Source organism: Siminovitchia sp. FSL H7-0308 (assembly GCF_037980985.1).
In the GTDB taxonomy this organism is placed as follows: Bacteria; Bacillota; Bacilli; order Bacillales; family Bacillaceae_C; genus Siminovitchia; species Siminovitchia thermophila.
Window position 1 is genome coordinate 403,701 of sequence record NZ_CP150282.1, and the last position, 461,373, is coordinate 865,073.

Sequence of the window (461,373 nt, forward strand, 5' to 3'; positions counted from 1 at the left end):
GAGAAATGAAGGGACATTTGTGGATGACGGATTGGACATCCAACAAACCAGTGGAGAAGTCAAAAAATTCAGCTATATCCCTACTCCTGACCGTAAATACATATTGCAACTCGGTGTTTCTCTGGAAAACGGCGAGATTTTTAAGCAATTCAATTATTTTGATGCAGAAGTAGAGATTGAGAATAAGTTCTCCATTATTGACTCGATTCGAATTTTTAATAATGACGGATATGTGATCGGAAGAAATGATCAGACAAAAGAAGATATCACATTTTCATCCGACAATTGGGAAGCATTTAAATCGGCGACCAAAACGCGAAAGTCGCAAGAGGTAAAAGGCCGGTATAACGGAAGAGACGTCACGTACCGTTATGTTCCTTATGCGGCTGAATCAGCACGAGGGTATTCCACCAGCAGAGTTGTAGAAATCATTTATAACGAAGATGATTTGCATGAAGCGTTGAGTAAGAGCCGGAACAAGTTTTTTTCTCAGATGCTTATTATTTTTACCGGGGCCATCATCATCTCCATGATTATCGCGCGCTGGATGGCGCGGCCGATGTATTTGGCATTTCATGACAGTTTAACCGGACTGAAAAATCGGGCGGCCTTTGAGGAAATTGTAAAACAAAAATTAAGCAGCAAGAAACAAAATTTGGCTTTAATGATGATTGATCTTGATAACTTTAAGCTAGTCAATGACCGCTTAGGTCATTTGGAGGGGGACCAAATCTTAAAAATGGCTGCTTATCGCATTCAAAGATGTGTAGGAAAAAGCCATGAGTCCACAAGGCTTGGCGGCGATGAGTTTGCCGTTATCATTTCCGGCTTGGACGAAAACGAGATCATATTCGTTGCTTCCTCTCTTATTAAAGATATTGATGAGCAATTTGGTGAAATACGCTTCAGGAATCAAATCGATATTTCCGTCAGTATCGGCATTGCTTTTGCCGATTTGAAAGATGATTTGGCGAGCTTATATGAAAAAGCCGACCGTGCTTTATATGAATCAAAGGAAAACGGAAAAAATCAATTTCAAATTTTCCAAAAAACGAACGAAGCAGGATTTTAAGTTGATGTTTCGGAATTTAGGCATGCGGGTTCCTTTTTTTGGAAAATGGCTGCTTGCTGGAATGACGGAACGAACAACCAGAGTCCAGTAACGCAAAAGTGAATTGTCGACAAGAAAAGCTGGGGTGGATGATTTTTCCGATGTCACCTTTTGAATTCTTTTCAACCAAAATTGAAAGCTTGCTAACTTTTTTTTCCAGCTTGTAAAATGAAGATGAATAAGTAGAATGTTAGTATGCTTTTCATGAGGAGGAAAGAGGATGTGGAAAGAGTTCAAGAAGTTTGCCATTCAAGGAAATGTTCTTGATTTGGCTGTGGCGGTCGTGATCGGGGCAGCTTTCGGAAAAATCGTTTCATCGCTAGTGGAGCATATTATTATGCCTCTTGCCGGCATTTTGTTGGGGGGCTACAGTTTTGAAAAGCTGGAACTCCAAATGGGCGATGCTGTGATTAAATATGGCATATTTATCCAAAGCATTGTGGATTTCTTTATTATATCGGCAGCAATATTTGTCTTTATAAAGTTAATTAATAAGGTGAAATTTGAAAAGAAAGAAGATGAGGCCGATGCTCCTAAAAAGCCGTCAGAAGTGGAATTGCTGTCAGAAATTCGCGATTTGTTAAAAGCGGAAAAAAGGAATGTGCAAGAATGAGTGGTAAAGCAGTCAGGACTGTTCGAAGAGGAAGTAGCTTGTAAAGAATGTAGCAGAAGGATGAGACATCCAAATGACGAAAAAATTGCTTTATTAATACGATGGATTTTTTTATGTAATAAGGAATTTTGGCGTCCCGTTCATCCTATCCTCCGCAATCCCATTAAAAAATAAGCCGAAGCAGCCGTCCGTCTGCTTTAGGTTGAAGAGAAAGCGGATCGTAAATCCTAAAAGTTGCGAGTAAGTCGAAAAAGTGGATCGTAAATCCCAAAGTTGCGAGTAAGTCGAAAAAGTGGATCGTAAATCCCAAAGGTTGCGAGTAAATCGAAAAAGTGGATCGTAAATCCCCAAAGCCGTGAGTAAGTCGAAAAAGCGGATCGTAAATCTCAAAAGTTGCGAGTAAGAGAAAAAGTCGATCGTCATTTCCAAAAGTCGTTAGCAAACCTCAAAAAAGACGAGTAAATCCCAAAGGTTATATGGATTTGTCATGATTAAGGGCTATCTAAAATGTCCAATTTAGAGTAAATGCACTAAATGTAAAACCCCAGAATGTCGATATTTACGGCATTCTGGGGTTTGTTTTTTATTTTCAAGCTGAAATATTACTTTTCGGACAGCCTCCTAAGCAGTCGTCCGGCTGCTTTTTTGAATATGACCAACACACATGATTATTCATTTTTACTTGCTTGGATTTCCAAGGCAATTTTTACTTCATCACTGACTACGACACCACCCGTTTCAAGTGGGGCGTTCCAAGTCAAACCATAATCGCTCCGATTGATCTTACCTTCGACGCTGAAGCCAGCTTTTTCGGCTCCACTCATTGGGTCTTTCACCACACCACCTGGTATAACAGTAAATGTTTCCGTTTTGGTCACGTCATGCAAGGTGACTTCACCCGTCACGGCATATTGTTTTCCTTGTTTTTCGAAATTTGTTGATTTGAATGTCAAAGTCGGGTATTTTTCAACATCAAAAAAGTCGGCAGACCGAAGATGGTTATCGCGGTCTTCGTTGCCAGTGTCAATACTTGCCACGTCGATTGAAAAAGAAACCTCGGCAGTTGTCAAATCTTCAGGGTCCGCTTTTATATCAGCAGAAAATTCATTGAAAGTTCCTTTTACTCTTGAAATCATCATATGCCGAATAGAAAATTCAACCGTGCTATGCGCTTTATCAAGTGTCCATTTAGAAATCGCCACTATAATTCCTCCTCATTAGTTACAAAAAGTAAGTTTGTATTTTAATTATAGTTAATAGTTATTTATTTGTAAAGGGAATATGTTTGCTTTTTTTTGACAAGCGTGATGGAACGATGAATAATCAAATTAGAGAAATAGACAGGGAAAGGAATGGTTGGTCGTGCGTATGGTTGATATGATTGCCAAAAAGCGTGATGGGAAAGAATTGACGCCCGAAGAAATTCAATTCGTCGTAAATGGCTATGTTAGTAACGAAATTCCCGATTATCAAATGTCCGCATTCCTCATGGCCGTTTATTTTCAAGGGATGTCCCATGCGGAAACGGCGCAACTTACACTGGCAATGGCTTCGTCAGGGGACAGGATTGATTTATCAACCATTGATGGAATCAAAGTTGACAAACATTCTACGGGTGGAGTTGGAGATACGACTAGTATCATTTTGGCGCCTCTTGTCGCAGCACTCGGCATTCCGGTGGCCAAAATGTCTGGCAGAGGGCTGGGACATACGGGAGGAACGATCGATAAGTTGGAAGCTATTCCGGGATATCGGGCAGAGGTATCGGAAGAAGAATTTATTCGGCTTGTCAATCAAAACAAACTCGCGATCGTCGGGCAATCGGGGAATCTCGCACCGGCCGACAAGAAGATATATGGTCTTAGGGATGTAACTGCAACTGTAAATTCAATTCCACTTATTGCAAGCTCCATCATGAGCAAAAAGATCGCTGCAGGCGCCGATGCGATTGTGTTGGATGTTAAGACTGGTTCCGGCGCTTTTATGAAAAAGTTTGAAGACGCCAGGTTGCTTGCGAATACGATGGTTGAAATTGGCAACCAGGTGGGCAGAAAAACGATGGCAGTCATCTCAGATATGAGCCAGCCGCTTGGCAATGCGATTGGCAATGCATTGGAAGTAAAGGAAGGCATTGAAACGCTACAAGGAAGAGGTCCCGCTGATTTAACCGAATTATGTCTCGTTTTAGGCAGTAAAATGATCGTGCTTGCAGAAAAAGCGGAATCTGAAAAAGAAGCACGCGAATTACTGGAGAAAGTCATGAAAAGCGGTGAAGCACTTCAAGTGTTCAAACAATTTTTAGCCGCACAGGGAGGAGATGTTTCTGTCGTTGATAATCCGGAAAAGCTTCCGAAGGCTGTTTATCAAATTCCGGTGGCATCCCCTGAAAATGGATATGTTTCGGCAATCAAAGCCGACGAAATTGGAACAGCTGCCATGCTGCTTGGAGCGGGCCGCGTAACAAAGGAATCCGATATTGACTTAAGTGTTGGAGTCATGTTGCATAAAAAAATTGGAGACAGGGTACATTCAGGAGAGTCGATCGCGACAATTCACAGCAATGTCCAAAATGTTTCGACTGTAATGGAAAAAATCGTAAAAGCGTACCGTTTTTCCAAAGAAAAGATTGACCAAATACCATTAATCAGAGGATGACTTTCAACATTTGCCGCTTCGTGATATGATCAATGAAAGTGATTCTCATTTATAAAATGATGGGGGTAAAGATATGTTGGCTGTTAACTCAATTGCGGAAGTCATCCGTGAAAGAACATCTATTAAAAAAGGTTTTATTGATAAAGAAATTAGCCGCGAACAAATTCTATCATTGTTGGAGGATGCTGTTTGGGCTCCAACACATGGCGTGCGTGAACCGTGGCGTTTTATCTTTATATCGGGAGAACGGAGAGAAGCGTTTATCGAAAAAGTGCTTACATGTGTTGAACCTGCAAAGCATGAAAGCACCCGCGCCAAGTTTGGGGAAGTGCCGGTTTTTTTGATTGCAGTGGTGGACGACGATCCGCGGCAAAAAATACGGGAGGAAGATTTTGCGGCAATAAGCTGCCTCTTGCAAAACTTCCAGCTTCTTGCCTGGGAACAGGAAATCGGCGTATGTTGGAAAACACCAGCTTATATACATGACCCGCGCTTCCGCTCGGCGCTCGGTGTCGAGCCTGGAGAAAAAATCGCCGGAATCATGCAAGTGGGATATTTTGATAAAGAAATAGTGGCAAAAAGAAGCCGGAATCGGACGAATCCTGCTGAAAAGTTAACAGATTTTTAAAGCGGACCCGTTTGGGTCCCCAGCTTGTAGAGAAAGTGGATGGTAAGTCCCAAAAGCCGCCAGTAAATCTAAAGAATGGCAAGTAATTACCTGGAATCGGCTAGTAAACCAAAACAGTGGATAGTAATCTCGAAGAGTCGCGAGTAAATCAAAAAGTGGATAGTAATCTCGAAGAGTCGCGAGTAAATCAAAAAAGTGGATAGTAATCTCGAAGAGTCGCGAGTAAATCAAAAAAGTGGATAGTAATCTCGAAGAGTCGCGAGTAAATCAAAAAAGTGGATAGAGTAATCTCGAAGAGTCGCGAGTAAACCAAAACAGTGGATAGTAATCCCTAAAAGTCGCGAGTAAACCCCAAAAAAGACGAGCAAATCCAAAAGTATGAATGGATTTGCCGTGTTTAATTTTCGGGGGGTTTGTCGACAGTCTGAGGACCCGTTTGGGTCCTTTTTTCATTTAAATGGTCGGCTTAAATCGGATGGGATTACGAAAAAGCTTTACCTTAGTGAAGAGTTGCTGATTGAGTCCATCGTCGTCCAGGGAATTCCGGTGCCAGCGGCCAGATCACAAAAGGGAAGCGAAAGCTTTTTCCGAGGATATGGAATCGAAGACGGCCATGGAAGGCTGACTTTTATGCTGGAGGTGATTTTTATTTCTTCGGCGCTCTTTGAAAAAATGTCGTACGATTCATCAACTTCAGTAGTTTTCCCCATCTGGCCAGCCTTCCCGCTCTTTATTTTTATCACGACACCCCCCGTAGTGATTTTGGAGCATTGACGCACATATTGTTTTTTATTATAGTTTATGGGGTCAACTATTTAGGGGGGATGTCCTAACCATGGAAATCAATCAACGAATTTTTGAGCGATTTATGAATATTATGCTTTCTGGAAGAAAAGGGATGTCTACGCTTGTTTCAGAACAGCTTTTAAAAGACTATTCTATTGAACAATTTACACTTATCCAACAGGTTTACAAGCTTGGCACCATTCGGGTTTCAGAACTTGCCGAGTTGCTGTACGTACATAAAAGTGCCGTGACGGTTCGTGCGGATAAACTTGTAAAAAAAGGATTGCTTATCCGGGAACGGGACATCGAAGACCGTAGAAGTGTCTATTTGCGACTTTCTGAGGCGGGCGTTGAATACTACGAAACGATGGAAAATAAAATCAACGAGTTTGTTGAAACGATTGTAAAAGATATTCCAAAAGATGAAATGGAGCGTTTTCTGCAAGTTTTTGAAAAAATTGCCTATCACATCGAGAATTACAGGGGGGAAAAAACATGAGAACGGTCTTGCGTCTGAGATGGCTCGTCTTGGCTGCTTGGATAGTTTGCGCGATAGCATTAGTCGTATTTGCGCCGAATATGAATCAACTTGTCCGGGAAAAAGGCCAGTTGACAATTGCGGACGGATATCCGTCAACGGTGGCGGCAGATATATTGGCCAAACACTCACCTAAAGAAAAAGGGGGCGAGTCATTTATCGCCGTTTTTCATAGCAATGACACATTTTCCGAGGGGCAGCTTTCAAATATTGCGTCCACTATCGATTCACTCGACCAGAAAAAAAGTGAATTAGGGATCAGTGAAATCACGACCCACTTTCAAGACAAGGACTTATCGGACCAGCTTGTCTCCAAAGAAAAGAATACAGTCATTGCATTGCTCGATGTGAAGATTGGGGACGAGGAAATAAAGGATGTGCGCAAGCGTCTTGATCAGGAGATCAGTACAGCCGATGTGGAAACGTACATGACTGGAAATGCGCTCATCAACGAAGATGTCATTATCAGTTCAGAAAAAGGGCTGAAAAAAACAGAAATCATTACCGTTATTTTCATTATGGCCGTTCTTCTGTTAGTATTTCGCTCCGCTGTGGCTCCGTTTATTCCGCTTTTAACAGTTGGGATGACGTATTTGGCTAGTTCGTCGATCGTTGCCTTTTTAGTAGATCGGCTCGACTTTCCGGTTTCCAATTTTACACAGACATTCATGGTGGCGGTGCTTTTCGGAATTGGAACTGATTATTGTATTTTGTTGCTAAGCCGTTATAAGGAGGAGCTTTCGAACGGGCAGGATATTTATTCCGCCATTGTCGCAACTTACAAAACGGCTGGAAAAACGGTTGTATACAGCGCCATTGCCGTCATGATCGGTTTTGCGTCAATCGGGTTTGCTTCATTTAAACTTTATCAATCGGCAGCAGGGGTAGCGGTCGGCGTTTTTGTGCTTTTGATTGCCCTATTTACGATCGTTCCTTTTTTCATGGCGACCTTGAAAAAAGCTCTTTTCTGGCCGGTGAAAAAAAATATTTCTCATAAAGAAAGTAGATTATGGGGCTGGATGGGAAACCTCGCGATTACAAGACCGCTTGTTGCCCTTGGTATCGTTGCCTTTTTCACCGTTCCGCTTCTTGTAAGCTATGACGGCGAACTTTCATTTAATTCATTGGATGAAATCGGCGATGAGTATGACTCCGTCAAAGGATTCAACATTGTTGAGGATAATTTTGGTCCTGGCGAAATGATGCCGGTTCAACTCGTCATTGAAAATGACGATCCGATGAAACCAAAAGAGTATTTAACCTTGATTGAGTCGCTCGGAAATGATTTGGAAAAGCTTGAACACGTGGAAAAAGTCCGCAGTGTCACAAGGCCGACAGGTGATAAACTGGAAGAGTTGTATGTGAAAAAGCAAGCCGATCAACTCGGCGAAGGGATCGGTGAAGGAACAGAAGGCATCTCGAAAATCAAAGATGGCTTAAATGAGGCCGCTACTTCGATTAAGGATTCCAAACCAGAGTTGGATAAGGCAACCGGCGGGATTGGCGAGTTGCAAGAAGGCACGAAAGAATTGCAGTCCGGTGTCGGTCAACTGCAAACGGCGCTGGGTGCCATCGAAAATGGAATTCGCCAGGGAACAGATGGCGCTGGTGAGTTGAAAAAAGGGGCGGCTGAAGCAAGTCAAAAGGCCGCGGAACTTCAGGCGGGAACGAAAGAACTGCTGGGGGGATATGAGCAGGCTCAAACGGGTTTGGCGCAATTAAGCTCTGAATATGGGAAAATACCGTCGACTTTGGAAGGGGCACAAAATCAGCTCATGTCGTTGGAAGAGCCGCTCGGAAAACTAGCGCAAAATCACCCGGAAATCATTAACGATCCAAATTTCGCCGAGATTCAGTCCATTGTGGAGAATGCGACAAAGCAGGTTGCGATTGCCGGAGGAACGGTTTCTGCTCTCAATGGCGAGTTGGAAAAAGTGAGAACGGGTCTTGCAACGGCAAACAGCCAACTAACAAGGATAGTAGAAGGCTTGGGCCAATTTTCTTCGGGTTTAAAAGAAATAGAGAACGGTTTGAAGGAACTGGAGTCAGGTTTGGGAGCCGCTGCTTCTGGCCAAAAGCAAGTTGTCGATGAAATCCCGGCCATTGCATCGGGAATGGGGGAAATTGCTAGTGGTCAGGAACAACTTCGTTCTGGCTTTGGTCAAATGGGAAACCAATTGGATGAATTAAGCGACGGGTTATCCGCCAGCAGTGAAGGTCTTGAAGAAATAGAAGGTGGATTAGGCGAAGCGAAACAGCACTTGTCCAATTTGGCAAAAGACACCGACATACAGCAGTCGGGAATTTATATTCCGGACCAATTGTTGACAGACAAGGAATTCCAGCGCGTGTTTGATATATACATGTCCGGGGATGGTAAAATGACAACAATTGACGTGGTCCTTGATTCCAACCCATATGCGAAGCAATCGATGACGATGCTTTCTGATATTGAAGATACGATTCAAAATGCCGTTAAAGACACGAAACTGGAACAGGCCAACATCGGTATCGGCGGCGTAACGAGCATGAACAGGGATCTCGAGTCCATGTCTGATGCGGACTATTCAAAAACCGTCATGTTTATGATGGCCGGAATCGTCGTCATTTTAATCATTTTACTGCGGTCGCTCGTTATGCCGATTTATATCATTGCTTCGCTGCTATTAACCTATTATTCATCAATCGCGATGACGGAAGTGATTTTTGTCAACATTCTTGGATATCCGGGAATCAACTGGGTTACACCATTTTTCGGGTTCGTCATTTTGATTGCCCTTGGCGTAGACTATTCTATCTTTTTGATGGACCGCTTTTCCGAATACAAAGAGCTGGACGTGAAAACAGGCATTATGCTCGCTATGAAAAATATGGGTACGGTCATCATCAGTGCTGCCATTATTTTAGCGGGCACCTTTGCGGCAATGCTGCCATCAGGCGTCTTGTCCATGCTGCAAATAGCCACATTAGTACTGACAGGACTACTGTTTTACGCTTTAATCGTCCTGCCGCTATTTGTACCAGTACTCATCAACCTGTTGGGAAAAGCAAACTGGTGGCCTTTTATACCGCGTAAAAGCGATCAGTAACATACTGAACCGGGAGGCAGTGGCCTCCCGGTTTTTTTTGAGGGCGTTTAACCCGCTTGCGAAAAACTAACGGCAAACGGAACCCTCGCGCAAGGGAGGGGGAGCTACCCGTTGATTCGTGAAGGGAGGAAGCTACCCGCGTATAGGGGAATTTACCCGCGTATAGAAGGAGCTTACCCGCGCATAGGCGGAATTTACCCGCGTATAGAAGGAAATACCCGCGTATAGGAGAAACTTACCCGCGTATAGGAGGAACTTACCCGCGTATAGGGGAGCTTACCCGCGTATAGGGGAATTTACCCGCGTATAGGGGAGCTTACCCGCGTATAGAAGGAAATACCCGCGTATAGGAGAAACTTACCCGCATATAGAAGGAAATACCCGCATATAGGCGGAACTTACCCGCGTATAGGAGTAAAATTCCCCGTGGATTAACAGAAATCCTCGCATTTGATCGATGGGACACGCTCAGAGTGTCATCCGGTCTTTTGTTCTTACAGGCTCTCTATAAAGCTTAAAATTTTTTGGTGAAAGTATTGGTGTCCTTTGCTGTTAGGGTGCAGTCCGTCTGGCATAAAATTTGAAAGAAAGTCGGGGTTTTTTACATAGATTCCGCCTTCCCGGTACATATCTTTGACGGGGATGCCGCAGAGTGCGGCGGTTTCCTTGATCGCTTCGACATATTGGTCCAGCGTTTCGCCACGGCTGTTAAACTCCCCTTCGTTTTCCCGCCAGCGCGGCAACGGGGTGATCACGCTTAATTGTTTGGTCGGGTATTTCTGGATCAGTGCTTGCAAGAATATGTCCAAGGCGCCGTAAAAAGTATCATTCGTGGCATCCCCAAATTCTCCAAGCGGCTTCTTTCCCAGTCTGAAGTCATTTGTTCCGCCAAAAACTGTCACATAGTCGACATCCAAAGGAGTTCGCATAAGCCGTTCTAAAAATGTTTCTTCCGTTGTGTAGCCCGTTCCTGATAGGCCGTAGTTGATGACCGTACAGCCTGTCCGTTCCTTGATGTAATCATGGTATTTCTTTGTCTGTGGTGAATGCTTTTGATCCGTTATACTGTCGCCAATTATGAGCCATTTCTTTCCGGTCAGGTTGTATCTATGCTTTCTAAACAAGATATAATGCTCCTCCAGTTTCTTGTATTTATTGAGAAAAAATCAGCCCAGAATGTTTTCGTCTTTCTGAATAGGGCTGGGACATAGGTTGAAAGCTGATTGATATTCGTAAAAACCGTGAGAATAAAACCGTTGTGACAAACTTGATTCCATGCGGTTTATTCATTTTTACAGGGTATGTCCCGGCCCATTCTTTTATACTTTTCCTGCCCCTTTGCCATTGCTTTTTTATATTTTCATTGTATTTTGGTAAAAAATCAATTAATGAGCTCTGTGTGTATATCAATTTCAAAGCTGACACTCTTTATGACTGACGTTCTAAGTTTTCCGCGCTGATAAAACGAAAGCTTTTCAAATAATATCCGCCAGGAAGACATTGACTAGGATCTTGCGATATTGCGGGCAAATTCTAGATGCAGTGGGCGTATGCACCATTACATGGAGTGGCGGATGATTGGCTCTTGCAATGCCCTGCGGCGAAGAAAATGATGGGGCTGGGACATAAGTTGAAAGCTAATTGATATTCGTAAAAACCGTGAGAATAAAACCGTTGTGAAATCAAGGTTTTTCAAACGGTGGTTACCCCTAAAAGTTATATTTTCTACTCTAACTTTCGGGGGTAAGTACCAACTTGATTCCATGCGGTTTATTCATTTTTACGGGGTTTCTGTCCCCGCTCTTATAGAATAGAATAAACTCTTTCTAATAGTCTGTTCCATCACAAAAGCAGAACTGCTTTGAGAGGCTGTAGACTATAGAGTTTGGAGGCATGGTCGTTCTTTTCGCATTTTCTCAGTTGGAAGCTTAACCTCCGAAAGAATGAGGTGATTCAAAATGGGAGAGTTGAAAAAGAGCAGTTGCCTTAATGGCTTCTGCTCCTTGATTTGGCTTTCTTTTGAAACGGTGCCCACCAATTCAGGTCTCCAAGCAATTTCATCAGAGAGGGCACTAAGACCATCCGGACGATGGTTGCATCAATAAATATCGCGATGGCAACCGTCACTCCCATCTGTTGGACGGGTACGACTCCGGTAAAAGCGAAGGCCCCAGTAATGACAATCATAATGGCTGCCGCGGATGTGATGATTTTACTCGTCGATATCAGGCCTTCAAGCGTAGCCCGATCGTTGTCGTGTGTCTTCATATATATTTCGTGAATCCGTGAAATGAGAAAGACTTCATAGTCCATGCTTAGTCCGAATACGATGCTGAAGGCGAATACTGGAATCATGAGCGCGATGTCTACCGGATGAAAGCCCAAGTGCCCGCCCTGGAATAACCAAACGACGAGGCCGAATGTACAGCTCAGACTGATGATATTCATGATGATCGCCTTTAATGGAATAAGGACGGACCTGAAGGCGATAAATAAAATCACATAAGTTGAAATTAAGATAAAAGCAAGGCTGTAAAAAATTTTATCGTAAATTTCATCAAAAATTTCCTGCTGGAATTTCGGATGTCCTCCGACAAGAAGCGGGATTTCACCTTGGTCATCACTCCAAGACCTTACCCAGTCTTTTGCTTCTTTGGATGACGTGTCGGTATCCAGTGTCACTTGAAACAAAGCATCCCCGTCATTTGTTAATTGATCGATGGCAGGGTTTACTTGTTGAGCCATTTCAGGAACGGCGAGTGCGTTGATGATTTCATCTGCGCTTAAGTCGGTCGCGGAAAAAAACGAGTCTACTTTATTTACGAGCGGATCTTCTTTTAGCTGGTCAACCACTTTTTCCAAGTCTTCCAGCGTTTTCCTGTCAGTGATTTTTCCCTCAGTTTCTGCTATGACGGGAACCGTCACCTCGTTTTTCGTTTTGAAATGATCCTCAAATGTTTCAAATGCTGTTCTTGCTTCAAAAGTCTTCGGCAAGGCATCCGCTTCGGGAATGACCAAATTCATTTTTCCAACGGGAAGGGCCCCGGTAATGAGCAGAAGCGAAGCCAGCACAGCCATGATGACAGGCCGTTTCATAACAAATGTTGCAAAAGCATGCCAAGCGCTCGATTCCTTTTTCTTTTCCCGAAAAATCATCAGTTTATTGATGCGCGGCCCAAGAATGGAAAGCAAAGCAGGCAAAAAGGTATTCGCGGCCAATACGGATGTGAAGACAACCGCCACTCCTGCCAATGCAACAGCCTGAAAAACACCTACTTCGATGAATAACATGCCGATCATGCCCAGAAGCACGCACAGGCCGGAGAAGATAATCGTTCTTCCGGAAGTCGCCACTGTTTTGATAATGGCTTCTTCAACAGGCTGTGTCGTCAGTTCCTCCCTAAAACGGTTTACAAACAATAGGGCGAAGTCGATTCCAAGGGCAAGCCCGATCATCGGAGCGACGTTTAGCACAAAAATCGATAAATCCATTGTGTTCCCGGTAAAATAAAGCAATCCCATAGAGAAAATGACGCTTACAAATCCGGTCAGAAGCGGGATGATAGCTGCGACGAGCCCTCTAAAAGCCAAAAGCAACACAATCAGGGCAATTGGAATGCCAATTAATTCAGCCCGGACGAGGTCGTCCTGCGCGGCTTTGCTCATGTCTTCCTCAATGACATGCCCGCCTGTCAAGCTGGCCTTAAACTGTTTATCGTCTTTTAGTTTATCGCGAACATCCGATATTTGTCCGCTCATTTCATTTTTTTCTTCATCCAGGGAAAGAAGCGCGTATGCCACATTGTCTTTCATCATTTCCGGATGTTCCAGCGGCGAGCGGTTTAAGTCAACATCTTCTACTTTTTTGACTTCTTTTAGTGTATTTTCAATATAGGCGGCGAAATTTTCGGATTTCCCTGTATCTTTTTTTTCAAATAATAAGATAGTGGATGATTGGGGAATGTCAAATTCTTTTTCAAGCTTATTTTCTACTTCATTATACATGCCGTTATATTCAAATCCGCTTCCCTCCAAAACAGATGGGAGCTTTAATGCAAAAAATCCGAAAACAGCTGTGATAACGATCCAAGCAAACAATACTAGTTTTCTTTGTTTATAAATAAAGGAACCGAATTTTTCCATCAATGATCCTCGCTCTTCTCTTTTTTACTCATTTGGAAGAATGAATCCGTCCATCGGATGCTCTATGTATAGAATACCATTACTTACATCTTTCCTGTTTCGGTTTTCATAAAACTTCTATGTCAAATGTTTGATAAAAAGCTTCCTTTGCCGCAAACCGGATGAAGAAAAGAAGACAGCAAATAAAAAAAGAATCAGTCTGCCGTTTCTTGACGGCGAAAGGCTGATTCTCTTGCGCTGGATTCATCCGGGAAAAAGCATGAGGCGCCAATTTTTTCATACAATCCGCTCTTTTTAAACAGTTCAATACCCCAATCAGGCAGCCCGGAAACTAGAACCGTGCTTCCCGCTTTTTTTATATTTTCGATAATGGAAGCGAGTTTATCCTCTCCGGTCGCATCTATCATGGTTACATGCTGCATATCGAGCAAAATGACCGAAGGCATTCTTCCAATTGAGGCCATTAAGGAATGTTCAAAGCTTTGGGCGGTACCGAAAAATAATGGACCTTTTATCGTAAAAGTTTTTATTTGGAAGTGAGCAGTCAAATCAAGTGTTTCCTGTTTCCGCTTTTGCGGATCAGGCGGATTGTCGATTTGCAGTTGTTCGCTTTTCTTTTTGACGAAAGAAAGAACAGCGAGCAGCAAGCCCACTTGGACGGCGACGGTCAAATTGACAAATACCGTTAAAAGAAATGTAACGACGAGAACGAGCGAGTCGCTTGTCTTTAACTGTAGAATATGTTGAAAAGCTTTGTATCCGCTCATATTCCAAGCCACTAGCATCAGAATCGGAGCCATTGCGGCAAGCGGAATATACGAAGCATACGGCGCAAAAAGAAGCAACGTCAGCAAGACGAAAACACTGTGAATGACTCCGGACAATGGGCTGACAGCGCCTGATTTAATATTTGTTGCTGTTCGCGCGATCGCACCTGTCGCCGGAATTCCGCCAAACAAAGGAGAAACGATATTGGCAATGCCCTGTCCAAACAACTCACGGTTTGATTTATGTCTGTCTCCCGTCATACTGTCGGCAACTACTGCTGACAGCAAGGATTCTATTGCTCCAAGAGCGGCTATCACAAGAGCGGGTGTTATGAGCATCGTTATTTTTTCCAATGTTATCTCCGGAAACTGAAACTTTGGCAGTGACTGCGGTATTCCGCCAAAGGCCGTGCCAATTGTCTCAACTTGTCCAGGGTAAAAGATGACGGCACATAAAGTCGGAATCAACAATCCGACCAATAAAACCGGAATCCGCGGGAAAAGCCTTGGGATAATCATAATGACGAGAAGGCCAATGAAAGCTGTTAATATACTGTACCCGTTTATTTGGTCTAGATGACGAAAAAGTTCCGCCATATTTTGATGGAAGTATTCCTTTTTTTCCAGATGATCCAAGCCCAAAAAATTTCCAAGCTGTCCGGTGAAAATAATGACAGCAATCCCCGTGGTAAATCCGATTGTGACGGACCTTGGTATAAAGTGGACTAGGTTCCCCAGTTTTAAAAAGCTCATGATGACCAAAAGAATTCCCGACATGAGACCGGCTATTAATAAATTTTCATAACCATATTGAAGTACGACGGCGAGCAAAATCGGAATAAATGCTCCTGTAGGACCCGCAATTTGAAAGCGGGAGCCTCCCAACAAAGATACAATCAATCCGGCAATGATCGTCGTATAAATGCCATATTCGGGTTTTACACCTGAAGCCATGGCAAAAGCCATTCCAAGTGGAATGGCTACGATACCGACAGTGATCCCAGAAACGAAATCTTTGCGGAGGCTTGCGGGTTGGTAATCGCGAAATCGATCATCACCAAACAATCAGCAACACCTCTAAATATATGTTCATACGAAAATGAATGGAATTTGTATATCTATCTTTATTATAGACGATAAACACGGGAAAAGCAAAAAAAGTTTTTTATAAACATGCAAAAATGTGAATAAATCCTTTGAGAATTGTATGAAAAAAAGCATCTCATTCGTGACATATAAATAAAAAACAAGATCAACTTCATCATTTTTGTACATGTTGACCATAGAGTTATAAGTAGGATAAAGTTACAGTATATGTACGAAAGCGTTTCAATTATTTTTGCTGGTCACGGTGGGGAATTACATAATATAGAAAGCGAGGAGGAATATGGGATGAAACGTTATGTCAACTACATTAATGGGGAATGGGTTGCTTCAGAATCTGGTGAATGGGTTCAAAATACGAATCCGGCAAACGGCGAAGTACTTGGAGAAGTAACGTCATCGACCGAAAAAGATGTGGACCGTGCGGTGCAGGCTGCTAAAATGGCGCAGAAAAAATGGGCATTAGTTCCCGCTCCGGAACGGGCAGATATTTTATATACAGTCGCTAACCTGTTAAAGGAAAGAAAAGAAGAATTAGCCCAAGTGTTGACGACGGAAATGGGGAAAGTGATTGCCGAAGCCCGTGGAGAAGTGCAGGAAGCAATTGATATGGCATTTTATATGGCAGGAGAAGGGCGCCGGTTGTTTGGTGAGACTGTTCCATCCGAATTAAGAGACAAATTTGCGATGAGCGTACGGGTACCGGTTGGTGTTGCGGGATTGATTACACCTTGGAATTTCCCCATTGCCATTGCCTCTTGGAAATCGCTTCCGGCCCTTGTTGCCGGGAATGCCGTTGTTTGGAAACCGGCGACAGAAACCCCGTTCTTGGCAGCCGAATTTGTAAAAATATATGAAGAAGCCGGCCTTCCAAAAGGATTGCTGAACCTTGTATATGGCTCGGGAAGCGTTGTGGGCAACGCGATCGTTGAACATCCAGGGATTGATCTCGTTTCATTTACAGGCTCCAATGAAGTTGGCGCTAAAATCAATGGCCGTGCAGGTGAACTATTGAAACGTACGTCACTGGAGATGGGCGGAAAAAATGCCGTAACGGTATTGGAAGATGCTGATCTGGATTTGGCCGCGGACGGCATTGTTTGGAGTGCGTTTGGTACAACAGGCCAAAGGTGTACCGCTTGCAGCCGTGTGATTGTGCAAGAGACGGTCAAGGAAGCCCTTGAGCAAAAAGTATTAGAGAAAATGAACAATTTGAAGCTTGGAGATGGGCTCGATGAATCCGTTGATGTCGGACCTGTCATTAACCGCTCTGCTTTGGAAAAAATTCATGAGTACGTGAAGATCGGGCAAGAAGAAGGAGCCAAAATGTTGGCCGGCGGTGAGATTGCAACCGGTAACGGTCTCGATAAAGGGAACTATTATCAACCGACGCTCTTTACAGACGTCAGAGCCGACATGAGAATCGCCCAGGAAGAAATTTTTGGGCCTGTCGTTTCTTTTATACCGGTAAAAGACTTAGATGAAGCCATTGAAGTGAACAATAGTGTGAAATTCGGATTATCCAGCTCGATTTTTACAGCCGATGTCAACAAAGTATTCCGCGCCATGCGCGATTTCGATACGGGTATCGTGTACGTCAATGCGGGTACGACGGGAGCGGAAATCCACTTGCCGTTTGGGGGAACAAAAGGAACAGGAAATGGCCACAGGGATTCCGGAGTCGCTTCCCTTGATGTCTTTACGGAGTGGAGATCGCTATACGTAGACTACAGCGGAAAAATTCAGCGGGCGCAAATTGATAATTACTAATCTATTATCTATATAATAGGGAAACAGGGCTGTCTAAAAAGTTCAATTTAGAGGAAATACACTAAAATGTAAAACCCAAGAATGTTGATTTTACGGCATTCTTGGGTTTGCTTTTTTAAATTTTCGAGCTGAAATATTACTTTTCGGACAGTCACCTCAGCTTGTAGAGAAAGCAGGTGTTTTTTCTCTATAAGCTTTTTTATTGATATGTTCATCTGATTTTACCCTTTTCTCAAAGAAAAAAAGCCTCCCTTACACCTAGCCCTGTCTGTCCAGGTGTAAGGCAATCTTCTTCATGTTCTGACAGGCTCCAGTGAGAAGCACCTGCTCGGATGCCTTTTGTAACCCCCTCAACCGACAATAACGAAGCCCATGCGTTCTTTTGAATCTGCGAAGCTTCGTTTGAATTTCCCTTTCCAGTTGGCGCTCCGTTCTTTTTGAATACTCCATCTTGTATGAAGCAATTTTATCACCGTTGCGTGTTACTAGGTGCTTTTGTTGCAAGAAATGCTTAAACTCTTTGGCTTCTTTTGTTCCCACTTCTTGTGGTGGAACATCAGTTACTACCGTTACATCGTTTCATTCATGATCTTCATAGTCACTTGCTAGTTCGGCAAGAATAAAAACAAAAAGTGCTAAGTTATACTACAGTATGACTTAATTACTTACTCAAATTCTATTTCGTCCATCCAACTTTCTCCACCTTCATTCCAAATTCTTTTTATCCGTTCAAACTACTTCGAACGTTCGATAAGCTATTTAGCATAATTGCTTTACATTACCTTTTTGACATTCGTCCATCTTTCTTAAATACTTTTGATAAATTACATATATAAAAATGATCATACATGTTTTGGTATCGATGGATTAGATGAATACAAACCGTCCTGTTGAGTTCGAGGTATCACTGAAAGTGTGAGTGATTAAATTCACTTGGCATATGAACATATTATGGGATTTCATAATTCTATAGATATAATGATAATATTTTAAATATTAATATTTTACAAAAATATCACTTTATGATATTGTCTTGTTAATCAACTCACCAATCATCTAAGGAACGAAGTTCTTTGGAAGTTGAAATTAATAAAAGGGGTGTTGTTTATGAGAAAACAATTAGGTGTTATTTTACTAGTTACTTTATTTTTGTTGTCTGTTCCTACGTTTGTAAGTGCAAGTCCATTAACCATACATGAAGAACCTATTTATTCACAATCGGTTAAAGAAGGCGATGAATCATTAAGTCGAATCATAAAAGGGAAAGATATTGATTTGTCCTTTTTAGCTGAAAATAACACGGTATTAAATGAGGTGCAATATCTAGAAAAATGGAATAAACATAATCCGGATTATGAAGTTTCAAACGTAAAAATAGTAGGAGATAATGAAGGAAGTGAATCCAATAGCGTTTCGCCTTCGGTCGTTATCGGTCCTGATGGACGAACCAAAGTTTCTAATATTAATGTTACCCCGTATAAACAAACGGTCTACTTGGAATCTATATATTTAAATACTTTTAATGAATTAGTGATTTATAGATGTTCAGGATCGTTTTTTAAAGATAATTTGGCTCAAGGAAAAGTGCTAACTTCTGCTCATTGTATTTATACACGTGAAATGGACGAGAACTTTGTTCAAGGTTATGTATTAGGAATGGCTATATATAGAGGAATGAAAGATGGAGTGTATGATGATGTTTCTTACGCAAGTTCTGTTAAAATTCCATCTGAATATATTAATACTGGGCAAATAGCTACTGACATTGGCGCTGTTACAATGCAGGATGATTTGTCTATTGGGTTAGGAACTTTAGATTTAGAAAATGCTTCCTCAAGAACTGTAAAAATTGGAGGTTATCCTGCTGATAAACCAAATTATAATCAGTATATAATGAGTGGGAGTGCTAACTTGAGCAATGGAGTTTTAAGCTATACAATTGACACTTATGGTGGACAAAGTGGTGCTCCTGTGTTGGATAATAATACAAACAAGGTTATCGGAGTCCATTCTGCAGGTAGCACAATTAATCAAAAAAATTATGGAACTGCTTTAGACCCACTTAAAATTCTTTTTTTAAAACAATAAAACAGGTGTTTCACTGAAATGAAGAGGATCATTTTCTTTTTGTTATTAGGTATAATAATAGCCATGATATTTTTTTTCTATAAACAAATAGTTTTTGAGAATAAGGAAGTAAAAAATGAAGTAGTGAAAGAAGAAGAGATTGAGTTTAAAATGTCTGGCTATTATTACTTCGGCTATCTTGATCAAAGAGAAAAACAAGATAGTGAGTTTGAAAAAGATTATTTTCATAATATGGATAACCACTTTCAAGATTATTATCATAACATGTTCATAATGTCTAAAAATGATAAAAAATTAGAAGAAGAATATATGAAATATTTTGAATCGATAGGCGGGTTGAGACTTTATTCAATACCGAGTACAGGTTTAAATTTAAAAAATGGTGACTATATAACTTTTATTGTGAAATCTCCTATTAAAGAATCATATCCTGCGATGATTGGGAAAATCGAAAGTGTTGAAGTGTTACATCCTAGAGTTGGTCATTAATCATTAAAGTTAAATTCATTTTAATGATACGAGGTAGATAAACGAATGATGTTTCTTCCAAAACCTTATAAAAAAAGAGTGGGATTTACCACTCTCAGCTTGTAGAGAAAGCAGGTATTTTTTCTCTATAAGCTTTTTTTATTATTTTTATCATATGTTCATCTGATTTTACCCTTTTTTTGCCTGTCGTCTCTGTGGAAAGAACGTGAATGCAGGCGCTGTTTTCCATAAAAACCGGGTAGGTTTTTATCTATATGTACGGCTTAATGTATAATAGAGAAAAACATGATTGAAACGGTTATCCGTTATGGAAGTGGATCAGGATGATAAAACTCTAAGGTGAAGGAGAGTCTTTCCTTGATTAAAATGAAACTCGTCGTTCCCCAAAAAAATTACATAACAAATGCGCTGGACAGGTTTCATGAGTTTCTTTTGACCGAAGAGAGTGAAGATCGTGAGGGGCCTGATTTCATATTGGAAGAAGTGGTTGTTCCTACGGATCAAGTAAGGGGAAAAACGTTTGATGCCGATGTGATCATTTCAAGGGGGCTCGTGTCAAAACTATTAAAAGAAAGTCACGATTCCACTCCAATCGTTGATATTCCTGTTCAAGGAATTGATTTGATCCGCAGCCTGGATGAATGCAGGAAACGTTTCGGACAAAAAAAGGTTGCGGTGATTGGTGCGGCGAACATGATTTTTGGTGTGGAGAATTTGGAGGATATTATTGAATTGCCGATTCACAAATATATTCTGGATGATATTCGTTCATCGGATCATCTCGTAGACTTGGCGGCAAGTGAAGGTTGCGAAGTTATCTTATCAGGTTATAATACGTGCAAATATGCCGACCAAATCGGGTTGAGAACGATGTTGATTGAAACTGGAAAAGAGTCGTTTCGGCAAGCCTTGACTGAAGCAAAGCGCCTCGCCATCGTAAGCAGGAAAGAGCAGGAGAAGGCCCAGCAATACAAAACCATTTTGGACAATGCCTATGAGGGGGTTATAGCTGTTGACCTAAATAGAAAAGTGTCCATTTTTAATATATCCGCTCAAAAAATATTGGGTATTTCCGGTTCTCATTTGCTTGGAGCTCCGATTACAGATGTTTTGTCTAAGGGTGAACTTCTTGACCGCCTGCTTGATGAAAAAGATTTTCACGAAGATATCATTTCCTATGAATCGATTCAGTTATCCGTGAAAAAAGCCGGGATCTTTCTCAAGGGCAAGCGTGTGGGAGATATGGTCGCTTTCCAGGATGTGACCGGAATTCAAGAAATGGAAGGAAAGATCCGTAAAAAAATGCATATGAGGGGCCATGTCGCGAAATATTCGTTTGGAGACATTTTTCACAAAAGTAAGGCCATCCAAGAAGTCATTGATACGGCAAAATCCTACAGCGAGGCGGATTCAAATATATTAATTATTGGGGAAACAGGAACGGGGAAGGAAATGTTTGCCCAAAGCGTTCATAACCATAGCCAGCGAAGCAATAATCCGTTTGTGGCGATTAATTGTGCCGCGCTTCCGGAGAGCTTGCTCGAAAGTGAACTTTTCGGTTATGTGGAAGGGGCCTTTACCGGAGCGATGAAAGGCGGCAAACAGGGTTTTTTCGAACTTGCGCATCGAGGGACGCTGTTTCTCGATGAAATTGGAGAAATCTCTCCCAAGTTGCAAAGCCGCTTGCTTCGCGTTCTCCAGGAAAGGGAAATTATGAGGGTCGGAGACGATAAAGTTATTCCGGTTGATGTAAGAATTATTGCGGCAACGAATCAAGACTTACTGAAAATGGTGCAAAATAACGAATTCCGGGCGGACTTATTTTATAGATTGAGTGTGCTGGATCTCAAACTGCCGCCATTGAGGGAGCGGCCCGAGGACATCGCGGTTTTGGCGGAGGCCTTTTTACAAAAAGTGACATTCACCAAATCGGCACTGCAATTGCTTTCAGAGCAAAGATGGGAAGGCAATATTCGTCAGCTGCAAAACTTTTGTGAAAGGTTGACAGTACTTTGCAAGGGACAAGTCATTGATGAACTGGAGCTGGCCAAGCATTTGCCGGAGCAAGGGGAGCGAGAGTCCACTGAAAGCAACCCATCCTTTTTATCCGAAAAAGAAAGAATCATCCGTGCTCTTGAAAAGCATCATTTTCATAAAGGGAAAGCGGCGGCTGAATTGGGAATGAGCCGGACAACGTTTTGGAGAAAACTGAAAACCTGGAGAATTGAAACGAAATGAAACAAAATGAGAAAAAATGTTTCGTTTTGTTTCATTTTTATTTCACGCAGTTGTGATTCCATTGAGATGATGGATGGCATCATATTTGCATAATATTATCTTAGAACGATGTATGAAGTAGGAGTGAACCACAATGAAGACGGAAGAAATATGCGAACTTGTCCGCCCGCTCATCCCTGAAGGCCGAATTTTAACCCAAATAGCAGACAGATATTCATATAGTTTTGATGCTTCTTTCGGGGAATATTTGCCCGATCTCGTTATCCAACCGGAAAATAAAGAGCAGATTGCGGCTATTATGAAGCTTGCCAATGAACATATGATCCCTATATATCCAAGAGGGGCGGCCACATCGTTAAGCGGCGGCTCGCTGCCTGTAAAAGGCGGTATTGTCCTTGACATGTCCCAGTTTCATAAGAAGCTGGTTATTGACAGGGAAAATTTACTGGCCATCGTTTCTCCCAGCGTCATTACCGGAGACATTCATCAACAGGCAGAAGAAGCAGGATTGTTTTATCCGCCCGATCCAAGCAGTTCCCACGTTTCTACAATAGGCGGAAATTTGCTTGAAAATTCGAGCGGGCCAAAAGGATTAAAATATGGAACGACGAAGGAATATGCCATAGGTCTCGAAGTCGTTACACCAACAGGGGAGATCATCCGTACCGGCGGGAAGACAGTGAAAAATGTAACCGGGTATGATTTAACGCGACTGATTGTCGGTTCGGAAGGAACGCTTGGAATTGTGACTGAGGCGATAGTAAGGTTGATACCGAAACCGCAGGCTCGGAAAACATTGCTTGCATCGTTTGAAAGATTAATAGATTCGGGTCATGCCATAACGAATATTTTATCTGCCGGAATTTTGCCAAGCGCAATGGAATTAATGGATAACGCTTGCATCCGTGCGGTAGAAAGCTACACGCCAAGCGGGCTGCCGGTCGAAGCGGAAGCGATCATTATTGTTGAAATTGATGGGCATGAGGCAGCCATCGCCGAGGAAATCCAACGATGTGAAGCGATTTGTTTTGCACAAAAAGCAACAGAAGTGAGGGTGGCCCAAACCGAGGAAGAACGGGCTAACATTTGGAGGGCGAGAAAGATGGTTTCGCCTGCGATCACAAAAATGGGCCCAACGAAAATTTCTGAAGATGCAACGGTCCCCCGGAGCGAAATTCCGAAAATGATGGAGCGGCTACATGCCATACGTGACAAATATCAACTAAACCTCGTGGTGTTTGGCCATGCCGGAGACGGAAACCTTCATCCAAATATTATTACGGATAAGCGGAATGTGGAAGAAATGAAGCGGGTGGAGTCCGCGGTGAGTGAGATTTTTGAAGCAGCGGTTGAATTGGGCGGCACACTGTCGGGAGAGCACGGCATTGGTACGTTGAAGTCGCCGTATATGGAAATGGAACTCGGAAAAGAAGGCGTTCAGATGATGAAAAAAATTAAAGATGCCTGGGACCCGAACGGAATTTTGAATCCCGGCAAAATTTTTCCGCAGCCCGGTCAAACAAAGGTGGTTTTAACGTGAAAAACAATGCTGTCTGTCATCCAGAACATCAATACGTTTCTCTGCTCCATGAACTGACTTATGAGGCGGCTAATATGTGTGTTCAGTGTGGTTATTGCCTTCCAGCCTGCCCTACGTATGAATCGATGGGGAAGGAATCCCAATCGCCGAGAGGGAGAATCAATCTAGTGAAAATGGCGGCAGAAGGCAAAATTGATTTGCAAAAAGACCTTGCCGAACCGATTGATCTTTGTCTTGGCTGTCGCGCCTGTGAAGTTGCCTGCCCGGTAAGCGTCCCTTACGGTGAAATCTATGAAGCGGCCAGGAGCGTCATTGCCCAGCAGCAAAAAGAGGAGGAGAACAAGTCTTCTGTTGGCGTAAAGATTCGCGACAAAGTGCTGAACAATGTTTTTCCTCACCGCAAACGGCTTCGTCTGATCGGAAACGCCACATGGCTTTATCAAAAAACAGGCGCCAACAAGTTGGCCCGTAAGCTGAAGCTCGTGCATAAAGTATCCGAGTCGATGGGGCAGTTTGAAAAAATCCTGCCGAATGTGGAATCTCCATTGAAGCGGTATAAATATGGTGAAATCTATCCGGCCGACGGCGAGAAAAAAGCGACTGTCGCTTTTTTTACAGGATGTGTCATGGATGCCATGATGTCAAACATAAACCGGATGACCATTGAATTGCTCCAGAAAGTGGGGTGTAAGGTGTTTATCCCCAAAGCACAAAGCTGTTGCGGTGCATTGCATGCCCACCAGGGAATGATACAGGAAGCAAAAGAATTGGCAAAAGCCAATATCGAGGCTTTCGAATCGTCCGGAGCGGCCTATTTTATCAACAATGCCGGTGGTTGCGGCGCGATGCTTTGTGAATATGATAAGCATTTAAAAGGAGAGCCAGAATGGGAAGAGCGTGCCCGGCGGTTTACTGAAAAGTCCCGCGATATAACAGAAATGCTCGTGGAGTATGGCCCGCTTCCTTATAAAAAAGAGGAATGGGACGGGATCATTACGTATCAGGATTCCTGTCATTTGCGAAACGTCCAGGGTGTATCCATCCAACCGAGGGAGCTGTTACGCTCGGTTCCGGGGGCCGAGTTTGTGGAAATGAAAGGGAGCGACCGTTGCTGTGCTTCCGGCGGAATCTATAATTTGATCCACTTTGATGAATCGATGAAAATCCTTGATGATAAAATGGAAAACGTTAAAGCAACCAAAGCCAAAACGATCGTGACGACCAACCCGGGCTGCCTGTTGCAAATGAAGCTGGGGGTGGAAAGAAGCGGACTTGAGAATGCCCGGGCTTTGCATATTGTGGAGGTGCTCGCGGAAGCTTGCGGGATTGAATCATAAAAGAGCGCATGGCGGCTCAGGCGCTCTTTTATCCGGCATGTAAGGTGCCGCGTAAGCCTCCCACATCGAAATCTTGAGTGAATATAAAAGGTCTAAGTGTGAGAAACGGCACCTAAATGCCCTATTAGTTCAACTAACATTCAGCAGGAGATGGAAAGAAAACGCCTACTGAATGAAGTTTCACTTTATGCCGTAAATATACTTCAATAGTCATCTTGCCGTCTTCCTGCTATCCATTCAGTGCGCTGCCAACAGCAATTTCGTCTTTCGCTTGTTTATCCGCTTGTTGTTTTTCAGGGAAGAGAAGGCTGAAAATGACACCGAAGGCCAAAGCGATAAAAAATGTGGTAAAGCGGGAAGAGATGATTTCCTCAAGAGGCGTGGAGATCCAGACGACCGTTCCCACAAATCCGGAAATAATCGTGGCGATCACGCCGGTTCCAGAGTATTTTCTCCAAAAGAAGGTGAGAATGATGGCCGGTGAGAGTGTGCAACCGACTCCTGCCCATGCCCAACTGACAATCAAATAAACGAGCGATTTGGAAAAAAGGGCGATCATGAGTCCAAGGAAGCCGGCTCCAAGGATCGTTAGCCTGGATACCAAAACGAGCTTTTTTTCTGACAAGTTGATACCAAGCGCATTTCGGACAATATCTTCGCTGACGGAACTCGTTACCACAAGTAATTGCGAATCTGCTGTCGAAATGATCGCTGCCAAAATACCGGCAAGAAGGATGCCCGCAATCCACTCAGGGAACAAATCAAGAACCATTAAGGGCAAGATCGTTTCCACATCCGCAAAAGCTTGGCCTCTATATAATGTCAAAGCGGTAATCCCGATCAAGAAAGCCCCGGTATAGGCAAACACGGTCCATAAAATCGCCACTGCTGTTCCCGTGTTGGCTTCTGATCTGTTTTTTAATGCCATAAAACGCGCGCTTAATTGTGGTTGGCCTCCAAGAAATCCGAAGAACCAGGCAAAATTGTTAAATAGTAAAAGACCCAGTGCGAATCCTGTTAATCCGCCCGTCCACGAATCCATCGTCGGACCCGCACTTACTAAGGCATCAAGGATGGACAGATTCTCCGCTTTGATTTTAAATAATGCGATAATGGGCAGGCCGACAAGGGTAAGCAGCATCATCAAGCTTTGAATCATATCGGTCCAGACGACGGCGATGAATCCGCCGAGATAAGAGAGCAGAATGACAATGCTGATACTGATCAAAACGCCTGTCACCGGCTTGATGCCAAAGACGGTAAACAATGTTTTCCCCGCGCCGGCGATTTGGGCGCCAAAATAAAACATCATAAAGCTGATAATCAGTATGGTACATATCCACAGAATGATTTTGGCTTTCGATTCAAACCTTTTGGCCAAGTATCCGGGGAGTGTCATAACTTGATATTTTTCGGCTTCTCCCATAAACTTTTTCGCCAAAAACAACCAAGAAAAGATGATGCCCGATGCAATGCCTACAGCTACCCAAATGGCAGAAAAACCGGTCATAAACACAAAACCCGTATAGCCAAGCAGAAGCCAGGCGGATTCGCCTGTCGCCCTTTCTGAAAAGGCAAGCGTCCAGCCGGGCAGCTTTTTACCGCCAAGAAGAAACTCCGAATGTCCCATGTCTTTCCTGCTGAAATAGTATCCCACCGCGACCAATATCAGACAATACAAGGCGAATTCAACAAGTATGACAGTATGCATTGTCATCTACTCCTTATTTTTAGTCGATCACAAATATACTTTCTGGCCGATGTTTCGTTGTACCGCGCTTTCGTATATTTTCAGTGCTGCGACAAGATCAAAAAGAGCCATGCCAGTCGACTTAAATAAAACGGGCCTTTCATCAGTTCTGTTTATGGCACCCACCTTGTTGACAATAACATTTGAAAAAGGGATGATTTGCCGGGGAGCCATCCAAGCGTTTTTAAGAGGATCGATCACGTCTCCTGTTTCGTTTTTTGCATCAAGCGTGTCAATATACATACGGGAAGCGCCCTTGAATAGAGCTTCGGGAAATTCCCTCATGTCCACCCGAAAGGAGCCGATTCCAATGATGAGCTTTCCCGAATATATGTGCTGGTTATTTGGTAAAACCGGCTGTTTTGAAGTTGTTGCGGTAATCACGATGTCGGATTGTTTCACGAGTTTTTCTAGAGAGTCTTCCGCTGTGATGTCGATATCGGGAGCGATTTTCAGTTTCAGCTTTTCAATAAAAGCTTCTGTTTTTGGGCGTGAACGGTTCCATAAAACGATCTTATTAAAATCCCGTTCTTTACATGCCGCAGTTAACTGATGTAACCCTTGAGCGCCTAATCCAACGAGACCGATGATTTTCGCATCCCGTTTGGCCAAGTGTCTTACAGCCAAGCCGCCGAGTGACCCGGTTCGCATATTTGTCAACGTTGTGCCATTTAAAATAGCTTTCACTTGACCACTCTTGCCACAAAGCAGGATCATCAGTCCCTGAGTGACAGGAGTTTCTATATTATCAGGGAAAACGCTTACAATTTTGGTGCCGATTGACTCAGCCGCTATACACGGCATGAGCAGAAAGGTATTTTCTCCTGTCGATAATTGCATTCTTTGTCCCATGACGAATTGTTTTTGATGGTAAAGTTTGTAGGCATGTTCCAAAGAATCCGTTATTTGAGTGATATGAATCGCCTTTTGGATGTCTTTTTCACCCAATAACAACAAGGTTTGTCGCCTCCTTTTATATCGCGTTATACAATGGCATGTTCCAGCACTAGATCATTTTCTGCAAACCGTTCAAATCGTAAAGGCGTCAAGTCAATCGTTTCATATGCTCCTTTGCATATGAGTTCTGCCAAGCCTAGTCCAACCCCCGGAGCCTGCTGCATCCCGTGTCCGCTAAAGCCGAGTGCCATGTAATAGCCGCGCATTTCCGGATGGGAGCCGATAATGGCATTTTGGTCTTTCAGATTATAATCGTACAGTCCCGCCCAGCCTGATTCGAGTTTCAGGCTTTCAAAGTTGGTGATTCGGTGGGCAAGAATTGGCCATAGCTCCTCGAAATGGGAGCGCTTCCAATCGAAATCATATCCAGGCTTTACATGATCGGAAAATCCGGTAATGATCCGGTCGCCTTCGTGGCGAAAATATACTCCCGTTGGATCGACTGTAAGTGGAAGCGGGTTTTTCAACGGTACGGCAGGATCGAACAAAAAGATCTGTCTCTTTAAAGCTACTATTGGGAGAGGAAGACCCATTTTTTCACTAAGCTCGGCACCCCAGGCACCCGCACAGTTCATCACGACTTTCGCTTCCTCTACCCTGCCGCTTTTTGTTTTGACCCCTGTCACCTGGCCGCGGTCATGGAGGATCATGTCGACTTCTTCGGAAACATATTCAACATCCTTTTTCCGGGCCTCATATTTATATGCTTGCATCACGGAATAGGGATCCAGATACCCGTCCTCCGGACAAAACAATCCGCCGGCCAAATCAGTTGGATTCAACTCCGGAATAATAGCGAGCAGCTCTGCCGGCTCTAAAAATCTGGATGGCACGCCGAGCTCGTTTTGCAGCTTTTGTTGTTTCTCCATCGCCGACAGCATATCATCTGTGGCGAGGAATAAATATCCACGCTGTTTGAAATCGATCTCTGCGGGATCGCCGTTTATTTTCATTGTTTGAGAGAACTGTTTATACTGCTGAAGGCTGTAGCGGCTGAGCGTTATGTTGATGGCTGTTGTGAAAAGCTGCCTGATGCCTCCGGCACTTCGGGGAGTCGAAGCGTATTCATAGGCGGGATCTTTTTCAAAAACGATTATTTGTCCTTCATAGCCGCATTTCCGCAAATGGTATGCGGTACTCGATCCCATAACTCCTCCTCCGACAATAATGATGCGATGTTTCAATGACTTGCCTCCTCTCTGCTGATTACATGTCATTATAAAGTAGATACTCATTCAATCAATATAAAATATGCACAACATTTAGAATATAAAAATAGTGGAATTTTGCTATAATTTTTGTACATGGAGAGAAACTTTATCTCGTTCGGGGGTTGGAACATGAAAATTCTTGAGCAAATTGCACAATCAATCGTGGAACAAACTTCCTCTTTATTAGGGGTATCCATGAGCATTACAGATGCAGAAGGGGTGATTGTCGCCTGTGATCGGAAAGAGAGAATTGGGTCGTTGCACCGTGCATCCGCCCAGGTAATCAGAGAAGGGAGAGAAGTTGTTTTTACAAAAAACAAAGCCAAGATTCTTGAAAATGTACTGCCCGGTATTGCTACGCCTATCCGTTTGCACAATCAAATCATTGGCGTACTCGGAATTATCGGAGAACCATCAGAAGTGGAAAAGTTTGTCAACATCGTTCGCAACCATGTAGAAATGATACTTCATGAGAACTTTCGAACCGAGTCACTGCTCCTTCAAATGAAAACAACTGAACTGTTCGTACAGCACTTGATTCATTTTAATGAATGGGAGAATAATGGCGAGCTGGAAAACTATTGCGAAATGCTCGGTTATCGGTTTCATCTACCCAGAGTTTGTCTGATCCTCCACCTGCCTTCGCTGGCACAAATAAAGGCAGAAGCAAAACCTGTTGCTTTTTCCCAAATAGAACTTAAAAACGTTATTTGTCATCTATTCCAAGCCACCATGAGTGATATTGTGTGTCCGATTGGCCAAGACAAGTGGATTGTTCTCAAACAAATCGAAGAGCAAAAAATGGGAACGTTAGCGGAGTTATGCGAACGTTCTGCTAGAAAGTTGACTTTGTTTCTGGAGCGGCATCATCTTCATTGCAAGGTTTCCATTTCATACGGCAAATGCTACAAGGGGCTTGAAGGAGCCTCCAAATCGTATCGACAGGCTCACAAAGCGCTCATCATTGGTTTGGAGAAAAACAAGAACAATGCAGTCTATTCGTTTGACAGTTGGGCAATTCTTCCCGACATCTTCTTGGAGGAAATGGACTTTTCCTTTTTAGACCTTTTCGCTGATGACATACAAAAAATATGGGCGCATCCCGAAGCGGAAATGCTGGTCAAGACGTTTCTTTCTTACTGTGAAAATAATATGAATGTTAGCCGGACTGCGAGGTTTCTATATGTGCACCGCAATACGCTCATTTATAGACTGAATAAAATCAACCAATTATTCAAAATTGACGTCCAGTCCTTTGAACAATGCCAAGTCTTGTACATCGTATTAAAAAAAAGTATAGAAAACAGAGCTTTGCAAAGGAAGGGGTGAAATTTTTACGAAAACAATATACCCAATGGCAATAAAGATACCATTCCCGCGCTCGGCGAGAATGACAGTGAAAGATGGATAATTGAGCAAAACAGCGATGATCATTCTTTCGTTCCCAAACCGCTACAGGGAGATGACTGGATTTACAAGAACGCTTTAACGAGTGGGCATACGCCAACGGATGAAGTGAAAATTCCCGTCATGTTTGTTTTTTCTAAAAAAGGGTATTGGTTAAACATTACACTGGAGAAAAAGATGAACAGGGGGAGTAAGAAACGTGAGTATGACATCTTCCATACCCGATAATACACCTGATTTGAAGGCTGGTTCAAACTTACAAATAAAGTCTTTTGTGAAAGGAGACCCGTCACCATTTCATAACATCGATTATAATAAGACAGGTGTTTACGAATTGACTGATTACACTTTTAGAACACCTTTGGAAAAAATGGATGTTTTCAATGAACTGCTTACGATTCCGTATCCGTGTGAGATCTGGATATTGCCTGTTACAGAGCCAACTACCGCTTTGTTAAAAGAATTACCCAAAAACAAAACCTACGAAAAAACTGCTTCGTTATTCACACTGTTATTGTCCGTTAAACAAACGATGGAAAGGGACCGGACCTTTTTGGTGGCACAACATCAGACAGCTGGCGAAATCATAAAAATTCTTGAAAAGCTGGGCTTTACCGTTACAGAAAAAAGCCCTGAACAATTAACATCCATACAGTTGGCATAAAAGGCAGGGCCACAAGTGGAAAGCGGATGGATATTCGCGCAAATCGTGACAATAAAATCGCGTGAAATCAAGGTTTGTACATTTGATTTCAGGCGGTTTGTTTTTTGTTATAAAAGACGGACAGTGATCAGTGGATGGCGTTTCTGCTTGCAATTATTCATTTTTAAGAATAATCTGATACAAAAGACAAACTGGAAAATGATCTAGTTTTTTGAATACATACATGATCTTCGGCAATTTATAAAAACGAAAATGTAAAATAGGGAAATAGTACGATAGGTATTGTTGGGAGACCTTTTTTGGAGGGGAATGGGATAGATGCGGTGCGGCCCCAATTTGTTTGTATCATATTTAAATATACATTGAATTTGAGCGGGGGGAATGGATATGCATGTTGCGATTGCGGGCGGAAGTGGTTTTCTTGGTAAAGTGTTGCAAAAGCAGCTTTTGAACAATGGCTTTCGCGTGACTATTTTATCAAGAGATCCTGACAAGGTCGAAAAATCAGAAGGTCTTGCGGCTGTCAAATGGCTAGTTGATGGAGCACGGCCTGAAGAAGAACTGATAAATGTGGATGCTTTCGTCAATCTGGCAGGAGAAACGATTAATGGAATCAGATGGACAAGCAAAAAGAAGGATAGAATTGTAAGAAGCAGGCGGGCTGCAACGAAAGAACTGATACGCTTGGCGGAAAAAATGGCCCACAAACCGAAAGTGTTGGTCAATGCTTCGGCTATTGGGTATTATGGCATGTCTGCCACGGAAACATTTACAGAAGCTTCAAGGAGCGAGGCGACCGACTTTTTGGCAACTGTCGTAAAAGATTGGGAAGAACAAGCCTTGGCGGCGGAAGGACTTGGAATTCGAACCGTGCTTGTCAGATTGGGCCTGATTCTTGGAAAAGAAGGCGCGCTCCCTTTGATGGCACTTCCTTATAAGTTGGGGGTGGGAGGGACGGTCGGCTCCGGTGAACAATGGGTTTCCTGGATTCATGTGGAGGATGCGGCCCGTTTAATAGCTTTTGTAATCGAGCATCCTGCTATTTCTGGACCGATAAACGCCACAGCACCCAAGCCGGTTCAAATGAAAGAGTTTGGAAAAACGCTCGGCGCTGTTTTGGGGCGGCCGGATTGGCTTCCGGTTCCTGAATGGTTCATTCGCGTGTTACTGGGAGAAATGAGCAATATGCTCGTTCGGGGGCAGCGGGTGACTCCCGAAATGGCGATCAAACATCAATTTGATTTTTTGTATCCGAATATAGAGATTGCATTAAAAGAAATATTAGATAATAATAGATGACAAGTTTATCAAAAAATAGATTTTTTATCCAATTTATGCTACCATTTATCTATACAGTAGCATGACTAGAGGATGAAGATATGAGCCTAGAAAAGATGAATATAGGTGCGATGATTAAATATCATCGCCAATTAAGGAATATGACCCAGTCCGAATTATGCAAGGGAATTTGTTCTGTCACACATTTAAGCAAGTTTGAGAACTATAACAAAGAAGCAAATTGGGAAACGATCATGCTGCTGCTCGATCGGTTGGGCATTTCACTGGATTCCATTCAGCAGACATCAGAAAAGATTTCTACAGAACTTTCCGATTTACTCGATGCGGTGCTTTCGTATGATAAGGAACGGGCAACGGAGTGCTACAATCGTGTGAAGGAATTACAAGAGTGTATTACGTTTTCCAACTATATATCACTCTATCATTTATATGTATATCGCTATCACTTGCTGATGAATCATTTGGAGGAAGCTGAAAAGGAACAAGAAATTATCAGACAAATAGTCAATTCAATGCCAGAACAGGAAAAAGAGCTTTATGAATTTATTAATGGCGCTTACTATATTATAAAAGGTGATTATAAATTATCTTTGGATACTCTGCTAAAAGTAGAAGCGAATGATCTATTGCCGTCTTCGTGGCAAGCGGAACTCTATTATTTCATTGCCTTCAATTATGCTAATCTAAAAGATAGCAGCAGCAGTGTTGCATACGGCCATAAAGCGTTGGAGGCGTTTTCCAGATCGTTTAATTATTTGCGAATATTGCATACCCAGTTTCTATTAGGCATTGCGTATACAGATTTGGGCATTTACGAGAATGCCACTGAACAATATAACTATATATTTAAAAATATGAACTTGATTAATGCGGATGAATTAAAGTCGGCCATGTATAACAATTATGCCTTGCTCTTAGAGAAAATGGGCGAAATGGATCAGGCTGCCCGCTATTATCTCCTTTCAATGGAACATGCGCAGACGGAAACGGAGTATTTAACGAGCTTGTGCAGTTACACCGAGCTTCTCATTTCCCTGGGCCGGAAAGAACAAGCACTCGAAAATATTTCAAAAATACTGCAGGAAACAAAAGCAAGCTCCATGAGGAAGCAGCAGCTCATTTTCAAATATTATCAATACTTATTGAAAAACAGAAAAGATAGAGCGATGGACTTTCTGGAAAATGACTTGCTTCCATATTTGGAAAAGACCTATTTTATAGAAGATTATAATAAATTCGCTTTATCCTTGGCCCGATATTATTCAGACTCTAACTTGGATAAAGCTCTTTATTATTATAAAAAAGTCGCGGAAAGGGGGGAATGAAAATGAAAAAGCTATATTTAACAGCAGGAGTGGCATTTGCGCTGTACGTCGCTCCAATTATTGGAGGAGTCGTCCCTCAAGCACCACCAATCTTTCCTCCGGTATAAAAATGAACTGCTCCGCCTTGGAGCAGTTTTTTACTTCTGATATAATAAAATAAACTTCATCGCATTTGAGTAGGGGAACCGGTGTCGCCGGTTGAGAAAGCATTGGTGAAATGCTGACCCTTTGAACCTGATCTGGTTCATACCAGCGAAGGGAACGTCAATGAATACAAATATATACTTTTGGCGCCTTTTGGGTTCTTTTTTCCCGGGCGCTTTTTATCATTCAAGGAGGAACATCCAATGAATAAATGGTGGGCAGGTTGCATCACATTGCTTTTATTCCTGGCAGGCTGCGGGAACAATGCGGCCGATAAAAATGAAAATGAAAAAAAAGAAGAAAAAGGACATCAAAAGGTGTCGGTCGTACTCGATTGGTCGCCCAATACAAATCATACGGGGCTTTATGTGGCGAAGGAAAAAGGCTTTTTTGAAGAAGAAGGCCTGGATGTTGACATCATCATGCCGGGGGAAGCTGGCTCTGATCAGCTTGTTGCTTCTGGAAAGTCCGAATTTGGAGTGAGTTACCAAGAAAGCGTGACAGAGGCGCGTGTTCAAGACGTGCCGATTGTGTCTCTTGCAGCCGTGATACAGCACAATACATCCGGTTTTGCCTCCCTTAAGGAAAAGAACATTACATCTCCGAAAGACTTTGAAGGAAAAACGTATGGCGGCTGGGGAGCCCCGCTTGAGGAAGCGGTCCTGGCGTCACTGATGGAGGTGTCTGGCGCCGATATAGAGAAAGTGGATATTGTCAACATGGGAGAAGCGGACTTTTTTACCGCTGTGCAAAGAGATGTTGATTTCGCTTGGATTTATTATGCATGGACGGGAGTGGAAGCGGAGCTTCGCGGGGAAAAATTGAATATGATTTACTTGACCGATTACTCTGATCAGCTTGATTATTATACGCCAGTCATTACGACGAATGAGGAAATGATCAAATCGGATCCGGATACGGTTAAAGCATTTATGGCAGCCGTCTCCAAAGGGTACGAGTTTGCTATCAGCCAACCCGAAAAAGCTGCGGAGATATTGATCAAAGCGGTACCGGATCTTGATCCGGAGCTTGTGAAAAAAAGTCAGGAATGGCTTTCTCCCCGCTATCAAGATGATGCGGCCCGCTGGGGAGAACAAAAGGCCGAAGTATGGAAAAACTACATGGACTGGATGCTTGAAAAAGATTTGCTCGAAAAGGAAATGGATGTAGAAAAAGCCTTCACGAATGAATTTTTACCCAAATAGGAGGAGTAAACGATGACAAACTCACTGATCAGCATACAGATCATCCCGAAAACAAAAAGTGGCGAAGACGTTATTCCATATGTCGATGAAGCGATTAGAGTCATTGAGGAATCCGGAGTCCGTTATGAAGTACATCCTTTGGAAACGACGATGGAAGGGGACTTTACCAAATTGATGGATGTTGTGAAAAAAATGAATGACCGGATGATTGAAATGGGCAGTAAAAATGTGATCTCCCAAGTGAAAATATTGTATCAGCCGGACGGAATTTCCATGGGCCAATTGACGGAGAAATACCGGTAATGAAAGTGCTGGTCAAAAAAGGATGGAGGCCACTGGGGGTCCTCCTCCTTTTATTATGTATATGGGAAGTATACGTAAAACTTGCCAACATTCAGGGCTGGCTGCTTCCTGCCCCCAGCTCCATTGCAAAAGAAGGGGTTTCCGGATATGCGGAACTCGCGCCGCATATCCAGTCTACAGTTGGACTGGCCATTGGAGGATTTTTGATCGGATGTGCAGTTGGTATTCTTGTCGCCATCTTGCTTCATTTAGTGCCGGGATTTCACGAATCCGTTTATCCGCTCCTCATTTTATCGCAGAATGTGCCGATTATTGTATTGGCGCCGCTTCTGGTGATTTGGTTGGGGTTTGGGCTTTTACCCAAAGTCATTGTCATTACCCTTGTCTGTTTTTTCCCTGTCGCGGTAGCGGCGATGGACGGGTTTAGGAGTGCCCCGGCCGAGATGAAGCGATATATGTTAATGGTCGGTGCTTCAAAAATGCAAATATTTACAAAGCTGGAATGGCCATACGCTTTATCATCTGTCTTTTCCGGACTCAAAATTTCCGCCACATACAGCATCATGGGGGCGGTGATCTCGGAGTGGCTCGGAGCGAAAAAGGGGCTTGGTGTTTATATGACGCTCGCTTCCTCCTCATTTCGCACGGATCGCGTTTTTGTCGCGATTTTCATTATTATGTTCTTGAGTTTGCTGTTTTTTGGGGTGATTACCTTGATGGAAAACAGGCTGATCAAGTGGAGAAAAAGGAAGGTACTGTGAATGGGCCATTTAACAATACAAGGTGTAAGTAAAAGTTTCGGACAAAAAGAAGTGTTGCGAGATATTCAACTGAACATTGCAGAGGGCGAATTTATCTCGATTCTCGGACCTTCCGGAAGTGGAAAAAGCACTTTGTTTCATGTGATTGGCGGTTTGCTAAAGCCTGATCAAGGTTCCATCTTTTTACATGACCAGGAGATTACCGGAAAGCGGGGTTTTATTAGTTATATGCCGCAGCATCACGCGCTTTTTCCATGGCGCACTGTCCTTCAAAATGTCCTGCTGGGCCAGGAGTTGCAGGGAGGAAAACAGGATCAACAAAAAGCGTTCGATATGATCCACAAAGCTGGTTTGGCCGGGTACGAACATTCGCTGCCCGATGCTTTGTCTGGCGGAATGAAACAAAGGGCTTCTTTTATTCGGGCGTTATTAAACCCGCAGCCGCTTATACTTTTGGATGAGCCATTTTCGGCATTGGACGATTTTACCCGGCAAGATATGCAAAAGTGGCTTCAGTCAGTTTGGATGGAATATCGCCGGACGATTCTTTTCATCACTCATAATATAGAAGAAGCATTGTTCCTCTCGGACCGAATTGCCATTTTGTCGACGAATCCAGCAACGGTCGTCAAACAGTTCGAGGTTCCATTTGAGAGACCGCGAACAGGAAATCTCGTTTTATCAAATGAATTTTTAGAGTGGAAGCGCCTTGTTGCAAATCATATCGCCAAACAGGATGATGAAAATGCGTAAGATGATTGATTCACATATTCACCTTGATTTTTATAAAGATGAAGAGATAACGGACATATTGGGAGAGATGGAGCAGATGAATTGTGCGGGACTCATTTCCGTTTCCTTCCATTTGGAATCGTCCAAGCGAAATATGGCGCTAAGCAAAAAATATTCCCATGTTTACCCTGCTTTCGGATTCCATCCAGAACAGCCGCTTCCTAGTGATCGGGAATTGGCTGATTTCATTTCCTGGATGGAGGCCCGGGTAGATTTGCTGACGGCTGTAGGCGAGGTGGGCCTGCCGTATTATTTGCGGAACGAGCATGGTCCAGGCTTCCAACTGGAAGGCTATATCGAATTGCTCGAAGAGTTTATCAAATTGGCAAAAAGATGGGACAAGCCCATTGTTCTTCATGCCGTTTACGATGATGCTCCCCTAGCGTGCGACCTGCTCGAAAAACACGAGGTGACAAATGCCCATTTTCACTGGTTTAAAGGAGACAAGAAGACAATCCAAAGAATGGCGGCCAATGGTTTTTATATTTCAATTACACCCGATATCTTGTACGAAGAAGAAATTCAAGAGGTTGCCAAGCAATATCCACTCCGCCAAATGATGGTGGAAACGGATGGACCGTGGCGTTTTGAAGGACCTTTTTCCGGAAAAATGACCCATCCGGCCATGATTCATGACGCGATCCCGGCAATTGCCCGGCTTAAAAAAACGCCCCTCCCGATTGTATATGATCTGTTATACCAAAACACAATCAAATTTTACCGCCTATGAAGCCGAATACGTTTTAATGGACCCCAAAACGGAAAAAGAAAAAGAAACGAAGTGGAGGGATTCAAATGACATCAGAACCTGGACAAAATAAAATAGATCGGGCAAAAGCTTTGGCGAACCGCAATAAAAAAGATAAGGCCTTTTACAAAGATAAAGCGAAGCAAGCCCAACGCGACCAACTCGTTATGCCAGTTGATGACCTTTCCGATGACTTGATTGAAAAGCGCGAAGAAAACGAAGACGATAAAAGGGGAACCTATGGGCCGAAGGATTTATAGATAGACAAAAAGCAGTAATCGAGAAAATACCGGGATTACTGCTTTTTCGTTTCAGATAAAAATTGACGGTTTTTTTTGCAATTTTATATATGTAAATAAGAGCTTTTTATTATTACCGCCAAGGCCGAAGCATTAAAAGTTTAACAAGTGAATAACAAGTAAGCATTAGACGCTTAACGTTGTGTAACAACGGGAGGGGGCTGTTTTTTATAAAAAAAACCGAACGGCGCTAATTCTTTTTACTGTACTAGCTTTTCTCTGTTTCGAAAGACAAACCGGATAAATTTTTTTAAAAAAGAAGGAAAACATATACGAGATCTAAAATACATATCTATAATAAACAATTTAAGGGGAGGGAACCGCTGTTTGTCTTCATACGATAAGCTGTCAGATCAGAAATTAGCAAGTTTTTTTGTGGAAATTAACAAGAATATCAAAAAAGGAAAGCTTTCTAAGGCAATGAATTATGAAATAGCCTTGATCCAAGCTGTTGCTGATAAACGTGGACTTTCAAAATTAGACTTGCAAAAGCTTTACTTGAAAAGTGCTCGATATCTATGATGATGCCCGAGCGGTGAAGGTGAAAAGGAAAGCTGACATGAAATTAATCTTGACATCGTCTTCAAGCACCTTTAATATATAAAATAATATGATTTGTTTGATATGTGATGGCTATGACGAAGAGAAGTAGCTGTATCTTGGCACTAAAGAGAGCCGGTGGTTGGTGAAAACCGGTGTGCGGGAACAGTGAATGGGCTTCCGAGCTTCCAAACCGAACCTTGCTGAGGGCAGGCAGTAGGCTTTGGCGTATTCTCGGCGTTATAACGAGACGGGCATTAAGCATTGGCGCTTGTTGCCGGCAAAGTGGGCTGTGCAAACAGCTAATAAAGGTGGTACCACGGGTTTCCTCGTCCTTTGGATGAGGAGCCCTTTTTGTTTTTCATAAAGAAAATCGATGAATAAGAAGAGTACGCTTGGCGCATTCGAATCAGAGAGCTGGTGATGGTGGGAAACCGGCACGAATCGCCTTGTGGAATGGCCTTATGAGAGGCTTTCTGAAGTCAGAGTAGGAAAGCACGGTTTCCTCCGTTAACGGGATAGGGTATCGAATGGTTGAAGACGATTCTGTACCCGAAAGAGAAGGAAATTTTTTATTTCCAAAATGAGGTGGCACCGCGATACATTCGCCCTCTATAAATGCACTTTTGTGTATTTATGGAGGGCTTTTTTTTATGAAAAATGAGATGGGAGGAATGATGATGCAAACTTATTTGCAAAAGCTGATGGCGGGAAATCATTTAAGCGTGGATGAAATGACGGCCGCGGCAAGAATATTATGTTCTGGAGAGGCGACGGACAGCCAAGCGGGCGCGTTATTGGGACTGCTTGCTTTAAAAGGTGAAACGGCTGATGAAATCGCGGGGCTTGTTCAGGCGATTCGGGAAAGGTCCCTTCCCATCAAAAAGACGAGAGGAAGTGTGATGGATAATTGCGGAACAGGCGGGGATGGGTCCAAAAGCTTTAATATTAGCACTGCGTCTGCATTCGTGATAGCCGGTGCCGGGATTAAAGTGGCAAAGCATGGAAATCGCAATATCTCTAGCCAAACCGGAAGCGCAGATGTACTAGAGTATCTCGGTGTTTACTTGGAAAATACTCCAGAAGAAACGCAAGAGCTGCTAGAGGAAAACGGAATTGCCTTCTTGTTCGCTCCTTATGTTCATCCAGCCATGAAAAGAGTAATGAAAGTAAGAAAAGATTTACGCGTGCCAACTATTTTCAATTTAATTGGACCGCTGACCAATCCGATTGAGCTTGATACCCAGCTTGTCGGCATTTACCGCCGCGATAAGTTACAGATTATGGGTGAAGTGTTAAAACGCCTTGGAAGGAAAAGAGCTGTCATTGTAAACGGTGCCGGTCATATGGACGAATTGTCGCTTGCTGGAGAAAATCATCTCGTCATTTTGGATGAAGGCGAGCTGAACTCCATTAAGCTCCACCCGGATGAAGTGGATTTGCCGACATATTCCATTGAAGAGATCACAGGCGGGGACGCGGAACGAAATGCCAGGATTATGATGAGCATTTTAAGAGGGGATCAAGGTCCGTTCCGCGACACAGTGCTGTTAAATGCCGGTGTCGGCATATTTGCGAACGGCAAAGTTGACACCATTCAGGCGGGAATTCAATGTGCGAAAGAAAGTATTGATTCAGGCGCAGCATTGTCCAAACTGGAATTTTTAATAAGAAAGAATGAACGAATGAAACGGGGAGTGGTATGAATGACGATTCTTGACCGGATTATAGCCCAAAAAGACATTGAGGTGCGTGAGTTAAAAACGATTTATACTTCCTGCCAAGTAAAGCCCCAAAGAAGAAAATCGCTGTTTAACAGCATTCGTGATGCAGACACGATGAGTGTCATTGCCGAGGTGAAAAGGGCGTCGCCTTCTAAAGGAGATATTAAGCAAGATGTCGATCCAATCAGGCAGGCCCAAAAATACGAAGAGGCAGGAGCAAGTGCGATTTCTGTTCTAACCGACCGCCAATTTTTTAAAGGGTCGATGGCTGATTTGGCTGCTGTCTCCGCTGCTTTGCCTGAACTGCCTTTATTGTGCAAAGATTTTATCATCGACCGAGTGCAGATTGATGCCGCGGTTGACCACGGAGCAAGCGTTATTTTGCTTATCGCCGCAGCTTTAAGGGAAAAACAGCTTAAAGACCTTTATGATTATGCGCAATCAATGCAGTTAGATGTATTGTTTGAAGTCCACAACGAGCGGGAAGCTGAAACGGCTTTAAGAATCGGAGCCAATATCGTTGGCATCAATAATCGGGATTTGAAAACTTTTCATGTCGATTTGGCGGTGACGGAGCGAGTGGCCGCCCTCGTTAAAAACGAAAATGTTGTCATTGTCAGTGAAAGTGGGTTACGAACGAAAGAAGATGCTACTTTTGTAAAAGAAGCTGGTGCAAGTGCTGTTCTAGTCGGTGAAACATTGATGAAAGCAGAAGATATTGCGGGTACAATGTCTGATTTGAAAATTCCCCTGTTGAGGGCGGTGCGCTGATTGCGAGTCAAAATTTGCGGAATTACAACAGAAGACGCTGCTATAGCGGCTTCCCGTTCTGGTGCTGATATGATCGGTTTCGTATTTGCGGAAAGTTCGCGAAGAATCAGTCCGGAAAAGGCAAAAGAAATTGTTCAATTGCTCTCGGACAATGTAAAGATAACAGGCGTTTTTGTAAATGAAAAGGCCGAGGTCATACGCGATATCAAAGAAATGGTGAGCTTAGATTACGTGCAACTGCACGGTGACGAATCACCGGAGTTTTGTAAAAGTCTTGGAGTTCCGGTCATTAAAGCCTTGGCCATCCGGGAAAAAAGCGTTATCGAAAAAATGTCCCAATATAACTGCGACTATTTTTTACTTGACAGCCCCGGAGTACAGTATCGCGGGGGGAGCGGTAAAACCTTTGATTGGCATCTCCTTCAAGACAGGGATATTCCAAACGAAAAAATCATCCTTGCCGGGGGACTGAATGAGATAAATGTCCATGATGCCATTCGAACCGTTCGTCCCGCAATGGTCGACGTATCAAGCGGTGTAGAAACGAACGGAAAAAAAGATGTAAAAAAGATTGCTGCGTTTATTAAAGCGGTAAAAGGGAGAGAGAAGGATGTCCGTGTACACATTACCTGATCATAGAGGAAAATACGGCGAGTTTGGCGGTCGGTTTGTGCCAGAAACGTTGATGACGGCCGTGCTTGAACTGGAAGAAGAATACGCTAAAGCAATTGAAGACCCCGAATTTGAAAGGCAAATGGCCTATTATCTAAAACAATACATCGGGAGGGAAACCCCGCTTTATTATGCGGAGAGCCTATCAAAACAGCTTGGCGGAGCCAAAATTTATTTGAAACGGGAAGATCTAAATCATACTGGAGCCCATAAAATTAATAACACAATCGGCCAGGCCCTTCTTACACTCAGAATGGGAAAGAAAAAGGTTGTAGCTGAAACGGGAGCGGGACAACACGGTGTCGCAACAGCAACGGTATGTGCCCTTCTCGGATTGGAATGTATCGTTTTTATGGGGGAAGAAGATATTCGGCGGCAACAGTTGAACGTATTCCGAATGGAGCTGCTCGGAGCGGAAGTCAGAAGCGTATCGCAAGGAAACGGCACATTGAAGGATGCGGTTAACGAAGCGCTTCGCTACTGGGTTGCGCATGTAGAAGATACTCATTATATTTTAGGTTCGGTTGTCGGTCCTCATCCGTTTCCACAAATTGTCCGTGATTTTCAAAGTGTGATTGGAAGAGAGACGAAGCAGCAATTGCTTGGGCAAGAAGGTAGGCTGCCGGAGGCAATTGTGGCTTGTGTTGGCGGGGGAAGCAACGCAATGGGAATGTTTTATCCGTTCATCAATGATAAGCATGTGAAAATGTACGGTGTCGAAGCCGCTGGTCCGGGGATCGAAACAGGCAAGCACTCAGCTACCCTTACTAGCGGAAAAGCGGGGGTATTGCACGGGACATTGACATATCTCCTTCAGGATGATGCGGGACAAATCCTGCCGGCTCATTCTATCTCGGCGGGTTTGGATTATCCTGGGGTTGGTCCGGAACATTCCCATTTAAACGAATCAGGGCGCGTGACATACACTTCCGCAACGGATGAAGAAGCGCTTGAATCGTTTCAGTTGTTGGCAAAAACAGAGGGAATTATTCCTGCGCTCGAAAGTTCCCATGCCGTTGCATTTGGAGCCAAATTGGCCAAAAGAATGGCTCCCAATGAAATCATTGTTATCTGCTTATCAGGCAGGGGCGACAAAGATGTAGATACAGTCAGAACAGCGTTGGGAGGAAAAGAGAATGGGTAAAAAACGGATTGATGAAGCATTAGCCCGTGTATTGGAACGGGGAGACAAAGCGTTTGTCCCTTATATAATGGCAGGGGACGGAGGGTTGGACAATTTGCATGGACAAATTACTTTTTTAGAAAAATGCGGGGCTACAATTGTGGAACTAGGCATTCCTTTTTCCGACCCTGTCGCGGACGGACCGACTATTCAAGAGGCTGGAATCCGGGCTTTGGCAAGCGGAACGACGATGCAGGCGGTACTTGACGTTTTAAAGGAAGGAAAAGCGGATCGCCATGTTCCGATCGTGATCATGACTTATTTCAATCTTATTTATTCCTATGGAATAGAAAAGTTTGCCCAAATGTGTGTGGAAGCGGGAGTTGACGGGCTCATTATTCCAGATGTGCCGCTTGAGGAAGAAGAACTCGTGACCCCCGCACTTTCCGAACATGATATAGCCTTGATTCGTCTCGCTTCTCCAACAAGTCCTCGCGGCAGGATGGCCGAAATCGCCAGCAGAACAGAAGGATTTCTTTACGCCGTGACCGTCAAAGGAACAACTGGCGCGAGAACGGATTATGAAGCTGGGATAGCCGACTATTTGAAAACATTAAAGTCTTTTTCTGCCACTCCAGTCCTTGCTGGTTTTGGCGTCTCCAATCCGGAGCATGTAAAAGAGCTGGGAGAACATTGTGACGGAGTGATCGTCGGAAGTAAAATTGTTCAACTGCTGGCGGATGGGAAACATGAGGAAATCAAGACACTTGTGCAATCCTCGAGATTTTCAGAGGAAAAAACTTTAAGCGATTTATAATATTTTGGCTTGATTGATAAGGAAATGGGGTAAAGACAAGACAAATGCGAAAAGGAGGAAGTTCCTTATGGGACAAACGAAAAAAATAAATTCCTTAGTATTGCTAGGTCTTGGTCTAAGTCTTGCTGGCGCCTATCTGTCTTCCAGGGAAAATCGTGAAAAAGCGATGCTGAAGGTCAGGCAGATAAAACATAAAGTGATCAGACTACGGGGAGCCCAAGAAGAGGATGTCAACTTGGTGGAAAAGGCGGGTCATCCGGATAAATATTCTTTGGAAGACGCCAAAATGGTATCGGAAGGATCTCAATACGGTGTTCACTTTTATAACGAAGAACAACAGCAACCATAAATGTACAACACAGCCCTGGCCGGGGCTGTTTTTTATTGTGGCGTCAGGGGCGTGTTGTGAACCAGATAATGAGGGATATAACCAATATGTGTGTGAGTAGTGATGGCCTAACAAGAAGAATGCCATAAAAATGTCAACATTTTAAGACCGAAAACCAAGATCTCCGGGTTGCGAGGCAAGCCATCGTAAACACCGTCATCATGTCCTTGTCATAGTCCGGATAATGAAAAAACTGTAAAATCACTTATTATAAGCAGTTCATCACCTTTACTCTGTTCATGGGGATTCAAAACACTTGAATTTTTTTGGTATTGTCCATTTTTACCGCATACACTAAAATAGACATATTGCAGTCTTTTGAACGTTAGAGGTGACAGTATGATTTTGCAAAAATATGACGGTATGTCGAATGATGAGTAAAAAGCGCAAATTGATTCGTATCATTTTGTTGTTTTGTTTTATATCGCTCTTTTTATATTTTAACAATCATTGGCTGCAAACATCTTCATATGAAATATATTCAGAGCGGGTTCCAAAACCTTTTGACGGGTTGACGATTGTCCAGTTATCGGACTTGCATGATGCCACTTTTGGTGACAAACAAAATAGATTGGTAGAAAAAGTGAAGAATCTCCACCCAGATGTAATTTTTATAACAGGAGACATCGTTGACAGCAATCGCTATGATTTAGAAAATAGCTTGGACCTTGTCCGGCAGCTAGTAACACTTTCTGATGTGTATTATGTAACGGGAAACCATGAAGTGGCAGTAAATCAGGTGGAGGAAATCAATGCGTCCCTGAAAAAACTTGGTGTCCATGTTCTGACAAATGACGCCAAAACATTTACGATTGATGGGGAGCAGCTCGTCATTGCTGGCATTGAAGATCCTTTGATGAAAGGCTTGGATTATCCCGACAAAGCGGTGACAGACTCATTGGAGGAAGCTTTTACCGGAATAAGGGGACAGCCATATAGCATTTTACTCTCTCATCGCCCCGAAGTATTTGATGTTTATGTAAAAAAAGAAATTGATCTCGCTTTTACAGGACATGCACATGGCGGACAAATTCGCCTTCCGTTTATTGGTGGCTTGATTGCGCCGGGGCAAGGCTGGTTTCCAAAATATACGGCCGGCAAGTATGAACGCGGGATGACCACAATGGTTGTTAACAGGGGACTGGGGAACAGCATCATTCCGTTCAGAATCTTTAACCGCCCAGAACTTGTCGTTGTAAAGCTGAAAAGCAGGTAATGAAACGATGCCAAGATAATCTCCGTTTACCGACGCATTGAGAGTTTTTAATTCTCATCGTTTTAACATTTGTGAAGAAATTCTGATCATGACAAACTGACTGAATAAAAATCCGTTAATATGGCATCCTTTTACAGTAAAGGAGGCCTTTGTCATGTTAAATTTAATTATCAAAATGATCATCACTCCGATCGTGCTTTCCATAGCAGCCGCCATGTTGACGAATGTCAATTATTTCTATGCGTATCAGCCAGTGGTTATAGGGGTAACGCTTGCTGTTGCCGGCCATTTGCTGGAATGGGCGCTTCTGTCGCGCAGTACCTTTTGGTTAAGTACCATAGGCGACTTTGTTTTATCTACTCTTACTATTTACATTCTTAGTTATTTTTTTGCTGGGGCCGAAGTGACTTTTTTTGGTTCAATGGTAGTAGCCCTTTTCTTGACGGCGATTGAATTTTTCGTTCATATGTGGCTCATTCGTTCGGGAAGGGCCACGAAAGAGGAGAAATTGGGAAGATGAGAAAAAGATATGATCCCCCGTTAAAAGGAGGCTCATATCTTTTTTGTTTACATCAAGACTTCATCAGGTTGCTTCCAATAAGCTTCGTTTCCGGGCAGATCGTCAAACCATGCAGCATCATCCGGACAGTCAAGGACCATGAATTTACCGTAATCACCGTCGCGTGACTGATGAAATTTCAAGTAGGCTTTTCCATCTTGGATCGCCAATATTTCCACTTTTCCTGCTGTGTGACTCATGGAAAGGCGAACCCTTTTTCCGAGTCCGGAAGTTTTTGCCTTGGCTTTCTCAACGATATCGTATACTTCCTTCAGGGAAAGTACAAAATCATTGTTGCCGGCTACAGGGCGGTTTACAAAAAAGTAATAAGGTGTTACTCCCGCCCAAGAAAGTTTATCTAAGAGTTCTGCCAATACGTCAGGGTCATCGTTGATCCCCCGCAGTACAGGGGTTTGATTGACGACGATCGCACCGGCTTCGTGAAGTGCCTGGAAGGCCCGGCGGGCTTCTGCAGTGATTTCTCTGGGGTGGTTAATGTGGGCCATAACGTAAATACGGTTTTCTGTTGTGGAATTTTCTTTGATCACCTTTAATAGCTCTTCATCTTCATAAATCCGCATCGGATTAAAGACAGGGAGTTTTGAGCCAAGCCTGATGATTTTTACATGCTCGATTTCTCTGAGACTTTCGATGATCGATTTTAATCTTCTCGTACCGAGCATCAGCGGGTCTCCCCCGGTTAAAAGCACGTTGTTAATTTCCGGATGCTGGCGGATATACTCAAGTCCCGGACTAACATCGAGCAATGCCTCTTTTACGTCATTTCTAAATAGACGTTTTCTAAAGCAGTAACGACAATAAGCACCGCATACTTCGGAAACGATCAAAAGAGCGGTTGTCGTATACTTGTGCTGGCATCCCGGTACGACATAGTTTGTATTTTCGTCCGAAGCATCCCAGCGCCCGTACTCTTTTAATTCTCCTTCACTAGGGATGACCAATCTTCGAATCGGATCATTTGGATCATCCCAGTCTATTAAACCTAAATAGTACTCATTCACGCGAAATACAAATTTCTCTGTAATTGCTTTCAATTTTTCGCGCTGTTCTTCCGGAATCTGCTTGATTTGGTCAATTTTCGTAATGTACTTTGGCAAAGCCAATATTCATCACCCCATTTTTATATAGTATTACTACTATAACATAAACTTTTTTATAGATTTCGAAAAAAGTAATTATCTGACGAATTGTCAAAAATTTGTTATGAAATTGACCAAGGAAAAAGGAGGCCTTCCTATATGCCATGTATGGCTTTTTTTATGCTGTTTTCACCGGAAGTGATCTCTACAATCTTATTGATTAACTTTCCGGAATCAAGGATAGATTTCAGCACCAGTGCGATATCTCCGCAGGAAATGTCCACGTTGACGATCCATTGCATATTTTCTTGCATGTTGATTTTTCCGGACGGGCCTCCGTGGATCAAATGACCGGGACGTATGATAGTATAGGAAAGTCCGCTGTTTTTTAAGTAATCTTCCGCTTCTCGTTTATGATACAAATAATCCTCAGCGGGTCCTTGGGGGTCGTCAGCTCCCAGGGCGCTCAATAAAATGAAGCGGGGAACTTTGATGCGGCTTGCCATTTTAATAAGCGTTTTTATATGTTTTAAGACGGATGAATGGGGGGCTTGCTCATATGCTTGTTCGTCACAACCACTAGAAAAGATAACCACATCTGTCCCTTTCATCACGTTGGACAAGTGCTCCTCATCCTGGTTCTCCGTTATCATGGGGCCTGTTTTCCACGTTTCCATTTTGACATCATGGTCGGTATGTTTGGATAAAAATTCAAACAGGCAGCGTCCCGGATGCCGACAATCGCTAACAAGCAAAATGTTCATCGACTTTCGCTCCTTTCCCAATTCTTCTTTTATGTATGTATTTCCTTAATGAAAGTTTTATAAACCGATCGTGTTTCATGAAAGCGGCTTCTTGTTATAATGGATGAAAAAGGAGAGAATGCGGCATGTGTGGACGATACAGTTTGTTTTCCAAACAGGATGTAGTGACGGAGCGCTTCCAACTGGCGAATTCCGAGCAACTTGAATGGGTTGAACGCTACAATATCGCGCCGAGCCAACAAGTTTTGGCCATCATCCGGGACGAGAAGGGCAACCGGGCAGGATTTCTAAAATGGGGACTGGTGCCTACGTGGGCAACAGACCCGAAAATCGGCAATAAAATGATCAATGCCCGCATGGAAACCGTCGACCACAAGCCAAGCTTTAAGCGATTATTAACGAGAAGGCGCTGCCTGATACCAGCAGATGGGTTTTATGAATGGAAAAGAGACGGGGACAAGAAGCAGCCTTACCGGTTTCACTTAAAAACAAAACTGCCTTTTGCCTTTGCGGGACTTTGGGATCGCTGGGAAGAGGGAGACAAAGTCATTCATTCGTGTACGATCATTACCACGGAAGCGAATACACTTGTACGAGAAGTTCATAACCGGATGCCAGTCATTTTGACGAAAAAAGCAGAGCAAATATGGTTGGATCGCACAATTGAAGATTCGGCAAAACTTAAACAGTTGCTTCTACCATACAGCGCAGAAGATATGGAATCGTATCCGGTTTCTACTTTAGTGAACAGCCCGAAAAATGATCAAAAGGAAATCATTCAATCATTATAGGAAGCCTGGCCGTGAGCCGGGTTTTTTCATGAAAATGAAGCTCGTATCGAATAAGCGCATTCTTATCCGCATTTTGAACAGCAGCGGGTTTGTAGAAAATGGACACAAATAGCGGTCTCTTTTTCCAATCTTTATATGTCTTTGGCGTTTTTTGTTGACAGCGAGTGATCGGCAGGTTATATTATAACCGCTGGTTAGTAACCATTGGTTATCAAGGTGGAAGGATGCTGATTCATTCATGTTCAAAAAACACGATCTTCGTGCAGAAGAAACAAAAAAAGCGATTTTGGAGGCAGCTGGCAAATTGTTTGCCGCCCACGGATTTGAGTCGGTGACCATCCGTGAGATTGCCAAGGAAGCCGGCTGCTCGCATACGACCATTTATCTTTATTTTAAGGATAAGGAAGGACTCCTCCACGATCTCTCGATGCCGGCCCTCAATCAACTGGAGCGGCAGTTTGAAACAATTTTATCTGAGGAAAAATTATCTCTCGAAGAAAAGCTGCGCGGCTTAAGCCGTGAGTTCATTCGCTTTTGCCTCTTAAAGCGAAATATGTTCACCATTCTTTTTACGGAAAGAGCGGGTAGAGTCGATGAAGCTGAACCGGAGTTGGACATAAACCGGACGCGTAACAAGCTTTTTGCGAGTATGATGGCTGCGTTGCAGGGCTGTCTTGAGCTTCAGCAACATGACAACAGGCTCTTGACTTTTAGTCGGATTTACTATTTTGCCCTTTATGGAATCGTTGGAACCTATGCGCATTCCGAAGAGTCGTACGAACAGCTGCGGGAGCGGCTCGGCTCCACTTTTGACGATATGGTTGATGTGCTTTTGGCTGGCTTTAAGAAAAAGTTGAATAGAGAAGAGGGAACAATATGAAAATGAGCCGGATTTCCGAGCATATTTGGAGCCTCAAATCGTGGGTATTCATTCCCATCCATGTCTGGCTCGTTGTGGAGGAAGATGGAGTTACACTCGTTGATGCGGGAATTCCGCAAATGGCAAAAGGTATTTTGAAGGCAGTAGATCAAATTGGAGCGGGGCCGCTTAAAAGAATTGTCCTCACACACGGGCATTCTGACCATGTCGGAGCAGTCAAACGAATCCTGGCATCCACTCCGGTCCCCGTATACGTACATACGATTGAAATTCCTTTCATGGAAGGTGATCTCGCATACCCGCGTAGGAAAAAAGCCGCGGTCTCCCTAGAAAAAGAAATTGTCGAGCCTCTCCCTGCAGATGAAACCGGGCAACTGCTTCCGATTGGAGGACTCCAGCCTTATTTTACCCCAGGGCATTCCCCGGGACATGTTATCTATTGGCATGAAAGAGACCGTGTCGTTTTGGGGGGAGATTTATTCACCTCCAAAAAAGGGAAGCTTCGCAGGCCGATGCCGATGTTTACGGCCGACATGGCTGAAGCGGTCGAGAGCAGTAAAGTTCTTTTCCGCCTAAAGCCCGTCCATCTCGAAATATGTCATGGAAATCCTGTCCACAACCCGGCAGATCAACTGGAAGAGTATTTGCGCCAAACCCTTTAAGGTTTTACTTAAGAGTGAAGAATAAGGGCAGGAATTTTTAGCGCGATTGCTATAAGGAGCCGAGCCCTGATATATGAATACTATGTACCGCCAGCTTACCAGCTGCTCTTAAAGCTTTATTGGATCAAAGAGTAATTCGGAAAGCTGGCTCCTTAAACATTTAGAAGCCGCCGTACTCAACATGTTTGCTCCCTTATAATCAGCTATCTTACGTTGTAAAAGGTTATTATTCAAAAGAATATGGTATAATCAATGGAATGAAAGGAGGGGTGAGACATTGGAAGAAAGCCTGCAATTAATATTATCAAAATTGGAAAATGTTGAGGGAGAAATTCAAGGGGTAAAATCTGAGCTTCAGCTCATCAAAGCCGATCAAAAAGAAATGTATGCAGAACTTCAGGAAGTAAAAACCGATCAAAAAGAAATGCGTGCAGAACTTCAGGAAGTAAAAGCCGATCAAAAAGAAATGTATGCAGAGCTTCAGGAAGTAAAAGCCGATCAAAAAGAAATGCGTGCAGAGCTTCAGGAAGTAAAAGCCGATCAAAAAGAAATGCGTGCAGAGCTTCAGGAAGTAAAAGCCGATCAAAAAGAAATGTATGCAGAACTTCAGGAAGTAAAAACCGAAGTGAGAATAATTGATAAAAAAGTGGACAATCTCACGAGTGAAATGCGCAGCCATTTTAAGAGGGTCGATGCAAAGCTGGACGAGCATCAATCGGTCTTTAAAGTAGTCAATAAAGAGCTACAAACTGTGAAATATGATATTGACTATTTAAACATAAAAGTTGCCAGCCATGATATGAAGTTGCATAACATCATCAGGAGTATGCAATCATAATCATCTATTCCGAAAACTACAAGCATGCCCACAACCATATATATCCTCAACAGTTATTTCCACATTTCAGATCCCGGAGGTCCGGGATCTTTTCCTTGTTTAAAATACTTTCCTCCACTCATGGATGTGCCAATGAAGGGCGTCACTAACAAAATAATCCAAAGGTGAAAATGCTATTGGTAAAAAATGTCACAAAAAATTGGTCGAACAGCAAAGGAAACCATAAGGACATTTATCAATCTGCATGGGCCGCCACTTTTATACAGCCCAATTCCCATGTTTTTACAAAAAATAGTCGGGTAAATATGTAGTGACCCCACATGAGTTAAAGGAGGCGTTCACTAAAATGGACAAAAAAGCCATCGGTGTATTTCAATCTGAACATGATGCCATTCGGAAAATAGAAGATCTGGAAGCACAAGGTTATGATCCCAGTGATATATACGCAGTAGCTCGGGAAGAGCATGATATTTCCATGCTTCGCGGACAGACAAACGTAGATGTCCGGTCAGGCGGAGGGGATTGGTTTGACCGCTTCGTTCGTTTTATGACTGGTGAAGAGCCGGTAAAAGAGGCGATGCAGAACATGGAGCTATCGGGCCCTGACTGGAGCGATATTATCAGGAAATTGATGACGGAGGAATTTTTTTGTATGTCGATAAGGAATACGGTGAAAGGTACAGCACCAGTGTCCATTCGGGATATATAAATCCTTACGATGTGCCAAACGTTGATGCTGAGTTGCGCACAGAAGCCGATGCAGTTCCACATGCGGAGCATAATATCGTTCAAAAAGGTGCTAGGGGAGATAAAAAGCGCTTTACGTAAAATAATCGTAGACAGACAACGAACAATCCAGCCGATTTTTAAAAAAGCGGGGGCCAATAAGGTCAAAAAATCGCCCTATTGGCCCCATATGCCATGTTTCAACATGTTGGCGATTCAGCTTTTAAAACAACAGCGCCTAAAGTTGTTGTTTGATTTTTGCCAACAACACACGGCAGCCTTCACTCACCAAGTCGTAAGTTTCTTGAAAATTACCAGTGTAGTACGGATCAGGCACATCTTTTTTTAAATGGGTTAAATCGAGCAGCCGCATAACTTTTGGGTGTTCCGGCTCTCCCGTTATTTGATAAATGTTTTGAATATTGGATCGATCCATTCCGATAATATAGTCAAATGTCTCGAGGTCTTCCTTTGAAAATTGTCTGGCGACAAGCCCTTCTGTTTTAATCCCATATTCCTCCAGTTTTCTTTTCGTTCCTTGATGAGGCGGCTCTCCGATGTGCCATGAGCCGGTTCCGGCTGAATCTACCGATATTTGATCCTTCAGTCCTTCTTTTTCCACCAAGTCTTTCATAATCGCTTCCGCCATTGGGGAGCGGCAAATGTTTCCCAAACAAACAAATAACACCTTTACCATGATCAGTCTCCCATTATTTCTTTCGATTTATATGTTATGGTATCATAAATAAAGAAAATTGAAAAACGTTGGAACCGTCGAATTTTGTATTGATTTGTTTTATAAGTTCTTTATAATAAGATTGGTAGATTGTTTTTCAAAAAGGAATGAACATATCCAAGAGGAGAAAGTATTCAATGTCGAGATATAAACCAAAAAAGAAACGAAAAGCGCTAAAAATCGTTTTGATCGTGCTGCTGGTCCTAGTTGTGGGTCTTGTCGGCTACGGTTATTCCATTTATCATAATTTGAACAAAACAGCCAATTCTATACATAAACCTGTTGAGCGAAATCCGGAAGTGCCGCGTTCCTCCGACTTGGAGCTAGGCAAAAAAGAACCCTTTTCAGTGTTGATGCTTGGAGTTGATGAGCGGGCAGGGGATCGCGGCCGGTCGGACACGATTATCGTCATGGCGGTAAATCCGGAAAAAAAGTCGATCGAAATGCTTAGTATACCCCGCGATACACGTGTAGAAATCGTCGGTAAAGGGATTAATGATAAAATTAACCACGCCTATGCTTTTGGCGGGATCGAAATGTCCATGAATACGGTGGAAAAATTCCTTGATATTCCGATTGATTATTATATCAAAATGAACATGGATGGATTCAAAGAAATTGTGGATTCGGTAGGCGGAATCAATGTAAACAATGATCTTGAATTCTCCTATGAAAAGAAACATTTTCCCAAAGGGGAAATCTCCCTAAATGGAGCGGATGCTCTTGCCTATTCCAGAATGCGTAAAAATGACCCGAGGGGAGATTTTGGGAGACAAATGCGCCAGCGCCAGGTTATTCAGGGAGTCATCAATAAGGGGGCGAACATTTCCGCATTATGGAAATATGATGATGTTCTGAAAGCCCTCGGAAAAAATGTCGAAACAAACATGTCTTTCAATGAAATGGTCGAAATACAAAAAAATTATAAGAGCGCCCGCCACAACATCGAACAATACCAGATCGATGGACAAGGACAAAGGATAGACAACATCTATTATTATATTGTCCCCCAAGATGAGAGGGAGAGAATTCAAAGCATTCTAAAGGAACAATTGAATATATAGCTTGAAAGAGGCCGGGACAAAAACCTATAAAAATGAATAAGCCGCATGAAATCAAATGTAAACCTTTGATTTCACGCGGTTTTATTTTCACGATTTGGACGAATATCCATTCGTTTTCAACTTATGTCCCAGCTTTTTTTCATGTTTAAAAAAGGAGTCTAATAATGGAGAAAAGGCACTTATGGCTATTGGCGGCAATCGGATGGTGTGTTGCCATTTTTACCGCAACCGGATCACCTTCTTCGACCGGTGGGAACACGCTCATATTTTTTGAACGATTTTTGCACCTCACGCCTGAACAAGCATCAGTACTGAATCTTTTATTTCGGAAATTTGTTCACCTAACCGCATTTGGATTACTGGCCATCCTTTTTTATCACGGGCTGCGCAAAAAAAGGTTTTTGCTGGCTTGGTTATTCACCACCATATATGCGGCAAGTGATGAACTGCATCAACTATATGTGCCTGATCGGACTGCCTCCATTTTGGATGTCGGGATTGATTCCCTGGGGGCTCTTCTTGCTTTGGGGTTGGTTTCCGCTTTAAGAAAGCGCTCGGACAAAAATGCCTAACATATCATCGTATATTTCATCAAATTGTTCGATGGGAAGCGGGTTGTGACCCAAACCAAGCTCAATCGTAAAACCTGGTTTCCGAAACTCCTGTATAAACCAATCTTTGTAACCAGTATAGTTGTCAATGTAGCGCACAGACTTATAACCGCTTATCCGGGCAAAATCCCGAGCAAGGACTTCAGATTCAGGCGGTTCAAGTCCGTCATATCCCCAATAGATTTCTTTGCCTTGTGTATGAAGGGCAAGCAGAATATCATAGTTTTCCTTGCGGGCGAGCGCCGCCATCGCTTTTGATTCCGGTTCTGAAATGGGGAAAAAACCAGGAAAATCACGCGGTCCCGGCTTTTGGGGCTTGCGTTTTTTCTCCAACTCCCACTTTGCCGGAAATTGTTTGTTTAAATCAACTCCTCGTATGTTCGCTTTCCAGCCGGAGAAGTCGGCGCTTCCCCGGTTTAACGAAACAACCTCCGACGCCCAATCACCCGGAGGACCATTTAAAACCGTATTCACTCCATCGGGATTCACCATAGGAACAGCATGTAATTCGGTATGTGTGTACATGTCAAGCGCTGGAATTCCCCTGATTGTTTCATTGTTTATCAAAGCAATCATATACTCGTGTAAAAATTTCATCAATACCGCGCTTGTAATCCACTCATTGGCGTGAAACGCTGCATTGATTTGCACCTTTTTCCCTTTTCCAACTTTCAAAATATGCAATGGATGACCAAGAAGGCTTTTTCCAACAGTAATGTTGTTCATGAATGGAAAAATCTTAGTGAGTTGATCGACATGACGGTCCAGCTTTTTGAAATTATAACCTTCCGGACTGATCTCCACCGCCGCCGTTTTTTTGGGAACTACTATTTTTTGCCCGGCTTGCAACTGATCCGAATCAACATCTTGATTTAATCGTTTCAGGGCTTTGACGTGTAATCGTTGGGCGTGGGCAATTTTCCCAAACGTATCCCCGCTTTGAGTCGTATAACTCTCTGTCGTAAATCCGGGGATTGTAACCCTCTGTCCTGTTTGAAGAATATTCGACTTTGCTATTTCGGGATTGGAATCAATGATTAACATAAGCGGGATCGAAAACAATTGGCTGTAATTCATAAGTGTATCGCCTGGTCGGACCCGGATTTCCACGGCTGTCCCTCCCCGTTTGAAAAACGTTTTATCATATATAGGTGTATGTGTAAAACACAGATACATGCTGATTTCAAACGGAAAACAATGTATGATTGGAAAAAGAACAGTAGATTGCAAGAAAGGTGAAAAGAGATGCTTGGAGCCATTGAGGCAGGAGGGACCAAATTTGTTTGTGCTGTTGGGCAAAAGGACGGACGATTGGTTGAGCGGATTCAAATTAATACAGACATCCCCGAGCGGACAATCCCTGAGGTGATTGCGTTTTTTCGAGAATTTCCCATACAAGCGATTGGAATAGCCTCATTCGGGCCGATTGATATCAATAAGGAAAGTCCGACCTATGGATACATAAAATCGACACCCAAACCCGGATGGATCAACTTCCCGTTTGTCCAGACGATGGAAAATGCCTTTCATGTGCCAATTCATTTTATCACCGACGTGGACGGTGCCGCTTTGGGAGAGTGGGCTTATGGTGCTGCCAAGGGACACAATAGCTGTTTATACATCACCGTAGGGACAGGAATCGGCGCCGGGGCGGTTGTTGATGGAAAGCTGTTGCGGGGGTTATCACATCCGGAAATGGGGCATATTTCCGTTCGCCGTCATCCGGAAGATTCTTATGAAGGCTTTTGCCCGTATCACCGGGACTGCATCGAGGGGCTTGCTGCCGGGCCTGCTATTGAAGGGCGTTGGGGAGTAAAAGCGGACATGCTTCATCATGAGAAAGCATGGGAAATGGAAGCTTATTACCTCGCCGAAGCGCTCGTCCAGTATATCCTTATTCTATCCCCGGAAAAAATTATTATGGGGGGAGGCGTGATGAAACAAAAGCATTTATTTCCTCGAATTCATTCCCTTGTCAAAGAGAAACTTGAAGGCTTTGTTCCTCTTCCTGACAAGTTGGTGCATTATATTGTGCCGCCGCAGCTCGGAGATGATGCAGGGGTTACGGGAGCTCTCCTCATGGCAAAACAAATCTTAGAGAAAAAGAAAGCCTATGAAAAACAAAAATAAATTTTTAGAAAACGAAAAAATGAGGAGAATTTTCCCTAATAAAAAAGTAAGATGTCTTTCATCCTAAAGTCTTATAAATTAATTCACATCGACTTCCAAATATTCTTGGGGTCCGTCAGAGACATCAGCCTGGCCGTTTGTAAGTTCAGTAATCAGGTCGGAAAATTGACCGGTTCCTTCACTTTCCACATACACATCGATCTCTACCTGGTCTGAATAATGAATGTTTTTCACCAGAAATTTTTGGTTTCTGAGCTCGTTTTCCAGTTTGCCGAGCCATGTATAATCAATACCGATTTTCATTACATTCATTAATCTTCGCTCGACGATCCCAACGGCGTCGATCCCTTCCGAAGCCGCGCGGCCATAGGCCCGGATGAGTCCACCCGCCCCCAGTTTAATACCGCCGAAATACCTTGTTACGACAACGACAGTATCCTTTAACCCGCGCTTTTTTAAAACTTCCAGCATCGGTATTCCGGCTGTGCCGCTCGGTTCCCCATCATCATTTGCCTTTTGGATCAGGTCATTTTCACCGATCAAATAGGCAGAACAATTATGGGTGGCATTCCAATGTTCTTTTTTGATGGACTGTATAAAAGCCTGTGCATCCTCCTCTGTTTCCGCTCGATTTACATGGGCAATAAATCTGGATTTTTGTATGATGATTTCGTGTGATCCTGCTGTTTTGACTGTTAAATAACGTGGAAGCATCGGTACGTTCCTCCTAAAAACTCTTTTTTTCCCAAATGACATGTCGTGTTCTAAAGAAATTATACATGATATAATGACTATGTAGAATGGGAGACGTATAACCAAATCCTAATTTTACCAGTAATTCATTTCGAAAGGGGGAGCCTTCAAGGAGTATTATGGCACTGAAAAAGGTAAACCCGAAAGCGCTGGACAAAATCGTAGAACAGATGATTGAGACGGTCGACAGGAGTAAAGATGAAATTTTTCAAATCGGGGAGCAATGCCGCCGTGATCACGATCACATCATAAAAGAGCTCCAGGAAATAAAGGACGAAGTTAAAGAAGTTATCCAAACCGGAGATTCATTGGAGGTTAAGGCCAAACTGGCAAGGAGGCGCCTATCCGATGTAAGCAAGAACTTCAAGGAATTTTCCGAGGAACAGATTCGCGAGGCTTATGAGTATGCCCATGAATTGCAGACAAAATTAACAATCAACCGCCAACTTGAAAAGCAGCTCAGAATGCGAAGAGATGACTTGGAGAGAAGGCTCATTACTTTGCAGGAAACAATTCATCGCGCGGAAACACTCGTTTCCCAGATTACGATCGTATCGAACTACCTTGTAAGTGATATAAAGGAAATGGGAGAAGCGTTGGAGGATGCCAAGTTAAAGCAGGAATTTGGACTTAGGATCATCGAAGCCCAAGAGGAGGAACGGAAACGCTTGTCCCGGGAAATGCATGACGGTCCCGCGCAGCTGCTGGCAAATGTTCTCATCCGTTCGGATTTGGCGGAAAAAATGCATAAACAACAGGGTCCGGAACAGTCACTCCAAGAAATTCGCAGTTTAAAAGAAATGATCCGGACAGCGCTTTATGAGGTGCGCCGCATCATTTACGATTTAAGGCCGATGGCGCTTGATGATCTTGGGTTGATTCCGACTCTGAACAAATATTTAACGACAGTCGAAGATTATCATAAAGGAACATATATTGAATTTGTCTATTTGGGAAAAGATATTCGACTTCCACCGAAATATGAGGTTGCCCTGTTTCGGCTCATCCAAGAATCGGTACATAACGCGCTTAAACATGCCAAAGCAGAAACAATCCAAGTAAAGGTGGAAATCCAAAGCAGCAAAGTGTATGTCACAATAAAAGACGATGGAATCGGCTTTGACATAAGTGAGACAAAAAGCGGAAGGTTTGGCATGATCGGGATGAGAGAACGGGTGGACATTTTAGATGGAAACCTTTCGGTTCACTCTAAGCCGGGGGCCGGAACCATTATTACGATTAAAATACCATTGCCCTTATAAAAATGATTATGAATAAAGGAGGAAGGACGATGCAAACAAGAATTGCCATTATTGATGACCATGAATTATTTCGTGAAGGCGTTAAAAGAATTTTAGAATTCGAAAAAACTTTTTCAGTTGTGGCTGAAGGGGAAGATGGCTGTGAAGCTGTGGAAATTGTTGAGGAATATTCACCTGATGTCGTTTTATTGGATATCAATATGAAAAACACAAATGGCATTGAAGCGACAAAACAATTAATGGAAGCATATCCCGAAGCCAAGGCGATCATCCTTTCCATTCACGATGAAGAGGCGTATGTAACACACGCATTGAAAACCGGAGCTGCCGGCTATATGTTGAAAGAAATGGATTCAGATGAACTCATTGAAGCAATTAAGGTCGTAGCAGGCGGGGGATGTTACATCCACCCGAAAGTAACCCATAAACTAATTAGGGAATATAGACGTTTAGCAAACGAACAAAATAAAGGAACAGGCTACCAGCAGCCTGAAGTCAGAGTTCCGCTTCACCTGTTAACGAGCCGCGAATGTGAAGTATTGCAGCTTCTCGCCGACGGTAAAAGCAACCGCAGCATTGGTGAAACGCTGTTTATCAGTGAAAAAACGGTTAAAAACCATGTCAGCAATATTTTGCAAAAAATGAATGTGAATGACCGTACCCAAGCAGTTATTACCGCTATTAAAAATGGCTGGGTTGAAGTAAGATAAAGAGCTTTATTGGCAACACAAATTGCTGAAAGCGTCGGGACGCGGAAGCGTACCCCCACAATAAAGTCGGGGCAAAGCGCTAACTGCGTTTTGCTCCTGATTCCTGTTGGAGAAGAACAACCATATATGATCAATCCTCTCCCGAGATTTTGCATCCACTTTACAATACTCCTTATCCGGACGTTCTCTCCTTAGATTCGAAACTTCTTTTTTCCAGTAAAAAGTGAGTATCGTACTTTGATAGAGGGCTTTAAGCGTCGATTTCTGGACTGGTTTACACCAAAACGGTTCTGGTGTTGACGTACAACATTGCCAGCTTGTATATGGACACATGCGTTATTGTCGCAAGTAAGTCCTGATGGAGAGGGAGCATCGTGTACAACTCTGTAGCGCGGTTTCGGGCCGGAACCCGAATGGCTGCTTGCGGTTGTCCTTGGGAATTACGGCTATCGTCGAATTGATATGGAATGACGCAAGAGAGGCGATTGCGTAAATCACAAAAAACCCTGCGGATTACCAGTAAAGAGCGGGATGGGCAGTTATCTGCATGGTAGACAAAACTGCTTTGCAAAAGAGTTTTCTTAGAGAGAAACAGATGTCATTTCCTAGGTAATAGAAAAGTTGCTCCATCAGACATGATGGGAGCAACTTTGAAATCTTAATGGACCGATTCACTTATTTCCTCGTTGTTAAAGTCAGCCCGTTCTGGCAATGAGCGATACTTGAACTTAAAGACAACAAATGACAATATGGCAAATACAGCAAAATAAACGAATAATACGCTTATATTTCCCCACATCTCGGACGTGCTTCCTAATGTAATAATATTCCGATAACTATTAATGGAATACGTAAATGGTAAAAAGACACTTAGATTACGTAATCCTTCTGGAAGCATATCAACCGGTAATGCTGAACCAGTCGTAGATAATTGTAGAACAACAAATGCCAAAGCAAGAAATCTGCCAATGTTCCCCGCTAAACCTACTAGGAATAATACAATCATTAAGAAAGTCAGGCTTGCCATAATCGAGAATAAAACGAAGGAAATACCGCTTTGTACATCTAGTTTTAATATGAATAGCGTGTACAAAGAGATGATTAATGCTTGGGCGGTAGCAAGCATAGATAATTTTGCTATTTTCCCGGTAAACCATGATGTGGCTGATGGAGGCATTGTAACTGGTTTTCGATACTGAACAGCAAACGACATCACTAAAACTCCAACGTACAGTGCCAATGTTAAAATATACGGTGCGTTGGCATCACGATAAAATGGAAAACTATTAATGACTTCACCGTCTAACACAACAGGCTCAGCAAACATCGCAATATTCTCTTCTTCTGGATTGATACTGCTCGTTCGCTCAGCGCCTCCTTCTAGACCTGCCTGCAATTCTTCACTTCCATCAGATAGTTGTTCCAGACCTCCGTCTACTTGTGAGACACCATCTGTTAATGTTGCCCAGCCTGCCTTCACTGTTTGATTTCCTTCACTCACTTGACTAGAACCATCATGTAGTCTTGTAGCACCAGAGGATAGTTCTTGCCATCCACTTTCGACCGCATTGTTGCCGTCACGAATTTGTGAAGAACCATCATGCAGTTGCGCCGCTCCATTTGTAAGGTCATTCCAACCACTTTTTACAGTGGCATTACCGTCACTCACTTGTTTTGTTCCGTCATGTAATTTAGCAACGTTTGTTTGTAATTCTTTCCACCCGGCTGCTACCGATTGATTGCCGGCAGCCACTTCTTTTGAGCCTTGAGCTAACTGGCTTGCCCCATTCTGTAATTGTTGTTGTCCCTCTACAAGCCGGGAAAGGCCATTGTCTAAAGCGGTTACCCCAGGATTTAGCTCATTTTTAAGCCCATCTCGTAATTCATTAGCTCCATCTACCAGTCTTTGAAAATCTTTTTGTTTTTGAGGAACTGTTTTTAAACCTTCGTTTAATTGTCCCATGATGAGTTTATATAGAACATTTTCTTCCAGTCCATCCACACTGTTAGGCAGTTGTTCAAGAGCTGCCCGTAAATTTTGCATTGATTCAATTGTTTCATTAACACCCGCTTGCGCCTGTTGAACTCCTGCAGCTAACTGTTCACTTCCGGGAAGAACTTTTTCGCTCAGCCCGCTTTTAAGCTGTGCAGTCCCGTCTTTTGCTTGTTGGGCGCCTTTTAGTAATTGAGTTGAACCGGAATGAAGTTCACCTGCGCCCTCCGCTAGTTGAGAAGATCCAGTTGAAAGGCGGTTAATGTCAGATGACTTTTCATTTAAGGCACTTAATAATTGTCCAGTCCCATCATTTACTTGTCTGGCGCCATCTGCTAATCTGGCAATATCATTTACTTTATTTTGTAAATTATATAACAAGGTGCCGGTTCCAATGTTTAATTCTTGTGAACCGTTAGCAAGTCTTGTTATGTCCCCTTGCTTGGATATTAAAGATTCTCGCATCGTCCGTGTCCCGTCTGCCAACTGTTTAGCGCCATCTGCTAAACGTCCTATATCGGACGACTTTTCATTCAAGGAATCAAGGATTTGTTCAGATCCATCTTTTAATTGTCCAGTCCCATCATTGATTTGTTTGGCGCCATCTGCAGCTTCAGTAAATCCGCTTGCCACTTCTTTCAGTTGTGATACGACATTTTCTACATATGTCGCGGTAATTTGTGTAGACAACTGTGTTTTTAATGTTTCAGCAGCTTTATTCGTCACCTGGGCGGCCATGAAGTGCAGCCCTTCGTTTTGTGTATATTTTAATTCTGGCTTTATCGGTTCGTCATCAAGGACAGTCAATGTCTTTTTTGAAAAATCTTCAGGTACTTCAATCGTCATATAATATTCCAGCTTTTCCATACCGCTCTTAGCCTCTTCAGGTGAGACAAAATCCCAACCCAATGACTCATTTTCTTCTAAGCTGGCAATTAAGCTTTCACCGATGTTAATTCTTTGGCCATCTGAAATAGCGCCTTGATCATTATTAACAACAGCTACTGGCAAATTATCCGTGTTATCGTATGGCCCCCATTTTGGAGATAACATGATCATCGCATATACAAGTGGAACGAGGAGCGCCAAGCAGACAGATAGAAGTACATATTTATTTTTAAAAATACGTCTCATCTCTGCGGAAATATAACCCGCTTTTTCCATGAAATATCCTCCTTTAAGTTGTCTTGCTGTCTTTTCCTATTAAGAGGTAATAACATTCAAGTGCTGAAGTTCAAACGACACGAGTGGAAAAAATGGAAAGTTCAATAAGGTAAGAATGATGATCTGTTGGAAAAAACAGTTTTCCATTTGCTTTGTTAAAAAAGGCAATGAAAATCATGAGATTTTCACTGCCTATCCTCAATCATTTAATTGAAGATATACTTTCTTAAAAAATGGAAAGAGCCACCTAATGCAATAAGGATCGCGCCCGTTAATAAGGAGAGTGGAATATTCGTTGCTGTATTCGGGAGAACTCCGCCTTTACTAGTACCTCCTAGCTTTGGAGGATCATTGTTGTTATTCCCTGTTCCTACATTTGTACCATTTTGCTCACCCGGCTTGTTATCATTGCCAGGCTTTTGCCCGTCTCCTGGTTTTTCACCATCACCCGGCTTTTGCCCGTCTCCCGGTTTTTCACCGTCACCCGGCTTTTCACCACCTCCGGGCTTATCACCGTCACCCGGCTTTTCACCACCTCCTGGTTTATCGCCATCCCCAGGTTTTTCACCACCTCCTGGATCTGCGGCTTCTTCAACATAAACAGTCCGAGTAGCTGTCCCTTTATTTCCAGCTTTATCTGTCACTGAATATGTAATGTTATATTTACCGGCTTTTTGAGTATTTACTTCTCCCGAAATCTGAATTTGTTCGGTGAGATCTCCATCAACATTATCTTTCGCAGTTGCCCCTGGCTCGTTGTACGTTTCACCAACTTTTAAAGTCATTGGGTTGTCGCCGTTTAACGTAATAACCGGTGCTTCATGATCCACTTCTGCCTCTGTTTCTTCTACTTTCACGGTCGTAAGCAGCGTATCTTCAGGCGGCGTACAAGTAACAGGCAAATTAACTGGTGTTGTCCCTAACTTGGCATGAATTTCTGCTTTTATTTCACCTACATGGATATCTATATCCTCATTGCCCGCAGTATAACTTGCATCATTGGCACTTATCCGGAACGGAATAAAAGGCGCGTCGTTGTCAAACGGAGTTTCCGGGATGGCAACTCCTTCTGCTCCGACTACATTCACTGTCTCATTTGCTGCTTGCAAATGAAATTGCTGTACATGACCATTAAAAGGATTAATTAACCCCTTTAAAGGTGCTAAGCTCCCAGTCACATCCACTTCAATAGCTGTTTCAATATCAGAAACAGAAAACTGCTGATTTGGATTCACCGTATCCGGGACAGTTACAGTAGGGGTAACCTTCATATCAATAAGAATGTCTCCGGCAATGGACGTTTTTGCGACACATACGTAATTGAACGATTTTGTTGCTTGTTGTGCATGTGCGGCGATCATTCCACCGCTATAGAAAAATACGCAAATCATACTTAAGATCATAATAGTGAGCTTTTTTGCGATTTTGCTCATGATTATCTCCTCCTTCTTCTTCGTTTAGTTCTTCTTTATCCCGCATGTAAGGTGCCGTAAGCCTCCCACTTCAAAATCTCGAGGGAATTCAAAAGGTCCAAGTGTGAGATAACGGCACCTAAATGCCCGATTGGTTCAACTAACATTCAATAGGAGAAAAGCATTCCTTGAATGAAGTTTCACTTTATCCCGCATGTAAGGTGCCGTAAGACTCCCACTTCAAAATCTTGAGTGAATACAAAAGGTCCAAGTGTGAGAAAACGGCACCTAAATGCCCGATTCGTTCAACGAACATTTAGTAGGAGCCCTACTGAATGAAGTTTCACTTTATTAATAAGTCACGTATCACACTCCCCCGACTTCATAAAACAGCGTTGTAAACCTTTTCATTTTCTGTTAGTATGAAAGCAGTTATAGTACAGAGATGTATTAAGTAATCTGTTGTACGAAAGCTGTACTATTACTTTAAGATTTTTACACTTTTTCACCAATTCCTAAAAATATCGTATTTTCATCAAATTGATTCGGTTATACCCTATTTTTATACGGTCAATAACGACCTTGCGATAAATACAAGCCTTCATTCATCCCGCATGTAAGGTGCCATATACACCACATCAAGACCTGAGTAGATACAAAAGGTCTAAGTGTGAGAAAACGGCACCAAAATGCCCGATTCGTTCAACGAACATTCGTATGATATGGAAGAAAACGCCTATTCACTTTATAAGGGATATATCTGTTTTTAAATAGCTGATCGCAGTTCAAGGAAAAAGCAAAATGAAGTTCATTCTATCAAGGGAGGGGGGATGAAGATCCCAAGTTGGAAGTTTCATTCAGCTTTTCTTGTAATTTTTTGTTACCTTATAGCTATAAAGGGGAGTACGGACGGCTAAAAGCTTCATGAATCTTGGGATAAATTGATGAAAAGGAAGGGGAGCATGTTTCATGACATTGACTTTGGACCATTATCTAGACTCCTTATTTCATCATGGATTAGACATCATTCGCAACAACGAAAAAGCGATACAACATCATTGGGAGCAAATCCAACACTATTTTCAACATACTGGTAAAAAAGTGGCCAGCACTACAGCAATATCCGTTAAAATTTTCTCGGACATCCTTTTTAATCATCAATACAACAAAGAGACAATCATGAATCAATTGAGGGCTGAATGGAACAAAGAAATAGGCAATAATCCATTGAACAAATTCATGATATCGTTATTAGAAAATTCAGTTCATCAAGCCGCTAAAGTAAACAAGGATAATCACTATAATGATCATCAAGCAATCCAATATGTATTTACGAAGATCAGCGAACATATTTTGACAGAAAAACTTGAGCACTTATTTACACTTGATACTTTTTTAGAACATCTTGTTGCTTCTGAGCAGCTGCCAATTGAATGGATTGCTGTTGTCGGAAGAAGAGACAATGTGTTTTACGTGGAAAAATGGTTCAATCAATACCAATGTTTACTGCATGCGCATGTTCATATCGCAGCAGAAAATATATTTGATGTAACGGAACAGCTGTTGAGATATATCACTCATTCTAATGATAAAAATGTGATGACGATTCCTTTTGAAAATGTCACTTTATTATTGTGTACGGAAAAAAACAGCACGGGGCATATTGCTCCTTTTATTCACCATGCCTTGCACCTTTTTCAAAGCAGTAAAACAATTTTAAACATAGCCCGGCAAGAACAGCGTTGGAAGGATTCTGTTATGATGTTTTATGAGTCCATTATGCAGGCAAAATCGTTTAAAGAGGCATTGGAATTGGTCACAAAAGGATTTACCGATTATTTACCGTTTGAGCGTTGCGGCATTTTTTCCTATTCCCCAAATGATGAAATTGGGATCGGGTTATCCGGTCATCGCTTCGATATAAAAGCAATTCAAAAGATTACGGAAGATGTACGTAATTTTCCACTCATTCATAATGGTTTAGAGCTATTACGGTTGCTTGGAAATGGAATAAAGTTTTTACAACCGCTTTATATTCCCGAGGCCAAAGCTAGTTTTCCCATTAGGTATATTCATCAATTCCAATTAAAGACGGTAGTGGTGGCACCCATTTTTAAAGCTTCTAATCAGGAATTAATCGGGGCGGCTATTTTGGATCAAGGTGCCAATAAACATTTCACTATGTCACAAGATACGTATACGGCATTGATCAAGTTCGGACAAAGCGCGGGGGAAATTATCGGAAAATTTAAAAATAACATTAATTATTTAAATCAATCCCTTCATCTATCATTGAGAGAAATTGAAGTGTTGACATTAATGGCGGAAGGGGAATCGACAAGCAGTGCTGCCGACAGGCTACACTTAAGTGAATATACGGTGAGGGATTATATTACGAAAATTATGCAAAAAATGAAAGCAAAAAATCGAACTGAAGCGGTGGCTTATGCTATCAGACATGGAATTATTTAAAAAGTCTTTGGAAAAATTAAACAGGTAAAAAGGAGCGTCACGAGATTTTTTCCTTTTTACCCCGACTGTAAGTAGGGTTGTAGATGATACGACGAAGTATGAGGGGGAGATAACAGAACCTGATTTCCCTTTTCGTTCAGGGAGGCAGAACGCAATAGTAGCCTTAAAGCACTCTTAAGTCAAACGATGCTACTACAGTGGCTAACTTTGCTAGTCGTTAGCCAAGCTTTCTGTATATGATGGCTTAGACATGAAAGAGAAAACCGAAGGGCAGCCGCCAGCCAGTTTTTGATCCCGCATGTAAGGTGCCGTAAGCCTCCCACTTCAAAATCTTGAGTGAATACCAAAGGTCCAAGTGTGAGAAAATGGCACCTACATGCCCGGTTCGTTCAACTAACATTCAGTAGGAGATGGAAGAAAACGCCTACTGAATGAAGTTTCACTTTATCCCGCATGTAAGGTGCCGTAAGACTTCCACATCAAAATCTTGAGTGAATACAAAAGGTCCAAGTGTGAGAAAATGGCACCTACATGCCCGATTGGTTCAACTAACATTCAGTAGGAGATGTAAGAAAACGCCTACTGAATGAAGTTTCACTTTATCCCGCATGTAAGGTGCCGTAAGACTTCCACATCAAAATCTTGAGTGAATGGAAAAGGTCTAAGTGTGAGAAAACGGCACCTAAATGCCCGATTGGTTCAACTAACATTCAGTAGGAGATAGAAGAAAACGCAAGTTTCACTTTATACAGTGACGGCGACTTGATGATCCACGCTCTCTTCTTTATATACAGAGTCAATGAGATCCTGATATCTATTTTTAATTATATCCGCTTTAAGGGATAGCTTTGGCGTTAATTCTCCCCCGTCAATCGTCCATTCCTCGCTAATAATGATTACTTTTTTAGGTTGTGCATAATTCGTAAACTTTTTAGTGAGTGTAGCTACTTCTTTATTTAAAAGTTGTTGTACTTTTTTATCCTTACATAGTGCTTCTTTGGAATCTGTACGAATTCCTTGCGCTTTCGCCCAAGGAATGACGTTTTCGTAATCTGGATTGACCAATGCAATAATGTATTTCCTGTTGTCGCCAACAACAAGCGATTGACTAATGTATGCGCTTTCGTTAATAGCCGTTTCAACTGGAGCCGGTGCTACATTCATCCCGGTTGATAATACAAGAATCCGCTTTTTACGGTCGATGACTTTTAAATACCCATCTTCATCTAATTTTCCAATGTCACCCGTTTTAAACCAGCCATCTTCAAACGCTTTTTCTGTTTCTTGGGGATTGTTGTAATACCCTTGTGTAATGTTGGGACCTTTTACTAAAATCTCTCCGTCTGGGGCCATTTTTAATTCGACATTAGGTAAAATTTTCCCAACGGTTCCTACTTTGGCCCGGATGAATGGGTTTGTAGAAATAATGGGTGATGTTTCCGTTAACCCGTAGCCCTCCAGTAATGGTATATCTAAAGCCCAGAAAAATCTTGCTATGTCTGCATTGAGCGTTCCTCCACCGGATACGAGTCCACGCAATCTTCCACCTAACTGATTCTTCACCTTTTGATAAACAAGTTTATTGGCGATCTTCCATTTACGAGCGAGTTTTTTTGGTAAATAATCTTGTGAAATATATTGATTAATAGTCGCATTCAGATAGTATTTGTACTTTTCTTCGCCGACTGATAGCGCCCAATTAAAAATTTTTCGTTTCATGGCTGAGCCATTTTCCATTTCACTCTGTATTTTTGTATACACTTTTTCAAACAATCTTGGAACGCTCGTCATGACAGTAGGCTTGAATTCCTGTAAATTTTCAGGGATGGTTGTGATATTTTCTGCATAACTAATCGTTGTGCCAATCGATAATGGCAAATAATGTCCGGCGAGCCTTTCAAAAATATGGGAAAGCGGCAAATAAGAAAGCGAAACATCTTCAGGCAACAGTTCAACCACCCAAAATTGTACGCCTTCTATATTGGCCAAAATATTACCATGTGTTAACATGACACCTTTTGGTTTTCCTGTTGTTCCGGAAGTGTTCATAATAGTAAGCAACTGATCTCGAGGAATATGTTGCCAAGATTGTTCCCAATTTGGTTTAGCTTGGTTGTCTCCAATATTTTCCACTTCTTTAAATGTCATAAAATAATCATCTTCCATTTGTTGGGGAAACATCATAATCATATGATCCAGCTGTACGCCTGTTGAGATTAACTTATCATACTGTTCCTTGTTTTCAACAATTGCTGCTGTGATATCGCAGTTCTTTAAAATATAGGCAACTTGTTCGGCGGGGATGGTAGGGTAAATGGGTACGCTAACAGCCGAAATGCTAGCTAATGCAAAGTCGGAAATGGCCCACATAGGATTGCTGTTTGAAATAATAGCCACTTTTGCTTCTGGTTTTATACCAATATAGGTTAAACCATTCGCAAAGCCTTTAATCCTATTCCATAAATTCTGATAGGTTAATTTTTGAATCGATCCGTCTTCTTTCCATTGATAAGCTATATGATTAGGATATTGTTCAACCGTTCGATTTAGCATTTGCAACACATTAGCTACTTTCATCTCCCATCACCTCTTTGCAATGATTAAACAAACCTCTCATCAAATCACTTGAAATTAGAATGATAATAAGATATATTGATTGATAATCGGGATAAAAATTTAAAATAATCAAATAAATAAATCCGTTACTAGCGCCCAAAATAGCGCTAGCGCATACTCATTGCTCCTTACAAAAGCAAAGCTGTACAATCATTTGTAACCCAATTTTTTCTCCCCTAAAAGCAATTATGTTTGAAGTTTATGGTTAATACGTGATAAAATGCTCTCCAATTTTATCGCCATCCCTATTTCTCCTTCGATCTTCAACTTACCGCTTAAAAAAGCGGTGGTTCCCTTTAGAGTTCCTTTCGCCAACTTGATAAAATGATCCGCTTTTATATGAAGGATACAATCTGCTTTCTCCTTTGCACCTTCAGCTATGTAGCTATCCTCGCCTCGCAATACGAATTGAAAAGTATCCGGATGATCATCTTTTACATGAAATTGATATACCGCTTCGATTCCCTTTACAAGCGCCGGATTCTCTTTGATCGTTGCATTCATTGTGTCTATCGTATGTTTCACTTCTGACATAGGCCTTTCCTCCTTATTTTGGTGACATATACTTTATCGTATAAGAAGTTGATTTTGCTTACTACCCCGTTAATTGTCGGATAAATGGCCATACTTGTTTTTAACCCCTAAAATGATAGGTTATTTATCATTTTCAATGTATTGTTTCATCGTGTTTGCCTAAAATGCAGTATTGAAATAGATTCAATGATAAAAAAGGTTCCAATTCTAAGCTATGTTATTTTCAATAAACAATGTTCCAAAACTGAAGATTCTTTCTCCAATCTTTCCTCCAGTGTTTTCGCCATGGCGTGGAGTGACAATCGTCCAAATTACTAATGAAAGCGCGGGTACGCGGAAGCGCAGCCCAACCCAACATTAAGTTGGGGCAAAGCGCTGTCTTGCATTATGTCCTTATTCGTGATGGAGGTGAAAAGCGATCTGTCCCCCCATTTTTTCATTCGATTTACAACACTTCTTGTCCGGAAGGTCTCTTCTTAGATCCGAAATTCCTTTTTCCAATCCAATGATAAAAACGCATTTGGCAAGAGGGTTTATTAAGCGCTGTCCCGGAGTCGTCCTTCACAAAAAACGATTTTCGTGCAGACGCTGCAACAATGACACGCAGCGCTTGTTTGCCAGCTTCCCGTGCGCAACATGTAAGAAAACATGTGTATATTGCCGGAAATGCGTCATGATGGGCAGGGTGGCTTCGTGCACAACCCTGTACCGCTGGTCCGGCCCGGAGCCCGAATGGACGGATGCGGTGGCTCTTGAGTGGGACGGACAATTATCCAAGGCGCAAAACGCCGCGGCGGCCGCGGTTTTAAGTGCTGTCAAGAAAGAGGAAGAACTGCTGGTATGGGCGGTATGCGGGGCGGGAAAAACAGAGGTCCTTTTTTCAGGGATTGAAGCAGCGCTCCAACTTGGCAAGAGAACTTGCATTGCCACTCCGCGTACAGACGTCGCCTTGGAGCTTGCTCCACGATTGCAAAAAGTGTTTCCTTCGATAGCTGTGGCTGTTTTGTACGGTGGGAGTGAAGACCGGCATGTATTTTCTCCTCTGAGTATATCTACTACCCACCAGCTCATGCGTTTTGAACGCGCTTTTGATGTCATGATCGTCGATGAAGTGGATGCTTTCCCCTATTCTTTTGATCAAAGCTTGCAATGGGCAGTTGAAAAAGCGGCGAAGAAAAATGCCGCTCGCATTTATTTAACGGCAACGCCAAGCAAGCGCTGGCAGGAAGAATGCCGTTATGGAAAAAGAAACTTTATCAAGATTCCTGCCCGCTATCACCGCAAGCCACTCCCGGCTCCCGTATTTGTTTGGTGTGGCAATTGGCGCAAATCTTTTGAAAAAAGCAAACTCCCCCGTGTTGTACTAAAGTGGGTCCGTGAACGGCTCCAAGCAGGAAAACAGGCTCTCATTTTTCTCCCTCATATTCAACTCATGGAAAACTCCCTTCCATTATTTAAACAGCTTCATTCGTCTATTCAGGCCGTACATGCAGAGGACCCATTAAGAGAAGAAAAAGTGAATGCGATGAGGAGAGAGAAAATCCCGATTCTTTTAACGACAACGATTTTGGAAAGAGGAGTCACCTTTTCAAATTTGGATGTAGCGGTGATCGGTGCAGAAGATCCTATTTTCACTGAGGCGGCTCTCGTCCAAATTGCCGGACGTGTTGGCAGAAGCGCCGATTTTCCTGGCGGGAATGTCACTTTTTTTCATCATGGCAAGACGAAAGCGATGATCCAAGCCCTCGTTCATATTAATCATATGAATAAAGCAGCCCGAAAAGCGGGATTGATTGATGAATAGCCATTGTCTTTATTGTGATGATCGTATTCGGGGAGAATGGTCGTGGACGAAACTGATTTCGGGGTCACGGGAGCAAATGTTGTGCGGGAGTTGTTGCGGAAAGCTGGAGAAAATTACCGGAAGTGTTTGTATAGTTTGTTCTCGTTCACTTCCATTGTTAGACACAAAGTATATTCACGGAACCATTTGTCATGATTGTGTCAGGTGGGAACAAGATCCCGAGTGGCGCGGTTTATTGGCAAACAATGTTTCTATTTATCAATATAATGATTTTTTTAAGGAGCTTCTGGCCCGCTTCAAATATCGTGGAGACTATGCATTGGCCAAGGCTTTTGGAGCAAGCGTGCGAAAATTTTTATCAAAGAAAACGTTTGATTTGCTTATCCCGATCCCATTGAGTCCAGACCGGCTTCTAGAACGGGGGTTTAATCAATCAAAAGCGCTTGCGGAAGAAGCCGGATTTCAGGTAAATGAGGTGTTGGAGCGCGTCCATGGAGAAAAGCAGTCGAAAAAATCACGGAATGAAAGAATACATTTGCAGCAAGTGTTTACTGTTCCGGAGCGAGCGGATGTTTCCGGAAAAGAAATTTTATTGATTGATGATATATATACAACCGGATCTACCATTCGGCATGCCGCGCTTGTATTAAAAAAAGCCGGTGCAAAAAATGTGAGCGCTTTTACCCTGGCAAGAGGATAATTTTTATAGTGGACTAAACAAACAAAGCTTGCATCCGATATAATAGTTACGATGCTGAAAAGGAGGAAGGCTTTTATGAAAATAACCCCTTACAACCGTCCTGATTTGAATCCGTATAAGCATCAACCGCAACAAGCGGGGCAGGAACTGCGGAAAAGTGCAGCGGATCAAGTAGAAATTTCAGAGGCGGCAAAAGAGCTCCAGCAATCGTCCAAATGGGAAGCTGAACGTAAAGCCCGCGTTGAACAATTAAAACTGCATATCCAATCAGGTGAATATAAAGTACATCCGAAGGCTGTTGCCGAAGGCATCGCCAAGTATTTTACGGAGAAATAACCGGAGGCCGTGGAAGCCATGAAAGCTTTAATAAATATATTGGAAAAGCTCCATACGTTGCATGAACACTTGTTTGATTTAGCCAAAAAGAAAACGGAAGTGTTGAAAAGCGGCGATGTTGATAGCTTGCAACTTATTTTGCGGGAGGAACAGAAATGCACTTCCGCAATTACAGTGGCAGAAAATGAACGAGAAAAGGCGGCGCGTATCTTTTTACAAGAAGACACCGATGCTGATGTGACACTCTCTGCCTGTATTCAGGCGGCAGGTAATGATGAGAGGGCGTCGTTGCAGGCTCTTCAGGAAAACATGTCACAAGTCATTGGGGAACTTCATGCGCAAAATGAACTGAATAAACAGTTGATTCAACAGACGCTACAGTATGTACATCTAACTTTAGATTTATTGCAGCCTCAGCCTGAGTCGGCGATATATGAAAGGCCGGCTGGAAAAAAACAGTCAAAGATGGCTCAATCCTTCTTTGACTCAAAAGCTTGATATCGGAGGAACTGAATATGAGATCTACTTTTCATGGGTTAGAAACGGCAAGAAGAGCTCTTTTGACGCAGCAGAGCGGGTTGTATACAACCGGAAATAATATAGCCAATGCCAATACGTTGGGATATACACGCCAAAGGGTAAATTTTCAAGCGACGGAAGGCTGGCCGCCCCCTTCGGTAAACCGCTCCCAATTTGCCGGACAATTAGGATCAGGTGTTTCAGCTGAGTCAATACAGCGGATACGAGATTTTTATTTAGATGTCCAATTTCGCGCAGAAAATTCAAAGCTTGGTTATCATGGATCGAATGCAAGCGCCATGGCCAAACTGGAAGATATCTTAAATGAAACCGGAAAAGATCCGGTCGGGCTTTCTAAGACGCTGAGCGATTATTGGCAAGTGTGGCAAGAATTGAGCACGAATCCGGAAAACGACGGTGTGAGGGAAGTTGTCATCGAAAAGGGGAATGCGGTTGCCGAAACGTTTCAACACCTTCATAACTCAATTGAGTTTTATCGACAGGACTTGGGTAAGCAAGTTGACGGAGGCGTGGACAAAATTAATTCTCTGTTGAGAGAGATCGATGATTTGAATCGCCAAATCGCTCAAATGGAGCCGCACGGCTATTTGCCGAATAATTTATATGATGAGCGTGACCGCTTGGTAGATGAGCTATCTGGTTACATGGAAATTGAAGTGGAAAAAGTTCCGAATGAGGGGAATGTAAAAGCGCTTGCGGAAGGTACCTATGTGATTCGGGCGAATGGAATTGAAATTCTCAATGACGATCGTTATTTAGAACTTGAGGTTGATAAGCCCGATGGGTATGTTACGAATATCTCGTTTGGCGGTATACCGGTTGATATTGTAAATATGCCGCAGGGATCAATGAAAAGTTTGATCGAAAATTACGGATATGGCAGTGCGGATAATGGAACGTATTCGGAACTTTTGGCCGATTTGGACAAACTGGCCAATGATTTTGCGGCAAGTGTAAATGCTGCCCATATGGAAGGAGTCACAAAGGACGGATCACCAGCCGGTGCGCTTTTTACAGAAGGCGCGGGAGCGGCAGGAATTCGCATGCTTGACATAACTCTTGATCAATTGGCTCCATCGGTGACTGCAACCGGGGACGGAAAGAATGCAAGAAATGTAGCCGACTCCTTTAAGGGAGTTATGAACGAATACGAAACAGTCATTGGAAGAATTGGTGTCCAGGCACAGTTTGCCAACCAACAGACGAAAAGTGCAGGTAACTTAAAGGTAGCTGTTGAGGAAAAACGCTTATCGGTAAGCACTGTACACCTTGATGAAGAAATGATGAATATGATCAAATTTCAACATGCATATAATGCCGCTGCCAGGACGATTACAGTCATCGATGAAATGCTTGATAAGATTGTGAACGGAATGGGTGTTGGCGGAAGATAGGAGGCAGGAGACCATGCGCGTTACTCAATCAATGCTGGGCCACAATTCGCTTAGGCACTTAAGCAATTCTTATGGCCGGCTCAACAAGATTTATGACCAAATAAATACCGGAAAGAAAATTACTCGACCTTCCGATGATCCGGTTGTCGCGATGCGGGGAATCACTTTAAGGGCACATCGAAATGAGATACAACAATTCAAAAGAAATTTTGCAGAAGCACATAATTGGATTGACAATACAGATGCCGCCCTCAATCAAGCGGGAGAAGCCATGCACAGGATTAACGTGCTTGTGAACCGGGCAGCGAATGAAACAATGGAGGAAGACGGAAAGCAAGCGATTGCCGACGAAATTAAACAAATTAAAGAGCAGCTGATCAACATCGCCAATACGAAGGTGGGAGATAGATATATCTTTAGCGGCACGGCGACGAATGAGCCGACAGTAGGCGGAAATATCAATACAGAAGCAGTGGAAATTGAACTGGGAAAAGGCATTAAAATCCCTGTCAATGTCACCACTGAAAAAGTGTTCTCCAATGATTTTTTCGCGAAAATTGATCAAGTGGTAGAAGATATTGAAAACGGTGGCGACGTACAGCAGCATATCGGCCCGATGGAAAGATTGATGAACGACTTGGTGACAGAAAGAACATCCCTTGGTGCAAGAGCCAACCGGGTAGATTTAATGGAAGAGCGGGTCGGGATGCAAGAGATTATGGCCAGACAGCTCCAGTCTGATAATGAAGATGCGGAATATGAACAATTGATCACAGAAATGGTGAAGGAGGAGAGCCTCTTGCGCGCCTCGCTCGGTGTCAGCGCACGGGTGATCCAACCGACATTAATTGATTTTCTCAGGTAAGGCGAAACTTCCATCAGCGGCATTGCTGATTGTTAGTTAAGCCAATCGGGCTTATACTGGCAGTTGATCTGTCCTGGCCGTTGTTGTTGATCCCGTTACATAAAGTGGGATCTTACTGCCAGTTAAAGGGATTAAAAGGATAAAAAAGCTATCTGAAAAGGATAGCTTTTTTGCACGTCAGAAACGGATCACGTTTACCGCAGTGAAAATATTCATGTCCAAAGTAAAAGGGAGACTAGATAAATCGCCAGTACTTTGCGCTCTTATTGAGGAGGTATGAAAGTGAAGTTGCCGCAAATTCGTTTGGAATCGGAAATGGGGAAAATCGCTGTCTACTTGACACAAGGGAAGCATTCTATGCATCACGTTCAGCCGTTATTGGAAATCGAACAGCCGCCGGCTGAACTCGAAATCGAACGAACGCCGGCCAAATTGACGATTGACCAGACGAAAGCTTGGGAAGACATGAATTTAAAGCATGTTTTTCGCTCAATTGAAGAAAATACCGACCATTCCCAGCAGGAGTATCGAAAAGGTGTTGCAAGACGTGTGGATGAGGGAGATGAAATGATGAAGATTGAGGATAAAAACTCAAACCCCATCGCTGAAATCGCGAAACGAAATATAGCAAGACCTCTCCGCACCCCGAATATTACGTTTATCCCTTCCTTTTTTAGCGTAAAGATGAGCTACGAAAAAGCGAAGCTTGATTATAATTGGAAAGTGCATCAACCGCGATTTGAAGCAAGGTTCGAAAGCCCGGTGATTGAGTATGAGCCTGGGGAAGTAATTGTGGAAATGGTTAGAAGACCGTCACTAAAAATCGATGTGGTGAATTTGCCGAAAAGGCGTTTAGGAGAGTGAACGATGAATATTACAACGAAATATCATGGTGCCGTGAAAGTGAATGAGGGAGAAATTCTCCATTTTATATCAGGGATTCCCGGATTCCCGGATGAAAAACAGTTTATTGTATTACCGTTAGAGGACACCGGTTTCGCCGTAATGCAGTCGGTAGCGACTTCGGACACGGCTTTCATTGTCACGGAACCGTTTCTATTTTTCCCTGAATATGATTTTAAATTAGAAGAGCAGGTCATTGATCAACTCGAATTGAGGGCTGCTGAGGATGTTCGTGTCTATATCATCTTGACGGTCCATGACCCATTTGAGAAAACCACCGGCAACTTGCAAGCACCGGTTATCATCAACACGAAAAATCGCCAAGCGAAGCAAGTTGTATTAAACGATGGTGTATATAAAACGAGACACCCGCTTTTCGGGCAAAAAGTGGAGGGGTGACGGCATGCTGATATTGACGAGGAAAAAAGGAGAAACGATCCAAATTGGTCCCGATATCGAAATCACCGTCACTGCTATCCAGGGAGAACAAGTGAAGCTCGGGATCACCGCGCCCAAACATGTTGAAATTCATCGCAAAGAAGTCTGGCTCGACATCCAAGCCGAAAATACGAATGCATCTGCAGGGGTCAAAAACCTCTTCGGACTCATTGAAAACATGAAAAAACAATAATTATAGAAAAAGCTATTAAACTATCCTGCCCTTTGCCGATATAAAATGTGAAAGCGAAAAAAACGGGCGGCCGACCGAACTCTTTCGCTGAAAAATTACACCACCGTTCACACGGACGTGAGCGGCAACATTCAAGGAGGAAAATGCAAAATGAGAATCAACCACAACATTATGGCGCTCAACACGCACCGTCAATTAACACAAGGTACAAGCCTTGCATCAAAAAACATGGAAAAATTATCATCTGGCCTGCGTATTAACCGTGCAGGTGACGATGCTGCCGGCTTAGCCATTTCCGAAAAAATGCGTAACCAAGTTCGCGGAATGGAAGCTGCTCAACGTAATGCCCAAGACGGTATTTCTTTAATCCAAACTGCTGAAGGCGCGTTAAATGAGACGCATGCTATGCTACAGCGTATGGCTGAACTATATACTCAAGGTGCAAATGAAACGTTGGAGCCGGAAGATGCTGAAAAGATCCAAGCTGAAATTACACAATTAACAGCACAAATAGATGATATTGCCAACCAAACAAAATTCAACACAAAAAATATCCTTAACACTAGCGGCTCAATCAAGTTGCAAGTAGGTGCAAATTCTGGTGAAACGATTACGTTGACATTAACGAACAACACAGCATCAGGATTGGGTCTCGGCGGGTTAACATCTATCAGTGGCCTTACTACTGCTTCAGGCTTGAATGCAACATCAAGTGCCAACTTAACGATTGTACAAAATGCCATTAACGCTGTTTCTCAAAACCGCGCAAACCTTGGTGCAGTACAAAACCGTTTAGAGCATACCATTAATAACCTTGGTACATCTGCTGAGAACTTGACAGCAGCTGAATCTCGCATCAGAGATGTCGATATGGCGAAAGAAATGATGGAGTTCACAAAGAACAACATCTTGACTCAAGCATCACAAGCAATGTTGGCTCAAGCCAACCAATATCCGCAAGGAGTTCTTCAACTTCTTCGTTAATTTTACAAAAAGGTGGTCTTCTATTACAGAAGGCCGCTTTTTTTATTCCGTTTTTGATAAACGGGAACAGCTCAATCTATTTTCCTTTCCGCCTTATTGACAGCTTTTTATCACTGATTTCCATAGCAGTCAATTTGATCATGAGGTTCCTCCCGGATATATTGGGCATTTCCTTTTTTCGACCTATAAAAAGAGCAAATGTGTCCTCTTTAACTTACTTGCCCATAAACCTAACCACATTTTTCCATGTTGAAGATCCGTTCCAAATACCCACTTTAATAAATGGCGAACATTGTCGATATAAGTAGTGAGAAAGCAGTAAACCAAATGATGGAGGCAAGTTACTCTATGAAGTTATTGTTTAAAGGTGAGACCATTCAATTAAATAATGAATTATCCTTGGAGTTTGTTAAAGAAAAAATTAATAGTCTTTTGGCTGATCAATACTTTTTTAGCCATCTCGTAGTTGATGGAGTAGAGATTTATGAAGAACCAGAGCAATTTCTGGAACAACATTTAAATGACATTAACGAGCTTGAAATCATTGCAAGGACCGTACAAGAGTTTGTGAACGATCTTTTATTGACCGCGGAGGATTATACGAAAAGAGCCATTCCAGAAATTGAAGCACTCGCGGATCATTTTTACAACCATCCTAATCATGAAGGCTGGAATAAATTTGGCCAGCTTCTGGAAGGGGTGCAGTGGTTAACCCATATGATTCAAACGATTGACTCCTTCTCCCAAAAGCCTGAAAACTGGATGAATTATTTAAAGGCGAGTATTGCGGTAGAAGAGGAATTGAAAAATCTGAAAGAAGCTTTGGAAAATAAAGATCACGTTTTAATAGCTGATATTATCAACTATGAGATCCTGCCATACTTTACAACGCTTGGCGCAGAGATTCAACATACAATTGATACAGAGGGCTATCGTCATGATCTTAATTAATAATCGCAATTATTTAAGATTGAGAAACCGCCATTTATTACAGCAGCTAAATGAAATGGAAAGCCGCTTAGATGAAAAACGGGTTGTTATCGAGCCGTCAAAAAAAGAAAATCCTACACTCAAAATAAATAAAGGTGGAAAGTTCCAATACATTCATAGCAAATATGATCCTGTCAACGAGTCAAAGCGAATTATGCAACAACAGAAGAATATGGAGGCATATGATCATGTCTTTTTTGTGGGAACCGGGCTTGGTTACCATATTGAACAATTTGCGAAAGTTTATCCGGATAAAAAAATAACGATTTTTGAACCTGATTTGGAAGTCTTGTATCATTTTTTAACGGTCCAAGATATTACGAAGTTCTCAAGTCAAATCCAAGCGATCTTTTTTGCTTCTGAAGAAAGTGAAATGAAACAAGAAGTCCAGAAATTTATTAACATTCACGGGAAGCGCATCTTTTTTTTCACGTTACCCGTCTATCTCACTCTATACCCACAAGAAACGAAACTATTATTTGAGACGTTCAAAGAAGGCTTAAAAGATCAAAAAAATATCCTGGCTACGGCTGCAGCCTTCCAAAAACGTTGGACGATCAACGCAATTAAAAATTTCCCATATGTCTTAAAAACACCTAATATATTGCATGACATTGATCAAAAGGCTTTTGAGGGGAAACCGGCCATCATTGTGGCTGCAGGACCTTCACTCTCTGAAGAGTTTGAGCATCTGAAATTCATTAAGGAAAACGGATTGGCTTATATATTTTCGGTGGGATCAGCGATCAATGCGTTAATTGAACACGGAATTTATCCCGATGCCGCCTGTACGTATGATCCTAAAGAAAGAAATCAAAATGTCATACGCATTATTAAAGATAGGGGAATAGAGGAAATCCCCCTAATTTATGGGAGCTCTGTTGGGTTTGAGACATTGGAAAACTATCCGGGCCCCATGCTTCATATGATTACAAGCCAGGACCCGGTTTCGCCATTTTTACTGGGATCCTATAAAAAAATCTCTATTGTTCAAGACGCACCTTCCATTGCCGTGGTGACGTTTCAATTACTTGCTCTTCTTGGCTTTAAGCAGATCATACTTGTTGGACAAAATCTGGCTTTTCATAATAGATTGCGGTTTGCAAAGGGTATACATTATAACCATATTCCGAAAGAAATCTCTCCGGAAGAGGAACAACATTTAATAACAGTGAAAGATGTTTATGGAAATGATATTTATACGGACAGTAGTTTCAATCAAATGCGTCAGCAGCTTGAGCTATATATCAGCATGAGTCCCAACGTAGAAGTGTTGAATACAACAAAGGGTGGAGCCGTTATAGAAGGAACAACTTTTTTGCCTCTTACTGAGGTGATAGAGCATCATCTGCGGAAGAAAAAAAGTGTGTCGCCGCAATGGTATAAAGCGAATAATCATTACAATCAAATGTATGCTTATAAGCAATTGGTTAAACTGGAAATAGCGCTTGGCAAGATGGAACCCATTATGGAAAGGGCTTTAACAGTTGTAAAAAATATCGCTGATTCTGTAGAGAAGCTTCATGTAGCCAATATGGAAACCAATTTTATAAAACTTGACAAAGAAATAAAAAAACTAAAAGAAAATCCTTTTTACAAATATTTCATTGAGCCGATGGTAAGAGTACAGCACAAGCTTTTAGAGGAATCAAATAAAGAAATTCGCTTTGAAAAAAACCTATACAAAAAAGGGAATCAAGTTGTGGAATCGTATCGGGCGTTTTTGGAAGAATGTGTGGCGCACGTACAATATGTAAAGCCGTACTTCTATGAGTTAAAAAATAATACAATTTTTGAGAGTGAACAAAATGACTATTAACATCATTCATGTAGCGAGTTTTTCGGGGAACATTGGAGATGTAGCAAACCATGAAGGGTTTTACCATCAATTTAAGCAATTATTCTCAGAAGAGATCACCGTAAAAAAGCTTGAAATCAGGAAGTTTTATAAAAGATGGAATGAACAAAAGTTCGACATGGAATTTGCCAATTACGTAAATCAATTTGATTTATTTATCATTGGTGGAGGTAATTTTTTTGAGCTTTGTTGGGATTATTCCGCTACGGGCACGACAATCGATATTAGCCCTGAAGTGTTGCAATCAATCCAAATACCGATTTTGATTAATGGCATAGGCGTCGATGATAATAAAGGGATCACTCCATCCAACATACTGAAGTTTAAGACGTTCTTGAACGGCTTGTTTGAAAAAGACAATGTATTTTTCACTGTCAGGAATGACGGATCTTTGAAAGTTATTCAGAAATACTTCAAGGAATTTGCTGATTTGATTCATAAAGTTCCCGATCATGGCTTTTTTCTTCATGAAACAGATTATATGAATGCCTTTCAACCGCTTAATCGTCATAACATAGGATTTAATATAGCTTTAGACATGTCTGACATCAGATATCAACATATCGGCTATGAACGCTTTCTTGAAATAATGAGTAGACAGATAAATAGATTATTATTGGAAACAGATAACAATATATACTTATTTCCACATATTCAAAGTGACTATAACGCCATATTAGACTTACTGAAGTTACTGAAAAATGAATATGTCCGAACGAGGGTTTCCATTACGCCCATTATCCAGGGAAGAGAGTTAAACACCTTCAAATACTATCAAGATTGTAAGTTTATTTTCGGTATGCGTTTCCATGCAAATGTGTGTGCGATCTCATTAGGGATTCCGACATTGGGATTGATCAGTTATCCAAAACAAGGATATCTGTATGATGAGATTGGGATGCCAGATAGAAAAACAGATATAAATCATGGGAACTTTACGGCCACTTTGGAGAATAATGTGGATCGTCTTATACACGATGATGATTTTACAGTTATGTTAAAGAAAAATTATTTACAAAAAATGCAAGAAATAAAAGAGGAAAAAGAGAACATATACAGACATCTAAAGACTTGGATCAAAAAACATTTGTAAATGTTGGGGGTTAAAATGTATTGCTTCAAGAAAAGTTGGACCAGAATTTCCACCTCTTGTAATACCTGAAATTGGTATTAATCATGAAGGTGATCTAAATAAAGCTATCATATCCGTTTTTCATGGATAAAAAATATGATCTGGATATTGATGATATGGATGATATAAAGACGTTATTAACATTGGTTTAGATATAACTCTGACTCTCCATATGATTGGGTTGATCAAAAAACACCCATTTGCACAAAGAAAAGTGGTCACTCGGCAAGATGTACAGATGGGTTGGAACTGGATTATGATGAAGAATTGCAGGGGAAAAGTAAAAACAGGCGGGGAAGCCATCCACGCCTGTTTATCCTGTTATCGTTTTGATTTTTTCATGCCCAGATTTTTGAGCTGGGCCATTATTTTATTTCGTGACTTTTCATTTTTCAAGAGATATGCAGCTCCAAGAGCTAAAGTGGTGAGCATGGTTTTACCTTTTTTCATTGATTTTCACTCTCCTGACAAGGGATTGGTTTCTTTTACTTTTCCCATTTGCCGGAAAGTCAAACAAAAAAATTTTGCGGGCTTTTTCATAGTGGAATTTATTGCGAGACACGGCCCGTAACTACTTATTATTTGTTTCCTGAAGTCGTTATCAATCTCATCCATCTTCTTTCCATTTTCGTAAATGCTTTCGGTTTGGGCACTCGATGTTCTCAATCATAAACATTTATTGTTCGAACTTCCCATCCGGATTAGCCATTTTCTTCCTGTTGACTCATTCTTACATTGGTCCGATCCACTTATGTAAGTTGACTTCTCGCTAAGAATCTTTGATAGTCTTTTGAACTTGATCAACCTTTTTTAAAGCGAATCTTTTTTCAATATGGTACTCCTAAAGGCCTTTGGTATTTACTCTTTCCTTGAACAACGGCCCATCAAAAACAAAAGTATGATACTCGCCGGACTCCCCCATCGGGCAAATATCCGCTTTTTTGCTAATTTCTTCAATAAATCGTTTGTCCAGTATGCGGCCGACCCAATCCTGTGGTAACATATCGCCTCTCACTTTAATCACTTCGGCCTTATAACCAAGCTTGATAAATTGATTTAGCGCATCCAGCATCATGGATTCTTCCATCCACAATGGATATAGGGCTTGAATGCCGGCAGCTGTGGCTAATTTTTCTCCCCATTCTCGATGGCCTTCCAAATAAATGTCGCCAAAGGCAATGGCATTTAATTCATATTTTGTTTTAAGATCAAGCAAATGTTTTAAAAAATCCTCATTATATGTATCGTATGAGCAATGGATGAATTCAATGGGAATGTCGAGTGCTTCCGCTTGAGCTTTCATTTTGCCGATTTCTTCATCGTGGGCAAATGTCCTTCCTGTTTCTTGAGGTACTGTCGTGACAAGGCATGCAACTTTTTTGTCTCCTTCCACAAGCTTGTGTAGTGCCATGCAACTATCTTTTCCCCCACTCCATGATAGAGCAACTCTCTGGCTCATAAGTCATCCCTCCTTCCCTTCATTATACTAAACAATGTGAATTTCCTGGGAAATAAGTGGATAAATTGTCGAAGGGGCCGCCTAAAATGCATTTTTTTTAATAAATAATCAGAGAGGGAAGCCAAAAGTCGAAAAAACGACTTTTTGGACAACCCTTCCTTTGATATTACTTCTACCACCAAAATGGAAAGAACGGATAGCCAAAGCCAAAGCCAAACGGGCCAAAAAATGGTCCAAAGCCAAACGGCCTGAAGAAAGGCCTTCCGAACCAAAGTCTTTCGTCTTGCTGCGGATACGCTCCATAATGGCTATAGTGGCCATACCCTTCTGGATGATAATAGTGATTCACTTGGGATCCTCCTCTTTCATGTAATTTGTAATGTTCACCCCATCATATGCATTCAGCACATGAAAAGGCATCTATAAACAGGGCAGGAAACCAAAATAGGCATTTCTCACGAACCATGTTTGGATTAGTAATAAAGCATTATTAAATATTTGAATTTGTTGCCGATATTGTTTATAAGGATGATATTTTTTGCCGAAGGAGAGAGGACGATGGTTGGATCGGTTGGAGGACGGCTTGCAGCGGACGAAATGATTGTTGCCTTTTCCCGGCAAAAGATTGTTACGGAGTCCATGCAAAGGGGAGAACAATCTTCTAAAACTTCTAAGATCGAGTCAAAAGCCCGTCTGGAAAAAGCGATGTCTTACGCGAATGATCTGTTAGAGCAGTCAACGCAAACATATTTGAAATATGAGCTTCATGAGCAACTCAATCAGTTTTATATGAAAATTGTCAATCAGGAAACAGATGAAGTGATAAGAGAAATCCCCCCAAAAAAGCTGCTGGACATGTTTGCGTCCATAGCAAGCTCTTTGGGGCTTATTGTAGACACGAAACTTTAAAGGGAAAAGGAAGTGGTTTCAAATGAGAGTCAGCGGTTTGGTAAGTGGTATGGACATCGATAAGATGGTAAATGACTTGATGAAGGTCAACCGGATGCCACTAGATAAGTTAAAACAGAAAAAGCAAATTTTAGAATGGCAGCGTGATGATTTTCGTTCGATCAATACGTTAATGCTTGGATTTCGTAAACGTTTAACAGACCTTCAATTTTCAAGCAATTACCAGGCAAGAACGATATCGACATCAGATGAAGCAAAAGTGACGGCAACTGTAGCGAGTGGAGCGGCAAAGACTTCCTATTCAATTGAGAGCGTCAGTCAATTGGCAAAAGCGGCCTATAGAATCGGAAACAAAATAACATCTGATGGAGAAAAAATAGATCTAACCCAAAATTTATGGAGCCAGTCTCAAACTGTTCTTCCGGACTTGACATGGAACCAGGGTGTTGTAGAAACGAAGTACTTAAAGACACCAGATGGAAATACACCGATTGACTTGGAATTAAATGGCGCTTCGATTAGCAATAATGAGCTAAACGTGAAAGTGAACGGAAAAGTTTATGAAGTAGTGACATCTGGAGTTCCCGAAAAAGGACAGGTTTTATATGATGTCGGTGCAGGAACGCTTTCATTTGGAGAAAGCTTGCCAAAAGGCAGTAGTGTAAGAGTTGACTATGCCATTGCCGAAAAAACGATCTCCCATACGGCGAGTGCCGAACAATCCAATTGGAGATTGGGAAAAGGAGCGATTTCGGAGCTTACGGTCACGATAGATGGCACGGCTTATACAATGGATCCGGCTTCCGTCGATGATGCGGGGTTTGCCGACCTTGGAGGCATTGGCAAAGTTCATGTGCTGTCGGGCGAAATCCAGTTTAACGATCCGCTTGCTGAAGGATCAGAGCTAACAGCCACATTCAAACAAAATTATTCAAGTTTTACTATTGGGTCCCATCAAGCAACAGGGAAAGTGGAAGAACGGATATTTTTTGCTGGAAATGAATCAATGAATGGCGTCATAAAAAAGGTAAATGAGTCTTCAGCAGGGGTTACGATGTTCTATGATTCATTTAAAGATCAAATGACATTAACGAGAAAAGAAACCGGAGATTTTAACAATGGCGGAGATGGAATCATCTTGTCCGGCCAATTTCTCACGGATGTTTTGAAATTTTCAGGAACGACGGAATCACGCGGACAAAATGCAGTATTTACCGTCAACGGCTTAACAACAGAACGCCAATCCAACACTTTTTCGATGAACGGAGTCACGTTTACTTTAAAGCAGACATTTACAGACCCCGTTTCTGTTGCGGTTTCAAATGATACGAATACAGTAGTTGAAACAATCAAAAGCTTTGTCAATGAATATAATGAATTAATTGGCAAGATAAACGATAAATTAACCGAAGAGCGTTATCGAAAATATACGCCGCTAACCGACGATGAAGAGCGAGATAAGCTCACGGAAAAGCAACAGGAAAAGTGGGAGGAAATGGCAAGAAGCGGTCTCTTGAAGAGCGACCCAACCTTAACCGCTGCTCTTTCCCAAATGCGCCTCGATATGTATAGTTCAGTAGAAACGAATGGGACTTTCAAACAATTGACGGCGATTGGCATTACAACAACATTCAATTATCGCGATGGCGGAAAGCTTGAAATTAACGAAGCGAAATTAAAGGAAGCGGTGGAGAAGGATCCGGAAGCTGTAGAAAACTTGTTCCGCGGTCCGGGAACATCGGATTCCGACAAGGGAATCGTCAACAAGTTATATGATACCGTCGATCAAACAATCAAAAGAATCCAGACGAAAGCCGGCAGGGCGACTTCAATGAATAAGCAATTTGCAATCGGCAAGGAGCTGATTGAAGTTGATAAAAACATCGACAGGTTTGAAAAGCGACTTAAGATGGTAGAAGACAGGTTGTGGCGACAATTTTCGGCAATGGAAAGATCAATTCTGCAGTCGAACAATCAGGCGATGTACTTAATGCAGCAATTTGGAATGTGATGAATGATGAGGAATGGAGGGAGAAAAAATGGCGAGCAGGAATCCGTATGAGACGTATCAGACGAATTCTGTCACGACGGCACCTCCCGGAGAGTTGACGCTAATGTTGTATAACGGCTGCTTGAAATTTATCGGCCTTGCGAAAATTGCAATTACAGAAAATCAGATTGAGGACCGCAACAGAAATATTCAAAAAGCGCAAAACATTATAGCTGAACTGATGGCTACGTTAAATATGGAAATCGGCCTGGCAAAAGAGATGATGCCATTGTATGAATATGTGAACAGGCGTTTGCTTGAAGCAAATATTCATCAAGATTTGGAATTATTAAAAGAAGCAGAAGATATCATAACGGAATTTCGCGATGTCTGGAAAGAAGCCCTTCAAATTAACAGAAAGCAACAGCACTCTCCATCAAAAAGGACCATGCCATGAGTGCTGTCCAGGAATGCCTTCGTCTTACTGAGGAATTGTTGGTGATTCTCCGTCATCCCAATTCCACAGAGCGTGATCGCTTGATACATAAAATTGAAGAGACGCTTACCAGGCGTGAGAATCTGCTGCCGCAAATAAAACCTCCTTTTTCCGAAGAAGACATAATAGCCGGGAAGAAGCTGGTCGATCTTAACAACGAGTTGTCATTTTTATTGGAGAGTGTCAATAGTCATATTCTACGGGAATTAAATGAGCTAGAATTGAAAAAAACTTCTGCATCGCGATATGCCAATCCTTACGGGTCCGCGAGCCAGCTTGACGGGGCTTTTTATGATAAACGTCTATAATCGTTACCTTATTACTCATAAATTCGACAAAATTTTTGGCGGTGTAAGGCAGGAATAAGGGATATGATATAGAAGTATATACATATAGCCTTTAAAGGAGGAGTTTTTATGCTTAAGTACCAGATTCGTGGAGAAAACATCCAGGTTACTGAGGCGATTCGAGACCACGTAGAAAAGAAGGTAGGCAAACTAGAGAGATATTTTATTGAAACTCCTGAAGCGAATGTACATGTTAATTTAAAAGTAAACGCTGATAAAAAATCAAAAGTTGAAATAACGATTCCCCTTCCACAATTGGTGTTGAGGGCAGAAGAAGTAAATGATGACATGTATGCCGCCATCGACTTAATTGTCGATAAGCTCGAACGCCAAATTCGGAAACATAAAACAAAAGTAAATCGCAAGTTCCGTGAAAAGGGCAATATTGAGCAATTGTTCGCAACAGGTATTAATGGTGCTTCTTCAGAGGAAGAAGATGAGTTACAAATTGTTCGTACAAAACGTTTTGATTTAAAACCGATGGACAGCGAAGAAGCGGTTCTTCAAATGAACATGCTTGGGCACAACTTTTTCATCTATACGGATGCGGAAACAAACGGAACGAATATTGTTTATCGACGGAAAGACGGAAAATATGGTTTAATCGAAACAAACTGATGTAGATAAAGAGAGCACGCGCCTTTTTGGTTGCGTGCTCTTTTGGTTCGCCCACCATGGGCGCAGTTTATAGGGTGCAAGTCCCTGGCCGTGAAGGGCAGAAGTAGTGGTTAGTCTAACGCAAGGATGTCCATGGCGACGCGGAATCTGAAGGAAGCTCGAGGCAAACCTTTATTTAGTCTGAGCAATACGAACCTCATCAGGCAAACCTTTATTTAGTCTGAGCAATACGAACCTCATCAGGCAAACCTTTATTTAGTCTGAGCAATACAAATCTCATCAGGCAAAACGAATGAGCCAGCGGTCTTGCTAAACAAATTAGGATGGCAATACAGAAGTTGTGTATGATACTAAGAGTCAACGGTTTCGCATGTGAAGCGGTTAAACGCTGCTGGAATATGGTCTTTATAAATTAGCTCTAAAATAAGTATTATTGAGACAAGAAAAGTTCCATTCACTTCACGTGACGAAGAAAATAGGTTTTACTATAAAGAAAAAATGATTTGTTATTTACAGTTAATGAAGGTTCACACACGGCCTTATTGTCAGCAAATGGTCGTTAATGGTATGATAAATGAATGAAGTGAGTATATAATTCATTTTAGTGTATATAGATTTTTCGCCCGTATTTTTAAACAAGGGAGAGTTATGTATGGCAGCTTTTTTAGCAAAACTGTTTGATTCAAATACGCGTGAATTACGGCGGCTTGATAAAATAGCAACTGAAATTAAAAGGCTCGGTTCCGAGATGGAGAAAAAATCTGACGATGAGCTCCGGGCAAAAACAGAGGAATTTAAATCACGCTATTTAAGCCGTGAATCACTCGATTCCTTGCTCGTGGAAGCATTCGCGGTGGTTCGCGAAGGTGCCCGCCGTGTCCTTGGACTGTATCCTTATCCCGTTCAATTGATGGGTGGTGTCACCCTTCATGAAGGCAATATTGCCGAGATGAAGACGGGGGAAGGTAAAACACTGACTGCAACGATGCCCGTTTATTTAAATGCCTTGACTGGTAAAGGCGTTCATGTCGTGACGGTGAATGAATATTTGGCCAGCAGGGACGCTGAGGAAATGGGGCAGTTGTATGAGTTTCTCGGTTTGACGGTCGGACTCAACCTGAACAGCATGTCGAAGGCCGAGAAAAAAGAAGCGTATGCGGCGGATATTACGTACGGTACAAACAACGAATTTGGCTTCGATTATTTGCGCGACAATATGGTGTTGTACCCGGAAGACCGCGTGCAGAGATCTCTTCATTTTGCCGTCATTGACGAGGTCGACTCTATTTTGATTGATGAAGCGAGAACACCTCTCATTATTTCAGGGCAAGCCAAGAAATCAACGCAATTATATTTACAGGCAAATGCCTTTGTCAATACGCTTAAAAAAGACATTGATTATACGTATGATGAGAAGACAAAAGGCGTCCAGTTGACGGAAGAAGGTATTAATAAAGCGGAACGCGCTTTTCATATCGACAATTTGTTCGATATATCCCATGTTACGTTAAACCACCATATTAACCAGGCGTTAAAAGCACATGTAAGCATGCATAGGGATATTGATTACGTCGTGCAGGACGGAGAAATTGTCATCGTTGACCAATTTACGGGGCGACTCATGAAAGGGCGCCGCTTCAGTGATGGGTTGCATCAAGCAATTGAAGCAAAAGAAGGCGTCGATATTCAAAATGAATCGATGACAATGGCCACGATCACATTCCAGAACTATTTTAGAATGTATGACAAGCTTGCAGGTATGACTGGTACGGCCAAAACGGAAGAAGAAGAATTCCGCAATATTTACAATATGCGTGTTGTGGCCATTCCCACGAATAAACCCATCATTCGGGACGATCGGCCCGACCTGATTTATGCATCGATGCAAGGCAAATTCCGCGCGGTTGTAGAAGATATAGCGGAACGTCATCAGAAGGGGCAGCCTGTCCTGGTTGGTACAGTTGCAATTGAAACATCCGAACTGATTAGTTCGCTATTAAAGAAAAAAGGAATCCCCCATAATGTCTTGAATGCGAAAAATCATGAACGCGAAGCCGAAATTATTACCCAGGCCGGCCAAAAAGGAGCCGTTACGATTGCGACCAACATGGCTGGACGGGGTACCGATATTAAGCTGGGCGAGGGCGTGCTTGAAGTAGGCGGCCTTGCTGTTATCGGTACTGAACGCCACGAATCACGTCGGATTGACAACCAGCTCCGCGGGCGTTCGGGACGTCAGGGAGATCCTGGTGTTACACAGTTTTATCTTTCCATGGAAGATGAATTGATGCGCCGCTTCGGATCCGATAATTTGAAAAATATGATGGAAAGGCTTGGCATGGACGATTCCGAACCGATCCAGAGCAAAATGGTGACAAGGGCGGTAGAATCGGCACAAAAACGGGTAGAAGGGAATAACTTTGATGCCCGTAAACAACTACTGCAATACGATGATGTCCTTCGCCAGCAGCGGGAAATCATTTATAAACAGCGGAATGAAGTAATGGAAGCAGAGGATCTTCGTGAAATTGTGGAAAATATGATTCAATCGGTCGTAAAGCGTGCCGTTGAAGCTAATACGCCGCAACACGAAGAAGAAGAACAATGGAACTTGGAAGGTATTGTCGACTATGTTTCCGCCAACCTTTTACCAGAAGGTGACATAACCGCTACTGACTTAAGGGGCAAGGAACCTGAGGAAATGGTGGACTTGATTATTGAAAAAGTCAAGGCGCGTTATGATGAAAAAGAAGAGACACTTACGCCCGAACAGATGCGGGAGTTTGAAAAGGTCATTCTTCTCCGTTCAGTTGACACGAAATGGATCGACCATATCGACGCGATGGATCAACTGCGCCAAGGAATCCATTTGCGGGCATATGGACAAATTGATCCGCTTCGCGAATATCAAAACGAAGGCTTCCAAATGTTTGAAAACATGATCGTATCAATCGAGGAAGATGTTGCAAAATATATAATGAAAGCTGAAATCCGCAGCAATTTACAGCGTGAAGAAGTGGCAAAAGGCCAGGCGGTCAACCCGAAGGAAGACGGTGGAAAAGCGAAAAGAAAGCCGGTCCGCCGGAAAGAAAGTGTTGGGCGTAACGCCCCTTGTCCATGCGGATCAGGCAAAAAATACAAACATTGTCACGGCAGACTGGCATAACAAACAATCCAAGATATAGCAGAGGTGTAAAAGATGGAGCTATTTGAAGTTCGATCCGAGTTGGAAAATACAGCGAAGAGACTCGCTGATTTTAGGGGGTCTCTTTGACTTAGAGGCAAAAGAAGCAAGAATTGCCGAGTTGGAAGAGAAGATGGCTGCTCCGGATTTTTGGGACGACCAATCGGCAGCGCAAGCTGTTATTAATGAAATGAATGCTTTAAAGGATCTCGTCGGGGAATTTAAAGAGCTGCAGGAAAGCCAAGAGGATTTGGAAATTACTTATGAGCTTGTTAAAGAGGAAGGAGACGCCGAGCTTGAAACGGAACTTGAGAACGATGTGAAAGGGTTGATTTCCAAGCTCGACAACTATGAATTGCAACTCCTTTTAAGCGAACCGTATGATAAAAATAACGCAATACTGGAACTGCATCCAGGTGCGGGAGGAACAGAGTCCCAGGACTGGGGCTCAATCCTGCTTCGCATGTATACCCGTTGGGCGGAAAAGCACGGGTTCAAGGTGGAAACACTTGATTACTTGCCTGGGGATGAGGCTGGCATTAAAAGTGTTACACTTTTAATAAAAGGCCATAATGCTTACGGCTATTTAAAGGCGGAAAAAGGAGTCCATCGGCTTGTCCGCATTTCACCTTTCGATTCTTCCGGAAGAAGGCACACTTCGTTCGTATCATGTGAAGTGATGCCCGAATTTACCGATGATATTGAAATTGAAATCAAATCCGAGGATCTTAAAATCGATACGTACCGGTCAAGTGGAGCCGGCGGCCAACATGTCAACACAACAGATTCCGCCGTCCGGATTACTCACCTGCCAACGGGAACTGTAGTCACATGCCAAAATGAGCGTTCACAAATCAAAAACCGCGAAAAAGCCATGAAAATGTTAAAAGCAAAGTTATACCAGCGAGAAATTGAGCAAAAGGAAAAAGAAATGGCTGACATTCGCGGGGAACAAAAAGAAATTGGCTGGGGAAGTCAAATCCGTTCATATGTGTTCCATCCCTATTCCATGGTAAAAGACCATCGCACTAATATTGAAGTGGGAAACGTGCAGGCGGTGACAGATGGAGATATTGACATTTTTATTAACGGATATTTAAGATCCCGCCTGTAAACATTAATTATGAGGGCTTTTAAGTTTAAAAAAAATCATTTATTGGTATACTAAAGGAGCACCATTTTGATAAAGGAGATGTGTGATCTTGAAGAGGAAAATGATGGCTTTCATCGCGGGAGCCGGCCTTGTAATAGGTCTGGCCGCATGTGGCGGAGGCGGAGACAACGACAAAAAAGACGGCGGTGAAACAACATCCGCGGGTGCAGAAAAAATCTATGCGCAAAATTGTGCCAGCTGTCATGGAGAAAATTTGGAGGGAGTTAGCGGCCCTAAATTAGCTGATGTTGGATCACGGTTAAGTAAAGATGATATCCTTAAAACAATTAAAAATGGGGCGGCAGGCATGCCGGAAAACATTATTTCCGGTGATGATGCTGACAAAGTAGCTACTTGGTTAGCAGAGAAAAAATAACAAAAATAAACGAAATGACAAGCTGCACTATTTGGCAGCTTGTTCTTTTTTGGGATGGGCTGAAAGTCCCGAGAAAATCTTCTTGATTTTTAATGAAATTATGGAAGAAATAGGTATTTCAGATTATGTCTCGTGTTACAGAATATGACAATTTGAAACATAAATGTAATATAAATATATCTTAACTTATAATTTACGGATGTTATAATGGGTTTGGGATTAAATTTCGATATTATTTGACGTGTTTTTTAAACCCGCTTGTCGTACATAAATTGCAGAAATTGAAAGGGGCAAACCCTTAATCTGTTGCTTAGTGCGCAGTACACCATTGATGCAGAATGGGGAGCAAGGTGATTAGTATGATAGAAATGCAAGATGTGACAAAGAAATATCCCAACGGAATTATGGCAGCCAATGGCTTGAACATTCTGATCAATCAAGGCGAATTTGTATTTGTGGTTGGTCCGAGCGGAGCAGGCAAAACAACCTTTATCAAAATGATTTACCGTGAGGAAAAACCGACTACTGGTAAAATAATAGTAAACGGATTTAACTTATCGAGCTTAAAAAATAGAGAAATTCCGCATTTGCGGCGGAATGTTGGGGTCGTTTTCCAAGACTTTAAACTTCTGCCTACATTGACAGTATTTGAGAATGTTGCTTTTGCCCTGGAAGTGATCGAACACCATCCGAAAGCCATAAAAGCGAGAGTCATGGAAGTGTTGGCGCTTGTAGGGTTGAAACATAAAGTACGCATGCTCCCATCCGAGCTTTCCGGTGGGGAACAGCAGCGTGTATCTATTGCAAGATCGATTGTGAATAAGCCTAAAGTTGTGATTGCCGATGAACCAACAGGAAACTTGGATCCAGAAACATCTTGGGAAATTATGAGTTTGTTAGATGAAATTAATACTCAAGGAACAACGGTCATAATGGCGACTCATAACCGTGAAATCGTCAATACAATGAAACATCGCGTGATTGCCATTGAAAATGGAAGAGTTGTTCGTGATGAACAGCAGGGGGAATATGGGTATGAAAGCTAGAACATTCCGGCGCCATCTTGGTGAAAGCTTCAAAAGTCTGCGCCGTAATGGCTGGATGACCTTTGCTTCCGCTAGTGCCGTAACTGTTACATTGCTCTTGGTCGGTGTTTTTTTTGTGATCATGATGAACATGAACAAATTTGCGACTGACATTGAGAACGATGTTGAAATCAGGACGCATATCGAATTAACAGCGAAAAAAGAAGATCAAGAAAAGTTGAAGCAAAAGATAGAGAGCCTGGATAAGGTAGAGTCTGTCACCTTTTCTTCAAAAGAAGATGAATTGACCCACTTGATCAAGACAATGGGAAAAGACTGGGAATTATACGAACAGGAAAACCCGTTGCATGACGTGTTTATCGTCAAAACGAAAAAACCGACAGACACTCCGGCAGTCGCCAAAGAAATCGGCACGTTTGAATTCGTCAATTCAGCTGTTTATGGTGAAAAGAAAGTTGAAAAGCTGTTCAACACGTTGAAGACAAGCAGAAATGTCGGGCTTGTTTTAATTATTGGCTTGTTGTTTACGGCTATGTTCTTAATTTCCAACACGATCAAAATTACCATTTTTGCAAGACGCCGGGAAATTGAGATTATGAAACTCGTCGGCGCTACAAACTGGTTTATCAGATGGCCATTTTTGCTGGAAGGGATGTGGCTTGGTTTTATCGGAGCAATTATCCCAATTATTGCTGTTACATCGGGATATTATTACGCATACGATTTTCTTGCGGCACGCATTCCGAGTTCAGTGATCAAGCCGCTTGACTATAGCCCGTTCGTATTTCAAGTAAGCGCGATTATTCTATTAATAGGAGTCATTATTGGGGGTTGGGGCAGTTTCATATCAGTCAGACGCTTTTTGAAAGTATAAAGTATCCATAGATACGATACCCTCGTGAACAAGATTAAAACCACTTCATCAATAGAGAAACAGTGCTTGGGAGAAAGGGGAACTTTTTGTTGAAACAGCGTTCAATTGTAACTTATACATTGGCAGGAATAATCGGGTTTGGGAGTTCATTTGCTTACATAGGGGATGCTTCAGCTTCAAAACTATCAGATTTGCAAAATGAACAAAATGAAATTGTCAACAAGCGGTCCAATGTTAATGAATCCATAGAAAAAAAGAACAACCAAATAAACAAGCTTGAAAGCGAAAAAAGCGGGCTTGAGTTGCAGGTGGAAAAGCTCGAGCGGGATATCACCGCCACGAGCGATAAAATTGGACAAAAAGAAAAGCAAATTGCTGACACGAAAGCAGAAATTGAAAAGCTCAAAGCAGAAATTGAAGAATTAAAATTAAAAATTGAAAAACGGGACGAGCTTTTAAAAGAAAGAGCCCGGAACATTCAACAAAATGGCGGCTCAGTCAATTATATTGACGTGTTTTTAGGATCTGAAAGCTTCGGAGACTTTATTGACCGCTTCTCGGCGGTATCCACTATCGTAAGTGCCGATAGGGAAATCATGGAGGAGCAGCAACGCGATAAAGATAAGCTCGAAGAAAATAAAATAAAAGTGGAACAGAAGCTTGCCGATCTTAACAACATGCTAAAGGAACTCGAAGAGTTAAAAGCGGGCTTGGATTCACAAAAAGCCCAGAAGGCTGAAGCGGTAAAACAGCTCGAAGCCGAGAAACAACATGCCGAGACTGAAAAACTCTCTTTGGAAGAAGAAGAGAGAATCCTAAGCGCGCAAAATGCCGCGATTCAAGAAGCGATCAAGGCGGAAAATGCGAGAATAGAACAAGAAAGAAAAGAGCGTGAGGCAGCAGAGGCGGCTGCGGCAGCTGCTGCGGCTAAACAAGCGGAACAAGCCCAACAATCCAAACAATCTCAACAATCCAAGCAGGCTCCGCAAAGCCGTCCTTCCGCTGGAGGAAGCAAGGGTGCACCGGCTGCTCCCAAAAAGCAGTATTCACCTCCAAGCAACTCTGGTCCCAGCGTAGGAGCACCGCCTGTATCTTCAGGAATGTTCACAAGACCTGCCGCAGGCAGATTTTCATCCGGATACGGGCCACGCAGTGGCGGATTCCATTACGGGCTTGACATCGCAGCGGGTGGAACAGTGCCAATTGTGGCGGCAGCTGATGGAGTCGTCTTTCGATCCGAATTCTCCAGCAGTTACGGCGAAGTTATTTATATCACACACCGAATGAATGGCCAAACTTATACAACCGTATATGCCCATATGAGAGAGGACAGCCGTAAAGTAGGCAGTGGCCAATCGGTCAAAAAAGGCCAAGTCATTGGATATATGGGCAATACTGGAGATTCAAACGGGCAACATTTGCATTTTGAAATCCATGTAGGCAGCTGGAACGTGGCAAAATCAAATGCAGTAAACCCAAGACAATATATTAACTAATAAGGGAAAAGCGCCGCATCCGCCGGGATGCGGCGCTTTCTGGTTTAGGCGATGCTCCCGCACGCATTTTGCGTGCGTGGAGCATCGCCTACCCGCGTATAAAGCAAAATACCCGCGTATAAAGCAAAATACCCGCGTATAAAGCAAAATACCCGCGTATAAAGCAAAATACCCGCGTATAAAGCAAAATACCCGCGTATAAAGCAAAATACCCGCGTATAAAGCAAAATACCCGCGTATAAAGCAAAATACCCGCGTATAAAGCAAAATACCCGCGTATAAAGCAAAATACCCGCGTATAAAGCAAAATACCCGCGTATAAAGCAAAATACCCGCGTATAAAGCAAAATTCTCCATTTGAAAGTGGTTCTCGACCAATGTGAAACGCATCGAGGCCGTCAATTATATGTGGAGAAGGAAATAATGTGGTAAAATAAATTCAGTTTGTTCGATGTATCTAAATGAAAGATGCGAGGGGCGAAACTATGACGTGGGCAATGGTTACTACAGGCATCATTAGTATTTTTCTTATCTTAAATATTGTGCTCGCAGGCTTTGTTGTTTTTCTCGAAAGAAGGGATGCGGGGGCAACGTGGGCATGGCTTTTGGTATTGTTTTTTATACCGGTTGTCGGCTTTGTCCTGTATTTGATTTTTGGGCAAAATTTAAGCCGAAAAAAAATATTTGATTGGAAAGATCAGAATAAAATCGGGATTATGGAAATAACGGAGAATCAAATTCAGTTGCTTCGTTCAGGGAATTTTCCATTTCATGGCAATAAAGCGGCTCAGTATAAAGACTTGATCTATATGCTGCTCGTCAACGACAGTGCAGTGCTGACACAAGATAATCATGTCGATATTTTTACGGATGGCAATGAAAAGTTTGAGGCGTTAATGGATGATATAAGATCTGCCAAGGACCATGTTCATCTCGTATACTATATTATGCGCAGCGATGATCTGGGGAATAAGCTTTTATCCTTGTTGGTGTCGAAAGCAAAAGAAGGTGTGGAGGTACGTGTTCTTTATGACGCCATGGGTTCAAGGCGACTACCGAGGAAGTTTTTTCGTCCGCTGATTGAAGCCGGCGGAAAAGTGAGTGCTTTTTTCCCTGCGATTATCCCTCATCTTAACTTGCAGGTGAATTATCGTAATCATAGGAAGTTGGCAATCATTGATGGAAAGGTTGGCTATATAGGCGGCTTTAACATCGGAGATGAATATTTGGGGTTAAATCAAAAGTTTGGCTACTGGCGGGACACTCATTTGCGGATTTTTGGGAAGGCTGTGTTTGCCATGCAAACACGTTTTATTCTGGATTGGAACCAAGCGTCTTCCAGTAAAATCAGTTATGAAGACAGACTGTTCCCCGAGATAAATTCTATTGGGGATACGGATGTCCAAATTGTTTCAAGCGGTCCGGATTCCGAATGGGAGCAGATTAAGTATGGATATATCAAAATGATCAACTCTGCCAAAGATTATATTTATATACAAACTCCCTATTTTATCCCGGATGCGAGTGTATTGGACGCATTAAAAATTGCTGTATTGTCTGGTGTAGATGTAAGATTGATGATTCCGAATAAGCCTGACCATCCATTTGTGTACTGGGCGACGTATTCCAATGTTGGAGAAATGTTAAAAACGGGCGCAAAAGTATATATTTATGAAAATGGCTTTATTCATGCAAAAACATTAATCGCGGATGGTAAAATTGCCACAGTGGGAACGGCCAATATCGATGTACGCAGTTTTCGTCTCAATTTTGAAGTGAACGCTTTTTTATATGATGACGCAGTTGTTGAAAAACTCGTTGATATTTTTAAAAAGGATGTCGAACTGTCACGGGAGCTCACCTACAAAGAATATTTAGAAAGGCCGCTTTTTATACGATTCAAAGAGTCGATTTCCCGTTTATTGTCACCAGTTCTTTAATATTTCTGAAAGAAAAATGGGGTAATTGTTTTGAAGTGGTATACGATCGGCCCTCTCTCTTTTCCTGCATCTTGGGCAGCCATTGGCGCAGCGTTTTTGCTTACATCTCTTTACTTTGTCATTCAAAGAAAAAAAGTAGTGGCAGATGATATGGGCAATGCATTTTTTATATTTTTTCTTATATGGAAGCTAAGCGTCATCCTTTTTCAATTTTCAACTGTGATCAAGAATCCGCTGATGATCCTATATTTTAATGGTGGCTGGAAAGGCTATGCATTAGGCATGGCCGGGGCATTTATTTATCTGTGTGTAAAAGTGCTGCGAAACAGGCTAAACAGTAGCCTGCTCGTGGAGGCATGGTTGTTTTCGGCCCTTGTGTATGAACTTGCGTTCTATCTGTTGAATGCGCGGCATATACTAATGGGGTCTATCCATATATTGGGAGCGATCCTGTTTTTCTTATGGACAAGGAAAAAAGCGGGACAAACCATTTGGCAGTTGCAACTCCTCATCTTATTTACATGTTTCCAAGCCTTCATCTATTCTTTTAAGGGAGACATGCTATCTGCTCCGATGGCAACGTACGTGGCGGTTTGTGGCGCTTTAGCCGCAACCATACTTACAGAAAGGAAGAGAGCCGATGAGTAAGAGAATATTTGGACTGGCACTGATTGGCTTATTGCTGGGGATTGTGGTTGTGAATATCATCAAGGATATACGTGAGAACAACGAAATCAAGTCGGCTCAAGAGCAATTCAACTCTCAAGCAGCAGAAAAGACTTTTGCGAAAGAAGGTTTAAAAGAAGGGGAAGTACCTCCAAATTTTGAGCTGTCGTCATTGAATGGGGAAAAAAAGAGACTTTCAGATTACAAGGGAAAGAAAGTCATTTTAAATTTTTGGGCTACTTGGTGTCCCCCTTGCAAAGCTGAAATGCCTCACATGCAACAATATTATGAAACGAAGGCGAACAGCCAAAACGTGGAAATTATCGCGGTCAACTTGACATATGCTGAGCGAGTATCCAATAAACGTTCAAAAGTGGAAGAATTCAAAAGCGAATACAAACTAACATTTCCGATCCTTTTGGATGAAGAGGGAGATGTCGGGAACACATATCAGACGATCACCATTCCAACGACCTATATGATTGATACAAATGGGATTATCCGCAAAAAAATCATTGGCCCAATGGATCAAGAAATGATGGAACGACTTGTTTCAGAAATGAATTAATGTTTTATTTTTGAAAAATGTTTGACAGGCGATAGAGCGGTAGTATATACTTACATGCAAGAGTTAAAACAACCACATAAAAACTAAATGATATCAGCATTACTCTTATCAAGAGCGGCGGAGGGAATAGGCCCTGCGATGCCCGGCAACCTTCAGTTTTTTCTGAAAAGGTGCTAATTCCTACAGGTCATGACTATGGCTTGGAAGATAAGGGGAGGAAAAGATAAATCAGCCCTCTTCTTATTCGGAAGGGGGCTTTTTGATTTACGAAATCTCCCCCTTTTCTCAAGATTGAGACGTTTAATCGCCATAAATCTTATTATTCCGATGGCTTTAAAATCATTTTAAGGAGGGTGTCAAAAAATGACACAAGGAAAAAATTATCAGCCGGAAACAGTATTGCTTCATGGGGGACAGGAGCCAGATGAAACAGGATCTCGTGCAGTTCCCGTGTACAGAACAACTGCTTATGTTTTTAAAAACACGGAACATGCCCAAAAATTGTTTGCTTTGGAAGAGCCGGGCAACATTTATACAAGAATCATGAACCCGACCGTGGATGTATTTGAAAAAAGAGTAGCGGAATTAGAGGGAGGCACAGCTGCTGTTGCTCTTTCTTCTGGAGCGGCGGCTATCGCGTTTTCCATCTTGAATATTGCCGGAGCCGGAGATGAAATAGTAGCGGCGACCGATCTATATGGCGGAACATATAACCTGTTTTCAACCACTCTTCCGAAATATGGCATCCATGTAAAATTTGTCGATCCAAAAGATCCAGAAAACTTCCGTAAAGCGCTCACGCCAAAAACGAAAGCAATTTTTGCGGAGGTAATCGGAAATCCGAGCCTTCACGTACTTGATATAGAAGCAGTTGCCAAAGTGGCCCATAACCATCGAATTCCATTGATCGTGGACAGCACGTTTGCCACACCATACTTACTAAGGCCGATCGAGTGGGGAGCGGATATCGTTGTTCATTCAGCCACAAAATGGATCGGTGGACACGGAACAGCGATCGGAGGAGTTGTCGTCGATGCCGGCAAGTTCGATTGGAATAACGAAAAATTCCCGGATTTTATCAAGCCGGACAGAAGTTATCACGGCATCCGCTACGGAATTGATTTGCCGGAAGCCGCATTTGCCGTTAAACTTCGCGTGCAATTGCTTCGTGACTTTGGACCTTGCCTAAGCCCGGACAATGCCTTTATTTTCCTGCAAGGACTTGAAACATTGCACGTTCGTGTTCAAAGACATGTTGAAAATGCCAAAGCAGTCGCTGAATTTTTACAAAACCATGATGCAGTTGAATGGGTTTCCTATCCGGGTCTTGAAAGCCATCCATCTTACGAACTCGCTCAAAAATACTTGCCAAAAGGCCCTGGCGCCGTCGTCAATTTTGGCATTAAAGGCGGAAGGGAAGCAGGGAGAAATGCGATTGATAATGTTAAGCTTTGGTCTCATGTGGCAAATGTCGGAGATGCAAAATCACTGATCATTCATCCCGCGTCAACCACTCACCAGCAGTTAAGCGCCGAAGAATTGAAAGATACAGGCGTAACGGAAGAATTAATCCGCCTTGCCATTGGATTGGAAGCTGTAGAAGACATTACAGCCGACTTGGGGCAAGCGATTGAAAAAGCAGTTGAAGCTGTAAAGCAATCCAATTAAAATGCTGCATAAGGCTGTGAACGTCACGAGCGTTTACAGCCTTATTTTTCTGTAGGCACTAGCCGAATACCAACCGTTTCATATGGAGTAGCCAAATAGCTTTCGATGAGTCCTTGCTTGGAAATCTTTTCTTTGGAAACTGTTTTTTGTTTCAAGCTGACGGTAATCGGCTGTTTCAAAGGGAATTCATCCAAGCCGATTGTATGGCTATCCAGCCAGCGTGCATGCAGTACTCCCTTAGAAAAAACATTAAGTGTATGCGGCAGGGGAATGCCTTTGCGGAAAAATGGAAATTCTTTTTCTTTGTTTACACCGGGTTCATTGAGACAAATATACAAAGATAAATTGTCACAAAGCTGGAGAAGTCCATAGTGGAAATCGAACAAAGACCGCTTAAAGTCGGTAATGGATGTCATCAGCCTATGCTGCCTGGCCTTTTCGGATGTAACAAATTGTTTCGCTTCGGGGGTTTCATCATGCTGTTGAAAACGCACATAATGTTCACTGCATAAGAGTGCTGCGTATGGATCGCGGCTTTCTACTTCATTTATCCCGCTGCTATATATAAGTGTTTTGGCAGGTGGGGGAAAATCCATAAACGTGTACGGAGCCCGTTTTTTGTCGTTCCAAAAAGGCTGCTGGTCAATCATTTTCCAACCGCAATCATGATTGGCGACAGCGTGCAGAACCGACTTTTTCCATTTCACACCTCTGTAGTATTCTGGCTGCCAATAGGAAAAAATTTCACCTGATATGCGGGCATGATGGTCTTGTTCGATCATGACAAATTCACCCAAACGGTCCCTGACGATCATGAGGCGCCTCCTTCATATGATCATTCTTTATATGGTAACATTTTTTCGCCCCGTAAACAGGTATGTCGTAAACGGCATGAAGGATGCATGGATATTACCCCACTGTGAGAAGAAGCGGCTGTTTCTATAATACGTTCGCCAAGTTTGAACTTTCCTATTACTGCCACTGGTAAAAAACGAGTCTGGTACACAACAAAATCAGCTGATGAAAAAACGAACAATACAGTGAAACTTCATTTAGTAGGAGTTTTCTTCCATCTCCTACTGAATGTTAGTTGAACCAATCGGGCATTTAGGTGCCGTTATCTCCCAGTTAGACCTTTTATATTAACTCAGGTCTTGAAGTGGGAGTCTTACGGCACCTTACATGCGGGATAAATTGTCCTAGTGTATCATACGCAACTTTTAGCGTAGTCAACATAGGTAGACTCCTGCGGGAATAGCTCAAGCTGAAGATCCCGCAGGAAAGCGATCTTTGCTTTCCGAGGAAGCTGAAGAGACCTGCGGAAAGCGAAATATGTTGACGCAGCGATGATAGGAGTTTTTTTACACAAATAAACCGAACAATTATAAATGAATTGTTCGGTTTATGCCATTTCGTATTTGCTTATGTCCCAGCCGCCGTCATTTTCATGGGCTTATTCATTTCCTTCATTAGTGATAATAAGTACGACGCGGCGATTTTGGCTTCTTCCTTTTTCTGTTTGGTTTGAGGCAATAGGATGATATTCCCCGTACCCGACAGTTCTAAGCCGTTCAGGGGAAAGTCCGTGCTTCTCAATCAAATAATGCACCACTTGATTGGCTCTCGCTGTTGATAAATCCCAGTTGGAAGGAAACCGCTCTGTTGAAATGGGGCGGTTGTCTGTATGCCCTTCTACTTCGATCATATTCGAGATTTCTGATAACATCGGAGCCATGTCATCCAAGAACAATTTCGCTTCATTTATTAAATCAGCTTTCCCTGATGGAAAAAGCATGACCTCCGGTAAAACGACTTCAATGCCTTTATCTGTCGTCGTGACCGTCATTTCATTTTCCAGGCCGTGCTCCGAAGCATACTTGCCTACATAATCCAAAATTTCCTCAATGCGCTTTTCCCGCTTAATCATATCGGCCAATTGTTCTTCGTATTCGTTCGGAACAGTCGTGCCTCCCTCTCCCGGAGCCCCTCCGCCAGAATCTTGTTTTAAATTGTTGTGATTTTGGAATGAGTCTGTAACAGATTTAAATTTTTCGGCATTTGTATCCGAGTAAGAATACAGTAAAACAAAAAGAATAAGGATTACTAATGATAAATCTGCAAAGGTAACAAGCCATGCCTGATTCGTTTTTGTTCCCTTAAATCTCTTTTTGTTCATATGTCCTGTCTCCCTCAAGCTTATCCAGCAGTGCGGTACCTTCGGCGCTTTCTATTAAGTACATTTGCAGCTTGTCTTTCAAAATGGCCGGTCCCTCTTCATTACGGATGCTGACCAATGCCTCAATGATCACTTCTTTTAAAAAGACCTCTTCTTCCGTTAACAGTTCCAGCTTATTGGCAATTGGAATGAACACAAGGTTGGCCAGGAGTACTCCGTAAAAGGTTGTAATTAAAGCAACCGCAATGGCCGGCCCTAGTTCATCCGGATTATTCAATTGCTGGAGCATGAGAACCAGGCCGACAATTGTTCCAATCATTCCCCATGCTGGCGAGAGCTCGCCGGCTTTTGTAATGATTTTTCTTCCGCGCGCGTGTCGTTTTCGCATCGCAAGAATATCCATCTCCATTACTTTTCTGATCATATCCTCCTCATACCCATCAATGACCAGACGGAGTCCTTTCTGAATAAAAGGATCACTGGTTTTTTCTCTTTCTTTTTCAAGCCCTCCAATCATGCCGTCCATTTTAGAAGTTCTTGCTAAACGGACGAGTGTATGAATGAATTGTTGAATGGGTACTTCTTTTCTCCTAAAACTTGTATGCAGAACGTTGAACATATTTTTCACTTCTGAAACACCAAAACCGACAAACAGGGAGGCAATCAGTCCGCCGAAGACGATCACAAATGAAGATAAGCTAATAAACGTCAGAAATGCGTCATATCCTCCGGCGATATAAATAGCCAAAAAAATAACCGCAATTCCTATGATAATGCCTAGTGGAGTTAAAACATCTTTTCTGAGCATAAAGATTCACCAGCCTTCCAAATAACTAATATCATCCTACGACTATTATCGGACAAGGAAAGGTTATATTTAGCCGCCACATTCATCATAACTTGTCCATTCCGTGCATAGGATGTGTAGAAAAGATGGTGCTGTACTATTGGAAATGGGCAAGGGGGAAGAAGATGAAGAAAAGATGGTTGGCAATCATCGCCGCTTTCTCTTTTTTTATTGGAGCTGGCGGAACTTATACGGGGATCAAATGGTTGGACTCGCGGGATCAAGATCGGCCGGAAACGAAGGAAGAAAACGACACATCCATGATTTCGGCTCACCTTGAGAAGGTGGAGCAAGTATATCGGCTTATTCAAGAGGCGTATGTGGAAAAAGTTGAGAGTGAACAGCTGGTACAGGGAGCGATCCAAGGGATGATCGGGACGCTGAAGGACCCCTATTCCGTCTATATGGACAAGGAGACGGCAGAGCAATTTAACGAGCACCTGGATTCATCTTTTGAAGGGATTGGGGCTCAAGTAACGATTGAAAATGGCAAACTCGTTATTGTAGCGCCGATAAAAAACACGCCGGCAGAAAAAGTCGGATTAAAACCACGTGACCAGATTATAAAAATTAATGGCGAATCAATTGAAGGACTCGATTTATATGAAGCAACGAACAAGATTCGCGGGGAAAAGGGGACGGTTGTGACGCTTGACATCATACGGAAGGGGACAAGCAAACCTTTTCAAGTAGAGATTACGAGAGAAGAAGTGCCTATTTTGACAGTGTTCTCGGAAATAAAAGAGAGCGACGGGAAAAAAATAGGCTATTTGGAAATTACATCATTTTCAGAGGGAACCGCGCGTGATTTCAGAAAAGAACTTGCAAAGTTGGAAGAAAAAAAGATTAAGGGACTAGTAATTGACGTACGCGGCAATCCTGGCGGCATGCTTTCAAGTGTGGAGGAGATCCTACAACAGTTAGTTACCGATAAAAAACCGTATATTCAAATAGAAGAGCGGAACGGCAACAAGAGTCCGTATTTTTCGAGCCTTAAACAAAGAAAGCCTTATCCGATAACCGTGCTAATTGATGAAGGGAGTGCTTCTGCTTCTGAAATACTTGCCGGAGCGTTAAACGAAGTGGAAGGTTATCACCTTGTGGGAGTCCGAACTTTTGGCAAGGGAACAGTTCAGCAGGCTATTCCACTCGAAGATGGAAGCAATGTCAAGCTAACGATGTTTAAATGGCTGACGCCTGAGGGAAATTGGATTCACGACAAGGGAATTGAGCCGACGATTGAAGTGGCTCAGCCGGAATATTATTATGCCCACTCTCTCAACGTCGAAAAGCAATTAGTACGGGATATGAATAGCGAGGAAGTGAAAATTGCCCAGCAATTGTTAGCAGGTCTTGGTTATGGGCCAGGGAGAACAGACGGCTATTTCGACGGTCAAACCGAGCGGGCGGTCAAGGCTTTCCAATCTGTCGAAAAAATTCCGGTGACGGGAAAAATTGATCCTAAAACAGCAGCTCGGCTCGAAGCGGCAATTATGAAACGCATTGAAGACGAACGCAACGATTTGCAGCTGCAAGTGTCATTAAAAGCGCTCAAATAACCATTCAGTCAAAAAATTTGTCATTTGGGCCAATCATCTTGTTTTTTATCGAAAGAAATAATATAATAAATTCAGAATTTAATATAAAACCATTTTCATTTTCCCTTACAGAGGTAAACCCATAAGGGTATTACTTTTTTATAGGTATAAAAGCGGTTACATGCGCCGTTGGGATTAGGGGAAAGAGGTCTTCCAGGACAAAATTCCGGAACCATTGATATGAGGTGGGGGCCCCGGCAGAAACATTTTTGTTTCAAGTAAACGCGTTGAAACAATGCGCCATATAGTTACTTGAGCAAAATAATGGTTCCGCTTTCAGAAGTCATGGTCCATTCGTCATTGGGCGCGCTTTGCTTCGTCTTGTTTCCGGGAAGACACGCAAATGGACAAGTAAGTCATCAGATGAACAAGGAGGAAGGAAAGGTATGGATCAAGAAACGGCAGTACAAGAGCAAGCTGAATTTGCGGGTTATCCACAACAACCCCACGGAGGGAAACTGATTAACAGAGTGTTAACAGGCAAGGAACAGGAAGAGGCGATGATCAGAGCCAGGAAGCTCCCTACGATTATGGTCGATTTGGAGGCAGTCATTACGCTGGAGATGATTGCGACGGGAGTGCTGTCCCCAAACGAAGGTTTTATGAATGAAGCCGACTATAAATCCGTACTCAAAAAAGGAAGGCTTTCCAATGGTACGGTTTGGCCGGTTCCGCTTAGCTTTGCACCAATAGGCAACCGCAATAAGGAAATCGTGCAAACGCTTTCCATTGGTGATGAAGTCGCGCTTGCTGATGAAACAAAGAATCCGGTTGCAATTCTGAAAATTGAAGATATATTTGACTACAACAAAGAGGAAAGAGCATTTCATCTCTTTGGTACAACAGATCGCGATCATCCTGGGGTAGACTCGATTTACCGCCGCATGGGAGACGTATCATTGGGCGGGCCGATTACACTGCTCCGCCGTGTGAACTGGGGGCCATTCGAAAAACTGCGTTTGGAACCGAAAGATACATGGCGGATCTTTTACGAGGAGAAAAAACTGCGTTCTGTCGCTGGATTCATTACCGGAGCCAATCCACTGCATCGCGGTCATGAATATATCCATAAGAATGCCTTGGAAACGATTGATGGCTTGCTTGTCCAGCCACTCGTTGAAATGGCCAAGCGGGAATATACGAGAAATGAGTTCCGTATGCTCGCTTATCGAAGTGTACTAGATGCGTATTATCCTAAAGAAAGAGTTTCGCTTGCTCCGTTAAGAGTGACATATATATTCGCGGGCCCCCGTGAAACGGTCCTCCATGCATTGATTATGAAAAACTTCGGATGTACCCATGCTCTGATCGGACGGGATCATGCCGGAGTGGGCGACTACTATGATAAATATGCCAGCCACACGATCTTTGATGAGTTTGACCCTAAAGAGTTGGGGATTGACGTCCGCCTTTATCATGAAGTCTTCTATTGCACACGCTGTGCGAACCATGCGACTGAGAAGACCTGTTCCCATGATGAACGTTTCCGGCTGAAAATTTCGGGTACGGGGATCCGGGAAATGCTCCGCCATGGCATCATGCCGCCAAAAGAAATTGTGCGTCCCGAATCAAGCCGGATCGCCATGCAGGGAGTTCAGCCTAAAGGCGTTGATAAAACGAAAAACTCGATCTCGCCTGTTGGTAAGACGATCAAGAGCATGTTCCCGTTTTACTTGGAAGCAAACCGCCTGGGCGGTACCCCGCGCCTTGAGAAATTAACTCCGGAAGAGTTGACTACACGTGATCTCGAAGCGGCAATCATGGATGTCCGCTTAAATGCAGACCGCATTTACCGTGAAGTCTATGAAGAATATACTTATGCCGGTGATGTCAACCGCGATATTCAGCGGGAATGGATTACAGATGCCCGTGATGCTATGCGAGTACAGCAGCAAATGGTTGTGGAAGACTTAAAAGAAAAAGTACAGCAGGCACCGGAAGTCGCTTCCGATGAATTTTTGTATCAAGATAAAGAGGAATCACAGAAAGAATTGGATGTAGCGGAAAAAATTCTTCATGAAGTCCCGGCTGCCATCCATGTTAGTGAATTGGAATACCGTGTTTGGAATCCGCTTCCATACGAGCGCTACCGCGGAAGCGATGAGCCCGAGGAGGAGATGGAAAGTCCCAGTGACCCGAAGCCTGATTTAGTTGCTGACGAATCATAAAAGAATTCCGCAAGTTCCCCGATGCAGATGACCCATTCAGTGATGAATGCGGTCTTCTTTTTATTGTGAAAATGAAACCCATACGCTAGGCGAGCCGGGCCTCACATTATTAGAATTGTGACCAACAATTGGGGGGCAGGATCTTATCAAGAGTAAATTTTAAAAATGGATTAAATCAATGCTTTTACTTTAAAGACATGTATCCCATGTAAATCAAACTAAAAAATGAAATGTAATTGTTAGGAAACAATTGATTATGGTCATAAGTATGTACCATTTCTGTCAACTTTTTGATCAGTGATCGACAACAGACTTACCATTTTTTTCTTTACAATATGTAAAAAAACCTAATTCTCTTTCTGTTTTATCTTTATTGAGGAATTAGACTTTTGATCTGCAACAATCACGCCCATTCGTTGAATAAGCTTAGTATTTGACATTAAAAATTTAAATGGATATTATAGATACATTAAATCTACAATAGGACTGATCATATGAAGTTAACAAAAGCAACGAACTATGCTCTCCACACCATGCTATTTTTAGCTGTTAATCCCTCCGATGAGCATATTGGAGTGGCAAAATTAGCTGAACGCCAAAAAGTTTCAACGACATATTTATCTAAAATACTAACAAAGTTAGTAAAGTCGGGTATGATTGAATCTGTCTCAGGTGCAAATGGGGGTTATAAATTAAAACAGGGTTGGGAAGAACTTTCATTACTCGATGTAATAAAAGCTATTGAAGGTTTGACACCTATTTTTGATTACTGCCTCAACCATAATCCTGATTGTTTAATTCAGAAGGCGATTGAATCAGCCGAGGAAAAGCTTTTGGATGAATTGAATCAAACACGTATAGTTGACCTGGCTAACAAAATGAATAAGGCATTATCAAATGAAGATGGCTCTTATTTAAATTGCAGATATTAAAGCTCTATGATATATATTTTAAGTGCGGAGGAACATCATAATGAAAAAATATGATTGTATTGTCATTGGTGGAGGACCTGCTGGACTAAGTGCAACCTTAACTTTAGGAAGAGCGCGTAGAAAGATTGCCTTATTTGATAACGGAACTAATCGAAATCGTGTGACTCAAGAGTCACATGGATTTTTAACAAGAGATGGCATTAAACCGCAACAATTCAAAAATATCGCCATTAAAGAATTAGAATCTTATCCTTCTGTTTCAGTTTTGAATGAGACGGTTATGGGGGTCAATAAAGATGACCAACATGATTTATTTTTAGTTCATACATCGAATAATCAGTCTTATATAACAGAAAAAATACTGTTAGCAACTGGTATACAAGAGGAATTTTCCTTAACACAGATTAGACAATATTATGGTAAAAGTTTATTCAGCTGTCCATATTGTGATGGTTGGGAATTGAGAGACAAGCCGTTAGCTATAATAGCAGAAAATGATGAACACATAAATCATCTGACTAAATTGGTTTTTAATTGGTCGAAGGATTTAATCGTTTTTACTAATGGTCATCAGCTCTCCAATAAAGTGCAAAATGATTTTAAAAGTAAAAAGATTAAGGTTTATACAGCTGTTATAAAAAATTTACACGGAAATCATGGGTACTTGGAAAGTGTTGAATTAGAAACAGGTGAAAACATTCTAAGAAGTGGTGGCTTCGTCGTTCCAAGTTTTTATCGCCCTAATAAATTTGCTAAACAATTAAAATGTCAAGTTGATGAAAACGGAGGAATGATTACAGACGATGCTGGACGAACAACAGAGAGTGGGGTATATATTGCAGGTGAAACTGAAAAGGCAGGACCCTCTTCTTTGATGATCGCTGCCGCTGACGGCAATAAGGCTGCTTTTAGCATAAACATGGATATAACATTGGATAGATTTTAATTCGATTTTTTATAGATCTTACCTATGAGGAATTGAAATTAGACGCGCTTAACTTCGTCCATTGTGTAGCGTTCAAGTTAACATCTTACCTATGAGGAATTGAAATCCGTATAACACTTTCATTTCTCATTCCTCCAACCTTTTTGTTAACATCTTCCCTATGAGGAATTGAAACGTATCCCAAAACTTGTTAGCCCTTGGGTTTCCACCAGGTTTGATCCTCTAAGTACCTCCTAAAACACGGCTGAGGGAAAGCGATTGTGAGATTACCAATGGAATTAGAGGGTTTGGTTACTTGGAGGAAGAACATTGTCATAGGACTGGATGGACGCAGTCCGGTTTGTCATGGCTTTGAAAAGTAATTATCTGTGAGAAATCCGAATAGGTTCCAGTAACATATTTCATGGATCAACTTGAAAAAGATGTACAGAACCATCTTAAAAAATAAAAAGTTGGGCGCCAACATCATAAAGGTTGAAATTGGCCAATTGGAAAAAATGTCAGCGGCCCATCGGACTGTTTTATACGAGGCATATCAGGTTTATAAGGATGGGCTGGAGGAAATGGAACAAGGAGAAGTGAAAGAGCGCGTAACAGCAGGCGGCACAATAAGTTTATGGAGGGATGACGGGTGTGAAAGGTAAAAATTCAAATTAACTTTCAATGTAATAGCCTCTTTAATTTTCGAATTAATCTGTTTAGTTTTTTTAGTCTAACATCTGAGTATCTTCCTCTTAATTTAATGTCATATTATTGCCTATTGTTATTTTGATTAGGTGTATTCTATCGGAGTTCTATCATTTTAAAAAATAAGGCAAACGATTCAATTTATCACACACTGGCAATTTTTGGTATTTCTTCATGTGTTCCCTCACTAGGTCTCTATTCCTTTTTCTATTTCTTAGGAAAGACCATGGGAGGTTGAATAGACGCTCAAGTTATTAGAAAGCAAAATACCTTTTCAGAATGAAAAAGGCATTTTCCTGTTTTTAACATATTTTACCATGGGAGTATGCAACGATCCACCATCCTGGATCGTTGGCTTTTATTCGCACAATTGTAAAGTTTTTTATCACAACCATTGTCACGTTTTCAAAACTCGCATAGCAGCGGTCATGTGCTTGACGGTAGTGTGTTGATAGGTGTGGAATTTTTACCATTACATTTAACGCGACAATATCTATATGTTTTGCCATTAGAGGAGTTGTAAAACTTTTATCAATCGCTGTCACTTGAATCACATCTTGATAATGCCCGGGAAAAAGTATTCCGTTGGTTAAATCGGAGCCAACTCTATAATTTCCAGCTGTTGCAACAACACTAATGTTATTGGATATTGCTTTTAAAACAGTTTTTCTTAAAGTGGAGTCCTTGTGGGGTCCACCTAAAGAAAATTGATAACATCTATTTTCTTCTTATTATTTTCACCCCATTCTGGCTTTCCTAACTCCCTCCATCTTTTCAATACTAAATTAGCCCCCGGCGCACCCCTTATGACAACTTTATTGTTTTGTGCTGTTATCATGCCAGATGTGTGTGTTGTTGTCTAAGACATGTCCACTTTCAACCAAGATGAGAATTACTTACCCCACCACGGACAATCTTTGTTAAAATAAATATAACTTCATTGATTCCAGGGAGGTAGCGTAGAGTGGCGCAAATTTTGTTGTTGGAGATTGCCAAGGCAATCGGGAAGTTTTTCATCCATCCCGTTTTCTATTTTTCTATTATTCTGGCGCTTGCAGCCGGATATTTACGAGTGAAACGGGAACGAAAAGATTTTCATGTCAGGGTCAACGGGGCTCTGCATGAATTAAAACAGTTGTGGCCTGCGGGTATCCTGGCGGGGGTCATACTCTCCATCTTTACAATGGTTCTTGGTGTGGCGGTACCGCTTGAATACATCATATTGATTGCTGCTTTCTCCATTCTGTTGGGAGTCATTGCAAACGCGCGTTTATTATCAGCTGCTTTTACGATTGGATTGCCGGTTGTCTTTATTTATACAACTGTTTCATTAGAGCTTCAGATTCCTTACATAGAGCAACTGCGGGGGAATATGACTTTTTTATCAGGCTTATCCATTCTGCTTGCACTCCTTATTTTAATGGAAGGCATTCTCATGATGCGGGGCGGCTTAAAAGATGTTTCGCCAAAATTGCGTACAAGCCGCAGAGGTTTGACCGTTGGCGCTCACCAGGTGAAACGGTTATGGCTTGTTCCGGTACTCTTTGTTTATCCGGCGGGTCCTTTTGTATCGACACTCGACTGGTGGCCTGTCGTTCAATGGGGCGGAGAAACATTTACGATCATTCTTGTGCCTTTTTTACTCGGTTTCCAACAGCAAGTTCAAGGTTGTCTCCCTAAAGACGCCGTAGTCAAGCTGGGGAAACAAACGCTGATTCTTGGGATTATCGTACTTGTTGTGGCTAATGCCCTTGTATTTTTCTATCCGTCGGTTGCCCCTCCAATCGTTGCCGGAATCAGTATATTGGGGCGCTTTTGGATTTCATACCGCCACCGGGTTCGTGAAAATAATACATTATATTATTACACTCCGCTTAACGATGGCGTCATGATTTTGGATGTCCTTCCCGGGTCCCCGGCTGACCGGATGGAGTTGAAAACAGGAGAAGTTATCGTAAAATGTAATAACCTTGAAGTAACCAATAAAAAAGAATTGTACAAAGCAGTGCTAAAAAACAGGGCGTACTGCAAACTTGAAGTGCTGGACGAACATCAAGAAATTCGCTTTGTCCAGTGTTCCTTGTATGAAGGCGATCATCACGAGTTGGGGATTCTGTTTATAGAAAGACGGGAAAGGCCAAAGGACACGGAAGTCGCTTCTTTTTAAACGATGAGACAATGGTATTGAAACCCGAATTCAAAAAAAGCATGTTGGCCGCAGTTTTTTGAGTTCGGGGCTTTATTTTTTTAAAGGAGAGTTTATCGTGAAACATGTCATCTTGGGGATTGCCTGCGTTGTCATAGTCGGACAAATTGCAGGACTCATTTTATACCATATTCCCGGCAAACAGGAAAAGGCTCTGGAAAGTCATCCGGTTTTGGACAGCCAAGATAGTACGGTGACTGAGGAACAACCTTTGTTTGCCGAAGAAGTGATTGACTATTCCCTTCAACATGATAAGTTGAGTGTTACGTTTGATAAAGGTGAGAACTGGACCCCGGTTCCAGTTGAAAAAGAGTCTCTTTTTGGCGGGGAATATAACGGTAACCAACAAGAGCTCATTGAGAATAGTTATATCCTTACGAAAGAGCGGGCCGCGTTTTTATATTCGGTGGGGAATAGTTCGGAAAGCGTGCAAATTAAGATGGCATATTCTCTTGACCAAGGGAGGTCTTGGGAGGAGACCGTCGTGGCGGAGCAATATCCTCCTATGCGTTACAGAAAAGTGTCTTTTTTAAATGATCAATTTGGTTATGTGATCAGTTCGGGAGGGCGCACGATGTCGCAAGAAGTGTCGAGTGTCTTTCTAACGAACGATGGCGGGAAAAGTTGGAGAGAAGCTAACAGTTCGAATGTAACGAGATTACTGGCGGATGGCGGCTTTACAGATGAGCAGACAGGGTTTTTATCGTTTGGGATTATAAATCCCGAGCGTCCTGAGCTTCATGTGACACAAGATGGAGGGGATACTTGGGAGGAAGCGGAGATCCGTATCCCGGAGCAATATGAAAAAATCTTTGTGATCGCTGAAACCCCCTTTAAGGAAGGGAACAGCCTGGCGATGCTGGTGAATCAGGGTCCGAACGGAGATTATAAGGGGGGAAAAGTAAAAGGAAAATTCGTTTCGGATGACAACGGAAAAACGTGGGTGTTTTCGACGGAGGTACCGGCAAATGAATGAACACTTTAAAAAATTTAGCGGTTGGGCTCTGCTGCTTCTGGCTTTGGGTTTATTTTTATGGCAGGGCGGATTTTTATACTTGCATGCCAAATTTCAAGTGGAGTACAGTGATGGCCGGCTCTTTTACATGATCAATATTTTCAGCATCATCTGCCTGGGATTGGCCCTTCTTTTGTTCGTTACAGCTACAAGAAAGTGGAGGGTGGCAGGAGGCCTGATCATGGCGATAGTCATTTTAACAAACGGGCTGCTACTCGTTGCGGACGCTCGGAAAACAAATAATATAGTAAGCCTGTCACCGAACTTGAAACATGTGTTATCCATGAAAGAAGATAAGAAAACAGGTGAGACCACATACTACAGGACTTACTATTATCTTTTAGCCCGGCCAAAAGAAAGTTTCCCTTATCCAACAGCAGGAGACTTCAAGGTGAAATGGATCGCCAACGACGTTGCGGCTGTCACTTATAAAGCGGCGGATCAAACGATTCATCAATACATCGGCACACACGGGGATCGCGGCAGTGGGGGATCCTATTACTATGTAGGACCATCCATTCAAGGGCGCTGGTCCGGAGAAAATGCAGAGGTTATCAGCAATCAAGAAGGAATAACAGTGCGGCAAAACGGAGAAATGGATACCTTCAACTGGGATCAAGTTGTCCAGTTTGGAACCCTTGCGGTTGTGTTAGTGAACAATGGCGAAGCCGCTTGGACTATTTCTTTAAACGAAAATTTTGTTGTTCAATCCGATTCGTCTGTTCCGCCGATTGGAGACATCAGCCTATATAAGGCTACAATGGAGAAAAATGAGCCTGTAAAACTTACATATAAAGGTTCGGAATGAGGCCGCCATCGTTCGAAGGAGGTTGGGACATAAGCAAATACGAAACAGCAAATGGTTAAAAGCTGATTCATATTCGTAAAAATCGTAAGAATAAAACCGCGTGAAATCAAGGTTTTAGGGGTAACCACCGTAACCACCTTGATTCCATGCGGTTTATTTCATTTTTACAGGGTTTTGTCCCGACCCCTGTTTTTGTAAAAATATGACACCTGTCATACATATTCACTTACAGGTGTGAATGTTTTTGAACTCTTTTCGCAGTTACAATAACATTATCAATCCGAATAAGAAAAGAGTGAGGAAGATGGAAGAACGCATAGGAAGAATCCGTCTGCTTGATATTCTGCGGGGCTTTGCCGTCCTGGGAACGCTGGGGACGAATATATGGATTTTTGCCCATCTTGGGGATTTGAGTTATATCACGACTTATCATTTTTCCGGATGGTGGAATGCGGATGATTTCTTGCGTATGGCCGTTCTGTTTCTTGTGAATGGAAAGTTTCTGGGGCTGCTGACTATCATGTTTGGGGTGGGTCTGGAATTAAAATACAGGCAGGCACTTCGAAAGGGGAATACCTGGCCCGGCGTTTATATATGGACATCCACTTTTTTGATCATCGAAGGCCTTATTCACTTTACCCTCGTGATGGAATATGACATTTTAATGAGCTACGGTCTTACAGCAATCATTGTCGCTTTCATTGTGAAAAAGGGCGACCGTTTTATATCGAAGACGATGAAGGTGATTGGGAGCATCCATGCTGTACTTATTTTAGGTATATTGATACTGAGCCTGCTGGCAGCGAATGCGTCATTGGGCCATTTCGGGGATGTTGTTTCCCTCTATAGGGATGGGACATGGCTTCAGCAAATTCAATATCGCCTTTCTCATTTCTTGCTGTTGAGAACGGAAGCGATTTGGGTTATTCCGATGAACATATTTTTATTTTTGCTCGGTGTGCGCCTGATGCGTTCCGGTGTTTTTGCCCCGGACGAAAATGGCAGGAGAAAGCGTGACAAGTTGTTTAAACTAGGGATTTATATCGGCTTGCCATTAAATCTGTTGATTTTTGTCCCTGGCGGCGATTTTGACTTGGCTGTCCGCTATTTATTTGCTCCGTTGATGTCGCTCGGCTATATTGCGATCATTGGAAGAATGATAGAATATAAGAAATGGAATAGACTTTGGAACCTTCTTGAAAATGTCGGCAAGATGTCTTTGAGCTGTTATGTGGTGCAAAATATTTTGTCATCCATCTTATTTTACGGATGGGGTTTTGCGCTAGGCGGGAAGCTGGACTCCCTGCAAGTCATTGTTTGTTGGGGGATCATCACCTTCATTCAACTGCTTTTTGCGTCTATCTGGTTCCGGTTCTTTCATCTTGGGCCGTTGGAGATGATTCGCAAGCGTGTCACTGGAATCGCTGTATCCCGATAACACCGGAGGATTTTTATGAAAAATAAAATCTACCCAAAAGAGCAAATCAAGCATTATTTGCTGATTGATGCCGTGTCTATCATATTTTTAAGTTACATCGTTTTGAGTTCAGAGAGCGATCTTGGCATCTTGGAAAGACTCTGTTCCCTGTTCATATTTTTTATATCGTTTTATGTTGCGCTTTGGTATAGGGACTGGCGCCTTTTGGCCGCTGTCATTACCGGTATTGCCATCTTGACACTGTTAGGCGTAATTGTTGGTTCTTCCGTTTTGCTGTTTGGTTTCATTTTTGCCGACCTTTTGGGAAGAGCGCATTCAAAGTGGCACATCGGCCTTGGCATTGTTGCTATTGCACTGATGTTTCTTCTCGTTCCCTGGAAAAGTCAAGAGGCCTTTTTCACACTGAAATATCCCATACTGTTGCCGATCATGATATTGCAAATAGTTTATCCGGTTTTGATTTATATAAAAGAAAAAAATAAAAGCCTGCGGGGAGAACTGGATGCAGCCAATCAACAAATACAACATTTTATTCAACAGGAGGAGCGGCAGCGGATCGCAAGGGATCTTCACGATACCCTTGGGCATACGCTGACAATGATTAAAATGAAAAGCGAGTTGACCGACCGGTTGATCGATCAGGATCCCCGGCAGGCAAAGAAAGAGCTGAAAGACATATTGGATACGTCCAGAATAGCTCTGAAGCAGGTCAGGGAGCTTGTCTCGGATATGAAATTCATTTCCCTTGAAAGTGAATGGGGGCACTCCAGACAACTGCTGCAAACAGCAGGTATGGAACTGTTCATCACCGTAAAGGGCCGTCTCCCGCTTTTATCAAGTGTGGAAGAGACGATGCTCGCCCTCTCTGTCAGGGAAGCGGTAACCAATATTGTCAAGCACAGCAAGGCAAAGCATTGCACGGTGGAACAGGGAGCGAACAGCCAAGTCTACTATGTAAAAATAATGGATGACGGAGTGGGGTTGGTAAAAAAAGAAGGTGGAAACGGGATCCAGTCGATGAATGAGAGAATGCAAGCACTTCAAGGGTCTGCTACGGTGGAAAATAGGCCTGGCGGGGGGACGGCCGTCGTCTTAAAAATCCCCATTCGCCAAGATGGAAAGGGGAGACCTGCGTCATGATAAGAGTCGTAATAGCGGAAGACCAGCAGATGTTGCGCGGCGCCTTAACTTCCTTACTAAGGTTTGAGCCGGATATTGAAGTAGTGGCCGAAGTATCGGATGGAAAGAAAGCATGGGAAGTGATCCGGAGCCATCAGCCAGATGTGTGCGTGCTTGACATTGAAATGCCGGGGATCAGCGGATTGGAAGTTGCCGAAAAAATAAGGGATGAGCAATTGCCTTGCAAAGTCATGATTGTCACCACTTTTGCGCGTCCCGGCTATTTGCAAAAAGCAATGGATGCCCAAGTGGAGGGTTACTTGCTAAAAGATGAGCCGATTGATTTTTTGATTGAGTCCATTCGAAAGGTCATGGAAGGACAACGGATGATTAGCACCGACTTGGCTGCCGCTCTTTTTATAAGGGAGGAGAACCCGTTGAGTAAAAGAGAAGTGGAAGTGTTGCGCCTGGCGAATGAAGGCATGACGACAAACACCATCTGCAAGACACTCTTCTTGACGAAAGGGACCGTGCGGAATTATTTATCTTCGGCTATTCAGAAACTGGGAGCCGAATCGAGGCAACAGGCGGTAAAGATCGCCGAAGAAAAAGGATGGATATAAGAGAAAAAGGACCATTGGATTATTTTTTTAGGGAAGCCCTTGTTTTTCATTCCAAAACCCCACATCTATCTCTTCTCGAAAGCATTCACTTTCTCCTTGTGCGGTATAACTATTTTGTGAACGAGTTATGCCGTTTTTTGTATCATGGCTTCACCGTGGTTTGATCAACTTCCCAGTATATGGTCTTGTCAAGAAAAACCAATATGGAGACGGAAAGCCTCATGAATACTTAAGGGATGCGACTTCCCTCTGTCATCGCCAAATACGATATGCATTGCTCCCTTACCCCATCTCTATAATGAATAGAGGTGGGAATGATTGACATGGACAGAATGGACAGAGCATCTCGGAAAAACCACTTTGTTATTGGGAAGGTTTTTTGTCCATATCCTCATAAACTTTTTCAAAATCCGGTTTAGGGCCTGCTTGCCAAATGAGGGCAGCAGGCGCTTAGTTTTTCAAACGGTTTAGCTGCATTCGATTGTTAAACAACGATGGATAGGACAGGAAGCCCAGCATGGCGCCGGAAATGGCCGCGGCTGTCAGCAAAAGAAAGAGAACGAGCAACTGGAACATAACGGCCTGGAGCGGATCAGCCCCGGCGATGATCTGTCCACTCATCATACCCGGCAATTGGACGAGTCCCATCGTTTTCTGGCTTTCGATCGTGGGAATCATGCTAGCTTTGATCGAAGAAATCAATTGGGAATGGATCGCCTGCTTCGGAGTGCCGCCCAGAGATAAAATTAATTCGGCCTCGTCTTCATGAGCTTCCACTTCGGAAATGAACCTGTTTAAGAAAAGAATAGAAAGCACCATGGCGTTTCCAATCACCATCCCGCTGATCGGTATGATGTATTGTGCAGTCGGGGGCGTAATTCGCAACCCGAGCAATATCCCTTGGGTGATAAGCTCAATGAATATAATCGTGATTGTCACTTTCCACGTAATGCCTTTAATAAAGCTCCCTTTTTTCCGAACATTTTCCACTGCTGCCCCAATCATTAACATAATCATCAATATCACATAGATGGGTTGCTCCGATTCAAAAACAAACTGCAATAAATATCCGACGATCAATAGCTGAATGATTGATCGGACTGTTGCCACAATCGTATCTTTTTCAAGTCCTAATTGAAGCGTTTTGGACAATAGGAGCGGAATGAGCACGAAAATGAGTGTGAAAGCCAATGCAGTATAGCTCATGACCATCCTCCTTCCACAAAGCGCTTCACTTTTTCTGTTTGCGGAGATTCAAGCAGAGTGCTTTCTCCAGCTTCAACGAGGCGCCCGTCCATCATCACCCACGTATAATGTCCTATTGTTCTAGCCTGTTCCAAATGGTGGGTAATCCAAATCATCGTGACGCCGTATCTGCGGTTTATTTTTACAATCAATTGTTCAATCTCTTTCGAAGAAGCGGGATCGAGCGAAGCTGTAATCTCGTCCAACAGTAAAATATCCGGGCGATTGACAAGTGTCCTGGCTATCGAAACCTTTTGGCGTTGGCCGCCTGAAAGGCTTTTGCTGTCTCTATCTAAAAAAGCCTCGTCCAATCCAACGTCTTCCAAAAAAGAGGCAGCCTCTTTTTTCGGGAGGTTTTTTCCTGCCAATTTCAATGGTAAGGCCAGATTGTCATAAACTGTTCCTTTTATCATGGGCGCATTCTGAAGGGCGATCCCGGCCATTCGCCTAAGTTCAATAGGCGCATATTCATTTATATTTTTGTCATGAATAAAAATATCTCCGGAGGTGGGGGAGATCAAACCATTGCAGAGTTTCAACAGCGTTGTTTTCCCTGCTCCCGATGGACCGGCCAGCGTGGTGATTTTTCTGGCGGGAATCGAGCCGGTTATTTCTTTTAATATATCGGCATCACCGATAGAATAAGACACGCGGTGAAAATGAATGGCGGGTTTCAGCAGATGTTCTGTAGTAATTGTTCATGACACTTCCTTTCCCGACGTGAATCATGTATGAAATAATAGTACAGGAGATGCGAGTGAACCTCAAACAGGTTGTTTGCTTTTTGTTAAAATGGAGGAGCGGCACAGTTTTTTCACAATCATGTCAATTGTATTTGGCATCGTTCATGTTTAAGATAAAGAAAGAGGCTGGTGATCAATATGCAACAAATTAACCTTTTCCTTGCTTTCGGGGCGGGCTTTTTATCTTTTATTTCCCCTTGTTCCCTCCCATTATATCCGGCATTTCTTTCCTATTTAACCGGCATGTCGGTCAGTGAGTTGAAGTCGGACCGAGGGATTTTCAAAAAGAAAGCATTTATCCATACACTATTGTTCTTGCTGGGCTTTTCCATCATTTTTTTGGTGCTTGGCTTTTCTTCAACGCTGTTGGAGGATTTTTTTCTCAAGTTTAAAGATCTTATGAGGCAAGTGGGCGCGATTATACTCGTCTTTTTTGGTTTGGTACTGGCCGGTGTGCTGAACTTTAACTTCCTGAATATGGATAAGAAAATTCAATTTCAGAACAGGCCCGCAGGGTATGTGGGGTCTGTATTGATTGGACTGGCCTTTGCCGCAGGCTGGACTCCATGCACCGGGCCGATTTTAATGGGGGTCGCTACCCTTGTCGCTCAAGATCCGGGAAAAGGCCTATTCTATATGGGTGCCTATGTCCTCGGGTTTTCGATCCCATTTATTTTAATGTCTTTATTTATTGATAAAATGACATTCCTGAAAAGAAACGGACAGCGCTTTATGAAGATTGGCGGCATTTTGATGGTCATCGTAGGAATTCTTTTGTTCTTTAATTGGATGACTGTGATTATCTCCCTTTTACTCCCCCTATTTGGCGGTTTTACCGGGTTTTGAGATGCTTGGCATTTGTCACAAATTTATAATAATGAAAGTTGGTCCTGCGTTTTTGCGGGGCTTTTTCTATGTTACGATAAAAGAAAAACGAGGAGATTTTTTATGACTGCCGTTCAAAGAGACCGTCGATTTTACATTCTGCTTTTTCTGCTCTTTCTTGTTCTTGGCGTCAATACATTCTTATATCGTTCCCCCATTACACCATTGGTTCTCTCTGCGGATGCGAATTGGGTCGTTATTGGGTCACTGATTGACTTGGCTATTGTTGCTCCGCTGCTCATTTTGTTCTTAAAGCGGGGGAAAAAGATCACGGTTAAATCATTCGTGATGTGGATGGTGCTTGGGGTTGTACTTGCCCGTTTTCTCATACCAAGCGTCTATTTCGAGCCATTCACCTACTTGCCGATTGCCGCCATCGGCTTGGAAGCTGTCATCTTATTGGCTGAATTGGGCTTGGTCGTTTTGCTGGCTTGGAGGCTTCCGGGCATTATTCGTTGGATCAAAGCGCATGGCGAAAGCCCGTTGTTCCTGCTCCCCGCAGCTGTTGAAAAGCGTGTTGGCTCCCATGTGTTGCTGAGGATTGTGGCACATGAAATCATCGTGTTCTTTTATGCGTTTGCTTCATGGAAAAAACATCCCCCGAAAGGTGAATCCTATTTTACCCTTCATCAAAAATCAAGCTTGATTGCTGTTTACATTATGCTGATTCATGCGGTGGTGATTGAGACGATTGGGATTCACTGGTTGATACACGGAAAGTCGCCGGTGATTTCTGTTATCCTGCTCATTCTTAACATTTACACTGTCATTTATTTTATCGGCGAAATTCAGGCGGTACGGTTAAATCCCTTATCGGTTAAAGATAAGAAACTGTATGTTTCGTTGGGGATGGGAAAGCGGATGGTTATCCCATTTGCAGAAATGGAGAAGATCCATTGGGGAAAGGAGGCAGCCGAATTCAACCTCAAGTCCAAAGAGCTGATTACGTTTATCGCCAAGGACTTTGAGGAAGTGCCGCCCCATTGTGTGATTGAATTTAGAAAACCGCTGGAGGCATCCATGCTTTATGGATTGAAAAAAACATACACGAAAGCGGCCATTCGCCTGGATGAGCCCGAACGCTTTAAATCACTTTTTTCATAAAAAAGAGCCGTCCTCGCTCCAGTGGCGGGACGGCTTATGATAATGCCAGTGTTCTACTAGTAGCAGACTGCTCCAATAATGACCAGCAGGATAAATAGTACGACGATTAACGCGAATCCGCCACCGTATCCGAAACCTCCGTATCCAAAGCCACCACATCCGAAACCGGGATATCCAAAACCGAAGCCCAAAAGTATCACCCCTTTCTCATTGAATTAGGAATTCCTTATTCACTGCTGCTTTCATTTTCTAGTCTCTCTTCTTCCCGCGGCCTTCCCCAAAAAAATGCCCAGGGATCCCTCGGAAGCTCCTCCCTGTCCCTATGAGGCTGCTCACGGACAAAATCCACATTTTGCGCGTGAATAACCAAATTATCCACGTGAATGACTTTTTCTTTCTTTTGGTTAGACATCGCTATCCTCCTCTCCCTGTGGGTAACGGTTCTTTGTTATATTATTCAACATGGATATTTGTGTATAGGCGAAAGAGGAAACGAATAAAAAAATTACCAAAAAAATTTGCAAAAACTTTAGATGGAAAAAAATGTGGGTTTTTAAAGCACAATGTGAGTATAAAAAATACATCCAAAAACCGGCTAACCTCCGTGAAAGGGGGTTGCCGGTTTGAATAAAGTGTTTATTTTTTTACAGCATGAATGTAATGAATCGTTTCAAAGGCAGACAGGTAGTCTGTACGTTTGTCAAAATATAGTTCGTGGATTCTTTCTGGAGTTAAGTGTTCATAAATGAGTAAACCCGATTGTTCCAACATGCTCTCCATTTCAGCATAGGAAAAGCATGACCTCATTGGTTCCCCGCTTGCTGCTGCCATTTTCACCATATTTTCTACTCTGTTGGAAACTCCTTTTTCTGTAAATAGCCTTTCATCGGCAAAATCCAAAACGATGGAACTTCCGTGTGGGACATTGGCAAATAACTGGTTGATCAGATTTGCGTTTTCTTCCTTCGTTAAATAATAAGATACGCCTAAAAGACTAAAAAGAGTTTTTTGGTTACTAAACCCAGCGTCCAGCAACTTTTGAACTAAGAAGTCTTTGGTGAAGTCCATGGCAACAAAATGAAGGTTGCCGGGAATTGTGAAGCCGGCTTTAGTCAATTTTTCCTGTTTCCATGCTTGTGTGTCGGGGTGATCGACTTCGAATATGTCAAGGGTATGCTCCATCTCGGGATGGCGAAAACAGAAAGTATCCAAGCCCGCTCCGAGTATGACATACTGTTTTAGCCCCAGTTTCATTTCAGTCCCCACTACCTGTTCACAATAGGCGGCTCGTGCCAATGGTGTTGGTGAAAGTTGAACTTGTGTGATCCATTTGATGATTTCTTCTTTATTTTCCAAAGATTTTTCCGCTATTTCTTGATTAAAAAACGCTATACCCTGAACCATATTTTCTTTAATGCTATGAAACTCTTCTGTGGTAATGAGCTCTTTGGCCAAATAGTCGTTAAAAATTTTCGGTGAATCGAATTCACTGTGATAAGCTCTGCCAAAAGCCGCTATCAATGAAGTTAAACTAGACTTGCCTTCTTCCACGCAAATTCACTCCTTCAAGTTAAAACGAAAAAAAATAGGATTCCCCTGGCCAGGAGAATCCTATTCTACAACTTAAATTCATAAAAGTAAATTATAGCACAAAAAATAATTTTGTCAAGATATTAGGTGTAAGTAGTTAACGGGGGGGAAAATTCGGATTATTGAAATGAAAAGGGCATTCCAGGATGTCTTTTTTATAAAAAGCGTCAGGGAAGTCATGTAACAAAAATGTCATAAATAGATACGAAAAAATGACTTCTATATCCGAGGTTCAATGTTTGCAGTACTTGGTATCGCTTGCATGAAAAATTCACTTAAGCCTGCGAATTTCATTTTATACGTGTTCAATGGAAAAAACACCTTATTGTACAGATTTTGTAAAGTTTCACCATCCATAATCCTTTTTTGGGACAAAATTCAACGAGAACAGTAGTTCAAACTGTTTATTCGTTTTAGATCTCTCCAACGACTTGGCTTTTGACACCGATCTAGATGGGGGCACTTTAGACATCAAGCAGAAATCCTTCGTCTTTAAGGAAGCGAGAAAGCAGAGACTTGGGATTTGGTGTAAAAGCTGACCTTCTGAATGAGCTTCCGTGTTTTTCCCCCATCAAAGAGTGTAGAGATTTTCCCACTTTCTCATTTCGAAATGATGTGCCGAAGGAGGCGATTTTTTCACATGAATAGTTATGCAATCTGATTTCCTAAAAAATGTTCAAGGAAAAAATTTTTGTTAGGGGGATTATGTTGAAATGGGGAAAAAGATTGGGCATATTGCCTTGTTATTCCTGCTTCTCTCTCAAACTTTTTTAAGCGGCTTTTCCAATTCGCCTGAAATAAAGAGCGCTGAAAAGCTGGAACAAGACTTGATCTCAAAGGTGACTCTGTTTGATGAAGAAGGAAAGATGATGGATTCAAGTCATGCAGTAAACAAAGATGACGTCGTAAATATACAGTTCGACTGGTCATATACAGAAGCTGTTCAAGTAGGGGAAACTTATACGTTTGCCATTCCCCGTGAATTGAAAGTTGTGAGGGAGCAACAGGGTTCATTACTGGGAACAAATGGCGACATTGGTTCTTTTCAAGTGAAAACAGATGGAACGGTCGCTCTGACTTTTCATGACAAGGTTGAAAATCGTGAAAATGCCCAAGGAACACTTCGTATTCAGGCTGCCTTCAATCAGGAGATCTTGAAAGGAAAAGATACAGCTTCCATTGAATTTGTCATTCAAGAAATAGCTCACGTATTGAACGTATCATTTCTAGCCGATTCAGCAGAGGAGAATCATGACAAGACAAATGCTGCACCAGGCTCTGATAGAGAGCAAAAAACGGAACCCACGAGAGTGGAGAACGAGAATGAAGCGAATAGCAAATCAAACAGTAAGACGGCTGAAGCAAGCGATATAACGAGTAGCAAAGCAACCGGCCGAGCACAAATGAACGCCGGATCTACTTCAGAAATAACAGAAAGTATTTTAACATCGGTTTCCTTGAGGGATGAAGATGGAAATATCATTCATGCAGAAGAGAATCCAAATTATCGTCCAAGTCTGGGATCGGCAGTGGGAATAGAATATACATGGAAGCTTGAAAATAACCATGGGTATGGAGCCGGGTCAACTTTTACATTTCAACTTCCAGAAATATTTAAAGTATATAATGACCTCGAAAATGAACCGCTGATATTTGGTGGTATCAATATGGGAACATTTACGGTCAAAACCGACGGCACGATGACCATGGTTTTTAACGAGGAAATAAAAAAACATTCCAATATTGAAGGTTCGTTGAAGCTATGGACGGAATTCAGGGAAGACTGGAAAGGAAGCGTCGAACAAGAGATTGTGTTCCCAATAAAAGATGGGGACACCATCAGCGTTCCCGTACACTTTCAGCCAAAACCGGGTCCGGAAATTGATAAAAAGGGAATACCAAATCAAGCCTATAACACAGAATCGATTGAATGGACAGTTGATTTTAACAAACAATTAAAGAAGATACAAAATGCTGTTCTCCGTGATCCGATCCAAACAGGGCAAAGGCTGCAAGCTGATTCGATCAAAGTTTACAAACTGGATGTCCAACTGGATGGAAGTGTGGTACAAGGGGATTTGATGGACCCGGGTGAATATGCCATAGAAAAGTGCAACGGTATCAGTGAACCGTGGAAAGCCAATATCCAAAAAATCAACACATTACGATCAACAAACACAAACGATCACATGGGAAATTCTATACAACTATAATGAAAAATCGATTTCCAAAAAAGATGCCTTTTTACAAGACTTTTTCAATAAAAGTCAAGGGCTCATTTCAGATTCTTTCGAAGTTTATAAAGTAACCATTGGTGAAGATGGAAATGAGGCGGGTACAGAGAAGGTTGAAAGTTTCTCGGTAACGCCAACATCCACGGAAAATCAAAACGGTTTTGAACTTACATTTAAGGAGGATATCGATTCCGCTTATAAAATTATTTATAAAACCAAAGCGACTGACCGCGTATTCGATTGGGAGAATATTACCAATAAAGTGGTGACGGGAGAAGGTAAAGAGGGTGAAGGATCAAGAGATATTCACCAGCAAATTTTGATTAAAGCCAATTACCCAAATCATCCTGAAACAGATTACGAAAAGAAAACGACTACGTGGGGAATTTCATTCAACAATGATAGCCACCTGATGAAAAATGTAAAATTAAAGGATGTTTTTTCTAATAAGGGGCTGACGTTTCAGCCTGATACGTTGAGGATCACAAATGCTGAAAAAACGTTAGTCAAGGGTGAAGACTATCATTTAATTGAAGAAGCTGATGGCTTTACAATCGAATTTGTTCATGATATTTCAATTCCGCATTTTATCGAGTATCAAACAAAATTTGATTATGATGCGAGAGAAAATGGAAAAAAGGCTTTCCAAAATAAAGCAACAATCATTTGGCAAGATAAGGATGGAGAAGAAAAACACAAAGATGGTACGGCAGAGTTTGATCCGGATCATTATACAAAAGGCAATGGCTTTAAAAATGGGTCGTACAATGCGGTTACCAAAGAAATTACCTGGAATATCGGCCTTAACTACAATCTGAAGAAAGTCGAAAATGCTTTGGTGACTGATTATATCCTGGGTAACCAGAAATTGGCGAAAGACTCCATTGAAGTCTATGAGATGAAGCTGAATGGTTCGGCAAACGGAGTTGAAAAAGGCGCCCAGCTGACTCTTGGTGAGGATTTTACCATTGAAAATGTTGAAGATAAAAACGGAAATCCAGGGTTTAAAATTAACTTCAATGGAGATATTGATACACCGTACTGGATTACATATAAAACAAGTCTTCAAGATCAACTGATCCAAAAGGAATATAATAACACCGCGAAGCTTTTCAACGGTGATAAGGAAATTACCAGTCTTGATGCGAAAGTATCTGTCGCTCATGGGGGGGAATATACACATAAATCGGGAGCTCAAAATGGAAAGGTGATTGACTGGAAAGTCAATATCAACTTTGGGCAATCGAAAGTTTCAGATGCAACATTAACCGATGATCCAAGTCCTAATCAAATCTTGCTGGAAAATTCATTCCATTTATACGGCACTAAAATTGCTGAAAATGGCACGGTGACAAAGGATCCCGAAAATGAACTGAAGCGAGGGGAAGATTACACCCTTGACATTAAAACAGATGATGAAGGCAAGCAAACCTTTGAAATAAAATTCCTCAACGACATTGATAAAGCCTATATTTTGGAATATCAGTCATACATCAATGCTCGAAATGGAGATGAAATAACCAATAAAACTTCATTTGACGGTAAGCAGATCACTACTGAAGTAACGGATTCTGAAGAAAAAATCGTCGTAAAAATAACCGGCGGTTCTGGAAGCGGCAGTGGCGAAACGGGCAGCCTGGAAGTGACGAAAGTGGATGCTTCCACAGGAGACGCGCTAAAAGGAGCGACGTTCACTTTATATGACAACGAAGGAAACATTGCCATTCGCACGCTGACAACTGGTGAAGACGGCAAAGCGGTATTCAAGAACTTGCTGTACAACGATTATATTTTAAAAGAAGACAAAGCGCCGGATGGATATGTTGTCGGCATCCAGGACAGCAAAACCGTCAAGATCGACTCCAAAGAGAACAACCAAATAACGGTGAAAAACAAGAAGATCGTTCATGCCGTTGAATTAATGAAAATAGATCAAGAAACGAAAGAAACGTTAGCCGGTGCGGTATTTGAACTCCAGCGCAAGGTCGGAGACAAATATCAAAAAGTGGCAGAACTAACAACCGATGAAAAAGGGGTCATTTTTAAAGAGGAGCTTGAACCAGGAGATTATCAATTTATTGAAATAAAAGCTCCATCAGGTTATCAACTCAACCCTGAACCCATTTCATTCAAAATAGATGAAAAGCAAACAGAAATTGTCAGGAAAACAGCAGAAAATCAAATCGTTTTAGGAGCGGTTGAATTAACAAAGGTAGATCAAGACGATCCAGAAACTGTATTATCAGGTGCCATATTTCAACTTCGGGATGAGAGAGGCAATATTCTCCAAGAAGGTTTAACAACAGATAAAAATGGCAAACTCATTGTAAAAGATTTACGGCCGGGTCCATATCAATTTGTTGAAATGAAAGCACCCGAACATTACGGCCTGGATTCTTCACCAATTCCATTCGAAATTAAAAAAGGACAACAAGAAGCGTTACAAGTAACAGTAGATAACGAATTGATACCAGGTTCAGTCGAGTTAATCAAGGTTGATCATGATAACAAGGAGATGACACTGGCTGGTGCAGAGTTCGAGTTACAAGGTGCGGCGGGTAAGGTGCTGCAAACGGGCTTAACAACGAATGAGGATGGAAAGCTCATCGTTAAAGATTTGAAACCGGGCAAGTATCAATTTGTTGAAACGAAAGCACCTAAAGATTATGCGCTTGATTCCAGGCCACTGCCGTTTGAAATTGAGAAAGGCCAAAAAGAAATCCTTCTCGTGACAGTTGAAAATGAATTGGCACCAGGAGCTGTCGAATTGACGAAAGTGGATAAAGACAACAAAGAACTACCTTTATCCGGTGCGGAATTTACGTTGCAGACGGCAGATGGAATAGATCTTCAGGCAGGGTTAAAAACGGATCAGGATGGAAAACTGATCGTGAAAGGATTAAAACCGGGCAAATACCAGCTTGTTGAAACGAAAGCGCCCGAACATTATCTCTTGAATTCTACTCCACTTGCATTTGAGATTGTCAGAGGCCAAAAAGAAATGCTCAAAATCACGGCATATAACGAACTGATACCAGGCTCTGTAGAATTGATAAAAGTGGATAAAGATCGCAAAGACTTGTCATTATCCGGTGCGGAATTCAAGTTGCAGACGGCAGAAGGAACGGACCTCCAAGAAGGCTTGACTACGAATGCCGAAGGCAAGCTCGTTGTACAAAACTTGAAACCAGGCAAGTACCAATTCATTGAAACAAAAGCGCCTGACTTTTATCAACTTACAGCAAAGCCAATACCATTTGAAATCGGCAAAAGCCCAAAAGAAACATTGAAGGTAACGGCTGAAAATGAATTCATCCGCGGTAAAGTGGAATTAACGAAGGTTGATAAAGACAACAAGAACGCACCATTACATGGGGTAGAATTTGCATTGCAAGATGCTAGCGGCAAAACCCTTCAAGAAGGCTTAACAACAGACAAAGACGGAAAAGTCGTCATAGAAGACTTAAAGCCGGGCAACTATCAATTTGTCGAAACAAAACCGCTATTTGGCTATAAATCAAACAACACGCCAATCACATTTACAATTGCCAAAAGTAAAACGGAAGCAGATGTAGAATGGATTAAACTGACAGCAGAAAATGAATTGGTGCCAGGATCAGTGGAATTGACAAAGGTGGATGGCGACAATAACAAGGCCCCATTGGCCGACGCGGAGTTTGAGCTTCAAGATGCCAACGGCAAAACGCTTCAAGAAGGCTTGATGACAAATGAAAGTGGCAAGCTGATCGTAAGCAATTTAAAACCGGGCAAGTACCAGTTTGTGGAAACGAAAGCGCCTTTTGGCTATCATTTGGACCCGACCCCAATCGCATTCACGATTGAAAAAGGCCAAACAGAGGCAGTAAACGTAATTGCGCAAAATGCTCTTGCGACAGGCTCAGTCCAATTGCTCAAAGTTGATAAAGACAATGACGAGTTAACTTTGGAAGGCGCGGAGTTTGAGCTTCAAGATGCCAATGGCAAAACGCTTCAGTCCGGCCTATCGACAAACAAGGAAGGCATAATTGCCGTCAAAGATTTAAAACCGGGCAAGTACCAGTTTGTGGAAACGAAAGCGCCTTTTGGCTATCATTTGGACCCGACCCCAATCGCATTCACGATTGAAAAAGGCCAAACAGAGGCAGTAAAAGTAATTGTGCAAAATGCTCTTGCGACAGGCTCAGTCCAATTGCTCAAAGTTGATAAAGACAATGACGAGTTAACTTTGGAAGGCGCGGAGTTTGAGCTTCAAGATGCCAATGGCAAAACGCTTCAAGAAGGCTTGATGACAAATGAAAGTGGCAAGCTGATCGTAAGCAATTTAAAACCGGGACAATACCAACTTGTAGAAACAAAAGCACCCGAACATTACAAACTCGATGCTTCACCGCTCGTCTTTGAAATTGAGAAAGGACAAAAAGAGGTATTGCGCCTCACAGCGGTCAACGAGTTAACTCCAGGTGCAGTGGAGTTAACTAAGATCGATAAAGATGATCAGGCATTGACGCTGCCTGGAGCAGAATTTGAGTTGCAGGATAAAGCAGGTCGTACACTTCAAGCAGGTTTAACAACAGATAAACAAGGAAAAATCATAGTCGACAGCTTGAAACCTGGTGATTATCAGTTTGTTGAAACGGAAGCACCTAAAGGCTATCAAAAACGAACGGAACCAGTACCATTTACAATTGAAAAAGGTCAGGAAGAGCGATTAAAGATCCAAGTAACGAATACGAAAGTTCCGGTTGATATAGGAGAGCAAAACGATTCTGATACTCCAGTCCGACCAGATAAACCAAACAACCCAATACAGCATCCAGAAAAACAAAATAGCGGGACGAAGCTCCCAAATACTGCTACAACCATATTCCAATATGCAGCAGCAGGACTGATTCTTCTACTAGTTGGCATTACTCTCACTAGATTTAGAAGAAATCGCCAAGAATAAACTGAAGTGCTTCCATATGCTAGTATAGTATATGGAAGCCATTACTTCTATTTGCCACTTCATACGGTAAGACACACCTCGACATTCTTCATGAAAGTTTCCCAAGTATATAAACATTTATTTTAAGAAATGAACTATACAATTTATGGTATAATAACTGTACATTTACTATTTCAATTTCAAGATGAAGATATAAATTTCCCAACTTCCTGTTGTTCATCAACATCAAAAAAGGTGCATTGCAACATCATTGATCTTCGTTGGCTTGAGCTTTTTTAGATATAGCGGCTTTTACCTTTGAAGTTCATCATATCCTTTAGCTCGGGTGGAAAAACTAGTTTTATACAATGAATGTCTTCCTTTCAAAGCACATTTGGAGATAAAACCGAAGTGTTTCGAGTTGCCCAAAGAATTGTAGAAAGTGGAGGACGCTGTTTCTAGTTAAAGGTTAGGGGCGGTGAAGGAAGGGCAAATGGTTTGGTCAGGACATCGGGATACGATTTTTCACTGGCCTGGAACATTCTAAACGAGTGACGGACTTCAAGTAAAAATGCTCAGCGGTGAATGTACATGTATGATCAAAAACAAAACGGAATTTTCTCCTTGCGGATGGTCATGCTTTTAATTGAAAAATATTGTAGGTGCAATTTGTTATCCATGCTTGATATGTAGAAGAAGCTTATGCCAAACCAGTGGAATCATTACCCGGCTTTCTTACTTAATTTACATTAAAAAGGTGGCTGTAATGTTGAGAGTTATTCTAGTTGATGACGAAGCCTTAGCTCTTGAGCACATGGAACATTTACTCGTGAAAATATCTGGTGTTGAAATAGTTGGAAAATTCCAAAATCCATTCCGGGCACTGGAGGCCTCGCTAAGAGAACGCCCTGATGTTATTTTTCTCGATATAGATATGCCGGAAATAAACGGAATTGAAATAGCGGAACAGATTCAAAGCTCTTATCCTGAAATATTAGTCGTATTCGTGACAGCTTATGATGAATATGCTGTAAAAGCCTTTGAAATCAATGCCATGGATTATGTTATCAAGCCTGTTCAGAGGACGCGGCTTGTTGAAACCGTTCGCCGATTAAAGAAAAGGGTTCCTTCACAAGCAGTTTCATCCGATGGTTCAGGTATCGTTTGCTGTTTTCAAACTTTACAATTTAAGAGATCAATGTGGGATTCTGAATTTGTTGACGTGTACTGGAGAACATCCAAGGCCCGGGAATTGTTTTCTTTTTTAATCCAGCATCGCGGGCGTCCAGTACGTAAAGATATTTTGCTAGATATGCTTTGGCCCGAGGTTGACGATAAAAAAGGTTATGCGCAACTGTACGCCGCTATTTATCAAATTCGTCGAACATTAAGCGCTATTCAAATGAATATTACGATTTCCAGTCTCGATCATAGCTACGTGCTGGAATTAAATGAAGTCAAGCTTGACGTAGATGAGTGGCAGAATGGAATGGCTGCATTAACTTCTGGAAGCGATGAAAATGTTGTCAAGCACCAAAACTTAATGACATTATATCGAGGGGACTATTTGGCCGAAGAAGGTTATTTGTGGGCGGAGAGCGAGCGGGAAAGGTTAAGGATTTTATGGCTTCACTACATCAATATGATGACGGATCACTTCGTTTCTAATGGTAAGTACACGGAAGCGATTTTACTTTATCGGCGTGTACAAGTATTACATCCATATGTGGATAGCAGCTATTTCATGCTGATGAAGCTGTATGATTTACTCGGGGATCATCACTCAGTTGAACAACAATACAAACATTTACGGAACATGCTAAAAGAAGAATATGACATGAAACCCAAACCTACAATTGAAAAGTGGTATGAGAAATGGAAATCAGAAATGAATAGACATAAAAACGGAGATGGAAACAATGAATGCCGCAGTCTTTAATGGCATTCATTGTTTATTTTTCGTTGTGCAATAGCGGGCGATCACCTCATCTTCCGTTGCGGATGTGAGCAGGCTTACAAGTGTAAAAGATCATTTGAGAGGCGGGGAGTTTGGCAGGAGAAGGCCAAATCTTGTATGAAGAAAAGACATATTTTACTTATGCTGGGCTTACTTTTGATCGTTTTATCAAGTTCGCGGATTTTTTGGATGGAATTATTTCGGGATCAAAAGCAGCGGCCAGTTGAAAATGGGCAATTAGATTTGCGTAATTGGGATGCAGAGGACGGTGAAGTTCTTTTATTGGATGGTGATTGGGAGTTTTATCCATCTAGCTTGTTGATGGACGAAGAGCGGCAACCGGGAATGGGCAATGCGACGCCACAGCTTATTCAAGTTCCGGGTAAATGGAATGAAGTATTGCACTCGCCGTATGGATTTGCCACCTATCGATTGCGTGTTCTTGTCAATCCGAAAAAAAAGGATCTGAATTATAGCATCCGTGTACCAAGTGTACGCAGTTCTTCGGAAGTATATGTGAATGGGCGTCTGCTGGCCAAATCCGGGAAAGTGGCAAAACATCAAGAGGAATATATCGCGAAAAATTTACCCTATTCCACTACTTTTACAGCGGATGATAAGGGCGTCATAGAAATCGTCATTCAAGCCGCAAATTATGCGGATATACGAGGCAGCGGCATCATTCGCTCGATTAAGTTCGGTACGGAAGAAGCCATTGCCAAGGAAATGAAACTATCTTCCTCCATGCAGCTTTTGACTGCGATAATGTTCTTGATACATTCTGTCTATTCTCTTATTTTGTTTTTTCTGGGAAATCGGGAAAAGAAGCTATTATTCTTTTCTTTACTTACACTTTGTGTGGCATTGGGAAATTTATTCAGTAATGATGAGAAACTGTTTCACCAAGTTTTTTACATAGGGTATGAATGGGATTTTCGCTTGGCGAATGCAGCTGTACTCATCGGATGTTATGCGTTGCTTGAATGTACCGATCATCGGTTACTTCCGTATTGGCGCAAGATTTATCGCATTTATACTGTCAGCACCTTGGGCATTGCCGGTATAACGTTGTTGTTAACCCCAACCCAAGTGATAATGATCTTCCCGGTTTATTTTGTATTGGTGGGAGTTGCAGTCGTGATCACGGGGATTGCCATCATGCAAAAGTTCATCAAGGATATCAAAGCTAATCTGTTGCTGCTTTTTTCACTTACTGCTCTCATCCACCATTTTATTTGGGCAATCGGCTGGCGGGAAAATGGTATTAGTGTTGCCCACTATCCGTTTGATCTGTTTATTTCGATCGCCTGTTTTGCGTCTGTATGGTTTAAGGATTATTTTAAAATGCACGCCGACACAAGGGAGCTTGCCGCTGCATTACAAAGGATGAATGATCATAAGGATCAATTTTTGGCAAACACTTCACATGAATTTAAAAATCCGCTCCATGGCATTTTAAACATGTCACAAACTGTCTTAAAAAGGGAACGGGATATGCTGCAGGAAAGAAGTGTGAAAGAACTCGAAACGATTTTATCTGTCGGGCGGCGGATGACACTCATATTAAATGATTTGCTGGATGTAATGAGTCTTCAGGAAGGCAATCCGCGGCTGCGGAAAAAAGTCATCGCCATTCAGCCCATCATCACAGGGGTGCTGGATATGCTCCACTTTATGGTAGAGTTCAAGCCCGTGAAGATTGTGAATCAAATTCCAGAAGATTTCCCTCCCGTATATGCGGATGAAAATCGGGTCGTTCAAATTGCATTCAACTTGCTTCATAATGCGGTCAAATATACGAATGAAGGTCAAATTACCATTCGGGGCTTTGTAAAAGAAGGAAGAGGTTTTATCGTGATTGCGGATACCGGGGTCGGAATGGATAGAGCCATGCTAAAGCGTTTGTTTAATCCTTATGAGCAAGCAAATTCCGGTAAGACGATGATTGAAGGCGGCTTTGGGCTGGGATTAAGTATAAGCAGACAATTGGTCGAACTTCATGGAGGAGAACTGGAAGTGTCTTCTGCCTTGGGAGAAGGCTCCACATTTACATTTTCTCTAAAATTAGCCAGTGTAAAAGAGAAGGAAGCGGGTAATGTATCCGGATCATTTGAACAGTCCGTCCCGATTCAGGAAAAAACTTCGCTTGATTGGACCAAGCTCGACATCTCGCCTGTTGTCAAGCGACCTCCATTAGGGGACACTGCGCTTGATCGTCCGGTCATCTTAATAGTGGATGATGATCCAGTAAACCTCCAAGTGCTTGAAGCCATTTTACCTCCGGAAGAATACGAGGTGACGATGGTTACGAGCGGAAAAGAAGCGCTGGCCATATTGGGCGAGAAAGAGTGGGATTTGGTCATATCGGACGTCATGATGCCCCAAATGTCAGGGTATGAGTTAACTCAGATTATCCGCAAGCGGTTTTCTCTTACCGAGCTTCCCATTTTACTGCTTACGGCGAGAAGCCGGGCAGAGGATATACAAAGTGGATTTTTGGCTGGTGCAAACGACTATGTAACAAAGCCGGTTGAAGCGCTGGAAATAAGATCACGGATTGAGGCATTGGCGATGATTAAACAAGTTGTGCGGGAACAGTTGCAATTGGAATCCGCCTGGCTGCAGGCACAAATTCAGCCTCACTTTTTATTTAACACGTTAAACGCGGTAACAGCGTTAAGTGAAATTGATTTGGATAAAATGCGTGATTTGCTTGATCATTTTAGCCATTATTTAAGAAATAAATTTCAATTTCAACATATGGATGCGCTGATTCCAGTTGAAGAGGAGTTAAGCATCGTGCGCTCTTATTTGTACATTGAACAGGTGCGTTTTCAAGACAGGCTGCAAGTTGTTTGGGAAATAGACGAATATAATGACTTGAAAATCCCATTCCTGACGATCCAGCCTTTAGTAGAAAATGCGATCAGGCATGGCATTATGAAACGGATCAGTGGCGGGAAAATAATGATTCGGATTTCCCAAAACGAAAAGCAGGTGGACATATCCGTTGAAGATGATGGGGTCGGAATGGAAGATGATAAATTGCGGCAAATAATGGATAGAAAGAAAAGCGGCCAGTCGGGAGTCGGTCTAATTAATACCGACATGCGCTTAAAGCGCCATTTTGGAAGGGGACTGCATATTCAAAGCACCCCCGGTTTGGGGACAAAGGTTTCTTTTACAGTGAGTAACCAACACTTGCAAACATCAACGGATATTCATCAAGAGTCGTAATCTTTTTTTGCCTCAAAAAAGTGGAGAAAAACGATGATTCGTTTTCTCCACCTTTTATTGAAGCATTACCTTGATGCGAAAAATTCCTTCGCTTTTTCCAAATAAACTTGGTCTTCCGGAAGTAATTCTTCTTCGTGATAAATGGCTTCCACGGGACAAACGGCTTGGCATGCGCCGCAGTCGATGCAAATATCGGGATCAATGTAAAACATTTTTTCCCCTTCTTCTATACAGTCGACCGGACAAACGTCTACGCATTCGCCGAATTTTTCACCTTCGCAAGGAGCTGTAATGACATATGACATTCGATAACCCACCCTTTATTTAATGTATATGAAATAGTTCGCAGCTTGTGCGGTTCAAACGGTAGAGAAAATGAAACTACTGCTAATATAGCAAACATGAGGCTTGTTTTCAATGAATCGGGCCGAATTACCAATAAGTAGGAGCATTTTTTCAGCAAATTTTAACAGATTGGTTGCATATGGAACATGAATGTATTAAGATTGGAATATGAACATATGATCATATAAAAGGTGAGTGTGTTATAAATGGAACGTAAAAATGATAACCATGATGAGCATGATGAACTTGATGAAGAAACATTATTTATTGTTTCCCAAACATTCAAGGCATTGGGAGATCCGACTCGAATTCGGATTTTGCATTTGTTGTCGGAAGGGGAACGTTCAGTAAACCAAATCGCTGAGGCGCTTCATCTTCAACAGTCAACAGTTTCCCATCAGCTTCGATTTTTAAAAAATTTGCGGCTCGTTAAATATCGCAGAGAAGGCACGAGCATGTATTATTCACATGATGATGAACATGTTGTAAAAATACTTGAACAGACGATTGACCACGCAAGGCATTAATGAGGGAGGTTATATGCATGGCTGAATATCGCCTTAAAGGTCTTTCCTGCGCAAATTGCGCCAGGGAGATGGAAGAGGAAATTCAAAAGTTGGATCATGGTGACAATGCTAAAATAATGTTCAATTCTAGTAAATTAGTCGTTTCCGATGAAGTCGCCTTGCATAAAGTGGAAAAAATATTGGCAAGCGACGGCGCTTCCATTGTCCGTGAATCAAGTGACAGCACACATGACGACCATGATCACGGAAGTGGGCGCAAGCTACTCTATTTTATAGGTCTTTCAGCGGTTTTATTTGCGCTTGCCATTGCCCTGGAAAATATGATTCCGACTGTTGCTGCGGCCGGTATTTACGTCGCTGCTGCAGCCATCAGCGGCTATAAAACGTTTATAAAAGGCCTCAAAAACCTGGTAGCGTTCAAATTTAACATTGATACGCTTATGACAATTGCCCTCATTGGGGCTTTTGGAATCGGTGAATGGAAAGAGGGTACGCTTGTTGCGATCCTTTTTGGCATCAATGAATACTTGGAAGGCCTGGGAATGGAAAAGGCGCGCAAATCAATGGAAACACTGTTAAAGGTGGCTCCGAAAGAAGCAATACTGCTTTCCGGAAAAGAAGAAAGAGTAATCCCGATCGCCGATTTGCAAGCCGGAGATGTGGTTCTTGTGAAATCCGGTGAAAAAATTCCTTCCGACGGTGTTGTATCAGAAGGAAGAAGTTCCGTGAACGAAGCAGCCATTACGGGGGAAGCGATGCCTGTTGAAAAAACACCCGGCGAAACCGTATATGGCGGAAGCATTAATAACGAAGGTGTTTTGAAAGTTACCATTACAAAGCCTTACGAAGATTCCTCCCTTGCCAAAATATTGCATCTTGTTGAAGAGGCGCAGGAAACGAAAACACCAACGGAACAGTTTATTAACAAGTTCGCGAAATATTACACTCCGCTTATTATGGTGATCGCCCTTATTGTGATGATTGTTCCCCCGCTTTTCGTAGGAGATTGGGGAAGTTATTTTTACCAAGGCTTGGCAGTCCTCATTGTCGGTTGCCCGTGCGCGCTGATCATTTCTTCCCCCATTGCCATTATTTCCGGTATTACCCGGAATGCCCGAAACGGGATTTTGATCAAAGGCGGCGTGTTTTTGGAGCAGCTTGGGCATGTCGACGCCGTTGCATTTGATAAAACCGGTACGTTGACAAAAGGGGAACCCCATGTAGAAGAAATGATCGCCTATACGAATATTAAGGAATTGTTAAGAATCGCCGGATCAATTGAAAAGTCTTCCTCCCACCCGCTTGCAAAAGCTATAATGGAGAAGGTGGAACAACAATCTATTCCACTCGAAGAACCGACTGATTTAAAAACGATTGCCGGCCAGGGAGTTGAAGCGAACATTTCCGGACAGACATACAGACTGGGGAACGAAGCGAGCATACCATTTGACGAAATTCCACCGCAAGTTCAAAGCGATCTGGAGCAATTAAAAGACGACGGGTACACAATTGTCGTTGTTTCAGATCACGAGCAAGTTTTGGGCTTGTTTGGGATTGCTGATGAAATTCGCCCTGAAAGTAAAGAAGTTGTCGCTGAATTATACGACGCAGGGGTTAAAAATGCCGTTATGTTGACAGGCGACCATGATAAAACGGCGAAAAAGGTAGCTTCCGCCGTTGGACTGAGCCATTATTACGCTAATCTTTTGCCCCATATGAAAGTGGAAAAAATGAAAGAGCTGATCAAAAAAGGAAAAACAGCCATGGTTGGAGACGGAATTAATGATGCTCCGGCACTGGCCGTTGCCGATCTCGGGATCGCGATGGGGAAAGGAACGGACAGCGCCATTGAAACAGCGGACATTGTCCTCATGCAGGACCATCTTGGAAAATTGCCGGGAGCCATAAAAATCGCCAAGCGAGTAAATACTATTATTAAAATAAATATTTCTCTCGCGTTAGGCTTGAAAATAATAGCTCTATTATTAACCATTCCGGGATTGTTGACGCTTTGGATCGCCATTCTTTCAGACATGGGGGCGACCATCCTTGTAACGTTAATCAGCTTGACCGTATTGATTGACAAAAACAAAGCCGGCACGCAAAAGTAAGGAGGTTAAAACCATTGGAACGGGTACTTGTCGTGGATGATGAACCATCCATCGTCACACTTCTTCAATATAACTTGGAAAAAGCGGGATATTCCGTCACAACAGCTGGAAATGGCGAAATCGGTTTGCAAAAAGCAATGCAGGAAAGGCCTGATCTCATTGTTCTTGACTTAATGCTTCCTGGAATCGATGGCATGGATATTTGCAAGAAGCTTCGTCAGGAAAAAATCAATACGCCTATTTTAATGTTGACGGCCCGTGACGATGAATTTGATAAAGTGTTGGGACTGGAATTGGGCGCTGACGATTATTTAACGAAACCTTTCAGCCCGCGCGAAGTCGTTGCGCGGGTCAAGGCGATATTACGCCGATCAAAAATGGTCGAAGAACCGAATATTGTCGTGGAGCAAAAAGGTGAACCGATGTACAAAATTGGAGAGCTGGCCGTTTTTCCAGAAAGATATGAAGCGCTTCTGCGGGAAGAAAAACTTGAGCTTACTCCAAAAGAGTTCGAACTGCTGGCGTATCTTGCCGCAAATGAAGGGAAAGTGCTAAATCGCACGCAGCTGTTGGATGCCGTCTGGAATTACGACTTTGTCGGTGATTCGCGGATTGTCGACGTGCATATTAGTAACTTACGTGAAAAGATTGAATTAGATACACGTAAGCCGCAATATATCAAAACGGTCCGAGGCTTTGGCTATAAGTTGGAGAGACCATAGCAATGCAAAAATTATGGCTTCGGATTACTTTTTCTTTTCTTTTATTAATGTCTATCGCATTGCTTGTTTCCGGTTTTTTTATAGCCGACAAAGTAAAGGATACATACATGGATCTCAAAAAGGACCAACTATACGAAATGGCGCAATTAACTGTAAGAGCCATTAACACGGGCACTGATAGCGAAGTAAGGCTGCAGGAACAGGTAAAAGAGCTTTCCAAGACCATTACTTCACGAATTACAGTGATTGACCGGGACGGACATGTGCTTGCTCATTCAGAGGACAACCCTTCTGCCATGGAAAATCATGCCGACAGGCCGGAAGTTCGGCAGATTATAAAAAGCGGAAAGGACTCGGGGATATCGATTCGCTATAGTAAAACATTGGGGTACAACATGATGTACGTCACGATCCCCATGATTGAAGGTGACCAGGTAACAGGTGTTGTTCGGACATCACTATCCTTGGAGAAGGTGGAACAAGCAATCGAGCACCTGACAGCCACATTGACATTTGTTCTTTTTACAGCGATGCTGTTAACGACAATCGTCGGGGTCAGAATGGCAAAAGGGATTGCCAAGCCGATTGAAGAAATGATTACGGTATCCGAACGGTTAAAGGATAAAGATTATTCTGCAAGAGTGAGAATGCAGCCAAAAGGTGAGCTGGGGCGGCTTGCAAACGCCATCAACGTATTGGCGGCCAGCTTGAAAAGCCAAATGGAACAAATCCAGGAAAATGAGCAGCAGCTGATGGGTGTGTTAACCTACATGAAAAGCGGGGTACTGCTCGTTGATAAGGACGGAAGGATTTTACTCGCCAACCGTGCCATGGGGGACATGCTGGGGCTTGAACCAGAAACGCTAAAAGGCAAATTGCACGTAGAGGCGGGAAAAAGCGCTGATTTGAGCCGCCTTATTGATCAATGTCTCCTTGAAGGCAAGGAAATTAGAGATGAAATCCAATTTTATTTTCCAGATGAACGGATACTGGATGCCCACTTAGCCCCTTATGTTGGAAAAAGGAACGAATTAAAGGGCATCGTTGCGGTTCTTCATGATATTACGGATATCCGGCGTCTCGAGAAAATGCGCAGCGAGTTTGTGGCAAACGTTTCGCATGAATTGAAAACGCCAATTACTTCTGTTAAAGGGTTTGCGGAAACGCTGCTCGATGGAGCCATGGATGATGAGGAGTTGCTCCACGATTTCTTGAATATTATTCATAAAGAAAGTGTGCGGCTGCATCGGCTCATCAATGATATTTTACATCTATCCAAAATTGAACAGCATCTCGTTACACCGATAGTTGAAGAGGTAAACGTGACGGAAGTCATCCGTAACGTGGCGGAGACCATTCGAAAAGAAGTGAAGACAAAAGGGCTTGAGCTTGAACTTCCTGACAACACAAATGTATGGGTGGAAGGAGAAAGAGACCGGATTCAGCAAATTATTTTAAATCTCGTCTCCAACGCGGTCGTCTATACGCCTGAGGGCGGAAAGATTTCCGTATCCGTTTCGGAAAGGGAAAACGAAGTTGATATTCGTGTTCAAGATAACGGCATTGGGATCTCGAAAAAAGATCTTCCACGTATTTTTGAGCGCTTTTACAGAGTTGATAAGGCAAGAGCGCGTGATTCTGGCGGGACGGGACTCGGCCTTGCCATCGTGAAACATTTGATAGAATCGCACCATGGTTCCATTAAAGTAGAAAGTGAAGAAGGAGAGGGGACCATTTTTACAGTGACCCTCCCGAAAAAACAAGCAAACATGTAAAGGCCCCGAAAGCATTCAATCTTTCGGGGCTTTTTTGTGGAGAGCAGGTGTAAATTGATCTCCTAGTCTACAAACTTATTCATTGGGACGAACCATTCCAAAAACATCTGAACATTGGTCTAAACGCCATAGCTTAAAGCCGGGCAGCGGGTGAACAATGATTGCGGATTTTCGCTTCTTCTCAGTGAGGGCGGCTAACATGCTCCGATAATAATTACCGCTGTTGAAGCATCGTATCTTAATTATTTAGTTCGATCATTTTACCGGCTGCCATATAAACAATCCACTCGCAAATGTTTGTTGTGTAATCACCGATTCGTTCCAAATACTGGGCAACAAGCAAGAGGTGTGATGATTGGCTTATGGATGCCCGGTCACTTTTCATTAAATCAATCAGATCAAGAAAAATCTTTTTAAAATAAGCATCAACTTCATCATCCCGTTTGGAAATGGCGATGGCTTCATCCTTGTTCATTTCGATATACGCATCGAGCGTATCGCGAAGCATTTTTTGGGCGAGTTCCGCCATTAACGGGATATCCACCAGCGGTTTCGCATAGGTTTCATCTTTTAAATGAATGGTTGCTTTGGCGATGCTGACGGCGTGGTCCGCCATACGCTCCAAGTCTGTCGCTACTTTCAACGTCATGGCAATCCTTCTCAAATCGCTCCCGACGGGCTGTTGCAAAGCGATCAAGGAAAAACAAGATTTTTCAATGTTGACTTCGGCATCGTTGATCAGCTTGTCGCCTTCAATGACGGCTTCTGCAAGCGGAATATCCTTTTGAACGAGCGATTTGACCGATTTGTGTACTGCCTCTTCCACCATGATGCCCATCGTGAGAAGCTGTTGGTGCAGTTCCTTTAATTGCTCTTCAAACTGGGATCTGAGCATATTAAGTGTCCTCCTTTTTTAACCGAAGCGTCCGGTAATATAGTCTTCCGTTCTTTGATCGGAAGGGTTGGAAAACATGATGGAAGTATCATCGAACTCAATGAGCTCCCCGTTCAGGAAAAAGGCTGTCTTATCTGAAATTCTTGCAGCTTGCTGCATATTATGAGTAACGATGATAATACTGTATTTTTGCTTTAGCTCTTGCACCAATTCTTCGACTTTCATTGTCGAGATGGGGTCAAGGGCCGAAGTAGGTTCATCCATCAAGATAACATCCGGTTCCACTGCTAAACATCTCGCGATACATAGGCGCTGTTGTTGTCCTCCGGAAAGGCCATAGGCGTTTTCATGTAAGCGGTCCTTTACCTCATTCCAAAGAGCTGCACCCTTTAAGCTTTTTTCTGCAATTTCACGGAGAATTTTTTTATCCCGAATGCCGTGAATGACCGGGCCGTATATAACATTTTCATAAATGGATTTCGGAAACGGGTTGGGCTTTTGAAACACCATGCCCACTTTCGTTCTCAATTCCTCTACTCCGTACTTGCGGTCTAATATATTTTGATCTCTATATAATAACTGTCCAGACATTTTTACAGTCGGAATCAGATCGACCATACGGTTAAGGGATTTGACAAATGTGGACTTGCCGCAACCGGATGGTCCGATAATGGCGGTAACGTTATTTTCGGCAATGGCAATATTGATGTTTTTTAAAGCCTGGTCTTCTCCGTACCAGAGGTTTAATTCTTTAGCTTCAAAAACAGTATTCTGTTCAACACGGCTTTTTTTGGTTGTTTCCGGAGCTTTCTGTACTGCCTTTATAGTCATAGCCGACATATAAAGTCCTCCCTTTCGGTTTTAATAGCGTTTTGAAAACTTGTTTCTGATAATAATGGCAATCGAGTTCATCAAAATGAGCATGAACAGAAGGACAATAATTCCTGCAGCGGCTACATCATGAAACTCTGCTTGCGGTCTGCTTGTCCAGTTGTATATTTGGATTGGCATAACGGTAAAGCCCGACCAGATGCTTTCTGGAATAAATGCGATAAAAGTCATCGCTCCGATCATAATGAGTGGGGCTGTTTCACCGACTGCACGTGATAATGCCAAGATCGAACCGGTTAAGATTCCCGGAATGGCCGCCGGTAAAATGACGCGACGAATCGTTTGCCATTTCGTTGCTCCCATTCCGTAGGAGGCTTCTTGAAGATCCTTCGGAACGGCCCGGAGCGCTTCTTGTGATGCTACGACAATAACGGGAAGGATCAACAAACTCATGGTTAAACCACCGGCGAGAACACTTCTGCCCATTTCCAACATCCTTACAAAAACCGTCAGGCCCAAAAGACCGAAGACGATGGAAGGGACACCCGCCAAGTTGGAAATATTTACTTGGATAAAACGTGTAAAGCGATTTTTTTTCGCGTATAACTCAAGGTAAATCGCACAACCGACACCTAAAATAATCGAGACCGGCCCGGTAATCGCCATCACCCACAAGGTCCCAAAGATGGCGGCCTTAATTCCAGACTCTTCTGGTTTGCGGGAGGCAAAGTTTGTCAGAAAATCAAGGTCCAAATATCGGATGCCTTGACTCATTATACGATAAATGAGGATGGCCAAGACAATCAAACCTATCGACGTAGCCAGCATAAACAGCCATTTGGAAATGGTGTTTTTTATGAGCCGGCTGCCGATTCTTTTTTTAACCTCGGCTTTATTGATGAGTTCCATTAATATTCCTCCCTAAATCGCCTTGAAATCCATTGAGCAATCAAGTTCATAATGAGCGTGAAGACAAAGAGTGTCATTCCAACTGCATAAATGCTGTAGTAAATCGTTGAACCATAGGCAGCATCTCCGAGGCTCACCTGAACAATATAGGCGGTCATCGTTTGTATCGTTTCTGTTGGATCGAAAGTGAGGTTAGGCTTAGCGCCTCCGGCAATCGTTACAATCATCGTCTCACCTATTGCCCGAGAAAGCCCGAGGACAAAGGAGGCGATAATGCCTGATAATGCAGCGGGCAATACGACTTTCAAAGATACTTCAAGCTTTGTGGAGCCGAGCGCCAATGCCCCTTCCCTCATCGACCTTGGAACTGCCGACATGGCATCTTCCGATAATGAAGCAATAGATGGGATGATCATAATACCGACAACGATTCCCGGACTTAAAGCATTGAAGAAGTTAAGGTCAGGGATTATTTTTTGAAGGACGGGCGTTACAAATGTAAGTGCAAAAAAACCGTAAACAATCGTAGGGATACCGGCCAATACTTCCAAAATCGGTTTAATCACCTTTCTTGCTCTTTCACTTGCGTATTCACTTAAATAAATAGCAGCTGCGAGGCCAAGCGGAAATGCCACGATCACAGCGATCAAGGCAACGAGCAATGTTCCGGATATAAGAGAAATGATGCCATATTTTGGATCCGCTTCAAAAAAGGGAAGCCATTCTTTGCTCGTTATAAAATGTATAAAGTCAACACGGCTGAAAAATGTGAAGGTTTCAAATAGGAGTGTAGCAACAATGCCAATGGTCGTTAAAATAGAGATAATAGCCATTAAAAACAAAAAAACCGGAACGGATTTTTCGGCCAATCCCTGTTTAAATTTATTCTTTCTTTTATTTTCTTCAATCATTTTTGCAATGGAGATTTGCTCATTTTTCAGTTCCATTGGAAAACTCCTCATCTATTCATTAGTGAAGGTGAGGGGATACCAATCCCCTCACCTGTAACATTACTTTTTAAGTTCTTCCAACTTTGCCAAGCCATCCTCATATTCTTTTTCCTGGAGGCTGATATAGCCTACATCTTCAGATAAAGAACTTGCATTTTCAAGTGCGAATTTTACGTAATCATATACATGTTCTTTTTCAGCAATTGATTTATTGTTTACATAAAAGAACAGTGGACGTGAAAGCGGCTCATACTCGCCGTTCATGATCGTGTCATTGTCAGGAGTAATTGCTTCTCCTTTGCTGTTTACAATCGGAACGATTTTCAGGTCGTCTTTATTTTCAATGTAGTACGCGTAACCGAAAAATGCGATGGCGCCTTTGTCTCCCATGACACCTTGTACAAGCACATTGTCATCTTCAGATAAAGTAGCATCTTTTCTCATTTGCTCTTCTTCCAAAATGACTTCATTCCAATAGTCATATGTTCCGGAATCTGTTCCTGGGCTGAAGAAAGAAATTGGTTCTTCCGGCCATCCTTCACGGACGTCCGCCCACGTTTTTACCTTTCCGCTTTCCAACCACATTTTTTTCAACTCATCAACTGTTAGTTTGTCCACAAAGTCATTATCTTTATTTACGACAACCGAAAGGCCGTCATAGGCAATTTTAAATTCCGTGTATTCTATTCCAGCCTCTTTTAACTTAGCTGCTTCCTCATCTTTAATAGGCCGGGATGCGTTGCTGATATCTGTTTCGCCAGCGATGAACTTATTAAATCCTCCACCCGTTCCGGATACTCCTACGGGGGCTTTTACGTCAGGCTGCTCGGCAGCATATTCTTCAGATACGGCTTCCATGATTGGAAAGACGGTTGATGATCCGTCAATACCGACTGTTCCGGATAGTTCTTCCGCGCTTTTTGAATTGTTCCCACTTGAATTTTTCTCGTTGTCAGAGTTGCTGCCGTCCCCATTACCGCAAGCAGTGAGCAGCAATCCAAAGGATAAAGTGAGTGTTGCCAATGCGGGCTTCAATTTCATTGATAATTTTCCCCCTGTGTTTATGTGATGTTTACTACATGATCATCATAAGCGGACTTTATCAAGGTGCGGTTAAACTAATGTAAAGGATTTGTAAATATTTTATTAAGGGAAAATGAAGATCGCTTGATTGATAGATTGCAGACAAATAGGGAGACAAAGGAATTAATTGTTTTTCGTTGCGAAATTCACATCTTTTACTGCTTTTTTACATAGCTTTCATACTGCTTGAACGCATTCTTAAATATGAAATAGTACATTGAATATGCTAGCCTGCTTTCATCATAAAGGGGGTTTTTTACCTTGAGGAAAAGGTATATGGAGATGTTGGCTCTTATTTTTGCCATGGCGATGGCATCTGGGTGCATTGGCAAAGGCCAAACAGATGCCGCTCCCACATCAGAAGACCTTTCAGGTTCGATAACGATCGTGGGATCAAGTGCTCTGCAGCCATTAGTAGAAGCGGCTGCCCAACAATTTACAAGCATGCATCTTGATGCGGCCATCCATGTACAGGGAGGGGGCAGTGGAACAGGCTTGAGCAGTATTAGCGAAGGATATGTTGATATTGGAAATGCCGATTTATTTGCCGAGGAAAAAGCGGGTGTCGATCCTTCCCAACTCGTTGATCATAAAGTAGCTGTTACTGGAATGGGGCCGGTCACACATCCGGATACTGGTGTTGCCAATATTTCACATGAACAATTGATCGATATTTTTACCGGAAAAGTGAAGAATTGGAAAGAAGTAGGAGGAAAAGACGAGGAGATCGTGATCATTCATCGGGCGAAAGGTTCCGGTACGAGAGAGGTATTTGAGCAGATCGGGCTTAAAGAGGCCGAGCCAGCACCCGGAATGGAGCAAGATTCTTCCGGGACCGTCCGGAAAATTGTAAGTGAAACCCCTGGAGCAATCAGCTATCTTTCATTCTCTTATTTTGATGATTCTGTTATTGCTTTGGCCATTGATGGCATTGAACCGACATTGGAAAATGTCAGTACAAACTATTGGAAGATTTGGGCATATCAACACATGTATACAAATGGAGAGCCGACGGGGTTAACGAAATCGTTTCTGGATTATATGTTATCCGATGAGGTTCAAGAAGTGCTTGTGCCTGAGATGAATTATCTCCCGGTTCGTGAAATGGCTGTCGAGCGGGATGCGGAAGGAAATGTGATTGAAAAATAGTAGGTACCATAGGAGGAGCATTTTTTGGGAAAATCAATGATAGATTTGCATCCTTTGTATCAGGCAAATCCTAAATCCAAAATAGAACGAATAGTGCGGATGGCCCTGCGAGGGGCGGCATGGATTGCTCTATCTATAGCCCTATTTATTCTTGCTTTTGTGCTATGGAAAGGGCTGACGCCATTTATCGTAAATGATGGAAGCATATTCGTTTTTTTAACTGGACACATCTGGGACCCAGGGGCGGTCAACGGGTTGGGAAAGCCTTTGATCGGCGCGTTGCCGTTGATTTTGGGGTCATTTTCGGTGACGATCCTGTCGGTGCTGGCCACTGCCCCGATCGCCATCGGGGCAGCCATATTTATAAATGAAATTTCGCCGCGAATAGGCAAAACATTTTTGCAGCCGGTATTGGAATTGTTAATCGGAATTCCCTCTGTCGTATATGGTTTTTTGGGATTAAGCATGATCGTGCCACTGATTAGAAATCATATCGGGGGAAGCGGTTTTGGAGTGGCGGCGGCAGCCGTTGTACTATCTGCGATGATGTTGCCTACGGTGACATGTTTAGCGGTCAATGCTCTAAAACGGGTGCCTCCAGAATTTAGGGAGGCTTCTCTTGCTCTCGGTGCCACACGTTGGCAAACGATTTCTCGAATGGTGATGACGATTGCCCGCCCCGGTTTATGTTCAGCCGTCATTTTTGGTATATCCCGTGCTTTTGGAGAATCATTGGCGGTACAAATGGTGATAGGAAACGCTGTGGTGATTCCCGACTCACTGTTTCAGCCTGCTGCTACAATCACGAGCATATTAACTATGGGAATGGGCAATACGGTAATGGGCCAGACGGAAAATAACGCTTTATGGTCTCTTGCTCTTATTTTAATGGCGATGTCCTGTATTTTCATGATTTTCATGCGGTTGACAGGAAATTTAAGGAGAACTTTTTCATGAACCGAAAAGTGGCAAATCGGATAGCGACTATAGTGTTTTATTTGATTGCCGCAGTTCTTGTTGTCGTTTTGGCAGCCCTGCTCGGCTATAGTGTTTATCAAGGATTTCCCCAAATAAGCCGGGAATTTATCACATCGCCTCCGAACATATTTGCAGAAGGGGGAGGGATAGGTCCGCAACTGTTTAATTCCTTTTATTTAATGGTCCTTTCCATGTTGATGGCAACGCCTGTCGCTCTGGGGGCAGTACGCCAAGAAAAATGTTTGGACTGAATGGATAAGAGCTTTAATTGAAATGCTGGCATCACTTCCGTCGATTGTGATAGGAATTTTTATTTTTCTCACCTTTGTCGTCCATATGGGCTGGGGTTTTTCCATTTTATCAGGGGCAGTGGCATTAGCCATTTTTAATATGCCGCTCTTGGTCCAAGTCGTTGAAGAATCGGTACGAAGCGTCCCCAAGCAACAAAAACAGGCTGGTCTGGCCCTTGGTGTTTCCCAGTGGGAAACAATTGCTCATATCGTCTTGCCCGCTGCGCTTCCGGAGATCGTTACGGGGATGATTTTAGGGGCTGGAAGAGTGTTTGGTGAAGCGGGAGCCCTCATTTATACGGCGGGTATGAGCTCGCCCAATCTCGATTTTGCGAATTGGAATCCGTTCTCCCCTTCCTCTCCGCTCAATCCGATGAGACCGGCCGAGACGCTCGCAGTTCATATTTGGAAGGTGAATGGGGAAAGTATTGTACCTGATGCAGAAGCGATTTCAAGTGGTGCGACCCTTCTTCTCATCTTGTCCATCTTTATTTGTAATATCAGTGCCCGTATCATTGGAGCTTTCGTTTACCGAAGACTCACTTCTTCAAGCAAATAGGGGAGGCGCGAATCCGGATGTCTGTGTTTCAGATGGAAAAAACGGTAGATATCACAACACTACCCCAAGTAGAAACGATCGCTATAGAAGCGAAATCTATAAGTGTTTATTACAGAAAAAAGCATGGAATTTACAAAGTATCCCTTCGTTTTTCAGCCAACCATGTCACCGCGCTCATCGGTCCATCCGGCTGCGGAAAAACGACTCTGTTGCGCAGTTTGAACCGAATGAATGACGAAGTGGAAGGATGTATCGTGTCAGGGTCGATTTTGTTCAGCGGGGTCAATATAAATGCTCCATCCATCAATGTATTTGAATTAAGAAAGCGGATTGGCATGGTTTTTCAGGAGCCGAATGTGTTTGCCAAATCGGTTTATCAAAATGTGGCGTTTGGACCTATCCGCCACGGTGTAAAAGATAAGCATCGCTTGGCGGAAATTGTGGAAGAGAGTCTGCAAATGGCCGCATTATGGGATGAAGTAAAAGATAAGCTCCACAGCTCGGCGTTGACGTTATCGGGAGGGCAGCAGCAAAGGCTTTGCATCGCCAGAGCGATTGCTTTACAGCCTGAAATTTTGTTATTGGATGAACCAACCTCATCCCTCGACCCGATTTCTACCGGGAAATTGGAGCAGTTGATCGGAGAACTGAAAAAGAATTATACGATCATCTTCGTCACCCACGATATGCAGCAAGCGGCGCGCATATCGGATTATACAGCTTTTTTTCACATGGGTAAGCTGATCGAAAGCGGAAGGACGAAAGAGTTGTTTACAAATCCAAAGGACGAGCGCACTGAAAGGTTTATCAGCGGAAGGTTTGGATGATAGAGTATAGGAGTTTGAAATGCTGTTTCCGCAGCCGGTAAAAGTACGGTATGTGCGGGGCAGCTTTGTTTATTTTCCATTATATATGGTAAGTCGGGATAAAATCACTTTGAAGGGAACCGGTCTCATGGTACAATCTTCAAAATAAAGAAATGGATGGGTGATGCAATTGGGAATACATCATTATTTTAAAAGCTTGTCGGACTTAGAGATGATTTACCGCTGTCCCGGGAAGTTTAAGTTTCAGGAACATTCCGTTGCCAGCCATTCTTTTAAGGTGACCAAAATTGCCCAGTTTCTGGGTACGGTAGAAGAGTTGGCGGGCAAGGATGTCGATTGGCGGCTTTTATATGAAAAAGCCTTAAACCATGATTATGCCGAGCTTTTCACAGGAGATATCAAAACTCCGGTGAAATATTCTTCCCCAGAATTGAAGCGGCTTTTCAATGAGGTGGAGGAGGAGATGACGCGGAAGTTCATTGAAAGGGAATTTCCGAAAGAATTCCAGAAAGTTTACTTGGGGCGTTTCAAGGAAGGGAAGGATGAAACGCTTGAAGGGCGAATTTTGGCAGTGGCGGATAAAATTGATTTATTATATGAATCCTTCGGCGAAATTCAGAAGGAAAATCCGGAGCCGTTATTTTTGGAAATTTACGAGGAAGCTTTAAGTACGATCCTATTATTTAAGGAAATGACGTGCGTTCAGTACTTTTTGCAGGAAATCCTCCCGGATATGCTGCGGGAGCGCTTTATTGAGCAGAGTGAACTTGTGGAGATTACAGAAAAGATGGTTGAAGCGAGCAAAAACGATTAAAAAACTGCTTGCACTTTTCAAGCGTATCGGAAACACTTGTAATAGGCGATCGTTTGAGACGGGGGGATGTCCATGATTGATAAAATCATTTCAGCAATCTTTTTGCCAGCTTTCTTTATGATCTTTTTTACAAGGGTGACTTATAGCCGGCTTGTGGGATTTTTGCTTACCGTGGCGCTGATAATCGTGTCTGCGTATAATGGTTACTTGCATAAATGGTGGGTGATTATTATCGAGGCAGCGTCGCTCACGATTGGTCTTTTTATCGTGAACTGGACAATAATGAAAAAAAGAAACAAGAAAAACACTTCATAAATCGGAAATGAACATCCCGATGACATGAAGTGTTTTTACATTTCTGAAAGGGATATGGAGTTCCGAAAGAAGAAGGTTGAGGGAAACATATCCGCGCATGGGAGGGTGTTGCCCGCGGATGAGCGTCTAATGCCCGTATAAGGTGAAAATCCCCGTGGGTGAGCGTCTAATGCCCCGTATAAGGTGAAAATCCCCGTGGGTGAGCGTCAATACCCCGTATAAGGTGAAAATCCCCGCGGATGAGCGTCTAATACCCCGTATAAGGTGAAAATTCCCGCGGATGAGCGTCTAATGCCCCGCGTATAAGGTGAAAATCCCCGCGGATGAGCGTCTAATGCCCCGCGTATAAGCAGAAATATCCGCGGCTCAGAGGAGTGCAACGGTTGTCACCAGTTTTGCAATCCCAACAAGCAGTGTGTACATTTGCTGAAACCTTCATATTTGTCGAGTGGCCAAGTGGTTAACAAATATTCTTTATAGTAAGTGATTCGTCCCATAGTATAATGGTTTTATTGTATGGAGGTGAAGCCGGTGCGGCCCATTTTACTCGGTGTAGTTGCGGCGTTCTTTTTTTCAGTCACTTTTATATTTAACAGGGCGATGGAGTTGTCGGGGGGAAGCTGGATTTGGAGCGCTTCTTTGCGATATTTGTTTATGATCCCTTTTTTGGTTGCCATCGTCGCTCTTAAGGGAAATTTCTTGCCACTAATACGGGAATTGAAAGCCCGGCCAATGGAATGGCTTCTTTGGAGCACTGTCGGGTTTGGTTTGTTTTACGCGCCACTTACATTTGCGGCCGGATATGGCCCCGGATGGCTGATTGCGGGAACTTGGCAAGTGACAATTATTTCCGGGTCGCTGCTCGTTCCGCTGTTTTACGAGACGATCCAAACTGAAACCGGGCCGATTGTGATAAGAGGACGAATCCCGTACAGGGGGCTGGCCATGTCGCTGATTATGTTATTGGGAATCGGTTTGATGCAAATGGAACATATGAAGCAATTATCGTGGCAAAATGTCCTTTTGTGCATGGTCCCGGTGATTGTGGCCTCTTTTGCGTATCCTCTTGGAAACCGAAAGATGATGGCAGTATGTGGAGGAAGGTTGGATACTTATCAGCGTGTACTTGGGATGACGCTTGCCAGCATGCCGTTTTGGGGTGTGCTTGTCATATGGGAGTGGGGTTCTTCAGGTCCTCCGTCTATGGAGCAAACTATGCAATCATTGCTCGTGGCGGTTTCCTCCGGTGTCATTGCAACAGTTCTGTTCTTCCGGGCAACCGATCTTGTGAAAGACGATATGAGAAAACTGGCGGCGGTCGAAGCAACACAATCAATGGAGGTATTGTTCGCTCTTGGCGGAGAGATTATTTTATTAAGTACTCCCCTGCCGACAATGGTTTCACTTGCTGGCATGCTTCTTGTAGTTGCCGGGATGGTTTTGCACAGTTATGTATCACATGCAAATAGTATGGAAAAAGCCGCGTAAACTGGTACTTGTATGGAAGCGTTCGCTCAAGGTTTTGTATGGGGAAACTTGAACTCTGTTTGGGTTAATGACAGGCGCCACGCTTTTTTTATGGATACCTTGGCTGCATGTGGTATTTGGAAACTTACTGGTGTTGTAATCCCGAACCCGGCATTTTTAATATGAACGGAAAAAAGCCGGTTGAAGCCATGTGTCCTTGAAGAACAAAAGGCTTTAGGAAATATCAAAAACAAGATCCGCGCCGATTAGCACAAGGAGGATTTATTGTCCGATGTCTAATGGATAGGTACTATTCCAATGGTCATTCTGGTGGGATTTAAGCTAGGGTTTATTTATGTTGTTGTTATACTCGCGATTGTCATGCAGTTAATCATAGAGTTTTGAGTGCAGGCAAAAAGTTGACACGCTCGAAAAAAGTCCTTGAAGCCATGGCGGTGGTGGTATAGGGAGTCAAGTGCTTTTTGACGAGGCGAATTTCACATTCGCTTATGTCAGGAAGCGGGAAGGGGGGCAATAAGTCAATGCCCTTCCCTTCTATTATAAAAGAGTAGTGATATGTAAACGCCGTTCGACTTAGTTCGACAGAACCAGAGCAAACTTCGGCAGTGACACATCGATATTTTCAAGAATGTCTGCCTACAGCAGTACGAGTGCAAGCGAAGGTGACAGGGTAAAAGGAAAGATTTGAAAGCATCGTCAACGCCTAAAAGATGCTATAAGCTTTTTCAAGGACGTCGCTCTCTGAAGTTGCCAACAGGACACTGCGATCTCAGGCCTTTGGTGTATTTTTATCAGAGGGACTTAGAGTTGGCAGACTAAGCAAACTTCCTCGTATAGCAACGTCTGCATGGGCCTAACTCTCCGGCTGCTTGCAGTTTCGCTGTATCTCATAGTAGAGGGCTCCCGTTTAAACGGCCGCTCGTGTTATAGCAATCTTGTTTCCACTTCTTTTTCTTTTAAGACCGCCTTGTCTTTTAGAAACATGTTGGCGATTTCCTTGCCGGCGATGGAGCGGCTGAACAGAAAACCTTGCACTTCATTGCAGCCGTATTTTTTTAGGAGTTGATATTGGGCACTCGTTTCCACTCCTTCTGCGATTACTTTTTTTTGCAGCCCTTTCGACAATTCAATGATAAATTTAACAATCATCTCATCTTCAACACTGTGAACGATGTTATGTATAAAGGATCTGTCGATTTTGATCGTATGGAATGGATACTGCTTTAAATAGTGTATGGATGAAAAGCCTGTGCCATAATCGTCCAAAGCAATGCTGATGCCCATTTCCGCCAGTTTTTCCAGTTGCTTTCGGATGAGTTCGCTTGATTTTAACAAGGAACTTTCCGTTAACTCCAGTTCAATGGAAGAAGGTGGTACAGAATAATCTTTCAAGCACTGCCTTATCCTGTCTATTAGGTCATTTTTCAAAAAGCTTTTTGCTGACAAGTTTATGGAAATTTTATGAAAAGGGACCTGCTCTTTTTTCCATTGCTGGATTTGTTGGCAAACCGTACGGATAACAAAGTCATCAATGAGTTGAATGACTTTCCCGTTTTCTTCGGCCATCGGAATAAATGTTGCGGGTGCCACATTCCCTTTGCAGGGATGCTCCCAACGGACAAGCGCCTCGGCTCCAATCGCTTTTTGAGTAAGGACATCAATTTTTGGTTGGTATTCTACATAAAGCTCTTCATTTTGTATGGCCTTTAGCAAGTCGGCTTCCAATTCAAATTTTTTCAGTGTTTCTGCTTTCATCTCGGGCAAATAAAATTGGAAGTTTCCGTTTCCCCGTTCTTCAGCATGTTTCAAAGCAATTCGCGCTTTTTTAAACAATGTTTGAAAATTTTTCCCGTCATAAGGAAACATGCTTCCCCCGATTGTTGCTGTAAATTGAAGATCTTGATGGTTTATGGTGAAGGGGGTTTCAATATGATTGATCAGCTTTTGAGCATCGGAAATGTATTGGTCGTAAGTGTCTGGCTCTGTCCCTTTTAGAAGAATGCCAAGAGTATTTTCTTCGATGCGGAAAACGATATCGTCGTTCTTTTCGTTATTGGTCATATGAGAAACGATTGATTGAATCACTTTTTCTCCTGCTTCAAGTCCGTATACATCAATCACATCATCTAGTTCATCAATGGTTACATAAAAAAAAGCAAAGGTGTCATTTTTATCCACATGTGAAAGCCGTTGATTGACATATTTCTTGGCATGATAATAGCCTGGTTCGCCTTTTAAATAATTAAGCTTTTGGCATGTTTTCAGCTCGATGATGACGACAACTCCTAATAAATCATCATCAATGGATAACGGAATAAATGTAAACTCAGTGTTCAACTGTTGATTGTCAGGGCCTTTGACCGTTGCCTCACTAATGAGGATGGATTCGTCAGCGGCCTTATTCACTTTAAAATATGAAAAAATATGATCAAATATGTTTAGAGCAGATGGATTTTCAATGTCTGCTATATGTAGCAGTTCATGCCCTTTTTGATTGCAAAAAATGATGTTGCCCTTATGGTCAAAAAGGCAAATTGCATGTTCGGAATGCTGGAATGCAATAGAAAAAGCTTCTTCCAAGTTTATGGGCGGCCTGCGTATTTGCCGCCTTTTCCATGTAACTAGCTTCTTAAAGTTCAATGTTGCCCCTTCTTTCCATACTACGCTAATATCGGATCACCTTGCAGAATACAAAGAGTGTCATTATTGTGTTTGATCCATCGCTTGTTTTAATAATTCCTTTTGTTTCAGGTTTAATAATTGGTCGAGTTCTTGACTAAGCTTAACCGTTTTAGCGGCTGTTAGGCCAAATTTTCGCGCACTTCTAATCATTTGTTTCTTCTTAATATAAATGGAGTAATCAATAAAAGGTTTTATAGTCGTGTCACCTCCAAACAAAAAAATCCACCCGATAGAAAAGGTGGATTTTTATTGCATGGAAAAAGTGAACAAAATGATACAATAGTTCCGTCATTTCCAGATCCATCCTTCTTCGGTAACCCGGCTGCCATAGATTTCCCGTAGGCCCGTGGCTTTGCGTCCCTGATTTTCATCAAGTTTGCCATTATCGAAAGGTAGTCATATGTACCCACATTTTAACACCCCATTTTTTTATTTACAACGAAAATTGCCGAAATTTATAATAAATGGTCGAAAATGGTATAGCCTTTTAGGCCTGCCCTTTTCAAACGGCTCTGTATGGCAATGTCATACGAAAATATGTTCGGCCAAACTGTTTACGAAGGCGCATGTTGTGTTAAAATGAATGTATGTGAATCATATCCATTACCTTTCCGATTAACAGTCGGAAGATCATATAGATAGCAGATAAAGGGAGGATGCGGCTTTGATCAACCAGTTTGATATCGTATCGAATTATAAGCCGTCCGGCGATCAGCCAAAGGCGATTGCTCAGCTTGTGGAAGGAATTCGTTCCGGAAAAAAATATCAGACGCTTTTGGGGGCAACAGGAACGGGAAAAACGTTTACGGTGTCGAATGTCATTAAGGAAGTAAACAAACCGACACTCGTCATTGCCCATAACAAGACGCTCGCCGGTCAGCTTTATAGTGAGTTTAAAGAGTTTTTTCCTAACAATGCTGTTGAATATTTTGTCAGTTTCTATGATTATTATCAACCTGAGGCCTATGTTCCCCAGACAGATACATTTATTGAAAAAGACTCCAGTGTCAATGATGAGATCAACAGACTCAGGCACTCGGCGACGTCAGCTTTATTTGAGCGGAAAGATGTCATTATTATTGCGAGTGTTTCCTGTATTTACGGACTCGGTTCCCCGACAGAATACCGTGAGCACGTCCTTTCTCTCCGGACAGGAATGGAGATTGAAAGAAACAATCTGCTTCGCAGGCTGGTGGATCTACAATACGCGCGCAATGATATTGAATTTACAAATGGAACTTTTCGGGTTCGTGGGGATGTCGTCGAAATTTTCCCGATTGCGCGAGAAGAACAATGCATACGGGTGGAATTTTTTGGAGATGAAATCGACCGGATTCGAGTGGTCGACGCCCTCACGGGGGAAATAGTGGGAGACAGAGAACATGCCGCTATTTTTCCGGCTTCCCACTATGTGACAGCGGAAGATAAATTGAGAATTGCCATTAAGAATATAGAAGAAGAACTGGAAGAGCGTTTAGCCGAGCTGCGTGCGGAAGATAAATTGCTCGAAGCCCAGCGTCTAGAACAAAGAACCCGGTATGATTTGGAAATGATGCGGGAAATGGGCTTTTGCTCAGGGATTGAAAACTATTCCCGTCATTTAACGCTCAGACCGCCAGGCGCAACGCCATACACGTTGCTCGACTATTTTCCAGATGACTTCCAAATAGTCATTGACGAATCACACGTAACACTCCCGCAAATCCGCGGCATGTATAATGGAGATCAGGCAAGGAAGCAGGTGCTCGTTGATCACGGTTTCCGCCTCCCGTCAGCCTTAGATAACCGGCCGCTCAAGTTTGAAGAGTTTGAGCAGTACATCCACCAGGTTATTTTTGTGTCGGCCACACCAGGCCCTTATGAACTGGAAAAAACACCCAAAATGGTGGAGCAAATTATCCGTCCGACCGGACTGTTGGATCCAACCATTGATGTCCGGCCAATTGAGGGCCAAATTGATGATTTGCTCGGCGAAATTCAGGATCGGGTTGCCAAAAACGAGCGTGTCCTTATTACGACGCTGACGAAAAAAATGTCGGAAGATTTAACGGATTATTTGAAGGATGTAGGGGTCAAGGTACAGTATTTGCACTCGGAGATAAAAACACTTGAGCGAATAGAAATCATACGGGATTTACGTGTCGGCAAATTTGATGTCCTTGTCGGTATCAACTTGCTCCGGGAAGGGCTTGATATTCCGGAGGTATCGCTTGTAGCTATTCTTGATGCCGATAAGGAAGGATTCCTCCGTTCCGAGCGTTCACTGATTCAAACAATCGGCCGGGCCGCTCGGAATGCGAACGGCCATGTGATCATGTACGCCGACAATGTGACAGACTCGATGAAAAAAGCGATTTCCGAAACAAAGCGGAGGCGCGCCATCCAAGAAGAGTACAATCGAAAACATGGCATTATCCCAACAACCATTCAAAAAGATATTCGCGACGTCATTCGCGCGACGGTTGCGGCTGAAGACAGCGCAGAATACGAATATCAAACGGAAAAACTATCGAAAAACGAAAAAGAAAAGCTGATTGCTTCAATGGAAATAGAAATGAAAGAAGCAGCCAAAGCGCTTGATTTTGAAAGAGCGGCACAGCTTCGAGACGCTATTTTGGAGCTAAAAGCGGAAGGATGAAACGACGATGGCACTTGATAAAATAGTTGTTCAAGGCGCACGGGCCCATAATTTAAAAAATATTGATGTCACAATCCCGAGAGATAAATTGGTAGTTGTAACGGGATTATCAGGCTCCGGGAAATCTTCGCTTGCATTCGATACGATTTATGCAGAAGGTCAAAGACGCTACGTGGAATCACTTTCTGCTTATGCACGGCAGTTCTTGGGACAAATGGATAAGCCTGACGTCGATGCAATCGAAGGGCTGTCTCCGGCGATCTCGATTGACCAGAAGACGACGAGCCGGAATCCGCGCTCCACTGTCGGTACGGTGACAGAGATTTATGATTATTTGCGTTTGCTGTTTGCCCGAATCGGCAAACCTGTATGTCCGATTCACGGAATCGAAATTACGTCGCAAACGATTGAACAAATGGTTGATCGAATCATGGCGTATCCAGAGCGCACACGACTTCAAGTTCTGGCGCCTGTCGTTTCTGGACGCAAGGGAACACACGCTAAGGTGCTGGAAGAGATTAAAAAGCAGGGCTTTGTTCGTCTCAGGGTTAATGGTGAAACGCTTGATCTCAGTGAAGAAATTCGCCTGGAAAAAAATAAAAAACACTCTATCGAAGTCATAGTTGACCGCATTATTGTTAAAGAGGGAGTGGAAAGCCGTCTGGCAGATTCCCTCGAAACGGCTCTCGGCCTTGGGGATGGAAAAGTCATCATTGATGTCATTGGAGAAGAGGAACTGCTTTTTAGCGAACAGCTCGCATGTCCGGAATGCGGTTTTTCCATTAATAAGCTGGAACCGCGCATGTTTTCTTTCAACAGTCCATTTGGAGCGTGCCCAGATTGTGACGGACTCGGCTCCAAGCTCGAAGTAGATAAAGAACTTGTCATTCCCGATTGGGATTTGACGTTGAACGAGGGTGCGATTGCCCCATGGATTCCGGTGAGCTCCCGATATTATCCACAGTTGTTACAATCGGTTTGCCATCACTATGGCATTGATATGGATGTTCCGGTAAAGAACTTGCCTAAAGCCCAAATGGACAAAATTTTGTATGGTTCCGGAAATGAGGTCATCTTGTTCCGATATCAAAATGACTTTGGGCAAATACGCGAAAACAAGATCCGGTTTGAAGGGGTCTTAAGAAATGTGGAACGGCGTTATCAGGAGACGAGTTCTGATTATATCCGAGAGCAAATGGAAAGATATATGGCGGAACATCCTTGCCAAAGCTGTAACGGTTATCGGTTGAGGGTGGAAAGCCTCGCTGTAAAAGTGGAGGGCAACCATATCGGCGAGGTGACCGAGTTATCAATCAAGGAAGCGCAGCAGTTTTTTCAAACGATTCATTTGACGGAAAAAGAAAAACAAATTGCGAACCTGATTTTAAAAGAAATATCTGAACGCCTGCACTTTTTGGTGAATGTCGGTCTGGATTACTTGACGTTGAGTCGTACGGCCGGAACATTATCAGGCGGTGAGGCGCAACGGATCAGGCTTGCCACCCAAATCGGCTCCCGGCTGACCGGAGTGCTGTATATATTGGACGAACCGTCTATTGGTCTTCATCAGCGTGATAACGACAGATTGATCGACACGCTTAAAAGCATGCGCGACATAGGCAATACTCTTATCGTCGTGGAGCATGATGAAGATACGATACTTGCGGCTGACTATCTCATTGACATCGGTCCGGGAGCGGGCGTGCATGGCGGTGAGGTTGTCGCGTGTGGAACACCCGAAGAAGTGATGAAGCAGGCAGGCTCATTGACGGGAGAGTATTTGTCTGGAGTAAAATTCATTCCCATTCCGTTAGAGCGTCGTCCGGGAGATGGCCGATTTCTGGAAATAAAAGGGGCGAAAGAAAACAATTTAAAAAACGTCAATGTGAAGCTTCCACTTGGTGTTTTTATTACAGTAACCGGCGTTTCCGGGTCGGGAAAAAGCACACTCGTAAATGAGATTTTGCATAAAACATTAGCGCAAAAGCTCCACAAAGCAAAAGCAAAACCCGGCTTGCATAAAGAAATCAAAGGTTTGGAGCATTTGGAGAAAGTCATAGATATCGACCAGTCGCCCATTGGCCGGACGCCAAGATCAAACCCGGCAACCTATACGGGCGTATTTGATGATATACGCGACGTGTTTGCTGCCACGAACGAAGCAAAGGTGCGCGGGTACAAAAAAGGCCGCTTCAGTTTCAATGTGAAAGGCGGCCGCTGTGAAGCTTGCCGCGGGGACGGAATTATCAAGATTGAAATGCACTTTTTGCCTGATGTGTATGTTCCATGTGAAGTGTGCCACGGAAAAAGGTATAACCGCGAAACGCTGGAAGTAAAATATAAAGGCAAAAATATCTCAGATGTACTTGATATGACCATTGATGACGCATTGGAGTTTTTCGAAAATATCCCGAGGATCAAAAGAAAATTACAAACAATTACGGATGTCGGACTTGGTTACATGAAGTTGGGCCAACCAGCCACGACGCTTTCGGGCGGAGAGGCCCAGCGTGTGAAGCTTGCTTCTGAATTGCACAAACGTTCAAATGGGCGCTCCATCTATATTTTGGATGAGCCGACAACGGGGTTGCATACGGATGATATTGCCCGGTTGTTGACGGTATTGCAGCGTCTTGTTGACAGCGGCAATACGGTGCTTGTGATCGAGCATAATCTCGATGTCATCAAGACGGCCGACTATATTATTGACCTTGGACCGGAAGGCGGGGATAAAGGAGGAACGGTCGTTGTGACAGGAACTCCTGAAAAAGTGGTGCAATGTGAGAACTCTTATACAGGACGATATTTAAAGCCCATATTAGAGCGTGATAAAAAGCGGATGAAGCGGCTCATTTCCTCGGGAGCAACCAGTGTGAAACAGGCTGTTGCCAAATAAATCTTTTTAAAGTGAAACAAAAAGGCTACTCTAATCGTATAATCCAGTACACAACCAAAAAGGAGGAGCGACATGAATCAAGATCGAAAAAGAATACTTGAAATGGTACAAGAGGGGAAGCTGTCCGCTCAGGAAGCGATTATTTTGCTCGATGCATTGGAAGGGAAAGCACCCGCTCCTGATTTGAAAAGTGGTGCCGCTGAAGAAAGCCAGGCAGAATTTGATTTTTCAACAACTGATTCATCTGCAAAGCAAAGTGCTGGAAAAGAAGGTACAGAAAGTGGAAAAAACGAGGAAGACAATTTTTACAAGCAAATTGAAAATGCTGGTGAACGAATTTTTGACTTTGTCAATACGGCATTGCGGAAGGTTAAAGAAATGGACTTTCAGTTCAACCAATCTGTTGAAATACCGCATGTTTTTCAGCAAAGCGGGGAAGGAATTGAGAGGATCGACATCGATATCGCCAATGGGCCGGTAAGGGTCATTCCTTGGGACCAAGAAGAGGTGCGCATCGAATGTCAAGCCAAAGTATACCGTATTGAAGATCGGGAAGAAGGGCGCAGCTATTTCTTGGATAATACGATTTTTTCACAAGACAACAGCATGCTTTGCTTTGCTACGAAATCAAAGTGGATGCGGGTTGAATCTATCGTTTATGTTCCGAAAAAAAGGTATAAAAAGATTGCGGTTCGGATTTTTACTGGCGAATTGACGAGTGAACGGTTGGAATGTGATTATTTGCTCGTGAAAACGACAAACGGAAAAGTGGATTTGGAAAATGTTTCAGGTGAAAAATTGGAGATCGAAACGGTCAACGGGCAAATTAAAGTGAAGGAATCCCAGGCTGATGAAGTGGAAGCTGAAACGATTAATGGGGCTATCGATGTACTTGCTTCATGTAAAAAAGCGGAGCTCAAATCGTTTAACGGAAATATCACTTGTTCTCTAAAAGATACTGAAACGAAAATATTCGAGGCAAAAGCTGTAACGGGAAATATTCATCTATATGTTCCGGTTACCGCTGGAGTGGACGGGGAACTTCGTTCCAATCTCGGAAGTTATACTCTTAATTTGCAGGATGTAAACATCTTGCATGAAAAACGGGAAGTTATTCAAAAGCAGATGAAGTTTAAACGGACAGGTACTGAGGGAGAAACAATCCATGTTCTCGCAGATACTAAAACCGGCTCCGTATTTGTTTCAAGCAATGCCGAAAAGGAAGCCTAACATATGAGGTGGCTTATCGGAATTGTCATCAATGGGATTTTGTTTATCGCTCTTGCTGGCTATTTTGAGGGCTTTTACGTTTCCGGTTTCGGAGCCGCACTTGCCGCCAGCCTAGTGCTGTCTATCTTAAACATACTTGTGCGGCCGATTCTGATTTTGTTTACCTTGCCCATCACAATTTTAACGTTAGGACTGTTTCTTCTTGTCATCAATGCTCTTACATTATTGATGACGGACGCCCTCATGGGCAGCAGCTTTGAAATCGACGGCTTTGGATTGGCATTTCTCACTGCCATCATCATGTCCATCGTCAATATCATCATTCAAAAAGCGGTTATCGAACCCCGCAAGTAAAAAACCGGACAGCGCGGCTGTCCGGTTTTTTTTTATCCGCGTATAAAGCAAAATACCCGCGTATAGCGGAATCAATTTTAAAAGTTCCCACGCCCATGTAAAACGACAGGCTTTCCTGTCTAAAATAGAAGAAAGATGTTGAAGGGTAGAGATTCCCTCTGATAAAATGCTAAAATAGATCTATGATTTTGGAATTGAACAGCAAGAGGCTTTGTTATGGGAGGGATTCCGTTGGCGACAGTTCGTACGGAAGATATTATAAAAGAATTCAACTTGGAGTTGATCAGCGGTGAAGATGGGGTTCATCGGCCCGTGACAACGAGCGATATTTCAAGGCCGGGATTGGAAATTGCCGGCTTTTTTCACTATTATCCAGCGGAACGTCTGCAGCTTTTGGGAAGGACGGAAGTGAAATTCACTGAGATGCTCATGAAGCGGGAAAGGCGTTTCCGGATGGAGCAGTTATGCAGTGATTTGACTCCGGGCATTATTATTACAAGGGAGCTGGATGTTCCGCAAGAATTGATTGAAGTATCTGAAGAAAAGTCTGTTCCGGTAATGCGGACTCCGATGAAAACGACTGGCTTTGCAAGCCGTTTGACATATTATTTGGAAAACAAACTGGCGCCAACGACTGCCGTACATGGAGTGCTTGTTGATATTTTCGGCGTCGGTGTCTTAATTACGGGTCAAAGCGGAGTCGGAAAAAGTGAGACGGCACTCGCTCTCATAGAAAGAGGACACAGGCTAGTGGCGGACGATTGCGTTGAGATCAGGCAGGTTGACATGGATCGCCTTGTCGGAACGGCTCCTGAATTGCTTGAGCATCTGCTTGAAATCCGCGGGCTCGGCATTATCAATGTCATGACCCTATTTGGAGCGGGGGCCGTCAGGCCGTATAAGCGGATTACTTTAACCATCCATTTGGAATTATGGGATGAAAATAAGCATTACGATCGTCTCGGCTTAGATGAAGAAAAAGTAAAAATCTTCGACACGGAAATTACAAAATTGACGGTGCCCGTCAGGCCCGGCCGCAACCTCGCCGTTATTATTGAAGTGGCGGCTATGAATTTCCGGTCAAAAAGAATGGGAATGAATGCAGCAGAACAATTTGCCAATCGCCTTTCGGAAGTCATGACAAAAGAACAAGATGATTAATGTTGCAGGAAAATTTTCATATATATTAACAAATTGGAGTTGAGAACGTATGGAGTCGGAAATTCAGCCGTTAAATCCGGTTGCGATCGAGTTAGGACCGCTTCCAGTCCATTGGTATGGGATTATTATCGTGCTTGGAATTGCCATTGCCCTTTATCTCGCCATGCGCGAAGGTCAAAAACATAAACTTGATAAAGAAATTTTTCCCGACTTGCTGATTTGGGCCATTCCCATATCGATCCTTTCAGCGAGAGCTTATTATGTATTATTTCAATGGGAATATTATTCTCAAAATCCGGGAGACATCATCAAAGTCTGGGAAGGCGGCATCGCGATTCACGGGGCATTGATCGGTGCGGTCGCGACAGCCGTTATCTTTGCAAGAGCGCGCGGACTATCTTTTTGGAAGCTTGCCGACATTGCAGCGCCAAGCATCATTTTAGGGCAAGCGATTGGACGATGGGGAAACTTCATAAACCAAGAAGCATACGGAGAAGAAGTATCAAGGCAGTTTCTTGAGGGTTTACATCTCCCTCAATTTATCATTGATCAGATGTACATAAACGGGGCGTATCACCACCCTACATTCCTATATGAGTCAATTTGGAACATATTGGGCTTTATACTGCTGATCGTGCTTAGAAAAGCAAACTTGCGCCGCGGGGAGCTCTTTTTGTCCTATGTGATTTGGTATTCGATCGGCCGTTTCTTTATTGAAGGCATGAGGACGGACAGTCTCATGTTAATGGGCAGCCTCCGAATGGCTCAAGTCATTTCTCTCATTTTAATAATCGGAGCCATCCTTTTGATCATTTATAGAAGAAAAGCCGGCTATGCCAAAGCCGGTTATAACGAATGAAATATAATACGTTATGGGGAGAATAAAGAATGTTTGCAACTTCGCTGAAAAATGGCGGCATCGTCGGTCTTAAGACAACGTGGACTTTGGGAAAAATTATATTTCCTGTCACGCTGATCGTTGTTTTGCTGCAGCATACGCCTGTCTTGCCAGGGGTGGTCCGCCTTCTTGAACCGCTTATGGGACTGTTCGGTTTGTCCGGAGACGCGGCTATTCCGCTTGCTCTAGGAAATTTCTTAAATCTGTATGCTGCTATCGGTGGTATTTTATCGTTGGATTTGACGGTGAAAGAGGTCTTTATCATTGCCGTCATGCTTTCTTTTTCACATAACTTATTAATCGAATCGTCTGTTGCCGTCAAAGTCGGGGTTTCTTTTTGGGTGATTCTTGCTGTTAGGATCGGTCTGGCCGTCATGTCGGCAATTGTCATTAATCTTGTTTGGAGCGGCGGACAAGAGATGGCCAATACGGGATGATTCCCGCCCAAGAAGAACAGGTGGCCGGGATGGTCGCTATCATTCTGCTCGCTTTAAAAAAAGCGACGTTGGGGATTGTTCAGCTAGCCATCATTGTCATTCCGCTCATGATGGGGATTCAACTTTTAAAAGACTATCGTTGGCTTGATACTTTTTCCCGCTGGACTTCCCCATTCACCCGGATGCTTGGAATGAAAGAAAATACATCTACAACATTGGCAGCCGGATTGGTGTTTGGGCTTGCTTTTGGGGCAGGAGTCATGATCCAGGCCGTCAAGGAAGATGGGGTATCCAAAAAGGATGCAACGCTTGCCTTTATATTTCTAGTGGCTTGCCATGCTGTTATTGAAGACACTTTAATATTCATTCCCCTGGGGATTCCAATATTGCCGCTGTTTTTAATTCGCCTCGTCACAGCTATCCTGCTTACCATGTTTGTGGCTGTTGTTTGGAGGCAAGTTGAAACTGCCAGAGAAGGGAAAGTGGCTTAAATATGAATGAACAAATTACAACGATTTTATTTGACCTGGACGGAACCTTGCTCGACACGAACGAACTGATCGTTACATCATATTTGCATACGTTTGAGCAATTTTTTCCCGGACGTTTCAAACGTGAAGATGTCATGCCGTTTCTCGGACCGCCATTGTATGACGCCTTTGAAAGTGTCGATCCGGACAAAGCGGAAGAAATGGTGAAAATGTACCGGGATTTCAACATGGAAAAGCATGATCTTCTTGTTCGGGAATTTGAAGGTGTATTTGAAACAATCCGGACACTCCACGAAAATGACATGAAAATGGCGATTGTTTCCACAAAAATTAGAAAAACAGTTGTAAAAGGCTTGAAGCTTACAGGTTTGGATCAATTTTTTGATGTCATCATAACACTTGACGATGTGGAAAAAGCCAAACCCGATCCTGAACCGCTTTTAAAAGCGCTTGGCGCACTTGAATCAGAGCCGCATGAAGCCATTATGATCGGGGATAATTACCATGACATTTTAGGCGGAAAAAATGCTGGTACGTTTACGTGCGGAGTCGCATGGTCTTTAAAGGGAAAGGATTACCTGGAGCAGTTTCATCCAGACTTTATGTTGAAAAAAATGCCTGATTTATTGGATATTGTCAAGGTGGGTGTACAATGAGAAAAACAGATCGTTTTCCCGTCAAGGGAGCCAATTCCCTTTGGCATGTGTATAAAACAGTTCCATTTTGGAAAGTGATCCGAAATTTTATTGTGATACAGCTAGCCCGCTATACCCCCTTTTTGGCAATGAAAAATTGGATGTATCGCTTTTTTTTAAAGGTAAAAGTCGGGGAAAACACTTCGTTTGCGCTGATGGTTATGCTTGATGTGATGTTTCCTGAAAAAATATCAGTCGGTAAAAACTCGATCATCGGCTACAATACGACTATCTTGGCACATGAATATTTGATCGAAGAATACCGGCTCGGAGATGTGGTGATTGGGGATGAAGTGATGATCGGTGCCAACTCCACCATCCTTCCGGGGGTAACGATTGGAAACGGGGCGATTGTTTCCGCAGGTACGCTCGTTCACAAAGATGTCCCTGCAGGTGTTTTTGCCGGAGGCAATCCGATGAGGATCATCTATACGAAAGAAGAAATGGAAGAGCGAAGGAAATCCGATCCTTTATATAATAAAACCGAGACCCGTCAATAACCTCCGACACGGAGGTTATTTTTGTTCCAAGTAATATATAGAAAGTATATGATTAAATTGTCGCTGTTCTTGGGGAAGGTCGCCTTCACCAAGTTTTTGGCGTTAAAAAAATAAGGAACCTGCCGACATGTGAATTCTGATTTCCGAACATCCTTCATACATTATGTAAGCGGTATCTTCGGTAGATGATTTTTGAGATACAAACAAGATTGTTAGTATGATATACTACAAAAAGCGACAAAGGACGATAAAAACGGAGGAAATATGATGTCCAAACACCCAAAGAAACATGAAGGGCGTGCGAAAGTCTACTCGTTTATACCAACGGGAGAATACTATTTTCATAAAGGTCTGGAAGCGTACGACCGCTTCGACTTTCAAAAGGCGAAAAAATATTTGAAGCGTGCTCTGGAGCTGGAGCCAATGGAGCCGATGATTGCCTGCCAGCTGTCCCTCGTTTATACAGAAACGGGAGAATACGCCCAGTCTAATGAATTGCTTTTAGCCATTTTGAATGAAATGGATGAGAGGATGACGGAATGTCATTACTTTTTGGCGAATAATTATGCCCATTTAGGTGTGTACTCGGAAGCATACCGGCATGCGAAACTATACTTGGAAAGAGATGAAATTGGCGAATTTGCGGAGGATGCGGAAGATTTGCTGGAATGGATCCATCAGCATGAAGGCGATGCAGAATCCTCAATGGAACAAGAAACACTTCTTTATTTGCAGGAAAAGTCCAGAGCGATGCTTGAAGATGGCCACTATATGGAAGCCGTCAAACTGTTAAAAAAACTGATCAAATCCCATCCAGAATTTTGGCCGGCTTATAATAATATGGCCCTTGCTTATTTTTATGGAGGGAATACAGATGAGGCATTCCGCACTCTGGAAAAAGTTCTGGACCACAATAAAGGAAATCTGCATGCGCTATGCAATCTGGCCGTTTTTTATTATTATGAACAAAAAACAGAACGCTTGCAGTCTCTTTTAAATCTATTGGAAAAAATTCAACCGCTTAATCCAGAACACCGATACAAACTGGGGACGACTTTTGCCCTGACAAAAAGGTATGAAAGAGCATATTGTTTGTTAAAACAACTGCAAAAAACCGGTTACGCCGGCAGTCCGGGATATTATTACTGGCTCTCTAAAGCCGCCTTTTTTACGGGCAATCAAAAGACTGCGGAAGCGGCGTGGAACCAGCTTCTCGTTCTGGAGCCCCAAAAAGCGGGTTCCGAGCCGTGGAATGAGGATGTTAAGCGATCAAAAAATGGGGAAGATAACCAGTATGAGGAACTTATTTTAAAATTGTTGCGCAGCCACGAAATACCAGAACGGCTATGTGCCATCTTTTTCATGGAAATATCCGGGCGAAAGCGCACGATTATATCCAGTCCTTCTTTCAAATCATTGGAAGAGTTTACCTTTCCGGAAAAGGTATATTTAGCAACGATACTTCAGCTGGAAAAAGACCATGAGATGAATATAAATGTGAATGTGAAAACAGGCCATGAAACAGCACTCGAGTTGTATGAGCAACACGCTAGTGACCAATCGGAATTATCTGTACTGCTTGTCGACTGGTTTGCGGCTTTTGAAAAGATGCTCGAAACGGGGGAAAAATTGTCAAACCCTTCCGCTTTGGCAGCCGCTACCGAGTATCTTTCTGCAACAGAAAGAAATAAGAAAAAAACACAGCGTGAAATTGCTAAGCAATATGGAATATCTCCGGCCACTTTGCGCAAATATACGAATAAAATTGCAGATTACTTTATTCCGCTCTAACTGGCAGCATTTTAACATGAAAAAGTAGAAGATGACGAAAGAGGAGACGAATCACTGGTAAAACCTGGAAGGAATTTGGCGGCTATACACTTACGCATAAAAAGTACCGTTCTTTTTCAAGGTGTCGATCCCAAAGATATGACGATGTACTGGATATATAAGTAAAAGGGCGAAGTGACAGGACAAGGAAAGCTTCGCCAGCATCGTCATCACACGGCGAATAAGCGCGAGCATCGAGAACGTCGCTCCCAGAGCTGGCAACACCATTGGGATTCTAACCTCTGCTTTACGCCCAATCAGGAAGATCGAGCATAGCAAAATCTCGTTTTTCAATAAAACATTGTACTCAATCCGGATGATTTACTTTTTTCGACATTTCGTAGAAATCAGCGTTTGCGCATTTAGATCCATCGTCTGCACCAATCATTTTTCACCTCAATCTTCCATTTTGTTTGCTGATAGCATCAGACTAAGAACGTAAGGCCGTATGGCGACGTCTGGAAGGACTCCGGCGGGCTCGCTTCACTGACTTTATTTGAGCATATGTTTGGACGTTCGGTAAATACTTTATTACGATAGCTATAAAGTGAACTTTACAAGATAAGGTCCACATTTTCAGTGGGTCTTTACCTGCAGAAGGAGTGTAGAAACATGTCAGAAGATAAAGTGTACGATGTAATCGTGGCGGGTGCCGGGCCAGCAGGAATGACGGCCGCAGTGTATACATCAAGAGCGAATTTGTCGACTCTTATGCTCGAGCGGGGCGTTCCGGGAGGGCAAATGGCCGATACGGCAGATGTTGAAAACTATCCTGGTTTTGACCACATTTTAGGTCCGGACCTCTCTGCCAAGATGTTTGAGCATGCCAAAAAATTCGGGGCTGAATATGCATACGGTGATGTTCAAGAAATCGTTGACGAAGGATCATATAAAATTGTAAAAGCAGGTTCGAAAGAATACAAAGCATTGTCTGTTATCGTGGCTACGGGAGCCGAATACAGAAAGCTCGGTGTTCCGGGGGAAACTGAATTGACGGGGCGCGGCGTTTCCTACTGCGCGGTTTGTGACGGAGCTTTCTTTAAAGATAAAGAGCTTGTTGTGATCGGTGGAGGAGATTCGGCTGTAGAGGAAGGGGTCTATTTAACCCGATTTGCCTCCAAAGTAACAATTATTCACCGCCGGGATGAGCTCCGTGCCCAAAAAATTCTTCAACAGCGGGCATTCGCTAACGAAAAGGTCGACTTTATTTGGAGCCATACCGTAAAACAGATCAACGAAAAAGACGGGAAAGTAGGATCGGTCACACTTGTTTCAACGGAGACAGGTGAAGAAAGAGAGTTTTCAACGGACGGCGTGTTCGTCTATATCGGGATGGACCCGCTCACCAAATCTGTGGAGAATCTCGGAATTACGAATGATTCTGGTTATATCGAAACGAACGAAAACATGGCGACAAGCATACCAGGCGTATTTGCTGCAGGAGATGTTCGTGACAAACTGCTAAGGCAAATTGTCACCGCGACCGGAGATGGGAGCATCGCTGCCCAAAGCGCGCAAATATATATTGAACACTTGAAGGATCAACAGCTTGCCCAGTAAGCCGTAATCGCCATTTAATCTGTTTGTAACAGTGGTGAAATGTTATTTGTGTATATTTGTATATGAGATATTGACCCCCTTTTTATACAATATCCCTTTTTGAGCACAGGTGATCCTGTGCTTTTTTTAGATGCTTTTATTATGACGCTGATTCGTCACTGTTTTTCTCGGCGTGAAAATAGTATAATATAGTGAACAGTGTTTTATCTCGTTTCAGAATGAAAAGAATGTGCGGCGAGCGTTGAAACAGAGTCAAGGTGCGATTACGCACTGTTATGTGGATAATCGGCAAGGCGCTTTCGTGTTTACGGAAGAACTCTCATACGGCCTTGCATATACATATAGAAAGGTTCTTATTAGTTGATTAGTGGCAAGGGGTGAGGTCATTGTTAAATGGGACTTCTGAGGACATCCAATTGGTCATCATCACTGGAATGTCCGGAGCGGGAAAAACAGTAGCGATACACAGTTTTGAGGATCTTGGGTTTTTCTGTGTGGACAATTTGCCGCCTGCATTGATGCCGAAATTTCTAGAACTGATGAAGGAATCCGGCAATAAAATGAATAAGGTGGCATTGGTGATGGACTTGAGGGGCAGGGAGTTTTTTGACACGCTCCTTCGAGTGATTGATGAGTTATCGGATTCTAATTGGATTACCCCGCAAATCTTGTTTCTTGATGCGGATGATGGTGTGCTTGTGAGGAGATATAAAGAAACACGCCGCTCACATCCGCTTGCTCCGTCAGGTTTGCCGTTGGAAGGCATCATGCAGGAGCGTAAACTGCTGGAAGAGTTGAAAGGCCGGGCACAGCATATTTACAATACGTCGGTCATGAAGCCGAAAGAGCTTCGTGAAAAAATTCTCACGGAATTTTCCGCGGATAGGCAAGCGATTTTTACGGTAAACGTCATGTCGTTTGGGTTTAAACACGGCATTCCGATTGATGCCGATCTCGTATTTGATGTCAGGTTTTTGCCAAACCCGCATTATATTGACCATATGAGGCCCAAAACCGGATTGGAAGAGGAAGTTTCCAATTATGTGTTAAAGTGGAGCGACACGCAAAAGTTTTTGGCCAAAGTGACTGACTTGCTTAGCTTTATGCTTCCCCATTACAAACGGGAGGGAAAAAGCCAGCTTGTCGTGGCAATTGGTTGTACCGGAGGACAGCATCGTTCCGTGGCACTCGCCGAATATATTGGCCAATATTTTGAAAATGATTATCAAATCCGGATCACTCACCGTGACATTGAGAAAAAGAGGGGATTGGCTACATGAATAACAAACCATTGCCTAAAATTGTCGTCATTGGCGGAGGAACCGGATTGTCGGTGTTGCTTAGAGGACTAAAGAAATATCCTGTTGACTTAACAGCGATTGTTACCGTTGCCGATGATGGCGGCAGTTCAGGGCGCTTGCGCAATGAGCTGGAAATACCGCCGCCTGGTGACATCAGAAACGTTCTAGCGGCTTTGTCGGATGTCGAACCGCTCATTGTAGAGATGTTCCAACATCGCTTTAACACGTCCAACGAGCTTTCCGGGCATTCTCTTGGAAATTTGATTATCGCTGCATTGACGTCCATTACCGGTGATTTCGTCTATGCTGTGAAGGAAATGAGCCGTGTTTTAAACGTACGGGGAAAGGTCCTTCCCGCCGCAAACCAGAGTGTGATTCTTCACGCGGAAATGATGGACGGTACGTTCGTTTCCGGGGAATCAAAAATTCCATATTCGGGAAAAGTAATTAAACGCGTCTATTTGACGCCGGAAGTAATTCAACCGCTGCCGGATACAATTGCAGCGATACAGGAAGCCGATTTAATCGTGATCGGGCCAGGAAGTTTATACACGAGTATTCTACCAAATCTGCTTGTTCCAGGGCTCGGCGAGCAAGTATGCGCTGCAAAAGCGAAAAAAGTGTATATTTGCAACTTGATGACCCAGCCTGGAGAGACCCATGGTTTCACGGCGGCGGATCATGTCAAAGCGCTCAACGATCACATGAAGTGCTCGTTTATTGACACGATCATCGTGAATGACAATGGTATTCCTTCAGCCTTGCAGCATCGATATGAAGAAGAAATGGCTGTTCCTGTATATTATGATTTTGACCAGCTCCGTTCGTTCGGGATGGAAGTAATTTGCGACGAAATCGCCAGCATTGAGCAAGGGCTGATTCGGCATGATACTGAAAAAGTAGCTAACATCCTCTATTCATTATTGGGAACCAACGTGAGCCGCATTGCCAACTCGTAGGAGGTTGGTAAAGGAGGAATATCTCATGTCATTTGCCTCGGTAACGAAAAAAGAGTTGACAAACTTATCTATAAAAGATTGTTGTACAAAAGCCGAGCTGTCAGCACTGATTAGAATGAACGGTTCACTTTCTTTTTCCAACCGGGAACTGATCGTCAATATCCAAACTGAAAACGCGGCCATTGCAAGAAGAATTTATATTCTCATCAAAAAAAATTACGATACGGTGGTTGAACTGCTCGTCCGAAAAAAAATGAGGCTGAAAAAAAACAATGTGTACATTGTCCGACTTCGGGATAAAGCAGAACCGCTATTAAAGGATTTAAAAATTTTGGGGGACAATTTCACGTTCATCCGTGAAATATCCCCAGCTTTGATTAAAAAGAAATGCTGCAGGCGATCCTATCTTCGGGGAGCTTTTTTGGCCGGGGGCTCAGTGAATAATCCCGAAACTTCTTCGTATCACTTGGAAATATTTTCGATTTATAAGGAACATAACGATTCCTTATGTGAATTAATGAACTCATTTCAATTGAACAGCAAGACGTTGGAGCGAAAAAACGGTTTTATCACATACTTAAAGGAAGCTGAAAAAATAACCGAGTTTTTGAATATTGTCGGGGCTCACAGCGCACTCCTCCGTTTTGAAGACGTCAGGATTGTCAGGGATATGAGAAACTCGGTCAACCGCCTTGTAAATTGCGAAACAGCCAATTTGAACAAAACGATTGGGGCGGCACTCCGGCAAGTTGAAAATATCCGCTATATTCAAGAAACCGTTGGCCTTGATTTACTTCCCGATAAATTGCGGGAAATTGCAGAGCTAAGAATGGCCCATCAAGATGTAACACTAAAAGAACTGGGAGAAATGGTGTCAGGCGGACAAATCAGCAAATCCGGCATTAATCATCGCCTGAGAAAAATCGATGAAATTGCCGATAAGCTGCGTCACGGCGATCGCTCTCTTTTATTAAATAAAAAATAAAGAATGGGAGGAAATTATTTTGGCAGAAAAAGATGTAACAGTAAAATTAAAATCAGGATTGCAGGCAAGACCTGCGGCTCAATTTGTTCAGGAGGCAAATCGCTTTTCATCCGATATTTTTATTGAAAAAGACGGAAAAAAAGTAAATGCGAAAAGCATCATGGGCTTAATGAGCTTAGCTGCGGGTTCCGGAGCAGCCATCAAATTGATTGCTGAAGGACCTGACGAAGAAGAGGCATTGAAGAAGCTTGCCGAATTTGTGGAAAATGAACAGTAAAACAAAAAGGCCACCCCTTGGATTCCGTAAAGAACCCGGGATGGCCTTTTTCATATCATTCATTTTTATCCGTCTTCAAACCTTCATTACGCTGGATAATATGGTCGATGAGACCGTACTCTTTTGCTTTTTCTGCGGACATGAAATTGTCGCGGTCAGTGTCACGCTGAATGACTTCGAGCGGTTGGCCGGTGCGTTCAGCCAAAATATTATTTAATTTTTCACGCATGGAAAGGATGCGCCTTGCAGCGATTTCAATTTCAGTCGCTTGTCCCTGCGCTCCGCCAAGCGGCTGATGGATCATAACTTCACTGTTTGGCAACGCGTACCGCTTTCCTTTCGTGCCGGCTGCAAGCAGAAATGCACCCATCGATGCGGCCATGCCGATACAGATCGTTTGTACATCTGATTTGATAAATTGCATCGTATCGTAAATGGCCATTCCGGCTGTAATGCTTCCGCCAGGGCTGTTGATGTAAATGGATATATCTTTTTCAGGGTTTTCCGCTTCAAGGAATAATAATTGAGCTACGATGGAATTCGCCACCGTGTCGTTAATGGGGCTGCCGAGCATAATGATCCGGTCTTTGAGCAATCGCGAATAAATGTCATAAGCGCGTTCCCCACGGTTTGTCTGTTCAATGACTGTTGGAATTAAGGTCATAATTTATCCTCCTCATTTTTCAAGGCTTTCAATAAGCCTTTGGTAATTTGTGTATTACATTATATGTAATGATATCATACATGGATGGTCAAGGAAGGTCAAACAATTCGCTTTCTTTCTCAAAAATATATTTCCATACAAACCATATTATCCATATTACCGCATTTTAAACTAAAATAAAGGTTGCAACCTTTATTTAATTGGACTATAATAATATATCGTACGGAAAAAAAACAAGCCCTCGTAGTGTAACGGATAACACGCAAGATTCCGGTTCTTGAAATGTGGGTTCGATTCCTGCCGAGGGCGCTAAAACTTTGAAGCATCAACGTTTGTTGGTGCTTTTTTAATTGAAAGACCGACAATAGTCCCACTGGCTAATTTATTTCCTCTAACTTACGTGACCAATTCTTCTATTGTTTTATTGGGCTGAAGCTTCGACATATGCCCATAGGTTTCTAATAATATACTTTTGTCTCCAATGTAATTTAAAACAGAAATACCAGCTTCCCACATCGTCATTTCATTAGTATGACTAAACATATGTGGTGTTGTGTGTATTAGACCATTACTTTTACACAATGTTTTTAGTGCCCCGCCATAGTTTGGCATTTTAATCAATTCGCCTAGGGATTCACGAAAAACACTTTGGTCTTTTCTTTTAATCTGAGAATCATTTGTTAGCCATTCATCCCATTTGGAAATGTAAAGTCATCCAAACCAATCTCTCTTTCTCCTGTTTTGTCGTGCCATCTTCTCTCATAAGTGTTTTATCCAAGTTTAGTGTACATTTATCCTCATCAAAGTCAGAGAGCCGCAGAGCGCAAATCTCGCCTGCCCTGGCGTCTGTTACTGACAGCAAGCGGGACGCAGGTTTTATTTTTTAACGGCCAAATGTAACAGTTTTAGCTCCAATAACCTGTAAATCCCATTATTTGCTATTATCCTGCCGAATCGATAAGATAAAAAAACAATGATATTCTGTTGGATAAAATAAGATATGAAAAACGCAGGAGGATGTAGAATGAAGGTTAAAAGAATTGTTGCCAATGTGGAGACACCGAACATTTCTAAAGCAATGTACTTCTATGGAGAAGTGCTCGGACTTGACCAGTTGATGGATATGGGATTCATTGCGACTTATGGCTCCCGTGAGAAAATGGACACTCAAATTAACTTTCTTTCAGAGGGCGGCTCTGGGACACCAGTGCCCGATTTGTCAATTAAAGTTGGATAATCTTGATAGTGCACTGGCTCGGGTGAAAAAAGCAGAGATTCCAATTGAGTATGGGCCAGTTGAGGAGCCTTGGGGAGTTCGACGCTTTTATGTAAGGGATCCATTCGGGAAGCTCGTCAATATTCTTACCCACCTGCAGGAATAAAATGAATCTTGCTTTTTTAAGACTGGTTCTTTGCCTTATTTGAGGAGTGTTTATCATCCACTATTGCGTTTTACTTTTATAAAAGTAAATGCCTGTACTTCCTTTAATGACAATAGCAAGTATGCTGAGTTTAGTACTTAAAAGTATAAGTGATCTTCGCGAAATCCCAGTAATGATGGAAAAAAATGTGTTTTACTCTACCGCAATCATCCAGACTATGGTATTTTCTTCTTAAGAGATCAATCGCATGATTAGGTGAATGTTTCCCTTAATATGGCGGAAACTCTATGGGATCTCTGTATATGACAAAAAGAAGTATTATAGAACAGGGTGGGCAAATTGGTAGAACTGAAGTTAAGAAAAATTTTAAGAAAGCTCAAAAGCAAGCATCCGCAAACGAGATATGATGCGCTTGGTGAGCTTTTTCAATTTAAGCAGCAGGATGATCTTCAGGTACAGGTTGAAGTGCTTGTAGATTGTGTTAAAGTGGCTGCCTCCAAATTTCCTGAACGTGTGGATCATTGGGATAATCCTTCTTATTATCTGATTGATTTTGTCTGTGATTTTCCAATGCCGCAGATTATGGAAGCTCTTATGAAGCATTTCGATGATCTCGATATATATGCAAAGGAGAGGACAATTGAATTTTTATTATCGACGGAGGATGATAAGGCTTTTTATTTTCTTCAAGATAAAATCATCCATTTAATTCAAACGGAAGAATTTCCTCTTCCGATTAGAGCACTTGGTTCATACCCCGTTTTAGTGAAAAATATTCTAAATGCGACCTTGGACAAGATTCATACCGATTATTATAAATTCATGTTCTATCCTTTATTATCGATCATCAATGATTCAGGACTCGATCAAGGATATAAAAAAGAGTTCATTCTTCCTCTTTTACTAGAAGACTATCAGGCTGTAAAACAAGAATATTTACAGTTCGATCCTGATTATTCAACGAGATTTGTCTATGTGTCTTGGACGGATAGTTATTTTCTGATTAGAAATAAAATGTGTTTGTTGATTCGTTTAATGAATTACTATTTTTCAGCAGAGATTGCAAAAGAGTTAAAAGATGCTTTATCTTTTCGCGATCCTATTATCAAGACTGATGCTTTGCTCGTCTGTATATCAAAAAGCTTGCCTTATGACGATCAGATATTACTGGAGTGTGCGACTCATATTGAAAGTGCTGAAATGCTCTATTGGAATTTGTTGGAACATAATTGGGAGCATCTTTATCCCGTTCACGAAGAAGTTCAGCTATTATTAGCGAAAACAAGGTTCTTTCATACAATGGCAGACAGCCCTAATGAAGATGGGACAGTGAACTATCCCGAGGATATTGAGATTGTAGACCACCTTGATACGGAAAATATCCATGGACGTCTTGTCCGTTACTATTTGATTCGTTTTAAGGTCCAAAATACTGAATATGCTGGTTGGGCAGGAGGCTATTCACTTGAAGCTGAAGACGCGCAAGGAACAATATGGGATGAGACATATTCAGATTATGTTGAATTTGACTCTGTAAGCATAGAAGAACATAAGCAAAAATTTCTTGAAAGAAGAGGCCAGTACTTTGATGCTCATGAGAACCATGTATTTTATGAGAGTTCACCGAAACTTGGTAGTGGTGTTTGGCTCACTTTAGGTCTGTTACTCCCGATTACCATAAAAATAGCCTATACAGTATTTGAATCTCCGCTTATATTTATTTTTACCATTGTCGCTTTAGCGATTGGTTGGTCTCTCAATGAGACAAGAAGAAATAAGAAGAAAAAGGTGCTGATCATAGGTGACCAGCTTGTTGTTCAACACGGTTCCAAGCAGCAAAGTATTGAATTGCAAGAAATCGAGAAAATAGAGTACGACCGTAAGAATGTATTCGTTTATAATAAAAAACTTGAGCTAGCTTTCAAATTCCCGCTTAAATGGGTTCATTATTTTTTATTTCAACAACAAATGAACGAAAATGTAGCTCACTTCAAGAACAGACCATTTATACAGGCTTAGAATGTAAGCAACTGTCCCAATAGCGAATTCCATATGACTTCCTGGGACAGTTGTTTTTCTTTGATAAACCTTCTAAAGAGAAAGCGCGCCATTCGTAACATCAGGTACACGAACAACGCCGTGGAAAGTAGAGATTCCAGCTTCAGGAAAGTGGCTAAAAAAAGCATGAGCAGAATAGCGATTCGACTGATATGAAATGATGTTGTCCTGATGCACAGTCATTGTTATACTGGATTCATGGTTGCTTTCTTCGAAAGAAAGAAGGAAGGGGACTTTTTGCACTAGAATTCCAATAACTATTTTTCAGATATATAACCAGGTGGTGGTTATTGTTATTTGAAAAACTGATTTAGAATCTCATTTAAGGAATTGACGAAAGTAGAAGGGGTATTAAGCAAAAAAAAAATAATATGTTATGAATACTAATTAAAAGGAATATTACTCATAAAAAATACTGTCAAAATTAGCTTCCTACATTATTTAGTATTACATTTTAAGAGGTTTTAGAATATGAAATTCAATAAAATTGATGTGAATAATTGGGAGCGGAAAGAAGTTTTCAAACATTTTTTAAACCAACAAACGAACTTTAGCATCACGAGAAATATTGATATTACTGAATTATATAAAGTGACAAAAGAAAAAGGGTATAAATTCTATCCTGTATTTATCTATTTAGTTACTCTTGTAGCAAATTCAAATAAACACTTTAGAATGAATTTTAATTCAAAGGGAGAATTTGGATACTGGGATAAGGTAGTACCAATGTATACTATCTTTGATAAGAGATCACAGTTATTTTCCACTATTTTTACAAGTACAGATGAAGGTTTTAAAAAGTTTTATGCCAACTATGTTTCCGATACTGATCTGTACAATGGCACAGGAAAAATGTTTCCTAAAACACCCATACCTGAAAATGTCGTTAACATTTCTATGATTCCATGGACTTCCTTTACCGGTTTTAACTTAAACGTAAATAATCACCCAAATTACTTTTTGCCAATAGTCACCGCAGGTGGATTCATTAATAAACACAGTAATATTTATTTGCCTTTCTCTATACAAGTTCATCATTCTGTCTGTGATGGTTACCATGTAGCTCTATTTATGAATAGATTTCAGACCCTTGCAGATAATCCCCAAGGATTGCTTGAATAAATGAAAGATGAAACATACATACCGACATTAGTAGTACAAACCAAGGACAGGGTTTGTACTACCATTTTTTTATAAGGTAGAAGTGAACAAAGATCGAATATCCCCTGGAATCGATAAACTTTGAGTGAACCCTCTCGAAGCGAACCTACAAATTGCCTTGATGCGTAAATAAAAAAACAGGCAAAAGCGATGAGTATGAACTCGCAAAATCATATTTTCAAGTTGAGCGTACAGCTATTGATCAGAAAGAAGGTTGTTTAAACAAATTCGAGCACTTACACGTTACTATGATAAATTAGATGACTTATCAGCTTAGTTCGCCCTACCGGCCTTTTCCAACTCGGTTTTCAGATATAGAACACTAATTTGGCAGTAATATTGATAACGGGCCAATGGATTTTCATGTCTGATAAGTACTATTTAAAAAAGTATAAAACATTTGAAGACTTTTCTTATGCAATGAACGAGTATATACTTTTTTATAATCATGATAGATACCAAATGTAATTAAACGGCCTTAGTCCTATGGAGTATAGGCTAAAGCCGTTTAGCACACTTTTATTAATTCCACTCTTCACTTGTCAGGAAGAGCTCACTTTTCGGGCTTCTTTCATTACTTTACAGGAACTTCAAAGCTTACAGGCTCAGTTTGCATAAAATCGGCAGTAGTGATATCTCCAAAAACCAATTTAATGCTAGTTATAGATTCAACATCGATTTTCTTTCCTTCAGGAGCTAAAAATTCTATTACTCCATCTTGTTTCACGCCACCCTGAACTTCACCGCCGACTTTACCGGAAGTCATAAACAAATTTGCATCTAATTGCATGTCGCCAATTATAGCTTGGCCCTGGTCAGGGTAAAAATTTAGAGCAGCGCCTGTAGTATTTTCTATGTTCATACCTACAGAAACTTTATCCTCGGCAATTTTGATTTCACCAAGCGCAACCTTCATGCCCAAAACTTCTGTAGACTGATCGGAAGCGTCAAACTTTTTGGCTCCATCATCTTTGCTTTCCTCTTTGTTTTCTTCTTTTTTACCCGCTTCTTCTTTCTTTTCAGCTGTGTTTCCTTCTCCGCCTGTACCTACATCAGATGATCCACAAGCTCCTAGCATCAAGCCTAAAATTAAAAATACTAAAAACAACCATGACTTTTTAAACATATGAATCCCCCTAATTTGTATGAATATTATGCACTTATCATTTCTGTTTTTGGTTTTGTTTTTCTAAAAATACCCATTAAACCTGCAATCAATAACAGCACAAAAGGCAACAAGTAAAGTAAAAAAATAGAGATTAATCCGCCTATTGCAGATACTAACATAAGTATCCCGCCGACTTTTGGTTTCCCTTTTACCATGACAGAGCCGATGATGCCCAAAATGGATAGAGCAATTGCAACCCAACCCGAGCTGATGATAGAGCTTTCTCCCGAGCTATTAATTGTAGCGTCTACTCCGCCAATAAACAAAGCCATTATTGCTCCAAAAAAACCAAAAATGCTGCCGATTAAACCTAGCACAAATTCAGTAGTCCTTTTCAACTGTGCACCCCCCCTGTATGTTATTTTTATATAAACAAGAAAAAGGTCTTGTTTACAGCATGTATAATGGTTACATCTTCATTTTCATGAAGGTGTCGATACATTCGCTCTGCTCGTTTTCCTGAGAAAGTCAAGATCATCTGTATTTATGTATAGAGCAGAACAACTCGAATAAAAACAAAGAGAACATAAGTATGTCGTAAAAATGTAATGAGACAATATATCTAGTTTTTGTCTAAAATTTTTTATGTAAGATAACATTCAAATTTTTTAGAATGGACCACTTATTATCCGCGAAAATATATTTGTCGAGATTCATATTTTTTAAAATCAAACATTTTTTATTCGGTGATGTCTGATAGCTTGAATCTATGTTTATCCATTATCTCAGCCACACTAATGATCTACTTTCTCTTCATATGTCTTGTTGGAATTAAACATTACACACCCATTATATAACCTTACATGGTATCTTACTAACATGCAAGTGTTTGCGGCAATTTTTTCATATGCTTACATAATATGTTTCCCAGCCGCTGTAAAGGCGGGCTTAATTGGTGGATAAAAATAAGTGAAAGGTGCAGGTAGAACTGCTTTTGTGTATATAATAAAGGTAATAAAGGAGGAGTGATTCGGAATGGGGGTTACTCAACGGTTTAGCCAAACGATTGAATCTGAAGAAGAACTTCGTACCATTGTAGGGTTCCCTAGTACAATAGTAAAAAATAAGGTTATTACATATGTAGATGATCATTGTTCAAACTTTATTTCTAAATCACCATTTTTAGTTATTTCCACAGCAGATGAAGCTGGTTATTGCGATGCTTCTCCAAGGGGAGACATGCCAGGGTTTGTTCTTGTCTTAGATGAAAAGCATTTGATTATACCAGAAAGACCGGGAAATAGAAGAATTGATTCTATGCGTAATATTTTATCCCGCATGTAAGGTGCCGTAATACTCCCGCTTCAAGACCTGAGTTGATACAAAAGGTCTAAGTGAGAGCAAACGGCACCTAAATGCCCGATTCGTTCAACTAACATTCAGTAGGAGAAGGAAGAAAACGCCTACTGAATGAAGTTTCACTTTATCCAATCCCAGAGTGGGCCTTCTTTTTATCATCCCAGGTATGGAAGAAACGCTGAGAGTGGATGGCAAGGCAGTCTTAGTGAAAGATGAAGAACTTCTTGAAAAATTGAAAGTGAAAGAACGAAAACCACTATTAGGTATTGGTGTAGAAGTGGCAGAATGTTTTATCCATTGTGCCAAAGCATTTAAACGCTCTCATTTATGGCAACCGGATTTCTGGGAAGATAAAGAAACATTGCCTTCTGCTTCAACCATTTTATCTGCTCACTCGAAAATGTCAAATCAAGATGTTGTTAATATGTTAGAAGAAAGTTATACGAAAAGGCTTTATTAAGTTTCCGTTGTTGAATTGAAATAGCTACTAAAAAGAATATGCACCATCATAGTTGGCGATAGGGAGACTGATATCCGACCGGAGGGGCAGTCTCCAAAGTATTTTTCGTTTATGCTATAATGAGTTGACAACTCGATAATATGTGGTAGAGGTTCTAGCCCCCCTCGTTAAAAAAACTAAGCAGAAGCAATACTTCTATCTTGGGGGTATTGTTTTTTCTTTTTTGTAAAGGAGTTTATCAATGCTAAAGAATGAAAAAGCGATTGTGGTTTTTAGTGGTGGACAAGATAGTACGACGTGTTTATTTTGGGCATTAAAAACGTTTAAGGAAGTAGAAGCTGTAACATTTGATTATCAGCAAAGGCATAGAAAAGAGATTGAGTGTGCCAAAGCGATAGCACAAGAGTTACATGTCAAACATCATTTGTTGGATATGCAGCTGCTAAATCAATTAGCTCCGAATGCTTTGACAAGGGATCAAATTGAAATAACAAACGAAGAAGATGGAGAGTTGCCTTCGACGTTTGTTCCAGGGAGGAACTTGCTCTTCTTTTCATTTGCCGCTGTTTTGGCAAGCCAAGTGAATGCGAAGCACATTATAACGGGTGTGAGTGAAACGGACTTTAGCGGATACCCCGATTGTAGGGACGCTTTTATAAAATCTCTAAATGTGTCTATTAATTTGTCAATGGACAAGCAGTTTGTCATTCATACTCCACTCATGTGGCTAGACAAAGAAGAAACTTGGAAACTAGCCGATGAATTACATGTGTTAGATTACATCCGAGATAAAACATTGACATGCTACGAAGGAATCATCGGTGATGGCTGTGGCGACTGTCCTGCATGTCAGTTGAGAAACAAGGGGCTAGAAAAATACCTTACAACACGAAAAGGAGGGGAGGCATGATGGGCAAAGACTTTTTCGGGTTTCGAATTGTAGAAGATTTACAAAAGCTGGGCCGGGATATTCAAAAAGATGAACTTACATACCATCATAAACGCGTACTTGTCAGTAAGGAGTTTACCTTTGATGCGGCCCATCATCTTCACTGTTATGACGGGAAATGCAAAAATCTGCACGGGCACACTTATAAAGTCATATTTGGTATTAGCGGGTTTGTCGACGAAATAGGTCTTGTGATTGATTTTGGGGAAATCAAAGAGATTTGGAAAGAGGAAATTGAAATTCAACTTGATCACCGCTATTTAAATGAAACCTTGCCAAAAATGAATACAACTGCTGAAAACATGGTTGTTTGGATATATGAAAAAATGAGAGATTCTTTGAAAAAGAGGGCAGGAACATATAATGATGTAAAGGTGGAATTTGTTCGTTTGTATGAAACCCCTACTAGTTACGCGGAAGCTAGACGGGAGTGGATGGAAGTTGAGTAAAGTACCTGTAATAGAAATTTTTGGACCAACGATTCAAGGAGAAGGGATGGTTATCGGCCAAAAGACGATGTTTGTCCGAACAGCTGGTTGTGACTACTCTTGTTCATGGTGTGATTCTGCTTTTACGTGGGACGGTTCAGGAAAAGATACGATCAAGCTCATGGACGCGGAAGAAATTTGGCAAGAGCTCAAGTTACTTGGCGGTGATGGTTTTACTTTCGTGACGATATCTGGCGGCAATCCCGCATTATTAAAAAACCTCAGCTATTTCATCAACCTATTAAAAAAGAACAACGTACAAATCGGCTTGGAAACACAAGGAAGCAAGTGGCAGGATTGGTTTTTGGAAATTGATGAATTAACGATTTCTCCAAAGCCGCCAAGCTCTGGGATGGTAACGAACTTTTCCGCGCTTGATATGATTTTTGACAAACTAAAAAAAGCTGGCCCAACGCATAGCAGTAGTTTAAAGGTCGTTGTTTTTGATGACCGGGATTTCGACTATGCAAAACAAGTGCACTATCGATACCCGGAAATTCCATTTTATCTGCAGGTAGGAAACGCCGATCATCAAACACGTGACAATCAACAGCTCGTTGAACGGTTATTGCAGAAATACGAATGGCTTGTTCATAAAGTAGTAGCAGATAACGAATGGAGGAATGTGAAAGTCCTGCCCCAGCTTCATACGTTGATTTGGGGAAACAGGCGTGGCGTTTAAGAGCGATTGTAAGATGGCAGTTGATATGGTATTACCGCAAAAATTTTTGATGCTGGGACATAACTAAATCAGCTGATGAAAAAACGAACAATAAAGTGAAACTTCATTCAGTAGGGCTACTACTGAATGGTAGTTGAACCAATCGGGCATTTAGGTGCCGTTTTCTCACACTTAGACCTTTTGTATTCACTCAAGTTTTTGAAGTGGGAGTCTAACGGCACCTTACATACGGGATAAAGTAAAACTTCATTCTGTAGGCGATTTTTCCATCTCCTACAGAATGTTCGTTCAACGGCTGGGACATAAGTTGAAAGCTGATTCATATTCGTAAAATCGTGAGAATAAAACCACGTGAAATCAAGGTTTTAAACTTGATTCCACGTGGTTTATTTCATTTTTACAGGGTTTTGTCCGGGCCCCTTTGCTATTTCATATTTGCTTATGTCCCGGCCCTTTTTTATTCTTTCAAAAATAAGTGATGAAGGAGGAGTCGTTTAGAACCCGATTGAGAGTGAAACGCTTTTTTTAAGGATTTAAGAAAAATGTAATCACTTCGTAATTGTTTGGTTAGAATCTTTGTTTACGATTTTGATGTATTCGAAATGGCACCCGAGCAACGGAGGAATTACTATCTGTTGCTGATACGGAAAAGAAGCGGGCTAGCGTTTTCCGATAGAGCTGCCGTGGGCATACTGCTGTTTATTGCTGCTGACTGAAACTTGCTCTGGAACGTCATGAAGATGGATCCGTTAGAGGCCAGGGAGAGGATTGAATAATGAGAAATGACATTTTAAAATTGGAACATAATGGAGATGCGCAAGCAAAGGTTCTGAAAGTTTTTTCATTGGCAGTTAAGGTCCTTACGTTCTGGAAAAAGCTATTTAATGGCGCCGATAGGCAGACTCACCATCGGCCGTGGATTCCAAGTCTTTAAACTGGGAGTCCGGCATGTCGATATGAGTCTGGATGGGAGAGGCGGCCAAGCATCATTTCCCAAAACAATATCAACGGTTGGCACTTGCGAGAGCTTTCATCAATCATTCTTCCATTACTTTCGCTGATGAGCCGACAACGCTCAAAGCAGGGAAGGCGAAAGGAGAGTAGTTGAAATACCTCAAGGTTAAATCCCGCAAAAGCGCCCATCATTGAAGAGCGTATGTTTGATCTCTGTAAAAGTTATCAGATCGGTAATGATAATAATGAGTGTAAAAGATTCGTTTCGTACACTCCGTTTGAGTCACTTTTATATAGCAGTTCATTATTGGGGTGAATAGATGTCCATCAAAAAACGTTTACTTTTATCAAATATAGGCATGGTGATCATTCCTGTTATTTTATTTATTGTTTTGGAAATGATTATTGGATATATTTTGTTTTATCCTTTGAAAGGTGAGATCAATAAAGCATCACTGGATTTTTTTCTGTCGATTAGGCTTTTCATTTTAATCTTTGTACTTATCTTAACGAATGGGCTTTTGACATTTTTAGTGTCAAAAAGTATTATTAATCCACTCCGAAATTTAAAGAAGGCGACCCGTGAAATCAGCAGTGGAAACCTTGATGCGAAAGTGGAGGTAACAGGTTCAAACGATGAATTAAGTGAACTTGCCCATGCTTTTGAAATTATGAGGCGTAAGTTAAAGGAAGCACATGATATACAAAAACAATATGAAGAAAACCAGAAGGAGTTAATAGCGAGTATCTCGCATGACTTGAAAACCCCTTTGACAAGCATCAAGGGATACATTCGGGGCATTTCTGATGGAGTAGCCAATACACCTGAAAAGATGGATCGCTATATAAAGATCGTTGAAAAAAAAGCTGATGAAATGGAATCATTAATTTCCGAGCTGCTCCTGTACTCCAAACTGGATTTACCCCATGTTCCTTATGAAATGCGTGAATTGGATTTGTTAGCGTATTTCGAAGATTATTTGGAAGATTTACGCCCCCATTTGGCCAAGCGAAACATTCACATAACGTTGGAATATGATCGCAGCCATTCTTATTTGGTTATGGCCGATCGAGAAAAACTGAATCGTGTCGTTGCCAATATTGTCCAAAACAGCATTAGTTTTATGGATAAGGAAAATAAACATTTGAAATTCAAGTTGACATCAAACAACAAAGAGGTGCTGATTGAAATTCAAGATAATGGGATGGGTGTTTCAAGAGATGAGTTGCCCTATCTGTTTGACCGTTTCTATCGCACCGATGTGTCCCGCAATTCAACTACGGGAGGCAGTGGACTGGGCTTGGCGATCGTTAAAAAAATCATTGATGGCCACGGCGGGGCAGTTTGGGCAAGAGGTGATATTGGACAAGGATTACGTATATATTTCACTTTGAAAAAGCGAGTGGAGGCGGATCATGTTGAGCAGGATATTGGTGATTGAAGATGAACTGAGTATTGCCGAGCTGGAGCGGGACTATCTTGAATTGAACGGATATGAAGTTGATATTGCCACAAACGGGCGGGAAGGACTCAAATTATTTAAAGAAAAATCGTATCGGTTAGTTCTTTTAGATGTTATGCTTCCCGACAGTGATGGTTACGAAATTTGCAAACAAATGAGAGATATATCCGATATCCCAATCATCATGGTGACTGCTAAAAATGAAGACATAGACATGATTAGGGGACTAGGGCGTGGTGCGGATGACTATATTGAGAAACCTTTCAATCCGAATAAATTAATAGCTAGGGTAAAGGCTCATATAGCAAGATATGACCGCCTTGTATCCCGCGACCAAAAAGCACTGGACGAAATAAAAATAAGAGATTTGCTCATACAGCCTGCTACTCGGAAAGTATATGTACATGATCAGGAAAAAATATTGACAGCCAAAGAGTTCGACTTGCTTGTCTTTTTAGCTTCTTCACCAAATCAGGTCTTCAGCAAAGAACATTTGTTGGAACAGGTGTGGGGATTTGATTTTTATGGCGACATTACGACTGTTACGGTACACATCAGAAGACTTAGAGAAAAAATGGAGGAAAACCCCTCCCAACCAGAATATATTGAAACCGTTTGGGGTGTTGGGTACCGATTGAAACGATAAGCAGGAACCGGGACAAAAGTTGAAAGCTAATGGATATTCTTAAAAATCGTGAGAATAAAACCTAAACCGCGTGAAATCAAGGTTTTCTAAACTTGATTCCATGCGGTCTTTTCATTTTTATAGGGTTCTGTCCCGGCTTTTTTTGTAAAAAACCACATTTAATATTTATGTAAGAAATTCATAAGAGTGTTGTTAGAATGGCTGGATAAAATGACGTTGTAAATAACGTAAACCGGAGGGAATCATATGAATGAAACAATGTCACGAAGGCCGTTACTTCAAAATACGTATATAGGATTGGGCTTTATTTTTTTAGTTTGTTTATTGATTCAATTTTTGCTGGCAGGTTTGTCTATTTTTAAAGATCCGGCAACATGGGCCGCCCATAGAAATTTTGTCCATTTGTTTGGCTATACGCTCCCTATACTGATGATCATTTGTTCAATGATGGGAAGATTTTTTGGCCTTATTTACAAAGAGTTGTTGGCTATTTTTCTTCTCATTTTCTTGATGTACCTAACTGCAAATTCGGGCTGGAAAGTTGGCTGGTTAGGCGCCCTTCACCCGGTTGTGGGCTTACTTTTAATGTGTGTAACAGGTGTTGGTTTAGTGAAAGTGTACAAAAGAGGCGGGCAGAAAACCGATAAAAAAGTGGAGAATAAGAAGAGAGGACTCATTTCGTTGGTTTTGATCGGTGCTGTCGGCGGTTTTGTTGCCGGGCTTCTATTATCAAATATAGTAGGGGGGATTGGAGTTATTCTATTTGAAAAAGCAATAGGGGTTCAATTTTTGCCAATCTATCTTGCTGTTATTTCATCTATTATGGTTCCGGTTTTAAAGTACCGAAGAGAATAAAATGAAAATGCGAGTCTAGAGATGAAGCCATCTGATAACAGGTATTATGGATTGGATATATAAGATAGTTACCGTTGTAGAAAATGCCAATCATGAGGTTTCCAGATGTTGGGCATGAACGGAAGGCTGCCTTTACAGGATGGGCAGGTTATAAAGACTTTTGCCAATTTGATGAAAATGGACGTAATAGAACTCACTCTGGCTGTGGAATTGAGCTCAGAAAAAAGCATATGCCATCTTTTTACTGAGGATAAAAGATTAAGTATATGGCATTTTCATTACCCTACTAGAAAAGAGGAAATAAAATGAAGCAAAAGATAGCTTATGTCTTTATGTTATCCTACCTGTGGGTAACGTTGATTATGTTGGGGGCTTTTGCTCTGGAAGTTTTTATGGTGTATCCTAATATATTTCACGATGTTCCAAATTCATTTGAAATTTCAATGGACTTTATGAAAGTGGCCAGTCCACACACTTTCTTTCCTCCTCTTGGATTGGCAAGCTGGTTGACTGGCCTGGGAGCTTTAATCCTGAGTTGGGAAGCAAAAGCAGCGCGTTACTGGATATTAGGAAGCATTATGGTGATGATTTTATTAGGGTTGATATCAATGGTGTTCGAATGGCCCCGAAACGAGATTATGTTTATCGAAGGAAATAAAGTACATTCAGTTGCTTTTCTTAAACAAACCGCCCGCGAATTTTTGGTCATCAATTGGTTAAGGATAGCATGTAATACGATTGGCGCAGTCCTAGTATTTAAGGGTTTTCTGATGTTTTATCAGTATAGATTGCGTGAAGGTAAATGATACTCGACGAATCAGCGATATTGTGAAACATGCTTCCTGGCGAGAGCCAGACTCCCTTGGAGCGTGTTCGATAAACTGTAAGCCAAACAGGGATCTTCTAAAAAGCCCCAAAAATCTATCAGTCGGAAGAAAACAAAGTGTTTTCCTTCGGCTGATTTTGTACTTTCAGGCCCTCACCTTGCAAGCAACTGAGGTGGGTAATTCATTAAACAAAACTATAACTAAAATAAAGTTTCATTATACTGATTGTAAAGGGATTTACTTCGCCTTTCCGCTTATATTTCTCAGCTCCCAAGCTCTCACAATTGCGAACTTTACTAGTTATTGGATCCTATAAGGCCGAAAATTGTTTAAGGAATGATTCGATATCCTTTACATTCTTTGAATGTGAACGGCCAGTTTATTGCTGAATACCCTACGATGATTTGTATAAACTTCCAGAAAATTGAATGGGTCATGGCCGATATTGAAACGACGAGGGCCTTTAAAAAGTGTTAAAGGTGGTCATGATGCCCAATGAAAATATTCAACTTTACACTGACTTTTTTTCGTCTGTTTCCATTGCGAAATCTATTATTGCAAAAATTAAAGATAATATCATTTTCGTAATGAACTGCAAATCAATAGAATTCATGAATGCATCCAAAAAGGAAATGATAGCCCAGTTTACTAAAAATGAAAACATGAATAGGCCCATTTTCATATGGAGTTTTGACCATTTTCCGGAAATCTTCATTAAAGAGAGCAAAACTTTTACGACACCATCGCCAATAATTCCTAAAAGAAAATAAAATAGGGTAAACAAAAACAGTGACCAAAGAGTATCGTATTTGACGCCTAATATGCTGAATAAACCTAGAATCCCAAAATAATAAATTGCTATTACAAAAGCAATTGCCCCTACTACCAATAAAGTAAGGATCGTAATAATAAAAACCTTTGATCCAAAGCTTTCATCTTTGGATGATGTATGATTGCTCATTAAGAAACACCTCGCGTCTATTATAACAATAAGGGGTAGCATCCAAAAAGGATATTTACAAAAATGAAACACGATACATCAAAAAACACGAAAAAACTTTTATGAGAGGACGTTATTTTGGGCAATTAGTTGCAGAAAAATATATCCTTTTGTCGAAATACAGTATGTGGAAGGGGGAGATACTCTTGTTTAGAAAAATTTTTTCAGGGATATGTTGCATTCTCATTTTTATGCTCATTATTCCAAGCTATTCTCATGCTCATCCTGGCAGAACTGATGCAAATGGAGGGCATACTTGTAGAACGAATTGCGAAAAGTGGGGGTTAAAGCAAGGAGAATATCATTATCATAATGGTGGCAGTTCCGGAGGGGGAGGAGGTTCATCCAATAACAGCGCACCCACTCAAACTCCAAATGTGAATAAGCAAACGGAGGAACAACGCAAACAAGAGGAATTAGCTAGACAAAAAGCGGAAGAAGAAAGAAAAAAAGCGGAAGAAGAAAAACAGAAGGCTGAACAAGAGAGGCAATTGGGGGTAAAAGAAGGAGCCGCCCAAGCTGCAAAAGATTTCGAGGAAAATGTAAATGATCCTGATAAATATCTTAACGACAAGTCAACACATTACGTGGAAGGGTTTAAAAAAAGTTATAACGATACCTGGAACGATAAGCAAGATGAAAAAGATTATTATCAAAAGGGATATGATCAAGGATTACATCAAGAAGAACTTAATGTAGATCAAGTTCCGGATCATAGAGTAGACGTTTTCAAAGAAGGTTTTAAGTCGGGCAACGATGAAAGAATAGAAAAAATAAAAAAAGAGCAGTACAAATTGGGGAAAAACCACGGTAAGAAAAAAGAAGAAATGAATCCTGGCAATACCGACCGCGAGGAATATGTTAAAGCTTATAACAAAGGTTACAGGTCCGGCATAAAAAAGACAATCACTAAAGAGGGAAAAAAGTTTGCAAAGACTAACTATAGTGTCAAAGTTCCCAAAGAGTATAAAAACAATAAAGATTATTCCAAGTGGTTTAAGCAAGGGTTTAAGTCTAATAAAAAAGCAGCAGAAGTTAGAAAGGCGGGATTCAAAAAAGGAAAGAAACTTTTTTCAACTAGTCGAGTCCCCAAAGAGTATAAAAAGTATAGTGAATTATATAAAGAAGCCTATAAAAAAGGCAAGGCCTCTTAAATTATTTTCTTTCCCGCTTTCCATAGGGATCTGCCATTTGGCTATATTAAAAGCCAATAAATGAGCACTTATATTTATTAGCACGAATCCGGTGCTTTATAACATGAAACAGATTATAGTGAAGTTTGGGGAGTCAACCGCCTGGGGCGCTTTGATTCCCGTTTTTTATACACTTTAACGTCCCTCTCACTGTATGCGCGAACCTTTTACCATTATATCCAAGTAGCCTATGAAGAACATATTGGCGATAACTTAATCCTCAAGCGGGCTCTCGGTAACTAAATCATATAAATGGCCCGGCGTTGGCCGGGATTTCGTACTTGATTAAATCGTCGTGACTTTATACTTCCTTTTCGGATAGTCTCGACCTTGCCTGTCCGCTAACCGTGTACATTTACCAATGCATTTTTTCTCTGTATAGTCGCTATTCATGTGATTGTGCGTTTAATCCCTCATCATGCAGAGCGTTTTTGTAAGGATTGTTGCGCTTGACAATATTTCTCTCGACATTTTTCGCAACCTTGAGTAATATCAATATATGAGTAGGTTTAACTGATCTCATTCATGTAGCTACATTTCTTCAAGGTGCAAGCAAAGTGATTATATGAAGCGATAAAATCTTTTATGGCCATAATGGTTAAAGCCTTGAATCATCAACATTTGTTGGTGTTTTTTTGTACAGTCGACCCATTTTTCCTTTTTGTTAGAAAAAAAAGCCCGGAATATCCGGACGGAAAGAAAAAAAGGAGATAACCTCCTGGGAGGCAAAGTCTCCATCTATACTAAAAAGGGGGTATTTACAAGGCCATTCACCTTGCTTATCATCATTGTACAACAAGTTTTTATTGATTACATGTGCCATTAGGCTCGACATTTTATGAGAAAAAAGCCCATATTTGGACTTTATGTTGCATATTTACCAATATTTTTTATGCTTCCAGCCGCAATGGTGTTTTGGAGGGCAGACACAATAATGTTCTTCCGAAATGGAGTTGACGGCAGATTTTGTATGTGGATAGGAATGCATGTATTTATAAGTCGTATGGTTGATTTGGGTTGTATGGCTCGGGTGCATAACCGGGATATAGACATCTTGCCCGACATATTCAGTGTTTTGCTTAGTGGGGCTGATTTGGGCAGGCATCGTTTTGGCGGGCAATTGCATAGCCGGTTTGACCGGTGGATAGCCGCACTTACACGGTTTTTTGCAGCTGCAAGGCTTATGGTACATTCTCATGAAAAAAGCCTCCTTTTTAAAATATCGTATACTCATTCTTATGAAAGACAACCGTCCAACGGTTGTACAACGGCCTAGTTCGCTGAAAAATAGGCCTGATGGGTGAGGCGACGAGAAAATGATTCTATATACGCGAAAATCAAAATATAGTAAAATAGTTGTGGGGGGAGGAAGGGCAAATGAAAATGGAACCGGCTTTACTACAGAAACAGACGCTTAATTTGACAATGACACAGGAATTGCAGCAAGCAATCACCATTTTACAATACACTGCCCATGAGTTAACGGCGTTTCTTGAAATGAAAGAAATGGAAAATCCGCTCATCCAGTTGGAATCACCGATCGTCCAGTCCGTCGATCCCCGCTACGACATGGTGAAGAAGCGGAAAATAACGAACCAGGAACACGATCAAAAGAAGTGGCTCGAACAAATGGCGGAGCCGACTGAAAATTTGGCGGATCACTTGTTTTCTCAGCTCTTGATGAAAGCGTTATCGGAAAAGCAACGCAAATTGGCAGAGCAGTTTATATATAATCTGGATCCTAACGGTTATTTAACGATTACCCTGGAGGAAGCGGCTGCTGCCGAACAAGCAACTATAAACGAAGCGGAAGAAGTGCTTGAAATCATTCAAAGCCTTGAACCGGCTGGAATCGCCGCCCGTTCATTGCAGGAATGTTTGCTGCTCCAAACAAAAAGAAAGCAAAGCACACCGGCGCTTGTGATCGATTTGCTCTCGGGCTTTTTCACAGAGTTTGCGGAGAAGAAATGGAAGCTCCTTTCTGAGCAACTGTCTGTCAGCTTGCAAGAAATCCAAAAAGCGGCTGATTTTATCACGACACTCGATCCGCGGCCCGGCATCCAGTTTGATCATGAGAGGACACAATATGTCATACCGGACCTTATTCTTGAAATCAATGACGGAACACTTGAGTTACGTCTGTTTGAAAGGAACCTTCCCGACATTCGCTACCAATCAGACTATTATAATACGATGTCGCAAATTGCGGATGAAAAGGTGAAGCAATTTTTAAATGATAAACGCCAGGATTACCGCTGGATTGTGCGCAGTATCGAACAGCGGAAGCAAACTTTGATGAAGGTGGGCATGGCCATTTTGGAAGAACAGCAGGATTTCTTTTTAAAAGGCCCGAGTTATCTAAAACCGCTCACGTTAAAGGATGTGGCTGAAAAAATTGATATGCATGAATCAACTGTTAGCCGGGCCGTTAGAGGCAAATACATCCAAACGCCAAGCGGTATGCATGAACTAAAGAGATTCTTCTCGCAAGCTCTCCAAACCGGAGCCAATTCGGATACCGAACAGGCTTCTGCCGCTCAGGCGAAAGCGCTGATCGAGGCAATGATAGCCAAAGAAGACAAAAAGAAGCCTCTTTCCGACCAATTAATCGCGGATAGGCTGAAGGAAAAAGGGTTGAAGCTCTCCAGAAGAACGGTAGCCAAATATCGGGAACAGCTCCGCATCCCTTCATCCACGAAAAGAAAACGGTATGAGTAAGGAATGGAATACAACATGGAAGTTTATTATTATACAAGAAAAAAATGCCCCCTCTGCGATGAGGGACTGCTGGTTTTACAAATGCTTCAACGAAAATATTCGTATGAGTTAATTGAAAAAGACATTGACGAAAGTGATGATTTAACAGAAAAATTCGGCTTAATGATCCCGGTAGTAGAAATTCGTGGAAAAATTGTTCAATATGGGATGATCGATCCTGTCACGATAGAAGATCAATTACGTAAATTTGAAAGTTGAAACGTTGCTGCGTACCTGTTACAATCAGTATGAAGGTAACAGGTTTCTTTTTTTTTTGATGAATTGGGACAAAAAACGTCCATGTGGGACGATTTTGAGGGGGTCGCATATTGCAAAAACTGTTAAAACTTCAACAAAAGCTGGTGCCAGATCTCCTTAAGATCATCCAAAAGCGGTACCAAATTTTAAAGTCCATTCAATTGACAGGACCTATCGGAAGAAGACCGCTCGCACATATGCTCGATATGACGGAACGTGTACTCAGAAGCGAGGTTGACTTTTTAAAAGAGCGGCAACTGATATCGGCACGGCCGGCGGGAATGGAAATTACAGATGACGGCATGGTGCTACTGAAGGAGCTGGCTGAATTAGTTCGCGGGATAACAGGGATTCATGAACTCGAAGAGCAGTTGAACAGGCTGCTCGGAATCGCTGAAGTGAAAATTATTCCCGGCGATTCAGACGACACTCCTGTTGTCAAGGAAGAGTTGGGCCAGGCCTGTGCCGATCAATTAAAAAAGATTTTGAAAGCCCAAAATATCATTGCCGTGACCGGTGGGACAACAATGGCCTGCGCCGCGGAAATGATGACACGGGAAATCGGTAAAGGAAAACAGATACTATTTGTACCTGCCCGGGGAGGCGTTGGGGATGATGTGAAAAATCAAGCCAACTCTATTTGCGCCAAAATGGCCGAACAAACGGGCGGGAGCCATCGGGCATTATATATTCCGGATCAGGTGAGTGAAAAAGTACGTGAGTCGCTTTTGCAAGATCCCAATATATCGGAAGTATTAAATTTGATTCAATCGGCTAATATCGTATTACACGGAATCGGGGATGCCATTAAAATGGCAACACGGCGAAACACGAACGATGCAGATATGGATAAACTGCTCAAAGAGCAGGCAGTGGGGGAGGCATTTGGCTATTACTTTAATATCGAGGGAGAAGTTGTCCATAAGGTATCCACTGTCGGCTTGCAATTGGCAGATCTGCACCGCGCCCGTCATGCCGTTGCGGTTGCCGGAGGAAAGTCAAAAGCAAAAGCGATCCAATCTTATATGAAAAGTGCTCCACCCAACACGGTGTTTATTACAGATGAGGGTGCGGCCAAAGAATTGTTCAAAGCACTGACAAACATATAAACAGCAACCTTTGAAGGAGGACATACATGATGACAGTGAAAATAGGAATTAACGGGTTTGGAAGAATTGGCAGAAATGTGTTTCGGGCGGCCTTGGACAATCCAAGTGTCGACATTGTGGCAGTGAATGATTTGACGGACGCGAACATGTTGGCGCACTTGCTAAAATATGACTCGGTTCACGGCACACTTCGGAATGACATTACAGTTGAAGGCAATGACATCTTAGTGGATGGCCAGCGCTTACAGGTGATGGCTGAAAGGGATCCGTCTCAATTGAAATGGGGAGACCTTGGTGTTGATATTGTCATCGAATCAACTGGCCGTTTTACAAAACGGAACGATGCGGCCAAACATTTGGAGGCTGGGGCAAAAAAAGTCATTATATCTGCGCCTGCAACTGATGAAGATATCACGATAGTCATGGGCGTGAACGAGGAGAAATATGATCCGGCGAATGATCATATTCTTTCCAATGCATCTTGTACAACAAACAGTCTGGCCCCTCTTGCGAAAGTGCTTCATCAGGAGTTCGGCATACGCCGCGGAATGATGACCACGGTTCACTCTTATACGAATGACCAGCAAATCCTGGACCTTCCCCACAAGGATTACCGACGGGCTCGAGCTGCCGCCGAATCGATTATTCCGACTTCAACAGGCGCCGCAAAAGCTGTCTCTCTTGTGCTTCCGGAGTTAAAAGGCAAGTTGAACGGAATGGCGATGCGGGTTCCGACCCCGAACGTGTCAGTCGTTGATTTGGTCGCGGAACTGGAAAAGCCTGCTACGGCCGAAGAGGTGAATGCAACATTGCAAGCCGCCGCGGAAGGGGAATTGGCGGGTATTCTCGCTTATTGCGAAACGCCGCTTGTTTCCCGGGATTTCAACGGGAACGCCCATTCATCCATTGTGGATGCTCTTTCGACGATGGTATTAGATGGAAATATGGTTAAGGTTGTCTCTTGGTATGACAACGAAACGGGCTACTCCAATCGTCTTGTCGATTTGGCGGAATATATCGCCAAACGCGGATTAGCATGAAAAATGGAGAATAGTATTGGATAAATCACGGGTTGGCATCTATAATATAGAGGGGAAATAAAAAAAGGGAGCGGGAAAGACCCACTCTCTTATTTTCTGCTTGAAATAGGAGGCTGTCCAAGTGAGGAAGAAAACAATAAATGATTTACAAGTAAAAGGGAAACGAGTTTTTTGCCGCGTGGATTTTAATGTGCCGATGGATGGTGGAGTGATCGCCGATGATACAAGGATTCGGGCGGCTTTGCCAACGATTCGGCATTTGTCTGATAATGGCGCAATGGTCATACTGGCAAGCCATATGGGACGGCCAAAAGGCAAGATTGTCGAAGAATTGCGGTTGGCGCCGGTTGCAAAACGCCTTGAGGAATTATTGGAGAGAAGCATTCATTACACAAGGGAAGTCATCGGCGAAGAGGTTGAAAAGCAAGTTTCCGAACTCCGGGAAGGCGATATTTTATTGCTGGAAAATGTGAGATTTCATCCAGGAGAGGAAAAAAATGATGCGGAGCTTGCGAAGGCGTTTGCCAACCTGGCCGAACTATATGTCAACGATGCCTTTGGCACTGCGCACCGCGCCCATGTTTCTACAGAAGGGGTGGCAAAATACTTGCCTTCCGCTGCCGGCTTTTTAATTGAAAAGGAATTGGAAGTGCTGGGCAACGCATTGTCCAATCCTCAGAGGCCTTTTACGGCGATTATTGGCGGCGCAAAAGTGAAGGACAAGATTGGTGTTATTGATAATCTTCTTGACAAAGTAGATCATTTAATGATTGGTGGCGGGCTTGCCTTTACGTTTGTCAAAGCCCAAGGTCACGATATCGGAAATTCGCTGCTTGAAGAAGATAAAATAGAACTTGCCAAAAGCTTTATGAAAAAAGCGGAGGAAAAAGGCGTACAATTTCTATTGCCGATTGATGCAATTGTAGCAGATTCTTTTTCTGAACATGCTCAAACGAAGGTAGTCGATATTGAACAGATTCCTTCTGGATGGCTAGCCTTGGACATCGGTCCCAAAACAACCGAGCTGTACAGCAATGTCATAAAAAAATCGAAGCTTGTCATTTGGAATGGGCCAATGGGTGTATTTGAAATGGAGCCTTTCGCTCAAGGAACGAAAGGTGTCGCCCAAGCGCTTGCAGAAGCGGACAATACATATACGATCATCGGCGGCGGCGATTCTGCCAGAGCGGTGGAACATTTTGGCCTTTCGGAAAAGATGGACCATATTTCGACAGGCGGGGGAGCATCGCTCGAATTTATGGAAGGAAAAGATTTGCCGGGCATTGCTGCGCTGGATGACCGTCATTCCGAATAACAGGTGCTTTCGTACAGAAAAGAAAGGATGTATGGTATGCGAAAACCGTTGATAGCAGGTAACTGGAAAATGAATAAAACGATACAAGAAGCGGTCGATTTCGCGAATGAAGTAAAAGGGCTTGTTCCCGACCGCTCCAAGGTTGACTCGATCATTTGCGCACCGGCCCTGTTTTTAGACCGGCTCTTGGCGGCGGTTGATGGCTATAATGTACATATTGGAGCGCAGACTATGCATTATGAAGAAAGCGGAGCCTTTACGGGAGAAATCAGTCCTGCGGCCCTGGAGGATTTAGGTGTGTCTTATTGCATTATCGGCCATTCCGAGCGCAGGGACATGTTTAATGAAACAGATGAATCCGTCAACAAAAAAACAGCGGCCGCTTTTCGTCATAACATTAAGCCGATCATCTGTGTCGGGGAGACATTGGAGCAGAGGGAGCGAAATGAAACAAAAGGGCATGTGGCTAATCAAGTGTCAAAAGCCCTTCAAGGGTTGACCGAAGAACAGGTAAAACAATTGATCATTGCTTATGAGCCTATTTGGGCGATCGGCACTGGAAAATCATCGACAGCAGAAGATGCCAATGAGGTATGCGGACATATCCGCCAAGTTGTTGAAAGCAGTTATTCCGGTTCTGCGGCACAATCAGTGAAAATTCTCTATGGAGGAAGCGTTAATCCCGGCAATATTGATGAATTGATGGCAAAGCCGGAAATTGACGGGGCTTTGGTTGGCGGAGCAAGTCTTGACCCACACTCATTCCTTCGCTTATTGGAGGCGGCCGCCAATGGGTAAATCCCCAGTAGCCTTAATCATTTTAGACGGCTTCGCATTAAGAGAGGAAGGGCATGGGAACGCTGTTGCCCAGGCAAATAAGCCGAACTTTGACCGCTATTGGAATATGTACCCCCATAATACACTGACAGCATGCGGTGAAGCAGTCGGCCTTCCAGAAGGGCAAATGGGCAATTCCGAAGTAGGACATTTAAATATCGGGGCAGGACGGATTGTTTACCAAAGTTTAACGAGAGTGAACATTGCCATTCGAAATGGTGAATTTGCAAAAAATGAAACCATTCAGGAAGCCCTTGCCCATGCAAAGAAAAACGGCAAAAAACTCCACTTGCTCGGTTTACTTTCTGATGGAGGCGTGCATAGTCATATCGACCACCTTCATGCTTTATTAAAACTGGCAGTTGAAGAAGGAATAAAAGACGTATATGTACACGCCATATTGGATGGACGGGACGTCGGGCCGCAAACGGCTGAGCGTTACCTTCGAGAAACAGAAGCGAAAATGAAAGAATGCGGTGTTGGAAAGTTTGCCACCGTTTCCGGCAGGTATTATTCAATGGATCGCGACAAGCGTTGGGATCGTGTGGAAAAAGCCTATCGGGCAATGGCTTTCGGAGAAGGACCGCAATACACAGATCCGCTTCAAATGGTGGAAGATTCTTATAAACAAGGCATATTTGATGAGTTTATGCTTCCATCTATTATTACGGATGAAAATGGAAAACCAAATGCGACTATTGACAGTGGTGATTCGGTCATCTTTTTCAATTTCAGGCCCGACCGGGCGATCCAAATTTCCAATGTGTTTACAAACAAAGATTTTCCTTCGTTTGACAGAGGTAAAAACAGGCCGAAAGATTTGTATTTTGTCTGCATGACCCACTATTCTGAAACAGTGGACGGACATGTGGCTTTTAAAACAGTGGACTTGGAGCAGACGCTGGGAGAAGTAGTGTCCCGTCATGGGCTTCAGCAACTGCGCATCGCGGAAACGGAAAAATATCCGCATGTTACTTTTTTTATGAGTGGCGGCAGAGAAGCGCCATTTCCGGGTGAAAAGCGGATATTGATTGATTCGCCTAAAGTGGCCACTTATGATTTAAAGCCTGAAATGAGCGCTTATGAAGTGACAGAAGCATTATGTGAAGAAATCCAAAAAGATATATTCGATGTGATTATTTTAAACTATGCCAATCCTGATATGGTCGGACATTCCGGCATGCTAGAGCCAACCATACAAGCGGTGGAAGCAGTTGATGAATGTCTCGGCAAAGTAGTGGATTTGATTTTGGAAAAAGGGGGAGCGGCGATCATTACGGCAGATCATGGCAACGCGGATGAAGTTGTGACACCGGAAGGCACCCCGATGACAGCCCATACGACCAATCCGGTGCCTGTTATCGTAACAAAACATGGCCTTCAGCTTCGCGATGGGGGCATTCTCGCCGATCTTGCGCCAACGATGCTCGATTTGCTAAATGTAGAACAGCCGCCAGAAATGACAGGCAGCAGCTTGATCAAATAAAACTTCATTTTTTTAAGGGGAGATATCGATGCCATTCATAGCAAATGTTTATGCCAGAGAAGTGTTGGATTCCCGCGGTAATCCAACGGTGGAAGTCGAGGTTTATACAGAGACAGGAGCTTTCGGAAGGGCTCTTGTTCCGAGTGGGGCATCCACTGGTGAATATGAAGCAGTTGAACTCCGTGATGGCGACAAAGACCGCTATTTCGGAAAAGGCGTTGAAAAAGCCGTCAACCATGTTAACGAAGTGATTGCCGAAGAACTCATCGGATACGATGTGACTGATCAGGTTGGAATTGACATGGCGTTGATGGAACTTGACGGAACAGATAATAAAGGAAAATTGGGCGCCAATGCCATTTTGGGAGTATCCATGGCAGTTGCCCATGCTGCTGCGGATTATTTGGACATGCAACTTTATCAATACTTGGGAGGATTTAATGCCAAACAGCTTCCAGTGCCGATGATGAATATTTTAAATGGCGGGGAGCATGCCGATAATAACGTGGATATCCAGGAATTTATGGTCATGCCTGTCGGAGCTTCCAGCTTTAAAGAGGCGCTCCGCATTGGTGCAGAGATTTTTCACAGCTTAAAAGCTGTTTTGAAGGAAAAGGGTTTGAGTACAAGCGTTGGAGACGAGGGAGGGTTTGCGCCAAACTTGAAATCCAACGAAGAAGCGCTTGAAACGTTAATGACAGCGATTGAAAAAGCCGGCTATAAACCGGGTGAAGAGATCAAGTTGGCAATGGATGTTGCTTCTTCGGAAATGTATAACAGAGAAGACGGCAAGTACCACTTGAAAGGTGAGGGAATTGTCAGAACATCTGAAGAAATGGTCAAGTGGTATGAAGAGCTCGTCAATAAATATCCGATCATTTCAATCGAAGATGGTCTGGATGAAAATGACTGGGAAGGCCATAAACTCCTGACAGAGCGGATCGGCTCCAAGGTACAGCTTGTCGGGGACGACTTGTTTGTGACAAATACGAAAAAGCTTGCGCGCGGTATTGAAGAAGGTGTTGGCAATTCCATTTTAATTAAAGTAAATCAAATCGGCACGTTGACCGAAACATTTGATGCGATTGAAATGGCAAAGCGTGCCGGCTATACGGCGGTGATTTCCCATCGTTCAGGTGAAACGGAAGACACCACAATTGCCGATATCGCCGTTGCGACAAACGCCGGCCAAATCAAAACAGGGGCCCCGTCCCGCACGGACCGTGTTGCCAAATATAACCAACTGCTTCGTATCGAAGATGTACTTGGAGATGCGGCGAGCTACGCGGGTGTCAATGCGTTTTACAATATAAAATAATGTGGGCAAAGGGTCTGGCGATGCGCCGGGCCCTTTGGCTCCAACCATTCCCCTTACACTTGTTCCTCTGACAGAAATCTTCCACTTTTATCTTTCCGGCAGTTCCGTTAAACTTAAATAGTTGTCTGTTTGAAAAATCTGTTCTATAGTAATTCGGAGCATGAATGTAACGAGCCGTATAAAAAACAGGTGATGAAATGGCGAAATACATGGAAAAAAAGCAGTGGATATTCGTATTGACCATCGGGCTTGGCACTATGCTGAATCCGTTAAATTCGTCAATGATTTCAGTTGCTTTGACGCGTTTGCAGCATGACTATCAATTGTCGTTTGCGGATGTTTCTTGGCTCATCTCCATTTTTTATTTGGCAAGCGCAGCGGGTCAGCCGGTGATGGGAAAATTAAGTGACATGTTTGGCGCAAAAAAACTATTTTTGTCCGGGTTAATCATCGTGACTGCAGCGTGTCTATTAGCCCTGTTTTCTCCTAACTTTTTGTTTCTGCTTGGCTGCCGGGCATTACAGGCAATTGGGAGTTCCGCATTATTTCCGAGCGGCATGAGCATGGTCCGCTCTCATATTTCAAAAAACCAGGCGCACGCTTTGGCCGTGTTATCTGTCTTTGCTTCGACTTCAGCGGCATTTGGTCCCTCCATAAGCGGTTTTCTCATCGCGGCGTGGGATTGGCACGCCATTTTTTGGATCAACTTCCCATTCACAATCATCGGTTTTGTCTTAGCCATTTTTATTTTGCCCAAAACCGAGAGTGGAACGATTGATATCCGGCGTATCGACTTTAAAGGAATTTTTCTTTTTATCGCTTCCATTGTCGGCTTAATTTTGTTTTTATTATCCCTGGATGGATATATTCGCTGGTGGGCATTGCTGATCTTTTTGGTGGGCGGCATTTTATTTTACGTTCAGGAAAAAGGGCATAATGAACCATTTATTGATATACAAAGCTTGAAAAAGAACCGGAATGTGACGATGGTCTATTTGCAGTTTACAAGTATTAATACGGTTTATTATTGCTATTTTTTCGGTTTTCCGACTTTTTTGCAACAAGTGCAGGGCTATACAGAGGAGCGCACTGGTTTGATCATGCTGGCACTGGCGGGGTTTGGTGTAATTGTTTCACCTATTGCCGGCGGACTCATTGACAGGCATGGTTCGAAATTGCCGATGATGATTGGAGCGGTTTTGCTTTTAATCGGGACGGGGCTCTTGTTGACCTACAGGGAAACTTCCCCGCTTCTTTGGCTGCTCGTTATTATGGCTGTACTGGGAATGAGTAATGGATTTAACAATATTTCGACCCAAACGGCTTTGTATGAACATGTGAACCCGGAAGACACGGGAACGGCTTCAGGCCTATTTCAGACAAGCCGTTATCTTGGCTCTATCCTCTCGGGAAGCTTGCTCGGTCTAACGTTCAACCGCCAATTGGATTTGTCCCAATTTCACCTTGTCGCGATGGTTTGCTTTACTTTTTGCTTATTGATTGTCGCCATGTCTTGGAAGCTTCCGGGGCAAATGGAGATAAGCAGGGAGAAAAAGGTGTAACTGACATAAAAAACCGGTTTTTATTTCGAGTATCTACAACGGGATAGATCGCGTTTTTAGATTTTAGGTCATACATTGCAAGCTGTCGTAAAAAAGAGTAGGATAGTACACATAATCGAATGAAATAGTAGAGGAACACATCTTAGGGGGAGCTATATTTTGAGTAAAAACCTGACATTTTCATCATATTTTGTTATTGGCGTTATGTTATTCGCATTATTCTTTGGAGCCGGAAATTTGATTTTTCCTGCATCGCTTGGTCAAAATGCCGGTACAAACATTTGGCCTGCCGTATTTGGATTTTTAATAACCGGAACCGGACTGCCTTTCCTCGGGGTGTTGGCAATGGGTTTTTCGGGAAGCAGGAATCTTCAGGAGCTTGCCAGCAGAATTCATCCGTGGTATGGCATCATTTTTACCGCACTTCTTTATTTGACAATCGGGCCATTTTTCGCCGCGCCTCGTACAGGGGCTGTTGCTTTTGATATTGGCATTTCTCCTTTTATAGAAGCAGATTTCACAAAAACCGGACTATTTATTTTTACATTTATATTTTTTGCTGTGACAACATGGCTTTCTTTAAATCCATCGAAATTAGTCGATCGAATTGGTAAAATTCTTGCGCCGGGGATTATCATTTTACTTGCTGTATTATTAATCACTGCGCTGGTAAATCCGATCGGATCGATCGAGTCACCACAAGAAGCATATGCCAGCGGTGCTTTTGTGAAAGGATTTATGGAAGGGTATAATACGATGGATGCACTTGCCTCACTTGTTTTCGGAATCATTGTGATCAATGCGATCAGCTCTATTGGAGTGACGACAAAGGCCGGCGTATTATCCGCAACCATTAAATCTGGAATTGTCGCCATTTTCTTTCTTTCTGTCATTTATGTGGGGATTGCTTTTCTTGGCGCGACGAGCACAAAAGAATTTGGCCTTTTTGAAACAGGAGGCCCTGTCCTCAGTCACGCATCTACCTATTATTTCGGAACATTCGGTTCTATTATATTGGCAATCATTATTATATTAGCATGTTTAACGACAAGCATCGGGTTAATGACAGCTTGCGGTGAGTATTTTCATACATTGATTCCAAAGGTAAGTTACAAATGGTTCGTCATTTTCTTTTCACTGCTTTCTTTTATAATTGCGAACTTCGGATTGGCGAACATCATCAATTATTCAATTCCAATTCTTATGTTCCTTTATCCGCTTGCCGTAGTGCTGATGCTTCTGACCTTTCTGTCACCGCTATTCAACCATGCCCGGCTTGTTTATGTGTCAGTGGCGGCGTTGACATTTTGCATAAGTATCATAGATGGTTTCAAAACATTTTGTGACCTGATTAAAATTCCTTATTTTGATTGGATGTTACCTATTATTTCTTTTTACGAACAAACATTACCGTTATATAAGCAAGGGCTTGGCTGGCTTGTTCCCGCCTTAGTCGCCATCCTGATTACTGGAACGATCAGCCGCCTTGCCGGGCTAACTGCTTCAGAAAGTTAAAACGAGCCTTTAGGCTGGGACAAAGCCTTGTAAAAACGAATAAACCGCATGGAATCAAGTTTAAAAGCCCTGGTGGTTAACCCTTGATTTCACGCGGTTTTATTTTTAAGTTCTTTACGAATATCCATCAGCTTCCAACTTATGCCCAGCCCTTCAGCATTAAATGAAGAGATTGCGGATGGGGTGTGGAGAATGGATGGGTGCGAATCATTACATGGAAGCGGCCAGTAATCGAAAAAGTGGTCGTAATCGCTAAAGTCGGTCGTAAAAGGAAAACTAAAGTATAAATGTTGGGGCCCTCTTCACCCTTTATACGTTGCCGAGAAAGCGTACCCTCTAGTCGTTGCTGAAAAAAGGGCTATGTATGGTCATTCTGATCGCTATCGTATTCGGACATCATTCATGCCGACTTTTCCCGATTATTAGTCACGTTTTGATTACCGAAAGATGAAACGCCGGCGGGGGCAGTTTGACGGTGTAAAAAGCACTCTTGTGCAGAAAGGCTGTTTATGCTACATTAAAATTACTGTAGGCAGGCTCGGGAGGTGTGTACCAGTGCATACATTGGCCATTACTTTATTAATTATTGTTTCAATTGCATTGATTATTGTTGTATTATTGCAATCTGGAAAAAGTGCAGGTCTTTCAGGCGCTATTTCCGGAGGGGCGGAGCAGCTTTTTGGAAAACAAAAAGCTCGCGGAATGGATCTAGTGCTCCAGAGAATCACAGTCGTACTTTCGATATTATTTTTTGTACTAACAATGGCCGTTGCTTTTTTTGAAGTATAATGTTGACACAAACCTGGTTTCAATGATAACCGGGTTTTTATTTTGCCTGAAACTGTTACTTTGCTTAAAATAGGGTAATAGTGTAAATAAAGGAAGATATAGAAGGAGAAAGACCATGAAGATAAAACCACCGAAACCCTTTTTGTTTGAAGCCGGGAAGCGGGCTGTCTTGTTGTTGCACGGATTCACGGGAAGCACTGCAGACGTGAGAATGCTCGGCAGGTTTTTGGAAAAAAAAGGATATACCTGTCATGCGCCCCAATATAAAGGACATGGGGTGCCTCCTGAAGAGTTGGTTGTGACCGGTCCGAATGATTGGTGGCAGGATGTAATGGAAGGCTATCAATTTTTACAAGAAAAAGGGTATGAGGAGATTGCTGTTGCCGGGCTGTCGCTTGGAGGAGTATTTTCCCTGAAATTGGGTTACACTGTTCCGGTAAAAGGAATTGTTCCGATGTGTGCCCCGATGTATATAAAGAGTGAAGAAGTCATGTATCAGGGGATATTACAATATGCGCGTGAATATAAACAGTTTGAAGGAAAGTCCAAAGAACAGATCGAACAAGAGATGGAACAGTTTCAAGAAAGACCGATGAAAACATTAAGGGCGCTTCAACAGCTGATTGGCGATGTGCGGGATTGTGTCGATATGATTTATGCCCCTCTTTTCGTAGTACAGGCGCGGCATGATCATATAGTAAACCCCGACAGCGCAAATATTATATATGACAAATCGGAATCCATTCAAAAAGAGTTGAAATGGTATGAGAATTCCTCCCATGTGATTACTCTTGGAGAGGAAAAAGAACAATTGCACGAAGATATACTAAGTTTCCTCGAAGGGCTTGATTGGTCCGTTTAGGGTTATTTTAAGGAGAGATGTATATGGAAGAACAAATACAGCATCAAGTGGACAAAATATTGGCGTATATGAGAGAAGAAGCCTACAAGCCACTAACCGTCAAGGAATTGGAAGAAGTTTTTCAAGTTGAAGGATCGGAAGAATTCAAAGATTTTGTAAAGGCGCTTGTACAGATGGAAGAAATGGGGCTTGTCGTCAGGACAAGAAGCAATCGATATGGCGTTCCGGAAAAAATGAATCTCGTTCGCGGGGTATTGACAGGCCATGCTAAAGGATTTGCCTTTCTCATTCCGGATGAGGCGGGAATGGATGATGTTTTTATCCCCCCTCATGAAAAAAATGGGGCGATGCATGGCGATCATGTCCTTGTCAGAGTATCACCTTCCAGTTCTGGTTCCCGGAGAGAGGGTGCTGTTGTCCGCATCTTAAAGCGGGGGACGGTTCAGGTTGTCGGCACTTACAATGAAAGCCAATACTTCGGTTTTGTAATACCGGATGATCCGAAAATTGCAGATGACATTTTTATCCCGAAAAATGCCAATATGGGAGCGGTTGAAGGGCACAAAGTGGTTGTTCGCCTTACCGCCTATCCAGAAAATCGGAAAAATGCCGAAGGTGAAGTTGTAAAAATCCTTGGGCATAAAAACGATCCGGGCGTGGATATCGTATCGATCATTTATAAGCATGGTTTGCCACTCGCTTTTCCAGATGAAGTCATGGAGCAGGCGAACAGCATTCCAGAGGAGATTGTCGAAAGTGAAATAGGAGATAGGCGTGATTTGCGAAATGAAACGATTGTCACAATTGATGGCGCAGACGCCAAAGACCTTGACGATGCCGTGACGCTTTCCAAACTCGAGAATGGCCATTATAAATTGGGCGTCCATATTGCCGATGTAAGCCACTATGTAACGGAAGGCTCACCGATTGATCGGGAAGCGTTTGAACGCGGTACGAGTGTCTACTTGGTCGATCGGGTAATCCCGATGATTCCCCATCGATTGTCGAATGGAATTTGCTCACTCAATCCGCAAGTGGACCGCTTTACCTTGTCTTGCGAAATGGAAATCAATCCGCAAGGAGAAGTCGTAAACCATGAGATTTTTCCAGGGATCATCCGTACTACCGAACGGATGACCTATTCCGATGTCAATAAAATTTTGATCGACAAAGATCCAGAGCTCCGAGCAAAATATGAGCCTCTTGTTCCCATGTTTGAGTTGATGGAAGAGCTTCAGGGCATTTTGCAGCATAAGCGAATGAAACGTGGCGCGATTGATTTTGATTTCAAAGAGGCGAAAGTGATTGTGGATGAGGAAGGAAAACCGGTCGATGTTGTGGTCAGGGAGCGCTCCATTGGCGAACGCATTATCGAGGAGTTCATGTTGGCGGCCAATGAAACGGTTGCTGAGCATTTTCATTGGCTGGATGTTCCGTTTATTTACCGGATTCATGAAGACCCTAAAGAAGAAAAATTACAGCGTTTTTTTGAATTCATAACGAACTTTGGTCTTCTTGTCAGAGGCACAGCCAATTCCATCCATCCGCGGGCTTTGCAAGAAATCATCGAGGCTGTTCGGGAAAAGCCGGAAGAAATGGTTGTCTCGACCGTCATGCTCCGTTCCATGCAACAGGCCAAGTATGATCCAAAGAGTATCGGACACTTCGGGTTGTCGACGAAATTTTACACGCATTTTACTTCACCGATCCGCAGATACCCTGATTTGATCGTTCATCGGCTGATCAGGACCTATTTATTTGAAGGGAAAATGGACGAGACAACGCGTGAAATTTGGAAAGAAAAATTGGCGGATATCGCCCACCATTCATCAAAAATGGAGCGTCGGGCAGTGGATGCGGAAAGAGATACGGACGAGCTGAAAAAAGCGGAGTTTATGGAAGATAAAATTGGTGAGGAATTTGATGGCATCATCAGTTCCGTCACAAATTTCGGGTTGTTTGTTGAACTGCCCAATACGATTGAAGGCTTGGTCCACGTCAGTTACATGACCGATGATTACTATCACTATGATGACCGGCAATTTGCCATGATCGGCGAACGGACTGGGAATGTATTCCGGATAGGCGACGAAATTACTGTACGCGTCATTAATGTCAACAAAGATGAACATGCGATCGATTTTGAAATCGCCGACATGAAAAAAAGCCGCAAGCAGCCTGAAGAAGGCAAACTCAAAATTGTCAAATTGAAAAATGGGAATGGCAAGAGCAAGGGACCCCAAGGCCATGAAGAAGGGGAATGGACGACAAGGCGCCCGAGAAAAAAGAAAAAGTCATACGAAAATACACCCGCCAATGTTCGGCGTAAGCGCGGGAAAAAACGAAAAGGTTAGAGGGCCAAACTTCTAACCTTTTTCCGTTTCATGTTATAATTGTCCGAAGAGAAAACGGCAAGGGAGGGAAATCAGAATGGCGAAGGGAGAAGGAAAGCTGGTCGCTCAAAACAGAAAAGCGAACCATGACTATTTTATAGAAGACACGTATGAAGCAGGGATTGTTTTAAAAGGAACGGAAATTAAATCGATCCGCGCGGGACGGGTCAACTTAAAAGATGCTTATGCCCGCATACAAAACGGCGAAGTATTTCTTCATAACATGCATATTAGCCCCTATGAACAGGGAAACCGATATAATCACGATCCGCTCCGAACGAGGAAATTGCTGTTGCACCGCAAACAAATCAATAAGCTGATCGGGGAAACGAAAGAACAAGGATATACACTTGTTCCGTTAAAGCTCTATTTGAAAAACGGATTTGCCAAAATTCTTATCGGTCTCGGAAAAGGGAAAAAGCAATATGATAAACGCGAAGATCTAAGACGGAAGGAAGCGAAACGGGATATCGAAAGAGCATTTCGTGAACGCCAAAAAATGTAAACTCGAGTGACAAGTCTTGCATTATTTGCGTTTTCTGCTATAATATAATTTGTACCTGACAGACAGGTACTCCCGAAACGATCCTTTTTAAAGGTGTTTCTCATTTCATGGGGACGTTTTGGATTCGACAGGGATAGATCGAGCTCGAGTTGCGAGTCGAGGGGATCGTCCTCGTAAAAAACGTCAACGCCAATAATAACTGGCAAATCTAACGATAACCTCGCTTTAGCTGCCTAATAAGGCCTAAGCGGATCCTCCCTCCATCGCCCATGTGGTAGGGTCAGGGTCTCACTCTCAGTGGGCTACGCCGGAAGTCCTCCGCCTGGGGACCATGGAAGAGATGAATCAGGCTAGCGCTTTGGAAGCCCGTCGATAGGCCGAAGAAGACGCGAAACGCTAATATATCGACTACACTCGTAGAAGCTTGAGTGGCGATATTCTTGGACGTGGGTTCGATTCCCACCGTCTCCACCAATACATACCTGCGTTCATATGACGGAGATTGTAATTGTGTGGTAACATTCGTGGAATAAGCTATGGTAGCTTTCATTTAATAATTTTAGCAAGCTTGAAGTCGTCTTCTATTTTGAGGACGGCTTCTTTTGTTGGTTCTATGTCAAATGTTGGGTAAGGTGATTTCTGCTAGAATTATTTTCAGATTGTGTTTTTAGGAGTGAGTCAAAAAATGAAAGAAAAATCAATCATAGGACTACTGTTGATACTTACAGGTATTTTAATCACCTTTTTCCTAAATACAGCTACAATGATTATTTCATTAATAATCCTTATATCAATAGCAATTTTTGATATATTTACCAAGCCTTCATTGAAAAAAATTCTTTTTTATGTGATTTTGTTTTTCATCTTTTTTCTTTATCTATATTTCAGATAGAGCTTTTGCATTACTCAAGAGTTTTAATTTCCTAACCCGATCATTAGTCTAGTCGAAAGTTAGTGTAAACAATGATTATAGATTTAGTTTTTTAGTGTACTTCTCCCTTTTCCGTGGCAAGAAAATGGTAAGAACATATTAAAATTATAGACTTATCCTCAGAATTCACAACTCTATTAACCCTTGATACAAAGGCTATAGGGTTTTTTCCTACGTTAAATTTTCATTATGAACAAAAAAAGGCTATGACAGAGGTGTTGACATTTGTTCATTTATTTGACAAGGATTGTGGATATGATGGGGCTTATGTTAGGGGGACAGACTTTAAAGGATTGAAGCGTATTCGCATGGAAGAGAGAATACCGATTGTAAGTTGTCGCAGTGGATTTACCGTGACTTGAAATAAGTTACTGGATTGAGCGAGTACAGGGACATCTTTTGACATCATGAACTCCTATTCGAAAAGCGGAACAGACATCATGAACCCATGTTACGAACATTTTATAATATGAAAGGGATGAAGCCCGGTTACCACTCCACCCTCCACACTTTGGTGAGGGTATTTTTTATGTCAATAACTTTTTTTTCAGTTGATAAAGTAAAAAAATCAATGGACAAATTTTTCTGGGTTGTTTATAATATGAACATGAATGGAAACGTTTTCCGTATAGCAGAAAAATAAAGGGGAGCGTTTTCTTCGTCTGCACTAAATGAAAGCGCTATTGCGGATCGAAGGAGAGAAGATTGTTGGAAAAATTGATGGAGCTAATTTCGAAAATATCCGAAGTGATTTGGGGTCTTCCCATGATGTTGCTTTTGCTGGGGGGCGGTTTATTTCTTACTTTTCGTTTAGGTTTTTTTCAGTTCAAGTATTTCCCTCACATTATTAAGCAAACTTTTGGGAAGATTCTGAGCAAACCGGATTCTGGCGAAGGAACATTAACCCCTTTCCAGGCAGCAACTTCCGCATTGGCTTCGACTGTCGGAGCTGCCAATATCATCGGTGTGCCGGTTGCCATTGCTTTTGGTGGGCCGGGTGCTATTTTTTGGATGTGGCTAGTCTCATTAATTGGAATGGCATCTAAATATTCAGAGGTTGTATTGGGTGTCAAATATCGTGAAAAGAATAAAAAAGGGGAATGGGTCGGGGGACCGATGTATTATATCGAAAAAGGTTTGGGGTGGAAACCTGTCGCACTCTTTTTCGCATTTGCCTTAATGCTGGAAATTGTAGCAAGCACGATGGTGCAGTCCAATTCATTGTCAACAACGATTAAGGGCGCTTTTAATATACCTCCAGAAGTGACAGGACTGATCGTAATGTTTCTTGTTGGGATCATCGTTTATGGTTGAATTTCCAGGATTGGCCAGGTGGCGGAAAAGTTTGTCCCCTTTATGGTTGGAGTGTATATTATCGGGTCACTCATCATTGTATTTTCTAATATATCCGTTATTCCGTCCGTATTCACCATGATTTTTAAGCATGCTTTTACGCCAATTTCAGCTGCCGGAGGCTTTGCCGGTGCGGGAGTTGCGGCCGCGATTCGCTGGGGGCTTGCGAGGGGAACCTATTCCAATGAAGCAGGAATGGGAACGGCGCCAATCGCCCATGCCACGGCTAAGATTGATCATCCTGCCAAGCAAGGTTTTTGGGGAATATTTGAAGTAATTGTCGACACACTCATCATTTGTACAATAACGGCTATTGTTATTTTAGGGACCGGGGTATGGAAAGAGGTTAAGCGGGAACAAGCTTCTTCCATGGTGACAGAAGCTTGGAGCCAAGTTTTCGGAAGTCAGCTGGCTGGAACCTTTATGGCGGTCAGTTTATTCTTTTTTGTCCTCTCCACTGTCGTGATCATTATTTTTTACGGCGAGAAACAGGCGGAATATTTATTTGGCACAACATTCTCCAAGGTCATGCGATTTATTTATGTGGTTGCCATTTTTATCGGAGCGATCGGGGGACTAAAGTTTGTATGGCAATTCCTCGACATATTATTGGCTCTGATCGTTGTTCCTAACGTTTTGGCACTCATATTACTAAATAATGATGTAAGAGAAGTGACAAATGACTATTTTACACGAATTTATAAGAAGAATAGGTCATCTTCACAGTCAAACTCCTCTGAGAAACAGGCCGAGTAGTCTTTTGTAAAATAATGTAAATCCGTATACAAAACTTTTGCTCTTTAAATGACCGAAGTGCGGCGTTAAGAGGAAATGATTTTGTTCAAATGACAGTCGGGGTGAGACTAGTTATAAAAGGTGCGAATTGCTCTATCCTTCATTTTAAAAATGCCAAGATCTCGAAGAAATTTTAAAAGTGACCCATTTTAAAATGTACGCATTCTACGTAAGAGGCTCTTGAACAACAACTATCAGTCGCCCATCATGTCAATCATGTCAATTGGAGTTTTTTGCCCATTTTAAAAGAAAAAAGAAAATGTTCTTTAGACTATGGGCTTTGCAATATTTCGGCAAGCATTTGGGATGTCACGGTATACTTGATAAATGGATTCGATTGATTCTGTCCGTCCAGCTTTCAATGAAGTTCTGTCAAGTTGGTGGAGAAAATCACTGGGAGATTGTTCCCTACGATCTGATATGTAAGAGTGATTTGTTTTTTACAGTTTGCCATTTTGAATCTTGGATGTCCCGCGCCTCAGGCCATTAAGAAAATTTCCGAACATGTTGATGTGCATTCATGTCATCATTCAGTTCCACTTTTATAAAATATGTCTCTCTTTCATGAAAGTATCATTTAAAAGTCAATCTTATAAATGTAGGGCACCTCATCAGTTTGGGGTGCCCTGAAAATTTAGTAATCGCGTCCTTTAAATAGTCCTGCTTCTACGGCCGCTTCGAAGCTCGCACGTGCGAAATTAAAAGGGTTGCCTGTATTCTCCCAGTGCATGTACATAAGGCGCGGTTTATCAAATAGCCAGTGGTTATGGACGGCTGTAACAATCAGTCCGCGTTTTCTTAATGCTGACATAAACGGGTTGATTTCCCGCTGAAGTATCACGGTTTCACCCAGGTTTAATGTGTTGCCCCCTTTATTATTCTCAAATGACAATGCAAACGGAAGAGCCAATGGTGAACGTGTTCTTCTGCCTAAAATAGTGGCATTTATATTTCTAAGGCGTTGAACAACACAAACAGGTGCAGCCGTAATGACCTGTCCTCCAATAATATCTGCTAATTTCTGGCATGTTTTGGACATGGGTTCTCCTCCTTTCGAACCTTTAGAATATGCTATGTAAAGGCGGGGGAGCTTGTATAGATAAGAATCTAATAGTAGAAAAACAAGGCAATTAAAATAGAAAGGAATATATAGAAGGAGAAAGCCTGTCTGTCCTCCAGGCTCTATAAAATCCCGCACAACACTTATGAAATCATTGCTTTTTTGACAAAAAAAAGGTATGTTTTATATACATAGAATCTCTAGGTAGGTGCGGACATGTTTGACAGAGAGCTTTTAAAAGGAAGTACTTCTTTGCTCATTTTACAATTATTGGGTGATCGTCCGATGTACGGCTATGAGATTGCCAAGGTCATGGAACAAAGAAGTGATCATACATTGCGTGTCAGGGAAGGGACATTATATCCTGCCTTGCACAAGCTTGAACAGCAGGGGTATATTGATTCCTATTGGGAACAGCAAAAAAAAGGAAAGCCGCGTAAATATTACCGTTTGACAACGGAGGGTGTTAAAATGCTGGAAGCCAAAACGAAAGAATGGACGTTATTTTCAAATATGATGGACCGCATGTTGGGGAAAGAACAATGATACATACAAAGAACGAATATATTGAGCAGCTCAGGGAATTGTTAAAAGATCATTCGGATCGGGATGCCATTGTGGATGAAATTTCGGTTCATATTAATGAATGTTTGCGCCAAGACGGGCTGTCTGAACAGGAGGCGATATCACTGGCAATCAGTCAAATTGGCAGCCCCCAACAACTGGCGCAAGGTTTTATCCGTTCATCCACACCTCATACAACAGCGGCTAAAAAATGGTTTATTTACATGAACTTCATGTTTTTCCTTGCCGGTGGATTCCTTGCGGTTGGGGCGAATGTCTTACAAATCGATATGTTGCAGTGGATGTGGGACATGTTGTCGCAATCCGGCTGGACGATTTTGCTGGCGTATACGGGATACTGGGCATTTTTGGGATTTGAAATGGGCAAAGAATATGGCGTTTCGGGTAAAAAGCTTTTGTCGCGCACGATTGGAATCGCGGTTATTCCCAATTTCATCTTAATGTTGGCGACATTGTTCGGTGTTCTTCCCATTGGGTGGTTTCACACCTTGCTGAACTCTTCATTTCTTATTGCGTGCCTGCTTGCCACATTTTGTTTTTTTCCAATTAGCCATATGGGATATTATGTTGGAGTACGTAAAGCTTTTTAAAGGAGTACTCTCTTTTTTTTGAAAATATACCTAGAATTACGATGTATAAACAGATAGAGGTGAATGAAATGGGATTAACAAGTATTGTTGGTATTGGTATTGTACTCGTCCTGGTTGTTTTGATTAAAAAGAATACAATGATGGAATGGGTGGGGAATCATTGGATAGTACGAAGATTATCTAAGCAACGATGGTTTAAAAATAAGTGGCTGAGCGGTTTGTTTTTATTTTTCTTGAATGCTGTATTATTTTTCTTGGCAACGGCGTTCATTGTTTTGTCAAGTTATATGTTGATTCCTTACCTTCATGTCGCATTCATGTTTGCGGCAACCATTGCGAGTATCTATTTATGGATCGCAGTTCGCCGCTCGGGAAACAAAGGCCGTACAGAACAACGCATTATGGGTTTTGTCGGAAGCAGTTTTTATATGATTCTTTTTTTCATTTTTCTCTACCTGTTTTTGACGTTGGAGCCGGCAACACCGGAGCATGATCCATTCATGGCGGCCATCGGCTTGATGTTTGGGATGATCGTTTCTTTTGTTGCCTGGCTAACATGCTTTTTGATTACTGGAGGGGGAAGCGGGAAGCATCGTTTTATAAATAATGTGATGAAAAAATGAACCTTTTTGTTTCGCCAATTGTATTACATATAAAGAGACAAGAAGGGATGGTGTTTTGTGATGCCGGTAACTGGATGGGTGGCCAGCAGTATTGTCGCGGGCGTACTTGGTTCCCTATTCGTTGTAATCATTGCGCCCATGAATAAAAAAGTTGTTCGCGATAAATGGGGAAGAATTGATTTTTCAAAAACAGATATTTATTTTTATTGGACCCGCTGGGATACGATTATTCTGATTGCTGCGATTTACACAATGCTCAATATAACAGGGCTGCTTGTTTTTCTTTTGAGGGGAGATAATATTGAGAGCCCGTTGATCCAATATTTTATTCACCAAACATTTGTGTTCGGCGTTTTCACGTTTATGTGGTTGATTACGAAGCTTGCTTACGTATTTAAGGGAATTAAAGAACGGTGGCCCAATGAATTCAAATAAGGAGATTCGATTGGAAGATGGACGGGTAGAAACAATCGAATCCATTTATCAAGTATACCGGGACCCTCTATATCGGTTCGTTTATCGCTATTCAGGCGACCAGCAATTAAGTATAGACATCGTCCAAGACATATTTGAAAAACTGATCAAAAAACAGCAATATTCCCCAGAAAAAGGCCGTTTTAAAACGTACTTGTTTCAAATTGCGTATAATACAATGATCACAAAGTTGAAAAGAAGGCAAAAGCTTAGAACGCTGCTTCCTTTTTTGGCTTCCGAACGGCCCACCGCCATATCGATTGAAGAAAAGATGTCCGTGCAAAAAGCGGTGCAACGATTGCCGGAAGAGCAAAGAGCGGTTATATTATTAACGTACTATCATGATTTGTCGCAAAAAGAAATCGCCACAATATTGGAAGTTCCAGTTGGAACAGTGAAGTCGCGAATACATCATGCGATCAAGAAACTGAAGGAAGAGTTGGAGGTGGACGGGGATGAACGATAAGGAGCCTGAAACGCTTGTTCAAAAGCTTGACGAGTATCAAGTCGATGTGCCGGATTTTCCCATGAAAAAATCAAGATTGGATAGAGTTGCTAACTGGCTGTTTGATCCGGTTTCGCTACCGGTATGGGAAGTTCATTTCACGAAAAAAGGGATGGCAGTCGCCATGTTTTTCCCCGTTTTATTGACCATTATTTCCGCAATTCCCTTCATCTTTTTGTAAAGAGGTGAGTCCATGTTTATGCCCAGGTTGTCACTGGAAAAGAAGCGAAAAATGATCAAAGAAATTCAGGTGTTTTTCCTAAAAGAACGTGGCGAAGAGATAGGAGAATTGGCCGCAGAAATATGCTTTGAATTTATAAAAGACCGCCTTGGTCCCGTCTTTTATAACGAGGGCATCCGTGATGCGCGAGAGGTTGCCAACGAAAGAATGCAAATGCTGGAGGAAGATCTATATTCGTTGGAGCGAAAACTTTTTAATTAGGGCTGGACTTGAAAATGCCGCAGTGCCTTTTTCAGTTTGCTAATTTGGGACGGGGATGCCCCATCAGTTTATTGGGGCTTCCTATTTTTATGGCCTCATCTGTCCCAGCTTTTGAAAAAACAGGCCCTTGTAAAAATCGAAAGAAGAGGGATGGAACCGGAGTGGCCGATTTGGCGGCTTTATGGAACGCCTTCAAAGTATTTTTCGTAGTAAAAAAGCGGCTTTTTTCAAGCCGCATCGAAAGATGGACCGCTTTTTTCTTCCATCACCAACTGTGATATTCGGAAGCACTTGTACATTGTGAGGCAGTAGAGCGAAATACCCGCGGAACGGTTTTTGAGATTTGCCGGAGATAGTGGATGGCGGCGGAAGGACGGGGAGCCCTCATTCCAGTTTGTTGTCAATATGGGGATTAAAAAAAAGATAGTGTTGTATCCAATACAAGTGGAAAAGTTCTCTAGATTCTAGTTTCATCAGCATATTTACTGTAACCTTTTTAAAAAAATAGTATAATTATGGAAACGCTTTTATTAGAATAGGAGAAATAGGATGATCCAGTCGATTGACAGAGCGATGGCCATTATTCACATTTTAATATCTGACCCGTATAAAAGAGAATGGTCGGTCTCCGATTTATCAGAGCGGGCAGAATTGCCAATCAGTACAATGCATCGTATATTAAGTTCGTTGATTAAGCACAGACTCGTGACGCAAAATCCTGTTACAAAACACTATAGAGTCGGATATTTTTGGATGGAAGTTGGGATGCAGGTGCTTGAAAGCATTGATTTTCGAGGCGCAGCCCAGCCAGTGATGGAAAATCTCGCCAAAGAAGTGGAGGAAAGCATCTATTTGAACATCCAGGATGGAACCTTTGGCATTACAATTGAGATTGTGGACAGCCCGTTAAAAGTTCGTATCGCTGAAACAGTAGGTACTCGCATTCCCTTATATATCGGCGCTCCCAATAAAGCCATTTTATCTTTTTTAATGGAAGATGAGAGGGAACAGATTCTGGAAGAATCAGAGCTGACCAAAGAAGAAAAAGAAAGTTTGCGTAAAAGCATTGCCATGATTCAAAAAACAGGCTATGCCTATAGTGTGTCCGAACAGACAGAAGGGACAGCGTCGCTTGCCGCGCCGGTTTTCGGTTATGGCAACAAAGTTGTGGCGGCAGTCAGTATCAATGGGCCCAGTTTTCGCATTACGAAAGAACGCATGCCGCTGCTTATTGAAAAGGTTAAAAAAGCAGCGGAAGATATATCAAAAGAATTAGGAAGGCATTACTAATCCACCTCCCCTGATAGTATCAGGGGTATTTTTTGCGCCTGTTATTCTGAATATTCTTTTATTAACTAGAAAGTGATGACAAGAGGAGAGAAATGTTATATATTTAAATTAATCCACGAAGTAGAAATGAATTCCACAATACGGAAACAAAGGGGTGTCAACAATGTATGAACAATTAAAAACAATGAATTTGCCTGAACAGGCAGAATTTTTGACAAAGTATCTTGTGGGAGTCAACAGCATAAATGGCACGGCAGGGGAAGGAACCATAGCTGACATCCTCCAAAACATTCTTCTTAGCTTCCCTTATTTCCGGAAACGTCCGGATCATGTATGGGTGCAAAAAATACCCGATGATCCATATAGAAAGAATGTATTTGCCCTGATAGAAGGGCAGAAAAGATCTAGTCAAACAGTCATTTTTCATTCGCACATAGATACAGTGGGCGTAGAAGATTTTGGACATTTAAAGCCTGCCGCCTTTCAGCCGGATGTGTTGGAAGCGTTTTTTGCCACTTATGATTTAGACCCCAATGTGCAAGCGGATGCACAATCAGGAGATTGGATGTTCGGCAGGGGAGCGGTTGATATGAAAAGCGGAGTTGCCGTCCATTTAGCCAATGTATTGTATTTTTCAGAGCACTTAGACAGGCTTCCCGGAAATATTCTTCTCATGTTCAATCCTGATGAAGAAAGTCATCATAAAGGAGTCATTTCAGCTATTTCGGAGCTAAAGCGGTTACGAGATGAAAAAGGTTTGACATTTGTGTCGGCCATTAATAATGATTTCATTACGCCCCTTTATGACGGCGACCCGCATCGATATATTTATACAGGTGCTGCCGGGAAAATCTTGCCGAGCTTTTATATTTATGGCCGTGAAGCGCATGTGGGGGATACCCTTTCTTCTCTCGATCCCAACTTTGTTGCGGCGGAAATTACCCGTCGGATCCATAATAATGTGGAATTGGCGGAACATATCGAAGGAGAATTGACGCTTCCTCCAACTTGTTTGCAGCAAAGAGACAATAAGGAGTTCTACACGGTACAGACTGCAACAAGCAGTTATCTCTATTTCAATTATTTCCTCTTTGAGTTGTCTGCAAAAGAAGTGATGGAGAAGTTGATGGCCATTACGAAAGAAGCATGTATGGATGTGGAGTATTATTTTAAGAGGCAATATCAGCAGTTTATCGAGCGTACCGATTTACCTGGCAAGGACATTTCTTGGCACATTGAAGTTGTTAGTTTGGCGGACTTCATAAAGGAATTGGAAGGGAAAGGAATTCCGGCGCGGGAAGTGGCGAAAAAAGTGTGTTTGGAAAATAGTGAAATGGAACCGAGGGCGCTCTGTTTTAAAATGGTAGAAGAATTGCAGAACCTTGATCCTAATAAACAACCGAGAGTCGTGATTTTCTTTTCTCCTCCCTATTTGCCACACAATTATTTAAATGAGCAGAATGAAAGGGATGCCAAACTTCTTCAGTCCGTAAAAGAAGTATTAGAGGAAACAAAGTTGCAAACTGGAGAAACATTTGCCTTGAAAAGATTTTTCCCTTATTTGGCTGACGGCAGCTTTCTATCGCTGCACGAGACGGAAGAAGAACTTCACTCATTGATTCAAAATTTTCCCGAATGGGAATCGATTTACCCGTTGCCAGTCAATGACATACGTGAACTAAATATTCCATCCATCAATATGGGCGTATACGGGAAAGACGGACATAAATGGACGGAGCGGGTGTATAAACCTTATTCATTCCACGTATTGCCAAAGCTGATTCGTCAAACGACTGTCAAATTGTTGGAACAGAAAGAAAGCGCCATTATTCATTCATTTTTGAAAACAAAAAGTGCTCGCTTATAGGCTATTTACAATGTCACTTTCATTTATAGAAGTGACTACGACTTGTTGGTATGAGTCCGGTGTTGTGCCGGACCATACCTTTTCATTTTGCCTGAATCCCGTTTCATGCTGCGTTCCAGTGTTCGTTCGACTTTCATCTTGATTACGCCGTTATGTAATAGTATCCTTTATAAATGGCATTTTTGCCTAAGAAGTTAAACAAGGTCTAATACAGTCAAACTCAAGCATTTTTCAAGTTGACATAGGGTTCGCCAATTTCATTGATCGCTTCAAAAGGCGGAAAAATGCAGCGATGTATGTGAGGAAAGAAAGGACTCTAGTAAAAAAGTATTGACAAAATACATAAAAACTTATTTAATATAGTTATGCAATTTCAGAAAGCGATTCCATAATACGGAAATAAGGAGTAGATACATCTCGTACATGCGAACAATAGATGTAACACTTAATTATCAGTCTTTTCCGAATAATAAATAATAACACAATAAACAATCTGTCGTAAGCGATTACGACAATGTATGGGTTAAATGAAATGTAACTGAAATATTGAAAAAGGAGTCATCCAAGAGTAATTATTTTCACCTTGCCATCCCGGGTTTAGGGGAAAAAGCAAAAGATCTCGCAATTCATCAACGACTTTATTCCAGGAACAAGCACATTCCTTTTACCAATAAAGGAAATGGTATGAAAGGAATCCTTTAAAAAATGCTTTAAGGAATGGCAACAACAAGACGGCTTGGAGTCCAAGGGTGTCTTTCGCATTCAAATGGGAGTTTACCTGGATTGCCTACTTGAGTACCATGAACATTTACAATAAAGATTGGAGCGTAAAATGACGATGTAATGATGAAACAAGTTGCACCCAAGATCATTTAACTTTATTGAAGGAGGTCTTTTGTTTTGGCGAAGAATGGGATGTCTCCAAGAGATTATTTTAGTTTGGCATTTGGAAGTATGATTGGGATAGGATGGGTTATTTCAGTTCCTGCCTGGATGTCCTCTGCGGGCAGCATTGGCGCCGTTATCGCCATATTGATAACGATGTGCATCATTATTCCCATCGGCTTTGTTTATGGAGAATTAACCTCGAGCCTTCGGGTTTCTGGCGGAGAGTTTGCTTATACGTTTAAAGCGCTTGGCAAGCTTCCGGCATTTATATGTGGATGGTTTTTAATTTTGGGGTATTTGATCATTCTTCCTTGGGTAGCTATTTCTGTTGCCGCTCTAATTGCTTATTTATTTCCTGTCATGAATTCCATTCCGTTATATACAGTGCTTGGAAGTAAGATTTATTTGCCCCATTTGCTGATCAGCTTTCTTATGGTAGGAATCATTGTTTATTTAAACTGGAAAGGTGCTAAACAGTCCAGTACTTTTCAAAATATAGCAACCCTGTTAATGGTGATAACATTTCTTGTTTTTATCATCGGAGGTTTTATCAGTGGATCTCCAACCAACATGAAGCCGCTTTTCCCAAGTGGAAATTTGTCCAGCGGTATTGCGCTTGCGATAGCTTCCATCATCTTTTTTATGAATGGATTTGATACCATTCCAAAAACAGTTTCGGAGGCAGATTCTTCCATAAAGTATTCGAATCTTGGGAAGGCGATTACGGGAACAATAGTGATGGGGAGCTTGCTCTATGTTCTCATCGTTTTATCTTCAAGTTTTATTATGCCGGCATCACAATTGGTAAACCTGGGTGAACTTCCGCTTATTGCCGCTTTCGAGACAGCTACCGGCTCCAACCTTTTGGCAGGCATAATCGTCTTTGGGGTTTTAATGGGAGTCATCACAACGTTTAATGGCTTTTTGTTTGCGGGGAGCCGTTTAATTACTTCTTTTGCGAAAGCCGGATTTTTACCAAAAATATTTTCCAAGGTTGACTCTCGGTATAAAACACCTAAAAACTCTCTGATATTTATGTTGGTGATCTCGGTAGCCGGTATTGTGATGGGACAAGGAATTCTTCTTCCGTTGATTGTAATGGGGGGAATCTCCTTTTTAATTGCTTGGTTTTTCATGGCGCTCAGCAGTATCAGCCTCAGAAAAAAAGATCCCAACTTGCACCGTCCGTATAAAGCGCCAGGCGGTATTGTGATGGGATATATCGCTGCTGTATTTTCGGGCCTGCTTTTGCTGTTGATGATTGTCCCCGGGACCCCTATTTCTTTAAAAGGCATCGAATATGTTCTATTTATCATATGGGCAGCTGCCGGCTTGCTGATGTATGCTATATATCATAAACAATACATTCAGATAGAGGAATTAACGTATACAAAGGGAGAGATTGTAAATGAGTAATGAAAAGTTTGGCATTGTAGGTTTTCCGTGGGATGGGGGAGCATCTTTAGGAAGACCTGGCGCCCGCTTTGCACCAAAAGAAATACGGGAAGCTTTCTCATGGTTTGCCAATCGAATTGAAGATAATCAAGTGTACGATGTTGAAAAAAGAAAGACATTTACACTAAGAGAAGACGGAATGGTAGATTACGGGGATATTGATATTGTCTCTTACAGTACAGAAGAAACATTTAAAAATGCGGAGACGAAAGTAAAAGAGCTGCTACAAAAAGATGTTTTTCCTTTTGTTCTAGGAGGGGATCACTCCATTTCGTACCCTATCATTAAAGCTTTGCATGATGAGTCAGAAGGAAAAGTCGGGATCATACAATTTGATGCGCACCTCGATTTAGTCGATGAAACACCAGTTCAGGGAAGATTTTCCCAAAGCAGCCAAATTCGCCGTTCCTTGGAATTGCCCAGGATTCAGCCCGAACACGTCGTGCAGATCGGTGTGCGAAGCTATAATTATCCATGGTATGGAAAATATTTAAAAGAAAATGGCATTGTTCAAATATCAGCAAGAGAAGTACATGAATCTTCTCCTGCCCAAGTTGTTAAACAGGCTCTTGATGCCTTAAAAGATGTTGAGAAAATTTATTTGACATTTGATATCGATGTATTGGACCCGGCATATGCACCCGGATCGGGTGCCAACGAACCGGGTGGCTTGACCCCTGTCCAGTGCATGTCCATGTTGGAGAAGTTATACAATGTCGTTGATGCTTTCGATATAGCTGAAGTCAATCCGCTATATGATCATCAGGATATTACAACTGCCTTTGCCGCCCGCATCATGTTTGATTGCGCAGTCGCTAGGTTAAGTGTTGAATAAAACAAGGAAATAGAGGAGAAGCAACTTTTTGCGATATTTGTTGGCGCCAGTTAGTCAACGAAGGGAAAAAAGCAATTTGCCGAATGTAAAACAAGGCTAACTATATAAAGTCAATACTGTGTTATTGATGTACTCCATCCATTTTCTCAGTGAAAATTAGGCATGACAAAAAAGCTTGATGATTCAAAAATGTAAATTTGGATCATCGAGCTTCTTTATAATCCTCATCAGTTTCGTGCCTATCCAAGAGTAAGTCGAAAAGCGTTCCCCCAACCCTAGTCTCGTGCCTGTAAGGAGAAAGTCGGAAAAACGTTTCCCAACTCGGGTCTCATGCTCATCCCAAATCAAAAAAAGCGTTCATCCAATCGGTTTTGTACCCGCTCAAGGTAAGAAGTCGGAAAAAACGTTCCTGCCCGAGTTATTCATACATACTCCAAGTAAGAGTGGTTCTATCACCTTTTGCCGCCCCTGCTTTCCCTTTAAAAACGTTGTAATATCAACGTTTTTCAATTTTCCCTTTTAAGGAGTCGGTCCTTTATTTTTGGATATAAAAAGCCTATATAAAATCGTTGACATTGTATTAAAATCATGATATTATTATAAATTTTGCATTTTTAATTATTTGTGATATAATGAACATAAGAGATGAATGGGAGGTCGGTCTTTTGTTTAATGTTGGCGATAAAGTATTTTATCCAATGCATGGTGCTGGAATGATTCAGGCGATTGAGGAAAAAGATTTTCTTGGTAAAAAAGAAACCTATTACACGATCTTTATTCAGACAAGCGATATGAATGTCATGATTCCAAAAAAGAATGCGGAGGCTGTAGGTCTTCGCTCAGTCACCGACAGGGAAACGGCCAAAGAGATTTTAACAATTCTTCACGACTCGGGGACAGCTTCCAATTTGACGTGGAAACAGCGATACAGTTCAAATGTGGAAAAAATGAAAACAGGCGCTTTTGATGCGACTGCAGAAGTGATACGTGATCTTTTAAGCCAAAGAAGCGCAAAGCCGTTGAACGGCAGTGAGAAACAATTGCTGAATGAGGCGAGAAAATTGATGATCAGCGAATTGGCGCTTATTACAGGTGTAAGTGAAACCCAAGCGGCCAAATTATTAAAGCAAACTAGCTAAGGGATGATTCCTCATATAAAGGAGTCGTCCCTGTTTTTATTTTTAAAAAAAGGGTACATAATATAAGGGTATCCGATTTTATCGTTTGAAAACCGAGGTCCTTATGTTAGACTTTTAACTAATCAGAACTTTCTAAAATATGAAAAGGAGGAGAGAGCCGGGTGGCGAAAGAATACTTTGTAACCATTAACGGTGAAAAGGTTCAAATGAAAGGCGTCGGAACGATCATGGAAACATTGAAGGCTTTGGAAATTTCCGTTCCGGACGTCTGTTTTCATCCGAGCCTTGGTGCGATTGAAACATGTGATACGTGTCTCGTAAAGGTGAATGGGGAATTCGTCCGATCTTGTTCAACTGAAATTAAGGCAGAAGATGTTGTTGAGACGATAACGGATGATGTCAAAAAAGCCCAAGTCATCGCAATGGATCAAATTTTGCACAACCATGAATTGTATTGTACCGTTTGTGATTACAATAATGGAACATGCGAAGTACATAACACAGTCAAAGAGATGAAAATCAACCATCAAAGCATTCCGTTTGAGCCCAAGCCTTATGAAGTAGATGACTCTCATCCGTTTTACCGCTATGATCCCGATCAATGCATTTTATGCGGACGCTGCGTGGAAGCATGCCAAAACGTCCAGGTAACAGAAACGCTGACGATCGACTGGGAACGGGAACAACCGCGGGTGATATGGGACAACGATGTTCCCATCAACGAGTCGTCATGTGTTTCTTGTGGCCATTGTTCCACCGTCTGCCCTTGCAATGCCATGATGGAAAAGGGAATGGAAGGGGAAGCGGGATATTTAACACGTCTTAAAAGGGAAACGTTGCGACCGATGATTGACTTGACAAAAGACGTTGAAACCGGGTACGGCTCGATCTTGGCGATTTCTGATATGGAAGCGGCAATGAGGGAAGAACGGATAAAGAAAACAAAGACAGTCTGCACGTATTGCGGAGTTGGCTGCAGTTTTGATATTTGGACAAAAGGACGGAAAATCTTGAAAGTGGAGCCGACCGTGGAAGCGCCCGCCAATGGCATTTCTACATGCGTAAAAGGCAAATTTGGCTGGGACTTCGTGAATAGTGAGGAACGTCTGAAAAAGCCGCTCATCAGGGATGGAAATGTTTTTCGGGAGGCGGAATGGGACGAAGCTTTAACACTTATTGCCGAACGGTTGACCGCCATCAAAAATGAATTTGGGCCCGATGCCCTCGGTTTTATCAGCTCTTCTAAATGTACGAACGAAGAATCTTATTTAATGCAGAAATTGGCAAGAGGGGTAGTCGGTACAAATAATATTGATAATTGTTCCCGCTATTGCCAGACTCCGGCGACGGTAGGATTGTTCCGGACGGTGGGATATGGGGGAGACTCAGGTTCCATCACAGACATTGAGCAATCGGACATGGTGTTAATTGTCGGCTCCAACACGGCCGAATCTCATCCTGTCCTGGCGACAAGGGTGAAGCGTTCCCATAAGCTCAAGGGGCAAAAGCTTGTCGTTGCGGATCTGAGAAAACATGAAATGGCGCAACGGGCAGATGTGTATATAAAGCCGAAACCGGCATCCGATCTTGTCTGGTTGTCTGCTGTTACGAAGTATATCATTGATCAAGGATGGGCAGATGAAACGTTTATCGCTTCTAAGGTCAATGGCTTTGATGAATATTATAAGAGTTTAGAGTCATATACGCTTACATTTGCGGAAAAAGAAACGGGTGTATCACAGGAAACACTTATCAAGATTGCCGAAATGATTCACGAATCAAAAAGCCTGGTCGTTCTGTGGGCGATGGGTGTGACGCAGCAGCTTGGCGGAAGTGATACGAGTACAGCCATATCCAACCTTCTGCTTGTTACCGGAAATTATGGGCGGCCCGGTACTGGATCCTACCCGCTTCGCGGCCATAACAATGTCCAGGGGGCAAGTGATTTCGGCAGTATGCCGGATCGGCTTCCCGGATATGAAAAAGTGGTGGATGAGCAGGTGCGAGCCAAGTATGAAAAGGGCTGGGGCGTAAAACTTCCGAAGCATCCGGGATTGAATAATCATGAAATGGTAGATGCCATGCATGACGGCAAGTTAAAGGCCTTATATTTAAAAGGGGAAGAGATGGCCCTCGTTGATTCAAACATTAACTACGTGCAGGCGGGATTTGAAAAATTGGACTTCTTTATTGTGCAGGACATCTTTTTTTCAAAAACGGCCCAGTATGCGGACGTTGTTCTCCCGGCAGCGCCAAGTTTGGAAAAAGAAGGTACATTTACGAATACAGAGCGCCGAATCCAAAGACTTTACCAAGTATTTGAACCGCTCGGCGAATCCAAGCCCGATTGGCAAATTATGATGGAAATCGCCAACAGGCTCGGAGCAAATTGGAAATATGAGCACCCAAGCGATATCATGAGTGAAGCCGCCAGCCTCGCCGCACAATTTGCCGGTGTCAGATATGAACTGCTTGAAGGCTATAACAGCCTGCAGTGGCCTGTAAAAGAAGATGGGACAGACACCCCGCTTCTCTTTACAGACGGATTTCCATTCCCGGACGGAAAGGCACGATTATTTCCGGTTCAATGGACAAGACCATTGGAGTATGACGAACAATATGATCTTCATCTGAATAATGGACGATTACTTGAGCATTTCCACGAAGGAAACATGACATACCGCTCCGAAGGTATTTCTTCGAAAACGCCAAGCGTATTCCTGGAAGTGTCTCCGGAATTGGCAAAGGAAAGAAAACTCGTAAGCGGCACACTCGTCCGGCTTACGTCACCTTATGGCCAAGTCGTTGTCAAGTGCCACGTCACTGACCGTGTACATGGAAAAGAAATATACTTGCCGATGAATGATGTCGGCGATGCCACGATTAACAAACTTACGAGCAGTTACGCGGATAAAGACACCGATACACCTGCCTATAAGGATCTCATGGTCAAACTTGAAGTTCTTCAAGAAGAAGGGGAAGACCCACTCCCGCCAGTGAATCATAGATTTGGCAACCCGCAACCGCAAAAAGGAGTGGAAGTGGAAAGAAAATGGGCAAGGTCTGATTACGTATTTCCGGGTGATCTCGTAAAAAGGGAGGGCAAAGCGACACATGGCTGAACCGATTAAAGATATTCAATTTCAAGTACCCGATAAAGAAAAGCAGAAACAAAAAGAACTGCAAGAAATACAAGAAGCCCTTTTAAATAACAAAGAGGCAATACTTGAGACGATGGAGATCCTCGGTTACTTGAAACAAAGGGGCCTCCTTGATCTTGTAAAGGGATTGCTCGGACAAGGCGACAAAGTGCTGGAAGTTCTTGTGAATACGGCAAACATGAACGAAAATAAAAATACCATTAAAAATATTCTCCTCTTGCTCGGCACAATTGGAATGATTAATGTTACTCAACTTGAACCATTCCTTCTCAAACTAAATGCGGGAGTCGCAAGAGTGGCTGAAGTTGAGGAACAGCAACAGGGGAAAACAGGCTATATTGAGCTTGCCCGTGCTTTAAAGGACCCTGAAATCAACAGAGCCATTACGCTGATGCTTGAATTCTTAAGAGGGATGGGGCAAGATATGAGCGATTTGGAAAAAAACAAACCATCCTCTTCTCCGGATACTAAACAGATGATGGACAGTGGAGAAACAATGGAACCAAAACGATAAAATGGAGCTGGTGAATCGCCTGATCTTTAAGAGCGGGCGGTCTCTGAGCTTCCTAATGAGAACGGTGCTGGGACATAAGCAAATACGAAATAGCAAAAACCGAACAATTCATTTATAATTGTTCGGTTTATTTGTGTTAAAAAAATCCCTATCATCGCTACGTCAAAATACTTCGCTTTCCGCAGGTCTCTTCAGCTTCTTCGGCTTTCCTGCGGGATCTTCAGCTCGAGCTATTCCCGCAGGAGTCTACCTATTTTGACCACGCTAAAAGCTTGCGTATTAAGCACTGGGGCAATTTATCCCGCATGTAAGGTGCCGTAAAAAAGACTCCCACTTCAAAATCTTGAGCGAATACAAAAGGCCTAAGTGTGAGAAAACGGCACCTAAATGCCCGATTGGTTCAACTAACATTCAGTAGGAGATGGAAGAAAACGCCTACTGAATGAAGTTTCACTTTATCCCGCATGTAAGGTGCCGTAAGACTCCCACTTCAAAATCTTGAGTGAATACAAAAGATCTAAGTGTGAGAAACGGCACCTAAATGCCCGATTGGTTCAACTAACATTCAGTAGGAGATGGAAGAAAACTCCTACTGAATGAAGTTTCACTTTATCCGGCATGTAAGGCTCCGTAAGACTCCCACTTCAAAATCTTGAGTGAATACAAAAGATCTAAGTGTGAGAAACGGCACCTAAATGCCCGATTGGTTCAACTAACATTCAGTAGGAGATGGAAGAAAACTCCTACTGAATGAAGTTTCACTTGATCCCGCTCAGTTACTTTTTTTCCGGACGGTAAAGACAGAAAAATATCTGAAACAGTCATACATCCTCGAATAACATTTTGAAATGGTGGCGACTTTCTTTCATATGTCTACAAGCATCATTTTTAAATGCCTGATCTTCCCGGTTCGATGTTCGTTTATAACTTTGAATCTATGCTTTTTCTTTCTTTTTACAATCAAAAAGGGCTGTGTGAGGGTTCGCGCTGTTTTGCTTGAGTATTGCATTGTGAATCGTTTTGCCACGATAATGTATACTAGAAGCAGGATTGTAGAGGTAGTCTAACGCCTAGGCACCCTAAACGAATCGATCGGGTTTATTTTATCACACATGTAAGGTGCCATATACACCACTTCAATACTTGAGTCGATACAAAAGGTCTAAGAGGGAAAAACGGTATCTAAATGCCCGATTGGTTCAACTAACATTCAGTAGAAGCCCTACTGAATGAAGTTTCACTTTATGGCGGATGAATAAATGGTTGTGGCTTCACCATTTATTTGCAGGGGGTTAAGAACATGTCTAATGAGCTAACGCTGACCGTACAAGATATTATGCGTCGTCCTCTTTTTCAACGAGCTAACATGATTGCCGGATTAAAAGGGAGAGATCGTCCGGTAGAGTGGGTGCATATTCTCGAAGATGGCCACTCTGGCATTGAGATCAATGGAAATGAATTCATTCTGACGACTGTTCATTTTTTTGATCGTGCCAAAGACGTATATATGTCTTATTTGAACGAGTTATTACGTCAAAAAGCGGCTGCGCTATGTGTCGTGGCTACAGCCGAACAGATTCCGAGTGACGTATGTCGATTTGCCAATGAGTATGAATTTCCGATTATTTTGTTGGATGACAAAGTCAGATTTGTCGATATAACAAAGGATATCCATATGTCTATTGTGAATGACCATGCGAAAACGGTTTTAGAATTGGAAGCTTATTCAAAAGAGCTATCTCATCTCACGTTACAATCCAGAAGTATCGGTCATATTTTGCAGGCTTTTTATCGATTCACCTCACACCACATTGTATATTATCCGATGGAGGGAAATGCTGTTACGTTACCGCAGACTCAAAAGCAAGATTATGAGAGTTGTATACAAATATTCCATGAACAGATTCTCCGTGACCATCAAGGGGCACTCACTCGAACTGAAACGATAACGGCTGGCAACATCACCATTTTATATCAACCAGTAACGGCAATGGGGCAAGTACTCGCGTATGTTGCTGTTCTGCTGCATGAGGGCGGGGGCGATCGTTATATGACTCGTGCGTTGGATTATACGGTAACAGCGATCGCGCATCACTTATTACGGGAATTATTTATTGAAGAACGAAATTTACAGAATCAAGCATTGTTGTTAGATGATTTGGTGAACAACCGAATGCAAAGTGAAGAATTGATGCGGACGAAGCTAGGGATTGTTACTCAAGATATTCATAATTTTTCTTATTATTGTGGCGTGATTCAGTGGGGCTTTTCGAAGTCGAATTGGAATGTGGGGGAACGTAATTCATTATTGCAGAACATCGCTATTGTTACGAGGACGATTATGAACCGGCATCAGTTTCATCCGATTACTCTTACAATGGGCAACCGTCTTTATTTTCTTGTTTATCAAGTGCAAGCGGAACATAAAAATATGTTGCCCATTCAAAAGCGAATTGAAACAGCGACAGATCAAGTGAAACATGCGATGACTCAATTTTTAACAGATGGGGATTTTCTGATTGGCATGAGTAAAGCCAACCATATGTTGACGGATGCATATGAGGCGTTTCAACAAGCGCGGCAAGTGATTGAAGTGGCGCAAATTACGGAGTCTTTTACGGATCCGTTTTATGAACACATCGGGATTTTTCGCATTTTACTCAATGTAAAAAACAATCAGACTATTCATTCGTTAATCCAAGATTATGTGGGAGAGGTATTGAAACATGATCAACAAAATGGGGCGGAATTATTAAAAACCCTTAAAGCGTATTTGAATAATAATGGTTCCAAACAAGCTACAGCCAATGAGTTATTTATTCATCGGCAAACGGTCAATTACCGTGTGGAACAACTGCATGAGTTGCTTGGTGATTTTATGCATCCAGACCGTCGTATTTGTATTGAAGTTGCTTTAAGGGCTTATGAATTACATCGTATTCATTTCTTTTAAAATAGTAAGTAAGTATTCCCACGTTTTCAATGTGGATGAAATGCTTAAGTGTTCACTGGGCGTATCAATGTTATGGATGTCAGGACCAATACAGACCGCGGCGACATCCATTTTTTTGACGAGGATGCCACACTCAATTCCTGCATGAGTAGAAACAAATGTCACTTCTTCATTATATGTTTCCTTGTAAATTTTTTTGCAAAGGGAGCGAATATTCGAAGTGGGGTGATACGGCCAAGCAGGATATTCTGAATGAAAAATAACACGACTTTGTAATAGCCTGGCTAACACCTTCATTTGCTGGCTGATATGTTCTTGCAAGCTATATACGGAGCTTCTGATTTCATTTTTTAACATGATGTGATCACTATTTGTCCGCATTGTACCTAAGTTATTCGAACTCTGAACCAATCCAGGGACTTCAGTAGACATGCTTTGCACACTATTTGGCATGAATGTTAAAGCTGTTATTACTTTTGTCATTGTTTCTTGGGAAAAGACGTTATTTCCTTTTCGCATCGAGGACGTACACTGTACGTAAACTTCAGGATCTGCCATATCCAGTTCTTTCTTTAATGTTTCATCCCATTTAAATATGAATGAATGGATCAGAGGAATATGTTTTCGTTCTATCGCAATCGTCGCTTCTGCTTCTCTTGGAATGGTATTTGCCTTTGCGCCTCCGCGAAGGTGAACGAGTTGATAGTCAAAATGTTCCGCGCAATGTTGCAGCACTCTACCGAGCAGTATATTGGCATTGCCTCTTCCTTTAACGATGGAACCGCCTGAATGTCCACCTTTCAGTCCGCCAATATGAATGTCGTACAGTACAGTATCTGGCTGTCTTTTATCGTACATAATCGGGATTGTAAATTCAGCAATCACTCCGCCTGCACTGCTGACAAGCAATGTTCCTTCTTCTTCCGCATCAATGCTGATGAGGATACTTCCGTTTAGAAGTGCCGGATCAATACGTTTGGCTCCGTTCATAGTTGTTTTTTCTTCTGTTGTGAGCATGACTTCAAGGTTAGGATGTGGAATATGTTTCGAATCTAATAATGCCAGAGCATAGGCGATTGCGACTCCGCTATCGGCACCTAGTGAAGTGTCCGTAGCATAGAGCATATCTCCTTCTATCCTTAATTCAAGAGGGTCTTTGTTAAAGTCATGAGGATTGTCTCGATTTTTTTCACAAACCATATCCATGTTTCCGTGGATAATGACGGTCGGTGCGAATTCATATCCGAAAGTTGCCGGTTTTTTAATAATGACGTTTTTTGCTTCATCTTGAATGACTTGCAGACGATGTTTGTGAGCAAAGGAAACTAAATAATCGCTCATTTGTTGTTCTTTACCTGAACACCTTGGGATACGTGAGACTTCAGAAAAATAATGAAAAATACGGTATTTTGTCAGTTCCTGTATACTTGTATACAAATTTGTCCCTCCTGTAGCACTATCATCTGAATAGGCGGGTAGTCCAATAGATTAAAAAAGAAACAAGCACTGATTTCGTCGCTTGTTTCTTTTTATTGTAACATATGGATTACAGGGGGACACATGGTGAAATCATACCCCGATCACCCTGCGTTGTGCTGGCAGATGTTTTTCGCAAGGAACAGGAAGGTTGCATATAATGTTCCGGCGTGAATTATAATACTCCCGATTCTTCAATAATCAGTTGTCGTTTTGTCGCATTTACATATGCTTTCGCACCTATCGGGATTGTTGCAAGGTCATTTGTATGGCCTAAAGGCAGCCCGTAAAAGGCCGGTTTTTTCACTAGTTGCGTAAAGTGTTCAAAGATTTCTTCCAAGGTTAAAGAGTTTTCAAAGCCGATATTGTTAAAAGGTATACAATTCACACATTCCCCAAATACAATTCCGACCGCATCGTGGAGCTTTCCGGCATTGTATAAATGGTTCATAAAATGATCAATTTGCCATGGTTCCATGTTCCATTCTTCAATGAATAAAATCTTTCCTTTTGTATCTATTTCGTACTCTGTTCCTAGCGAAGCACTTATTAACGCTAGATTTCCACCGACAATCTCCCCGCGTGCCTCACCAGGAAAAAAAGTATGCAACCATTTTCTCTCGTCGGCCCGCTTTATTTCTCCCAGTGTTTCATTCGTAGTGATCGCTTTTAACATTTGTTCTTTTGTATATTCCGTCAACTCTTCACGATTCAATCGCAAGAGACCAGGGCCATGGAATGTTGTCAGCCCTGTAAACTGATGAATGGCGATATGGAGCGTCGTAATATCACTGTAACCGATTATTATCTTTGGGTTCTTTTTGATTACGTCATAGTCAATTTTATCAACGAGCCTTGCGGTCCCATATCCCCCGCCTGTCACCATAATGGCATCGACTTCATCATCTCTGAACATTTCATTTACATCATGGGCACGTTGTTCATCACTTCCAGCTAAATAGCCCATTTGTTCATAAATATATTTGCCTAGTTTTACGTTATATCCCCATTGTTCTAACTCATAAACGCCTCTTGCCAAAGCGCTTTTATAGTAAAATGGGCTTGCCGGTGCAATAATACCTATCGTATCGCCTTGATGTAAGGCTTTCGGCTTTAATGTCATTTGCGTAAACCTTCTTTCCTATATTTGCTAGGACGCATGTAAGGTGCCATATACACCACTTCAAGACCTGATTTGATACGAAAGGTCTAAGTGGGAGAAAACGGCACCTACATGCCCGATTGGTTCAACTAACATTCAGTAAAAGCCCTACTGAATGAAGTTTCACTTTATGAAATAATGTGTTGATGTTCTTGTTTTATCTCCGCCACTTTTTTTGGATCGCGAAATAGTTCTAATGCACTTGACGATAATGCACGGATTACTTGTGTCATTTTAAGATAGGCGTAGTGAGAGTTTACGTATTTCAAAGCATCTTCTTCATGCACCCTAAGCGGTTGGTCAGCCTCCAGATCAACTTCTACATACAAAGTCGGGCATTTATAACTGACGTTTCCAATGTCTGTTGATCCAGGAGGCGGTGCTTCTTCTTTCGATAATATGTTATGGATTCCCGCTGCTTCGAGATGTTTCTTTGTCAGTTCCATCAAGGAAGGAACATTGATTAAATCGTCGAAGGAGTTCCCGAGCTCTTTGTAGGAAAAAGAGGCGCCAGTCATGAGCGCAGCTCCTTTTCCACAATCAATGATGCGTGATTTTACATGCTTTAAGTATTCCCTGTCTTCAGATCTTACGGTAATAAGACATACTCCTTTATCTGGAATAATGTTTGCTGCAGCGCCACCTTCCGTAATAATTCCATGGATACGAACATCCGGTTTCACATGCTGCCGCAGGGCATTGATTCCCATAAAGGTTAGTTGGACAGCGTCAAGTGCATTAATGCCTTCCTCTGGATAAGATGCGGCATGGGCAGCTTTTCCAGTAAATTCAAATTGAAAGTCGGTCATCGCAAGTGCTGACGAGTCGATGACAGTTTCATCCGCCAAATGTGCTTGAAAAACAACATCGACGTGATCAAAGGCCCCTTTTTTCAACATGTTAATTTTTGCTCCGTAAGTTTCTTCAGCAGGTGTGCCAATAAGGAGAATTTTTCCTTTAAAGTGTTTTTTTAGCTTAGATAAAACGATTGCACAACCACACATTGTCGCGGCAATCCAATTATGTCCGCAAGCATGGCCGTTTCCGCTTGGCGTATTGTATCCCGGTAACGCGTCATATTCCGCTAAAAAGGCAATAGCAGGACCGTCTTCATCCCCGAACTCTGCAATAAAAGCCGTTTGCAATTCGGCATCATCAGGGTATGGGAAATGAACGCTAAATCCAAACGCTTCCATCATATCCGCTACATACTGAGAGGAGATATATTCTTTTCCACTTAATTCGGGGTGATGAAATAAATAATCACTGATTTGTTGAAACTGTTCCCGATAAGTTGCTTCGATTTCATTTATTTGATCTTTTAAAGCATTGACATCCATTTTCAGCCCTCCGTTTTATTTCATTAAAATATTGCTGTCGCTACCATCATTAATATGACTTGTAACACAAGCATGATTCCAAATAAAGGCATGATAAACCTGTACCATCTAACCATGGAAATGCCCATAATCGCACATTCAATCGCTACCCCGGTTGGCCAGAACATGTTGGAAAATCCATCACCAAATTGAAAAGCAATAACGGCAATTTGTCGGTCCATTCCCGCCAAGTCGGTAATGGGGGCCATGATCGGCATGGTTGCCATCGCTTGTGCAGCTCCTCCCGATATAAATAAGTTTATTAGATTTTGAGAAAAAAGCATCCCTAGTGAGGTCAAGTAACTATTTGTGCCTACTAAGAAAAACGACAAATAGTAAATGACAGTATCGAGAATCGCGGCATCTTCCATCGTAATAATGGCTCCCTTTATAAAACCGATCGTCAGAATCCCGAATAAAATTTGTTTCGCGCCATCAATAAAGATGTCCATGATTCTTCCCAAGGAATATCCGCTCAAAAATCCTACAATGAAAAACATGAGTAAAAACAGCGCGGCTAATTCATCAATATACCATCCCAATTTTAACGTAGAATAAATGATCATAGCGAATGTAATGATTAATGCAAGGAGACTTAACTTATGCTTCCATAACAACTTCTCTTTTTTTAGTGTGATTTGATTAATGGCGGCCACTTTTGTTCCATATAAAACTGATTTTGTAGGGTCTTTTTTTACTTTATGCGCATAATACATCACATAAGAGATGACTGCGATTTCAAAGATGATAAAGACGATCAAACGAAACGATAAACCAGAAGAGAGGGGGACATTTGCAATTTCTTGAGCAATTCCGATTGTAAATGGATTTGTAAGCGCGGCGGCAAAGCCTGTCGCAACACCGACAAAGACGATGGCCCCGCCAACGATGGCATCGTAACCAAGGGCGATTGCCACGCCGATAAATACAGGAATGAGTCCGTATACTTCCTCATAAAGTCCAACAGTTGCCCCTAAGATTCCGAACATCACCATTGAAATAGGAATAAATAGGAACGTTTTATTTTTTAATTTATCTACAACATTACCTAATACGACACTGAGTGTTCCATTTACTGTTAATATGTGGACAAACACATAAGCGAAAATTATAAAGAATGTGATTGATGCTGTATCAACGAATCCCAGTTGAATATTTTTAAATAAAGCAAAGACAGATGGAAGGTCTTTTTCTATGGTTTTATAAGTGCCGGCAACGACAGTTACGTCACCATTTTCATTTTTAACCCGATCAAACTCTCCTGATGGAAGTACTAAGGAGAGAATGTAAATAAGAAAGACGATACTTAAAATGACAACATATGGATGAATGTTTTCAAGATTAAAAAACTTCTTCTTAAAGTTACGTGGTTCTTGTTTTTTTGTTTGAACAGTATCCAATATTTTACCCTCTCTTCATCGCTTTGTTCTGTCATTTTGCTTGGTTGTCGTCCAGGGGAGGTGGGCATGACAATTGTGTAATAGATTGTAAAAGTTGACCGACAGAACGATGGCATTGCTGTCAGAAGCAAGTTAACGGATTATATAACTCGCTCTAAAATCCCAATGAAAGACGGAACACACTTTTAGCAATCGCTTTCAAAAAGGATTCAACCACGCTCTTGCTTCCAAGATGATTGCCCTCAGACCTACCGCTATCTATCGACAAAACAAAATACAGACAAAGTTAATATGGATCTTATCATTCTTTTTCTTCTATGAAAAAATCGAATCACAAGATAGTAAATGTATCTTATCCCATCTTTATCTTCCTTCGATATATACAACTTGTATAAAAATACCCAATATAATTATCCGATACGTATAAAGTCCCTATAAAAGCTTACATATCCGGATATTCTATCATCTTATAAAAAATAGGACGAAGCACGACTACGCTTGCACTAATAAAGTTGATAGTATAACTCGATCTAGAATCCGCGGGCGGCTGGTAAGCCTCCCCGTGCTTGTGCGCTTTTGCAGGATCATTGATGCCCTCTTTTCGCGGGAGTCTACGTATATTCCACCGTTAATACAGTGCATTGTGTGTCGCCCATTAGTGTCGATCTTTTGAGGTATGCTCCAGGCTTGTTTTTCCCTCGCATGGAAGGAAGATATTCAACATTGTCCGATTTACGACAACGATGTGTGATCCGGCTTAGCCGAATAGGTGCATAAAGAAAAAGAGGTGCCGGTTTTTCTAAAGAAGACAAAGCTTCAAAGGAGAGAAACGACAACCTCTATCTGATTGATAACTTAATGAGGAATTATCATTTAAAACGAGTTAATCTATACGAGGAAAAACATCAATTCCTCTTATAAGTCAAAAGTGAAAAAATAGTCAATAACTTATAACATGTTTGTGTCAAGGACTCCATTTTTTAAAAAAAGTGATGTGACAAGTTACTGTTGTTCGTCACCAGCAGGTTCTCCAATTTTCATATTGAAGAGAACGATTGTCGTAATAATGGCACTAAAGATAACATAAAATGCCGGCGCGATTTGCATGTTTGTTACTTGGATTAAATAGGTGGATATAAACGGTGCTGTTCCGCCAAAACAAGCCACTGCGACATTGTAACTAAAGGAAAGAGTGCTATGGCGCACTTTTACTGGGAAAATTTCTACTACGGTTGCCACACCCGGTCCAGAATAAAGCGCGATCAACAATGCATAAATAATCATGGCGATAACAATCAAGACTGATTTACCTGTTGCGATCATGAGAAACAGCGGATATATTAAAATGCCTAACGAAATAGAGGAAGCGAGCAATAATGGTTTCCGCCCAACTCGATCAGAAACAAATCCAAAAATCGGAACAAAAATTAAAATGATCATTGGTGCGATAATTTTTGCAATTAAAGATACTTTATCTGGAAGTCCAAGTACACCAGTTAAATAAGTCGGAATAAAGGTTAATAATCCATAATAAGAAACTGTCCAAAAAATGGTAAAGCCAATTCCGGTTAACATTTGTTTTCTGTATTTTGGAAATAATGAAAAAACATTCCCGTTACTTGTATCTTCACTTTTCTTGGCATCCTCGAACTCAGGAGATTCATTTGCTTTTTTGCGAATATATAACCCTGCCACACCAAGAATACCTGAAACGAAAAATGGAATTCTCCATCCCCATTCTTCTAACATAGGTACGGGCATGAATGTCGTTAAGAGTACGAAGAACATTGCGCCACTTAGTGTGCCAACCGTGACACTGACTTCTTGAAAGCTGCCCCAAAAGCCCCGTAAATGTTTATTTGCTGATTCAACGATATAGGATGCGGCCGCTCCATATTCTCCGCCTGCTGAAAACCCTTGTGATAATCGGGCGATCACAAGTAAAATCGGTGCCCAAATCCCGATTATTTCATGGCTCGGTATGATCCCCATTAAAAAAGTTCCGAGCGACATGATGATGATTGTTAACGATAAGGCTTTTCTTCGCCCCACTTTATCTCCATAGCGACCGATAACGAGTGCTCCGATCGGCCGCATCAAAAATCCAACTGCGAAGGTAGCGAATGTTTGCAGAAGACTTGATAAAGAGTCATCTGTCATAAACACATTGGCTGCGATATATGTTGCAAAATAAGCATAAATACTGTAATCAAACCACTCGACGACATTTCCGATACTTCCTGCAAAAACGGATTTACGGATGTTTCTATTGTTATTTACTGCTGTTGAGGCCATCAAAAAACCCCTTTCTTGTAGAAATATGAGCTGTCGCGGATCGTTTTGCTTTTATGTTTGACGTAAAAATGTATATGGATCCGCTATCATTGCAGTATTTATGATGATACATGGCGTCGATATGGATAATTGTCGACTAATTTGCCATTTTTCATGACCATTTTATCCGATTTTAAGAGGTGTAAGTTTTCTAATGGGTTGTTAGGTAATATGAGTAAGTCAGCTTTTTTTCCTTCGGCAAGCACACCTCTATCAGGTAAATCCAAACATTCCGCAGCTACCCGGGTCGATGCGTGGATGACTTGCATAGGTGTCATGCCGACATCATGCATAAACAATAGTTCATCGAAATAGGCGTCTGCACCCGTGACAGATGAACCGGCATCTGTTCCAGTAACGATATTGACACCGATTTCAATTGCTCTTTCAAGCATTTGGCGATGGGGTTCTAACACTTTTTCCGATTTCATACGAACCCACGCCGGCACACGTTCATCAAACGCCAGTCGTTTGTAAACTTCGAGTGTGGGAATCAAATAAGTTCCCTGTTCCTTCATCTGTTGCAATGCTTCTTCATTGGCATATATACCATGTTCAATCGTGTCAATTCCCGCTTCTAAACAAGTAAGAATTCCTTCCAATCCGCCAGTATGGGCCGCCACTTTTTTATTGCGCTTATGTGCCTCTTCGACAACAGCTTGTAATTCTTCTTTCGTTAACTGCGAGGAACCGGGCTCTTCTCCGTAGGTCGTCATTCCACCGGTAGCCATTACTTTGATAAAATCGGCCCCTTCTTTAAACAGTTGTCTCGTTGCTTTTCTAGCTTCATCTGCTCCATCGATTTCCCGGCAAATATGGTATACATGCCCGCCAGTCATTGAGATGGCTTCTCCACAAGTAATAACGGTTGGACCCATCAACAATCCGGATTCAATGGCGTTGCGCAGTTCAATGATCGTACGATGTATCGAACCGACATCCCGAACGGATGTGATGCCTAATGACAACGTTCTCAACGCGTTACGATATGATTTTAACGCAATAAAACTATCATCTTTATGGTGCATGACAAATTCATCGTCTGCACTCCCATCCCACATTAAATGGACATGGGCATCAATAAGTCCGGGGATAACGTATTGATTTGAACAGTCTATCACGTGATCTTCCAGCCCGATGGAAGGAGGTTCGTTGCTCATTTGTATAATCATATCCCCCTCGATGACAATGTTCATATGAGGTGTCACATCATTCGTTTTCCCATCAATGACATGACAATTTTTTAAAATCGTTTTCACAAAGATCCTCCTTTAGTCATTACGGCCCGAGCAAAACATAGAGTACTAGTTTGCTATCTGAAATTTACTTTATATTTCCAAATGTTTGTGTTGACATAGTGAGTGTTTATATCAATTGGGTTGGAATCGGTATCCGATGAAATACGAGTGATTTTTAATATGGGCTCACCTATTTTTATATCCAAGTGTTTGCCAACTTCTTCATCCGTTATAAAAGGTTCTACTTCTTCTTCCACTTCTTTAATTTCAATATCCATTTTCTCTTTTAACATTTCCCCGAGGACGACAAAATCATCGTTTTCTTCAAACACTTTGATCGGGATATTCGGATCAGGGTAGTGATGAATATAAATAATCGGCTTCTGATCGATGTAGATCACCCTGTTGACCTGTGTAAGAAGCCGTGACGCTTCTACGTGATAAAGTTGGGCGATTTCTGCATTCGTCACTTGATCGATGGAAAGAACTTTCGCTGATAAATGTCCTTCTTGTTCTAGATAGTTTAGTTTAAATCCGGTCATTCTAGTCCAAGCTTCAGAGACTGTACGACTAGCGACAAAAGATCCTTTTCCTTGAAAACGATAAATATACCCATCGCTTTCTAACTTCGCCAACGCTTGCCGGACAGGAGAACGACTCGCATTGTACAGTTTGTCCAATTCAGATTCAGAAGGCAATTGTTCACCAACTTTATAAGTTCCACTTAAAATCTTACTCACCAAATCATCGTAAATTTGTTGATGAAGCGCTTTTTTTATTCGCAAGTTTCTTCCTCCTTTCTTGTCATCAGTAGTATAGAAGAAAACGGTAACATAATGCGTGCTGCTTCTTCTCTCATTTGCTGTTTACATAAAGTTATTGCAACTTATTATAACAAGTTAAAGTTATTATAATAAGTTGGAGAAGCAAAGTAAAGAAGTTTTTTATGGGAAATTTTGGATTTAGTGTTAAGGGTTACGTGTTTGTGGGAGGAAATCAAGCTCAAGAATCCTTTAATAGTAATAGGAGACCTAGGGAGATGACAACATTAAGGAGGAAATACCAAAGGTTAGGAGGAAGTTGTGAAAGAAAACCCGTTTCCGGTGCTCAGATATTGTGGCAAACAAAACAAGGTGACTTTGACAAAGACTAGAAGGTTTTCACCAGAAGGTCCTTCTTGGCTTGATCTCCATTGAAAAACATATGAATGTGTGATATTGATTGTTAAAACCTCCATTTTATTTAAAGAGATGAGTCAGAAAGCAACGAAATTGGCTATTTTAATAGTTTCAGCTTTGAAAATACTATTGTAGGAAGCCTTTCAAAGGCTATGTGCTTGAACCGTGACGGCAATACTAAAAAGCGCAATAAAAGTGATGTTAATAGAACACTGTCTAATTTTCCGAAATGGAGGAATCCTCTTATTTATAGAGAGCCAACGGCGTTCGATAGATAGCGACTGCGTCATCCAGTCCATTCAAATAATTCTAGAGGTGCTAGTCTTTCTACTGAAGACAAAGCTTTAAGAAGAGAAACGAAAACTTCTATATTGAAACAGAATACTTTGAAATTGCACTTGTAAAAAAACCAGGTAATCACAATATACGGGGAGGTCGTCATAATGAAAAAGTACGTAATTGTCATTTTTTGTTTGATTACGTTTATTTTGGGGAGTGTTTTTGCTGTTAAATGGTACGAACGGCACCAAACGAATAAAATCGTGATGAAATACTTACAAGAAAAAAAGTATGACGAAAATATCAAAACCAAAGAAATCAAGTATGATTGGAAGCAAGGGGGGTTTTACATAAAAGTGATTTATAAAGATGAGCCGGACTACAGGTATGAGTATTATCCTCGACGTAGTGAGAAGCATGGTGTTTTTATAATGGGATTTGATGAACAAAATGTTAGTCTTAGAATTAGTAATAAAGGTAAGTATATGGATTATGATGATTCGTGAATTGTTGCATACGATCGTAGACACGACACTGTATGTAGCGACTTTCCCCTTCATGTCAAGCTTTCCAAGAGTAAAGGCTAAATATTCCAATATTTCCACGCTGATTATTCAGTTTATTTAAAAACATCATTCATTTTAGAATTGAACAACCACCCGCTTTCATAATGATCAATAAATGATCAATTAAATGGAGGAGAATTAAATGAGAAGCCGCTTGCTCGTCATGTTCTTGTTGGGGTTGTTTGTCCTATCCACTCCAATCCACGCATTTGCCCAATCAGAAGGTTTGCAAGAACAAAAATGGGGCAGCAAAGAAAATGATTTTTCGAAAATGGGGAAGATCGGCAATAGAAATAATGAAACACCAGGGGAATGGTTTTTGGGAGACACGCCGCCTAATCCACAACCAGATGCTCCGGTTTTGTTGTTTGTTCCTGGTTTAAACAACGTTGCTCAAATTTTTCTAGAGAAAAATGGTTTGTATCAAGCGGCATATCAGGCAGGTTATGAAACGGCCTTCATCCAATTGTATGATGCAGGTGGAACCTCAGCAGATATGTGGAAGAATGGAAAGTTACTTGCTGAAAAAATAAAAGAAATATCGGAGTATTTTAATGGTAAGCCGATTACCATTATCGCTTATAGTAAAGGAGGAGTTGATACACAAGCAGCGGTGACGTATTATGGTGCATGGCCATATGTGCACAATGTGATTACATTGTCCAGCCCCCATCATGGGTCTGAATTGGCGGATTTGGCAAATAGTAAGTGGGCTGGGTGGTTAGCAGATTTATTAGGTGTACGAGGCGAAGGAATGGCAGCAGTAGAAACAGGTTATATGGAATATTTCCGCTCAATGACAGATGACAAACCGTATGCGTATGTAAATGATTTTTATACTGTTGGCGGAAGAGATTGGGGAAAAATATTTTCTCCGACGTGGTTTGGTGGTGTATACTTATCTGAATTTGGCGAAAATGATGGGGTAGTTACAGTAGCGAGCTCACGTTTGCCAAAAGGACAAGAAATAGAAATTGGTAATTGGAATCACATCTCCATCCGTAGCAGCATTATTTTCCCCGTCATTGAACATTATCTTTCAGCCCCTGGGAAGAAAAATAATAAACAAAAATCAAGCTTAATGTACCTGACAGTTCCTAACGGTGACCGATTTATACACGGTAATAAAATAACTAAGAATAAGAAGACCAAACAGGTTTTTCCAATTGAGACGCATGTAGATAAGGCAACATTACAACTATACACTGGACATCAACTAGCTGAAGTGCACCTTGTTGATCCCAAGGGAAATGTTCATGCTGTCACACAAAATGTGACCATGGAAGACACAGGTATTTTTGATGGTGCAAAAGCCTACTCTGTTGAAGTGGAGAACCCTTTACCAGGAGAATGGTCGATTCAAATGAAGAGCTCACAAGAAAATGCTTATTTGCTTCATGCTCAGTTTAACAAAGCAAAGACCAAGAACATTATTTCACATGTCAACCATGACAAAAATGTCGTTAAAGAATATCAATTAAAAGTGGATAAATCTGCTGTAAAAGAAACTAGTTTGGAAGCGGTATATACAGTAATTGATTCGAAAAACAGGACCAACGTATGGACATGGAAAACGAAGGGAACTTTAAATTTATCAAAAGATCTCTCTCATTTGCAAAAGAATCGCAACTATAATATCACGGTTGATATTACTGGAGAGACGAATTCGGGATCGCCATTCAAACGGACAATTATCGATTCCGTGTACTTGTCTAATTAAAGGGAGCATATCCAATCTCGTCCATGATCAGGACGGTAGGACTCGCATGTTGACGCAGAAATTTTTTGATCTAATCTGAAAAAGAGTTAAGAAGAAAATTCTAATAATTGGCATATTTATTGTTGTGTTAGTAGTGATTGCTGTTGCTGAAGCTTTTATTTCACTAGCGTTGCCGTACCTTTCTTTAAAATGATACTGATTGACTATCGCGGACATGGTGGTTATGGAAAATATTTCCCGCAATATAATAACTGAAGATATTTCGGCTTTTTTAGATGCTCTTTCTCTTAATCGTGTAAACCTTGTGGGAGTATTTCGAGGGACAGATTGCTACCTTTGTTGGCCATAAAGAGACCTGACATAATAAAGAATTCAGTTATCGCAGATAGCTTCAGTGCCCCCTCATTGAGCTCTAAATTTGTATAAATATCAAACGCTTTGTTTTCATTACTTCTTTACAACGATTATCAATCTTATGATGAAAGTTTATAAGCCATATCCATTATGAGTATTATCCTCGGCGTAGTGAGAAGCATGGTGTTTTTTATAATGAGATTTGATGAACAAGGTGTTGATCTCAGCATTAATAATAAAGGTAAGTATATGGATGATGATTCATAAATCTTAGATGAATGAAAAAACATGATTTCAAGTTTAGGTATTTGTGTCAAAGGTGACAACTGGTCACCTTTGTGATTCCAATGACACAATCGCGGGGTAATGATAAAAATACTTGTGCAAATATATACGCTTTACGCGCTTTTGGTGAAACGGGGAAGGTAAGCTCAATAAGTATATTCGCTCTTGTCTCATTAGCGTTCTTTTGGATCGAGTGCATCCCGAAGTCCGTCTCCCACGAAGTTAAAGCATAAGACTGTAATGAATATCATGAACCCGGGAAAAGCGGGATACCAGGGAGCTTTCATAAGGACGGTGACATTTTGGGCATCCTGCAGCATATTCCCCCAACTTGGTGTTGGCGGCTGGACACCCAGTCCAAAATAGCTTAAGGCGGCCTCAGTCAAAATGACCGTGCCAATCAGTAAAGTAGCCGTTACGATAATCGGGCTCATGGCATTTGGCAACATATGGCTGAAAATTATTTTATACGACCTTGTCCCGATCGTTCTTGACGCTAGTACAAACTCTTTTGTCCGCAACGCTAAAAATTCCCCCCGGACAATTCTTGCAGTGCTTGTCCATGATATCAGGGCTAAGATGAAAATAAGTTTGTTCATGCCGGGCTCAAAAATCGTGACAATTGTGATTAAAAGAAAAATAGAAGGAATGGAGAGCACAATATCTACTAATCTCATTAAAACAGCGTCGAGGAATCCGCCATAATAACCTGCAAGCGCTCCAATTGTCGTGCCGATGACAAGGGTGCCTGCAACTGAGCTGAACGCTATAAGCAAGGAAATTCGGCCTCCATATAGTAAACGCGCTAAAATGTCACGCCCAAACCTGTCTGTGCCAAGCCAGTGTGCGGCACTGGGCGCCGCGAGTTTATTCGCTACATCTGTTTCAGCCGGGTGATAGGGGGATATCCACGGGGCGAGTATTGTTAAGAAGATAATGATCAGTAATACAATAGCACCAAAAACAGCTAGTTTATTTTTCTTGAATTTATGAAAATATAGCTTCATAAGCGTTTCAGGCTTCTCTTGTATTGATTGAATATCGTTTATCATTGATTCACAGTCAGGATGTGCCATCCTAATCCCCCTTTCTCCTTTAATACTCGATCCTCGGATCAATGACAGCATATAGTATATCCGCCAATAAATTTCCGAAAACGACAAAAATGGATGAGAGAAATGTAAGAGCCATGAGAACTGGATAGTCACGGCTAAATGCGGATTCAATAAAGAGTCTGCCAATACCCGGCCAGCTGAAAACCGCTTCTGTAATGGCTGCTCCCCCAATAAGTGATGGAAGCATCAGGCCGAAGAGGGTAATAATGGGAATCATTCCATTTCTTAATCCGTGCTTTAACACGACTGTCCTCTCATCAAATCCTTTTGATCTGGCGGTTCTGATATAATCTTGTTGTAACACCTCCAACATGCTGGCACGAGTGTATCTCGTCAGAGCCGCCATATCGGCAACAGCAAGTACTAATGCCGGCATGATCAGATGGTGGAGCCTGTCCCATATGCTGAAAGGAGCATTCAATGTTGCTGTGCCACCGGTCGGAAACCACCCAAGCTGTACTCCGAACAAAATAATCATCATCAGGCCCAGCCAAAAATTGGGGGTAGCCATTCCCAAAAATGAGCCGGCTGTCACTGTATAATCGAGTTTCGTATAGGGCCTTATGGCCGATAATATGCCAAGCGGCATCGCAAGGAGGAAAGTGATAAGTAAGGATACGCCCATTAGTAAAAGGGTATTGGGCAAGCGATTCATGATCATTTCACTAACCGGGACACCTCTTCTGATCAAAGAAGTTCCAAAATCGCCTTTCAGGATGTTTCCCAGCCATTTTCCATATTGGACGTGGATTGGTTCGTTCAACCCGTATGCTTCTTCAAGCTTTACGATATCCTCATGTTTGATCCTCGGATCCATATACAGACTTGCGGGGCCGCCCGGAGCTGCTTTCATAATGGCGAATGAAATCATTGTGATGCCGATCAGCAGCGGGATGGCCATCAAAATCCGGCGAATAATGAAAGAAATCATTCGTATGCTCCTTCCGCTGAATCAGAATGCCCGACCCGCTCTATCATAGGTTGGATGAAAATAGAGTGGCCCCCATCCCTTTTCTATAAACTTATTTGCTCAGCCACCATTTATGGGGTTTATATATCTTGTGTAGGGGATGGAACTCATACCCTTCAAGTTCTGCAGGCATTGCCCGATATTCTGTTGGATAGAAAAGCAACGTATAAGGCAAATCTTCAGCAAGTTTTACTTGAATGTTTCCAAGCAATTTTTTGCGCTTTTCGCGATCTCTTTCTTTCAACTGTTGTTCCAGCAATTTATCAAGTCCCGGATTGGAATAGCCAATAAAGTTGAGTCCTTTTTCAATTTCCTTTGAATGAAAGAAAATGCTTGGGTCCGGGTCTGTCCCAAGTAACCAGGCGAAAATGACCGCATCAAAATTCCAAACACCTGGTTTAACGTCGTTGGTAAAAGAACTGTACTCTACAAAAACGGGCTTTACTTCGATCCCTACTTTTTTCAATTGTTCATGTAAAAGAACAACAACATCTTCTCTTACTTGGCTGCCAAGGTTTGTTTTTAGTTCAAAGGAAAATCTTTTACCGCCCTTTTTAAGAATGCCGTCTTTTCCCGGCTTCCAACCCGCATCGGCAAGGATGCGCTTTGCTTTGCTGGGGTCGTACGTAAACTTTGGCACATCATCATGATAAGCCCAGCTTAAAGGACTTTCTGGAACATGGGCGACTTCGCCGTGACCTTCCAAAATTTCATTTACAATCGCTTCCCGGTCAATTGCGTGGTTGATTGCCTGGCGCACCTCTTTGTCTTTGAATAATTCATTTCTCATATTCCCGGCAAAAAAGGTGTAGGAAGGGGCCAATCCTTCTTTCAGTTTAATTCCGATCTTATCTTGGAATGACTTTACTGTTTCAATATCCGAAGCCGGGATGCCGGCATAAAAATCAATGTCGCGGTTTTGTAACTGGGTGAGCAAGGCATTGGTGTCAGTTGCAAATTTCATCGTAATCGTGTCCAAATGAGGCCTGCCTTGATAATAATCTTCAAAAGCTTCGACTTTTACAAACTCCCCATCTTTCCATTCAACAAATTTAAAAGGCCCTGAACCGATCGGTTTTTTTGTGTTGAATTCGTGTTCAGCCAGTTCGCGAATGGGAACATCTTTTAAAATGTGTTCCGGCAAGATCCCAAAACTCAAGCCAATCGAATGAAACTGGGCATCCACTTTGTTCAAGTGGAATTTGATCGTTCTGTCGTCAATTTTCTTTACACTTTCCAATGCTTCAAAGTAGGATTTTCTGGGCCCGTCGTAATCATCGCTCAGGGGAATGCGGTAGGTAAAGACAACATCATCTGCAGTAAGAGGCTCGCCGTCATGAAACTTGATGCCATCTTTTAATTTAACTGTGTAAGTCAGTCCATCTTCGGATTCTTCAACACTGGCTGCCAGCTTTTCGGTGTTAGGGCCGAAGTCTTTCTTGTTTGAACCAACAAGACCTTCAAAAAGGAAGTCTTGAATATCTGTACTAACGCCATCAGAAGAATAGAGCGGATTAAAAAGGATAGGTGAACCAATTGATCCAATAATCAAGTCTCCGCCATCCTCAGGCTTTTTCTGTTCTGTTAGTGCTTCGTCCCCCTGAGGCGCGCGATCGTCGGTTGTCGTTTTTTTTTCCATGCATCCACTAAGAAACAGCGATAGAAAAAGCATGATGCCTAACAATAACCATGCAGGTTTTTTCATGAAAAATCCTCCTAACTGTCTGTATAAAAAACCCCCATGTGTTTGATGGTTTGTATCATTTTCAAGTCATTTTGCAGTTTTTATATAAATGACATGTGACAAAATGCTCTTTCCTTATCTCATAAAAGTGAGGCTCCGTATGCTGGCAAATATCCATTGCTGCCGGACAGCGGGTATGAAATACGCATCCCGCCGGGGGATTTGCCGGACTGGGCAAGTCTCCTCTTAATACAATTCTTTCACGGGGTTTTGCCCCTTTTTTTCGTAGAACCGGTACTGTTGACAGCAAAGCTTTTGTATATGGGTGAAGCGGGTTTTCATACAAGGATTTTTTATGGGCAAATTCCATTATTCTTCCAAGATACATCACAGCGACACGGTTGCTGATGTAACGTACGATGCTTAAATCATGTGAAATGAAAATATATGTAAGACCAAACTCCGCTTGCAATTCTGTCATTAAATTAAGAATTTGTGCCTGGATGGAAACGTCAAGTGCCGACACGGCTTCATCCGCAATAATCAGTTCGGGATGAAGAGCCAATGCCCTGGCGATGGCTACCCGTTGGCGTTGGCCTCCAGAAAGTTCATGTGGATATCGATTCATGTACGCCGGGCTTAGGCCTACTTTCAAGAGTAGTTCCGCCATTTTTTGTGTGCGCGTGTTGCGGTCGTATAGGCCATGGGTTGCAAAAGGTTCGTTTAAAATCGATTTTAGTGTTTTTCTTGGATTCAAAGAAGCGTATGGGTCCTGAAAAATCATTTGGATGTTTTTTCTGACGGAGCGGAACAGTTCCCGTTCCGGCAAATGCGATATATCTTGTCCCTTAAAAAAAATCTTTCCTTCCGTAGGTTCGTATAAGCGAACAAATATCCTGCCGGCTGTTGACTTGCCAGAACCCGACTCTCCGACAATACCGAGTGTTTCTCCTTTTTTGACATACAGATTGATACCGTCCACAGCTTTTATTCGCCCTACAGTCCTTCGGAAAATACCAGCTTTGACAGGGAAATATTTCTTAAGATTTACGGCTTTCAACATATACTCGTTTGACTTATTAACCGGTATTTTCGACATTTCTTTCCCCCTTGACATCATATAAAAAACAGCGCACAGATCGGGCGGTGCCAATTTTTTTCAAATCGGGGGACTCTGTAAGGCAACGGTCAAATGCGTGAGGGCAACGCCCGGCAAAACGGCAGCCTTTTGGAAGGTGTTCTGGTAAAGGAACGTTACCCGGAATCGGAATCAGTTTCCCGTTGTCATCATCCATGACAGGAATCGAATTAAGCAGTCCAATTGTGTATGGATGAAGCGGTTCATGAAACAGACTATCTACTGGAGATTCTTCAACAATTTGTCCACAATACATGATCAGCACTTTGTCTGCTGCTTCGGAAACAACCCCAAAATCATGGGTAATGAGGAGAATCGCTGTTTGACATTTTTTATTTAGGTCCTTCATCATATCTAAAATTTGCGCTTGTATCGTTACATCCAATGTAGCGGTGGGTTCGTCTGCTATCAGAAGCTTTGGGTCGCAACTCATTGCCATGGCGATCATAACCCGTTGTCTCATTCCCCCTGATAGGCTGTGGGGATATTCATCTACCATTTCCCTCGCCCGCGGGAATCCAACCATTTTTAGAAGTTCAACGGCTTTGCGGGAAGCTTCTTTTTTCGATAGTTTTTTATGATACATTAAGACATCGATTATTTGCTCTCCTATTGTTAAAACAGGATTTAAAGAGGTCATCGGTTCCTGAAAAATCATTGAAATCTCGTTTCCTCTTATGTGATACATCTCCTTTTCCGGTAGGGGGAGCAAATCAACGTCATTAAATATCATTTGGCCCTCCACTATCTTGCCCGGCGGATTTGGAATGAGTTTCATAATGGATAAGGCTGTGATGCTCTTTCCTGATCCCGATTCTCCGACCAGGGCAACCGTCTCTCCCTTTTTAATGAATAAGTCGACTCCGTCAACTGCTCGAATGCACTTTTTATCAACAAAGAAATACGTCTTTAAATTTTTTACTTCGAGCAATGCGGTCAATCCTACCACCATCCTTGTTCAGGCTTATCATGATGCTTGTTTAAGGTAATGATAAAGGGAACTCGATTGTGTCATTATAGGAAAATTTTGAACAAAAATAACAAGTAACTGTCTCAATAATTCATTTCCGAATATATCATAATTCAGTATTTTATTCATGAGTGTAAAGGGCTATTCATAGGACCGGGAAGCATGCATGATTGAATAAATAGGAACAGGTTTTCCCTCTAATTGTTTATGTTTTCAGCTTTTCGTGATCCGACTGTTCATGAACGGTGGAATTGTCTGGTTTAATAGATCAAAAGACCTGCATCTAATAGCTTGCCATTCAGCTACGGTTTATAAGACCATACTAGTACAAAATGTATCCCAGTACAATCAGTTTTTGACGAAAATTGTCAAATTATGTCGTTAAAAGTAATAGTAACCGTTTTCTTACGTGTTTACTTGTACCATCACGTTGCCTGGAGTTACAAATGAGTTTTTCCTTCGTATTTGCCCGAGATTAGGCGTCATTAAAAAGTCTGTACGTCGGCTGATTCATCTGCCCTGTTTTTTAAATAAGTATCGACATTGCTGAATGATCAAGCCGGTTTTTGATCATTTTTTGAAACTTAAGTCATGTGTTATAATGAAAATTTTAAAAAAGTTGGTAAGGGGTAGAGGAAAATGGAATGGAAATTGAAAACGTTCGATGAATTGACAGTGGATGAACTGTATTCAATACTGCAGGCAAGGGTAGATGTTTTTGTTGTAGAGCAGGAATGTGCTTACCGTGAACTTGATGGTCATGACCGGGTCGCTTTTCATCTGTATGCTGTCGATGCTGAAAAATTGGCCGGGTATGCACGGATTTTGCCTCCGGGAAGTGCTTATCCGGAACTGTCGATAGGAAGGGTGCTCATTCGAAAAGAGTATAGAAGAAAGGGGTTGGCGAAAGAGTTAATGAAAAGGGCTCTGCGGTTTATTCGAGAGCAGACAAAGGTAGACTGCGTAAAAGTTCAAGCCCAAGAGTATTTATTATCCTTTTATGGCTCATTTGGTTTTCAACCTGTTTCGGAAGTCTACATGGATGAAGGGATACCGCACGTAGATATGATCTTGCAATTCGATGATTAAAGGCCCGCGCGATAGTCTAAATGGTGTTTCTCGAAATGTATACTCAGACGGGCAGGACGGTTTTTGGACCGCTGTCGCCATCGGACCAGAAGGGCTTTGATTAAGAGGAAAAACTGGGCACAATAAATGCTCCTGTGACGTACGACATTTACTAAATAAGATTCAGACAGTTCCTGCGATGAGCCGGTCAGCATCGACTTGGTTAAATGTATCCAGTCAAGTTCCATGAACATCGCAGGAAATTGAAAACGAGCTGATTGAATCGGGGGTTTCATACGTGAGCAGGCAAATGAACGGGAAAACGGAGCCACTCAAGAAACGTGCTGGATCAATCGGTGCCGCGTCTTCCTGTAATCAAGTTAATAATGAAGATAATGATCGCTGCAACGAGAAGAATATGGATAAGGGCACCGCCTACTTTGACAACAAGTCCGAGGATCCACAGAACAATTAATATCCCAATAATGGTCCAAAGCATATTTTTCACTTCCTTTCTTTGTCATAAATTACCCAAAAACAAGCAAATGAAACAACTATTTTCAACAGAGTTTCTCCCCCAATCGTTCGAACGCGGTTCAGGTAAAGAACAGATACAGGCGGATGGGCGGAATACTCTTACGTGTATTTTATGGATGGATAATTGATTTTATAAATCGGACAAGAAATTTTTGGAAAAATCAATCGCAGGCTGTGTTAAGCGCAAGATCGGTGGAACAGGTGCTTTCAGCATTTTTTCATGCTTATTTTTTCGCATAAAAAAGAGAAAGAGATCAACAATAATCGAAGATGGAGGTGAAAAATGATGCAATTAGCAGGACATGAACTACGGGATCTCAGTGAACTCATTGCAAGCTGTTACAACACGGTCACTTGCATGGGAGCTTTTATCAACCAGGCGCAAGATCCTGATTTGAAGTCGATGCTTCAAAGGCATTACCCGAAGCATATTGCCGACTATAACTTGAAAGTGGAGTTTGTCCAAAGCAATACCACTCCTGATATTTCCAAGTTTATGCCGGATGATTTAATGACGAAACTGGATAATTACACGACTCCGCCTGTACAGCCTGTGCCTGCCGGAGCACCAAGAACAAATGCTCAGACACATACAGACAGGGAGATTGCCCTTGCCTACTTATTGAACCAAAAGGCGGCGGCTAAAAATTATGCGGCAGCCGTTTTGGAGTGTGCCAACCCGCACCTGCGGACATTTTTGGAAAATGCTTTCTTGAACAGCAGCAGGCATTCCTATGAGGTATGGCAATATATGACAGAAAGGGGATATTACCCGCTTTCCCCCGCACCCCAGCCAGATATTCAAATGGTGGGCAGTATGTACGAAGTTGTTCCACAGCCGGCGACTTACATGGGAGATCAAGAGCCTCCTCAGCAGTTTTTACAGTGAAAAATGGAGACAGGCAAACGTTTGCCTGTCTCGGTTTCGTTTCGGAGGCGGCATCTTCAAAATTTGTTCCTTTTTAATTCGTCCCTAATTCAGTATAATGTTAAGATGGTAGAGCGTTATTTTTATGGAAGAGGAGTAATCGAGATGACCTCTGAGAAAAAGCCCATCCCTAAACTGGATTACGGAATTGTTTTAACAATCATGTTAATGATGATTGCAAGTGCAATTGTCATTTACAGCGCCCAAACGACGGGACAATATGGTGGAACAAACTTTGTTTTACAGCAACTCGTGTGGTATGGAATCGGAACGGCTGTTGCAGTGTTCGTCATACAGTTTGATTCTGATCAGCTAAGAAAAGTGTCCTGGTACTTGTATGGAATTGGCTTGTTGATGTTAATCATCTTATTTCTCGCACCTGAAACCTGGTCGTTTACAAAGAAGACAAATGGTGCGCAAAGCTGGTTTTTTATTCCTAAAGCCGGGGCTATTCAACCGTCGGAGTTTATGAAAGTGTTCACGATTCTTGTCCTTGCAAAAGTGACGGCTGATCATCATGTGAAATTTATTCGAAAAACGACGAAAACGGATTTTTGGCTTCTGACCAAGCTAGGTCTCATCGTGGTAGCTCCCGTTGTGTTTATTCTAAAACAGCCCGACCTTGGAACATCTCTTGTGTTCGTGGCCATTTTTCTTGGAATGGTGTTTGTGTCAGGCATCACCTGGAAGCTTTTGGTCCCCATTTTTTCTGCAGTCTCGTTATTGGGCGGCACGGTCTTGTATATCGCGATCAACAAACCGGAGCTGTTAAAATATTTTGGTGTGAAGCCATACCAATTTAAGCGGATCTATTCGTGGCTTGATCCATACACACATCAATCGGATGCAGGGTTCCAGCTCATGAGATCAATGCTTGCCATTGGCTCGGGACAAACGAGTGGAAAGGGATTTGGGAACCGTGAAGTATACATGCCGGAAAGCCATTCAGACTTTATTTTCAGTACGCTCGGCGAGGAATTTGGTTTTATCGGCGGAAGCATTCTCGTTAGTTTATTCTTTTTATTGATTTATCAGATTACAAGAGTGGGACTAGATACAAAAAACCCATTTTATTCTTATATTTGCGTCGGGGTAATCTCGATGATCACTTTTCATGTTTTTCAAAATATCGGTATGACAATCGGGCTTTTGCCGATTACGGGAATCCCGCTTCCGTTCATCAGTTACGGAGGAAGCTCGCTCTTGTCGAATATGATGGCGATCGGACTTGTTCTATCCGTCCGATATCATTATAAAAAATATATGTTCTCTTCAAGTGAATAGCATGGGCAAGCTGATTCAAAAATGAATTGCAAGTCACTTTTGCATCGATTAAATCGACAAAGATGCATAAGTGACTTGTTTTTTTGTTTTAGCATGTGTTTGTTAGTTGGCATGAATTTTGCGAAATATAAAAAAGAACTACAGGCAAGACATGCTTGCAGGTGAAATGATCAAAGAAGGGAGATAGATGATGAGAGGCAACAGTGTCCGATAAACGATCCCGTGATGATTTAACCAGTTTCAGTCATTTAGGGCAAAATGAGTGCGTGGATGGAAATAAATAACAGAACAACAGAACTTTGTGTTTTTCACACCCATACATTGTTGTAGTATGACTTGCGGAATTCAGGACCTTGATGAAATGCAGTTTGTATGTCTACTGCGATGAGAGTATTCAGTGGTTTTCACAATAGGTCAACATACACATTATAGGCTGGAAGTATCGCTGCTTTTGGCGTTTCCCTTGAAACCGCTTTTTTAATGTCTGAGTTTAAGACGATTATGGGAGCGTGGATTGTAACCCGGCTAAACCGATTTTCGCGATTGTTTAACTGTTTTCGATATCGTTACAAAAATATGCTTCATCGCGGATGATAGCGCTTGAAATACTGTCTTATAAAAGATGCTTTTTGGGCATTTGTGTTGGCGTATTTGAGTCCGCTTTCTGTGGGTACGTTAGGAACGTAATGTGCTGGTGTTCCTTTCCAAATTTGAGCGCCAGGTGATCGAAAGGCTTGGCACTTGCCAGGTTTAATGAAATGACTGGATTCTATGCGTTGGTCTGGCAAAAGCAACGTATTCCAGTTCCATCAAGAATATGGAAGGTGAATAAGTGGTATGGCGAATTGGATGCTGGCAGTTGTACAAGATGATTTTAATAGTGAAAATAACTTGGGATTAATCGAATTTTATATACATGATTGTGTAGAAAAGTATCCCGAAACGAAGCTTATTTTATTTCCTGAAGCGGCAGCCTCGGGCTATCTTTTTTCGGAAGACCATGTGAAATGGAAAGCGGAGGCCGCAGATGGAGCTTCATTCGTTTTTCTATCCAATTTGGCAAAAGTGTATAAGCTATACATTGGCTATGGTTTTATCGAAAAGAAGGATGGCAAGATTTATAATTCAGTGAATTTGATTGGACCCGACGGCGAGCTTTTGGCTACTTATCAGAAAATGCACTTGACTCCTTTGGAAAAGCATCTGTTTACACCAGGAGGCCGCCTTGTCACTGTAAAGACCGAGCTTGGAACGATTGGTTTTGTTATTTGTTGGGACATGGCTTTCCCGGAGTTATCCCGTCTGTTGGAAAAACAGGGAGTGGATTTAATCCTTGCTCCCAGTGCATGGGAACGTCCTTATGAAGATTCATATGAGCGAATGGCGACTGCCCGGGCAATTGACAATACTGTATTTTTGGCAACATGCAATTACACTGGCGGCAAAGGAGAAATTCAGTTTTTCGGAAGGTCCGCCATTTATGGTCCCGATGGCGGGATGATCAGCGGGAGGCCAAAAGAGGAGAAAGGTATTGCCGTGGCTCCTATAGAAATCGGCAAAAGAAAAGAATTGAAAGAAAGCTTTTACTCTATGCGTGTGGATGAACGAACGGATTTATATACGATTCTATGGAGAGACAAAACGGACTGAGAATCAGTGGGGCATATTGGGATGTTTCCGGTTGATGCCAAACCGAAATCCGGCCCGAACATGCAGGGGTATTGAAATCATATAACTGTACTGATCACATACGAGCACAGGAATAGCTGTTTCCTGTTTTTCCATAAGGATGAATTGCCTGCTTCAGTGAGGAACTTTTAAAAAAGACGTGAACTTTACAATGTCGCTTTACTGATGGGAAGTAAGGCAAGTCAAATGCTGAGGCCTAGACGCTTTTTATTGATGTGAATAGGGGGAAGGATATCGCGCACTTACCTGGTGAATGCTCTATATCATTCTCGTCGGTCTTTAGAAGTTTGTGGAAAGTTTTCAGTGACCTAGGAGATATAGGAAATGAACGCTAAGGAGGCAATAAAATGGAGTATCAATTTATTTTGCGTACAAAAGTGATTTCTGAACAAGGCGCAACGAACAAAGCAGGCAGCTTTTTGAAAGAATATGACGTCAAAAAAGTGCTTCTTGTGACGGATCAGGCGATTGTCAATGCAGGTCTGTTGGGAGGCATGCTCGAGAATTTGAGGAAGGAAGGTTTAAGCTGCGTTGTTTTTGACCGTGTGAAACCTAATCCTAAGAATACAGAAGTGGAAGCTGTAGCCAGCATTGCCAAGGAAAATTCTATTGATGGCCTGATCGCTATCGGCGGAGGAAGTGTGATGGATTTTGCCAAAGGTGTGGGCGTGTTGCTGACACATGAGGGCAGTGTAAGGGAGTGGGAGGGCGATTTTACGCTTGAAAGGGATATTGCTCCTTTAATTTGTATCCCTACGACGGTTGGGACAGGTAGTGAAGTAACATGGATTGCGGTTATAACGGATACGGACAGAAACTTTAAGATGGGAATCGTTGATCCAAAAATTGCTCCAAAAATAGCATTACTAGATCCGGATGTAATCAAAACATTGCCTTCTTCTACTGTCGCCAGTACCGGCATGGATGCATTAACACACGCGATTGAAGCATACACTTCCCGTCTTTCGTCACCAATGACAGAAACACTGGCTTGCAAGGCGATCGTGATGATCAAAGAGAATTTGACAAGTTTGGTTAACGATTCAAGCAACCTCCGGGCTTCCCGGGCCATGCTGAGTGCCAGCATGATGGCGGGAATTGCTTTTAACAACGCTAATGTCGGGAGTGTGCATTGTCTTTCCGAAGCGATAGGCGGCTATTATGATCTTCCTCACGGTGTTTTAAACAGTATTTTCTTGCCTTTTGTATTCCGGCGTAATATTTCGGCCGATCCCGCCAGACATGCAGAAATCGCTTATTTATTAGGTGCCGAGAAACGATTTGCATCTGAAGAAGAGGCGGCTCTTGAAGGGCTCAACATAATCATGAATATAAGAAAAAGCTTACAGCTTCCCAAATTCAATGAATTGAAAAAGGTTTCGCCGGAAAACTTTGAATATTTGGCGAAGGTCGCGAAAGAAACGCCTATGGATGAAAGCAATATAAAAGAAATAAGTGAAGAGGAATATTTGGACATCATTAAAGAGGCGTTTAATGAGTGAAACAGGAGGAAATTGTGATGGATGAGAAAAACCTTGAATATAGAGAAGAACTTGACCGGAGAATTTCAATACTCACGGAAAACGGAAAAAAAGATAGTGTTATTGAACAACTGCAAACCTTAGATTATATCATGATGGTGATGATTGGAATGGCTTCATTTCTAACCTTTTATTGGGGTTGGCAGTAAGCTTACTATAAAAAGGGGAATTAGTGATGAATAAAAACGATAGTGCATTTGGTCTTTTACCCGTTTTGCCTAAGGAAAGGGTATGGAATGGCTTTGATTTTTCGATGGTGAATATTGGACTGGCTATTGCCACTTGGGGATTTTTAATTGGCGGCACACTGTCGGAATTTGTCGATTTAAAAATGGGAATTGCCGCTTCACTTGCGGGTAATACTCTTGCAGTAATGATTATGGCACTGGTTACGACTTTGCCGTCGACTAAATATGGGATCGATCAATATGTTTCTTTTCGAAGTGTGTTTGGCATTCAAGGAGTTAAATTGACTCTGGCGGTGATGGTTTTGATCGAGTTCGGCTGGTGCGCCGTTTTGGCGATTATGTTTGGCCGCGCTTCCAGTAATATTCTTGGAGAAGTGACCAATATATCATCTACATCGGTGATGCCAGTTATTATTTTTGCATTTATAGCGATTGTCATAAGTTGGCTCATTGTCGCTAAAGGACCTGTTTCTATTAAGTGGCTTAATCGAATTGTTGCCCCTGGCTTAGTTTTGATCCTTCTTATTATGCTGGGCATATTATTAAGCAAATATTCGGTTGCTGACATTTTTTCCTTCAAACCTTCTAATCCCGCTCTCGACCGCTGGTGGAATTATATGATCGCCTTTGAATTAAACCTTGCTGCTGGGCTTTCATGGTGGCCTATCATGGGAGGGCTTTCAAGACTTTGTAAAACACAGCGTGCCGGCTTTTGGCCGAATTTGATTGGATTAAACTTTTTCGCGGTATTTGGGCAAATTGTCGGTTTGATGGCAGGGCTTGCTCTTGGAACGAGTGATCCTACAGAGTGGATGATCCCGCTTGGGGGAGCGGTGCTTGGTATGATCGTCCTTATATTTATTGCATTCGCCAATATTACGTCAATTACCTCGCTTGTTTTTTCAACATCTATGGCTTTAAAGCAGATTAAATGGGTTGAAAAAATGGAGTGGTCAAAGCTCACATTTTACTTTTTGTTATTGACCGTACCGCTCATCTTTTTCCCAGATGAAGTGTATAGTCGCTTTAATACATTTCTAGCGGTGTGTGGAACTTTCTTTGGGCCGCTTTCCGGGATATATTTTGTGGATTATTTTATTCTTCGGAAAAGACAGCTTGATATTCGCAATCTTTATTTCACCGATTCCGGAAAGCCATATTACTATTGGGGCGGATTTAACTGGTCCGCAATAGCGGCATTTGTGATTTCGACGGCCGCTTATTTCATTATGTTAGATCCGATTACATTTGAGCATTCTACGGCTTTTCTCTATTTATCAGCGTCCATTCCAGCGACGATTTTTGGTGGAATCCTCCATTATATTTTCACAAAAATGATTGTGATTCCGAAACAATTGGGTGGATATGTTAAAAGACAAGAGGAGACATGAACATGAAAAAAGCTGTAATTGTCGGTAAAGGTGTCTTTCAGCAGTCTCCTAAAGGCGTCGCAAGGGGGTGCTTGCGATCTTAGCTTTTTTTTCTGCTTCTTAACAGCGGACTAAAACCCCGCTGCTAGAAATTTTGCTTATTTTCATGAGGGAACGCTCCCGTTTGTACCTCGCTAAACGGGCGCTCGCCATTTTCTGAGCATTTCCAGAATAAGCAGGCACTTGCTCCAAACAAGGCTGTGTTGCATAACATGGCATTAAAAACAGTGGAGGTGCCTTTTAAATGAAAACACATGATAAACCAGCGGCTGCTGTTGACCCTTCGAAACCCGAGACAATCCCAAAGTTCATTGATGATCTGCCCATTCCTGTAACGGCCAAACCCAATCATAGAGAGGGGAAGGATTATTACGAAATCACAATGTTGCAAACTAAACATCGCTTTCATACATTTTTTCCGCCCACAACGGTATGGGGCTTTAACGGGCAGTATGCCGGACCGACCATTCAGGCGGATTCACATAAACCAGTGCATATAAAATGGAGAAATAATCTTCCTGATAAACACCTTTTGCCGGTGGATCGGACGCTCCATGGTGTAGAGGGTAATCCCGAAGTACGAACCGTTGTCCATCTTCATGGAGCACATGTGTCCCCGGACAGCGATGGAAATCCCGAAGCCTGGTTTTCCAGAGATTTTGCGCAAACAGGCCCTGCTTTCAAACGAAAAATATACGAGTATCCCAATTCCCAACCGGGAGCCACCTTGTGGTATCATGACCATGCAATCGGTATTACAAGATTGAATGTGTATGCGGGGCTTGCCGGTTTTTATTTCATTCGTGACCCCTTTGAGAAACAGCTGAATCTTCCGGACGGAAAATACGATATACCGCTGATGATTCAAGATAAAGCTTTTCATGCGGATGGCTCCCTGTTTTACCCTGAAAATTCAAATCCTCCGGCATCAGTGAATCCATCCGTTCTTCCCTTTTTTGTCGGCAATACGATTACAGTGAACGGAAAGCTGTGGCCTCGTCTGAAGGTTGAGCCAAGGAAATACCGCTTGCGATTTTTAAATGCATCCAATACGATTGGGTACACATTGAGGCTGGGGGACGGACGGGAGTTTTACCAGATCGCGACGGATGGAGGGTTGCTGGAAAAACCGGTTAAACTTCAGACGTTTTTGCTGGAGCCGGCTGAGCGGGTAGAGATCATTGTTGATTTTTCAAAGTTTCAAGGTAAAAAAATGATCCTGCAAAATACAAATGTTGAAGGAGATATGGGAGTGATCATGCGCTTCGATGTCACTTTGCCACTTTCTAAAAAAGATACGAGCCAGGTTCCCGAATATATGAGGCCCACACAATTTCCAGTAGAAGATGCAGCTGATAAAATAAGGCTGCTTACATTAAGTGCCAGTACGGACAAATACAATCGACCAGTTTTCTTGCTTGATAATCGGACGTGGGATGACCCGGTGACTGAGAAGCCGGTTCGCGGCAGTACAGAAGTTTGGAAGTTTATCAATCTCACGGATTTTCCGCACCCCATGCATATCCATCTTGTCTTCTTTAAAATTTTACATCGGCGGCCGTTTGATCTTGAACGTTTTCAAGAGGACGGATCAATCGTATATACGGGACCTGAGGTGGAGCCGGAGCCGTATGAACGGGGGTGGAAAGACACGGTGAATGCCGCACCCGGTATGGTTACCAGCATTATCATGGCATTTAAGGAATTTACCGGCGACTATGTGTGGCATTGCCATATATTAGAACATGAGGATTATGATATGATGCGGCCGATGAAGATTGTCGATGGGCCTGAAAAGTTTTAGAAAGCAAGTTTCGTTCCATCAGCCGGCGCTATTACATTCAAAGTCGGTGAGATGTTCCATAGTTCTTGTTTTCCAACTTTACCTGGATTGGGAGATCGAAAATGCGCACCCACGCTGTTCAAAATAAAAAAGCAGACCAAATAAAAAGGTCCGCTTTTTTATTTTGAAAGTTTATTGGATGTTGCCGCTATAGGGGAATTGATTCGTATAGCCAGTGTGCTGCTGGTATGATTGCTGGATTTTTTGCTCGTTTTCAGCATCCATTGCATACCAGCCCTTTCTGAACATGAGTTCAAACAGTCTTCTTTGTGCATGCTGGGTTTCATTAAAAATAGTCAACAAATCGTCGTATAAATGTTGATGGCTCGCTTCGTGCAGAGCGACCGCATAACTTCTTGTCAAGTATTTTTCCGTGGAAAGCATGTCATTCGTAAAGTCTCTTTCATTCATTTGCGGCGTCTTCGGCACTTGTGTGGCCGGGTTCTGGATTTTACGGCCTGTCTGGTTGTTGTGATTTGTTTGCAAAATGATTTCTCCCTTCATCTTACATGAATTGGTTGTTCTGTTGTTTTTCTTGTAAATGGGTCATAAGTAATTCGTAGTGGCGTTGATGCATTTGCCCGCACTGGTCCAGTTCAGATTTTATGTCCCTATCCTGGCACTGCTGTGCAAAGAAATGGGCTTTTTTCATCGCCAGCAAGTTCCACGCCAACATATCATTGATATACGCCAAATCTTTCGTTGTAATAACATGGGGCGGCTGCTCCATCATCGGCTGCTGATTTTGTGCTTGCTGCGGATTCATTTGTTCATTATGCATTTATTTCCCTCCTCAATGATGTCGGGATTAGTCTTTGTGGAAAAAATTGTTTTTATACATAATGTTGAGGAAAAGCCATTTTTTAAAAGGCAAAAATGGCTGGAAAGAGTCTCTAAAAGATGAAAAATAAAAAATTTTATAGAATTGATTGCTTCACATTGAAAATTTCGATATATTAATAAATAACCATACTTCATTTTCTAAAGGCATTTTTTTTAAAAAGAAAATGAATGAGCATTCATTCAAAAAGTTGCAGAGGAGGAATTGCATTGTCATTTCGCATTCGAAAAGCGGCAGTCCTTGGCTCGGGTGTTATGGGATCCGGCATTGCCGCGCATCTTGCCAACGTGGGCATTCCAACTATCTTGTTGGACATCGTCCCGAAAGAACTGACTGCAGAAGAAAGGGAAAAAGGCCTGACACTGGAAGACAAAGCAGTACGGAACCGAAACGCGGAACAATCTTTAAAAAAGCTGTTCAAACAAAAACCGGCTCCGCTTTCCAGTAAAAAGAACATCAAGCTTATCACCGCCGGAAACTTGGTGGATGATTTGGAAAAGCTCGCTGAAGTAGACTGGATTATTGAAGTCGTTGTCGAAAATCTTTCCGTTAAAAAGCAAGTGTTTGAACAGGTGGACCGATACCGAAAGCCGGGAACACTTGTCAGCTCCAACACTTCGGGCATCTCCGTTGAAGCAATGGCCGCAGGGAGATCGGAGGATTTTCAAAAACATTTCATGGGAACGCATTTTTTTAACCCGCCGCGCTATTTAAAGCTGCTGGAAATCATTCCGACAGAGAAAACAGATCCGGAAGCATTGGCGTTTATGAAAACATTCAGTGAGGATGTCCTTGGCAAAGGAGTTGTCATAGCGAAGGATACACCTAACTTTATTGCCAATCGAATCGGGACGTACGGGTTGCTCGTAACGGTCAGGGAAATGTTAAAGGGAGGCTACAGCATTGGGGAAGTGGATTCGATTACCGGACCGCTCATCGGAAGGCCGAAAAGCGCCACATTCCGCACCCTTGATGTTGTCGGGCTAGATACTTTTGTCCACGTCGCCAATAATGTATATGAACAAGTTGAAGGGGAAGAGAAAGAAGTATTTAAAGTCCCCGGTTTCATGATGAAAATGCTTGAAAACGGCTGGCTGGGAAGTAAATCGGGACAAGGATTTTATTTGAAAAAAGGAAAAGAGATCCTTGAACTAAATCCGGAAACATTGGATTATGGAGAGCGAAAAAAGCTAAAAACCCCTGCTTTGGAAATGGCAAAACAGGCCAAGGGAACGAAAAATAAGTTGAAAGCGCTTATTTATTCGGATGATCGAGCAGGGAAACTGCTTTGGAACATCACTGCCCCCGTTTTGTCCATCTCCGCTGAATTGCTAGGTGAAATCGCCGATGACATTGTGTCCATTGACCGGGCCATGAAATGGGGATTTGGCTGGGAGCTTGGGCCGTTTGAAATATGGGACGCCATTGGAGTCGAACAATCCGTCCAAAAAATGGAAGAAGACGATATCAAAGTGCCTGAGTGGGTGAAGCAAATGATCGCCCGCGGAGAGTCCCGTTTTTACAAAGAAACGGAATCAGGACGGCAATTTTACATGGGCGGCGAGTATAAGGAAGAAACACAGAATCCGAAGGTCATAGATTTGCGGCAATTGAAAAAACAAGGAAAAGTGCTCAAGAAGAACACTGGCGCGAGTTTCATAGATATCGGAGATGGAGTAGCCTTGCTGGAATTCCACTCTCCCAATAACGCGATCGGCTTCGATATTATTCAAATGATCAATCATGCCATCGAAGAAACGGAGAAGAACTTTAAAGGACTTGTCATTGGCAATCAAGGAAAAAATTTCTGTGTCGGCGCCAACTTAGCGATGATATTGATGGCTGCCCAGGATGACGATATTTTTGAAGTGGATCTCGTTATCCGCCAATTTCAGCAGGCGATGATGAACATTAAATACAGTGAAAAGCCCGTTGTGGCAGCCCCATTTGGGATGACGCTGGGCGGAGGCACGGAAGTATGCCTGCCAGCTGCGCGTATACAGGCATCTTTGGAAACATATATGGGTCTTGTTGAAACAGGTGTTGGCCTGATTCCGGGCGGAGGCGGAAATAAAGAACTGTATATAAGAACGTTAAAACATTTTCCGGAAGGCATAGAGTTCGATTTGCAGAAAGTGGCAAACAAAGTGTTTGAAACGATCGCTATGGCGAAAGTATCGACATCCGCAGAAGAAGCAGCAGAAAACTTCTTTTTAAGTAAGGACGACGGGATCTCCGTCAATGGCGATCATTTGATCCATGATGCGAAACAGGTCGTTCTTGACCTCCACGAAAAAGGATACAAGCCGCCTGTACGAGAGAAGGTTCCGGTTACGGGCGAAACAGGCTATGCGACACTGTTGCTTGGCGCGGAAGCGATGCGTCTTTCAGGGTATTTAACGGAGCATGATATGAAAATAGCGAAAAAGCTGGCATACGTTGTTGCTGGGGGAAAAGTGCCTTATGGAACTGAAGTGGATGAGCAATATTTGCTTGACCTGGAAAGAGAGGCATTCATCAGTCTCGTGGCAAACCCGAAATCACAACAGCGCATGCAGCATATGCTCGTTAAGGGAAAACCGTTAAGAAACTAATTATAGATAGATTGATAGAAAGCGAGGAGGAACATCATGCGTGAAGCGGTCATCGTAGCCGGTGCGAGGACACCGGTGGGAAAAGCGAAAAAGGGGACACTTGCCCATGTGCGTCCGGATGATCTAGGGGTGCTCGTGGTCAAAGAAACGCTAAAGCGTGCGGGCAATTATGACGGAAATATTGATGATGTCATTTTTGGGTGTGCGATTCCGGAAGCGGAGCAAGGATTGAACATGGCCAGAAACATTAGTGGATTGGCGGGCTTGCCGGACGATGTTCCGGCCATTACGATCAATCGGTTTTGCTCATCAGGCTTGCAGTCAATCGCTTATGCGGCGGAAAGAATCATGCTTGGGGCATCCGATACGATCATTGCCGGCGGCGCGGAGTCGATGAGCCTCGTACCGATGACGGGGCATATTGTCCGACTGAATGCCAAGCTTGTCGAATCAGCTCCAGAATACTATATGAGCATGGGCCATACGGCGGAGGAGGTTGCCAAACAATTTGGCGTAACCCGGGAAGACCAGGATGCATTTGCCGTCAGAAGCCATCAAAAAGCAGCGAAGGCCATTTCTGAAGGGAAATTCGATGAGGAGATCGTTCCGGTTGATGTGGCAGTTAGAACTGTTGGTCCCGATTTTAAACTCAAGGAAAAACAAGTCCAGTTTACAAAGGATGAGGGTGTGCGTCCTGATACCAACATGGAGGCACTCGGAAAACTGCGGCCGGCATTTTCAGTCAACGGCTCGGTGACAGCGGGCAACTCATCGCAAACAAGCGACGGGGCGGCAGCTGTTATGGTCATGGAGCGTACAAAGGCCGACTCCCTTGGACTTACCCCCTTGGTAAAATTCCGTTCTTTTGCTGTGGCGGGTGTTCCACCGCAAATTATGGGAGTAGGGCCGGTAAAAGCCATACCGAAAGCACTCGAATTGGCAGGCTTGGAATTATCCGACATTGGTTTGTTTGAATTGAATGAAGCATTTGCGTCACAGGCAATTCAGGTGGTAAGGGAGTTAGGGATTAATGAAGAAATCGTAAATGTCAACGGCGGTGCCATTGCGCTTGGGCATCCGTTGGGATGTACGGGCACAAAACTCACTTTGAGCCTTGCCCATGAAATGAAAAGAAGAAATGTTGAATTTGGCGTTGTGACGATGTGTATTGGCGGAGGAATGGGCGCCGCGGGAGTATTTGAATTACTATCCTAAAAAGGGAGGTTACTATTATGGAAAAAGAAACAAAAGATTTGGTAAAAGGCGGGGCATTTTTAATAGAAGATATTTCTCCGGATCAAGTGTTCACACCAGAGGAATATACGGAAGAACAAAAAATGATTGCGAAAACGACGGATGACTATGTCACGAATGAAGTCATGCCAAACATGGAGCATCTTGAAAACCACGAGTTTGACCGCTCAGTCAAATTATTAAAACAAGCAGGAGATCTTGGCTTGCTCGGAGCGGACGTACCGGAAGAATATGGCGGACTGGCGCTTGATAAAATCAGTTCTGCACTCATTGCGGAAAAAATGTCAAAAGCAGGCGGTTTTTCGATTTCTCACGGGGCGCATGTTGGCATCGGTTCCTTGCCGATCGTATTGTTTGGAAATGAGGAGCAAAAGCGAAAATACTTGCCCGCTTTAGCCACGGGCGAGCTGTTGGCGGCTTACGCCCTGACAGAACCAGGCTCGGGATCAGACGCGCTGGGAGCCAAAACAACGGCCAAACTGAATGACGCCGGGACTCACTATGTTTTGAATGGTGAAAAACAATGGATCACAAACGCGGCATTTGCCGATGTGTTTATCGTGTATGCCAAAGTGGATGGCGAGCATTTTACAGCATTTATCGTTGAGCGCCAATTTCCTGGTGTCTCAACGGGGGCCGAAGAAAAGAAAATGGGCATCAAAAGTTCCTCCACTAGGACACTTATTTTGGATGACGCTCACGTTCCTGTCGAAAATGTTCTTGGTGAAATCGGCAAAGGCCATAAAATTGCGTTCAATATTTTAAATATAGGCCGTTACAAGCTAGGTGTCGGCGCAGTTGGCGCATCAAAACTGGCATTGGAAATGACGCTGAAATATGCGAATGAGCGCAAGCAATTTAAGACGCCGATTTCCCAGTTTAATTTGACGAAGGAAAAATTCGGAACGCTTGGTGCGGAAATTTATGCTTGTGAAAGCTCAGTGTACCGTACGGTTGGCCTGTTTGAAGAGCGGATGAGTCGGTTGACGGAAGAAGAGATCAACGACGGAGCGGAAGTGGCGAAGTCGATCGCTGAGTATGCCATAGAATGCTCGCTGAATAAAGTGTTCGCAACTGAAGTTCTCGATCATGTTGTCGACGAAGGTGTGCAAATTCACGGCGGCTATGGTTACATGCAGGAATACGAGATTGAAAGAGCTTATCGGGATTCGAGAATAAACCGCATCTTTGAGGGAACAAATGAAATTAACCGCCTGCTGGTGCCTGGCACTTATATAAGAAAGGCATTTAAAGGGGAACTGCCGCTTCTTGCCAAAGCTCAGAGTCTGCAAGAAGAACTAATGATGCTCATGCCGGATGAGCCGGGTGATGAGCCACTTGCCAAAGAAAAACATTTGGTAAGGGGTGCGAAAAAGGCGGCTTTAATGATCGCCGGCCTTGGCGTACAGAAATATGGTCAGCAATTGGAAAAAGAACAGGAAATATTGGCGAAGCTTGCAGATATCGTTTCTTTTGCCTATGCAATGGAATCGTCTGTACTTCGGACGGAAAAAGCGATTGACCGTGATGGTCTCGAAAAAAATAAGCAGAAGCATTTGTATACGGAAATCTTTTGCCAGGATTACATCGTTAAGGTGGAACACTTGGCAAGGGAGTGCCTGGCCGCTCTTGAGCAAGGGGATTCGTTCCGCATGATGAACTCTGCTCTCCGCAAGCTGATCCGTCACAACCCGATTAATGTAATCGCCAAAAAACGCGAAGCGGCCGATGAATTGATCGCGGCGGAACGTTTTATCGTGTAACTATTTTTTTCAAGCCATCGTGAAGCAGTCATTTGCCTGCGCACGATGGTTTGTTTTATATTTATGGTATATTTTATTTTTTTAAAAAAAGGTTTTTTGAAAAAATTGGCGAATCTATTTGTCGTATGCATGAAGAAAAGGAAGGTGATTCAATGCCACTTACGATGTATTCCTATCCAAAATGCGGAACTTGCCGAAAGGCGAAAAAATGGATGGAAGAAAATCAACTTGAGTTCGAGGAAATACACATCGTTGACAGTCCTCCGTCAAAGGAGGAGTTGAAAAGCCTGCATGAAAAAAGCGGCTTGAATGTAAAAAAGTTTTTTAACACGAGCGGAAAAAAGTATCGTGAGCTCGGATTAAAAGACAAAGTAAAAAGCGCTTCCGACGAAGAGCTCTTTGACCTATTAGCGTCAGATGGAATGTTGATCAAGCGCCCGATTGTAACGGATGGAAGCAAAGTCACTGTTGGATTCAAGGAAGAAGAATATGAAGAAACATGGCTGAAATAAGCATGTTTTCTTGCTTTACACGTTTTCTTTTTGTACATTTAAATCAGTAAAGTGAAGATGGAGGGATTTGGATGAATACACCAGCTGAGCTAAGATATTCTGAAGAGCATGAATGGGTAAAAGAAGAAGGGGAGAAGGTGAGAATCGGGATTACCGATTTTGCCCAATCCGAACTTGGGGACATTGTTTTCGTTGAACTTCCTGAAGTGGGTGACGACATTACAGCGGACGAGCCTTTCGGAAGCGTTGAATCCGTGAAAACAGTATCTGAATTATATGCTCCGGTCAGCGGCAAGGTTGTTGAGGTAAACGAAGAACTGGAAGACAATCCGGAATTTGTAAACGAATCTCCTTATGAAAAAGCCTGGATGATCGTTGTGGAACTGTCTGACCGCAACGAGTTAGAAAATTTAATGTCTGCTGAAGATTACGAAAAAATGACAAGCGAAGGATAAATACAAAGCGCCTTGGACGAGTGCCAAGGTGTTTTTTAAAAGGTCGGAAAAATACCTGTTTTATAATGCGTTCGAACATGAACATCTGAAATAATCTCGCTTTGCCCGACTTCGCCGTACAGGACTTCCCAGTGCGTTCGACTTGACAGTAAGTTGCCGCCTGATCCAGATGCGGTTCAGGACTTCCCAGTGCGAGCGAACCGGCAGTAATTCGTCGCCTGATCCAGTTGCCGGATAAGGCCCCCAGTTCGTTCGACTCGACAGTAAGTCACCGCCCGAGCCAGTTGCGGTTCAGGGCGCCCCAGTGCTGGTGAATGTCCAGGGCGCAAATAAGGCTTTTCAGCATATGATCTTATAAGGAAACAGTGCAAGCTCAAGCTTCGAAGATGTCGGTCTTTGAATGATGATATATGCAGGACACCTTAGTGTTGCCTCGCCTTTAAACAAGAACTTTTGCGCCGCTATCATCTCATGAAGAAATGAGCAAGTCTGGCAAGAAGCCAGTTACTTGATGGGCAGGCTTCATGTTGAACTTCTACAGTACTGCTTTATTCAGGAAGAAATAGCTGCTCGAGCTTTATCGAAGGTGTTTCCCGTGAGGCAGCAACATTGGCAGCTTTCTGCGGGACGCCCAAAATCGGTTTGCCTCTGGTCTATGCGTCAAAAAGCAAGGCGCTTGCGTTTTTCTTGCCTCCTTCTAGGGCGCTAAGACAGCCGCGACTTTTGGCAACTATGGTTTTTCGTGAAAGCGAGGTTAGCAACGTGAATGTTTCGATGGAGAAAGTGATTATTGTTGAAGGATTGTCAGATAAGAAGAAAATCATGAAACTCATTAAGGAATCTGTGGAGATCATTTGTACAAATGGTACAATCGGGCTGTCCAGACTGGATGAGCTGTCAGAAGAACTTGAGGGAAAGGATGTATACATACTCGTTGACGCGGATGGCTCCGGTGAAAGTTTGCGTAAACAGTTGAAGCGGGAGTTTCCCCAGGCGCGGCATTTATACATTGACCGAAAGTTCAGGGAAGTGGCCACTACCCCGTCTGAGATCCTCGCTAATATTTTAATTAGGGCACATATCGATGTTTATGCCGATTATCTTTAAAGAAGGACGATGTACAGCTTATGAAAGAATGGACAAAACAAGACATCCATGAAGCCATCGAAAAAAAAGAAAGTGCAATCATTTACTTTTATACGCCATTATGCGGAACCTGCCAAGTGGCAGGCCGCATGCTTGATGTCATTGAGGACATGACAGGCAAGACCATTTATCAAGCCGACTTGAATTATCTTCCGGATATTGCGGAACTTTTCAAGATTGAAAGTGTTCCGTGCCTACTGTTGTTAAACCGCGGTTGCGTCTCCAAAAAAATATACGCTTTTCGCTCAATTCCATACTTGCTTGAAATCTTAAAGGAATACAGTTAAAATAAAATCCCAGCCAAAAAGTTTAATTGCCTCCAAAAGAGGCAAAACATATCATTGTAAACAATGATAAATGAAAGGATTGGTTTTTTATTAACTCCCTAGACATTCAATACACGAATGTAATGGAAAAAGCTCTACATGGAGCACACGGCATTGGGTATGAAACATACAGGCATGATCATGCCGCCAGAATGGAAGTGGAAAAAAAGCGGGAAGCGGAATATGTAGAATCCCGACAGGTAATATTAACGATATCCGGAAACATGACGCATGGACAATGACAACCAGGCCTTTGTATTAACAAAGGCCTGTTTTTAATGAGAAAATTCTCAAATAAAATTTGAAAAACCGATACTTTTACGCTGTCTAGTTGATAATAATTTTAAAATGCGATAATATGGAGACTAGGAATTAGACAAAAAACAATTCAAGCTTCAAATACTTTTCTATATCCGGAGGTAATGATGATGGCTTCAACGTTAACAATTAAAGATCTTAATGTATCCATTGACGGAAAAGAGATCTTAAAGGGCGTAAACCTGGAAATAAATGGCGGAGAATTTCATGCTGTAATGGGACCAAATGGAACCGGTAAATCGACATTGTCCGCTGCAATCATGGGTCATCCCAGATACGAAGTAACGAGTGGAAGCATTACGCTGGATGGCGAAGATGTCCTGGAAATGGAAGTGGATGAGCGTGCGCGAGCTGGTTTGTTTGCGGCCATGCAGTATCCGAGTGAAATCAGCGGAGTGACAAATGCCGAATTTTTACGCACAGCGATAAATGCTCGCAGAGAAGAAGGAAAAGAAATTTCCTTAATGAAATTTATCCGTGACATGGATAAGAAAATGGAACTTCTTGAGATGGACCCCAACATGGCTCAGCGCTATTTGAATGAAGGATTCTCCGGCGGGGAGAAAAAGCGCAACGAAATATTGCAGCTGTTAATGTTAAAACCGAAGATTGCCATTTTGGATGAAATTGACTCTGGCCTTGATATAGATGCATTGAAAGTAGTTTCGCAAGGAATCAACGAGATGAGAAGCGACGACTTTGGGTGCTTGATCATTACTCACTACCAACGGCTTCTTAACTACATCGCCCCCGACTATGTCCACGTAATGATGCAAGGAAGGATCGTAAAATCCGGCGGTCCTGAACTGGCACAGCGTTTGGAAGCGGAAGGGTATGACTGGATCAAGGCAGAACTTGGCATTGAAGATGAAACAGTTGGCCAGGAAGCATAAGCGGTAGGGGGATTGAAATGACAACTGATACGAAAATGACGATCGATCAACAATACATTCGCTCTTTTTCAAGCAAGCATAACGAACCTGAATGGTTTACACAGTTTAGATTGGACGCATTTGGCAAAATGGATGAACTTCCGATGCCAAAGCCGGACAAAACAAGGATTACGAATTGGAATTTCACCGAATTCCCGAAACATGAGGCCGAAGGCCAGACATTTGCTTCTCTTTCCGATTTGCCTGAAGCGGCTCAATCTGTCATTAATATAGAAGAAAAAGATCAGAATTTATATGTCCAGTTTAATCAGCAGGTTGCATATATAAATGTATCCGAACAATTGAAAGAGCAGGGTGTCATTTTTACTGATATATTCACAGCCATTGCGGAGCATTCCGATCTGGTGAAAAAATATTTTATGACGGATGCAGTAAAAGTGGATGAACATAAATTGACGGCGTTTCATGCAGCGCTTGTCAATGGTGGAGCATTTTTATATGTGCCGAAGAATGTTCAAATAAAAGATCCTGTTCAGGCTGTTTATATTTTTGATGATAAAGACGCCGCCATGTTTAACCATGTCCTCATCGTGGCGGATGACAACAGTTCGGTCACATATGTGGAAAATTATTTGTCCACGAACGATGAAGTAAACGGAATCGTCAATATTGTTTCCGAGGTGATTGCCAATCAAAACGCCAAAGTGGTTTATGGGGCGGTCGATACGTTGGCAAAAGGCTCCACTGTATATATCAACCGCCGGGGAATTACCGGACGGAACGCACAGCTTGATTGGGCGCTTGGATTAATGAATGACGGCAACACGATTGCAGAAAATACAACAAACTTAATTGGCGAAGGTTCAAGCGGGGATGCGAAGACGGTTGTGGTTGGAAGAGGCAGCCAAACGCAAAACTTTACGACAAGCATTGTGCATTTTGGCAGACATACGGAAGGTTTTATTTTAAGCCATGGTGTGATGAAAGATTCTGCTTCGTCCATCTTTAACGGAATTGGGAAAATTGAAAAGGGCGCATCAAAGGCAAACGCTAACCAAGAATCCCGTGTTTTAATGTTAAGTGAAAGGGCAAGAGGGGACGCCAATCCGATTTTGCTCATTGATGAAGATGACGTTATTGCGGGACATGCGGCATCAGTAGGCCGTGTAGATCCATTACAGCTCTTTTATATGATGAGCCGCGGGATTTCCAAAGCGGATGCTGAGCGTCTCATTATTCATGGGTTCCTCGCTCCTGTTGTAGAAAAGCTGCCGATCGAAGCAGTGAAACGCCAATTGGTCGAGATTATTGAAAGGAAAGTGCAATAATGAACTGGAGTGAGGTTCGCAAACAGTTTCCCATATTGGACCAGGAAGTGAATGGACATCCGCTTGTGTACTTGGATAGTGCTGCGACCTCTCAAAAGCCGATCCAAGTCATTGCAGCTCTGGATGAATATTATAAAGGCTATAATTCGAATGTTCACCGTGGTGTGCACACGCTGGGGACGAAGGCAACAGACAAATATGAAGGCGCCCGCGAAAAGGCAAGGAACTTTCTCAATGCTTCCTCTGCCGAAGAAGTGATTTTTACAAGAGGGACGACAACGGCGCTCAACATAGTTGCCGCCAGCTACGGACGTGCCAATGTAGAGGAAGGCGATGAAATCGTCATCACCTATATGGAACATCACAGCAACATTATTCCTTGGCAGCAGATCGCCAAGGAAAAAGGGGCAACTCTGAAATATATACCTCTTCAAGAAGACGGCACGATCAATCTGGACGATGCGGCCAATACGATCAGCGAGAAAACGAAAATTGTTTCCGTTACACACGTATCGAATGTGTTGGGTGTTATCAACCCGATTAAAGAATTGGCGGCCATTGCCCACCGAAATGGCGCGGTCATGGTCGTGGATGGCGCCCAGGGTGCGCCGCATGTTAAGGTTGATGTAAAAGATCTGGATGTCGACTTTTATGCGTTTTCCGGCCATAAAATGGGCGCGCCGACAGGGATTGGCATTTTATATGGAAAAAAAGAACATCTTGAAAACATGGAACCGATCGAGTTTGGCGGTGAAATGATTGACTTTGTCGGGCTGTACGAATCAACGTGGAAGGAACTTCCATGGAAATTTGAAGCCGGAACGCCGATTATTGCCGGCGCAATTGGTCTTGGTGCCGCGATCGACTTTTTAAATGAGATTGGACAGGAAGCCATCCTGGAGCATGAGCATAAACTTGCGGCTTATGCGATGGAGAAGATGTCCCAACTTGACGGTTTAACCATTTATGGACCTGTTGAACCGGAAAAGCGGGCAGGCGTTGTCACATTCAATCTGGAAGAAGTCCATCCCCATGATGTAGCTACAGTGCTTGATTCGGAAGGGATTGCCGTCAGGGCAGGTCATCATTGTGCACAACCGCTTATGAAATGGCTGGATGTTTCTGCGACAGCCAGGGCAAGCTTTTATATATACAACAACGAACAAGACATTGACAGACTCGTTGAAGGCCTTGTCAAAACAAAGGAGTATTTCACGAATGTCTTTTAACAACCTTGATAATCTGTACAGGCAAGTGATCATGGACCATTACAAAAATCCGCGGAACAGAGGGAGTTTACAAGACGGAAGCCTGACGGTGGACATGAACAACCCGACATGCGGAGACCGAATCCATCTAACGATGAAGCTGGATAACGGAAAAGTGGCTGATGCCAAATTTGAAGGGGAAGGCTGCTCCATTTCCATGGCATCGGCTTCCATGATGACACAGGCAATCATTGGCCAAGATACGGATTCGGCTTTGAAACTTGCGCATATCTTCTCTGAAATGATTCAAGGGAATGATCTTGACGACGAAGAAGAAGATCTTGATCTTGGCGATATCGAAGCCTTACAAGGAGTATCCAAATTTCCAGCGCGTATTAAATGCGCCACGCTCGCATGGAAAGCGATGGAAAAAGGATTAAAGCAGCACCAATAAAAGAGGGAGGAATGTACAATGGCGAAGCAAATACCCGAAATTGGTGATTACAAGTATGGTTTCAGGGATCGAGACGTTTCCGTTTTCCGTACCGAGCGCGGTTTGACGCGGGAGATCGTTGAAGAAATATCGAAAATGAAAGAAGAGCCTCAATGGATGCTCGATTTCCGGTTGAAATCACTTGAACACTTTTACAAAATGCCAATGCCGCAATGGGGCGGCGATTTAAACGCCCTAAACTTTGATGAAATTAGATATTACGTGAAACCGTCTGAGCATACAGAGCGTTCCTGGGACGAAGTGCCAGAGGAAATTAAGCAAACATTTGACAAGTTGGGCATCCCGGAGGCTGAACAAAAATATTTGGCCGGTGTTTCGGCGCAATACGAGTCTGAGGTTGTTTATCACAATATGAAAGAAGATCTCGAAAAAATGGGGATCGTCTTTAAAGATACGGACTCAGCTCTGAAAGAAAATGAAGATATTTTCCGTGAGCACTGGGCGACAGTTATTCCGCCAACCGACAACAAGTTTTCTGCTTTGAACTCGGCAGTCTGGTCCGGAGGATCGTTTATATACGTGCCGCCTGGCGTAAAAGTCGATACGCCGCTACAAGCCTATTTCCGGATCAACTCCGAAAATATGGGACAGTTTGAACGGACGTTGATTATCGTGGATGAAGGCGCGTCCGTCCACTATGTGGAAGGGTGTACGGCGCCCGTTTATACGACGAATTCATTGCACAGCGCAGTCGTTGAAATCATCGTCAAAAAAGACGGGTACTGCCGATATACGACCATTCAAAACTGGGCGAACAACGTTTATAATCTTGTTACAAAACGGGCAGTCTGCCATGAGCGTGCGACGATGGAATGGATCGATGGCAACTTCGGCTCCAAGGTTACGATGAAATATCCTGCCGTCTTTTTAAAAGGAGAAGGTGCAAGAGGCCTGACATTATCTATTGCGTTGGCCGGAAAAGGCCAGCATCAGGACTCAGGCGCTAAAATGATCCACCTGGCGCCTAACACGACATCATCAATCGTATCCAAATCAATGTCACAGCACGGCGGTAAAGTCACATACCGCGGAATCGTTCATTTTGGACGTAAAGCAGATGGCGCGCGATCCAATATCGAATGTGATACGATGATTTTAGATGACAAATCCACTTCCGATACAATCCCGTATAACGAGATATTAAACGACAATATCTCGCTTGAACACGAAGCGAAAGTGTCCAAAGTTTCGGAAGAACAGCTCTTCTATTTGATGAGCCGCGGAATCAGCGAACAAGAAGCAGTCGAAATGATCGTCATGGGCTTCATCGAGCCCTTTACAAAAGAACTGCCAATGGAATACGCGGTGGAAATGAACCGTCTCATCAAATTTGAAATGGAAGGTTCGATTGGTTAATAGATGATAAAACCCGTCACAACAACGCTTGTGGCGGGTTTTTTGTACCCATTTATTTTTCGCGAAACATGTACGATTTAGAAACAAAATCAAGTGACATAGGATATATATAATAGCTCTTTATCCTTTTTTAATATTCTTTCTTCATCATAATACGAGCAGAAAGCATGTAGCCGATGAGCATCCAAATGATGACGAATATAGGTGAGAAGGCAAACAGCTTTAAAATGGTTTGTTGTGTGAGTACGATGCCCATCTCTGATAGTTTTGAAAAGATAAAGGCGATGATGGCACCAGGAACAGCATAGCTTACGAATAAGTACATACGTGTTTTTTCGGCACCGAATTTAAAGAGCATGACTATGGAGTTTGTTCCGAAAATAAGTGATAATAATACGCCTAAAGCGATAAAGGGGATAAATTCAGAATGTTGGTATTTTAAAATCAGTGCTACGAGGCCGCCAATAATAGTGGACAGGATAACGCCAATCAAGACAAAGACAACTAGCGTAATAAATTTATTTTTTGCAATGTCCTGTCTTTTTATCGGAAATGTGAGTGCGAATTTTTCCCACTCACTTTGATGGTCTATTGAAAATGAAGTAATACTCATCATGCTACAGATGGCAATGCCAGCAATCACGAATGAAGCTAGATCTTGTGTCGGTACAATGGCAACGGCTAAAATGGTCATCATAAGCAGCAAACCTTTTCCATTGTTTATGACGGTTAATAAGTCTTTTATAATTAAACCTTTCATGCGGTGTTTTTCTCCCTTCTAATATAGATCGCTAATAGTTCATCGAGTGCGACTTTGTCGACGACAATTTCGGGATACGCTTCTTTAAATCCATGTGCGTCGTTAATAATGACATGATAAATTGCTTCATGTTGCAGATAAGCAAATATTAGTCCTTTTGGGATCAACTCAAATTGTTGTTTGGAACAACGCACAATCCCGTAACCATACAATAAATCATCTTTATTCATTATAATTTTATCAATTTTGACAGCGTTTAATTTGTCATAAAAATTTATGTCATCATAGACGATGGCAATATCTTCTTTTAAGTCGGTACTGTTTACTTTTTTTTGATCGGAAAAAAATGTTACATCACCACTGTCTTTTTTCATAACGTCCATCAATAATTTTATGGTAGTTGTTTTATCAGCGCCATTCTCACCAACCAAACCGACAATTGCTCCTTGAGGCACGGTAAAGCTAATATCGTTAAGTGTGAATGTATCAAGTTTTTTACATAAACGATTAACATCAATTGCATTTGCCATTAGTCTTCCTCCTCGTTAAAAAAATCAATGAGTTCATGCAAAGTTGTGATGGGTATATCGAAATCGTGTGCGATTTGCACCGCTGATTGTAAATGCATTTCAAGCTTTTTTGTCATTTCTTCTTCAAAAAATGCCAAACAGTTTTCTGAGATAAATGATCCCTTTGCTGGAATCGTCTCAATAAAACCTTCTTTAGCAAGTTCATCATAAGCACGTTGAACGGTGATGACGCTAATACCGAGCTTTTTAGCAAGCGCCCGCATTGAGGGAATCGCTTCACCTGGCGATAGTTTTCCTTTTGAAATAAGTGCTTTGATTGGGGTCGTCACTTGTTCATATATAGGTAAATCGCTGTTTTTGCGAATGAAAATTTCCATTACAACACCTCTATTTAAAGTGTGCTAACTGTATAATCTGTATAAGTACAAGATAGTCAAATTGTTCGAGAAATCAAGTGAACCTAATGATTTATTATTACCAATTTTCGTTGCTAAGATTTAGTCCTTCACTTCATACCTATAATGTAAAAGGGTAAAAATATATTGAATTACGATAAAAAAATATTGAAAATTGATCAGGTTTGTATTAAAATGCAATAGTAACAAGAGAGGGGAATGGTATTTGAAACAAAGAATTAGCAAAGTGGTTAAAGATGATAAGCATGAGCGTTGCCTTTTTTAGGTTTGCTGTTTTGGCGTTTGTTGCCAGCCAGGCCATATTTTTAAATATCAAGAAGATACATTAAATGAATGAAGGAGAGTTAACATGAAAAAAAGATTTTTATTAGCTTTATTACCAATTGTAGCGGGTGTTATTTGTTTGATTAGTTATGAGGTCATAGGAGCAGAGGTTGAAGCAGATGGAACATTAAAAGAACCTTTTTTCTTAATTCCGATTAGTTTTCTTTTGCTATTTAGTGGAATCGCAGCGTTATTATTCGTGACTATTGTGACAGCCATCCAAAGAGGGAAACATGATTAAGAAGGATAGTATAAAAAACGACATAGCAGTCAGTTCGGTGTTATTCATGGAATATTATGAATAGTGGGGTTATTATAAAGGTTTCATTTGAATTTCAAGAAGTGAAAATATATGAGTTCTTGATCCGATACGGGCGTGGTAAAACAACAACCATGTGCAAGATGGCAGGTCTTTATTCAATGATATCTTGAGATCACTCTTTGGAGTCTCGTACAAGATTTAAAGAAGAAAATGTTCATCTGCTATTGTATCAATGTTATAGTGTAATCAATGTATGCTCTTGTGGCCATATAGACATCATGGGCAGTTTCAGAAAAAAGTTGTATTGTGTGCATTACATTTCATCGCGATAGATGGATGATGAGGGGGGAATCATCATGACAACTGTTTATGACTTTGAAGTAAGAAAGACAAATGGTGATTTGAAATCTCTGAAAGATTACGAAGGCAAGCCGCTCATTATTGTGAACACAGCAAGCAAGTGTGGATTAACACCACAGTTCAAAGGATTGCAGGAACTGTATGAAAAGTACAAAGACAATGGTTTGGAAATCCTCGGCTTTCCTTGTGATCAATTTCAAAATCAGGAATTTGCTCATATTGAAGAAACGATTGAATTTTGTCAAACTAACTATGGAGTGTCTTTTCCGATTTTCGCAAAAGTCGATGTAAATGGAGCTCATGCTGATCCTCTGTTTATTTTTCTAAAGGAACAGAAAAAGGGGTTCTTAATGAAGAACATCAAGTGGAACTTCACGAAATTCCTTGTAGACCGCAACGGCATTGTGGTTGAACGCTATGCCCCCACAACAGATCCGGCGAAAATCGAAGCTGATGTACAGAAAGTATTATAAGCTTTACTTATCCATTGACCTCATTGAAAGATTTCCGAGTAATGTATCAATCAATAACCTCTTGAATAGGGGTTTTTTATTATGAGGGCCATCATTTATGAGAATTCGGTACGGCATGGTCATTTAATGCTGGTCTTTGTTTATTCGCTTCCGTTTTTACGAGTGTAAAGTTTCGGCAGTATCACAAAAATATCAGGATCTGTTTTATGTTTCTTTCTTTTCAGTCAGCTCTGCGTCTTTTATGATCTCTTTGTAAATTTCTATATTGGCTTCAATGACTGTATATAGCAGCCTTTTTAAGTTTTGCGGCAACACAAAACTTTCCTCGCGCGGTTCATTCCAACTAACAGGTTTATCATTCTGGTTCAGTATACGCTTTAAATTGTATAAATTATTTTCATCTAGCTGTATTTTTATTTTTTGGCCATCCGAGAGGGAATATGTTTCTTCATTTTCAGCTTTGATCCAAGTGTTCCATTTTTTTATGTCTCTTATAAAACTTTCAGGCATGTAACTTTTTTCATGCTCTGCAACAACATTTGCGTTGCGTACGTTACCAGTACCTAGCTGGAGCTTGTCGGGCATTGGTTTTGCAAATTCTAGCGCAACTGATTCTAATAATCGCTGGCCTTTGGCTAACTTTGAGTATCCTGATTTTTCCAGCAGGTCCGCAAAGCTCACTTTATAATGTAGGTTTTTAGTGAGATTGTTAGCGATTTTTTCTAAGATGTCAGGTGTCGGAATTCTTTTTCCTGTTTCGATTTGGCTCATGTAAGGCTGACTCACTCCTGAATATCTGGCCATCTCAGATTTAGATATATTTTGAGATAATCGGATTTCTTTTATAAATCCCCCTAACTCATTTTTACTCACCTTCATCACCTCAATCGTATTATATAACAGAATTATAACTAAAGCAATAAAATTACATTATAAAAAAAACATTTGCAATAAAGTGAGGTATGTGTTATTTTTAAAGAAATAATTTGGTAATGGATTTATTGCAATAGAAATAAATGAGAGGTCAAAACGATAATCGACAGGAAAAATGCGATAAGGGATCAAAAAGAATCTATGAGTTATGCTTGGTCAAAGTAATGTTGGAAACTGGCGATGGGATAAAATAATAAATGGGGGAATGGAATATGGATATTGAATTATTGCAGGAATTTCAACGTTATTGTTCAGAAAAAAGGAGCTTTTTGGATTTGAAGCCACATTTAAAGAATTTCGTTGAATTTGACGGCAGGAAAAAAGAATACAAGCTAAAAAACAATATTATGTTAGATAAGGTGGATAAAACAGCTATTTATAGCCTGCTGTGCCTCAAAATACGCATTGGTGGAGACAATTTTGAGTCTTTAAAAGAAGTTCTAGAGGTGGGTGTCACTATGCTGAACTACAGTTATCAAAATGTTATGGCCGCCGAGTTGAAATGGATTGGCTATGGGTTGCAACATCTAATCGCTAAAGCCGAGCCTTTTATTGTTTATACTGACTGCAATCCCAAACATGATATGTCTTATTAATCAGTTTGTTCGCTGTACTTGTGTCCGTAAAATCAAAGAATATCGTAGTATGTGGCTGATAACGATCGTTGTATTATTAAGAAAAAAGCATCATCGAAGTGTTTATTTCAATATTTAGCGACTTTTACTGATAGCAAGGAAGACTTACCTAGTGGGATAAACGCGTTCGAAATGGAAAACAGCAGCTGATAAGCACTTTCATTACGCTCCCCCAGTTATGTCCTCTAGTGGCACGAGTTAATGTTGGCCGGTCTCTTAGATAGTGTCATCATGCGTTATGACTTTTCGAGTTTGTTTGCTTGTTTTAGCAGCTTAATCGTTCCGCTTCAAACTGATGAAATATTGTGTTCTTTTATATTGGTTCCGTTACACTTGCTTTAGTAAAAAAACAGGGTTTTTAAGTGGAAAAATTTAAATGCCAATGGATGGTCAGTGACTGGATCCATTTTTAAAAGTTGACCTTTTAGTGTTAAACTGATAAAAATTAGTCAAACTAGGGAATGGTTTTTTAAAGAACAATAGATTTTTGGTTTCGGTTTTTAATCAAGATTTGGAGAGTACTTGCTGTATAAATTTGACGTTCTTGTACCAATTGGATTAAGTGAACAGCTTTAATGTGACATAGTGCACGGTTGTTGCAAAGGTCGAGTAGTCCTCGTTCAAGAAGTAAATGGAAAAAGACACTATTTTATTGCCGAAAAATCAAACCAAGGAGGAGTTACAGTGGAATTAAAAGGAATCCATCATGTTTCCGCTATTACAGCAAATGCAAGGGCGAATAAAGACTTTTATACAAATATTCTGGGTTTGCGCTTAGTAAAAAAAACAGTGAATCAGGATACCCCATCTATGTACCATTTGTTTTATGCTGATGAAACAGGCAGTCCAGGAACAGATTTAACTTTTTTTGAAATTCCACGAGCTGGAAAAACATATCAAGGGAATAACAGCATTTCTGCAACATCCCTTCGAGTACCGAATGATAAAGCTCTTTCTTATTGGCAAGAACGCTTTAAAAGAATGAGTGTGCCTCATGAAGAAATAAAAGAGCGAGCAGGTAGATTAACGTTGGCTTTCAATGATTTTGAAGGGCAAAGGCTTATTCTGGTGTCGGATGAAAATAACAAAGGAGTAAAAGGTGGTACTCCCTGGGGTAAATCTCCGATTCTCAAAGAGTTCGGTATTGTGGGACTTGGTCCTTCACAATTAACCATTGCCAATATAGAGGGGACTGTAGACTTGTTTACTAATGTTTTGGGATTCCGGAAGAAAGGGCAATATGCATCTTCTGTTAAAGGGCAGCCGGATATTGTAGTATACGAAACGGGAGAAGGAGGAACAGGTGCTGAGATTCACTTAGAGCACAGGTTAGATGTAACCGAGGAGCGCCCGGGACGCGGGAGTGTTCATCATATTGCATTACGTGTAGATAATGAAGAAGAATTCCATGCATGGATTGATAAGCTAAATGAACATAATATTGCTCATTCCGGTTTTGTTGATCGCTTTTACTTTCGCTCTGTTTATTTAAAAGATCCAAACGGGATTACGATTGAACTGGCGACAGACGGGCCCGGTTTTGATATTGATGAGGAATTGGAACATTTAGGTGAAAGCTTGGCACTGCCTCCATTTTTGGAGCATCGTCGTGAAGAGATAGAGGCACGATTGAAGCCTTTAGACTAAACTTGAGAAAAGGAAGAAATGAAACCAAGTCCGATTGCCAAAGACTTTTGAAGATCGAGAACAGTGGCATGCCAATTTTTTCAACCGGAATAAGTGAAGGGTTTTTGAGAAGCTGAAAGAAAATGTCTTCTACATTCCCATTTTTGATCCATCAAAGTTTGTTCGTTTGGGACTCTGTTTGTCAATAACATATACGGTCCATAATGGCTTTCATGTATATATTGAATCTTCCTTTTTTACTATAAAAATATGGCCTTAGTGGTTATCGTATTTGGAAAAATTCTCAATCTGACATGATTTTTTCGTTGTTTTTATATTGTCTTGCAGAATGTATGCCGTGTGGATTTTCATAGCTTTAGAAATTCTGTTGTTGATATCATTTAAATGGGCGGTATCATGGTTTGAACCGCACCTTTGCTAAGCTGTTATGATATGTATGTCTGCCCGGATCCATTTTCGGACAGGGACAGAGGGTGAAAAATTAAAAGTATCATAGGAACCTTCTGCCTTTTTGCCAAGATTTTTTTGACTGATAATTGAATGTTCAAGCAGGAGGAATGAGTATGTTTAGAACGATGATGAATGGGAAAATTCACCGCGCACGTGTAACTGAGGCCAATTTGCATTATGTGGGAAGTATTACAATTGACGCGGATATATTAGATGAAGTAGGAATGGTCGAAAACGAAAAAGTTCAAATTGTCAACAATAACAACGGTGCCCGCTTGGAAACATATATCATTCCGGGAGAAAGAGGAAGTGGTATCATCTGTTTAAATGGGGCTGCAGCTCGCCTTGTACAAGTGGGGGATATCGTTATTATCATTTCCTACATTCTTGTTCCGGAAGAAAATATCGCTGCCCATAAGCCCAAAGTTGCGATTATGGATGAAAACAATCGTATTCAGGAAATTCTGTCGGCCGAGCCAGAAAATACGATTTTGTGATTGTCATGAAAGCGCAAAACACCTGTCAAGCGATTTTTGACGCCAGATCATTGCCTTGATCATCTGAATGCCGAATAACAGGTAATATGCTTCGTGTTCATGATTGCCTTTGCTATAATAGTTATGAAAACGAAATGTTGGTGAGTATATGATTTATGTAGGAGTAACTGGTTGGGGCGACCACGATATTTATCCGAAAGGAATCGCTTCGCGTGATAAATTAAAAGAGTATAGTGCCCATTTTCCGGCCGTTGAGGTTGACTCCTTCTTTTATGCTGTTCAGCCGGCCCGCAACGTGGAACGATGGGTCAAAGATACACCCGACGATTTTCGGTTTGTTGTGAAAGCCTACCAAGGGATGACAGGGCATGAGCGCGGGGAAATGCCGTTTTCTTCGAGAGAAGAAATGTTTAACGCTTATGTTGAGTCCATTGAGCCGTTCGCTGAAAGTGGGAAATTGGCGATGGTATTGTTCCAGTTCCCACCATGGTTCGATTGTACGAAAGAGAATGTTGATTATTTACGGATGTGTCGGAAATGGATGGAAAGGTTTCCGGTTGCCGTGGAATTTAGAAATCGAACTTGGTTCTCTCCTCATTTACAGGAAAAGACACTTCAGTTTTTAAAAAACGAAGGGTGGATCCATGTTGTGTGTGATGAACCGCAAGTGGGGGAAGGCTCTGTTCCGATCGTGCTTGCGGCCACCCATGAGGAAAAAGCGCTTATCCGCATGCATGGGCGGAATACGGCCGCATGGATGAAGCCAGGTGGTAAAAATTGGAGGGCGACTCGCTATTTATACCGCTATAATCAAGCGGAGTTGGAACAATGGAAAGAAAACATTTTAAATCTGCAAACGGAAACGAAGGATGTCTTTGTCCTCTTCAATAATAATTCCGGCGGGGATGCCGCCGGCAATGCGAAAGAATTGATTCATTTGCTGGGCATACAATATAAAGGACTTGCAACAAGGCAACTTGATTTGTTTTGATGGATGGGAAGTGGATCAGTGAAGGAAAAAGTCCATATTTATCATACGAACGACATTCACAGTCACTTGGAAAATTGGCCGCGGATCAATCATTTTTTAGTAGAAAGAAAAGAGGCTCACGAAGCAGACGGTGAAGATGTTTTCATTTTTGATTGCGGCGATTTTGTTGATAGATGGCACCCTTTTACAGAAGGGACTAAGGGAAAAGGGAACGTCACATTGATAAATGAAGCCGGTTATACAGCTGTTACGATCGGTAACAATGAGGGGATGACATTGGATCATCGTTCATTGAATGAGCTGTATAGTGACGCACAATTTGATATAGTGTTGGCCAACCTTTTTTTGCCGGAAGGAAAAAGGCCGGCTTGGGCCCTTCCGCGTCAAATTTATATGACTTCCAGAGGGACGAAAATCGGGGTGACGGGCGTAACCGCCTATTATCACCGATTATATAAGCTTTTGGATTGGGAGCTTACTGAACCTCTTCATGAACTCTCCAAGCAAATTGAACTACTTCGGAAAGAAGCGGATGTCATTATTGTGCTATCTCACTTGGGCCTGCAGGCTGATCGCTGGATAGCGGAAAATGAACCCGGAGTTGATCTCATCTTGGGAGGACATACGCATCACGTTTTGCCAAATGGAGAACCGGCAGGTGCAGCTTTATTGGGAGCTGCAGGAAGGTATGGTGAATATGTCGGTTACGTGGCGGCGGAATGGGAGATTGAAGATGTATCTGCCAAGACATTCAATGCTACCCTATTTGAAACGGCCTACTTGGCTGCTCCTCCAGATGAAACCGAGCAAATGCACGAATGGAGAGAAATTGGCAAAAAGTTGCTATCCACGGAAGTTGTTTCCCTTCCGAATCCGCTTACATATTCTTGGGATAAAAATTCAGAGCTTCCGGCGATGCTCGCCGAAGCCCTCTATCACTGGTGTGGTGCGGATGGTGCACTGGTCAATTCAGGGCTGTTCCTTGCCCCGCTGGACGAGGGTCAGGTCACTAAATATGATATACACCAAATGCTGCCGCATCCGATCAATCCTTGCCTAGTGGAGCTGGACGGTGGAGCATTACGAGAAGTCCTGTATCAAGCTGAGGAGACCCAGTTGCCTCAACTTACATTTAAAGGATTGGGGTTCAGAGGTGTCATGATGGGAAAATTTGTTTATCATCATATTGAAGCAGATTTTCAAAACAATATCCTCCAAATTGGCGGCAAGCCTCTCAATCTTGAAGAGACCTATAAAATTGCCACAATTGATACATTTACTTTCGGTAAATTTTTCCCGCAAATCCAGCATGCTCAAATGAAAACATATTATCTCCCCGAATTTTTGCGAGATGTAATGGAGTGGCATTTAATCCAGTTGTATAAATAAGGGAGAATGCCCGCATATAAGGAGAAATGCTGTGGGGTGAGGAAAGCTCCTTGCGTATAAGGAGAAGCTCCCCATATAGGAAGATTCCCCGCATATAAGGAGAAATGCCGTAGGGTGAGAGGAAAGCACCTTGCGTATAAGGAGAAGCTCCCCGCGTATAAGCAGAGATTCCCCGCATATAAGGAGAAATGCCGTAGGGTGAGGGGAAAGCTCCTTGCGTATAAGGAGAAGCTCCCCCATATAGGATAGATTCCCCGCATATAAACAGAAATACCCACGGATAAGGAAAAACTCCCCCGAGGGTAAGGGGAAAAATTCCCCGTATACGGATAACCTGCTCGCATATTAGCAAGGGCCCCTCCCACTGTATAAGCGAAATACCATTGGATAAAACGAGAAACGCGCGTTTATGTGGCAGGGCGCAAGCTCACGCTCACGCCCAGTTGCGGGAACGCTCCTTTGCCCTTTTCATATATATGGGTATCAGAAGGGGTGGATGGAATGATTTCTATTGAACCTGTAATCATTGACGGGCACATGTTTGTAGCCTCTGTTGTCCGCTTGCCAAAAACGACGCTTCTCACTGTGTCCAATGATCGTGGATACATTATGTGTGGTGCTCTTGATATCGGGCTTTTAAATAAAAAGCTTAAAGACCGGGGGATCATTGCGGGGAGAGCTGTTGGAGTGCAAACGATAGAAGAATTGCTGGAAGGCCCGCTCGAATCCGTGACAATTGCTGCTGAGGAGCGTGGGATATTTGCCGGAATGGCAGGGCGCGATGCGCTATTAAAAATGATTTAAATGAATTTTTTCTCAAAGAGCTATTACCCTCCATGTTCGCATATGCTAGTCATGGGAGGGGATTTTTTTGGCTCATTTTCGTGCGCGCAAGTTCCGGCGCGGTCCGTTGCCGTTCCGTTATGTTATGTTGATTTCATTCGTCTTTTTTTTATTGTCAACAGCTGCCGGGCTTTGGATCGTCAATTACGGGATTAAGCCAACATTAACGAGATATGCGGAATCACAAACGAAAAAAATTGCTCCCATGGTTATTAGCCGGGCTGTCAAAGAGGTGATTCCAAACGTAAAAGACATACGGGAGATTACGGAAATCGTTCCGAATCAATCGGGAGGTTCCTCTGTACAATATAAAACAGACATCATCAACCAAATTCAAGCAGATATTTCCAGGGCAATCCAGTCGAATTTAAAGCAGGCCGAAGCTGGTAATCTGGATGCCCTTAGAGAAGACACCGGGGTCGAATTTGATTATGAATCATCTTCTCAGGGTGAAGGAATCGTTTATTCTTTCCCGCTAGGCCAGGCGACAAAAAATGCTCTTCTCGGTAACTTGGGTCCACGGATTCCAATCCGGTTTACCGCTATTGGGGATGTCTCCACAAACGTTGACACAAGAGTGGAACAATATCCCATTAATAATATGTTTGTTACGATATCCATTCAAGTTCAGGTGAATGTACAGATCATTATCCCGTTTGGGACTAAAGAGGCGGTTGTTCAACAGGAAGTTCCTATTGCTATAGGATTGTATCCGGGAGACGTTCCACAATTTTACAACAACGGTGGAACAACCAACCCATCCATACAATTCCCAAAACAGGACAATACTCCATAGTATTGTCAGCGAAAAAAATTAATGATATCATGTTTTGGTACGTTCTGAAAACATTTTCAACATGGTGGTAGAAGTTTATAAATCGCTTTTCTTGGATGGCCAATACTATTTTGCTAAAATTTCCTTTTACTCGTCTGCTCCCAAAGAGGATGGAAAGAGAACGTGCGCGTGAAAAATCATAAACGCATCTTTGTTTTTACTCAATGGAGGTTTGTCATGGAAAACTCAATCTTGTCTTTGCTTCCGCCATTACTTGCGGTCGTAATGGTCATGCTGACGCGCCGTGTTTTACTGTCTCTCGGAACAGGGATTGTCGTATCTGCTCTTCTGCTTGGAAAAGGGGATGTTGTCGCGACATTCATTCTGATATGGGAGGCAGTAAAAGGAATCTTTTTGAAGGAAGACGGATTCGATACTTGGAATATATATATTATCTTATTTTTGTTTATTTTAGGGGCGATAACAGCGCTCATTAACATAACAGGAGGAAGCAGGGCTTTTGGAGAGTGGGCACTTACCAAGGTGAAAAGCAGGATCGGGGCGCAAATATTATCCGCTATATTGGGAATCGCCATTTTCATTGATGATTATTTCAATGCGCTTGCGGTTGGTCAGGTTGCCCGACCGATTACAGATCGGCATCGTGTATCAAGGGCAAAGCTCGCCTATATTATTGACTCGACGTCGGCACCAGTGTGTGTTGTTTCTCCTGTTTCCAGTTGGGGCGCCTTTATCATTGGAATCGTTGGAACCGTATTTGCTACTCATAATATCAATGACATTTCCGCATTTGCCGCTTTTTTGGAAATGATACCGATGAATCTATATGTTTGGGCTGCCCTGGGGCTCGTTTTTATCACTGTTTCCCGAAATATTGATTTTGGAAGCATGAAAATGCATGAAAGGCGTACAATGGAAACAGGGGTTCCGTATGACCCTAAAAAAGAAATTCCCGGGGAGATTAAAGAAGATTTGCCTGTCGGAGAAAACGGAACCGTCGGTGATTTGATTGTTCCGATTGTAACGCTGTTTATTGGGACCATTGCTGTGATTGTCTGGAGCGGATTAAAAAACAGTGACAGCATCACGGCGCCTATAGATATTTTTGGAAATGCGGATGTTTCGCTGGCACTTGTATGTGGCGGTGTTATTAGCCTGGCTATTACGATCTTTTTATTTATTCGTCAGCAAATGGCCCATAGAAAACTGCATTCTTCACTTTTGTTAACCGGGATTAGATTTGGCATCCAATCCATGGTACCTGCAGTGCTCATTTTAGTGTTTGCTTGGACCATTACTTCGCTTATTGATCAGTTGGGAACAGGTGTTTATTTGGGGAATATCGTTGCAAAGTCGTCTTTAAATATATCATTTTTACCTTTTATCGTATTTGTTTTTGCCGGATTGATGGCATTTGCTACAGGCACATCATGGGGCTCGTTCGGGATTTTGTTGCCGATTGCGGGGCAAATTGTTGCAACGACAGATGTGTCTATGTTGCTTCCCGTCATGGCTTCCGTGTTAGCGGGTGCCGTATTTGGGGACCACTGTTCACCTATTTCGGACACAACGATCCTTTCATCGACCGGTGCTGGATGCAACCACATTGACCATGTGTTGACACAATTGCCGTATGCTCTTACGGCAGCTGCCATTTCGGGAGCGGGATATATCGTGCTGGGTCTGACCCATTCTACCATTTGGGGGTTAGTGACCGTAGCTGCATTACTACTCATATTTGCGCTGTTTTTTAAACAGAATGATTTTGGGCATAAGACATTGAAAACCAAATAGGAAGGCGACAGCACAAGCTGTCGTTTTCTATATTAAAATAGTAATGATGTCACGCTGAAGTGATATTTCCTTTGACAAAGGCATTGTGAGTCGCTATACTAATTCTAAGGTGTTGAATTGTCAGACTTTTCCCAAGAGAAAATTAAATGATAAAGGGGGTTTTATGTATGGAAAACCGAGCGCAATTCGGATCGAGGGCCGGTTTTATATTTGCCGCGGTCGGTTCGGCGATCGGGCTGGGAAACATTTGGCGCTTTCCGGGTGTTGCGTATGACAATGGAGGAGGGGCATTCTTTCTTCCCTATTTGTTTGCCTTGCTTACGGCAGGGATCCCACTTTTAATTTTAGAGTTTACGATTGGTCATAAGTACCGGGGATCTGCGCCGCTTTCTCTGGCAAGAATTAAGCGGGGAGGAGAATGGATCGGCTGGTGGCAAATCGCCATTGCCTTTGTCATCGCAACCTATTATTCCGTCATTATTGCATGGGCTATGTCGTACACTGTTTTTTCATTCAATCTTAAGTGGGGAGCGGATACGACGGACTTTTTAGTCGCTGATTACTTGAAAGTGGGAGATACTGTTTCCTTCGGCAGCTTTGTTCCAGGTGTTCTTATTCCATTAATTTTAGTTTGGTTAATCGTTCTTGGAATCATGTATGCCGGTGTTAAAAAAGGTATTGAGGTAGCAGCAAAAATTATGATTCCTTTGCTGGTCGTTTTGTTTGTCATTATTGTTATTCGAGCTCTTACTTTGGAGGGAGCAGTCGACGGGCTGAACACTTTCTTCAAACCTGATTGGGGCTCTATTATGAATGGAAAAGTTTGGGTTGCCGCATATGGGCAAATCTTCTTTAGCTTGTCTATCGGATTTGCTATTATGGTTACTTATTCCAGTTATTTGCCTAAAAAAGCTGATATTACAAATAGCGCCTTTATTACTGGGTTTGCGAATTCCGGTTTTGAATTGCTCGCCGGCTTTGGCGTTTTTGCGGCATTAGGATTTATGGCTGCCCAGCAAGGAGTTGGGGTGAACGAAGTTGTCCAGGGGGGAGTGTTGCTTGCGTTCTCCGTATTTCCGAGCATTATTAATGAAATGCCAGGATTTCAGCATGCTTTTGGCGTTTTGTTTTTCGTATCGTTGACGTTGGCGGGCCTGACCTCGCTTATCTCGATTGTAGAGACGTATATTGCGGGAGTCCAGGAAAAATTCAACGTCTCAAGAACGAAAGCGGTTACATTTGGCGGAGGCTTGACAGCTCTTGTTGCACTGGTGTTTTCCACGCAAAACGGGTTGAATTTGCTTGATGTTGCCGACTATTTCATCAATCAATTTGGAGTAGCCTTGGCAGGGCTGTTTGAAGTTGTGTTTATCGCCTGGTTTGCAAAAGAACTAAAGTCGTTGCAAGCACATGCTGACTCTGTTTCCGATATCAAACTTGGCGCCTGGTGGAGAATTTCATTGTCTGTCATCACGCCAATTGTTCTCGGTTACATGATGTTTGATAACCTGCGTCAAAACCTTATCGGCGATTATGGAGATTTTCCACGCGAATTCTTGTTCAAATATGGATGGACGGTCGCCCTTGGCGCCATGTTCTTCGGCGTACTTATGACATTAAAGCCATGGAAAGGCCACAGTCTGGATTACTCGGCTTCCAAAGTTGATAAGGAGGTTGTATGATGAGCGGCAGTGCTATTGCGATGATGTTTATTGGCGCTATTATTATTTGGGGTGGATTTGCTGCAAGCGTTGGAGTAGCCATATCCAAGTCGAAAAAACAATAAACCTGCATGATGGCCAAAAGCTTCGGGCTCCCCGAAGCTTTTTGATATGGTTGACGAACGATATCCTCAAGTCTTTTCTGCCCGTTCCCAAGCTTTTAAATGGGGATAAGGGTCGAATGCCCATTCGTTGATCCCGTTATCTTTATACATGCCAAAATGAAGATGGGGAGGAAATTTCCCTGATGTACCCGGAGGTCCATATCCTGAACTGCCAACGCTCCCTATGACTTGTCCGGCTTTCACAACATCGCCAATTTTTAAATCTTTTGCAAAACCGTTCAGGTGAGCGTAATAATGGTACGTGTTGTGCAAGTCTCTGATACCCACGCGCCATCCCCCATATTTATTCCAGCCTTTTAGTTCAACAACGCCATGTCGAACTGCGCGCACGGGTGTACCGTATGAAGCGAATATGTCCGTACCTTCATGCATTCTCCTGCCGCCCCATCCTCTGCGGTCTCCCCAAGTATTATGGTAGGTATAGTTGTATTCTTTTGGAATTGGAAAAGCTTTTTCATCTAAGTTTATTCGATTAAAGGTCCTGTATATTTTGGCATTGGCCATAATGGCGCTTACTGTTTTATCTCTTTTATAATAATTCCATAATGCTATTCGGACGCTTGTATCGTTAACACCGTATAGAGAGATGAGGGAGGCGGCTGTGTAAAGAAGGTCTTCATCATCTGTCCGGCTTGCTTTCCCATCCCCGTTACCGTCTCGTCCCTTCCCGGAAAAAAAGTCGATTGTCAGAGGATTATGATCTCCTTTGTCCGGATTTAGCGGTCCGCTCCAATGGGTGGCATCCATATAAAAGCCAGTCAACCCATCCGGTTTCGGCAGGTCTTTCCTTACATGCCGAATGCTGCGTTCGTATTGATCAATAGCAGCAATAAAATACCAAGGAACCCCGGAAACGACCTCCGTTTTTTTGTATAAATCCATCCTTTGTTTATACATCTCTTCAGGAGATATTTCCTTCGCGTCACCACTCCTAAATGGTATGAATATAAGGAGTATCAGTATCAGGAATTTCTTCACTTTCTCACCCCTTTCAAAAAGAGGGCCCATGATAAATAAAGATCACGGGCCGTCACAATTATTGATTCATCTTGGAGTCATTTCGCCCTTGAGGGGAATTTTCTTTCATCATTTTGACAGTGTCTTTGACTGCTTTATCCGTATTTGCCTGGTTGGGAGTCATGGAGGCAATGTTTTCCACATTTTGTCTAAGCGCGGGATCATCGGTTACATATATCCCAAACCATTTTGGCACAGCGGATTCAGCGGTTTTTTTAACTTGGTCGGCCACCTGGGCCCGCGAGCGTTCGTCCGAAGTATCTGCCTGATAAGCAATCAATACTTCTGCATCAGTAACAACAACGCTGCTGTCGTTTACATCAGGCAGGCCAACAGTCAATTTGCTGATTTGATTGGCCAATTGCTCTCTTGTTACAACATCTCCAGCGTTAATGTTAGTTGATTCCCCCGGTACGGGATTTTTTACTTGACGGACAAAGCCGTAATTTTGATTATCATTCGATTCATTATATAAATCGTTTCTGTCTGTTTGATTCATTGTATTGCCGCTTTTTTTGTAAACTGAATCATTATCGGCAATTTGTTGGTCATTGCCACCGCAAGCGGATAAAAGAATTCCGCTTATGGCAAGTGCCGAAATCATTTTCTTCATAATTGGCACCTCCTTTTATATAGGTTGCTCTTGATGAAATAATTTTTACTAGTAAATGTTGGTGTGTGAGTTATAATTTATGTAAGAGAAAAATTAAAAATGGGTGAATTTATCATGATTGTCGTTCAAAATAAACAATATGAATTAATCGAGGAGTTCAAGGACGGATTTAACGAGGAAGCTTTTAAGGCTCGTTTCAGTGAAATTTTGTCTAAGTATGATTACATTGTAGGCGATTGGGGGTACGGGCAGCTTCGGCTAAAAGGATTTTTTTCTGATGACAATCAAAAGGCTTCTTTTGATACAAAAATCAGTACACTGTTGGAATATTTGTACGAATACTGCAATTATGGCTGCGCTTATTTTGTTTTAAAAAGAGTGGACAAATAAAGGCCAAGCAATGCCTGGCCGATTTCAGCTTTTTTGGTAAGGCGGTTCCGTATCTCTGTTCGGATCGTCGTGTGTCGGGTGCGCTCCTGGAAATTCACGTGGCCTGTTTTGGTGCATGGATTTAAATTCATAGTTGAAGGCGCTATATTTGCGCTGTCCTTCCTTCCACGGTGTGGACTTATTTTCCACTGGAGCATGCCTTCGCCTTGGCGTACCGTATGGCCCTTCCGGAAATTCTTCGGCTGTTAAAAAGTTCCTTCTTGTCTCAGCTGTTGAAACATCGGTATATTCGTTTTCTTCTTTATCAATATCGTTTTTTTTGTCACGGGTTTCATCCATATTCGTTACCACCTTTCATTTATAAGGTGCCCCGACCTTTGGGCTATATTCGTAACGGCTTTTTGGATATGGTAAAATGAAATGGATGATCATTAATGGAGGTCTTGTCCGTGTACTTTGTTGACCGTGAACATATTGAAGCGACTCTTCAATATTTGGAAAAACAGCTTGCATTATTTCAAATCGAAAAACAGTGGGATTCAGATATCAAAAAAGCAGCGCTGGAAAGGTTGTTGCAAACTGCCATCGAGTCGATTTTGGATACAGGAAATGCCATGATCGACGGGTTTATTATGAGGGACCCCGGTAGCTATGATGATATCATTGATATTCTTGTGGATGAAAAAGTTATTGAAAGCGCAAATGGCGACAGTTTAAAAAAAGTGATTTCGTATCGGAAAATGCTTGTACAGCAATATATTCACGTAGATCATGAGCAATTGATTGCTGTTTTTGTGGAGAATTTGAATGCACTCCAGCAGTTTGCCCCATCTGTGCGGGCATACTTAACGAATGAGCTGGGACCTGTATCTGCTTTTAAGAATTAAAAGAGGAGAGACAATGAAACAATACGCGGGATATTTGATCGATTTGGATGGAACGGCATATAAGGGAATAGAAGTGATTCCCGAAGCAATTGAATTTGTTAAGCGGATAGAAAAAAAGGGGCTGCGTCATTTATTTGTTACGAACAATTCTTCCAAAACTCCGACCCAAGTTGCTGGCCATTTAAACCAATTGGGTTTTCGGGCTGGACCGGATGACGTATTCACCGCTTCTTTGGCCACGGCAAATTATCTATACGAAAAACACCCGAATGCCCGGGTATATGCCATTGGGGAAACAGGGCTGAAAGAAGCTTTGGCTGAAAAAGGTTTTGAACTGACAGACAGCCGTCCTGATGCAGTGATCATCGGGATCGACCGGGACATTAATTATGAAAAGCTGGCAAAAGCTTGTTTGGCAATTCGGGACGGAGCCGAGTTTTATTCGACAAACAGCGATGCGGCCATACCGACGGAAAAGGGACTCTTGCCTGGAAATGGGGCGCTTACCTCGGTTATCTCTTACTCGACACAGAAGGAGCCCGTCTTTATCGGAAAACCGCATCAGATTATTATGGAACAGGCCCATAAAATACTGGGCACTCCAAAAAAAGAAACCATTATGGTAGGAGATAATTACGATACAGATATATTGGCGGGCATGCGTTTCGGTATCGATACGCTGCTCGTCCATACAGGTGTGACAACGCCCGAGATGCTGGCACAAAGAAAAGAACAGCCAACATATGTTGTTTCTTCCCTCGAACAATGGGAAATCCGCTGAGATCGTGTTGGACAAATACAAAAGCATGTGGAAAAACAAGCCGTTTTCTCGCATGCTTTTATTTTCATTCGGATATGAAAACAATACAAACGGTCTCATGAACAATAACGGTTACAATAAGACGACGCCTGAAATAAGCAACTTTTTAAATCGCCGCAGGAAGTAGCTGATTTTTTCGCATCATGTCGTAAAAAGTTTCCCTGGTCTTTTATCTAGAGCGAAAAAACTTACGTCCGTACTGGTTATTATTGAAATCGAAAAACTTATTTCAATGCTGGCTAGATTGAAAAAAAGTTACATGGTTATGGTTGAGATCGCAAAGGCTACATTAATCTGGTTTTGATCGAAATCAAAAAAAGTAACGTTTATATTGGCAATATGGTTGAGATCGCAAAGGCTACGTTAATCTGGTTTTGATCGAAATCAAAAAAAGTTACGCTTATACTGGCAATATTTATCGAGATCGACAAGACGTTATGTTCAGAAAATGTTACATCCATAACATGCCACGCATTTCATTACTCTTCGCCTTTGGCGCTATGTGCCAGCCTGCTTGAAGCGGCTGCTGCGATGGCACCGACGATGTCGTCCAGAAATGTATTGACCATATCGTTAGAATGGTCATTCAGTTTTTCCAATATCCCAGGTTTTTGTTTATCGATATAACCGTAATTTGTAAAGCCGATCGAACCGTAGACGTTAACGATTGAAAAGGCAAGTATTTCATCTACTCCATACAGGCTTTCGTCAGTACCAATAATCGTTTGGAGCGGCTCTTCCAGTTTCCCCTGCTCCGCTAGTTTATCCAATTGGATGCCAGTCAAGATCGCGTTTTGCACTTCCCTTTTGCGAAGAACGCGTTCAATATTGTATTTACATTCATCCAATGTTAATGCAGGATGATATTTTTTTTGTAAAAACATTACAAGCTTTGCCAAATCATCAATCGTTACACCACGTTCATTTAACCATCGGCGAGCGGTCACTTCTAATTCGGTCATTTTTCTATCTTCAGCCATTCTCCTCATCCTTTACATTGCAATTTTACATTTTATCGCCTGGATTCCACTGCTTTTACACTCCCTCTTTATTCTATCGGCAAATTTTTCCGGTTTTGCTCATATAAATGAACAAAAGGGAAAAGCAAAAGAGAGGGATATGCCGTGGAAATTTTAGAGAAGTATTTTGGGATTAATCCCGACAGGTCAATACATCTTAACGGAAAAGAACGATTTTTGGCCGGTGATGTATTATATACTATTGTACCAGTAACCCATATGGAACAAAAAGTTTTAATTGAGCGATATGAAATGTCTGAGCATTTGGCAACATTGCGTGATCGGAAGGTATCTCGCTTTACAGCGGCAAAAGATCATAAATTTCTTGTTACTCATGAAAATCATGATTATGTCCTTCTTAGAAACGAATTTCGGCCACAGTCAAGGCGAATACAAAAAACTGGCCGGAAACTGGCTAGATTTCATGAACGCGGAAAAAGACTGCAAGCTGAAATTGAGGCGTTAAATCGAATCGGCCAGTGGAAATCGCTCTGGAGTATGAGGGTGGATCAAATGGAGCAAGCCTGGTCTGCTTTTATTCAGGAGCCTCCGCGGGAGGAGTTTGAACGTTTGTTTTTTGAATCATTTCCATATTTTATGGGGTTGGCGGAAAATGCCATTCAATACGTTACAGATACGGAATTGGATGAGAAGCCTTACCACTGGGATCAGGCAACCATTTGTCATGAGCGATTTTCTAGCGGTTTGTGGGAAGGGGCGCAGGAAATCCGGGATCCTTTTGAATGGGTTTATGATCACCCATCAAGAGATATCGCGGAATGGACCAGAAGCCAATACTTTAAAAGCAGGCGTGCTCTGCGGCCTGAACTGCAAACTTTTTTGTATGAATATGAATCAATTGCCCCCATTTCCCCATTTGGATGGAGGTTGGTATATGCAAGGCTTTTGTTCCCTCTCCATTATTTTGTGACGGTTGAAGAATATTATCAGTCGAATTCACAGTCAAGACAGAAGTGGCTTGAGGAAAATATGAAGAGGTATTTGCGGGACACATCCGACTATGAACGCTTTTTACGGTCTTTTTACCAACTTGCGGATGTAAAACTTCACTTACCAGCGGTGGAATGGCTCTAAAAATGATGCAATAACGAACAAAGAAAAAAGCGATCCGGATGTTAACCGCATCGCCATTTAATTAAAATACTTGCTCTACTTCAACGACTCCCGGAACTTCTTCTATTAAAGCTCGCTCAATACCGGCTTTTAAAGTAATGGTGGAACTCGGACAAGTACCGCACGCACCAAGAAGGCGCAATTTTACGATTCCTTCTTCAACATCTACGAGTTCGCAGTCACCGCCATCGCGAAGCAGAAATGGACGTAATTTATCTAATACTTCTTGAACTTGATCAACCATTGTTTGATCGGACATTCCAATCTACTCCTTTCCTTATTCCCCATTATAAGCAGAAACGAAAAAAAAATCTATCGCCAAGTTTGTTGGCATTCTGCTAAAAAACGGTACAATAAGGAAAAGGGGGAGAGGTACGTGAAAAAAGAAGCCGAAATTTTTGTGTATGGTGCTGATCAAATTTGCGCAAGCTGTGTCAATTTGCCGTCGTCCAAAGAAACATACGAATGGCTGGAGGCGGCCATTTCCAGGAAATTTCCAGATCAACCGTTTACTATTCGCTATATTGATATTTTTAACCCTCCCGAGGAAGAGGAAGCGAAAGCTTTCTCGAAGCGGATCATTGAAGAAGATTTGTTTTATCCAGTTGTAACAGTTGGGAGCGAAATGATCGGAGAAGGAAATCCACGTTTGAAAGACGTATACAAAAAGTTAGAGGAATATGGTTATCAGGCTATGTAAAAAACCGGAGCGCACTTTTGGTTGCTCCGGCTTTCTAATACGGCATTTTACCCGTTATGATATTTGTACATCCAAAGAATTCCCGACTTGAGGATACGGGCGATACGCCCGGTAATGGCCCGGTCCGCCATGAGTCCGAAACCTTGTTTCTTTCCAAGGGAACCAAGCACACCTTTTAATTTGATGGTTGGAAGCGTTTCGGGAAGCTCCTGTCCGCTCCAACGCTTTAGGAGGACCTGCACAATTTGGTCGGCCTGTCCCTCGGCGAGCTGGGCGCTTGGAGCATAAGGAAGACTGGCGCAGTCACCGACAACATAAACATGTTCATTGTCTGGAATATTATGGTATTTAGTTAAAACGACTCTGCCCTGCGCATCCTTTTCAACATCCATTTCCTGAACAATGCGGTTTGGCTGAATCCCCGCTGTCCAAACAACAACATCTGAGTGGACAGGCTCATCGTGATTATACAACGTCTTTTCTTCCACTTTCGTAATGTTGGCCTGGTTAATGACTTCCACGCCGTTTGTTTGAAACCAGTTTTGTACATACCGGCTCACCCTTTCGGGAAAAGCTGAAAGGATGATTTTACCGCGGTCAAATAGTTTAATGACTAAATCAGAGCGGCTTTCCCTCAATTCGCTTGCAAGCTCAACACCGCTTAAACCTCCGCCTACAATACTTACAACGGAATTGGCTGGCAAGTTATTCAACGTTTGATAAGTTTCCCGGGCATTTTCAATGTTTTGGATGCTGTGTGTAAATTCTTTGGCCCCCGGAATGTTATGGTATTTATCTTCGCAGCCAAGGCCGATAATGAGATCATCGTAAGGAACAGGATCTTCTTGGTCCAAATGCACTAGTTGATTCTCTAAGTCGATGTTTGTTACTTCCCCATATTTTACTTCCAGGCGCGGATGTTCCGGGAAGGGTACGCGTACTTCTTGATCGGAGATGGTTCCGGCCGCTAAGGCATAATACTCGGTTTTTAGACAATGGTAAGGAACCCTGTCAATCAAAGTAATGGATACGTCTTCTGGTAGTTGGTTCGGTAATAAGCGGTGCAGCACACGCATATTCCCATATCCTCCGCCAAGCAGGACTAATTTTTTCATATTATATCTCCTTTTGCCATCTATATTAAAACAAACATTAGAAATAGTTAACAATATGTTCAAATATATCCCACGTAAAAGTATATCTGAATCTACATTTATATACAACCGGAGTCATCATTATCTTTCGGCGTTGACGAATCAGTGTGAAAGGAGTAGCATTATGACTGGTGATGAGGTGATATGGAATGAATCCAATTGTGGAATTTTGTATCAGTAATTTAGGAATGGGCGGATACGAAGCCCTGCAAAAGTTGGAGGAAGATCCGGATCTCGATATTATTGAATACGGCTGTCTGGATCATTGTGATCTTTGCGCCGAATCGTTGTATGCCCTCGTTAACGGTGAGGTTGTTACAGGTAAAACTCCGGACGATTTAGTCAAAAATATATACCAATATATAGAGGATAATCCGATGTTTTAATGATCATAAAATGCCCTAAATCTAAGCTGGGAGGAAAATGCATTCCAGCATTAAAACCTTGCCGGATATGCTTCGCGATGCAAGCCCAATTTGAAGGTTGCAATGTTGTAGAGGCCGGATAGGTTGAGAACGAAGCCCGCGGGGTATATAATAAAAGAAAGGTTTTATTTCGCAATAGGGGGTGCTGATTCATGAGTGCCATCGTTACTTTAACCGAGGCGGCTGCCTTGCGAATTAAAGAAATGATGAAACAAAATGGCGAAGAAGGTGCTTATTTTCGCTTTTCGATTAATGGGGGCGGTTGCAGTGGACTATCATACGGCATGAGTCTCGACCATGAAAAAACGGATGAGGATAAGCATTTCGAACAGCACGGCATTGAAGTCGTGATCGACAAGGACAGTGCGCCACTTGTCACCGGGACAACGATTGATTTCAAACAATCTTTAATGGGCGGCGGATTTACGATCGACAACCCCAATGCGTTGGTTTCTTGTGGCTGTGGTACGTCATTCCGGACTGCCAAAGTGACCGGAACGCCGGAAGAATGTTAATGATAAAAGACCTGGACTTATGGAGGGCCTAAAGGGGCCCGCTAAAGTTCAGGTCTTTTCGTTTGGTTTGATCTCTATTTATCAAAAAGGGATGTGCTGTGCATTGGTTGCACACGCGCTTTCGGATCAATGTATGCTTTTGCATTGCTGACAGCAGTAGGAGCTTCGCCAAATCCTGTTGCAATGAGTTTGACTTTGCCTTCATATGTCGTCACATCGCCGGCTGCATAAATGCCTGGAATATTGGTTTCCATCTTGGAGTTGACAACAATCGAATTTTTTTCAATATCGATTCCCCATTCTTTAATAGGGCCAAGCGAAGAAACAAAGCCATAGTTGCAAATGAGTTCATCAAGTTCAATTTCTTTCACTGCTTCGCCCCGAACTTCCTGGATAATAATTTTTCTGACAGCTTCTTCATCACAAACCATATCCGCCGCAGCAAAAGGAGTTATAACTTCAACAGTAGAAGCTTTCAGTTGTTCTACGCTGCTTTCGTGGGCCCGAAACTTATCCCGGCGGTGAATCAAAGTAACTTTTTCCGCAATAGGCTCCAACATAAGCGCCCAGTCTACGGCAGAGTCTCCTCCACCTAAAATGACTACCCGTTTGCCTTCAAACTTTTTCATGTCATCCACGAAGTAATGAAGGTTTTTACCTTCGTAATGTTCAGCTTCTTGAAGTTCGAGGCGACGCGGTTGGAAAGCTCCGATTCCTGCTGTAATAATAATCGCCTTTGTATAGTGGATTTCTTTATCGGTTGTTAACTTAAAAGTTCCGTCTTCCAACTTTTCAACGTTTTGGACTGACTGCCCTAAACAGATCGTTTGATCGAACAATTGTAATTGCTCTTTCAAGTTATTAACAAGGTCAATAGCTTTCACTTTTGGAAAACCCGCGACATCATATATATATTTTTCGGGATACAGAGCCGCAAGCTGCCCGCCTAATTGAGGAAGGCTTTCAATGATCTTTACGGTCGAATTTCTCATCCCTGCGTAAAAGGCGGTAAATAGTCCAGCGGGGCCTGCCCCGATGATCGTCATGTCATATATTTGTTGATCTTCTTTCAAAGAAAATCCCTCCAGTTTAAACACCTTATAATTTTGTCATCATAACACTTTCCTATTGTGACATATATCATTCACTTTTGCATATGAAATGCCCAAAAAAAGAATGAAAAACGACGATTTTCACGCTTTTGTTTCAAAACTTTCGAAACATTTACATTTCCTATAAACTGCTTGAAAAAAGTATGCAAAAGCCATATGATGAACATATATTAAGTTTTTGTGACATTTATCTCTTTTTTTTTGTCCTGGTACGTGAAGTGCATCACAATATTTTATATTTTATTATTTATTCCCGAGCATTTCAAACGTACTGATTGAATATTATGTAAAGGTGGAAGTGATGAAAGTGAGAAAGCCAAAGATTGTAGTACTCGGCGCAGGTTATGGAGGCCTCATGACGGTCACGCGTCTTCAAAAGCAAATAGGAAGCAATGATGCCGAAATTGTTCTAGTAAATAAAAATGATTACCATTATGAAACGACATGGCTGCATGAAGCTTCTGCCGGAACATTGCACCATGATCGTGTTAGATATGCCATCACCGATGTAATTGATAAAAGCAGGGTTCAATTTATTCAAGATACGGCGGAAAAAGTTGACTTGGAAGCGAAAAAGGTTCTTCTCAAAAATGGCGAAGTGACATACGATTATTTGGTTGTCGCCCTTGGAGGGGCACCTGAAACATTTGGCATCCCCGGGCTTGATAAATATGCATTCTCCATTACAAATGTAAACTCCGCCCGCCAAATACGCGAACATATCGAGTATCAATTTGCCACATATAAAGTGGAGCAAGGCGAAAAGCCGGAGCGGCTTACCATAGTTGTCGGCGGTGCCGGGTTTACAGGAATTGAGTTTTTGGGAGAGTTAGGTAACCGGATTCCGGAACTGTGCAAGGAATATGATATTGATCAAACTTTAGTCAAAGTCATTTGTGTAGAGGCGGCCCCTACGGCGTTGCCTGGTTTTGATCCAGAATTGGTCGAATATGCGACAGCCCAACTGGAAAGAAAAAATATTGAATTCCGCATTGGAACAGCGATTAAAGAAGCAACTCCTGAAGGAATTATCGTAGCAAAAGGTGAAGATGAAACAGAAGAAATTAAAGCGGGAACAGTGGTTTGGGCTGCTGGAGTCCGCGGCAATCCAATCATTGAAGCATCCGGATTTGAAAACATGCGCGGCCGTGTTAAAGTCGATCCGGATCTACGTGCGCCAGGACAACCAGATGTTTTTGTCATTGGCGACTGTTCTCTTGTGATCAACGAAGAGATCAACCGGCCGTATCCGCCAACTGCACAAATCGCCATGCAGCAAGGTGAACTAGTTGCTGCAAATCTTGCAAGACTTGTGCAAGGAAAATCGGATCTTGAGACATTCACATTCGAAAATAAGGGGACAGTTTGTTCCTTGGGCGATGATGACGCGATCGGTGTGGTCTTTGGAAAGAAAATGACTGGAACAAAAGCCGCCTTCATGAAAAAGATGATTGACAATCGTGCTTTATACATGATCGGTGGAGTCTCGCTCACGATGAAAAAAGGTAAATTTAATCTTTTATAATAGTTCATTGGCGAAAAGGCAGAATCAATTTGATTCTGTCTTTTTCAAAGGAAAGAATACGCCTAAAGAAAGCCTTGTTTTTTATGCTTCAGTCTTTTCTCGTTTGCTTTTTGTGACTGGATGCACAACGACTCTTGTGTATGTTAGAATGTTTGAACGATTATGTCAAAACGAATTGCGCAGTCATTATTAGTGGAACAGGGCAATAATCGTTTGCACCAGCTAAATGGTCATTTTACCCCAGTGGTGTAAATGTTTTTTCTATTATGCAAATAATAAGGAGAGAAAATGAATCAAAAGAGAGGGAATGTGTGGCTTGCCGCTTGTGGTTTAGTCGTTGACAAGAAAGGCCGTTGGCTTGTCGTCAAAAAGAAGTATGGCGGAGCAAAAGGTCAATGGACACTTCCCGCAGGATTTGTCGAAGCGGGGGAAACAGTTGATGAAGCTGTAAAGCGGGAAGTGCTTGAAGAAACGGGAATCGTCTGCCATATAAACGGTCTGCTGGGGATGAGGACAGGCGTGATCGACGAAATGATCAGCGACAATATGATTTTGTTTTTATGTACGCCAGAAAATACGACACTTCATATCGAAGAACGTGAAATTGACTCGGCCAGCTGGATGGCACCTGAAGATTTAGCTTATGATGAGAACGCTTCGCTCATTTTAAAAGAAATAATGAAAACTGGAATTTTACCCCTTCAAAAGGAGAGGACAGGTTTTCATCCGGGCCCGCAATTTGGATATACCGCATATAAGTTATTTTTATAAAAGCGACAGCAAACTGGTAAAAATGTCATGAATTCTCCTCTATTCTTGCATTGACGCTCTATTCACCATTCTGTAAACTTGTTAGTAGCGAACTTTAGGAGGATACATCCATGCCAATGACCGTTCCTGTCCTGCTTATTTCCATGTTATTATTTTTTGTCCTATTCTATGGAATTGGTTTTTTGTTGAATATGTTGTTGCGAATGACATGGATTATGGCAGTCATTTATCCAATTATCGCGATATTGATTGTAGATAAAGTAAGGTTTACAGAATATTTCACAGCCCCTTCTGCTTCTTTTTCCAGTCTGGGAGAAGTCATATCCCATTTGGCGCCCGCGGACATGCTTATTTTGGGCAGTGGCCTTGTGGGAGCCATAGCAGCAGGGCTTACCATGCGTTATTTAAGAAAAAAAGGATACAGAATGTTTTAAGGAGATGTCGCGGTTGTCGAGAACACCCTTTCGTGATTTTTTCAACATGGCAATCCAAACGAACGGAAAAAAGCATCCCTTAGGACTTCTGCTCTGAATAGGCCAAGGGTGTCAGGCTATATGGTGGCCTGTAAAGAGAAAAGAACAGCTTCGGATTCGTTTCGCAGCTGTTTTTATTTTTTAGTCGATAATTTAGCATCCCCATTCACATTCCGACTTCGCAATCGCAAGTCCTATCCACCTTTTGAAAACCTCTCCATGTGTCGCAATGCTCCTCCTCTCGGACATGTATTGTCCTCCTCACCCGCTATCGAAATCCTTGTCTTGTGTCGCCCTCCTCATCACATGATCTCTCACACGAGTCGTAATCCTCTTCACATGATCGAAAACCTCTCCACACGAGTGTAATCCTCTTCACATGATCGCAATACTGGCCCCTTATGCCGCAATCTTCTTCACATAATCGAAATCCTCGCCCCCACAGTTAATCTTTAGGCGTATCGTAGGAGGGATTTCGATTTTCGCGACTTACTCAGCTTAAGCTAAAATGAATACTTCTTCTCAAGCGGGGCAACAATAGCCTTGAGAGGAGTGAATGCATGTCATGAAGGTTCTTTATGGCAGAAGGTTTGCCATGACGGTTTTATTTCTTGGGGCGTTGGCGGTAACTTATGAAACATTGTCCGGCATTCAGGCGTATACACTTGTTCAAGATATGATGGCCAATGCAAGTGTTGATCAAAAAAAATCCGATAAAACAAATGCTCAAGCAGAGGCGGAAAGCCCTGCACCTTCTTTGGAAGAGTCGTTCGATTGGTCCAAATACCCTGTAAAAAAGGTCGTTGCCACCGGTTACACTGCCGGGGAAGAATCGACAGGAAAAAAGCCGGGGCATCCTTCCTACGGGATTACATATTCGGGTGTCAAAGTAAAAAGAGATCTTTATTCAACCGTCGCCGCTGACCCCGATATATTTCCTATGGGAACGATTTTATTTATTCCGGGTTACGGGTATGGTGTTGTGACTGACACGGGATCTGCCATTAAAGGCAATAAAATAGATCTCTATTTTGAAACAGTACAAGATGTTTATAAAGAGTGGGGAAAGCGTACCGTGGATGTTCATGTGATCCAGTTGGGATCTGGAAAAGTCACGGAAGAGGAACTCACGGCATTAAATGAAGATGAAACGATGCAAGTATTCCGGCAAAACTATTTAAAAAATGCGAATGAAAATTAGGTTGTTTCACATATATGGGCGCCCTGAAAAGCGGGCCGCCCTTTTTGTTATTTCGTTAAGTTACTTTTGAAAAAATATACCATAGGAACAAAGTTAATCCAACACCTGTAAGCCCTCCAAAAAAAACTTCCACAGGTTTGTGTCCAAGCAATTCTTTCAATTCTTCTCGCTTTTTCTGCTGCGGCTTTTCCGGCCATTCCTTCGCTTCTTCGATAAAACGCTGAAAATCGGATACGAGCTGGTTCAGCACGACAGCATGCTCCCCTGCTTGCCAGCGCACGCCTGTCGCATCAAACATGACAATAATGGCAAATACCACGGAGATGGCAAATAAAGGCGAATCCAGACCCGTTTCCAAGGCAACACCTGTTGAGAGGGCAGTAACAGCGGCTGAGTGGGAGCTGGGCATCCCACCTGTTGAAGTCAACAGTGACCAGTCTACTTTTTTGGTGATAAAAAACTGAAGGGGCACTTTAATAAACTGAGCGAAAAAAATCGAAGTAAGGGCAGACCAAAGTGGAAAATTGAAAAAAAGCTCCATCGATGACATCCTTTCTTTCCAACAACGTCTTCTTATTTTTTATCATACCATATCCAAGAAGCAATCAATCATTTCCTTTTAAGAAAAACAACCTGCCAGCTCGATGCATCCTGCTGTTTCGTCTATAATGATGAAAAGAAGGGAGTTGAAAGTAGTGGATGTCATTCATGCACAAAACAGCAATCCTTTTGAAACAGAGCAAGAATGTATGATCATCGGATTGCTTGATAAGCCGGAAAAATTTTCGGGCCCCCTAGAAGGACTGGATCAAATGTTTCAGGGAGAATTAACCAACCTCGTCAAAAGGGGCGACCTTTCGGCTAAGCTTAAAAAGGTGCGTACTGTATATAGCCTGGGATTATCGCCCATCAAGCGATTCGTTTTTGTCGGGTTGGGAAAAGAAAAGGATCTGACAGCCGATTTCCTAAGAGAGGCAGTCGGCAAAGCCTGTAAAACGATAAAAGAAATGCGGGTCCCATCCTTTGCAATTGCGCTTGACTCTTTTGTCCACGGGGATCTAAGCAGTACGGCCGTTGCTCAAATCATCGGCGAAGCTTTTACGATGGCAACATACGAATTTCCGGGCTACAAACAAAAGTCAAATGAACCCGAAGTAACCATAAAGAAAATGAATGTATTTACAAGTGAACAGCAACACGAAATTGAAACCTCTCTGAAAAATGGCATGATTTATGGAAAAGCGACCAACGCTGCGCGGACGCTCGTAAATATGCCGAGTAATTTGCTGAACCCTGCTTATCTGGCGGAATACGCAAAAAATTTGGCAGGACGGTTTGGGTTTGAGTTGGAAATATTGGAAAAGGCGGACATGGAAAAGCTGGGAATGGGGGCTATGCTTGCTGTTAACCAAGGATCTGAGGAACCTCCTTATATGATCGTTTTAAAATACAGAGGCCAAGAGCAATGGAATGATGTTCTGGGACTAGTCGGAAAAGGGATCACGTTTGATACAGGAGGCTATTCGTTAAAACCAAAGTCGAGCATTGTTGAAATGAAGACGGATATGGCAGGCGGAGCGGCGGTCTTGGGTGCGATGGAAATTATCGGAGAACTGCGGCCAAACCGGAATGTAGTGGCAGTCATTCCCGCAACTGATAATGTAGTGAGCGGCAAAGCATTTAAACCGGATGATGTTATTACCAGCTTAAACGGCAAGACTATTGAAATATTAAATACAGATGCAGAAGGGCGACTCGTCCTCGCCGATGCGATTACGTATGCTAAAATGCATGGAGCTGAATATGTCGTGGATGCGGCTACTTTAACAGGTGGGGTCGTCGTAGCCTTAGGCCTTGATAAAACGGGAGCCATGACCAATCATGATGCTTTTTATGAAAAAGTGTTTCAGGCTTCAGAAAAAACAGGTGAATTTATATGGAGGCTTCCTCTTACAGAGCAAGATAAAGAGAGAGTGCGTTCAAGCGAAATAGCCGATTTAAACAATTCGCCGGGCCGGGAAGGCCACGCCATTATGGGTGGAGCATTTCTCGCTGAGTTTGCAGAAGACACACCATGGGTGCACTTGGATATTGCCGGAACAGCGACTTCAAAAAAAAGCTCCGAGCTTGGTCCATCCGGCGCCACAGGTGTCATGGTTAGAACCCTGGCAACTCTCGTCTGTGATGAAGACTTGAATGGGCTCGGCCAATGATTATTCATGGAACGAATGCCCATCCCAACCAGCCCTTTGTCGCATAGACAATAGTGAAAGGCTTTTATGCTTTCGACAAAGGAGGTAAACCTGGATGTATTATCGAAGTTTCGCACCACCAGTTGCCGACAGCAGGTTTTTATGGGGGTTTCCATTGCTAGGTGGTTTCCTTGGCGGATTAATTGGCGGCGGTATAGGAGGAGGGATAGGGAGCTATCTAGCTGCCCGTCCAAGACCTTTTTATCCCTACCCTTACCCTTATGGCTATGGAGCTCCCTACGGCTATGGAGCACCGTATTGGTAGATGTAATAAAGAGCCCGTCGGCCTTACGCGGATGGGCTTTCTTTTTTGAAGTTGGAAGAGGAGGAGAATACATAGATGGATAAGGAAAAAGTACAAGAACTGGCTAAAAATACGCTGCATGATTCATTGGGAATCGAGATTACATCGCTGGAAGAAGGAAGAGTAACAGCAACCATGCCTGTTGACGGGAGAACGAAACAACCATTTGGTTATTTGCACGGGGGTGCTTCCGTTGCATTGGCTGAAACCGTTGCCAGCATTGGGGCTGTATTGATGATTGACTTGGATAAAGAAATATGTTTTGGCCTTGAAATTAATGCCAATCACATACGCTCTATGCGGGACGGTATCGTCACTGCAGTAGCGGAAGTTGTTCATCGTGGAAAGAGTACGATGGTTTGGGATATTAGGATCAGGGATGAACAAGAATCCCTTGTTTGCATATCGAGGTGCACCATTGCCATTGTGCCAAAGCAGTCGTAGCCCTCGTGTTTGAATGCTGATTATTCCGGGAATCGTAACACCATAAGCGAAACAAAGGAGTGAGTGCATTGCCTTGGTCGCAAAATGATTACCCGGATTCCATGAAAAACCTGCCTGACCATGTTAGGAACAAAGCAATTGAGATAGCGAACGCTTTATTGGAAGAAAGATATAGTGAAGGGCGGGCCATTGCCATTGGAATTGCCCAAGCCCGCAAGTATTTCGAAGAGTATGTTGATCGTCCCGAGTACCATATAGAACCGAATGGAACAGACTGGGTATTGAAAAAGAAGGACGGAACAAAGGCGATTATGCGCGAAAATACAAAAGAAGATTTGCTAGAAAAGGCGAAAAGCTATGTCAATGAACACAAAGGAATGTTGGTCATTCATAAATCGGATGGAGCGATTTCCGAGACATTATATGATTGAAAAAAGAACGGGCAATTCCTTTTGGGAAAAGATTGCCCGTTCTTCTTTAATCCTTCGCTTCTTTCAGATCATCCTGTGAAGTTTGATCACACATTTTTACCCCTGTACGGTAAGCCGCTCTGCTGATCAAATGCCCCGCTACTGGAGCGGTAATGAATATAAAGGCGATTCCTAGCATAATCCGGGAATGAATAATGCCATCTTGAAAGAAAAAGTACATCAGCACCCCAAGCAAAGTGAACAAAACCCCGAGTGTTGTTGATTTTGAGGCGGCATGATTTCTCGTATAGACATCAGGCAGCCTGATAACTCCAAACGCTGCGGCCAGGCTTAAGAACATGCCGATGAGGATAAAAAAAGCGATAACTGTATCAGCGATTGCGTTCATACTCGATAATTTCTCCTTTCTCCAAAAATTTGGAAAAAGCTGTAGTGCCAATAAACGAGAGAATCCCGATCAGCAATATCGTGTCGAGAAACGCATTTGTCGACAATACGATCGAAACGAGAGCGCTGATCGCCACCAAGTTTATGCCCATGGCATCGAGAGCAACAACCCGATCTGGGATGGACGGCCCTTTTATTACCCTAATGAGGAGAAGAAAAGAGGAAACCGCAAACCCGATGATTGCGACTTTAACGACTATATCCAACATTATCGGCCCACCTCCATGATTGCCTTCTCAAAGGATTGCCTTATACTTTCGACCGCTTCATCGACGTCCCCTATATCCATCGCATGGATGTATAATGTTTTGTTATCTTCAGATACATCCACTACAAGTGTTCCGGGCGTAAGCGTGATTAAATTTGCAAGCAGTGTTATCTCCCAATCTTCCTTCAGCTTTGTTTCAAGAGCAAAAATGCCGGGCTGAATGTTTAATTTTGGTTGAAAAATCACCTTTAACACAGCAAGGTTTGAGAGCATAAGTTCTTTAAAAAAGATGAGAAGCAATTTTAATATGGCATACAGCCGGTGTATATAAAATCTGGTTGAAAAAAAGCGCCGCATGAAAAAAACAACCAGCAGTCCAAGTAAATATCCAACGATAAAAGTCGTGGCGTTCATCGATCCCTCAAAAAACATCCATAAAAAAGCCAAAAAGATGTTCAGTATGATTTGAAATGCCATTGTTATTTGCCCCTCCTTTCAAAAACCTTCCGTCTTAACGAATTTTTTGGACTTTATATGGCAAAAGGCTTTCGTGTTTGCTTATTTTTGCAGAACAGCTTCAATATACATTTCCGGATTTTCAATCACTTCCACTGCCTGCGAAACATACATATGGACGTATTCCGAAAAGACTCCATAAGCGACCGCCGTTCCGACTAAGATGATCACAGGGAACAGATAGGTTCCCATTCGAATACTTTCTTTTTTCTTGCTCCCTTCAGGGTCGCCCCAAAATCCGTTTATAAATACTCTCATTAAAGAATACAACACGAAGAGGCTGGAAATGAGTATGATGAGCCCGCCAACAAGGTCCCCGTTGGAGAACGCACCGTTTACGATCAATATTTTTCCGATAAAACCGCTTAAAGGCGGGATTCCGGCGAGCGCCAATACCGAGATAAAAAACAGCCATCCCAGCAAAGGATAATGTTTGATGAGTCCGCTGAACTTATCGTAGCTGTTGGCACCGGTGATCGAAATAATCAATCCGACTAAAAGGAACAGTACCGCTTTAATCACCATGTCATGGATTAAATAGAAGACTGACCCGGTCAAGGCGTCGGTATTCATCGCTCCGATTCCATAAGTGATGACTCCAATGGCAATAATAATATTGTAAATGACGATCTTTTTCATATCTTTATAAGCTACGGCGGCGATAGACCCCAAAACGATCGTAAGCAAAGACAATATCATCAGCAGTTCATGAGTAAACCCGGTGTCATGGTAAAAGAACAACGTATATGTTCTCAAGATGGAATAGACGCCGACCTTTGTGAGCAATGCCCCGAATAAAGCCATAATCGCGGCTGGCGGTGCATAATAAGAGCCCGGAAGCCAAAAGAATAATGGGAAAATGGCTCCTTTGAGGCCAAAAACAATCAAAAATAGCACGGCCAGCACGGTTAAAATAGCAGGCTGATTAACCTCGGCGATTCTCTCGGAAATGTGGGCCATGTTCAGTGTGCCCACAACAGAATATAGATAGGCGACGGAGATGACAAACAAGGCTGATGATGTAATATTGACCAAGATATATTTGATGGTTTCCCGCAATTGAATCTTTGTCCCGCCGATTACGAGCAGGACATAGGAAGACATAAGCATCACTTCAAAAAAGACGAACATGTTGAATATGTCTCCTGTTGTAAAAGCGCCGTTTACCCCAACGATCAAGAATTGCACAACAGGGTAGTAATAATTTCTTTCCCGTCCTTCACCGATGGAACGAAACGAATAAATGATACAACAAAGGGCGATCAGGGAAGTGGCCGTAACAAGTAAGGCCGACAGCATGTCCGATACAAGTGTAATGCCGAAAGGAGCCGGCCAGCTTCCCACGTCCAATGTTTGAATTCCGTCATTCTTCACTTTTTCAACCAAAATGATAGAAGTCACAAGTGTTGCAGTGACGGAAATAACAGAAATCCATCGCTGCACCAGAATATATTTTTTAAAAAAGATCAGAAATACTGCTGTCAGCAAGGGAATGATAATGGGTAAAATTAACAAGTTGCTCATATTATTCAGTACCTTTCATATCTTCGACGTTATCCGTTCCAAGCTCCTGGTACGCCCGGTAGGCAAGCACGAGGAAAAAGGCTGTAACACCGAAGCTAATGACGATTGCAGTTAAAATCAATGCCTGCGGAACAGGGTCTGTATAAAATAAAGCATTCTCCCCCAGCAACGGGACCGTTCCACGCTTCAGGCCAGCCATCGTCAGCAGCATCAAATGGGCGCCGTGGCTTAATAGGCCGGTACCGATGATAATGCGGAGCAGGCTTTTGGACAGCATCAAATAGACAGCACATGCAAATAAAAGACCAATTAAAATAGACATCAAAACTTCCATTATTCGTTCTCTCCTATCGTTTGAATAATGGTCATCGTTGTTCCAACAACGACTAAATAAACTCCTATATCGAACAAAACAGCGGTGTGCAAATGGGTTTCTCCCAAAATAGGCAATGTAAAGATATCATGGGCGTGGGTCAGAAAAGGAACATCAAATACAAGAGACCCTAGCCCTGTACCAACGGCAAATAAAAGACCGACGGCTATTAAAATTTTATAGTCGATCGGCAGGCTGCCTGCCACAGTTTTTAGATCATAAGCGAGCAACAAAAGTACGATTGCTCCAGACGTTAATAATCCTCCGACGAACCCTCCACCCGGATTGTTGTGACCGGCAAAGAAAATATGGAGGGCGAACATGAAAATCATGAATGAAACGATTTTCGTCACTGTTTGCAATATGAGGTCGTTCGTTTTTCTCATCCGTCTTGCCTCCTTGATAAGCGAAGCTTGATCATCCCGAATATGCCCAACGCAGCAATGCCTAGAACGGCTATTTCAAACATTGTATCAAAACCCCTGAAATCAACAAGAATAACGTTGACCATGTTGGCACCGCCGGCTTGTTCCTTCGTATTTTCAATATAATATTGAGCAATGGAGTCAAAGAGTTTATTGTTGTGCGCAGATAAAGCGATCAGCGTAACCACAACTCCGACACCGAGAGATACGACAGCGCTCGCCATTTTAAATCGAATGCGCTCTTCTTTGCGGCTCATTTTAGGCAAGTGATAAAAAGCGAGCAGGAAAAGGGCGACGGAAACAGTCTCGATGACAAGCTGTGTCAAAGCAAGATCCGGGGCTCTGAATAAAACGAAAAACAAGGCCACAGTATAACCGACTGCACCCAATGCAATGATGGATGTCAAGCGCGACTTGGCAAACAGAATGGTAATGCTGGCAACCGTAATAATGATGGCCAAAACGATTTCATAAACACCGATTGGAGCCAAGTTGGACAACTCGAAGGAAACCGCTTTTTTCTCTATCATTGAATAAGAAAGAATGCCGATAAACGCTATGAATATATAAATCATATAGGAACGGATGGATCCATTCATGTAGGCATTTGTCATATTTTTTGAGATTTTTTCAGTCCGAACAAGTCCTTGATCATATAAAGCATTCAGTGAAAGCTTTTTTGGAAAAATATTGTAAATGTGTTTCCATTTCGGCAAAAATACATATAGGAATAATCCGACAACGACGACAGCAATTGTCATATATAATTCCGCCGAAAAGCCGTGCCACATAGTAATGTTGACGTTAAATGCCTGTCCTGCTTCAGCAAATGCGGGCATGATGGCATCAGCCGCGGGCTCAATGATAGAAGCTGAAAGGATATTTGGAAACAGTCCAAACACAATGACCAGCGCAGCTAAAATGATCGGGGATAAGAGCATGCCGAGCGGAGCTTCGTGCGGTTTCTTTTCCCATTTTTGCGCCGGCTGTTTTCCTGTAAAAGTTTTAAAAAGCAAAATCATACTGTAAATAAAGGTGAATACACTTCCGACCCAAGCCAAAACAGGGAATAAAACGCCATAAGTTTCCAAGTTGAATATATCTAAAGAAAGAACATTCACCATCGCTGCAAAAAACATTTCCTTGCTTAAAAATCCGTTAAATGGCGGGAGTCCGGCCATAGAAAATGTACCAATAAGAGCGATAGTAAAGGTGATCGGCATAAGATGCATTAAACCGCCAAGATGTCGGATATCTCTGGTCCCGGTTTCATGATCGACAATTCCCGCCACCATAAACAAACTTCCTTTAAAGGTGGCATGGTTAATGAGGTGGAATACAGCTGCTACAGTTGCCGCCATATAAATATTGTCGTTCAACTGTGTGTAGTGTAAGGCAGCAGCTCCGATACCAAGCAGGGACATGATCAAACCAAGCTGGCTCACTGTAGAGAATGCCAAAATGGCTTTTAAATCTGTTTGCTTGACCGCATTGAATGAAGCCCAGACCAGTGTGATAATGCCGAATATGGATACAAGCCAAAACCAAGTCCCTTCCTCTGCGAACACGGGGCTCATTCTGGCAACAAGGTATATCCCTGCCTTTACCATTGTCGCTGAATGCAGATAGGCGCTTACAGGAGTAGGCGCTTCCATTGCATCAGGCAACCAAATATGAAACGGGAATTGGGCAGATTTCGTAAAAGCACCAAGCAAAACGAGAATGAGTGCGGGAATAAAAAAGGGATCCCCTGTCATGTCGCCGGCCTGAGAAATGATCTCTCTAATGCTGAAGGACCCTGTCATGAAATAGAGAAGTAAAAATCCCCCAAGCATGGCCAGACCGCCAAAAACAGTAATGAGCATAGACTTTTGGGCACCGTATCGAGAACGTTCCCGATGATACCAATAACCGATTAAGAGAAAGGAAGAAAATGAAGTCAGCTCCCAAAATGTGTAGAGAACAATTAAATTATCCGATAAAACGACACCAAGCATCGCACCCATAAACATGAGCAAGTAGACATAAAAGCTTCCGAGGTTTTCTTTTGCTTTCGATAGATAAAAAATCGAATACAAAACGACTAAAGATCCGATTCCTGTAATAAGAAGTGCAAAAAGCAGCCCGAGCCCGTCTACATAAGCTGTAAAATCAATTCCCAACGATGGAATCCAATTCACTGTTTCCTGGATGGCTCCTTGATTTTTGACTGCAGGAAGAAAGCGAAGAAAATAGGCAAATAGTATTGCAGGCAAAATGAGGACAAACCAACCGGTATGAACTGCTTTTATTTTTTTATAAAAAAAAGGAACAAAAAAAGCGAGTATGAACGGGGCAATAATCGCCAAGTGCAATAGTGACAAAATGTTACCCTCCTATCCAAATGATTCTTGCATTCCGACTAAAGAGATTATAGCCTAGTTGAAGCAAAGTTTCATGGAGGTATTTCTTGAAACTGGAATTTGCTTCAGAAGTTATTAAATAGGTAGGAATAGATAAAACCCTGGAAAAATGTCATAAAATGTTCACAAATAAAAAAGGAAAAAATCCGGAGCTACTCCGGATTTTCACTTCATTTTGAATGCGTACTATCCAACATTTCTTTAAATCGTGATTCTTTTTGTTTCATACTCCACCATAGCATCGCAAAACCAAAGAGGAACAGGCTCCCCGTGACGTAAAACACGGTTGAAATGTCAAATTGAGCTGAAATAATACCACCGAGAAGAGGACCTGCTACATTGCCAAGAAAGCGGAAGCTTTGGTTGTAGCCAAGAATTTCACCTTGCAGTTCAAGAGGAGATTCCATCCTGATATGGGCGGTAATACACGGCAGCATTCCCCCGACTGCCATGCCAAACAGGAAACGGAGAAAGACAAGTTGCCAAAGAGCCGTTACAAGCGCTTGCGGCACAATCAATATGGCAGCGAGCACCAGCAGAATCATTAACACTTTGTCATGCCCGATACGATCCCCCAGGTCGCCCCACTTTCTGGTAAGAAGCAGGTTTCCAAACCCTGTTGCAGAAAAAGCGAGGCCCGAAAGAAAAGCAAGGTTACTTCCGGTGGTCAATTCACTGACATATAAGGCAAGGAGCGGCTGAATGCTGAACAGACCTACTTGAATGATAAAAGCAATTGCCATGACGCTAAGGAGCATGCGCCGAGATATAATCATTCGCATGACGTCTATTCTTGACGGCTGGGTTTTCTTTTTTTCACCAGGGGCCAGTGGCTTTTCAACGATGCCAAGGATGACAACAATCGTTGCAATAACAATGGAAACAGAAGTAATGACAAACGTATATTGGAAACCGAATGAATCGGCCATGAGCCCTCCGATGACAGGTCCAAACAATGTGCCCGACACGGTTCCCATTTGAAGCGTTCCGAGGACTTTTCCAACTTCTTTCTTAGAGGTTTGTTTAGAAATAAGTGCGGTAGAAGTTGGGATAAAGCCCGTGACAATTCCCATGATCAATCGCAACAAAAAAAGCCCATGTACGTGATCCATGAACCCCATCAAGAAAATGCTCGTCGCTATACCTAAACCATTCATCACAAGAATCGGCTTAAAGCCGTACTTATCACCAATTCGTCCCCAAACGGGAGACATCAGAAAGGCAGTTACGAAAGTTACTCCAAAGATAAAGCCCGCCCAGCGCTGTATATATTCATCACTAAAGTGTCCAAAAGTACTGATATACAAGGAAATGAAAGGCAGAACCATTGTCATGCTGGCGGCCACAAGAAAGTTGCAAACCACCATGATCAATAAATTCCGTTTTTCATAATCGATAAAAAACACCTTCTTAAATTTTTGTTTCGCTATCCTAAATATTATTATATACGAAAACACTTACTTTTCAATTGATTGGCACTGTCCCATGGCGCAAGACCAAACAGTGTGGGTGCAGCTTTTCAGCCAACGCAGTATCTTTGCATTAGTGACGTATTGAACAATCCCTAACTTCGAAAAAAGTTGTACGGGAGAGGAGAAATTCTTCCTCTCAATTAAGGCGTTGAAGTTATGACTCAAGTCTCCTACAATGCCACATCCGTTCCTTCCTTATTTATAGTTTGTCCGGTGGAGCTGGCGGCCACAAGAGTTCTTGCCGGCGACGGTGTTAAGCGGTGACACCTTGTAACTGAAGGCGCTCTAATAATCTTGATGGCGGGGAGTCCAAACATCGGCATTGTCCGGGTGAAGGGAAGATTCCTAGCGAATCGTTCTTGATTCTGTTGTTTCGTCTGTCTCAGTGCTTCATGTTTGGCGGTGGGGAGCCAAGCTCCGCACTTTGGGAACTGGAAGCTTTATTCATGAAGTGATATGCCGACAAGTGTTCTTGATCCTGTTCTTTCAATCACATTGTGTTTTCGATGAAAAGCCTGTTTTTGGAAAACGTGAAAAAGCCGAACCCTTGCATGATTCAGCTTTTTCGAAGAGCCGGAAATTCAATGGAATACATCAGTTCATAGTCTTTCATTGATTCATACAACATTTCCAGGCTCCGGGAGCAGTATGGGTCCTCTGGTTTTGCGGAAAGTTCATCATATAGTTTCTGGACGGATTCGAGTAAACTTTTTTTGTAGTTTGGGACAGGGCCTTCAAAAGGACGGACCATATTGGCGGGAACATTTGTCTGTTCGCGGTAGGCGAGCGCTTTTCTACCGGGAAAGAAAGGAACGTCTGCCTGCCTCGGGTTATGAAGGTCTCCCTGTATCGGATGTTTTAAAACTGCCATGATGCGGACAGTATAAGTGTCGGGATTGATAGCCGTAATCTCACCGATATAAGTACCTGTTTTCTTGAATGCCTTTACAATTTGACCGATTTCCATAGTAATCACCTCTTAACCATCATTATGGATGAGAATGCAGAAAAATGAAAGAAGGATGATTTTTTATAGAGATTACTGTAAAGTATGTTTTGAGGTTTATCTTCGTTTGAAAATAATGAATCCTGAACAGACAAGGAGATGCAGAATATGGGAGAACAGACAATGTACCCGCAGCTATCAGCTGAAACAGTGGAAAACGAAAAAATTGTTCAAATGAATACGTCTTTAGGAGCTATAAAATTGAAATTATTTCCCGAACACGCTCCGAAAACGGTCGAAAATTTTATGACACATAGCAAAAATAATTATTATAACGGGATTATTTTTCACCGCGTAATCAAAGACTTTATGGTGCAAGGCGGGGACCCGACCGGAACAGGCATGGGTGGCGAAAGCATTTACGGAGCCCCTTTTGAAGACGAATTTTCGCGTGAACTGTTTCATTTGCGCGGGGCACTTTCCATGGCCAATGCCGGTCCCAATACGAACGGTAGCCAGTTTTTCATCGTTCAAAACAGTCATATGGATGCCGGAATGAAAGGGCAGATGGAAAATGCCGGCTTTCCGAAAGAGATTGTGGAGGCGTATATGGAGTCAGGTGGAACACCGCACCTGGACTTTAGGCATACAGTGTTTGGACAAGTAATTGAGGGCATGGAAGTTGTCGATAAAATTGCCAATGCTGAAACCGGTATGGCGGACAAGCCAGTAGAAGACATTACGATCGAAAGCATTGATATTATTAAGGAATAAGAGAAAAGCCACGGCTTTTTAATCGGAGCGATGCTCTCGACCCCGTTTTTATGGGCGAGCATCGCTCTTCCTATGTATTAACGAAATGATGGAGGAAGGCTTGGGTCATGTAGCTCAGGCCGAATGAAATACCCGCGTATAGGCGAAAATACCCGCGTATAGCCGGAAATACCCGCGTATAGCCGGAAATACCCGCGTATAGCCGGAAATACCCGCGCATAGCCGAAAATACCCGCGTATAGCCAGGAAATCCCTTCAGCTGAACGATATGCATGCGTACAAATAAATGTAACATTGATGACGGTCCGTTTTTCACAATGGTATTCATAATCGTCACTATTTCGGCATTGGAACGGCTTGTGGAAACTTGCTATAATGGATGTATATCCAATGAGGAAAGGATGCGTCTCTCATGTTATCGATCGTAGATTCTTTTATGATATATATGCCATTTTTATATTTTCCGGAAGATAAGTCAGAGTATATTCCGGCAGCAATTTCAATGGCAATCTTTGGAGCCGCATGTGTCCTGACTTTTATATTTATTAAAAGGGTTTCTAAAAAGCAGGAGCTTAAAACGAAAGAAATTGAAGAACGCATTAATCGGGAACGAAACAGCAAGCACGTTTAAGGCACCTTTGTAAGGGTGCTTTTTATTTAGGGGGAAAATTTATAATATTCCGACAAAATCAAGGGTGTGCCGGTGCAGAGGATGCGACGGACAAGAAGCTTTTTCAGTAAAGTTGCCAGCAGAAAAGCATGAGCTTTTTAAAGGTTTCGTCCTAGTGGCCACCGCTGTCCAAAAGGAAAAAGCATTATTGCCCTAAAGCAAAACGAGCTCTATTAAAACTTTTCCATTCTAGTGTTGCCATTGTCATAAAGGAAAGAGAAATATTGCTCAAAGCAAAACGAGCTCTACTAAAATTTTCCATTCTAGTGTCGCCATTGTCATAAAAGGAAAAAGCAATATTGCCCTAAACTAAAGCCAAATGAGCTCTATTAAAACTTTCCATTCTAGTGTCGCCATTGTCATAAAAGGAAAAAGCATTATTGCCCTAATGAAAAACGACCTCTATTAAAGCTTTCTATTCTTGCGCCACCACCATCGTGCTAAAGGGAGTAAAGTATTGCCCGCAGGAAAGAGTGAGTATGAGGCCGGTGTCTGTTTGCCGGACTAGCTGGGAAGTCATGATGCTATGTTCATCTTGAGGCAAAATTGCATGGCATTCTATTACGGTCTTCCATTTGGTGCGATGCTTGCCGGAGATCAAGACGGAGTCCACTTTACCGTTAGTATGAAATGAGTATTCAATGCGCACTCACATCCTCTCGCTAGCGTCTGGAATAAACCCGCAATTTCATGGTTACAATGGGATAAGAAAGGAGCGGGGATGGGATGAATATTCAAAAGCTCGGGATTGTGACCGTTTTATTTCTTGTCGGTTGTACGGGGAATCCTCCTACGAAATTTGATGTAGACGTGAAAAACCCGGATGGCGATTCACTGGGAAAAATTACTATTGAAGAAAAAGCAGATGGCATGCATTTAAAAGGGGATTTACAGGGCTTGCCTCCAGGTGAGCTTGCGATGCATATTCACGATCGCGGCAAATGCGAGCCGCCTGATTTCATTTCGGCAGGCAATCATTTCAATCCAGATAAAAAAGAACACGGGTTATTAAATGCGAAGGGCCCGCATGCAGGGGATTTGCCTAATATTACCGTCGATGAAGACGGAAAGGCCAAGGTCAAGATAACGGCAACAGGGATTACCTTTAAGGAAAGCAAGATCTCTCTGTATACAAATAAGGGAACGTCACTTGTTATCCATGAAAAAGCTGACGACGGAATGTCACAACCGGCAGGAGATTCAGGGGCAAGGATTGCTTGTGGGGAAATTACGAAAGACCGAAAGCCGGCAAAATAAAAGAGAGAACGAGTTGTTTTTACGTTCTCTCTAGACAGAGCCCTTATGTAAGGGCTAATCTTAATCGGTTCATGCCTTCCTTAACTATGTCTCTCGGGCAGGCGACGTTCATGCGCACAAATCCTTCTCCGCCGGGTCCGTATCCGTCTCCAAAGTTCAAAGCAAGCTTGCCTTTTTCCAAAAGGCGCTTTTTCAATTCCGCATCTGGTAATCCCATTTTTCTGCAGTCGATCCAAACCAAATACGTTCCCTCCGGCTCAATCACGGACAGTTCTGGCAGATTCTTCGCCACTTCCTCTTTCACAACTTCGATATTGCCGCGAATATAGTTCATCGCGTCATCCAGCCAGCTTTTTCCATGGGTATAAGCAGCTTCCATCGCAATTTGCCCGAATGTGTTGAGAAAGGAGAAGCCATCTTTGGCTTGGGCGGCCGCCATTTTTTTTCTTAAGTCAGGGTTCGGAATTACCATGAATGAAGCCTGTAATCCAGCCAGGTTGAATGTCTTCGATGGAGCCATGAAAGTCAGGGTCATATCCGCTATCGAATTGTCCAATGTCGCAAGTGGGACATGTTTATATGGTGGAGCTACGAGATCGGCATGTATTTCATCTGCCGCAATCACCACACCATATTTACGGCACAGGCTGGCCATTTCAGAAAGCTCATCCCTAGTCCACACCCTGCCGGCAGGATTATGCGGGCTACTGAGCAAGAATAGCTTCACTCCGGCTTTTAACTTTTCTTCGAAGTCGGCAAAGTCAATTTCATAGCGGTTATTTTTCAATAACAACTGCGAGTTGCACACGATCCGCTCGTTTCTTTCAATTGTATGAAAAAAAGGGGTGTAAACAGGGGATTGTAACAGCACTTTGTCTCCCGGTTCCGTAAATGTTTGAATCGCCATGCGTAAAGATGGAATAACACCGGGACTGAATAAAATACATTCTGAAGAAACGTCCCATCCATGCTGGTGTTTTAACCAATCGATGATTGCCTCATACGTACTGTCAATAGCAATGGTGTATCCGAAAACCCCATGTTCGACTCTTTTTTCCAATGCTTGCAACACAGCCATGGGCGGGGTAAAATCCATGTCTGCTACCCACATCGGGAGTAAATCTTCTTTTCCAAAGACTTCTTTCAACCCGTCCCATTTCAGCGCCTGGGTATTTTTGCGGTTTATGTATTTGTCAAAATCAACCATACCAGTATTGCCTCCCCTTATCACAGTATCCAGATTCCTTGTAGCCCCCATTATAATTCATTGCGAGAAAAAATTGTTAGGTATTTAAAAATTTGCGGATTTGTTCGTATACTTTCTGGGGCTTCTCTTCCGGAAGTAGATGACCGGTGTTTTTTAGCACAACGAGTTGGCTGTTCGGCAAATCTTGTACAAGTCTTTCCCCAATTTGAAGCGGAACGATCCGGTCGTGCTCCCCCCAAATCAGAAGGCAGGGCGTTTGGATTTTTCGCAAACACTCTTCGGGAAGGTCTCCTTCTCTGTGCCGAATCATTCGCGCGAGTGCGGAAAATATTCGCGAATCCTCAAACTGTTCCGCATATCCCTGAATCATTGTGCCGTCAATTAAAGACTGGTCATATACAACATTTTTTAAATTTCCAATAACGCCGGTTCTACCTAAATAATGTTTTACGAATTGCGAAAAGAATGGAAGGTAAGATGCCAGCACATGGTGTTTCTTGGCTCGTTTATAGTAGCTGGAACTGGCCAACAGTATCGCTTTTTTAATTTTCTCGGGATGATGGAGCATCATGTTCAAGGCAATTTGCCCTCCCATGGAATGCCCGGTAAGAGAAAAAGTTCTGATTCCGAGAGTGTCTGTCAGCTGTAGCACGGTTTCAGCAATATTTTTGTAAGAGTAGAAGTATTTTTTAGATTTGTCGCTTTTGCCAAATGGGGGCATGTCGACGCAAATGACGTGATAATCGTTCGTTAAATAAGGTATAAGCTTTCTAAAGCTGAATGAAGAGGACAAAAAACCGTGGAGCATGACAAGTGTTTGCCTTTGTTCCATGTTTTCGCTTTCCTCATAATAAATGCGGAATCCGTTTATTTCCGCCGTTTTTCCAATTAAGTTGGTACCCACGGACATCCCTCCTTTTTAAGCTTAAATCAAACATTCATTGCCTTGTCAATAAAAAAATCCGTGACCTGTACACAGGCCACGAAAATCAAAAAAGGGGGAATACTGGAATGTCTTACAATAAAAGTATTACCGAAAATATGGCTTTTAAAACTTCGATTTTATTTTTTTTGTAAAACAGCGGCATCGCTTTTCCACTTGGGTCGGAGGACCATATTCCCCAAAACAGCCGATTGATTTCAGTCGTGTTTCATGTTATTATTCTTTATTGCGTTAATCAAAGGATAAAATTCAATTATATTTAGGAGTGTTTCCATGGCAACTCAATACAAGCAAGGCGACATACTGACGGGAAAAGTAACGGGTATCAAGCCGTACGGGGCCTTTGTCGCGCTTGATGATGAAACCCAGGGTCTCGTTCACATTTCCGAAATTAAACACGGATTTGTAAAGGATATCCATGACGTTTTGCATATCGGTGACGAAGTAAAGGTAAAAGTGCTGCAAATCGATGAGGAAAAAGGAAAAGTCAGCCTTTCCATCCGTGCGCTTGAAAAAGAAAACGCTCCACAAAAACAAACAAAAGCCCGCAGGCGGCAAGGAAGTATCCAGCTGGATCATGCAGGCGAGGAAGGCTTTAATACGTTAAAAGCCAAATTGAAAGAGTGGATAGAAAAGTCCGAAAGGGAGGATTTGATTAAAAAGTAAGCAAAAGCTGATTCCAAGCTGAATCAGCTTTTCTTCTTTTTATCAAGCAGGCCGAGTTTCCGAATTCGGTATTGCAAGTTTTGCCTGCTCATTTTTAATGATTCAGCCGTTTTTGTAATATTATGATCGTGTAACTTTAAAGCTTTTTGCAAGTAGTAAACTTCCGCTTCTGTCATATACTCATCAAACGGTTTTATGTCCTTCCCTCTTTGAACGAGAAGTGCATCCGCCTTTTCAAACGTTTTTTTCCGAAATAAGGATGGCAGATGGCTTACGGCTAATTGTTTTGCATCATCCGCATTTTTAATTGCCGATTCAATAACATATTTTAACTCTCGCACATTCCCGGGCCATTCATACTGAGAAAAAAGCTCAAAGACTCCGTTTGAAATGGATTGTACAGAAGCGCCAAGCAGCTCATTATATTCGTTTAGAAATTGATGAGCCAAGAGCGGCACGTCTTCCAACCTGCTTTTTAACGCCGGGATGAAAATGGCGGCACCTGCCAGTTCGTAATAAAGGTTTTTCATTAGTTTACCATCTGCTGCCGCGTCTATTGGATCGAGGCATGTTGCAAAAATCAGGCGCGGCAAGGCTTTTTCTGATGATTGTTTTCTATCACGGATGATATGAAGGAGCCTTTGCTGAAGCGGGATAGACAATGCTGTCAGCTCATCAAAAAAAATGGTTCCAATGTTCGGATCGTTCAATATCCCGCCATCACGCATGCCAAACAACATTTCTTCCAATTGCCTGTTTTCATAGGAGATGCAACTTAATAGATAAAAGGGTTTTCCGGATACTTCGCTGTCATGATGTATGCAGTGGGCAAATGTTTCTTTACCGGTGCCAGCTTCTCCACTGATCAGGACGGGGAAGGTTGCGCCGGCCATTTTTTTTGCTTGATGTACCGCACTGACAAACTCGGGATGCTCTCCTGCAAGGTCTAAAAATGCACAACCGATCTGTATGTCTCTTTGCAGATGGTTTTGCACAACCTGCTCCAGTCTCGTTACATCCTTTGCTATTTCAATTGCGCCAATGATTTCCCCGTTGTGGAACACTGGGTGAGAGTCGTTGATCGTATTAATTTCTTCCCCTTTTATATTGATGTATTTTTGCCGCCTGTTGCATTCGGGCTTTTTTGTCCGCAACACTTTTAAAAGAGTACTTTCCTCATCATAAAATTGAAAAACATCCATAATGTTTTTATCCAATAAGTCTTCCAATTCCATTCCTTCGATTTCTCTCATTTTTCGATTATAAATGATCGTTTTTCCTTCAAGATCAACAGCATGTACGCCCGCATCGATGTTTTCCAGAACAGCGTTATATAAATGTAAAAGCATCTTTTGATCCATCTTCAAGATTCCCCTTTAAAAAAATACTTGAATTTTGTTGAATTATTTTGCATTATTATATACAGATACAACTTATTAATGCAAATTTTTTTTGCATTTAATAAGTTGTTGTGAAAGGAAAAATAATAACAAGGGAGGATATGAAATGATTGAATACAAACATGAACCATTCACGGATTTTTCAAAAGAGGAAAACAAGAAAGCGTTTCAAGCGGGAATGGAGCTTGTAGAAAGCTATCTTGGCCAGGATTATCCATTAATCATCGGCGGTGAACGGATTGAAACGGAAGAGAAAATCACTTCGGTTAACCCCGCGAACAAAGTGGAAGTTGTCGGCCGCGTATCCAAAGCGAACCGGGAATTGGCGGAGCGCGCCATGAACAGTGCGCTGGAAGCCTTTGAGTCGTGGAAAAAAGTAAAGCCGGAAGTCAGAGCAGACGTTCTTTTTAAAGCCGCGGCCATTGTCCGCCGCCGGAAGCATGAATTTTCCGCCTTGCTTATGAAAGAAGCCGGAAAGCCGTGGAAAGAAGCCGATGCCGATACGGCAGAAGGCATTGATTTCTTGGAATACTACGGCCGGCAAATGCTGGAGCTCAAAGACGGCAAAAAAGTGCAAAGCCGTCCGGGGGAATATAACCGCTATGATTATATCCCGCTTGGCGTCGGCGTCGTTATTTCTCCATGGAACTTTGCGTTTGCGATTATGGCGGGGACAACCGTTGCTGCCGTCGTGAGCGGAAATACGGTTCTTTTGAAACCGGCTTCCACAACACCTGTTGTTGCTGCCAAATTTGTGGAAGTGCTGGAAGAAGCAGGCCTGCCAAAAGGCGTTGTCAACTACATTCCGGGAAGCGGCGCGGAAGTCGGCGACTATCTCGTCGACCATCCGAAAACACGCTTTATCAGCTTTACAGGCTCAAGAGAAGTCGGAACGCGAATTTATGAGCGCGCGGCTATCGTGAACGAAGGACAAATCTGGTTGAAACGTGTTATCGCCGAGATGGGTGGAAAAGACACGATCGTGGTCGATAAAGAAGCGGACCTTGAACTGGCTGCTCAATCCATCGTCCAATCGGCATTCGGCTTTTCCGGACAGAAGTGTTCTGCTTGCTCCCGAGCCGTCATCGTCGAAGACGTATATGACCAAGTGCTCGAACGGGCAGTGGCGCTTACGAAAGAATTGACAGTCGGCGACCCGATGAATCCGGACAACTTCATGGGGCCGGTGAACGATCAAAACGCATTTGATAAAATCATGAAATACATTGAGATCGGGAAAACAGAAGGCGAATTAATGGCTGGCGGTGAAGGAGACGACTCGAAAGGATATTTCATCCAACCGACGATTTTTGCAGGGCTTGATCCGAAAGCGCGCCTCATGCAAGAAGAAATCTTCGGACCGGTCGTGGCTTTTGCCAAAGCGAAAGACTTCAATCATGCTCTGGAAATCGCCAATAATACGGAATATGGCTTGACAGGAGCCGTTATTTCCAACAACCGCGCGCACTTGGAGCAGGCGCGGGAAGATTTCCATGTGGGCAACTTGTACTTCAACCGCGGCTGTACGGGAGCCATTGTCGGTTACCAGCCTTTTGGCGGTTTCAACATGTCGGGAACCGACTCAAAAGCGGGTGGCCCGGATTACTTGTTGCTTCACATGCAGGCGAAAACAACGTCTGAAATGCTGTAAGAAATGGAAGGCCCTCTTCTTTGAGGGTCTTCATGTGAAAATATAAGGGGGAACATACGAATGTCCAATTCTGCTCAAATTATTGAACAAACCGAAAAATTTGGTGCCCGCAACTATCACCCGCTTCCCATTGTTATATCAGAAGCCGAAGGTGTATGGGTCCAAGATCCGGAAGGCAACCGTTACATGGATATGCTAAGCGCTTATTCAGCAGTAAATCAAGGTCATCGCCACCCGAAAATTATCCAGGCGTTGAAAGAACAGGCCGATAAAGTAACGCTAACTTCAAGAGCTTTTCACAATGATCAGCTTGGACCTTGGTATGAAAAGGTTACGAAATTGACCAATAAGGAAATGGCTCTTCCGATGAACACGGGCGCTGAAGCTGTTGAAACAGCAATTAAAGCAGCTCGCCGCTGGGCATACGATGTAAAAGGAGTTGCCAATGACAAAGCGGAAATTATTGCGTGTGAAGGCAATTTCCACGGACGTACAATGGCTGCCGTTTCACTTTCTTCTGAAAAGGAATACCAACGCGGGTTTGGTCCGCTGCTCCCTGGAATCAAGCTTGTTCCATATGGGGATTTGGAGGCCTTAAAGGAAGCCATTACACCGAATACAGCGGCATTTTTAATTGAACCAATTCAAGGAGAAGCCGGTGTTATCCTCCCTCCTGAAGGATTTTTGAAAGCTGCTCGGCAAGTATGTAAAGAAAACAACGTCCTCTTTATAGCCGATGAAATTCAAGCGGGGCTCTGCCGCTCGGGTAAAATGTTTGCTTGCGACTGGGAGAACGTGGAACCCGACATGTTTATTTTAGGAAAAGCATTAGGCGGCGGGGTATTCCCAATCTCTTGTGTGTGTGCCGACCAAGACATTTTGGGCGTATTCAATCCTGGTTCACACGGATCCACGTTTGGCGGAAACCCATTGGCCTGTGCCGTATCAATCAAAGCTCTGGAAGTATTGGAAGATGAAAATCTTGCGGCGCGTTCACTTGAACTTGGGGAGTATTTTATGTCAAAATTGAAAGAGATTGAAAACCCAATGATCAAGGAGGTCAGGGGAAAAGGTTTATTTATTGGCGTAGAATTGCATGAGGAAGCACGTAAATATTGTGAATCGCTTAAGGAACAGGGACTGCTTTGTAAAGAGACACACGATAATGTAATCCGCTTTGCTCCGCCACTTGTCATAACGAAAGAAGATTTGGATTGGGCGCTCACACGTATTAAAAAAGTGCTATCATAATGGTATAATGTTTTTGATCACAATATAAAGAGGCGAAAAAAAACGATGGCAGAGAATCTTAACTTATTTACATCAACTCAAAAGGTTATTAAACATAGCCTGAACAAGCTTGGATTTGGGGAGGAAATGTATGAACTGTTAAAAGAACCGATTCGAATGTTGACCGTAAGAATCCCGGTTAAAATGGACGATGGTTCCGTCAAAGTTTTCACCGGATATCGTGCCCAGCACAATGATTCCGTCGGCCCTACCAAAGGAGGGGTTCGCTATCATCCTGATGTGACGGAAGAAGAAGTCAAAGCGATGTCTCTATGGATGACCATCAAATGCGGGATCGTCAACTTGCCGTACGGCGGTGGAAAAGGCGGGATTGTTTGTGATCCTCGTACGATGTCTATGGGTGAAATCGAACGTCTCAGCCGCGAATATGTAAGGGCCATCAGCCAAATTGTCGGCCCTACAAAAGACATTCCGGCACCAGACGTATATACGAACTCCCAAATCATGGCTTGGATGATGGATGAGTACAGCCGTCTCCGTGAAAACGATTCTCCAGGGTTCATCACGGGTAAACCGATTGTTCTTGGCGGTTCCCAAGGAAGAGAAAAAGCCACTGCTCAAGGAGTAACTATTTGTATAGAAGAAGCTGCCAAAAAGCGCGGGATTGATTTAAAAGATGCGAGAATTGTTATACAAGGATTTGGCAATGCGGGGAGCTTCCTGTCGAAATTCCTGTATGATGCGGGTGCAAAAATTGTCGGTATATCTGATGCTTATGGCGCTCTTCATGATCCGGACGGACTTGATATTGATTATTTGCTTGACCGCCGGGACAGTTTTGGAACGGTTACGACCCTTTTTGAAAATACCATTACGAACAAAGAGCTGTTTGAATTAGACTGCGACATCATCGTTCCAGCAGCTGTATCGAACCAAATTACTGGGGAAAATGCTCCGAATATTAAAGCATCCATCGTTGTAGAAGCTGCCAATGGACCGACAACAGACGAAGCGACGAAGATTTTGACCGAACGGGGAATTCTCCTTGTGCCTGACGTACTTGCGAGTGCCGGTGGAGTGACCGTTTCCTACTTTGAATGGGTGCAAAATAACCAAGGCTATTATTGGCCCGAAGAAGAAGTCAATGAAAAATTAACAGCCAAACTGGTAGACGCCTTTAATAATGTATATAATCTATCGCAAAGTAGAAGAGTCAATATGCGCCTTGCCGCATATATGCTGGGCCTTCGCAATGTCGCTGAAGCGTCCCGTTTCAGAGGCTGGGTATAAAGTGAAACTTCATTCAGCGAGTTTTTTTCGCTAAATGTTAGTAGAACCAATCGGGCATTTACTGGCAGTTGACCCAGCACTTTCTACCTTACATTTAGATTTCTAAGCAAATGGGCTTACTGCCAGTTAATGCGGGATAATTAAGAGAAGACTGCCAAAAAGGTGGTCTTCTTTTATTTGAAAATAAAAAGCATAACTCCCCCGTTAAGGAGGAATAATAAGAAAAATAACGGAGGGAGTAGCAGTATGATTCAAATCGACTCAACAATAGAAGGCAGGCGCTTTAATTTGCACCACCTGGAGCAGTTGCTAAAACCGCGCGGATATACAATTGGCGGAAACTGGGACTATGACAGAGGCTGTTTCGATTATAAAATGGCTGATGATGGCGGCTATCAATTTTTGCGCATTCCTTTTACCGCAGTGGAAGGCGAACTTGACAGCAGAGGAACAGTAGTTGAGATGGGAAAGCCGTTTGTCCTCAATCATGTTTACCAACGCGGATTGGACGACCATGTAGATGTGGGCAATATGACCGCTACACTAAATCAATTTCAAGAACCTGAAGATCCGGATGGCTCGGTTGATGAAAAATATATCATCCAAGGAAAAAAACTTGTCAAGCAACTCGAGTCCATTCTTTCTAAATGATACAGATATTGTTGTTCAAAAATTACTATTATCACCTTCGGAAGATTAGAGTGAGAAGGCTGCCACGAAAGAACATGGACAGCCCTTTAGATATTCTTCATTGACTAGGCAATGATGAGGACTTTAATATCCCGGCAGTCTACATATGCATCTGCTGTACCGATACGTAGTGTCACGTAGCAAGTTTCACTATCATAGCTAATAAACAGTGCACTTAAGAGTTGCGGCGCATCACCAGTAGAGAATAAAATGGGAGTATTTCTGGCAAGATCCTTTAGCTGCTCACAGGCAGAACCGTTGCATTGCTCTCGTTCGCAGCAGAAATGGTCATGTTTATGCATGTGCTCACCCCTTTCATGCAAGTAATGCATGTGGTTATCCCAATCATGGTGACAATGACCTTGTTTATGCATGTGATCGTCCCAATCCTGGCAATCATGTTTATGCATGTGGTCATCCCAATCGTGGAGGTAATAATCGTGCGTTTGTTTGCGTTGTTTTCTTTTATTATCGCTATGGCGATGTCTGCGCTCTGGGGCTCCGCAATCGCACCAATCATCGTCGCTGTGTCGATGTTCGACGACATCTCCTGAGTCCCAGATTAATGGTCTGCGTCGACAAGAGTAGTCTTCACGTTCGTGCGCAAAATCTTCCACGATGTACACTTATATCACTCCTTTTTCGTTAATAAAGGCAAATATGCCTTTGTTAATAGTCTATTAAGGAAATTTGTACATTGATTGGACAATCGCTCTAATGAAAGAGAACATTTTTTATGTGAAAACGCCGATTTAATTCGATGCTCGCAAAGCATTTACTGATTGTTCTACTGCTGTTTTTGTTTGCTCCAATATTTCTGAAAGATCGGCTTCCAAGTTTACTTCTTGCAGGTTTTGAAGGGGATCCAATATTCTTTTGACATGCTTTAATGCTTCGTTGTTTTCAAGGACCTTGGAAAGTTGATCCAGGTTTTGTTGAGAAATGGCTGACCCTTTTGCTGGATTTAAGATATCTGCTTTCATTTTCTCGGAAAGCTCCTTGAGATGATTAAGCGAATTTTGGTTAGAAGGCAACACTGATCACTCCTTTTTCACTTTTATTAATAGGATATTATTCAGGAGTGAATAACGATTGGACAAACAAATAGATAGATGCACATTTTTTCTATACATGTTCAGAGAGAGTTTCTGAAAAGACGAAAAAAGCAAGGTCTGCCAAGGACCTTGCTTTTCTTTATGGTTGTTCGGGAGCTGATAAATGGAGTGGAGGGGGAATAAGCCACCCTTTTTCTTTGTTTAATCTTAATATCTTTGCGCCAAGCTGGGCTTTACTCATGTGCATTTGTCCGAACATCATTGCAATATCTTCTCGATTACACATTCCCATTGTTTGACTACAAGCAACTAGGCCGGCAACTATATCAATTGAAAGCTTGGCTGCGATTTCCTGGTCGTAAAACTTGGCACCTGCCGGAATGTCTTCCAAATCAGCCAAAGGCCGTTCCGGAGGAGCTGGTGGAAGGTTGATACCATTTATCTTGAGTACATCCTCCAACCCCTTGCTATCGGTTTTTGCTAACTCGATAGCTTCTTCTAAAATTCTTTTCAGATCTTTGTCTCCTACATGATTTAGGAGTGTTTGATACCCGCCTATCATTACTTTACAGCCCATTAAGGCTGTCCAAATTGCAAACACCTCACCATAATGCAACGGTTCGTTTTTAGGATTGCCACTTAAAACGCCCATATAACTCCTCCTGTAAATATGTTTTTTCACGTGTTAGTTTTTGTAAAAAGGGAAAAGTTATACCAAAGAGGGGACAAAATAAATATAGACAAGTCTATGCTATAATGAATAAGCAAAAAATATGGGAACGAAAGTTCAGGGAAAGAAGGAAGTTTAATGGAGACGGCTGCAACAACTTTGGGATTCACTATTTCTTCTGCAGCGATGATCGCATTACTCAAAATTATTTCAATCGATATTATATTGTCCGGCGACAATGCAGTAGTCATTGCGATGGCTACAAGGCAATTGCCGAAAGAACAGCGCAATAAAGCCATCGTTTGGGGAACAGCAGGTGCAGTGGCACTGAGGATTCTATTTGCCATTTTGATTGTCTGGCTGTTGAAAATACCATTCGTTCATTTAATTGGAGGATTACTGCTTCTTTGGATTGCTTTTAAAGTACTTGTCGGTGGTGAAGAAACGGCTAACATTTCTGCCTCAAACAGTTTGATGAAAGCAATTGGAACGATTATTCTCGCAGACGCGGTAATGAGCTTGGACAATGTAGTGGCTGTCGCTGGAGCAGCCGACGGGCATATATTTATGTTAATGCTGGGGGTCGTAATCAGTATTCCGATTATGATTTATGGTTCGGTTTTTATTGTAAAAGCAATGGAGAAATATACGTGGATCGCCTATGCCGGATCAGGGATTCTTGCCTGGACAGCCGGAGAAATGATCCTGCGTGAAGATCATGTCCATGATATCTTCAACATTGCGAACAACTCAATAGAGTACATGATTACAGCCGGATTGACCTTTTTCATACTGCTGGCCGGATATATATCGAACAAAAAATCACGAGTAAAAAGAAAAGAAAAGCATTAAGAAATGATGCTGCAACAAGTGACAAAAAATCATCTATAGATCGTCTATATCGTTAACCAAACAGCCGGGATGTTCGCCTTTTATCGGCGTTTTTCCACAAAATGTTTAAGAGGCGAGTGTTATCAAAAATATCAATTAACCGCTTGTTTGCTAGACTTGAATGTGGAATAGGCGAATAGAAAGAGAGCTCCTATTCTTCTAAACTCTTATTTTGAATATAGCAACCATTTTTCTATTAAAATAGCACTCTAATTGCAGGTGGTGTCTACAATCAGAGTGCAGGTCAAATCACTAAATAATTGGAAGTTTTTTTCTATGTTTCTTGGGATATCGTCTTTAACTTATTTTCAAGCAATTTTTTATTATTCAAGATTCTCTCATCTGTTGGACGGTATTCTCGGGCTTTTTCGTTGTGTTCATAAGACTTTTCAATATCATTTAATTGATAATAACATACACAAAGTTGCAAATGTGGATACCAAGTAGAGTAGGCAGGATAGGTGAAGCTCCATCTGTTAGGGTCATCAGGCAGATTTGTAGCCAGCTCATACCAAAATATAGCTGATTGATAGTCCTTCTGTTGTTGAAATTGGTAACCAATTCGACTGCAAACTTCGGGACGAGGAATTTTAGAAAACGATAAAGACATTAATAATGATCGTAATTCTTCCTTGTTATTTCCCAAAACACGATGGCAATCTGCACGGAACATACAGGCATATATTTTATCTTCTACCCAACCTTCAGCCATTTCGATGTTCTTAGTGTAACTCTCAATCGCTTCTTTATAATATTGATTTTCCCGTAATTCATTCCCATAATAAAAATAATCCCGGGGTGAAAACGGATCGCCATTCGCAATTTTTTCTTTGTAAATGGAGAGGTTCCTGCCAACGGCGTGTTTCTTTTTTAAATGGGTGACCGCGATATCGGAATTTATTATATTACCCCATACTGCAATGTAATTGTGAACATCACCATGCCATTGAAACTGACGGCTTCGTTTTAAAAGTCGATTTCTTCGGTATCGTAATGTGACATTGCCGTACTCATCTATTCCCGCATTGTAATACATTGAAACAGAATCGACCTCAGGGTCCAAAGTTTCTTTCAACAATTTAAATTTTTCCCGATCTTCTTCCATCAGCACGTCGTCCGCATCAAGATATAGTATATAGTCCTTAGTTGCATATTTAAAAGATTCATTCCTGGCATCTTTAAATTTTCCTGTCCATTCAAAGAAAAATACACGGTCCGTATATTTTTTTGCGATCTCTACCGTTTTATCTGTTGAACCTGTATCCACAATGTTAATTTCATCTACTAAATCCTTAACCGAATCAAGGCATCTTTCAAGTACTTCTTCTTCATTTTTGACGATCATACATAAACTAATGGTTATCATGATTTTTCCCTCCTATATTTTTAAATAAGAAGATACTCAAATGAGTATCTGAGTATCTTCCATTTTAGGAATTGGGGGAAGAAGCCTGATGCTAAAGGTGTTATTTAAAATAAAGTATGAATGTTTTTATGATTGGTGAGCCCCCCAACTCAGTTTTTGTCACTAAGGCCCAGTCGGTCCCGTCGGTCCAGTCGGTCCTTGAGGTCCTGTGGCTCCTGTAGGTCCTTGAGGTCCGGTAGGCCCTGTAGCTCCCGTAGGTCCTTGAGGTCCAGTCGCCCCCGTAGTTCCCGTAGGTCCTTGAGGTCCCGTGGCCCCCGTCGGTCCCGTCGGTCCAGTCGGTCCTTGAGGTCCCGTGGCCCCTGTCGTTCCCGTCGGTCCTTGAGATCCAGTGGCTCCCGTAGTTCCTGTAGGTCCTTGAGGTCCGGTAGCCCCTGTCAGTCCCGTAGGTCCTTGAGGTCCCGTAGCTCCCGTAGGTCCTTGAGGTCCTGTGGCTCCCGTAGTTCCCGTAGGTCCTTGAGGTCCTGTGGCTCCCGTAGTTCCCGTAGGTCCTTGAGGTCCTGTGGCTCCTGTCGTTCCTGTAGGTCCTTGAGATCCCGTGGCCCCTGTCAGTCCCGTAGGTCCTTGAGGTCCCGTAGCTCCCGTCGTTCCTGTAGGTCCAGTCGGTCCCGTGGCCCCCGTAGTTCCCGTAGGTCCTTGAGGTCCCGTGGCCCCCGTAGTTCCCGTAGGTCCTTGAGGTCCCGTAGCTCCTGTTGGTCCAGCAGGTCCGATAGGTCCCGTGGCTCCCGTAGTTCCCGTAGGTCCTTGAGGCCCTGTGGCTCCCGTAGGTCCTTGAGGTCCCGTGGCCCCCGTAGTTCCCGTAGGTCCTTGAGGTCCGGTGGCTCCCGTAGTTCCTGTAGGTCCTTGAGGCCCTGTGGCTCCCGTAGTTCCTGTAGGTCCTTGAGGTCCCGTAGCTCCCGTAGTTCCTGTAGGTCCTTGAGGTCCCGTAGCTCCCGTAGTTCCCGTAGTTCCTGTAGGTCCTTGAGGTCCTGTGGCTCCCGTCGGTCCAGTCGGTCCAGTCGGTCCTTGAGGTCCCGTGGCCCCTGTAGTTCCCGTAGGTCCTTGAGATCCAGTGGCTCCCGTCGTTCCCGTAGGTCCTTGAGGTCCCGTAGCTCCCGTCAGTCCCGTAGGTCCTTGAGGTCCCGTGGCCCCCGTAGTTCCCGTAGGTCCTTGAGGTCCCGTGGCCCCCGTAGTTCCCGTAGGTCCTTGAGGTCCCGTGGCCCCCGTAGTTCCCGTAGGTCCTTGAGGTCCGGTGGCTCCTGTAGTTCCTGTAGGTCCTGTAGGTCCTTGAGGTCCCGTAGCTCCCGTAGTTCCTGTAGGTCCTTGAGGTCCCGTAGCTCCCGTAGTTCCCGTAGGTCCTTGAGGTCCGGTGGCTCCCGTAGTTCCTGTAGGTCCTTGAGGTCCCGTAGCTCCCGTCAGTCCCGTAGGTCCTTGAGGTCCAGTCGCCCCAGTCGTTCCCGTAGGTCCTTGAGGTCCTGTGGCTCCCGTCAGTCCCGTAGGTCCTTGAGGTCCTGTGGCTCCTGTAGTTCCTGTAGGTCCTTGAGGTCCGGTGGCCCCTGTCGTTCCTGTAGGTCCTTGAGGTCCCGTGGCCCCCGTAGTTCCCGTAGGTCCTTGAGGTCCCGTAGCTCCTGTTGGTCCAGCAGGTCCTTGAGGTCCCGTGGCTCCCGTAGTTCCCGTAGGTCCTTGAGGTCCCGTAGCTCCCGTCAGTCCCGTAGGTCCTTGAGGTCCCGTGGCCCCCGTAGTTCCCGTAGGTCCTTGAGGTCCGGTGGCCCCTGTAGTTCCTGTAGGTCCTTGAGGTCCGGTGGCTCCTGTCGTTCCTGTAGGTCCTTGAGGTCCCGTAGCTCCCGTAGGTCCAGTCGGTCCCGTGGTTCCCGTAGGTCCAGTCGGTCCCGGTGGCCCCTGTAGTTCCTGTAGGTCCTTGAGGTCCGGTGGCTCCTGTCGTTCCTGTAGGTCCTTGAGGTCCCGTAGCTCCCGTAGGTCCAGTCGGTCCCGTGGTTCCCGTAGGTCCAGTCGGTCCCGTGGCTCCCGTCGTTCCCGTAGGTCCTTGAGGTCCAGTAGCTCCTGTTGGTCCAGCAGGTCCGATAGGTCCCGTGGCCCCCGTAGTTCCCGTAGGTCCTTGAGGTCCGGTGGCCCCTGTAGTTCCCGTAGGTCCTTGAGGTCCGGTGGCTCCCGTCGTTCCTGTAGGTCCTTGAGGTCCCGTAGCTCCCGTAGCTCCCGTAGTTCCCGTAGGTCCTTGAGGTCCCGTGGCCCCTGTCGTTCCCGTAGGTCCTTGAGGTCCGGTGGCCCCTGTCGTTCCTGTAGGTCCTTGAGGTCCGGTGGCTCCCGTCAGTCCCGTAGGTCCTTGAGGTCCGGTGGCTCCTGTAGTTCCTGTAGGTCCTTGAGGTCCCGTAGGTCCTTGAGGTCCCGTAGCTCCTGTTGGTCCAGCAGGTCCGATAGGTCCCGTGGCTCCCGTAGTTCCCGTAGGTCCTTGAGGTCCCGTAGCTCCCGTCAGTCCCGTAGGTCCTTGAGGTCCCGTGGCCCCCGTAGTTCCCGTAGGTCCTTGAGGTCCGGTGGCCCCTGTCGTTCCTGTAGGTCCTTGAGGTCCGGTGGCTCCTGTAGGTCCAGCAGGTCCAGTAGGTCCAGGAAAACCAGGAGAACCAGGAAGACCCTCGAATTCCAGTAAATTAACATCATCTACCAATACTCTATAAATAGAGCCCACCACACCTGGTTTAATAATTTCTACTCTTGCTTGAGTTGCTGTAGGAGGTGCTGGATCTGTAACGTGATAAATTTCTTTCCAAGCTTCAAAAGTCGGGCTAGAGAAAATGCTTCCAAAGTTAACTTCTGTATCCAACCCGATCCCAACTTCTTCATCATTGTCATTTAGATATACAATTCGTAAAATGATTTGGTTATTAAATCCTTGGGTTGCCAATGATACTTTAAATAAATAGGTTTCATTAGGTGTGATTGGAACGGTTTGCGAAAGGGAGGATGTTTGGGAACCTATATCGAAGGAAGCTGCAAATTCGCCGCTATGAGCATTTGTTGAAGTAATGGTAGCATTGACAGCATTCCAGAATTCGAAGGTTCCAGTTTCGAATCCTTCATTTCTTATTAAATTAATGACTGACAAGCAATACCCTCCTTTTTTTAAAAAGTAGTTCAATTGAATTGATCCAAAATGAACTCACAATATACTATGTATTGGAGAGAAGCTTGTTCAGGCAAAATCTCTATTGTTAACGCACATTTAACTAATAAATTGTCGTTTTGGCTCGATACCGCCTATTAGAATAAGGATTAAAGCTGAAAGGAAAAGATAATGAATTCAAAAAAATCTGTAGTTCATATGGGTATCTACAGATTTGAAAATAATGGAGTTTATATAGCAGATCCTTATAAGATGGCATTTATTTCTTTCAGCAAATATTTTGCCCGTTCGTCATTTGTATGGTGTTTATGAATAAATTGATAACCGTTTTCTGTAATCCGCATGCGTTCTTCATCATTGGCCAAATAATACTCTGCCTTTTCCATAAAATTGTCAACCGTGCAAGCAACATAGTTTTCTTTATCAATAAAACCTAAGTCTACGAGGTCATTGTTCGGCTCCGCCAAAAGTAGTGTTTTACAAGCGGGCGCCTCAAAGAACTTAAGAACGGCTACCCGGCCTGTCTTGTAGCGGCCGCCGCAAGTGAAGAATATTTTGGAGCGATTCAGCTCTTTGGCATATTTTTTATTTACAATTAATTGGTCGGATTGTGTAGCTAGATGACCTGGATGGGGATGATAGACAAATCCCGGTTTATCCTTCAGATTGGAAAAAACAGCGTCCCTGAATTCATACCTTCCTTTTAAAGGTATCGTATTGGGCAGCTGATGACGTCCATGTGCATTTTTATCAACATACACCAATCCCATAAGCAATAAATCAATTTCTTTTTCCAATCCATAATCTTTCATTACTGCAGGGTTAATCGCCCAAGGGAGCCAGCGGAACTTATGTTTAAATTGTGGAAACGACCTAAGAAATGGATACTTAGTCGCTGAAAAAATAAGGTCTATGTCATTTTTTTGAAAATATTGAATTCGTTCATCAGGATTCCAGTGAAGATCAATAACAAAGCAACCTTTGGGAATATCTATATCGGCTAAACCTTCAATTTTGGGCGCCATGAGATCATACCAAGCTATATCATAATGGAAGATAAAGTCGGGTTCCATATTTAATGTTTTTAGTATGTCTTTTATATGGCCATTATGATGCCAATAATAGACATCAGCGTACTTTTCAAGGGCATCAAAAATATCTTTTTTTACTTTATGTTTCGGGTATAACCAAAAAGGTTTCACAAGTACTAAGATTTTTCGTTTTTTTTCCATGCGCCTCATCACCTTTGATTCTTTTTGTGTCAATATATATATATGGTAAAAAGGTGAATTTGTTTGGACGGCGTGAATAATTAAAAATAAAAAACTGGGACACAACAAAATCAGCCGATGAAAAAACGAACAATACAGTGAAACTTCATTCAGCAGGAGTTTTCTTCGATCCTCCTACTGAATGTTAGTTGAACCAATCGGGCATTTAGGAGCCGTTTTCTCCCACTTGGATCTTTTGTGTTCACTCAAGATTTTGAAGTGGGAGGCTTACGGCACCTTACATGTCGGATAAATGGTCCCAGTGTATCATACGCAAGCTTTTAGCGTAGTCAAAATAGGTAGACTCCTACGGGAATAGCTCGAGCTGAAGATCCCGCAGGAAAGCGACCTTTGCTTTCCGAGGAAGCTGAAGCCGGGCCCGCGGAAAGCGAAATATGTTGACGTAGCGATGAAAATAGTATTTACTGATGTCCCAGCTTTTTAGTGGTCACATTCTCCAAACAAATATGCTTTTCTGGAGTGATTCTGTAGGAACAGCTCCTTTTAAATCCATTAAGATTCCTTTGTTGTTTTTAAATAAGGCATTCAAATCAGCCATTTTAAACTCTTTATGAGGTACAGTTAAAAGAACAACATCGGACTTTTTAAGTTGATCGAATGGTTTCAAGTCGATATTCATATGTTTTTTCTGGTCGTTCGTAATGTTTGGATCACATACTTGAAGAGGTAAACCAAGATCCATCAATTTCTTTACTAATTCCAAAGACTTTGAATTTCTGACATCAGAAATGTTTTCTTTAAAAGTGATGCCGAGGATTGTAATCAACACGTCTTGAACATTTAGTTTATGGGACATCATTAATTGCAATAAAGACGTTACAATATATTCTGGCATAAAATCATTTATTTTCCTGGCTTCAGAGAGAAAACTTGGATAATACCCTTCCAATTTCGACTTGTGCATTAAGTAGTAGGTATCGACTCCGATGCAATGGCCTCCAACTAAGCCAGGCGACAAGGGAATAAAATTCCATTTTGTTTTCGATGCGGCAAGTACATCATACGTATCAATGTTTAGTCGATCAAATATGAGAGAAAGTTCATTCATAAAAGCGATATTGATGTCACGTTGGGTGTTTTCGACAATTTTGGAAGCTTCCGCAACTTTGATGGAGGAAGCTTTATAAATGCCGGCATCAATCACGCTGTGATACATTTTGAATATTTTTTTCAAAGTATGATTGTTTTGCCCAGAAACAACCTTTGGTATTGTATGAAAAGTATGTTCTTTATCCCCAGGGTTAATTCGTTCAGGTGAGTAACCGACAAAGAAATCAACTCCGGATTTTAATTCGGAGTATTTTTCTAATATTGGAATGCAAACATCTTCAGTCGTGCCAGGGTATACGGTAGATTCATAAACTACGATTGTTTGTGGGGAAAGATTTCTTCCGATGATGGCGGATGCTTCTTCAAGATAAGATAAATCAGGTTCCTTCGTTGAAGTAATCGGTGTTGGAACCGCCACAATAATGAAGTTACACTCTTTGAGCTTTTCTTCATTATATACAAATTCAATACCCGCTTTTTTTAAATCCTCGCTTGGAACTTGGCCTGCTGGATCTACATGATTGCTTAACAAGTTAATTTTCTGTTGATCAATATCAAATCCCACGACCTTGTATTTTTTAGAAAATCCCACTGCCACGGGAAGGCCGACATAACCAAGGCCAACGACACCTACTTTTGTGTTTTGTAATGTCAAGTCTATTTGGTCATCTTTATTCGAATTTTTGGCATGAATGTTGGTTTCATCCTTCCCTGTTGCTCCTATTACCTGTTCCCCCTGTTTTCCAAAAGGGACGTTTTTTTTCATTTTCGAGTAATGTGAATCCTGCTGAATGTCCACTATTGATTTTCCTTTCCTAAACGAAATTATTAATTTTATATGCAACAGGGCGTAAAACTGCCAAGCATTCTTGGAAAAAAAGGCGTCATCACTAGGATCAATGTTATTCGTCTCTTTTCGAGTCGGGGGATGTGTCAGAGAAAGCAGTGATTTAAGATATGCGGCTTGTTATCTATATTGTTACTTTTTATTTTTGGTGCGTGATGTTGACTCTCTGGTTATATTTCAAATAAGATCGTGCTCAAAAAGGGAGGAGTATTTAATGGATAACACTATGCTATAATAAATGGCGGAAAAAAAGAGTTGCTTATTTTATCGGGCATGAACTGGCAGTCAGATCCCCCAATCAGAATGCGGGATGAAAAAGAAAAGCGTGGATCAACTGCCTGATTAGCTCAGGCCGCAGGAGAAGAAAAACGTTGTGTCAAAACATCGCGTGTTTTTCTAGGTTCTCAATACAATACACAAAGGCGTTGCGGTGGACAGGAAATCATTGGCAAGTGAATCGACAGCTCAAGGAAAGCTCATCAGCTGCAAGTGAATCGACAACTCAAGGAAAGCTCATCAGCATCGTCATCATACGAAGAAAAAAGCGCGCGCTTCGAGGTCGCCATCGCTCGGCTTGCCGACAGGACGCGGCTTAGCTTTTTTGCTTCTTATCAGCGGGGATTTGAGATTCGCAGGCTAAGCAACGCCTGAATGACCCACATTCTGTGGATATCCCCGTTGGCCGGATAGTTACGAAAGATAACCATCTGCTTCACAATCTGTTTAAGGTAGGTTGCTAGTATGAATTTTGGCAGTAAATATCTTCCACTGCGCACCGTCATTATCATGTTGGTTTGTTCAGTCGTGATCATTGCCCTTGTAATTACAGGTGTGCTGTTAATAAACGCAAGTACGGAGAGTATTGAGCATCATCAAGGTGAAAAAGCAATGAGTATTGCCCAGACAGTCAGCATTACACCGCTCGTTATAGAAGCTTTGGAAAAAAATCAAAGGGGAAGGGACGTTCAGTCGTTTACGAGGAATATTCAGCAGGAAACAAATATGCTTTTTATTGTCGTCATGGATATGAACGGGATCCGGCTTTCCCACCCCGACCCATCCAGAATCGGAAAGAGATTTATTGGCGGGGATGAGAAGGAGGTTTTAAAAGGAAAGAAATATACTTCTACTGCGGAAGGTACGCTCGGGCCTTCTCTTCGTGCTTTTCATCCTGTATTTAATGAAAGTGGAAAACAAATTGGTGCGGTTTCAGTCGGAATTTCGCTTCAAAGTGTGAATGAAGCCGCGAATAAAAGAAAAAAAATTATCTTTACAGGAATGGGCGCTGGCATTGTCATTGGAATGATTGGCGCCATTATTTTGGCCGCAAATATTAATCGCATTTTATTTGGGCTTGAACCGGCTGCCATAGCCAGTTTGCTCCAAGAAAGAAATGCCATGCTTGAATCGGTGCGAGAGGGAATCATAGCGGTTAATAATAAAGCAGAGATTGTAGTAGCTAACGCGGAAGCGATAAAAATTTTTCAAAAAGCCGGGCTTGATCCCGATCCGATCGGGAAAAAAGCGGATGAATATTTACCTAAAAGCCGGCTTGTTAGAATTTTGCAATCCCCGAAAGCGGAATATGATCAAGAAAGTGATATTAACGGCCTGCCCATTTTGGTGAATCGGGTACCGATTATACTAAATGGAAAGCTGGCGGGGGCCATTTCAACATTTAGGGATAAAACCGAAATGAAGTTACTGGCCGAACAGCTGACGGGCATTAAAACATATGCAGATGCGTTGCGTGCCCAAACACATGAATTTATGAATACTTTGCATGTGATAACAGGTATGGTTCATATGAAAGAATACAAAGAACTGGAGTCTTATTTAAGAAAACAAACGAAACTCTACCAAACGGAAAGCAGCTCGATTGGCCATATTGTGAAGGACCCGGTCATTGCCGGATTTTTACTAAGCAAAAGAAGTTACGCCAGAGAAAATAAAGTGAAACTCAATTTGGAAGTAACTCGTCCCCTCCCGGCTTCCAACAATCATGAAATGACCCATCATATCATCACTATTCTTGGCAACTTGATTGAAAACGCATTTGATGCTGTAAAAGAAAAGCACGAAAAAAGGGTAGATATTACGATCGAGTATAACGGTTTCGCCTGTACGATTACCGTAAAGGATAACGGAGAGGGGATTCCTTTAGAGATAAGGAATTTATTATTCGATCAAACTGTTTCTACTAAAGGCGCGAATCATGGATATGGATTGCTCAATGTTAAAAAAAGCGTACAATCGCTAAGCGGCAAGATTTCTTTTCATACAAGTAATGAGGGCACTGTGTTTAAAGTGGTTTTTCCTTATAGAGAGGAGCGATCAGAATGATCCGGGTTTTAATAGTTGATGACGACCCGATGGTGGCGAAAATTAATAAGCGTTACTTAGAGGCGGTTCCTGGCTTTGTTTGTGCAGGAATCGCCGAAGGCGTTGATAGTGCCATCGATATGTTAAATAGCACCGAGATTCATCTTGTCCTACTCGATGTATATATGCCGGGGAAACGGGGGCTGGAGCTTTTAAAGAGAATGAGGAATGAACAAAAAGACATAGATGTCATCATCATTTCCGCGGCAAGCAACATTGAAACGATCCAATCAGCTTTACATTTTGGCGTTGTTGATTACTTGATTAAGCCGTTTGAATTTGGCCGTTTTCGGGATTCATTGAAAAAGTACAAGAAAAAGTTTGAACTGCTGCATGGGCACGAAAAATTCAGCCAGGAAGAGCTGGATAAACTGTTAAAAGGCAATGGCCAGACACCACGTCTGGAGGATATTCCAAAAGGGTTAACAAAAACGACGTTGCGAAAAATTGTCAAAACGATTTTAAGGAATAAAGACGCCACCTTTTCAATAGAGGGACTGGCGAATGAGATCGGAATCTCCCGGGTATCGATGGGAAAATATTTAAACTTTTTAACCGAAATTAAATTTTTGGATGTAGAAGCGGACTATGAAACGAAGGGCCGGCCAGCAAGAAAGTACCGTCTATCCAAACAAAATACCGAAGCGATCTATGTTTATATTGAGGCTGCCGATTTATAAAATAAAATGGCAGTCTCGCTTTTATTACTTACATAACTATTTATTTAATTTAACAGCCTTTTATCTTCAACAAAGTAGATATAACATTAAAAGTATCTTGTAAGCGCTTTTTTACATCGGTAGAAAAAGGAGAGACTCATAACAATGGAAAGAACATATATACACTCTACATGGGATTTTCTATGGAAAACACATCGTCAAACGAAAAAATGGTTAATGATGGCCATACCGAACAAAGTGTTAAAACAGACACTTACATCAAAAGATGAGAAGACTAGTGAAAAAGAAAAAGGGACAGGCCCCGGACCTTACAGTACTGTCCAAAAAACAGGGCTGATTCTTGGCCCGCTTTTATTTGCATTGACCATGCTTTTCTTTTCTCCAGAAGGACTAAGTACGGACGGAAGGGCTGTTTTAGCTGTTACTTTATGGGTAGCTACCTGGTGGGTCACAGAAGCAATTCCCATTCCTGCCGCATCGCTTTTGCCCATTATTTTGCTTCCTTTAACAGGAGCAGCGGAGGGTGGAGATGTAACCGCTGCCTATGGAGATCCGATTGTCTTCCTGTTTTTAGGTGGATTTTTCATTGCTACTGCCATGGAAAAGTGGAATTTGCATAAAAGAATAGCATTGTCGATTATTTCTTTAATTGGAACAAATATGTCCAAGATTACACTTGGATTTATGATGGCTACCGGGTTTTTATCAATGTGGGTATCCAATACGGCAGCTGTCATGATGATGATCCCCATTGGAACTGCTATTATTTATCAAGTTTCCCAGGCAGTGCAAACAAGCAAGGACGCTTCTGCCGATGACTATAGAAATTTTGAGAAATCCATTATATTAGCCATTGGCTATGCTGGAACGATCGGCGGACTTGGGACGCTTATCGGGACACCTCCCAATATTATTTTGGCAGCAACCGTTAATAAACTGTTTGACGTGCAAATTTCATTTGCCGGCTGGATGGCGTTTGCAACTCCTGTAACCGCAATCTTATTGGTTTCTATTTGGCTTTATATTACTAAAATTGCTTTTCCCGTAAAATTAAAGGAACTTCCTGGTGGAAAACAATTAATTCATGAGGAAAAATTGAAGCTTGGAAAGATTACGTTTGAGGAAAAATTTGTTTTGGCTGTTTTCTTGTTTGCGGCATTTATGTGGATTACGAGAACGTTTCTTTGGGAAAACGTATTAGGAATCAAAACGTTGTCTGATACGATGATTGCTATTATTGCGGCTGTTCTGCTATTTTTAATCCCTACTGTCAATCAAAAAGGAAGACTGCTTGCTTGGGATAGTGCCAAAGACATTCCGTGGGGCATTTTGCTCCTTTTCGGAGGAGGTTTGGCCATTGCCGGCGGATTTATTGAAACTGGACTAGCAGAGTGGATGGGCACCCAGCTTACCGTGATGCAAGGTGTTCACTTTATCTTGATTATTTTACTGTCATCCGCACTTGTTCTGGCTTTGACAGAGTTTACATCGAATACAGCGACAGCAACAATGATTCTCCCTGTTTTGGCATCATTGGCATTGGCGATCAACGTTCATCCTTACGCATTGATGGTTCCAGCGGCAATGGCGGCCAACTGCGCGTTCATGCTTCCTGTTGGGACACCGCCAAACGCCATCATTTTTGCTACAGGAAAAATAAAAATTATTGAAATGATAAGAGCCGGTTTTTGGGTCAACTTGTTTGTCCTCATTTTAATCGTCCTCACCGTATTCTTTGTTCTTCCAATTTTATGGAATGTAGACTTAACGACTTATCCGCAAAGCTTTAAATAAGAAAAGGCAGGTTGTCCAAACGGGGTGACAACCTGCTTTTTTGTATTGGAATACATGATGGTGAGTCAAGAACTTGGCTCTGCTGTTTGGGGTATCAAGACATAATCAGAATTTCGTTCAACTGAATGTTCGGGCACATAAGAAAACTCCCGCTTCATGAATTTAGGTTTAATGTGATTGCGGTTTGTTTTTTAATTCTTCAATGGATTGCTGAACAAGTGTTACTGCCTGACTCATTGCCGCGCCCCCGCCAAATGCTGCGGAAACCCCGACAACCTCCAAAATTTCATCTTCACTGCACCCCTGATCAATGCAGCCTTTTGTGTGGTAAATGATGCAATACTCATCCTGCGCATAGATGCTGATTCCAAGAGCAATCATCTGCTTCTCTTTTTGCGAAATTTTTCCTTCTGAAAAACACGCCTCTGTAAATGAATTATACGATTCCGCTATCTTGGGCATCTTTTTTGTAAAGATGCCCAGCCCTTCTTTATACTCCCGAATAGCTGCTTCTGTATACGTCTGTTGATCCAACTGTTCCATCTCCTTTCAAAAAATAGTATTTCAAGTTTCCTGCGATTCATTCAATAAAAACCATGACAGCTTATAGAAGGCAATCAGTAGGACTTTTTTAAAAGGGAGGGTGCTTTTATGGAACAGCTTTTAATAGTTTATTGGATAGAGGTGTTTTATTGTATCAGACTGTCTGTCCAATCAATTTCGATAACCTCCAATAAATTATTAATGCGTCGGCCGGCTTAAATAGATATAAAGGAGGTGTAAGCTGTATGTGGTTTGAAAATGATTTTGTTGGCGGCGAAAGAGAAGAACGGAGAAGACGCGTGAAATTAATCTGTAGATGCCGTGAAGTAAGACGTGAGCGTGAGAGGGAAGAGCGTGAGAGAGAAGAACGAGAGAGAGAAGAACGTGAAAGGTTTATTTGCAGATGCAGGAGAATTAGACATGAGCATGAAGATTGCGATTGGTAGGTAACTGATCAATAAAATGAGAAATCCCTAAGTGTAGGCTTAAAGGGATTTCTCTTTAGGTTTATATCATCGGTCTTCTTGGAAAATGCTGATCGTAGGATTGTTGACAAGATGTAAATGAGAAGTAATGCCTTACGTAAAATGAAGGCGAACTATGCTTTTTTCCCTCTTTCCCGATGATAGATTTTTTCATCAGATGTAATGCTCTATCAGCCAATCCATTATACAAGTTCTATTGGATTACAAATGATCGTAAGCATAAATAAGGAAGGGATCAAATGATGACGCATCCATTGATATTGCGATGAAAACTGCCTGAAGCAGCAAACTATTGATGAATTCTGCCGATCGAGGGAATTGAAACTGCGTTTGTCAAATAAATTAGCCAGCGAGGTGAGTTTCTCAAGAAAAAAAGATTAACTTTCACCGAAAGAACTTATTAATGAAATCCTACATATATGATCTTTTTTAATACGATGACTAAAATAGTTGTCCGCTTATTAATGAATATAAGCAAAATGATATTCAACTTATTGCAGTAAAGAGATTCCGTCAAAAGGAAGTGCTGTAGAACCTTAATTGGAGAATAGAAATATTTAAAATATAAGAACCCTAAAAGGAAGCTGGCTTTGGATGTTCCTAGTAGGCGTTTAAGCCTGTAATAAAGGTATCGTATAAAAAACGAATCATTAGACTTGCAAACGATCGTTGTGGAGCTGCAGCACTGGTGTTGAAATTGGCCAGATAAGATTGTTCGAAGAGGTTGCTTATACATATTCGGGTAGTCATAAAAATGTTGGACGCATATATTTACATAAAATAAGCCCTTCTCGACAAATGAGAAGAGCTTATTTTATTTCACTTTGAAATTAGTCACGCGCACCAAAAAACAATAAAAATACGCCACTTCTAAGTGCTTAGAAATGGCGTATTTTCAACGTTTAAAGCATATGGAGCATAGCGGGCTCGAACCGCTGACCTCTACACTGCCAGTGTAGCGCTCTCCCAGCTGAGCTAATGCCCCTAAAATTAGAATACATTTTCCATTATAAGAGCTTTTTAAAAAAGTGCAAGCTTTATTTTTAATTTATTGTCTCAAATTGTTGAACAAAGCTACGAACCCGCGGATTTTTCAGGTGGAAATCTTTTACCTAAAGCACAATTATTGAAACTTAGTGCTTTTTTTATGTTATAAAAGAGAGGGTGGCGAGATCTGGTTAGCTGATATATTGATTAAGTATTTCAGATCAAGGTGGTTTTATCTAACCAATTTTCGTATCTTCCATTTCAACGATTTCTGGAGAAATGGAAACAGCCTGAGTTCAAATAATATCGAACGCAAGCTGTTTCGTAATATAGTCTTTTCCGGTGTCCTGTCGAGTGCAAGGAATTCCATTTTTCGAGGTGTTGTAATATGTCGTTGTATATTAAGAGAGATTTCCATAAGTAACGGGATATCATATAGGATACCCGTTAACTGATGATCTCGATTTCTTGAACATCGTCTAAAAGGGAAATTGTATAATAAATATTCGTGACAGGTCTGTTCGTGTTTACTCGCGTTTTTAATTCCATAAGATGAGCGGCGTTTTCTCTTAAATCTTTAATTCGCGTATGCGTAATCAAAATTTTGTCTTCCTGCAATTTTTTCATTACAGTCTCAACACTTTCCCTTTTACTTACTGTAATTTTGATTATCAGGTCTCTTTTATGCAATTTTTTCGGGCCAATCCTCGTTAGCAGGGAAGGGATTAATTCAACACTAATAATGAGGAGAATGACTCCGGCGATAGCTTCCATGTAAAATCCGGCTCCAACTGCAATACCAATTCCCGCTGCCCCCCAGATCAAGGCTGCGGTTGTTAACCCGGAAATATGGTCATTGCCCCTTCTTAAAATAACGCCTGCTCCCAGAAAACCAATACCCGATACTATTTGTGCAGCCAAGCGGAGCGGATCCATTTGTATACGAACATCATCACTCCCGGGAAAAATATAGGCAGCTTCAATTGAAACAATTGTGAGCAGACAACTAATAATGGATATGACAAGACTTGTTTTTAAACCGAGCGGTTTTCTTTTCAGCTCCCTTTCTAAGCCGATGATTAAGCCGAGAGCTGCAGAAATCCCCAATCTTGCCAATAGTTCCCATTCAAAAAAATATTCCATAGGCTTCCCTCCTTGCCGCCTGTTTATTGGAAAAAAGAAATAAAAAAAGTAAAATTTAATTTATTATATTATACTTCTTTAAGGATAAGATAAAATGGAAACACGAAGAAAACTGAATCCGTATATTGTTGTTATGATTGGTGTCCTGACGATTTCAAGTTCCGCGATCCTCGTAAAATTGTCATCCGCTGAGGCGGGAACTATTGCATTTTACCGTATGTTTTTCAGTGTTTGCATCTTGCTTCCCATGTTTTTACGGCGCAGTAAATCAGAGTTGCGGATGATGAAACGGAATGATTGGATATATTCTCTTTTAGCCGGTATATTTCTTGCTTTTCACTTTATCCTTTGGTTTGAGTCGTTAAACTACACATCGGTTGCAAGTTCCACAGTCTTGGTGACATTACAGCCTTTGTTCGCTTTTATAGGGACTTTTTTATTTTTTAAAGAAAAATATTCGATCAAAAGTATAACAAGTGCGGCAGTGGCAATGATAGGCGGCTTTGTGATTAGTTGGGGGGACTTCCGGTTGAGCGGCGCTGCGCTGTTGGGCGATATGCTTGCGCTGAGTGCATGTGCCCTAATTACGGCCTATTTGCTTGTCGGACAATCACTTAGACAAAGGATCTCATTAATTACTTATACCTTTTTAGTGTACTCCATAAGCACCATCGTTTTATTTTTTTATGTCATTATTAGAAACGAACCGCTTTATCCATATCCGATTGAAGATTGGATATATTTCCTGCTTCTGGCTATCTTGCCAAACTTGCTTGGACATTCTTTATTCAACTGGGCCTTAAAATGGGTCAGTACGGCAGTTATTTCTATGGCCGTGCTATTTGAACCTGTCGGAGCAACGATCCTTGCTTATCTTATATTAAGTGAAAAAGTTGCCTGGTTCCAGCTTGCAGGTGGTTCGATCATTATCATAAGCGTACTTTTATTTATTATGAATGTCAGGAGGGAAGGAGGCCGGATTTAAAGACTATATGAATAAATAAGTTAATCCGGAAAAAACAAAAGCCATGATCGACATGACGAGAAAAGTTCCTCCTTCTTTTTTATCTACATCTGTATCACTTATGCGCAATGCTTCAACGTAGCAATAACTAAATAGATAGATAGCCATTAAAAAAGAAATGACAAGGGCAGCCTTTGTTAAAATAGTTTTCACCTTCCCAATAGAATAGATATTTGTTATTATATTATGTACAGATTGATAGAAAGATGTCTGAGTGAATAAAATTTCAAAAAAACTATTGCATCATAAAAATATCTATGTTATATTATAATTCGTCCGATTGAACGAGTCGAACACAAAAAAGTTTTTTAAAAAAGCTATTGACTTAAAATCGAGACCGTGTTATTATATAAAAGTCGCCCAAAAGAGCGATACCAAGTTTGATCTTTGAAAACTGAACGAAACGAAACGTCAATCAATAATTGATTAGTCAGCTTTAATTATGAGCTAACCAAACTTTTACATGAGAGTTTGATCCTGGCTCAGGACGAACGCTGGCGGCGTGCCTAATACATGCAAGTCGAGCGGACAAAAGAGGAGCTTGCTCCTTTTTAGTCAGCGGCGGACGGGTGAGTAACACGTGGGCAACCTGCCTGTAAGACTGGGATAACTCCGGGAAACCGGGGCTAATACCGGATAATTTCTTTTTCCGCATGGAGAAAGGATAAAAGACGGCTCTGCTGTCACTTACAGATGGGCCCGCGGCGCATTAGCTAGTTGGTGGGGTAACGGCCTACCAAGGCAACGATGCGTAGCCGACCTGAGAGGGTGATCGGCCACACTGGGACTGAGACACGGCCCAGACTCCTACGGGAGGCAGCAGTAGGGAATCTTCCGCAATGGACGCAAGTCTGACGGAGCAACGCCGCGTGAGTGATGAAGGTCTTCGGATCGTAAAACTCTGTTATCAGGGAAGAACCCGCATCGGAGTAACTGCCGGTGCGTTGACGGTACCTGACCAGAAAGCCACGGCTAACTACGTGCCAGCAGCCGCGGTAATACGTAGGTGGCAAGCGTTGTCCGGAATTATTGGGCGTAAAGCGCGCGCAGGCGGCTTCTTAAGTCTGATGTGAAAGCCCACGGCTCAACCGTGGAGGGTCATTGGAAACTGGGAGGCTTGAGTGCAGAAGAGGAGAGCGGAATTCCACGTGTAGCGGTGAAATGCGTAGAGATGTGGAGGAACACCAGTGGCGAAGGCGGCTCTCTGGTCTGTAACTGACGCTGAGGCGCGAAAGCGTGGGTAGCGAACAGGATTAGATACCCTGGTAGTCCACGCCGTAAACGATGAGTGCTAAGTGTTAGGGGGTTTCCGCCCCTTAGTGCTGCAGCAAACGCATTAAGCACTCCGCCTGGGGAGTACGGCCGCAAGGCTGAAACTCAAAGGAATTGACGGGGGCCCGCACAAGCGGTGGAGCATGTGGTTTAATTCGAAGCAACGCGAAGAACCTTACCAGGTCTTGACATCCCGATGACCGCTTTAGAGATAAAGTTTTCCCTTCGGGGACATCGGTGACAGGTGGTGCATGGTTGTCGTCAGCTCGTGTCGTGAGATGTTGGGTTAAGTCCCGCAACGAGCGCAACCCTTGATCTTAGTTGCCAGCATTAAGTTGGGCACTCTAAGGTGACTGCCGGTGACAAACCGGAGGAAGGTGGGGATGACGTCAAATCATCATGCCCCTTATGACCTGGGCTACACACGTGCTACAATGGATGGTACAAAGGGCCGCGAGACCGCGAGGTGGAGCGAATCCCATAAAACCATTCTCAGTTCGGATTGCAGGCTGCAACTCGCCTGCATGAAGCCGGAATCGCTAGTAATCGCGGATCAGCATGCCGCGGTGAATACGTTCCCGGGCCTTGTACACACCGCCCGTCACACCACGAGAGTTTGTAACACCCGAAGTCGGTGGGGTAACCATTTGGAGCCAGCCGCCGAAGGTGGGACAGATGATTGGGGTGAAGTCGTAACAAGGTAGCCGTATCGGAAGGTGCGGCTGGATCACCTCCTTTCTAAGGATAATTGAAATGTGGAGGCGACTGCTCGGCAGGAGCCGCAACTGAACATTTCCAATAGATACAACATTGACGCTTTCGTTTCGTTTAGTTTTGAGAGGTCAAACAACTCTCAAAACATGTGCTCACTTGCGGCACAGCGTGTTCGAGGAACTTCACCTCGTCGCAAAGCTGCATGAAGCATAGGCGCTGATCAATCACATGACGTGATGGAAGTCAGCAACTTCGTTCTTTGAAAACCGGATAACATGAGAAGAAACAAACCGAGAATCGTTCACCTTATGGATGATCCATTATGGAGCAACCATAAGAAGTGTAAAACCTTTAGGTTTGAGTGTCAGTATCACTCAACCAAGGGCAACGAGAAGCGGGAAGATCAAGGAAGCGACCGAATGAGCGCCAGAGCGCACTACGAGTGCGTGATGACGTTGAGGGAGCTGACACAGAGATTCGATGCTAATCGTTGACCGAAAAAGATTAAGTTAATAAGGGCGCACGGTGAATGCCTTGGCACTAGGAGCCGATGAAGGACGGGACGAACACCGATATGCTTCGGGGAGCTGTAAGCAAGCTGATCCGGAGATTTCCGAATGGGGAAACCCACTGCCAGTAATGAGGCAGTATCCATTTCTGAATCCATAGGGAATGGAAGGCATACCCGGGGAACTGAAACATCTAAGTACCCGGAGGAAGAGAAAGAAAAATCGATTCCCCCAGTAGCGGCGAGCGAAACGGGAAGAGCCCAAACCGAAAGGCTTGCCTTTCGGGGTTGTAGGACACTCAAAGTGGAGTGATAAAGGAACGGCGTAGACGAAGCGGCCTGGAAAGGCCGGCCAAAGAAGGTAACAGCCCTGTAGTTGAAACGTCGTTCCCTCCCGAGTGGATCCTGAGTACGGCGGGACACGAGAAATCCCGTCGGAATCCGGGAGGACCATCTCCCAAGGCTAAATACTCCCTAGTGACCGATAGTGAACCAGTACCGTGAGGGAAAGGTGAAAAGCACCCCGGGAGGGGAGTGAAATAGAACCTGAAACCGTGTGCCTACAAGTAGTCAGAGCACAATAAGTGTGATGGCGTGCCTTTTGTAGAATGAACCGGCGAGTTGCGATTTCATGCAAGGTTAAGTTGAAAAGACGGAGCCGCAGCGAAAGCGAGTCTGAATAGGGCGCAAGAGTATGAGGTCGCAGACCCGAAACCAGGTGATCTACCCATGTCCAGGGTGAAGGTCAGGTAACACTGACTGGAGGCCCGAACCCACGTATGTTGAAAAATGCGGGGATGAGGTGTGGGTAGGGGTGAAATTCCAATCGAACCTGGAGATAGCTGGTTCTCTCCGAAATAGCTTTAGGGCTAGCCTCAAGGTGAGAGTATTGGAGGTAGAGCACTGTTTGGACGAGGGGCCCTCATCGGGTTACCGACTTCAGACAAACTCCGAATGCCAAATACTTATCCTTGGGAGTCAGACTGCGAGTGATAAGATCCGTAGTCGAGAGGGAAACAACCCAGACCACCAGCTAAGGTCCCGAAGTATACGTTAAGTGGAAAAGGATGTGGAGTTGCTTAGACAACCAGGATGTTGGCTTAGAAGCAGCCACCATTCAAAGAGTGCGTAATAGCTCACTGGTCGAGTGACTCTGCGCCGAAAATGTACCGGGGCTAAACGTATCACCGAAGCTGTGGATTGCAATAGCAATGGTAGGAGAGCGTTCCAAGCGCGGCGAAGTCGTCTTGAAAGAGGCGGTGGAGTGCTTGGAAGTGAGAATGCCGGTATGAGTAGCGAAAGAAGGGTGAGAATCCCTTCCACCGAAAGCCTAAGGTTTCCTGAGGAAGGCTCGTCCGCTCAGGGTAAGTCGGGACCTAAGCCGAGGCCGAAAGGCGTAGGCGATGGATAACAGGTTGAGATTCCTGTACCGCCTCATTGCCGTTTGAGTGATGGAGGGACGCAGGAGGATAAGGCAAGCGCGCAGCTGGAAAAGCGCGTCCAAGCAGTAAGGCCGGTAAGTAGGCAAATCCGCTTACCGTGTAGGCTGAGCTGTGATGGCGAGGGAAAAAAAGTACCGAAGTTCCTGATTCCACACTGCCGAGAAAAGCTTCTAGCGAGGCAATAGGCGCCCGTACCGCAAACCGACACAGGTAGGCGAGGAGAGAATCCTAAGGTGAGCGAGAGAACTCTCGTTAAGGAACTCGGCAAAATGACCCCGTAACTTCGGGAGAAGGGGTGCTTTTTAGGGTGAATAGCCCTGAGAAGCCGCAGTGAATAGGCCCAGGCGACTGTTTAGCAAAAACACAGGTCTCTGCGAAGCCGCAAGGCGAAGTATAGGGGCTGACGCCTGCCCGGTGCTGGAAGGTTAAGAGGAGAGGTCAGCTTAGGCGAAGCTTCGAATTGAAGCCCCAGTAAACGGCGGCCGTAACTATAACGGTCCTAAGGTAGCGAAATTCCTTGTCGGGTAAGTTCCGACCCGCACGAAAGGCGCAACGATCTGGGCACTGTCTCAACGAGAGACTCGGTGAAATTATAGTACCTGTGAAGATGCAGGTTACCCGCGACAGGACGGAAAGACCCCGTGGAGCTTTACTGTAGCTTGATATTGACTGTCTGTGCAGCTTGTACAGGATAGGTAGGAGCCATGGAAACGGGAGCGCCAGCTTCCGTGGAGGCAACGGTGGGATACTACCCTGGCTGTATGGACCGTCTAACCCGCGACCCTGATCGGGTTGGGAGACAGTGTCAGGCAGGCAGTTTGACTGGGGCGGTCGCCTCCTAAAAGGTAACGGAGGCGCCCAAAGGTTCCCTCAGAATGGTTGGAAATCATTCGCAGAGTGTAAAGGCAGAAGGGAGCTTGACTGCGAGACCTACAAGTCGAGCAGGGACGAAAGTCGGGCTTAGTGATCCGGTGGTTCCGCATGGAAGGGCCATCGCTCAACGGATAAAAGCTACCCCGGGGATAACAGGCTTATCTCCCCCAAGAGTTCACATCGACGGGGAGGTTTGGCACCTCGATGTCGGCTCATCGCATCCTGGGGCTGTAGTCGGTCCCAAGGGTTGGGCTGTTCGCCCATTAAAGCGGTACGCGAGCTGGGTTCAGAACGTCGTGAGACAGTTCGGTCCCTATCCGTCGCGGGCGCAGGAAATTTGAGAGGAGCTGTCCTTAGTACGAGAGGACCGGGATGGACGCACCGCTGGTGTACCAGTTGTCTCGCCAGAGGCATAGCTGGGTAGCTATGTGCGGAAGGGATAAGTGCTGAAAGCATCTAAGCATGAAGCCCCCCTCAAGATGAGATTTCCCATTGTCTGGCTTGCCAGGCAACGTAAGATCCCTGAAAGATGATCAGGTAGATAGGTCCGGTGTGGAAGTGTGGCGACACATGGAGCTGACGGATACTAATCGATCGAGGACTTAATCAAATATAAAAAGCGCAGGACGCTTGTCCATCACTGGAGCTTCTGGCGGAAAAGTCAATCGACTTTGCCAGAAGAAGCGAAGTGACGCAAAGCGATAGCGTCCGGAGCTGGATTGAACAAAAACGATTCTCGGACTTCTTCTCATGTATCCTGGTTTTGAGAGAATGAAAAAAACTCTTGAAAAATACATAAAACGTATTATAATAAGATATGTTGTTAATTTTTGTCTGGTGGCGATAGCGAAGAGGCAACACCCGTTCCCATCCCGAACACGGAAGTTAAGTTCTTCAGCGCCGATGGTAATGAGGGCTTTCCCCTTGTGAGAGCAGGACGTTGCCGGGCAAGAATCACAACATTACGGAGGATTAGCTCAGCTGGGAGAGCACCTGCCTTACAAGCAGGGGGTCGGCGGTTCGAACCCGTCATCCTCCACCATAAAAATGCCGGCCTAGCTCAATTGGTAGAGCAACTGACTTGTAATCAGTAGGTTGGGGGTTCAAGTCCTCTGGCCGGCACCATCCTTTGTTTTTATTGTCATTTTCTGTCGATTGACAAAAATGAAATAAGTACGAGCCATTAGCTCAGTTGGTAGAGCATCTGACTTTTAATCAGAGGGTCGCAGGTTCGAATCCTGCATGGCTCACCATTTTGCGGGTGTGGTGGAATTGGCAGACACGCTAGACTTAGGATCTAGTGCCGCAAGGCGTGGGGGTTCGACTCCCTTCACCCGCATTATTATGAAGCGGAAGTAGTTCAGTGGTAGAACACCACCTTGCCAAGGTGGGGGTCGCGGGTTCGAACCCCGTCTTCCGCTCTTTTAACTTGCCGGGGTGGCGGAACTGGCAGACGCACAGGACTTAAAATCCTGCGGTAGGTGACTACCGTACCGGTTCGATTCCGGTCCTCGGCATATATTGCGCCCGTAGCTCAATTGGATAGAGCGTCTGACTACGGATCAGAAGGTTATGGGTTCGACTCCTTTCGGGCGCGTATAACAGGTTGTCTCGGGAAGTAGCTCAGCTTGGTAGAGCACTTGGTTTGGGACCAAGGGGCCGCAGGTTCAAATCCTGTCTTCCCGACCAGTATAAAGAAATTGGGGCCTTAGCTCAGCTGGGAGAGCGCCTGCTTTGCACGCAGGAGGTCAGCGGTTCGATCCCGCTAGGCTCCACCATATAAGGTCATAAATATTTTTGGGCGGCGTAGCTCAGCTGGCTAGAGCGTACGGTTCATACCCGTGAGGTCGGGGGTTCGATCCCCTCCGCCGCTACCAAGATAGGACCTTTAGCTCAGCTGGTTAGAGCAGACGGCTCATAACCGTCCGGTCGTAGGTTCGAGTCCTACAAGGTCCACCATTTTCTTATATTTTTGGAGGAATACCCAAGTCTGGCTGAAGGGATCGGTCTTGAAAACCGACAGGCGGGTCAAACCGCGCGGGGGTTCGAATCCCTCTTCCTCCGCCATCTGCATTATTTCATTCACACAACCAAGATTTTATCGAGTGAAAGTATTGTAGTTGCACTTGTCGACATACTTCTTGATTTACATTTCTGATGTGGAATAGTCAAGATACATGAGCGGCATTGACAACATCATATTTTTTATCGTCGCGGGGTGGAGCAGTTCGGTAGCTCGTCGGGCTCATAACCCGAAGGTCGCAGGTTCAAATCCTGCCCCCGCAATCATCAGGTCCCGTAGTGTAGCGGTTAACATGCCTGCCTGTCACGCAGGAGATCGCGGGTTCGATTCCCGTCGGGACCGCCATTTTTAATACCATCCACTTGTTACATAAATGCTGATGATGCGAAATATTAAAACGTCATAGCATGGATTATATAGGGCTCAGTAGCTCAGTCGGTAGAGCAAAGGACTGAAAATCCTTGTGTCGGCGGTTCGATTCCGTCCTGAGCCACCATTTTCATGGCGGCTATGGCGAAGTGGTTAACGCATCGGATTGTGGCTCCGACATCATGGGTTCGATTCCCATTAGTCGCCCCATTTACATTCCTATGCGGGTGTAGTTTAGTGGTAAAACTACAGCCTTCCAAGCTGTTGTCGTGGGTTCGATTCCCATCACCCGCTCCAAATGAAGGGCCTATAGCTCAGCTGGTTAGAGCGCACGCCTGATAAGCGTGAGGTCGGTGGTTCGAGTCCACTTAGGCCCACCATTCCGCAGTAGCTCAGTGGTAGAGCTATCGGCTGTTAACCGATCGGTCGTAGGTTCGAATCCTACCTGCGGAGTTCTTTTATCATATTCGATCAACCGTTTCAGTTATGTACATTCCATAAAAGCTTATAACGATTGGGGAAGTACTCAAGAGGCTGAAGAGGCGCCCCTGCTAAGGGCGTAGGTCGCGTAAGCGGCGCGAGGGTTCAAATCCCTCCTTCTCCGCCATTATAAAAATTATTAATCACTAAGGCCCCTTGGTCAAGCGGTTAAGACACCGCCCTTTCACGGCGGTAACACGGGTTCGAATCCCGTAGGGGTCATCCTATGAAAAATGCCACTCAACATAGAGTGGCATTTTTTATCTTTGATTGTCCTTATCATCCACATAACCATCAGTTTTTCGGTATGGTATGTCTCCGATTGGAGATTCAATTCCTTCTTCATCCAGTTTTTCTACATATTCCCGTTTGTTTTCAGAGGAATAAATTTGAATATCATCGCCCTCTATATCCGTCCCCACAAAGGTTTCATACTGTTCAGGGGCGCCTTCCCGTTCGTCGTCACTGTATAGTTCATTATAGCTGTCAAAGTCCCCTGTAAAGTCTGAGGGCGTCTCAGAGGTACCGAACGATGCGACTTCTTCGAAGCTGTCCTCATAATCATCTGCTTCACTCAGGTCACGGTTGGAAAATGTATCATTTTTCGCGGGATTAATAATGTCTTCTTCCACAGGTCTGTCCCCAGGTAGCAATTGATCTGGCGAGTGTTCAACACAAGTGGTTGCATAAGGAATGGCATCAAGCCTTTCAAAAGAAATATCTTTGCCACACTGTTCACATCTGCCATATTCGCCTTTATTTATTGCAGCCAAAGCTTTTTCTGTTTTTTCAAGCTCATCTTTATTGTGCACCGAAATCGCTCTGTCTTTTTCCCTTTCAAACAGTTCTGTTCCCATATCAGCGGGATGGTTGTCATATAAAGAAAGTTCTCCACCTGTACTTTCACGCATATTATTATTTTCCATATTTCCTCCGGTTTCTTTCATATCTTCCCGAAGTTCTTTTTGAATATTTAAAAGCTTTTCTCTTAAATGGGCTGTTTGTTCTTGTGTCAGCATAAAGTCACTTCCTCATCATCTGTTTTTCAGTAGTATTTACTATTTTTACGATTTCATCATAATCCTTTTGTTATCATCTGTTTTCCTTTTTTTAGCGATCGTAAACACGGGCATATGGACACAACTAAATAAGCTGATGGAAAAACGAATAATAAAATGAAACTTCATTCGTAAAGCGTTTTCTTTCATCTCCTACTGAATGTCAGTCAATCGGGCATTTAGGTGCCGTTTTCTCCCACTTGGACCTTTTGTATTAACTCAGGTCTTGAAGTGGTGTATATGGCACCTTATATACGGGATAAATTGTCCTAGTGTATCATGCGCAAGCTTTTAGCGTAGTCAAAATAGGTAGACTCCTGCGGGTATAGCTCGAGCTGAAGATCCCGCAGGAAAGCGACCTTTGCTTTCCGAGGAAGCTGAAAAGACCTGCGGAAAGCGAAATATGTTGACGTAGCGATGGTAAGGATTTTTTCACACAAATAAACCGAACAATTATAAATGAATTGTTCGGTTTTTGCTATTTCATATTTGCTTCTGTCACAGACTCTTTTAACTGATCACATAACTGATAAAGAAACTGGCCGCCATTAGGAATCCGAAAATGGTATTCGTCTGGGCGGTTGCTTTCATTGCTGGCATCATTTGGATCGGCTCGGTTTTTCCAATAAAACCCTTAACGGCCTTGATAGCTTTCGGAATGCTTGCGAACGTAAGCAAAAGCCATGGAGATAGAGAAAAGAAGAAAATAAGTATGAGTATAAAAACATAAGAAACGATGAACATAGCTGCAAGCAATTTGATTGCCTTTTCCCGGCCTACAAGGATGGCAACCGTTTTTCTTCCGCTTTTTTTGTCTCCGTCCAAATCTCTGATATTATTGGAAAGCATAATTGCGCCAATTAAGATAGATATAGGCATGGACACAAGGACGCTTATAAGGCTTATACTTCCTGTTTGAATAAAGTAGGATATTTGCGTAATGACAAAACCCATGAAAAAGCCTGATGTGATTTCTCCGAAAGGCGTGTAAGCAATCGGGTAAGGTCCGCCCGTGTAAAAATAACCGGCCGCCATACTGACGAGGCCAACGAGTGCGATCCACCAGCTACTGCTAGCAGAGATATAAACGCCTAATAGTACCGCTGCGCCGAGGAAAGCAAAGCCGAGCCCAAGAACAGTCGCAGGTTTTACACCGTGTCTTACGATGGCACCGCCAATGCCGACAGAATGCTGGTTGTCCAAGCCTCTGGCATAGTCATAATACTCATTAAACATATTCGTTGCAGCTTGAATAAGCAAACTTGCAACTAGCATGGAGGCAAAGAGAAGCCCGTGAATAGGCTGTTGATTTGCTGATAACGCCGTTCCAAGCAAAACGGGAACAAAAGCGGCGGTTAATGTATGCGGGCGGGTCAACCGCCACCAAATCCGCCAGCCTTTTTCTTCAGGAAAGGCAGATTGAGCTTGAATATTCATTCAAAATTCTCTCCCTTAACATATTTCACCTACTAAAGTGTAGAAAATGTAGGCAAAAGTGTCAATGCTTTTTGAGCTAGAATACGGAAATCTTTGCCGAAAGCGAATTTACTACATTTAGTCCTTATATTCATATATAATAAGTAAATAGGGTAAAAATGAAAAGTCCACGATGTAGGAGAGAGTTACTTTGATTAATTTAACTTTTCGGGACAAACAATTAAATATACTAAGTCAAGATAAAGATCAATCCAATAAAACTCTATTTAGCTTCACAAAAAAAGTCAAAAACATAAACCCGGCTTTTTTTTATGAATCTAATCGTCCTCATTACAAAGGAAAAAGTTTTTTCTGGAAAAGTCCGGATGATGGGCTGGTGCTCGTTGGACTTGGGATCACCCGCTCATTCATTAATAACAGTGCCGAAGAGCGTTTTGGGCAACTAGAAAGAGTGTGGAAAAAGCAGCTTGGATCGGCGATGATAGATAACCCATTTGAAACCCCGGGAACAGGACCGCTTTTGTTTGGGGGTTTTTCTTTTGATCCATACAGTATTAAAGAAGAACTTTGGCAGCCATTTGGAGATGCCCTATTTTATTTGCCTAAGTTTATGCTGACGGCTTTAAACGGCGATTGCTTTATGACGGTTAATTTGCTGGAAAATAAAGAACATGAGGAGGCGGCGCGTCTTCATGCAGAGAAGGAAATTGAAGAGCTCATCAGCCATCCAATGAATGAGAATGAACATCACGCATCTTCATCTTTACTGTATAAGGAAGAACATTCGGTAGGTGAATGGTTAACATCTGTCCGGGATGTCGTAAATCTTATAAAGGAAACGAAAGTTGAAAAAGTCGTATTGTCTAGAAAGATGAGGCTTGTGTTTTCCAATCCTCCTGCACCCGAGGAGGTATTACAAAATTTGAATTCTCAACAGCCCAATAGTTTTATCTTTGCCATCGAGTCCGGAGAGCGCTGCTTTGTCGGGGCATCTCCGGAAAGGCTTGTAAAAAAATCCGGAAATACTATTTTTTCTGCGAGTCTTGCCGGCTCGATCGGGAGAAATAAAGATCCGGAGGAAGATCTAAAGCTTGGTCAAACCTTGATCACCGATGAGAAAAATTTGCATGAACACGCGCTTGTTGTGGAAATGATTAAAAATGCCCTTGCCCCTCATTGTATAAGCATGGAAGTTCCAAAACATCCAGAGTTGCTAAAGACGCCCTATATTCAGCATCTTTACACTCCTGTCAAGGGAACGGCAAAGTCGTCCACATCCATTTTTCAGCTCGTAGAAAAGCTTCACCCTACTCCGGCGCTGGGAGGCGTTCCCACTGACAAAGCTCTCGAATTAATACGGGAAAAAGAAATGATGGACAGGGGTTTGTATGCTGGACCAATCGGCTGGACTGATTTTCGTGGAAATGGTGAGTTTATTGTCGCTATCCGCTCGGGGTTGATGAAACAGGACGAAGCTTATTTGTATGCCGGGTGCGGACTTGTTGCCGATTCAAATCCGGAAGAGGAACTAAAAGAAACGAGCATGAAATTTGAGCCGATGCTGCTGGCAATGGAGGGAACGGAAGAATGAGCTGGCAAGACACTTTAACGGAATATATAGCAGCATTTATAGACGGGCTGGCCAAATCCGGGGTTCGGGAAGTAGTTATTAGTCCCGGCTCCCGTTCCACGCCGTTGGCCATGTTATTGGCTGATCATCCATCCATCCGGGAGTATATCAATATTGATGAAAGGTCGGCAGGCTTTTTTGCCCTTGGATTAGCCAAGGCATCTAAGCGGCCTGTTGCCGTTTTATGTACCTCCGGGACTGCAGCCGCCAATTACTATCCTGCTGTGGTTGAAGCAAATTTATCAAGAGTCCCATTGATCGTTTTGACCGCGGACCGCCCGCCGGAACTGCGAGACGTTGGAGCGCCACAGGCAATTGATCAGCTAAACCTGTATGGAAATCATGTAAGATGGTTCAGGGAAATGGCTTTGCCTGAGGGAGGGGATAACGCCAAAAAATATGTGCGTTCCCAGGCGACCCGCGCGGTCTCCATCGCAGGTGGGTTGATGCCAGGGCCGGTACATTTAAATTTTCCGCTGAGGGAACCGCTGGTTCCAAGGCTGGAGCCTGCGCCTTATGAACAATCAGACCCTCTTCATCCCATTGTTCTGAAACAACACCTGGATGTGTCAGAGGAAACAATCAATGCGGTGGCCGATCTATGTATGCAGGCGAAAAAGGGGCTTATTGTTTGTGGAGTGATTGATGACAAGGATTTTTCAGCAGCTGTTTTGCAACTTGCTGAAAGTCTTGGTTACCCTGTTTTGGCCGATCCCCTATCGCAGCTGCGGAGCTTATCAGATGCGTCGGACCTCATAATGGACAGTTATGATGCCATACTTAGGTCAGAGGCTGCCAAAACAGAATTGGCGCCGGATGTGGTGATTCATTTTGGGGGAATGCCTGTTTCCAAACCTTTAGCCCTTTTTTTCAAAAGGCTGGCCAAAGTGAATCATATTTTTGTGGACGGAAACGGTGGATGGAGAGATCCCCATTATTTAAGTTCGGAAATGATTTATGGCTCCGAAACCATTTTTTGTAAAAAGCTGAGTCAGTTTCCTTATCCAAAAAACCAAGCTTGGATCAACAATTGGAAGCGGGTAAATGCCCTTGCCAAAAATACGATACGCTCTCATATAAGCATGAGCGATGAGCTTGATGAAGGAAAAGCAGTTTCCAAATTTTGTGAATTACTCCCGCCTGAATGTGCAGTCTTTATTGGTAACAGCATGCCGATTCGGGATATGGATACTTTTTTTCATGCAAACAATAAAAATATCCGTCTGTTTGGCAATCGTGGCGCAAATGGAATAGACGGGATCGTTTCGAGTGCTATTGGTGTCGCTGTTCATTATCACCCGCTTTTTCTATTGATTGGAGACCTTTCCTTTTTCCACGATGTAAATGGTTTGTTGGCAGCCAAGCAACATAAAATTAACATGAATATCATTTTGCTTAACAATGATGGAGGAGGTATTTTTTCCCATCTCCAGCAAGCTGAAAATGGGACGCATTTTGAATTGTTATTTGGCACACCAACGGGACTCAACTTTAAACACGCAGCAGCATTATATGGCGCCCAATATTCCAAAGTGTTTAGTAGGGAAGATTTAGAGGCGTCTATGTTGGACGCAGTTCAAAATGAAGGTATCAATATCATTGAAATTCCGACAGATCGTAACAAAAACCTCCAGAATCACAGATCGTTATGGCAAAATGTTTCCCAGGAAATAAACCAATTTTTTCAAGGTGAAACATAATGTTCCTATCAATAAATGGCAATTCTTATCATTATGATGTCCAAGGATCTGGTGAAGCAGTAATGCTCCTTCATGGGTTTACTGGTGATGGTGGCACTTGGAAAGATACAGTGGAGATCTTGTCGGGATCATTCAAAACGATTGCGGTGGACTTACTTGGGCATGGAAAGACGGATGCTCCAGAAGATCCATCCTTATATAAGATGGAAGTGGCTGCATCCCATCTCATGCAAATATTGGATAATCTTCAAATCGATCGCGTTCATCTGTTAGGTTATTCTATGGGCGGAAGGCTTGCTTTGGGTACATCTCTCCTCTATCCGGATCGTATCAAAAGCTTAATAGTGGAAAGCTCTTCGCCAGGATTAAAAACAAAAGAAGAACGTGCACAAAGGGTAGTGGCCGATCAACAATTGGCCAATAAGATCAAGAAAGACGGGATGAGGAATTTTGTCAATTACTGGGAAAACATCCCGCTTTTTGCTACCCAGAAAACGTTGCCTGTTGAAAAACAAAAAGCCATTCGTCAAAGCAGATTACAGAACAGGCCGGAAGGGCTTGCCAACAGTTTACTTGGAATGGGGACGGGAAAGCAGCCATCTTGGTGGGACCGGCTTCAAGAAATCCAAGCTCCAACATTGATCATGTGTGGTGAACTGGACATTAAATTTTGTCGTATTGCTAAAGATATGGAAAAAATGATTCCGGGCTCGGAGCTTGTCATGTTGAAAGGGACGGGACATGCATTACACGTGGAAGACCCGATGAAATTTGGTACAATAGTAAAAGAGTTTTTATTGAAACTAGCTTGAACTATATCATGAGGAGGTCTCGATATGTCGGTTCAATGGACAAAAGAGAGAGAATACGAAGATATCATATATGAAACGTATAACAGCATTGCCAAAATAACGATTAACAGGCCGGAAGTACATAATGCCTTTAGGCCTCAAACAGTCATGGAATTGATTGATGCCTTTGCTTATGCCAGGGATGATTCGGACGTCGGAGTGATTATTCTGACAGGTGCAGGGCAAAAAGCATTTTGCTCAGGCGGTGACCAAAAAGTGAGAGGACACGGGGGGTATGTAGGATCAGATAATATTCCTCGCTTGAACGTACTGGATTTACAAAGGTTAATTCGTGTGATTCCAAAACCTGTCGTAGCAATGGTAGCGGGATATGCCATTGGAGGCGGCCATGTACTACATGTCGTCTGCGACTTAACGATTGCGGCGGACAATGCTATTTTTGGCCAAACTGGCCCCAAAGTCGGCAGCTTTGATGCTGGTTACGGTTCGGGGTACTTGGCGAGAATTGTTGGCCATAAAAAAGCGAGAGAAATCTGGTTCCTCTGTCGCCAATACAATGCCCAAGAAGCGCTTGAAATGGGTCTTGTCAATACAGTTGTTCCACTTGACCAATTGGAAGAGGAAACAATTAAATGGTGCGAAGAAATGCTTGAAAAAAGCCCAACAGCCCTGCGCTTCCTGAAAGCTGCATTTAATGCGGATACAGACGGTCTTGCCGGACTCCAACAGTTGGCTGGGGATGCTACGCTGCTTTACTATACAACAGACGAGGCAAAAGAAGGCCGGGATGCCTTTAAAGAAAAAAGAAAGCCGGATTTCGGACAGTTTCCCCGTTTTCCGTAAAACACTCAAAGAGGATCTGGTGAACTCGTTACGGAACAATATGATTGAGCGCGGAGTTTATTCGAAGTAAATATGCATGTCCTAAAATTCAGCGGCGATAATGGCAGACGGGCCGCTTGTGAGCCTGCTCGATGATATCGAAGCAGGTTTTTTGTTTTGCTGCTTAAAATAGGAAAGCGACAGGGGTCATGTACATGCTATTTTAGCTGGCATCAATGAAGCTCTGGATGAAGGTCCTAGCGTATCGGGTTTATAAATGGGAAAGGAACTTTCATGCCAGTTTTTTGTAAAGGAGGGTTTTGTTAGTGAGTACGATGCCCAATTGGCTATTAAAAAGGGCGGGGCTTACCCCGCGGCGCAAGGCTCTTGTTTTTGGGAGAAAATCATGGTCATTTGAAGAAATGCTTCATATAGTGTTGGAAACAGCAGATAACTTGGCCTTCTTGCCGATTTTTAAAGGAAGCCGGGCAGCGGTACTGATGAGCAACCGGCCAGAAACGGTTTTTATCATCCATGCTCTTCAGCAGATCGGTGCAGAAGTTGTCTTTTTAAACAGCAGGCTTACGCCCAGTGAGTGGGCTTTTCAATTAAATGACTGTAAAGCGGATATTTTGTTATTTGAAAAAAGCTTTGAAAAATCCGTCCAACAATTATCGGTAACGACGAAAACAGTTTGCATTAACCGATTGCCCAAAGAAACGGGCCAGTTAAAAATCCGAGAAGAATTCAATCTGGATGAAGTTTGTTCCATTATGTATACATCCGGAACAACGGGTAAACCCAAAGGAGTGTTGCAGACGTACGGAAATCATTGGTGGAGTGCTGCGGGATCCGTTTTGAATCTCGGGCTTCGTGAAGATGATATGTGGCTGTGCACCGTTCCGCTTTACCATATTAGCGGCTTTTCCATTTTGCTTCGCAGTGTGATTTATGGTATTCCGGTAATGCTAATGGACAAATTTGATGAAAAAAAAGTCAATGATGCTTTATCTTCGGGGAAAGTGACGATCATGTCAGCGGTCAGTTCCATGTTGAATCGCATGTTATCCGAATTGGGAGATGAAACGTACCATCCGAATTTCCGCTGCTTGCTCCTTGGCGGTGGACCGGCTCCGCGACCGTTGCTGGAATCGTGCAAAAAGAAAAACATTCCTGTTTATCAAACATATGGAATGACCGAAACAGTTTCCCAGATTGTTACACTCTCGCCGGAGGACAGTTTGGTGAAAATAGGTTCCGCTGGTAAGCCGCTCTTTCCTTTTCAACTCAAGATCATGAATGAGGGACGGGAGGCGGCTCCTTTGGAACCAGGTGAAATTGTCGTAAGAGGACCAAATGTGACTCCCGGTTATTTAAACAGGGAAACTGCAAATAAGACATCTTTTCAGGATGGCTGGTTTTCAACAGGCGATATTGGCTACCTCGATGAAGATGGATATGTCTTTGTACTCGATCGTCGTTCGGACTTGATCATTTCCGGGGGTGAAAATATTTATCCTGCCGAAATCGAAGAAGTCCTTTTAGCCCATCCTTCTGTCATTGAAGCAGGTGTGACAGGTGTGGCCGATGAAAAGTGGGGACAGGTCCCTTACGCGTTTATTGTATCAAGGGATGATATTTCAGAAGAAAGACTGGTTGACTTTTGCCGGGAAAGACTGGCGCCGTACAAAGTCCCAAAAAAGTTTATCCATGTCGGAGAGTTGCCGAAAAATGGAGCAAACAAACTTGTTCGCCGAGAACTTGTGCAATTTTTAAAATGAAAAAAGCGGGAGTTTTCAATTCGAAAACATCCCGCTTTTTCATATGATTCAACTTCGTCCTATCATTTGAAAATCCTGCAAACAAAACCGTTTTCCTTCATTATTTATGCGGTTCAAACGTCTGGCAATCGGTTTCCTTCTCGTTATCGGCCATTTTTCCCGCATGGCTCACGATATAGATTCTGTCAGCCGCACATTTGTTGCCCTTTGCCCAATAGAGACAGTTTTGCACTTCACACAATACATCTTCAGCCACGTGTATCACTCCTTTTTGTTGATACATGAATAGTATCGGAAGACGGAGTGAGACTATGAGTGGAAAAATATTGATAGGGCATGCAGCAAGACTCCCTCGGGTGGAAGTGAAGGCACGATAGCACTACAAGAAGCCCCTTATTGTTTTTTTTCTGGAACGTGATCAATGCCGCCGGGATGAAATGGATGACATTTGACAAGGCGCTTGATCGTCAGCCAGCATCCACGAAATGCGCCAAACCTTTGAATGGCTTCAAGTCCATATTGGGAGCAGGTTGGGTAGAAACGGCATGTGGGCGGCTTCAATGGAGAAATCATCTTTTGGTAAAAACGAATAAACGCCAATAAAATGTATTTCATAATGAACGCTTCTTTCCCATCAAGCTTTTATGATGTTTTTTCACCAGAGTGTTTTGTTCCGTCAACCGGTTCTGGATCAACCGTATGTTTAAATGAATAGGCTTTAGTGGTAACGAGGGCTGTTACAACAATTACCACGATGCAAATGATAATGGATATAACCATGACAAGCTTCATTCATTGTTCCCCCTTTTAACTGATCCTATTGTAGCACAGTTCGTTCCAGGTTGAACATGTATCATCTTTACATTCATTTTCAAATGGGGCTTGTTGAACAGAAGAGTTGTCTTTCTATTGATCGAGCGTTTTTTAATGAAAAAATTTGCCGCATATAGGCATTAAATTGTTTTGTTTTAAGCGTTTAGGGTATATTACATGGTATAGGAGGAATGATAAAATGGCTGAAAACAGTAAGGGATTGGTTGATCTTGTCAATAAGCAGATAGCGAACTGGACTGTCCTGTACACAAAATTACATAATTATCACTGGTACGTAACAGGACCCGATTTCTTCACTCTCCATGACAAATTTGAAGAACTTTACAACGAGGCCGCACTTCACATTGATGAATTGGCAGAAAGATTGCTTGCGTTGGAAGGGAAGCCAGTGGCAACCTTGAAGGAATCTTTGGAAATGGCTTGTGTAGAGGAAGCAGGATATGGAGTTACAGCCAAAGACATGGTGCAAAACATTGTCGATGACTTTACGAAGTTGACAGAAGAGCTTAAAGAAGGAATGTCTTTAGCCGCTGAAACCGGTGATGAGACAACAGGTGACATGCTCCTCGCCATTCATCAGAGCTTGGAAAAACATAACTGGATGCTCAAAGCTTATCTAGGAAAATAATAACAGCAATCGTCCGGCATATTGCCGGGCGTTTTTATTTACATCCCGCATACAGATCATTCAGCGTTTCCCCTTCAATTTACTTTCTAGAGGAACTTCTCAGTTTAAATATCTTCCCCCTTATCCCTTATGCGTTTCCCTATCACCTTCCCGAAAAATTGAATAATGCTTCTGTATAGTCCCTTCTCCGAGTGTTATTTATTAACTAAAATTATTCATTCTAAAAAAGAAAATCTTTGGACTTTTGCATCACTGTTGTTTTTTTGCATCAGAAAAACGAATTAACATATTTGATTTTAATAGATTAGGTTTGGCATGGTTTTTGCAAAGTTATTTATACGGAAAGAGGAGGAACAAAAATGGAAAAAGGTAACATAACAGGATTTATACATAGTGGAATAACTGTAAGGAATTTGAACAATGCTCTTGATTTTTATGTTAATACATTAGGGTTTGAACTTTTATCAACGCAAAACGTCATCAGTGATTATATTTTGGAAATCGTAGAAATCCCAGGATTGAAGGGGATTGACATTGCTTTCGTTCAAGTTCCTGGAGGACATGTCATTGAGTTATTGGAATACACAGGCATTGACACCTATCCGGGAAACGCGCGGTCCTGTGATTATGGAACAGGGCATATTTGTTTGCAAGTAGACAATTTGGATGCATTATTTGAGGAATTACAAGCTAAAGGAATCAAGTTTAAGTCAAAAAAAGTGGTTAATATCACGGCTGGAGCAAATAAAGGATCAAAAGCTGTGTATATGCTCGACCCGGATGGCTATGTGATCGAGTTAATGGAAAGAGGAAAGTGAGAAAAACGAGCAAATGTGCAAGCGAATACATTTATGGGGGTAAAAAATATGGAAGATTTACATTCAAAAAAAGCGATCGTTACCGGAGCAGCCCAAGGATTGGGAGTGGCTATGGCCGAAGGGCTTTGTGAATATGGGGTGAAAGTTTGTATTTTAGATATTTCACCTAACTTACAACAAACAGTAGAAGACTTATGTAAAAAAGATTTTGACGTGATTGGTTTACAAGCCGATTTATCTGACCAAAGGAATTTGCCGTCAGTGTTTGATCGGGCATTAGAGTTATTGGATGGTGAATTGGATATTTTAGTAAATAATGCTGGCATTCATAAATCGTTGCCGGCTATTGATTTTCAGATTGAAGATTTTCAGAGAATTTTACAGGTAAATATCATGGCTGTTTTTCAATTATGCAGATTAGCCGCTGAGGATATGAAAAAGAGAGGAAAGGGAAAGATAATCAACATTGCCTCGGTACTTGCCAGCCAAGGAGGATTTCACGCTTCTGCTTATTCTGCCAGCAAGGGAGCGGTGGCTCAGTTAACGAAATCTTTGTCGAATGAGTGGGCAAAAGAGGGTATAAGCGTAAATGCCATTGCGCCGGGATACTATGAAACAGAATTAAACCACCATATTTTGATTGATGAAAAGAGATATGAATCTTTAGTGAGCCGAATACCAATCGGGCGATTTGGACAACCTCGGGAGCTTGCCGGAACTGTTCAATTTCTGGCTTCGGAAAAGTCTGATTATATTAGCGGAGCGATCATACCAGTTGATGGCGGGTTTTTAGGGAGATAAAAAAGGGGGAATTATTGTGAGAAAATTAAAGCTGCAGTCCATTTCTTTCTCATTTATGGCCATTGTCTTGGTGCTATCTGGCTGCGGCACTAATAAAGAAGCCGGGACAGTTGGCGCAGATGGTGGAAAGGTTGTCATTAGAATGGCGAATTTAGTGACAGATAACAATTTTTTAAATACCGGATATAAAAAATTTAAAGAGGTAGCTGAAAAGGAAAGCAATGGACAAATAGAAGTGCAAATATACAGCGGAGGCACTTTAACGCCGTCGGAAGATATGGAGTATGAAATGTTGCAGACAGGTGTGCTGGATGTTGTCACAAATGCAGCCTTTATTGTGGCAAGTAATGCCAAGGCGCCTTCTTATAATATTTTTGATGTTCCGTTTTTATTTTCAAATGAGGAAGAAATGTATAAATTAACCGATGGCGAGTATGGCGAAGTCCTAAGGAATGACTTGGAAAGTAAATCAAACGCCTATTATTTAGGGGTTTTCAGTATTGGTTCTTTTGCCATTGCCAACAATCAACGGGAAATACGCAAACCTGATGATTTAAAAGGTTTGAAGATTAGGAGTACAACGACGCCTCTCCAATCGGGGACCATTTCTGCAATGGGGGCGAACCCTACACCGATTTCATATGGTGAAATTTTCACCTCTTTACAGCAGGGGACGATAGATGGTGTACAGACGACAACCCCGTTAATCCATGCAGACAGATTTTACGAAGCGGCGGAACATTTAACACTTACCAGACATTTTCCATTGCCTCATGTTTTGATGGTAAATAAAAGTTTTTATGACAGCCTGACAGATGAGCTAAAGGATGTAGTCGACAAAGCTGCTGAGGAACAAATTAAATATGCCAGAGAGCTGGCAATCAAAGCAGAAAAAGATGCGATCGAAGAAATGAAAAAAGAAGGTGTAAAAGTTGTAGAGCCGAGTGAAGATGAACTTGAATTATTCATAAAAGCTGTTCAGCCGGCCGTTGACAATAATATTGATAAAGTGGGCGTGGAAAATTATGACATGGCATTGGATATTTTAGGGAAAAGCAAATAATCCATAAGGATTGGCTTCAATAAATAGAGTTGGGGTGAGTAAAAACAATATGGGTGATAAGAAGGATCTTTTTAGAATGGAAGGTTTCTTTTGCGTTTTTTTATTGGTGATAATGACTGTCATTATGTTTGTTGAAGTAGTGGCAAGGTATATTTTTGGGACTTCTTTCATGTGGATTGAGGAACTAACTAGATATCTATTTATTTGGCTTACTTTTACCGGGGCGGCATATGTAACTGCTACACAGTCTCATATAAAGGTTGATGCTACTTTGGCTTTATTTCCAAAGAAAGCGCAACCGATTGTAAAAAAAATAGGCTTGTTTATCTGGTTGTTATTTTCTATTGTGATTACTTATGTGGGTTTTGAGTATTCATTCACGATGCTGGAAGTTGGCGGAGATTCGCCGGCCATGGGATTGGCGAAAGGAATCGTCTATCTGGGGATTCCATTAGGATATTTACTAATGTCTATTAGACTTACAGTTCAATTATTCAGGAAAAATATGAATCCGACACAACAAGATGTTCAAGTGTAAGGGGGGGAGCATTCATGGGTACAGTTATATTGCTGCTGTTTGGGATATTAATTTTGTTAGTTTGTCTACAGGTGCCGATCGCTATTGCATTAGCCGCATCAAGTCTTTTAGTAGTATTAATTGAGGGATCTGTTCCATTAACCTTATTTATTCAAACATCTTTTAGTTCAATGGATTCTTTCCCCTTAATCGCGATTCCGTTTTTCATTTTGGCTGGTGATATTATGAGCAGAGGCGGCATGGCGAAAAGATTGGTGGAATTTATTCAAAGTATGGTTGGTTCGTTAACAGGAAGTCTCGGTATCATTACTATTATTGCCAGCTTTATTTTTGCTGCTATTTCAGGATCAGGAGCCGCAACAGTAGCAAGTATTGGTGCTATCCTTATTCCTTACATGTTAAAGAGCGGATATGCCCCGGGATATGCTGCATCTATAGCTGCCAGCGCGGGCGGATTAGGTCCTATTGTTCCTCCAAGTATTGTATTTATTTTATACGGGGTCATGTCCGGCACATCAATCAGCGATTTGTTTATTGCGGGGATAATGCCTGGTATATTAGTGGCTGTTTCCTTACTTATCGTGAATTACCTTATTTGTAAAAGAGAAGGATATGGCACGGTAAATCATAGGGTATTTGCAGAAACCGCGGCTACCTTTGAGGAAAAGCAAAAAGTAAGCTTTTGGAAAGCGCTTAATGAAGCAAAGTGGGCGCTTTTAGCTCCCGTTCTCATACTTGGAGGGATATACGGCGGAATCGTTACACCTACCGAAGCAGCAGTTGTCGCTGTAGTATATAGTCTTATTATTTGTACATTCTTTTATCGCGAGATTAACTTGAAGAACTTTTTGGAGATTTTCCTTCAATCAGCCCGTACATCGGGATCTATCTTGATTTTTGTCAGCGCGGCTTCGTTTTTTGGACAAGTATTATCCATTGAGAGAATACCTCAATTCCTGGCCGACACCATTTCAGGCTGGACAACGAACCCGTTAATTATCCTACTATTAATTAATATTTTTCTTTTAATAGTTGGCATGTTTATGGAGACAATAGCAGCAGTACTCATATTTGTTCCGTTATTACTTCCTATTGTCCTTGCTTTGGGGATCGATCCTATCCACTTTGGGATGATTGTGTGCTTGAATTTGAGTTTGGGGTTAATAACACCACCGCTTGGAATCAATTTATTTATTGGCAGCAACATCGCCAATATATCATTTGAAAAGGCCTTAAGATATGTCGTGCCTATTTTCGGCGCATTACTTGTTGTGTTATTCATCATAACGTATATTCCTTCCATTACGTTATTCCTTCCAAAATTAATCGGTGGATGAAGAAAAGAAGCATCGCTTTTTTCGGCGATGCTTTGTTTTATCCGTCGTTAACTGGCAGTAAGCCCTTAGGAAAACGAGCACGGTAAGCAGTAAATCAACTGCCCGTAAACGCCCGATTGGTTCAACTAACAAGCAGCGGACGAAAGGTCCCCGCTGCTTGAAGTTTCCCTTTATTTTTCAATGTTGTATTTTTTCATTTTTCTTACAAGCGTTGATTGGTCGACTTTCATGGCCAAAGCAGCTTTTCGGATGCTTGGGAAATTTTGAATGGTGTCTTTAATAATTTGCGCTTCAAATGCTTCTAAGCGATCTTTTAAAGGTGCTGCGTTAGGTTGGTAGGCCGATGCGCCTATTGCCGGTCCCTTCATGCTGAATTTCAAATCGTCCTGAAATCTGAGTTCATTTTGCAGGTCATCAATCCCAATTTCAGGGTTTAAGCTCATCAAAGCGACTCTCTCCACTATATTTTGTAATTCACGGACATTTCCCGGCCAATCATAATTGATAAACGCATTTAAAGCCTCATTGGAAAACTTACGGTTAATCCCATATCTTTGATTAATTCCGTTTAAAAAATGATAAATAAGCGGAATGATATCCTCTTTTCTTTCTTTCAAAGGGGGTATCTCGATCGGAATGATATTTAAACGATAATACAAGTCTTCTCTAAATGTCCCGCCGGCAACCATTTTCGATAAGTCGCGATGTGTTGCGGCAATGACACGTATATCTACCGGAATGGGCGTGGTTCCGCCTATGCGTGTTATTTCATGTTCTTGGAGAACGCGCAACAATCTTACTTGCAATTGCAGTGGCATCTCCCCAATTTCATCCAGAAAGATGGTGCCATGGTTGGCCGCTTCGAATAATCCGGCTTTTCCTTTTTTATGGGCGCCGGTAAAAGAGCCTGATTCATAGCCGAATAATTCAGATTCCAACAGAGATTCGGGGATGGCGCCACAATTAATTTTGATTAAAGGATGATCTTTTCTAAAACTATGGCGATGAATCAATTCCACAATTTTTTCTTTTCCCACCCCCGAAGCTCCTTGGATTAAAACGCCGGAATCTATTTGTGCTACTCTCAGTGCGCGGTCGAGCACATCTTTCATCATATCAGAATGTGCGATAAGGGAAAGTTTTGGATCGCTTTGTTCTTTTAGTAATTCTAATTCTTGATGAATTTGCTTATTTTTCTGTTCCAATTGTTTGATTTCTGCTTCGAGTAAATTCAATTGGGTTAGATCCCTGACATTATTTACGACCTTTTCGATTTCGCCATCTTTGTTACGGATCGGGACCGCTGACACAAGGATGGTGGCGCCGGTATTGATTTTTTGAATAATCGTAACTGCTTTGTCCTCTCTTAAAGCTTTTAAAGAAGCGGAAGCATCAATAACGCCTTCTTCTTCGAGCTCTTTTAGGCTGCGGCCAATACAATCTTTTGTGGATAACCCTGTAATTTTTTCATATGAAGGATTCTGATGTATGATCACGCCCTCATGATCGGAAATCACAATTCCGTCAAAAGAGGAGTTGATTACCTCATTTAATTCGTTTCTTAAGCTTTGTAATGAATCTTTTTCTTTTGTCAATCTCAATAATTGATCAATCGGGTTTATAAAGACGATAAATTGATTGTTATGAAACAGGGCGGATACTTCTGCCGGATAGTTGAGTAAGCAAAAAGACTGGGCTCCTCGCAAGGTAGTCTCAATCATAGTGTCAAAATAATAGCTGAATTTTTGAGCGATTGAATTTGAAAATAGAATATCACCTTGTTTATTTAATACTAAAACACCAATTATGTTTATTTTAGACAGTAAATTGTGCATAAAACCCCACCTTTTATTGCTTTGTGGCAAAAATGATGATATTTTGCATCACTGTAGTTAATCATACATCATTTTTTGATGAAAAAATACATACAATCGCTAAAATGACAGATTAAAAGTTGGCATAAAAATTGCAATAAATTAAGAAGGACAGGAATATGTACAATCAGGAGGTTATTTTATGTCTAAATCAACAAGCATATCTTCCTTTTCATCGGAAAAGTTGAAGTCCATGTTACACGATATGATGCTCATTAGGAAATTTGAAGAGACCTTAAAAAAGCTATATCAGCAAGGAAAAATCCATGGAACCATGCACTTATGCATCGGACAAGAAGCGACAGCGGTAGGAGCGTGTGTGCCCTTAACGAAGGAGGATAAAATTACAAGCACTCACCGCGGCCATGGGCACAGTATCGCCAAGGGGACAGATGTCAAAAAAATGATGGCTGAACTGCTTGGAAAAGAAAGCGGATATTGTAAAGGCAAAGGAGGGTCGATGCACATTGCTGACTTGGATGTTGGAAACCTTGGGGCAAATGGGATTGTGGCCGCAGGGTTGCCGTTAGGAACAGGCGCAGCTCTAACATCGAAAATGAAGGACTTGGGATATGTTGTTTTATGTTTTTTTGGAGATGGCGCAACCAACGAGGGAGCTTTTCATGAAGCCCTTAATTTGGCTTCGGTGTGGGATCTGCCTGTTATTTTCTTTTGTGAAAACAATCTTTATGGGATGTCCGGATCGGTAAAAGAAATGACAAACATTGAAAACATTGCAGATCGCGGAGCAGCATATGGAATTCCGGGTGTTATCGTTGATGGAAATAACATAATAGAAGTCGTGGAATCTACAACAAAGGCAGTAGAAAGAGCAAGAAGCGGGAAGGGACCGACTTTAATAGAGGCCAAAACATATAGATGGGAAGGCCACTCTCGCAGTGATGCCAGAAAATATAGAACAAGAGATGAAGAGAAAGAGTGGAAAAAACAGAGAGACCCCATCTCCCTATTTAAAGAGCGTTTAATTGCTGAAAACGTTTTGACAGAAGAAGAATTTAACGAATTGGATAAAAAAGTACAGACGCAAATGGATGAAGCAATTGAGTTTGCCGAAAACAGCCAAGACCCCAGCTTGGAAACCCTGACAACAGATATTTATGCATAAAAAGAAAGGTGACGGAAGAAATGCGAGAAATCACATATTCGGAAGCGATTAGAGAAGCCATGAGCCAAGAAATGAGAAAAAATCCGGACGTTTTTATAATGGGAGAAGATATTGGTATCTATGGAGGCGCCTTTGGTGTAACAAATGGAATGGTTGAAGAATTTGGAAAGGAACGGGTAAGGAACACCCCCATCTCCGAGGCGGCTATTAGTGGTTGTGCAGTAGGAGCCGCAATGACAGGCATGAGGCCCATCTTAGAAATTCAGTTTTCTGATTTTATCATGATTGCGATGGACAATATTGTGAACCAAGCAGCAAAAATGCGCTATATGTTTGGCGGTAAAACGAAAGTACCTATCGTTGTGAGGCTCCCGGGAGGCTCCGGTGCGGGATTTGCCGCACAGCATTCCCAAAGCTTGGAAGCTTGGATGGCGCATGTTCCAGGCTTGAAAGTGGTTCAGCCTTCAACAGCATATGATGCAAAAGGATTAATGAAAGCAGCACTTAAAGATGACAACCCTGTTTTATTTTACGAACATAAACTTCTTTACAATTCAAAAGGAAAAGTCCCGGAAGAAGAGTATGAGATTCCATTGGGTGAAGCAGATATTAAGAATGAGGGAACTGATATAACGATTATTGTAACCGGTATTATGGTCAACAGGTCGCTTGAGGCGGCCAAACAGCTTGAACAAGAAGGGATTAGCGTGGAAATTATTGATCCCCGTACATTAGTGCCGTTAGATACAAAGACGATTTTAGAGTCAGTGAAGAAAACAAGTCGCGCCTTGGTAGTATATGAAGCTGTAAAAAGAGGCGGATATGGCGCGGAGATTGCAAGTATGATTGCGGAAAGTGATGTCTTTGACTACTTGGATGCCCCTATTAGACGGTTAGGAGGTGTTGCCACGCCAATTCCCTATAATCTGAAATTGGAAAAAGCGGCGGTTCCCCAAGTAGATGATATTGTTCGAGAATGCAGAAAGTTAATGAATAAGTAAAGGAGGTCTCGTCATGGCATCAGAAGTGGTTATGCCGAAAATGGGCGCAACAATGGAAGAAGGAACCATTGTCGCCTGGTTGGTTCAAGAAGGAGAAATGGTAGAAGAAGGGGACCCCATTGCTGAAGTTCAGACAGATAAAATCACTTTAGAAATTGAAGCGGAGACAACGGGTGTTTTACTGAAAACCTTATTTGATGCAGGGGCTACCGTACAAGTCCATGAGGTGATTGCTTACGTTGGTGAGGCTGGTGAAAGTATAGAAGATGTTGCGGAAAAACCAAAAAGTACCCGAAGTAAGTACGCTGGGGACGATGGGCAAAAAACGGTTGAAAAAGATACTGTTGAAGATAAGCCGGCCGAAACTGGAGAAAAAGTCAGGAGAACGCCCGCTGCGAGAAAATTGGCAGATGATCATCAAGTAAATGTAAGAGATATTACCGGTTCGGGCCCGCTTGGCCGAATTCAAAAAATAGATGTTGAAAACTATTTGGCAGAAAAAAGAAAAAGAATTACCCCTTTGGCTAACAAAATGGCCTATGAACAAGGGCTTGACTACAACGGTTTACAAGGAACTGGGCATCGCGGGAAAATTGTGAAAGATGATCTTGTTTCCTTGGATTCCGCTACTATACAAGAAGCACAACCAGTGGGCGGTCAGGCCGTTAAGCGAGTTCCGTTTAAAGGAATGCGCAAAGTGATAGCTGAGAGAATTTCGGAAAGTGCTTATACAGCTCCTCATGTCACTCTTTTATCGGAAATAGATATGACAAAATGTGTATCCCTTCGCCAGGAGTTGTTACCTGTTATTGAAAGTATGGAAGGGCTAAGAATTTCTTATAATGAGATGGTCATAAAAGCGGTGGCTTATACGTTAAAACAGCATCAAGATATTAATATTTCCCTGGAAGGAAATGAAATCGTCCACCATTCTGGCATTCATATCGGAATGGCGGTGGCGGTGCCGAATGGTTTGGTTGTTCCTGTTCTGCGGGATGTGGAGCAAAAAGGATTGGTGGTTCTTACGAAGGAGGCAAAACATATCGGAAAGCTTGCCCGTGAAGGCTGGTTGTCTCCTGATGATATGCGAGGAAGCACGTTTACAGTCAGTAATTTGGGAATGTATGCTGTTGATGGATTCACACCGATTATTAATGCCCCAAACTCAGCCATCTTGGGGGTAGGCCGCATTCAAGAAAAACCCGTTGTTGTAGATGGCCAAGTTGCTATTCGTTCCATGATGAACGTAAGTCTGTCTTTTGATCATCGCATTATTGATGGTGCTCCTGCAGCAGCGTTTCTTACTGATTTAAAAAACACATTGGAAAATCCCTTTAAATTAATCGTATAAGGTGGTAACAGTATGACGTCGTATGATGTTATAATCGTTGGCGGAGGGCCGGGTGGATATGTCGCGGCACTCAGGGCAGCGAAAAATGGAAAAAGAACAGCACTTGTCGAAGCGGATCACCTGGGAGGCACATGTCTAAACAGAGGATGTATCCCTTCCAAGACGCTGTTAAAACATGCCGAATTGATCGAGAATATTGAGAAGGCGAACAATTGGGGAATTAAGACAGAAAATCTGCGTTTTTCCTTAGAAGAAATGTTTGCGCGCAAAGACCAGGTAATCGCCACTCTCAGAAGTGGCATTCAACATTTATTACGTGCCCAAAAAATAGATGTCTATCATGGTTATGGCACCATCCATAATGACAAACAAGTGACCGTTCAAATGGAAAATGAATCAAAGAAAATAAGCGGTCACAACATTATTATTGCGACAGGAAGCCAACCTGCCGTCCCGCCCATTGATGGACTGGATGTGGTTGCTTATCAAACAACAGATACCATTTTCAATATTTCATATATCCCCCAGTCTATTATTATCGTGGGTGGAGGAGTCATTGGCGTGGAGTTTGCCAATATTTTTGCCAGTTTGAAAACGAAAGTCACGATTATTGAACTTGGCGATACAATTATACCAACTGAAGATGATGACGCTTCAAAAGCCTTGCTGAAGTGTCTAAAGAAAAAGGATATAAAGGTATTAACAAAAAGTCAGGTAGAATCGGTTTATGAAAGCGATCAGCAAAAGGCAGTAAATATTACTACACAAACAGGTAAAACAGAGACTCTAACAGCCGATGAAATACTGTTGGCTGTCGGCCGCAACCCCAATTTGTCCGCGGTTGCAGAATTGAATCTTCAAATGAATGGCGGGCACATCGCTGTAAACGAGTATTTGGAAACAAGCAAAAAGGATTATTTTGCCATTGGAGATGTGATTGGAAGAATGCAATTGGCTCATGTAGCCAGTGCAGAAGGGGTAACCGCCGTTGAAAATTTGGATGGCAATAAAGTAAAAATGAATTATACAGTCATGCCACGCTGTATTTATACAAATCCGCAAGTAGCCAGTGTAGGAATGAGTGAATCCGATCTAAAAGAAAAAGGGATTCAATATAAAGCGCATAAATATTCTTTTTCTGGAAACGGCAAAGCTTTGGCGGCGGGAGACACAGATGGTTTTTCCAAAGTGATGATTGATGAAAAATATGGGGAAATCTTAGGAGTTGTCATGGTCGGTGCTCATGTGACCGAAATGATCAGCCAATCTTCTGCCTATATGTTTTTGGAAGGAACAGTTGATGAGCTGGCTGAAATGGTACAGCCTCATCCATCCTTCTCTGAGGCATTGATGGAATCCGCGAACGCATTGATTGGAAAAGGAATTCATTCTTAATGATAGAAAGAAGGGCATTCTATGTTTGATGTAAAAGGAAAAAAAGCAATTATTACCGGTGGTGCTCAAGGACTGGGCTTTTCATTGGTAAAAGCTTTTCATAACGAGGGTGTTGAAATTGCGGTGATTGATATTTCGCATGAAATACTCAATATTGCCGAGAAAATAGGTAACGATGGCTCAACAATTCATGCTGTAAAGGGAGACTTGTTACATATAGAAAGCCTCAGAGAATCATTTAAAAAGGCTTTAGAACATTTAGGCGGAACTGTTGATATTTTAATTAACAGTGCCGGTTTAATAGAGAGAAAGCCGGCTTTTGAGTTTTCGCTTGAGAGTTGGAACAGAATTTTGGGGCTTAATGTAACTTCGGTTTTCGAATTATCCAGATTAGCTGCGATTGAAATGAAAAAGCAAGGATCGGGAAAAATTATGAATATGGGATCGATTCTCTCGGTGTTGGGCGGCTTTCATGCAGCAGCTTATTCGACCAGCAAGGGTGCTATTTTGCAAATGACAAAATCGTTATCGAATGAATGGGCGTGTTACGGCATCCAAGTGAATGCAATTGCACCAGGCTATATGTTAACAACAATGAATAATGATCTCGTGAATGATGTAGAACGAAGAGTGCAAGTAGACGCTAGAATCCCTGCTAAAAGATGGGGCACACCTGAAGATGTTGTTGGTCCTGCCTTATTTTTAGCTTCTTCGGCTTCTGACTATGTGACAGGAACGTTAATTCCTGTAGACGGTGGAGTATTGGGCAGATGAAACTATATACCTCCTTGTCAAAAGAAGGTCATAAGAGGAAAAGAACACAGATAGGAACCCGTCAATGATGGTCGTGAATATCTGTCTGAGATGGAATGGCAGTAAACGAAATAGCGCAAGTTTCAATATGGTTAACCGCTTTGAAACGAAGGAGGGATTTTCGTCCGTTTCTCCAGGTGAAGATATCATCATTGCGGTTTCTTAGGTGTTTTTGAAAATGACCGCTATGGTCGAGAGTGTCAATATTTTGTTCAGGCAGGTTACCTGTCTAGGAGAAAAGTAAGCGGCCCCCTGCCAAGTAGACAGCGGAAATAAACGGCTTTAGATCTCTATATTTTCAGGGACTGAAGCCGTTTCATTTTTCATGGTATCTCTTGTGTTCTTTAGCGTTTTTCTCCACCATTCGTATCATGAATGACCCCTATTTCTCAAGGTTCTGTAAAATAATCGGCAGAGGGGCCGAAATGACCGTGAATGATAGAGCAGTAAGATTTGTATGGATCAACATAGCTCATCAATCGCGGGTTTCTATATTTTTCTGGCTATTAAACGAATAAAATAGTTTAATAGAGATAATATAATAAAAAGGGGTTGTACATATGGAGATGTGTTATCGCCACATTCTTGTAGCAGTGGACGGTTCGGAGCCTGCGGAATGGGCTTTTCGAAAAGGGGTTGAGGTTGCAAAGAGACATGATGCAACGTTGCACCTTGTTCATGTGGTAGATACAAGCCAATATCGCGGTATTCAAATGTATGATATACATTTTACCGAAAAAGCTATAAATCGTGCCAAGGAGCTTTTAGATGGCTACGTACAGGAAGCAAAAGACAAAGGGATTGAAAAGGTCGAAACGCTCGTTGAGGAAGGCTCGCCAAAGGTGGTTATCACGAAGAAGGCTGCAAAAAAAACTGGTTCCGACCTCATTATTTGTGGAGCCACCGGGGTGACTGCGGTGGAAAGAATGTTTCTTGGCAGCGTTTCCGAACACATTACCCGCCACGCTGAATGTGATGTCCTTGTTGTAAGAACAGAAAAAGATTAAATGAACATGACGAAGAAGGGCCTGTCAAAAAAGCCCTCAAAACTAATCAGTCGGAAGAAAAAAACATTTTTCTCTGACTGATTTTGCATTTGTAGGATTGGATTGTCTGTAAATGGAGGTAATCGAAAGAACGGACATCTTCCCGATTTATCCGTGACCCAATGATGGAAAGAAGCCCAAATGCCGGTCACCATTCCGCGCTATTCAAGGGAGTAAAACGAAAGCCCATCATCATTCGGAACCAAGAGAGGAAGTCGCAAACCTGTTCATCACCCCCGGCTGATCGTCCCCGCCCAAGAGAAGAAAGCATAAAACTGGCCATTACTCCCGGTTGATGATCCCTTCCAACTGAATAAACCCGCAAAGAGGGGCGGAATCGCATCTAAGAAAAGGGGGCAATCAGGCAATTTGTCGGTCTTTGGATATGTTCTCTTTATTAAAATTTTTTTTAAAAGAACGACCCTTTTTGGATAATCCCTCTAATCCATTGAAGATTTTGATGCGTTTCGCTTGTTTTCTCTAATATCCGGGATTTTTATTTTTAATGTAAATTGATTTTGAATCACGGAAAAATCGAGCACTCCACGGTATTTATTGACGATTCTATTGATTTCCTGCGTTCCGATTCCTTCGTGATGTCCCGCTTTTGTAGATGTTGCTTTGTTCGTAAACATTCGTTCGATTATGTGTTCGGGAAGGGGCAGGGTATCGTTTTGGCAATGAATGATCCAGATGCCGCTCTGTCTTCGGCATATTAGGCACACTTTACCCGGTTTCTCCTTATTTTTGCCAAATTCGGCTGCGGCTTCAATAGCATTTTCCAACATATTTCCTAAAAATGAGACACATTCGAATTCAGAGAGCGGCAATCCCGATAAAGGGTGTTGGATGTGATAGTCCAAGACAACTTCCTGTTCCTTTGCTTGTTCAAGATATGAGTATAAAATGCCCGCGATGACATTGGATTCACCGCGAATGATTTGATCCAATTCGATATAGCGGGAATGTACATCAGCCTTATAGGCTGATATTGCCCCGGATTCCCCGTCATGATGCAATAGGGCCGCTGCATGCTTTTGAAGATCGTGCCGTTGTCTTCTTAATTCATATAATAAGGCTTTTTGTTGTTCAAAGTTTGCAGCCATGGCCATTCTTCTTTGTTTTTCTTCCCGAACCGTTTGCATCATCACCAATAACGCAATAAGCTGCGCAATCATTCCGAGCATTAAAAAGGGCGTGTCCGTGAAAAATGCCGCGGCAATCCAGCATAATTGCAATAAAGCGGACATGACAAGCCATAAAAATGGAGCAGGGCCTTTTTTCGCAAGCGGAATATGTAAAAGTGCCCCGATGCATAATAGAGCAGCGATCATCAGATGTTTCGTCCAGAACATCCATCCGACCGCCAAAACCCATGGAATCAGAAGTATGAATAATTCCACCTTTTCACCTCAAAAATAATACTTTTGCAAGTAATCCATTTTTTCTTTCGTTAACATGGCGATGTTTTTTGTACCTTCAAATGATACACTGTATGATTTTTTTGTATAAACCGAAAAGCTTTTTACATAATGAAGATTAATGATAAAGGAACGGTGGGAACGGATAAATTGGTGTTCCCTAAGACTCCCCTCCAGCTCCGTGATCGTCATATATGTGATAAAAGTATCGTTACTGGTATGGATTGTTGTGGTGCGTCCTGTTCGTTCAACAAAGATGATGTCTTTTTTGGGAATCAATTCAATGCGTCCTTTTTGCTTTAGGACAAGCCTGCCCGTAAGATTTCCGGAGTGCTGCTTTTCCCGATATTTATCCAATGCCTGTAGCAGACGCTCTTTTTTATACGGTTTCAAAATATAATCATGGACATTCAGTTCAAAAGCATGAACGGCGTAACCGCTCTTGGCTGTCACAAAGATGACCGTGATCAGCAGTCCATGCATTTGGATAAAGTCTGCAAGTTCATATCCCGAAATGCCCGGCATTTCGATATCGGCTATCAAGAGGTCGATCTTGTTTTTTTGAATTTCCAAATAGGCTTCTTCGGAATCGGTTGTGGCAAAGACAATCTCAACGTCATCTATCGGCTCCAATATAAACTTTATTTTTTCGAGATCAATGAATCTATCATCGACGATTCCAACCCTCATCTGAAAAGCTCCTTTGAAAAATCTATGTATTATTATAAAGCATTTCTCAGCAATATTCAGGAAAATCATGTAGGGACAGGCCAAGTAATCCATCCTTCGCTCTTTTTGCGACATATAACTCCCCCTTCGCGACATGGTGGCAGACGGAGTCTCCTTATCGATATACAATAAGATTGAGTGCAAAAAGGAGATGAGTGAAAATGATTCAAGTAGCGCATGTCTCAAAACAATTTAAAGATAAAAAGCAAGTGATAAAAGCGGTTGATTATGTATCGTTGCAAATACGAAAAGGGCATGTGACAGGTCTGATCGGGGAAAATGGCGCGGGAAAAACAACGTTATTGCGCATGCTTTGTACGCTGATTGAACCGGATGAAGGAACCATCTCGATTGATGGTGAAAATATCTTTCATCATAAAGAAAAAGTGAGACGCCGACTCGGTGTTTTGTTTGGTTCGGAAACCGGCTTGTATAACCGCTTGACAGCCAAAGAAAATCTGGAGTATTTTGGGAATCTTTACGGCATGACGCAACATGATATTAAAAACAGAATAGAAACGCTGGCGAAACGCTTTGGCATGCGCAAATATATGGATAGAAAAGTGGAAGGCTTCTCAAAGGGCATGAAACAAAAAGTGGCGATTGCCCGCACACTAATTCATGATCCGGATATTATTTTATTTGATGAACCAACGACGGGCCTGGATATTACTTCTTCCAATATTTTTCGTGAATTTATTTATCAGTTTAAGAGTGCGGGGAAAACGATTGTTTTTTCTACTCATATTATGGATGAAATCGCCCATCTTTGCGAGGATGTTATTATGATGCACAAAGGACAGATTGTATATGAAGGTGGATTGGAAGAGTTATATGAAGCAGAAAACAGCAGGGATCTGAATTATTTATTCACTTCAAAAGTAGTTAGGGGTGATTTATATGTTTAAAACGATATTTTTAAAAGAGATGAAAGATGTACTTCGCGATAAAAGGAGCATTACTCTGCTTGTTTTGCTGCCCTTATTGATGATGATGGCATTAACGATCTTTTATGATAAAATCTTGACCTCCCACAGTGATAAAAGCTTCCAAGTCGGTGTTGAGAAAGCAGCGGACCGAGAATTCATCGATCAGTTAGAAACGTATTTGCCTGATGCGACAATCAAGGAATATGCAGATGTGCAAAAAGCGGTTGAAGAGAAAGAGGCCCAGATCGGGATTTCGATCGATTTCGCTTGGAACGAAAAGCTAAAAAAGCAAGAGAAAATCCCTGTACATATTTACTTTGATCCCGGGAGCCAGGAGTCATCAAACGCCTTCAGTCTTGTACAAACCGTTTTTTCCAACTGGCAAAATGAGACCATTCAACTTCGTTTGAAAGAACAGCAACTGGATCCGTCTGTGCTTGAAGTCTTTCAAATAGAAACGAAGACAACGAAAGATGAAGATGATGCGATCGCTTCCTTTATGTTGTCCATTTTGATTCCTTTACTCATTCCGATCGCGATCGCAAACGGTTCTTATCCATCCGCCACCGAGCTGTTTGCGGGAGAAAAGGAAAAGAAAACAATCGAAGCATTGCTCATAACGCCTGTAAAACCGATAAAAATTTTATTGGCAAAATGGCTGACTATATCACTCCTGGGCATTTTTACGGGCTTGCTGTGCATTGGGCTGCTCAGCCTACTCATGAATTTTACGACGGAACTTAAAAAAGGGCTGGGCGCGCTGGAGCATCCACTGTTATTTGTTTCCATGAGCGTTGTTATCATTGTTCTGTTCGCCATTTTCATGGCGGAGGTTGAAATGATTTTAAGTATGCTGGCCAAATCGGTAAAGGAAGCCGGATATTATATTACGCCGGTTATGGGTCTGATGACGCTTCCAATGCTGTTCATGTTCTTTACAAACGAATCGTTAAATCTTGCTTTATATTCCATCCCGTTCATGAATCTGTTTATATTTGTCCGCGATGCATTTACCGGCCAATTGACCGTTGCGGCATTTTTGATCGCGGTGGGATGTTATGTTGTTATCATCGGCTTACTATTTCCGATTGCCCTGAAAATGTTTCATAATCATCGTCTCATGCTGGGGAAATAATCTATATGGATAAATAAGGCATTTATGAGGAAGACAAGTTCTTCATATATCATTTTTTTCAATCAACAAGAGGGGATGGATGCCAAATGCTGCAAGTGTGACGATGGACGCGTGGTTGAGGGATTGAATAGGGATTCTCGGTGCTCCCAAGGGATGTCTGGGTGAAAGTAGGCGCTCAAGCAATCCCTGACTCTAACCTGAAAATTTCAAGCATCGTTAGAAATAGCAAGACACACTAGTTGAGCACCTTACCTTACTATTTGCAAGCAGCTGAAAAAGACTTCTTCTCGAACGAATAAAGGCGCATAGCTAACGTAGCATGCGCCAATTTGTTTCTTTGAAAATGTATGTATTAATGCAATGGTCTATAATAAGATGAAGAATCTTCTTTCTTTCCTTCCAATTGGGCGAATTTACCTTTTAGTGTTTCAAGCAAGTACAGCCTGATAAAATATTGCAACTCATATTCGTCCATTTCTTTTACAATTTCCAACAGATCTTCGTGATCATACCCTTCCAAAACGGCAAAAGTAATCATGTCTAAATCTTCTTCCTCTCCGGTTAATTTATCCCGGTATAATTCAAATAACTCATCAATCAGTTTCATTTTGATCAACCCCCTTTCAGAATACGCTGCTCCTTTTATATATACCCATCATTGAAGTAATAAATCAGAGTCACTATTAATCCCATTATTAAGAATAAAATAAGATTGTGCAAGGCAAAATATGCATAAAAAATTGGTTGAAGGAGTCATAACAGTGAACGAGGAAAAGAAAACTTACTATATCTCCGTTGGAGCCGGCGAAATTATGAGGGTTCCGAACGCGTCCCCATGGGAATTTAAAATTGAAGCCACCGATGAAGAAATAACAGAGATGCGCGCAGTATTTGATATGATGCAGGATAACAGCATAGGTGATTTCCTTCGCGCGCATGTTCCATTTGTTGAGTATTCTCACGACCCGACTAATGATGCCCATGATGAAAGCCTGCACAAAATTTTTACGATGATTTACGAACTGGGAGATGCCGAAGCAAAGCAACATGTCAAAAGCCTTGGCATTTTGGACGGGTTTAAAAGTGATTGACATGTGACTCCTTTTCTTTATAATTGGTTCGATAACCAATTAAAGGATGATCTCACATGAGCATACAGTTTTTTGATCAAAAAGGAAAGCGTGTAACGCTCGCTTTTCAAAAAAACGCCTTTCAACAAAGTCCAGGCCATGTTTTGGCGATTTGCCGATATCGAGATGAATGGCTGTTAACAAACCATCCCGCAAGAGGTTTGGAATTCCCCGGCGGTAAATTGGAAAAGGGGGAATCCGTTGAAGATGCAGCCATCAGGGAGATCTATGAAGAAACCGGGGCTGTTGCGAACATCCAAGCATATGTCGGAGAATATTTGGTGGAAGAAAAAACTGGCGCATCATTTGTCAAAGCGATTGTTTTGGCAAACATACTGAAACTGGAAAAAAAGAATCATTATCATGAAACAAAAGGCCCCGTTTTCGTCCAGGGCGATTTGCTTGCGAAAGTACATGGTGAGGAATTCAGTTTTATCATGAAAGACCGAGTCGTAGAAGAAGCATTGAAAAGATGCTGTCCAGAAAGTCAGTAACACCTGATTTTCTGGACACTCTAACCACAAACATTTCCAAAATGTTAAGACCAATCCGTTTAGAAAAAAGGAAGCCCCTTTTCAACAGCAGAAAATACATTACTCGATATCATAGAATTATTCTTGAAGCAAAAGCTTTTTGAATGGGTTGACAAAAAACTGATCATAACACTGATTTCCAGAAGTGATGCATACAACAAAAATGAAAAGCGCACCGCCAGTCTGCCTTGACAAACCTTTACGTATCGGCGATCAAAAAAGATCAAACGGCTTAATACCCTCTAGAATACAGGGATCAAGCCGTTTAACACATTTTATTCATGCAAACAGCCGTGTAACAGCTATTATTTTTCTTTGATTGGTTCTTCCTGGGTTACCGCAATTTCATGCCGGTCTAAGCCATAATACTCTACGGTATAGTTTAACACGCGATGATTAACAGGCGTGATTTCAGCGCGATAAAGCGTTGGGATAACGGGAACTTCATCTACCATTAACTGTTGCCATTCTTTATACACTTCCTGACGATACTCCTGATCCATCGCTTTTTCGGATGCTCCTTCATCTAACAACCTATCATTTTCTTCACTTGCATAACGTGGAAAGTTAAACAATGCTTTGCGGCCATAGGTACCAGCAGGATTGACATCTGTTGCTACACTCCATGCCGCCATGTAGATATCAATCGCCGGATCATCTTCTCCCGTGTTTCCGACTCGATCATAAAAGGAGTTAAATTCGTGCAAACGACCGTCTAACAATTGAACATGTAAGCCAACATTTTTCCAAGCTTGAATATAGAAATTAGCAAGCGGTTCAGCCACATCTCCACCAGACATGGACGCAAAGTTAATCACCAGTTCTTTTCCTTGCGGATCTTCGCGCATGCCATCCCCATCGACATCCTTATAACCGGCCTCATCCAAGATTTTCTTTGCTTTTTCCGGGTCATATGTTAATCCCGGGTTATCTTTATCATGAAAAGTTGGATGTGATGGTGGGATTAAGGTGTTCGCTCTCCAGCGTAACCCGTGATAAAACTGTTTCCCTACTGCGTCGTTATCAATTGCGTGCCACATCGCTTTACGCAAATTCACATCGGCCATTTTCTTCTTTGGGTCAGGCTTTACTTCTTTCTTTTCTTTATCCCATGTTCCTAATTTAAAACCAATATAAGTGTAAGACATTTCGATATTGCCTAAAAATTCAACATTAGACATCTGCGCATTATCCGGGTATTGATCGGCTGGAAAACTATCAACTGTATCCACTTCACCTGTTTTTAATGCTTGGACGACCGTTTTAGGGTTAATGATTTTAAGCGTCACCTTATCTAATTTTGGTTCTCCCTCCCAATAATCTTCGTTTTTTGTCATCACTACAGCTTCTCCCGGGGTAATGCTTTCTATTTTAAACGGGCCGAAGCCAATCGGATTTTTCCGCACCGCGTCGGATTCCTCCATTTTGGCTACCGGAATATCTTTAAAGATATGCTTCGCTAAAGGCCGACTCCAAACACCGCCACTTAATAAAGAAGGGGATGCTTTTTTATACGTTATTCTTAAAGTTTTGTCATCAAGCACTTCAATCCCTGAAATAGAGTCGGCTTTCCCGCTATGATACTCTTCCATTCCTTCAATATTAATAAAATCATCATTATACCGGACCCCCGTGTAATCAGGATGTCCGATCACTTCATGAGCAAATGCCCAATCCTCGGCGGTTACCGGTTTGCCATCATGCCAATTGACATTATCCCGAATCTTAAAGGTAAACACTCTGCCACTTTCATCTACTTCAAATGTTGCGGCGCCATCTTGCGTTATATTATGATTTTTATCAGCATTTAGTAACCCACCATAAAACCAATCAATAATCTCTCCATCAGGTACCCCTGAGGAAAAATTATAATTTAAGATTCCCTCAAAAGGTGTATCATAAACGATGCCGTATTTAAAATGCCCACCATCTATGGCTTTTCCTTTGTTTGTCTTCTCCAGTTTAAAGTCATCAATGGAATATACCTGTTTACTCTCTTTTTCTGTCTTCTTATCACCAGACTCATCTGCCATACTGTCCTTTTTACCGCTGCATGCCGCCAAAGCAAGCAGCAGCCCAAGCGTACATGCATATAGCATGCGGCGCCATTTTCTTTTACTGCTCATTCAATGAACCTCCCCTTTTTTCATTTCTGCCATGGTGACTTCATCCTTACCATCATTATATGATGTAAGTAGCTTAAAAAATGCCGTGTTTATTTATCACCCCCTGCGTTGTCTGGCATCCGTCGCGCGCTTTAAAGCTTCTCCAACATTGCGAACAGCCAACATTAGTAGAAAAATCATTGCCGCAGCCGGCAGCCAAACCCACCATCTGAGCTCCAATGTTTGCGGATTGCGCGCATATCCCAACAATGTCCCCAAGCTTGGAGTCGATTCAGGAAACCCAAATCCTAAAAAGGATAGCCCGGATTCCAAACCGATATTGGCAGCTAAGTTTAATGTCATGGTGACAATAATAATGGAACTTAAGTTAGGCAGTATTTGCGTAAACATAATCTTCCAATCTGGTGTACCTAATGTTTTGGAAGCTTGGGCATAGTCCAACTCTCTTTCTTGCAATGCTTTTGAACGGATTAGACGAGCTTTTCCCATCCATAAAAAGGCTGTCATAATGAAAGAAAATGACCATATGCTGTATTTGGGCACAATCGCTACAAATACAATAACAATCATTAAAAAAGGTAAGATTAAGAAGAAATCAACAATTCGCATCATGATATTGTCGATTGTTCCACCGTAATAGCCGGAAACCAATCCGTAAATAATGCCAATCATTCCTGTCATTAATGTAACTAGTAAAGCGATGGATAAAGAGTTGCGTGTTCCGATAATAAGCTGGCCAAAAATATCCCGCCCGCCATAATCGGTTCCGAGCCAATATTCGGAAGACGGAGGCTCGTTAATGGCAAATAAATCAACTTTAACAATTTCTGCTTGATTTAAAAATAAAGAAATACCATAGACAAATGCTGTAATGATCACAAGAAATAGTAGTGAAAAAAGTGCGATTTTATCGCGGACGATTTCTCGCCAAATAATTTGCAACATATCAGGAGCTTGTTCCGTCCCTGTATTCATCGTTTCAACATTTACTTGTTCCAACAGGTATCACCTCCATGCCTATCAGAATAAACTTACTTGATCCGTATTCTGGGGTCGACTAAACTTAAAATAATATCTGATAGTAACGCCCCTAAAATAGAAGCAATGCCTAATAATAAGACAACAGATGTTACCACACTATAGTCGCGTTGTAAGATAGATTCCATAAATAAGAGTCCCATTCCCGGATAACTGTAAATCGTCTCAATAAAAATGGTTCCGCCAATTAAGCCAGTAATCTCAAAGCCTAAAAATGCTGCTATCGGCAGAATAGAATTTCGCAAAATATGCTTGTTATAAACCCGGGACTCCGAAGCGCCTTTTGCTCGCGCCGTGATGACGAAGTCTTTTTGCTTCGTATCAATAATTTCACTTCGCAAATATTGGACTGTACTTACAGTAGTAATGAGCGCCATTGACAAAGCTGGCAACAGCATATGGTTAAACTTGCTCATAATATAGGCGAATGACCCGGGTTCTAACCCCGGTGTAACGCTCCCCCCTGTAGGAAACCAGCCAAGTGTATAGCCAAAAACCCACAACATGACAAGCGCGAAAATAAACAACGGTGTCGCAAACCCGATATACGTATACCCGGAGATTAATTGATCACGTAAAGTATCATGATAACGACCGCTTATAATACCAAGAGGAAGCGCTATCATATAAGTGAAAATTAACGTTACCAAAGAAAGCCAAAATGTATTAACAAGCCGCTCGCCAATCAGTTCTTCAACCGGCATTTTAAAACGGAAAGATTGCCCTAAATCTCCTTGCAAAGCTGAGGTAACCCAATCAGCATATTGCACATACCAAGGATTATTAAGCCCTAATTTTTCCCGTTGTTCTTCGATCGCAGCCGGATCAATATTCGGATCGATTAAACCTGATAAGGCATCTCCAGGCATCATTTGCGCCATAATAAAGACCAATACACTCAACAAAATGATTTGCGGCATGGTAATCAACAGTCGTCTAACAATAAATTTCCACATTGTTATCACCTTTCTCTGGCAACGCGACTAAATGTGTATTGGATATACTCCGTAAGCCGTAAGCCATCCCTTCATGATCAAAATAATCGTCATAATGTCTGTTATATTCTTTCTCTACTTTATCCCGCCATTTCTGCTGTTTTTCTCGATTGGAAGGGTCAATATCCGGAATTGCGGCAATAAGGCGTTTCGTATAGATATGTTGCGGATTATGAAAAATATCATCTCTAGAACCTTGCTCGACAAACCTTCCTTTGTACATGATGCCGATTTGATCACACATATGTTTGACAATACCTAAATCATGGCTAATAAAAAGATATGTCAAATGTAAATCCTTTTGGATATCCTTTAGGAAATTTAAAACTTGAGCTTGAACCGATACATCAAGAGCAGATACCGGCTCATCCGCTATAATTAATTTCGGCTTTAACGCGATTGCTCGGGCAATGCCAATTCGCTGGCGCTGTCCTCCTGAAAATTGATGTGGATATTTATACATATTTTCCGCCGTTAAACCAACTTGTTCCAGTAATTCTTGCACTTTTTTTCTTTCTTCTGTTTTTGATAATATTTCGAAGTTGCGCAGCGGTTCTGCAACAATATCCAGTACTCTTTTTTTGGGGTTTAATGAAGAGTAAGGATCTTGAAAAACCATCTGAATCTCTTTTCGAATCTCTTTTCTGTTTGACTTTACATTTGTTAAATCGACACTCGAAAATCGGATTTTTCCGTCAGTCACATGGTTTAAACCAATAATCGCTCGGCCTAATGTGGTTTTTCCTGAACCTGATTCCCCTACAAGCCCGTAAGTCTTGCCTTCTTCAATTGAAAAGGAAACCCCGTCTACAGCTTTGATCTCACCAATTTTACGATTTAAAATGCCTCCACGAATGGGAAAGTGGACTTTTAAGTCTTCAACCTCTAAAAGTGCCATATGCAGTTACCTCCTTGTCGATTTCATCCGGAAAATAAAAGTGCTGATAACATGTACAGCGGACAAAATGGCCAGGAGCTACTTGACGCAATTCCGGATGCGATTCATGTGCTGTTTTATCTATCCACGGAATCCGGGCGGAAAATCGACACCCTTCGCGCGGCATTTTTTGTAAAGAAGGGACAATTCCTTGAATCACATGAAGCTTATCTTTTATTTGATCAGTACTTGGTATGGAGTTTAATAGCGATCTGGTATAGGGGTGTAACGGCTCTTTAAACAAAGTGTGAACATTTGTCACTTCAACGACTTGCCCCGCATACATGACTGCTACGCGATCTGCCATCTCTGCAACCACCCCTAAATCATGGGTGATTAAAATGACCCCCGTTCCCATTTTGTTTTTTAAATCATTGATTAACCGTAATATTTGCGCTTGAATAGTGACATCTAAAGCTGTTGTGGGCTCATCGGCAATGAGTAGTTTTGGTTTATTGGCAATAGCAATGGCAATCACAACCCGTTGCCGCATGCCTCCTGACAGTTGATGGGGATATTGCTCACATGTATACTCCGGTCTGGGTATACCGACTTGTTTTAGTAAATGAACTACCTTACTTTGACGGTCTTGCTTGGATAGTTGTTTATTGTGAAGCAACAATGCTTCACCAATTTGGTCTCCAATTGTCATGAGTGGATTTAAAGCGGCTAAAGGGTCTTGAAAAATCATCGCCATATCATTACCACGCAACTTATTTAACTTCCCAATCGGTAAATTCATGATGTCTTGGCCATGAAAGTAAATAAGGCCTTCTATTTTAGCGCGATTATGCAAGCGCATGATGGAGAATGCTAAAGCACTTTTTCCGGAACCCGACTCACCTACAATCGCCAGCGTCTCATTTTTATTGACCGATAAAGAGACATGATCGACCGCGGCGTAATATTGATCTTTTATTCTGAAAGAGGTTGTTAGATCTTTAATTTCTAATAAACGATCGCTCATATGAATCCCTCCCGTTTCATTGGGTAGCGCTAAGCGTTTTTTTATGATCTTCGAATGGTAACCACCGTCTAGCAGAAATCTATCAATTTTAAAAAATATAAAAATATTTATTTAACAGTATATTATACCTATTTATTTTAAAGAATCAAATAATTCAAATTTGATAAATAGTTTAAACCGGAAGTCATCACTTCTACGAAATGGTGTTCGAATACAACAACTGAAATGATTTCAAAATCCCAAGGCTCTCACGCAAAAAGGCAGCACTTTTTTTGGTTCGATGAGGTTAAAACAAGAAAAACAAAATCGCTATTTAATGATGATCAATCTTTCCTGAATAGGTGATGGAATGTTAAAAATTCTTATCGTCTTGTATTCTAGAAAATTGCCAGAAATGGCGCCTGTTGAATATATTATCCATAGACAGATGGGGCTTGTGGAAGGTGAATTACAAACAGGCGAGTGTCTTTTTCAAAAAAAATGGAAACCTTTTCAAAGACTTTCAACAAGTCTCATACAGGAGAAGACTCTATTATGGCGGATAGCTTTTGTAAAAAGATGATACCACTGACAGTACGGTGAGAAACTGACGGGGCTGTCACAGAAATCGGTATTTATGGACTTTCCGGACAGTCCCGTGTTGGGGCTTTTTAGATGCCCCCCTAACGGTGATCTTTAAGGAGCTTTTTTTCCAGCAATTCAACAAGCATATACATGATTGTGGCAAAAATGACAATGAGCAAGAGAGCGAGCATGACGAGCGTAAAATTGAATACTTGAAACCCGTAAACAATCATATACCCGAGACCTTTTGCCGAAACGAGAAACTCACCGACAATGACACCGACCCAGGAAAGACCGACATTGACTTTTAATGTTGAAATAATCGTTGGAAAGGATGCGGGCAAAACCGCCTCTTGAAAAATATGTCTCTTACCGGCGCCAAATGTCCGGAGTACTGTTAAATAGTTTTCGTCGACATCCCGAAATGCCGTATAGACAACGATTGTCGTAATAATGATGGATATGATCGCCCCCATCGCAATGATCGATGTAAATCCGGGACCAAGACCGACGATCAGGATCGGTCCCAGCGCCACCTTTGGCATCGCGTTTAAGATAACGAGGTATGGATCAAGCACCTTTGAAAGAAATGGGGACCACCATAAAATAGCGGCCAGAATGGTTCCCAGAAAAGTGCCCAAAATAAAGCCGAGTACCGTCTCGAACACTGTGACTCCCACATGTGAAAATAGAGAACCGTCGGCGATTCGTTCTATCAGCAGAGCCCACACTTTGGAGGGATAGCTGAAAATAAGCGGGTCCAGCCATTGGTTGCGACTCCCTGCCTCCCAAACAATGAAAAAGGCGGTCAGAATGAGAAATTGGTAAAAACGAATCCAGCGCTTTTCAATCACAATCTGCTGTTTGTATTGCTCATGAAGGAGGAAAGGATCAACGGACTTCTTTTTCAAGGGATTCCAACTCCTTCCATATGGTTCCGAATAATTCATGGTGAGCATCTTTCGTCCTGGATTCGAAAGGACTGGTGTTTCGGAGTTCCTCTGGGACGTGAAATATTTTATGAAGCCGTCCCGGATTCGTCGCAAAAAGCAGTATGCGATCGCTCATGGAAATGGCTTCGGCAATATCATGTGTGACAAGAACAGCTGTTTTATGGTAGCTTCTTAATATATGGAACACTAGATCTTCGAGCTTTAACTTGGTTTGGTAGTCCAGTGCGGAAAATGGTTCATCCAGAAGCAGCAGTTTAGGCTGGACTGCCATGGTTCGAGCCAATGCCGCCCTTTGGCGCATTCCTCCGGAAAGCTGGCGGGGATAGGATTTTTCCACATCACCTAGTCCGATCTGCCTTAAAAAACGAATGGCATTTTCTTTCGTTTCACGATTGAGCTTCCCGTTAAGTTTTAGTCCGATTAACGTGTTGTCCTCGATTGTTTTCCAAGGAAATAAGTAATCTTGCTGCAGCATATAACCGATGCTGCTTTTTTGCGATTCCGGTGGCTTGCCATCAATCTTTACATCTCCGGTTGTCGGTTTTAACAGTCCCGAAACAATGGAAAGCAGTGTTGTTTTTCCGCAGCCGGATGGCCCGATCAGTGAAATAAACTCACCTTCATTTACAGTAAAAGATACATCCTTCAAGGCGATTTTGACTGATGAAGGGGAAAAATAATGATGTTCTATTTGTTCTGCCACAAGGAAGCTCACGATGTTTTGACCTCCTTCTTATTCAATAAAGTTATTCAGCCATCACCTTTTCAACGATGTTTGTATTGACGAGTTTGTCGTAATCCACTCTTTCCGGGAGCTCGCCAGCTTCTTTCATAATGGCCTGCAAATTTTCCCACCCTTCCTTTGTTAGCGTCATTTTCTCAGCAAACGAACCTTGATTTTTATACCGGTCAATGACAACGGCCAATGTTTCAATGTCCGAGTCTTCAAAATAAGGCTGTACGACCTCCGCTATCTCTTCTCCACTGCTTTTTTCAACCCATTTCTGGGCTTTATAAAGAGCTCTTACAAATTTTTCTACTGTTTCCTCGTTTTCTTTCAGATAGGTTTCTTTTGCCATAAATGTCGTATAAGGAACATGACCCGATTCTTCACCGAATGAAGCGATGATGTAACCTTTTCCTTCCTTTTCAAACACCGATGCAGTCGGTTCAAAGAGTTGGACGTAATCTCCGGTGCCGGAGGCAAATGAGTTGGCAATATTTCCGAAATCGATGTTTTGGATTAGCTCCAAGTCCTGCTGAGGATCGATGCCGTGCTTTTTCAAAACAAATTCGCCAACCATTTGCGGCATGCCTCCTTTTCGCTGGCCGAGAAAAGTGGTTCCTTTTAGCATCTCCCAGTCAAAGTGGTCGACTTTTTCGCGTGATACGAGGAAAGTTCCATCGGTTTGCGTCAGCTGCGCGAAGTTAATGATAGGATCACTGGTACCTTGGGCATATACATAAATCGAAGTTTCCGAGCCGACGAGGGCAATATCGACTGCATCTGATAAGAGAGCCGTCATTGTTTTATCACCGCCCCAGGTCGTCTTTAATTCAACGTCGAGCCCTTCTTCTTTAAAGAATCCTTTTTCCAGCGCCACATATTGCGGGGTGTAGAAAACAGATCTGGTCACTTCAGCAAGCCTGACTTTTTGCACTGCATCTTTCTTGTTGGAGCATGCCGCGCCAATCAGCAATAGAAATGATGCAATGAGTATCATTCCAACCTTTAGCGATATTTTCACGAAAGAACCTCCCATCAATGTTTGTAAAACGCCGTGAAATTGGGCTAACATATCGTATGATGGATGTTTAAATATGTGAAACAAATTTTGATGGCAGGAGGAACGAGTCATGAATGAAACTTCAATCATTGAGAAATGGTTGTTCCCATCTCCCAATCCGAACGTACGCATGTATTTAATGACATATATGTCTGCGGGGCTCTGCGTGAAGGGATTGCTCGCGGAGCCGACCGAGGCGGGTATGTATGATGGCCTTTTATATTTAAGGGGCGGCATTAAAAATGTCGGGATGGTGAGGCCGGCACGCATCGGCCAATTTGCTTCGGAAGGCTTCGTTGTCTTTGCTCCGTTTTATCGGGGAAATCGCGGGGGTGAAGGAAATGAAGATTTTGCCGGGGAGGACCGGAAGGATGCTTTTTCGGCATTGGCTGTATTAAAGAGCCACCCGGCAGTCCTGGAGGATCGCATTCACATTTTCGGTTTTTCTCGCGGCGGCGTGATGGCATTGTTGACCGCCATTAAACACAAAACGGCCGCTTCTCTCGTGACATGGGGAGGAGTAGCGGATATGGCATTGACATATGTCGAGCGGAAAGATTTGCGCCGGATGATGAAGCGTGTTATTGGCGGGTCGCCTAAAACGGCACTTCAAGCATATACATACCGCACTCCTTTGTACGAGCTTGAGCATCTTCGTTGTCCCGTACTGATTGTTCATGGCGAGCGCGATGAACATGTTTCGATTGAACATGCATATCGGCTGGAAAAAAGACTATTGGAACTTGGCAAGAAAGTGGAAACGAGATATTTTAAGCATGTTACGCATTACTTTCCGCCATCCTTAAACAGGGAAGTTGTGAGCGAAATCGGGAAGTGGATGAAGGGGAGAGTGTAAAAGAGCCGGAATGTAAACATAAGGGGCTGTCTAAGAAGTCCAATTCAGAGTAAATGCACTACAGTGTAAAACCAAAGAATGTTGATTTTACAGCATTTTTTGTTTCAAGCTGCGATATTACTTTTCGGACACCCCCTCAGGAATGTTTTAGAGAAGCCCATTTTCCCTTATTGGCGGTTGGGTTCCTTTGGAAGAAGAAAGATCCTTAGGTGCTGGCATCTGCCGAAGCTCTTATCTTTAATTCAGAATCCAAAATGCTGTGCCAGAATGAAGGAAATTTTCTGTCCGAGCGTTTTCGAGAGCTTTTTCAATTAAAGCGATTGTCAATAAAGGAATCCTATCCCAATGGAGGGTGTTACACTGCTCATTTCGATCGTTTTCCAGCTAGGAAGATCGTGCTTTTTCATGTACTTGCTTTAATAGTTAAAATGATTAATGGCAAACTCCCAATAGCTCTTTCAAGAAAGCGATTATGGGGTCGATGGGCCGTTTTTTTATTTCCCAAATGAAACAAATACAGATAAGATAGAACATAATGTAAGGGCTTACTAGACTGATTTGAAATATTGATAGAAAAAGAGGGATGACATTTGAAAAAGGTTTCTAAGATGATCCAAGAAGAGGGTATTTGGGCTGGGTTAAACCGTCCAGGCATTGATATGGAAGAGGCGGATATTGTTGTCTACGGGATTCCATATGATGGAGGGGTCAGCTTCCGTTCGGGTGCAAAAGAAGGCCCGGCCGCTATTCGCAATATAACCTATACAATTCCCCCGACAACGGAAAGATGGGAAGATCTCTCGTCCTTAAAGATATTGGACTTGGGGGATATGGAAGGTGCCAGCCGTGATGAAATCTTTTTGCAAGCAGAAGTAGCCGCCTACTCTATCGCTAAATCAGGCAAACTGCTAACGATGATCGGCGGTGACCATTCTACGACGATTCCTGTCTTAAAAGGCATTGACAGAGCTTTGGAAAAGCCTTTTGGCATCATCCACATTGATGCCCACTTTGATTTGTGTCATGAAATGGGGGGAGATTTACTCTCGCATGGTTCTACCGGAAGGCGTGCTTTGGAACTGGAAAATGTGCCGGATACGGAGAGTATCTTCTTTGTGGGAGTACGTTCTGTCGAGTCAGAGGAGCTGGCGTTTATTCAGAATCATGACATGAATATGATCAAAGCGCTCGAAGTAAGAAGAAATGGTGTGGAAAAAACATTGGAAACTATTCAATCCAAAATGGCCCGATTTGAACAAATTTATATTACAGTGGATATCGATTCGCTTGATCCAGCTTATGCCCCGGGAACCGGAACGCCGCAGTTTGGCGGTTTGGATAGCCGAGAGCTGCTTGATTTGTTATACGGCTTGTTTGAGCTTCCTGTCATTGGTTTTGATGTCGTGGAAGTGTCACCTAAATTGGATGATTCCGCACTCTCGGTTTTTGCGGCGAGAAAAATATTGACGGAATGCTGGGGACATCATCAGCGGAAGAACAAGAACATAAGAGGGAAATATGTAGCGGAATAAACGTAATTCGCTTGATCCCGCATTAACCGGCAGTAAGGCCCTTTGCAGAAAGGACCCGAAAAAAGTAAACAATGGGTTCAAACAACCAGTATCCGCCCGATTGGCTTAACGAACAATCAGCTGAATAAAAGCTTTCGTTCCTTGAAATTTCGCTTGACCCGGCATTAACATCCTGTCATGCCCCCCTGAAGAAAGGATGATGTCCGGAGAAAAGCTAGTTGGTCCAACACCCAGTGCCGGATTGGCTTAACGAACAAAAAGCGGAATAACAACCTTCGCCGCATGAAGTTTCGCTCTATCCCGAATAGAGCGTGAGGAATTTACACAGTAAAATGGACTGAACTCGATCTTGGCCTTTGTCTTGCTGTGTTCAGTGGGGAACGGGGGTGGAGGAAAGAACGCGACATCGTATGGCAACCTTGCTTGGCTTACATCTTGTAGGTCTGCGTCCATTGCTGGAAGTTTTTCTTTATGATGAGTGCGTGGATTGAAAATCGGATTCCTGAAATGACTCTTTCAAACTCTTTTTCTCGCACTCTATATGAGTTCATGGATTGAAATATGTATTTCATCCTTTAAAGTGCCATCATCATCCGCGTCGCACTCTATATGAGTGCGTGGATTGAAATAACGCTATATATGGAGTTTTATCTCATTGTATCGTGTCGCACTCTATATGGCTTCGCAATGATTTTTTCCAACTTCCTCACATTATTCCTTCATGACCGCGGAAGCATAGTGGATTAATGTTTTACGGATTGGGAATTATCCATGAATCCTACTCATAGACGAAAACGTGCCGTTCGCTCAATGGAGCAAGGCAGAGTTTTCATTTTTTAGCATTTGCACATTGATAAGTTCATACGTTAGTTATGGATGTGTTTGCGGGAATATGGGTGATTCGGGCGAAGCGAAAAAATATCAGGACTGGAAGGAATGGACGACATGGAAGCAACGGGCGTAATAGGACAACATTTTATCGTGGATGCCTATGATTGTAATGCTAGTGTCATTGATAGCGCTGATGAGGTAAAAAGTTTGATTTTAGAGTCCTTGAGAGAACTGCAATTGGAAATTCTGATGGCTTATTTCCATACGTTTTCACCCCAAGGAGTAACGGGTACGATCGTTATCTCTTCGTCCCATTTCTCTATTCACACTTGGCCTGAATACAGGTATACAGCTTTGGACTTATATACATGTTCCCATCAGGATGTCTGGAATGTGTTACAAAGATTTCTACGCAAAATAGGCGCAAGGCGCGTCTTTATGCATGAAATCCCAAGAGGGCATAAAAGCCGAATTTTTTCTGAAAATGAAAGTATTCGTGAGCCGGGAAAACCACTTCATGTAACAAATAAAGAGCGGGGAAATGAGTCGGACATGAAGGTTCTGAAAGAACTTATAAATGGAAAGCACAATATCTTGTATAGAGGATTCAGTGGTTTTCAGGATATTTTGCTTGTCGAGGGAAAAGACCTTCGATTGTATCTAAATGATGAGTTGCAGTTTTCATCCCTTGATGAAAGGTATTACCATGAAGCACTGGTATTTCCAGCAATGGAACTGGCAAAATCAAGAAAAAAAATACTGATTTTAGGCGGAGGGGACGGACTCGCGCTTCGTGAAATATTAAAATATACTGATGTAGCACATGTAGATCTTGTGGATATTGACCCCGTCATGATTCGTTTGGCAAAAGAGGAGCCCGCACTTGCTGCTATAAATGCCGGCTCGTTAAGGGATGGCAGGGTAAAGGTGCATATAATGGACGCGATGGAATACTTAAAGAAAACAATGGAGGGTTATGATGTCATCATCGTTGATTTTCCTGATCCCGTCGATCCTACAACCAGCTTATTATATACCAAAGAATTATTTATAGGGGCCGGCAGGCATTTGAATGCGGGAGGAGTCGTTTCATGCCAATCCAATTCCCCGAGGGATACTCCGAGAGTGTATTGGAGCATAGCAAAAACATTGAATACTGCTGGTTTCAAAACGAAAGCCTATTATACAGTGGTGCCGTCGTTTGGTGTCTGGGGATTCCATTTGGCCAGCCGTGAAAATATCATGAAAATAATCCCTGACATTTCAGTTCCCCATCGAGCAATCGACTCAAATCTAGAAAAATTATTTCATTTGCCCCCAAGTCTTCAGCCTCCGAAAACGGGCTTAATCAGTAACTGTATAAAAGACCTCAAACTTCATGTAATATACCAAAAAGAAATAAACCAATTTTGAGTATCTTACAATTTCTCAAGACAAGGGGATTTTTCATATCGAGTAATGATTCCTGTAATCGTCAAAAACCATCGAAAGCAGAGGGCCGAGGATTCCCGGGAGTACCCAGGCGGCGCGGCAGAGAGATCCTAGCGATTGGAAAAACGCAATTTGCCAAGGCTTCCCTTTTAGATGTTGTGAAAAATCTTGAGAATAGCACTTTCAGCGAATCCTTTTTCAGTTCTTTTTCTACAGCGGCTAGGGATAAATGCCATGCTTTCATGAAGAGTAAGGTACAGAAAAAGATTTTTTTATTGACAATCCCTTGAAGTTCAGATATATTATGAAATAATCAAATAATTGCGAATGAAAATCACGGGAGAGACTAAACCGTTGGGTTTGGCACCGAAGGAGCAAGTCCCAAAAAATTCCTTGGGATATAATCTCTCAGGTAAAAGTACCGTGCTTGGACGCGTCTCTGGAGAGCGCCTGTAAAGGCCACCAAAGGGGAATACTTCGTTATGAAGTTTTAAACTCTCAGGTAACAGGACAGAGGAAGGGTAGATTAAAATGCTATCTTTCCCCTGTCCTTTTTGTGTGCGAAAAAATACAAGGAGGGGAAGATAGGGAAAAGGAGGAACCAAAATGAGCTTGTTAAACGGGGATGTGGAAATTTATCGGGCTATTCAGGCAGAAAGAAAGCGCCAAGATGGATCATTGGAATTGATTGCTTCTGAAAATTTTGTCAGTGAAGATGTGATGGAGGCAATGGGTTCTGTTTTAACGAACAAGTATGCGGAAGGGTATCCGGACAAAAGGTATTACGGAGGATGTGAACACGTAGACGTTGTTGAAAAATTGGCGATTGCCAGGTTAACGGCTTTATTTGATGCCCATTTTGCCAATGTTCAGCCCCACTCCGGTGCTCAAGCGAATACGGCTGTTTTCTTCTCGATGTTGGAGCCGGGCGATAAGATCATGGGGATGAATTTATCACACGGTGGGCATTTGACTCATGGAAGCCCCGTCAATCTGTCAGGAAAATGGTTCGATGTCGTCGCTTATGGTGTAAGAGAGGATTCCCACTTGATTGATTATGACGAGGTGGAAGCCATCGCTTTAAAAGAGCGTCCTAAAATGATCATTGCCGGTGCAAGTGCATATCCGAGAATCATAGATTTTTTCAAGTTTAAAGAGATTGCGGACAAAACGGGAGCCATTTTAATGGTGGACATGGCCCATATTGCCGGCCTTGTAGCCAGTGGCCTTCATCCTTCTCCCGTCCCGTATGCGGATGTCGTTACGAGTACAACACATAAAACATTGAGAGGCCCGCGCGGGGGAATTGTTGTGACGAATGATGAAGATGTGATGAAAAAAATAAACAAAGCAGTGTTTCCAGGCATTCAAGGCGGACCGCTCATGCATGTGATTGCTGCTAAGGCGGTGTCATTCAAGGAAGCGCTTCAACCGGACTTTAAAGCGTACACTCAACAAATTGTGTCAAATGCCTCAAAACTTGCTGAAACCTTATTAGAGACGGGGGCCCGGCTCGTTTCAGGCGGAACGGATAACCATCTTGTCTTGTTGGATGTGCGTGCTTGGGGACTGACTGGAAAAGAAGCGGAGCATTTGCTGGAAGCAGCAGGCATCACCGTCAATAAAAATACAATTCCATATGATCCGGAAAGTCCATTCGTGACGAGCGGGATTCGGATTGGAACCGCTGCTGTCACAACCCGCGGAATGAAAGAAAAAGATATGGAGCTCATTGGTCGCGCTATAGCGGATATTTTAAAGAGCAAGGGAGATCCGGCTGTTACGAAGCGCGTGCAAGAAACGATACAGCAACTTTGTCGCGAATATCCCCTTTATCAAGAGCTATTGGTTAGATAAAGTGGGGTGGCGAAAGTGATTTATAACAGTTGTTTTGATATTATCGGTCCAATTATGGTGGGGCCTTCCAGCTCTCATACGGCTGGTGTCGTGTCCATCGGAAAGTTTGCTTATGATCTTCTCGGGGGTGTTCCCGACTATGCCCATATCACTTTCTATGATTCGTTCGCGGAAACATATCGGGGGCATGGGACAGATAAGGCCATTTTAGGCGGCCTGCTTGGCATGGATACGGATGACCCGGGTATTCGCTATGCCTTCGATCTTGCGCAAGATGAAAAAATGAACGTTACGTTTCAAATGGAGAACCAATGTTCTTACTTTGACCACCCTAATACGCTAATGGTTGAAGTCAGAAGGAAAGGCAAGGGGCTGGAAATTGGAGGTGCATCCCTGGGAGGGGGGCTTTCAAAAATTTTTTACATGAATGAGCATCGGCTGGATCTGTTGTTGAATACCGAGATTGATATGGAGTGGATCAAAGAAACATATCTATCAGAAAGCAGGTGAAAAGAATGGAATTCTCTTCGATGGAAGAGCTGCTCCAACAGTGTCATGAAAAAAATTGGGGAATTGGCGAGCTTATGCTGGAATGGGAAGCAAGCAAGACCGGCCGAAGCCAGAAAGACATTTTCGAGAAAATGAAAGAGCGGCTTTTGAGGATGAAAGACGCGATTGAAACAGGCATTGAAGACAAGTCAACGGCTCCAAGCGGTATTTCGGGCGGTGACGCTTACTTGCTGCAACAATATAAAGAGAAAGGCAATTACCTGACAGGAAGCATAACGGTCGATGCCATGAAGTATGCGTTCGCGACTTCCGAAACAAATGCAAGGATGGGAGTCATTGTGGCCACGCCCACCGCCGGTTCTGCCGGAATCCTTCCGGGATGTATTTTTGCCCTCAGGGACAATACCGACATTCCATTTGATGAACTGGTGATGGGCCTGTTTACTGCCAGTGCCATCGGATATGTGATCGCCAACCGGGCTTTCATTTCAGGAGCGGCAGGCGGATGCCAAGCCGAGGTGGGATCCGCAACAGCCATGGCAGCGGCCGCCATCGTTGAAATGAATGGAGGTTCGCCTAAACAGTCGGTGCAGGCAGCGGCCATGGGGCTTAAATCACTGCTTGGACTCGTGTGTGATCCGGTTGCCGGGCTTGTCGAAGTGCCTTGTATTAAAAGGAATGTCATCGGCACTTCAATTGCTTTTACAGCGGCGGAAATGGCTCTTGCCGGCATTCAGAGCAGAATTCCGTGTGATGAGGTCATTGGAGCGATGTATGATATCGGGAAAAGCATGCCGCGCACTTTAAAGGAAACAGCGCTCGGCGGATTGGCCGCTACCCCGACGGGAGAAGAGTTAAAGCAAAAAATAATGGGGAAACCGTGTTTAAGAAATGTGAATTAATATCAGTGAAGAGGGATGAAGTCATGGTAATCAACATAACGGATACAGCTTTAAAGGAGTTAAGGGAACTTGTGTTGGAGGAAGGAATTTATCCCCGGATAGACGCTGATATTTCGGGGGGCTGCGGTATGGCTGTCAAATGTAGAGTTGTTTTTGATGAACCGCGTCGAAATGATTCAATTGTAGAGTATGAACATATTCAGATTCGGCTGGACCGGTTTACAAAACGGATTTTACAGGAAGAAACAAATATTGATTTCACTGAAGAACTTGGCTTTTTTATCAACGAGAGCTTTGTTGCCAGTGATTGTATGATCGAAATCGTATAGGTTCAAAAATGAGAGAAGGGAACAGTATCCAGCTCCTTTCTCTCTTTTTTATGGCTATTGAGGCGTTTTTTCAAATCCGGATGCAATGAAAGGATGGGCTGGTCTCCACATTATGCATCATTGGGCCCTGACGGAGCTCCCCAAAACAGCTTTATTCACATAAACTACTTCTGCGAGTTAACGTCAACTGTGAGACAACGGGAAGCGCCATTTTAAAAGCAAAAAAGTTTGCAGAGGCATATTTTCCTCCGCAAACTTTTCAATCATTATTTAGCTATTGGTCCACCCAGTTGTTTGATGAGTTTATCAACATGTGAAAACTTGGAGAAGTTTTGATCGAACTTGCCAGCCAATTCTTTGGCTTTCGCATAGTAGGCTTTTTCATCAGACCAGGTTTTGTTTGGTTGAAGTACTTCATCAGGCACTCCAGGAACGTGGAGTGGAATAGAGAGACCAAATACTTTATCTTGAACGGTTTCAACGTTTTCTAATTCTCCATTTAGCGCTGCTTGAACCATGGCGCGTGTGTAGCTTAAATTCATTCTGCTGCCGACTCCATATTCTCCGCCGGTCCAGCCTGTATTAACGAGGAAAACCTGGACTCCGTGCTCATCAATTTTCTTTCCGAGCATTTCAGCATATCGTGCAGCCGGGAGCGGTAGGAATGGCGCTCCGAAGCATGTCGAGAATGTCGCTTCAGGTGATGTAACGCCTCTTTCTGTTCCAGCGAGCTTGGACGTGTACCCGCTCAAGAAATGGTACATGGCCTGCTCCTTTGTTAACTTGCTGATTGGAGGCAGTACGCCAAAAGCATCGGCAGTTAAAAATACGATAACAGAAGGATGGCCGGCGATGCTTGGTTCAACGATGTTGTCGATTGCCTGGATTGGATAGGCCGCTCTTGTGTTTTCCGTCAGCGTTGTGTCATCATACAGCGGTTCGCGTGAATCCGGATCAACAATGACATTCTCTAAAACAGAACCAAATGTAATGGCATTATAAATTTGCGGCTCTTTTTCTACTGATAAGCCTGCCGTTTTTGCATAACAGCCGCCTTCAACGTTAAAGACTCCGTTTGGAGACCAGCCGTGCTCGTCATCACCGATTAACCGGCGGTTTGGATCGGCAGACAATGTCGTTTTGCCTGTTCCGGACAATCCGAAGAATAATGCTACATCGCCCTCAATTCCAACGTTGGCCGAGCAATGCATCGATAAGATGTCCGCTTCCGGGAGAACATAGTTCATGACAGAGAAGATGGATTTCTTCATCTCTCCCGCATACTCTGTTCCACCGATTAAAACAATTTTTCGTTCGAATGACACGATAATAAACGTTTCTGATTTTGTGCCGTCAACTTCAGGGTTCGCTTTGAAGCCTGGAGCTGAAACAACAGTAAATTCAGTTTGATGTTTTGCAAGTTCTTCCGCGGAAGGGCGTATAAACAGCTGATGGGCAAAAAGATTATGCCAGGCATATTCATTCACGACTTGGATCGGTAAACGGTACTTTTCATCAGCTCCGGCAAATCCTTTAAAAACAAAAATTTCATCTCTTGATTGTAAATATTTGATCACCTTCGTGTAGAGCTTTTCAAATACATCTGAAGAAATGGGCTGGTTAACGGAACCCCATTCAATTTTGTCTTTTACAGATGGTTCCTCTACAATAAACTTATCCTTAGGGGAACGGCCTGTATATTTTCCTGTTTCGGCGCGCACAGCACCTGATGCAGTAAGAATTCCTTCATTGCGGTTTAATACTTTTTCGACCAGCCGAGGAACTGATAATTGTAAATGAACGTTTTGCCCATTTATTAATTGAGTTAATTCGCTTTTGATGCCTATTGAACTCATTCCTTACCCTTCCTTTGTTTTGATTTTTAAGTTTTAGGTACTTGAGAATTAGTATAACACATTTAAATGAATAGTCTATACTATTTTTGAAGATTTCATGAACATGGGCTGGCATTTCATTATATACCCTATTTCTTTAAAAAAAGCCAGAAAAGACTCTTTTTCATGAAAATATCGCCCGATTTTCCAAGATCTTTATATAATTAAGGGTTCCCTGTTGACATCGTTTTATCATTTAGGTTATGATTTTATAATGAATGGATACTCTTATCCTGAGATGGTGGAGGAAACAGGTCCTTTGAAGCCCGGCAACCTGCTATGAGCAAGCGAGTATGCTTGACGAATAGAAAGGTGCTTACCTGTAGCAAGGTCGAAAGCCTTGGACGATAAGAGTGAAAGGCTCGAACACGATGACAAAACCTTTCCTCAATGATTTACTGTGGGGAAAGGTTTTTTTGCTTTATTTGGCAAGTTCGCATGAAAATGCTTCATATGAAGCATTTTCTATTGGATCCATTATTTTTATTGTTAAAAGGAGGAGCTTTGATGTCCAAAAATCGGCGGTTATTTACATCTGAGTCCGTTACTGAGGGACATCCGGATAAAATTTGTGATCAAATATCTGATGCCATATTGGATGCCATCCTTGCCGAGGATGCAAATGCCCGTGTGGCTTGTGAAACATCCGTTACGACCGGGCTTGTTTTAGTTGCCGGGGAAATTACAACATCTACTTATGTTGATATTCCAAAGATCGTTCGCGACACTTTGAAAGGCATTGGGTATACACGTGCAAAATACGGCTTTGATGCCGAGACATGTGCGGTCATTACTTCGATTGATGAGCAATCGCCTGATATTGCTGCGGGGGTAGATGTCGCCCTTGAAGCAAGAGAAGGAGAAATGAGCGATGAAGAAATCGAAGCGATCGGAGCAGGAGACCAAGGGCTTATGTTCGGCTATGCATGCAATGAGACGAAAGAGCTGATGCCGCTTCCCATATCGCTGGCTCACAAGCTTTCAAGGCGGCTGGCTGAAATCCGCAAGAACGAAGTGGTACCGTACTTGCGTCCCGACGGAAAAACGCAAGTAACGATTGAATATAACGAAGACGGAAAGCCTGTTCGTGTGGACACGATTGTCATTTCGGCCCAGCACCATCCAGAAATTACCTTGGAACAAATTCAACAGGATATAATAGAACATGTCATTAAGCCAGTCGTGCCTCCCGAATTAATGGATGATAAAACCAAATATTTTATCAATCCGACGGGACGCTTTGTTATTGGGGGACCTCAGGGAGATGCGGGGTTAACAGGAAGAAAGATCATCGTCGATACGTATGGAGGCTATGCCCGCCATGGAGGCGGCGCCTTTTCCGGAAAGGACCCAACGAAGGTAGACCGCTCTGCGGCCTATGCCGCAAGATATGTGGCGAAAAATATCGTGGCAGCGGGTGTTGCGGATAAATGTGAAGTACAGCTCGCGTATGCGATTGGTGTCGCCCAGCCTGTTTCCATTTCAGTAGACACGTTTGGCACCGGAAAAGTGGATGAAGAAACACTTGTAAAAGCGATTCGGAAAACCTTTGACCTTCGCCCGGCAGGGATTATTAAAATGCTCGACTTGCGACGTCCTATTTACAAGCAAACGGCTGCTTACGGCCATTTTGGCCGGACGGATATCGACTTGCCTTGGGAGAGGACCGATAAGGCTGATGCCCTTGTCAGCTTAACTTCTGTGTAATTTGATGCAGCGGAGCCGCATAAGTGCGGCTTCGCATTTTTTTACCTGAAAGAGCCAAAAAATTGTGTCATTGACATCAGTTATTGATGTGGGAGAATAGTTAATTAAGTAAGAAATATTTGGCATTGGGGGAATGATGATGAAAAAAAGACATACCTTTGTTGAATTGAGGGAATTTTTCGCCGATGGAACATGTGCTTGTGAGTATCCGAATTTGGGAACGAAAGAGCGAAAAAGAAGTAAGAAGGTGATAAAAAATGCTTAAACTTCCTGTCATCGTAGCGCCGATGTTTTTAGTATCAACGCCCAAAATGGTTATTGAAGCGGGGAAGTCGGGCGTCATCGGTTCCTTCCCGCTTTTAAATGCTCGTCCTGCTGAAGTATGCGCGCAGTGGCTTGAAGAAGTGAATAAAGGCTTGGCGGGAAAGGCTTGGGCTGTAAATTTGATTTGTCACAGAAAAGCAAATAAACGATATGATGAAGATATTGAGTTAATCCGGACATATCAACCGCCGATTGTGATTACATCTCTGGGAAATCCCGGTGAAGTGCTGGACATTGTACATGGATATGGCGGACTTGTTTATTCGGATGTTGCTCATATCAGCCATGCGAAAAAAGCGGCACATATAGGAGTAGATGGATTGATTTTAGTATGTGCTGGCGCCGGAGGGCACGGTGGTACGCTGAATCCGTTTGCTTTTATCGCGGCGGTAAAAGAATTTTATGATGGAACAATTATTTTGTCGGGGGCGATTTCTACGGGGAAGGATGTTTTGGCCGCGCGAGTAATGGGAGCTGATTTTGCCTATATGGGCACTCGTTTTTTGGCTGCGCATGAAAGCAATGCGGATGATGAATATAAAAACATGGTGCTTCAGTCCACCATTGAAGACATTCTTTATACAGATGCTTTGAGCGGAGTCCACGCGAATATTCTGATTCCCAGCCTGATCAAGGAAGGGATTGATCCAGAGACATTAAAGCCGAACGAAAAGGTGGATTTATCGCATTTGGTTAACGTGAAAGCATGGCGCGATATTTGGTCTGCGGGCCAGGGAATCACCACTGTCAAGAAAAAGGAAACAACGAGGGAAATTGTGGAAATACTGTTAAAAGAATATGAGGAAGGAAAAGCGGACTTATTACAAAACGAATTTAGAGTAAAAATAGACTAATTGCTGAAACAACGGATCATACGAGAGGGCCGTTCACATATTGTCTCTCTCTTTTTTGCCAGGCAATATAATTTTGATTCGTTTATATCTGCAAATGAGGAGGAAATAATGTTAATATAAGTAAGGTATTGCTTGAATTTAATTAGAGTAGGTGACACACAATGTGCGGTTTTATCGGTTGCATCCATGAACAAGCAACAGAACAAAATGATTCAGAGAAGAAATTGTTGAAGCAAATGAACGATTTAATCGTCCACCGCGGTCCGGATGATGAAGGCTTTTTTTCTGATGAACATATCCGTTTCGGATTTAGGCGGTTGAGTATTATCGATATAGAAAGTGGAAGCCAGCCCTTATCATATGAGAATGACCGTTACTGGATTATCTTTAATGGAGAAATATACAATTTTGTCGAATTGCGTGAGGAACTCGTAAAGAAAGGATTTTCCTTTGAAACGGAATCGGATACGGAAGTCATCCTTGCCCTGTTCAGCGAGTTAAGGGAAAAAGCGGTTGAGCGTTTGCGCGGCATGTTTGCTTTTGTCATTTGGGACAAAGAAAAGCAGGAGCTGTTTGGCGCGCGCGACCCATTTGGAATCAAACCATTTTTTTATTTGGAAAACGATGAGGAGACATTTTTTGCTTCAGAGAAAAAGAGTATTTTGCTTGCGATGGAATCCAGTGAGTTACATTTGGATTCATTACAGCAATACATGACTTACCAGTTTGTGCCTGAACCGGAGACGATGACGAAAAACATTCGAAAACTGGAACCGGGACATTATTTTACAAAAAAGCCTGGAGGGCCCTTGAATATCGCCCGTTATTGGAAAGCAAACTTTTCCCCTGTCGGACACCGTTCGCAGGAAGAGTTTATCAAAGAAATCCGGGATGTGCTGTTCGACTCGGTTAACATTCATATGAGAAGTGATGTTCCTGTCGGATCTTTCCTGTCAGGCGGAATAGATTCATCATTAATTGTATCAATTGCCAAACAATTCCACCCGAATATTAAAACATTCTCCGTCGGTTTTGAAAGGGACGGATTCAGTGAAATTGATGTGGCAAAAGAAACAGCCGATCGTCTAGGAGTGGAAAACATCAACTATGTTATTTCTCCTGAAGAATATATGAACGAGCTTCCCAAAATTATGTGGCATATGGATGACCCGTTAGCGGATCCTGCGTGTGTTCCTTTATATTTTGTCGCGCGTGAAGCGAGAAAGCACGTCACCGTTGTTTTATCCGGAGAAGGAGCCGATGAACTCTTTGGAGGTTACAACATCTACAGGGAGCCACAATCGTTGGAGATGTTCAATAAAATCCCCGATGTCGGAAAAGCTTTGTTAAGGTCTTTGGCCAGCGCTCTTCCTGAAGGTGTAAGGGGAAAAAGTTTCATCGAACGCGGTGTTACTCCAATGGAGGAGAGATATATTGGGAATGCGAAAATGTTCTCTGAGGAAGAAAAGCGGTCTTTACTCGTCAAATACAACGGAGCCGTCGACTTTCGCGATGTAACAAAGCCTTTGTATGCTGAAACGGCCGGGTATGATCCGGTTGACCGGATGCAGTATATTGACATCCATACATGGATGCGCGGGGATATTTTGCTGAAGGCGGATCGGATGACGATGGCGCATTCTCTTGAATTACGGGTGCCTTTTCTTGATAAAGCAGTGTTTGATATCGCTTCGAAGATTCCGACATCGTTAAAAACAGCCGAGGGTACGACAAAGTACATATTGAGAAAAGCGGCGGAAGGAATTGTGCCGGATCATGTACTTAACCGGAAGAAGCTTGGATTTCCAGTTCCGATCCGGCATTGGCTGAAAGCCGAAATGCATGATTGGGCGGTTGATCTCATTAAACAAAGTGAAACCGGCCACTTAATCAACAAACAGTATGTACTGGATTTGCTGGATGAGCATTGCCGCGGCAAGTTGGATCATAGCCGTAAAATTTGGACAGTACTTGTCTTTATGGTATGGCATGGAGTGTTTGTAGAGGAAAAATATGATTTTCAAAAAGAAAAAAAGGCAGCCGTTTCAGGATCTTAGTCTCCTGAATATGTAAGAGCTTGGCTACCCATTTGCACCCATGATTTTTCGAAATCTCTTATGGGTGCTTTTTTATTTTTCTTTCCTGTTAACGGGTCGTTGAAATAGACATATTTTTCATCGTAACCGGTAATCAGGACGGAATGTTCTTTCATGGTGATTTTGACTGGGCCTGATTTTGTTTCCCACGTTTCAAAATAGGAATCATCCAGTTCACGGTATTCGGCATTAATGATGACCCAGACCGGCCGGCCGGTTGAAAGGGGAATCTTTAATTCTTCGAACGATTGCCCAGTCAAGTTGACCATTTTTCCAGGAAGGTATTTTTCTCCGAGTTCCATAATCGGCCCGTGGTAAACGCCAAGGCCCGGCTCGCTGAATGTATACATATTTCCAACAAAGCCTTCGTTCGGATTTCCGAAATACACTTTGCCGTTTTTTACAGTGCGGGGCGTGGGATCTTTCTTTATTTCTTTTGCGAGTTTCATTTTGTCGGTAGAGACTCCCGCACTTTCCAAAAGCATGGAAAGGGCAGTTACTTCACAGCCGCGGGGCAGTTCGGGCATCTGATTCACAACGGGGGCGTCTATTAACACCTGATCTTTAATGGGGATGATTTCCATATTCCCGCTTTTTGTTCCTCCTTGAAAAGCGATCGCCTGATTGCTTTTCGGGGATTGAACCGTGTTAAATAATACAAATATGAAGGTTGCTGCTGAAAGCAACACAGCAATCGTATAGCCCCATGAATCCCGTTTAAAATAAAGAAACAGCAACACGAGCAGCAGTGAAGGGATCATAATATACAACACTGATGTATTCATTTTTTTATCACCCGTCTTAAAACAATTCGTTTGAAATGCTTATTGTTTTAATCGGCATAAATCATGAAAGCTTAAGGTGAAGAACCGTCAAATATGTGAACATTTACTTTTTTTGCAATGATTGATAGTAAACCCCTTTTTCCGCATACTCCCTTGAAATTCTTTCCATCTCCGCCCTGTCGGCATCGGTGACCTCGCGGATCACTTTTGCCGGACGGCCAAAGGCGACCGTGTTTGGGGGGATTACTTTTCCTTGGGGAACGAGGCTTCCGGCTCCAATAAAGGCGCCTTCCCCGATTTCCGCCTGATCCAATAGGATGGACCCCATGCCAATAAGGGCTTTTTTTCTTATAATACAACTATGGAGGATCACTTGATGTCCCACTGTCACTTCATCCTCGATAATAAGCGGGTTCCCGGGACTTTGATGCAGTACAGAGTTGTCCTGGATATTTACTTTTTTACCGATGATGGTTGGGGCAACGTCCCCGCGAATGGTACAATTAAACCAAACGCTTGATTCCTCCCCGATGACGACATCTCCAGTGATTGTCGCATAGTCCGCTATAAAGACGGATGGCGCGATTTGCGGTGTTTTTCCATTGTAAGGGTAAATAGCCATAATAAAACATCCTTTCTTGCCATTAATGTATATCGCTTTAACTGGCAGTAAGCCCATATCCAAAATTCGATGTGAAGTAGGGCAACTGGCAGTAAGCCCTATTTCAAGAAAACGAGAATGGAAAGTATGGGATCAACAGCCAGTAAATGCCCGATTGGTTCAGCGAACAATCAGCAGACGAAAGTCCGCAGTTTGAAGTTTCACTGTACCCCTATCTTAACGAAAATGACGGAAAAAGTGTTAAAGAAGACTCATTAAGTAGAAATACGGGGAGAGTATACGTATGATAGAAGAAGGAACTTTCACATTGGTTTATCAAACAGCCAATTTATTGTTCTTGAAAAATACAGGCAAGGAGTTTACAACATGAGGAAATGGGAAGCTGTAGGGCAAGCCCGTGGCGTTATCGTACTAGTTCATGGCGCTATGGAGCACCATCGGCGGTATGGATGGCTCATAGAAATGTGGCGTGTGAACCATTTTCATATTGTAACGGGGGATCTGCCGGGACAGGGGCTGACGACCCGCTCGCACCGGGGCCATATCGACTCTTTCAATGAATATATTATCGAAGTGGAAAGCTGGATCGAGGAAGCTGAAAAATATGAATTACCCGTATTCCTTCTTGGCCATAGCATGGGTGGTTTGACAGTGATCAGGCTTCTTCAGGAAAGAAATATAAAGCCGGCAGGCGTCATTCTTTCATCTCCTTGTCTCGGTCTTGTGGAATACCCGTCGTTGACGATGAACGCCTTATCTGTCGGGTTGAACTGGATTGCCCCAGAGATCAAGGTAAAGAGCACTTTAAATATTGATATGGCTACTAGAAACGAGGATGTGAAAGACCGGGCTTTAAACGATAGTTTATTTGTTACAAAGGTATCTGTCCGTTGGTATCGTGAACTTTTAAAAGCCATGAAGGCGGCTTTCACACACATTTCAACCTTTCCTGATGTTCCTCTTTTGGTTATGCAGGGCGGGGATGATAAAATTGTAGATAAAGCAGAAGTGGTCGAGTGGTTCAATCAGCTATCGGTTACGGAAAAGATTTATAAAGAATGGCCGAATTGCTTTCACGAAATCTTCAATGAACCTGAAAGAGAGCTTGTATTTGAATATGCAAAGAACTTTATTCACAACGAGCTGCTTCTGATAGAGTATAATGGTAACGAATGAGGTGATGTCAAAACATGTTGCCAACGCATCCAATTACATTAATGAATAAAGTATACCGCCAAATTATGCCGGCTGTTCATGAGGAGCTCGGTTACTGGAAACAACGTGCGGACGAGATACCAAATAGAGAGCTCCGACAGCAGGCTTTGGCAAGCATTGAACATAAAACGTTTCATTGTGAAGGCGGGTCTATCATGGCATTGGCTGCGCTGGAAAAAAAGCGGGATGTAATTAAATTTATCGTCGCCTACCAAACAATCAGCGACTACCTGGATAATCTTTGTGACCGGAGTACTTCTCTTGATCCAAAGGATTTCGCGGCGCTTCATGAAGCAATGGAAGACGCGTTGACGGTTGGTGCAACGGAACGGGATTATTATCGCCATCGGCAGGACCGGGATGATGGCGGTTATCTCGTTGATTTAATGAAGACGTGCCAATCTGTTCTTGAAAGAGTCCCCCATTATGAAACGATCAAACCCCATTTATTTGAACTATGTACGTATTATTGTGATTTGCAAATACATAAACATGTTCGTACGGAAGAACGGGAAGACCGTTTAAAAAATTGGTTTGCTCAATATGAGCACGGATTGCCAAAGATGGGATGGCATGAATTTTCCGCTTGTTCGGGTTCCACTTTGGGGATTTTCTGTCTAGTATCTTACGCCATGCGGCACGATTTTATGGATGAACATGCCCATATGATACGTGATGGGTATTTCCCCTATATTCAGGGTCTTCATATTTTGCTCGATTACTTTATCGACCAGGAGGAAGACCGAAAAGGGGGGGACTTGAATTTTTGTTTTTACTATAAAAACAATGAGGAAATGTTAAACAGATTCATCCACTTTTTGGACGAGGCCGACAAACATACGAATAATCTTCCAGACAGGAAATTCCATCGCTTAATCAATAGGGGCTTGCTCGGTGTCTATTTATCAGACAATAAAGTCCACAAACAGGAAAATGTCAAGTCGATGGCCAGAAAAATGATGAAGCGGGGCGGTTTCATCAGTTACTTTTTTTATTGGAACGGGCGGGCCTACAGGGCTGTCCAAAGAATGCTGATGGGAACATCCAAGCAACTTTCTTCATCCATTAAATAACGGGAAAATGGTCTCCGCAGGCAATAGGAAGGAGATGTCCAATAAGTCGACTTTTCGGCTTCGGACGCTCCTCCTAAAACGTTATGATTTCAATATATAGAGAATATATTCTTTTTGAACAGATTAGGGCTGTTTTAACATTTTTATATAGCGAACTTAACAAAGTTATTGCTAAGCCATTGATCAGGAGACGAGCCCCCACCTAATTTCGTTGAAAGCTCCGAATATGCAGGGATATAGGCTGGGCTTTATGATGAACATTTGGACAGAGGAAAGAGATTGGGACAAAATCGTATAAAAATGAATAACCGCATGAAATCAATTTGGTACTTACCCCCGAAAGTTAGAGTAGAAAATCTAATTTTCGGGGGTGTTTTTATGGCTAAATATAATGAGGAATTTAAAATAAAGCTTGTCACCGAGTATTTATATGGCAACCTAGGATATAAATCATTGGCAAAAAAATATAATATGGGTAGTGAAACACCAATAGTTGAATGGGTGAAAGTGTATAAATCTCAGGGAATGGATGGGTTAAAAAGAAAGCAAACTAGGGAAATGTATCCTGTCCAATTTAAATTAGATACGATACAATTTGTGTTAAAGACAGGTGCTTCTTATTTAGAAACTGCTGTTCAATTTAAGTTGAACAACCCTTCCTTAATTAGACGCTGGATGAAAGAATTTAAGGAACAAGGTGTAGAAGGCCTGAAACCAAAGGGGGAGTCTTCTATGTCCAAGAAACCCAATAAACCAAAGAAAAAGGAAGAAATAAAGTTAACACGTGAAGAAGAGCTGGAACGTGAGAATGAACTACTAAGGCTAGAAAATGCGTATCTAAAAAAGTTGCGAGCTTTTCGGGAGAATCCGAATGCCTTCCACGAAAAGCACAGGCAAAGGTGGCATTCGAACTCAAAGAAGAAGGATTCCGATTAAAACATATTCTCCTTGTTGTGGGTATTCCTGAAGCAACCTATCACTATCATGTAAAAAACTTTGGTAAAGAAGATGCTGATGCAGAAATAAAAGAACTCATTAGACACCTATTTAAGCAATTCCATGAACGCTATGGTTATAAACGAATCACAAAAGAATTAAAGAAATTAGGACATTGCGTTAATCATAAAAAAGTGTATCGACTTATGCGGGAATTAAGTCTGAAATGTGTTAAATTTATGCGGAAATCTCGGAAATACAACTCCTATAAGGGAAGGGTTGGAAAGGTAGCGAAAAACCTTCTATCCCGCCGTTTTAACACATCTATTCCTCTTCAAAAATTAGTAACTGACATTACAGAATTCAAATGTCTAGGCGAAGAGAAGTTGTATTTAAACCCTATTCTAGACCTTTATAATGGAGAAATTATTTCGTTTGGAATTAAGAAACGTCCAACATTGGATCTTGTCATGGAACCTTTAGACGAAACAATTGAGATCATAAAGAATCACGCAACCTACCGTACTACCGTCCACTCGGATCAAGGGTGGCATTACCAACACAAACAATGGGTTAAAACATTAAGGAAAAATAAAGTATTCCAAAGCATGTCACGTAAAGCAGCCTGCACAGACAACGCCTCGATGGAGAATTTCTTTGGCATTTTAAAGCAAGAAATGTATTATGGGGAAAAACTAGTAAGCTATGAGGAGTTAAAAAGGAGAATAGAAGACTATATCTACTGGTATAACAATGAACGATCCAAAGAAAAATTGACTGGACTAAGTCCGGTCCAATACCGAACTCAATCCAGCCAATCAGCTGCATAATAAAAACTCTAGCTTTTAGGGGTAACCACCTTTTAAAACCTTGATTTCACGCGGTTTTATTTTGGCGCTTTGGGCAAAAAATGTCATAACGCTAATAACTGTATGGAATGGCCTAAATTTTTTTCGGCAAATAGAAATGAATGAGGAGGAAATCAAGATGAAAAAAAGACAGGCAATATGCCTGTGAGATAAGACGACCCATGGAACGGACAAACTTGCTGTGAAATCAGAGGAAACTGGTAGCCATGGGTTGATCCAATAAAATAAAAATGATCAATCACAAAGGATATTGCAATCCCCGCTTCGTAGCAGACTTCCGCTCAAATGACAGTAGTTGCTGTCATCTTCCACCAAAGCCATAAGAAAAAACGGCAAGACTACATCAGACTGTCCCTCTTATCTTTTTTCAAAAGCAAGTACGAAGGGCGCATTGTTTTTTAAGTTGATAAAAGCATATTGCAGGACATGCACCATGTCTTGATCAAGGTTTTGTGAAAATTTTAACAGCTCGTTCCGCTCTTTTTCCCCTTCTTTATGCCCATGGTAAACAACGAGAACAATGATTCCGCCTGGAGCCATCATCTTCAGCAACTGTTTCACAGCCATGATCGTCGTTTCCGCTTTCGTAACGATGGATTTATTCCCGCCAGGCAAATAACCGAGATTGAACATGGCTCCGCTTAGGCTGCCATGGATTTCTTCAGGGATTGTAGCGGAAATGTTTTCGTGGCCTGTCTGAAACAAGGTAACCCGTTCAAGAAGTTCTCGTTCCTGCAACTGCTTTTTGGTATTAGCAATGGCTTCTTCTTGAATATCATAGCCAAATACTCGGCCAGTGTCTCCGATAAGCTGTGCCAAAAAAAGTGTGTCGTGGCCATTTCCAACTGTCGCATCCACTACAAAGCCACCTGGTCGAACAACCCTCTGCATGACGGTTCTTGTAAAAGAAAGTACACCTTCAAGATTCATGGTTTAGCTCCTCCTAAGGCATTCATACAAAATTGTAACATAACCGTCAAGATTTGAGTATATACTACAGGAAGACGAGCTATATGCCGTCGAAAAAAGGGGAGGATTGTTAAATGGCTACCAGACAGTCGATTGAACACTTTATCAACCGTTGTGAAACAGCCATTATCAATGCGGAAGAGCAATACGACCTGGGCAGCAGGCAGGAGCACCACTATGATATAGAGTATAGTGATGCCATGCAAGAGCTTGAAGCCATGCTCGTACAGCTCCGAAAAATATCTGACAGCGCCAACCCGGAGCAGCGTGAACGGCTCCACAGAGTGCGCTTGAAGATTCAGCAGTTGCAAAACAAAATGATTCTCCTTAATCATGATCGTCCAGTATACAGCACGTGGCATTAACAAGAAGACAGGCTGAATGCGGCCTGTCTTTTTACATAAAAACCGGAGACAACACCCTGGATTGGTTAAATAGGAATGAAAGTCGTTTCTGAATAAATAAGGGAGAATCTTGGGTATCTGAAGCCCATCCATCTGAATAGAATACGCAGCCCCAATATAGGCTTGAAAACCTGTCTAAAATTGTCTACAATGGGGAATAAAGATAATAAAATATGTTAAAACGGTAACGAAGGACCAGTATTGATGTCACCCTGTTTTCAGAGAGTTGGCGGCAGGTGGGAGCCAACCAGGATCATCAGGAACTCCCCTTTCGAGTTGCAGGTGTGAAAGAAAACGGTTTATCCCGATTTTTTCCGGTAATGCTTGCCGTTCTCTGCGTTAAGGAACAATCAAGTGAGTGAGCTATACGCTAAAAATGGGTGGTACCGCGGGAGAAATCACACCTCTCGTCCCAGGAATATTACCGGGATGAGGGGTTTTTTTATTTAGTATAAGGTAGGAGGCATCTCGATGAGTTACAATCATAAACAGATTGAACAAAAATGGCAACGTTATTGGGAAGAAAACAAAACGTTTAAAACGACTGAAAATGAAGGAAAAAAGAAATTTTATGCTCTTGATATGTTCCCATATCCGTCGGGAGCAGGGCTTCATGTCGGGCATCCGAAAGGATATACGGCATCGGACATTCTTGCCCGTATGAAGCGAATGCAAGGATACAATGTCCTCCACCCGATGGGGTGGGATGCGTTTGGTCTTCCGGCTGAACAATATGCGATTGATACTGGAAATGATCCAGCCGAGTTTACGGAGCATAATATCGATACATTCCGGAAACAAATCAAGGCGCTCGGCTTTTCTTATGATTGGGACCGGGAAATTAACACGACCGATCCATCCTATTATAAATGGACGCAATGGATTTTTCTCAAGCTGTTTGAACATGGCCTTGCTTATATTGATGAAGTTCCGGTCAATTGGTGCCCGGCGCTTGGAACCGTCCTGGCCAACGAGGAAGTCATTGATGGAAAAAGTGAGCGCGGCGGGCATCCCGTTGAACGCCGGCCGATGAAACAGTGGATTTTAAGAATTACGAAATATGCGGACCGCCTGCTTGAAGATTTGGATGAACTCGATTGGCCCGAAAGTATTAAAGATATGCAGCGCAACTGGATCGGCCGTTCCGAAGGGGCGGAAATCACCTTTTCCATTGCCGGTCATGCCGAAACGTTTACGGCTTTTACAACTCGTCCCGATACATTGTTTGGTGCGACATATGCCGTGCTGGCTCCAGAACATCATCTTGTTGCCAAAATTACCACTCCTGAACAAAAGTCAGAAGTGGAAGCTTATATAGACAACATTAAAACAAAAAGCGACTTAGAAAGAACAGATCTTTCCAAAGAAAAAACGGGCGTATTTACAGGTGCTTATGCCATTAATCCGGCAAACGGTGAAAAAATGCCCATTTGGATCGCCGATTATGTATTGGCTTCCTATGGAACTGGCGCTATTATGGCCGTGCCTGCACACGATGAGCGGGACTATGAATTTGCCCGGAAATTCGGGTTGGAAATTAAAGAAGTCGTTTCCGGCGGAAACATTGAAAAAGAGGCCTATGTTGGCGACGGCCTTCACGTAAACTCGGGATTCTTGGATGGTTTGGGCCTTGATGAAGCCATCGAAAAAATGAATGACTGGCTGGAAAAAGAAGGACATGGCAAAAGAAAAGTCACATATCGCTTGCGTGACTGGTTGTTTAGCCGCCAACGTTACTGGGGAGAACCGATCCCGATTATCCATTGGGAGGACGGGACAATGACGGCTGTTCCCGAAGAACAGTTGCCAGTTTTACTGCCTGAAACAGACGAGATTAAACCATCGGGAACCGGTGAGTCGCCGCTTGCCAATATTACTGACTGGCTTCATGTGGAAGACCCGGAAACCGGGAAGAAGGGCCGCAGGGAAACGAATACGATGCCGCAATGGGCCGGAAGCTGCTGGTATTTCTTGAGATTCATTGATCCTGACAACGACAAGGAGCTTGCCGACAAGGAATTATTAGAAAACTGGCTTCCAGTCGATGTTTATATTGGCGGCGCGGAACATGCCGTACTACACTTGCTATACGCCCGTTTTTGGCATAAATTCTTATATGATATCGGAGTTGTTCCGACAAAAGAACCGTTCCAAAAACTGTTTAACCAAGGGATGATTCTTGGAGAAAACAATGAGAAAATGAGTAAATCAAAAGGGAATGTCGTCAATCCGGATGATATTATTGAAAGCCATGGAGCAGATACACTCCGGCTCTATGAAATGTTCATGGGCCCTCCTGAAGCATCCGCTGCATGGTCAACGACCGGACTTGACGGTGCCCGTCGTTTCCTTGACCGTATTTGGCGCCTTCTCGTTGCCGAAAATGGTCATATTACGGATAAAATCAGTGATCAAACAGGCGGACAGCTTGAGATAGTGTATCATCAAACGGTCAAAAAAGTAACGGAAGACTTTGAAGCAATGCATTTTAACACTGCAATTTCCCAATTGATGGTGTTCATCAATGAATCATATAAAGCAGAAGTACTTCCAAAAAAATATATTGAAGGCTTCCTGAAACTGTTATCCCCGATCGCTCCGCATATGGCGGAAGAGTTGTGGCAAAAGCTTGGTCATAAAGAGACGATTTCCTATGAACCGTGGCCTCAGTACGACGAAGCAAAACTCATTTCTGATGAAGTGGAAGTCGTTGTCCAAATCAATGGAAAAGTAAGGTCCAAATTGATTGTTTCTCGTGAAGCAAGCAAGGAAGAGCTAGAAAAAGCCGCTAAAAACGATGAGAAAATCAAAGCACTCATAGAAGGTAAGACTATTAGAAAAGTGATTGCAGTACCAGGAAAATTAGTCAATATCGTTGCGAACTGATGATGAAAAGTCTCCACTTCCGGAGGCTTTTCTTTATTGTTATAATGTTAAAAGATTTCTTGATGGGAAGGTGTCAAACATGAACATAAAAACGATTACGCCTGATGAGGTAAAAGAACGGCTTCAAAAAGGAGAAACGTTACATTTAATTGACGTAAGGGAAGATGAGGAAGTGGCTGAAGGAATGATTCCGGAAGCAGTTCATATCCGCATGGCGGATATTCCGGATCATCTTGACAAACTGGAATCGAAAAATGAATACATTTTTATTTGCAGATCTGGGGGCCGAAGCGGAAAAGTTTGTGAATATCTGCAGCTACAAGGATATGAGCATGTAGTCAACATGGTTGGCGGCATGCTCAAATGGACCGGAGAGCTGAAGCAGAAGCGCTAAACATTTCCTAAGACAGGCATAAAGTCTGACTATTATGGAAACAATGGTTGAAAAAACAAAGAGGTGGAGACAGTGCTTCAGGTGAAGCTGTTCGATTGCGAGCACGAACAGGATCTCGAAGAGGAGATGAATAACTTTCTAAGCGGTCTGGACAGAAAACACATTGTTGACATCAAATACAACATTGCGATGCTTGGGGAAGCAGGAGATGAACAAGTATATTGCTTTAGCGCCATGGTCATGTATGTTCGCTGACAGCGGATTAGGAAGATAAACCTTATTGTAAGTCGGCAAAATAAAACGGTGAGTCTGGGACATAAGAAATATGAAATAGCAAAAACCCGAACAATTCATTTATAAATTGTTCGGGTTATTTGTGTAAAAAATCCCTATTATCGCTACGTCAACATATTTCGCTTTTCGCTGGGCTCTTCAGCTTCCTCGGAAAGCAAAGGTCGCTTTCCTGCGGGATCTTCAGCTCGAGCTATTCCCGCAGGAGTCTACCTATGTTGACACGCTAAAAGCTTGCGTATGATAACACTAGGACAATTTATCCGGCATGTAAGGTGCCGTAAGCCTCCCACTACAAAATCTTGAGTGAATACAAAAGGTCTAAGTGGTAGAAACGGCACCTAAATGCCCGATTGGTTTAACTAACATTCAGTAGGAGATGGAAGAAAACTCCTACTGAATGAAGTTTCACTTTATCCCGCATGTAAGGTGCCGTAAGGACTCCCACTTCAAAAGCTTGAGTGAATACAAAAGGTCTAAGTGGTAGAAAACGGCACCTAAATGCCCGATTGGTTCAACTAACATTCAGTAGGAGATGGAAGAAAACTCCTACTGAATGAAGTTTCACTTTATCCCGCATGTAAGGTGCCGTAAGGACTCCCACTTCAAAATCTTGAGTGAATACAAAAGGTCTAAGTGGTAGAAACGGCACCTAAATGCCCGATTGGTTCAACTAACATTCAGTAGGAGATGGAAGAAAACTCCTACTGAATGAAGTTTCACTTTATCCCGCATGTAAGGTGCCGTAAGGACTCCCACTTCAAAAGCTTGAGTGAATACAAAAGGTCTAAGTGGTAGAAAACGGCACCTAAATGCCCGATTGGTTCAACTAACATTCAGTAGGAGATGGAAGAAAACTCCTACTGAATGAAGTTTCACTTTATCCCGCATGTAAGGTGCCGTAAGGACTCCCACTTCAAAATCTTGAGTGAATACAAAAGGTCTAAGTGGTAGAAACGGCACCTAAATGCCCGATTGGTTCAACTAACATTCAGTAGGAGATGGAAGAAAACTCCTACTGAATGAAGTTTCACTCTATTGTTCGTTTTTTTATCAGTTGATTTAGTTTGGTCCCAGGCCCTTTCCTTTTTTCGATAAAGGACATCGTACTCGACTGAACCTTTCTTGCGCAAATCTGGTCATGATGATAACGAGGAATCTTGCCCATAAGACCGTTCCTTCCACAAATTTGATAACGATAAAGGAAAAATCCATGCCTGAATGATGTTATTTTCGTCATTCGATAACGATAAAGAAAGAATTGTTCCTGAGTCAAAAGTCCATAATGAATTGTTATTTATCACCATTCAAAAGCAATGTTATATTCAAATGTAAGCGAATACATAAAATACCACATTGCGCGGATAATTCGGAATATAATGAAAATAAACGCGAAAAAATTTCTACATGATCGCTATGTAATCTTTCTTCAGTGTATTTGTTCTTTTTTTCCCAGTTCGATCAAATTGCTTTGTATGAAGTGACAACAGTATTTCACTGTTACCGGGAGGGGGTGCAAATGGGCATGTTGATCAATGGGAAACGTTCGTTTCACTATTTTATGTTTGAACATGGACTTGTCTAGAGAAAAAATGTTTTTGTATTTCATTCATGAGACACAATAGAAATGGAAGCGGGTGTTTGAATGAGTAAAAACAAATACAGCTGGTTATCAACGTTATTTTCAATGGTCCTTATCGTTACTTTTGGCTTTTCGGCTCCGCCCCAACCTATTTTAGCCAGTACGGATGATAATACCGGGTATGAACCAGAAAATCCCGGTGTACAGCCTGAGCAAACTGCCGAAGGAGACTACGGCATGGTGGTTACGGCCCATCCACTTGCGTCAAAGATTGGGGCAGAGGTTTTAAAAAAGGGCGGTAATGCAGTAGACGCAGCTGTCGCCATCCAATTTGCTTTAAATGTTGTGGAACCAATGATGTCCGGAATTGGTGGCGGCGGCTTTTTTATGTACTACGATGCTAATAAAAAAGATGTGTCCATTATCAATAGCCGAGAACGAGCCCCAAGTGGGGCAACACCAGATATGTTTATGGATAAGAGTCAAGTTGTAGAAGGTAAAGGGAAATTCCTGATAGGAGCAAATGAGTTAAATAATAACGGCGGAGAACAATTCCATATTGGAGAAGTCCATGTCAATGATTTGAGTTCAAATCAAAATATGTTCACATACCATTTTGAAGGAGATGAAGGGGAGTGGAATCCTGAAAAATTTCAAGTCTTTGAAAGAGGAACAACGTTAACATTAGATCAAGATGGAGGAAGCATTCATTTTGGTTCTGAGAAAGCAGATGGTGAAAAAAAATCTTTTGCACAAGCCGTCTCTGTAATGGATGAGATTGCGGAAGGCGAGTTACTGATTCGATTTAGGACAGATGATCCTGGGGATGACAGAAGAATTCGATTATGGTTACGTGCTGATGAGTTTCAATCTGCCAACACTACATTTGTCAAAAATGGCTATGGAATTGAAATTGACACGAAAGCAAATGAAGTGAAATTGATTCAGTCTAAAGGATCAAACAATACCACATTACAAAAATACAAAGTTGAGCAATCAACAGATTGGCAGTGGTTAAGATTTCAAGTTGCCAATAACAAATTGAAAGTTCGGACATGGAATCATCATTTGGAAGAACCGGAAAAATGGAATATAGACACAATGATGGGAACCGTCATTCCTTTTTCTGAAAGAGTACAAAGCGGGCTTTCAGTTGGAGTTCCCGGAACATTAAAAGGGTTGGAAGCGGCTTTAAATCAATGGGGAACAATGTCTGTAGCTGAACTTATTTCACCTGCAATCAAATTAGCTAAAGATGGGGTGAAAGTAAACTGGGCAGTAGCTGCGGCGATAAGCAGTAACCAGGACAAACTATCACAAGGAGCGGCAAAGGATGTATTTTTGCCTGGTGGCCAACCTTTAAAAGAAGGCGATTTACTCATTCAAAAGGATTTGGCTCGCACTTTTACATTAATCAAAGAACATGGTACAGATGTGTTTTATAAAGGAGAAATCGCGGATGCCATAGCTAAAATTGTACAAAAAAATGGGGGCTCAATGGCTCCTGGTGATGTTCACAAATATGCTGTGTCGTACCATAAACCGGTGTGGGGAGATTATCTAGGCTATGATATCGCATCCATGCCCCCGCCGAGTTCCGGCGGATTGACAGCATTACAAATATTAAAAATGTATGAAAAAATGGATATGACTAAATATGGGGTAAGGTCCCCCGAAAAATACCATTATATGGCGGAGATTACACGATTAGCTTATGCAGACAGAGCGGCCTACATGGGAGACCCGGAATATGTCGATGTGCCTGAAAAAGGATTACTAAGTGAAAACTATATTGATAAAAGAATCAAAACAATTCAGTCTGATAACGCAAATTCGGAAATTCAGCAAGGTGATCCTTGGGAGTATCAGGATAAAGGAACGGCAATGACCATTGATCAATCAAATGAACAACAGGATGATAAGGTTGACGGTGAAACAACTCATTTCACGGTAGCAGATCGGTGGGGGAATTTCGTTTCTTTTACAACAACCATTGAGCAACTATTTGGATCAGGAATCATGGTGCCTGATTACGGAATAGTTTTGAACAATGAGTTAACTGATTTTGACGCAACACCGGGAGGCGCGAATGAAGTTCAAGCGAATAAGCGACCATTAAGCAGCATGACACCTACGATCGTTTTAAAAGATGGAAAACCCTTTATGACAGTCGGTTCGCCTGGAGGAACGACTATTATTACTTCAGTGGCACAAACGATATTAAATGTCATTGGTTATAAGATGGACCTGAAAGACGCCATTGAAGAGCCGCGTATTTTTACAAATTCTTTTCCGACCATTCGTTGGGAATATGGTATTCCAAGTAATGCCCGAGAAAAACTGCAACGAAGGGGACATAAATGGGAGCCTGCTCCTAAAGAAATTGGAAACGTAAATAGCATTATCGTTGATGAAAAGAGAAATCTTTTTATTGGGGCCGCCGATTCTACAAGAGAAGGTTCAGCAATTGGCCTTTCAGCGCAAGACTTCATTGATAAGTCGGGATTACAGAAAGCGATTGATAAAGTCAAAGCGGAAAAACGAGATACATCCGCCTATACGAAAGCAAGCTGGAAAGCGTTCCGGGATGCACTGCGACATGCCGAATCTATATTACATGACGAACAGGCGACCCAGGACGATATAAACAAAGCATTACAAGTGTTAAATAGCGCCAGAGAAGGATTGGAATTGTTAGGCGAGGAGAAAGAAGAATTAAAACCTGGTAAAAAGGACACGACGGATGCAGGTGAAAGCAAGTTGCCAAACACCGCAACAAATATATTCAACTGGTTCATTGTCGGGCTAGTACTGTTCTTAGTTGGCGGCCTTCTAATATACAGACATAGAAAGTAAAAAATGACTAAAAGAATGGAAGACGGACAGGTGTAACGATTTGGCAACGAGAACTATCTTTACGGTTGCTGATGGATTTGCCATTTACCGATGATCCAATGTTACAGGGATTGTTAAGTAAGTCGACGGTGTTACTTCCTTCCGCAAATCCTGATGGGAGAGCAGCAAACACACTGAGAACTGCAGGTGGATTAACTTGAATAGCGATCATATGACACCTGAGATTCATGTCGCTTGCCATAGGCTTTATGAGTGGTAACAGTGATTTTTTGTAATGGAAGCTGTCGTTGGTAAAATGCAGTGCGATGTGAATAAGAGATCAGCCGACCAATGACAGCTTCCGTACTTTTACGGAAAAAATAGGGTTGTTTTTCGGATACTTTTCTTGCTAGCATGCGGAGTCTTACATTCTGAAATTGACTAGTCCTCTTTTATTCGAATTATAATTTGGTTTTCCTTCTTTGAAGCAAAGGGGTAGGAGGACGGGAATATAAGCAAGGCGAGCGTCTCGTGTTTCGGTGCCAGCTTGGGGAAGCAGTGGGAAAACGAGCAAAAGATTTGTCACAAGCCGGCTTACACGTCCATGAACGAGAGCCTACTTTGCCGCATTTTCCCCCGCGAGGCGTCCAGTGACAAGCGCCGCGGTAATATTATAGCCCCCGGTATATCCGTATATATCCAATATTTCTCCGCAAAAAAACAATCCTTTCATCAGTTTTGATTCCATCGATTTCGGTTCGATTTCTTTGACTGAGATGCCTCCGCCCGTAACGAAGGCTTTTTCCAACGGAAGCGTGCCTTCCACGGTAAATTCGAACTGCTTGCAATGAGTGGCAAAGGTTCGTATGTTGTCTGTTGATATGGAGGCACCTTGCGCGGAAGGGTCAATTCCGCTTTTTTCCAGCAAAAAAAGCAGATAACGTTCCGGAAGCAAGCCTTTTAACGTATTTTTGGCCGCTTTTTTTGGTTCATCCTTCAACATCTTTTTTAGTTGCCCAAATAGTGGCTCCAGATGTTTGTCAGGAATTGCATCAATGCGCATGACGACTTCTTTTAAATTCCATTTTTTCTTCGCTTTTACAACAAATTGGCTGCAACGAAGCACGGCCGGGCCGGAAATGCCGAAATGAGTAAAGAGCATGTCCATTCGATGTGTAATGATCGGCTTTCCTTTCGGATTGAGAACGCTGACTTCCACATCCCTTAATGACAACCCTTGCAACGTTTTTTCCCTGATAAAAGTTTCATTGGATGTTACGGGTACTTCTGTCGGAAAGAGATCGGAAATCGTATGTCCCGCTTTTTTCGCCCACGGAAAACCGTCGCCGGTGGAACCGGTATGGGGAACAGATTTTCCGCCAACAGCCACCACAACAGACCGGCAGGATAATGTTTCACCGTTTTCGAGTAAAACGCCTTCCACTTTGTCCTTGCCATATAAAATATCTTTGACGGGAGTGTTCGTGCGAACGGAGACGCCCAAATCTTTCATATGGGATAATAATGCGTCCACGACCGACTGGGCTTTGTTCGAAGCCGGGAACATTCGGCCGTGATCTTCTTCTTTTAGCCGGATTCCCAGGTTTTCAAAAAAACTGATAATATCTTCATTGTTAAAAATGGAGAAAGCTCCATAAAGAAAGCGGCCGTTCCCCGGAATATGACGGATGATTTCATCGGTTGGAAGCCTGTTCGTCACATTGCAGCGCCCCCCGCCCGATATGGCCAGTTTCCGCCCAAGTTTATTACCTTTATCCAGCAACAGTACGCGGGATTCCCGTTCAGCCGCAGCGATAGCAGCCATGAGGCCGGACGGGCCGCCGCCTATCACAATTACATCCGCATTCATCTATGTCAACACCTTGTCGTTTTTTTGCTATTTCATTGTAAACTGTCAAATATCGTAAAAGCAAATGTCACTAGACTGTTCATTGTCAAATGTCGTCGATCACTGTAAACTATAACAGTAGAGCTTGATGAAGCAAATGGTGAGAAATAAAGCTGGGAATGATTCGTCCTTGAATTGAAGAGGGAGTTAAACTGCATGAGGAAGAGCATCCATTTTCTAGTTAACATACAGGAACAGGTCGCATACAATCATTCTTAGCGGTATCAGGCCGCCTTTTAAATAAAACAATGGAGAGTAAGAGATTGCATGTCTTCTAAATTAATTCGGGGTACATTTATATTAACGCTCGGAACCATTTTGTCAAAAGTCCTTGGACTTCTTTATGTCATTCCGTTCTATAGAATCATCGGCGGAAATGAACCCGCCGCATTATATCAGTTTGGATATGTTCCTTATACGATTTTTATTAGTATTGCGACAGCGGGCGTCCCGCTTGCTGTCTCCAAATATATCGCAAAATACAACGCGATGGAAGAATATGCGGTTGGCCGAAAGCTGTTTCACACAGGCATTTATGTCATGTTGGCTACAGGGATTGTTTCGTTTTTGACCATGTATGGACTTGCTCCGTGGCTGGCGGAGCTTGTGCTAAAAGGAGCGGAAACAAAACATCATTATACAACGGCCGATGTTGCCGTCGTTATACGGGCTGTCAGCTTCGCGCTCTTGATTATTCCCGTGATGAGCTTAATCAGAGGTTTCTTCCAGGGACATCAATCAATGGGCCCATCCGCTGTTTCAACGGTTGTAGAACAGTTGGCGCGCATCATTTTTCTGTTGGGGGGCACTTTTATTGCCTTATATGTGATGAAAGAAGATATTGTCACTGCCATTAGTGTCGCTACTTTTGCCGCATTTATAGGCGGAATTGCCAGCCTGTTCGTTCTGTTTTGGTATTGGAGAAAAAGAAAGCCCGGTTTGGATCAAATGCTTCAACATGATCGGGGGACATTGGAAGTATCGCTGCCGGAAATGTATAAAGAAATTATCGTATATGCATTTCCATTTGTTTTGGTCGGGATTGCGAATCCGCTTTTTCAATTTGTCGATCAAATGACATTTAACAGGGCAATGGCGGAAGCGGGGAGAGCCGCCGAAGCGATGGATTCTCTCGGAATTTTGAATATGACGACCCACAAGCTTGTCATTATTCCAGTTTCCCTGGCAACGGCATTTGCGTTGACGCTTGTGCCGCTTATAACCGAATCATTTGTGACACATAATAAAAAGCTCATGTTCCGCCAGCTTGATCAAACAATTCAACTCCTTCTTTTTATCACCATGCCTGCCGCGATCGGGCTTGCCCTGTTGGCGGAGCCGATGTACACAATGTTTTACGGCTATGATGAATATGGGGCACAAGTGCTCCGCACATATGCCCCGGTGGCTATTTTATTTGCCTTATACTCTGTTACAGCAGCGATTTTACAAGGGATTAATGAACAGCGGTTTACGATTCTCAGTTTGCTCACGGGTCTCCTTGTCAAGCTTACTTTCAATATGCCGCTCATTCAGGCTTTTTCAACAGAAGGCGCCGTTTATGCCACAGCTTTGGGTTATGGAGCCGCGATTGCCATCAATTTGTTTGTCATCAAACAATTTGCATCTTACCCAATTCGGCTTGTGTACCGCAGATCACTGTTAATCGTCATTTTCAATTTAGTGATGGCTGTTCCCGTCTATGGGTTATACCGTTTGCTGTTACTTGTCTTTTCTCCGGAATCGGTCTTTCAGTCGATCTTGATCATCTTGTTGTGTGCGGGCTTGGGTGCGGCCATTTATGGTTATCTTGGGCTGAAATCCGGCTTGGCGGACCGATTATTTGGCGACAGGCTGCAACGATTGAGGCAGCGTCTTCACATTTGATGAAAAGACAAAGGAAAGAGGCTTCCTTGCGGATGCCTCTTTAATAATATCCTCCAGAATAGTGCTGGACTTCAAGGTCTTCGGGTCTGCCAAATCCGAGTTGTCTTTCGATTCTTGAGATGCGGCGATCGAACCGGTTAATTTGTCGGTCGACCCGTTCAACTTGCCTTTCAAGGCGTTCCAACCTTCTTTCGAATCCGGCACCGCTTTGCCCGCCGCCCGGAAAAAGTGAGGGCGCGCCCTGTTGCTCTGCCGTATGCGGTTGGAAACCTGTTGGCTGCTGCATTTCACTCGGCTGCATTTCCATGGGCTGGCCCATCGGCATTCCCATCTGAGGATATCCTTGCATCCCCATTGGCATTTGCTGCATACCGGGTATTTGCGGCATACCGGGCATTTGTTGCATACCGGGCATTTGTTGACGATAATCTGTATACATGACATAACACTCCTCATGAATTGTATCCTGCAACATCAGCCTATGATACTGCGCCTAAAACGTATGGACGATGGCCTATTTCCACGATTTTTTTTGTAAAAGCAAGGTGGTGATTTTTGTGAGAATAGATAAATTGTTAAGTAATTTGGGTTTCGGGAGTCGAAAAGAAGTAAAGAAGTTTTTAAAAAAGGGCTCCGTTTCCGTAAATGGGCAGGTGATCAAGGATCCGAAGCACCATGTCCACCCTCACGAAGATGAGGTTTTCATTTTTGGGGAGGAAGTGGAATATAGAGAATATATATATATAATGATGAATAAGCCGTCTGGCGTTATTTCGGCAACGGAGGATGTGCGTGAGCCGACCGTCATTGATTTGCTGGAGGAAGAGGAGAGAATATTCAAGCCGTTTCCGGTTGGAAGACTGGATAAAGATACAGAGGGGCTCATGCTGCTGACAAATGACGGCAAGCTTGCCCATCAATTGCTGTCTCCCAAAAAGGATGTGCCTAAAACATATTTTGCCATCATTGACGGAATTGTCACGGAAGAAGACATCCAATTGTTTGAAAAGGGCGTTACACTGGATGACGGGTATCAGACAAAACCGGGGAAGCTGCACATTATCAAATCCGGAACATATTCAGATATAGAACTAACGATCACAGAAGGAAAATATCATCAAGTCAAGCGGATGTTTCAGGCGGTTGGAAAAAAGGTGAAATATTTAAAGCGGATTTCGCTTGGGCCGCTCGTACTCGACAAAACGTTAAAAGAAGGAGAATATAGGGAGTTGACGGAAGAAGAAATCGGGCAGTTACAAGATGTAGATCAGAGTTAATCATGTGTATAAAAAAATCCGCCACTGTTTGAAACAGCAGGCGGCATTTTGTTATGAAAAAGAAAGTAAGTTCTTTCTTTGGCATTTCATTTGAAAAGTCTGGCTCCAGCGCTATTGACTGGCAGTATTGCCTTCATACTCTAGCGGTATCGCTATTTTTGGAGGTAGAACATCATGATAAAAACGTTGCACGAAGCTTACATGGTACGTTTCTCATGGCGTCCTGCGATAAGTCAACATGACTGAGGCTCGCGTCGATGCTTCTTCAGCCTGTACATTTGTGAAAGGCATCTGCGCTTTTCTGCTAAAGGAAAGCAAACATAAACGTAGTGGGTTTGTGAATCTTCTAAGTATACGTGTAGTTAAGCGATCGTATGAGCTTTGGGGCCAGTCAAATTTTCTTTTTTTCTAAGATGTTAATTTCACTTTTTTCTCTGTTGTTGTCCACTTCCCGCGGCGCGGGCTGCTGATTAGGTCATTGTATTCTAACACATTCAAATCCCTTTGAATGGTGCGAGGTGTACTGCCGAATGCATCAGCCAGCTCCCGTGTCGTCACGGTACCATTTTCTTTAATGTACAAATATACATCCTTGATCCTGGTGAGCATCCTATTCGTAGAAGGTTTCAAAAAACCACTCCCTCATCTTGAATTCCTTGGCAGATGGTGCGGACAGCTGCATTGATGAAGTGCAGTCTACGTCGTGATTCCTTTCGGACAACTCCTTTTCTTTGTAATTAACATCTTGTGTCTGAAACTAAAATATCAGACAGTTTTATTCTACCGCAATCTTGCTTGCTTTAAAAGGGATTTTTAACAATTGGAAGAAAAAGGTCGTAATTTGTCACATTTTATCTTTGCAATGAAACTTTTATTATGTTATATCGTATATCTTTAAAAGCGAATGTAGGACGAGGTGAAGGGTTTGGCGCTTATACATGTAAAGATCAAACAGGCTGGATATAAACCGAATGAATCTATTATTTCCAATATTGATTTTTCCATCAATAGAGGCGAATTAGTTGGCATGATTGGCAACAATGGAGCTGGTAAAAGCACGACAATCAAAGCAATGCTGGGAGAATTGCCATTTTTGGAAGGGAAAATTGAAAAGAATGAAGACTCTTCTTATTCTTATATTCCGGAAAGGCCAATATATTACGATGAATTGACTCTTTGGGAGCATTTCGAGTTTGTATGCGCGGTGGAACAGTTGCAGGAAGAGAATCTTGAATATGCCAAGGAACTGTTAAATGTTTTTCGGCTCATTGACAGAATTCATGAATTTCCGTCTACCTTTTCTAAAGGGATGCAACAAAAAGGGATGATTGCGCTTGCTATGTTTTCAAAGCCGGATTTGCTTGTCATTGATGAGCCTTTTATGGGACTGGACCCCGGTTCTACGAAGCTGTTGCTTGACATGATTGATCAGGAGAGGGTTTCTGGAACCGCCATATTAATGTGTACACATATTGTGGACACGGCACAGCGGATTTGCGATTCTTTTTTGGTTGTGGAAAATGGAACGATTAAGGCATCGGGAACACTGGATGAGGTGCTCTCTCAATGCGGTGCAGAAGATGGCAATTTGTATTCGTGTCTTTCACTGGAGGATGAAGGGGATGAATAGCGGGCGGCTGCTTTGGACGAGGGTGTTGGAAAACGGAAAGCATAAGTTGAAAACGATGCGGGCGGTAATGGATTGGACGATCATCGTTTATTTTGTCATTCCAAGTATCGTCATTGGATTTTTCATTTATCGGTCTTGGTGGCTGGAAATGCCTGGCTGGATTCAACACATTCCTTTTTCTTTCCTGTTTATCGGTTCTTTTTTTCTGTTATGGAATAGCCATTTCAGAACGTATGTCAGGGAAGCGGACACCATTTTTTTAATGAAAAAAGAACGCCTGTTTATTGGTTTGAAAAAGGGCGGAATACTATTTTCATATACATTTGAAATACTGACAGCAGGCCTTCTCGCTTTGTTGATAGCCCCGTTTTGGTTTCAACATTACGGTTTTACCGGACTTCAGCTGTTATCCTTTTGCATCTCGTGGATCACGTTAAAATGGCTCGTCATGGCTGTATCTGGCCGTTTGGACGTTCAGTTACGCGGCTTGATCAGCATCTTGAGAAATATCCCGCTTGTGATCGGAGCCGGCGCCATATGGTATGTCAGCTTTCTGGCATTTGAACATGGAGCTATTTTACTGATCATCCTAATCTCTTTGCTCAATACAGTTGGATCGATCGTGTTGAATTATCCCCGATTTACGAGCATACATACTTTTGAGCAGGATCTCGCTATTGATGAACGGGAAAAAAGAAAACATACGGAGTTCGTGCTGGGGATGTCCTCGGACATTGAGAAATTACCGAAACTAGGGACAGTGCGAAAAAATCCCCGCTTGTATTCCAAATCAAACCGTTTATTTAAAAAACGGACTGAAATGGTCGGCTATTTGGAATTATTTATAAAAGTAACGACGAGAAATACAGAATATTTTTGGGGATATGTAAGAATTATTGGTGTAACGGTGGCTGCATTGATCATGCTTCCGCCGCTTTGGATGAAGATCGGTATAACTGCTTGCGGTTTATTTACAGTGGTTGCGTGGAGCGGATCAATATGGCATAAAATAGTCGGCAGCCATCCTTTTACAAAGCTATATTCGGGGAAAGACGGATATTTTAAAGGTAAAAATACTGTGACTGCAGTGCTGGCAGTGCCTTTTACAGTGATATGCCTTGCTTATTTTTTCGTCATACAATACGTTCAAAAAAGTATTCCCCTTTTTTTGAATGGCTGAAAAGTTGTACAATAGAGTCAGCAAGCATTCAAAGGAGCTATGTCTATGGCAAATATTGATTGGATCTCTGAAGCAAAAAAGAGAAAAGCTGACATGATAAGAGATTTGCAGGGACTTTTGCGAATCAAGAGTGTTTTAAATGAACAGAATCAAACAGAGGACGCCCCGCTTGGAAAAGGAGTAAAAGAAGCATTGGATTATATGCTTCTGCTTGGGGAAAAGGATGGTTTTACTGCAAAAAATGTCGGAAATGTAGCCGGGCATTTGGAGATGGGATCAGGTGCCGGGCTTATTGCTGCGTTATGCCACGTGGATGTCGTCCCTGAAGGAGATGGCTGGACGAAAGATCCATATGGCGGGGAAGTGGAAGACGGCAAAATTTATGCCCGCGGCGCTATTGATGATAAAGGACCGACGATGGCCGCTTATTATGGCATGAAGATTGTGAAAGAGCTGGGATTGCCTATTGAAAAGCGCATACGACTGATCATTGGAACAGATGAGGAAAGTGATTGGCGCTGTGTCCACCATTATTTTCAGCATGAGGAAATGCCGGATATGGGATTTGCTCCGGATGCCGATTTTCCGATTATTCATTCCGAGAAAGGTATTTGTGATTTCGACTTGGTGCAAAACAATCATTTTGAAAAGGAATACGGTGCCCCCAAAACGCTCATTTCCTTTGTGGCGGGACGCCGATATAATATGGTTCCTGACCATGCGCGAGCGGTGCTTGATATCCAAGGCGACCACACTGAACTACTCCAACTTTTTAATCATTTTAAAAAGGAGCAAAATATAGCCGGGTCTTATTATGTGGAGAGCGGATATCTTGTGATGGAAGTGGAAGGTGTTTCGGCCCACGGAATGGAGCCGGACAACGGAAAAAATGCCGGCTTGCTTTTGGCGAGTTTTCTTTATACATTGAAGCTTGACCGTAGAGGAAGAGAGTTTGTGAAAGCGGCCGTCCATTTCTTTTTCGGGGATTCACGCGGCCGGGCTTTGGGTGTCCAGCATGAAGATGAGATTACAGGTGAATTGACAATCAATGTTGGCATTATGACGTATAATGAAGAAGATGGGGGACGTTTTGGATTGAATATGCGCTACCCCGCCACTTTTCCTTTTGAAAAAGGGATTCAAGATATGGCAAGCGCAGTTTCAAGCGCCCATTTTGATTTTGTGAAGATTAGAAACTTACCACCCCATTACGTTCCGAAAGATCATGAATTGATTCAAAAGCTTATAAAAGTTTATGAAGAGCAGACAAATGAAAAAGCGGAGCTGCTATCGATCAGCGGCGGGACATATGCGCGCTCATTGACAGCGGGAGTCGCATTTGGGGCATTGTTTCCCGGCAGGGACGACGTTGCTCATCAGAAGGACGAATATATGCATATCGATGACTTAATAAAAGCGACAGCGATCTACGCCCAGGCATTTCATGAATTGGCACGTTCATAATGACATTAACGATAGGAGATTGATGACGTATGGGAAAAGTGATTTTGAATGGGGAAATGATGGAAAGGTCCGAAGCGGTCATTGACATGGAAGACCGCGGATATCAATTTGGAGACGGCGTTTACGAGGTGATTCGCGTATATGACGGCAATCTTTTTACAGGTGAAGAACATATTGAACGTCTGTTTGCGAGTGCCGGAAAAATAAAGCTCGACATTCCTTTTTCCAGGGATAAAGTTCTTTCCCTTGCCCGCCAACTTGTCAAAGAAAACGGCGTGAAGCTGGGAACGGTCTACATGCAAGTAACAAGAGGAACAGCTTCCAGAAGTCACATTTTCCCGGACCCAAGTAGAACGAAAGGGGTTTTTTCAGCCTATACGACAGAAGCGCCGCGTCCTGAAAAAGCACTTGAAAATGGAGTGGCCGCCATCACCGAAGATGATATCAGATGGCTCCGTTGCGATATTAAAAGCTTAAATCTATTGCCAAATGTGCTGGCAAAGCAAGAAGCATCCGGTCAGGGATGTTATGAAGCGATTTTGCATCGTTCCGGAACGATCACGGAAGGATCTTCATCAAACGTGTATATTGTAAAAGATGGAACAGTGATCACTCATCCGGCGACCAATTTGATTTTAAACGGTATAACCCGGCAAGTCACACTGAAATTATGTGCAGAAAACAATATTCCTTTTTCAGAAAAAGAATATTCCTTGGAAGAGTTGCGGCAGGCGGATGAGGTATTTCTTACAAGCACAACATCCGAAATTATGCCGATCGTAAAAGTGGATGGCCGCCAAGTTGGTGAAGGAATACCCGGGCCTGTAACGCGCAAACTTCAATTGCTTTTTCAAGAAGAATTAAACAAATAAGGAAATCTAAGGGGAGTTATAGATGCATTCTGACCACTTTTTCTTTGCCCTTGCATTGCCTGGGGAGATGAAGATGTATTTACATTCGATCAGTGAGCGGATCAAGAGCGTTTTCCCTTTTAAGACCTGGGTTCATCCGGAAGATTACCATATGACGTTTGCGTTTCTGGGGAAGGCAGAAAAAGAGGTGCTGGCCTCTTCCATTAAACTCGTTGGGGATGCGATTCAGGGGGCCGAGCACATAACGCTCCGCCCTAATCAAGCCGGGACGTTCGGACAAGCAAAAAGACCGCGGATTTTATGGGTGGGCACTACAGGTACAGACCAATTAGAGGCACTGCGGAATAATGTTTTTTCAGCATGTCAGCGGGCTGGTTTTGAGCTTGAAACGAGACCGTTCAAGCCACATATTACAATTGCCCGCAAATGGATGGGGGAGGAGCCATTTTCCTTGAGCCAGCTTCAAGAACTTGCGCGTAATGCCTCCCCCAGTTTGCCCGGCCCAGCTTTTGACGCGGTGGAAGTGGTGCTTTACCGCACCCGGTTGGACCATTCCCCAAAATACGAGAAAATCGAATCATTTACATTGATATGAAAGGTTGTTTTTAAAAGGAAATGGCGCAGTTGATCAAATTACAAGATTACGTATCACGCTATGAAGAGGACCTTTCGGAATACTCTTCTAAGTTTGTTCGCCTTAAAAAACGAAGATGGCAAGCAATCGTGAATACTCTGGAACAGCGGGGAAGTCGCCTGAAAAACATCGAAATCGCCAAACGGAAAACTGCCTTAAAGCAGTCTTTTTTGGATAAGTTACTTTTATCACAAATTCAATGGGCCAGCACGACCATTTCGGAGAGATCGTTTGTCCAGCCCAGTTACTACACGGATCCACGTTTGCGCGGCCTCTTACAACGGTTTCCCGACTCTTTTTTTGTCATGTACCGGCCTGTCGTGCGCTTCGAAAAAACGGAAGTGGAATTGGAAGTGTTGCTCCTGACTCCTTCGATGATTTTCTGCATTGCTTTTTTAAACGGTGCAGAGGAGGCGGTATATATTGGGTCTTCTTCGCATTTTTGGAGAAATGCTGTCAATGCGGATGATAAAGTGTTAAATCCATTAATTTCGGCCAATCGCATGTCTACAGTAGTCAAGCGGATTTTTAAAAATCATAAGGTCGATTTACCCATCCAACGCACTGTTATATCAGAAAATAGTTACATAGACTATCCAGAGGGGCAAAGCGATGTGCTTTTTATAGATAAGCATGATTATGAAAGCTGGCTTCGTAAATTAAAAGCGCCGCGCTTACCTGTTAAAAGGATGCAAATGCTTGGGGCAAAGGCCTTGTTGGACAGTTGCAAAACAGTGGCTATTAAAAGAACGACATAAATCATTTTACGGTCATTCATTCATTTTATCCATAGCCTGAAGCGGCCTGTAAAAGATAAAGCGCAGATTTCGACAAAAGTAACATCTACTTTATCGGAATACGGACTTGACGAAAAATGCAACTTAGAGTTAAAATTTAAAGAAGGATGGCTATTGTATTTTATCACTCCAATAGCTGTCTTTTTTCTTTCTACTGAGATAAATGGGAGAGGAACGTCCCTTTCCATAAATATTGAAGGTGAATGACGGTGAAACATTTATTCGAGCATAATTGGGAAATCATTCCTGCTGGTGGTGCGACAGGGGAAGCTTTTTTCGCGTGTAATGAACGGGAAAAACTTTTTTTGAAGCGCAATTCCTCTCCTTTTCTTGCCGTATTATCTGCGGAGGGCATTGTTCCGAAATTGATTTGGACAAAAAGAATGGAAAACGGAGATGTCATTACAGCTCAGGAATGCTTAAACGGCAGGGAATTTAAACCCCAAGATATGACTCACTCCCGCGTTGCGAAATTACTGAAAAAAATACACGCATCGCGCGCGTTGTTAACAATGCTTTCTCGCCTCGGAAAAACACCTTATAAGCCGGAAATGATCCTGTCAGATGTAGTCGCCGTGGTGGATGGGGATTTACTTTCGAATGAAATTGTTCAATCATCCCTTCAATTTTTGCAAACGGAAAAATCCAATGTTCATCATGACACATGGACAGTTTGCCACGGTGATGTCAATCATAACAACTGGCTTCTTTCCGACGATGGTGAGCTCTACTTAATTGATTGGGATGGAGCGGCAATTGCAGATCCTGCTCTTGATATCGGGCCTCTTTTATATTTTTATATCCCGCGTACTGATTGGCCGAAATGGCTTGAACAATATGGAATAGATATGACAGATAACCTGCTGCTTCGAATGAAATGGTATGTTATCGCCCATACGATGCTTTCTGTTGGTTGGCATAAAAGTAAAAATCGTATTCAAGAAGTAAAATTCTGGATCGGATATTTAGAGAAATTTATCTAATGCTCATTTTATAGAACCCCGCCGCAGTCTTCCAAATGATGATGGTATGTTAACAGTATGGACACCATTTTTCATTGGCAGATTGCGGTTTTTCATTTTTTATTTGCTTTTACATGGCTGAATATTCAATTAATATGGTACAATAATTTCGAAATGTGCGGGAGGTCGAGAAAATGGAAACAATGAACATTGGTGAATTGACGTTAACCTGGCTCAATGGCGGAGATACGTATCTTGACGGGGGAGCCATGTTTGGTGTAGTGCCCAAGCCCTTATGGGAAAAAAAATATCCGGTTAATGAAAAGAATCAAATTGAATTAAGGTCAGACCCTATTTTTTTGAGAGTAAATGGAAAAAACATCTTGATTGAAGCAGGGCTTGGCTACGGCAAGTTGTCCGCAAAGCAATTAAGAAACTACGGCGTTACGGAACAATCGAAAGTGGAAGAATCGCTTGCCAAGTTGGGGCTGGCACCTTCTGACATTGATATTATTTGTATGACCCACATGCATTTTGACCATGCAGGCGGATTAACGAAAAAAGTTGGAGATCGTTATGTTTCTTTTTTTCCGAACGCAGTGATTTACACATCTGCCATTGAATGGGATGAAATGCGTAATCCCAATATCCGCTCCCGAAATACATACTGGAAAGAAAACTGGGTACCAATTCAAGAACAGGTGAAAACGTTTTCTAAAGAGATTGAGATTGAAGGCGTCATTAACATGGTTCATACAGGGGGACACAGCGCCGGGCACAGTATCATTACGATCGAAAGTTCCGGTGAAAGGGCGGTTCACATGGCTGACATCATGCCGACCCATGCCCACCGAAATGTATTATGGGTTTTGGCTTATGACGATTACCCGATGGATTCTATTTATGCAAAGCAAAAATGGATTCCGGAAGCAATCAAGTCAGGAAGCTGGTTCACATTTTATCACGATGGCCATTACCGTGCCATCAAATGGGACGAAGATGGCCATATCATTGATTCGGTTAAAAGAAACCGTCCCGCAGCCGTGGTAAAATAAGTGCCGGCTATCCAAGCAAATTGACTAAAGGTAAGAAGAGGGCGGTTAAGAAAAAAGAACTGCACCCTGCCTACCAATGACATAAGAGGCTTCAGCCCCGTATGTAAACGGGCTGAGGCCTTTTTGTCCGTTGATAAAAATGATCGTAAAGCACTCCAAGGACGAATCCTGATGGGAGAGCCGCCCAATCAGGCAGTATTATTTACACACAAAAAAATGGATGTCACAACGAAATAAAAGAAAAGGGTATTGACAACCTATCTGAAAGAATATGAACGCATTCTTTTAATGGAGTCCGAGTCTGGGACACGACTAAATCAGCTGATGAAAAAAGAACAATAAAGTGAAACCTCATTCAGTAGAGCTCCTACTGAATGTTAGTTGAACCAATCGGGCATTTAGGTGCCGTTTCTCCCACTTAGACCTTTTGGATTCACTCAGGATTTTGAGGTGGGAGTCCTTACGGCACCTTACATGCGGGATAAAGTGAAACTTCATTCAGTAGGGCTCCTACTGAATGTTAGTTGAACCAATCGGGCATTTAGGTGCCGTTTACTCCCGCTTAGACCTTTTGTATTCACTCAGGATTTTGAGGTGGGAGTCTTACGGCACCTTACATGCGGGATAAAGTGAAACTTCATTCAGTAGGGCTCCTACTGAATGTTAGTTGAACCAATCGGGCATTTAGGTGCCGTTTCTCCCACTTAGACCTTTTGGATTCACTCAAGATTTTGAGGTGGGAGTCTTACGGCACCTTACATGCGGGATAAAGTGAAACTTCATTCAGTAGGGCTCCTACTGAATGTTAGTTGAACCAATCGGGCATTTAGGTGCCGTTTCTCCCACTTAGACCTTTTGTATTCACTCAAGATTTTGAAGTGGGAGTCCTTACGGCACCTTACATGCCGGATAAATTGTCCCACTGTATCATACGCAAGCTTTTAGCGTGTCAACATAGGTAGACTCCTGCGAGAATAGCTCGAGCTGAAGATCCCGCAGGAAAGCGACCTTTGCTTTCCGAGGAAGCTGAAGAGACCTGGGGAAAGCGAAATATGTTGACGTAGCGGTGATAGGGATTTTTTTACACAAATAAACCGAACAATTATAAATGATTGTTCGGTTTTTGCTATTTGGTATTTGCTTATGTCCCAGCCCCGCCCGATTAGCCGCAGTTGCTCATTTGAGATTTCTACTAGTGAATGTTTCAATTGAATGTTTCAATTGTTCAGCCTTTCCGTGGCAGCCGATTCTGATAGTCTTTTCGAATTTGATGAAGGTTGTGAAGCTTGTCAAAAGCGTCATTGCCCATTTTTTTACTCACATTAATAATCATACTTTCAATCATGGCGACAGGTGCGGCCATCGAATGAAAGTCTCCTGCGTCGCCCCGGCTCGTGTAAAGGACGTATGTTGCCCGTTCCAACATCGGGGAAACGAGTAAATCAGTCATTAAAATAGTACAAACTCCTTGCTTTTGTGCAAAGTCCAGCAAGACATTGATTTCCACTGAAGCTTGAACGAACCCGAATATGACGAGTACATCGCCTTTTTCCATATGAATCATCGCCTCAAATATTTCATGTCCACTTGGGGGAAGGGAAAAAACATTTCCATTGAAACGCTTTAAGCGAAAGGAAAACAAGCAGACGAGGCTCTGGGCAGAACCTGCTCCATACAAATGAATACGCTTTGCGTTTGCTAGTGCAGCAGTGGCTTGTTGAAACTTTCTTTCAGACAAATGGTGCTTTGTTTCATTTAGGCATTGCACAGCATGATCGAATATCACTTGTCCATGAGATGAACTGTGTTTTTTGACGGCTGCTTCCACTTTGCTGGCAGGCGTAATGGCGGTTTCTTGTTTTAAGTGTTGTTTAAACTCCTTTAAATTCAAAAACCCAATGGCCTTCCAAAAGCGAGACACGGTTGCCACACTAATATTACATGCTTTAGCAATCTCTTTTTCATTCATATATGGAATGAGGTCGAGATGCTTTTGGATATAATCAGCAATTCTTTGTTGGCTTTTTGAAAGATCCCATGTTGAAAAATTCACCACATTCATTAACTCCCCTCAATTGAAACGCCTAACATGTTCCTACTCTTTGACATTTACCAACACTTCTCCTAAACGTCGTTCTATTACTGTAGTATACAGCAAAAATGAAAGAAAAATATCATTTATATCAAAAAGATAATAAATTTACAATAAATTAAAATCCTCTTTACAATCGACTCGTATAGTAAAGAGGACAATAAGGAATAAAGGAGTGGAAAAAATGGGTATCAATGAGGAAAGAAAGCTAACACAGTCACAAAAAATGATGATTTTCGTGTTGTCCATGTCTTTATTCGGATTATCAAAAATGATTACTGAATTATTGCCGGCAAATGAAATCGGACCAATTGAATTTTCTATTTCTTATTTTGCTTTTATTCCCCTTGTTTTGGCTGCTTTGTTTCATCCGCTATATGTTGCTGTTGGTGCGTCTGTTGGAAATATTGTATTTGCCGGATTGCTTATGGGGGATTTTGGCGGAATTGGTGAAGTGGAAGGTTTTATTGAATTCACATTGGCGATTTATGTTGCCGGATTGTTAGTACGAAATCCCTTGAGCAAACGCCAACTCGCGGTTGCTTCACTTGTTGGTGTCGGCATTGACCAATTGTTGAGTTCAATTGTCGATATCGGAAAAGTATGGTTCGGAGTGGAAGGGTTTGACGCTGTTCCGGGACTTCCTGAAAGTATTGTCATTTTAGAAGGCGTGAGCTTTTTAAATGAAATGGTGATCACAGGGGTATTATTCGGGTTGGTTCCAACTCTTTATTTAACACCCAAATTGTATGGGAAAATAGAACCGCTCTTGGGAATGAAACCGCGTGAAGCGAGAGTGAAAGCATCCATCGGTTCATATATTTCACTACGTCTCATCATCGCCGCGGTCATGCTTACATTTGTTGGGATGATTGCCGAGTTTATCGCAGAGTTAGATATGAACTTGGCGTTTTGGTCAAGTAACTTTATCGAGCAATTTGATGAGAGCCAAAAATGGATTGGATATAGCGCTTGGGCTATTCTAGCTGGGTTAGCCATTTATATCATCTATCGAATCATTCGAAAATCAAAAAAAATGCCATCCAACATCGATCAGAAAACGGCATGATGTTAATGGGAAAGGAGTAGGAAAGGTTGATTACATTCGATAAAGTGTCCTTTCGGTATCCGGGCGCGGAAGATTGGGTATTAAAGGATTTGTCGGTGACGATTCAAAAGCATGAGTTTACTGCCATCATCGGAGGGAACGGGGCAGGAAAATCGACCTTCTGTAAAGCGATTAATGGCTTGATTCCTTTTTATTATGTTGGTGATTTTCAAGGAAAAGTGTATTTGGACGGAATCGATACGACAACTGCCAATGTAGCATCTCTTTCCAAAAAAATTGCTTACGTATATCAAGATTTTGAGAACCAGCTTGTGCGTCCAAAGGTTATGGATGAGGTGATCTTTTCGCCGCTGAATTTTGGCTATTTCGACTATAAGGAAAGGGGTCGGCGGGCATTGGAGTTGCTGGATATTGCCCATCTCGCTGAGGAATACGTTTGGCAACTTAGCGGCGGTCAAAAACATTTAGTGGCGCTGGCAGGGGCGATCGCATTATCTCCTGACGTGCTCATTATTGATGAACCCGTCGCACAGCTTGACCCTGCACATGCGGTTGAGTTATATGAAAAACTCAAAATGCTCCATGAACAATATAAAATGACCATTTTGGTTATTGAACATCACACTGAATTCATAGCGAACTACTGCAAAGAAGTCATTTTACTGGAAAATGGGGCGGTGAGATGGAAAAAGCCGGTGCGGGAGGCGTTAAACAGTGTCGATGAGTTAATGGCTATGCAAATATATCCGCCACAAGTGACCATTGCCGCGGCGAATTCAAAACGGGATGAGGAGGGACTTTTGCCTGTGACGGTCGAAGAAGCGGCACTGTTTTTCAACGAATGTAAGCAACGTACAACACAACCGCGACCTATCGCTCTTACAAAAAATGGCGAGCCGATGATTGAATTTCAAAACGTTCATTACGGGTATAAGACTTTATCAAGAAAACGAGTGCCCGTCATTAAGGAACTGGATTTAACGATTCGTTCTGGTGAACGCATTGCTTTGGTTGGCAGTAATGGGGCAGGAAAGTCGACCATTCTGAAGCTCATCTCGGGCTTGATGAAACCGTTGGAAGGAGACCTGTTCGTCAACGGTGAATCAACGGCACGTGTATCGCCTGAAAAACTTGCGGAAAAAGTTGCTTATATTTACCAAAATCCTGAGGAAATGTTTATTGAAGACGACATCGAGAAGGATGTGTCGTTTTACTTGAGGGCACGGAAGCGGGCAGAGCTTGAAACCATTTTGGATAAGGTGATGCAGCAATTTTATTTACAGTACATTAAAAGCCGGGATGGCCGTTTATTAAGCGGTGGACAACAACGGCGCGCTTCCTTGGCAATCGGGCTGGCGATGTTGCCAGAAATTGTGTTATTGGATGAACCGACAGCGAGTCTTGATATTGCGACGAAAAAAGAAATGATTGCGATGCTCCATCAGTTAGACGAACAAGTCCAGGCAACGATCGTCGCAACGCATGATATGCAATTAGTGGCGGAATGGGCGTCACGGGTAATTGTACTGAATAAAGGGCGCGCTATCGCGGATACGACACCGTTTGACTTATTTTCTGATGAAGCACTGTTACGGACGGCATCCTTAGTCGAACCACAAATTGTCACGTTATGCCATTGTTTAAAGTTAAACCCGGTTGAGTTGACGATTGATGGCTTTCTCGGCCGCTTTCAGTTGGAGGAGATTGTACGTGAACGCATTTCAGAAGCTTTTTAGTAAGGCCACGATTGAAAACATTAAAATTGAGCTGATGCGAACGGCTTACGGCAATGAGCAAACACCACTTGCGAAGCTCGATCCGCGTGTGTTAATCATATGGATGCTTGTCTTTTCTATCATTCCTTGGCTGACACATAATCTCACCATTTTAATCGGCTTTACTCTTTTCACAGCAGCTCTTGCTTACGTATCAAGAGTAAGTCCGCTGCTTATCTTTTTATTAATCGTCGGGATTATTTCACAATTTACGTACTTAGTGTTTGCAGCAATATTTTTAGGTAATAGTTTTATGGCGCTTGTTGCGATTATCCCGGTTACGTTAAAGGTTGCTTGTGTTTCTTTAGCGACGATGGCTGTTGTGACAAGTATGGATCCTGAAAAGTTCAGTGACGCTCTTTTGAAATTGGGAGTGCCGGGAAAGTTCAGCTTCGGTGTGTCCTATGGTTATCGCATGCTTCCGATTTTAATTGAAGAATATCAAAATATTATTCATTCATTTCGATTGCGGGGAAAGCTGCCATGTAAGCCAGGTTTTTTATACAGGCGTTATATTTTTTATTATATCAAAATGAGTGTGTTGGCATTTTATCCGATGATGCTTAATACAGCGAAGCGCACAAGGACAACAGTGGAAGCACTGGAGGTAAGAGGGTTTAGCTACACGTTGGAAAACAATATCGCGAAGAAATTAAAACTGGATTATTTAAAATTGACGAAGTATGATGGGCAATTTATTGCACTGACGTTTGGCATTACACTTTCCATTTATGTCATCGGTTATTGGATGCCTCTTTGAAAGAAGACTTTTATTTTTTTGGCTGTTGAATCAATCGGGCTGCAAATTGGAGATGTTCGAAGTTTCATTACCAGTTGCGCGGAATATTAGAAAGGGCGGGTTTTGTTGAATATTGATTTTCATACACATGTGAAATTAGCAAAACGGGTTGATTTTGATCTTTCATTTTTTTATGAGATGGTCTTGAATGCGAAGGACGCGGGCTTAACAGCATTTGCGATGACCGAGCATTTTAATACGAAACACTTTTACGATCTGTATGGGCAGCTTGATCGCCAGTTTGACTACAAAGGCCATTATTTTGATGTCGATGGTTTTAAAGTCTTTACAGGAATGGAAATCGATGTAAAGGAAGTTGGGCATATTTTATTTATCGGCTATAGAGCGGATTTGTTAGACATCCGCCATCATCTTGAGCACCATACGAAGAAGGATGCATTTATATCGTTTCCAACACTGCTCGACATGGGGGAATCCTACGATCTTTTGATGATTGGCGCACATCCATTACGGAAATCGACGCCATTGCACCATCATGATCCAGCGTTGCTAAAACGATTGCACGCTTTTGATTTAAACGGGAAAGATATGTTCGAATTCGGTGTTGACAAGATGCAATTGGAAGTGCGGGCATTTGCCGATCAGATTGGTCTTCCAGTCGTTTGTGGCAGTGACTCGCATCATCCCATTCAAATGGGTGTTGTGGAAAATATGCTTCAAAGAGATTGTGAAACGGCGGGTGAATTGCGAGATGTGATTATGAAAAAGCAATATAAGCGCCAGATTTCCCCCATTCTTCAAACGAAAGTGAATGCGGCGAAAATTGTGAAGAGAAAAATGAAAGATGAATATATGGCCTTACAGCGATAATGGTTAAAAGCGGCAGGTAACAAAAATGGGATGTTTTTTGTTATCTGCACTTTTTGTTCCGCCTGAACAGACTGACTGGCCAATATGGCTCTGTATGTTATGTTGTTAAATGAATGGTAGTTTTTCTAATACAATATTGTTTTCAAACCAACCAAAACATGTCGATTCTCCCCCTAAGGAAATAATCGACATGAATTGTCACGGACCTCTGCTTATCTCGATTGTAGAGACGTATATTGCGGGCGTCCGGAAAAACTCAACGTTTCAAGATCGAAAGCGGAACAGTATATGATCTCTAATTTTCATTTTTGATTGATTACCTTTGAAACAGGACAAACTGCCCGCGATTCAACTGTATAAAAAAAGCATTTTTCATCACAACCCGATGTGCGCGTGTTGTGTGCGCAAGCAGTTTTTACCGATGTTAACGCACGCCTTTCATATACTTTTGAATCAAAGGAGTAACGATGAACAGAATGATACTTATTAGAATGGCCATTCCGCCAATGACTCCAAAGTACAGCATTTCTGTTTCGGGTTGATAGAATTTTACGATCTGGGCGTTCAGCCCTTGCGCGGCCGCATTGGAAAGAAACCATAGACTCATTGTTTGGGCTGAAAAAGCAGCCGGTGCCAGCTTGGTTGTGGCAGATAAACCAACAGGCGACAAGCATAATTCACCAATGACAACGATCAAATAACTGAGTACGAGCCATATGGGATGGACCAAAGAATGTTCACCGCCAAAATGAGCCGGCAATAAAATGACAAGGAAGGAAAGACCCGCGAACAATAATCCCAAAGAAAATTTTTGGGGGATGGAAGGCTGGCGTTTTTCCAGCTTCACCCATAACCAGGCAAAGACAGGCGCTAACAGTATGATAAATAACGGATTCAATGATTGAAACCATGCGGGAGAAAGATGGATTCCCGCAATCTCCAATTGGGTCCGTTTATCCGCAAAGTTGGCAAGAATGGTTGAGCCTTGCTCTTGGATGGACCAAAACATGACTGAAGCCAGGAACAGCGGGATAAAGGCCAGAACACGGGAACGCTCCACTTCCGTTGTTTTCGGACTGCGATACATGACAATAAAATAGATGGCTGGAATAAGGAATCCCAATAAACCTACAAGAGCGATAAAAGATTCAATCGTAAGCAAACCCGCCGGGATTGTTACCGCTAACATAATCCCCAATAGAACGACAGCCCCGCCAATTACCATATAGACCTTTCGCTTCTCGGCTGGGGATAAAGGATTGGCGACATATGTGCCTGCCAGCCCCAAGCTTCTCTTTTTCGTGACCAGAAAGATGATAAGCCCAATCAACATTCCGATTGCGGCAAACCCAAATCCTAGGTGAAAACTATAGTTCATAACAGAACCAACAATTAATGGCGACAAGAAACCGCCTAAGTTAATTCCCATGTAAAAAAGACTAAATCCAGCATCACGGCGATCATCCTTTTCACTATAAATATCACCGACCATTGCTGATACATTCGGCTTGAGCAATCCGGTCCCGATCACGATCAGAATCATGGAAACAAAGAACATTGTTACATTTCCCGGAATTGCCAATACAATATGGCCAAACATAATCAATATTCCACCGTAAAATACAGCTTGGGACGTACCGAATATTCGATCAGCTAGCCAACCACCGATAACACCTGACATATAAACGAGCGAACCATAGATGGACATGATGGCAAGAGCTGTCTGTTCATCAAGACCTAGACCGCCTTTGGATACTTCATAGTACATATAAAAAACAAGGATGGCCCTCATCCCGTAATAGGAAAAGCGCTCCCAAAACTCTGTAAAAAAGAGAGTAAAAAGACCTTTAGGATGTCCAAAAAACCCCGTTTGAGGGACGCTTGAAACAATTTTTTGTTTGTCGACTACAGACATTTCTACACCCTCCATTATTATATTAAAGTAGTAATGGTTATATAGTTGATAAAGAGTAAATCATTTCGAAATATTATAGTATTTTTTATTACTTTTCCCTTCATAACCCTTTTTCTAACAAGTATCAATGCAATTTTCAAAAAAAAAAAAAGCATCTTCTCCGAATGATATTTGGAAGAAGATGCTGTTTGTTTACCAATAGGGTTTTGCCGGGAATCATGATCATATGACCGTCCCTTCAGTTTCCCGAGAAGTATGAGTCTAAATATAAAAGGATGGATCAACGAAACATTTTTTTCGCTGTCCATCCCTTTTTTCGACTATGAATATGTAGTTCTTAATGTGATACCGGGTATACGTCTATAACACTTCCAGTGTACGCGTCAGCGATGAACTCAAACTGTTGTGAATTCCCATTTTGCTTATGGGAAACGCCGCCGCGGTACACCTTTGTTTTAATTCCGTGTTTTTCAAACTCTTCTGGTTTAAACTTAATCCATGATCCGTCCACTTCACCTGTTTGTTTAAAAGCGTTTTTCACATCTGCCAATACTTTTCCTTCTGGTACAAGACAATTTTTTCTTACGGCTTCACTTGCAAAATAGCCCGCAATGACCCCGGCGCCAGCTCCAAGTACAAATGTTTTCCAGTTCATATTCTGCACCTCCAAAATATCACCATACATTAAGTATACAGGAAGAAGACAGGCAGTTCGACCATAAATCACAGGATTCCTATTTCTGACAAAAACGATTTAATGGTAAAATGAAATAAATATCCGAAAAGGGGTTGAAGAATTGGAGAAAGATACACTCGCTCTTTTTCAAACGCTGACGGAGCTTCCGGGCGCACCGGGAAATGAGCACCAAGTCAGGGAATTTATGCGCAAACAGCTTGAGAAATATGCTGATGAGGTAGTACAAGACAGGCTGGGCAGTATTTTTGGGATCAAAACCGGCGACAAATCGGGTCCTAAAATAATGGTCGCGGGTCATATGGATGAAGTTGGCTTTATGGTGACACAAATTACAAAAAACGGGATGATCCGTTTTCAGCCTCTGGGTGGTTGGTGGAATCAGGCAATGCTTGCCCAGCGGGTTCAGGTCATCACTGACGACGGGCCGGTAATGGGAGTTATCGGGTCTATTCCGCCGCACTTGCTTACCGAGGAACAAAGGAAAAAACCAATGGAGATCAAAAATATGATCATTGACATTGGGGCGGATGATCGTGAGGATGCCGAAAAGATAGGGATTAAACCGGGACAACAAGTAATTCCAGTCTGTCCATTTACACCGCTGGCCAACCCAAAGAAAGTGATGGCCAAGGCGTGGGATAATCGTTACGGATGCGGGCTGGCCATCGAGCTGTTAAAAGAACTGCAAAATGAAAAACTGCCAAATATTGTCTACTCCGGTGCTACGGTTCAGGAAGAAGTTGGTCTTCGTGGCGCGGCATCAAGCGCGAATATGATTAAGCCTGATCTCTTCTTTGCACTTGATGCGAGTCCGGCCAACGACATGACGGGAGATGAGAAAGAATTCGGCCACATTGGAAAAGGGGCATTGCTTAGAATTTTTGACCGCTCAATGGTTATGCTTAAAGGGATGAGGGAGTTTGTTTTGGACATGGCCGAAACACATGACATTCCGTACCAATATTTTGTCTCCCCGGGAGGAACAGATGCGGGCCGTGTACATACTTCCAACGAAGGGGTGCCTAGTGCGGTGATCGGGATTTGCGCACGCTATATCCACACACATGCGTCGATCGTTCATGTTGATGACTATGCGGCGGCGAAAGAACTGCTCGTTCGCCTTGTAAAAGCAAGTGATTGGTCGGCAGTGAAGACGATTCGACAACAATAATGGCATTTAGAAAAGATCAGTAGAGTAGGAGTGGCTTTATGATTGTTGCTGTTGGCTCACAAAACAAGGCGAAATTAAAAGCTGTACAGAGAGCTTTTCAAGAACTGGAAATAGAAGCCGAAATTGTGCCGGTCGATGCGCCATCTCATGTAAGTGCCATGCCTTTTTCCGATGAAGAAACGATACACGGGGCCATCCATCGTGCCGAATTTTGTTTGGAAAATAGTAAAGCTGATGTGGCAATTGGTTTGGAAGGCGGTGTTACGGAAGCTACTTTTGGGTTATTTTTGTGCAATTGGGGAGCATTGGCTGAAAAAGGAAAAAAGCCGCTGCTTGCTGGAGGAGCCCGAATTTTGCTGCCGGAGGAAATTGCGGGTCGCCTGCGCATGGGAGAAGAGTTGGGGCCCGTGATGGACGATTATAGCAAACGGAGCGGGATCAGTTCCAATGAAGGAGCAATCGGCATTTTCACGAATGGGCGAATTGAACGGGCTGAAATGTTCAAACATATTATAAAGCTGCTGATCGGGCAAAGAGAAAAGAAACATTACGTCAAGAAGTAGAGAAACGCGCGGGACACAGTTTGTAACTGCTCCCTGCGCGTTTCATATTTTCCGTTAATTATGTCCATGTCCTAAGGATAAGTACAATGTGGACAACCGTTTGTATTCTCATTTCTATTGTCTATTTGCTATCGGTTCTATTCAACAAATTTCAGGTGATAGGGACCTATTCAATAATATATGAGAGCGCTTTTATTGCTTGGTTCACTGTTTCCACTGTTGCGTTAGCTTTTCGGGACAACTCTTTTAACGGATGGTGGAGATTTTCCGGACGGATTAAGATGAGCGGTTTTCCCAATGCGACGGCAGCGCTCGCGTCCATGGCCGTATTCCACTGCTTGTACTTCTCTCCAAACAGGGCAATAACGAGGTCTGATTTGTGCATAAGGACTTGTGTTCTTAGATTGTTAAAGCTGGAAGCTGCCGCGTCCCGATAGATGGCATTGGGCTGCTCTCCAAGAATTTCTTCACCAATGGCGTCTGAGCGGTCATGATCTTCCATTGGCCCGACAAAGTCGATCGGCAGCTTGAGGGCTTGTGCTTTTTCTTTGATTTCCTCGCGCCATGTGCTGTGGATTTCTCCAGCCAAATATACGGTTAATCTCACGATATTCTCTCCTCCTTTGCATTTACATTTATCATATCATCAACTACGCCTTTTTTCTTGCAAACTCTATTTGCTTTTTTTTGAATAAATAGGATATATATAGGGGCAGGAATGTTAATTACATACGGGAAACACTAGGGGTGCCAAAAGCTGAGAGAGGATTTCCTCAACCCTTTTAACCTGATCTAGGTAATGCTAGCGCAGGGAAGTGGAGAAGATGCGTATTCATATTCTCATGTTTGTTTACGCATGCCTTTTATTAGATGGGTCAGAGCCACTTCTTTTTAAGAAGGGCTCTTTTTTCATGCATGGTGCCTTGTATTTCTCGAAAAAAAAAGAAAGGAGGGCTCATAAGCAACCATTTCAAGAAAGGAGTTTTTAAGATGGGTGAAGCTCTTGTTTTTCAACAAGTATCTTTTGCTTATGACTCGAATGTACACCAGGCTGTACTTCAAGATGTCAGCTTTTCAGTGAAAAAAGGCGAGTTTGTAAGTGTTGTTGGTCCAAGCGGTGCGGGGAAAAGTACACTGTTCCGACTTGTATCAGGGCTTGAGAAGCAAAACAGCGGACGCATTTTGGTGAATGGAAAGGAGCTTTCCGACAGGCAAGGGCACGTCGGATATATGTCTCAAAAGGATGGGCTGCTCCCATGGCTTTCAGTCGTTGATAATGCCGCCTTGCCACTTATATTAAAAGGGTTCAGCAAAAAAGAAGTGTGGCCCGAGGTCATTAAAAAGCTGGAAGCATTTGGTTTGAAGGATGTTGAGCATCGCTATCCCGATGAATTGTCCGGAGGGATGCGGCAGCGTGTTTCGTTTCTGCGTGCCTTGTTGGGCGGGTCTGACTTATTACTACTTGACGAGCCATTCAGCGCACTTGATGCCGTTACAAAAACGGTCATGCATGAATGGCTGCTTGATCAATGGGCTGAATCGGGGAGAACCATTTTGTTTATTACTCATGATGTTGAGGAAGCGCTGTTTCTTTCCGACCGCGTACTATTATTCAGCGAAAAGCCGGTAAGTCATTTGGAAGAAATTCTGGTTCCGCTTGACAGGCCGAGGATGGTCGAGGATTTAAAAGATCCTGCTTTCACCGAATTAAAAGAAAAATTATTGCTTGATTTAAGAAAATTGGTGACGTTATGACTTTTTTAAAAAAATACGGCTTATCGATCCTGCTCGTATTATTGCTTTTAGTTGTATGGGAGATTGGCGCCCGCTTATATGGAAAGCCTTTTATCCTGCCATCACCTTTACAAATTGTGGACAGACTGTGGGAACTCAGAAGCGTTCTTTTTGTTGGACATTTGCCGTCCACAAGTCTGATCATGCTGATTGGCCTCTTATTGTCACTGGTGTTTGGTGTCGGCTTATCCATCTGGATGCATAAGAGTGATATTGTAAGGAAGGCGTTTTTCCCTTTGCTTATCGCTTCGCAAACGATACCCATTATTGCGCTTGCGCCGATATTCGTCCTTTGGTTTGGCTATTCCCTTTGGAGCAAAATCGTTGTGACCGTGCTCATCACTTTTTTTCCGATTACGGTTAATACGTTTGACGGTCTGCGGTCCGCCGATATTCACTTAAAAGAAACACTTCAAGCGATGGGGGCCACAAAACGACAGATATTTTATAAGGTGGAGCTTCCGTCGGCATTACCCCATTTCTATTCGGGATTAAAAGTAGCCGTTACATTGAGCGTCATCGGAGCGGCCATCGGGGAGTGGCTGGGAGCTGACAAGGGGCTTGGATACTTTAGTCGAAGAATGATGACACAATTTGATGGAGCGGGAGTGTTTGCGCCAATCGTTCTGTTATCGCTGACGGGCATTATGTTGTTTTTGCTTGTCGCTTGGCTTGAAAAAATAACGATGAAATGGAGAAATATAAAATGAGAAAGAGAATTGTATTCTATTGCGCATTATTCGCTGTAATGCTGCTTTCGGCATGTGGGGGAGAACAGGGGGAAACTGCTTCCAGCCCAGATAAAACGAAGGAAACGGATAAAGAATTACAATCTTTTGACATTATGCTGGACTGGTATCCCAACGCCGTCCATAGTTATTTATATGCTGCAAAGGAAAAAGGTTTTTTTGAAGAGGAAGGACTGGATGTGAACATCCGTTTTCCTGCCAATCCAACGGACCCTATTAATCTGGCAGCTACAGGAGATATTGAACTTGGCATCGGTTATCAATCTGATGTGATCACGGCAAGGGCTGATGGGGTACAGGTAAAATCGGTCGCTGCGATTGTCAGAAGTCCGCTCAATCATATTATTTATTTGAAAGACAGTGATATAAAGAGACCGAAAGATTTGGAAGGAAGAACAGTCGGCTGGCCGGGAACGCCGCTTAATGAACCGCTCGTACAAACAATCGTGGAGTCTGATGGCGGAGATATGAGCAAGGTGAAGATGACGGACGTCGGTTTTGAGCTGAATGCGGCGATTGCGACAAAGCGGGTGGATGCGGTTACCGGTGCTTTTATCAATCATGAAGTCCCTATGCTTGCCAACCAAGGAGTAGAAACGGAGCATTTTAATCCAGTAGATTATGGTGTTCCAAGTTACTACGAGCTGGTGTTTGTCACAAATGATGATACATGGAAAGAAAAAGAAGATTCAATCCGTTCTTTTTGGAAGGCGGCTTCAAAAGGGTATGAGTTTATGAAAGAAAACCCGGAAGAAGCGCTGGAAATTTTATTAAACAATCAGGACGATGAAAACTTTCCTCTCAACAAAGAAGTAGAACAGGAAAGCTTGAATATTTTGCTTCCAAAAATGGAAAAGGAAAACGAAGCGTTTGGAAGTCAGTCGGAAGATTTATGGAATGAAGTCATCCAGTGGCTGGAAGATACGGATTATGTGGAAAAAGCTCCTCCAGCAGAGGAGATGTATATCAATATTGTTGAATCATAATCTTTCTATTGGCACCTCCCATTGTGTGGGGGTGTTTTCTTTGTTTATGGGGAAAAATATGAAATAAAAGATAGACAAAAAATACAGTTGTCTTTACACTAGTTAAGTGGACTTGTATTTATTTTTTTACAGGAGGATTTGGCGTTGAAACAATTTCTCGACAGGAAAGGTGTCCATTTAACTGCAAAAGCTTATGTAATTGATGCGTTAAGTTATATGGCGCTCGGACTTTTTTCTTCTTTGATAATCGGTTTGATTATGAAAACGGTTGGTGAACAACTCGGATGGCCATTTTTCGTTGAAATGGGCGAAATGGCGATGGGATTAATGGGGCCGGCAATCGGAGTGGCGATTGCCTTTGGGCTTGGCGCGCCACCTTTAGTCATTTTTGCGGCAGTGGCAACTGGTGCGGCCGGTGCTGAATTTGGCGGTCCCGCAGGAAGTTATGTGGCCGCGTTAATGTCAACGGAAATTGGAAAAATGGTTAGCAAGGAGACGAAAGTTGATATTATTGTTACTCCACTTGTTACTATTTTTACCGGATTTGCCGTGGCAAAGTTCGTGGGAGCGCCCATTTCGACATTTATGACGGTCTTCGGAAGCTGGATCATGTGGGCTACAGACCAGCGTCCGATCGTCATGGGGATAGTGGTCGCCACATTGATGGGACTTGCTCTCACGGCTCCCATTTCCAGTGCGGCTATCGCTTTGATGCTTGATTTGAATGGACTTGCCGCCGGCGTTGCCACGATTGGCTGCAGTGCACAGATGGTCGGATTTGCGGTGGCAAGCTACAGGGAAAATAAAGTGGGAGGTTTGCTTGCTATCGGGATTGGGACTTCCATGTTGCAGGTTCCGAATATTATTCGCTATCCGCTTATATTAATTCCACCGACAGTTGCCGGCATCCTATTGGCTCCAATTGGGGCGACCGTATGGAGAATGACCAGCAATGCCGCTGGAGCCGGTATGGGAACGAGCGGTTTTGTCGGGCAGATCATGACATTTACAACGATGGGATTTTCAACAAGTGTTCTGATCCAAGTCATTGTACTCCATGTTATTGGTCCGGCTGTGATAAGCTTAATCATATCAGAATATATGAGAAAGCGCGGCTGGATTAAACCTGGCCAGATGCTTATAAATGCTGGAGGGAAGTAATATGGAAAAACTGCAATCAAAAGAACAATTTGAGCAATTGAAGAATGAAGAACGTGCCATCTTTATGTTTTCCGCCGACTGGTGTCCGGACTGTAAGGTGCTTGAACCTGTATTGCCGCGGTTAATAGCGGATTATCCGGAATATCATTTCGTATACGTCGATCGGGATGAATTTCTTGAACTATGCCAAGAAATGGATATCTTTGGTATTCCAAGTTTTGTCGCATACCATGACGGGAAAGAAGCAGGAAGGTTTGTAAGCAAAGACAGAAAAACGCTGGAAGAAATCGAGGACTTTATAAACGGCCTGTCTGAGTAAGTGTGAAGGAGCGCTTTTTCGCTCAGCTTTCAGCGAAAGTCGGCAAGAATTCGCCGGAGCTGTTACAACGCTGGACAGTTTTTTTCAAAAGCTTGCGGTTGGAAGGAAGCGTGCTTCACTTTTTTATGTATCGCAATCTCTTTCGATGGCCGAGCGCTTTGTGATCGTTCATGCTTCAATGCGCGGCGCCTTCCGGTATTGTGTACAATCAGTAATATTATGATAAGATAGATGATGATAGAAGAATATTGCGAAATACTTTCTGCTGGGGGAGCCTTGACGGCTGAGAAGTAAACCCTTTGAACCTGATCCGGTTTATGCTGGCGTAGGGAAGCAGGCTGCTTTGTCATTGTTTTAAAAGCCGCTGCCTTCCTGCGTGAAGAGCGGCTTTTTTCACGTTTGGAACGTAATAAAGTGTCAGGGATGGAAGTAGCTCTATGTAATTGATATGCCAGTTGTGACGGGGAATCATCGGCCTAAGGCGCACTCGCCAGGGATTTTCATCCATATATAGAAAGGAAGAATTATCATGCTAAGTATACAAAATGATTTGAGCGCAAGTGTTGATCAGAGGCAAAGTGAATTACTGGATATTTTAAAGGATTTAGTTCGTTATCCAACGGTTAGTCCTCCTGCGAGGAATACGAGGGAAGTCCAACAATATATTGAATCGTTTTTACAGCAGGTACATTTCGAAACAGATAGCTGGGACGTTTACGAGAATGATCCGAATGTGGTTGGGATCAAGAAGGGGACCGAGGGGGAGCGTTACAACAGTTTGATTATCAATGGCCATATTGATGTAGCGGAAGTAGGGGATCAAAGTGAATGGACTGTCCCTGTTTTTGACATGATAACCAAGAACGGTTTTGCTTATGGTCGGGGCGTTGCGGACATGAAAGGTGCAATGGCGGCAGCGCTTTTTGCTTTTAAATTGTTAAATGAGCATGGTATTGAGCTGAAAGGTGATTTGCAATTCCAGTCGGTAATTGGGGAAGAAGTGGGAGAAGCCGGAACACTTTCTTGTATTGAACGGGGATACTCAGGTGATTTTGCCCTTGTCATGGATGTGAGCGATAGTGAAATCCATGGGCAGGGAGGAGTGATAACTGGCTGGATCACCGTGAAAAGCCGTGAGGTTTTCCACGATGCTATGCGTCTACATATGATTCATGCCGGCGGTGGGGTATATGGAGCGAGCGCCATAGAAAAAATGATGAAAATCATTGCCGGGTTGCAGGAATTAGAACGCCATTGGGCGATAACCAAGCACTATCCGGGCTTTCCGGCTGGGGCGAACACCATTAATCCAGCCGTAATTGAAGGAGGAAGGCATCCCGCATTTATAGCAGATGAATGCCGTTTGTGGGTGACCGTTCATTATTATCCGAATGAAACATATGAGTCTGTTACTGCTGAGATCGAAAGCCATATTCGCCGTGTCGCTGAGGCTGACCCTTGGCTAAAAGACAATCCTCCGCAGTTCCGCTGGGGTGGCCGATCCATGATCGAGGAAAAGGGTGAAATTTTTCCGGCTCTGGAGCTGAACGAAAGTCATCCCGCGATTAAGAGGCTGCAGCAGTCTCATCAACACGTATGGCAAACGGCTGCAAAAACAGGGATGTCCAAAACAGTTACGGATGGAGGCTGGTTCCAGGAAGCGGGAATCCCTTTAGCTATTTACGGGCCGGGAACAGTGGAAGAAGCTCATTCCGTGGATGAAAAAATAAACATTGAACAGTTATGCAAGTTTACGAAGACTTTGTTGCATTTCATGGTTGAGTGGTGTAATACGAAAAAAGAGTAAAGCGTTCATTCTTTTAGCCCGTGTCATTTTGATGTATGATGGATGGTAGCGTATTTTACCCAGGGAGGGTCTTTCATTGAAAATGAATGAGCGAAAACTAAAAGAAGAGCTTGAGGCGCGGCTAAGCAAAGAAGGCCGGACGATTACATATGATCGAAAAAAAGAATTATTGCGTGTTGAAAATGCGGAAAATGGCAAAGGGATTGATATTTCCTTGCCGGGAATCGTTGCCAAATGGCATGAGCGCAAGGAAAAAGCGATTGATGAAGTCGTTTATTACGCCGAAGAAGCGCTTGGTGTCATGGATCGGGAACAAGTTGTTGCCGGAAGTGAAAAAAATATTTTTCCCGTGATTCGCTCCACCTCATTTCCCGTTGAATCCGAAGACGGCAATAAGTTTCTTACCGATGAGCATACGGCAGAGACAAGAGTGTATTATGCGCTCGACCTTGGAAAAACATATCGCCTGATTGATGATGAGTTTATACAGAAAGAGGGTCTCGATCCGCACGAAATCCGGGAAATGGCACGATTCAATGTCCGCTCGCTTCCGACGGCCATGAAAAAAGACGAGGTGGCCGGAAACGAGTTCTACTTTCTGAATACAAATGACGGATACGACGCAAGCCGAATATTAAACGAAAAGTTTTTAGAAGAAACGGCAACAAATATAAAAGGGGAAATGGCTGTGGCGGTTCCTCATCAAGATGTTCTCATCATCGCCGACTTGCGGAATGAGACCGGCTACGATGTACTGGCGCAAATGACGATGAGCTTTTTTACAAATGGCCTTGTACCCATTACGGCGCTCTCATTTATATATGAAAAAGGCAAACTTGAGCCGATATTTATTATGGGTAAAAATAGAAGAGTAGACAATGGAAAGGGGAACAATACATGAATGTATTTTATAACCGTGAAGGAATTGGCGATACGTTAATGATCGTGTTGAAGGATGTAGACCGGGAAAAGTTTCAATTTGAACGAAAAAGGGATGCGGTCCGGATCTTTGACGGGGAAACGAATGTAACAGGAGGGTTCAACCTTTTTCACGCATCCAAATACATAGATATTGATGCAAATGGAAAAGTGGAACTGACCGAGCAATTGGTGAAGAACATCGAGAAGGCGCTGGCAGAAAACGGAATGGAAGAGAAGTTGGAAGCAGATCTTTCACCAAAGTTTGTTGTCGGGTTCGTTAAACAGAAAGAAAAGCATCCGAATGCAGATAAACTAAGTGTCTGTCTCGTCGATGTCGGGTCGGAAGAACTGCAAATCGTTTGTGGGGCTCCCAACGTGGAAGCAGGCCAAAAGGTTGTCGTGGCCAAAGTGGGTGCCGTCATGCCAAGCGGCATGGTTATCAAGGATGCGGAGTTAAGGGGAGTGGCTTCCAGCGGAATGATTTGCTCGGCACGTGAGCTCGGTCTCCCAAATGCACCTGAGAAAAAAGGCATTCTCGTATTAGAAGACGATCAATATGAAACGGGTCAAGCCTTTGCATGATTGATAAAATGTGAACAAACAACGAACCCCGTTTGAAATAAAGCGGGGTTTTTTTCATGGGTGATGAAATGTAGAGCGCTGTATGTTATGATGTTAACCGTTGGTAAAAGTTTTCCAAATGGATGATAGAATAGTATATCGTTTTTCTTGTGATGTTTCTAAATCAACTGAGGATGGCTTACATAGAATGATCACGATATACTAGAATCCCGAAATTGGCAATCATCCACATTGGCTGGTTTTGATATACCGGCCGCCTCCAAAAAACTGGCAAATCGCATGGTTGGTAAAGGCCATGAATAGACAAAGGCAGGAGATCAACATGTTAAAAAGGTTAATAGTTGCTGCTGATGGATCCAATAATTCGCTCCGTGCAGCAGAGAAAGCGGCACTACTTGCGCAAATGTCCGAAGGTATTGAAGTAGAAATTATTTACGTAGTAGACTTTTCAAAAGCGAAAAGTGAGGTGCTTCAGAGCCAAAATATTGAAGAATTGGAAGCGGAACGCAGGAAAAAATTGATTCCTGTAGAAGAAGTTTTCAAGAATGCCAACATTTCCCATACACTCACCATGCTCCATGGCGATCCAGGACCGGCGATCGTGGAATATGCCAATAAAAGCTCATGTGATATGGTGATTGTCGGTAGCCGCGGGCTCAATACACTCCAGGAAATGGTGCTTGGCAGCGTCAGCCATAAAGTCGCCAAAAGAGTGAAGGCACCTGTTTTAATCGTAAAATAAATATATAACTTAAAAAGCTGATTTCCCTTAAAGCGGAAATCAGCTTTTTTTGAGTCGCGCTGATTACATTTGTTGCATTTTTTTTCTTCTGGTCAAACCTAACTCGGCCCGCTCTTTGCGCAGAGCCTTGTAAATCGAGAGCATCATTAAAATCATGATTATTGAAAAAGGCAAGGCCGCTATGATAAGCGCGTTTTGCAACGCATCCAGACCGCCGCTGTAAAGGAGAATGGCAGCCATGGCAGCCAGCATGATACCCCAGACGATCTTCACACTGTTTGGCGGTGTTAAAGAACCGTAGGATGTCTGCATTCCAAGTACGAAGGTTGCCGAATCCGCCGAAGTGATGAAAAAGGTTCCGATCAAAATGAGAGCCACTATTGAAAGAATGGCGGAAAAAGGCATTTGATTAAATACAGCAAATAAAACTTCCTCCGTGGCGTATTCTGTTAAATCAATAGCGCCGGCCTGTTGAACATCAATTGCTGTGGAACCAAAGGCCGCGAACCAAATAAAGCTGACAATGACCGGAAGGATTAACACACCAATCATAAACTCCCGAATTGTCCGGCCCTTTGATACACGGGCAATAAAAATGCCGACGAACGGCGACCAAGATATCCACCATGCCCAATAGAAAATGGTCCAGTCGTTTATCCACTCGCGGGAGCCGGGTTCAAGTGGAGCAATTCGCAAGCTCATTTGAATAATGTTTTGGATATAGGCTCCAACGGTATCCGTAAACATGTTTAAAATAAACAGGCTGGGGCCAAGGATAAAGATGAGTACTAATAACACGACCGCCAGTACCATGTTCGTATTGCTCAAATACTTAATTCCTTTACTTAAACCGGACCAGGCAGACATTAAAAACAATGCCGTGACGATGACAATAATGATCAGTTGTATGAGAAAGTTGTTTGGAATGCCCAGCAAATATGAAAGACCACCATTGATTTGCGCAGCGCCAAAACCGAGTGTCGTCGCCACTCCCACAACGGTGACTGTCACCGCAATAATATCTATCAACATGGGAAGTCGACCTCGGGCATATTTGCCTAAAACGGGACTGAGCGTTGCGCTAATCAAGCCTGGTGTTCCTTTGCGGAAATTAAAATAGGCCAGGCAAAGGCCCACCAGGGCATATATGGACCATGCGTGAATTCCCCAATGAAAGAAAGTAAATCTCATTGATTCTTTAATGGCGGCGTCTGTTCCAGGATCAGACATGGGTGGGACATCAGCGTAGTGGGATATAGGTTCGGCAGTTCCCCAAAAAACGAGGCCGATACCCATTCCTGCGGAAAAAAGCATGGCGAACCATGTTGGTTTGGAGTATTCGGGCTTTTCCCCTTCTTTTCCCAGCTTGATGGCACCTACGGGGCTAAAAATGAGGAAAAGACAAAACGCAACAATGACAGTAACCAAGATTAAATAATACCAGCCAAAACTAGAGGTAATCATAGATTTTATAGAAAAAGTAGCTGCTTCAAATTGACTGGGGGCAATTACCCCGAATAAAACCGCAACCAATAGTATGGCTGTTGATACCCAAAAAACACTAGAGACTTTACTCCACAAAACTTTTTCTCTCCTTCCATTTATGGAGATGCTTCGGACTGCTATCAACATGTTTTACCTTAACAATGATGGCGAGGCAATTCAAGGGATGAGAATTTTTAAGAATATTTGAAAAACAGATGCAAATCTATTAAAAAGTGCTTTATGCCATATGTTATCAACTTTAACCGGCAGTAAAGCGCCACTCCAAAAAGTCGAGATAAAATGAAAATGGTAAGTGTAGGATCAACTGCCAGTAAAAGCCCGCTTGGCTTGGATCGGCAAAACGCATCGCACGAAGAAAAAGCCGTAAGTTTTTTCGATGATGTCGCACAAGGGCGGGCGTTTTGATTTACAGGATGACGAGCGCGAGCGAAACGACAGGACAAGGACAGCTCCCTCCACATCGTCATCGCATTAAGAACAATTGTAAGTTTTTTTGATGATCTCGCTGCTTGAGCTTGCCAAAAGCCCGCTTGCGATCTCACTTTGTTCAATTGTTGTCAACGAGAATATAAGCAGATGTTGAGCGAGTTCACTTTATTAGTTTTTTCAAAAAAAGGTTTATTATGAGCCGGCTGTTACATTCATCGTTTTCAAAGCGTGACGACACCGTCAAGTATAGCCAAATGCAGAGCCATTTTTTGTATTTCGCCTGCTATTGGATTTACAATAAAAAGAAAACAAAGGAAGAGGGACTATGTCAAAAATTATGATTGTCGAGGACGATCCGAAACTGGCAGATCTTTTGCGGACCCATCTTGAAAAATATGGTTATGCTGTTGTATTGATCGACCATTTTGACGCCATTTTGGAATATTTTATGAAAGAAGAACCTGATCTTGTTCTATTGGATGTGAATTTACCAAGCTTTGACGGCTTTTACTGGTGCAGACAAATTCGCAATGTGTCCACATGTCCCATTTTATTCATATCGGCACGCTCGGGTGAGATGGATCAAATAATGGCATTGGAACATGGTGCGGATGATTATATTACAAAGCCGTTCCATTATGATGTTGTTACCGCAAAAATTCGCAGCAACTTGCGAAGGGCGTATGGGGAATATGCGCCGCAAATGGAAGAACGAATTATAAAGAAGGAGGGACTCTCCCTTTATATAGAAAGAATGGAAATCCATTTTAACGGTTTGGAAGTCTCTGTAACGAAAAAAGAAGCGGTTTTGCTTGAAATGCTCCTCAAGCGATGTCCGCGAGTCGTCAGTCGTGAAACCTTATTGGAAAAGCTGTGGGATGATCAATCTTTTGTGGACGATAATACATTGAATGTGAATATAACCCGTGTCCGAAAAAAACTGAATGAGCTTGGGATTGACAATGCGATCGAGACGATACGGGGGGAAGGATACCGGATCGTTCCCACATGGGGAGGCGAAGAAGCGTAAATGAAACTGTTTATTCGGGATCATATCCCTTTCATGTTTGTCGTCATTGTTCAGCTTTTGGCTGTCTTGTTCATTATTTGGCTTGATGGTTACCGGCATATATCCGTTGCTATTTATGCGTTGTTTATCGGGCTGTTTATTTTCGGCTGTTATTTATTGTATCGCTATATCAGTCATAAGGCATTTTATGAACGATTATCTTCCAGTCTTCATTATTTGGAAGAAGTCAATCAAACATACGGAGATGCTCCTCTTCCCGTTGCCCTGGGCAATTTGTTGAAATCTCAATATGTTTATTACATCAATCGGCTCAACAGCTATGAGGAACAGCGAAATACACACGCGACATTTATCAATCAATGGGTTCATCAGATGAAAACACCGCTTTCCGTCATCGAATTATTAGTTCAGGAAGAAGATAATCCGCAATTTTCCAGTATTCGCGAAGAGGCTTACAAAATTGGAAAAGGACTTGAAATGGTATTATATGCGGCACGGCTTGATACCTTTGAACATGACTTCAAGGTAGAGCGTGTTTCATTAAAAAAGCTGGCTTTACAGTCGGTTCATGAAAATAAGCGGCTTTTTATTAAAAGCCATGTTTATCCCGAGGTGAAAATGACTGATGATTTAATAGTCGAGTCAGATCAAAAGTGGATGACCTTTATCCTGAACCAGCTCATTACCAACGCCGTGAAATATTCAGGAGAAAGCAATAAAAAAGTAATCGTTGCCGGCTTTCACTGCGATAAAGGGATTTGCCTTGAAATACGCGATCAAGGAATCGGCATCCCGAAAACAGATATTAAGCGTGTGTTCCACCCTTTTTATACCGGTGAAAATGGACGGATATATCGGGAATCGACAGGTATGGGCTTATATCTGGCCAAAGAAGTGTGTGAACGCCTCGGCCATCACATTGATATTGAGTCAGAAGTTGGGGTTGGGACAACCGTTCGCATTACGTTTTGAACAACCTTACGTCATTGTAAGGAAAATGAAAGGTGAACCGATAGATGGAGGCCCCGCTTAACGATTAAGCTTATGATAGTGCCAGTTTTAACACTTGAGTTAAGAAAGGGGTTTTTTTGCATGGAAATGTTACATGTCAAGCAGCTCAGTAAGATATATGACGGAAAAGTACCTTACAAAGCACTTGAGAATATTCATTTCACGATTAATAAAGGGGAGTTTGTCGGCATTATGGGGCCTTCGGGAAGCGGAAAAACAACGCTGCTGAATATGGTTGCCACGATCGATCAGCCGACAACAGGAGAAGTGTTGATCAATGGAAACAATCCGTTTCAACTGACAAATGAGCAATTGGCTCTTTTTCGCCGTAGGCAGCTTGGGTTTGTTTTCCAAGACTTTAATCTGCTTCACACATTAACGGTCGAAGAAAATATTGTGCTTCCGCTCACTCTTGACGGTGAAAAAGTGAAAGTCATGAAAGAAAAGTTGCAAAAAGTCGCTGAAAAACTTGGGATCAGTAAACTGCTAAAAAAGCGCATTTATGAAATTTCGGGCGGACAGGCCCAACGGACGGCGATTGCGCGTGCGATCATTCATTCACCGGATATGCTGCTTGCGGATGAACCGACGGGAAACCTTGATTCAAAATCGTCAAAAGATGTCATGGAAACAATGGAAGAGATTAATCAAAAAGATCAAACAACGATGATGATGGTGACTCATGATCCGATTGCCGCAAGTTATTGTCATCGTGTGATTTTTATTAAAGATGGCAAGCTTTATAATGAAATTCATCGCGGAGACAATCGCCAGGCTTTTTTCCAGAAAATCATTGATGTGTTATCACTATTAGGAGGGGATTCGCATGACCTTTCGACAGTTCGCGTTTAATAATGTCATGCGAAACAAACGGACGTATGCCGGCTATTTTTTAAGCAGCACGTTTGCGGTGATGGTGTTTTTCGTTTATGCCATGTTTGCCTTTCACCCCGCTTTTAATAAAGAAACGATTCATTCAAGCGTCTCGCTTGGATTGCATTTTGCGGAAGCGATCATTTATGTCTTTTCCTTTATTTTCGTGTTATTTTCTATGAGTTCGTTTTTAAAAACACGAAAAAAAGAATTTGGCTTGCTTGTCATGCATGGGATGACAAATATGCAGCTCCGCAGAATGGTGTTCCTCGAAAATGTAATCATCGGTTTTTTTGCAACAATATTGGGGATCGGCCTCGGGATTATTTTTTCAAAAATGTTGCTGTTGGCGGCGGAAAATATATTGGAATTGGAAGAGCCATTACTTTTCTACTTTCCTGTAAAAGCACTCGCTTTAACGTTTGTTTCATTTCTCTTCCTGTTTGTGATTATTTCTTTTGCGACAGTTGTTATTTTAAAAGGGAGCAAGTTGGTTGATTTAATGAAAGGAAGTTCTGTCCCGAAGGCTGAACCGAAAGGATCGTTGCTACTTTCTCTTTTAGCTGCCGTGTTGCTCATCGGTGGATATGTCGCCGCATTGCTTGTGAAAGGTTTGGGGGTGGCGGTGGCGATGATCCCGGTGACAACGGTCGTCATCATAGGGACGTATTTTTTGTTCACGCAGCTCAGTGTCTTTGTGATCCGTGCTTTAAAGAAGAGGCAATCTTTCTTTTGGAAAAAAACGAACCTTGTGCTTTTTTCAGACCTTGCCTACCGAATGAAGGATAATGCGCGTACGTTTTTCTTTGTTGCCATTGTTTCAACTGTTGCTTTTACCGCTATTGGATCGCTTGTCGGTTTTCGGTCGATGGTGACGACTTCGTTAGTGGAGGAAAGTCCCTTCGCGTTTGAATATGTATCAGGGGAAGAGAACAAAAGTGAAACAGAACATGTTTCTTTTATTCGCGATGAATTGGATCAGGAAGGAATTCCTTTTCAAGAAACGAAAGTCGTGGTGAAAGAACTGCTCGCTACAGGTGAGGAATATGATCAGTCCCTCAGTATTGTAAGGGAGTCGGATTATAATAATCTTATTCAAAGTGGTGAATTCGAGCTTAAGAAGGCAAACCTTAGCGGGAACGAAGCGATGGTCGTTTATCCGAAACGTGAATTAAATGGCAGTCAACGAAATGTAGAAAAGGAGAGCCATAAGACGATTGTTCTGAAGAAAAATGAAGTGAGTTTGGAACAAACGACTTCGCAAGAGGCCGGTATATTTCCAGACTATCAAGATTATATCATCGTTGATGATCGCTTGTTTGAAAAGCTGACAAAGATTGAAAATCAAAAAACTTTTTATGCATTTTATACAAAAGATTGGAAGGAAACGAGCGAGATTGGCAAAAAGATCAACAGTGCCATTCAGCCCGAAGGATTTGAAGAGCCCTATCAATTCTTTTCGCTTGCCGCTACGTGGAGCTTTATCAATCAAGCGTTTGGCGCGACGTTATTTATTGGTTTGTTTATAGGAGCGGTCTTTTTTGTCGCCGCAGGCAGCTTTCTATACTTCCGCCTTTACACGGATTTGGATGAGGAAAAGCGCAAGTTTGCAGCGATCGGGAAGCTGGGGCTGACTCATAAAGAGCTTTCCAAAATCGTTACGATCCAACTTGGCCTTTTGTTCTTCGCTCCCATACTAGTGGCGGTGATTCACGGAGCTGTGGCACTGACGGCATTACACAATATGTTTGATTTTTCACTTGTAAAAGAATCAACACTTGTGCTAGGCAGCTTTTTTGTCATCCAAGTCATTTATTTCCTGTTCATACGAATGGGATATATTCGCAAATTAAAGCGCGCGATCTAGCCACTGTCAGCGGAATATTTGCCGATATGCATTCGCCTTTTCAAGCAATCACTTGCGTGTCACAGTATCCAGCTCAAATGCTTCAATGAGGGGATCGAAACTTAATGAACATTTTGGTTCCCTCCATCTAATGTAGAAATTCATAAAGGGTCCTGTTTTGAATGAATGCTTCAAGACAGGATCCTTTTTGGCTTTATCCCGCATGTAAGGTGCCAAATACACCACTTCAAAATCTTG

Annotated in this window: 404 protein-coding genes, 23 tRNA genes, 3 rRNA genes, 1 other RNA gene, 10 pseudogenes, 7 riboswitches and 3 other annotated features (1 of these 451 cut by a window edge); of the genes and pseudogenes, 320 read left to right on the forward strand and 121 right to left on the reverse strand. The window is 42.5% G+C overall.

What is annotated here, in order from left to right:
• Together MHB50_RS01920 and mscL are read left to right on the forward strand one after the other, a co-directional pair.
• Positions 1-1,072 carry the 3' portion of a GGDEF domain-containing protein gene (locus tag MHB50_RS01920; RefSeq protein WP_340084783.1) on the forward strand. The gene continues 425 nt to the left of window position 1, outside the view, so 1,072 of the gene's 1,497 nt are visible here — the last part of the coding sequence; the start codon falls outside the window, past its left edge; its stop codon occupies positions 1,070-1,072.
• A gap of 259 nt (positions 1,073-1,331) precedes the next feature.
• Entirely contained in the window at positions 1,332-1,724 is a 393-nt protein-coding gene (gene mscL, locus MHB50_RS01925; RefSeq protein WP_340084784.1) for a large-conductance mechanosensitive channel protein MscL, read from the forward strand.
• A gap of 668 nt (positions 1,725-2,392) precedes the next feature.
• Here the strand turns inward: mscL and MHB50_RS01930 are convergent.
• Positions 2,393-2,926: a YceI family protein gene (locus MHB50_RS01930; protein WP_340084785.1), complete on the reverse strand. Its 534-nt coding sequence runs from the start codon at positions 2,924-2,926 to the stop codon at positions 2,393-2,395.
• 160 nt (positions 2,927-3,086) lie between these two features.
• Between MHB50_RS01930 and MHB50_RS01935 the strand changes: the two genes are divergently transcribed.
• The 5 genes from MHB50_RS01935 to MHB50_RS01955 all read left to right on the forward strand — a co-directional run bounded on the left by MHB50_RS01935 (position 3,087) and on the right by MHB50_RS01955 (position 9,420).
• Entirely contained in the window at positions 3,087-4,379 is a 1,293-nt protein-coding gene (locus MHB50_RS01935) for a pyrimidine-nucleoside phosphorylase (protein WP_339161495.1), read from the forward strand.
• A 73-nt stretch (positions 4,380-4,452) separates the two neighbouring features.
• On the forward strand, positions 4,453-5,007 hold the full coding sequence (locus MHB50_RS01940; protein WP_339161497.1) for a nitroreductase: 555 nt from the start codon (positions 4,453-4,455) through the stop codon (positions 5,005-5,007).
• Positions 5,008-5,400: 393 nt separating this feature from the next.
• Positions 5,401-5,781: a hypothetical protein gene (locus tag MHB50_RS01945; protein ID WP_139345555.1), complete on the forward strand. Its 381-nt coding sequence runs from the start codon at positions 5,401-5,403 to the stop codon at positions 5,779-5,781.
• Positions 5,782-5,842: 61 nt separating this feature from the next.
• Entirely contained in the window at positions 5,843-6,292 is a 450-nt protein-coding gene (locus tag MHB50_RS01950) for a MarR family transcriptional regulator (RefSeq protein WP_077109893.1), read from the forward strand.
• Positions 6,289-9,420 carry an MMPL family transporter gene (locus tag MHB50_RS01955; protein ID WP_339161499.1) on the forward strand — a complete coding sequence of 1,044 codons (3,132 nt, stop codon included), beginning with the start codon at positions 6,289-6,291 and terminating at the stop codon, positions 9,418-9,420. Before MHB50_RS01950 ends, MHB50_RS01955 begins: the two co-directional genes overlap by 4 nt.
• A gap of 494 nt (positions 9,421-9,914) precedes the next feature.
• Here MHB50_RS01955 and MHB50_RS01960 read toward each other — a convergent pair whose 3' ends face one another.
• From MHB50_RS01960 to MHB50_RS01970, 3 genes are all read right to left on the reverse strand, one after another.
• Positions 9,915-10,544, reverse strand: a complete 630-nt coding sequence (locus tag MHB50_RS01960) for an SGNH/GDSL hydrolase family protein (RefSeq protein ID WP_077109895.1) — start codon at positions 10,542-10,544, stop codon at positions 9,915-9,917.
• An 862-nt stretch (positions 10,545-11,406) separates the two neighbouring features.
• Complete coding sequence (locus MHB50_RS01965; protein WP_077109897.1) at positions 11,407-13,563, reverse strand: MMPL family transporter; 2,157 nt, start codon at positions 13,561-13,563, stop codon at positions 11,407-11,409.
• A gap of 194 nt (positions 13,564-13,757) precedes the next feature.
• The gene (locus tag MHB50_RS01970; protein ID WP_077109898.1) at positions 13,758-15,395 is read right to left on the reverse strand and encodes a solute carrier family 23 protein; all 1,638 of its coding nucleotides are present in this window, start codon (positions 15,393-15,395) and stop codon (positions 13,758-13,760) included.
• Positions 15,396-15,722: 327 nt separating this feature from the next.
• Between MHB50_RS01970 and MHB50_RS01975 the strand changes: the two genes are divergently transcribed.
• Complete coding sequence (locus MHB50_RS01975; RefSeq protein WP_077109899.1) at positions 15,723-17,204, forward strand: aldehyde dehydrogenase family protein; 1,482 nt, start codon at positions 15,723-15,725, stop codon at positions 17,202-17,204.
• 258 nt (positions 17,205-17,462) lie between these two features.
• On the opposite strand, the gene MHB50_RS01980 is transcribed toward MHB50_RS01975, so the two are convergent.
• Positions 17,463-17,654: a transposase gene (locus MHB50_RS01980; RefSeq protein ID WP_328799778.1), complete on the reverse strand. Its 192-nt coding sequence runs from the start codon at positions 17,652-17,654 to the stop codon at positions 17,463-17,465.
• Positions 17,655-18,311: 657 nt separating this feature from the next.
• On the opposite strand from MHB50_RS01980, the gene MHB50_RS01985 reads away from it, so the two are divergent.
• The 5 genes from MHB50_RS01985 to MHB50_RS02005 all read left to right on the forward strand — a co-directional run bounded on the left by MHB50_RS01985 (position 18,312) and on the right by MHB50_RS02005 (position 24,896).
• The gene (locus MHB50_RS01985) at positions 18,312-19,292 is read left to right on the forward strand and encodes a trypsin-like peptidase domain-containing protein (protein ID WP_077109901.1); all 981 of its coding nucleotides are present in this window, start codon (positions 18,312-18,314) and stop codon (positions 19,290-19,292) included.
• Between the two features lie 18 nt (positions 19,293-19,310).
• Positions 19,311-19,781, forward strand: coding sequence for a hypothetical protein (locus MHB50_RS01990; RefSeq protein ID WP_077109902.1), 471 nt, complete (start codon positions 19,311-19,313; stop codon positions 19,779-19,781).
• A gap of 366 nt (positions 19,782-20,147) precedes the next feature.
• Positions 20,148-22,019 carry a sigma 54-interacting transcriptional regulator gene (locus MHB50_RS01995; protein ID WP_236016988.1) on the forward strand — a complete coding sequence of 624 codons (1,872 nt, stop codon included), beginning with the start codon at positions 20,148-20,150 and terminating at the stop codon, positions 22,017-22,019.
• Positions 22,020-22,152: 133 nt separating this feature from the next.
• A complete protein-coding gene (locus MHB50_RS02000; protein ID WP_077109903.1) occupies positions 22,153-23,559 on the forward strand; it encodes an FAD-linked oxidase C-terminal domain-containing protein in 1,407 nt (468 codons plus the stop codon).
• Entirely contained in the window at positions 23,556-24,896 is a 1,341-nt protein-coding gene (locus MHB50_RS02005; RefSeq protein ID WP_321189652.1) for a (Fe-S)-binding protein, read from the forward strand. Before MHB50_RS02000 ends, MHB50_RS02005 begins: the two co-directional genes overlap by 4 nt.
• A gap of 229 nt (positions 24,897-25,125) precedes the next feature.
• Here the strand turns inward: MHB50_RS02005 and MHB50_RS02010 are convergent, their stop codons facing one another.
• Genes MHB50_RS02010 through MHB50_RS02020 form a run of 3 tightly spaced genes read right to left on the reverse strand, consistent with a single transcriptional unit; the run spans position 25,126 to position 28,787 of the window.
• On the reverse strand, positions 25,126-26,607 hold the full coding sequence (locus MHB50_RS02010) for a sodium/proline symporter (protein ID WP_077109904.1): 1,482 nt from the start codon (positions 26,605-26,607) through the stop codon (positions 25,126-25,128).
• 27 nt (positions 26,608-26,634) lie between these two features.
• Entirely contained in the window at positions 26,635-27,603 is a 969-nt protein-coding gene (locus MHB50_RS02015) for an ornithine cyclodeaminase family protein (protein ID WP_077109905.1), read from the reverse strand.
• A gap of 26 nt (positions 27,604-27,629) precedes the next feature.
• The gene (locus MHB50_RS02020) at positions 27,630-28,787 is read right to left on the reverse strand and encodes an FAD-binding oxidoreductase (RefSeq protein WP_077109906.1); all 1,158 of its coding nucleotides are present in this window, start codon (positions 28,785-28,787) and stop codon (positions 27,630-27,632) included.
• 156 nt (positions 28,788-28,943) lie between these two features.
• Between MHB50_RS02020 and MHB50_RS02025 the strand changes: the two genes are divergently transcribed.
• The 19 genes from MHB50_RS02025 to MHB50_RS02115 all read left to right on the forward strand — a co-directional run bounded on the left by MHB50_RS02025 (position 28,944) and on the right by MHB50_RS02115 (position 45,532).
• Entirely contained in the window at positions 28,944-30,143 is a 1,200-nt protein-coding gene (locus MHB50_RS02025; protein ID WP_077109907.1) for a sugar diacid recognition domain-containing protein, read from the forward strand.
• A gap of 277 nt (positions 30,144-30,420) precedes the next feature.
• Entirely contained in the window at positions 30,421-30,885 is a 465-nt protein-coding gene (locus tag MHB50_RS02030; RefSeq protein ID WP_083717277.1) for a hypothetical protein, read from the forward strand.
• A gap of 387 nt (positions 30,886-31,272) precedes the next feature.
• Positions 31,273-32,184, forward strand: a complete 912-nt coding sequence (locus MHB50_RS02035) for a TIGR01777 family oxidoreductase (protein WP_077109908.1) — start codon at positions 31,273-31,275, stop codon at positions 32,182-32,184.
• 80 nt (positions 32,185-32,264) lie between these two features.
• Positions 32,265-33,509: a helix-turn-helix transcriptional regulator gene (locus MHB50_RS02040; RefSeq protein WP_077109909.1), complete on the forward strand. Its 1,245-nt coding sequence runs from the start codon at positions 32,265-32,267 to the stop codon at positions 33,507-33,509.
• 168 nt (positions 33,510-33,677) lie between these two features.
• A riboswitch (TPP riboswitch) is annotated at positions 33,678-33,788 on the forward strand.
• 68 nt (positions 33,789-33,856) lie between these two features.
• The gene (locus MHB50_RS02045; RefSeq protein WP_077109910.1) at positions 33,857-34,858 is read left to right on the forward strand and encodes an ABC transporter substrate-binding protein; all 1,002 of its coding nucleotides are present in this window, start codon (positions 33,857-33,859) and stop codon (positions 34,856-34,858) included.
• 12 nt (positions 34,859-34,870) lie between these two features.
• Positions 34,871-35,161, forward strand: a complete 291-nt coding sequence (locus MHB50_RS02050; RefSeq protein WP_077109911.1) for a thiamine-binding protein — start codon at positions 34,871-34,873, stop codon at positions 35,159-35,161.
• A complete protein-coding gene (locus tag MHB50_RS02055) occupies positions 35,161-35,922 on the forward strand; it encodes an ABC transporter permease (protein ID WP_077109912.1) in 762 nt (253 codons plus the stop codon). Before MHB50_RS02050 ends, MHB50_RS02055 begins: the two co-directional genes overlap by 1 nt.
• On the forward strand, positions 35,923-36,675 hold the full coding sequence (locus MHB50_RS02060) for an ABC transporter ATP-binding protein (protein WP_077109913.1): 753 nt from the start codon (positions 35,923-35,925) through the stop codon (positions 36,673-36,675). It abuts the gene before it with no gap.
• Entirely contained in the window at positions 36,668-37,444 is a 777-nt protein-coding gene (locus tag MHB50_RS02065) for a TatD family hydrolase (protein ID WP_077109914.1), read from the forward strand. Before MHB50_RS02060 ends, MHB50_RS02065 begins: the two co-directional genes overlap by 8 nt.
• A 65-nt stretch (positions 37,445-37,509) precedes the next feature.
• Positions 37,510-37,722: a hypothetical protein gene (locus MHB50_RS02070; protein ID WP_205178847.1), complete on the forward strand. Its 213-nt coding sequence runs from the start codon at positions 37,510-37,512 to the stop codon at positions 37,720-37,722.
• A 366-nt stretch (positions 37,723-38,088) separates the two neighbouring features.
• Positions 38,089-38,283 (forward strand): hypothetical protein, encoded by a 195-nt coding sequence (locus MHB50_RS02075; RefSeq protein WP_077109916.1) that lies wholly within the window; start codon positions 38,089-38,091, stop codon positions 38,281-38,283.
• Positions 38,284-38,387: 104 nt separating this feature from the next.
• Positions 38,388-38,641 (forward strand) — a binding site (T-box leader).
• Positions 38,642-38,668: 27 nt separating this feature from the next.
• Positions 38,669-38,917, forward strand: a binding site (T-box leader).
• A gap of 64 nt (positions 38,918-38,981) precedes the next feature.
• On the forward strand, positions 38,982-40,007 hold the full coding sequence (gene trpD, locus MHB50_RS02080; RefSeq protein WP_205178863.1) for an anthranilate phosphoribosyltransferase: 1,026 nt from the start codon (positions 38,982-38,984) through the stop codon (positions 40,005-40,007).
• Entirely contained in the window at positions 40,008-40,796 is a 789-nt protein-coding gene (gene trpC, locus MHB50_RS02085; RefSeq protein WP_205178849.1) for an indole-3-glycerol phosphate synthase TrpC, read from the forward strand.
• Positions 40,797-41,429, forward strand: a complete 633-nt coding sequence (locus MHB50_RS02090; RefSeq protein WP_205178851.1) for a phosphoribosylanthranilate isomerase — start codon at positions 40,797-40,799, stop codon at positions 41,427-41,429.
• Positions 41,407-42,612 carry a tryptophan synthase subunit beta gene (gene trpB / locus MHB50_RS02095; RefSeq protein WP_205178853.1) on the forward strand — a complete coding sequence of 402 codons (1,206 nt, stop codon included), beginning with the start codon at positions 41,407-41,409 and terminating at the stop codon, positions 42,610-42,612. Before MHB50_RS02090 ends, trpB begins: the two co-directional genes overlap by 23 nt.
• Complete coding sequence (gene trpA, locus MHB50_RS02100) at positions 42,605-43,408, forward strand: tryptophan synthase subunit alpha (protein WP_339161531.1); 804 nt, start codon at positions 42,605-42,607, stop codon at positions 43,406-43,408. The genes trpB and trpA overlap by 8 nt, the downstream gene beginning before the upstream one ends.
• Positions 43,409-43,475: 67 nt before the next feature.
• Complete coding sequence (locus tag MHB50_RS02105; protein WP_083717279.1) at positions 43,476-43,757, forward strand: hypothetical protein; 282 nt, start codon at positions 43,476-43,478, stop codon at positions 43,755-43,757.
• Between the two features lie 412 nt (positions 43,758-44,169).
• Complete coding sequence (locus MHB50_RS02110; RefSeq protein ID WP_077109948.1) at positions 44,170-45,012, forward strand: metallophosphoesterase; 843 nt, start codon at positions 44,170-44,172, stop codon at positions 45,010-45,012.
• Between the two features lie 154 nt (positions 45,013-45,166).
• The gene (locus MHB50_RS02115) at positions 45,167-45,532 is read left to right on the forward strand and encodes a DUF2512 family protein (RefSeq protein ID WP_077109921.1); all 366 of its coding nucleotides are present in this window, start codon (positions 45,167-45,169) and stop codon (positions 45,530-45,532) included.
• Between the two features lie 47 nt (positions 45,533-45,579).
• Here MHB50_RS02115 and MHB50_RS02120 read toward each other — a convergent pair whose 3' ends face one another.
• On the reverse strand, positions 45,580-46,695 hold the full coding sequence (locus tag MHB50_RS02120; RefSeq protein WP_077109922.1) for a KamA family radical SAM protein: 1,116 nt from the start codon (positions 46,693-46,695) through the stop codon (positions 45,580-45,582).
• A gap of 131 nt (positions 46,696-46,826) precedes the next feature.
• The gene (locus tag MHB50_RS02125) at positions 46,827-47,435 is read right to left on the reverse strand and encodes an NAD(P)H-binding protein (RefSeq protein WP_077109923.1); all 609 of its coding nucleotides are present in this window, start codon (positions 47,433-47,435) and stop codon (positions 46,827-46,829) included.
• A gap of 125 nt (positions 47,436-47,560) precedes the next feature.
• Between MHB50_RS02125 and MHB50_RS02130 the strand changes: the two genes are divergently transcribed.
• The 5 genes from MHB50_RS02130 to MHB50_RS02150 all read left to right on the forward strand — a co-directional run bounded on the left by MHB50_RS02130 (position 47,561) and on the right by MHB50_RS02150 (position 51,315).
• The gene (locus MHB50_RS02130; protein ID WP_077109924.1) at positions 47,561-48,226 is read left to right on the forward strand and encodes an SOS response-associated peptidase; all 666 of its coding nucleotides are present in this window, start codon (positions 47,561-47,563) and stop codon (positions 48,224-48,226) included.
• Positions 48,227-48,464: 238 nt separating this feature from the next.
• A complete protein-coding gene (locus MHB50_RS02135) occupies positions 48,465-49,106 on the forward strand; it encodes a TetR/AcrR family transcriptional regulator (RefSeq protein ID WP_077109925.1) in 642 nt (213 codons plus the stop codon).
• Entirely contained in the window at positions 49,103-49,768 is a 666-nt protein-coding gene (locus MHB50_RS02140) for an MBL fold metallo-hydrolase (RefSeq protein ID WP_205178855.1), read from the forward strand. Before MHB50_RS02135 ends, MHB50_RS02140 begins: the two co-directional genes overlap by 4 nt.
• A gap of 277 nt (positions 49,769-50,045) precedes the next feature.
• Positions 50,046-50,606, forward strand: coding sequence for a hypothetical protein (locus MHB50_RS02145; RefSeq protein WP_340084786.1), 561 nt, complete (start codon positions 50,046-50,048; stop codon positions 50,604-50,606).
• Between the two features lie 346 nt (positions 50,607-50,952).
• A complete protein-coding gene (locus MHB50_RS02150) occupies positions 50,953-51,315 on the forward strand; it encodes a general stress protein (protein WP_077109928.1) in 363 nt (120 codons plus the stop codon).
• Between the two features lie 255 nt (positions 51,316-51,570).
• On the opposite strand, the gene MHB50_RS02155 is transcribed toward MHB50_RS02150, so the two are convergent.
• Complete coding sequence (locus tag MHB50_RS02155; protein ID WP_077109929.1) at positions 51,571-52,029, reverse strand: low molecular weight protein-tyrosine-phosphatase; 459 nt, start codon at positions 52,027-52,029, stop codon at positions 51,571-51,573.
• 176 nt (positions 52,030-52,205) lie between these two features.
• Between MHB50_RS02155 and MHB50_RS02160 the strand changes: the two genes are divergently transcribed.
• Positions 52,206-53,132 carry a LytR family transcriptional regulator gene (locus MHB50_RS02160; protein ID WP_083717281.1) on the forward strand — a complete coding sequence of 309 codons (927 nt, stop codon included), beginning with the start codon at positions 52,206-52,208 and terminating at the stop codon, positions 53,130-53,132.
• Between the two features lie 164 nt (positions 53,133-53,296).
• The gene (locus MHB50_RS02165; protein WP_077109931.1) at positions 53,297-53,704 is read left to right on the forward strand and encodes a VanZ family protein; all 408 of its coding nucleotides are present in this window, start codon (positions 53,297-53,299) and stop codon (positions 53,702-53,704) included.
• Here MHB50_RS02165 and MHB50_RS02170 read toward each other — a convergent pair.
• A complete protein-coding gene (locus MHB50_RS02170; protein WP_077109932.1) occupies positions 53,675-54,853 on the reverse strand; it encodes a M14 family metallopeptidase in 1,179 nt (392 codons plus the stop codon). The two genes, MHB50_RS02165 and MHB50_RS02170, sit on opposite strands and share 30 nt — an antisense overlap.
• A gap of 135 nt (positions 54,854-54,988) precedes the next feature.
• Between MHB50_RS02170 and MHB50_RS02175 the strand changes: the two genes are divergently transcribed.
• Positions 54,989-55,873, forward strand: a complete 885-nt coding sequence (locus tag MHB50_RS02175; protein ID WP_077109933.1) for an ROK family protein — start codon at positions 54,989-54,991, stop codon at positions 55,871-55,873.
• A 78-nt stretch (positions 55,874-55,951) separates the two neighbouring features.
• Here the strand turns inward: MHB50_RS02175 and MHB50_RS02180 are convergent, their stop codons facing one another.
• Positions 55,952-56,587 (reverse strand): YigZ family protein, encoded by a 636-nt coding sequence (locus tag MHB50_RS02180; RefSeq protein ID WP_077109934.1) that lies wholly within the window; start codon positions 56,585-56,587, stop codon positions 55,952-55,954.
• A 158-nt stretch (positions 56,588-56,745) separates the two neighbouring features.
• On the opposite strand from MHB50_RS02180, the gene MHB50_RS02185 reads away from it, so the two are divergent.
• Together MHB50_RS02185 and MHB50_RS02190 are read left to right on the forward strand one after the other, a co-directional pair.
• On the forward strand, positions 56,746-57,888 hold the full coding sequence (locus tag MHB50_RS02185; RefSeq protein ID WP_077109935.1) for a sensor histidine kinase: 1,143 nt from the start codon (positions 56,746-56,748) through the stop codon (positions 57,886-57,888).
• Positions 57,889-57,917: 29 nt separating this feature from the next.
• A complete protein-coding gene (locus tag MHB50_RS02190; protein ID WP_077109936.1) occupies positions 57,918-58,598 on the forward strand; it encodes a response regulator transcription factor in 681 nt (226 codons plus the stop codon).
• A 658-nt stretch (positions 58,599-59,256) separates the two neighbouring features.
• On the opposite strand, the gene MHB50_RS02195 is transcribed toward MHB50_RS02190, so the two are convergent.
• Positions 59,257-61,755 (reverse strand): YhgE/Pip domain-containing protein, encoded by a 2,499-nt coding sequence (locus tag MHB50_RS02195; protein ID WP_340084787.1) that lies wholly within the window; start codon positions 61,753-61,755, stop codon positions 59,257-59,259.
• A 206-nt stretch (positions 61,756-61,961) separates the two neighbouring features.
• Entirely contained in the window at positions 61,962-63,188 is a 1,227-nt protein-coding gene (locus MHB50_RS02200) for a DUF5011 domain-containing protein (RefSeq protein WP_340084788.1), read from the reverse strand.
• Positions 63,189-64,136: 948 nt separating this feature from the next.
• Here MHB50_RS02200 and MHB50_RS02205 point away from each other — a divergent pair.
• Entirely contained in the window at positions 64,137-65,639 is a 1,503-nt protein-coding gene (locus MHB50_RS02205) for a response regulator transcription factor (RefSeq protein ID WP_339161567.1), read from the forward strand.
• Between the two features lie 744 nt (positions 65,640-66,383).
• On the opposite strand, the gene MHB50_RS02210 is transcribed toward MHB50_RS02205, so the two are convergent.
• Together MHB50_RS02210 and MHB50_RS02215 are read right to left on the reverse strand one after the other, a co-directional pair.
• On the reverse strand, positions 66,384-68,216 hold the full coding sequence (locus MHB50_RS02210; protein ID WP_340084789.1) for a long-chain fatty acid--CoA ligase: 1,833 nt from the start codon (positions 68,214-68,216) through the stop codon (positions 66,384-66,386).
• Positions 68,217-68,441: 225 nt separating this feature from the next.
• The gene (locus MHB50_RS02215) at positions 68,442-68,789 is read right to left on the reverse strand and encodes an SCP2 sterol-binding domain-containing protein (protein ID WP_340084790.1); all 348 of its coding nucleotides are present in this window, start codon (positions 68,787-68,789) and stop codon (positions 68,442-68,444) included.
• Positions 68,790-69,462: 673 nt separating this feature from the next.
• Between MHB50_RS02215 and MHB50_RS02220 the strand changes: the two genes are divergently transcribed.
• The 13 genes from MHB50_RS02220 to MHB50_RS02280 all read left to right on the forward strand — a co-directional run bounded on the left by MHB50_RS02220 (position 69,463) and on the right by MHB50_RS02280 (position 80,887).
• Positions 69,463-70,593: a DEAD/DEAH box helicase gene (locus tag MHB50_RS02220; protein ID WP_340084791.1), complete on the forward strand. Its 1,131-nt coding sequence runs from the start codon at positions 69,463-69,465 to the stop codon at positions 70,591-70,593.
• Positions 70,586-71,293, forward strand: a complete 708-nt coding sequence (locus tag MHB50_RS02225) for a ComF family protein (RefSeq protein ID WP_077111646.1) — start codon at positions 70,586-70,588, stop codon at positions 71,291-71,293. Before MHB50_RS02220 ends, MHB50_RS02225 begins: the two co-directional genes overlap by 8 nt.
• Positions 71,294-71,368: 75 nt before the next feature.
• Positions 71,369-71,629 carry a flagellar biosynthesis anti-sigma factor FlgM gene (flgM, locus tag MHB50_RS02230; RefSeq protein ID WP_339161579.1) on the forward strand — a complete coding sequence of 87 codons (261 nt, stop codon included), beginning with the start codon at positions 71,369-71,371 and terminating at the stop codon, positions 71,627-71,629.
• An 18-nt stretch (positions 71,630-71,647) separates the two neighbouring features.
• On the forward strand, positions 71,648-72,127 hold the full coding sequence (locus MHB50_RS02235) for a flagellar protein FlgN (protein ID WP_077111644.1): 480 nt from the start codon (positions 71,648-71,650) through the stop codon (positions 72,125-72,127).
• A gap of 17 nt (positions 72,128-72,144) precedes the next feature.
• Complete coding sequence (gene flgK / locus MHB50_RS02240; protein ID WP_340084792.1) at positions 72,145-73,563, forward strand: flagellar hook-associated protein FlgK; 1,419 nt, start codon at positions 72,145-72,147, stop codon at positions 73,561-73,563.
• A gap of 13 nt (positions 73,564-73,576) precedes the next feature.
• Positions 73,577-74,428, forward strand: coding sequence for a flagellar hook-associated protein FlgL (gene flgL, locus MHB50_RS02245; protein ID WP_077111642.1), 852 nt, complete (start codon positions 73,577-73,579; stop codon positions 74,426-74,428).
• 276 nt (positions 74,429-74,704) lie between these two features.
• Positions 74,705-75,292, forward strand: coding sequence for a DUF6470 family protein (locus MHB50_RS02250; protein WP_340084793.1), 588 nt, complete (start codon positions 74,705-74,707; stop codon positions 75,290-75,292).
• Between the two features lie 3 nt (positions 75,293-75,295).
• Positions 75,296-75,730, forward strand: coding sequence for a flagellar assembly protein FliW (fliW, locus tag MHB50_RS02255; protein WP_340084794.1), 435 nt, complete (start codon positions 75,296-75,298; stop codon positions 75,728-75,730).
• A gap of 4 nt (positions 75,731-75,734) precedes the next feature.
• Entirely contained in the window at positions 75,735-75,962 is a 228-nt protein-coding gene (csrA, locus tag MHB50_RS02260; RefSeq protein ID WP_077111639.1) for a carbon storage regulator CsrA, read from the forward strand.
• Between the two features lie 150 nt (positions 75,963-76,112).
• A complete protein-coding gene (locus tag MHB50_RS02265; protein WP_077111638.1) occupies positions 76,113-76,946 on the forward strand; it encodes a flagellin in 834 nt (277 codons plus the stop codon).
• 348 nt (positions 76,947-77,294) lie between these two features.
• A complete protein-coding gene (locus MHB50_RS02270; protein ID WP_340084795.1) occupies positions 77,295-77,897 on the forward strand; it encodes a hypothetical protein in 603 nt (200 codons plus the stop codon).
• Positions 77,884-79,755: a 6-hydroxymethylpterin diphosphokinase MptE-like protein gene (locus MHB50_RS02275; protein WP_077111636.1), complete on the forward strand. Its 1,872-nt coding sequence runs from the start codon at positions 77,884-77,886 to the stop codon at positions 79,753-79,755. Before MHB50_RS02270 ends, MHB50_RS02275 begins: the two co-directional genes overlap by 14 nt.
• Complete coding sequence (locus tag MHB50_RS02280; protein WP_340084796.1) at positions 79,745-80,887, forward strand: polysaccharide pyruvyl transferase family protein; 1,143 nt, start codon at positions 79,745-79,747, stop codon at positions 80,885-80,887. Before MHB50_RS02275 ends, MHB50_RS02280 begins: the two co-directional genes overlap by 11 nt.
• A 360-nt stretch (positions 80,888-81,247) precedes the next feature.
• Here MHB50_RS02280 and MHB50_RS02285 read toward each other — a convergent pair whose 3' ends face one another.
• The 3 genes from MHB50_RS02285 to MHB50_RS02295 form a co-directional block, all read right to left on the reverse strand.
• The gene (locus tag MHB50_RS02285) at positions 81,248-81,376 is read right to left on the reverse strand and encodes a hypothetical protein (RefSeq protein ID WP_268920952.1); all 129 of its coding nucleotides are present in this window, start codon (positions 81,374-81,376) and stop codon (positions 81,248-81,250) included.
• Positions 81,377-81,767: 391 nt separating this feature from the next.
• Positions 81,768-82,385 carry a diphthine--ammonia ligase gene (locus MHB50_RS02290; RefSeq protein ID WP_340084797.1) on the reverse strand — a complete coding sequence of 206 codons (618 nt, stop codon included), beginning with the start codon at positions 82,383-82,385 and terminating at the stop codon, positions 81,768-81,770.
• A gap of 172 nt (positions 82,386-82,557) precedes the next feature.
• Positions 82,558-82,734, reverse strand: a complete 177-nt coding sequence (locus tag MHB50_RS02295) for a hypothetical protein (protein WP_171973892.1) — start codon at positions 82,732-82,734, stop codon at positions 82,558-82,560.
• 209 nt (positions 82,735-82,943) lie between these two features.
• Here MHB50_RS02295 and MHB50_RS02300 point away from each other — a divergent pair, with 209 nt between their 5' ends.
• The 15 genes from MHB50_RS02300 (at position 82,944) to MHB50_RS02370 (ending at position 99,716) form a co-directional block, all read left to right on the forward strand.
• The gene (locus MHB50_RS02300; protein WP_340084798.1) at positions 82,944-83,294 is read left to right on the forward strand and encodes a flagellar protein FlaG; all 351 of its coding nucleotides are present in this window, start codon (positions 82,944-82,946) and stop codon (positions 83,292-83,294) included.
• A 22-nt stretch (positions 83,295-83,316) separates the two neighbouring features.
• Positions 83,317-85,305, forward strand: coding sequence for a flagellar filament capping protein FliD (gene fliD / locus MHB50_RS02305; protein ID WP_339161594.1), 1,989 nt, complete (start codon positions 83,317-83,319; stop codon positions 85,303-85,305).
• A gap of 28 nt (positions 85,306-85,333) precedes the next feature.
• Positions 85,334-85,741, forward strand: a complete 408-nt coding sequence (fliS, locus tag MHB50_RS02310; protein ID WP_077111626.1) for a flagellar export chaperone FliS — start codon at positions 85,334-85,336, stop codon at positions 85,739-85,741.
• Positions 85,738-86,088 (forward strand): flagellar protein FliT, encoded by a 351-nt coding sequence (locus MHB50_RS02315; protein ID WP_339161597.1) that lies wholly within the window; start codon positions 85,738-85,740, stop codon positions 86,086-86,088. Before fliS ends, MHB50_RS02315 begins: the two co-directional genes overlap by 4 nt.
• Positions 86,089-86,196: 108 nt before the next feature.
• Positions 86,197-86,745, forward strand: coding sequence for a ribosome-associated translation inhibitor RaiA (gene raiA / locus MHB50_RS02320; protein ID WP_077111624.1), 549 nt, complete (start codon positions 86,197-86,199; stop codon positions 86,743-86,745).
• 652 nt (positions 86,746-87,397) lie between these two features.
• The gene (gene secA, locus MHB50_RS02325) at positions 87,398-89,911 is read left to right on the forward strand and encodes a preprotein translocase subunit SecA (RefSeq protein ID WP_077111623.1); all 2,514 of its coding nucleotides are present in this window, start codon (positions 87,398-87,400) and stop codon (positions 89,909-89,911) included.
• A gap of 33 nt (positions 89,912-89,944) precedes the next feature.
• A protein-coding gene (gene prfB, locus MHB50_RS02330) for a peptide chain release factor 2 (protein ID WP_139345631.1) occupies positions 89,945-91,043 on the forward strand; the annotation gives its coding sequence in 2 pieces (ribosomal slippage) (positions 89,945-90,016 and positions 90,018-91,043; 1,098 coding nt in all).
• A gap of 88 nt (positions 91,044-91,131) precedes the next feature.
• A complete protein-coding gene (gene cccB / locus MHB50_RS02335; protein ID WP_339161604.1) occupies positions 91,132-91,458 on the forward strand; it encodes a cytochrome c551 in 327 nt (108 codons plus the stop codon).
• A gap of 359 nt (positions 91,459-91,817) precedes the next feature.
• Complete coding sequence (ftsE, locus tag MHB50_RS02340; RefSeq protein ID WP_339161606.1) at positions 91,818-92,504, forward strand: cell division ATP-binding protein FtsE; 687 nt, start codon at positions 91,818-91,820, stop codon at positions 92,502-92,504.
• Positions 92,494-93,378 (forward strand): permease-like cell division protein FtsX, encoded by an 885-nt coding sequence (gene ftsX / locus MHB50_RS02345; protein WP_077111620.1) that lies wholly within the window; start codon positions 92,494-92,496, stop codon positions 93,376-93,378. Before ftsE ends, ftsX begins: the two co-directional genes overlap by 11 nt.
• An 89-nt stretch (positions 93,379-93,467) precedes the next feature.
• Complete coding sequence (locus MHB50_RS02350) at positions 93,468-94,874, forward strand: peptidoglycan DD-metalloendopeptidase family protein (RefSeq protein WP_340084799.1); 1,407 nt, start codon at positions 93,468-93,470, stop codon at positions 94,872-94,874.
• A 497-nt stretch (positions 94,875-95,371) separates the two neighbouring features.
• Positions 95,372-96,814 carry a cardiolipin synthase gene (gene cls / locus MHB50_RS02355; protein ID WP_339165567.1) on the forward strand — a complete coding sequence of 481 codons (1,443 nt, stop codon included), beginning with the start codon at positions 95,372-95,374 and terminating at the stop codon, positions 96,812-96,814.
• A 30-nt stretch (positions 96,815-96,844) separates the two neighbouring features.
• Positions 96,845-97,462 (forward strand): hypothetical protein, encoded by a 618-nt coding sequence (locus MHB50_RS02360; RefSeq protein ID WP_340084800.1) that lies wholly within the window; start codon positions 96,845-96,847, stop codon positions 97,460-97,462.
• The gene (locus MHB50_RS02365; protein ID WP_340084801.1) at positions 97,455-98,048 is read left to right on the forward strand and encodes a redoxin domain-containing protein; all 594 of its coding nucleotides are present in this window, start codon (positions 97,455-97,457) and stop codon (positions 98,046-98,048) included. The genes MHB50_RS02360 and MHB50_RS02365 overlap by 8 nt, the downstream gene beginning before the upstream one ends.
• Before the next feature lie 102 nt (positions 98,049-98,150).
• Positions 98,151-98,262: riboswitch (SAM riboswitch) on the forward strand.
• A 149-nt stretch (positions 98,263-98,411) separates the two neighbouring features.
• Positions 98,412-99,716, forward strand: a complete 1,305-nt coding sequence (locus MHB50_RS02370) for an O-acetylhomoserine aminocarboxypropyltransferase/cysteine synthase family protein (protein ID WP_340084802.1) — start codon at positions 98,412-98,414, stop codon at positions 99,714-99,716.
• A 41-nt stretch (positions 99,717-99,757) separates the two neighbouring features.
• Here the strand turns inward: MHB50_RS02370 and MHB50_RS02375 are convergent, their stop codons facing one another.
• The 3 genes from MHB50_RS02375 to MHB50_RS02385 form a co-directional block, all read right to left on the reverse strand.
• On the reverse strand, positions 99,758-100,531 hold the full coding sequence (locus MHB50_RS02375) for a DUF3891 family protein (protein ID WP_340084803.1): 774 nt from the start codon (positions 100,529-100,531) through the stop codon (positions 99,758-99,760).
• Between the two features lie 638 nt (positions 100,532-101,169).
• Positions 101,170-101,892 (reverse strand): OmpA family protein, encoded by a 723-nt coding sequence (locus MHB50_RS02380; RefSeq protein WP_339161621.1) that lies wholly within the window; start codon positions 101,890-101,892, stop codon positions 101,170-101,172.
• Complete coding sequence (locus tag MHB50_RS02385; protein WP_077111612.1) at positions 101,873-102,700, reverse strand: MotA/TolQ/ExbB proton channel family protein; 828 nt, start codon at positions 102,698-102,700, stop codon at positions 101,873-101,875. Before MHB50_RS02385 ends, MHB50_RS02380 begins: the two co-directional genes overlap by 20 nt.
• A 164-nt stretch (positions 102,701-102,864) precedes the next feature.
• Between MHB50_RS02385 and MHB50_RS02390 the strand changes: the two genes are divergently transcribed.
• The 5 genes from MHB50_RS02390 (at position 102,865) to MHB50_RS02410 (ending at position 109,027) form a co-directional block, all read left to right on the forward strand.
• Complete coding sequence (locus MHB50_RS02390) at positions 102,865-104,298, forward strand: S41 family peptidase (RefSeq protein ID WP_340084804.1); 1,434 nt, start codon at positions 102,865-102,867, stop codon at positions 104,296-104,298.
• 425 nt (positions 104,299-104,723) lie between these two features.
• Positions 104,724-106,505 (forward strand): sulfate adenylyltransferase, encoded by a 1,782-nt coding sequence (locus tag MHB50_RS02395; protein WP_340084805.1) that lies wholly within the window; start codon positions 104,724-104,726, stop codon positions 106,503-106,505.
• Positions 106,506-106,999: 494 nt separating this feature from the next.
• On the forward strand, positions 107,000-107,437 hold the full coding sequence (locus MHB50_RS02400) for an Rrf2 family transcriptional regulator (RefSeq protein WP_340084806.1): 438 nt from the start codon (positions 107,000-107,002) through the stop codon (positions 107,435-107,437).
• Positions 107,438-107,477: 40 nt separating this feature from the next.
• Positions 107,478-108,383 carry an NAD(P)/FAD-dependent oxidoreductase gene (locus tag MHB50_RS02405; RefSeq protein WP_077113955.1) on the forward strand — a complete coding sequence of 302 codons (906 nt, stop codon included), beginning with the start codon at positions 107,478-107,480 and terminating at the stop codon, positions 108,381-108,383.
• Positions 108,384-108,805: 422 nt separating this feature from the next.
• Positions 108,806-109,027: a hypothetical protein gene (locus MHB50_RS02410; protein WP_077113954.1), complete on the forward strand. Its 222-nt coding sequence runs from the start codon at positions 108,806-108,808 to the stop codon at positions 109,025-109,027.
• A gap of 345 nt (positions 109,028-109,372) precedes the next feature.
• On the opposite strand, the gene MHB50_RS02415 is transcribed toward MHB50_RS02410, so the two are convergent.
• Positions 109,373-109,615 (reverse strand): hypothetical protein, encoded by a 243-nt coding sequence (locus MHB50_RS02415; RefSeq protein WP_139345735.1) that lies wholly within the window; start codon positions 109,613-109,615, stop codon positions 109,373-109,375.
• Between the two features lie 419 nt (positions 109,616-110,034).
• Between MHB50_RS02415 and MHB50_RS02420 the strand changes: the two genes are divergently transcribed.
• The 6 genes from MHB50_RS02420 (at position 110,035) to MHB50_RS02445 (ending at position 116,279) form a co-directional block, all read left to right on the forward strand.
• Entirely contained in the window at positions 110,035-111,237 is a 1,203-nt protein-coding gene (locus MHB50_RS02420) for a PDZ domain-containing protein (RefSeq protein WP_340084807.1), read from the forward strand.
• A 97-nt stretch (positions 111,238-111,334) separates the two neighbouring features.
• Positions 111,335-112,252, forward strand: coding sequence for an oxidoreductase (locus MHB50_RS02425; protein WP_340084808.1), 918 nt, complete (start codon positions 111,335-111,337; stop codon positions 112,250-112,252).
• A complete protein-coding gene (locus MHB50_RS02430; RefSeq protein WP_340084809.1) occupies positions 112,245-113,099 on the forward strand; it encodes a hypothetical protein in 855 nt (284 codons plus the stop codon). Before MHB50_RS02425 ends, MHB50_RS02430 begins: the two co-directional genes overlap by 8 nt.
• 304 nt (positions 113,100-113,403) lie before the next feature.
• Positions 113,404-114,537 (forward strand): DUF418 domain-containing protein, encoded by a 1,134-nt coding sequence (locus tag MHB50_RS02435; protein ID WP_205178703.1) that lies wholly within the window; start codon positions 113,404-113,406, stop codon positions 114,535-114,537.
• Between the two features lie 15 nt (positions 114,538-114,552).
• Positions 114,553-115,677: a sensor histidine kinase gene (locus MHB50_RS02440; RefSeq protein WP_340084810.1), complete on the forward strand. Its 1,125-nt coding sequence runs from the start codon at positions 114,553-114,555 to the stop codon at positions 115,675-115,677.
• Positions 115,674-116,279, forward strand: a complete 606-nt coding sequence (locus MHB50_RS02445; protein ID WP_340084811.1) for a response regulator transcription factor — start codon at positions 115,674-115,676, stop codon at positions 116,277-116,279. The genes MHB50_RS02440 and MHB50_RS02445 overlap by 4 nt, the downstream gene beginning before the upstream one ends.
• Positions 116,280-116,729: 450 nt before the next feature.
• Here the strand turns inward: MHB50_RS02445 and fetB are convergent, their stop codons facing one another.
• Positions 116,730-117,485 (reverse strand): iron export ABC transporter permease subunit FetB, encoded by a 756-nt coding sequence (gene fetB / locus MHB50_RS02450; RefSeq protein WP_077112913.1) that lies wholly within the window; start codon positions 117,483-117,485, stop codon positions 116,730-116,732.
• On the reverse strand, positions 117,482-118,174 hold the full coding sequence (locus MHB50_RS02455) for a phosphate ABC transporter ATP-binding protein (protein WP_253191903.1): 693 nt from the start codon (positions 118,172-118,174) through the stop codon (positions 117,482-117,484). Before MHB50_RS02455 ends, fetB begins: the two co-directional genes overlap by 4 nt.
• 231 nt (positions 118,175-118,405) lie before the next feature.
• Here MHB50_RS02455 and MHB50_RS02460 point away from each other — a divergent pair, with 231 nt between their 5' ends.
• Together MHB50_RS02460 and MHB50_RS02465 are read left to right on the forward strand one after the other, a co-directional pair.
• The gene (locus MHB50_RS02460; RefSeq protein WP_340084812.1) at positions 118,406-119,113 is read left to right on the forward strand and encodes a cytochrome c biogenesis protein CcdA; all 708 of its coding nucleotides are present in this window, start codon (positions 118,406-118,408) and stop codon (positions 119,111-119,113) included.
• A 102-nt stretch (positions 119,114-119,215) separates the two neighbouring features.
• Entirely contained in the window at positions 119,216-120,256 is a 1,041-nt protein-coding gene (locus tag MHB50_RS02465; RefSeq protein WP_340084813.1) for a beta-carotene 15,15'-monooxygenase, read from the forward strand.
• A gap of 56 nt (positions 120,257-120,312) precedes the next feature.
• Here the strand turns inward: MHB50_RS02465 and MHB50_RS02470 are convergent, their stop codons facing one another.
• The 3 genes from MHB50_RS02470 to MHB50_RS02480 all read right to left on the reverse strand — a co-directional run bounded on the left by MHB50_RS02470 (position 120,313) and on the right by MHB50_RS02480 (position 121,807).
• Positions 120,313-120,447 carry a YjcZ family sporulation protein gene (locus tag MHB50_RS02470; protein ID WP_077112909.1) on the reverse strand — a complete coding sequence of 45 codons (135 nt, stop codon included), beginning with the start codon at positions 120,445-120,447 and terminating at the stop codon, positions 120,313-120,315.
• A gap of 35 nt (positions 120,448-120,482) precedes the next feature.
• Positions 120,483-120,668: a hypothetical protein gene (locus MHB50_RS02475; protein ID WP_077112908.1), complete on the reverse strand. Its 186-nt coding sequence runs from the start codon at positions 120,666-120,668 to the stop codon at positions 120,483-120,485.
• A 224-nt stretch (positions 120,669-120,892) separates the two neighbouring features.
• Positions 120,893-121,807 (reverse strand): class I SAM-dependent methyltransferase, encoded by a 915-nt coding sequence (locus MHB50_RS02480; RefSeq protein ID WP_077112906.1) that lies wholly within the window; start codon positions 121,805-121,807, stop codon positions 120,893-120,895.
• A 752-nt stretch (positions 121,808-122,559) separates the two neighbouring features.
• Between MHB50_RS02480 and MHB50_RS02485 the strand changes: the two genes are divergently transcribed.
• The 4 genes from MHB50_RS02485 (at position 122,560) to MHB50_RS02500 (ending at position 134,198) form a co-directional block, all read left to right on the forward strand.
• Positions 122,560-124,059, forward strand: a complete 1,500-nt coding sequence (locus tag MHB50_RS02485) for an Ig-like domain-containing protein (protein WP_340084814.1) — start codon at positions 122,560-122,562, stop codon at positions 124,057-124,059.
• A complete protein-coding gene (locus tag MHB50_RS02490; RefSeq protein ID WP_340084815.1) occupies positions 123,971-129,025 on the forward strand; it encodes a SpaA isopeptide-forming pilin-related protein in 5,055 nt (1,684 codons plus the stop codon). Before MHB50_RS02485 ends, MHB50_RS02490 begins: the two co-directional genes overlap by 89 nt.
• Before the next feature lie 745 nt (positions 129,026-129,770).
• On the forward strand, positions 129,771-130,943 hold the full coding sequence (locus MHB50_RS02495) for a response regulator (protein ID WP_339161653.1): 1,173 nt from the start codon (positions 129,771-129,773) through the stop codon (positions 130,941-130,943).
• 135 nt (positions 130,944-131,078) lie between these two features.
• Positions 131,079-134,198 (forward strand): ATP-binding protein, encoded by a 3,120-nt coding sequence (locus tag MHB50_RS02500; protein WP_340084816.1) that lies wholly within the window; start codon positions 131,079-131,081, stop codon positions 134,196-134,198.
• Between the two features lie 65 nt (positions 134,199-134,263).
• Here the strand turns inward: MHB50_RS02500 and MHB50_RS02505 are convergent, their stop codons facing one another.
• Positions 134,264-134,503, reverse strand: coding sequence for a 4Fe-4S binding protein (locus tag MHB50_RS02505; RefSeq protein ID WP_171973952.1), 240 nt, complete (start codon positions 134,501-134,503; stop codon positions 134,264-134,266).
• Positions 134,504-134,749: 246 nt separating this feature from the next.
• On the opposite strand from MHB50_RS02505, the gene MHB50_RS02510 reads away from it, so the two are divergent.
• From MHB50_RS02510 to MHB50_RS02525, 4 genes are read left to right on the forward strand one after another with little or no spacing between them, the layout of a single operon-like run.
• Entirely contained in the window at positions 134,750-135,070 is a 321-nt protein-coding gene (locus MHB50_RS02510) for a metalloregulator ArsR/SmtB family transcription factor (RefSeq protein ID WP_077112902.1), read from the forward strand.
• Between the two features lie 17 nt (positions 135,071-135,087).
• Positions 135,088-137,181, forward strand: coding sequence for a heavy metal translocating P-type ATPase (locus MHB50_RS02515; RefSeq protein ID WP_340084817.1), 2,094 nt, complete (start codon positions 135,088-135,090; stop codon positions 137,179-137,181).
• A 14-nt stretch (positions 137,182-137,195) separates the two neighbouring features.
• Complete coding sequence (locus MHB50_RS02520) at positions 137,196-137,903, forward strand: response regulator transcription factor (RefSeq protein ID WP_077112900.1); 708 nt, start codon at positions 137,196-137,198, stop codon at positions 137,901-137,903.
• Positions 137,904-137,905: 2 nt separating this feature from the next.
• The gene (locus tag MHB50_RS02525) at positions 137,906-139,678 is read left to right on the forward strand and encodes an ATP-binding protein (protein WP_340084818.1); all 1,773 of its coding nucleotides are present in this window, start codon (positions 137,906-137,908) and stop codon (positions 139,676-139,678) included.
• 238 nt (positions 139,679-139,916) lie between these two features.
• Here MHB50_RS02525 and phoU read toward each other — a convergent pair whose 3' ends face one another.
• The 5 genes from phoU to MHB50_RS02550 all read right to left on the reverse strand — a co-directional run bounded on the left by phoU (position 139,917) and on the right by MHB50_RS02550 (position 144,304).
• Positions 139,917-140,573: a phosphate signaling complex protein PhoU gene (phoU, locus tag MHB50_RS02530; protein ID WP_077112898.1), complete on the reverse strand. Its 657-nt coding sequence runs from the start codon at positions 140,571-140,573 to the stop codon at positions 139,917-139,919.
• Between the two features lie 18 nt (positions 140,574-140,591).
• Positions 140,592-141,404, reverse strand: coding sequence for a phosphate ABC transporter ATP-binding protein PstB (gene pstB / locus MHB50_RS02535; RefSeq protein ID WP_139345682.1), 813 nt, complete (start codon positions 141,402-141,404; stop codon positions 140,592-140,594).
• Between the two features lie 30 nt (positions 141,405-141,434).
• The gene (gene pstA, locus MHB50_RS02540; RefSeq protein WP_077112896.1) at positions 141,435-142,313 is read right to left on the reverse strand and encodes a phosphate ABC transporter permease PstA; all 879 of its coding nucleotides are present in this window, start codon (positions 142,311-142,313) and stop codon (positions 141,435-141,437) included.
• Complete coding sequence (gene pstC / locus MHB50_RS02545) at positions 142,313-143,260, reverse strand: phosphate ABC transporter permease subunit PstC (protein ID WP_083717624.1); 948 nt, start codon at positions 143,258-143,260, stop codon at positions 142,313-142,315. Before pstC (MHB50_RS02545) ends, pstA (MHB50_RS02540) begins: the two co-directional genes overlap by 1 nt.
• 63 nt (positions 143,261-143,323) lie before the next feature.
• Positions 143,324-144,304, reverse strand: a complete 981-nt coding sequence (locus MHB50_RS02550; RefSeq protein ID WP_077112894.1) for a PstS family phosphate ABC transporter substrate-binding protein — start codon at positions 144,302-144,304, stop codon at positions 143,324-143,326.
• 351 nt (positions 144,305-144,655) lie between these two features.
• Between MHB50_RS02550 and MHB50_RS02555 the strand changes: the two genes are divergently transcribed.
• The 7 genes and pseudogenes from MHB50_RS02555 (at position 144,656) to MHB50_RS02585 (ending at position 150,766) form a co-directional block, all read left to right on the forward strand.
• Positions 144,656-145,495, forward strand: coding sequence for a phosphate ABC transporter substrate-binding protein (locus MHB50_RS02555; RefSeq protein ID WP_340085275.1), 840 nt, complete (start codon positions 144,656-144,658; stop codon positions 145,493-145,495).
• A gap of 99 nt (positions 145,496-145,594) precedes the next feature.
• The gene (gene pstC, locus MHB50_RS02560; RefSeq protein ID WP_236016971.1) at positions 145,595-146,452 is read left to right on the forward strand and encodes a phosphate ABC transporter permease subunit PstC; all 858 of its coding nucleotides are present in this window, start codon (positions 145,595-145,597) and stop codon (positions 146,450-146,452) included.
• Positions 146,449-147,322: pseudogene (gene pstA, locus MHB50_RS02565) on the forward strand (phosphate ABC transporter permease PstA). Before pstC (MHB50_RS02560) ends, pstA (MHB50_RS02565) begins: the two are co-directional and overlap by 4 nt.
• 32 nt (positions 147,323-147,354) lie before the next feature.
• Complete coding sequence (pstB, locus tag MHB50_RS02570) at positions 147,355-148,149, forward strand: phosphate ABC transporter ATP-binding protein PstB (RefSeq protein WP_139345680.1); 795 nt, start codon at positions 147,355-147,357, stop codon at positions 148,147-148,149.
• 169 nt (positions 148,150-148,318) lie between these two features.
• Positions 148,319-148,963 (forward strand): HD domain-containing protein, encoded by a 645-nt coding sequence (locus tag MHB50_RS02575; RefSeq protein ID WP_340085277.1) that lies wholly within the window; start codon positions 148,319-148,321, stop codon positions 148,961-148,963.
• A gap of 72 nt (positions 148,964-149,035) precedes the next feature.
• Positions 149,036-149,278, forward strand: a complete 243-nt coding sequence (locus MHB50_RS02580) for a DUF2198 family protein (protein ID WP_077112890.1) — start codon at positions 149,036-149,038, stop codon at positions 149,276-149,278.
• Positions 149,279-149,809: 531 nt separating this feature from the next.
• Positions 149,810-150,766 (forward strand): multidrug resistance efflux transporter family protein, encoded by a 957-nt coding sequence (locus MHB50_RS02585; RefSeq protein ID WP_340084819.1) that lies wholly within the window; start codon positions 149,810-149,812, stop codon positions 150,764-150,766.
• A gap of 924 nt (positions 150,767-151,690) precedes the next feature.
• Here MHB50_RS02585 and MHB50_RS02590 read toward each other — a convergent pair.
• Both MHB50_RS02590 and MHB50_RS02595 read right to left on the reverse strand, forming a co-directional pair.
• Positions 151,691-153,406, reverse strand: coding sequence for an EAL domain-containing protein (locus MHB50_RS02590; protein WP_339161668.1), 1,716 nt, complete (start codon positions 153,404-153,406; stop codon positions 151,691-151,693).
• Positions 153,407-153,469: 63 nt separating this feature from the next.
• Positions 153,470-153,664 carry an aspartyl-phosphate phosphatase Spo0E family protein gene (locus tag MHB50_RS02595; protein WP_077112888.1) on the reverse strand — a complete coding sequence of 65 codons (195 nt, stop codon included), beginning with the start codon at positions 153,662-153,664 and terminating at the stop codon, positions 153,470-153,472.
• A 93-nt stretch (positions 153,665-153,757) separates the two neighbouring features.
• Positions 153,758-153,839, reverse strand: a riboswitch (cyclic di-GMP riboswitch).
• A gap of 273 nt (positions 153,840-154,112) precedes the next feature.
• On the opposite strand from MHB50_RS02595, the gene uvrB reads away from it, so the two are divergent.
• The 15 genes and pseudogenes from uvrB (at position 154,113) to MHB50_RS02670 (ending at position 171,660) form a co-directional block, all read left to right on the forward strand.
• The gene (uvrB, locus tag MHB50_RS02600; protein WP_339161670.1) at positions 154,113-156,086 is read left to right on the forward strand and encodes an excinuclease ABC subunit UvrB; all 1,974 of its coding nucleotides are present in this window, start codon (positions 154,113-154,115) and stop codon (positions 156,084-156,086) included.
• 7 nt (positions 156,087-156,093) lie between these two features.
• A complete protein-coding gene (gene uvrA / locus MHB50_RS02605; protein WP_340084820.1) occupies positions 156,094-158,982 on the forward strand; it encodes an excinuclease ABC subunit UvrA in 2,889 nt (962 codons plus the stop codon).
• A 72-nt stretch (positions 158,983-159,054) separates the two neighbouring features.
• Positions 159,055-160,212: a DUF4097 domain-containing protein gene (locus MHB50_RS02610; protein ID WP_340084821.1), complete on the forward strand. Its 1,158-nt coding sequence runs from the start codon at positions 159,055-159,057 to the stop codon at positions 160,210-160,212.
• A gap of 3 nt (positions 160,213-160,215) precedes the next feature.
• The gene (locus MHB50_RS02615) at positions 160,216-160,566 is read left to right on the forward strand and encodes a phage holin family protein (RefSeq protein ID WP_077112884.1); all 351 of its coding nucleotides are present in this window, start codon (positions 160,216-160,218) and stop codon (positions 160,564-160,566) included.
• A gap of 231 nt (positions 160,567-160,797) precedes the next feature.
• The gene (hprK, locus tag MHB50_RS02620) at positions 160,798-161,727 is read left to right on the forward strand and encodes an HPr(Ser) kinase/phosphatase (protein WP_139345676.1); all 930 of its coding nucleotides are present in this window, start codon (positions 160,798-160,800) and stop codon (positions 161,725-161,727) included.
• A gap of 49 nt (positions 161,728-161,776) precedes the next feature.
• Positions 161,777-162,586 (forward strand): prolipoprotein diacylglyceryl transferase, encoded by an 810-nt coding sequence (lgt, locus tag MHB50_RS02625; RefSeq protein ID WP_340084822.1) that lies wholly within the window; start codon positions 161,777-161,779, stop codon positions 162,584-162,586.
• A 29-nt stretch (positions 162,587-162,615) separates the two neighbouring features.
• Positions 162,616-163,553 (forward strand): annotated as a pseudogene (locus MHB50_RS02630) (nucleoside recognition domain-containing protein).
• Positions 163,554-163,555: 2 nt separating this feature from the next.
• On the forward strand, positions 163,556-164,209 hold the full coding sequence (ppaX, locus tag MHB50_RS02635; protein WP_340084823.1) for a pyrophosphatase PpaX: 654 nt from the start codon (positions 163,556-163,558) through the stop codon (positions 164,207-164,209).
• On the forward strand, positions 164,206-164,748 hold the full coding sequence (locus MHB50_RS02640; protein ID WP_077112879.1) for an acyltransferase: 543 nt from the start codon (positions 164,206-164,208) through the stop codon (positions 164,746-164,748). The genes ppaX and MHB50_RS02640 overlap by 4 nt, the downstream gene beginning before the upstream one ends.
• A 264-nt stretch (positions 164,749-165,012) precedes the next feature.
• A complete protein-coding gene (locus tag MHB50_RS02645; protein ID WP_340084824.1) occupies positions 165,013-166,539 on the forward strand; it encodes a tetratricopeptide repeat protein in 1,527 nt (508 codons plus the stop codon).
• Positions 166,540-167,190: 651 nt separating this feature from the next.
• Positions 167,191-168,138: a thioredoxin-disulfide reductase gene (gene trxB, locus MHB50_RS02650; RefSeq protein ID WP_077112877.1), complete on the forward strand. Its 948-nt coding sequence runs from the start codon at positions 167,191-167,193 to the stop codon at positions 168,136-168,138.
• Positions 168,139-168,572: 434 nt separating this feature from the next.
• Entirely contained in the window at positions 168,573-169,418 is an 846-nt protein-coding gene (gene rapZ / locus MHB50_RS02655) for an RNase adapter RapZ (protein WP_236016972.1), read from the forward strand.
• Positions 169,415-170,398, forward strand: coding sequence for a YvcK family protein (locus MHB50_RS02660; protein ID WP_077112875.1), 984 nt, complete (start codon positions 169,415-169,417; stop codon positions 170,396-170,398). Before rapZ ends, MHB50_RS02660 begins: the two co-directional genes overlap by 4 nt.
• A gap of 25 nt (positions 170,399-170,423) precedes the next feature.
• On the forward strand, positions 170,424-171,383 hold the full coding sequence (gene whiA / locus MHB50_RS02665; RefSeq protein WP_205178737.1) for a DNA-binding protein WhiA: 960 nt from the start codon (positions 170,424-170,426) through the stop codon (positions 171,381-171,383).
• 19 nt (positions 171,384-171,402) lie between these two features.
• The gene (locus MHB50_RS02670; protein ID WP_077112873.1) at positions 171,403-171,660 is read left to right on the forward strand and encodes an HPr family phosphocarrier protein; all 258 of its coding nucleotides are present in this window, start codon (positions 171,403-171,405) and stop codon (positions 171,658-171,660) included.
• Positions 171,661-171,715: 55 nt separating this feature from the next.
• On the opposite strand, the gene clpP is transcribed toward MHB50_RS02670, so the two are convergent.
• Positions 171,716-172,324 (reverse strand): ATP-dependent Clp endopeptidase proteolytic subunit ClpP, encoded by a 609-nt coding sequence (gene clpP, locus MHB50_RS02675; RefSeq protein WP_077112872.1) that lies wholly within the window; start codon positions 172,322-172,324, stop codon positions 171,716-171,718.
• 237 nt (positions 172,325-172,561) lie between these two features.
• On the opposite strand from clpP, the gene MHB50_RS02680 reads away from it, so the two are divergent.
• The 4 genes and pseudogenes from MHB50_RS02680 to catA all read left to right on the forward strand — a co-directional run bounded on the left by MHB50_RS02680 (position 172,562) and on the right by catA (position 176,886).
• A tRNA-Arg gene (locus tag MHB50_RS02680) sits at positions 172,562-172,633 on the forward strand.
• A gap of 715 nt (positions 172,634-173,348) precedes the next feature.
• Positions 173,349-173,706, forward strand: a pseudogene (locus MHB50_RS02685) (VOC family protein).
• Positions 173,707-174,045: 339 nt separating this feature from the next.
• Positions 174,046-175,725, forward strand: coding sequence for a hypothetical protein (locus MHB50_RS02690; RefSeq protein ID WP_340084825.1), 1,680 nt, complete (start codon positions 174,046-174,048; stop codon positions 175,723-175,725).
• Between the two features lie 510 nt (positions 175,726-176,235).
• Positions 176,236-176,886 (forward strand): type A chloramphenicol O-acetyltransferase, encoded by a 651-nt coding sequence (gene catA, locus MHB50_RS02695; RefSeq protein ID WP_340084826.1) that lies wholly within the window; start codon positions 176,236-176,238, stop codon positions 176,884-176,886.
• A 613-nt stretch (positions 176,887-177,499) separates the two neighbouring features.
• Here the strand turns inward: catA and MHB50_RS02700 are convergent.
• Both MHB50_RS02700 and MHB50_RS02705 read right to left on the reverse strand, forming a co-directional pair.
• Positions 177,500-178,051 carry a hypothetical protein gene (locus tag MHB50_RS02700; RefSeq protein ID WP_077112868.1) on the reverse strand — a complete coding sequence of 184 codons (552 nt, stop codon included), beginning with the start codon at positions 178,049-178,051 and terminating at the stop codon, positions 177,500-177,502.
• 26 nt (positions 178,052-178,077) lie between these two features.
• The gene (locus MHB50_RS02705; protein ID WP_077112867.1) at positions 178,078-178,431 is read right to left on the reverse strand and encodes a DUF4064 domain-containing protein; all 354 of its coding nucleotides are present in this window, start codon (positions 178,429-178,431) and stop codon (positions 178,078-178,080) included.
• 637 nt (positions 178,432-179,068) lie between these two features.
• On the opposite strand from MHB50_RS02705, the pseudogene MHB50_RS02710 reads away from it, so the two are divergent.
• The 10 genes and pseudogenes from MHB50_RS02710 to MHB50_RS02755 form a co-directional block, all read left to right on the forward strand.
• Positions 179,069-179,368: pseudogene (locus tag MHB50_RS02710) on the forward strand (pyridoxamine 5'-phosphate oxidase family protein); the annotation flags it as partial.
• Positions 179,369-179,516: 148 nt separating this feature from the next.
• Positions 179,517-179,852 (forward strand): annotated as a pseudogene (locus MHB50_RS02715) (pyridoxamine 5'-phosphate oxidase family protein); the annotation flags it as partial.
• Between the two features lie 241 nt (positions 179,853-180,093).
• The gene (gene queC / locus MHB50_RS02720; RefSeq protein WP_205178755.1) at positions 180,094-180,762 is read left to right on the forward strand and encodes a 7-cyano-7-deazaguanine synthase QueC; all 669 of its coding nucleotides are present in this window, start codon (positions 180,094-180,096) and stop codon (positions 180,760-180,762) included.
• Positions 180,762-181,250 carry a 6-carboxytetrahydropterin synthase QueD gene (gene queD / locus MHB50_RS02725; protein ID WP_205178789.1) on the forward strand — a complete coding sequence of 163 codons (489 nt, stop codon included), beginning with the start codon at positions 180,762-180,764 and terminating at the stop codon, positions 181,248-181,250. Before queC ends, queD begins: the two co-directional genes overlap by 1 nt.
• The gene (gene queE / locus MHB50_RS02730) at positions 181,243-181,971 is read left to right on the forward strand and encodes a 7-carboxy-7-deazaguanine synthase QueE (protein WP_077112864.1); all 729 of its coding nucleotides are present in this window, start codon (positions 181,243-181,245) and stop codon (positions 181,969-181,971) included. The genes queD and queE overlap by 8 nt, the downstream gene beginning before the upstream one ends.
• A 775-nt stretch (positions 181,972-182,746) precedes the next feature.
• A complete protein-coding gene (locus tag MHB50_RS02735) occupies positions 182,747-182,905 on the forward strand; it encodes a hypothetical protein (protein ID WP_205178757.1) in 159 nt (52 codons plus the stop codon).
• A gap of 340 nt (positions 182,906-183,245) precedes the next feature.
• On the forward strand, positions 183,246-184,367 hold the full coding sequence (locus MHB50_RS02740; protein WP_205178759.1) for a HAMP domain-containing sensor histidine kinase: 1,122 nt from the start codon (positions 183,246-183,248) through the stop codon (positions 184,365-184,367).
• On the forward strand, positions 184,345-185,034 hold the full coding sequence (locus MHB50_RS02745) for a response regulator transcription factor (protein WP_077112921.1): 690 nt from the start codon (positions 184,345-184,347) through the stop codon (positions 185,032-185,034). Before MHB50_RS02740 ends, MHB50_RS02745 begins: the two co-directional genes overlap by 23 nt.
• A 246-nt stretch (positions 185,035-185,280) precedes the next feature.
• Positions 185,281-185,889: a DUF5957 family protein gene (locus tag MHB50_RS02750; RefSeq protein WP_205178761.1), complete on the forward strand. Its 609-nt coding sequence runs from the start codon at positions 185,281-185,283 to the stop codon at positions 185,887-185,889.
• A 305-nt stretch (positions 185,890-186,194) separates the two neighbouring features.
• The gene (locus MHB50_RS02755) at positions 186,195-186,695 is read left to right on the forward strand and encodes a hypothetical protein (protein ID WP_077112859.1); all 501 of its coding nucleotides are present in this window, start codon (positions 186,195-186,197) and stop codon (positions 186,693-186,695) included.
• A gap of 532 nt (positions 186,696-187,227) precedes the next feature.
• Here the strand turns inward: MHB50_RS02755 and MHB50_RS02760 are convergent.
• Complete coding sequence (locus MHB50_RS02760) at positions 187,228-187,677, reverse strand: YrvL family regulatory protein (RefSeq protein ID WP_205178763.1); 450 nt, start codon at positions 187,675-187,677, stop codon at positions 187,228-187,230.
• A 185-nt stretch (positions 187,678-187,862) separates the two neighbouring features.
• Here MHB50_RS02760 and MHB50_RS02765 point away from each other — a divergent pair, with 185 nt between their 5' ends.
• The gene (locus MHB50_RS02765; protein ID WP_236016966.1) at positions 187,863-188,870 is read left to right on the forward strand and encodes a YHYH domain-containing protein; all 1,008 of its coding nucleotides are present in this window, start codon (positions 187,863-187,865) and stop codon (positions 188,868-188,870) included.
• Between the two features lie 916 nt (positions 188,871-189,786).
• Here MHB50_RS02765 and MHB50_RS02770 read toward each other — a convergent pair.
• A complete protein-coding gene (locus MHB50_RS02770; protein WP_083717621.1) occupies positions 189,787-190,107 on the reverse strand; it encodes a CotD family spore coat protein in 321 nt (106 codons plus the stop codon).
• Positions 190,108-190,286: 179 nt separating this feature from the next.
• Here MHB50_RS02770 and rpoN point away from each other — a divergent pair, with 179 nt between their 5' ends.
• The 16 genes and pseudogenes from rpoN to MHB50_RS02850 all read left to right on the forward strand — a co-directional run bounded on the left by rpoN (position 190,287) and on the right by MHB50_RS02850 (position 209,695).
• Positions 190,287-191,627, forward strand: coding sequence for an RNA polymerase factor sigma-54 (gene rpoN, locus MHB50_RS02775; protein WP_205178771.1), 1,341 nt, complete (start codon positions 190,287-190,289; stop codon positions 191,625-191,627).
• Between the two features lie 15 nt (positions 191,628-191,642).
• Entirely contained in the window at positions 191,643-191,885 is a 243-nt protein-coding gene (locus MHB50_RS02780; RefSeq protein WP_205178773.1) for a glutaredoxin family protein, read from the forward strand.
• A gap of 110 nt (positions 191,886-191,995) precedes the next feature.
• A complete protein-coding gene (locus tag MHB50_RS02785) occupies positions 191,996-193,033 on the forward strand; it encodes a sugar-binding domain-containing protein (protein ID WP_077112918.1) in 1,038 nt (345 codons plus the stop codon).
• A 29-nt stretch (positions 193,034-193,062) separates the two neighbouring features.
• Positions 193,063-194,073 (forward strand): type I glyceraldehyde-3-phosphate dehydrogenase, encoded by a 1,011-nt coding sequence (gene gap / locus MHB50_RS02790; RefSeq protein WP_205178799.1) that lies wholly within the window; start codon positions 193,063-193,065, stop codon positions 194,071-194,073.
• A 121-nt stretch (positions 194,074-194,194) separates the two neighbouring features.
• Positions 194,195-195,388: a phosphoglycerate kinase gene (locus MHB50_RS02795; RefSeq protein WP_205178775.1), complete on the forward strand. Its 1,194-nt coding sequence runs from the start codon at positions 194,195-194,197 to the stop codon at positions 195,386-195,388.
• Positions 195,389-195,424: 36 nt separating this feature from the next.
• A complete protein-coding gene (gene tpiA, locus MHB50_RS02800; protein WP_077112852.1) occupies positions 195,425-196,186 on the forward strand; it encodes a triose-phosphate isomerase in 762 nt (253 codons plus the stop codon).
• The gene (gene gpmI, locus MHB50_RS02805; RefSeq protein ID WP_205178777.1) at positions 196,179-197,711 is read left to right on the forward strand and encodes a 2,3-bisphosphoglycerate-independent phosphoglycerate mutase; all 1,533 of its coding nucleotides are present in this window, start codon (positions 196,179-196,181) and stop codon (positions 197,709-197,711) included. The genes tpiA and gpmI overlap by 8 nt, the downstream gene beginning before the upstream one ends.
• A 28-nt stretch (positions 197,712-197,739) precedes the next feature.
• Positions 197,740-199,029 carry a phosphopyruvate hydratase gene (eno, locus tag MHB50_RS02810; RefSeq protein ID WP_077112850.1) on the forward strand — a complete coding sequence of 430 codons (1,290 nt, stop codon included), beginning with the start codon at positions 197,740-197,742 and terminating at the stop codon, positions 199,027-199,029.
• 197 nt (positions 199,030-199,226) lie between these two features.
• Positions 199,227-200,591: an MFS transporter gene (locus tag MHB50_RS02815; RefSeq protein WP_340084827.1), complete on the forward strand. Its 1,365-nt coding sequence runs from the start codon at positions 199,227-199,229 to the stop codon at positions 200,589-200,591.
• Between the two features lie 159 nt (positions 200,592-200,750).
• Entirely contained in the window at positions 200,751-202,106 is a 1,356-nt protein-coding gene (gene brnQ, locus MHB50_RS02820; protein WP_077112848.1) for a branched-chain amino acid transport system II carrier protein, read from the forward strand.
• Positions 202,107-202,661: 555 nt separating this feature from the next.
• Positions 202,662-202,895, forward strand: a complete 234-nt coding sequence (secG, locus tag MHB50_RS02825) for a preprotein translocase subunit SecG (RefSeq protein ID WP_077112847.1) — start codon at positions 202,662-202,664, stop codon at positions 202,893-202,895.
• Between the two features lie 115 nt (positions 202,896-203,010).
• The gene (locus MHB50_RS02830) at positions 203,011-203,757 is read left to right on the forward strand and encodes a carboxylesterase (RefSeq protein WP_339161710.1); all 747 of its coding nucleotides are present in this window, start codon (positions 203,011-203,013) and stop codon (positions 203,755-203,757) included.
• 23 nt (positions 203,758-203,780) lie between these two features.
• Positions 203,781-206,111, forward strand: a complete 2,331-nt coding sequence (gene rnr / locus MHB50_RS02835) for a ribonuclease R (protein WP_205178782.1) — start codon at positions 203,781-203,783, stop codon at positions 206,109-206,111.
• Positions 206,112-206,187: 76 nt separating this feature from the next.
• Positions 206,188-206,655, forward strand: coding sequence for an SsrA-binding protein SmpB (gene smpB, locus MHB50_RS02840; RefSeq protein ID WP_077112844.1), 468 nt, complete (start codon positions 206,188-206,190; stop codon positions 206,653-206,655).
• A 109-nt stretch (positions 206,656-206,764) separates the two neighbouring features.
• Positions 206,765-207,129, forward strand: a transfer-messenger RNA (tmRNA) gene (gene ssrA, locus MHB50_RS02845).
• Positions 207,130-208,354: 1,225 nt separating this feature from the next.
• Positions 208,355-209,695, forward strand: a pseudogene (locus tag MHB50_RS02850) (sodium:alanine symporter family protein).
• 673 nt (positions 209,696-210,368) lie between these two features.
• On the opposite strand, the gene MHB50_RS02855 reads toward MHB50_RS02850, so the two are convergent.
• Positions 210,369-210,773 (reverse strand): DUF1259 domain-containing protein, encoded by a 405-nt coding sequence (locus MHB50_RS02855; RefSeq protein WP_077112842.1) that lies wholly within the window; start codon positions 210,771-210,773, stop codon positions 210,369-210,371.
• 237 nt (positions 210,774-211,010) lie between these two features.
• Here MHB50_RS02855 and MHB50_RS02860 point away from each other — a divergent pair, with 237 nt between their 5' ends.
• The 15 genes from MHB50_RS02860 (at position 211,011) to MHB50_RS02930 (ending at position 228,115) form a co-directional block, all read left to right on the forward strand.
• A complete protein-coding gene (locus tag MHB50_RS02860; protein WP_077112841.1) occupies positions 211,011-211,340 on the forward strand; it encodes a PadR family transcriptional regulator in 330 nt (109 codons plus the stop codon).
• Entirely contained in the window at positions 211,337-211,969 is a 633-nt protein-coding gene (locus MHB50_RS02865) for a hypothetical protein (RefSeq protein ID WP_077112840.1), read from the forward strand. Before MHB50_RS02860 ends, MHB50_RS02865 begins: the two co-directional genes overlap by 4 nt.
• Before the next feature lie 68 nt (positions 211,970-212,037).
• Positions 212,038-212,592 carry a hypothetical protein gene (locus MHB50_RS02870; protein ID WP_077112839.1) on the forward strand — a complete coding sequence of 185 codons (555 nt, stop codon included), beginning with the start codon at positions 212,038-212,040 and terminating at the stop codon, positions 212,590-212,592.
• 60 nt (positions 212,593-212,652) lie between these two features.
• Positions 212,653-213,027, forward strand: coding sequence for a hypothetical protein (locus tag MHB50_RS02875; RefSeq protein WP_339165576.1), 375 nt, complete (start codon positions 212,653-212,655; stop codon positions 213,025-213,027).
• Positions 213,014-213,532 carry an RNA polymerase sigma factor gene (locus tag MHB50_RS02880; RefSeq protein ID WP_340084828.1) on the forward strand — a complete coding sequence of 173 codons (519 nt, stop codon included), beginning with the start codon at positions 213,014-213,016 and terminating at the stop codon, positions 213,530-213,532. The genes MHB50_RS02875 and MHB50_RS02880 overlap by 14 nt, the downstream gene beginning before the upstream one ends.
• Entirely contained in the window at positions 213,522-213,752 is a 231-nt protein-coding gene (locus MHB50_RS02885) for a hypothetical protein (RefSeq protein WP_077112835.1), read from the forward strand. Before MHB50_RS02880 ends, MHB50_RS02885 begins: the two co-directional genes overlap by 11 nt.
• Before the next feature lie 12 nt (positions 213,753-213,764).
• Positions 213,765-214,013, forward strand: coding sequence for a DUF2164 domain-containing protein (locus MHB50_RS02890; RefSeq protein ID WP_077112833.1), 249 nt, complete (start codon positions 213,765-213,767; stop codon positions 214,011-214,013).
• 549 nt (positions 214,014-214,562) lie between these two features.
• Positions 214,563-215,303: an IclR family transcriptional regulator gene (locus MHB50_RS02895; RefSeq protein WP_340084829.1), complete on the forward strand. Its 741-nt coding sequence runs from the start codon at positions 214,563-214,565 to the stop codon at positions 215,301-215,303.
• 163 nt (positions 215,304-215,466) lie between these two features.
• Positions 215,467-217,170: a M20/M25/M40 family metallo-hydrolase gene (locus tag MHB50_RS02900; RefSeq protein ID WP_077112827.1), complete on the forward strand. Its 1,704-nt coding sequence runs from the start codon at positions 215,467-215,469 to the stop codon at positions 217,168-217,170.
• Positions 217,171-218,070: 900 nt separating this feature from the next.
• Positions 218,071-219,474 (forward strand): APC family permease, encoded by a 1,404-nt coding sequence (locus tag MHB50_RS02905; protein ID WP_077112825.1) that lies wholly within the window; start codon positions 218,071-218,073, stop codon positions 219,472-219,474.
• Positions 219,467-220,348, forward strand: a complete 882-nt coding sequence (locus MHB50_RS02910) for an agmatinase family protein (RefSeq protein WP_077112823.1) — start codon at positions 219,467-219,469, stop codon at positions 220,346-220,348. Before MHB50_RS02905 ends, MHB50_RS02910 begins: the two co-directional genes overlap by 8 nt.
• A gap of 665 nt (positions 220,349-221,013) precedes the next feature.
• A complete protein-coding gene (locus MHB50_RS02915; protein ID WP_077112821.1) occupies positions 221,014-221,487 on the forward strand; it encodes a CarD family transcriptional regulator in 474 nt (157 codons plus the stop codon).
• A gap of 206 nt (positions 221,488-221,693) precedes the next feature.
• Complete coding sequence (gene fdhF, locus MHB50_RS02920; protein WP_213088980.1) at positions 221,694-224,609, forward strand: formate dehydrogenase subunit alpha; 2,916 nt, start codon at positions 221,694-221,696, stop codon at positions 224,607-224,609.
• Positions 224,602-225,162, forward strand: coding sequence for a DUF1641 domain-containing protein (locus MHB50_RS02925; protein WP_077112818.1), 561 nt, complete (start codon positions 224,602-224,604; stop codon positions 225,160-225,162). Before fdhF ends, MHB50_RS02925 begins: the two co-directional genes overlap by 8 nt.
• A 1,300-nt stretch (positions 225,163-226,462) precedes the next feature.
• Positions 226,463-228,115 (forward strand): PucR family transcriptional regulator, encoded by a 1,653-nt coding sequence (locus MHB50_RS02930; RefSeq protein ID WP_077111048.1) that lies wholly within the window; start codon positions 226,463-226,465, stop codon positions 228,113-228,115.
• Here the strand turns inward: MHB50_RS02930 and pepD are convergent.
• The 7 genes from pepD to MHB50_RS02965 all read right to left on the reverse strand — a co-directional run bounded on the left by pepD (position 228,092) and on the right by MHB50_RS02965 (position 237,889).
• On the reverse strand, positions 228,092-229,552 hold the full coding sequence (gene pepD, locus MHB50_RS02935; protein ID WP_340084830.1) for a beta-Ala-His dipeptidase: 1,461 nt from the start codon (positions 229,550-229,552) through the stop codon (positions 228,092-228,094). The genes MHB50_RS02930 and pepD overlap by 24 nt on opposite strands.
• Before the next feature lie 214 nt (positions 229,553-229,766).
• Positions 229,767-230,714 (reverse strand): LD-carboxypeptidase, encoded by a 948-nt coding sequence (locus tag MHB50_RS02940; RefSeq protein WP_077111052.1) that lies wholly within the window; start codon positions 230,712-230,714, stop codon positions 229,767-229,769.
• 167 nt (positions 230,715-230,881) lie between these two features.
• Positions 230,882-232,093: a M20 family metallopeptidase gene (locus MHB50_RS02945; RefSeq protein WP_077111054.1), complete on the reverse strand. Its 1,212-nt coding sequence runs from the start codon at positions 232,091-232,093 to the stop codon at positions 230,882-230,884.
• A 23-nt stretch (positions 232,094-232,116) separates the two neighbouring features.
• Positions 232,117-233,532 carry a hypothetical protein gene (locus MHB50_RS02950; protein WP_340084831.1) on the reverse strand — a complete coding sequence of 472 codons (1,416 nt, stop codon included), beginning with the start codon at positions 233,530-233,532 and terminating at the stop codon, positions 232,117-232,119.
• Positions 233,533-234,534: 1,002 nt separating this feature from the next.
• Complete coding sequence (locus MHB50_RS02955; RefSeq protein ID WP_340084832.1) at positions 234,535-235,827, reverse strand: MFS transporter; 1,293 nt, start codon at positions 235,825-235,827, stop codon at positions 234,535-234,537.
• Between the two features lie 98 nt (positions 235,828-235,925).
• Positions 235,926-237,125, reverse strand: coding sequence for an amidohydrolase family protein (locus MHB50_RS02960; protein WP_339161884.1), 1,200 nt, complete (start codon positions 237,123-237,125; stop codon positions 235,926-235,928).
• A 53-nt stretch (positions 237,126-237,178) separates the two neighbouring features.
• Positions 237,179-237,889, reverse strand: coding sequence for a GntR family transcriptional regulator (locus MHB50_RS02965; RefSeq protein ID WP_339161887.1), 711 nt, complete (start codon positions 237,887-237,889; stop codon positions 237,179-237,181).
• Positions 237,890-238,725: 836 nt separating this feature from the next.
• Here MHB50_RS02965 and MHB50_RS02970 point away from each other — a divergent pair.
• Positions 238,726-239,067 (forward strand): DUF3139 domain-containing protein, encoded by a 342-nt coding sequence (locus MHB50_RS02970; RefSeq protein WP_339161891.1) that lies wholly within the window; start codon positions 238,726-238,728, stop codon positions 239,065-239,067.
• A gap of 202 nt (positions 239,068-239,269) precedes the next feature.
• Positions 239,270-240,847: a hypothetical protein gene (locus tag MHB50_RS02975; RefSeq protein WP_339161894.1), complete on the forward strand. Its 1,578-nt coding sequence runs from the start codon at positions 239,270-239,272 to the stop codon at positions 240,845-240,847.
• 812 nt (positions 240,848-241,659) lie between these two features.
• Here the strand turns inward: MHB50_RS02975 and opp4C are convergent.
• From opp4C to MHB50_RS03000, 5 genes are all read right to left on the reverse strand, one after another.
• Complete coding sequence (opp4C, locus tag MHB50_RS02980; protein WP_339161896.1) at positions 241,660-242,562, reverse strand: oligopeptide ABC transporter permease; 903 nt, start codon at positions 242,560-242,562, stop codon at positions 241,660-241,662.
• Between the two features lie 19 nt (positions 242,563-242,581).
• Positions 242,582-243,532, reverse strand: coding sequence for an ABC transporter permease (locus tag MHB50_RS02985; protein ID WP_339161898.1), 951 nt, complete (start codon positions 243,530-243,532; stop codon positions 242,582-242,584).
• 91 nt (positions 243,533-243,623) lie between these two features.
• Complete coding sequence (locus MHB50_RS02990; RefSeq protein WP_339161900.1) at positions 243,624-245,276, reverse strand: peptide-binding protein; 1,653 nt, start codon at positions 245,274-245,276, stop codon at positions 243,624-243,626.
• A 61-nt stretch (positions 245,277-245,337) separates the two neighbouring features.
• Positions 245,338-246,354 (reverse strand): dipeptide ABC transporter ATP-binding protein, encoded by a 1,017-nt coding sequence (locus MHB50_RS02995; protein WP_339161903.1) that lies wholly within the window; start codon positions 246,352-246,354, stop codon positions 245,338-245,340.
• Positions 246,335-247,333, reverse strand: coding sequence for an ABC transporter ATP-binding protein (locus MHB50_RS03000; RefSeq protein WP_339161905.1), 999 nt, complete (start codon positions 247,331-247,333; stop codon positions 246,335-246,337). The genes MHB50_RS02995 and MHB50_RS03000 overlap by 20 nt, the downstream gene beginning before the upstream one ends.
• A gap of 669 nt (positions 247,334-248,002) precedes the next feature.
• On the opposite strand from MHB50_RS03000, the gene MHB50_RS03005 reads away from it, so the two are divergent.
• On the forward strand, positions 248,003-248,452 hold the full coding sequence (locus MHB50_RS03005) for a GNAT family N-acetyltransferase (RefSeq protein ID WP_339161907.1): 450 nt from the start codon (positions 248,003-248,005) through the stop codon (positions 248,450-248,452).
• 328 nt (positions 248,453-248,780) lie between these two features.
• Here the strand turns inward: MHB50_RS03005 and MHB50_RS03010 are convergent, their stop codons facing one another.
• Positions 248,781-248,930 carry a lmo0937 family membrane protein gene (locus MHB50_RS03010; protein ID WP_139345603.1) on the reverse strand — a complete coding sequence of 50 codons (150 nt, stop codon included), beginning with the start codon at positions 248,928-248,930 and terminating at the stop codon, positions 248,781-248,783.
• A 324-nt stretch (positions 248,931-249,254) separates the two neighbouring features.
• Between MHB50_RS03010 and MHB50_RS03015 the strand changes: the two genes are divergently transcribed.
• From MHB50_RS03015 to MHB50_RS03045, 7 genes are all read left to right on the forward strand, one after another.
• Positions 249,255-249,857 (forward strand): spore coat protein, encoded by a 603-nt coding sequence (locus MHB50_RS03015; protein ID WP_077111162.1) that lies wholly within the window; start codon positions 249,255-249,257, stop codon positions 249,855-249,857.
• Between the two features lie 144 nt (positions 249,858-250,001).
• The gene (gene rodA, locus MHB50_RS03020; protein WP_340084833.1) at positions 250,002-251,180 is read left to right on the forward strand and encodes a rod shape-determining protein RodA; all 1,179 of its coding nucleotides are present in this window, start codon (positions 250,002-250,004) and stop codon (positions 251,178-251,180) included.
• Between the two features lie 837 nt (positions 251,181-252,017).
• Positions 252,018-252,830 (forward strand): carbon-nitrogen hydrolase family protein, encoded by an 813-nt coding sequence (locus tag MHB50_RS03025; RefSeq protein ID WP_340084834.1) that lies wholly within the window; start codon positions 252,018-252,020, stop codon positions 252,828-252,830.
• Between the two features lie 386 nt (positions 252,831-253,216).
• Positions 253,217-254,371, forward strand: a complete 1,155-nt coding sequence (locus MHB50_RS03030; RefSeq protein WP_077111082.1) for an iron-containing alcohol dehydrogenase — start codon at positions 253,217-253,219, stop codon at positions 254,369-254,371.
• Between the two features lie 17 nt (positions 254,372-254,388).
• Complete coding sequence (locus tag MHB50_RS03035) at positions 254,389-254,559, forward strand: hypothetical protein (RefSeq protein ID WP_171973863.1); 171 nt, start codon at positions 254,389-254,391, stop codon at positions 254,557-254,559.
• A 26-nt stretch (positions 254,560-254,585) separates the two neighbouring features.
• Positions 254,586-255,989 carry a cytosine permease gene (locus tag MHB50_RS03040; RefSeq protein WP_340084835.1) on the forward strand — a complete coding sequence of 468 codons (1,404 nt, stop codon included), beginning with the start codon at positions 254,586-254,588 and terminating at the stop codon, positions 255,987-255,989.
• Positions 255,990-256,272: 283 nt separating this feature from the next.
• On the forward strand, positions 256,273-257,832 hold the full coding sequence (locus tag MHB50_RS03045; RefSeq protein ID WP_339161915.1) for a multicopper oxidase: 1,560 nt from the start codon (positions 256,273-256,275) through the stop codon (positions 257,830-257,832).
• 171 nt (positions 257,833-258,003) lie between these two features.
• Here MHB50_RS03045 and MHB50_RS03050 read toward each other — a convergent pair whose 3' ends face one another.
• Positions 258,004-258,282 (reverse strand): spore coat protein, encoded by a 279-nt coding sequence (locus MHB50_RS03050; RefSeq protein ID WP_339165578.1) that lies wholly within the window; start codon positions 258,280-258,282, stop codon positions 258,004-258,006.
• A gap of 94 nt (positions 258,283-258,376) precedes the next feature.
• Entirely contained in the window at positions 258,377-258,652 is a 276-nt protein-coding gene (locus MHB50_RS03055; RefSeq protein ID WP_077111092.1) for a hypothetical protein, read from the reverse strand.
• A gap of 269 nt (positions 258,653-258,921) precedes the next feature.
• Here MHB50_RS03055 and MHB50_RS03060 point away from each other — a divergent pair, with 269 nt between their 5' ends.
• The 12 genes from MHB50_RS03060 to sufB all read left to right on the forward strand — a co-directional run bounded on the left by MHB50_RS03060 (position 258,922) and on the right by sufB (position 272,379).
• Positions 258,922-261,306: a 3-hydroxyacyl-CoA dehydrogenase NAD-binding domain-containing protein gene (locus tag MHB50_RS03060; protein ID WP_340084836.1), complete on the forward strand. Its 2,385-nt coding sequence runs from the start codon at positions 258,922-258,924 to the stop codon at positions 261,304-261,306.
• Between the two features lie 36 nt (positions 261,307-261,342).
• Entirely contained in the window at positions 261,343-262,521 is a 1,179-nt protein-coding gene (locus MHB50_RS03065) for an acetyl-CoA C-acetyltransferase (RefSeq protein ID WP_340084837.1), read from the forward strand.
• A 17-nt stretch (positions 262,522-262,538) separates the two neighbouring features.
• A complete protein-coding gene (locus MHB50_RS03070; protein WP_077111098.1) occupies positions 262,539-264,323 on the forward strand; it encodes an acyl-CoA dehydrogenase family protein in 1,785 nt (594 codons plus the stop codon).
• A 152-nt stretch (positions 264,324-264,475) separates the two neighbouring features.
• A complete protein-coding gene (locus tag MHB50_RS03075; RefSeq protein WP_077111163.1) occupies positions 264,476-264,835 on the forward strand; it encodes an arsenate reductase family protein in 360 nt (119 codons plus the stop codon).
• Between the two features lie 71 nt (positions 264,836-264,906).
• Complete coding sequence (gene gcvH / locus MHB50_RS03080) at positions 264,907-265,290, forward strand: glycine cleavage system protein GcvH (protein ID WP_077111100.1); 384 nt, start codon at positions 264,907-264,909, stop codon at positions 265,288-265,290.
• A 732-nt stretch (positions 265,291-266,022) separates the two neighbouring features.
• Positions 266,023-266,397, forward strand: a complete 375-nt coding sequence (locus tag MHB50_RS03085) for a toprim domain-containing protein (RefSeq protein WP_077111164.1) — start codon at positions 266,023-266,025, stop codon at positions 266,395-266,397.
• A 20-nt stretch (positions 266,398-266,417) separates the two neighbouring features.
• Positions 266,418-266,723, forward strand: coding sequence for a thioredoxin family protein (locus tag MHB50_RS03090; RefSeq protein ID WP_340084838.1), 306 nt, complete (start codon positions 266,418-266,420; stop codon positions 266,721-266,723).
• 464 nt (positions 266,724-267,187) lie between these two features.
• Entirely contained in the window at positions 267,188-267,973 is a 786-nt protein-coding gene (gene sufC, locus MHB50_RS03095; RefSeq protein WP_077111104.1) for a Fe-S cluster assembly ATPase SufC, read from the forward strand.
• 17 nt (positions 267,974-267,990) lie between these two features.
• A complete protein-coding gene (gene sufD, locus MHB50_RS03100) occupies positions 267,991-269,301 on the forward strand; it encodes a Fe-S cluster assembly protein SufD (RefSeq protein ID WP_340084839.1) in 1,311 nt (436 codons plus the stop codon).
• A complete protein-coding gene (locus MHB50_RS03105) occupies positions 269,301-270,530 on the forward strand; it encodes a cysteine desulfurase (RefSeq protein ID WP_340084840.1) in 1,230 nt (409 codons plus the stop codon). The genes sufD and MHB50_RS03105 overlap by 1 nt, the downstream gene beginning before the upstream one ends.
• Complete coding sequence (sufU, locus tag MHB50_RS03110) at positions 270,520-270,963, forward strand: Fe-S cluster assembly sulfur transfer protein SufU (protein WP_077111109.1); 444 nt, start codon at positions 270,520-270,522, stop codon at positions 270,961-270,963. Before MHB50_RS03105 ends, sufU begins: the two co-directional genes overlap by 11 nt.
• A gap of 18 nt (positions 270,964-270,981) precedes the next feature.
• Positions 270,982-272,379 (forward strand): Fe-S cluster assembly protein SufB, encoded by a 1,398-nt coding sequence (sufB, locus tag MHB50_RS03115; RefSeq protein ID WP_077111111.1) that lies wholly within the window; start codon positions 270,982-270,984, stop codon positions 272,377-272,379.
• A 130-nt stretch (positions 272,380-272,509) separates the two neighbouring features.
• Here the strand turns inward: sufB and MHB50_RS03120 are convergent, their stop codons facing one another.
• From MHB50_RS03120 to MHB50_RS03130, 3 genes are read right to left on the reverse strand one after another with little or no spacing between them, the layout of a single operon-like run.
• On the reverse strand, positions 272,510-273,139 hold the full coding sequence (locus tag MHB50_RS03120; protein ID WP_340084841.1) for an ABC-2 transporter permease: 630 nt from the start codon (positions 273,137-273,139) through the stop codon (positions 272,510-272,512).
• Positions 273,136-273,669: an ATP-binding cassette domain-containing protein gene (locus tag MHB50_RS03125; protein WP_340084842.1), complete on the reverse strand. Its 534-nt coding sequence runs from the start codon at positions 273,667-273,669 to the stop codon at positions 273,136-273,138. The genes MHB50_RS03120 and MHB50_RS03125 overlap by 4 nt, the downstream gene beginning before the upstream one ends.
• A complete protein-coding gene (locus tag MHB50_RS03130) occupies positions 273,669-274,046 on the reverse strand; it encodes a GntR family transcriptional regulator (RefSeq protein ID WP_340084843.1) in 378 nt (125 codons plus the stop codon). The genes MHB50_RS03125 and MHB50_RS03130 overlap by 1 nt, the downstream gene beginning before the upstream one ends.
• 388 nt (positions 274,047-274,434) lie before the next feature.
• Here MHB50_RS03130 and MHB50_RS03135 point away from each other — a divergent pair, with 388 nt between their 5' ends.
• The gene (locus MHB50_RS03135) at positions 274,435-274,650 is read left to right on the forward strand and encodes a DUF3955 domain-containing protein (protein ID WP_077111116.1); all 216 of its coding nucleotides are present in this window, start codon (positions 274,435-274,437) and stop codon (positions 274,648-274,650) included.
• 377 nt (positions 274,651-275,027) lie between these two features.
• Positions 275,028-275,504, forward strand: a complete 477-nt coding sequence (locus MHB50_RS03140; protein ID WP_077111117.1) for a glutathione peroxidase — start codon at positions 275,028-275,030, stop codon at positions 275,502-275,504.
• A gap of 204 nt (positions 275,505-275,708) precedes the next feature.
• Here the strand turns inward: MHB50_RS03140 and MHB50_RS03145 are convergent, their stop codons facing one another.
• Positions 275,709-276,377 carry a helix-turn-helix domain-containing protein gene (locus tag MHB50_RS03145; RefSeq protein WP_339161926.1) on the reverse strand — a complete coding sequence of 223 codons (669 nt, stop codon included), beginning with the start codon at positions 276,375-276,377 and terminating at the stop codon, positions 275,709-275,711.
• Positions 276,378-276,649: 272 nt separating this feature from the next.
• On the opposite strand from MHB50_RS03145, the gene MHB50_RS03150 reads away from it, so the two are divergent.
• From MHB50_RS03150 to MHB50_RS03195, 10 genes are all read left to right on the forward strand, one after another.
• Positions 276,650-277,033, forward strand: a complete 384-nt coding sequence (locus tag MHB50_RS03150) for a hypothetical protein (RefSeq protein ID WP_077111119.1) — start codon at positions 276,650-276,652, stop codon at positions 277,031-277,033.
• Between the two features lie 723 nt (positions 277,034-277,756).
• Positions 277,757-278,719 carry a ring-cleaving dioxygenase gene (locus tag MHB50_RS03155; RefSeq protein WP_340084844.1) on the forward strand — a complete coding sequence of 321 codons (963 nt, stop codon included), beginning with the start codon at positions 277,757-277,759 and terminating at the stop codon, positions 278,717-278,719.
• A 563-nt stretch (positions 278,720-279,282) separates the two neighbouring features.
• Positions 279,283-279,666 (forward strand): aspartate 1-decarboxylase, encoded by a 384-nt coding sequence (gene panD / locus MHB50_RS03160; RefSeq protein ID WP_077111121.1) that lies wholly within the window; start codon positions 279,283-279,285, stop codon positions 279,664-279,666.
• 148 nt (positions 279,667-279,814) lie between these two features.
• Positions 279,815-280,657 carry a DUF72 domain-containing protein gene (locus tag MHB50_RS03165; RefSeq protein WP_339161929.1) on the forward strand — a complete coding sequence of 281 codons (843 nt, stop codon included), beginning with the start codon at positions 279,815-279,817 and terminating at the stop codon, positions 280,655-280,657.
• 18 nt (positions 280,658-280,675) lie between these two features.
• Positions 280,676-282,046 carry a bifunctional UDP-sugar hydrolase/5'-nucleotidase gene (locus MHB50_RS03170; RefSeq protein ID WP_340084845.1) on the forward strand — a complete coding sequence of 457 codons (1,371 nt, stop codon included), beginning with the start codon at positions 280,676-280,678 and terminating at the stop codon, positions 282,044-282,046.
• 501 nt (positions 282,047-282,547) lie between these two features.
• A complete protein-coding gene (locus MHB50_RS03175; protein ID WP_340084846.1) occupies positions 282,548-282,850 on the forward strand; it encodes a DUF1805 domain-containing protein in 303 nt (100 codons plus the stop codon).
• Between the two features lie 67 nt (positions 282,851-282,917).
• Positions 282,918-283,685: a sporulation protein YunB gene (gene yunB / locus MHB50_RS03180; RefSeq protein WP_340084847.1), complete on the forward strand. Its 768-nt coding sequence runs from the start codon at positions 282,918-282,920 to the stop codon at positions 283,683-283,685.
• 216 nt (positions 283,686-283,901) lie between these two features.
• Positions 283,902-285,479 (forward strand): Na+/H+ antiporter NhaC family protein, encoded by a 1,578-nt coding sequence (locus MHB50_RS03185; RefSeq protein WP_340084848.1) that lies wholly within the window; start codon positions 283,902-283,904, stop codon positions 285,477-285,479.
• Between the two features lie 167 nt (positions 285,480-285,646).
• The gene (locus tag MHB50_RS03190; protein ID WP_340084849.1) at positions 285,647-287,161 is read left to right on the forward strand and encodes a sodium-dependent transporter; all 1,515 of its coding nucleotides are present in this window, start codon (positions 285,647-285,649) and stop codon (positions 287,159-287,161) included.
• On the forward strand, positions 287,158-287,265 hold the full coding sequence (locus MHB50_RS03195; RefSeq protein WP_236016967.1) for a MetS family NSS transporter small subunit: 108 nt from the start codon (positions 287,158-287,160) through the stop codon (positions 287,263-287,265). The genes MHB50_RS03190 and MHB50_RS03195 overlap by 4 nt, the downstream gene beginning before the upstream one ends.
• Before the next feature lie 66 nt (positions 287,266-287,331).
• On the opposite strand, the gene MHB50_RS03200 is transcribed toward MHB50_RS03195, so the two are convergent.
• Both MHB50_RS03200 and MHB50_RS03205 read right to left on the reverse strand, forming a co-directional pair.
• Positions 287,332-288,303: a M23 family metallopeptidase gene (locus MHB50_RS03200; RefSeq protein WP_253191869.1), complete on the reverse strand. Its 972-nt coding sequence runs from the start codon at positions 288,301-288,303 to the stop codon at positions 287,332-287,334.
• A 58-nt stretch (positions 288,304-288,361) separates the two neighbouring features.
• Complete coding sequence (locus tag MHB50_RS03205) at positions 288,362-288,955, reverse strand: YhcN/YlaJ family sporulation lipoprotein (protein ID WP_340084850.1); 594 nt, start codon at positions 288,953-288,955, stop codon at positions 288,362-288,364.
• A 114-nt stretch (positions 288,956-289,069) separates the two neighbouring features.
• Between MHB50_RS03205 and MHB50_RS03210 the strand changes: the two genes are divergently transcribed.
• Positions 289,070-289,345 carry a YutD family protein gene (locus MHB50_RS03210; RefSeq protein ID WP_077111165.1) on the forward strand — a complete coding sequence of 92 codons (276 nt, stop codon included), beginning with the start codon at positions 289,070-289,072 and terminating at the stop codon, positions 289,343-289,345.
• Positions 289,346-289,369: 24 nt separating this feature from the next.
• Here the strand turns inward: MHB50_RS03210 and MHB50_RS03215 are convergent, their stop codons facing one another.
• The gene (locus tag MHB50_RS03215; protein ID WP_077111130.1) at positions 289,370-289,684 is read right to left on the reverse strand and encodes a cytosolic protein; all 315 of its coding nucleotides are present in this window, start codon (positions 289,682-289,684) and stop codon (positions 289,370-289,372) included.
• A 110-nt stretch (positions 289,685-289,794) separates the two neighbouring features.
• On the opposite strand from MHB50_RS03215, the gene MHB50_RS03220 reads away from it, so the two are divergent.
• Together MHB50_RS03220 and MHB50_RS03225 are read left to right on the forward strand one after the other, a co-directional pair.
• Entirely contained in the window at positions 289,795-290,232 is a 438-nt protein-coding gene (locus MHB50_RS03220; protein ID WP_077111131.1) for a DUF86 domain-containing protein, read from the forward strand.
• Positions 290,233-290,245: 13 nt separating this feature from the next.
• On the forward strand, positions 290,246-291,013 hold the full coding sequence (locus tag MHB50_RS03225) for a TIGR01457 family HAD-type hydrolase (RefSeq protein ID WP_340084851.1): 768 nt from the start codon (positions 290,246-290,248) through the stop codon (positions 291,011-291,013).
• Between the two features lie 518 nt (positions 291,014-291,531).
• On the opposite strand, the gene MHB50_RS03230 is transcribed toward MHB50_RS03225, so the two are convergent.
• Positions 291,532-292,032, reverse strand: a complete 501-nt coding sequence (locus MHB50_RS03230) for a phosphatidylglycerophosphatase A (protein ID WP_340084852.1) — start codon at positions 292,030-292,032, stop codon at positions 291,532-291,534.
• 144 nt (positions 292,033-292,176) lie between these two features.
• On the opposite strand from MHB50_RS03230, the gene yutH reads away from it, so the two are divergent.
• Positions 292,177-293,166 carry a spore coat putative kinase YutH gene (yutH, locus tag MHB50_RS03235; protein ID WP_340084853.1) on the forward strand — a complete coding sequence of 330 codons (990 nt, stop codon included), beginning with the start codon at positions 292,177-292,179 and terminating at the stop codon, positions 293,164-293,166.
• Positions 293,167-293,227: 61 nt separating this feature from the next.
• On the opposite strand, the gene MHB50_RS03240 is transcribed toward yutH, so the two are convergent.
• Entirely contained in the window at positions 293,228-293,464 is a 237-nt protein-coding gene (locus tag MHB50_RS03240) for a NifU family protein (RefSeq protein ID WP_077111135.1), read from the reverse strand.
• Between the two features lie 117 nt (positions 293,465-293,581).
• Between MHB50_RS03240 and MHB50_RS03245 the strand changes: the two genes are divergently transcribed.
• Complete coding sequence (locus MHB50_RS03245) at positions 293,582-293,905, forward strand: YuzD family protein (protein ID WP_077111136.1); 324 nt, start codon at positions 293,582-293,584, stop codon at positions 293,903-293,905.
• Between the two features lie 47 nt (positions 293,906-293,952).
• Here the strand turns inward: MHB50_RS03245 and MHB50_RS03250 are convergent, their stop codons facing one another.
• Complete coding sequence (locus MHB50_RS03250) at positions 293,953-295,020, reverse strand: NAD(P)/FAD-dependent oxidoreductase (RefSeq protein ID WP_077111137.1); 1,068 nt, start codon at positions 295,018-295,020, stop codon at positions 293,953-293,955.
• Between the two features lie 188 nt (positions 295,021-295,208).
• On the opposite strand from MHB50_RS03250, the gene MHB50_RS03255 reads away from it, so the two are divergent.
• Both MHB50_RS03255 and MHB50_RS03260 read left to right on the forward strand, forming a co-directional pair.
• Positions 295,209-295,445, forward strand: coding sequence for a YuzB family protein (locus tag MHB50_RS03255; RefSeq protein ID WP_077111138.1), 237 nt, complete (start codon positions 295,209-295,211; stop codon positions 295,443-295,445).
• 191 nt (positions 295,446-295,636) lie between these two features.
• Positions 295,637-295,999, forward strand: coding sequence for an iron-sulfur cluster assembly accessory protein (locus MHB50_RS03260; RefSeq protein WP_077111139.1), 363 nt, complete (start codon positions 295,637-295,639; stop codon positions 295,997-295,999).
• Between the two features lie 74 nt (positions 296,000-296,073).
• Here MHB50_RS03260 and MHB50_RS03265 read toward each other — a convergent pair whose 3' ends face one another.
• Positions 296,074-297,072, reverse strand: a complete 999-nt coding sequence (locus MHB50_RS03265; RefSeq protein WP_340084854.1) for an NAD(P)/FAD-dependent oxidoreductase — start codon at positions 297,070-297,072, stop codon at positions 296,074-296,076.
• A gap of 346 nt (positions 297,073-297,418) precedes the next feature.
• Between MHB50_RS03265 and MHB50_RS03270 the strand changes: the two genes are divergently transcribed.
• The 4 genes from MHB50_RS03270 to MHB50_RS03285 all read left to right on the forward strand — a co-directional run bounded on the left by MHB50_RS03270 (position 297,419) and on the right by MHB50_RS03285 (position 301,081).
• On the forward strand, positions 297,419-298,636 hold the full coding sequence (locus MHB50_RS03270; protein WP_339165580.1) for an NAD(P)/FAD-dependent oxidoreductase: 1,218 nt from the start codon (positions 297,419-297,421) through the stop codon (positions 298,634-298,636).
• 288 nt (positions 298,637-298,924) lie between these two features.
• Positions 298,925-299,407, forward strand: coding sequence for an NUDIX hydrolase (locus tag MHB50_RS03275; protein WP_339161949.1), 483 nt, complete (start codon positions 298,925-298,927; stop codon positions 299,405-299,407).
• A 110-nt stretch (positions 299,408-299,517) separates the two neighbouring features.
• On the forward strand, positions 299,518-299,841 hold the full coding sequence (locus MHB50_RS03280; protein ID WP_077111142.1) for a YuiB family protein: 324 nt from the start codon (positions 299,518-299,520) through the stop codon (positions 299,839-299,841).
• Positions 299,842-300,436: 595 nt separating this feature from the next.
• Positions 300,437-301,081, forward strand: a complete 645-nt coding sequence (locus MHB50_RS03285) for a 3D domain-containing protein (protein WP_340084855.1) — start codon at positions 300,437-300,439, stop codon at positions 301,079-301,081.
• A 55-nt stretch (positions 301,082-301,136) separates the two neighbouring features.
• Here MHB50_RS03285 and MHB50_RS03290 read toward each other — a convergent pair whose 3' ends face one another.
• On the reverse strand, positions 301,137-301,622 hold the full coding sequence (locus tag MHB50_RS03290; RefSeq protein WP_077111144.1) for a divergent PAP2 family protein: 486 nt from the start codon (positions 301,620-301,622) through the stop codon (positions 301,137-301,139).
• A 208-nt stretch (positions 301,623-301,830) separates the two neighbouring features.
• Between MHB50_RS03290 and MHB50_RS03295 the strand changes: the two genes are divergently transcribed.
• From MHB50_RS03295 to MHB50_RS03310, 4 genes are all read left to right on the forward strand, one after another.
• On the forward strand, positions 301,831-303,294 hold the full coding sequence (locus tag MHB50_RS03295) for a leucyl aminopeptidase (protein ID WP_236016977.1): 1,464 nt from the start codon (positions 301,831-301,833) through the stop codon (positions 303,292-303,294).
• 94 nt (positions 303,295-303,388) lie between these two features.
• The gene (locus MHB50_RS03300; protein ID WP_077111145.1) at positions 303,389-303,598 is read left to right on the forward strand and encodes a hypothetical protein; all 210 of its coding nucleotides are present in this window, start codon (positions 303,389-303,391) and stop codon (positions 303,596-303,598) included.
• Positions 303,599-303,673: 75 nt separating this feature from the next.
• Positions 303,674-304,081 (forward strand): hotdog fold thioesterase, encoded by a 408-nt coding sequence (locus MHB50_RS03305; protein WP_077111146.1) that lies wholly within the window; start codon positions 303,674-303,676, stop codon positions 304,079-304,081.
• Positions 304,082-304,140: 59 nt separating this feature from the next.
• On the forward strand, positions 304,141-304,512 hold the full coding sequence (locus MHB50_RS03310) for a DUF2188 domain-containing protein (RefSeq protein ID WP_340084856.1): 372 nt from the start codon (positions 304,141-304,143) through the stop codon (positions 304,510-304,512).
• A gap of 46 nt (positions 304,513-304,558) precedes the next feature.
• Here MHB50_RS03310 and mnhG read toward each other — a convergent pair whose 3' ends face one another.
• From mnhG to MHB50_RS03355, 9 genes are all read right to left on the reverse strand, one after another.
• Positions 304,559-304,900, reverse strand: coding sequence for a monovalent cation/H(+) antiporter subunit G (gene mnhG, locus MHB50_RS03315; protein ID WP_077111148.1), 342 nt, complete (start codon positions 304,898-304,900; stop codon positions 304,559-304,561).
• Entirely contained in the window at positions 304,884-305,168 is a 285-nt protein-coding gene (locus MHB50_RS03320) for a Na(+)/H(+) antiporter subunit F1 (RefSeq protein WP_077111149.1), read from the reverse strand. The genes mnhG and MHB50_RS03320 overlap by 17 nt, the downstream gene beginning before the upstream one ends.
• Entirely contained in the window at positions 305,168-305,644 is a 477-nt protein-coding gene (locus tag MHB50_RS03325; RefSeq protein ID WP_077111150.1) for a Na+/H+ antiporter subunit E, read from the reverse strand. The genes MHB50_RS03320 and MHB50_RS03325 overlap by 1 nt, the downstream gene beginning before the upstream one ends.
• Positions 305,645-305,725: 81 nt before the next feature.
• Positions 305,726-307,207 (reverse strand): Na+/H+ antiporter subunit D, encoded by a 1,482-nt coding sequence (locus MHB50_RS03330; protein WP_077111151.1) that lies wholly within the window; start codon positions 307,205-307,207, stop codon positions 305,726-305,728.
• 1 nt (position 307,208) lies between these two features.
• Positions 307,209-307,541 carry a Na(+)/H(+) antiporter subunit C gene (locus MHB50_RS03335; protein WP_077111152.1) on the reverse strand — a complete coding sequence of 111 codons (333 nt, stop codon included), beginning with the start codon at positions 307,539-307,541 and terminating at the stop codon, positions 307,209-307,211.
• Positions 307,541-307,966 (reverse strand): Na(+)/H(+) antiporter subunit B, encoded by a 426-nt coding sequence (locus MHB50_RS03340; protein WP_077111153.1) that lies wholly within the window; start codon positions 307,964-307,966, stop codon positions 307,541-307,543. Before MHB50_RS03340 ends, MHB50_RS03335 begins: the two co-directional genes overlap by 1 nt.
• The gene (locus MHB50_RS03345) at positions 307,963-310,368 is read right to left on the reverse strand and encodes a Na+/H+ antiporter subunit A (RefSeq protein ID WP_077111154.1); all 2,406 of its coding nucleotides are present in this window, start codon (positions 310,366-310,368) and stop codon (positions 307,963-307,965) included. The genes MHB50_RS03340 and MHB50_RS03345 overlap by 4 nt, the downstream gene beginning before the upstream one ends.
• Positions 310,369-310,577: 209 nt before the next feature.
• Entirely contained in the window at positions 310,578-311,804 is a 1,227-nt protein-coding gene (locus tag MHB50_RS03350) for an MFS transporter (protein WP_139345607.1), read from the reverse strand.
• 631 nt (positions 311,805-312,435) lie between these two features.
• A complete protein-coding gene (locus tag MHB50_RS03355; protein WP_077111155.1) occupies positions 312,436-312,846 on the reverse strand; it encodes a kinase-associated lipoprotein B in 411 nt (136 codons plus the stop codon).
• A 147-nt stretch (positions 312,847-312,993) separates the two neighbouring features.
• On the opposite strand from MHB50_RS03355, the gene MHB50_RS03360 reads away from it, so the two are divergent.
• From MHB50_RS03360 to MHB50_RS03370, 3 genes are all read left to right on the forward strand, one after another.
• On the forward strand, positions 312,994-313,599 hold the full coding sequence (locus tag MHB50_RS03360) for a peptidylprolyl isomerase (protein ID WP_339161960.1): 606 nt from the start codon (positions 312,994-312,996) through the stop codon (positions 313,597-313,599).
• A 412-nt stretch (positions 313,600-314,011) separates the two neighbouring features.
• Positions 314,012-314,230: a hypothetical protein gene (locus MHB50_RS03365; RefSeq protein ID WP_083717414.1), complete on the forward strand. Its 219-nt coding sequence runs from the start codon at positions 314,012-314,014 to the stop codon at positions 314,228-314,230.
• Positions 314,231-314,995: 765 nt separating this feature from the next.
• Positions 314,996-315,526, forward strand: a complete 531-nt coding sequence (locus MHB50_RS03370) for a superoxide dismutase family protein (protein WP_340084857.1) — start codon at positions 314,996-314,998, stop codon at positions 315,524-315,526.
• 43 nt (positions 315,527-315,569) lie between these two features.
• Here the strand turns inward: MHB50_RS03370 and MHB50_RS03375 are convergent, their stop codons facing one another.
• Positions 315,570-316,733: a MalY/PatB family protein gene (locus tag MHB50_RS03375; RefSeq protein ID WP_340084858.1), complete on the reverse strand. Its 1,164-nt coding sequence runs from the start codon at positions 316,731-316,733 to the stop codon at positions 315,570-315,572.
• A gap of 76 nt (positions 316,734-316,809) precedes the next feature.
• Positions 316,810-317,637 (reverse strand): alpha/beta hydrolase, encoded by an 828-nt coding sequence (locus MHB50_RS03380; protein ID WP_339161966.1) that lies wholly within the window; start codon positions 317,635-317,637, stop codon positions 316,810-316,812.
• Between the two features lie 312 nt (positions 317,638-317,949).
• On the opposite strand from MHB50_RS03380, the gene yugI reads away from it, so the two are divergent.
• Positions 317,950-318,342, forward strand: coding sequence for a S1 domain-containing post-transcriptional regulator GSP13 (gene yugI, locus MHB50_RS03385; RefSeq protein WP_077111159.1), 393 nt, complete (start codon positions 317,950-317,952; stop codon positions 318,340-318,342).
• Positions 318,343-318,365: 23 nt separating this feature from the next.
• Here yugI and MHB50_RS03390 read toward each other — a convergent pair whose 3' ends face one another.
• A complete protein-coding gene (locus MHB50_RS03390) occupies positions 318,366-319,703 on the reverse strand; it encodes a sigma 54-interacting transcriptional regulator (RefSeq protein ID WP_339161969.1) in 1,338 nt (445 codons plus the stop codon).
• Between the two features lie 145 nt (positions 319,704-319,848).
• Here MHB50_RS03390 and pruA point away from each other — a divergent pair, with 145 nt between their 5' ends.
• The 5 genes from pruA to MHB50_RS03415 all read left to right on the forward strand — a co-directional run bounded on the left by pruA (position 319,849) and on the right by MHB50_RS03415 (position 325,178).
• Complete coding sequence (gene pruA / locus MHB50_RS03395; RefSeq protein WP_340084859.1) at positions 319,849-321,393, forward strand: L-glutamate gamma-semialdehyde dehydrogenase; 1,545 nt, start codon at positions 319,849-319,851, stop codon at positions 321,391-321,393.
• Between the two features lie 60 nt (positions 321,394-321,453).
• Positions 321,454-322,644 (forward strand): ornithine--oxo-acid transaminase, encoded by a 1,191-nt coding sequence (locus MHB50_RS03400; RefSeq protein WP_339161972.1) that lies wholly within the window; start codon positions 321,454-321,456, stop codon positions 322,642-322,644.
• Positions 322,645-322,689: 45 nt separating this feature from the next.
• Positions 322,690-323,934 carry a Glu/Leu/Phe/Val dehydrogenase gene (locus MHB50_RS03405; protein ID WP_339161974.1) on the forward strand — a complete coding sequence of 415 codons (1,245 nt, stop codon included), beginning with the start codon at positions 322,690-322,692 and terminating at the stop codon, positions 323,932-323,934.
• A 246-nt stretch (positions 323,935-324,180) separates the two neighbouring features.
• Positions 324,181-324,585: a YugN-like family protein gene (locus tag MHB50_RS03410; RefSeq protein ID WP_340084860.1), complete on the forward strand. Its 405-nt coding sequence runs from the start codon at positions 324,181-324,183 to the stop codon at positions 324,583-324,585.
• A gap of 329 nt (positions 324,586-324,914) precedes the next feature.
• Positions 324,915-325,178, forward strand: a complete 264-nt coding sequence (locus MHB50_RS03415) for a hypothetical protein (protein ID WP_340084861.1) — start codon at positions 324,915-324,917, stop codon at positions 325,176-325,178.
• Positions 325,179-325,376: 198 nt separating this feature from the next.
• Here the strand turns inward: MHB50_RS03415 and MHB50_RS03420 are convergent, their stop codons facing one another.
• On the reverse strand, positions 325,377-325,658 hold the full coding sequence (locus MHB50_RS03420; RefSeq protein WP_339161981.1) for a hypothetical protein: 282 nt from the start codon (positions 325,656-325,658) through the stop codon (positions 325,377-325,379).
• A 160-nt stretch (positions 325,659-325,818) separates the two neighbouring features.
• Positions 325,819-326,331, reverse strand: coding sequence for a DUF3231 family protein (locus tag MHB50_RS03425; RefSeq protein WP_340084862.1), 513 nt, complete (start codon positions 326,329-326,331; stop codon positions 325,819-325,821).
• A 156-nt stretch (positions 326,332-326,487) separates the two neighbouring features.
• Here MHB50_RS03425 and MHB50_RS03430 point away from each other — a divergent pair, with 156 nt between their 5' ends.
• Entirely contained in the window at positions 326,488-327,201 is a 714-nt protein-coding gene (locus MHB50_RS03430) for a TerC family protein (RefSeq protein WP_339161983.1), read from the forward strand.
• Positions 327,202-327,514: 313 nt separating this feature from the next.
• Here MHB50_RS03430 and MHB50_RS03435 read toward each other — a convergent pair whose 3' ends face one another.
• Positions 327,515-328,606, reverse strand: a complete 1,092-nt coding sequence (locus MHB50_RS03435; protein WP_340084863.1) for a glycosyltransferase family 2 protein — start codon at positions 328,604-328,606, stop codon at positions 327,515-327,517.
• 982 nt (positions 328,607-329,588) lie between these two features.
• On the opposite strand from MHB50_RS03435, the pseudogene MHB50_RS03440 reads away from it, so the two are divergent.
• Positions 329,589-329,780, forward strand: a pseudogene (locus MHB50_RS03440) (hypothetical protein); the annotation flags it as partial.
• A 1,575-nt stretch (positions 329,781-331,355) separates the two neighbouring features.
• Here the strand turns inward: MHB50_RS03440 and MHB50_RS03445 are convergent.
• The 3 genes and pseudogenes from MHB50_RS03445 to MHB50_RS03455 form a co-directional block, all read right to left on the reverse strand.
• Positions 331,356-331,793: pseudogene (locus MHB50_RS03445) on the reverse strand (NTTRR-F1 domain); the annotation flags it as partial.
• A 230-nt stretch (positions 331,794-332,023) separates the two neighbouring features.
• On the reverse strand, positions 332,024-333,010 hold the full coding sequence (locus tag MHB50_RS03450) for a glycosyltransferase (protein WP_340084864.1): 987 nt from the start codon (positions 333,008-333,010) through the stop codon (positions 332,024-332,026).
• A gap of 487 nt (positions 333,011-333,497) precedes the next feature.
• Positions 333,498-334,919: a nucleotide sugar dehydrogenase gene (locus tag MHB50_RS03455; RefSeq protein WP_340084865.1), complete on the reverse strand. Its 1,422-nt coding sequence runs from the start codon at positions 334,917-334,919 to the stop codon at positions 333,498-333,500.
• Positions 334,920-335,708: 789 nt separating this feature from the next.
• On the opposite strand from MHB50_RS03455, the gene dcuS reads away from it, so the two are divergent.
• The 3 genes from dcuS (at position 335,709) to MHB50_RS03470 (ending at position 339,823) form a co-directional block, all read left to right on the forward strand.
• Positions 335,709-337,310 carry a DcuS/MalK family sensor histidine kinase gene (dcuS, locus tag MHB50_RS03460; RefSeq protein WP_340084866.1) on the forward strand — a complete coding sequence of 534 codons (1,602 nt, stop codon included), beginning with the start codon at positions 335,709-335,711 and terminating at the stop codon, positions 337,308-337,310.
• Entirely contained in the window at positions 337,307-338,029 is a 723-nt protein-coding gene (locus MHB50_RS03465) for a response regulator (protein ID WP_077113006.1), read from the forward strand. Before dcuS ends, MHB50_RS03465 begins: the two co-directional genes overlap by 4 nt.
• A gap of 144 nt (positions 338,030-338,173) precedes the next feature.
• Positions 338,174-339,823, forward strand: a complete 1,650-nt coding sequence (locus MHB50_RS03470; protein ID WP_077113005.1) for a DASS family sodium-coupled anion symporter — start codon at positions 338,174-338,176, stop codon at positions 339,821-339,823.
• Between the two features lie 168 nt (positions 339,824-339,991).
• On the opposite strand, the gene MHB50_RS03475 is transcribed toward MHB50_RS03470, so the two are convergent.
• On the reverse strand, positions 339,992-340,366 hold the full coding sequence (locus tag MHB50_RS03475) for a carboxymuconolactone decarboxylase family protein (RefSeq protein ID WP_077113004.1): 375 nt from the start codon (positions 340,364-340,366) through the stop codon (positions 339,992-339,994).
• 245 nt (positions 340,367-340,611) lie between these two features.
• Here MHB50_RS03475 and MHB50_RS03480 point away from each other — a divergent pair, with 245 nt between their 5' ends.
• Positions 340,612-340,812 carry a hypothetical protein gene (locus tag MHB50_RS03480; protein WP_077113003.1) on the forward strand — a complete coding sequence of 67 codons (201 nt, stop codon included), beginning with the start codon at positions 340,612-340,614 and terminating at the stop codon, positions 340,810-340,812.
• Positions 340,813-341,763: 951 nt separating this feature from the next.
• On the opposite strand, the gene MHB50_RS03485 is transcribed toward MHB50_RS03480, so the two are convergent.
• Positions 341,764-341,836: transfer RNA gene (locus tag MHB50_RS03485), tRNA-Ala, on the reverse strand.
• Between the two features lie 449 nt (positions 341,837-342,285).
• Positions 342,286-342,981 carry an MgtC/SapB family protein gene (locus MHB50_RS03490; protein ID WP_077113002.1) on the reverse strand — a complete coding sequence of 232 codons (696 nt, stop codon included), beginning with the start codon at positions 342,979-342,981 and terminating at the stop codon, positions 342,286-342,288.
• A gap of 94 nt (positions 342,982-343,075) precedes the next feature.
• Between MHB50_RS03490 and MHB50_RS03495 the strand changes: the two genes are divergently transcribed.
• Positions 343,076-343,966, forward strand: coding sequence for a DMT family transporter (locus MHB50_RS03495; protein ID WP_205180359.1), 891 nt, complete (start codon positions 343,076-343,078; stop codon positions 343,964-343,966).
• Between the two features lie 3 nt (positions 343,967-343,969).
• Here MHB50_RS03495 and MHB50_RS03500 read toward each other — a convergent pair whose 3' ends face one another.
• Positions 343,970-344,158: a hypothetical protein gene (locus MHB50_RS03500; protein ID WP_213089153.1), complete on the reverse strand. Its 189-nt coding sequence runs from the start codon at positions 344,156-344,158 to the stop codon at positions 343,970-343,972.
• 306 nt (positions 344,159-344,464) lie between these two features.
• On the opposite strand from MHB50_RS03500, the gene MHB50_RS03505 reads away from it, so the two are divergent.
• From MHB50_RS03505 to MHB50_RS03620, 24 genes are all read left to right on the forward strand, one after another.
• Positions 344,465-346,015: ribosomal RNA gene (locus MHB50_RS03505) — 16S ribosomal RNA — on the forward strand.
• Positions 346,016-346,493: 478 nt separating this feature from the next.
• Positions 346,494-349,424: ribosomal RNA gene (locus MHB50_RS03510) — 23S ribosomal RNA — on the forward strand.
• A 223-nt stretch (positions 349,425-349,647) separates the two neighbouring features.
• A 5S ribosomal RNA gene (gene rrf, locus MHB50_RS03515) occupies positions 349,648-349,763 on the forward strand.
• Together the 16S, 23S and 5S rRNA genes with 21 tRNA genes alongside form the textbook arrangement of a ribosomal RNA operon.
• A 17-nt stretch (positions 349,764-349,780) precedes the next feature.
• Positions 349,781-349,856 (forward strand) — tRNA-Val (locus MHB50_RS03520).
• Between the two features lie 7 nt (positions 349,857-349,863).
• Positions 349,864-349,939, forward strand: a tRNA-Thr gene (locus MHB50_RS03525).
• A gap of 52 nt (positions 349,940-349,991) precedes the next feature.
• Positions 349,992-350,067 (forward strand) — tRNA-Lys (locus MHB50_RS03530).
• Positions 350,068-350,071: 4 nt separating this feature from the next.
• Positions 350,072-350,153: transfer RNA gene (locus MHB50_RS03535), tRNA-Leu, on the forward strand.
• 10 nt (positions 350,154-350,163) lie between these two features.
• Positions 350,164-350,235 (forward strand) — tRNA-Gly (locus MHB50_RS03540).
• Between the two features lie 10 nt (positions 350,236-350,245).
• Positions 350,246-350,331 (forward strand) — tRNA-Leu (locus MHB50_RS03545).
• Positions 350,332-350,337: 6 nt separating this feature from the next.
• Positions 350,338-350,411: transfer RNA gene (locus MHB50_RS03550), tRNA-Arg, on the forward strand.
• A gap of 15 nt (positions 350,412-350,426) precedes the next feature.
• Positions 350,427-350,503 (forward strand) — tRNA-Pro (locus MHB50_RS03555).
• A 13-nt stretch (positions 350,504-350,516) separates the two neighbouring features.
• A tRNA-Ala gene (locus MHB50_RS03560) sits at positions 350,517-350,592 on the forward strand.
• A 22-nt stretch (positions 350,593-350,614) separates the two neighbouring features.
• Positions 350,615-350,691: transfer RNA gene (locus tag MHB50_RS03565), tRNA-Met, on the forward strand.
• 5 nt (positions 350,692-350,696) lie between these two features.
• A tRNA-Ile gene (locus tag MHB50_RS03570) sits at positions 350,697-350,773 on the forward strand.
• 15 nt (positions 350,774-350,788) lie between these two features.
• Positions 350,789-350,881 (forward strand) — tRNA-Ser (locus MHB50_RS03575).
• Between the two features lie 145 nt (positions 350,882-351,026).
• Positions 351,027-351,100, forward strand: a tRNA-Met gene (locus tag MHB50_RS03580).
• Positions 351,101-351,106: 6 nt separating this feature from the next.
• Positions 351,107-351,182: transfer RNA gene (locus tag MHB50_RS03585), tRNA-Asp, on the forward strand.
• Positions 351,183-351,257: 75 nt separating this feature from the next.
• Positions 351,258-351,333: transfer RNA gene (locus MHB50_RS03590), tRNA-Phe, on the forward strand.
• Positions 351,334-351,341: 8 nt separating this feature from the next.
• Positions 351,342-351,416, forward strand: a tRNA-His gene (locus MHB50_RS03595).
• 13 nt (positions 351,417-351,429) lie between these two features.
• A tRNA-Gly gene (locus MHB50_RS03600) sits at positions 351,430-351,503 on the forward strand.
• 6 nt (positions 351,504-351,509) lie between these two features.
• Positions 351,510-351,586 (forward strand) — tRNA-Ile (locus tag MHB50_RS03605).
• Position 351,587: 1 nt separating this feature from the next.
• Positions 351,588-351,659: transfer RNA gene (locus MHB50_RS03610), tRNA-Asn, on the forward strand.
• A 63-nt stretch (positions 351,660-351,722) separates the two neighbouring features.
• A tRNA-Ser gene (locus tag MHB50_RS03615) sits at positions 351,723-351,813 on the forward strand.
• Between the two features lie 23 nt (positions 351,814-351,836).
• A tRNA-Glu gene (locus MHB50_RS03620) sits at positions 351,837-351,908 on the forward strand.
• Positions 351,909-351,946: 38 nt separating this feature from the next.
• On the opposite strand, the gene MHB50_RS03625 is transcribed toward MHB50_RS03620, so the two are convergent.
• On the reverse strand, positions 351,947-352,705 hold the full coding sequence (locus MHB50_RS03625; RefSeq protein WP_205179636.1) for a TraR/DksA C4-type zinc finger protein: 759 nt from the start codon (positions 352,703-352,705) through the stop codon (positions 351,947-351,949).
• A 549-nt stretch (positions 352,706-353,254) separates the two neighbouring features.
• Complete coding sequence (locus MHB50_RS03630) at positions 353,255-354,181, reverse strand: 1,4-dihydroxy-2-naphthoate polyprenyltransferase (protein ID WP_205179635.1); 927 nt, start codon at positions 354,179-354,181, stop codon at positions 353,255-353,257.
• 190 nt (positions 354,182-354,371) lie between these two features.
• Between MHB50_RS03630 and MHB50_RS03635 the strand changes: the two genes are divergently transcribed.
• The 5 genes from MHB50_RS03635 to MHB50_RS03655 all read left to right on the forward strand — a co-directional run bounded on the left by MHB50_RS03635 (position 354,372) and on the right by MHB50_RS03655 (position 360,926).
• Positions 354,372-355,772 carry an isochorismate synthase gene (locus MHB50_RS03635; RefSeq protein WP_340084867.1) on the forward strand — a complete coding sequence of 467 codons (1,401 nt, stop codon included), beginning with the start codon at positions 354,372-354,374 and terminating at the stop codon, positions 355,770-355,772.
• Positions 355,769-357,511, forward strand: coding sequence for a 2-succinyl-5-enolpyruvyl-6-hydroxy-3-cyclohexene-1-carboxylic-acid synthase (menD, locus tag MHB50_RS03640; RefSeq protein ID WP_340084868.1), 1,743 nt, complete (start codon positions 355,769-355,771; stop codon positions 357,509-357,511). The genes MHB50_RS03635 and menD overlap by 4 nt, the downstream gene beginning before the upstream one ends.
• Positions 357,511-358,323, forward strand: coding sequence for a 2-succinyl-6-hydroxy-2,4-cyclohexadiene-1-carboxylate synthase (gene menH / locus MHB50_RS03645; RefSeq protein ID WP_205179632.1), 813 nt, complete (start codon positions 357,511-357,513; stop codon positions 358,321-358,323). The genes menD and menH overlap by 1 nt, the downstream gene beginning before the upstream one ends.
• Before the next feature lie 24 nt (positions 358,324-358,347).
• Complete coding sequence (gene menB, locus MHB50_RS03650; RefSeq protein WP_077110957.1) at positions 358,348-359,166, forward strand: 1,4-dihydroxy-2-naphthoyl-CoA synthase; 819 nt, start codon at positions 358,348-358,350, stop codon at positions 359,164-359,166.
• A gap of 314 nt (positions 359,167-359,480) precedes the next feature.
• Entirely contained in the window at positions 359,481-360,926 is a 1,446-nt protein-coding gene (locus MHB50_RS03655) for an o-succinylbenzoate--CoA ligase (protein ID WP_205179639.1), read from the forward strand.
• Positions 360,927-361,026: 100 nt separating this feature from the next.
• Here MHB50_RS03655 and MHB50_RS03660 read toward each other — a convergent pair whose 3' ends face one another.
• The 3 genes from MHB50_RS03660 to ytzI form a co-directional block, all read right to left on the reverse strand.
• Positions 361,027-361,182: a DUF1540 domain-containing protein gene (locus MHB50_RS03660; RefSeq protein WP_077110954.1), complete on the reverse strand. Its 156-nt coding sequence runs from the start codon at positions 361,180-361,182 to the stop codon at positions 361,027-361,029.
• A gap of 137 nt (positions 361,183-361,319) precedes the next feature.
• Entirely contained in the window at positions 361,320-361,541 is a 222-nt protein-coding gene (gene yidD, locus MHB50_RS03665) for a membrane protein insertion efficiency factor YidD (RefSeq protein WP_205179630.1), read from the reverse strand.
• A gap of 27 nt (positions 361,542-361,568) precedes the next feature.
• Entirely contained in the window at positions 361,569-361,718 is a 150-nt protein-coding gene (ytzI, locus tag MHB50_RS03670) for a YtzI protein (RefSeq protein ID WP_139345598.1), read from the reverse strand.
• A gap of 220 nt (positions 361,719-361,938) precedes the next feature.
• Between ytzI and MHB50_RS03675 the strand changes: the two genes are divergently transcribed.
• The 6 genes from MHB50_RS03675 to MHB50_RS03700 all read left to right on the forward strand — a co-directional run bounded on the left by MHB50_RS03675 (position 361,939) and on the right by MHB50_RS03700 (position 366,945).
• Complete coding sequence (locus MHB50_RS03675) at positions 361,939-362,388, forward strand: Dps family protein (protein ID WP_205179629.1); 450 nt, start codon at positions 361,939-361,941, stop codon at positions 362,386-362,388.
• 359 nt (positions 362,389-362,747) lie between these two features.
• Positions 362,748-363,206 carry a VOC family protein gene (locus MHB50_RS03680; protein ID WP_205179628.1) on the forward strand — a complete coding sequence of 153 codons (459 nt, stop codon included), beginning with the start codon at positions 362,748-362,750 and terminating at the stop codon, positions 363,204-363,206.
• Between the two features lie 48 nt (positions 363,207-363,254).
• Positions 363,255-364,007, forward strand: coding sequence for a glucose 1-dehydrogenase (locus tag MHB50_RS03685; protein ID WP_083717400.1), 753 nt, complete (start codon positions 363,255-363,257; stop codon positions 364,005-364,007).
• A gap of 16 nt (positions 364,008-364,023) precedes the next feature.
• Entirely contained in the window at positions 364,024-365,070 is a 1,047-nt protein-coding gene (locus tag MHB50_RS03690; protein WP_077110946.1) for a TRAP transporter substrate-binding protein, read from the forward strand.
• Positions 365,071-365,119: 49 nt separating this feature from the next.
• On the forward strand, positions 365,120-365,608 hold the full coding sequence (locus MHB50_RS03695; protein WP_205179624.1) for a TRAP transporter small permease: 489 nt from the start codon (positions 365,120-365,122) through the stop codon (positions 365,606-365,608).
• A 14-nt stretch (positions 365,609-365,622) separates the two neighbouring features.
• Positions 365,623-366,945: a TRAP transporter large permease gene (locus tag MHB50_RS03700; RefSeq protein WP_205179621.1), complete on the forward strand. Its 1,323-nt coding sequence runs from the start codon at positions 365,623-365,625 to the stop codon at positions 366,943-366,945.
• A gap of 170 nt (positions 366,946-367,115) precedes the next feature.
• Here MHB50_RS03700 and MHB50_RS03705 read toward each other — a convergent pair whose 3' ends face one another.
• On the reverse strand, positions 367,116-368,780 hold the full coding sequence (locus MHB50_RS03705; RefSeq protein ID WP_205179620.1) for a sigma 54-interacting transcriptional regulator: 1,665 nt from the start codon (positions 368,778-368,780) through the stop codon (positions 367,116-367,118).
• Between the two features lie 232 nt (positions 368,781-369,012).
• Between MHB50_RS03705 and MHB50_RS03710 the strand changes: the two genes are divergently transcribed.
• The 6 genes from MHB50_RS03710 (at position 369,013) to MHB50_RS03735 (ending at position 375,512) form a co-directional block, all read left to right on the forward strand.
• Entirely contained in the window at positions 369,013-369,945 is a 933-nt protein-coding gene (locus MHB50_RS03710; RefSeq protein ID WP_321189664.1) for a thiamine pyrophosphate-dependent dehydrogenase E1 component subunit alpha, read from the forward strand.
• A gap of 20 nt (positions 369,946-369,965) precedes the next feature.
• A complete protein-coding gene (locus MHB50_RS03715) occupies positions 369,966-370,946 on the forward strand; it encodes an alpha-ketoacid dehydrogenase subunit beta (protein WP_205179615.1) in 981 nt (326 codons plus the stop codon).
• Between the two features lie 13 nt (positions 370,947-370,959).
• Positions 370,960-372,297 (forward strand): dihydrolipoamide acetyltransferase family protein, encoded by a 1,338-nt coding sequence (locus MHB50_RS03720; protein ID WP_205179614.1) that lies wholly within the window; start codon positions 370,960-370,962, stop codon positions 372,295-372,297.
• A 12-nt stretch (positions 372,298-372,309) separates the two neighbouring features.
• Positions 372,310-373,692, forward strand: a complete 1,383-nt coding sequence (gene lpdA, locus MHB50_RS03725; RefSeq protein WP_077110933.1) for a dihydrolipoyl dehydrogenase — start codon at positions 372,310-372,312, stop codon at positions 373,690-373,692.
• 21 nt (positions 373,693-373,713) lie between these two features.
• Positions 373,714-374,466: an SDR family oxidoreductase gene (locus tag MHB50_RS03730; protein WP_077110932.1), complete on the forward strand. Its 753-nt coding sequence runs from the start codon at positions 373,714-373,716 to the stop codon at positions 374,464-374,466.
• A 599-nt stretch (positions 374,467-375,065) separates the two neighbouring features.
• Positions 375,066-375,512: a universal stress protein gene (locus MHB50_RS03735; protein WP_340084869.1), complete on the forward strand. Its 447-nt coding sequence runs from the start codon at positions 375,066-375,068 to the stop codon at positions 375,510-375,512.
• Positions 375,513-375,991: 479 nt separating this feature from the next.
• On the opposite strand, the gene MHB50_RS03740 is transcribed toward MHB50_RS03735, so the two are convergent.
• Entirely contained in the window at positions 375,992-376,954 is a 963-nt protein-coding gene (locus MHB50_RS03740) for a GHKL domain-containing protein (RefSeq protein WP_340084870.1), read from the reverse strand.
• A 9-nt stretch (positions 376,955-376,963) separates the two neighbouring features.
• On the reverse strand, positions 376,964-377,662 hold the full coding sequence (locus tag MHB50_RS03745; protein WP_339162027.1) for a LytTR family DNA-binding domain-containing protein: 699 nt from the start codon (positions 377,660-377,662) through the stop codon (positions 376,964-376,966).
• Positions 377,663-377,862: 200 nt separating this feature from the next.
• On the opposite strand from MHB50_RS03745, the gene MHB50_RS03750 reads away from it, so the two are divergent.
• Complete coding sequence (locus tag MHB50_RS03750) at positions 377,863-378,609, forward strand: ATP-binding cassette domain-containing protein (protein ID WP_077110925.1); 747 nt, start codon at positions 377,863-377,865, stop codon at positions 378,607-378,609.
• On the forward strand, positions 378,602-379,765 hold the full coding sequence (locus MHB50_RS03755) for an ABC transporter permease (RefSeq protein ID WP_340084871.1): 1,164 nt from the start codon (positions 378,602-378,604) through the stop codon (positions 379,763-379,765). Before MHB50_RS03750 ends, MHB50_RS03755 begins: the two co-directional genes overlap by 8 nt.
• A 352-nt stretch (positions 379,766-380,117) precedes the next feature.
• Here the strand turns inward: MHB50_RS03755 and MHB50_RS03760 are convergent, their stop codons facing one another.
• The gene (locus tag MHB50_RS03760) at positions 380,118-380,372 is read right to left on the reverse strand and encodes a DUF6154 family protein (RefSeq protein ID WP_077110922.1); all 255 of its coding nucleotides are present in this window, start codon (positions 380,370-380,372) and stop codon (positions 380,118-380,120) included.
• 121 nt (positions 380,373-380,493) lie between these two features.
• Between MHB50_RS03760 and MHB50_RS03765 the strand changes: the two genes are divergently transcribed.
• On the forward strand, positions 380,494-380,856 hold the full coding sequence (locus MHB50_RS03765) for a hydrolase (RefSeq protein WP_340084872.1): 363 nt from the start codon (positions 380,494-380,496) through the stop codon (positions 380,854-380,856).
• Positions 380,857-380,912: 56 nt separating this feature from the next.
• A complete protein-coding gene (ytkD, locus tag MHB50_RS03770; RefSeq protein WP_340084873.1) occupies positions 380,913-381,389 on the forward strand; it encodes an RNA deprotection pyrophosphohydrolase in 477 nt (158 codons plus the stop codon).
• A 344-nt stretch (positions 381,390-381,733) separates the two neighbouring features.
• Here the strand turns inward: ytkD and opp4A are convergent, their stop codons facing one another.
• From opp4A to MHB50_RS03810, 8 genes are all read right to left on the reverse strand, one after another.
• Complete coding sequence (gene opp4A / locus MHB50_RS03775; RefSeq protein WP_340084874.1) at positions 381,734-383,554, reverse strand: oligopeptide ABC transporter substrate-binding protein; 1,821 nt, start codon at positions 383,552-383,554, stop codon at positions 381,734-381,736.
• Between the two features lie 96 nt (positions 383,555-383,650).
• Positions 383,651-384,529, reverse strand: coding sequence for an ABC transporter permease (locus MHB50_RS03780; protein ID WP_205179638.1), 879 nt, complete (start codon positions 384,527-384,529; stop codon positions 383,651-383,653).
• Between the two features lie 56 nt (positions 384,530-384,585).
• Positions 384,586-385,548 (reverse strand): oligopeptide ABC transporter permease, encoded by a 963-nt coding sequence (gene opp4B / locus MHB50_RS03785; protein WP_077110916.1) that lies wholly within the window; start codon positions 385,546-385,548, stop codon positions 384,586-384,588.
• Positions 385,529-386,485 carry an ATP-binding cassette domain-containing protein gene (locus tag MHB50_RS03790; protein WP_205179612.1) on the reverse strand — a complete coding sequence of 319 codons (957 nt, stop codon included), beginning with the start codon at positions 386,483-386,485 and terminating at the stop codon, positions 385,529-385,531. Before MHB50_RS03790 ends, opp4B begins: the two co-directional genes overlap by 20 nt.
• Positions 386,466-387,491: an ABC transporter ATP-binding protein gene (locus tag MHB50_RS03795; protein ID WP_340084875.1), complete on the reverse strand. Its 1,026-nt coding sequence runs from the start codon at positions 387,489-387,491 to the stop codon at positions 386,466-386,468. Before MHB50_RS03795 ends, MHB50_RS03790 begins: the two co-directional genes overlap by 20 nt.
• 662 nt (positions 387,492-388,153) lie before the next feature.
• On the reverse strand, positions 388,154-388,966 hold the full coding sequence (locus MHB50_RS03800) for an ABC transporter permease (protein WP_077110909.1): 813 nt from the start codon (positions 388,964-388,966) through the stop codon (positions 388,154-388,156).
• Complete coding sequence (locus tag MHB50_RS03805; RefSeq protein WP_077110907.1) at positions 388,947-389,723, reverse strand: ABC transporter ATP-binding protein; 777 nt, start codon at positions 389,721-389,723, stop codon at positions 388,947-388,949. Before MHB50_RS03805 ends, MHB50_RS03800 begins: the two co-directional genes overlap by 20 nt.
• A gap of 31 nt (positions 389,724-389,754) precedes the next feature.
• Positions 389,755-390,732 (reverse strand): ABC transporter substrate-binding protein, encoded by a 978-nt coding sequence (locus MHB50_RS03810; protein WP_340085282.1) that lies wholly within the window; start codon positions 390,730-390,732, stop codon positions 389,755-389,757.
• 133 nt (positions 390,733-390,865) lie between these two features.
• On the opposite strand from MHB50_RS03810, the gene MHB50_RS03815 reads away from it, so the two are divergent.
• The 7 genes from MHB50_RS03815 (at position 390,866) to MHB50_RS03845 (ending at position 399,043) form a co-directional block, all read left to right on the forward strand.
• Positions 390,866-391,651: a prolyl oligopeptidase family serine peptidase gene (locus MHB50_RS03815; RefSeq protein ID WP_077110906.1), complete on the forward strand. Its 786-nt coding sequence runs from the start codon at positions 390,866-390,868 to the stop codon at positions 391,649-391,651.
• A gap of 590 nt (positions 391,652-392,241) precedes the next feature.
• The gene (speB, locus tag MHB50_RS03820) at positions 392,242-393,183 is read left to right on the forward strand and encodes an agmatinase (protein WP_205179609.1); all 942 of its coding nucleotides are present in this window, start codon (positions 392,242-392,244) and stop codon (positions 393,181-393,183) included.
• 936 nt (positions 393,184-394,119) lie between these two features.
• Positions 394,120-395,427 (forward strand): adenosylmethionine decarboxylase, encoded by a 1,308-nt coding sequence (gene speD, locus MHB50_RS03825; protein ID WP_340084876.1) that lies wholly within the window; start codon positions 394,120-394,122, stop codon positions 395,425-395,427.
• 345 nt (positions 395,428-395,772) lie between these two features.
• Positions 395,773-395,879: riboswitch (glycine riboswitch) on the forward strand.
• 172 nt (positions 395,880-396,051) lie between these two features.
• The gene (gene glyA / locus MHB50_RS03830) at positions 396,052-397,302 is read left to right on the forward strand and encodes a serine hydroxymethyltransferase (protein ID WP_339162053.1); all 1,251 of its coding nucleotides are present in this window, start codon (positions 396,052-396,054) and stop codon (positions 397,300-397,302) included.
• 15 nt (positions 397,303-397,317) lie between these two features.
• Positions 397,318-397,812, forward strand: coding sequence for a serine dehydratase beta chain (locus MHB50_RS03835; protein ID WP_340084877.1), 495 nt, complete (start codon positions 397,318-397,320; stop codon positions 397,810-397,812).
• Positions 397,813-397,817: 5 nt separating this feature from the next.
• Entirely contained in the window at positions 397,818-398,714 is an 897-nt protein-coding gene (sdaAA, locus tag MHB50_RS03840) for an L-serine ammonia-lyase, iron-sulfur-dependent, subunit alpha (RefSeq protein WP_077110898.1), read from the forward strand.
• 23 nt (positions 398,715-398,737) lie between these two features.
• Positions 398,738-399,043, forward strand: a complete 306-nt coding sequence (locus tag MHB50_RS03845) for an iron-sulfur cluster biosynthesis family protein (RefSeq protein WP_339162058.1) — start codon at positions 398,738-398,740, stop codon at positions 399,041-399,043.
• A gap of 266 nt (positions 399,044-399,309) precedes the next feature.
• Here the strand turns inward: MHB50_RS03845 and pckA are convergent, their stop codons facing one another.
• Positions 399,310-400,899 carry a phosphoenolpyruvate carboxykinase (ATP) gene (gene pckA / locus MHB50_RS03850; protein WP_077110895.1) on the reverse strand — a complete coding sequence of 530 codons (1,590 nt, stop codon included), beginning with the start codon at positions 400,897-400,899 and terminating at the stop codon, positions 399,310-399,312.
• 264 nt (positions 400,900-401,163) lie between these two features.
• A riboswitch (SAM riboswitch) is annotated at positions 401,164-401,292 on the forward strand.
• A gap of 153 nt (positions 401,293-401,445) precedes the next feature.
• Here pckA and metK point away from each other — a divergent pair.
• The 3 genes from metK (at position 401,446) to asnB (ending at position 405,880) form a co-directional block, all read left to right on the forward strand.
• Entirely contained in the window at positions 401,446-402,645 is a 1,200-nt protein-coding gene (metK, locus tag MHB50_RS03855) for a methionine adenosyltransferase (RefSeq protein ID WP_340084878.1), read from the forward strand.
• 257 nt (positions 402,646-402,902) lie between these two features.
• Entirely contained in the window at positions 402,903-403,823 is a 921-nt protein-coding gene (locus MHB50_RS03860) for a nitronate monooxygenase (protein ID WP_077110891.1), read from the forward strand.
• A gap of 161 nt (positions 403,824-403,984) precedes the next feature.
• Positions 403,985-405,880, forward strand: coding sequence for an asparagine synthase (glutamine-hydrolyzing) (gene asnB / locus MHB50_RS03865; protein ID WP_340084879.1), 1,896 nt, complete (start codon positions 403,985-403,987; stop codon positions 405,878-405,880).
• On the opposite strand, the gene MHB50_RS03870 is transcribed toward asnB, so the two are convergent.
• The gene (locus MHB50_RS03870) at positions 405,877-406,704 is read right to left on the reverse strand and encodes a C39 family peptidase (RefSeq protein WP_339162067.1); all 828 of its coding nucleotides are present in this window, start codon (positions 406,702-406,704) and stop codon (positions 405,877-405,879) included. The genes asnB and MHB50_RS03870 overlap by 4 nt on opposite strands.
• A gap of 103 nt (positions 406,705-406,807) precedes the next feature.
• On the reverse strand, positions 406,808-407,326 hold the full coding sequence (locus MHB50_RS03875) for a gamma carbonic anhydrase family protein (RefSeq protein ID WP_077110886.1): 519 nt from the start codon (positions 407,324-407,326) through the stop codon (positions 406,808-406,810).
• Positions 407,327-407,692: 366 nt separating this feature from the next.
• Between MHB50_RS03875 and MHB50_RS03880 the strand changes: the two genes are divergently transcribed.
• The 4 genes from MHB50_RS03880 (at position 407,693) to MHB50_RS03895 (ending at position 411,380) form a co-directional block, all read left to right on the forward strand.
• On the forward strand, positions 407,693-408,502 hold the full coding sequence (locus MHB50_RS03880; protein WP_077110884.1) for an alpha/beta hydrolase: 810 nt from the start codon (positions 407,693-407,695) through the stop codon (positions 408,500-408,502).
• A 14-nt stretch (positions 408,503-408,516) separates the two neighbouring features.
• The gene (locus MHB50_RS03885; RefSeq protein WP_340084880.1) at positions 408,517-409,614 is read left to right on the forward strand and encodes a tetraprenyl-beta-curcumene synthase family protein; all 1,098 of its coding nucleotides are present in this window, start codon (positions 408,517-408,519) and stop codon (positions 409,612-409,614) included.
• A 378-nt stretch (positions 409,615-409,992) separates the two neighbouring features.
• The gene (locus tag MHB50_RS03890) at positions 409,993-410,550 is read left to right on the forward strand and encodes a transposase (RefSeq protein ID WP_340084555.1); all 558 of its coding nucleotides are present in this window, start codon (positions 409,993-409,995) and stop codon (positions 410,548-410,550) included.
• The gene (locus MHB50_RS03895; protein WP_340084881.1) at positions 410,514-411,380 is read left to right on the forward strand and encodes an IS3 family transposase; all 867 of its coding nucleotides are present in this window, start codon (positions 410,514-410,516) and stop codon (positions 411,378-411,380) included. Before MHB50_RS03890 ends, MHB50_RS03895 begins: the two co-directional genes overlap by 37 nt.
• Before the next feature lie 396 nt (positions 411,381-411,776).
• Here the strand turns inward: MHB50_RS03895 and MHB50_RS03900 are convergent, their stop codons facing one another.
• On the reverse strand, positions 411,777-412,349 hold the full coding sequence (locus MHB50_RS03900) for a class I SAM-dependent methyltransferase (protein ID WP_077110880.1): 573 nt from the start codon (positions 412,347-412,349) through the stop codon (positions 411,777-411,779).
• A gap of 113 nt (positions 412,350-412,462) precedes the next feature.
• On the opposite strand from MHB50_RS03900, the gene MHB50_RS03905 reads away from it, so the two are divergent.
• The 7 genes and pseudogenes from MHB50_RS03905 (at position 412,463) to MHB50_RS03935 (ending at position 420,801) form a co-directional block, all read left to right on the forward strand.
• Positions 412,463-412,753: a YtzC family protein gene (locus tag MHB50_RS03905; protein ID WP_077110878.1), complete on the forward strand. Its 291-nt coding sequence runs from the start codon at positions 412,463-412,465 to the stop codon at positions 412,751-412,753.
• A 214-nt stretch (positions 412,754-412,967) separates the two neighbouring features.
• Positions 412,968-413,210: a binding site (T-box leader), on the forward strand.
• A 53-nt stretch (positions 413,211-413,263) separates the two neighbouring features.
• On the forward strand, positions 413,264-415,678 hold the full coding sequence (gene leuS / locus MHB50_RS03910; RefSeq protein WP_340084882.1) for a leucine--tRNA ligase: 2,415 nt from the start codon (positions 413,264-413,266) through the stop codon (positions 415,676-415,678).
• 79 nt (positions 415,679-415,757) lie between these two features.
• Positions 415,758-416,072, forward strand: a complete 315-nt coding sequence (locus MHB50_RS03915; RefSeq protein WP_077110874.1) for a rhodanese-like domain-containing protein — start codon at positions 415,758-415,760, stop codon at positions 416,070-416,072.
• Between the two features lie 72 nt (positions 416,073-416,144).
• On the forward strand, positions 416,145-416,327 hold the full coding sequence (locus MHB50_RS03920) for a sporulation protein Cse60 (RefSeq protein ID WP_077110872.1): 183 nt from the start codon (positions 416,145-416,147) through the stop codon (positions 416,325-416,327).
• A 1,852-nt stretch (positions 416,328-418,179) separates the two neighbouring features.
• Positions 418,180-418,428: pseudogene (locus tag MHB50_RS03925) on the forward strand (gamma-glutamyltransferase); the annotation flags it as partial.
• A 633-nt stretch (positions 418,429-419,061) separates the two neighbouring features.
• Positions 419,062-420,429, forward strand: a pseudogene (gene ggt / locus MHB50_RS03930) (gamma-glutamyltransferase); the annotation flags it as partial.
• Between the two features lie 33 nt (positions 420,430-420,462).
• Positions 420,463-420,801, forward strand: a complete 339-nt coding sequence (locus MHB50_RS03935) for an FIVAR domain-containing protein (protein ID WP_340085283.1) — start codon at positions 420,463-420,465, stop codon at positions 420,799-420,801.
• 595 nt (positions 420,802-421,396) lie between these two features.
• Here MHB50_RS03935 and MHB50_RS03940 read toward each other — a convergent pair.
• Positions 421,397-422,650: an NAD(P)/FAD-dependent oxidoreductase gene (locus tag MHB50_RS03940; protein ID WP_339162076.1), complete on the reverse strand. Its 1,254-nt coding sequence runs from the start codon at positions 422,648-422,650 to the stop codon at positions 421,397-421,399.
• Positions 422,651-422,956: 306 nt separating this feature from the next.
• On the opposite strand from MHB50_RS03940, the gene MHB50_RS03945 reads away from it, so the two are divergent.
• Positions 422,957-424,576: a polysaccharide biosynthesis protein gene (locus tag MHB50_RS03945; protein WP_339162079.1), complete on the forward strand. Its 1,620-nt coding sequence runs from the start codon at positions 422,957-422,959 to the stop codon at positions 424,574-424,576.
• 40 nt (positions 424,577-424,616) lie between these two features.
• Here the strand turns inward: MHB50_RS03945 and MHB50_RS03950 are convergent, their stop codons facing one another.
• Positions 424,617-425,015: a hypothetical protein gene (locus tag MHB50_RS03950; protein ID WP_236017095.1), complete on the reverse strand. Its 399-nt coding sequence runs from the start codon at positions 425,013-425,015 to the stop codon at positions 424,617-424,619.
• Between the two features lie 118 nt (positions 425,016-425,133).
• On the opposite strand from MHB50_RS03950, the gene MHB50_RS03955 reads away from it, so the two are divergent.
• Positions 425,134-425,853: a pseudouridine synthase gene (locus tag MHB50_RS03955; RefSeq protein ID WP_340084883.1), complete on the forward strand. Its 720-nt coding sequence runs from the start codon at positions 425,134-425,136 to the stop codon at positions 425,851-425,853.
• A gap of 408 nt (positions 425,854-426,261) precedes the next feature.
• On the opposite strand, the gene MHB50_RS03960 is transcribed toward MHB50_RS03955, so the two are convergent.
• Positions 426,262-426,483, reverse strand: a complete 222-nt coding sequence (locus MHB50_RS03960; protein ID WP_077111916.1) for a DeoR family transcriptional regulator — start codon at positions 426,481-426,483, stop codon at positions 426,262-426,264.
• A gap of 286 nt (positions 426,484-426,769) precedes the next feature.
• Here MHB50_RS03960 and MHB50_RS03965 point away from each other — a divergent pair, with 286 nt between their 5' ends.
• From MHB50_RS03965 to MHB50_RS04000, 8 genes are all read left to right on the forward strand, one after another.
• Positions 426,770-427,483 (forward strand): ABC transporter ATP-binding protein, encoded by a 714-nt coding sequence (locus MHB50_RS03965; RefSeq protein ID WP_340084884.1) that lies wholly within the window; start codon positions 426,770-426,772, stop codon positions 427,481-427,483.
• Positions 427,476-428,663: an ABC transporter permease gene (locus MHB50_RS03970; protein ID WP_340084885.1), complete on the forward strand. Its 1,188-nt coding sequence runs from the start codon at positions 427,476-427,478 to the stop codon at positions 428,661-428,663. The genes MHB50_RS03965 and MHB50_RS03970 overlap by 8 nt, the downstream gene beginning before the upstream one ends.
• Before the next feature lie 45 nt (positions 428,664-428,708).
• Positions 428,709-430,127, forward strand: a complete 1,419-nt coding sequence (gene pepV, locus MHB50_RS03975) for a dipeptidase PepV (RefSeq protein WP_340084886.1) — start codon at positions 428,709-428,711, stop codon at positions 430,125-430,127.
• Between the two features lie 29 nt (positions 430,128-430,156).
• Entirely contained in the window at positions 430,157-430,999 is an 843-nt protein-coding gene (gene dat, locus MHB50_RS03980; RefSeq protein WP_077111920.1) for a D-amino-acid transaminase, read from the forward strand.
• Positions 431,000-431,021: 22 nt separating this feature from the next.
• A complete protein-coding gene (gene thpR / locus MHB50_RS03985) occupies positions 431,022-431,594 on the forward strand; it encodes an RNA 2',3'-cyclic phosphodiesterase (protein WP_339162089.1) in 573 nt (190 codons plus the stop codon).
• Between the two features lie 29 nt (positions 431,595-431,623).
• Entirely contained in the window at positions 431,624-432,391 is a 768-nt protein-coding gene (locus MHB50_RS03990; protein WP_340084888.1) for a hypothetical protein, read from the forward strand.
• Positions 432,392-432,639: 248 nt separating this feature from the next.
• Positions 432,640-433,413: a phosphotransferase family protein gene (locus MHB50_RS03995; protein WP_077111925.1), complete on the forward strand. Its 774-nt coding sequence runs from the start codon at positions 432,640-432,642 to the stop codon at positions 433,411-433,413.
• Positions 433,414-433,586: 173 nt separating this feature from the next.
• Positions 433,587-434,447 carry an MBL fold metallo-hydrolase gene (locus MHB50_RS04000; protein ID WP_340084889.1) on the forward strand — a complete coding sequence of 287 codons (861 nt, stop codon included), beginning with the start codon at positions 433,587-433,589 and terminating at the stop codon, positions 434,445-434,447.
• Between the two features lie 1,225 nt (positions 434,448-435,672).
• On the opposite strand, the gene MHB50_RS04005 is transcribed toward MHB50_RS04000, so the two are convergent.
• Positions 435,673-436,509, reverse strand: a complete 837-nt coding sequence (locus tag MHB50_RS04005; protein WP_339162095.1) for a MurR/RpiR family transcriptional regulator — start codon at positions 436,507-436,509, stop codon at positions 435,673-435,675.
• A 214-nt stretch (positions 436,510-436,723) separates the two neighbouring features.
• Here MHB50_RS04005 and MHB50_RS04010 point away from each other — a divergent pair, with 214 nt between their 5' ends.
• The 4 genes from MHB50_RS04010 (at position 436,724) to MHB50_RS04025 (ending at position 441,013) form a co-directional block, all read left to right on the forward strand.
• Positions 436,724-437,608, forward strand: a complete 885-nt coding sequence (locus tag MHB50_RS04010; protein ID WP_340084890.1) for a cell division protein FtsQ — start codon at positions 436,724-436,726, stop codon at positions 437,606-437,608.
• A 26-nt stretch (positions 437,609-437,634) separates the two neighbouring features.
• The gene (locus MHB50_RS04015; RefSeq protein WP_340084891.1) at positions 437,635-439,344 is read left to right on the forward strand and encodes an energy-coupling factor transporter ATPase; all 1,710 of its coding nucleotides are present in this window, start codon (positions 437,635-437,637) and stop codon (positions 439,342-439,344) included.
• Positions 439,319-440,143: an energy-coupling factor transporter transmembrane component T gene (locus MHB50_RS04020; RefSeq protein ID WP_340084892.1), complete on the forward strand. Its 825-nt coding sequence runs from the start codon at positions 439,319-439,321 to the stop codon at positions 440,141-440,143. Before MHB50_RS04015 ends, MHB50_RS04020 begins: the two co-directional genes overlap by 26 nt.
• Positions 440,144-440,248: 105 nt before the next feature.
• Positions 440,249-441,013 carry a PHP-associated domain-containing protein gene (locus MHB50_RS04025; protein ID WP_340084893.1) on the forward strand — a complete coding sequence of 255 codons (765 nt, stop codon included), beginning with the start codon at positions 440,249-440,251 and terminating at the stop codon, positions 441,011-441,013.
• A gap of 424 nt (positions 441,014-441,437) precedes the next feature.
• Here MHB50_RS04025 and MHB50_RS04030 read toward each other — a convergent pair whose 3' ends face one another.
• Positions 441,438-442,928 carry a peptide MFS transporter gene (locus tag MHB50_RS04030; protein WP_340084894.1) on the reverse strand — a complete coding sequence of 497 codons (1,491 nt, stop codon included), beginning with the start codon at positions 442,926-442,928 and terminating at the stop codon, positions 441,438-441,440.
• 337 nt (positions 442,929-443,265) lie between these two features.
• Positions 443,266-443,583: a PepSY domain-containing protein gene (locus MHB50_RS04035; protein ID WP_077109986.1), complete on the reverse strand. Its 318-nt coding sequence runs from the start codon at positions 443,581-443,583 to the stop codon at positions 443,266-443,268.
• Positions 443,584-443,725: 142 nt separating this feature from the next.
• Between MHB50_RS04035 and MHB50_RS04040 the strand changes: the two genes are divergently transcribed.
• Together MHB50_RS04040 and MHB50_RS04045 are read left to right on the forward strand one after the other, a co-directional pair.
• On the forward strand, positions 443,726-444,796 hold the full coding sequence (locus MHB50_RS04040; RefSeq protein ID WP_339162105.1) for a M42 family metallopeptidase: 1,071 nt from the start codon (positions 443,726-443,728) through the stop codon (positions 444,794-444,796).
• A gap of 38 nt (positions 444,797-444,834) precedes the next feature.
• Positions 444,835-445,359, forward strand: coding sequence for a DUF84 family protein (locus MHB50_RS04045; RefSeq protein WP_077109988.1), 525 nt, complete (start codon positions 444,835-444,837; stop codon positions 445,357-445,359).
• A 166-nt stretch (positions 445,360-445,525) separates the two neighbouring features.
• On the opposite strand, the gene MHB50_RS04050 is transcribed toward MHB50_RS04045, so the two are convergent.
• Complete coding sequence (locus tag MHB50_RS04050; protein ID WP_077109989.1) at positions 445,526-445,966, reverse strand: YtoQ family protein; 441 nt, start codon at positions 445,964-445,966, stop codon at positions 445,526-445,528.
• Between the two features lie 126 nt (positions 445,967-446,092).
• A riboswitch (TPP riboswitch) is annotated at positions 446,093-446,190 on the forward strand.
• 159 nt (positions 446,191-446,349) lie between these two features.
• On the opposite strand from MHB50_RS04050, the gene MHB50_RS04055 reads away from it, so the two are divergent.
• From MHB50_RS04055 to MHB50_RS04095, 9 genes are all read left to right on the forward strand, one after another.
• The gene (locus MHB50_RS04055) at positions 446,350-447,114 is read left to right on the forward strand and encodes an ABC transporter ATP-binding protein (RefSeq protein WP_340084895.1); all 765 of its coding nucleotides are present in this window, start codon (positions 446,350-446,352) and stop codon (positions 447,112-447,114) included.
• Positions 447,111-447,863 (forward strand): ABC transporter permease, encoded by a 753-nt coding sequence (locus MHB50_RS04060; RefSeq protein WP_205179319.1) that lies wholly within the window; start codon positions 447,111-447,113, stop codon positions 447,861-447,863. Before MHB50_RS04055 ends, MHB50_RS04060 begins: the two co-directional genes overlap by 4 nt.
• Positions 447,860-448,888 carry an ABC transporter substrate-binding protein gene (locus tag MHB50_RS04065; protein ID WP_077109991.1) on the forward strand — a complete coding sequence of 343 codons (1,029 nt, stop codon included), beginning with the start codon at positions 447,860-447,862 and terminating at the stop codon, positions 448,886-448,888. The genes MHB50_RS04060 and MHB50_RS04065 overlap by 4 nt, the downstream gene beginning before the upstream one ends.
• Positions 448,889-449,032: 144 nt before the next feature.
• Positions 449,033-450,049 carry a PTS sugar transporter subunit IIC gene (locus MHB50_RS04070; protein WP_077109992.1) on the forward strand — a complete coding sequence of 339 codons (1,017 nt, stop codon included), beginning with the start codon at positions 449,033-449,035 and terminating at the stop codon, positions 450,047-450,049.
• A 1-nt stretch (position 450,050) separates the two neighbouring features.
• A complete protein-coding gene (locus tag MHB50_RS04075; RefSeq protein ID WP_077109993.1) occupies positions 450,051-450,368 on the forward strand; it encodes a thioredoxin family protein in 318 nt (105 codons plus the stop codon).
• 257 nt (positions 450,369-450,625) lie between these two features.
• Positions 450,626-450,717, forward strand: a riboswitch (TPP riboswitch).
• A gap of 180 nt (positions 450,718-450,897) precedes the next feature.
• Positions 450,898-452,175: an acetylornithine deacetylase gene (locus MHB50_RS04080; protein ID WP_340084896.1), complete on the forward strand. Its 1,278-nt coding sequence runs from the start codon at positions 450,898-450,900 to the stop codon at positions 452,173-452,175.
• Positions 452,176-452,257: 82 nt separating this feature from the next.
• Positions 452,258-453,076, forward strand: coding sequence for a DUF1444 domain-containing protein (locus tag MHB50_RS04085; protein WP_077110009.1), 819 nt, complete (start codon positions 452,258-452,260; stop codon positions 453,074-453,076).
• On the forward strand, positions 453,073-453,678 hold the full coding sequence (gene ytpR, locus MHB50_RS04090; RefSeq protein WP_077109995.1) for a YtpR family tRNA-binding protein: 606 nt from the start codon (positions 453,073-453,075) through the stop codon (positions 453,676-453,678). Before MHB50_RS04085 ends, ytpR begins: the two co-directional genes overlap by 4 nt.
• Positions 453,679-454,000: 322 nt before the next feature.
• Positions 454,001-454,420 carry a universal stress protein gene (locus MHB50_RS04095; protein ID WP_077109996.1) on the forward strand — a complete coding sequence of 140 codons (420 nt, stop codon included), beginning with the start codon at positions 454,001-454,003 and terminating at the stop codon, positions 454,418-454,420.
• A 63-nt stretch (positions 454,421-454,483) separates the two neighbouring features.
• Here MHB50_RS04095 and MHB50_RS04100 read toward each other — a convergent pair whose 3' ends face one another.
• On the reverse strand, positions 454,484-456,001 hold the full coding sequence (locus MHB50_RS04100) for a BCCT family transporter (RefSeq protein ID WP_139345558.1): 1,518 nt from the start codon (positions 455,999-456,001) through the stop codon (positions 454,484-454,486).
• A gap of 679 nt (positions 456,002-456,680) precedes the next feature.
• Here MHB50_RS04100 and MHB50_RS04105 point away from each other — a divergent pair.
• From MHB50_RS04105 to MHB50_RS04120, 4 genes are all read left to right on the forward strand, one after another.
• The gene (locus MHB50_RS04105) at positions 456,681-457,385 is read left to right on the forward strand and encodes a response regulator transcription factor (protein WP_077109998.1); all 705 of its coding nucleotides are present in this window, start codon (positions 456,681-456,683) and stop codon (positions 457,383-457,385) included.
• On the forward strand, positions 457,386-458,357 hold the full coding sequence (locus MHB50_RS04110; RefSeq protein WP_205179310.1) for a sensor histidine kinase: 972 nt from the start codon (positions 457,386-457,388) through the stop codon (positions 458,355-458,357).
• A gap of 126 nt (positions 458,358-458,483) precedes the next feature.
• Positions 458,484-459,248: an ABC transporter ATP-binding protein gene (locus tag MHB50_RS04115; RefSeq protein WP_321189653.1), complete on the forward strand. Its 765-nt coding sequence runs from the start codon at positions 458,484-458,486 to the stop codon at positions 459,246-459,248.
• Complete coding sequence (locus tag MHB50_RS04120) at positions 459,223-461,136, forward strand: ABC transporter permease (RefSeq protein ID WP_205179309.1); 1,914 nt, start codon at positions 459,223-459,225, stop codon at positions 461,134-461,136. The genes MHB50_RS04115 and MHB50_RS04120 overlap by 26 nt, the downstream gene beginning before the upstream one ends.
• Positions 461,137-461,373: the final 237 nt, after the last annotated feature.

Bases quoted from the DNA above. Each gene is read 5' to 3' on its own strand.
- mscL (WP_340084784.1), top strand. From the start codon at position 1,332: ATGTGGAAAGAGTTCAAGAAGTTTGCCATTCAAGGAAATGTTCTTGAT.
- MHB50_RS01940 (WP_339161497.1), top strand. From the start codon at position 4,453: ATGTTGGCTGTTAACTCAATTGCGGAAGTCATCCGTGAAAGAACATCT.
- MHB50_RS01950 (WP_077109893.1), top strand. From the start codon at position 5,843: ATGGAAATCAATCAACGAATTTTTGAGCGATTTATGAATATTATGCTT.
- MHB50_RS01955 (WP_339161499.1), top strand. From the start codon at position 6,289: ATGAGAACGGTCTTGCGTCTGAGATGGCTCGTCTTGGCTGCTTGGATA.
- MHB50_RS01965 (WP_077109897.1), bottom strand. From the start codon at position 13,563: ATGGAAAAATTCGGTTCCTTTATTTATAAACAAAGAAAACTAGTATTG.
- MHB50_RS01975 (WP_077109899.1), top strand. From the start codon at position 15,723: ATGAAACGTTATGTCAACTACATTAATGGGGAATGGGTTGCTTCAGAA.
- MHB50_RS01980 (WP_328799778.1), bottom strand. From the start codon at position 17,654: ATGGAGTATTCAAAAAGAACGGAGCGCCAACTGGAAAGGGAAATTCAA.
- MHB50_RS01985 (WP_077109901.1), top strand. From the start codon at position 18,312: ATGAGAAAACAATTAGGTGTTATTTTACTAGTTACTTTATTTTTGTTG.
- MHB50_RS01990 (WP_077109902.1), top strand. From the start codon at position 19,311: ATGAAGAGGATCATTTTCTTTTTGTTATTAGGTATAATAATAGCCATG.
- MHB50_RS01995 (WP_236016988.1), top strand. From the start codon at position 20,148: ATGAAACTCGTCGTTCCCCAAAAAAATTACATAACAAATGCGCTGGAC.
- MHB50_RS02000 (WP_077109903.1), top strand. From the start codon at position 22,153: ATGAAGACGGAAGAAATATGCGAACTTGTCCGCCCGCTCATCCCTGAA.
- MHB50_RS02010 (WP_077109904.1), bottom strand. From the start codon at position 26,607: ATGCATACTGTCATACTTGTTGAATTCGCCTTGTATTGTCTGATATTG.
- MHB50_RS02025 (WP_077109907.1), top strand. From the start codon at position 28,944: ATGAAAATTCTTGAGCAAATTGCACAATCAATCGTGGAACAAACTTCC.
- MHB50_RS02035 (WP_077109908.1), top strand. From the start codon at position 31,273: ATGCATGTTGCGATTGCGGGCGGAAGTGGTTTTCTTGGTAAAGTGTTG.
- MHB50_RS02040 (WP_077109909.1), top strand. From the start codon at position 32,265: ATGAGCCTAGAAAAGATGAATATAGGTGCGATGATTAAATATCATCGC.
- MHB50_RS02045 (WP_077109910.1), top strand. From the start codon at position 33,857: ATGAATAAATGGTGGGCAGGTTGCATCACATTGCTTTTATTCCTGGCA.
- MHB50_RS02050 (WP_077109911.1), top strand. From the start codon at position 34,871: ATGACAAACTCACTGATCAGCATACAGATCATCCCGAAAACAAAAAGT.
- MHB50_RS02055 (WP_077109912.1), top strand. From the start codon at position 35,161: ATGAAAGTGCTGGTCAAAAAAGGATGGAGGCCACTGGGGGTCCTCCTC.
- MHB50_RS02060 (WP_077109913.1), top strand. From the start codon at position 35,923: ATGGGCCATTTAACAATACAAGGTGTAAGTAAAAGTTTCGGACAAAAA.
- MHB50_RS02065 (WP_077109914.1), top strand. From the start codon at position 36,668: ATGCGTAAGATGATTGATTCACATATTCACCTTGATTTTTATAAAGAT.
- MHB50_RS02070 (WP_205178847.1), top strand. From the start codon at position 37,510: ATGACATCAGAACCTGGACAAAATAAAATAGATCGGGCAAAAGCTTTG.
- trpD (WP_205178863.1), top strand. From the start codon at position 38,982: ATGCAAACTTATTTGCAAAAGCTGATGGCGGGAAATCATTTAAGCGTG.
- trpC (WP_205178849.1), top strand. From the start codon at position 40,008: ATGACGATTCTTGACCGGATTATAGCCCAAAAAGACATTGAGGTGCGT.
- trpB (WP_205178853.1), top strand. From the start codon at position 41,407: ATGTCCGTGTACACATTACCTGATCATAGAGGAAAATACGGCGAGTTT.
- trpA (WP_339161531.1), top strand. From the start codon at position 42,605: ATGGGTAAAAAACGGATTGATGAAGCATTAGCCCGTGTATTGGAACGG.
- MHB50_RS02105 (WP_083717279.1), top strand. From the start codon at position 43,476: ATGGGACAAACGAAAAAAATAAATTCCTTAGTATTGCTAGGTCTTGGT.
- MHB50_RS02110 (WP_077109948.1), top strand. From the start codon at position 44,170: ATGAGTAAAAAGCGCAAATTGATTCGTATCATTTTGTTGTTTTGTTTT.
- MHB50_RS02115 (WP_077109921.1), top strand. From the start codon at position 45,167: ATGTTAAATTTAATTATCAAAATGATCATCACTCCGATCGTGCTTTCC.
- MHB50_RS02125 (WP_077109923.1), bottom strand. From the start codon at position 47,435: ATGAACATTTTGCTTGTTAGCGATTGTCGGCATCCGGGACGCTGCCTG.
- MHB50_RS02130 (WP_077109924.1), top strand. From the start codon at position 47,561: ATGTGTGGACGATACAGTTTGTTTTCCAAACAGGATGTAGTGACGGAG.
- MHB50_RS02135 (WP_077109925.1), top strand. From the start codon at position 48,465: ATGTTCAAAAAACACGATCTTCGTGCAGAAGAAACAAAAAAAGCGATT.
- MHB50_RS02140 (WP_205178855.1), top strand. From the start codon at position 49,103: ATGAAAATGAGCCGGATTTCCGAGCATATTTGGAGCCTCAAATCGTGG.
- MHB50_RS02150 (WP_077109928.1), top strand. From the start codon at position 50,953: ATGGACAAAAAAGCCATCGGTGTATTTCAATCTGAACATGATGCCATT.
- MHB50_RS02155 (WP_077109929.1), bottom strand. From the start codon at position 52,029: ATGGTAAAGGTGTTATTTGTTTGTTTGGGAAACATTTGCCGCTCCCCA.
- MHB50_RS02160 (WP_083717281.1), top strand. From the start codon at position 52,206: ATGTCGAGATATAAACCAAAAAAGAAACGAAAAGCGCTAAAAATCGTT.
- MHB50_RS02165 (WP_077109931.1), top strand. From the start codon at position 53,297: ATGGAGAAAAGGCACTTATGGCTATTGGCGGCAATCGGATGGTGTGTT.
- MHB50_RS02175 (WP_077109933.1), top strand. From the start codon at position 54,989: ATGCTTGGAGCCATTGAGGCAGGAGGGACCAAATTTGTTTGTGCTGTT.
- MHB50_RS02180 (WP_077109934.1), bottom strand. From the start codon at position 56,587: ATGCTTCCACGTTATTTAACAGTCAAAACAGCAGGATCACACGAAATC.
- MHB50_RS02185 (WP_077109935.1), top strand. From the start codon at position 56,746: ATGGCACTGAAAAAGGTAAACCCGAAAGCGCTGGACAAAATCGTAGAA.
- MHB50_RS02190 (WP_077109936.1), top strand. From the start codon at position 57,918: ATGCAAACAAGAATTGCCATTATTGATGACCATGAATTATTTCGTGAA.
- MHB50_RS02195 (WP_340084787.1), bottom strand. From the start codon at position 61,755: ATGGAAAAAGCGGGTTATATTTCCGCAGAGATGAGACGTATTTTTAAA.
- MHB50_RS02200 (WP_340084788.1), bottom strand. From the start codon at position 63,188: ATGAGCAAAATCGCAAAAAAGCTCACTATTATGATCTTAAGTATGATT.
- MHB50_RS02205 (WP_339161567.1), top strand. From the start codon at position 64,137: ATGACATTGACTTTGGACCATTATCTAGACTCCTTATTTCATCATGGA.
- MHB50_RS02210 (WP_340084789.1), bottom strand. From the start codon at position 68,216: ATGAAAGTAGCTAATGTGTTGCAAATGCTAAATCGAACGGTTGAACAA.
- MHB50_RS02215 (WP_340084790.1), bottom strand. From the start codon at position 68,789: ATGTCAGAAGTGAAACATACGATAGACACAATGAATGCAACGATCAAA.
- MHB50_RS02220 (WP_340084791.1), top strand. From the start codon at position 69,463: ATGATGGGCAGGGTGGCTTCGTGCACAACCCTGTACCGCTGGTCCGGC.
- MHB50_RS02225 (WP_077111646.1), top strand. From the start codon at position 70,586: ATGAATAGCCATTGTCTTTATTGTGATGATCGTATTCGGGGAGAATGG.
- flgM (WP_339161579.1), top strand. From the start codon at position 71,369: ATGAAAATAACCCCTTACAACCGTCCTGATTTGAATCCGTATAAGCAT.
- MHB50_RS02235 (WP_077111644.1), top strand. From the start codon at position 71,648: ATGAAAGCTTTAATAAATATATTGGAAAAGCTCCATACGTTGCATGAA.
- flgK (WP_340084792.1), top strand. From the start codon at position 72,145: ATGAGATCTACTTTTCATGGGTTAGAAACGGCAAGAAGAGCTCTTTTG.
- flgL (WP_077111642.1), top strand. From the start codon at position 73,577: ATGCGCGTTACTCAATCAATGCTGGGCCACAATTCGCTTAGGCACTTA.
- MHB50_RS02250 (WP_340084793.1), top strand. From the start codon at position 74,705: ATGAAAGTGAAGTTGCCGCAAATTCGTTTGGAATCGGAAATGGGGAAA.
- fliW (WP_340084794.1), top strand. From the start codon at position 75,296: ATGAATATTACAACGAAATATCATGGTGCCGTGAAAGTGAATGAGGGA.
- csrA (WP_077111639.1), top strand. From the start codon at position 75,735: ATGCTGATATTGACGAGGAAAAAAGGAGAAACGATCCAAATTGGTCCC.
- MHB50_RS02265 (WP_077111638.1), top strand. From the start codon at position 76,113: ATGAGAATCAACCACAACATTATGGCGCTCAACACGCACCGTCAATTA.
- MHB50_RS02270 (WP_340084795.1), top strand. From the start codon at position 77,295: ATGAAGTTATTGTTTAAAGGTGAGACCATTCAATTAAATAATGAATTA.
- MHB50_RS02275 (WP_077111636.1), top strand. From the start codon at position 77,884: ATGATCTTAATTAATAATCGCAATTATTTAAGATTGAGAAACCGCCAT.
- MHB50_RS02280 (WP_340084796.1), top strand. From the start codon at position 79,745: ATGACTATTAACATCATTCATGTAGCGAGTTTTTCGGGGAACATTGGA.
- MHB50_RS02285 (WP_268920952.1), bottom strand. From the start codon at position 81,376: ATGAAAAAAGGTAAAACCATGCTCACCACTTTAGCTCTTGGAGCTGCA.
- MHB50_RS02290 (WP_340084797.1), bottom strand. From the start codon at position 82,385: ATGAGCCAGAGAGTTGCTCTATCATGGAGTGGGGGAAAAGATAGTTGC.
- MHB50_RS02300 (WP_340084798.1), top strand. From the start codon at position 82,944: ATGGTTGGATCGGTTGGAGGACGGCTTGCAGCGGACGAAATGATTGTT.
- fliD (WP_339161594.1), top strand. From the start codon at position 83,317: ATGAGAGTCAGCGGTTTGGTAAGTGGTATGGACATCGATAAGATGGTA.
- fliS (WP_077111626.1), top strand. From the start codon at position 85,334: ATGGCGAGCAGGAATCCGTATGAGACGTATCAGACGAATTCTGTCACG.
- MHB50_RS02315 (WP_339161597.1), top strand. From the start codon at position 85,738: ATGAGTGCTGTCCAGGAATGCCTTCGTCTTACTGAGGAATTGTTGGTG.
- raiA (WP_077111624.1), top strand. From the start codon at position 86,197: ATGCTTAAGTACCAGATTCGTGGAGAAAACATCCAGGTTACTGAGGCG.
- secA (WP_077111623.1), top strand. From the start codon at position 87,398: ATGGCAGCTTTTTTAGCAAAACTGTTTGATTCAAATACGCGTGAATTA.
- ftsE (WP_339161606.1), top strand. From the start codon at position 91,818: ATGATAGAAATGCAAGATGTGACAAAGAAATATCCCAACGGAATTATG.
- ftsX (WP_077111620.1), top strand. From the start codon at position 92,494: ATGAAAGCTAGAACATTCCGGCGCCATCTTGGTGAAAGCTTCAAAAGT.
- cls (WP_339165567.1), top strand. From the start codon at position 95,372: ATGGTTACTACAGGCATCATTAGTATTTTTCTTATCTTAAATATTGTG.
- MHB50_RS02365 (WP_340084801.1), top strand. From the start codon at position 97,455: ATGAGTAAGAGAATATTTGGACTGGCACTGATTGGCTTATTGCTGGGG.
- MHB50_RS02370 (WP_340084802.1), top strand. From the start codon at position 98,412: ATGACACAAGGAAAAAATTATCAGCCGGAAACAGTATTGCTTCATGGG.
- MHB50_RS02375 (WP_340084803.1), bottom strand. From the start codon at position 100,531: ATGATCGTCAGGGACCGTTTGGGTGAATTTGTCATGATCGAACAAGAC.
- MHB50_RS02380 (WP_339161621.1), bottom strand. From the start codon at position 101,892: ATGAACAAAAAGAGATTTAAGGGAACAAAAACGAATCAGGCATGGCTT.
- MHB50_RS02385 (WP_077111612.1), bottom strand. From the start codon at position 102,700: ATGCTCAGAAAAGATGTTTTAACTCCACTAGGCATTATCATAGGAATT.
- MHB50_RS02390 (WP_340084804.1), top strand. From the start codon at position 102,865: ATGAAGAAAAGATGGTTGGCAATCATCGCCGCTTTCTCTTTTTTTATT.
- MHB50_RS02395 (WP_340084805.1), top strand. From the start codon at position 104,724: ATGGATCAAGAAACGGCAGTACAAGAGCAAGCTGAATTTGCGGGTTAT.
- MHB50_RS02400 (WP_340084806.1), top strand. From the start codon at position 107,000: ATGAAGTTAACAAAAGCAACGAACTATGCTCTCCACACCATGCTATTT.
- MHB50_RS02405 (WP_077113955.1), top strand. From the start codon at position 107,478: ATGAAAAAATATGATTGTATTGTCATTGGTGGAGGACCTGCTGGACTA.
- MHB50_RS02410 (WP_077113954.1), top strand. From the start codon at position 108,806: ATGTACAGAACCATCTTAAAAAATAAAAAGTTGGGCGCCAACATCATA.
- MHB50_RS02430 (WP_340084809.1), top strand. From the start codon at position 112,245: ATGAATGAACACTTTAAAAAATTTAGCGGTTGGGCTCTGCTGCTTCTG.
- MHB50_RS02435 (WP_205178703.1), top strand. From the start codon at position 113,404: ATGGAAGAACGCATAGGAAGAATCCGTCTGCTTGATATTCTGCGGGGC.
- MHB50_RS02440 (WP_340084810.1), top strand. From the start codon at position 114,553: ATGAAAAATAAAATCTACCCAAAAGAGCAAATCAAGCATTATTTGCTG.
- MHB50_RS02445 (WP_340084811.1), top strand. From the start codon at position 115,674: ATGATAAGAGTCGTAATAGCGGAAGACCAGCAGATGTTGCGCGGCGCC.
- fetB (WP_077112913.1), bottom strand. From the start codon at position 117,485: ATGAGCTATACTGCATTGGCTTTCACACTCATTTTCGTGCTCATTCCG.
- MHB50_RS02460 (WP_340084812.1), top strand. From the start codon at position 118,406: ATGCAACAAATTAACCTTTTCCTTGCTTTCGGGGCGGGCTTTTTATCT.
- MHB50_RS02465 (WP_340084813.1), top strand. From the start codon at position 119,216: ATGACTGCCGTTCAAAGAGACCGTCGATTTTACATTCTGCTTTTTCTG.
- MHB50_RS02475 (WP_077112908.1), bottom strand. From the start codon at position 120,668: ATGTCTAACCAAAAGAAAGAAAAAGTCATTCACGTGGATAATTTGGTT.
- MHB50_RS02485 (WP_340084814.1), top strand. From the start codon at position 122,560: ATGGGGAAAAAGATTGGGCATATTGCCTTGTTATTCCTGCTTCTCTCT.
- MHB50_RS02495 (WP_339161653.1), top strand. From the start codon at position 129,771: ATGTTGAGAGTTATTCTAGTTGATGACGAAGCCTTAGCTCTTGAGCAC.
- MHB50_RS02500 (WP_340084816.1), top strand. From the start codon at position 131,079: ATGAAGAAAAGACATATTTTACTTATGCTGGGCTTACTTTTGATCGTT.
- MHB50_RS02505 (WP_171973952.1), bottom strand. From the start codon at position 134,503: ATGTCATATGTCATTACAGCTCCTTGCGAAGGTGAAAAATTCGGCGAA.
- MHB50_RS02510 (WP_077112902.1), top strand. From the start codon at position 134,750: ATGGAACGTAAAAATGATAACCATGATGAGCATGATGAACTTGATGAA.
- MHB50_RS02515 (WP_340084817.1), top strand. From the start codon at position 135,088: ATGGCTGAATATCGCCTTAAAGGTCTTTCCTGCGCAAATTGCGCCAGG.
- MHB50_RS02525 (WP_340084818.1), top strand. From the start codon at position 137,906: ATGCAAAAATTATGGCTTCGGATTACTTTTTCTTTTCTTTTATTAATG.
- phoU (WP_077112898.1), bottom strand. From the start codon at position 140,573: ATGCTCAGATCCCAGTTTGAAGAGCAATTAAAGGAACTGCACCAACAG.
- pstB (WP_139345682.1), bottom strand. From the start codon at position 141,404: ATGACTATAAAGGCAGTACAGAAAGCTCCGGAAACAACCAAAAAAAGC.
- pstA (WP_077112896.1), bottom strand. From the start codon at position 142,313: ATGGAACTCATCAATAAAGCCGAGGTTAAAAAAAGAATCGGCAGCCGG.
- pstC (WP_083717624.1), bottom strand. From the start codon at position 143,260: ATGGAACTGAAAAATGAGCAAATCTCCATTGCAAAAATGATTGAAGAA.
- MHB50_RS02550 (WP_077112894.1), bottom strand. From the start codon at position 144,304: ATGAAATTGAAGCCCGCATTGGCAACACTCACTTTATCCTTTGGATTG.
- MHB50_RS02555 (WP_340085275.1), top strand. From the start codon at position 144,656: ATGGCATCTGGGTGCATTGGCAAAGGCCAAACAGATGCCGCTCCCACA.
- pstC (WP_236016971.1), top strand. From the start codon at position 145,595: ATGGCCCTGCGAGGGGCGGCATGGATTGCTCTATCTATAGCCCTATTT.
- pstB (WP_139345680.1), top strand. From the start codon at position 147,355: ATGGAAAAAACGGTAGATATCACAACACTACCCCAAGTAGAAACGATC.
- MHB50_RS02580 (WP_077112890.1), top strand. From the start codon at position 149,036: ATGATTGATAAAATCATTTCAGCAATCTTTTTGCCAGCTTTCTTTATG.
- uvrA (WP_340084820.1), top strand. From the start codon at position 156,094: ATGGCACTTGATAAAATAGTTGTTCAAGGCGCACGGGCCCATAATTTA.
- MHB50_RS02610 (WP_340084821.1), top strand. From the start codon at position 159,055: ATGAATCAAGATCGAAAAAGAATACTTGAAATGGTACAAGAGGGGAAG.
- MHB50_RS02615 (WP_077112884.1), top strand. From the start codon at position 160,216: ATGAGGTGGCTTATCGGAATTGTCATCAATGGGATTTTGTTTATCGCT.
- lgt (WP_340084822.1), top strand. From the start codon at position 161,777: ATGGAGTCGGAAATTCAGCCGTTAAATCCGGTTGCGATCGAGTTAGGA.
- ppaX (WP_340084823.1), top strand. From the start codon at position 163,556: ATGAATGAACAAATTACAACGATTTTATTTGACCTGGACGGAACCTTG.
- MHB50_RS02640 (WP_077112879.1), top strand. From the start codon at position 164,206: ATGAGAAAAACAGATCGTTTTCCCGTCAAGGGAGCCAATTCCCTTTGG.
- MHB50_RS02645 (WP_340084824.1), top strand. From the start codon at position 165,013: ATGATGTCCAAACACCCAAAGAAACATGAAGGGCGTGCGAAAGTCTAC.
- trxB (WP_077112877.1), top strand. From the start codon at position 167,191: ATGTCAGAAGATAAAGTGTACGATGTAATCGTGGCGGGTGCCGGGCCA.
- rapZ (WP_236016972.1), top strand. From the start codon at position 168,573: ATGTCCGGAGCGGGAAAAACAGTAGCGATACACAGTTTTGAGGATCTT.
- MHB50_RS02660 (WP_077112875.1), top strand. From the start codon at position 169,415: ATGAATAACAAACCATTGCCTAAAATTGTCGTCATTGGCGGAGGAACC.
- whiA (WP_205178737.1), top strand. From the start codon at position 170,424: ATGTCATTTGCCTCGGTAACGAAAAAAGAGTTGACAAACTTATCTATA.
- clpP (WP_077112872.1), bottom strand. From the start codon at position 172,324: ATGACCTTAATTCCAACAGTCATTGAACAGACAAACCGTGGGGAACGC.
- catA (WP_340084826.1), top strand. From the start codon at position 176,236: ATGAAATTCAATAAAATTGATGTGAATAATTGGGAGCGGAAAGAAGTT.
- MHB50_RS02700 (WP_077112868.1), bottom strand. From the start codon at position 178,051: ATGTTTAAAAAGTCATGGTTGTTTTTAGTATTTTTAATTTTAGGCTTG.
- queC (WP_205178755.1), top strand. From the start codon at position 180,094: ATGCTAAAGAATGAAAAAGCGATTGTGGTTTTTAGTGGTGGACAAGAT.
- queD (WP_205178789.1), top strand. From the start codon at position 180,762: ATGGGCAAAGACTTTTTCGGGTTTCGAATTGTAGAAGATTTACAAAAG.
- MHB50_RS02735 (WP_205178757.1), top strand. From the start codon at position 182,747: ATGAGAAATGACATTTTAAAATTGGAACATAATGGAGATGCGCAAGCA.
- MHB50_RS02740 (WP_205178759.1), top strand. From the start codon at position 183,246: ATGTCCATCAAAAAACGTTTACTTTTATCAAATATAGGCATGGTGATC.
- MHB50_RS02750 (WP_205178761.1), top strand. From the start codon at position 185,281: ATGAATGAAACAATGTCACGAAGGCCGTTACTTCAAAATACGTATATA.
- MHB50_RS02755 (WP_077112859.1), top strand. From the start codon at position 186,195: ATGAAGCAAAAGATAGCTTATGTCTTTATGTTATCCTACCTGTGGGTA.
- MHB50_RS02760 (WP_205178763.1), bottom strand. From the start codon at position 187,677: ATGAGCAATCATACATCATCCAAAGATGAAAGCTTTGGATCAAAGGTT.
- MHB50_RS02770 (WP_083717621.1), bottom strand. From the start codon at position 190,107: ATGAGAATGTACCATAAGCCTTGCAGCTGCAAAAAACCGTGTAAGTGC.
- rpoN (WP_205178771.1), top strand. From the start codon at position 190,287: ATGAAAATGGAACCGGCTTTACTACAGAAACAGACGCTTAATTTGACA.
- MHB50_RS02780 (WP_205178773.1), top strand. From the start codon at position 191,643: ATGGAAGTTTATTATTATACAAGAAAAAAATGCCCCCTCTGCGATGAG.
- gap (WP_205178799.1), top strand. From the start codon at position 193,063: ATGACAGTGAAAATAGGAATTAACGGGTTTGGAAGAATTGGCAGAAAT.
- tpiA (WP_077112852.1), top strand. From the start codon at position 195,425: ATGCGAAAACCGTTGATAGCAGGTAACTGGAAAATGAATAAAACGATA.
- gpmI (WP_205178777.1), top strand. From the start codon at position 196,179: ATGGGTAAATCCCCAGTAGCCTTAATCATTTTAGACGGCTTCGCATTA.
- eno (WP_077112850.1), top strand. From the start codon at position 197,740: ATGCCATTCATAGCAAATGTTTATGCCAGAGAAGTGTTGGATTCCCGC.
- MHB50_RS02815 (WP_340084827.1), top strand. From the start codon at position 199,227: ATGGCGAAATACATGGAAAAAAAGCAGTGGATATTCGTATTGACCATC.
- MHB50_RS02830 (WP_339161710.1), top strand. From the start codon at position 203,011: ATGAAGATAAAACCACCGAAACCCTTTTTGTTTGAAGCCGGGAAGCGG.
- rnr (WP_205178782.1), top strand. From the start codon at position 203,781: ATGGAAGAACAAATACAGCATCAAGTGGACAAAATATTGGCGTATATG.
- smpB (WP_077112844.1), top strand. From the start codon at position 206,188: ATGGCGAAGGGAGAAGGAAAGCTGGTCGCTCAAAACAGAAAAGCGAAC.
- MHB50_RS02855 (WP_077112842.1), bottom strand. From the start codon at position 210,773: ATGTCCAAAACATGCCAGAAATTAGCAGATATTATTGGAGGACAGGTC.
- MHB50_RS02860 (WP_077112841.1), top strand. From the start codon at position 211,011: ATGTTTGACAGAGAGCTTTTAAAAGGAAGTACTTCTTTGCTCATTTTA.
- MHB50_RS02865 (WP_077112840.1), top strand. From the start codon at position 211,337: ATGATACATACAAAGAACGAATATATTGAGCAGCTCAGGGAATTGTTA.
- MHB50_RS02870 (WP_077112839.1), top strand. From the start codon at position 212,038: ATGGGATTAACAAGTATTGTTGGTATTGGTATTGTACTCGTCCTGGTT.
- MHB50_RS02875 (WP_339165576.1), top strand. From the start codon at position 212,653: ATGCCGGTAACTGGATGGGTGGCCAGCAGTATTGTCGCGGGCGTACTT.
- MHB50_RS02880 (WP_340084828.1), top strand. From the start codon at position 213,014: ATGAATTCAAATAAGGAGATTCGATTGGAAGATGGACGGGTAGAAACA.
- MHB50_RS02885 (WP_077112835.1), top strand. From the start codon at position 213,522: ATGAACGATAAGGAGCCTGAAACGCTTGTTCAAAAGCTTGACGAGTAT.
- MHB50_RS02890 (WP_077112833.1), top strand. From the start codon at position 213,765: ATGTTTATGCCCAGGTTGTCACTGGAAAAGAAGCGAAAAATGATCAAA.
- MHB50_RS02895 (WP_340084829.1), top strand. From the start codon at position 214,563: ATGATCCAGTCGATTGACAGAGCGATGGCCATTATTCACATTTTAATA.
- MHB50_RS02900 (WP_077112827.1), top strand. From the start codon at position 215,467: ATGTATGAACAATTAAAAACAATGAATTTGCCTGAACAGGCAGAATTT.
- MHB50_RS02910 (WP_077112823.1), top strand. From the start codon at position 219,467: ATGAGTAATGAAAAGTTTGGCATTGTAGGTTTTCCGTGGGATGGGGGA.
- fdhF (WP_213088980.1), top strand. From the start codon at position 221,694: ATGAAAGGCGTCGGAACGATCATGGAAACATTGAAGGCTTTGGAAATT.
- MHB50_RS02925 (WP_077112818.1), top strand. From the start codon at position 224,602: ATGGCTGAACCGATTAAAGATATTCAATTTCAAGTACCCGATAAAGAA.
- MHB50_RS02930 (WP_077111048.1), top strand. From the start codon at position 226,463: ATGTCTAATGAGCTAACGCTGACCGTACAAGATATTATGCGTCGTCCT.
- MHB50_RS02940 (WP_077111052.1), bottom strand. From the start codon at position 230,714: ATGACATTAAAGCCGAAAGCCTTACATCAAGGCGATACGATAGGTATT.
- MHB50_RS02945 (WP_077111054.1), bottom strand. From the start codon at position 232,093: ATGGATGTCAATGCTTTAAAAGATCAAATAAATGAAATCGAAGCAACT.
- MHB50_RS02955 (WP_340084832.1), bottom strand. From the start codon at position 235,827: ATGGCCTCAACAGCAGTAAATAACAATAGAAACATCCGTAAATCCGTT.
- MHB50_RS02970 (WP_339161891.1), top strand. From the start codon at position 238,726: ATGAAAAAGTACGTAATTGTCATTTTTTGTTTGATTACGTTTATTTTG.
- MHB50_RS02975 (WP_339161894.1), top strand. From the start codon at position 239,270: ATGAGAAGCCGCTTGCTCGTCATGTTCTTGTTGGGGTTGTTTGTCCTA.
- opp4C (WP_339161896.1), bottom strand. From the start codon at position 242,562: ATGGCACATCCTGACTGTGAATCAATGATAAACGATATTCAATCAATA.
- MHB50_RS02985 (WP_339161898.1), bottom strand. From the start codon at position 243,532: ATGATTTCTTTCATTATTCGCCGGATTTTGATGGCCATCCCGCTGCTG.
- MHB50_RS02990 (WP_339161900.1), bottom strand. From the start codon at position 245,276: ATGAAAAAACCTGCATGGTTATTGTTAGGCATCATGCTTTTTCTATCG.
- MHB50_RS02995 (WP_339161903.1), bottom strand. From the start codon at position 246,354: ATGTCGAAAATACCGGTTAATAAGTCAAACGAGTATATGTTGAAAGCC.
- MHB50_RS03005 (WP_339161907.1), top strand. From the start codon at position 248,003: ATGGAATGGAAATTGAAAACGTTCGATGAATTGACAGTGGATGAACTG.
- MHB50_RS03010 (WP_139345603.1), bottom strand. From the start codon at position 248,930: ATGCTTTGGACCATTATTGGGATATTAATTGTTCTGTGGATCCTCGGA.
- MHB50_RS03015 (WP_077111162.1), top strand. From the start codon at position 249,255: ATGCAATTAGCAGGACATGAACTACGGGATCTCAGTGAACTCATTGCA.
- rodA (WP_340084833.1), top strand. From the start codon at position 250,002: ATGACCTCTGAGAAAAAGCCCATCCCTAAACTGGATTACGGAATTGTT.
- MHB50_RS03025 (WP_340084834.1), top strand. From the start codon at position 252,018: ATGGCGAATTGGATGCTGGCAGTTGTACAAGATGATTTTAATAGTGAA.
- MHB50_RS03030 (WP_077111082.1), top strand. From the start codon at position 253,217: ATGGAGTATCAATTTATTTTGCGTACAAAAGTGATTTCTGAACAAGGC.
- MHB50_RS03035 (WP_171973863.1), top strand. From the start codon at position 254,389: ATGGATGAGAAAAACCTTGAATATAGAGAAGAACTTGACCGGAGAATT.
- MHB50_RS03040 (WP_340084835.1), top strand. From the start codon at position 254,586: ATGAATAAAAACGATAGTGCATTTGGTCTTTTACCCGTTTTGCCTAAG.
- MHB50_RS03045 (WP_339161915.1), top strand. From the start codon at position 256,273: ATGAAAACACATGATAAACCAGCGGCTGCTGTTGACCCTTCGAAACCC.
- MHB50_RS03050 (WP_339165578.1), bottom strand. From the start codon at position 258,282: ATGAATGAAAGAGACTTTACGAATGACATGCTTTCCACGGAAAAATAC.
- MHB50_RS03055 (WP_077111092.1), bottom strand. From the start codon at position 258,652: ATGCATAATGAACAAATGAATCCGCAGCAAGCACAAAATCAGCAGCCG.
- MHB50_RS03065 (WP_340084837.1), top strand. From the start codon at position 261,343: ATGCGTGAAGCGGTCATCGTAGCCGGTGCGAGGACACCGGTGGGAAAA.
- MHB50_RS03070 (WP_077111098.1), top strand. From the start codon at position 262,539: ATGGAAAAAGAAACAAAAGATTTGGTAAAAGGCGGGGCATTTTTAATA.
- MHB50_RS03075 (WP_077111163.1), top strand. From the start codon at position 264,476: ATGCCACTTACGATGTATTCCTATCCAAAATGCGGAACTTGCCGAAAG.
- gcvH (WP_077111100.1), top strand. From the start codon at position 264,907: ATGAATACACCAGCTGAGCTAAGATATTCTGAAGAGCATGAATGGGTA.
- MHB50_RS03085 (WP_077111164.1), top strand. From the start codon at position 266,023: ATGGTTTTTCGTGAAAGCGAGGTTAGCAACGTGAATGTTTCGATGGAG.
- MHB50_RS03090 (WP_340084838.1), top strand. From the start codon at position 266,418: ATGAAAGAATGGACAAAACAAGACATCCATGAAGCCATCGAAAAAAAA.
- sufC (WP_077111104.1), top strand. From the start codon at position 267,188: ATGATGGCTTCAACGTTAACAATTAAAGATCTTAATGTATCCATTGAC.
- sufD (WP_340084839.1), top strand. From the start codon at position 267,991: ATGACAACTGATACGAAAATGACGATCGATCAACAATACATTCGCTCT.
- MHB50_RS03105 (WP_340084840.1), top strand. From the start codon at position 269,301: ATGAACTGGAGTGAGGTTCGCAAACAGTTTCCCATATTGGACCAGGAA.
- sufU (WP_077111109.1), top strand. From the start codon at position 270,520: ATGTCTTTTAACAACCTTGATAATCTGTACAGGCAAGTGATCATGGAC.
- sufB (WP_077111111.1), top strand. From the start codon at position 270,982: ATGGCGAAGCAAATACCCGAAATTGGTGATTACAAGTATGGTTTCAGG.
- MHB50_RS03120 (WP_340084841.1), bottom strand. From the start codon at position 273,139: ATGAAAGGTTTAATTATAAAAGACTTATTAACCGTCATAAACAATGGA.
- MHB50_RS03125 (WP_340084842.1), bottom strand. From the start codon at position 273,669: ATGGCAAATGCAATTGATGTTAATCGTTTATGTAAAAAACTTGATACA.
- MHB50_RS03130 (WP_340084843.1), bottom strand. From the start codon at position 274,046: ATGGAAATTTTCATTCGCAAAAACAGCGATTTACCTATATATGAACAA.
- MHB50_RS03135 (WP_077111116.1), top strand. From the start codon at position 274,435: ATGAAAAAAAGATTTTTATTAGCTTTATTACCAATTGTAGCGGGTGTT.
- MHB50_RS03140 (WP_077111117.1), top strand. From the start codon at position 275,028: ATGACAACTGTTTATGACTTTGAAGTAAGAAAGACAAATGGTGATTTG.
- MHB50_RS03150 (WP_077111119.1), top strand. From the start codon at position 276,650: ATGGATATTGAATTATTGCAGGAATTTCAACGTTATTGTTCAGAAAAA.
- panD (WP_077111121.1), top strand. From the start codon at position 279,283: ATGTTTAGAACGATGATGAATGGGAAAATTCACCGCGCACGTGTAACT.
- MHB50_RS03165 (WP_339161929.1), top strand. From the start codon at position 279,815: ATGATTTATGTAGGAGTAACTGGTTGGGGCGACCACGATATTTATCCG.
- MHB50_RS03175 (WP_340084846.1), top strand. From the start codon at position 282,548: ATGATTTCTATTGAACCTGTAATCATTGACGGGCACATGTTTGTAGCC.
- MHB50_RS03185 (WP_340084848.1), top strand. From the start codon at position 283,902: ATGGAAAACTCAATCTTGTCTTTGCTTCCGCCATTACTTGCGGTCGTA.
- MHB50_RS03190 (WP_340084849.1), top strand. From the start codon at position 285,647: ATGGAAAACCGAGCGCAATTCGGATCGAGGGCCGGTTTTATATTTGCC.
- MHB50_RS03195 (WP_236016967.1), top strand. From the start codon at position 287,158: ATGATGAGCGGCAGTGCTATTGCGATGATGTTTATTGGCGCTATTATT.
- MHB50_RS03205 (WP_340084850.1), bottom strand. From the start codon at position 288,955: ATGAAGAAAATGATTTCGGCACTTGCCATAAGCGGAATTCTTTTATCC.
- MHB50_RS03210 (WP_077111165.1), top strand. From the start codon at position 289,070: ATGATTGTCGTTCAAAATAAACAATATGAATTAATCGAGGAGTTCAAG.
- MHB50_RS03215 (WP_077111130.1), bottom strand. From the start codon at position 289,684: ATGGATGAAACCCGTGACAAAAAAAACGATATTGATAAAGAAGAAAAC.
- MHB50_RS03225 (WP_340084851.1), top strand. From the start codon at position 290,246: ATGAAACAATACGCGGGATATTTGATCGATTTGGATGGAACGGCATAT.
- MHB50_RS03230 (WP_340084852.1), bottom strand. From the start codon at position 292,032: ATGGCTGAAGATAGAAAAATGACCGAATTAGAAGTGACCGCTCGCCGA.
- MHB50_RS03240 (WP_077111135.1), bottom strand. From the start codon at position 293,464: ATGTCCGATCAAACAATGGTTGATCAAGTTCAAGAAGTATTAGATAAA.
- MHB50_RS03250 (WP_077111137.1), bottom strand. From the start codon at position 295,020: ATGAAAAAATTAGTCCTGCTTGGCGGAGGATATGGGAATATGCGTGTG.
- MHB50_RS03255 (WP_077111138.1), top strand. From the start codon at position 295,209: ATGAATCCAATTGTGGAATTTTGTATCAGTAATTTAGGAATGGGCGGA.
- MHB50_RS03260 (WP_077111139.1), top strand. From the start codon at position 295,637: ATGAGTGCCATCGTTACTTTAACCGAGGCGGCTGCCTTGCGAATTAAA.
- MHB50_RS03275 (WP_339161949.1), top strand. From the start codon at position 298,925: ATGAATCAAAAGAGAGGGAATGTGTGGCTTGCCGCTTGTGGTTTAGTC.
- MHB50_RS03280 (WP_077111142.1), top strand. From the start codon at position 299,518: ATGCCAATGACCGTTCCTGTCCTGCTTATTTCCATGTTATTATTTTTT.
- MHB50_RS03285 (WP_340084855.1), top strand. From the start codon at position 300,437: ATGCATGTCATGAAGGTTCTTTATGGCAGAAGGTTTGCCATGACGGTT.
- MHB50_RS03290 (WP_077111144.1), bottom strand. From the start codon at position 301,622: ATGGAGCTTTTTTTCAATTTTCCACTTTGGTCTGCCCTTACTTCGATT.
- MHB50_RS03295 (WP_236016977.1), top strand. From the start codon at position 301,831: ATGATCATCGGATTGCTTGATAAGCCGGAAAAATTTTCGGGCCCCCTA.
- MHB50_RS03300 (WP_077111145.1), top strand. From the start codon at position 303,389: ATGTATTATCGAAGTTTCGCACCACCAGTTGCCGACAGCAGGTTTTTA.
- MHB50_RS03305 (WP_077111146.1), top strand. From the start codon at position 303,674: ATGGATAAGGAAAAAGTACAAGAACTGGCTAAAAATACGCTGCATGAT.
- mnhG (WP_077111148.1), bottom strand. From the start codon at position 304,900: ATGAACGCAATCGCTGATACAGTTATCGCTTTTTTTATCCTCATCGGC.
- MHB50_RS03320 (WP_077111149.1), bottom strand. From the start codon at position 305,168: ATGTTGGATATAGTCGTTAAAGTCGCAATCATCGGGTTTGCGGTTTCC.
- MHB50_RS03325 (WP_077111150.1), bottom strand. From the start codon at position 305,644: ATGGCATTTCAAATCATACTGAACATCTTTTTGGCTTTTTTATGGATG.
- MHB50_RS03330 (WP_077111151.1), bottom strand. From the start codon at position 307,207: ATGAGCAACTTGTTAATTTTACCCATTATCATTCCCTTGCTGACAGCA.
- MHB50_RS03335 (WP_077111152.1), bottom strand. From the start codon at position 307,541: ATGGAAGTTTTGATGTCTATTTTAATTGGTCTTTTATTTGCATGTGCT.
- MHB50_RS03340 (WP_077111153.1), bottom strand. From the start codon at position 307,966: ATGAGAAAAACGAACGACCTCATATTGCAAACAGTGACGAAAATCGTT.
- MHB50_RS03355 (WP_077111155.1), bottom strand. From the start codon at position 312,846: ATGGAAATCGGTCAAATTGTAAAGGCATTCAAGAAAACAGGTACTTAT.
- MHB50_RS03360 (WP_339161960.1), top strand. From the start codon at position 312,994: ATGGGAGAACAGACAATGTACCCGCAGCTATCAGCTGAAACAGTGGAA.
- MHB50_RS03365 (WP_083717414.1), top strand. From the start codon at position 314,012: ATGTTATCGATCGTAGATTCTTTTATGATATATATGCCATTTTTATAT.
- MHB50_RS03370 (WP_340084857.1), top strand. From the start codon at position 314,996: ATGAATATTCAAAAGCTCGGGATTGTGACCGTTTTATTTCTTGTCGGT.
- MHB50_RS03375 (WP_340084858.1), bottom strand. From the start codon at position 316,733: ATGGTTGATTTTGACAAATACATAAACCGCAAAAATACCCAGGCGCTG.
- yugI (WP_077111159.1), top strand. From the start codon at position 317,950: ATGGCAACTCAATACAAGCAAGGCGACATACTGACGGGAAAAGTAACG.
- MHB50_RS03390 (WP_339161969.1), bottom strand. From the start codon at position 319,703: ATGGATCAAAAGATGCTTTTACATTTATATAACGCTGTTCTGGAAAAC.
- pruA (WP_340084859.1), top strand. From the start codon at position 319,849: ATGATTGAATACAAACATGAACCATTCACGGATTTTTCAAAAGAGGAA.
- MHB50_RS03400 (WP_339161972.1), top strand. From the start codon at position 321,454: ATGTCCAATTCTGCTCAAATTATTGAACAAACCGAAAAATTTGGTGCC.
- MHB50_RS03405 (WP_339161974.1), top strand. From the start codon at position 322,690: ATGGCAGAGAATCTTAACTTATTTACATCAACTCAAAAGGTTATTAAA.
- MHB50_RS03410 (WP_340084860.1), top strand. From the start codon at position 324,181: ATGATTCAAATCGACTCAACAATAGAAGGCAGGCGCTTTAATTTGCAC.
- MHB50_RS03415 (WP_340084861.1), top strand. From the start codon at position 324,915: ATGTTTATGCATGTGCTCACCCCTTTCATGCAAGTAATGCATGTGGTT.
- MHB50_RS03425 (WP_340084862.1), bottom strand. From the start codon at position 326,331: ATGGGCGTTTTAAGTGGCAATCCTAAAAACGAACCGTTGCATTATGGT.
- MHB50_RS03430 (WP_339161983.1), top strand. From the start codon at position 326,488: ATGGAGACGGCTGCAACAACTTTGGGATTCACTATTTCTTCTGCAGCG.
- MHB50_RS03435 (WP_340084863.1), bottom strand. From the start codon at position 328,606: ATGATAACCATTAGTTTATGTATGATCGTCAAAAATGAAGAAGAAGTA.
- MHB50_RS03450 (WP_340084864.1), bottom strand. From the start codon at position 333,010: ATGGAAAAAAAACGAAAAATCTTAGTACTTGTGAAACCTTTTTGGTTA.
- dcuS (WP_340084866.1), top strand. From the start codon at position 335,709: ATGAATTTTGGCAGTAAATATCTTCCACTGCGCACCGTCATTATCATG.
- MHB50_RS03465 (WP_077113006.1), top strand. From the start codon at position 337,307: ATGATCCGGGTTTTAATAGTTGATGACGACCCGATGGTGGCGAAAATT.
- MHB50_RS03470 (WP_077113005.1), top strand. From the start codon at position 338,174: ATGGAAAGAACATATATACACTCTACATGGGATTTTCTATGGAAAACA.
- MHB50_RS03475 (WP_077113004.1), bottom strand. From the start codon at position 340,366: ATGGAACAGTTGGATCAACAGACGTATACAGAAGCAGCTATTCGGGAG.
- MHB50_RS03480 (WP_077113003.1), top strand. From the start codon at position 340,612: ATGTGGTTTGAAAATGATTTTGTTGGCGGCGAAAGAGAAGAACGGAGA.
- MHB50_RS03490 (WP_077113002.1), bottom strand. From the start codon at position 342,981: ATGGAATATTTTTTTGAATGGGAACTATTGGCAAGATTGGGGATTTCT.
- MHB50_RS03495 (WP_205180359.1), top strand. From the start codon at position 343,076: ATGGAAACACGAAGAAAACTGAATCCGTATATTGTTGTTATGATTGGT.
- MHB50_RS03625 (WP_205179636.1), bottom strand. From the start codon at position 352,705: ATGCTGACACAAGAACAAACAGCCCATTTAAGAGAAAAGCTTTTAAAT.
- MHB50_RS03630 (WP_205179635.1), bottom strand. From the start codon at position 354,181: ATGAATATTCAAGCTCAATCTGCCTTTCCTGAAGAAAAAGGCTGGCGG.
- menD (WP_340084868.1), top strand. From the start codon at position 355,769: ATGAGCTGGCAAGACACTTTAACGGAATATATAGCAGCATTTATAGAC.
- menH (WP_205179632.1), top strand. From the start codon at position 357,511: ATGTTCCTATCAATAAATGGCAATTCTTATCATTATGATGTCCAAGGA.
- menB (WP_077110957.1), top strand. From the start codon at position 358,348: ATGTCGGTTCAATGGACAAAAGAGAGAGAATACGAAGATATCATATAT.
- MHB50_RS03655 (WP_205179639.1), top strand. From the start codon at position 359,481: ATGCCCAATTGGCTATTAAAAAGGGCGGGGCTTACCCCGCGGCGCAAG.
- yidD (WP_205179630.1), bottom strand. From the start codon at position 361,541: ATGAAATACATTTTATTGGCGTTTATTCGTTTTTACCAAAAGATGATT.
- ytzI (WP_139345598.1), bottom strand. From the start codon at position 361,718: ATGAAGCTTGTCATGGTTATATCCATTATCATTTGCATCGTGGTAATT.
- MHB50_RS03675 (WP_205179629.1), top strand. From the start codon at position 361,939: ATGGCTGAAAACAGTAAGGGATTGGTTGATCTTGTCAATAAGCAGATA.
- MHB50_RS03680 (WP_205179628.1), top strand. From the start codon at position 362,748: ATGGAAAAAGGTAACATAACAGGATTTATACATAGTGGAATAACTGTA.
- MHB50_RS03685 (WP_083717400.1), top strand. From the start codon at position 363,255: ATGGAAGATTTACATTCAAAAAAAGCGATCGTTACCGGAGCAGCCCAA.
- MHB50_RS03695 (WP_205179624.1), top strand. From the start codon at position 365,120: ATGGGTGATAAGAAGGATCTTTTTAGAATGGAAGGTTTCTTTTGCGTT.
- MHB50_RS03700 (WP_205179621.1), top strand. From the start codon at position 365,623: ATGGGTACAGTTATATTGCTGCTGTTTGGGATATTAATTTTGTTAGTT.
- MHB50_RS03705 (WP_205179620.1), bottom strand. From the start codon at position 368,780: ATGCACAATTTACTGTCTAAAATAAACATAATTGGTGTTTTAGTATTA.
- MHB50_RS03710 (WP_321189664.1), top strand. From the start codon at position 369,013: ATGTTACACGATATGATGCTCATTAGGAAATTTGAAGAGACCTTAAAA.
- MHB50_RS03715 (WP_205179615.1), top strand. From the start codon at position 369,966: ATGCGAGAAATCACATATTCGGAAGCGATTAGAGAAGCCATGAGCCAA.
- MHB50_RS03720 (WP_205179614.1), top strand. From the start codon at position 370,960: ATGGCATCAGAAGTGGTTATGCCGAAAATGGGCGCAACAATGGAAGAA.
- lpdA (WP_077110933.1), top strand. From the start codon at position 372,310: ATGACGTCGTATGATGTTATAATCGTTGGCGGAGGGCCGGGTGGATAT.
- MHB50_RS03730 (WP_077110932.1), top strand. From the start codon at position 373,714: ATGTTTGATGTAAAAGGAAAAAAAGCAATTATTACCGGTGGTGCTCAA.
- MHB50_RS03735 (WP_340084869.1), top strand. From the start codon at position 375,066: ATGGAGATGTGTTATCGCCACATTCTTGTAGCAGTGGACGGTTCGGAG.
- MHB50_RS03745 (WP_339162027.1), bottom strand. From the start codon at position 377,662: ATGAGGGTTGGAATCGTCGATGATAGATTCATTGATCTCGAAAAAATA.
- MHB50_RS03750 (WP_077110925.1), top strand. From the start codon at position 377,863: ATGATTCAAGTAGCGCATGTCTCAAAACAATTTAAAGATAAAAAGCAA.
- MHB50_RS03755 (WP_340084871.1), top strand. From the start codon at position 378,602: ATGTTTAAAACGATATTTTTAAAAGAGATGAAAGATGTACTTCGCGAT.
- MHB50_RS03760 (WP_077110922.1), bottom strand. From the start codon at position 380,372: ATGAAACTGATTGATGAGTTATTTGAATTATACCGGGATAAATTAACC.
- MHB50_RS03765 (WP_340084872.1), top strand. From the start codon at position 380,494: ATGCATAAAAAATTGGTTGAAGGAGTCATAACAGTGAACGAGGAAAAG.
- ytkD (WP_340084873.1), top strand. From the start codon at position 380,913: ATGAGCATACAGTTTTTTGATCAAAAAGGAAAGCGTGTAACGCTCGCT.
- opp4A (WP_340084874.1), bottom strand. From the start codon at position 383,554: ATGAGCAGTAAAAGAAAATGGCGCCGCATGCTATATGCATGTACGCTT.
- MHB50_RS03780 (WP_205179638.1), bottom strand. From the start codon at position 384,529: ATGAATACAGGGACGGAACAAGCTCCTGATATGTTGCAAATTATTTGG.
- opp4B (WP_077110916.1), bottom strand. From the start codon at position 385,548: ATGTGGAAATTTATTGTTAGACGACTGTTGATTACCATGCCGCAAATC.
- MHB50_RS03790 (WP_205179612.1), bottom strand. From the start codon at position 386,485: ATGGCACTTTTAGAGGTTGAAGACTTAAAAGTCCACTTTCCCATTCGT.
- MHB50_RS03795 (WP_340084875.1), bottom strand. From the start codon at position 387,491: ATGAGCGATCGTTTATTAGAAATTAAAGATCTAACAACCTCTTTCAGA.
- MHB50_RS03810 (WP_340085282.1), bottom strand. From the start codon at position 390,732: ATGATACTCATTGCATCATTTCTATTGCTGATTGGCGCGGCATGCTCC.
- MHB50_RS03815 (WP_077110906.1), top strand. From the start codon at position 390,866: ATGAATGAAACTTCAATCATTGAGAAATGGTTGTTCCCATCTCCCAAT.
- speD (WP_340084876.1), top strand. From the start codon at position 394,120: ATGGACGACATGGAAGCAACGGGCGTAATAGGACAACATTTTATCGTG.
- glyA (WP_339162053.1), top strand. From the start codon at position 396,052: ATGAGCTTGTTAAACGGGGATGTGGAAATTTATCGGGCTATTCAGGCA.
- sdaAA (WP_077110898.1), top strand. From the start codon at position 397,818: ATGGAATTCTCTTCGATGGAAGAGCTGCTCCAACAGTGTCATGAAAAA.
- MHB50_RS03845 (WP_339162058.1), top strand. From the start codon at position 398,738: ATGGTAATCAACATAACGGATACAGCTTTAAAGGAGTTAAGGGAACTT.
- pckA (WP_077110895.1), bottom strand. From the start codon at position 400,899: ATGAGTTCAATAGGCATCAAAAGCGAATTAACTCAATTAATAAATGGG.
- metK (WP_340084878.1), top strand. From the start codon at position 401,446: ATGTCCAAAAATCGGCGGTTATTTACATCTGAGTCCGTTACTGAGGGA.
- MHB50_RS03860 (WP_077110891.1), top strand. From the start codon at position 402,903: ATGCTTAAACTTCCTGTCATCGTAGCGCCGATGTTTTTAGTATCAACG.
- asnB (WP_340084879.1), top strand. From the start codon at position 403,985: ATGTGCGGTTTTATCGGTTGCATCCATGAACAAGCAACAGAACAAAAT.
- MHB50_RS03870 (WP_339162067.1), bottom strand. From the start codon at position 406,704: ATGAATACATCAGTGTTGTATATTATGATCCCTTCACTGCTGCTCGTG.
- MHB50_RS03875 (WP_077110886.1), bottom strand. From the start codon at position 407,326: ATGGCTATTTACCCTTACAATGGAAAAACACCGCAAATCGCGCCATCC.
- MHB50_RS03880 (WP_077110884.1), top strand. From the start codon at position 407,693: ATGAGGAAATGGGAAGCTGTAGGGCAAGCCCGTGGCGTTATCGTACTA.
- MHB50_RS03885 (WP_340084880.1), top strand. From the start codon at position 408,517: ATGTTGCCAACGCATCCAATTACATTAATGAATAAAGTATACCGCCAA.
- MHB50_RS03890 (WP_340084555.1), top strand. From the start codon at position 409,993: ATGGCTAAATATAATGAGGAATTTAAAATAAAGCTTGTCACCGAGTAT.
- MHB50_RS03900 (WP_077110880.1), bottom strand. From the start codon at position 412,349: ATGAATCTTGAAGGTGTACTTTCTTTTACAAGAACCGTCATGCAGAGG.
- MHB50_RS03905 (WP_077110878.1), top strand. From the start codon at position 412,463: ATGGCTACCAGACAGTCGATTGAACACTTTATCAACCGTTGTGAAACA.
- leuS (WP_340084882.1), top strand. From the start codon at position 413,264: ATGAGTTACAATCATAAACAGATTGAACAAAAATGGCAACGTTATTGG.
- MHB50_RS03915 (WP_077110874.1), top strand. From the start codon at position 415,758: ATGAACATAAAAACGATTACGCCTGATGAGGTAAAAGAACGGCTTCAA.
- MHB50_RS03940 (WP_339162076.1), bottom strand. From the start codon at position 422,650: ATGAATGCGGATGTAATTGTGATAGGCGGCGGCCCGTCCGGCCTCATG.
- MHB50_RS03945 (WP_339162079.1), top strand. From the start codon at position 422,957: ATGTCTTCTAAATTAATTCGGGGTACATTTATATTAACGCTCGGAACC.
- MHB50_RS03950 (WP_236017095.1), bottom strand. From the start codon at position 425,015: ATGTATACAGATTATCGTCAACAAATGCCCGGTATGCAACAAATGCCC.
- MHB50_RS03970 (WP_340084885.1), top strand. From the start codon at position 427,476: ATGAATAGCGGGCGGCTGCTTTGGACGAGGGTGTTGGAAAACGGAAAG.
- pepV (WP_340084886.1), top strand. From the start codon at position 428,709: ATGGCAAATATTGATTGGATCTCTGAAGCAAAAAAGAGAAAAGCTGAC.
- dat (WP_077111920.1), top strand. From the start codon at position 430,157: ATGGGAAAAGTGATTTTGAATGGGGAAATGATGGAAAGGTCCGAAGCG.
- thpR (WP_339162089.1), top strand. From the start codon at position 431,022: ATGCATTCTGACCACTTTTTCTTTGCCCTTGCATTGCCTGGGGAGATG.
- MHB50_RS04000 (WP_340084889.1), top strand. From the start codon at position 433,587: ATGGAAACAATGAACATTGGTGAATTGACGTTAACCTGGCTCAATGGC.
- MHB50_RS04005 (WP_339162095.1), bottom strand. From the start codon at position 436,509: ATGAATGTGGTGAATTTTTCAACATGGGATCTTTCAAAAAGCCAACAA.
- MHB50_RS04010 (WP_340084890.1), top strand. From the start codon at position 436,724: ATGGGTATCAATGAGGAAAGAAAGCTAACACAGTCACAAAAAATGATG.
- MHB50_RS04030 (WP_340084894.1), bottom strand. From the start codon at position 442,928: ATGTCTGTAGTCGACAAACAAAAAATTGTTTCAAGCGTCCCTCAAACG.
- MHB50_RS04035 (WP_077109986.1), bottom strand. From the start codon at position 443,583: ATGAACTGGAAAACATTTGTACTTGGAGCTGGCGCCGGGGTCATTGCG.
- MHB50_RS04045 (WP_077109988.1), top strand. From the start codon at position 444,835: ATGATTGTTGCTGTTGGCTCACAAAACAAGGCGAAATTAAAAGCTGTA.
- MHB50_RS04055 (WP_340084895.1), top strand. From the start codon at position 446,350: ATGGGTGAAGCTCTTGTTTTTCAACAAGTATCTTTTGCTTATGACTCG.
- MHB50_RS04060 (WP_205179319.1), top strand. From the start codon at position 447,111: ATGACTTTTTTAAAAAAATACGGCTTATCGATCCTGCTCGTATTATTG.
- MHB50_RS04065 (WP_077109991.1), top strand. From the start codon at position 447,860: ATGAGAAAGAGAATTGTATTCTATTGCGCATTATTCGCTGTAATGCTG.
- MHB50_RS04075 (WP_077109993.1), top strand. From the start codon at position 450,051: ATGGAAAAACTGCAATCAAAAGAACAATTTGAGCAATTGAAGAATGAA.
- MHB50_RS04080 (WP_340084896.1), top strand. From the start codon at position 450,898: ATGCTAAGTATACAAAATGATTTGAGCGCAAGTGTTGATCAGAGGCAA.
- MHB50_RS04085 (WP_077110009.1), top strand. From the start codon at position 452,258: ATGAATGAGCGAAAACTAAAAGAAGAGCTTGAGGCGCGGCTAAGCAAA.
- ytpR (WP_077109995.1), top strand. From the start codon at position 453,073: ATGAATGTATTTTATAACCGTGAAGGAATTGGCGATACGTTAATGATC.
- MHB50_RS04095 (WP_077109996.1), top strand. From the start codon at position 454,001: ATGTTAAAAAGGTTAATAGTTGCTGCTGATGGATCCAATAATTCGCTC.
- MHB50_RS04105 (WP_077109998.1), top strand. From the start codon at position 456,681: ATGTCAAAAATTATGATTGTCGAGGACGATCCGAAACTGGCAGATCTT.
- MHB50_RS04110 (WP_205179310.1), top strand. From the start codon at position 457,386: ATGAAACTGTTTATTCGGGATCATATCCCTTTCATGTTTGTCGTCATT.
- MHB50_RS04115 (WP_321189653.1), top strand. From the start codon at position 458,484: ATGTTACATGTCAAGCAGCTCAGTAAGATATATGACGGAAAAGTACCT.
- MHB50_RS04120 (WP_205179309.1), top strand. From the start codon at position 459,223: ATGACCTTTCGACAGTTCGCGTTTAATAATGTCATGCGAAACAAACGG.